This window comes from Prodigiosinella aquatilis, from assembly GCA_030388725.1.
Lineage (GTDB): Bacteria > Pseudomonadota > Gammaproteobacteria > Enterobacterales > Enterobacteriaceae > Prodigiosinella > Prodigiosinella aquatilis.
In genome coordinates this window covers 1,900,421-2,361,793 of the sequence record CP128857.1, presented here as the reverse complement: position 1 = coordinate 2,361,793, position 461,373 = coordinate 1,900,421, and the positions used below count along the sequence as shown (strand labels likewise).

General features: G+C 49.1%; 416 protein-coding genes, 2 tRNA genes, 2 other RNA genes, 18 pseudogenes, 2 riboswitches and 3 other annotated features (1 of these 443 running past the window's edge). Of the genes and pseudogenes, 226 read left to right on the top strand and 212 right to left on the bottom strand.

All coding sequences use genetic code 11. The features are described from left to right. Positions 1 to 442: 442 nt before the first annotated feature. The 8 genes from PCO85_11060 to PCO85_11025 all read left to right on the top strand — a co-directional run bounded on the left by PCO85_11060 (position 443) and on the right by PCO85_11025 (position 9,537). Positions 443 to 715: a DUF3811 domain-containing protein gene (locus PCO85_11060; GenBank protein WJV55875.1), complete on the top strand. Its 273-nt coding sequence runs from the start codon at positions 443 to 445 to the stop codon at positions 713 to 715. 267 nt (positions 716 to 982) lie between these two features. Then, on the top strand, positions 983 to 1,810 hold the full coding sequence (locus tag PCO85_11055; GenBank protein WJV55874.1) for a mannosyl-3-phosphoglycerate phosphatase-related protein: 828 nt from the start codon (positions 983 to 985) through the stop codon (positions 1,808 to 1,810). Positions 1,811 to 1,826: 16 nt separating this feature from the next. Continuing rightward, positions 1,827 to 3,053, top strand: coding sequence for a glycosyl transferase (locus PCO85_11050; GenBank protein WJV55873.1), 1,227 nt, complete (start codon positions 1,827 to 1,829; stop codon positions 3,051 to 3,053). A 95-nt stretch (positions 3,054 to 3,148) separates the two neighbouring features. After that, a complete protein-coding gene (locus tag PCO85_11045) occupies positions 3,149 to 4,204 on the top strand; it encodes an aldo/keto reductase (protein ID WJV56060.1) in 1,056 nt (351 codons plus the stop codon). Positions 4,205 to 4,227: 23 nt separating this feature from the next. Next, positions 4,228 to 4,977, top strand: a complete 750-nt coding sequence (gene ydfG, locus PCO85_11040; GenBank protein ID WJV55872.1) for a bifunctional NADP-dependent 3-hydroxy acid dehydrogenase/3-hydroxypropionate dehydrogenase YdfG — start codon at positions 4,228 to 4,230, stop codon at positions 4,975 to 4,977. Positions 4,978 to 5,086: 109 nt separating this feature from the next. Then, complete coding sequence (locus PCO85_11035; GenBank protein WJV55871.1) at positions 5,087 to 7,852, top strand: HAD-IC family P-type ATPase; 2,766 nt, start codon at positions 5,087 to 5,089, stop codon at positions 7,850 to 7,852. Continuing rightward, positions 7,849 to 8,928: an AI-2E family transporter gene (locus PCO85_11030; GenBank protein ID WJV55870.1), complete on the top strand. Its 1,080-nt coding sequence runs from the start codon at positions 7,849 to 7,851 to the stop codon at positions 8,926 to 8,928. Before PCO85_11035 ends, PCO85_11030 begins: the two co-directional genes overlap by 4 nt. Positions 8,929 to 9,168: 240 nt before the next feature. Then, on the top strand, positions 9,169 to 9,537 hold the full coding sequence (locus PCO85_11025) for a DUF1283 domain-containing protein (GenBank protein ID WJV55869.1): 369 nt from the start codon (positions 9,169 to 9,171) through the stop codon (positions 9,535 to 9,537). A 76-nt stretch (positions 9,538 to 9,613) separates the two neighbouring features. Here PCO85_11025 and bioD read toward each other — a convergent pair whose 3' ends face one another. The 3 genes from bioD to PCO85_11010 all read right to left on the bottom strand — a co-directional run bounded on the left by bioD (position 9,614) and on the right by PCO85_11010 (position 12,700). After that, positions 9,614 to 10,279, bottom strand: a complete 666-nt coding sequence (gene bioD, locus PCO85_11020) for a dethiobiotin synthase (GenBank protein ID WJV55868.1) — start codon at positions 10,277 to 10,279, stop codon at positions 9,614 to 9,616. Positions 10,280 to 10,447: 168 nt separating this feature from the next. Then, entirely contained in the window at positions 10,448 to 11,665 is a 1,218-nt protein-coding gene (locus PCO85_11015; protein WJV55867.1) for an ROK family transcriptional regulator, read from the bottom strand. A 141-nt stretch (positions 11,666 to 11,806) separates the two neighbouring features. After that, complete coding sequence (locus tag PCO85_11010; GenBank protein ID WJV55866.1) at positions 11,807 to 12,700, bottom strand: LysR family transcriptional regulator; 894 nt, start codon at positions 12,698 to 12,700, stop codon at positions 11,807 to 11,809. Positions 12,701 to 12,839: 139 nt separating this feature from the next. Between PCO85_11010 and PCO85_11005 the strand changes: the two genes are divergently transcribed. From PCO85_11005 to PCO85_10995, 3 genes and pseudogenes are all read left to right on the top strand, one after another. Further along, positions 12,840 to 14,096, top strand: coding sequence for an MFS transporter (locus PCO85_11005; GenBank protein WJV56059.1), 1,257 nt, complete (start codon positions 12,840 to 12,842; stop codon positions 14,094 to 14,096). A gap of 189 nt (positions 14,097 to 14,285) precedes the next feature. Continuing rightward, positions 14,286 to 15,482, top strand: a pseudogene (locus tag PCO85_11000) (IS256 family transposase). Between the two features lie 468 nt (positions 15,483 to 15,950). Beyond that, entirely contained in the window at positions 15,951 to 17,306 is a 1,356-nt protein-coding gene (locus PCO85_10995) for an FAD/NAD(P)-binding oxidoreductase (GenBank protein ID WJV55865.1), read from the top strand. A 110-nt stretch (positions 17,307 to 17,416) separates the two neighbouring features. Here PCO85_10995 and PCO85_10990 read toward each other — a convergent pair. Beyond that, a pseudogene (locus PCO85_10990) lies at positions 17,417 to 18,342 on the bottom strand (Tn3 family transposase). A gap of 141 nt (positions 18,343 to 18,483) precedes the next feature. On the opposite strand from PCO85_10990, the gene tus reads away from it, so the two are divergent. Continuing rightward, positions 18,484 to 19,422 (top strand): DNA replication terminus site-binding protein, encoded by a 939-nt coding sequence (tus, locus tag PCO85_10985; protein ID WJV55864.1) that lies wholly within the window; start codon positions 18,484 to 18,486, stop codon positions 19,420 to 19,422. A gap of 143 nt (positions 19,423 to 19,565) precedes the next feature. On the opposite strand, the gene fumC is transcribed toward tus, so the two are convergent. Next, positions 19,566 to 20,969: a class II fumarate hydratase gene (gene fumC / locus PCO85_10980; GenBank protein WJV55863.1), complete on the bottom strand. Its 1,404-nt coding sequence runs from the start codon at positions 20,967 to 20,969 to the stop codon at positions 19,566 to 19,568. Positions 20,970 to 21,145: 176 nt separating this feature from the next. On the opposite strand from fumC, the gene manA reads away from it, so the two are divergent. The 3 genes from manA (at position 21,146) to add (ending at position 25,128) form a co-directional block, all read left to right on the top strand. Further along, on the top strand, positions 21,146 to 22,330 hold the full coding sequence (gene manA / locus PCO85_10975) for a mannose-6-phosphate isomerase (GenBank protein WJV55862.1): 1,185 nt from the start codon (positions 21,146 to 21,148) through the stop codon (positions 22,328 to 22,330). An 81-nt stretch (positions 22,331 to 22,411) separates the two neighbouring features. Continuing rightward, complete coding sequence (locus tag PCO85_10970) at positions 22,412 to 23,950, top strand: YdgA family protein (GenBank protein WJV55861.1); 1,539 nt, start codon at positions 22,412 to 22,414, stop codon at positions 23,948 to 23,950. Positions 23,951 to 24,114: 164 nt separating this feature from the next. Then, a complete protein-coding gene (add, locus tag PCO85_10965) occupies positions 24,115 to 25,128 on the top strand; it encodes an adenosine deaminase (GenBank protein WJV55860.1) in 1,014 nt (337 codons plus the stop codon). A gap of 79 nt (positions 25,129 to 25,207) precedes the next feature. Here the strand turns inward: add and PCO85_10960 are convergent, their stop codons facing one another. The 16 genes from PCO85_10960 to PCO85_10885 all read right to left on the bottom strand — a co-directional run bounded on the left by PCO85_10960 (position 25,208) and on the right by PCO85_10885 (position 39,782). Further along, complete coding sequence (locus PCO85_10960; protein ID WJV55859.1) at positions 25,208 to 25,666, bottom strand: SgcJ/EcaC family oxidoreductase; 459 nt, start codon at positions 25,664 to 25,666, stop codon at positions 25,208 to 25,210. A gap of 30 nt (positions 25,667 to 25,696) precedes the next feature. Beyond that, positions 25,697 to 26,575 carry a F0F1 ATP synthase subunit gamma gene (locus tag PCO85_10955; GenBank protein ID WJV55858.1) on the bottom strand — a complete coding sequence of 293 codons (879 nt, stop codon included), beginning with the start codon at positions 26,573 to 26,575 and terminating at the stop codon, positions 25,697 to 25,699. After that, the gene (locus tag PCO85_10950; GenBank protein ID WJV55857.1) at positions 26,572 to 28,119 is read right to left on the bottom strand and encodes an alternate F1F0 ATPase, F1 subunit alpha; all 1,548 of its coding nucleotides are present in this window, start codon (positions 28,117 to 28,119) and stop codon (positions 26,572 to 26,574) included. Before PCO85_10950 ends, PCO85_10955 begins: the two co-directional genes overlap by 4 nt. Beyond that, positions 28,109 to 28,912, bottom strand: a complete 804-nt coding sequence (locus PCO85_10945) for a hypothetical protein (protein WJV55856.1) — start codon at positions 28,910 to 28,912, stop codon at positions 28,109 to 28,111. Before PCO85_10945 ends, PCO85_10950 begins: the two co-directional genes overlap by 11 nt. Positions 28,913 to 28,915: 3 nt before the next feature. After that, positions 28,916 to 29,197 carry a F0F1 ATP synthase subunit C gene (locus PCO85_10940; GenBank protein WJV55855.1) on the bottom strand — a complete coding sequence of 94 codons (282 nt, stop codon included), beginning with the start codon at positions 29,195 to 29,197 and terminating at the stop codon, positions 28,916 to 28,918. Positions 29,198 to 29,215: 18 nt separating this feature from the next. After that, positions 29,216 to 29,917 carry a F0F1 ATP synthase subunit A gene (locus PCO85_10935; protein ID WJV55854.1) on the bottom strand — a complete coding sequence of 234 codons (702 nt, stop codon included), beginning with the start codon at positions 29,915 to 29,917 and terminating at the stop codon, positions 29,216 to 29,218. Then, positions 29,907 to 30,203, bottom strand: a complete 297-nt coding sequence (locus tag PCO85_10930; protein WJV55853.1) for an ATP synthase subunit I — start codon at positions 30,201 to 30,203, stop codon at positions 29,907 to 29,909. The genes PCO85_10935 and PCO85_10930 overlap by 11 nt, the downstream gene beginning before the upstream one ends. Next, the gene (locus PCO85_10925; protein WJV55852.1) at positions 30,196 to 30,531 is read right to left on the bottom strand and encodes an AtpZ/AtpI family protein; all 336 of its coding nucleotides are present in this window, start codon (positions 30,529 to 30,531) and stop codon (positions 30,196 to 30,198) included. The genes PCO85_10930 and PCO85_10925 overlap by 8 nt, the downstream gene beginning before the upstream one ends. Further along, on the bottom strand, positions 30,524 to 30,928 hold the full coding sequence (locus PCO85_10920) for a F0F1 ATP synthase subunit epsilon (GenBank protein ID WJV55851.1): 405 nt from the start codon (positions 30,926 to 30,928) through the stop codon (positions 30,524 to 30,526). Before PCO85_10920 ends, PCO85_10925 begins: the two co-directional genes overlap by 8 nt. Continuing rightward, a complete protein-coding gene (gene atpD, locus PCO85_10915; GenBank protein WJV55850.1) occupies positions 30,903 to 32,333 on the bottom strand; it encodes a F0F1 ATP synthase subunit beta in 1,431 nt (476 codons plus the stop codon). The genes PCO85_10920 and atpD overlap by 26 nt, the downstream gene beginning before the upstream one ends. A 301-nt stretch (positions 32,334 to 32,634) precedes the next feature. Beyond that, entirely contained in the window at positions 32,635 to 33,633 is a 999-nt protein-coding gene (locus tag PCO85_10910) for a bile acid:sodium symporter family protein (GenBank protein WJV55849.1), read from the bottom strand. A gap of 93 nt (positions 33,634 to 33,726) precedes the next feature. Then, the gene (locus PCO85_10905; GenBank protein WJV55848.1) at positions 33,727 to 34,776 is read right to left on the bottom strand and encodes an oxidoreductase; all 1,050 of its coding nucleotides are present in this window, start codon (positions 34,774 to 34,776) and stop codon (positions 33,727 to 33,729) included. 279 nt (positions 34,777 to 35,055) lie between these two features. Further along, positions 35,056 to 35,997, bottom strand: coding sequence for an arabinose operon transcriptional regulator AraC (gene araC / locus PCO85_10900; protein ID WJV55847.1), 942 nt, complete (start codon positions 35,995 to 35,997; stop codon positions 35,056 to 35,058). A gap of 99 nt (positions 35,998 to 36,096) precedes the next feature. After that, positions 36,097 to 37,086 carry an L-arabinose ABC transporter permease AraH gene (gene araH, locus PCO85_10895; protein WJV55846.1) on the bottom strand — a complete coding sequence of 330 codons (990 nt, stop codon included), beginning with the start codon at positions 37,084 to 37,086 and terminating at the stop codon, positions 36,097 to 36,099. A gap of 18 nt (positions 37,087 to 37,104) precedes the next feature. After that, positions 37,105 to 38,628, bottom strand: coding sequence for an L-arabinose ABC transporter ATP-binding protein AraG (gene araG / locus PCO85_10890; GenBank protein ID WJV55845.1), 1,524 nt, complete (start codon positions 38,626 to 38,628; stop codon positions 37,105 to 37,107). A gap of 170 nt (positions 38,629 to 38,798) precedes the next feature. Continuing rightward, positions 38,799 to 39,782 carry an arabinose ABC transporter substrate-binding protein gene (locus PCO85_10885; protein ID WJV55844.1) on the bottom strand — a complete coding sequence of 328 codons (984 nt, stop codon included), beginning with the start codon at positions 39,780 to 39,782 and terminating at the stop codon, positions 38,799 to 38,801. A 375-nt stretch (positions 39,783 to 40,157) separates the two neighbouring features. Between PCO85_10885 and PCO85_10880 the strand changes: the two genes are divergently transcribed. From PCO85_10880 to dtpA, 10 genes are all read left to right on the top strand, one after another. Continuing rightward, complete coding sequence (locus tag PCO85_10880) at positions 40,158 to 41,843, top strand: ribulokinase (protein WJV55843.1); 1,686 nt, start codon at positions 40,158 to 40,160, stop codon at positions 41,841 to 41,843. A 61-nt stretch (positions 41,844 to 41,904) separates the two neighbouring features. Continuing rightward, the gene (gene araA / locus PCO85_10875; protein ID WJV55842.1) at positions 41,905 to 43,410 is read left to right on the top strand and encodes an L-arabinose isomerase; all 1,506 of its coding nucleotides are present in this window, start codon (positions 41,905 to 41,907) and stop codon (positions 43,408 to 43,410) included. 381 nt (positions 43,411 to 43,791) lie between these two features. Next, positions 43,792 to 44,373, top strand: coding sequence for an electron transport complex subunit RsxA (gene rsxA, locus PCO85_10870; protein WJV55841.1), 582 nt, complete (start codon positions 43,792 to 43,794; stop codon positions 44,371 to 44,373). Beyond that, positions 44,373 to 44,951, top strand: a complete 579-nt coding sequence (rsxB, locus tag PCO85_10865) for an electron transport complex subunit RsxB (GenBank protein WJV55840.1) — start codon at positions 44,373 to 44,375, stop codon at positions 44,949 to 44,951. The genes rsxA and rsxB overlap by 1 nt, the downstream gene beginning before the upstream one ends. Continuing rightward, positions 44,944 to 47,076 (top strand): electron transport complex subunit RsxC, encoded by a 2,133-nt coding sequence (gene rsxC, locus PCO85_10860; GenBank protein ID WJV55839.1) that lies wholly within the window; start codon positions 44,944 to 44,946, stop codon positions 47,074 to 47,076. Before rsxB ends, rsxC begins: the two co-directional genes overlap by 8 nt. Further along, positions 47,077 to 48,132 (top strand): electron transport complex subunit RsxD, encoded by a 1,056-nt coding sequence (rsxD, locus tag PCO85_10855; protein ID WJV55838.1) that lies wholly within the window; start codon positions 47,077 to 47,079, stop codon positions 48,130 to 48,132. 9 nt (positions 48,133 to 48,141) lie between these two features. After that, positions 48,142 to 48,771, top strand: coding sequence for an electron transport complex subunit RsxG (gene rsxG, locus PCO85_10850; protein WJV55837.1), 630 nt, complete (start codon positions 48,142 to 48,144; stop codon positions 48,769 to 48,771). Beyond that, complete coding sequence (locus tag PCO85_10845) at positions 48,768 to 49,463, top strand: electron transport complex subunit E (protein ID WJV55836.1); 696 nt, start codon at positions 48,768 to 48,770, stop codon at positions 49,461 to 49,463. The genes rsxG and PCO85_10845 overlap by 4 nt, the downstream gene beginning before the upstream one ends. Next, entirely contained in the window at positions 49,460 to 50,095 is a 636-nt protein-coding gene (nth, locus tag PCO85_10840; protein ID WJV55835.1) for an endonuclease III, read from the top strand. Before PCO85_10845 ends, nth begins: the two co-directional genes overlap by 4 nt. A 588-nt stretch (positions 50,096 to 50,683) precedes the next feature. Further along, positions 50,684 to 52,201: a dipeptide/tripeptide permease DtpA gene (gene dtpA, locus PCO85_10835; GenBank protein ID WJV55834.1), complete on the top strand. Its 1,518-nt coding sequence runs from the start codon at positions 50,684 to 50,686 to the stop codon at positions 52,199 to 52,201. 59 nt (positions 52,202 to 52,260) lie between these two features. Here dtpA and cysB read toward each other — a convergent pair whose 3' ends face one another. Further along, positions 52,261 to 53,235, bottom strand: a complete 975-nt coding sequence (gene cysB, locus PCO85_10830; protein ID WJV55833.1) for an HTH-type transcriptional regulator CysB — start codon at positions 53,233 to 53,235, stop codon at positions 52,261 to 52,263. A gap of 341 nt (positions 53,236 to 53,576) precedes the next feature. Beyond that, a complete protein-coding gene (gene topA / locus PCO85_10825) occupies positions 53,577 to 56,174 on the bottom strand; it encodes a type I DNA topoisomerase (protein ID WJV55832.1) in 2,598 nt (865 codons plus the stop codon). Between the two features lie 432 nt (positions 56,175 to 56,606). On the opposite strand from topA, the gene PCO85_10820 reads away from it, so the two are divergent. Beyond that, a complete protein-coding gene (locus tag PCO85_10820) occupies positions 56,607 to 56,876 on the top strand; it encodes a YciN family protein (protein WJV55831.1) in 270 nt (89 codons plus the stop codon). A 107-nt stretch (positions 56,877 to 56,983) separates the two neighbouring features. Here PCO85_10820 and sohB read toward each other — a convergent pair whose 3' ends face one another. After that, complete coding sequence (sohB, locus tag PCO85_10815) at positions 56,984 to 58,030, bottom strand: protease SohB (GenBank protein ID WJV55830.1); 1,047 nt, start codon at positions 58,028 to 58,030, stop codon at positions 56,984 to 56,986. A gap of 317 nt (positions 58,031 to 58,347) precedes the next feature. On the opposite strand from sohB, the gene PCO85_10810 reads away from it, so the two are divergent. Beyond that, positions 58,348 to 59,109, top strand: a complete 762-nt coding sequence (locus tag PCO85_10810; protein WJV55829.1) for a YciK family oxidoreductase — start codon at positions 58,348 to 58,350, stop codon at positions 59,107 to 59,109. Between the two features lie 44 nt (positions 59,110 to 59,153). Then, positions 59,154 to 59,744 carry a cob(I)yrinic acid a,c-diamide adenosyltransferase gene (gene cobO, locus PCO85_10805; protein ID WJV55828.1) on the top strand — a complete coding sequence of 197 codons (591 nt, stop codon included), beginning with the start codon at positions 59,154 to 59,156 and terminating at the stop codon, positions 59,742 to 59,744. 52 nt (positions 59,745 to 59,796) lie between these two features. Here the strand turns inward: cobO and rluB are convergent, their stop codons facing one another. The 3 genes and pseudogenes from rluB to PCO85_10790 all read right to left on the bottom strand — a co-directional run bounded on the left by rluB (position 59,797) and on the right by PCO85_10790 (position 62,417). Next, positions 59,797 to 60,669 carry a 23S rRNA pseudouridine(2605) synthase RluB gene (gene rluB, locus PCO85_10800; GenBank protein WJV55827.1) on the bottom strand — a complete coding sequence of 291 codons (873 nt, stop codon included), beginning with the start codon at positions 60,667 to 60,669 and terminating at the stop codon, positions 59,797 to 59,799. A gap of 174 nt (positions 60,670 to 60,843) precedes the next feature. Then, positions 60,844 to 61,463: pseudogene (locus tag PCO85_10795) on the bottom strand (L-threonylcarbamoyladenylate synthase). A gap of 78 nt (positions 61,464 to 61,541) precedes the next feature. After that, the gene (locus PCO85_10790; GenBank protein ID WJV55826.1) at positions 61,542 to 62,417 is read right to left on the bottom strand and encodes a PHP domain-containing protein; all 876 of its coding nucleotides are present in this window, start codon (positions 62,415 to 62,417) and stop codon (positions 61,542 to 61,544) included. A gap of 229 nt (positions 62,418 to 62,646) precedes the next feature. Continuing rightward, positions 62,647 to 62,750: a sequence feature (Trp leader region), on the top strand. Positions 62,751 to 62,772: 22 nt separating this feature from the next. Here PCO85_10790 and PCO85_10785 point away from each other — a divergent pair. From PCO85_10785 to trpA, 6 genes and pseudogenes are all read left to right on the top strand, one after another. Further along, positions 62,773 to 64,335 (top strand): anthranilate synthase component 1, encoded by a 1,563-nt coding sequence (locus PCO85_10785; GenBank protein WJV55825.1) that lies wholly within the window; start codon positions 62,773 to 62,775, stop codon positions 64,333 to 64,335. Beyond that, complete coding sequence (locus PCO85_10780) at positions 64,335 to 64,913, top strand: gamma-glutamyl-gamma-aminobutyrate hydrolase family protein (GenBank protein WJV55824.1); 579 nt, start codon at positions 64,335 to 64,337, stop codon at positions 64,911 to 64,913. The genes PCO85_10785 and PCO85_10780 overlap by 1 nt, the downstream gene beginning before the upstream one ends. Positions 64,914 to 64,927: 14 nt before the next feature. Then, entirely contained in the window at positions 64,928 to 65,926 is a 999-nt protein-coding gene (trpD, locus tag PCO85_10775) for an anthranilate phosphoribosyltransferase (protein ID WJV55823.1), read from the top strand. 7 nt (positions 65,927 to 65,933) lie between these two features. Beyond that, complete coding sequence (gene trpCF / locus PCO85_10770) at positions 65,934 to 67,340, top strand: bifunctional indole-3-glycerol-phosphate synthase TrpC/phosphoribosylanthranilate isomerase TrpF (GenBank protein ID WJV56058.1); 1,407 nt, start codon at positions 65,934 to 65,936, stop codon at positions 67,338 to 67,340. Continuing rightward, positions 67,334 to 68,526, top strand: a pseudogene (gene trpB, locus PCO85_10765) (tryptophan synthase subunit beta). The gene trpCF and the pseudogene trpB overlap by 7 nt, the downstream one beginning before the upstream one ends. Next, positions 68,526 to 69,338: a tryptophan synthase subunit alpha gene (gene trpA, locus PCO85_10760; protein WJV56057.1), complete on the top strand. Its 813-nt coding sequence runs from the start codon at positions 68,526 to 68,528 to the stop codon at positions 69,336 to 69,338. Before trpB ends, trpA begins: the two are co-directional and overlap by 1 nt. A 228-nt stretch (positions 69,339 to 69,566) precedes the next feature. Here the strand turns inward: trpA and ompW are convergent, their stop codons facing one another. Further along, positions 69,567 to 70,202 carry an outer membrane protein OmpW gene (gene ompW / locus PCO85_10755; protein ID WJV55822.1) on the bottom strand — a complete coding sequence of 212 codons (636 nt, stop codon included), beginning with the start codon at positions 70,200 to 70,202 and terminating at the stop codon, positions 69,567 to 69,569. 279 nt (positions 70,203 to 70,481) lie between these two features. On the opposite strand from ompW, the gene PCO85_10750 reads away from it, so the two are divergent. From PCO85_10750 to yciA, 4 genes are all read left to right on the top strand, one after another. After that, positions 70,482 to 70,844 carry a YkgJ family cysteine cluster protein gene (locus PCO85_10750; protein ID WJV55821.1) on the top strand — a complete coding sequence of 121 codons (363 nt, stop codon included), beginning with the start codon at positions 70,482 to 70,484 and terminating at the stop codon, positions 70,842 to 70,844. 116 nt (positions 70,845 to 70,960) lie between these two features. Continuing rightward, a complete protein-coding gene (locus tag PCO85_10745) occupies positions 70,961 to 71,713 on the top strand; it encodes a YciC family protein (GenBank protein WJV55820.1) in 753 nt (250 codons plus the stop codon). 128 nt (positions 71,714 to 71,841) lie between these two features. Beyond that, positions 71,842 to 72,405 (top strand): septation protein A, encoded by a 564-nt coding sequence (locus PCO85_10740; protein ID WJV55819.1) that lies wholly within the window; start codon positions 71,842 to 71,844, stop codon positions 72,403 to 72,405. A gap of 53 nt (positions 72,406 to 72,458) precedes the next feature. Next, positions 72,459 to 72,887, top strand: coding sequence for an acyl-CoA thioester hydrolase YciA (gene yciA, locus PCO85_10735; GenBank protein WJV55818.1), 429 nt, complete (start codon positions 72,459 to 72,461; stop codon positions 72,885 to 72,887). Between the two features lie 56 nt (positions 72,888 to 72,943). Here yciA and tonB read toward each other — a convergent pair whose 3' ends face one another. Beyond that, positions 72,944 to 73,672, bottom strand: a complete 729-nt coding sequence (gene tonB, locus PCO85_10730) for a TonB system transport protein TonB (protein ID WJV55817.1) — start codon at positions 73,670 to 73,672, stop codon at positions 72,944 to 72,946. A 231-nt stretch (positions 73,673 to 73,903) separates the two neighbouring features. On the opposite strand from tonB, the gene PCO85_10725 reads away from it, so the two are divergent. Further along, entirely contained in the window at positions 73,904 to 74,200 is a 297-nt protein-coding gene (locus PCO85_10725; GenBank protein ID WJV55816.1) for a YciI family protein, read from the top strand. 130 nt (positions 74,201 to 74,330) lie between these two features. Next, complete coding sequence (locus PCO85_10720) at positions 74,331 to 75,995, top strand: methyl-accepting chemotaxis protein (protein ID WJV55815.1); 1,665 nt, start codon at positions 74,331 to 74,333, stop codon at positions 75,993 to 75,995. Positions 75,996 to 76,089: 94 nt separating this feature from the next. Here PCO85_10720 and PCO85_10715 read toward each other — a convergent pair whose 3' ends face one another. Further along, positions 76,090 to 76,266 (bottom strand): YciY family protein, encoded by a 177-nt coding sequence (locus tag PCO85_10715; GenBank protein WJV55814.1) that lies wholly within the window; start codon positions 76,264 to 76,266, stop codon positions 76,090 to 76,092. 208 nt (positions 76,267 to 76,474) lie between these two features. On the opposite strand from PCO85_10715, the gene cls reads away from it, so the two are divergent. Both cls and PCO85_10705 read left to right on the top strand, forming a co-directional pair. After that, complete coding sequence (gene cls, locus PCO85_10710) at positions 76,475 to 77,935, top strand: cardiolipin synthase (GenBank protein WJV55813.1); 1,461 nt, start codon at positions 76,475 to 76,477, stop codon at positions 77,933 to 77,935. Between the two features lie 54 nt (positions 77,936 to 77,989). Further along, positions 77,990 to 78,313 carry an HI1450 family dsDNA-mimic protein gene (locus PCO85_10705; GenBank protein ID WJV55812.1) on the top strand — a complete coding sequence of 108 codons (324 nt, stop codon included), beginning with the start codon at positions 77,990 to 77,992 and terminating at the stop codon, positions 78,311 to 78,313. Between the two features lie 87 nt (positions 78,314 to 78,400). On the opposite strand, the gene oppF is transcribed toward PCO85_10705, so the two are convergent. The 6 genes from oppF to PCO85_10675 all read right to left on the bottom strand — a co-directional run bounded on the left by oppF (position 78,401) and on the right by PCO85_10675 (position 85,606). Continuing rightward, positions 78,401 to 79,408 carry a murein tripeptide/oligopeptide ABC transporter ATP binding protein OppF gene (gene oppF / locus PCO85_10700; GenBank protein WJV55811.1) on the bottom strand — a complete coding sequence of 336 codons (1,008 nt, stop codon included), beginning with the start codon at positions 79,406 to 79,408 and terminating at the stop codon, positions 78,401 to 78,403. After that, the gene (locus tag PCO85_10695) at positions 79,405 to 80,400 is read right to left on the bottom strand and encodes an ABC transporter ATP-binding protein (GenBank protein ID WJV55810.1); all 996 of its coding nucleotides are present in this window, start codon (positions 80,398 to 80,400) and stop codon (positions 79,405 to 79,407) included. The genes oppF and PCO85_10695 overlap by 4 nt, the downstream gene beginning before the upstream one ends. A gap of 11 nt (positions 80,401 to 80,411) precedes the next feature. Further along, a complete protein-coding gene (gene oppC / locus PCO85_10690; protein ID WJV55809.1) occupies positions 80,412 to 81,320 on the bottom strand; it encodes an oligopeptide ABC transporter permease OppC in 909 nt (302 codons plus the stop codon). A gap of 13 nt (positions 81,321 to 81,333) precedes the next feature. Continuing rightward, positions 81,334 to 82,254 carry an oligopeptide ABC transporter permease OppB gene (gene oppB, locus PCO85_10685; protein WJV55808.1) on the bottom strand — a complete coding sequence of 307 codons (921 nt, stop codon included), beginning with the start codon at positions 82,252 to 82,254 and terminating at the stop codon, positions 81,334 to 81,336. A gap of 88 nt (positions 82,255 to 82,342) precedes the next feature. Next, positions 82,343 to 83,980, bottom strand: a complete 1,638-nt coding sequence (gene oppA / locus PCO85_10680; protein ID WJV55807.1) for an oligopeptide ABC transporter substrate-binding protein OppA — start codon at positions 83,978 to 83,980, stop codon at positions 82,343 to 82,345. Between the two features lie 981 nt (positions 83,981 to 84,961). After that, entirely contained in the window at positions 84,962 to 85,606 is a 645-nt protein-coding gene (locus PCO85_10675; protein ID WJV55806.1) for a YchE family NAAT transporter, read from the bottom strand. Between the two features lie 527 nt (positions 85,607 to 86,133). Between PCO85_10675 and adhE the strand changes: the two genes are divergently transcribed. Further along, positions 86,134 to 88,833, top strand: coding sequence for a bifunctional acetaldehyde-CoA/alcohol dehydrogenase (gene adhE / locus PCO85_10670; GenBank protein ID WJV55805.1), 2,700 nt, complete (start codon positions 86,134 to 86,136; stop codon positions 88,831 to 88,833). A gap of 1,567 nt (positions 88,834 to 90,400) precedes the next feature. After that, entirely contained in the window at positions 90,401 to 90,808 is a 408-nt protein-coding gene (gene hns, locus PCO85_10665) for a DNA-binding transcriptional regulator H-NS (GenBank protein ID WJV55804.1), read from the top strand. 131 nt (positions 90,809 to 90,939) lie between these two features. Here hns and galU read toward each other — a convergent pair whose 3' ends face one another. The 3 genes from galU to rssA form a co-directional block, all read right to left on the bottom strand. Continuing rightward, the gene (gene galU / locus PCO85_10660; protein WJV55803.1) at positions 90,940 to 91,842 is read right to left on the bottom strand and encodes a UTP--glucose-1-phosphate uridylyltransferase GalU; all 903 of its coding nucleotides are present in this window, start codon (positions 91,840 to 91,842) and stop codon (positions 90,940 to 90,942) included. A 198-nt stretch (positions 91,843 to 92,040) separates the two neighbouring features. After that, a complete protein-coding gene (gene rssB / locus PCO85_10655; GenBank protein ID WJV55802.1) occupies positions 92,041 to 93,057 on the bottom strand; it encodes a two-component system response regulator RssB in 1,017 nt (338 codons plus the stop codon). Positions 93,058 to 93,130: 73 nt separating this feature from the next. Further along, positions 93,131 to 94,033, bottom strand: a complete 903-nt coding sequence (rssA, locus tag PCO85_10650) for a patatin-like phospholipase RssA (protein ID WJV55801.1) — start codon at positions 94,031 to 94,033, stop codon at positions 93,131 to 93,133. Positions 94,034 to 94,160: 127 nt separating this feature from the next. On the opposite strand from rssA, the gene PCO85_10645 reads away from it, so the two are divergent. The 5 genes from PCO85_10645 to PCO85_10625 all read left to right on the top strand — a co-directional run bounded on the left by PCO85_10645 (position 94,161) and on the right by PCO85_10625 (position 96,136). Further along, positions 94,161 to 94,628: a YchJ family protein gene (locus PCO85_10645; protein WJV56056.1), complete on the top strand. Its 468-nt coding sequence runs from the start codon at positions 94,161 to 94,163 to the stop codon at positions 94,626 to 94,628. Positions 94,629 to 94,705: 77 nt separating this feature from the next. Then, positions 94,706 to 95,554 carry a formyltetrahydrofolate deformylase gene (purU, locus tag PCO85_10640; protein ID WJV55800.1) on the top strand — a complete coding sequence of 283 codons (849 nt, stop codon included), beginning with the start codon at positions 94,706 to 94,708 and terminating at the stop codon, positions 95,552 to 95,554. Positions 95,555 to 95,705: 151 nt separating this feature from the next. Next, positions 95,706 to 95,790: transfer RNA gene (locus PCO85_10635), tRNA-Tyr, on the top strand. A gap of 44 nt (positions 95,791 to 95,834) precedes the next feature. Beyond that, a non-coding RNA gene (locus PCO85_10630) (RtT sRNA) lies at positions 95,835 to 95,963 on the top strand. A 44-nt stretch (positions 95,964 to 96,007) separates the two neighbouring features. After that, a non-coding RNA gene (locus PCO85_10625) (RtT sRNA) lies at positions 96,008 to 96,136 on the top strand. 65 nt (positions 96,137 to 96,201) lie between these two features. On the opposite strand, the gene PCO85_10620 is transcribed toward PCO85_10625, so the two are convergent. Beyond that, positions 96,202 to 96,822, bottom strand: a complete 621-nt coding sequence (locus PCO85_10620) for a trimeric intracellular cation channel family protein (GenBank protein WJV55799.1) — start codon at positions 96,820 to 96,822, stop codon at positions 96,202 to 96,204. Positions 96,823 to 96,843: 21 nt separating this feature from the next. After that, a riboswitch (glycine riboswitch) is annotated at positions 96,844 to 96,940 on the bottom strand. Between the two features lie 233 nt (positions 96,941 to 97,173). On the opposite strand from PCO85_10620, the gene xthA reads away from it, so the two are divergent. Continuing rightward, positions 97,174 to 97,980: an exodeoxyribonuclease III gene (gene xthA / locus PCO85_10615; GenBank protein WJV55798.1), complete on the top strand. Its 807-nt coding sequence runs from the start codon at positions 97,174 to 97,176 to the stop codon at positions 97,978 to 97,980. 39 nt (positions 97,981 to 98,019) lie between these two features. On the opposite strand, the gene PCO85_10610 is transcribed toward xthA, so the two are convergent. From PCO85_10610 to PCO85_10600, 3 genes are all read right to left on the bottom strand, one after another. Continuing rightward, positions 98,020 to 98,322: a DUF1496 domain-containing protein gene (locus PCO85_10610; protein ID WJV55797.1), complete on the bottom strand. Its 303-nt coding sequence runs from the start codon at positions 98,320 to 98,322 to the stop codon at positions 98,020 to 98,022. Next, positions 98,319 to 100,241, bottom strand: a complete 1,923-nt coding sequence (locus PCO85_10605; protein WJV55796.1) for a DNA topoisomerase III — start codon at positions 100,239 to 100,241, stop codon at positions 98,319 to 98,321. Before PCO85_10605 ends, PCO85_10610 begins: the two co-directional genes overlap by 4 nt. A 73-nt stretch (positions 100,242 to 100,314) precedes the next feature. After that, the gene (locus PCO85_10600; protein WJV55795.1) at positions 100,315 to 100,866 is read right to left on the bottom strand and encodes an NAD(P)H nitroreductase; all 552 of its coding nucleotides are present in this window, start codon (positions 100,864 to 100,866) and stop codon (positions 100,315 to 100,317) included. A gap of 182 nt (positions 100,867 to 101,048) precedes the next feature. Here PCO85_10600 and sppA point away from each other — a divergent pair, with 182 nt between their 5' ends. The 3 genes from sppA to pncA all read left to right on the top strand — a co-directional run bounded on the left by sppA (position 101,049) and on the right by pncA (position 104,656). Further along, on the top strand, positions 101,049 to 102,899 hold the full coding sequence (sppA, locus tag PCO85_10595) for a signal peptide peptidase SppA (protein WJV55794.1): 1,851 nt from the start codon (positions 101,049 to 101,051) through the stop codon (positions 102,897 to 102,899). 87 nt (positions 102,900 to 102,986) lie between these two features. Then, the gene (gene ansA / locus PCO85_10590) at positions 102,987 to 104,006 is read left to right on the top strand and encodes an asparaginase (GenBank protein WJV55793.1); all 1,020 of its coding nucleotides are present in this window, start codon (positions 102,987 to 102,989) and stop codon (positions 104,004 to 104,006) included. Between the two features lie 11 nt (positions 104,007 to 104,017). After that, entirely contained in the window at positions 104,018 to 104,656 is a 639-nt protein-coding gene (pncA, locus tag PCO85_10585) for a bifunctional nicotinamidase/pyrazinamidase (protein WJV55792.1), read from the top strand. 78 nt (positions 104,657 to 104,734) lie between these two features. Here the strand turns inward: pncA and PCO85_10580 are convergent, their stop codons facing one another. After that, positions 104,735 to 105,010 (bottom strand): DUF1315 family protein, encoded by a 276-nt coding sequence (locus PCO85_10580; GenBank protein WJV55791.1) that lies wholly within the window; start codon positions 105,008 to 105,010, stop codon positions 104,735 to 104,737. Positions 105,011 to 105,073: 63 nt separating this feature from the next. Continuing rightward, positions 105,074 to 105,490 carry a peptide-methionine (R)-S-oxide reductase MsrB gene (gene msrB, locus PCO85_10575; protein WJV55790.1) on the bottom strand — a complete coding sequence of 139 codons (417 nt, stop codon included), beginning with the start codon at positions 105,488 to 105,490 and terminating at the stop codon, positions 105,074 to 105,076. A gap of 349 nt (positions 105,491 to 105,839) precedes the next feature. Here msrB and gapA point away from each other — a divergent pair, with 349 nt between their 5' ends. Together gapA and PCO85_10565 are read left to right on the top strand one after the other, a co-directional pair. Beyond that, positions 105,840 to 106,835, top strand: coding sequence for a glyceraldehyde-3-phosphate dehydrogenase (gapA, locus tag PCO85_10570; GenBank protein WJV55789.1), 996 nt, complete (start codon positions 105,840 to 105,842; stop codon positions 106,833 to 106,835). An 85-nt stretch (positions 106,836 to 106,920) separates the two neighbouring features. Continuing rightward, positions 106,921 to 107,790: a D-hexose-6-phosphate mutarotase gene (locus tag PCO85_10565; protein WJV55788.1), complete on the top strand. Its 870-nt coding sequence runs from the start codon at positions 106,921 to 106,923 to the stop codon at positions 107,788 to 107,790. Positions 107,791 to 107,838: 48 nt separating this feature from the next. Here PCO85_10565 and PCO85_10560 read toward each other — a convergent pair whose 3' ends face one another. After that, positions 107,839 to 108,693, bottom strand: coding sequence for an aldo/keto reductase (locus tag PCO85_10560; GenBank protein WJV55787.1), 855 nt, complete (start codon positions 108,691 to 108,693; stop codon positions 107,839 to 107,841). Between the two features lie 117 nt (positions 108,694 to 108,810). After that, positions 108,811 to 109,560: a MipA/OmpV family protein gene (locus PCO85_10555; protein WJV55786.1), complete on the bottom strand. Its 750-nt coding sequence runs from the start codon at positions 109,558 to 109,560 to the stop codon at positions 108,811 to 108,813. Between the two features lie 469 nt (positions 109,561 to 110,029). Here PCO85_10555 and PCO85_10550 point away from each other — a divergent pair, with 469 nt between their 5' ends. Together PCO85_10550 and PCO85_10545 are read left to right on the top strand one after the other, a co-directional pair. Further along, positions 110,030 to 111,964, top strand: coding sequence for a PrkA family serine protein kinase (locus tag PCO85_10550; GenBank protein ID WJV55785.1), 1,935 nt, complete (start codon positions 110,030 to 110,032; stop codon positions 111,962 to 111,964). 37 nt (positions 111,965 to 112,001) lie between these two features. Further along, positions 112,002 to 113,276 (top strand): YeaH/YhbH family protein, encoded by a 1,275-nt coding sequence (locus PCO85_10545; protein ID WJV55784.1) that lies wholly within the window; start codon positions 112,002 to 112,004, stop codon positions 113,274 to 113,276. Positions 113,277 to 113,435: 159 nt separating this feature from the next. On the opposite strand, the gene PCO85_10540 is transcribed toward PCO85_10545, so the two are convergent. Continuing rightward, entirely contained in the window at positions 113,436 to 114,686 is a 1,251-nt protein-coding gene (locus PCO85_10540; GenBank protein WJV55783.1) for a D-amino acid dehydrogenase, read from the bottom strand. A gap of 287 nt (positions 114,687 to 114,973) precedes the next feature. On the opposite strand from PCO85_10540, the gene PCO85_10535 reads away from it, so the two are divergent. Beyond that, positions 114,974 to 116,509 carry a SpoVR family protein gene (locus tag PCO85_10535; GenBank protein WJV55782.1) on the top strand — a complete coding sequence of 512 codons (1,536 nt, stop codon included), beginning with the start codon at positions 114,974 to 114,976 and terminating at the stop codon, positions 116,507 to 116,509. An 85-nt stretch (positions 116,510 to 116,594) separates the two neighbouring features. On the opposite strand, the gene fadR is transcribed toward PCO85_10535, so the two are convergent. Further along, entirely contained in the window at positions 116,595 to 117,314 is a 720-nt protein-coding gene (gene fadR / locus PCO85_10530; GenBank protein WJV55781.1) for a fatty acid metabolism transcriptional regulator FadR, read from the bottom strand. A gap of 230 nt (positions 117,315 to 117,544) precedes the next feature. Between fadR and nhaB the strand changes: the two genes are divergently transcribed. From nhaB to PCO85_10515, 3 genes are all read left to right on the top strand, one after another. Further along, complete coding sequence (gene nhaB / locus PCO85_10525) at positions 117,545 to 119,119, top strand: sodium/proton antiporter NhaB (protein WJV55780.1); 1,575 nt, start codon at positions 117,545 to 117,547, stop codon at positions 119,117 to 119,119. Between the two features lie 320 nt (positions 119,120 to 119,439). Next, on the top strand, positions 119,440 to 119,970 hold the full coding sequence (gene dsbB, locus PCO85_10520) for a disulfide bond formation protein DsbB (protein WJV55779.1): 531 nt from the start codon (positions 119,440 to 119,442) through the stop codon (positions 119,968 to 119,970). Between the two features lie 508 nt (positions 119,971 to 120,478). Further along, positions 120,479 to 121,489 carry a TIGR00341 family protein gene (locus PCO85_10515; GenBank protein WJV55778.1) on the top strand — a complete coding sequence of 337 codons (1,011 nt, stop codon included), beginning with the start codon at positions 120,479 to 120,481 and terminating at the stop codon, positions 121,487 to 121,489. A gap of 68 nt (positions 121,490 to 121,557) precedes the next feature. Here the strand turns inward: PCO85_10515 and PCO85_10510 are convergent, their stop codons facing one another. From PCO85_10510 to PCO85_10500, 3 genes are all read right to left on the bottom strand, one after another. Beyond that, complete coding sequence (locus PCO85_10510; protein ID WJV55777.1) at positions 121,558 to 122,004, bottom strand: YcgN family cysteine cluster protein; 447 nt, start codon at positions 122,002 to 122,004, stop codon at positions 121,558 to 121,560. Between the two features lie 100 nt (positions 122,005 to 122,104). Further along, the gene (locus PCO85_10505; protein ID WJV55776.1) at positions 122,105 to 122,761 is read right to left on the bottom strand and encodes a fumarylacetoacetate hydrolase family protein; all 657 of its coding nucleotides are present in this window, start codon (positions 122,759 to 122,761) and stop codon (positions 122,105 to 122,107) included. A gap of 367 nt (positions 122,762 to 123,128) precedes the next feature. Continuing rightward, positions 123,129 to 123,407, bottom strand: a complete 279-nt coding sequence (locus PCO85_10500; protein ID WJV55775.1) for a YcgL domain-containing protein — start codon at positions 123,405 to 123,407, stop codon at positions 123,129 to 123,131. Between the two features lie 136 nt (positions 123,408 to 123,543). Here PCO85_10500 and minC point away from each other — a divergent pair, with 136 nt between their 5' ends. From minC to minE, 3 genes are read left to right on the top strand one after another with little or no spacing between them, the layout of a single operon-like run. Next, the gene (gene minC / locus PCO85_10495) at positions 123,544 to 124,230 is read left to right on the top strand and encodes a septum site-determining protein MinC (protein ID WJV55774.1); all 687 of its coding nucleotides are present in this window, start codon (positions 123,544 to 123,546) and stop codon (positions 124,228 to 124,230) included. 21 nt (positions 124,231 to 124,251) lie between these two features. Beyond that, the gene (gene minD / locus PCO85_10490) at positions 124,252 to 125,064 is read left to right on the top strand and encodes a septum site-determining protein MinD (GenBank protein ID WJV55773.1); all 813 of its coding nucleotides are present in this window, start codon (positions 124,252 to 124,254) and stop codon (positions 125,062 to 125,064) included. A 3-nt stretch (positions 125,065 to 125,067) separates the two neighbouring features. Next, complete coding sequence (minE, locus tag PCO85_10485; protein WJV55772.1) at positions 125,068 to 125,337, top strand: cell division topological specificity factor MinE; 270 nt, start codon at positions 125,068 to 125,070, stop codon at positions 125,335 to 125,337. A 205-nt stretch (positions 125,338 to 125,542) separates the two neighbouring features. Here the strand turns inward: minE and rnd are convergent, their stop codons facing one another. The 5 genes from rnd to PCO85_10460 all read right to left on the bottom strand — a co-directional run bounded on the left by rnd (position 125,543) and on the right by PCO85_10460 (position 132,136). Next, positions 125,543 to 126,664, bottom strand: coding sequence for a ribonuclease D (gene rnd, locus PCO85_10480; protein WJV55771.1), 1,122 nt, complete (start codon positions 126,662 to 126,664; stop codon positions 125,543 to 125,545). A gap of 231 nt (positions 126,665 to 126,895) precedes the next feature. Continuing rightward, positions 126,896 to 128,566 (bottom strand): long-chain-fatty-acid--CoA ligase FadD, encoded by a 1,671-nt coding sequence (gene fadD / locus PCO85_10475; protein WJV55770.1) that lies wholly within the window; start codon positions 128,564 to 128,566, stop codon positions 126,896 to 126,898. Between the two features lie 207 nt (positions 128,567 to 128,773). Then, the gene (locus PCO85_10470) at positions 128,774 to 129,355 is read right to left on the bottom strand and encodes a Slp family lipoprotein (protein ID WJV55769.1); all 582 of its coding nucleotides are present in this window, start codon (positions 129,353 to 129,355) and stop codon (positions 128,774 to 128,776) included. A gap of 100 nt (positions 129,356 to 129,455) precedes the next feature. After that, entirely contained in the window at positions 129,456 to 130,154 is a 699-nt protein-coding gene (gene tsaB, locus PCO85_10465; protein ID WJV55768.1) for a tRNA (adenosine(37)-N6)-threonylcarbamoyltransferase complex dimerization subunit type 1 TsaB, read from the bottom strand. A 68-nt stretch (positions 130,155 to 130,222) separates the two neighbouring features. Continuing rightward, entirely contained in the window at positions 130,223 to 132,136 is a 1,914-nt protein-coding gene (locus tag PCO85_10460) for an ATP-dependent DNA helicase (protein ID WJV55767.1), read from the bottom strand. A 165-nt stretch (positions 132,137 to 132,301) separates the two neighbouring features. On the opposite strand from PCO85_10460, the gene PCO85_10455 reads away from it, so the two are divergent. Beyond that, entirely contained in the window at positions 132,302 to 132,646 is a 345-nt protein-coding gene (locus tag PCO85_10455; protein ID WJV56055.1) for a RidA family protein, read from the top strand. A gap of 18 nt (positions 132,647 to 132,664) precedes the next feature. Here the strand turns inward: PCO85_10455 and PCO85_10450 are convergent, their stop codons facing one another. Then, complete coding sequence (locus tag PCO85_10450; protein WJV55766.1) at positions 132,665 to 132,862, bottom strand: YoaH family protein; 198 nt, start codon at positions 132,860 to 132,862, stop codon at positions 132,665 to 132,667. Between the two features lie 150 nt (positions 132,863 to 133,012). On the opposite strand from PCO85_10450, the gene pabB reads away from it, so the two are divergent. From pabB to PCO85_10435, 3 genes are all read left to right on the top strand, one after another. Continuing rightward, a complete protein-coding gene (gene pabB, locus PCO85_10445; protein ID WJV55765.1) occupies positions 133,013 to 134,404 on the top strand; it encodes an aminodeoxychorismate synthase component 1 in 1,392 nt (463 codons plus the stop codon). A gap of 11 nt (positions 134,405 to 134,415) precedes the next feature. Then, a complete protein-coding gene (locus PCO85_10440; GenBank protein WJV56054.1) occupies positions 134,416 to 135,012 on the top strand; it encodes a CoA pyrophosphatase in 597 nt (198 codons plus the stop codon). Positions 135,013 to 135,318: 306 nt separating this feature from the next. Next, on the top strand, positions 135,319 to 136,680 hold the full coding sequence (locus PCO85_10435; protein ID WJV55764.1) for an L-serine ammonia-lyase: 1,362 nt from the start codon (positions 135,319 to 135,321) through the stop codon (positions 136,678 to 136,680). Between the two features lie 219 nt (positions 136,681 to 136,899). Here the strand turns inward: PCO85_10435 and PCO85_10430 are convergent, their stop codons facing one another. Next, positions 136,900 to 138,453: a TerC family protein gene (locus PCO85_10430; GenBank protein WJV55763.1), complete on the bottom strand. Its 1,554-nt coding sequence runs from the start codon at positions 138,451 to 138,453 to the stop codon at positions 136,900 to 136,902. An 834-nt stretch (positions 138,454 to 139,287) separates the two neighbouring features. On the opposite strand from PCO85_10430, the gene manX reads away from it, so the two are divergent. The 5 genes from manX to mntP all read left to right on the top strand — a co-directional run bounded on the left by manX (position 139,288) and on the right by mntP (position 143,438). After that, positions 139,288 to 140,250: a PTS mannose transporter subunit IIAB gene (gene manX, locus PCO85_10425; protein ID WJV55762.1), complete on the top strand. Its 963-nt coding sequence runs from the start codon at positions 139,288 to 139,290 to the stop codon at positions 140,248 to 140,250. A gap of 67 nt (positions 140,251 to 140,317) precedes the next feature. Continuing rightward, the gene (locus PCO85_10420; GenBank protein ID WJV55761.1) at positions 140,318 to 141,118 is read left to right on the top strand and encodes a PTS mannose/fructose/sorbose transporter subunit IIC; all 801 of its coding nucleotides are present in this window, start codon (positions 140,318 to 140,320) and stop codon (positions 141,116 to 141,118) included. 14 nt (positions 141,119 to 141,132) lie between these two features. Then, on the top strand, positions 141,133 to 141,975 hold the full coding sequence (locus PCO85_10415; protein ID WJV55760.1) for a PTS mannose transporter subunit IID: 843 nt from the start codon (positions 141,133 to 141,135) through the stop codon (positions 141,973 to 141,975). 47 nt (positions 141,976 to 142,022) lie between these two features. Beyond that, entirely contained in the window at positions 142,023 to 142,481 is a 459-nt protein-coding gene (locus PCO85_10410) for a DUF986 family protein (GenBank protein ID WJV55759.1), read from the top strand. 195 nt (positions 142,482 to 142,676) lie between these two features. Then, positions 142,677 to 142,815: riboswitch (yybP-ykoY riboswitch) on the top strand. A gap of 50 nt (positions 142,816 to 142,865) precedes the next feature. Beyond that, positions 142,866 to 143,438 (top strand): manganese efflux pump MntP, encoded by a 573-nt coding sequence (gene mntP / locus PCO85_10405; GenBank protein WJV55758.1) that lies wholly within the window; start codon positions 142,866 to 142,868, stop codon positions 143,436 to 143,438. A 52-nt stretch (positions 143,439 to 143,490) separates the two neighbouring features. Here the strand turns inward: mntP and rlmA are convergent, their stop codons facing one another. The 3 genes from rlmA to PCO85_10390 form a co-directional block, all read right to left on the bottom strand. Then, the gene (rlmA, locus tag PCO85_10400) at positions 143,491 to 144,318 is read right to left on the bottom strand and encodes a 23S rRNA (guanine(745)-N(1))-methyltransferase (protein ID WJV55757.1); all 828 of its coding nucleotides are present in this window, start codon (positions 144,316 to 144,318) and stop codon (positions 143,491 to 143,493) included. An 88-nt stretch (positions 144,319 to 144,406) separates the two neighbouring features. Beyond that, positions 144,407 to 144,616, bottom strand: a complete 210-nt coding sequence (gene cspE, locus PCO85_10395; GenBank protein ID WJV55756.1) for a transcription antiterminator/RNA stability regulator CspE — start codon at positions 144,614 to 144,616, stop codon at positions 144,407 to 144,409. Positions 144,617 to 144,655: 39 nt separating this feature from the next. Continuing rightward, on the bottom strand, positions 144,656 to 144,772 hold the full coding sequence (locus PCO85_10390) for a DUF2627 domain-containing protein (protein ID WJV55755.1): 117 nt from the start codon (positions 144,770 to 144,772) through the stop codon (positions 144,656 to 144,658). 1,146 nt (positions 144,773 to 145,918) lie between these two features. Here PCO85_10390 and PCO85_10385 point away from each other — a divergent pair. Continuing rightward, positions 145,919 to 146,785, top strand: a complete 867-nt coding sequence (locus tag PCO85_10385) for a fructosamine kinase family protein (protein ID WJV55754.1) — start codon at positions 145,919 to 145,921, stop codon at positions 146,783 to 146,785. Between the two features lie 41 nt (positions 146,786 to 146,826). On the opposite strand, the gene PCO85_10380 is transcribed toward PCO85_10385, so the two are convergent. Beyond that, a complete protein-coding gene (locus PCO85_10380; protein WJV55753.1) occupies positions 146,827 to 147,375 on the bottom strand; it encodes a YniB family protein in 549 nt (182 codons plus the stop codon). A 206-nt stretch (positions 147,376 to 147,581) separates the two neighbouring features. Here PCO85_10380 and hxpB point away from each other — a divergent pair, with 206 nt between their 5' ends. Then, positions 147,582 to 148,247 carry a hexitol phosphatase HxpB gene (gene hxpB / locus PCO85_10375; GenBank protein ID WJV55752.1) on the top strand — a complete coding sequence of 222 codons (666 nt, stop codon included), beginning with the start codon at positions 147,582 to 147,584 and terminating at the stop codon, positions 148,245 to 148,247. 47 nt (positions 148,248 to 148,294) lie between these two features. On the opposite strand, the gene PCO85_10370 is transcribed toward hxpB, so the two are convergent. After that, on the bottom strand, positions 148,295 to 148,627 hold the full coding sequence (locus tag PCO85_10370) for a cupin domain-containing protein (protein WJV55751.1): 333 nt from the start codon (positions 148,625 to 148,627) through the stop codon (positions 148,295 to 148,297). A 338-nt stretch (positions 148,628 to 148,965) separates the two neighbouring features. Here PCO85_10370 and kduI point away from each other — a divergent pair, with 338 nt between their 5' ends. The 10 genes from kduI to PCO85_10320 all read left to right on the top strand — a co-directional run bounded on the left by kduI (position 148,966) and on the right by PCO85_10320 (position 159,766). Continuing rightward, a complete protein-coding gene (kduI, locus tag PCO85_10365) occupies positions 148,966 to 149,802 on the top strand; it encodes a 5-dehydro-4-deoxy-D-glucuronate isomerase (protein ID WJV55750.1) in 837 nt (278 codons plus the stop codon). Between the two features lie 82 nt (positions 149,803 to 149,884). Then, positions 149,885 to 150,646 (top strand): 2-dehydro-3-deoxy-D-gluconate 5-dehydrogenase KduD, encoded by a 762-nt coding sequence (kduD, locus tag PCO85_10360; GenBank protein ID WJV55749.1) that lies wholly within the window; start codon positions 149,885 to 149,887, stop codon positions 150,644 to 150,646. 258 nt (positions 150,647 to 150,904) lie between these two features. Then, complete coding sequence (locus PCO85_10355; protein WJV55748.1) at positions 150,905 to 152,536, top strand: pectate lyase; 1,632 nt, start codon at positions 150,905 to 150,907, stop codon at positions 152,534 to 152,536. Between the two features lie 42 nt (positions 152,537 to 152,578). Next, the gene (locus tag PCO85_10350) at positions 152,579 to 153,469 is read left to right on the top strand and encodes a sugar ABC transporter permease (GenBank protein ID WJV55747.1); all 891 of its coding nucleotides are present in this window, start codon (positions 152,579 to 152,581) and stop codon (positions 153,467 to 153,469) included. Beyond that, positions 153,462 to 154,364: a carbohydrate ABC transporter permease gene (locus tag PCO85_10345; GenBank protein ID WJV55746.1), complete on the top strand. Its 903-nt coding sequence runs from the start codon at positions 153,462 to 153,464 to the stop codon at positions 154,362 to 154,364. The genes PCO85_10350 and PCO85_10345 overlap by 8 nt, the downstream gene beginning before the upstream one ends. Before the next feature lie 13 nt (positions 154,365 to 154,377). Continuing rightward, on the top strand, positions 154,378 to 155,505 hold the full coding sequence (locus tag PCO85_10340; protein WJV55745.1) for an ABC transporter ATP-binding protein: 1,128 nt from the start codon (positions 154,378 to 154,380) through the stop codon (positions 155,503 to 155,505). Between the two features lie 15 nt (positions 155,506 to 155,520). Beyond that, positions 155,521 to 156,810: an ABC transporter substrate-binding protein gene (locus tag PCO85_10335; protein ID WJV55744.1), complete on the top strand. Its 1,290-nt coding sequence runs from the start codon at positions 155,521 to 155,523 to the stop codon at positions 156,808 to 156,810. Between the two features lie 251 nt (positions 156,811 to 157,061). Continuing rightward, positions 157,062 to 157,775, top strand: a complete 714-nt coding sequence (locus PCO85_10330) for an oligogalacturonate-specific porin KdgM family protein (GenBank protein WJV55743.1) — start codon at positions 157,062 to 157,064, stop codon at positions 157,773 to 157,775. A gap of 324 nt (positions 157,776 to 158,099) precedes the next feature. Beyond that, positions 158,100 to 159,065, top strand: a complete 966-nt coding sequence (locus PCO85_10325) for an alpha/beta hydrolase (protein ID WJV55742.1) — start codon at positions 158,100 to 158,102, stop codon at positions 159,063 to 159,065. Positions 159,066 to 159,196: 131 nt separating this feature from the next. Further along, on the top strand, positions 159,197 to 159,766 hold the full coding sequence (locus PCO85_10320; protein WJV55741.1) for a metal-dependent hydrolase: 570 nt from the start codon (positions 159,197 to 159,199) through the stop codon (positions 159,764 to 159,766). Positions 159,767 to 159,897: 131 nt separating this feature from the next. On the opposite strand, the gene osmE is transcribed toward PCO85_10320, so the two are convergent. Beyond that, positions 159,898 to 160,227 carry an osmotically-inducible lipoprotein OsmE gene (gene osmE / locus PCO85_10315; protein ID WJV55740.1) on the bottom strand — a complete coding sequence of 110 codons (330 nt, stop codon included), beginning with the start codon at positions 160,225 to 160,227 and terminating at the stop codon, positions 159,898 to 159,900. A 226-nt stretch (positions 160,228 to 160,453) separates the two neighbouring features. Between osmE and nadE the strand changes: the two genes are divergently transcribed. The 3 genes from nadE (at position 160,454) to PCO85_10300 (ending at position 162,744) form a co-directional block, all read left to right on the top strand. Further along, on the top strand, positions 160,454 to 161,278 hold the full coding sequence (gene nadE, locus PCO85_10310; GenBank protein ID WJV55739.1) for an ammonia-dependent NAD(+) synthetase: 825 nt from the start codon (positions 160,454 to 160,456) through the stop codon (positions 161,276 to 161,278). An 82-nt stretch (positions 161,279 to 161,360) separates the two neighbouring features. After that, positions 161,361 to 162,242 carry an aromatic amino acid DMT transporter YddG gene (gene yddG, locus PCO85_10305; GenBank protein ID WJV56053.1) on the top strand — a complete coding sequence of 294 codons (882 nt, stop codon included), beginning with the start codon at positions 161,361 to 161,363 and terminating at the stop codon, positions 162,240 to 162,242. Positions 162,243 to 162,387: 145 nt separating this feature from the next. After that, entirely contained in the window at positions 162,388 to 162,744 is a 357-nt protein-coding gene (locus PCO85_10300) for a nitrous oxide-stimulated promoter family protein (protein ID WJV56052.1), read from the top strand. A 52-nt stretch (positions 162,745 to 162,796) separates the two neighbouring features. On the opposite strand, the gene ihfA is transcribed toward PCO85_10300, so the two are convergent. The 13 genes from ihfA to icd all read right to left on the bottom strand — a co-directional run bounded on the left by ihfA (position 162,797) and on the right by icd (position 178,919). After that, positions 162,797 to 163,093 carry an integration host factor subunit alpha gene (gene ihfA / locus PCO85_10295; protein WJV55738.1) on the bottom strand — a complete coding sequence of 99 codons (297 nt, stop codon included), beginning with the start codon at positions 163,091 to 163,093 and terminating at the stop codon, positions 162,797 to 162,799. A 4-nt stretch (positions 163,094 to 163,097) separates the two neighbouring features. Continuing rightward, positions 163,098 to 165,485, bottom strand: a complete 2,388-nt coding sequence (pheT, locus tag PCO85_10290; GenBank protein WJV55737.1) for a phenylalanine--tRNA ligase subunit beta — start codon at positions 165,483 to 165,485, stop codon at positions 163,098 to 163,100. A 15-nt stretch (positions 165,486 to 165,500) separates the two neighbouring features. Continuing rightward, positions 165,501 to 166,484, bottom strand: coding sequence for a phenylalanine--tRNA ligase subunit alpha (gene pheS / locus PCO85_10285; protein ID WJV55736.1), 984 nt, complete (start codon positions 166,482 to 166,484; stop codon positions 165,501 to 165,503). Positions 166,485 to 166,594: 110 nt separating this feature from the next. Next, positions 166,595 to 166,719 (bottom strand) — a sequence feature (Phe leader region). Positions 166,720 to 166,859: 140 nt separating this feature from the next. Continuing rightward, entirely contained in the window at positions 166,860 to 167,216 is a 357-nt protein-coding gene (rplT, locus tag PCO85_10280; GenBank protein ID WJV55735.1) for a 50S ribosomal protein L20, read from the bottom strand. 42 nt (positions 167,217 to 167,258) lie between these two features. Then, a complete protein-coding gene (gene rpmI, locus PCO85_10275; GenBank protein WJV55734.1) occupies positions 167,259 to 167,456 on the bottom strand; it encodes a 50S ribosomal protein L35 in 198 nt (65 codons plus the stop codon). A gap of 96 nt (positions 167,457 to 167,552) precedes the next feature. Next, positions 167,553 to 168,095, bottom strand: a complete 543-nt coding sequence (infC, locus tag PCO85_10270; GenBank protein WJV56051.1) for a translation initiation factor IF-3 — start codon at positions 168,093 to 168,095, stop codon at positions 167,553 to 167,555. A 3-nt stretch (positions 168,096 to 168,098) separates the two neighbouring features. Then, the gene (gene thrS / locus PCO85_10265; GenBank protein ID WJV55733.1) at positions 168,099 to 170,027 is read right to left on the bottom strand and encodes a threonine--tRNA ligase; all 1,929 of its coding nucleotides are present in this window, start codon (positions 170,025 to 170,027) and stop codon (positions 168,099 to 168,101) included. A 486-nt stretch (positions 170,028 to 170,513) separates the two neighbouring features. Continuing rightward, on the bottom strand, positions 170,514 to 170,789 hold the full coding sequence (locus PCO85_10260; protein WJV55732.1) for a YebO family protein: 276 nt from the start codon (positions 170,787 to 170,789) through the stop codon (positions 170,514 to 170,516). Positions 170,790 to 170,969: 180 nt separating this feature from the next. Next, complete coding sequence (kdgR, locus tag PCO85_10255; protein ID WJV55731.1) at positions 170,970 to 171,761, bottom strand: DNA-binding transcriptional regulator KdgR; 792 nt, start codon at positions 171,759 to 171,761, stop codon at positions 170,970 to 170,972. Positions 171,762 to 171,971: 210 nt separating this feature from the next. Next, the gene (locus tag PCO85_10250) at positions 171,972 to 173,138 is read right to left on the bottom strand and encodes an oligogalacturonate lyase family protein (GenBank protein WJV55730.1); all 1,167 of its coding nucleotides are present in this window, start codon (positions 173,136 to 173,138) and stop codon (positions 171,972 to 171,974) included. A 285-nt stretch (positions 173,139 to 173,423) separates the two neighbouring features. Then, positions 173,424 to 174,308, bottom strand: coding sequence for a protease HtpX (htpX, locus tag PCO85_10245; GenBank protein ID WJV55729.1), 885 nt, complete (start codon positions 174,306 to 174,308; stop codon positions 173,424 to 173,426). 450 nt (positions 174,309 to 174,758) lie between these two features. Beyond that, the gene (locus PCO85_10240; GenBank protein WJV55728.1) at positions 174,759 to 176,930 is read right to left on the bottom strand and encodes an EAL domain-containing protein; all 2,172 of its coding nucleotides are present in this window, start codon (positions 176,928 to 176,930) and stop codon (positions 174,759 to 174,761) included. A gap of 735 nt (positions 176,931 to 177,665) precedes the next feature. After that, on the bottom strand, positions 177,666 to 178,919 hold the full coding sequence (gene icd / locus PCO85_10235; GenBank protein WJV55727.1) for an NADP-dependent isocitrate dehydrogenase: 1,254 nt from the start codon (positions 178,917 to 178,919) through the stop codon (positions 177,666 to 177,668). Positions 178,920 to 179,020: 101 nt separating this feature from the next. On the opposite strand from icd, the gene rluE reads away from it, so the two are divergent. From rluE to mnmA, 3 genes are all read left to right on the top strand, one after another. Continuing rightward, entirely contained in the window at positions 179,021 to 179,677 is a 657-nt protein-coding gene (gene rluE, locus PCO85_10230; GenBank protein ID WJV55726.1) for a 23S rRNA pseudouridine(2457) synthase RluE, read from the top strand. After that, positions 179,670 to 180,116, top strand: coding sequence for an NUDIX hydrolase (locus tag PCO85_10225; protein ID WJV55725.1), 447 nt, complete (start codon positions 179,670 to 179,672; stop codon positions 180,114 to 180,116). Before rluE ends, PCO85_10225 begins: the two co-directional genes overlap by 8 nt. A gap of 99 nt (positions 180,117 to 180,215) precedes the next feature. Next, on the top strand, positions 180,216 to 181,328 hold the full coding sequence (gene mnmA / locus PCO85_10220; protein WJV55724.1) for a tRNA 2-thiouridine(34) synthase MnmA: 1,113 nt from the start codon (positions 180,216 to 180,218) through the stop codon (positions 181,326 to 181,328). Positions 181,329 to 181,593: 265 nt separating this feature from the next. On the opposite strand, the gene PCO85_10215 is transcribed toward mnmA, so the two are convergent. After that, on the bottom strand, positions 181,594 to 183,261 hold the full coding sequence (locus tag PCO85_10215; GenBank protein WJV55723.1) for a methyl-accepting chemotaxis protein: 1,668 nt from the start codon (positions 183,259 to 183,261) through the stop codon (positions 181,594 to 181,596). 767 nt (positions 183,262 to 184,028) lie between these two features. Between PCO85_10215 and hflD the strand changes: the two genes are divergently transcribed. The 5 genes from hflD (at position 184,029) to PCO85_10190 (ending at position 189,659) form a co-directional block, all read left to right on the top strand. Next, complete coding sequence (gene hflD / locus PCO85_10210; protein WJV55722.1) at positions 184,029 to 184,661, top strand: high frequency lysogenization protein HflD; 633 nt, start codon at positions 184,029 to 184,031, stop codon at positions 184,659 to 184,661. A 133-nt stretch (positions 184,662 to 184,794) separates the two neighbouring features. Continuing rightward, positions 184,795 to 186,165, top strand: coding sequence for an adenylosuccinate lyase (gene purB, locus PCO85_10205; GenBank protein ID WJV55721.1), 1,371 nt, complete (start codon positions 184,795 to 184,797; stop codon positions 186,163 to 186,165). Between the two features lie 175 nt (positions 186,166 to 186,340). After that, positions 186,341 to 187,024 (top strand): two-component system response regulator PhoP, encoded by a 684-nt coding sequence (gene phoP / locus PCO85_10200; GenBank protein WJV55720.1) that lies wholly within the window; start codon positions 186,341 to 186,343, stop codon positions 187,022 to 187,024. Further along, the gene (phoQ, locus tag PCO85_10195; GenBank protein WJV55719.1) at positions 187,017 to 188,477 is read left to right on the top strand and encodes a two-component system sensor histidine kinase PhoQ; all 1,461 of its coding nucleotides are present in this window, start codon (positions 187,017 to 187,019) and stop codon (positions 188,475 to 188,477) included. The genes phoP and phoQ overlap by 8 nt, the downstream gene beginning before the upstream one ends. Before the next feature lie 60 nt (positions 188,478 to 188,537). Further along, the gene (locus tag PCO85_10190; protein WJV55718.1) at positions 188,538 to 189,659 is read left to right on the top strand and encodes a cupin domain-containing protein; all 1,122 of its coding nucleotides are present in this window, start codon (positions 188,538 to 188,540) and stop codon (positions 189,657 to 189,659) included. Between the two features lie 162 nt (positions 189,660 to 189,821). On the opposite strand, the gene pepT is transcribed toward PCO85_10190, so the two are convergent. From pepT to PCO85_10150, 8 genes are all read right to left on the bottom strand, one after another. Next, the gene (pepT, locus tag PCO85_10185; GenBank protein ID WJV55717.1) at positions 189,822 to 191,090 is read right to left on the bottom strand and encodes a peptidase T; all 1,269 of its coding nucleotides are present in this window, start codon (positions 191,088 to 191,090) and stop codon (positions 189,822 to 189,824) included. 274 nt (positions 191,091 to 191,364) lie between these two features. Then, positions 191,365 to 191,595 (bottom strand): FeoC-like transcriptional regulator, encoded by a 231-nt coding sequence (locus PCO85_10180; protein WJV55716.1) that lies wholly within the window; start codon positions 191,593 to 191,595, stop codon positions 191,365 to 191,367. Between the two features lie 55 nt (positions 191,596 to 191,650). Further along, a complete protein-coding gene (gene feoB / locus PCO85_10175) occupies positions 191,651 to 193,975 on the bottom strand; it encodes a Fe(2+) transporter permease subunit FeoB (protein WJV55715.1) in 2,325 nt (774 codons plus the stop codon). Between the two features lie 27 nt (positions 193,976 to 194,002). Next, on the bottom strand, positions 194,003 to 194,230 hold the full coding sequence (locus PCO85_10170) for a FeoA domain-containing protein (protein WJV55714.1): 228 nt from the start codon (positions 194,228 to 194,230) through the stop codon (positions 194,003 to 194,005). Positions 194,231 to 194,241: 11 nt separating this feature from the next. Further along, complete coding sequence (locus PCO85_10165) at positions 194,242 to 194,490, bottom strand: FeoA family protein (GenBank protein ID WJV55713.1); 249 nt, start codon at positions 194,488 to 194,490, stop codon at positions 194,242 to 194,244. 329 nt (positions 194,491 to 194,819) lie between these two features. Beyond that, on the bottom strand, positions 194,820 to 196,835 hold the full coding sequence (gene prc, locus PCO85_10160; protein WJV55712.1) for a carboxy terminal-processing peptidase: 2,016 nt from the start codon (positions 196,833 to 196,835) through the stop codon (positions 194,820 to 194,822). Positions 196,836 to 196,854: 19 nt separating this feature from the next. Beyond that, complete coding sequence (gene proQ, locus PCO85_10155) at positions 196,855 to 197,583, bottom strand: RNA chaperone ProQ (protein ID WJV55711.1); 729 nt, start codon at positions 197,581 to 197,583, stop codon at positions 196,855 to 196,857. Between the two features lie 84 nt (positions 197,584 to 197,667). Further along, entirely contained in the window at positions 197,668 to 198,174 is a 507-nt protein-coding gene (locus PCO85_10150) for a GAF domain-containing protein (GenBank protein ID WJV55710.1), read from the bottom strand. Between the two features lie 962 nt (positions 198,175 to 199,136). Between PCO85_10150 and PCO85_10145 the strand changes: the two genes are divergently transcribed. Beyond that, positions 199,137 to 199,328: a YebW family protein gene (locus PCO85_10145; protein ID WJV55709.1), complete on the top strand. Its 192-nt coding sequence runs from the start codon at positions 199,137 to 199,139 to the stop codon at positions 199,326 to 199,328. 418 nt (positions 199,329 to 199,746) lie between these two features. Here the strand turns inward: PCO85_10145 and PCO85_10140 are convergent, their stop codons facing one another. After that, on the bottom strand, positions 199,747 to 200,559 hold the full coding sequence (locus PCO85_10140) for a helix-turn-helix domain-containing protein (protein WJV55708.1): 813 nt from the start codon (positions 200,557 to 200,559) through the stop codon (positions 199,747 to 199,749). Positions 200,560 to 201,204: 645 nt separating this feature from the next. Between PCO85_10140 and PCO85_10135 the strand changes: the two genes are divergently transcribed. The 20 genes and pseudogenes from PCO85_10135 (at position 201,205) to PCO85_10040 (ending at position 213,121) form a co-directional block, all read left to right on the top strand. Beyond that, a complete protein-coding gene (locus tag PCO85_10135; protein WJV55707.1) occupies positions 201,205 to 201,714 on the top strand; it encodes a replication protein B in 510 nt (169 codons plus the stop codon). A gap of 79 nt (positions 201,715 to 201,793) precedes the next feature. After that, on the top strand, positions 201,794 to 202,021 hold the full coding sequence (locus PCO85_10130) for a DUF2732 family protein (protein ID WJV55706.1): 228 nt from the start codon (positions 201,794 to 201,796) through the stop codon (positions 202,019 to 202,021). After that, positions 202,021 to 202,245, top strand: a complete 225-nt coding sequence (locus PCO85_10125) for a TraR/DksA family transcriptional regulator (GenBank protein ID WJV55705.1) — start codon at positions 202,021 to 202,023, stop codon at positions 202,243 to 202,245. The genes PCO85_10130 and PCO85_10125 overlap by 1 nt, the downstream gene beginning before the upstream one ends. A 96-nt stretch (positions 202,246 to 202,341) precedes the next feature. Beyond that, positions 202,342 to 204,607, top strand: a pseudogene (locus tag PCO85_10120) (replication endonuclease). A gap of 105 nt (positions 204,608 to 204,712) precedes the next feature. Continuing rightward, positions 204,713 to 204,934 carry a hypothetical protein gene (locus PCO85_10115; protein ID WJV55704.1) on the top strand — a complete coding sequence of 74 codons (222 nt, stop codon included), beginning with the start codon at positions 204,713 to 204,715 and terminating at the stop codon, positions 204,932 to 204,934. A 619-nt stretch (positions 204,935 to 205,553) separates the two neighbouring features. Continuing rightward, positions 205,554 to 205,736 (top strand): hypothetical protein, encoded by a 183-nt coding sequence (locus PCO85_10110; protein ID WJV55703.1) that lies wholly within the window; start codon positions 205,554 to 205,556, stop codon positions 205,734 to 205,736. Then, positions 205,737 to 205,940, top strand: coding sequence for a tail protein X (locus PCO85_10105; GenBank protein WJV55702.1), 204 nt, complete (start codon positions 205,737 to 205,739; stop codon positions 205,938 to 205,940). Between the two features lie 2 nt (positions 205,941 to 205,942). Next, the gene (locus PCO85_10100) at positions 205,943 to 206,152 is read left to right on the top strand and encodes a holin (protein ID WJV55701.1); all 210 of its coding nucleotides are present in this window, start codon (positions 205,943 to 205,945) and stop codon (positions 206,150 to 206,152) included. After that, positions 206,136 to 206,645 (top strand): lysozyme, encoded by a 510-nt coding sequence (locus PCO85_10095; protein ID WJV55700.1) that lies wholly within the window; start codon positions 206,136 to 206,138, stop codon positions 206,643 to 206,645. The genes PCO85_10100 and PCO85_10095 overlap by 17 nt, the downstream gene beginning before the upstream one ends. Then, positions 206,642 to 207,073, top strand: a complete 432-nt coding sequence (gene lysB / locus PCO85_10090) for an Rz-like lysis system protein LysB (protein WJV55699.1) — start codon at positions 206,642 to 206,644, stop codon at positions 207,071 to 207,073. Before PCO85_10095 ends, lysB begins: the two co-directional genes overlap by 4 nt. After that, positions 206,961 to 207,197 (top strand): Rz1-like lysis system protein LysC, encoded by a 237-nt coding sequence (gene lysC, locus PCO85_10085; GenBank protein ID WJV55698.1) that lies wholly within the window; start codon positions 206,961 to 206,963, stop codon positions 207,195 to 207,197. The genes lysB and lysC overlap by 113 nt, the downstream gene beginning before the upstream one ends. Continuing rightward, entirely contained in the window at positions 207,163 to 207,630 is a 468-nt protein-coding gene (locus PCO85_10080) for a phage tail protein (GenBank protein ID WJV55697.1), read from the top strand. Before lysC ends, PCO85_10080 begins: the two co-directional genes overlap by 35 nt. Positions 207,631 to 207,904: 274 nt before the next feature. Beyond that, entirely contained in the window at positions 207,905 to 208,546 is a 642-nt protein-coding gene (locus PCO85_10075; GenBank protein WJV55696.1) for a phage baseplate assembly protein V, read from the top strand. After that, complete coding sequence (locus PCO85_10070) at positions 208,543 to 208,890, top strand: GPW/gp25 family protein (GenBank protein ID WJV55695.1); 348 nt, start codon at positions 208,543 to 208,545, stop codon at positions 208,888 to 208,890. The genes PCO85_10075 and PCO85_10070 overlap by 4 nt, the downstream gene beginning before the upstream one ends. Before the next feature lie 4 nt (positions 208,891 to 208,894). After that, a complete protein-coding gene (locus PCO85_10065) occupies positions 208,895 to 209,803 on the top strand; it encodes a baseplate assembly protein (protein WJV55694.1) in 909 nt (302 codons plus the stop codon). Beyond that, positions 209,796 to 210,407 (top strand): phage tail protein I, encoded by a 612-nt coding sequence (locus tag PCO85_10060; GenBank protein WJV55693.1) that lies wholly within the window; start codon positions 209,796 to 209,798, stop codon positions 210,405 to 210,407. The genes PCO85_10065 and PCO85_10060 overlap by 8 nt, the downstream gene beginning before the upstream one ends. Before the next feature lie 227 nt (positions 210,408 to 210,634). Then, positions 210,635 to 211,654 carry a phage tail protein gene (locus PCO85_10055; protein ID WJV55692.1) on the top strand — a complete coding sequence of 340 codons (1,020 nt, stop codon included), beginning with the start codon at positions 210,635 to 210,637 and terminating at the stop codon, positions 211,652 to 211,654. After that, complete coding sequence (locus tag PCO85_10050) at positions 211,654 to 212,268, top strand: tail fiber assembly protein (protein ID WJV55691.1); 615 nt, start codon at positions 211,654 to 211,656, stop codon at positions 212,266 to 212,268. Before PCO85_10055 ends, PCO85_10050 begins: the two co-directional genes overlap by 1 nt. A 254-nt stretch (positions 212,269 to 212,522) precedes the next feature. Continuing rightward, positions 212,523 to 212,633: pseudogene (locus tag PCO85_10045) on the top strand (phage tail protein). Continuing rightward, positions 212,624 to 213,121: pseudogene (locus PCO85_10040) on the top strand (integrase core domain-containing protein). Before PCO85_10045 ends, PCO85_10040 begins: the two co-directional pseudogenes overlap by 10 nt. 183 nt (positions 213,122 to 213,304) lie before the next feature. Here the strand turns inward: PCO85_10040 and PCO85_10035 are convergent. Continuing rightward, positions 213,305 to 214,384, bottom strand: a complete 1,080-nt coding sequence (locus PCO85_10035; GenBank protein ID WJV55690.1) for an acyltransferase — start codon at positions 214,382 to 214,384, stop codon at positions 213,305 to 213,307. A 412-nt stretch (positions 214,385 to 214,796) separates the two neighbouring features. Next, positions 214,797 to 215,037 (bottom strand): annotated as a pseudogene (locus tag PCO85_10030) (transposase). A gap of 29 nt (positions 215,038 to 215,066) precedes the next feature. Here PCO85_10030 and PCO85_10025 point away from each other — a divergent pair. From PCO85_10025 to PCO85_10000, 6 genes are all read left to right on the top strand, one after another. Further along, a complete protein-coding gene (locus tag PCO85_10025; GenBank protein ID WJV55689.1) occupies positions 215,067 to 215,681 on the top strand; it encodes a tail fiber assembly protein in 615 nt (204 codons plus the stop codon). Between the two features lie 258 nt (positions 215,682 to 215,939). Continuing rightward, positions 215,940 to 217,091, top strand: a complete 1,152-nt coding sequence (locus PCO85_10020; GenBank protein ID WJV55688.1) for a phage tail protein — start codon at positions 215,940 to 215,942, stop codon at positions 217,089 to 217,091. Next, a complete protein-coding gene (locus tag PCO85_10015) occupies positions 217,091 to 217,705 on the top strand; it encodes a tail fiber assembly protein (protein ID WJV55687.1) in 615 nt (204 codons plus the stop codon). Before PCO85_10020 ends, PCO85_10015 begins: the two co-directional genes overlap by 1 nt. Positions 217,706 to 218,030: 325 nt before the next feature. Next, positions 218,031 to 219,023, top strand: coding sequence for a phage tail protein (locus tag PCO85_10010; protein ID WJV55686.1), 993 nt, complete (start codon positions 218,031 to 218,033; stop codon positions 219,021 to 219,023). 25 nt (positions 219,024 to 219,048) lie between these two features. Beyond that, a complete protein-coding gene (locus tag PCO85_10005; protein WJV55685.1) occupies positions 219,049 to 219,471 on the top strand; it encodes a tail fiber assembly protein in 423 nt (140 codons plus the stop codon). Positions 219,472 to 219,629: 158 nt separating this feature from the next. Beyond that, the gene (locus PCO85_10000) at positions 219,630 to 220,982 is read left to right on the top strand and encodes an esterase-like activity of phytase family protein (GenBank protein ID WJV55684.1); all 1,353 of its coding nucleotides are present in this window, start codon (positions 219,630 to 219,632) and stop codon (positions 220,980 to 220,982) included. A 168-nt stretch (positions 220,983 to 221,150) separates the two neighbouring features. Here PCO85_10000 and smrA read toward each other — a convergent pair whose 3' ends face one another. Then, a complete protein-coding gene (gene smrA / locus PCO85_09995) occupies positions 221,151 to 221,714 on the bottom strand; it encodes a DNA endonuclease SmrA (protein ID WJV55683.1) in 564 nt (187 codons plus the stop codon). Positions 221,715 to 222,046: 332 nt separating this feature from the next. Here smrA and PCO85_09990 point away from each other — a divergent pair, with 332 nt between their 5' ends. From PCO85_09990 to PCO85_09945, 10 genes are all read left to right on the top strand, one after another. Next, positions 222,047 to 223,216 (top strand): phage tail sheath protein, encoded by a 1,170-nt coding sequence (locus PCO85_09990; protein ID WJV55682.1) that lies wholly within the window; start codon positions 222,047 to 222,049, stop codon positions 223,214 to 223,216. 14 nt (positions 223,217 to 223,230) lie between these two features. After that, positions 223,231 to 223,752, top strand: a complete 522-nt coding sequence (locus tag PCO85_09985; protein WJV55681.1) for a phage major tail tube protein — start codon at positions 223,231 to 223,233, stop codon at positions 223,750 to 223,752. Between the two features lie 64 nt (positions 223,753 to 223,816). Continuing rightward, on the top strand, positions 223,817 to 224,107 hold the full coding sequence (locus PCO85_09980; protein WJV55680.1) for a phage tail assembly protein: 291 nt from the start codon (positions 223,817 to 223,819) through the stop codon (positions 224,105 to 224,107). A gap of 32 nt (positions 224,108 to 224,139) precedes the next feature. Beyond that, positions 224,140 to 224,259 (top strand): GpE family phage tail protein, encoded by a 120-nt coding sequence (locus tag PCO85_09975; GenBank protein WJV55679.1) that lies wholly within the window; start codon positions 224,140 to 224,142, stop codon positions 224,257 to 224,259. Then, positions 224,252 to 226,567 (top strand): phage tail tape measure protein, encoded by a 2,316-nt coding sequence (locus PCO85_09970; GenBank protein ID WJV55678.1) that lies wholly within the window; start codon positions 224,252 to 224,254, stop codon positions 226,565 to 226,567. Before PCO85_09975 ends, PCO85_09970 begins: the two co-directional genes overlap by 8 nt. 13 nt (positions 226,568 to 226,580) lie before the next feature. Continuing rightward, positions 226,581 to 227,075 carry a phage tail protein gene (locus PCO85_09965; protein ID WJV55677.1) on the top strand — a complete coding sequence of 165 codons (495 nt, stop codon included), beginning with the start codon at positions 226,581 to 226,583 and terminating at the stop codon, positions 227,073 to 227,075. Further along, positions 227,072 to 228,265 (top strand): contractile injection system protein, VgrG/Pvc8 family, encoded by a 1,194-nt coding sequence (locus PCO85_09960; GenBank protein WJV55676.1) that lies wholly within the window; start codon positions 227,072 to 227,074, stop codon positions 228,263 to 228,265. The genes PCO85_09965 and PCO85_09960 overlap by 4 nt, the downstream gene beginning before the upstream one ends. A 97-nt stretch (positions 228,266 to 228,362) precedes the next feature. Continuing rightward, entirely contained in the window at positions 228,363 to 228,578 is a 216-nt protein-coding gene (locus PCO85_09955) for an ogr/Delta-like zinc finger family protein (GenBank protein WJV55675.1), read from the top strand. A 382-nt stretch (positions 228,579 to 228,960) separates the two neighbouring features. Then, complete coding sequence (guaD, locus tag PCO85_09950; GenBank protein ID WJV55674.1) at positions 228,961 to 230,268, top strand: guanine deaminase; 1,308 nt, start codon at positions 228,961 to 228,963, stop codon at positions 230,266 to 230,268. A 237-nt stretch (positions 230,269 to 230,505) separates the two neighbouring features. After that, positions 230,506 to 232,275, top strand: a complete 1,770-nt coding sequence (locus PCO85_09945) for a diguanylate cyclase (GenBank protein ID WJV55673.1) — start codon at positions 230,506 to 230,508, stop codon at positions 232,273 to 232,275. Positions 232,276 to 232,316: 41 nt separating this feature from the next. On the opposite strand, the gene PCO85_09940 is transcribed toward PCO85_09945, so the two are convergent. Continuing rightward, positions 232,317 to 232,970 (bottom strand): metallophosphoesterase, encoded by a 654-nt coding sequence (locus PCO85_09940; protein WJV55672.1) that lies wholly within the window; start codon positions 232,968 to 232,970, stop codon positions 232,317 to 232,319. Positions 232,971 to 233,505: 535 nt separating this feature from the next. Between PCO85_09940 and PCO85_09935 the strand changes: the two genes are divergently transcribed. Together PCO85_09935 and PCO85_09930 are read left to right on the top strand one after the other, a co-directional pair. Further along, positions 233,506 to 233,910, top strand: coding sequence for a hypothetical protein (locus tag PCO85_09935; protein ID WJV55671.1), 405 nt, complete (start codon positions 233,506 to 233,508; stop codon positions 233,908 to 233,910). 258 nt (positions 233,911 to 234,168) lie between these two features. After that, complete coding sequence (locus PCO85_09930; protein ID WJV55670.1) at positions 234,169 to 234,402, top strand: hypothetical protein; 234 nt, start codon at positions 234,169 to 234,171, stop codon at positions 234,400 to 234,402. 121 nt (positions 234,403 to 234,523) lie between these two features. Here PCO85_09930 and PCO85_09925 read toward each other — a convergent pair whose 3' ends face one another. The 7 genes and pseudogenes from PCO85_09925 to PCO85_09895 form a co-directional block, all read right to left on the bottom strand. Then, the gene (locus PCO85_09925) at positions 234,524 to 235,225 is read right to left on the bottom strand and encodes a winged helix-turn-helix domain-containing protein (GenBank protein ID WJV55669.1); all 702 of its coding nucleotides are present in this window, start codon (positions 235,223 to 235,225) and stop codon (positions 234,524 to 234,526) included. Between the two features lie 2 nt (positions 235,226 to 235,227). Next, on the bottom strand, positions 235,228 to 235,620 hold the full coding sequence (locus PCO85_09920) for an amino acid-binding protein (protein ID WJV55668.1): 393 nt from the start codon (positions 235,618 to 235,620) through the stop codon (positions 235,228 to 235,230). Positions 235,621 to 235,624: 4 nt separating this feature from the next. Next, positions 235,625 to 235,936 carry an antibiotic biosynthesis monooxygenase gene (locus tag PCO85_09915; GenBank protein WJV56050.1) on the bottom strand — a complete coding sequence of 104 codons (312 nt, stop codon included), beginning with the start codon at positions 235,934 to 235,936 and terminating at the stop codon, positions 235,625 to 235,627. A 309-nt stretch (positions 235,937 to 236,245) separates the two neighbouring features. Further along, on the bottom strand, positions 236,246 to 237,520 hold the full coding sequence (locus tag PCO85_09910; protein WJV55667.1) for an MFS transporter: 1,275 nt from the start codon (positions 237,518 to 237,520) through the stop codon (positions 236,246 to 236,248). Beyond that, positions 237,513 to 237,707 (bottom strand): hypothetical protein, encoded by a 195-nt coding sequence (locus PCO85_09905; GenBank protein WJV55666.1) that lies wholly within the window; start codon positions 237,705 to 237,707, stop codon positions 237,513 to 237,515. The genes PCO85_09910 and PCO85_09905 overlap by 8 nt, the downstream gene beginning before the upstream one ends. Before the next feature lie 29 nt (positions 237,708 to 237,736). After that, positions 237,737 to 238,354 (bottom strand): TetR/AcrR family transcriptional regulator, encoded by a 618-nt coding sequence (locus tag PCO85_09900; protein WJV55665.1) that lies wholly within the window; start codon positions 238,352 to 238,354, stop codon positions 237,737 to 237,739. Between the two features lie 487 nt (positions 238,355 to 238,841). Beyond that, positions 238,842 to 239,153: pseudogene (locus tag PCO85_09895) on the bottom strand (transposase). A gap of 154 nt (positions 239,154 to 239,307) precedes the next feature. Here PCO85_09895 and PCO85_09890 point away from each other — a divergent pair. From PCO85_09890 to PCO85_09880, 3 genes are all read left to right on the top strand, one after another. Next, the gene (locus tag PCO85_09890; protein WJV55664.1) at positions 239,308 to 239,598 is read left to right on the top strand and encodes a hypothetical protein; all 291 of its coding nucleotides are present in this window, start codon (positions 239,308 to 239,310) and stop codon (positions 239,596 to 239,598) included. Positions 239,599 to 239,747: 149 nt separating this feature from the next. Continuing rightward, the gene (locus tag PCO85_09885) at positions 239,748 to 240,149 is read left to right on the top strand and encodes a nuclear transport factor 2 family protein (GenBank protein ID WJV55663.1); all 402 of its coding nucleotides are present in this window, start codon (positions 239,748 to 239,750) and stop codon (positions 240,147 to 240,149) included. A gap of 665 nt (positions 240,150 to 240,814) precedes the next feature. Beyond that, a complete protein-coding gene (locus PCO85_09880) occupies positions 240,815 to 241,162 on the top strand; it encodes a hypothetical protein (GenBank protein WJV55662.1) in 348 nt (115 codons plus the stop codon). A 275-nt stretch (positions 241,163 to 241,437) separates the two neighbouring features. Here PCO85_09880 and PCO85_09875 read toward each other — a convergent pair whose 3' ends face one another. Beyond that, complete coding sequence (locus PCO85_09875; GenBank protein WJV55661.1) at positions 241,438 to 241,641, bottom strand: hypothetical protein; 204 nt, start codon at positions 241,639 to 241,641, stop codon at positions 241,438 to 241,440. A gap of 466 nt (positions 241,642 to 242,107) precedes the next feature. Between PCO85_09875 and istA the strand changes: the two genes are divergently transcribed. From istA to PCO85_09850, 5 genes and pseudogenes are all read left to right on the top strand, one after another. Next, on the top strand, positions 242,108 to 243,643 hold the full coding sequence (gene istA, locus PCO85_09870; protein ID WJV55660.1) for an IS21 family transposase: 1,536 nt from the start codon (positions 242,108 to 242,110) through the stop codon (positions 243,641 to 243,643). 24 nt (positions 243,644 to 243,667) lie between these two features. Further along, entirely contained in the window at positions 243,668 to 244,423 is a 756-nt protein-coding gene (gene istB / locus PCO85_09865) for an IS21-like element helper ATPase IstB (GenBank protein ID WJV55659.1), read from the top strand. Between the two features lie 211 nt (positions 244,424 to 244,634). Further along, a pseudogene (locus PCO85_09860) lies at positions 244,635 to 244,913 on the top strand (type II toxin-antitoxin system RelE/ParE family toxin). Further along, positions 244,913 to 245,197: a HigA family addiction module antitoxin gene (locus PCO85_09855; GenBank protein WJV55658.1), complete on the top strand. Its 285-nt coding sequence runs from the start codon at positions 244,913 to 244,915 to the stop codon at positions 245,195 to 245,197. Before PCO85_09860 ends, PCO85_09855 begins: the two are co-directional and overlap by 1 nt. A 60-nt stretch (positions 245,198 to 245,257) precedes the next feature. After that, positions 245,258 to 245,580, top strand: a pseudogene (locus PCO85_09850) (tyrosine-type recombinase/integrase). A 314-nt stretch (positions 245,581 to 245,894) separates the two neighbouring features. On the opposite strand, the gene PCO85_09845 reads toward PCO85_09850, so the two are convergent. Both PCO85_09845 and ftnA read right to left on the bottom strand, forming a co-directional pair. Further along, positions 245,895 to 246,236, bottom strand: coding sequence for a YebY family protein (locus tag PCO85_09845; GenBank protein ID WJV56049.1), 342 nt, complete (start codon positions 246,234 to 246,236; stop codon positions 245,895 to 245,897). 230 nt (positions 246,237 to 246,466) lie between these two features. Further along, positions 246,467 to 246,976, bottom strand: coding sequence for a non-heme ferritin (gene ftnA, locus PCO85_09840; GenBank protein WJV55657.1), 510 nt, complete (start codon positions 246,974 to 246,976; stop codon positions 246,467 to 246,469). Positions 246,977 to 247,498: 522 nt separating this feature from the next. On the opposite strand from ftnA, the gene PCO85_09835 reads away from it, so the two are divergent. Beyond that, entirely contained in the window at positions 247,499 to 247,729 is a 231-nt protein-coding gene (locus PCO85_09835; GenBank protein WJV55656.1) for a DNA polymerase III subunit theta, read from the top strand. Between the two features lie 47 nt (positions 247,730 to 247,776). Here PCO85_09835 and copD read toward each other — a convergent pair whose 3' ends face one another. Both copD and copC read right to left on the bottom strand, forming a co-directional pair. Then, positions 247,777 to 248,652 carry a copper homeostasis membrane protein CopD gene (copD, locus tag PCO85_09830; GenBank protein WJV55655.1) on the bottom strand — a complete coding sequence of 292 codons (876 nt, stop codon included), beginning with the start codon at positions 248,650 to 248,652 and terminating at the stop codon, positions 247,777 to 247,779. Between the two features lie 3 nt (positions 248,653 to 248,655). Next, positions 248,656 to 249,033: a copper homeostasis periplasmic binding protein CopC gene (gene copC / locus PCO85_09825; protein ID WJV55654.1), complete on the bottom strand. Its 378-nt coding sequence runs from the start codon at positions 249,031 to 249,033 to the stop codon at positions 248,656 to 248,658. A gap of 279 nt (positions 249,034 to 249,312) precedes the next feature. Here copC and PCO85_09820 point away from each other — a divergent pair, with 279 nt between their 5' ends. Next, entirely contained in the window at positions 249,313 to 249,465 is a 153-nt protein-coding gene (locus PCO85_09820) for a hypothetical protein (GenBank protein WJV56189.1), read from the top strand. Positions 249,466 to 249,526: 61 nt separating this feature from the next. Here PCO85_09820 and PCO85_09815 read toward each other — a convergent pair whose 3' ends face one another. Beyond that, the gene (locus PCO85_09815; GenBank protein ID WJV55653.1) at positions 249,527 to 251,563 is read right to left on the bottom strand and encodes a prolyl oligopeptidase family serine peptidase; all 2,037 of its coding nucleotides are present in this window, start codon (positions 251,561 to 251,563) and stop codon (positions 249,527 to 249,529) included. 217 nt (positions 251,564 to 251,780) lie between these two features. Between PCO85_09815 and purT the strand changes: the two genes are divergently transcribed. Further along, a complete protein-coding gene (gene purT / locus PCO85_09810) occupies positions 251,781 to 252,959 on the top strand; it encodes a formate-dependent phosphoribosylglycinamide formyltransferase (GenBank protein ID WJV55652.1) in 1,179 nt (392 codons plus the stop codon). Positions 252,960 to 253,090: 131 nt separating this feature from the next. Here purT and PCO85_09805 read toward each other — a convergent pair whose 3' ends face one another. Both PCO85_09805 and zwf read right to left on the bottom strand, forming a co-directional pair. Next, positions 253,091 to 253,732 (bottom strand): bifunctional 4-hydroxy-2-oxoglutarate aldolase/2-dehydro-3-deoxy-phosphogluconate aldolase, encoded by a 642-nt coding sequence (locus tag PCO85_09805; GenBank protein ID WJV55651.1) that lies wholly within the window; start codon positions 253,730 to 253,732, stop codon positions 253,091 to 253,093. A gap of 158 nt (positions 253,733 to 253,890) precedes the next feature. Further along, positions 253,891 to 255,366, bottom strand: coding sequence for a glucose-6-phosphate dehydrogenase (gene zwf / locus PCO85_09800; GenBank protein ID WJV55650.1), 1,476 nt, complete (start codon positions 255,364 to 255,366; stop codon positions 253,891 to 253,893). Positions 255,367 to 255,731: 365 nt separating this feature from the next. On the opposite strand from zwf, the gene PCO85_09795 reads away from it, so the two are divergent. After that, on the top strand, positions 255,732 to 256,601 hold the full coding sequence (locus PCO85_09795; GenBank protein ID WJV55649.1) for a MurR/RpiR family transcriptional regulator: 870 nt from the start codon (positions 255,732 to 255,734) through the stop codon (positions 256,599 to 256,601). A gap of 186 nt (positions 256,602 to 256,787) precedes the next feature. After that, positions 256,788 to 258,230, top strand: a complete 1,443-nt coding sequence (gene pyk, locus PCO85_09790; GenBank protein WJV55648.1) for a pyruvate kinase — start codon at positions 256,788 to 256,790, stop codon at positions 258,228 to 258,230. Between the two features lie 132 nt (positions 258,231 to 258,362). On the opposite strand, the gene lpxM is transcribed toward pyk, so the two are convergent. The 3 genes from lpxM to znuA all read right to left on the bottom strand — a co-directional run bounded on the left by lpxM (position 258,363) and on the right by znuA (position 261,860). Then, positions 258,363 to 259,337, bottom strand: coding sequence for a lauroyl-Kdo(2)-lipid IV(A) myristoyltransferase (gene lpxM / locus PCO85_09785; protein WJV55647.1), 975 nt, complete (start codon positions 259,335 to 259,337; stop codon positions 258,363 to 258,365). A 153-nt stretch (positions 259,338 to 259,490) separates the two neighbouring features. Beyond that, complete coding sequence (gene mepM, locus PCO85_09780) at positions 259,491 to 260,867, bottom strand: murein DD-endopeptidase MepM (protein ID WJV55646.1); 1,377 nt, start codon at positions 260,865 to 260,867, stop codon at positions 259,491 to 259,493. A gap of 15 nt (positions 260,868 to 260,882) precedes the next feature. Continuing rightward, positions 260,883 to 261,860: a zinc ABC transporter substrate-binding protein ZnuA gene (gene znuA, locus PCO85_09775; protein ID WJV55645.1), complete on the bottom strand. Its 978-nt coding sequence runs from the start codon at positions 261,858 to 261,860 to the stop codon at positions 260,883 to 260,885. A gap of 74 nt (positions 261,861 to 261,934) precedes the next feature. Between znuA and znuC the strand changes: the two genes are divergently transcribed. After that, entirely contained in the window at positions 261,935 to 262,693 is a 759-nt protein-coding gene (znuC, locus tag PCO85_09770; GenBank protein ID WJV55644.1) for a zinc ABC transporter ATP-binding protein ZnuC, read from the top strand. Further along, entirely contained in the window at positions 262,690 to 263,475 is a 786-nt protein-coding gene (gene znuB, locus PCO85_09765) for a zinc ABC transporter permease subunit ZnuB (GenBank protein ID WJV55643.1), read from the top strand. Before znuC ends, znuB begins: the two co-directional genes overlap by 4 nt. 168 nt (positions 263,476 to 263,643) lie before the next feature. Here the strand turns inward: znuB and ruvB are convergent, their stop codons facing one another. The 7 genes from ruvB to aspS all read right to left on the bottom strand — a co-directional run bounded on the left by ruvB (position 263,644) and on the right by aspS (position 270,354). Then, a complete protein-coding gene (gene ruvB, locus PCO85_09760) occupies positions 263,644 to 264,648 on the bottom strand; it encodes a Holliday junction branch migration DNA helicase RuvB (GenBank protein WJV55642.1) in 1,005 nt (334 codons plus the stop codon). 7 nt (positions 264,649 to 264,655) lie between these two features. Then, positions 264,656 to 265,273, bottom strand: coding sequence for a Holliday junction branch migration protein RuvA (gene ruvA / locus PCO85_09755; GenBank protein ID WJV55641.1), 618 nt, complete (start codon positions 265,271 to 265,273; stop codon positions 264,656 to 264,658). Between the two features lie 178 nt (positions 265,274 to 265,451). Next, on the bottom strand, positions 265,452 to 266,501 hold the full coding sequence (locus PCO85_09750) for a HoxN/HupN/NixA family nickel/cobalt transporter (protein ID WJV55640.1): 1,050 nt from the start codon (positions 266,499 to 266,501) through the stop codon (positions 265,452 to 265,454). 269 nt (positions 266,502 to 266,770) lie between these two features. Further along, complete coding sequence (ruvC, locus tag PCO85_09745) at positions 266,771 to 267,292, bottom strand: crossover junction endodeoxyribonuclease RuvC (protein ID WJV55639.1); 522 nt, start codon at positions 267,290 to 267,292, stop codon at positions 266,771 to 266,773. A 43-nt stretch (positions 267,293 to 267,335) separates the two neighbouring features. Beyond that, positions 267,336 to 268,079 (bottom strand): YebC/PmpR family DNA-binding transcriptional regulator, encoded by a 744-nt coding sequence (locus PCO85_09740; GenBank protein ID WJV55638.1) that lies wholly within the window; start codon positions 268,077 to 268,079, stop codon positions 267,336 to 267,338. 23 nt (positions 268,080 to 268,102) lie between these two features. Continuing rightward, positions 268,103 to 268,546, bottom strand: a complete 444-nt coding sequence (gene nudB, locus PCO85_09735; GenBank protein WJV55637.1) for a dihydroneopterin triphosphate diphosphatase — start codon at positions 268,544 to 268,546, stop codon at positions 268,103 to 268,105. Further along, the gene (gene aspS / locus PCO85_09730) at positions 268,543 to 270,354 is read right to left on the bottom strand and encodes an aspartate--tRNA ligase (protein ID WJV55636.1); all 1,812 of its coding nucleotides are present in this window, start codon (positions 270,352 to 270,354) and stop codon (positions 268,543 to 268,545) included. The genes nudB and aspS overlap by 4 nt, the downstream gene beginning before the upstream one ends. A gap of 286 nt (positions 270,355 to 270,640) precedes the next feature. On the opposite strand from aspS, the gene PCO85_09725 reads away from it, so the two are divergent. Next, entirely contained in the window at positions 270,641 to 271,474 is an 834-nt protein-coding gene (locus PCO85_09725) for a DUF72 domain-containing protein (protein WJV55635.1), read from the top strand. 147 nt (positions 271,475 to 271,621) lie between these two features. Here the strand turns inward: PCO85_09725 and PCO85_09720 are convergent, their stop codons facing one another. Together PCO85_09720 and yafN are read right to left on the bottom strand one after the other, a co-directional pair. Further along, positions 271,622 to 272,026 (bottom strand): type II toxin-antitoxin system YafO family toxin, encoded by a 405-nt coding sequence (locus PCO85_09720; GenBank protein WJV55634.1) that lies wholly within the window; start codon positions 272,024 to 272,026, stop codon positions 271,622 to 271,624. Next, a complete protein-coding gene (gene yafN / locus PCO85_09715) occupies positions 272,023 to 272,316 on the bottom strand; it encodes a type I toxin-antitoxin system antitoxin YafN (protein WJV55633.1) in 294 nt (97 codons plus the stop codon). Before yafN ends, PCO85_09720 begins: the two co-directional genes overlap by 4 nt. A gap of 547 nt (positions 272,317 to 272,863) precedes the next feature. Between yafN and PCO85_09710 the strand changes: the two genes are divergently transcribed. The 3 genes from PCO85_09710 (at position 272,864) to cmoB (ending at position 275,080) form a co-directional block, all read left to right on the top strand. Further along, a complete protein-coding gene (locus tag PCO85_09710) occupies positions 272,864 to 273,259 on the top strand; it encodes an MAPEG family protein (GenBank protein WJV55632.1) in 396 nt (131 codons plus the stop codon). A gap of 109 nt (positions 273,260 to 273,368) precedes the next feature. After that, positions 273,369 to 274,112 (top strand): carboxy-S-adenosyl-L-methionine synthase CmoA, encoded by a 744-nt coding sequence (gene cmoA, locus PCO85_09705; protein ID WJV55631.1) that lies wholly within the window; start codon positions 273,369 to 273,371, stop codon positions 274,110 to 274,112. Next, the gene (cmoB, locus tag PCO85_09700) at positions 274,109 to 275,080 is read left to right on the top strand and encodes a tRNA 5-methoxyuridine(34)/uridine 5-oxyacetic acid(34) synthase CmoB (protein WJV55630.1); all 972 of its coding nucleotides are present in this window, start codon (positions 274,109 to 274,111) and stop codon (positions 275,078 to 275,080) included. Before cmoA ends, cmoB begins: the two co-directional genes overlap by 4 nt. A gap of 58 nt (positions 275,081 to 275,138) precedes the next feature. Here cmoB and PCO85_09695 read toward each other — a convergent pair whose 3' ends face one another. The 3 genes from PCO85_09695 to PCO85_09685 all read right to left on the bottom strand — a co-directional run bounded on the left by PCO85_09695 (position 275,139) and on the right by PCO85_09685 (position 277,164). Beyond that, positions 275,139 to 275,399 carry a hypothetical protein gene (locus PCO85_09695; protein ID WJV55629.1) on the bottom strand — a complete coding sequence of 87 codons (261 nt, stop codon included), beginning with the start codon at positions 275,397 to 275,399 and terminating at the stop codon, positions 275,139 to 275,141. A 226-nt stretch (positions 275,400 to 275,625) separates the two neighbouring features. Next, complete coding sequence (cutC, locus tag PCO85_09690) at positions 275,626 to 276,390, bottom strand: copper homeostasis protein CutC (protein ID WJV55628.1); 765 nt, start codon at positions 276,388 to 276,390, stop codon at positions 275,626 to 275,628. A gap of 189 nt (positions 276,391 to 276,579) precedes the next feature. Next, positions 276,580 to 277,164, bottom strand: a complete 585-nt coding sequence (locus tag PCO85_09685; GenBank protein WJV55627.1) for a VOC family protein — start codon at positions 277,162 to 277,164, stop codon at positions 276,580 to 276,582. A 190-nt stretch (positions 277,165 to 277,354) separates the two neighbouring features. Here PCO85_09685 and argS point away from each other — a divergent pair, with 190 nt between their 5' ends. Further along, positions 277,355 to 279,085 (top strand): arginine--tRNA ligase, encoded by a 1,731-nt coding sequence (gene argS, locus PCO85_09680; GenBank protein WJV55626.1) that lies wholly within the window; start codon positions 277,355 to 277,357, stop codon positions 279,083 to 279,085. A gap of 145 nt (positions 279,086 to 279,230) precedes the next feature. Here argS and murJ read toward each other — a convergent pair whose 3' ends face one another. The 4 genes from murJ to rimJ form a co-directional block, all read right to left on the bottom strand. After that, positions 279,231 to 280,766: a murein biosynthesis integral membrane protein MurJ gene (gene murJ, locus PCO85_09675; protein WJV55625.1), complete on the bottom strand. Its 1,536-nt coding sequence runs from the start codon at positions 280,764 to 280,766 to the stop codon at positions 279,231 to 279,233. 221 nt (positions 280,767 to 280,987) lie between these two features. Next, the gene (locus PCO85_09670) at positions 280,988 to 281,881 is read right to left on the bottom strand and encodes a Gfo/Idh/MocA family oxidoreductase (GenBank protein WJV56048.1); all 894 of its coding nucleotides are present in this window, start codon (positions 281,879 to 281,881) and stop codon (positions 280,988 to 280,990) included. 35 nt (positions 281,882 to 281,916) lie between these two features. Next, on the bottom strand, positions 281,917 to 282,582 hold the full coding sequence (locus PCO85_09665; GenBank protein ID WJV55624.1) for a YceH family protein: 666 nt from the start codon (positions 282,580 to 282,582) through the stop codon (positions 281,917 to 281,919). Positions 282,583 to 282,612: 30 nt separating this feature from the next. Further along, positions 282,613 to 283,197 carry a ribosomal protein S5-alanine N-acetyltransferase gene (gene rimJ / locus PCO85_09660; protein ID WJV55623.1) on the bottom strand — a complete coding sequence of 195 codons (585 nt, stop codon included), beginning with the start codon at positions 283,195 to 283,197 and terminating at the stop codon, positions 282,613 to 282,615. 310 nt (positions 283,198 to 283,507) lie between these two features. On the opposite strand from rimJ, the gene mdtH reads away from it, so the two are divergent. Continuing rightward, positions 283,508 to 284,710 carry a multidrug efflux MFS transporter MdtH gene (mdtH, locus tag PCO85_09655; protein WJV55622.1) on the top strand — a complete coding sequence of 401 codons (1,203 nt, stop codon included), beginning with the start codon at positions 283,508 to 283,510 and terminating at the stop codon, positions 284,708 to 284,710. Between the two features lie 130 nt (positions 284,711 to 284,840). Beyond that, positions 284,841 to 285,404, top strand: a complete 564-nt coding sequence (locus PCO85_09650) for a lipoprotein (protein WJV55621.1) — start codon at positions 284,841 to 284,843, stop codon at positions 285,402 to 285,404. 58 nt (positions 285,405 to 285,462) lie between these two features. On the opposite strand, the gene PCO85_09645 is transcribed toward PCO85_09650, so the two are convergent. Together PCO85_09645 and PCO85_09640 are read right to left on the bottom strand one after the other, a co-directional pair. Next, entirely contained in the window at positions 285,463 to 286,041 is a 579-nt protein-coding gene (locus tag PCO85_09645; protein ID WJV55620.1) for a molecular chaperone, read from the bottom strand. Between the two features lie 30 nt (positions 286,042 to 286,071). Continuing rightward, a complete protein-coding gene (locus PCO85_09640) occupies positions 286,072 to 286,809 on the bottom strand; it encodes a phosphatase (GenBank protein WJV55619.1) in 738 nt (245 codons plus the stop codon). 259 nt (positions 286,810 to 287,068) lie between these two features. Between PCO85_09640 and PCO85_09635 the strand changes: the two genes are divergently transcribed. Beyond that, positions 287,069 to 287,158 (top strand) — tRNA-Ser (locus tag PCO85_09635). 765 nt (positions 287,159 to 287,923) lie between these two features. Here the strand turns inward: PCO85_09635 and PCO85_09630 are convergent. From PCO85_09630 to PCO85_09620, 3 genes are all read right to left on the bottom strand, one after another. Continuing rightward, the gene (locus tag PCO85_09630; protein ID WJV55618.1) at positions 287,924 to 288,466 is read right to left on the bottom strand and encodes a flavin reductase family protein; all 543 of its coding nucleotides are present in this window, start codon (positions 288,464 to 288,466) and stop codon (positions 287,924 to 287,926) included. A 52-nt stretch (positions 288,467 to 288,518) separates the two neighbouring features. Continuing rightward, complete coding sequence (locus PCO85_09625; protein WJV55617.1) at positions 288,519 to 288,674, bottom strand: hypothetical protein; 156 nt, start codon at positions 288,672 to 288,674, stop codon at positions 288,519 to 288,521. Between the two features lie 192 nt (positions 288,675 to 288,866). Continuing rightward, positions 288,867 to 289,769, bottom strand: a complete 903-nt coding sequence (locus tag PCO85_09620) for a DMT family transporter (GenBank protein WJV55616.1) — start codon at positions 289,767 to 289,769, stop codon at positions 288,867 to 288,869. Positions 289,770 to 290,671: 902 nt separating this feature from the next. Between PCO85_09620 and PCO85_09615 the strand changes: the two genes are divergently transcribed. The 6 genes from PCO85_09615 to PCO85_09590 are packed head-to-tail and all read left to right on the top strand — an operon-like array spanning position 290,672 to position 296,724. Further along, the gene (locus tag PCO85_09615) at positions 290,672 to 291,349 is read left to right on the top strand and encodes a hypothetical protein (protein ID WJV55615.1); all 678 of its coding nucleotides are present in this window, start codon (positions 290,672 to 290,674) and stop codon (positions 291,347 to 291,349) included. A gap of 22 nt (positions 291,350 to 291,371) precedes the next feature. Beyond that, entirely contained in the window at positions 291,372 to 292,259 is an 888-nt protein-coding gene (locus PCO85_09610) for an FAD-binding oxidoreductase (GenBank protein ID WJV55614.1), read from the top strand. A 14-nt stretch (positions 292,260 to 292,273) separates the two neighbouring features. Continuing rightward, a complete protein-coding gene (locus tag PCO85_09605) occupies positions 292,274 to 293,485 on the top strand; it encodes an ATP-grasp domain-containing protein (GenBank protein WJV55613.1) in 1,212 nt (403 codons plus the stop codon). Beyond that, positions 293,482 to 294,645, top strand: coding sequence for an ATP-grasp domain-containing protein (locus PCO85_09600; protein WJV55612.1), 1,164 nt, complete (start codon positions 293,482 to 293,484; stop codon positions 294,643 to 294,645). Before PCO85_09605 ends, PCO85_09600 begins: the two co-directional genes overlap by 4 nt. A gap of 18 nt (positions 294,646 to 294,663) precedes the next feature. Continuing rightward, the gene (locus PCO85_09595) at positions 294,664 to 295,761 is read left to right on the top strand and encodes an arginine deiminase family protein (GenBank protein WJV55611.1); all 1,098 of its coding nucleotides are present in this window, start codon (positions 294,664 to 294,666) and stop codon (positions 295,759 to 295,761) included. Between the two features lie 15 nt (positions 295,762 to 295,776). Further along, complete coding sequence (locus PCO85_09590) at positions 295,777 to 296,724, top strand: EamA family transporter (protein ID WJV55610.1); 948 nt, start codon at positions 295,777 to 295,779, stop codon at positions 296,722 to 296,724. Positions 296,725 to 296,825: 101 nt separating this feature from the next. Here the strand turns inward: PCO85_09590 and PCO85_09585 are convergent, their stop codons facing one another. Further along, entirely contained in the window at positions 296,826 to 297,560 is a 735-nt protein-coding gene (locus tag PCO85_09585; GenBank protein ID WJV55609.1) for an SDR family oxidoreductase, read from the bottom strand. Positions 297,561 to 297,642: 82 nt separating this feature from the next. Between PCO85_09585 and PCO85_09580 the strand changes: the two genes are divergently transcribed. Together PCO85_09580 and PCO85_09575 are read left to right on the top strand one after the other, a co-directional pair. Further along, positions 297,643 to 298,302 carry a TetR/AcrR family transcriptional regulator gene (locus PCO85_09580; protein WJV55608.1) on the top strand — a complete coding sequence of 220 codons (660 nt, stop codon included), beginning with the start codon at positions 297,643 to 297,645 and terminating at the stop codon, positions 298,300 to 298,302. A gap of 70 nt (positions 298,303 to 298,372) precedes the next feature. After that, positions 298,373 to 298,777, top strand: a complete 405-nt coding sequence (locus PCO85_09575) for a GFA family protein (GenBank protein WJV55607.1) — start codon at positions 298,373 to 298,375, stop codon at positions 298,775 to 298,777. 37 nt (positions 298,778 to 298,814) lie between these two features. Here the strand turns inward: PCO85_09575 and dld are convergent, their stop codons facing one another. Continuing rightward, positions 298,815 to 300,593 (bottom strand): D-lactate dehydrogenase, encoded by a 1,779-nt coding sequence (gene dld / locus PCO85_09570; protein WJV55606.1) that lies wholly within the window; start codon positions 300,591 to 300,593, stop codon positions 298,815 to 298,817. Positions 300,594 to 300,748: 155 nt separating this feature from the next. On the opposite strand from dld, the gene PCO85_09565 reads away from it, so the two are divergent. The 10 genes from PCO85_09565 (at position 300,749) to PCO85_09520 (ending at position 311,240) form a co-directional block, all read left to right on the top strand. Next, positions 300,749 to 301,633 carry a LysR family transcriptional regulator gene (locus PCO85_09565; GenBank protein WJV55605.1) on the top strand — a complete coding sequence of 295 codons (885 nt, stop codon included), beginning with the start codon at positions 300,749 to 300,751 and terminating at the stop codon, positions 301,631 to 301,633. 75 nt (positions 301,634 to 301,708) lie between these two features. Then, positions 301,709 to 302,239 carry a GNAT family N-acetyltransferase gene (locus tag PCO85_09560; protein WJV55604.1) on the top strand — a complete coding sequence of 177 codons (531 nt, stop codon included), beginning with the start codon at positions 301,709 to 301,711 and terminating at the stop codon, positions 302,237 to 302,239. A gap of 428 nt (positions 302,240 to 302,667) precedes the next feature. After that, positions 302,668 to 304,314, top strand: coding sequence for an NAD(P)-binding protein (locus tag PCO85_09555; GenBank protein WJV55603.1), 1,647 nt, complete (start codon positions 302,668 to 302,670; stop codon positions 304,312 to 304,314). Then, positions 304,298 to 305,218 carry a hypothetical protein gene (locus tag PCO85_09550; GenBank protein ID WJV55602.1) on the top strand — a complete coding sequence of 307 codons (921 nt, stop codon included), beginning with the start codon at positions 304,298 to 304,300 and terminating at the stop codon, positions 305,216 to 305,218. Before PCO85_09555 ends, PCO85_09550 begins: the two co-directional genes overlap by 17 nt. After that, positions 305,212 to 307,902 (top strand): pyruvate:ferredoxin (flavodoxin) oxidoreductase, encoded by a 2,691-nt coding sequence (gene nifJ / locus PCO85_09545; protein WJV55601.1) that lies wholly within the window; start codon positions 305,212 to 305,214, stop codon positions 307,900 to 307,902. The genes PCO85_09550 and nifJ overlap by 7 nt, the downstream gene beginning before the upstream one ends. A 123-nt stretch (positions 307,903 to 308,025) precedes the next feature. Then, complete coding sequence (locus PCO85_09540; protein WJV55600.1) at positions 308,026 to 308,541, top strand: AAA family ATPase; 516 nt, start codon at positions 308,026 to 308,028, stop codon at positions 308,539 to 308,541. 146 nt (positions 308,542 to 308,687) lie between these two features. Then, on the top strand, positions 308,688 to 308,996 hold the full coding sequence (locus PCO85_09535) for a DUF2282 domain-containing protein (GenBank protein WJV55599.1): 309 nt from the start codon (positions 308,688 to 308,690) through the stop codon (positions 308,994 to 308,996). Between the two features lie 38 nt (positions 308,997 to 309,034). Beyond that, the gene (locus tag PCO85_09530; protein WJV55598.1) at positions 309,035 to 309,958 is read left to right on the top strand and encodes a DUF692 domain-containing protein; all 924 of its coding nucleotides are present in this window, start codon (positions 309,035 to 309,037) and stop codon (positions 309,956 to 309,958) included. Continuing rightward, the gene (locus PCO85_09525; protein ID WJV55597.1) at positions 309,955 to 310,713 is read left to right on the top strand and encodes a DNA-binding domain-containing protein; all 759 of its coding nucleotides are present in this window, start codon (positions 309,955 to 309,957) and stop codon (positions 310,711 to 310,713) included. Before PCO85_09530 ends, PCO85_09525 begins: the two co-directional genes overlap by 4 nt. An 11-nt stretch (positions 310,714 to 310,724) precedes the next feature. Then, positions 310,725 to 311,240, top strand: coding sequence for a DoxX family protein (locus tag PCO85_09520; protein ID WJV55596.1), 516 nt, complete (start codon positions 310,725 to 310,727; stop codon positions 311,238 to 311,240). Positions 311,241 to 311,285: 45 nt separating this feature from the next. Here PCO85_09520 and PCO85_09515 read toward each other — a convergent pair whose 3' ends face one another. Together PCO85_09515 and PCO85_09510 are read right to left on the bottom strand one after the other, a co-directional pair. Then, positions 311,286 to 311,489 carry a zf-HC2 domain-containing protein gene (locus tag PCO85_09515; GenBank protein WJV55595.1) on the bottom strand — a complete coding sequence of 68 codons (204 nt, stop codon included), beginning with the start codon at positions 311,487 to 311,489 and terminating at the stop codon, positions 311,286 to 311,288. Next, positions 311,483 to 312,112 carry an RNA polymerase factor sigma-70 gene (locus PCO85_09510; GenBank protein WJV55594.1) on the bottom strand — a complete coding sequence of 210 codons (630 nt, stop codon included), beginning with the start codon at positions 312,110 to 312,112 and terminating at the stop codon, positions 311,483 to 311,485. The genes PCO85_09515 and PCO85_09510 overlap by 7 nt, the downstream gene beginning before the upstream one ends. A 168-nt stretch (positions 312,113 to 312,280) precedes the next feature. Here PCO85_09510 and PCO85_09505 point away from each other — a divergent pair, with 168 nt between their 5' ends. After that, positions 312,281 to 312,634: a carboxymuconolactone decarboxylase family protein gene (locus tag PCO85_09505; protein WJV55593.1), complete on the top strand. Its 354-nt coding sequence runs from the start codon at positions 312,281 to 312,283 to the stop codon at positions 312,632 to 312,634. Between the two features lie 121 nt (positions 312,635 to 312,755). On the opposite strand, the gene PCO85_09500 is transcribed toward PCO85_09505, so the two are convergent. Next, on the bottom strand, positions 312,756 to 313,877 hold the full coding sequence (locus PCO85_09500; GenBank protein WJV55592.1) for an NADH:flavin oxidoreductase: 1,122 nt from the start codon (positions 313,875 to 313,877) through the stop codon (positions 312,756 to 312,758). Between the two features lie 100 nt (positions 313,878 to 313,977). Here PCO85_09500 and PCO85_09495 point away from each other — a divergent pair, with 100 nt between their 5' ends. Together PCO85_09495 and PCO85_09490 are read left to right on the top strand one after the other, a co-directional pair. Further along, entirely contained in the window at positions 313,978 to 314,364 is a 387-nt protein-coding gene (locus PCO85_09495; protein ID WJV55591.1) for a helix-turn-helix domain-containing protein, read from the top strand. 75 nt (positions 314,365 to 314,439) lie between these two features. Continuing rightward, entirely contained in the window at positions 314,440 to 315,030 is a 591-nt protein-coding gene (locus tag PCO85_09490) for a class I SAM-dependent methyltransferase (protein WJV55590.1), read from the top strand. A gap of 32 nt (positions 315,031 to 315,062) precedes the next feature. Here the strand turns inward: PCO85_09490 and PCO85_09485 are convergent. From PCO85_09485 to cmoM, 6 genes and pseudogenes are all read right to left on the bottom strand, one after another. Beyond that, positions 315,063 to 316,159, bottom strand: a pseudogene (locus PCO85_09485) (multicopper oxidase domain-containing protein). Positions 316,160 to 316,289: 130 nt separating this feature from the next. After that, entirely contained in the window at positions 316,290 to 317,603 is a 1,314-nt protein-coding gene (locus PCO85_09480) for an FAD-binding oxidoreductase (GenBank protein WJV55589.1), read from the bottom strand. Positions 317,604 to 317,775: 172 nt separating this feature from the next. Then, positions 317,776 to 322,215, bottom strand: a complete 4,440-nt coding sequence (mukB, locus tag PCO85_09475) for a chromosome partition protein MukB (protein WJV55588.1) — start codon at positions 322,213 to 322,215, stop codon at positions 317,776 to 317,778. Beyond that, on the bottom strand, positions 322,212 to 322,946 hold the full coding sequence (gene mukE, locus PCO85_09470; protein ID WJV55587.1) for a chromosome partition protein MukE: 735 nt from the start codon (positions 322,944 to 322,946) through the stop codon (positions 322,212 to 322,214). Before mukE ends, mukB begins: the two co-directional genes overlap by 4 nt. Next, positions 322,927 to 324,249 (bottom strand): chromosome partition protein MukF, encoded by a 1,323-nt coding sequence (gene mukF, locus PCO85_09465; GenBank protein ID WJV55586.1) that lies wholly within the window; start codon positions 324,247 to 324,249, stop codon positions 322,927 to 322,929. The genes mukE and mukF overlap by 20 nt, the downstream gene beginning before the upstream one ends. Next, positions 324,246 to 325,031, bottom strand: coding sequence for a tRNA uridine 5-oxyacetic acid(34) methyltransferase CmoM (cmoM, locus tag PCO85_09460; GenBank protein WJV55585.1), 786 nt, complete (start codon positions 325,029 to 325,031; stop codon positions 324,246 to 324,248). The genes mukF and cmoM overlap by 4 nt, the downstream gene beginning before the upstream one ends. A 155-nt stretch (positions 325,032 to 325,186) precedes the next feature. Between cmoM and elyC the strand changes: the two genes are divergently transcribed. Further along, on the top strand, positions 325,187 to 325,987 hold the full coding sequence (gene elyC, locus PCO85_09455; GenBank protein WJV55584.1) for an envelope biogenesis factor ElyC: 801 nt from the start codon (positions 325,187 to 325,189) through the stop codon (positions 325,985 to 325,987). Positions 325,988 to 325,992: 5 nt separating this feature from the next. Here elyC and PCO85_09450 read toward each other — a convergent pair whose 3' ends face one another. From PCO85_09450 to PCO85_09410, 9 genes and pseudogenes are all read right to left on the bottom strand, one after another. After that, positions 325,993 to 326,886, bottom strand: coding sequence for a YcbJ family phosphotransferase (locus tag PCO85_09450; protein ID WJV55583.1), 894 nt, complete (start codon positions 326,884 to 326,886; stop codon positions 325,993 to 325,995). A gap of 242 nt (positions 326,887 to 327,128) precedes the next feature. Continuing rightward, positions 327,129 to 327,374: pseudogene (locus tag PCO85_09445) on the bottom strand (pectate lyase). 153 nt (positions 327,375 to 327,527) lie between these two features. Beyond that, a complete protein-coding gene (kdsB, locus tag PCO85_09440) occupies positions 327,528 to 328,280 on the bottom strand; it encodes a 3-deoxy-manno-octulosonate cytidylyltransferase (GenBank protein ID WJV55582.1) in 753 nt (250 codons plus the stop codon). Continuing rightward, the gene (locus PCO85_09435) at positions 328,277 to 328,459 is read right to left on the bottom strand and encodes a Trm112 family protein (protein WJV55581.1); all 183 of its coding nucleotides are present in this window, start codon (positions 328,457 to 328,459) and stop codon (positions 328,277 to 328,279) included. Before PCO85_09435 ends, kdsB begins: the two co-directional genes overlap by 4 nt. A 51-nt stretch (positions 328,460 to 328,510) precedes the next feature. After that, complete coding sequence (lpxK, locus tag PCO85_09430) at positions 328,511 to 329,521, bottom strand: tetraacyldisaccharide 4'-kinase (GenBank protein WJV55580.1); 1,011 nt, start codon at positions 329,519 to 329,521, stop codon at positions 328,511 to 328,513. Then, entirely contained in the window at positions 329,518 to 331,266 is a 1,749-nt protein-coding gene (gene msbA, locus PCO85_09425; GenBank protein ID WJV55579.1) for a lipid A ABC transporter ATP-binding protein/permease MsbA, read from the bottom strand. Before msbA ends, lpxK begins: the two co-directional genes overlap by 4 nt. Positions 331,267 to 331,305: 39 nt before the next feature. Continuing rightward, positions 331,306 to 333,558 (bottom strand): ComEC family protein, encoded by a 2,253-nt coding sequence (locus PCO85_09420; GenBank protein WJV56047.1) that lies wholly within the window; start codon positions 333,556 to 333,558, stop codon positions 331,306 to 331,308. A gap of 314 nt (positions 333,559 to 333,872) precedes the next feature. After that, positions 333,873 to 334,112: a hypothetical protein gene (locus PCO85_09415; protein WJV55578.1), complete on the bottom strand. Its 240-nt coding sequence runs from the start codon at positions 334,110 to 334,112 to the stop codon at positions 333,873 to 333,875. Next, positions 334,081 to 334,419, bottom strand: a complete 339-nt coding sequence (locus PCO85_09410; GenBank protein ID WJV55577.1) for a DUF496 family protein — start codon at positions 334,417 to 334,419, stop codon at positions 334,081 to 334,083. The genes PCO85_09415 and PCO85_09410 overlap by 32 nt, the downstream gene beginning before the upstream one ends. A gap of 318 nt (positions 334,420 to 334,737) precedes the next feature. Here PCO85_09410 and sbcB point away from each other — a divergent pair, with 318 nt between their 5' ends. Further along, positions 334,738 to 336,165, top strand: a complete 1,428-nt coding sequence (sbcB, locus tag PCO85_09405) for an exodeoxyribonuclease I (GenBank protein WJV55576.1) — start codon at positions 334,738 to 334,740, stop codon at positions 336,163 to 336,165. A 63-nt stretch (positions 336,166 to 336,228) separates the two neighbouring features. Here the strand turns inward: sbcB and PCO85_09400 are convergent, their stop codons facing one another. The 4 genes from PCO85_09400 to PCO85_09385 form a co-directional block, all read right to left on the bottom strand. Beyond that, on the bottom strand, positions 336,229 to 336,687 hold the full coding sequence (locus tag PCO85_09400) for a helix-turn-helix domain-containing protein (protein ID WJV55575.1): 459 nt from the start codon (positions 336,685 to 336,687) through the stop codon (positions 336,229 to 336,231). After that, positions 336,687 to 336,977 carry a type II toxin-antitoxin system HigB family toxin gene (locus PCO85_09395; protein ID WJV55574.1) on the bottom strand — a complete coding sequence of 97 codons (291 nt, stop codon included), beginning with the start codon at positions 336,975 to 336,977 and terminating at the stop codon, positions 336,687 to 336,689. The genes PCO85_09400 and PCO85_09395 overlap by 1 nt, the downstream gene beginning before the upstream one ends. Positions 336,978 to 337,356: 379 nt before the next feature. Then, a complete protein-coding gene (locus tag PCO85_09390) occupies positions 337,357 to 338,718 on the bottom strand; it encodes an APC family permease (protein ID WJV55573.1) in 1,362 nt (453 codons plus the stop codon). Continuing rightward, positions 338,708 to 338,851 (bottom strand): hypothetical protein, encoded by a 144-nt coding sequence (locus PCO85_09385; GenBank protein WJV55572.1) that lies wholly within the window; start codon positions 338,849 to 338,851, stop codon positions 338,708 to 338,710. Before PCO85_09385 ends, PCO85_09390 begins: the two co-directional genes overlap by 11 nt. Before the next feature lie 424 nt (positions 338,852 to 339,275). Between PCO85_09385 and PCO85_09380 the strand changes: the two genes are divergently transcribed. Continuing rightward, positions 339,276 to 339,548: a hypothetical protein gene (locus PCO85_09380; protein ID WJV55571.1), complete on the top strand. Its 273-nt coding sequence runs from the start codon at positions 339,276 to 339,278 to the stop codon at positions 339,546 to 339,548. A 207-nt stretch (positions 339,549 to 339,755) separates the two neighbouring features. Here PCO85_09380 and PCO85_09375 read toward each other — a convergent pair whose 3' ends face one another. From PCO85_09375 to PCO85_09335, 9 genes are all read right to left on the bottom strand, one after another. Beyond that, positions 339,756 to 340,499, bottom strand: a complete 744-nt coding sequence (locus PCO85_09375; protein WJV55570.1) for a flagellar brake protein — start codon at positions 340,497 to 340,499, stop codon at positions 339,756 to 339,758. A gap of 254 nt (positions 340,500 to 340,753) precedes the next feature. Next, the gene (citG, locus tag PCO85_09370) at positions 340,754 to 341,614 is read right to left on the bottom strand and encodes a triphosphoribosyl-dephospho-CoA synthase CitG (GenBank protein WJV56046.1); all 861 of its coding nucleotides are present in this window, start codon (positions 341,612 to 341,614) and stop codon (positions 340,754 to 340,756) included. A 25-nt stretch (positions 341,615 to 341,639) separates the two neighbouring features. Beyond that, the gene (citX, locus tag PCO85_09365) at positions 341,640 to 342,167 is read right to left on the bottom strand and encodes a citrate lyase holo-[acyl-carrier protein] synthase (GenBank protein ID WJV56045.1); all 528 of its coding nucleotides are present in this window, start codon (positions 342,165 to 342,167) and stop codon (positions 341,640 to 341,642) included. Positions 342,168 to 342,178: 11 nt separating this feature from the next. Beyond that, positions 342,179 to 343,708, bottom strand: coding sequence for a citrate lyase subunit alpha (citF, locus tag PCO85_09360; protein ID WJV55569.1), 1,530 nt, complete (start codon positions 343,706 to 343,708; stop codon positions 342,179 to 342,181). Positions 343,709 to 343,808: 100 nt separating this feature from the next. Continuing rightward, on the bottom strand, positions 343,809 to 344,684 hold the full coding sequence (gene citE / locus PCO85_09355; GenBank protein WJV55568.1) for a citrate (pro-3S)-lyase subunit beta: 876 nt from the start codon (positions 344,682 to 344,684) through the stop codon (positions 343,809 to 343,811). After that, positions 344,681 to 344,974: a citrate lyase acyl carrier protein gene (citD, locus tag PCO85_09350; protein ID WJV55567.1), complete on the bottom strand. Its 294-nt coding sequence runs from the start codon at positions 344,972 to 344,974 to the stop codon at positions 344,681 to 344,683. The genes citE and citD overlap by 4 nt, the downstream gene beginning before the upstream one ends. Before the next feature lie 33 nt (positions 344,975 to 345,007). Continuing rightward, positions 345,008 to 346,054: a [citrate (pro-3S)-lyase] ligase gene (gene citC, locus PCO85_09345; GenBank protein WJV55566.1), complete on the bottom strand. Its 1,047-nt coding sequence runs from the start codon at positions 346,052 to 346,054 to the stop codon at positions 345,008 to 345,010. Between the two features lie 79 nt (positions 346,055 to 346,133). Continuing rightward, positions 346,134 to 347,012 carry a fumarylacetoacetate hydrolase family protein gene (locus tag PCO85_09340; GenBank protein ID WJV55565.1) on the bottom strand — a complete coding sequence of 293 codons (879 nt, stop codon included), beginning with the start codon at positions 347,010 to 347,012 and terminating at the stop codon, positions 346,134 to 346,136. Between the two features lie 64 nt (positions 347,013 to 347,076). Next, positions 347,077 to 348,450: a 2-hydroxycarboxylate transporter family protein gene (locus PCO85_09335; protein ID WJV55564.1), complete on the bottom strand. Its 1,374-nt coding sequence runs from the start codon at positions 348,448 to 348,450 to the stop codon at positions 347,077 to 347,079. A gap of 431 nt (positions 348,451 to 348,881) precedes the next feature. On the opposite strand from PCO85_09335, the gene PCO85_09330 reads away from it, so the two are divergent. Both PCO85_09330 and PCO85_09325 read left to right on the top strand, forming a co-directional pair. Further along, positions 348,882 to 350,525 (top strand): sensor histidine kinase, encoded by a 1,644-nt coding sequence (locus PCO85_09330; protein ID WJV55563.1) that lies wholly within the window; start codon positions 348,882 to 348,884, stop codon positions 350,523 to 350,525. Then, positions 350,515 to 351,210: a response regulator gene (locus PCO85_09325; protein WJV55562.1), complete on the top strand. Its 696-nt coding sequence runs from the start codon at positions 350,515 to 350,517 to the stop codon at positions 351,208 to 351,210. The genes PCO85_09330 and PCO85_09325 overlap by 11 nt, the downstream gene beginning before the upstream one ends. A gap of 112 nt (positions 351,211 to 351,322) precedes the next feature. Here PCO85_09325 and PCO85_09320 read toward each other — a convergent pair whose 3' ends face one another. Next, a complete protein-coding gene (locus tag PCO85_09320; GenBank protein ID WJV55561.1) occupies positions 351,323 to 351,976 on the bottom strand; it encodes a hypothetical protein in 654 nt (217 codons plus the stop codon). Between the two features lie 483 nt (positions 351,977 to 352,459). Continuing rightward, complete coding sequence (locus PCO85_09315) at positions 352,460 to 353,284, bottom strand: SDR family NAD(P)-dependent oxidoreductase (GenBank protein WJV55560.1); 825 nt, start codon at positions 353,282 to 353,284, stop codon at positions 352,460 to 352,462. A 192-nt stretch (positions 353,285 to 353,476) separates the two neighbouring features. Continuing rightward, positions 353,477 to 353,597, top strand: a sequence feature (His leader region). A 65-nt stretch (positions 353,598 to 353,662) separates the two neighbouring features. On the opposite strand from PCO85_09315, the gene hisG reads away from it, so the two are divergent. From hisG to hisIE, 8 genes are read left to right on the top strand one after another with little or no spacing between them, the layout of a single operon-like run. Next, a complete protein-coding gene (gene hisG / locus PCO85_09310; GenBank protein WJV55559.1) occupies positions 353,663 to 354,562 on the top strand; it encodes an ATP phosphoribosyltransferase in 900 nt (299 codons plus the stop codon). A gap of 5 nt (positions 354,563 to 354,567) precedes the next feature. Beyond that, complete coding sequence (gene hisD, locus PCO85_09305; protein WJV55558.1) at positions 354,568 to 355,878, top strand: histidinol dehydrogenase; 1,311 nt, start codon at positions 354,568 to 354,570, stop codon at positions 355,876 to 355,878. Continuing rightward, complete coding sequence (gene hisC / locus PCO85_09300) at positions 355,875 to 356,945, top strand: histidinol-phosphate transaminase (protein ID WJV55557.1); 1,071 nt, start codon at positions 355,875 to 355,877, stop codon at positions 356,943 to 356,945. The genes hisD and hisC overlap by 4 nt, the downstream gene beginning before the upstream one ends. 15 nt (positions 356,946 to 356,960) lie before the next feature. After that, the gene (gene hisB / locus PCO85_09295; protein ID WJV55556.1) at positions 356,961 to 358,028 is read left to right on the top strand and encodes a bifunctional histidinol-phosphatase/imidazoleglycerol-phosphate dehydratase HisB; all 1,068 of its coding nucleotides are present in this window, start codon (positions 356,961 to 356,963) and stop codon (positions 358,026 to 358,028) included. Continuing rightward, the gene (gene hisH, locus PCO85_09290) at positions 358,028 to 358,618 is read left to right on the top strand and encodes an imidazole glycerol phosphate synthase subunit HisH (GenBank protein ID WJV55555.1); all 591 of its coding nucleotides are present in this window, start codon (positions 358,028 to 358,030) and stop codon (positions 358,616 to 358,618) included. Before hisB ends, hisH begins: the two co-directional genes overlap by 1 nt. A gap of 6 nt (positions 358,619 to 358,624) precedes the next feature. Continuing rightward, positions 358,625 to 359,362 (top strand): 1-(5-phosphoribosyl)-5-[(5-phosphoribosylamino)methylideneamino]imidazole-4-carboxamide isomerase, encoded by a 738-nt coding sequence (gene hisA, locus PCO85_09285; GenBank protein WJV55554.1) that lies wholly within the window; start codon positions 358,625 to 358,627, stop codon positions 359,360 to 359,362. After that, the gene (hisF, locus tag PCO85_09280; GenBank protein ID WJV55553.1) at positions 359,344 to 360,120 is read left to right on the top strand and encodes an imidazole glycerol phosphate synthase subunit HisF; all 777 of its coding nucleotides are present in this window, start codon (positions 359,344 to 359,346) and stop codon (positions 360,118 to 360,120) included. Before hisA ends, hisF begins: the two co-directional genes overlap by 19 nt. Next, positions 360,114 to 360,728, top strand: a complete 615-nt coding sequence (hisIE, locus tag PCO85_09275) for a bifunctional phosphoribosyl-AMP cyclohydrolase/phosphoribosyl-ATP diphosphatase HisIE (GenBank protein ID WJV55552.1) — start codon at positions 360,114 to 360,116, stop codon at positions 360,726 to 360,728. The genes hisF and hisIE overlap by 7 nt, the downstream gene beginning before the upstream one ends. Before the next feature lie 360 nt (positions 360,729 to 361,088). Here the strand turns inward: hisIE and PCO85_09270 are convergent, their stop codons facing one another. From PCO85_09270 to PCO85_09260, 3 genes are read right to left on the bottom strand one after another with little or no spacing between them, the layout of a single operon-like run. Then, on the bottom strand, positions 361,089 to 361,424 hold the full coding sequence (locus tag PCO85_09270; GenBank protein WJV55551.1) for a hypothetical protein: 336 nt from the start codon (positions 361,422 to 361,424) through the stop codon (positions 361,089 to 361,091). After that, positions 361,415 to 361,798: a hypothetical protein gene (locus tag PCO85_09265; GenBank protein WJV55550.1), complete on the bottom strand. Its 384-nt coding sequence runs from the start codon at positions 361,796 to 361,798 to the stop codon at positions 361,415 to 361,417. The genes PCO85_09270 and PCO85_09265 overlap by 10 nt, the downstream gene beginning before the upstream one ends. Continuing rightward, positions 361,799 to 362,200: a hemagglutinin gene (locus PCO85_09260; GenBank protein WJV55549.1), complete on the bottom strand. Its 402-nt coding sequence runs from the start codon at positions 362,198 to 362,200 to the stop codon at positions 361,799 to 361,801. A 77-nt stretch (positions 362,201 to 362,277) separates the two neighbouring features. Here PCO85_09260 and PCO85_09255 point away from each other — a divergent pair. From PCO85_09255 to PCO85_09245, 3 genes and pseudogenes are all read left to right on the top strand, one after another. Next, positions 362,278 to 363,446, top strand: a pseudogene (locus tag PCO85_09255) (transposase). Between the two features lie 75 nt (positions 363,447 to 363,521). Next, a protein-coding gene (locus tag PCO85_09250) for an IS3 family transposase (GenBank protein WJV55548.1) occupies positions 363,522 to 364,630 on the top strand; the annotation gives its coding sequence in 2 pieces (ribosomal slippage) (positions 363,522 to 363,774 and positions 363,774 to 364,630; 1,110 coding nt in all). Positions 364,631 to 364,650: 20 nt separating this feature from the next. Next, positions 364,651 to 365,007 (top strand): annotated as a pseudogene (locus tag PCO85_09245) (integrase core domain-containing protein). A gap of 37 nt (positions 365,008 to 365,044) precedes the next feature. On the opposite strand, the pseudogene PCO85_09240 reads toward PCO85_09245, so the two are convergent. The 10 genes and pseudogenes from PCO85_09240 to serC form a co-directional block, all read right to left on the bottom strand. Further along, positions 365,045 to 365,284 (bottom strand): annotated as a pseudogene (locus PCO85_09240) (transposase). 79 nt (positions 365,285 to 365,363) lie between these two features. Further along, the gene (locus PCO85_09235) at positions 365,364 to 365,657 is read right to left on the bottom strand and encodes a barstar family protein (GenBank protein ID WJV55547.1); all 294 of its coding nucleotides are present in this window, start codon (positions 365,655 to 365,657) and stop codon (positions 365,364 to 365,366) included. Between the two features lie 12 nt (positions 365,658 to 365,669). Continuing rightward, positions 365,670 to 375,236 carry a hemagglutinin repeat-containing protein gene (locus PCO85_09230; GenBank protein WJV55546.1) on the bottom strand — a complete coding sequence of 3,189 codons (9,567 nt, stop codon included), beginning with the start codon at positions 375,234 to 375,236 and terminating at the stop codon, positions 365,670 to 365,672. A 12-nt stretch (positions 375,237 to 375,248) separates the two neighbouring features. Further along, positions 375,249 to 375,785 (bottom strand): toxin-activating lysine-acyltransferase, encoded by a 537-nt coding sequence (locus PCO85_09225; GenBank protein WJV55545.1) that lies wholly within the window; start codon positions 375,783 to 375,785, stop codon positions 375,249 to 375,251. A gap of 13 nt (positions 375,786 to 375,798) precedes the next feature. Beyond that, positions 375,799 to 377,490: pseudogene (locus tag PCO85_09220) on the bottom strand (ShlB/FhaC/HecB family hemolysin secretion/activation protein). Positions 377,491 to 377,900: 410 nt separating this feature from the next. Beyond that, positions 377,901 to 378,185, bottom strand: a complete 285-nt coding sequence (ihfB, locus tag PCO85_09215) for an integration host factor subunit beta (protein WJV55544.1) — start codon at positions 378,183 to 378,185, stop codon at positions 377,901 to 377,903. A gap of 87 nt (positions 378,186 to 378,272) precedes the next feature. Next, positions 378,273 to 379,955 (bottom strand): 30S ribosomal protein S1, encoded by a 1,683-nt coding sequence (gene rpsA / locus PCO85_09210; GenBank protein WJV56044.1) that lies wholly within the window; start codon positions 379,953 to 379,955, stop codon positions 378,273 to 378,275. A gap of 119 nt (positions 379,956 to 380,074) precedes the next feature. Then, positions 380,075 to 380,752: a (d)CMP kinase gene (gene cmk, locus PCO85_09205; protein ID WJV55543.1), complete on the bottom strand. Its 678-nt coding sequence runs from the start codon at positions 380,750 to 380,752 to the stop codon at positions 380,075 to 380,077. Between the two features lie 182 nt (positions 380,753 to 380,934). Then, positions 380,935 to 382,224: a 3-phosphoshikimate 1-carboxyvinyltransferase gene (gene aroA, locus PCO85_09200; GenBank protein ID WJV55542.1), complete on the bottom strand. Its 1,290-nt coding sequence runs from the start codon at positions 382,222 to 382,224 to the stop codon at positions 380,935 to 380,937. A 240-nt stretch (positions 382,225 to 382,464) separates the two neighbouring features. Next, positions 382,465 to 383,550, bottom strand: coding sequence for a 3-phosphoserine/phosphohydroxythreonine transaminase (gene serC, locus PCO85_09195; GenBank protein ID WJV55541.1), 1,086 nt, complete (start codon positions 383,548 to 383,550; stop codon positions 382,465 to 382,467). 253 nt (positions 383,551 to 383,803) lie between these two features. Here serC and ycaO point away from each other — a divergent pair, with 253 nt between their 5' ends. The 4 genes from ycaO to pflA all read left to right on the top strand — a co-directional run bounded on the left by ycaO (position 383,804) and on the right by pflA (position 390,442). Next, positions 383,804 to 385,567, top strand: coding sequence for a 30S ribosomal protein S12 methylthiotransferase accessory factor YcaO (gene ycaO / locus PCO85_09190; protein ID WJV55540.1), 1,764 nt, complete (start codon positions 383,804 to 383,806; stop codon positions 385,565 to 385,567). A gap of 551 nt (positions 385,568 to 386,118) precedes the next feature. After that, the gene (gene focA / locus PCO85_09185) at positions 386,119 to 386,976 is read left to right on the top strand and encodes a formate transporter FocA (protein ID WJV55539.1); all 858 of its coding nucleotides are present in this window, start codon (positions 386,119 to 386,121) and stop codon (positions 386,974 to 386,976) included. 58 nt (positions 386,977 to 387,034) lie between these two features. Continuing rightward, positions 387,035 to 389,317 carry a formate C-acetyltransferase gene (pflB, locus tag PCO85_09180; GenBank protein WJV55538.1) on the top strand — a complete coding sequence of 761 codons (2,283 nt, stop codon included), beginning with the start codon at positions 387,035 to 387,037 and terminating at the stop codon, positions 389,315 to 389,317. A gap of 390 nt (positions 389,318 to 389,707) precedes the next feature. After that, entirely contained in the window at positions 389,708 to 390,442 is a 735-nt protein-coding gene (pflA, locus tag PCO85_09175; GenBank protein WJV56043.1) for a pyruvate formate lyase 1-activating protein, read from the top strand. On the opposite strand, the gene PCO85_09170 is transcribed toward pflA, so the two are convergent. Then, positions 390,436 to 391,740, bottom strand: coding sequence for a cytosine permease (locus PCO85_09170; GenBank protein ID WJV55537.1), 1,305 nt, complete (start codon positions 391,738 to 391,740; stop codon positions 390,436 to 390,438). The two genes, pflA and PCO85_09170, sit on opposite strands and share 7 nt — an antisense overlap. A gap of 268 nt (positions 391,741 to 392,008) precedes the next feature. Here PCO85_09170 and PCO85_09165 point away from each other — a divergent pair, with 268 nt between their 5' ends. After that, positions 392,009 to 392,932: a LysR family transcriptional regulator gene (locus PCO85_09165; GenBank protein ID WJV55536.1), complete on the top strand. Its 924-nt coding sequence runs from the start codon at positions 392,009 to 392,011 to the stop codon at positions 392,930 to 392,932. Between the two features lie 2 nt (positions 392,933 to 392,934). On the opposite strand, the gene PCO85_09160 is transcribed toward PCO85_09165, so the two are convergent. Further along, positions 392,935 to 394,086 carry an MFS transporter gene (locus tag PCO85_09160; GenBank protein ID WJV55535.1) on the bottom strand — a complete coding sequence of 384 codons (1,152 nt, stop codon included), beginning with the start codon at positions 394,084 to 394,086 and terminating at the stop codon, positions 392,935 to 392,937. Positions 394,087 to 394,504: 418 nt separating this feature from the next. Here PCO85_09160 and PCO85_09155 point away from each other — a divergent pair, with 418 nt between their 5' ends. After that, positions 394,505 to 395,155, top strand: a complete 651-nt coding sequence (locus PCO85_09155; GenBank protein ID WJV55534.1) for a DsbA family protein — start codon at positions 394,505 to 394,507, stop codon at positions 395,153 to 395,155. A gap of 58 nt (positions 395,156 to 395,213) precedes the next feature. Here PCO85_09155 and dmsD read toward each other — a convergent pair whose 3' ends face one another. From dmsD to lrp, 10 genes are all read right to left on the bottom strand, one after another. Beyond that, positions 395,214 to 395,828, bottom strand: a complete 615-nt coding sequence (gene dmsD / locus PCO85_09150) for a Tat proofreading chaperone DmsD (GenBank protein ID WJV55533.1) — start codon at positions 395,826 to 395,828, stop codon at positions 395,214 to 395,216. A 151-nt stretch (positions 395,829 to 395,979) separates the two neighbouring features. Next, the gene (locus tag PCO85_09145) at positions 395,980 to 396,840 is read right to left on the bottom strand and encodes a dimethyl sulfoxide reductase anchor subunit (GenBank protein WJV55532.1); all 861 of its coding nucleotides are present in this window, start codon (positions 396,838 to 396,840) and stop codon (positions 395,980 to 395,982) included. 1 nt (position 396,841) lies between these two features. Next, a complete protein-coding gene (gene dmsB / locus PCO85_09140; GenBank protein ID WJV55531.1) occupies positions 396,842 to 397,459 on the bottom strand; it encodes a dimethylsulfoxide reductase subunit B in 618 nt (205 codons plus the stop codon). Between the two features lie 10 nt (positions 397,460 to 397,469). Then, complete coding sequence (locus tag PCO85_09135; protein WJV55530.1) at positions 397,470 to 399,911, bottom strand: molybdopterin-dependent oxidoreductase; 2,442 nt, start codon at positions 399,909 to 399,911, stop codon at positions 397,470 to 397,472. A 251-nt stretch (positions 399,912 to 400,162) separates the two neighbouring features. After that, a complete protein-coding gene (locus PCO85_09130) occupies positions 400,163 to 402,598 on the bottom strand; it encodes a DmsA/YnfE/YnfF family dimethyl sulfoxide reductase (protein ID WJV56042.1) in 2,436 nt (811 codons plus the stop codon). A gap of 348 nt (positions 402,599 to 402,946) precedes the next feature. Beyond that, positions 402,947 to 404,242 (bottom strand): serine--tRNA ligase, encoded by a 1,296-nt coding sequence (gene serS / locus PCO85_09125; protein ID WJV55529.1) that lies wholly within the window; start codon positions 404,240 to 404,242, stop codon positions 402,947 to 402,949. A gap of 107 nt (positions 404,243 to 404,349) precedes the next feature. Next, on the bottom strand, positions 404,350 to 405,693 hold the full coding sequence (locus PCO85_09120; protein WJV55528.1) for a replication-associated recombination protein A: 1,344 nt from the start codon (positions 405,691 to 405,693) through the stop codon (positions 404,350 to 404,352). Between the two features lie 7 nt (positions 405,694 to 405,700). Continuing rightward, positions 405,701 to 406,312, bottom strand: coding sequence for an outer membrane lipoprotein chaperone LolA (gene lolA / locus PCO85_09115; protein WJV56041.1), 612 nt, complete (start codon positions 406,310 to 406,312; stop codon positions 405,701 to 405,703). A gap of 196 nt (positions 406,313 to 406,508) precedes the next feature. Next, positions 406,509 to 409,760 (bottom strand): DNA translocase FtsK 4TM domain-containing protein, encoded by a 3,252-nt coding sequence (locus PCO85_09110; protein ID WJV55527.1) that lies wholly within the window; start codon positions 409,758 to 409,760, stop codon positions 406,509 to 406,511. A 117-nt stretch (positions 409,761 to 409,877) separates the two neighbouring features. Next, the gene (gene lrp / locus PCO85_09105; protein ID WJV55526.1) at positions 409,878 to 410,372 is read right to left on the bottom strand and encodes a leucine-responsive transcriptional regulator Lrp; all 495 of its coding nucleotides are present in this window, start codon (positions 410,370 to 410,372) and stop codon (positions 409,878 to 409,880) included. A 592-nt stretch (positions 410,373 to 410,964) separates the two neighbouring features. On the opposite strand from lrp, the gene trxB reads away from it, so the two are divergent. The 6 genes from trxB (at position 410,965) to treA (ending at position 419,001) form a co-directional block, all read left to right on the top strand. After that, positions 410,965 to 411,927, top strand: a complete 963-nt coding sequence (trxB, locus tag PCO85_09100) for a thioredoxin-disulfide reductase (GenBank protein WJV55525.1) — start codon at positions 410,965 to 410,967, stop codon at positions 411,925 to 411,927. A gap of 352 nt (positions 411,928 to 412,279) precedes the next feature. Beyond that, entirely contained in the window at positions 412,280 to 414,046 is a 1,767-nt protein-coding gene (gene cydD, locus PCO85_09095) for a cysteine/glutathione ABC transporter permease/ATP-binding protein CydD (protein ID WJV55524.1), read from the top strand. Positions 414,047 to 414,065: 19 nt separating this feature from the next. After that, positions 414,066 to 415,787, top strand: a complete 1,722-nt coding sequence (gene cydC / locus PCO85_09090; protein WJV56040.1) for a cysteine/glutathione ABC transporter ATP-binding protein/permease CydC — start codon at positions 414,066 to 414,068, stop codon at positions 415,785 to 415,787. Positions 415,788 to 415,976: 189 nt separating this feature from the next. Continuing rightward, positions 415,977 to 416,687, top strand: coding sequence for a leucyl/phenylalanyl-tRNA--protein transferase (aat, locus tag PCO85_09085; protein ID WJV55523.1), 711 nt, complete (start codon positions 415,977 to 415,979; stop codon positions 416,685 to 416,687). A 110-nt stretch (positions 416,688 to 416,797) separates the two neighbouring features. Next, entirely contained in the window at positions 416,798 to 417,016 is a 219-nt protein-coding gene (gene infA / locus PCO85_09080; protein ID WJV55522.1) for a translation initiation factor IF-1, read from the top strand. 329 nt (positions 417,017 to 417,345) lie between these two features. Beyond that, entirely contained in the window at positions 417,346 to 419,001 is a 1,656-nt protein-coding gene (gene treA / locus PCO85_09075) for an alpha,alpha-trehalase TreA (GenBank protein ID WJV55521.1), read from the top strand. A gap of 361 nt (positions 419,002 to 419,362) precedes the next feature. Here the strand turns inward: treA and clpA are convergent, their stop codons facing one another. Then, positions 419,363 to 421,639, bottom strand: coding sequence for an ATP-dependent Clp protease ATP-binding subunit ClpA (gene clpA, locus PCO85_09070; protein WJV55520.1), 2,277 nt, complete (start codon positions 421,637 to 421,639; stop codon positions 419,363 to 419,365). 30 nt (positions 421,640 to 421,669) lie between these two features. Further along, the gene (clpS, locus tag PCO85_09065) at positions 421,670 to 421,990 is read right to left on the bottom strand and encodes an ATP-dependent Clp protease adapter ClpS (protein ID WJV56039.1); all 321 of its coding nucleotides are present in this window, start codon (positions 421,988 to 421,990) and stop codon (positions 421,670 to 421,672) included. A 340-nt stretch (positions 421,991 to 422,330) separates the two neighbouring features. On the opposite strand from clpS, the gene cspD reads away from it, so the two are divergent. Continuing rightward, entirely contained in the window at positions 422,331 to 422,552 is a 222-nt protein-coding gene (gene cspD, locus PCO85_09060; GenBank protein ID WJV55519.1) for a cold shock-like protein CspD, read from the top strand. 99 nt (positions 422,553 to 422,651) lie between these two features. On the opposite strand, the gene PCO85_09055 is transcribed toward cspD, so the two are convergent. Next, the gene (locus PCO85_09055) at positions 422,652 to 424,310 is read right to left on the bottom strand and encodes an ATP-dependent endonuclease (GenBank protein WJV55518.1); all 1,659 of its coding nucleotides are present in this window, start codon (positions 424,308 to 424,310) and stop codon (positions 422,652 to 422,654) included. 195 nt (positions 424,311 to 424,505) lie between these two features. Between PCO85_09055 and PCO85_09050 the strand changes: the two genes are divergently transcribed. The 4 genes from PCO85_09050 (at position 424,506) to PCO85_09035 (ending at position 429,925) form a co-directional block, all read left to right on the top strand. Further along, the gene (locus tag PCO85_09050) at positions 424,506 to 425,408 is read left to right on the top strand and encodes a lysine exporter LysO family protein (GenBank protein ID WJV55517.1); all 903 of its coding nucleotides are present in this window, start codon (positions 424,506 to 424,508) and stop codon (positions 425,406 to 425,408) included. A gap of 178 nt (positions 425,409 to 425,586) precedes the next feature. Then, complete coding sequence (hcp, locus tag PCO85_09045) at positions 425,587 to 427,239, top strand: hydroxylamine reductase (protein WJV55516.1); 1,653 nt, start codon at positions 425,587 to 425,589, stop codon at positions 427,237 to 427,239. A gap of 70 nt (positions 427,240 to 427,309) precedes the next feature. Further along, positions 427,310 to 428,317, top strand: a complete 1,008-nt coding sequence (gene hcr, locus PCO85_09040; protein WJV55515.1) for an NADH oxidoreductase — start codon at positions 427,310 to 427,312, stop codon at positions 428,315 to 428,317. A 141-nt stretch (positions 428,318 to 428,458) separates the two neighbouring features. Further along, positions 428,459 to 429,925 (top strand): DUF2867 domain-containing protein, encoded by a 1,467-nt coding sequence (locus PCO85_09035; protein WJV55514.1) that lies wholly within the window; start codon positions 428,459 to 428,461, stop codon positions 429,923 to 429,925. Here PCO85_09035 and PCO85_09030 read toward each other — a convergent pair. Beyond that, entirely contained in the window at positions 429,922 to 430,761 is an 840-nt protein-coding gene (locus PCO85_09030) for an N-acetylmuramoyl-L-alanine amidase (protein ID WJV55513.1), read from the bottom strand. The two genes, PCO85_09035 and PCO85_09030, sit on opposite strands and share 4 nt — an antisense overlap. A 6-nt stretch (positions 430,762 to 430,767) precedes the next feature. Continuing rightward, positions 430,768 to 431,091: a heavy metal-binding domain-containing protein gene (locus PCO85_09025; protein ID WJV55512.1), complete on the bottom strand. Its 324-nt coding sequence runs from the start codon at positions 431,089 to 431,091 to the stop codon at positions 430,768 to 430,770. A gap of 315 nt (positions 431,092 to 431,406) precedes the next feature. On the opposite strand from PCO85_09025, the gene artP reads away from it, so the two are divergent. The 5 genes from artP to PCO85_09000 all read left to right on the top strand — a co-directional run bounded on the left by artP (position 431,407) and on the right by PCO85_09000 (position 435,372). Beyond that, on the top strand, positions 431,407 to 432,135 hold the full coding sequence (gene artP, locus PCO85_09020; protein ID WJV56038.1) for an arginine ABC transporter ATP-binding protein ArtP: 729 nt from the start codon (positions 431,407 to 431,409) through the stop codon (positions 432,133 to 432,135). 19 nt (positions 432,136 to 432,154) lie between these two features. After that, positions 432,155 to 432,886 (top strand): arginine ABC transporter substrate-binding protein, encoded by a 732-nt coding sequence (gene artJ / locus PCO85_09015; protein ID WJV55511.1) that lies wholly within the window; start codon positions 432,155 to 432,157, stop codon positions 432,884 to 432,886. 11 nt (positions 432,887 to 432,897) lie between these two features. Beyond that, on the top strand, positions 432,898 to 433,614 hold the full coding sequence (gene artQ / locus PCO85_09010) for an arginine ABC transporter permease ArtQ (protein WJV55510.1): 717 nt from the start codon (positions 432,898 to 432,900) through the stop codon (positions 433,612 to 433,614). Next, complete coding sequence (gene artM, locus PCO85_09005) at positions 433,614 to 434,285, top strand: arginine ABC transporter permease ArtM (GenBank protein ID WJV55509.1); 672 nt, start codon at positions 433,614 to 433,616, stop codon at positions 434,283 to 434,285. The genes artQ and artM overlap by 1 nt, the downstream gene beginning before the upstream one ends. A gap of 352 nt (positions 434,286 to 434,637) precedes the next feature. Then, a complete protein-coding gene (locus PCO85_09000) occupies positions 434,638 to 435,372 on the top strand; it encodes an arginine ABC transporter substrate-binding protein (protein ID WJV55508.1) in 735 nt (244 codons plus the stop codon). Positions 435,373 to 435,407: 35 nt separating this feature from the next. Here PCO85_09000 and rlmC read toward each other — a convergent pair whose 3' ends face one another. From rlmC to nfsA, 9 genes are all read right to left on the bottom strand, one after another. Continuing rightward, positions 435,408 to 436,547, bottom strand: a complete 1,140-nt coding sequence (gene rlmC, locus PCO85_08995; protein WJV55507.1) for a 23S rRNA (uracil(747)-C(5))-methyltransferase RlmC — start codon at positions 436,545 to 436,547, stop codon at positions 435,408 to 435,410. Positions 436,548 to 436,612: 65 nt separating this feature from the next. Further along, a complete protein-coding gene (locus PCO85_08990; GenBank protein WJV55506.1) occupies positions 436,613 to 437,050 on the bottom strand; it encodes a DUF2593 family protein in 438 nt (145 codons plus the stop codon). A gap of 123 nt (positions 437,051 to 437,173) precedes the next feature. Further along, a complete protein-coding gene (potI, locus tag PCO85_08985) occupies positions 437,174 to 438,019 on the bottom strand; it encodes a putrescine ABC transporter permease PotI (protein ID WJV55505.1) in 846 nt (281 codons plus the stop codon). After that, complete coding sequence (gene potH, locus PCO85_08980; GenBank protein WJV55504.1) at positions 438,016 to 438,975, bottom strand: putrescine ABC transporter permease PotH; 960 nt, start codon at positions 438,973 to 438,975, stop codon at positions 438,016 to 438,018. Before potH ends, potI begins: the two co-directional genes overlap by 4 nt. Before the next feature lie 16 nt (positions 438,976 to 438,991). Then, a complete protein-coding gene (gene potG / locus PCO85_08975) occupies positions 438,992 to 440,125 on the bottom strand; it encodes a putrescine ABC transporter ATP-binding subunit PotG (GenBank protein WJV55503.1) in 1,134 nt (377 codons plus the stop codon). Positions 440,126 to 440,241: 116 nt separating this feature from the next. Then, positions 440,242 to 441,351, bottom strand: coding sequence for a spermidine/putrescine ABC transporter substrate-binding protein PotF (gene potF, locus PCO85_08970; protein ID WJV55502.1), 1,110 nt, complete (start codon positions 441,349 to 441,351; stop codon positions 440,242 to 440,244). A 390-nt stretch (positions 441,352 to 441,741) separates the two neighbouring features. After that, the gene (locus tag PCO85_08965) at positions 441,742 to 442,221 is read right to left on the bottom strand and encodes a YbjN domain-containing protein (GenBank protein ID WJV55501.1); all 480 of its coding nucleotides are present in this window, start codon (positions 442,219 to 442,221) and stop codon (positions 441,742 to 441,744) included. Between the two features lie 116 nt (positions 442,222 to 442,337). Further along, positions 442,338 to 443,267 carry a 30S ribosomal protein S6--L-glutamate ligase gene (gene rimK / locus PCO85_08960; protein WJV55500.1) on the bottom strand — a complete coding sequence of 310 codons (930 nt, stop codon included), beginning with the start codon at positions 443,265 to 443,267 and terminating at the stop codon, positions 442,338 to 442,340. 12 nt (positions 443,268 to 443,279) lie between these two features. Then, positions 443,280 to 443,999, bottom strand: coding sequence for an oxygen-insensitive NADPH nitroreductase (gene nfsA, locus PCO85_08955; GenBank protein ID WJV55499.1), 720 nt, complete (start codon positions 443,997 to 443,999; stop codon positions 443,280 to 443,282). 343 nt (positions 444,000 to 444,342) lie between these two features. Here nfsA and PCO85_08950 point away from each other — a divergent pair, with 343 nt between their 5' ends. Then, positions 444,343 to 444,606 carry a GrxA family glutaredoxin gene (locus PCO85_08950; GenBank protein ID WJV55498.1) on the top strand — a complete coding sequence of 88 codons (264 nt, stop codon included), beginning with the start codon at positions 444,343 to 444,345 and terminating at the stop codon, positions 444,604 to 444,606. A 133-nt stretch (positions 444,607 to 444,739) separates the two neighbouring features. Here PCO85_08950 and ybjM read toward each other — a convergent pair whose 3' ends face one another. Continuing rightward, entirely contained in the window at positions 444,740 to 445,108 is a 369-nt protein-coding gene (ybjM, locus tag PCO85_08945) for an inner membrane protein YbjM (GenBank protein ID WJV55497.1), read from the bottom strand. 314 nt (positions 445,109 to 445,422) lie between these two features. Here ybjM and PCO85_08940 point away from each other — a divergent pair, with 314 nt between their 5' ends. Further along, the gene (locus PCO85_08940; GenBank protein ID WJV55496.1) at positions 445,423 to 447,117 is read left to right on the top strand and encodes an aspartate:alanine antiporter; all 1,695 of its coding nucleotides are present in this window, start codon (positions 445,423 to 445,425) and stop codon (positions 447,115 to 447,117) included. 328 nt (positions 447,118 to 447,445) lie between these two features. Then, positions 447,446 to 448,216 (top strand): DNA-binding transcriptional repressor DeoR, encoded by a 771-nt coding sequence (gene deoR, locus PCO85_08935; protein WJV55495.1) that lies wholly within the window; start codon positions 447,446 to 447,448, stop codon positions 448,214 to 448,216. On the opposite strand, the gene PCO85_08930 is transcribed toward deoR, so the two are convergent. Next, entirely contained in the window at positions 448,213 to 449,427 is a 1,215-nt protein-coding gene (locus tag PCO85_08930) for a serine hydrolase (protein WJV55494.1), read from the bottom strand. The two genes, deoR and PCO85_08930, sit on opposite strands and share 4 nt — an antisense overlap. A gap of 559 nt (positions 449,428 to 449,986) precedes the next feature. Between PCO85_08930 and PCO85_08925 the strand changes: the two genes are divergently transcribed. Further along, positions 449,987 to 450,805, top strand: a complete 819-nt coding sequence (locus PCO85_08925) for an alpha/beta hydrolase (GenBank protein ID WJV55493.1) — start codon at positions 449,987 to 449,989, stop codon at positions 450,803 to 450,805. Between the two features lie 173 nt (positions 450,806 to 450,978). On the opposite strand, the pseudogene PCO85_08920 reads toward PCO85_08925, so the two are convergent. Beyond that, positions 450,979 to 451,315, bottom strand: a pseudogene (locus PCO85_08920) (hypothetical protein). A gap of 351 nt (positions 451,316 to 451,666) precedes the next feature. Here PCO85_08920 and PCO85_08915 point away from each other — a divergent pair. Together PCO85_08915 and rimO are read left to right on the top strand one after the other, a co-directional pair. Further along, positions 451,667 to 452,284, top strand: coding sequence for a glutathione S-transferase (locus tag PCO85_08915; GenBank protein ID WJV55492.1), 618 nt, complete (start codon positions 451,667 to 451,669; stop codon positions 452,282 to 452,284). Between the two features lie 167 nt (positions 452,285 to 452,451). Then, the gene (rimO, locus tag PCO85_08910) at positions 452,452 to 453,855 is read left to right on the top strand and encodes a 30S ribosomal protein S12 methylthiotransferase RimO (protein WJV55491.1); all 1,404 of its coding nucleotides are present in this window, start codon (positions 452,452 to 452,454) and stop codon (positions 453,853 to 453,855) included. Between the two features lie 29 nt (positions 453,856 to 453,884). Here rimO and PCO85_08905 read toward each other — a convergent pair whose 3' ends face one another. Next, on the bottom strand, positions 453,885 to 454,052 hold the full coding sequence (locus PCO85_08905; protein ID WJV55490.1) for a hypothetical protein: 168 nt from the start codon (positions 454,050 to 454,052) through the stop codon (positions 453,885 to 453,887). On the opposite strand from PCO85_08905, the gene sanA reads away from it, so the two are divergent. After that, entirely contained in the window at positions 454,051 to 454,812 is a 762-nt protein-coding gene (gene sanA / locus PCO85_08900) for an outer membrane permeability protein SanA (protein ID WJV55489.1), read from the top strand. The genes PCO85_08905 and sanA overlap by 2 nt on opposite strands. On the opposite strand, the gene yeiB is transcribed toward sanA, so the two are convergent. From yeiB to PCO85_08885, 3 genes are all read right to left on the bottom strand, one after another. Continuing rightward, complete coding sequence (yeiB, locus tag PCO85_08895) at positions 454,809 to 455,987, bottom strand: DUF418 domain-containing protein YeiB (protein WJV55488.1); 1,179 nt, start codon at positions 455,985 to 455,987, stop codon at positions 454,809 to 454,811. The genes sanA and yeiB overlap by 4 nt on opposite strands. Before the next feature lie 187 nt (positions 455,988 to 456,174). Continuing rightward, a complete protein-coding gene (gene folE, locus PCO85_08890; protein WJV55487.1) occupies positions 456,175 to 456,840 on the bottom strand; it encodes a GTP cyclohydrolase I FolE in 666 nt (221 codons plus the stop codon). A gap of 432 nt (positions 456,841 to 457,272) precedes the next feature. Further along, positions 457,273 to 458,949, bottom strand: coding sequence for a methyl-accepting chemotaxis protein (locus PCO85_08885; protein ID WJV55486.1), 1,677 nt, complete (start codon positions 458,947 to 458,949; stop codon positions 457,273 to 457,275). Between the two features lie 990 nt (positions 458,950 to 459,939). Here PCO85_08885 and PCO85_08880 point away from each other — a divergent pair. Beyond that, positions 459,940 to 460,806, top strand: coding sequence for a LysR substrate-binding domain-containing protein (locus PCO85_08880; protein WJV55485.1), 867 nt, complete (start codon positions 459,940 to 459,942; stop codon positions 460,804 to 460,806). Between the two features lie 92 nt (positions 460,807 to 460,898). Then, positions 460,899 to 461,373, top strand: the start of a protein-coding gene (locus PCO85_08875) for an S-(hydroxymethyl)glutathione dehydrogenase/class III alcohol dehydrogenase (GenBank protein WJV55484.1). 647 nt of this gene lie beyond the right edge of the window; the window shows 475 of its 1,122 coding nt (coding positions 1-475); it begins with the start codon at positions 460,899 to 460,901; the stop codon falls past the right edge of the window.

The following is a 461,373-nucleotide window of genomic DNA, read 5'->3' as shown; positions in this document are numbered from 1 at the left end:
ATTTAGCTCCATGACGAATCTATATGAAGTTATTCATATTCCCAGTTCACGTCTCATTTAACATAATATACATTATGCGTACCAATGTGGGTTAAGACGGAATCTGACTCTGTGGTCAACATGAATAGTTCTCCGACCGTCAACCGCTTAAATCGCTTCTCAGTCAGCCAAAAACAAAACTCGCTCTGTAGAACTGGATGAGATTGGCGTTTCTCTCTTGTTCTAAAGTCGATTGGGATTTGAACGCGCAATTGTATTACTGGAATAAAGCTGTGAAGAATTTCCAAAAGGTAATCTGATTTGTTGAGGTAATCCACGCTCTTATTACAGACTATTTGGCGCAGTGACATGACCGTTTCGGCACACAGTTTCCGATTTTTATGAGTTCAGCGCTGTTTTCCTCTACAATGATAGCACCCTCTCTTTTATCAGGCCGATTCTCATGCCAGAACCCAGACTGACCCAGAAGGACATGACGGAAAGTGAACAGCGTCAACTTAAGACACTGCTCGATCAGGAAAGAAAAAAACACGGACGTCCGCTCACTAATTCTGAAAACAATCATATTAAAGATGACTACATCGATAACCTCATGAAGGAGCGCGAGACTGCCGCGAAGCAACTCACCGCTCGTAGAAAGAAAAACAAATTCAAACCTGATACTTCCGTGACTTACGAATGGTCTGCCAACATTCATCTGCGTGGCCGCCGATAGGTTTGTTATTGTTGACGATGTGAGTTTATGGCGGCTATGCCGTAAATTCACGTCGCTGGTCGCGTTACCTTTATTATCCAATATCTTATTGAAAAAACTGATTTAGTTCCCCTTCTCTATTCTCGCTGTTTCATGCTTGTTGGCGTTAATCATGATAACCGCTATTCTTATATAGAATAAGTAAATGTGATTTTTATTATATTTATCATATTGATACGATACATACCTCTCCAATTGGGAACCGTTTCAGAACCAGAAGGAGATTGAATGCCTGAATTGAGTTCAGCGTTGATAGTTTTTAGCGATTTGGATGGTTCTCTGTTGGACCACGATACTTATAGCTGGGAACCGGCAATTCCCTGGCTGGCCCGGTTACAACAGCATCAGGTACCAGTGATTATTACAAGCAGTAAAACAGCTGCTGAAGTGATTCCACTACAACGAGCAATGGGACTGCATGAGTGTCCTTTTATTGCTGAAAATGGTGCGCTTGTTACTTTACCGCACAGTTGGTCATCACACCCCGATTATCCCCGTAAGATTTTTAATGCTGATTATTCATTTATCTGCCAGGTATTAGGCACACTGCATAAAGAGTATCAATTTGATTTTCAAGGGTTCTCTGACATGGATGATAAGAAGGTCTCTGATATCACCGGTTTGGGGATCGAGGCGTCTGCGTTAGCCCGTCAGCGTGAAGCTTCTGAACCGTTGCAGTGGTTTGATGATGACATCGCTTTAGGTCGATTCCGGAAATTATTGGAGGAATACGGCTTGTCTTTGACACAGGGTGGCCGTTTTTATCATGTAATGGGACGTAGTGTCAGCAAAGGAAATGCCGTCAATTGGCTGACATCACAGTATGTGCAACAACGAAAAACAGACATGCTCACAATTGGGTTGGGCGATGGTCCGAATGATGTCTCAATGCTGGAATCCACTGATTACACTGTAATTATCAAAAACAAATCTCACTTTAACGTGACAGTGTCACAAAAAAATCATAATAGGATATACCTCACTCAGCAATCTGGCCCGTCAGGATGGAGTGAAGGCCTTAACCATTTTCTCGCTGATGGCGAGTCGATTATTTAACGTGAGGGGAACTGGTATGAGTGATTTTTATCAAGATGGCATTATTACGAACTTTCATAATCTTACTCAGCGCAGTGTGGAAGAGCTTGAATATGAACTACAGGTTTTTTCCGGGCAGAACAGTATGGGACTGATCCTCCCTTCCCTGTTTTCTGAACTGGAGGGACCGGCACTTAGTAAAATTATTGATCTATTGGCACAGGTTCCCTATCTCGGTGAAATAGTGATCGGATTAGATCGTGCCGATCGTGATCAGTTTGAACATGCACGCACGTTTTTCTCTCGGTTGCCACAACGGCACCGTATCTTATGGAATGACGGCCCTCGCCTTACGGCGTTAAGTCAGGAATTGGCCGAAAAAGAGTTGGCTCCGATGGAACCAGGCAAAGGACGTAATGTCTGGTTTTGTGTCGGGTATACTTTGGCTTCACGGCGTTCGTCTTGCATCGCTCTGCATGATTGTGACATTGTCACGTATGACCGTAGCATGTTGGCCCGGCTGCTCTACCCGGTCGCCAACCCAAACTTCCATTACGACTTTTGTAAGGGTTACTACGCTCGGGTAGCTGAAGGAAAGTTGAATGGGCGTGTCGGGCGTTTGCTGGTGTTTCCGCTGCTGAAATCGCTACGTAGTGTCTACGGTAATTCAGACTATCTGGAGTATATGCGCAGTTTCCGTTATCCCCTGTCAGGAGAATTCGCCATGCGCAGCCATGTGCTACGTAACTTGCGAATACCCAGTGATTGGGGGCTGGAAATCGGCGTGCTGTCGGAAATTTACCGAGGTACGTCAATCAGCCGCATCTGTCAGGTGGATATCGCTGATAATTATGATCACAAGCATCAGCCGATGTCGGAAACAGATCCAACGTCTGGCTTGCAACGCATGGCGCTGGATATCACTAAAGCGCTGTATCGTAAGCTGGCGATTCAGGGGGTGAATATTACTACGGATTCATTTCGAGTGCTGCGCGCCACCTATTATCGAACAGCGCTGGATATGATCGATGCATTTGAACATGATGCGCGTATGAATGGTTTGCATTTTGATCGCCATACTGAAGAGTCTGCGGTGGAATTGTTTTCGGATGTTATTACCCTATCCGGCCAGATTTATAGCGAAAGTCCCGGCGATAAACCGTTTGTTCCCAGTTGGAGCCGGGTTCAGTCAGCGTTCCCCGATATTCTGGAACGCCTTTATGAGGCTGTTGAGGCAGACAATCTGGAAATCAACGACGGATGAATATTCAGTGATTGCTACGGTATCACTTTACTGGATTTTTTGTATAAAGTGGCACAGAGTCATTACTGTCTTGCAACCAATCAGGGAGTTAAATGATGGAATATCGTCTGTTAGGCCACTCCGGTCTTAAAGTGTCAGTCCTGAGTTTGGGCACCATGACATTTGGCGGTCAGGGAAAGTTTGCGAAAACCGGAAACACGGACCTGCAAGGTGCGCGTCGCCAGATTGATCGTTGTATTGATGCCGGGATAAATCTGTTTGATACCGCTGATGTTTACTCCGGCGGTGAATCGGAAAGGATTCTTGGTCAGGCAATTAAGGAAAAACGCCACCAGGTGTTGATCGCCAGTAAAGCTCGTTTTCCCATGGGCGATGGACCGAATGACCGAGGGTCATCGCGCCATCATATTATTCGTGCTTGTGAAGCCAGTCTGAAGCGACTGGGTACGGATTATATCGACCTTTATCAATTGCATGAATGGGATGGACTGACACCACTGGAAGAGTCGCTTGACGCATTGGACTATCTGGTACGCAGCGGTAAGGTTCGTTATATCGGGATTTCCAATTTTTCCGGTTGGCACCTGATGAAAACGTTACATCTTTCTGAAAAATCAGGTACCGCGCGCCCAATAAGCCAGCAAATTCATTACACGCTACAGTCTCGGGAAGCAGAGTATGAATTGCTGCCTATAGCGCAGGATCAAGGCGTCGGCGTATTGATATGGAGTCCTCTGGCCGGTGGGCTGCTATCCGGGAAGTATCGGCGTGACCAGACACCCGATGGTACGACACGGCATCTGGAACACTGGAATGAGCCACCGGTTCGGGATGAAGGTTTGTTATACAATATCGTCGATGTGCTGGTCGAGATTGCCGGGCAGCATGGTGTTTCGGCGGCGCAGATTGCACTAGCCTGGCTATTATCTCGCCCGTCAGTCAGTTCAGTGATCATCGGTGCTCGTACAGATGATCAATTAGAGGATAATCTTAAAGCGGTGGATATTGTGCTTAACCCGCAAGAGATTGCACGGTTGGATGAAGTCAGTCGCCCGCCATTGATCTATCCCTATTGGCATCAGGCTCAGACCGCTGCGGATCGTCTTTCCCCCGCTGATTTATCGTTGATCGCCCCTTATCTGAAAAAATGAAATAGCCGTTAGAGGAAAACAGCATGATTATTTTTGTTACTGGTGCCACAGCCGGATTTGGTGAAGCCATTACCCGAAGATTTATTAAAGAAGGTCATAAGGTTATCGCCTGTGGACGTCGCCAGGAGCGTTTGGATGTACTGAAAGATGAACTGGGAGCGTCTCTGCATACCCTGCGTTTAGATGTTCGCAATCAAAAATCAATTGATCAGGCTATCACGTCGTTACCTGCTGCATGGCGTAACATCGACGTTCTGGTGAATAATGCCGGGCTGGCGCTGGGTTTAGAACCCGCTCATAAGGCTTATGTGAATGACTGGGAAACGATGATCGATACCAACAATAAAGGGCTGGTCTTTGTGACCCGCGCACTGTTGCCTGATATGGTGAAACGTAATATTGGTCATGTTATTAATATGGGTTCCACTGCGGGTAACTGGCCATATGCCGGCGGCAATGTGTACGGCGCCAGCAAAGCGTTTGTACGTCAGTTCAGTCTGGGGCTGCGTGCCGATCTGTTTGGTACTCGTGTGCGAGTGACCAATATTGAACCAGGACTGGTCGGTGGTACCGAGTTCTCGGCAGTGCGTTTTAAAGGTAATGAGGACAAAGTTCATCAAACTTACGATAAAGCAGACCCTCTGATGCCAGATGATATCGCCGAAGCGGTATTTTGGGTGGCTACTCTGCCTGCACACGTTAACATCAACACACTGGAAATGATGCCGGTCAATCAGACTTTCGCTGGGTTGAAGGTGTATCGAGACGAGTGATGGCGTGGGTTTTACCCTAATACGGCTTACTTCAGCCGATTTTTAGAGAAAACATCACGTTTGGTTTCCAGAGGGACACTGAGCGTGATGGGTACATTAGGGTACTTAAATGGAAAATTCATCCGATCCTCTGCCTACATGGCACGCACTCCCGGTCGAACAGACCTTCAGTATACTGAAAAGCTCCGACGACGGCCTGTCATCGACGGAAGCCTTGGCTCGGTTGAGCAAGCACGGGCCGAATCATATCGAGCGCAGACCACGCCGCGGTGTGCTTAAGATCCTGCTGCGTCAGTTGTCCGACCCGTTAATCTACGTGCTGATCGCCGCCGGGCTGATCGCTGCGTTGATGGGCAAGGTTACCGACGGAGTGGTCGTTCTGACGGTCGTGGTGATCAACACCTTAGTTGGTTTCGCGCAGGAAATGCGTGCGAGCAAAGCTATCGAGGCATTGAGCAACTTAATGCCGCAGCAGGCAACTGTCACGCGCGACGGCGATTCGACCGTTGTACCCGCACATGAACTCGTACCTGGCGACGTGTTGCTACTACAGCCAGGCGATCAGGTGTCGGCCGACGTCCGGCTGTTTGAAACCAACGGGCTACAAGTCGAAGAAGCAATGCTTACCGGTGAGTCGGTGCCAGCAAGTAAGTTCGAAGCACCGGTGAAGGCCGAGGCGGTGCTTGGCGATCGGCGCTCAATGGCGTTCGGCGGCACGCTGGTCGTTGCTGGCACCGCGAAGGGCATTGTCATCGCCACCGGTGCCCGTACCGAACTCGGCCGCATTTCGCAACTGCTGAGCGAAACGGTCGAGCTGGAGACGCCGCTGACACGCCGGCTAGGCCACATGGCGCGGACGATCACGCTGGGGATCGTGATGGTCGCCGTGCTGATCTTCGTCGTCGGACTGCTGCGAGAGTACCCGTTGATCCACAGCGCACTGGCGGCGATCACGCTGACGGTTGCATCAACCCCCGAAGGGCTGCCAGCTGTGATCACGATCGCCTCGGCGATCGGTGTGCGACGGATGGCGCTGCGCAAAGCGATCATCCGCCATTTGCCTGCAGTGGAGACGCTCGGCAGCATTACTGTCATCTGTACCGACAAGACCGGAACGCTAACGCGCAACGAGATGACCGTCAAAGCGCTGTGGACACCGACGGGAACCGTCGCAGTTACTGGAACCGGTTATGCGCCCGAAGGTGAACTGCATAATAACGATGATTTGGCACCTGCCGCGTCCGCAGTGGCGACCGAACTGCTGCGCGCTGCTGTTCTTTGCAACGACGCCACGTTGGAAAACGATGGCGGTCGCTGGAAGATCGTCGGCGACCCTACCGAAGGTGCGCTCGTCGTTGCCGCGCGCAAGGCGAAGCTCAATGAAGACGAGCTGCGCGAGGCTTACGCGCGCTTGGACGAGATTCCCTTCAATTCCGAACAGCAGTTCATGGTGACTTTACATACCAACGCTAAGGGTGGCCAGCTGGTTTGCATCAAGGGTGCACCGGAGGTGGTGGCCAAGCTGTGTCCGGTGATTGATGGTCAGTCGATTGAGTTCGACATTGTCCAAGGGGCAGCGCATTCACTGGCTGAACGCGGCATGCGCGTGCTTGGTGTCGCCACTGCCCAGGTCGACACTATCCCGAGCCTCGAAGACGCCACATGGCGGCGTGAACTGCGCCTGCTCGGTCTGGTGGGAATGGTCGATCCACCCCGAGAAGAAGCTATCGAGGCCGTTCGCGCCTGCCAGCGCGCCGGTATTGTAGTAAAGATGATGACGGGCGATCATCCGGCTACCGCACGTACGATCGGCTCCCTGTTCGGGTTATTCGACGGCGAAGGTGATGGTGCACAAATTGTTACTGGCCACCAGATCGAGACGACCTCCGATGCCAATCTCGTCGCCCTGGTACGTAAGACGCACGTGTTTGCGCGCGTGGAGCCCGAACACAAGCTACGGCTCGTCAAGGCACTGCAGGCCGATGGCCAGGTGGTAGCGATGACGGGCGATGGCGTCAACGACGCGCCGGCACTGAAACGTGCTGAGATCGGCGTGGCCATGGGAATAAGTGGCACGGCGGTGGCTAAGGAAGCCGCCGACATGGTGCTCTCCGACGACAACTTTGCTTCGATCAGCGCGGCGGTGGAAGAAGGCCGCCGCGTCTATGACAACCTCTTGAAGTCGCTCGCCTTCATCCTGCCGACGAGCCTTGGGCAGGCGATGATCATCTTGGTTGCCGTGTTATTCTTCCCGATCGTCGACGGACATTTGCAGATGCCGATCGAACCGGTGCAAATCCTGTGGGTCAACCTTGTCGTGGCGATCGCCCTCGCCTTACCGCTCGCGTTCGAAGCCCGAGAACCGGACCTGATGGACCGCCCACCAAAACCACCGGACGAACCGTTGATCGGACCTTTCCTGGTTTTTCGCACGTTTTTGGTCGGCGCACTGATGACCATGGGTGCAATGAGCCTGTTCTTCTACGAGTACCACTCCGACCTCGCGGCCGGCATTGCGCCCGTGCTCGCGCGTTCGCAGACAGTAGCCGTTACGACGATAATCCTGTTCCAGTGCGCTTACCTGCTGAATTGTCGGTCGCTGACGGAGAGTGCGTTCCGCATTGGGCTGTTCAGCAACCTCTATGTCTATTTCGGGATCGCCGCCACGCTCGTACTACAATTGTGCTTCGTCTATATGCCGCCACTGAACGCACTGTTCCACACCCATCCACTCGACGCGACGGACTGGATCGCACCCACGCTAGTCGCGCTGGCCGGGCTACCGGTGCTGTCGCTCGAAAAGCACTTCTGGCGTCGGCGAGGTAAGTCCGCACACGACGCAATGGCAACGCAACGAGAGGCACGAAGACCATGAACGAGTCCGATCCCGTCAATCGCCAGAAACCATCTGCTGCGGGCTTCTGGTCCGAGCGTGGATTGTCCAACCTCGCATTGCTCGCGCTCACCGTTCTGGCATTGCTGCTATGCTATCTGATCGCGCGACCATTCATTACCTCACTGGCTTGGGCCACGGCGCTTGCGGTGATCGGCTGGCCGCTGCACCGTTGGATTGTCCGTCGCATTCACTGGCCCACTGCCGCGGCCTCGCTGTCCGTCACCATACTCTCGTTGCTACTGATAGTGCCGTCCGGCATGGTCATCCCCAGCATGATCGACGAGGCTCTCAGCGGATACAGACTTCTCCGGACACAGATCGAGTCCAATGTCTGGGACGAAGCGCTCTCTCAGCATGTCTGGATCGCACCGGCATGGGAGTGGCTGCGACAGCGCCTGGATCTCGGCGATTTGTTGCAGCGTGCGGGATTGGTGCTGACTGCGATCGGTTCTTTTACGGTAAAGTCATCGTTCGTGGGAACGATCAAATTCGTTCTGACGTTCTTCTTCCTCTTCTATTTTTTGCGGGATCGTGACGAGTTGCTTGCGAGCGTTCGATCTTTGTTGCCACTGTCGCAGACCGAAACGGAACGGGTCTTCAGCGTGGTCAGCGACACTATCTTTGCGACGATGTATGGCAAGGTGCTCGCCGGTATCGTCCAGGGTGCTCTCGGTGGTCTCATGTTCTGGTGGCTCGATCTGCCGGCGGCTTGGTTTTGGGCGATCGTAATGGGGTTGCTGTCGATTATCCCGCTGCTAGGACCACCGATTATCTGGGCACCAGCAGCACTGCTCCTGCTGCTCAACGGTGAATGGGGACATGCATTGCTGCTGGTGGTCTGGGGCGCGGCCGTGGTCGGGCTCGCGGACAACCTACTCTATCCGATCATCGTCGGCAAATACCTGCGCTTGCATACTGTGCCGCTGCTGATTGCGCTGATCGGCGGGGTCGTCGTGTTCGGCGTGGTGGGATTCTTTGTCGGTCCAGTCGTACTCGCGCTTACCATGGTGGCGTTCGAGATCTGGCGTGCGCGAGCTGGGAGCTCATCAACCTGACCGGCACTTGTGACGTAACAGCGCCAAGTTCAGTTCGCTACATCCATTATCCAAGTTATTAACTTACAATTTTCCCGTTTTCTGAGATGAATATATTAGGATTTTCCCTGCGTTTTTGATATTTTCACCAAGCGGATGATGGTTTCATCAATATCAGGAATGGTATATCTCCTTCGTTGCTAAATAATCGCTTGTATTTAACCAATTGTATTAACAAAGCTGTTCTGTCAGGGTGACAACATGAATCGAAAATTTCCCACATCATTGCTGCGAGCCTTGATTCCTCTGTCGCTGGTTGTGTTTGCTGGTATTAGTACTCCCAGCATTGCTGAAACACACCAGATTATTATTGATAATGGTAATAGCGCCATATCAAAAGAAGCTGTTCGTCAGAGTAAAGAAGATCGGAACGAGACTCGAAATCTACGCAACAAAAAAGTGAAGATCGAAGAAAAATTGGCAGATCGTCAGTTAAGAAATATCGATCGTGAAGATAGGGCGCTTGATTCTGCCGAAAGATGTAAAAACAGCAGCAATTTTAACGCCTACTGGGAAAACTCTTCCGCACGTTGTCTGGACCGTAGAACCGGTCGTCCGATTAATCCGTAAACATGTCACCTGCTTCCTGTTCCTTTTTAGAACAGGAAGCAATGATAGCCCGAACATTTTTTCGATACCGTAACCGCTATTGATTGATGGCGGAAAGATCAATATAAGAAGACAAATCCCGCTGTTCCGCTCGAGGCAAATAAGGTAATTCGCCTAGCTGTGGTGCCGGGATTTTTTTACGCAGTGCAGTAATGATGTCAGCATAATTAGCCAGACCAGGATTGATACGGTTAGCTACCCAACCAACCAGTGGCAGACCATCATTTAATATGGCCTGTGCGGTTAACAGTGCATGGCTGATACAACCCAGCTTGATGCCAACCACCAACACGACGGGTAATTGTTCCTGCACGACCCATTCAGAGTATATACGCATGTCGTTCATGAGCGTACGCCAGCCGCCACTGCCTTCGACAATGACCACATCTGCCAGATTACTAAGTTGTTGCAAACCTTCAGTCATGGCACTGTAATTAATCAGTGTTTCGCTGGCACTGATCTCATCTTCCAGTAGAGCAATTGGATTGATGAGATTATAAGGAAGGTCCAACGTTGATGCTTGTTGCAGAATGAGCGCATCTTTGCTGCGCAGCCCTTCTGCAGTTTCCATGCACTCTTTGGCTATCGGTTTATAACCCACTACCGCCTTTTGGGTTTTCGATAGCGTTTGTAATAACGCTTTGGATACAACCGTTTTACCTACGGCGGTATCAGTACCAGTAACAAACATGCGTTTTAACATGAAAACACCACTCCAGAAGTACCATCTGAAAACATAGACCAAAAGCCTAAACAGACTGCTGAGAACCAAAGTCTAGGCTAAGGGAGATCAGAGCAGTTTGCGTTAGCTCAATGTTTTGTTTTTCAGTGGAAATCAATGGTATTTCTGCGAAAAGTCTGACTAGGAAGATTATCCCTGTAACAGTTTCACCAACAGCGATCCGTTATAGAGCGCATCTTTGACCAGTGCAGCACCCGGCATCGTGCCCTGGTTATAGAAATAAGTGGCTTCTACGTGAAGATTATGACTGTACGCGGGCAACGATTGTTGTTGAATACACGCCATAATTGCCGGATAGAGAATACCGGACGCCTTGTTCAAGGGCGAGCCTACCAAGATTTTCTCAGGGTTAAACAGGTTTACCATAATGGCCACGATGCGACCGACATTGTTCCCTACCCCGATGATAATGTCCTTTGCCAGTTGGTCGCCTTTTAGTGCTGCTTCGCACAATGAATCAACCGTAAGAGGTAATCCATGTAATAGGGAACTCATGGAGGTATTAAGACGTTGTTGGGCTAGTTCCAGCATGTTTTCAGTGCTGGCAACGGTTTCCAGACAGCCATGATTACCGCAGTAACAACGTTTGCCATACGGGTCAACTTGCGTGTGGCCAATTTCCACCAGATTACGACTGCCAACATGCAGAATCCGCCCATCGGTGATAATACCCGCCCCTACGTTATGATCGATAACAATCTGAATGACATCCCGACATCCACGGGAAGCGCCATACAATGCTTCCGCCATTGTCCAGGCGCAAATATCATGCTGTAAGAACACAGGAACGCCGGTTCGTTGTGATAATTCCGGGCCGATGGCCATCTCTTCGACATCATAAAATGGCATCCGGTGGATAATGCCAGTGGTCGAATCGATCATCCCTGGCGCAGTAATAGCAATCGCCGTGAGACGTTCGAGCTTTTTCTGATGCCGAATGAAGAACTGATCGATTTCCAGCAGAATTCGATTCAGTAATGGCTGTGGGTGTTCTGTGGGTAATGATACCGTCTCTTCAACCACCAGTTTACTGCTCAGATCACGCAGCGCCAGGGTAATGATATTGCGGCTGATCCGGATTGAAAGGTAGTGCCAAGCCTCGGTATCCAGTATCAGTCCGATGGCGGGACGCCCCCGACTGCCAACATCCTGATACTCCGTTTCCTGAACCAGGTGGGCTTCCATCAGTTCCCGGACAATTTTGGTAATGCTGGCTGGTGCGAGCTGAGCCTTTTTGGATAATTCTATGCGTGACACGGGTCCATATTGATCAATCAATCTATAAACCGTTCCCGCATTCATCTGCTTGATTTGATCAATATGTCCGGGCTGACCGCTGGCTATCACTCTGACCTGACTCCTGGTTTTTAACGCATTGTTGGTATTTTTTACACTGCAAAATAAAAAAACTGTCGCTATGGTGTAGTTTTTATGAAAAGCCGTCAAATATTTGATTCGTTATGTGATTCGCTGCACACATTTACGACATTATTGACGCAGCATAAGTGAAATAAGTGTCTGGGCGGCTGTATTGATTGGCCGATTTCGATGAGTAACCAACCACACTTCACTGATAGCATCCTGTTCAGACAGCGACAGATATTTCACTCCATCCACGCGGATACGCATAAATGATGCGGGAAGAAGAGAAACGCCCAATCCTGATGACACCAGTCCAACAATGGTCATTGCTTCACCGACTTCCTGCGTAATATACGGTGTGATGCCATAGTTTTTCAGCAAGGTCAGCATCTCATCGTAAAGCGCAGTGCCGACTTCACGGGCAAAAAAAACAAAAGGTTCGTTTGCCAACTGCTGAATGCTAATGGTTTTACCCGATGTCGACGCGAGCGGGTGTTCCTCATGAACCACCGCAACCATCGCTTCATGCAGTAACAATTGATGGCGCAGTGCATCCGGCAAAGGATTGTTACGCATTACCCCCAGATCAAGTTTGCCGCTGAGTAAGGGTTCAATTTGCTGCTTGGTATTGGTTTCCTGCATTTGGATATGCACTTCCGGGTAGGATTGACGGAAGTGCAGCAAACTTTGTGACACGGCCTTGATAAATGGGGCTGACGAAGTAAAACCAATATTCAGTTCACCGATCTCTCCCCGCTGGATACGGGCAGCCCGCTCTGCGGCCTGATTGACCTGATTGATGATCGCCCAGGCTTCTTTTAGAAACTGAGTGCCGGCTGGCGTCAAACGTACAGTTCGATTGTTGCGCTCTAATAGCCTGGCGCCAATCTGCGCTTCCAGTAATTGTATTTGCTGACTCAACGGTGGTTGGGAGATCCGCAGTTTTTCAGCTGCGCGTCCAAAATGTAGTTCCTCAGCGACCGCGATGAAGTAGCGAAGATGTCGTAGTTCAATATTCATATTTTAAACATATCATTTATTATGATTAATATATTATACAAAACAATCTACTAATCCTATGATCCCCATCACTAATTGATTATTGCTGTACCAGCTTGGATAAGGATTTATTTTGAGTACCCCGCTGTCTTCCCAGGGAATGTCGGTTTCCGTCATTGATGACATTCAGGATTATCGTGAGAAACACACGTTCGATCACAAAGCTAAAACCCCTTTTATCAAACGAGGTACTCCCGCTTTTATGCGAGTCACACTGGCATTGTTTTCCGCTGGTCTGGCGACATTCGCGTTGCTGTATTGTGTACAACCCATTCTGCCTGTGCTTTCGGCCGATTTTGGTATATCGCCGGCAACCAGCAGTCTGTCATTATCTATATCTACCATTATGTTGGCGGTCGGTTTACTGTTTACCGGTCCGATATCGGATACGGTAGGACGTAAAAATGTAATGGTGGTTTCTCTACTGCTGGCATCAATCTGTACCCTGATTAGTACCTTTATGACCAGTTGGCATGCCGTATTAATTATGCGTGCCATGCTTGGATTATCGCTGAGCGGCGTTGCCGCCGTTGCCATGAGTTACCTTAGTGAAGAAATACATCCCAGCGTATTGGCTTTTTCCATGGGGCTATATATTAGTGGTAACTCTATTGGGGGAATGAGCGGTCGTCTGATTACCGGTGTATTGACCGATTTTTTCTCATGGCGAGTAGCTGTAGGTGCTATCGGAGTATTGGCATTACTGGCAGCGTTGACCTTTTGGCGCATTCTGCCGGAATCCCGCCATTTTAGAGCCGGATCATTACGACCCAAATTCTTACTGGTTAATTTAAAACTGCACTGGCGGGATGACGGTCTACCGCTGCTGTTTGTTGAAGGGTTCCTACTGATGGGCACCTTTGTCACGCTTTTCAATTATATCGGTTATCGCTTGCTTTCCGCCCCGTACAACCTGAGCCAGGCTGTCGTTGGTTTACTGTCAGTGGTCTATCTCACCGGCACCTACAGTTCACCTCGTGCGGGAGCCATGAGCGTCCGATTTGGCCGTGGACCCGTATTAATCGCGGCAGTATTACTGATGATGTCTGGTTTAATTTTGACGATTTTTTCATCATTAGCGATCATTTTGATCGGTATGATGCTGTTCAGCGCTGGTTTTTTCTCGGCTCACTCAGTCGCCAGCAGTTGGATTGGTATACGTGCTCGACGGGGTAAAGGACAGGCATCATCAATGTACCTGTTTTTTTACTATCTTGGTTCTAGTCTGGCGGGTACCACCGGCGGTATTTTCTGGTATGCCTATGGCTGGACGGGGGTTACGTTATTCCTGATAGTCTTGCTTTTCATTGCATTGTTTATCAGCTATCGCCTCAAATTACTGCCGCGCCTGTCATAATAGGGGTCAGTTTGGATATCGAAAATTATTGTACGTTAAGCTCGTTTTTTGAGCGACTGTACATGGTGTAGAGTGTGTGTGTCGCTGGGGAAAGTTACAGAGAGTGGGGAAGAGGCCGAGCCTGTACATAAATTTGTGTAATTGCCTGATTTTGATATGTTCAATCCAGCATCAAATGAAGGTTAATTTATGGACGAAAAACAATTGCAGGCTCTGGCCAATGAACTGGTCAAAAATCTCAAAACCCCTGACGATCTCAGCCAGTTCGATCGCCTGCTGAAGAAAATCAGCGTTGAGGCGGCTCTTAACGCCGAAATGTCCCACCATCTGGGCTACGATAAAAACCAGCCTAAACCAGCTGCCAACTCCCGCAACGGCTATTCCACAAAGACCGTTACCACCGGCGATGGTCCTCTGGAACTATGCACTCCGCGCGATCGTGATGGCTCTTTCGAACCGCAACTGGTGAAGAAAAACCAGACCCGGATCACCGGGATGGATAACCAGATTTTATCGTTGTACGCCAAAGGGATGACCACCCGCGAGATAGCAGCTGCGTTCAAAGAGCTGTATGACGCGGATGTCTCCCCTGCACTGGTATCGAAGGTCACCGACGCGGTGATGGAGCAGGTTACCGAATGGAAAAATCGTCCACTGGATGCTGTCTATCCCATTGTTTATCTTGACTGTATCGTTCTGAAAGTCCGGCAGGACAGCCGCGTCATCAACAAATCCGTGTTCCTGGCGCTGGGTAGGCCAGAAAGAACTGCTGGGTATGTGGCTGGCTGAGAATGAGGGTGCGAAGTTCTGGCTGAACGTGCTGACAGAACTGAAAAACCGCGGCCTGAACGATATCCTCATCGCCTGTGTCGACGGCCTGAAAGGCTTCCCGGACGCCATCAACACGGTGTATCCGGAAGCCCGCATCCAGCTGTGCATCGTGCATATGGTGCGCAACAGCCTGCGGTTCGTCTCCTGGAAGGACTACAAAGCCGTCACCCGCGATCTGAAAGCCATCTATCAGGCCCCCACGGAAGAAGCAGGTCAGCAGGCGCTTGAAGCGTTCGCCAGCGCATGGGACAGCCGCTATCCGCAGATAAGCCGGAGCTGGCAGGCAAACTGGACCAACCTGGCGACGTTCTTCGCTTACCCGGCAGATATCCGCAAGGTGATCTACACGACGAATGCCATCGAGTCGCAGAACAGCGTGATCCGGCATGCCATCAAGAAGCGCAAGGTGTTCCCGATGGACGATGCAGTGAAAAGGTGGTTTGGCTGGCAATCCAGGCGGCATCACAGAAATGGACGATGCCGCTGAGGGACTGGCGTATGGCGATGAACCGCTTTATTATCGAGTTCGGTGACCGCCTGAACGGTCACTTCTGAGAAAAGGCATTTACACAGAATCGTGTACAGGGTCACAAACTACTGCTATATTAAATATTAACTTCAGTTAACTTATTTATATAAATCAATACTTTAACAATACTCTAACCAACTGTTATTCAGGGATTATTATGTCACTACTTACCCCCGGAATGTTGCTATGAGATAGACCGGTATTTCAAACATCAAGGTAACGAATACCGCAAATTGCTTTCAGATAATCAACGGGTTCAGTTTTAAATCCCCCGTTGCTTGCGGCGGTGTTATTCATTTAAACCTGTGAAGACTAGACTAGACTAGACTAGGCTTGGATTGGCATTATTCCTCTAATTACAGGCATCTATGGTTGGTGTCCTATTTATAGTTTTTTGGGGATTTCAACTAAAATAAAAATGAATAAGATGGTGTATATCAAAAGCAAGTAATTATCAGGTGCGCCATATATCTTTTCCTTCGGGGGCAAAGATTATGGCGTCGGTTCAGAAAGCCTGCAAGAGAAAGACAAAAATGTCCATTTCCAGAAGAACATTATTAAAATCCGGTCTGGGTCTTGGTGCGCTGGGCGCTGCCGGCCTCGCCTATAATGAGATTCGAAAAATCAAGACCAATGCAAAGATTGTCATTACAGGCGGAGGCGCCGGTGGTATTAGTATTTCGAACATGCTGTTGCGCTACCTTGATGGGGCAAGCATAACCATTATAGAACCCAGGGGCTTTCACTGGTATCAGCCCGGGCAGACACTTTTTCTTGCCGGATCATACACAGTGCCTGGTGATGTGGTCAAATCAATTGAAAAATACATTGACCGCAGAGTGACCCGTAAACAAGATTCAGTGGTGGAATTTCTTCCGGATAAAAATACTGTGGTTACTGCCGGAGGTGAATCAATACATTATGATTATCTGATTGTTTCCACGGGACTGGAGCTCCGGTACGATATGATAGAAGGCCTGGATGACCGCTTGATTGGAAAAAATGGGATTGCCAGTATTTATCACAGTCCGGAAGCAGGTATTGCCAGCTATCAACAAGCTTACAGGTTTATCAGTGCTCCCGGGCAGAACCAGGCAATATTCACCCGACCTCAGGGGGCGATAAAGTGTGCAGGGGCACCGATGAAAGCGACTAATCTGGTCGAGAGCTTTGCTCAGCAGTCACCAAAACGTGACCGCATAAACTTTCAGTATTTTACTTCGGAATCGTTCCTATTTTCCGTCAAATCTTTTGATGATAAGTTGAAAGAGATTTGGAATCAACGTCAGATAACACCCCATTATGAACATGTGTTAAGTGCACTTGAACCTGAGAAAAAAACGGTAACGTTCTTACTGGCTGATGGGTCAAAAAAGACGCTCGACTGGGACTTTATTCATATTGTTCCGCCAATGCTGCCCCCTGAAGCGGTTATTCAGTCAGATCTGTCGGATCAGGAACAGTACCACGGCTATCTGGAAGTAGATCAATATACTCTGCAACATAAACGCTATCCTAATGTCTTTGGTCTGGGTGACTGTGTTGGGACACCAATTGGTAAAACCGCAGCTTCGGTCAAGTCTCAGTTACCTATTGTGACCAGTAATCTCTGTGCATTACTCAGTGGTGAACCACTTCATGCTGTATGGGATGGCTATACATCCTGCCCCATGATTCTGGATGTCGGACATGCCATGTTGTGGGAATTTAATTATTTACTGGAACCGGTGACGGCGTTGCCCTTTCAGGTTATTGACCCATTAGAAGAAAGCACTTTGGCATGGCGGATGGAGGAAACCCTTCTCTGGCCGGTATATGACATTATGCTAAAGGGTTATACCCCGATTTAAGGAACCTGATGAACCACCCCGAGTTTCCGGGAAGAGAGGGGCAGAGATTCTGTGTTATCCCGGTAATCTGGACTTCAGCAGCCATGAACCATACGCTTCACCAGCCAAAATTATTGTACGTTAAGGCTATTTTTTGACCTCTCTACTTTAGCTGGCCTCAACCGACGAAACTTACCGGAAGCCGGTATCCGGTTGCTTTTCCATATATAATCGCCTGTCAGATTGATGTGTTCCCAGCCTAGCGGGGACAAATGGTAGCTGGCAAGCTTTTTCAGCATCAGGGATGCCGTCACTGTTCCCTGCTTTATCGAGGTCGCCAGACGCAGCACTTCACGCCAGTGAATTTCGATCTCTTTCAGATTCAGGCTGGTCGTTGATATCAGTGACTGAAGCGCCGGGTATTGGTCCGCTTTGCCTTTGATAAACAGCTTCTTGTCGTGGAGATCCCTGATTCGCGGACAGAACGCAAATCCCAGCAGATACATCAGAGCAAAGACATGATCGGTGTATCGGTGTAATGCTCCCTGATTTCCAGGTCGCTTTCGTGGTACAGCAAGCCATCGAGCACATGGGTTGAATCCCTGACTCGACTGATTATGCAGGTGTAAAACGGGCTGTATTGATCCGAAATATGGGTATAAAACTGACGTCCTGGCTCCTGCTCATATTTCGGGTTAACCTGCCCTGCGTAGCGGCCTGAGCGGCCTGTTCTGAAATTCTGTCCATCTGATGATGATGCTGTCCCGTCTCCCCAGAATGCTGCCAGCGGCCTTTTCCCCTGCGCGTTTACCAGCTCTGCAAGGGCGGTTGAATAGGTTTCGTCGCGGATGTACCATGCCTGAATATCTTCGAGTGATGATTTGGTGCTCCCGGGGGGCAGGCTTCTGCCATTTTTGTCAGGCCAAAATTGATGCCATCCGCAAGAATGGTGGTGAGAAGCAGGCGAGTATCGGGACGGGTAATGTCATTTTTTTATATGCGAAAAATGTCGGGTAAACGTCGTCCAGTTGTTTACCTCATCGAGAATTTTCGATATCCAAACTGACCCCTAATAAAATCCATGTAATGATGGCCTGAATATCTTTTCCTCCCCTGCTTAACGATAATGAACTCGTTGTTTAAGTGGGGGATTTAAAGTATATATTAATGTATGTTGTAACTAAATGGATCGGCAATAATGTCACGCTACGATCTGATAGCTCGAATGAATACCTGTTTTACCACTTTGGAATATCATTTGACGGAAATGGTTTCTCTATTTTCTGGTTTCCAGTTACTGGCCGGGAGCGTTTTTGTTTTACCAGACATCCCAAAAGGTAAAGAACATGACCCAATAACCCAGATAACCGTAGCCCCGTTGATTGGTTCTACGGCTTGCCAACTAGGATTGGCGCATTTCCAACGCTTGTTTATCCACCATCATGCAGAATCAATTAGCAGTAAAGCTGCCATTCGCTTGCCAGGCGCGTTGTGTTTTTCTGTCGATCATCAACAATATCAGCAAGCCTATCAGCTGATTGACACCATCAATGCGCTTAAAAAAGAGCTGGAACAGATGATTACCGTTGAATCCGGGCTGGAGCCGGAACAACGCTTTGATTTCGTGCATACCCACTTACGAGGGTTAATCACATTAAGCGTTTATCGAACCATTACGCTGATTACCAACCCCACCTCTGTACGTTTTGGCTGGGCCAACAAAAATATTATCAAGAACATCAGCCGAGATGAACTACTGGAAAAATTAGAAAAAAGCCTAAAAGCTGGCCGTAGTATGGCCCCTTATAGCAAAGCAGACTGGTCAGCGTTACTGGAACAGGAAATAGCGGATGTTAAACGCCTGCCAGAACAAGCGACACTGAAAATAAGACGACCAGTAAAGGTTCAGCCTATCGCCAGAGTCTGGTATCAGGAGCAACAAAAGCAGGTACAACATCCCTGTCCATCGCCATTGATTGTGCTTTGTCAACAAGAGTACGGCGACTCAAGACCAACGATCGGAGAATTAAACAATTACGATGTAGATAACATTCAGTACAAACACAAACCCAAGGCAAAAGCGCTGCGTCTACTTATCCCCCGCCTGCACCTGTATACAGATGAAGATGTATCATAACGGTAATGCATTCGCTATAGACCACAGTTAAAGTGACACTGTCACGACTGTGCTGTTATCCATCCATACGTAAACGTGCAGGTTTACAAATAGAAATGCTGAAGCTGACATCACTCACCGGCGGGGCAGCTTCAGCATGACCTCTATGATTTCAATTTCAGGCTACCGACCATATCTTCGGGACGAACCCATTGTTCAAACTGTTCATCGGTCAGATACCCTAGCTGTAGTGCAGAAGCCTTTAATGTCAGCCCCTCTTTATGGGCTTTTTTCGCAATTTCTGCGGCTTTATCGTAGCCAATATGCGTATTTAACGCCGTAACCAGCATCAGTGAATCATTCAGTAACTGCGTAATTCTGTCGCTATTCGGCTCGATACCCACCGCACAATGCACATTAAAGCTGTTCATCCCATCGGCCAGCAAACGCACTGATTGCAGAAAATTATGAATAATCATTGGCCGGAAGACATTGAGTTCAAAATTACCGGCTGCGCCCCCCATATTAACGGCAACATCGTTCCCCATGACCTGACAACAAAGCATCGTCATGGCTTCGCACTGCGTGGGGTTGACTTTGCCAGGCATAATCGAGCTTCCAGGTTCATTTTCCGGAATGCGTAATTCACCAATACCGCAACGGGGGCCAGAAGATAGCCAGCGTACATCATTGGCAATTTTCATCAGCGAGGCAGCCAATCCTTTCAGTGCGCCATGTCCATGAACCAATGCATCGCAACTTGACAGAGCTTCGAATTTATTCGGTGCAGTCACAAAAGGATGCCCTGTCAGTTCGGCCAATTCGGCTGCCACTCGAGTGGCATATTCCGGATGGGTATTCAGTCCGGTTCCCACAGCCGTTCCTCCCAGAGCCAACTCACACAAATGGGGAATACTATTCTCAATATGCCGGTGACTATGTTGCAGCATGGCGACCCAGCCAGAAATCTCCTGCCCCAGGGTTAACGGAGTGGCATCCTGTAAATGCGTACGACCAATTTTCACAATGTTGCTAAACTGGCCGACTTTGGTGGCCAGCGTCTGTTGTAATGTTCGTAATGCCGGGAGCAAATGTTCAGTTAGCGCAATAACCGCCGCCACATGCATCGCCGTAGGGAAGACATCATTGGAACTCTGGCTCTTGTTGACGTCATCATTTGGATGCACCAACCGTCTATTGCCTCGTTCGCCACCCAGTAATTCGCTAGCCCGGTTAGCCAGGACTTCATTCATATTCATGTTGGTCTGGGTCCCTGAACCGGTCTGCCAGACGGCCAAAGGAAATTCACCAGCATGGTCTCCTGCCAGCACTTCATCAGTGGCCTGAATGATGGCCTTCCCACGCGCCTCCGGTAGTAGTCCCAGGTCGACATTGACTTTCGCCGCCGATCGCTTGGTTTGAGCCAGTGCATACAGCAATGCTTGTGGCATTTTTTCTTCGGAAATACGGAAATGTTCTAAAGATCGCTGTGTCTGCGCACCCCATAGTCGTTCAGAAGGCACTTTTATTGATCCCATAGAATCGTTCTCAATACGTGTAGCTGCCATTATTTTCCCCTTGGATAACGCGTTGATCGAATAGCAGAATCACCGTTACATCGTCTGGTATCGCGGCACATAAAGCATTACCATGATTGCAAACTGAGGTAGTTAATTAATACTCTCTTATTATTAACCGTTTTCATCATAAAAATTAACAATCCTTTTAATAGCAGGAATCCGTTATGCAAAGAATGCTTAATCGCATCCAACACTATGCATGGGGCAGTAAATGTGCATTAACAGAGAAATATGGAATTGATAACCCTGATAATTTGCCCATGGCAGAGTTATGGATGGGTGCCCACCCCAAGAGCAGTTCCTGCCTGGCTGATGAACAAGGACAACAACACAACCTGCGAGATGTGATAGCCCAAGATTTAACCGGCCATTTAGGGGCGGCGGTAGCACAACGATTCGGGGAACTCCCTTTTCTCTTTAAAGTGCTGTGTGCAGCCCAACCACTTTCCATTCAAGTTCACCCCAGTAAAACAGCGTCCGAATTAGGGTTTTCTCGTGAGAACGCGGCGGGTATTCCTTTAGATGCGGCAGAAAGAAATTATAAAGATGCCAACCATAAACCAGAGTTGGTATTTGCGCTGACGCCGTTTCTGGCTATCAACGGCTTTAGAGATTTGTCTGAAATTGCCACCCTGCTACAGCCAGTCGCCAGTGCACACCCCGCCATCACGACCTTTTTGGACCAGCCGGACAACAAGAACTTGTCCATGTTGTTCGCCAGCCTGCTGAGTATGGACGGAGAGCAAAAAGAGAACGCGATTGACGTACTGAAGCGTGTATTAAAAAACCGTAACGATGGCCCTTGGGCGGCCATTCATTACATTATTCAGTTCTATCCAGATGATAGTGGTTTATTTTCACCACTATTGCTGAATGTGGTTACGTTGCAACCGGGTGAAGCAATGTTCTTATTCGCAGAAACACCTCATGCCTATTTGCAAGGCGTAGCATTAGAGGTGATGGCCAACTCCGATAATGTATTACGTGCCGGACTGACGCCCAAATATATTGATATTCCCGAATTACTGGCTAATGTGAAATTTGAACCCAAGCCCGCTGACAAATTACTTACGGTACCAATCAAACACGGTAATGAACTTGATTTCCCTGTTCCGGTCGATGATTTTGCCTTTTCTCTGCATTATCTTGCCGATGAGGCACACGCGTTGATTCAGGATAGCGCAGCGATTGTCTTCTGTATGGATGGAGAAGCGGTATTGGAAAAAGACCGCCAGCAGGTCGTACTTCAACCGGGTGAATCGTGTTTTATCCCGGCTTATGAATCTCCAGTTCAGGTTCGGGGACAAGGATGCATTGCACGCGTCTATAATAAATCATTAACTGCCTGATGTTACTCATCTCCAATTGCATGCATACCCTGGGTATGACAGGTATATTGCACAAAAATCGACTAAAAGGATGTATATAAAGTGACAAAAAAATCATTAGTGGCCGCTGGGATTATTGTTGCGCTTGGTGCCGTCTGGACAGGAGCGTCCTGGTTCACAGGAAAGCAAATAGAAAAAAATGTCGCTAAATTTACCGTCGACCTCAATGCCCGGTTGAAAGAAGCTTACCCGAATGCCGGGTTAGCTATTGTTTATCAAAATTACCAGCGTGGCATATTCAGCAGCCACCTGACGTATGTGCTGCAATCTGACGGATCCGCTAATGGCCATCAACTCTTATCCGCCAGTGATAAAGTGATATTTAATGAAACTATTTCTCATGGTCCATTTCCACTGGCACAGATTAAAAAATTCAACCTGCTGCCAGCCATGGCATCAGTACACAGTGAACTGGCGAGCAGTGATCCCCTGAAACCGTTATTTAAATTAACCAAGAATAAGCCATTCGTCACCGCAGAAACCCGGGTTGCCTATAATGGAGATACCCGCTCCGAAATTGTGTTGATACCTGTCGATTACCAAAGTGAAGAACAGAAGTTTTCTTTCAGCGGCGCAACAGTAGAGGCCGATATCAGCCACGATTTACGAGCAGCTCACGCGGTAGGAACAGTCAGTGGACTGACGATTGAGAAGAAAAACCCGTGGGGACAGACAGAAACACTGAGTATTCAGGGATTGGCGCTAAACAGCGATACACACAAAGGCAAGTTTGATATCAATCTGGGTGATGGGAAAATTACGCTGAAGAGTATCGAGCTGCAAGTTCAAGGTGGCGATCCGGTCACTATCAACAATTTTGTAGTATCCAGCCATATAACAGAAGATCAAACCAATATAGCGGGTCAACTGGCATTGGGTATCGATTCCCTCGTTCTGCGTGATCAAAATCTGGGGTCAGCCAAGATGAACATCAGCTACGACAGATTTGACGGATTGGGTGTGAAACAATTCGCTGAAGATTACCAGAAAAAAGCCGAAGAGCTGATGCAGGTCGACCTGGATCCTGAAACATATCAGCAGCAGATTGCCATGTTGGTACTTCAGCACCTCCCTCAGTTGCTTAAGGGCAATCCCAGCATAAAAATTTCACCTGTCAGTTGGAAAAACGCCAAAGGGGAAAGTACATTTACCCTATCTCTGGATCTGACCGATCCTTTGAAAACAGACACTGCCCCCCAAGCTCAACTATCTGATGAAGAAGCCATTTTCCGTAAATCAGTTAAAAATCTGGATGCGAAATTAAATGTGCCCATAGATATGCTGACAGAATTAATGGTTCAGGTTGCGCCAAAAACGTCAAGTGATGAAGAAAAGAAACAGCTCGAAGCCATGGCCCGCCAGCAAGCGCAACTCATGGCCAGTCTGGGTCAGATGAGCCAGGTAACCGTAACCCAAAACAACGCCATTACCAGCTCACTGCAATACAGTGATGGTATGGTAACCTTTAATAATCAAAAGATCCCGCTGGCTAAATTTATTGCCCCATTCATCACGCAGCCGGAGGGAAATAACATAGAAGAACAGACGCCCAACGCTCAGAAAAAACCCGTAACACAATAACCACCTGATTTCCCCCGTGAACTGACTTTCACGGGGGTTGCTTTAAGTAATATCTACGTAGTGATACCCACTTTTTTCCCAACAAATGGTAATTCGGTGGTGTTTGTTCTTATACTGCACAGTAATTCACTACCAATTGATTTTATTGATAACAAGAGTAAAAAATGATTGATCCGCATATCCCTTTGACGGATATCCACCGCCATCTTGATGGCAACATCCGCCCACAAACTATTCTTGAACTGGGACGGCAATTCAATATTGACTTGCCGGGAAATACCCTGGAATCACTGCTCCCACATGTTCAGGTTACTGACACTGAACCCAATTTACTGAGTTTTCTGCAAAAGCTGGACTGTGGCGTATCCGTGCTGGGTTCGTTGGATGCCTGCCGACGAGTCGCTTACGAGAACGTTGAAGATGCGTTACGCGCCGGTCTGGATTACGCCGAATTACGCTTTTCCCCATATTACATGGCGATGAACCACCAATTACCAATTGAAGGTGTAGTTGAAGCGATCATTGATGGCATCGCTGCCGGCTGCCGCGATAATAATCATGACATCATGATCCGTTTAATTGGCATCATGAGCCGCACTTTTGGTACTCAGGCCTGTCAACAAGAGCTGAGTGCCCTGTTAGCACATAAGGACCATATTATTGCCCTCGATCTGGCGGGTGATGAACTGGGTTTCCCTGGCGAGTTGTTCACCCCCCATTTTAATCAGGCGCGAGATGCCGGTTGGCATATCACGGTACATGCTGGTGAAGCCGCTGGCCCAGAGAGCATCTGGCAAGCGATTAATCAGTTGGGCGCGGAACGTATTGGTCATGGCGTGGCGGCTATCATTGATACCTCACTGATGAAGTATATGGCTGAATATCAGATAGGCATTGAATCCTGTCTGACATCAAACCTGCAAACCAGTACCGTGAACTCGTTGGCAGAACATCCACTGGCGCATTTTCTGCATCACGGCATCCCGGCTACCATCAATACCGATGACCCCGCAGTTCAGGGGATTGATATTGCCCATGAATACCAGATTGCGGCACCACTGGCAGGCCTTTCACCAGAAGATATCCGCCAGGCGCAAGAAAATGGTCTCAACGTGGCGTTTATTACCGATCAGGAAAAACTGCAGATCCGTCATCGGGTTCAGCAGCGGCAGGCATAAACCATATTGAGTATAAAAAAGGCAGGGACGTCAGTTACCTGCCTTTTTATTTCGAATCAAATGTCAATGTGATAAAGCATCAATCTTTCGGAACAAGAGATGAATGGTGGCTGGTGATCAGCCATTCCTTACCATTCCAACCATAAGTGAAAGTGTAACGCGCCTTAGCCTGTGATTTATCACCAAACGTGAAGGTATAGTTCCCCGTATCCAGTGCCTCATTACACCCTACTCTGATCGTTCGGCTGTCAATATGCCCTACCGGCTTGTCATGTAAGAAGTGTTCAAAATAATCAATTCGTTCCGCTGAATTCTTCCGTGCTCTAGATGACAGCGTCGGTAACAGAACCGCATCAGCGGCATAATTGGCATTGACCTTTTTTGCATTACCCGTTTTTAAAGACTGATTCCAGCGATCGAATAATCCGGCAATGGTGTTCTGATCAGTTTGCACACATTGTACAGACTCAGCGGCATAAGCAGATGAGCCAGCGATAACACCTGATATTGCCAATACCAAAAATGTATTCTTGAACATAGTCCCCCCCATTATTTTCAGGTGAATAGATCACCGGTCATAAGCCCCAAAACCAGAAACAACATCGAACAACTCTTCGTCGATAGCACTCTGACGCAATCGGTAAAAATCACTGCTCAGCGTTTCTAAAATCTCACTAATATTTTTTTCTGCACGTTGCATTGCAGTCAAACGACAGATATTTTCACTGGCCAGTGATTCGGCACACGCACGGAATAAAGAAACAAAAAAATACTCTCGCACGAATGCAAACATGGTCCGTGCAATATCCGGCATCACCTCTGGCAGGTTGTTGGAGGGCCAATGTCGACTGGCCATCTCACGGTACCATTCGTCATCCAGTGGCAATAAACGCTGACATATCGGTTCACTGATAGCCCCTGAAATAGAGCGATTGTGAAACAGGTAAACAGGGCCAATTTCTCCCCGTGTTCGCCAACTTTCCATTTCAAGCAAAATATGTCCGACCAGTGAGGTGATCGCACCGATCGAATTAGGTAACTGAAAGTTGGCTCCAACGCTGATCTCGCTGTTGGTCAGACGAGCCTTGATTCGTTCCCCAACGGCCCAGACTATTTTCCGTCCAGGCAATTTCCCCAGCGTCTCGGTAGCAAACGCAACAAGAAGATCATTGAACTGACCAACCAGCCCCTGATCTGAACCGAAAATCACCGCGCCGATGGCACCTTCACTTTCGCGTTTTAACTGACCGGTAACAGCAGGATGCTGCTGCTGACAACAAGCAAGAAGGCCGAGTTGTATTGTTCGATTATAGTCATCCAACGAGCGTACGGCATTCTCATACTGGCTGATACTCGACGCCGCCATGGCTTTCATTGTGCGTACCACAGATTCAAGATCAGTTGCAGTACCAATCTTGTGATGCAGGCTGACGGTGGTATTACTCAAGATCCCCCCTTGATAGCCAGTTCTGGCAAGAAGGCGCTCAGCGCCTGCTCCGCAAGTTGCGTTATCAATGCCTTGTCCGTCTCACTCAGTGTATCGGCCGTCTCTAATTGTGCCGCTAATTCGTCCGACATATCGGCAGCTGCGGCATAAACGGCCAGCTCGGCGTCAACCATTCTAGCTAGCGGCACCCGGTCAAACAACCCGGCAGTCAATGCCAATAAAACAGTAATTTGTACGGGTACCGGCAATGGCGACAATTCCTGCTGCTTAAGACAGGCTCGTATACGCAACCCATGCTCTAGCTGTCGGCGAGTTGATTCATCAAGGCGGGCACCAAAACGGGAAAAACTTTCAAGTTCCTCGAACTGGGCATAAGACAATTTCAAATCACCCGCGACCATCCGATAAGCAACGCGTTGCGCCTTACCACCGACACGTGATACTGATTTACCAACATCAACCGCCGGCAACACACCGAGTTCGAAAAGTACGGGTGACAAGTAAATTTGCCCATCAGTAATTGAGATCAGATTGGTCGGAATGTAAGCCGATATATCCTGAGCCTCTGTTTCAATGATCGGCAAGGCAGTCAGCGACCCTCCCCCTAAATCTGGACTCAAATGGGTAGCACGCTCCAGCAACCGCGAGTGAATATAAAAAATGTCGCCGGGAAAGGCTTCACGACCTGGTGGTCGACGTAGTAACAAGGATAGTTCACGATAAGCGCGAGCATGGTGAGTCAAGTCATCATAAACCACCAGCACATCCCGCCCCTTATCCATGAAGTATTCAGCTATGCTGGTCGCCGCATAGGGCGCGATATAGGCTAACCCCGGTGGGTCATTGCCTTCCGTGACCACCACGACGGTATAGGCCAATGCGCCCTTTTCACGTAGCGTAGCGATGACTTTTGACACGCCGGAAGCACGCTGACCGATGGCACAGTAAACACAGAGGACGTTCTTATCATGTTGATTAAGGATGCTATCAAGCGCAATGGCTGTCTTGCCGGTCTGCCGATCTCCGAGGATCAGCTCACGTTGACCACGACCAACCGGGATCAGCGCATCGATAACCTTGATACCCGTCTGCAACGGTACAGTTACCGGGGCTCGATCCATGATCGGCGTCGCCGGTCGTTCAACCGGCAAGCGAGCACCGCCCAACAGCGGCTCTAACCCATCGAGCGGTCTTCCCGTTGGATCAATGACCCGACCAAGCAACCGCTCACCGACAGGAACATCAACCACATGACCGCCACGTTCGACGAGATCGCCGGCCTGCAATAACCAGTAATTGCCAAGCAGGACAACGCCAATTTCGTCTTCGTCGACATTGAAGGCAATACCCTCAATACCACCAGGAAAATTAAGAACTTCCTCAAAACCCACACCTGGCAGGCCGGATACCTTGGCAATACCGGCCGCAATGCTAGAAATTCGCCCAAATTCATGGGGTTTCAGCTGTGGAGCAAACGCTTCACACGCCGTGTCTATACTGGAGAATGTCTGATCCAGGATATCCCTTAGTGGCTTAGCGCTCATTGACAGCACCCTCTTCCTGAATGGCATTCTGAGCCGTCTTCACGTTGAGTAGTTCAACAACACCGTTTTCCATCTCGGCCAGGTATTCGGCAATACTCCATGCCACCTTTCGCCCATTGGCGCTCAACTCAATACCGCTGACCATTTCTGGGGCCGTTTCAAAACATAACGTCGTTTTAGCGCCAAACAGTTCTTTGACTTGAGTTTCGATAGTCGTCCGGTCTGTGGCTGGCAGCTCAAAAACCGTGCGCACAACAATCGGCTGGGCCGCTACGGGCAAAGCATCTATCAGCTTTTGCTTTTCATCCGTGCTCAAGTTTTGCAACCGAGCCACAAAAACCAAAACCATCCGTGTTTCCAGCGTCACATCAGCCAGATCAACCAATGTTTTGCGAGCAATAGAAAATATCTGTTGTCGCGTGCGGCGGCTGATCTCCTGCTGTAATTCCTGCGCTTCACTTTGCAAACGCTCCTGACACTTAACACTCAGGGCTATCGCCTCCTCACGGGCAGCATCAAGCAGGCGCTGGCGTTCATCATTCGCCGTCTTCTTTGCCTGACTCAGTAATACGGATCTCTCTTTATCAAAGGCCGTATTCTTATGTTGAAACTCGTCGCGGGCCTGCTCCGCTTCCGCTTTCCTGGCATCAGCATCGGCCAGTTCTCTTTCTATCCGTTGCTCTCGTGCATCGATGGCATTAAGTATGGGAAGATAGAGAAAATGCTTCAGCAACCAGACCAGAATCAGAAAATTGAGAACCTGCGCGCCAACGGTGAACCAGTCGATAAGCATGGTCTACTTTCCGGTTATCTGAGTGATGGCATAGTTCCAGAATGGATTGGCGAAGAGCAGAATCATCGACACCACAAAACAGTAGATGGCTACCGACTCGATCATCGCAAGCCCGACGAATAGAGTACGTGTAATGGTTGCCGATGCATCGGGTTGTTGTGCCAAAGAACTGAGTGCTATGGCGACAGCCCGACCTTCACCTAGCGCGGGGCCAATGCTGCCGATGGCGATGGTTAAACCGGCTGTAATGATCGAGACTACCGCAATAACTGTCATGCTATCCATGGTAATTCCTTTCGTTGTTTATGTTTTTACTTCAGAGTCATCTTCTTGATTGGGTGTACGAGCGCGTGTCGCTGCCGCGATGTAAACCGCCGCCAGGATACTGAAAATGTATGCCTGCACCATGCCAGTCAGCAGCCCCAGGGCACTCATGACGATCGGAAAAATAAACGGGGTAATGGTCAGCAGGATGGCAAGGATCATCGTGCCACTCATCATATTGCCAAAGAGTCGGGCGGCCAGAGCCAGAGTACGTGAGAGTTCGCTGATGATATTGAAAGGCAACATGATGACTGTCGGCTTCAGATAGGTGTTCAGGTATTCCCTTGGGCCACAATTGGCGATACCGAACATAGGGACGGCGATGAAAACACAGATAGCCAGTGCCGTCGTAGTAGATAACGAACCAGTGGGTGGCTCGTAACCAGGCACAATGGTGCATAGATTGGCCAAGCCGATGAACAAAAACAAGGTGCCAAGAAAGGCCAGGTACCGGCGTGGATTTGTCAGGCCCACCTCGCCAATCTGCGTGACAATACCCGTCACGATAATCTCCAACAAGTTCTGCCAGCGACTACGCGTGAGCCCGTGCGACAAACGCCGCGTAACGAGATAGGAACCCAGCGTCAACACCAGCATCAGCACCCAGGTATAAACAATGGTGGCATTGATATTGAACCAGCCCCACTGCCAGAAAATAATGCTGTCGGGACTAAGATGCATGATTGTTTTCCTTAATCACGATACTCGGGCGAGTAACCCGTGAGATGACCCATCGAGCCATGCTGAATCCGAGCAGGGCCGCTAGCCAGTTCTGCCAGTCTTTGCCGCAAACCCAATAGAAGCCGGGTAACACAATCATCAAACGTACCAACAGGCTGACGAAAAACCACTGCGCCACACGCGGCGACGACACCGCCCGCTGAACCGTCCACCACAGGCCACCAAAAAATACGACACCAAATACAACACCCGCCAACAACGGCACTAAAACTCCTGAGTCAATCATCGTCGTCAGACTCCTGTTTACGTATTTCCTGACCTTCTTTGACCACCCAACGCCACGCGCTAAAGCACCCCACCATCAAACCAGCAACCAGCAGTGCCAGTGTCCATGATCGTCCACCTGGATATCGGGCATCCAGCCATAGGCCCAGCGCCGCGCCAAGCAGTGTCGGTAACGCCACAGACCAACCGATCATTCCCATCATGCCCAGCCCAGTCCAGACAGTTCGCGTCACATGGCGCTGCGCGTTACGCTTGCGTGCGGCTTTGAGGCCAACCCGCTGGCTAAAATCACTCTTGCCTGAGGAAGGCTTGTCATTTTTATTACTCATGATGCCAGACAGTAAAATGGCGAATAAAACTGCTCTCGAGTTTCGCTAGTACCGAACGCACATTTTTTTCCTGTTCATTCAGCTTCAGAAACTCCTGTTCGATTGCCTCATGGAGCTCCTCCAGCGCCATGCCACCGATGGCATTACGCACGGAAACCAATACTTCCTTACCGGTTTTAACCAGTACGCCTTCGTCAACCGCAAGACAGACCTCGCCCTCGTCCGCAGTTTCATAAACCAGGATGCCGGGCACCAGCGACGAGACGCAGTCGAGTCGGTTTGGCAGCAAACCGAAGGATCCGCCAGGTGATTCAGCGACGATCCGCAACACATCATGTTTCTCAGCGAATACTTTAAAAGGCAGCAAAATCTTAAGCTGCATGTTCGTTATCGACATGTCTATCCTCCGCCGTTTCCTTGATAATCGCTTCGTCAATGGCTCCGATCATATACAAGGCGCTTTCCGGTACATCCTTGAACTCATCGCGCAGGATACGTTCACAACCGTCCAGAGAATCCTCAAGACTCACCTGCCTACCTTTCAGACCAGAGAATTGTTCAGTGGTAAAAAACGGCTGAGTGAGAAAACGCTCCAGTCGACGCGCCCGCCCGACTATCTGGCGGTCTTCGGTTGATAATTGTTCCAGGCCGAGCATAGCGATGATGTCCTTGAGGTCGGCATATTGTGCCAGCGTCCGGCGGATCTCCTGCGCCAACGCGTAATGCCGTTCACCTATATTACCCGGCGTCGCCATTTTTGAGTTTGACTGTAGAGGATCAATGGCTGGATATAGCCCCTCGCTGGACATTTTTCGAGACAGAACAATAGAAGCTGAAAGATGCGAGAAGGTATGTACCGCCGCCGGATCAGTAAAATCATCCGCAGGGACATAGACCGCCTGAATAGACGTGATGGCACCAGTATCAGTATTAGCAATACGCTCTTCCAGTTGAGCTAATTCGGTACCCATAGTCGGCTGGTAGCCGAGCCGAGATGGCATCTGTCCCATCAGTCCAGACACTTCCATGCCAGCCTGAATAAACCGGAAGATGTTATCGACCAACAAAAGAACATCTCGATGTTCATCGTCACGAAAATATTCAGCCATCGTCAACGCGGCATGGCCGACCCGAAAACGGGCACCCGGTGGCTCATTCATCTGGCCAAAAACCATCACCATATTGTTAAGCACACCCGCGACCTTCATATCTCGATAAAGCTCTTCCCCTTCACGGCAACGCTCACCAATCCCACAGAAGATGCTGACGCCCTCATGCTGCCCCACCATGTTGTGGATCATCTCCGTCAACAACACTGTCTTACCCACACCCGCGCCGCCGAACAGACCGGCCTTGCCACCGCGTTCCAGTGGAACCAGAACATCAATAACCTTGATACCCGTTTCAAAAACCGTCGATTGGGTCGAACGATGCTCCAGTGAAGGTGGCGTGTTATGCACACTGCGCCATTGAATGGCTGCCGGGGTGGGAAGCTGGTCGATAGCATTACCAAAGACATCGAACATCCGCGATAAAATTCCCTTGCCAACCGGTGCCAACAAAGGGCCTCCACTATCCACAACTTCCATGCCGCGGGCCAGTCCCTGCGTTGGCGTCAGAGCGATACCTCGCACACGCTGTGCATCAAGTTGCGACTGGATTTCAATAAAAATCTCGCCATCCTTCCCTGCATGCAACAGAGAATGAATTGGCGGTAGTATGGACTGAAAGAAAATATCGACTACACTGCCACGGATTGAAACGATGACGCCTTTATTTAATGAATTATCAATACTTGTCATACACTTCTCCTCGGCCCAGTATTAGTCTAGTGCAGAATCGAGGGATTTGTGACATGACGGGAAATCAGAGCGCGCTAATCGATGGAAAAACATCATGATTAACGCGCTCTGAATGCTTCAGCTTATTTCAGGCAGGCATCAGCAACCTAATGCCAGGCCAGGAGTGACGATCAGAAAGGTAGAGGGTAGATAACCACCTCGATGACCACGACAAATAGCTTTGTCTAAAAAGGCAGACGGAATCAACTGTCGCGGCGTCGAGAATACCAGTGGTAGCATTCCGTGGTAGAACGTTTATTAATCAAGCTTTATCGGTCACTGCAATATCTTCATTTTCAGCACGCCTGGCATAGCGCTGTGCCAATGCAGCACAAACCATTAGTTGAATTTGATGAAATATCATCAACGGCAACACCATTGCCCCAACCGCAGCAGCAGGAAATAAAACATTCGCCATTGGGATCCCATTGGCCAGGCTCTTTTTCGAGCCACAGAACACAATTGTGATTTCATCTGCCGTGCTGAATCCCATTTTACGGGCCACCACCGTGTTGATCACCAGAACAATCGATAACAACACTATGGAGCAAACGACGACAGATAACAGAGCCCAGCCATCAATCTGCTTCCAGATGCCTTGCACGACCGCTTCACTGAATGCGACATAAACCACCAGCAATATAGATGACCGGTCAGTAATATTTATCCATTTCCGGTGGCGCTCCACCCAATGGGCAATCAGCGGACGGGATAAATGCCCCACCACGAAAGGCACCATCAACTGCATGATGATCGAGCCAATCGCATGCAGCGTATCGGTTTTCCCGCCCTGAGAGTGCATCAGTAATCCCACCAGAACCGGCGACAAAAACACGCCCAGGATGCTGGAAGCTGACGCACTGCAAACCGCGGCGGCGATATTACCTCTGGCCATTGAGGTATACGCGATGGCGGATTGCACCGTTGCAGGCAAGGCGCATAAATAGAGGAAGCCAAGATACAGTGTTGGTGTCAGTACGCCAGGAACCAAAAAAGACATACCGATGCCCAACAATGGGAAAAGAATAAACGTGCTACTGAAGACGACCAGATGCAAACGCCAGTGGCCAAGGCCTGAAGTAATTGCCTCGCGAGACAGTTTGGCGCCATGCATAAAAAACAGTAATGCAATGGCCGCCGTAGTCAGTCGCTCGAAAAACACCTTCGCAATCCCTTCACAAGGGAAAAATGATGCAGTAACCACCACCAGAATTAAAACCAGTAAAAACTTATCAATTCTCAAGCGTTGTAACCATGCCATAGCCAGCTTATATCCTATGCGATAAAAAGACAGACAACCCTAGGATCATCTGCCTAAACAAAACGTTAATATCGACAATAAAAAGCAGAATCGCTAGCTATTTTTAAGCGTAACCGTTTTTTTCTGTTCATAGGAAATCAATCCCAGCTCAATTAACTCCATCACTTTGATAGCTTGATATATTGGTACCGGATTTTCCCCTTTTCCAAGTAGCGCATCGCTCACCGCTGCATAATAAGCTGGATAGTTACCCGGTATGGTAGGTACATTCTGTTCAGTAACAGCACCATCACGGTATAACGTTAGCACGCCATCGCGTTTGTCCTGCCCCCAATCTGCGTGTGCCTCTGGGCGCTCACCCGCTTTCAGACGGGCTTCCTGCGGATCCAGCCCGTACTTCACATAACTACCGTGGGAACCATGAATGATGTAACGAGCCGATTCTGCCGCCGCCAGCATACTGGCATGCAATACGACACGACGTTGCGGATAAATCAGCGTGGCATGAAAATAGTCGATGGACTTACCACCTGGACGTAACTGGGCCATATCCGCCTGAATCGCTACCGGCATACCAAACAGTTGCAGTGCCTGATCCAACACATGAGGACCTAAATCGTACCAGATGCCGCTGCCCTCACTACCATCTTCACGCCAGCGTTGCCGTATTTCCGGGCGATAGCGGTCAAAATGGGATTCCATGTAGATGACATCCCCCAGAATTCGGGTGTGCAGCAAACTCTTCAGCGTCAAAAAATCGCTGTCCCAGCGGCGATTATGAAACACCGAGAGTAACTTGCCGACATGTTCTGCCAACAGATTCAGTTCATAGGCTTGTGACAACGTCACAGTAAAGGGTTTGTCTACCACGACATGTTTACCCGCTTCCAGTGCCTGCTTGGCCAATGGAAAGTGCGTATCGTTAGGGGTTGGAATGACGATTAAATCAATGCCAGGATCGTTGAGCAGTATTTGCGGATCAGGTACAACCCGCATCGCTGGCCAATCAGTATGGACTTTGCTGGCATCACTGCTGGAAATCGCCGCCAGTTCCATGCCGGGTGTTGCGGCAATTAACGGCGCATGAAACGTTTTACTCGCATAACCATAGCCCAGTAACCCCACACGAATAGTATCAGCCATAAAAATTCCCCTTAGCCTGAGAACCTGCCCGACAGGTTCTTATTTACGGTCATGAAAACTCAGTATATACCTGTCATCTTTCAAGTTGCAGGTATTGGCGTTACTCCCCGGCTAAGGCATGTTTTTTGGAATTCACTGTAAGCAACATTCAAATCTGCTCCAGGCGGATCAAATCACGTCGGCAAAAACATCAGGACTTATTCGATTGTGGATTTCCACATTTTGATATCGATGGGAATACTTATGTTTCTATAAAAATTTATTTATTAGATAGCGCTATCATGTTGTTACCACCCGTACCCCTTTACTCTCCTCCACTTCCCAGTTAGCGGCGACGGTGATTTTCTCTGACAGATGATTAATTTCACTGTTGCGGCGGCGAAAATCACTGGGGCTGACACCCACACGTTTACGGAAAACACGGGAAAAATAGAGCTGATCGTCATACCCCACCACCCGACCGATGTTGGCAATGGACTCCTGCGTCGTCTGCAACAGAAGCTTGGCACGGATGACTCGCTGATCTTCACGCCAACGCAATATATTGATTCCCACCTGTTCGCGGAACAAATGCGCCAACCGTGACGGCGATAGACAAACATGCCGGGCAACTTCATCAATTCTCAATTCATCCGACAGATTACTGGTAATAAACTGACAAGCTTCGATCACTCGAGGATCCATGATTCTTTGCGGACTGAGCGGGTCTTCCTCCATCGCACGTAGCAATAACCGCTCGAGCAGATTCATCGCCAGTTCTTCCGAAAAACGACGTCCAGACTGATGGGTTTGCTCAATACTGGCAAATAGCTGGTCAAACTCTTTTAACAGGTGCGCCGGCAGGCTCAATCGTCCAACATCGCAACTCTTGCTGTGCCATTCCAGCCAATCCGTCCAGTAAGCCCGGGGACGAAAATAAACCCAACGATGATACCAGCAGTCATTATCAGGTGAGCGTCCATAATAATGACGCGATTTGGGTGGGAACAAGAGCAGGTCGCCAGAATTGCAATAGAACGTATTATCGCCATCCAGCACTTTTCCCTGTCCTTTAATGGTCAGGTTAATGATGTATCCTTTCATGCCGTCTGGACGATCGATAAAAAAATCCAACGGCCCACCTGCCAATATCGGTGTTAACCCTGCCACCAGATACGCGTTAAACGAGTAGCCGGGTAGCAACGGATTGGACTGAGATTCATGCGCCAAGCGGTGATACATTAAGCCTCCCGATCATACCGGGTAAGAGTGTACTGATCACGCCGATAGCGCTCAAGGTGCTATCGGCGTCTATGTTGTTAAGCATCCTTCTGCCAATAACTATACTGTCTTCTTCGAGAGTTGTTTGTAACGGTCAAAGATTACCGCCGCCAACAGAATCAAACCACGTACCACATACTGAGAAAACGGCGAAATGTTCAACAGGTTCATGGCATTTTCTACTGTTCCCAGAATCAGGACCCCGGCGACCACATAGGAAATCTTGCCAATCCCCCCTTTTAATGACACCCCACCCAATACACAAGCGGAAATAACAATCAGCTCATAACCGATGGAAGTCATTGGCTGACCACTGGTCATACGAGATGCCAGAATGATGCCAGCCGCCGCAGAAACCAGTCCTGACAACCCAAAAATAATGATTTTGGTACGCACGACGGGGACACCGGCCAGACGTGACGCTTCTTCATTACCGCCAATGGCCAATGTATTACGACCAAATGTGGTTTTATTAAGCAGCAATCCAAATATGATCATACAGCCGATAGTAATCCAAATAGGCGCTGGCAGCCCTAACCAGTTGGCATAACCAAGCGCGAAGAAACGTTCGTCTTCAATCCCAACCGCTTTACCATCAGAAATAATGTATGCAAGACCACGCACGATCTGCATCGTCGCCAGAGTAGTGATCAGTGCATTAATTTTCAGTCGGGCGATAACAAAACCGTTCAGCAGACCAAATGCCACCCCCAGTAACAAACCCGCCGCAATACCCACCAATAAACTGCCACTGAAGTTAATTACCACGGCAGTGGTTACCCCAGCGCAAGCAATTATCGAAGCAACCGACAGGTCAAAATCACCGGAAGCCAGGCAAAACAGCATACCGCACGCTACCATGCCAGACATGGAAACCGCCAGCCCCAGCCCTTTCATGTTAATAAACGACCCAAAATTGGGAACAAACACAACACATGCAATAAATAACACTGCAAAAACCACCAGCATGCCGTAATTATCCCAGATACGGGATATCCCGATGCCACTTTTGATGTTCTTCTCAGGTGTGGTAGACGTAACCGTTGACATTATTATGCTCCTTTGCGGTTAAGCAACCGCAGAATCAATAGCAGGGGTTTGTAACATCGCCAGACTCAATGCTTTCTGTTCGCTGGCCTCATCGTGCAGGAGTTCACCGGAAACGGTACCTTCACGCATCACAACAATGCGATCCGCTAATCCAAGCACTTCAGGTAAGTCACTGGAAGCAAACAGGACCGCGATCCCTTGCTTGGCCAGCGTATAAATGACGTGATAAATTTCATGCTTCGCTCCCACATCGATACCGCGGGTCGGTTCATCAAGCATGATGACGCGCATCTCTTCCGACAGCCAGCGGCCCAAAATAGCCTTTTGCTGGTTACCGCCGGAAAGATTCATGATCAACTGTTCTGGTGAAGGTGTTTTAATATTCAGCGCTTTGATTTGCTGATCTGCATTTTCGGCTTCCCAGCGATTATTAATAAGAAAACCACTCTTCACGCTTTTACGGCGCGCACTGATATTGATGTTATCGCGCACCGAATGTACCGGGATGATACCGTCTGCCTTACGATCTTCCGGGCAAAGCATCAGCCCCTGGGTAATTGCATCAATCGGCGAGGTAATTCGGACCGGTTGCCCATCCAGCAACACTTCTCCCCCGGTAATCTTCGTGGCGCCAAACAGTCCTTTCATTAATTCACTGCGGCCCGCACCAACCAGTCCGAACAATCCGACAATTTCGCCACTGCGTACACTGAACGATATGGGAGATTTCACGCCTTCGGCTTTTACCTCATGCAGGGTCAGACGTTCTTCACCATGTGCACGAGCTTCATATCCATAGATATCACCAAGATTACGGCCCACCATGGCTTTAACCAGCGACTCATGACTGGCCTGTCGTGTATCCTCGAACGTTTTCACATAACGGCCATCCTTGAATACGGTAATGGCATCGCTGAGCGTAAAGATCTCTTCCATACGATGTGAAACATACAAGATGACCCGGCCCTCACTACGCAACTCACGGATCACCCGGAATAATTGTTCAATTTCGCGGGCAGATAACGAACTGGTCGGTTCGTCAAAGGCAATGATTTTGGCGTTTCTGGCCAACGCTTTGGCGATTTCCACCATCTGCCATTGGCCGATGGAGAGATATTTCAGCGGGGTATCAGGATCAATGTCCAACCCCAGATGTTGCAGTTGCAACCCGGCTTCATAACGCAGAAGGGATTTATTCACCATCCCGCCTTTATGAGGTAATTGCCCCAGATAAATATTTTCTGCGACTGTCATCTCCGGTATCAGATGCAATTCCTGATAAATAATCGCCACACCGGCGTTTAGCGCCTCCATGGTGTTATTAAAATGGACAGGCTCGCCCTTAATACGAACTTCTCCCTGTGATGGGGTATAGTTACCGCTCAGAATTTTCAACAGCGTTGACTTTCCGGCGCCGTTTTCACCCATCAACGCATGGATTTGTCCTGCATGGCAGGAAAAACTGATATCGTCCAGCGCCTTAACACCGGGAAAGTTTTTACTAATCCCGTGAAACGATAAATAGGGTGACTGTGCTGTCATTTCGGCTTCCTCATGGTTAACGCCTGTGATTACCCTTGTCGGGCAAACACGGCAGCCCTTCGGTTACGGATCGTGTTTTTTAGTATTGTTATAATCCGCTGATCAACGATCTTGACACCAACACTGGCGTTTAGCTTGCCAGCGTTGGCGCCATACCATCCTGTCTCTGATTACATCAGGCCTTTTTTCTTCAGCTCGACTTTAAAGTTGTCGCGCGTAATTAACACCACGTCCGTCACTTCAGTGAATTTCGGCGGCGCTATACCTTTGGTCACCCAGTTAAACAGCATCTGGATGCTCTTATAGCCGTGGATGTCCGGGCTCGGCAGCAGAGAACCATAGAAGCCGGTGGCTTTATCTTTGGAAAGTTCGCTGATCGCATCCACACCATTAATCCCGATACCAATGACATTCTCGGGCTTGAAGCCTTGTCCTTCTGTCGCGCGTACGCCACCCAGGACCGTATTGTCATTCATCCCGACTATCAGCCAGTTTTTCACTTCAGGGTGCTGTACCAACATAGAGTTAGCGGCATCAAATGCCCCAGGGATATCGTTGGATTTAGTCGGAACCTGATAAATCTGTTTTGCCGGGAAACCGGCGGCTTTCAGCGCATCCATCGAACCAGTGGTACGGCGGCGGGCCGTATCAAGTTCATCGGCTGTGATAGCCATAACCGCCGTGTCTGCCACTTTCCAGCCACGTTTATTCATCTCTTTCCACAGTTCCTGGCCCTGGCGCTCACCAATTTTGGTAGCCGCCATCATGACCAGGGGAACATTGGTCATCGGTTTGCCATTCGCACCAACAAACTGATCATCAACAGCGATCACTTTCAGTCCATAGCTACGGGCTTTCGCCACAATTGCAGGCCCCAATTTCGGATCAGGAGTACAGATAACAAAACCTTTCGCGCCATTGGCTGCCAGGCTATCAATAGCATTCAATGTTTTTTCACCATCCGGTACAGCAATCTTGATGACTTCAAAACCAAGATCTTTGCCAGCCTTATCAGCAAACTTCCATTCGGTCTGAAACCAGGGCTCTTCGGGTTGCTTGACCAGAAAACCCAATTTCAGAGTTTCCGCTATAGCTGATTGTGACATAATTGCTGTCAGTCCAATCACCGCTAGCGCTTTAGTGAATTTATGCATGGTCTTCTCCGCTGTTTTTTTCTCTATAACACTTCAATGATTTAAAGTGTGTAAGCGTTATTAGTAAGGTAACGTCGGTCTGAACAACGTAAAAATGCACTGATTTATTGAGGTTGAGATATTCAGCATCGCTCAGACGCTGTTTGTTTTATCTGTTATCTTCACCAAGAATGGAGAGCGTTATCACAGAAGAGAACTACAGCTGGTTTATGCATACATTTAGCGAATTTAACCTAGCGTTAACTTTTGACAGACGTCACAAAATGATTAGTGGTGACAGAAAAATGCATACATCTAGCTAACGGCTCCTCACGTCATGCCGACGTCCTGTCTATCGTAACTAACAGTTAAAATAGAATTAACAGGAGCAGAAAGATGAGTGCGGGTGCGATTACCATTGGTCTCGACTTTGGCAGCGACTCAGTACGTGCCTTAGCCGTCGACTGTCAAAGCGGGCACGAGCTCGAAACAGAAGTTATCTATTATCCGCGCTGGCGCCTGGGACAGTATTGCCAGCCTGCCAATAACCAATTTCGCCATCATCCTTTGGATTACATAGAATCACTGGAACAGGCCATTCGTGTGGTGGTATCACGGCTTTCCGTGGCTCAGCGTCAACAGATTGTGGGTATCGGCGTGGACTCGACCGGCTCAACCCCTGCGCCGATCGATGAACAGGGCGAGATTCTGGCCCTGCATCCAGAGTTTGCCGAAAATCCCAATGCCATGTTTGTGTTGTGGAAAGATCACACAGCAATAGAAGAAGCGGAAGAAATCAACCGTTTGTGCCGTAGCGGACAGTTCCCGGACTATAGCCGTTACATCGGTGGTGTTTACTCATCGGAATGGTTTTGGGCCAAGATTCTACATGTTTCTCGGCAAGACCCTAACGTACGGCAGGCTGCGGTTTCCTGGATTGAACTGTGCGATTGGGTACCCGCGTTACTATCAGGAACCACGGCACCACAACACATCCGCCGTGGACGTTGCAGTGCCGGACACAAATCACTCTGGCATCCTGATTGGGGTGGCGTTCCGCCAAAAGCCTTTCTGGAAGCGTTGGATCCCTGCCTGACAGAACGACTGCAATACCCGTTGTTTACCGATACCTGGACAGCCGACCTCCCCGTGGGGAGAATCACGCCAGAATGGGCGCAACGCCTGGGCGTCCCGGAAACAGTGATGCTTTCTGGCGGAGCATTTGACTGCCATGTCGGCACGGTAGGTGCTGGTGCTCAACCTTACACACTGGTTAAAGTCATTGGCACGTCTACTTGCGATATTTTAATCGCGGATGAAGCTACAGTGGGTGAAAAGACCATCGCTGGCATCTGCGGCCAGGTCGATGGTAGCGTGGTGCCAGGCTATATCGGGCTGGAAGCCGGCCAATCCGCTTTCGGTGACATGTATGCCTGGTTCGGTCGGTTACTGGGTTGGTCACTGCAACAGGCGGCTAAAGATCATCCTGAATTAACGGCCCAGATGGAAGCGACTCAATCCAAATTGCTGGAGCGCCTTACCCAAGACTGGGCAGCCAATCCGACACTGGATCATCTACCGATTGTGCTCGACTGGTTTAACGGTCGTCGTACTCCTTTTGCCAATCAGCGACTGAAAGGTGTAATTACCGATCTGAATCTGGGTACTGACGCCCCTACACTGTTTGGCGGTTTTATCGCCGCGACTGCCTTCGGTGCACGCGCCATTATGGAATGCTTTGAATCACAGGGCATTCCCGTAGAGAACATTTTGGCGTTAGGCGGCATTGCCCGTAAATCACCCACCATCATGCAGGTCTGTACCGATGTTATGAACCGGCCATTGCAGATTGTCTCTTCCGATCAATGCTGTGCTCTGGGTGCCGCTATTTTTGCCGCCGTAGCCGCTGGCATTCATGCCGATATTCCAACGGCTCAACGTCATATGGCCAGCAGCATAGAGCAGACATTGACACCAGACAAACACCGTGTAGCCCGTTACCAGCAATTGTATGAACGTTATCAACAGTGGTGCCAAATGGCTGAACCCGCTTACCGCGCCACATCAAAACCCGGGGCCTAGTCAGCCAACAACCGTATATAGACGATTACATTTCCCTCTGGGATAAGAAACAGGAGTTATCATGGATCACTTTAAGCAGCTTGAGGTCTGGTTTGTTATTGGCAGCCAGCATCTTTATGGCCCGGAAACTTTACGTCAGGTAAAAGAAAACGCCGAAAAAGTGGTAAACGGCCTGAACAGAGACGCCGCACTACCGGTTAAACTGGTGCTCAAACCGTTAGTCAAAACCCCGGATGAAATCACTGCGTTATGTCGTGATGCCAATTATCAGGACAACTGTATCGGTTTGTTAACCTGGCTGCACACCTTCTCTCCCGCCAAGATGTGGATTGGTGGTCTAAGCATTCTGAACAAACCCTTGTTGCAGTTCCATACCCAGTTCAACGCCGAAATTCCGTGGGATACCATGGATATGGACTTTATGAACCTGAATCAGACCGCGCACGGAGGTCGGGAATTCGGTTTCATTGGTGCCCGTATGCGCCAGGCGCATCAGGTCATCGTCGGTTACTGGAAAGATAAAGCCGCCCACGAACGTATTGCCCAATGGATGCGTGTCGCGTCCGCTATTCAGGAAAGCAAACAACTGAAACTGGCCCGTTTTGGCGACAACATGCGTGAAGTTGCGGTGACAGAAGGGGATAAAGTTGGTGCGCAGATTCAGTTTGGTTATTCCGTCAGCGCCTGGGGATTGGGTGATCTGGTTGGAGTGATAGACGATGTCGGCCAAGGGGATATTGATGCTCTGATTGAAGAGTATGAAGCAACCTATACCCTGACGAGCGCCGTGCAACTGCATGGTCCGAAACGCCAGAATCTGCTAAATGCCGCACGCATCGAACTGGGGATGAAACGTTTTCTGGATCAAGGCGGATTTAAAGCGTTTACCACTAACTTTGAAAACCTGCATGGTCTGAAACAGTTACCGGGTCTGGCCGTTCAGCGCTTAATGCAACAAGGTTACGGTTTCGGTGCCGAAGGTGACTGGAAAACAGCAGCACTGCTGCGCATCATGAAAGTGATGTCCCAAGGTTTAAGCGGCGGCACCTCGTTCATGGAGGATTACACTTACAACTTCCAGCCGGGAAACAATCTGGTTGTCGGGTCACACATGTTGGAAGTGTGCCCCAGCATAGCGAAAGAACCCAAACCCATTTTGGATGCCCAGCATCTGGGAATTGGTGGCAAGGAGGACCCCGCTCGCTTGATCTTCTCTGCTCCGGCAGGGGCGGCTCTGAATGCCAGTCTCATTGACCTGGGTGATCGCTTCCGCTTGCTGGTGAATGCCGTGGATGCGGTTGAACAGCCACACCCACTGCCAAAACTACCCGTCGCCCGAGCTATCTGGCAGGCACAACCCTCACTGGAAGTGGCGGCCGAAGCCTGGATTATCGCCGGTGGTGCGCATCATACGGTGTTCACTCAGGCCTTGAGCCTCGATTACCTGCGGATGTACGCGGAAATCAATAATATTGAACTGGTAGTGATCGACAATCAGACCAGCCTGTCTGCACTTAAAGATGCGCTACGCTGGAACGAAGTCTATTACAAACTGTGCAGCCGATAAGACAACCGGCCATTAATAGTCAATAAACCCGCGGTATATTCAGGGGTTATCATCATGAGGCATCGGTTATCGGTGCCTCACCTTGCTGATTCATGTCGGCCACATACCAAAATCAATCGGCTGTTTTGCGGCTTAACCGTGTCTTACTACCAACGGCTACCCCATTATTTTCCATTACTTCTGACAATCTCTCGATCTAGCGGTTTTCTTTTTAGTTGCCATTGACGGCAGCCGTGATACTTTTTCACCTTTATTTCAACAACAAACAATGTATCCTCTCTCTCAAAAGAATCTCTCAGCCGAATATCCCTACATTAGGTAATGTTGTCGAATGACGGACAATGCCTGATAATATGCCGGTTTTGTTTCTTAGGCACTGCAATGACCGATTACGCACTTTTATTTGTTGGCACCATCCTGGTCAATAACTTCGTTCTGGTGAAGTTTCTGGGACTCTGCCCATTCATGGGAGTTTCCAAAAAGCTGGAAACTGCTATCGGGATGGGACTGGCTACCACCTTTGTCATGACGCTGGCGTCCATTTTTTCCTGGCTGGTAAATGCCTTTATCCTGCTGCCACTGGATTTGGTCTATTTGCGGACACTGGCGTTCATTCTGGTATTCGCCGTCGTCGTTCAGTTCACCGAAATGGCCGTGCGTAAAACCAATCCGGCGCTTTATCGCCTACTCGGTATTTTCTTGCCGTTGATTACCACCAACTGCGCAATCCTCGGCGTCGCTCTGCTCAACGTAAACCAGTCACACAACTTCTTTCAGTCCGCCGTATATGGTTTCGGTGGCGCAGTCGGCTTCTCGCTGGTACTGGTGCTATTTGCCGCCATTCGTGAACGTATTGCCGTTGCAGACGTTCCTGCGCCGTTCCGCGGCGCGTCCATTGCTTTGGTTACCGCTGGGTTGATGTCTCTTGCCTTTATGGGCTTTACCGGTCTGGTGAAATTCTGATGAGCACTATCTTCATAGCCATGATGGCATTAAGTGCTCTGGCGTTAGTGTCCGGGTTAATTCTCGGCTTTGCTTCCCGCCATTTTAAGGTAGAGGAAGATCCGATTGTCGAACAGGTGGAAAACATGCTGCCGCAAAGTCAGTGCGGTCAGTGTGGCTATCCTGGTTGTCGCCCTTATGCACAAGCCATTGCCTTGAATGGTGAGCAAATCAATAAATGCGTACCTGGCGGCGAACCGCTGATGTTGAAACTGGCGGAGCGGCTGAATGTTAAACCACAACCGCTAGCCGATGCGGTGTCCTCACAGAAACCCGAACGTAAAATTGCCTGGATCGACGAAAACAATTGTATTGGTTGCACCAAGTGTATTCAGGCTTGCCCGGTCGATGCCATTGTAGGCAGTACCCGCGCCATGCATACGGTAGTCAGTGATTTGTGCACGGGGTGCGATCTTTGTGTTGCTCCCTGCCCGACCAATTGTATTGAATTACGACCTGTCGCTCCGACACCAACAAGCTGGAAATGGGATCTCAATACCATTCCGGTGCGCCTTATCCAAGTAGAAAACCATGTTTAAGCTGTTCTCAGCCTTCAGAAAAGACAGAATTTGGGACTTCGAAGGTGGAATACATCCTCCGGAAATGAAAACGCAGTCCAGCCGAATTCCTTTACGCCAGGTTCCGTTACCGGCATATTTCATCATTCCGCTCAAACAGCATCTCGGACCAGAAGGTGAACTGTGCGTTAGCGTCGGCGATAGCGTACTGCGTGGTCAGCCGCTGACTCGTGGCGTGGGAAGAACGTTACCGGTACATGCACCAACATCAGGCACAGTTAATGCCATCCGCCACCATATGACGGCACATCCGTCAGGGCTATCGGAACTCAGTATTATTATTATCCCGGATGGAGAAGACCGCTGGGGAGAACGCCAGACTATGACAGATTATCGTCACTCCTCCGCGGACACCCTGTTGGCACATTTGCATCAGGCCGGTATCGCCGGACTGGGCGGCGCCGGTTTTCCTACTGCCGCCAAATTACAAGGTGGGCTGCCTGGTATTGAAACCTTGATTATCAACGCCGCCGAATGTGAGCCCTACATCACTGCGGATGACCGTCTGATGCAGGAGTGTGCGGATGAAATTGCGCTGGGTGTAGATATCCTCGATCATTTACTACAGCCGCAACGCATTCTGCTGGGCATTGAGGACAACAAACCGGAAGCGATCACGGCACTAAAACAGGCATTTCAAAACTACCCCAACATTCAGATACGGGTTATTCCCACTAAATATCCTTCCGGCGGTGCCAAGCAACTGACAAAAATTCTGACCGGGAAAGAGGTGCCTTTCGGCAAACACTCCTCCTCTATCGGTGTACTGATGCAAAATATTGGAACGGTATATGCGATTAAACGCGCCGTAATAGAGGGAGAACCATTGACTGAACGGGTCGTCACGCTGACAGGGGAAGCCCTGCGCCAACCCGGCAATGTCTGGGCGCGTCTTGGGACACCGGTACGACATTTGCTGCGCCACGCCGGGTACCATGTTAATAACGCACGCCCGATGGTAATCATGGGAGGCCCGTTGATGGGCTTTACCCTGCCTGCACTGGATGTTCCCGTTGTAAAAATCAGCAACTGCATTCTCGCCCCCTCCAGTGATGAGTTTCAACCGCCGGAAGATGAACTCGCCTGCATTCGTTGCAGCAAATGCGCAGATGCCTGTCCGGCGGGATTATTGCCGCAACAGCTCTTCTGGTTCAGCCAAGGTCAGGAGCACGAAAAAGCCCGTAACCATCATCTGTTCGACTGTATTGAATGTGGTGCCTGTGCTTATGTCTGCCCCAGCAATATTCCACTGGTACAATATTATCGTCAGGAAAAAGCGGAGATCAGAGCGCTGGATCAGGACACCCAGCGTGCGGCACAAGCCAAAGCCCGTTATGAAGCCCGTCAGAGCCGCTTGGCACGGGAGAAACTAGCGCGTGAACAGCGTCATAAACAGGCAGCATCCACCACGCCAACGACAGATAAACAGGCAGTGATAGCCGCGCTGGAAAGAGTTCGTAACAAACAGACTGCGCCGACACTACAAATGGCTATCCCCATTCAGCCAGGCCAAACACCGGATAACCGAACCATTATTGCGGCCCGGGAAGCACGTAAAGCACTTGCACGGGAAAAGCAGGCAGAAAAATCGGCAGATACAATAACCGACTCCGTAACGACGCAGCCTAAAGCTGCTGTGGCTGCGGCGATTGCGCGTGCCAAAGCACGCCAGGCTGAACAACACATTCAGCCATCGACCACAACGGCCGCTATGTCACACGAATCTCCCCCATCGACGACCGATCCTCGTAAAATAGCGGTTGCCGCCGCAATCGCCCGGGTGAAAGCCCGTAAAGCCGCGCAGGCTCAGAACGGCGTTGATGAACCGAAGAACTGCGCAGAAGACGCTCTATCACGGGTAAATCAGGCGGAGAACCGTTCGTCGTCAACGGAAAACATACGCGATAAAGCACGAACAGTTGCTCAACAGCGCGAAGTCATTACTCGTAAAGAAGCAGAACTCGTCACGATCCCTCATGACGACGGTATTCTTGCTGATCCGCGTAAAGCGGCGATCGCCGCCGCGATCGCACGAGTAAAAGCCCGAAAAGCCATACAGGCATCGCAAAAGTCTCAAGAGGAATAAATGGCTTTTAAAATAGCGAGTTCCCCGTTTACCCACAATCAGCAGACAACCCGTAATATCATGCTGTGGGTCATCATGGCCAGTATTCCCGGTATAGCGACCCAGGTTCATTTTTTCGGCTACGGAAACCTGATTCAAATCGGGATTGCCATCGTCACGGCATTTATAGCAGAAAGCCTGGTATTGTCGCTCAGGAAATATCCAGTTGCCGGCACGCTCACCGATAATTCCGCATTATTAACAGCCATATTGCTCGGTATCAGTTTGCCACCATTGGCACCTTGGTGGATGATCGTGCTGGGTAGTGCATTTGCCATTATCATCGCAAAGCAACTTTATGGTGGTCTGGGCCAAAACCCATTCAATCCAGCGATGATTGGCTATGTGGTATTGCTGATTTCTTTTCCAGTACAAATGACCAGTTGGCTTCCTCCGGCAGGATTCCAATCCGTGCCCATCGGTTTTCACGATACCTTGCTGGCCATTTTTACCGGCCACGATGCGTCAGGCATGGCGGTTCAACAGCTTATTCAAGGTGTTGATGGGATCACCCAGGCGACACCGCTGGACGCGATTAAAACCGGGTTACGTTCTGGCCATTCCGCTTTGGTTATCCTGCAACAACCGTTACTCAGCGGTATAATTGCTGGGCTGGGCTGGCAGTGGATTAACCTGGCGTTCCTGCTGGGTGGCCTGTTCCTGCTGCTGACCAGAATCATCCATTGGCACATTCCATTCAGTATGTTACTGGCACTTTCCCTTTGTGCGCTGATCGGTTGGTTAATCAAGCCGGAAACCTGTGCGCCACCCATGATGCATTTGTTCTCCGGCGCCACCATGTTAGGGGCGTTTTTTATCGCTACCGATCCGGTTACTGCCTCCACCACTAATCGAGGCCGCCTTATTTTCGGTGCATTGATAGGCGTGCTGGTATGGGTCATCCGCACTTACGGCGGATATCCAGACGGTGTGGCTTTTGCCGTTTTGCTGGCCAACATCACGGTGCCATTGATTGATTACTTCACCAAACCGCGGGCATATGGCCATCTTCGCTAAGGAATCATTATGTTGACGACCATGCGTCGCCATGCTGTGACGCTGGCGATATTTGCCGCGCTGACCACGGGTCTAACGGCTGTGGTTTATCACCTGACCCAAAACGCCATTTCCCGGCAAGTACAGGAACAGCAAAAAATGTTGCTGGATCAGGTGATTCCTGCGACGCTTTATGACAACGATCCTTTGCATGAGTGTTACGTTGTCACTAATAATGCCCTGGGCAACACCGACCCCCATCGGGTATTCATCGCCCGTAAGGGTGGTCAACTCATTGCTGCCGCACTGGAAAGCACCGCACCTGATGGCTACTCTGGTTCCATTCAGTTACTTATTGGCGCTGATTTTCATGGTACGGTATTAGGCACCCGGGTGATTGAGCAGCATGAAACGCCTGGATTAGGCGATAAAATTGATATTCACGTCTCGAACTGGATCCTGAGTTTTACTGGCAAAACAGTACAGGGACAAAATGACCCTCGCTGGGCAGTGAAAAAGGATGGCGGAGAGTTTGATCAATTTACCGGAGCGACCATCACGCCTCGCGCTGTGGTTAATGCAGTTAAACGCAGCACGTTATTCTTGAAAACATTGCCGCCACGCCTTGCTACCCTTACCCGCTGTGGAAAAATCCGATGAGTGAGCCTAGAGAACTTTTTATACAGGGATTATGGAAAAACAACTCTGCACTGGTGCAATTGCTGGGATTATGTCCGCTGTTAGCCGTTTCCTCCACCGTCACCAATGCACTGGGGCTGGGGTTAGCGACAACATTGGTTCTGCTGTGTACCAACGTTGCGGTATCGGCACTGCGCCGTTGGGTTCCGGCAGAAGTCAGGATCCCGATTTATGTGATGATTATTGCTTCGGTGGTCAGTGTGGTACAGATGCTGATCAACGCCTATGCCTATGGGCTGTATCAATCACTGGGGATTTTTATTCCCTTGATCGTCACCAACTGCATTGTCATTGGTCGTGCTGAAACATTTGCCTCTCGGAACCCCATAATACCGTCGGCGCTGGACGGGCTGGCGATGGGACTAGGCGCCACCGGAGCCCTCCTCGTGCTGGGCGCCATGCGTGAGATTTTAGGCAATGGTACGGTGTTTGATGGGGCCGATCGCCTGTTAGGGAGCTGGGCCAGCGTATTGCGTGTCGAGGTGATCCACCTTGACTCTCCATTCCTACTGATGATCCTTCCACCCGGTGCGTTTATTGGTTTGGGGCTGATGCTGGCGGGTAAATACGTAATTGACGAGAAACTCAAACAGCGCCATCAGGCGGTACAACACTCTGCGACATCTTCAAAGGCTGAGGCAAAATTATCATGAACAAGGAAAAGCGGATTACCATTTTAGCTCGGCTGCGGGAAAACGATCCTCACCCCACAACAGAGCTTCATTACGCCTCTCCGTTTGAATTGCTGATCTCTGTGTTACTCTCCGCACAGGCGACCGATGTCAGTGTGAACAAAGCCACGGAAAAACTTTATAAAATTGCCAATACACCACAAGCAATGCTGGATTTAGGCGTGGATGGAGTCAAAACCCACATCAAAACCATCGGATTATTTAACAGCAAGGCGGAAAATGTGATAAAGACCTGCCGTATGCTGATAGAGCATCATCAGGGGCAGGTTCCGGAAGACCGCGCCGCACTTGAAGCTCTGCCCGGCGTAGGTAGAAAGACAGCCAATGTTGTACTGAATACCGCTTTCGGTTGGCCAACCATTGCCGTCGATACGCACATTTTTCGTGTATGCAACCGAACGGGGTTTGCACCGGGCAAAAATGTCGAACAGGTAGAAGAAAAACTGTTAAAAGTGGTACCCGCCGAGTTCAGGGTTGACTGTCATCACTGGCTGATTCTACATGGTCGCTATACCTGTATTGCCCGCAAACCACGCTGCGGTTCTTGTCTGATTGAAGATCTGTGTGAATTTAAAGAGAAAACATACGCGTAACGTCGGTTACGCTCCATTCCTCACGCATGGCTCATCAAAACATCGAATTTTATGACCGTCACGTCGTTTTATTTCCTTTTTGTAACTATTACCTAATCAACCAATAATTCTGGTCGATTTATTTTTTTCTATCGTAAATTTAGTCATGAAATGTTGGTCTAAAACCTCTGTTCATTTTATCCAAAACCGATCACTTCCATTTATTTTAGTTAATTCCATATAAAATAAATAAAACAACACATATATCTTGATGAACACCCATAATTGTCAAATAAATTCCGGCATATAGCCAATAGTCAAGATTATTATTCTTAATTAAATTTTATGCTGATTGTTTCAATACAAAGATTCAAGTTAAAACGAAGATACAAAATTAAAATCTACATAACAATTCATTTTTAGTCGTATCACACCTAAAAAACCATATGTAACCAAACATGTCAAATGACTTGCCTGTGTTGAAAATAGGGTCAATATAAGTGCCCTTTGTCCTTCTCATAACAACAAAATCAGATACAGAACAGCTGTATCACGCTTGTTATTTTCTCGCTTAAAAAAACGAGATACCAACAATCAGAGGTTTTTTTAGTGTCTTTAGCAAACAAAAACAACACTCCTTCTGAAAGCATCAGTATGAATGCTTTCAAACAACCAAAGGCGTTCTATCTCATTTTTTCTATCGAACTATGGGAGCGTTTTGGTTACTACGGTTTACAAGGCATTATGGCCGTCTATCTGGTCAAAATGTTGGGAATGTCGGAAACAGATTCCATTACGCTGTTTTCTTCGTTCAGCGCCCTGGTTTATGGTTTTATTGCCATTGGTGGCTGGCTGGGAGACAAGGTATTAGGAACCAAACGCGTCATTGTACTTGGTACAATGACGCTGGCGATAGGTTATGCCATGATCGCCTACTCCGGCCATAATCTATTTTGGGTTTATGCCGGTATGGCAACCATTGCGGTGGGTAACGGGCTGTTCAAAGCCAATCCCGCCGCCTTGCTCTCTACCTGTTATGCCAAGGATGATCCACGCCTTGATGGCGCGTTCACCATGTACTACATGTCGGTAAACATCGGCTCATTCTTTTCCATGCTGGCGACACCTTGGCTGGCGGTACATTATGGCTGGAATGTGGCATTTTCCCTCAGCGTCATCGGCATGATATTAACCCTGGTCAACTTCATGTTCTGCCGTAAGTGGGTGAAGAAATACGGTTCACAGCCCGATTTTGTGCCGATTAATATTCGAAAACTGCTGATGACGCTGGTCGGGATTGTTGCCCTGATCTGTATTTCAGTCTGGCTACTGCATAACCAACTCGTTGCCCGTTGGATGCTGGCTATTATCTCTCTGGGCATTATCCTGATTTTCGCGAGAGAAACATTCCGCTTGCACGGTACGGCACGTCGCAAAATGATCGTCGCCTTTATATTAATGATTGAAGCCGTTGTATTCTTTGTGCTTTATAGCCAGATGCCGACCTCACTTAACTTTTTTGCCATCCGCAATGTTGGGCACTCCATTTTTGGTATTGCCTTTGAACCGGAACAGTATCAAGCGCTAAATCCGTTCTGGATCATGGTTGCCAGCCCTTTTCTGGCGGCAATATACAATAAAATGGGCGATCATCTGCCTATGCCACACAAGTTCGCCATTGGTATGGTGCTCTGTTCCGGGGCATTCCTGGTACTCCCCTGGGGAGCCAGCATGGCCAATGAACAAGGTATTGTTTCGGTTAACTGGCTGATAGCAAGTTATGCGTTACAAAGCGTGGGTGAGCTGATGATTTCCGGTCTGGGTCTGGCGATGGTGGCGCAGTTAGTGCCGCAACGCCTGATGGGGTTCATTATGGGAGCCTGGTTTCTGACTACGGCGGCGGCGGCGCTGATCGCAGGTAACGTTGCCAACCTGATGGCGGTACCAAAAAATGTGGTAGACGCTCATGAGTCACTGGCTATCTACAGTCATGTCTTTCTACAGATCGGTATCGTAACCGGCATTATCGCCATACTCATGCTATTGACCGCGCCGAAGCTGACTCGTATGACGCAAGATGATCACACCACAGAAATAGCGACTGGTATTATCAACATCACCCAGTAAAACTTTCTCATATAAAAAGCCTGAGGTGTATATATCTCAGGCTTTCCATTTTTACTACCTTACTTTACTGGCAAACTAATATCTTTAAACATCAATTCTATTTCTTCATTGGAACGTAATGCAATGGCTGTGTCGACGACATCCCGAGTAAGATGAGGAGCAAAACGTTGAATAAAATCATACATATAACTACGTAAAAATGTACTGCGACGGAAACCGATCTTCGTCGTACTATAGCCAAAAATGCTATCCGCATCGAGGGTCACCAAATCGGGATCAGTCAGTGGATCGACGGCCATATTCGCAATCACCCCCACCCCTAACCCTAACCGTACATAGGTTTTAATCACGTCTGCATCTGTGGCAGTAAACACAATTTTCGGGGTGAGACCTGCACGGTTAAACGCGGTATCCAGCTCTGAACGGCCGGTAAAACCGAAGGTATAGGTCACGATAGGATAGGAAGCCAGTTCTTCAATAGTGATAGTGGTTTTGGACGCCAGTGGATGATCAGGGTTCACCACTACCGCACGGTTCCAATGGTAACACGGCAGCATAATCAAATCGTCATAGAGGTGTAGTGCTTCCGTTGCAATGGCAAAATCTGCCGTGCCTTTTGCTACCGCCTCCGCTATCTGAGTCGGTGATCCCTGATGCATATGCAGAGATACCTGAGGATAACGTTCAATAAAGCCTCTGATCACACTTGGCAGCGCGTAACGAGCCTGAGTATGTGTCGTTGCGACATAAAGCGACCCTTTATCTGGATAAGTATGTTCCCCGGCGACGGCCTTGATGGCATCTACCTTGGATAACACTTCCCGGGCAATACGGATGATTTCCTGACCCGCAGGCGTTACCTGTGTTAAGTGTTTTCCGCTGCGGGCAAAAATTTGAATCCCCAGCTCATCTTCTAACATTCTGACTTGTTTACTGATCCCTGGTTGAGAAGTGTAAAGGCCTTCTGCAGTAGAGGAAACATTCAGGTTGTGATTAACAACTTCAACAATATAACGAAGCTGTTGCAGTTTCATAATATATTCCATCCCAGATTGAATAATGCGCACACCATCTTTAATTTTTTGATCATCACTGCAAAAGAACTCACTTCACCCCTAATAAACGGCATATTTTTTCACCATTTAAATGACATTTAATCATAAAAATATATTTTATATAACCACTTTCTTTTTCGCCCACAGAGAAACTATCAGTATGAAGAAAGCGTTATATTTCTCTCATGACTTTGGTAGCGTATTATCACCCTTGACAGATTACACTCACCTTATGCAGATCAAAAAAGCCAGCCTAAACAGGCTGGCTATAAAGCATTTGGTTTTATTAACCGGGATACCTGAGTCTATCGGCAAAAAAGCTATTTCTTTGTCTCAACCCATTTTCCGTCTACATAAAATGCTGACCATCCAGTAGCCTTACCCTCTTTCTCTGAGGAAACATACTGTTGTTTGGTCTTACGGCTAAAGCGGACCAATGTTTTATTCCCATCGTTATCCGTTATCGGAGCATCAGCCAGATAACGCAGTTTCTCCGGCAACCGATCTTTGAAACGCAACAGCTCTTCGACCAATGGTGCCCGCGTCTCACGAGATTTCGGGAACGTATTGGCGGCCAGAAAAACACCCGCAGCACCATCACGTAGTACAAAATAAGCATCAGATTTTTCACAAGCCAATTCAGGTAGCGGTACAGGATCTTCCTTCGGAGGAGCAACCTCACCACTGCGCAAAATCTTGCGGGTATTACCGCAGCTCTCATTAGTACACGCCATATACTTACCAAAACGCCCCATCTTCAGGTGCATTTCCGAACCACACTTCTCACACTCCACCACTGGGCCGTCATAGCCTTTGAGACGAAACTCGCCGTTTTCTATTTCATAGCCATCACAGGATGGATTATTACCGCAGACATGCAGCTTACGCTGATTGTCGATCAGATAACTATCCATAGCAGTGCCACATTTCGGACAACGACGGCGAGCACGCAGTGCATTGGTTTCGGCTTCATCACCTTCCAGTATGTTCAGCACTTCGGCTTCTGGAATCAGGTTGATGGTGGTTTTGCAGCGTTCTTTCGGCGGTAGAGCGTAACCTGAGCACCCCAGAAAAACGCCCGTACTGGCGGTACGAATCCCCATCTTGCGACCACAAGTCGGGCAATCGATGCTGGTCAGCACCATCAGATTAGGCCGCATTCCCCCCGCTTCCGGTTCCTGCTCAGCGGTTTCCAGTTGCTGGCTGAACTCGGCGAAAAACTCGTCCAACACGGCTTTCCATGCCGCCTGATTGTTCGCGACCTGGTCTAAGCTACTCTCCATGCGAGCAGTAAAATCATAGCTCATCAGCTCGCGAAAATTATCTTCCAAGCGGTCAGTAACAATTTCCCCCATTTTTTCGGCATAGAAACGACGGTTTTCAACCCGTACATAACCACGATCCTGAATGGTGGAGATTATTGATGCATAAGTGGAAGGACGGCCAATGCCACGTTTTTCCAATTCCTTCACCAAAGACGCTTCACTGTAACGCGCAGATGGCTTAGTAAAGTGCTGGCTTGGTAACAGTTTTTCTAATGTCAGTGTTTCGCCCACCTCAACGGATGGCAATGTACGATCTTCATCACCTTTGCGTAACGCCGGAATCACTTTGGTCCAGCCATCAAAACGCAAAGTACGGCCTTTGGCACGGAGCTGGTAATCATCGGCTTTCACCACCAGCGTGGTGGAGTCGTACTGTGCAGGCGTCATCTGACAGGCCAAAAACTGACGCCAGATCAGCTGATACAATTTCTGGGCATCCGCTTCCATATCTTTCAGTTGTTCAGACAAAACCTTGACATCTGAAGGACGGATTGCTTCATGAGCTTCCTGCGAATTCTCTTTACTGCTGTAAAAATTAGGCGACTCAGGCAAATAACGCTGACCGAATTCGTCGCTGATATATCCGCGCACCATATTCAACGCATCCTGACTCAGGTTAGTCGAGTCAGTACGCATGTAGGTGATATAACCCGCTTCATATAAGCGCTGGGCCATCATCATGGTTTTCTTGACGCCGAAGCCCAAACGGGTACTGGCTGCCTGCTGAAGCGTCGATGTAATAAAAGGAGCGCCAGGCTTACTACTGGTCGGTTTATCTTCACGCTCAGCCACGACATAACGGGCTTTTTCCAACAAACTGACGGCTGACTGCGTCTGGACCTGATTGACTGGCTTAAACGGTTTTCCGTTATGGTGCGTTACCTGCATTTGCAGCATGACGTCATGGGCCGTTTGCATCTCGGCGTGAAGTTCCCAGTATTCTTCTGGGACAAACGCCTTTATTTCTCGCTCACGATCCACCACCAAACGCACAGCCACGGACTGCACACGCCCCGCCGATAACCCTCGGGCAATTTTCTTCCATAGCAAAGGCGATACCATGTAGCCTACGACCCGATCCATAAAGCGACGGGCCTGTTGGGCATTAACACGATCGATGTTCAACTCACCAGGGTTTTTAAATGCCTGCTGGATCGCATTTTTGGTGATTTCGTTGAACACCACACGACTGAACCGTTTCTCATCCCCACCGATTATTTCCCGCAGGTGCCACGCAATGGCTTCCCCTTCGCGGTCAAGGTCGGTAGCGAGATAAACATGGTCTGCTTGTTCTGCCAATGTCTTCAGCTCAGAGACGACCTTTTCCTTGCCCGGCAGGATTTCATAATTCGCATCCCAACCGTGATAAGGATCGACCCCCATTCGGTTGACCAGCGCCGATTTTTCATCTTTTTTGACGGCTTTTTTAGTTTTGCCGTTGGTTGAGTCCGAACTCTTCTTACTACCAGAGCCACTGGTTGGCAAATCGCGCACATGACCGACGCTGGATTTCACCACGTAGTCATTGCCTAGATATTTATTGATCGTTTTGGCTTTTGCCGGGGACTCAACTATGACGAGAGCTTTACCCATATTTATGGTTACCTACTGAATTCTTTAAAAAAGTAAAAATCTTCGCAGGCATCTATCGCTACTTTCAGCATCAGATGCTCAATTAGCCGCCTGTTACGGGAAAATCGTTCTGTTATCGTGGTATCAGGCCGGATATCGCCGTCTACCTTACCGCAACACTATGATCTATCTGTGGTATTCATTTACTACATTGTAGTCACAAACAAACGCAGGCAGCTATGGTGTAAAGAAATTATTCCGCTGACTATACAAAATCCCACACTCTACCTGATAAATAACGTCACGCAACCTAATTAGCATATCTCGCTCTTTTCACTGATGAAGAGAGTAAGCAGTATCAGCAGATTGTATGAAAAAATGTAGTCCAATTGCGGGAAAGTCACGTCAGGCAGTACAATGCCCTGAAGATTGTTGATGCAGGAGTATGAGCACATGTCCGATTTTATACACTCAAATGAAGAAAAAATATCGATCGATCGCCAGGCACTACTGACGGAAGCCAACATGCTGATAAAAAATCATGACGATTATCTGCATGGTATGGAGGCCAACGACGTGGAGCAGAAAAATGGCATACTGATTTTTCGCGGTGAGTATTTTCTCGACCAGGATGGACTACCGACACTGAAAACTACGGCCGTATTTAATATGTTTAAACATCTGGCTCATGTGCTGTCGGAGAAATATCACCTTGTAGACTAAAACAAAAAAATCCCGCCTGATATTGATAGCCCTTTGCAGAGTTGTCAGTTATCCAACTCTTGTGGGTCTTGCAAAACGGCGGGCCTTTTCAGTAACAATCGTTTCAGTTACAACCGCGGCTGGTTCCCTCGTTGCCACCAGCGCAACATCATTCTCTCTACCGTATCCCCGGTGCTGCCTGTCAATCGATCAATCAGGCGTTTACGACGGGTATAGCGCACGGCCAACACCTCATGTGTGGCAATTTCCGCAATCAGTAAATCGTCGCTGGTACCAATGGCATCAACCAATCCCAGATCTCTCGCCTGTGATCCAAACCAATGCTCCCCTGTCGCCACCGCATCAATATCCAGTGAAGGGCGCATTTGTTGAACAAACTGTTTGAACAACTGATGAGTTGCATTCAGCTCCTCGCGAAATTTCTCACGTCCTGCTTCCGTATTTTCGCCAAATAGCGTCAATGTCCGTTTATATTCTCCAGCCGTATGTAACTCGACATCAATGTCTTTGTTTTTCAACAGCCGGTTGAAATTAGGGATCTGTGCTACAACACCAATGGAACCCACAATAGCAAACGGAGCCGCAACAATGCGATCCGCCACGCAAGCCATCATATAGCCACCGCTGGCAGCCATTTTATCCACTGCCACGGTAAGACGGATCCCGCCCTGGCGTAAACGCTGTAACTGAGATGCAGCCAACCCATAACCGTGAACCACACCGCCAGGACTTTCAAGACGCAACAAGACCTCATCTTCCGTTCTGGCTACTGCCAGAATGGCGGAAACCTCTTCTCGCAGTGAACTGACTTCACCAGCATCCATACTGCCATTAAAATCAAGGACGTAAAGACAGGGTTTGAGCGCTTTCGTATCCCCCTTTTTAACGCGCTGTTTTTCCTGTTTAGCGGTTTCCTTTTTCTCTTTTTTATTTCTCTTCAACAACACCTTGCGTTCAGCATCGCTTATCGCAGCCGCTTGCATATCCCGCTGCATCTCGCGATATTGCTCACCCAGATTAACGACCTGTAGCTCACCTTTACGCTGGCGTTTACGTTGGGTCATACTGAATATCAACACCACCAGTACGCCAATTGCGACGACGATGGTCAGGATTTCTGCCAGGAATAAACCATACTGAGAAAGTAACTCCACAAATACCGCCTTCATTGACCAAATTATGAATATAATCTTGATTATTAACTAACTACAACATTGAGTACGTTGTACGCTGTCTCTATAACGTAACGTATGGCGCGACCAATGGCGATGATCTTCATTCTTAATCCATACATTCCGCTACTTTTTGTGACGCAGTTTGAGGTAAATCGCCGCAGTCTCATTGAAACCCCTTACTGTTTCAGGCATAAAAAAACATTATTGCCTTTCCTATTATCAGGTTGTTCACCTGAGTAAAGACAATAGACAACCTGAAAATCGGCATGCCACAGCCAAGGCAAGAGGATATTGCTGTGTATTACACACCCAAAAAAGACCTTTTAAAACGAAGAATTATATTAGTTACCGGTGCTGGAGACGGTATTGGACGAGAGGCTGCACTCACCTATGCTCGTTTTGGTGCTCACATGGTTTTGTTGGGCAGGACAGAAAGTAAGCTACATGATGTAAAACGACAGATTGAGCAAGAGTGTGGTACGTCGTCGTTGGTAATCCCCTGCGATATGCTGACAACCACTTCAGAACAATTTTTCTTGATAGCAGAACAGATGTCTCAGTCCATTCCTCAACTTGATGGTGTGCTGCATAATGCTGGTCTGCTAGGTGATATTGCTTTAATGGCGGATCAATCAGTGGAGCATTGGCACCAGGTAATGCACGTCAACGTCAACGCGACATTCATGCTTACCCAGGCGCTGTTACCGTTATTACTGAAGTCCCCGAGCGCCTCACTGGTATTCACCAGTTCAAGCGTAGGCCGTCAGGGACGTTCCGGCTGGGGAGCCTATGCAGTTTCGAAATTCGCTACTGAGGGAATGATGCAGGTACTGGCAGAAGAGTATCGCCACAAAAACCTGCGAGTGAACTGTATTAATCCCGGCGGCACTCGTACCGCTATGCGCGCAGCTGCTTTTCCGAATGAAGACCCGGACAAGCTCAAAACACCAGCGGATATTATGCCACTTTATCTTTATTTGATGGGTGATGACAGCCGACGTAAAACAGGAATGAGTTTTGACGCCCAACCCGGTAAAAAACCGGGGACCGTAGACTAATCGCGACATCCCACACCCTAAATAAGCACTGGGGAAACCCCGACATGAATGACGAACGACATCAGCAACGTCAGCAACGTTTGAAAGAAAAAGTCGATGCCCGCATTGCCACCGCGACCCAGTTACGCGGCATTATCATGGTATTTACTGGCAATGGGAAAGGAAAAACCACCGCAGCCTTTGGCACGGTAACTCGAGCTGTCGGACATGGACTGCAAGCAGGCGTGATTCAGTTTATCAAAGGAGAATGGCCCAATGGTGAAAAAAACCTGCTGCAACAGCATGGTGTCGAATTTCAGGTCATGTCTACTGGCTTTACCTGGGACACCCAGAACCGGCAAACCGACACCGAGGCGGCACATCTCGTGTGGCAACACGGAAAACGCATGCTGGCTGACCCGCAATTGGATTTAGTGGTACTGGATGAGCTGACATACATGATCAGCTACGATTATTTACCGCTGGATGAAGTGATTGAAGTACTGAATGCGCGACCTTCGCACCAGAGTGTGATTATCACCGGACGAGGCTGCCATCGTGATTTACTGAACCAGGCCGATACTGTGACCGAAATGCGCCCGGTGAAACATGCTTTTGATGCAGGAATCCAAGCTCAGCAAGGTATTGACTGGTAATCACACAAATAGCATCAGGATACTGTGCATTGCGCACGTATCCTGAAGCGTACTAACCGTTACGTTTAGGCGCGTTACGGCGTGTGGTACTCACTTGGCTATGTCGTTTCACGGCACGACGGATTTGATTGGCTTTGACACGCCGACGTTCACGTTCCACGGGCAGTTTGCTAACGGTTTCTGGTGTAAGTTTAACTAATTCACGCAAATAATTGACATCCGTGAGGTTCATTTCTGCCCAGCCACCACGGGGTAACCCTTTGGGTAGTTGGATATCACCGTAACGAACACGGATCAACCGGCTGACTTGTACGCCGACGGCTTCCCACAAACGACGTACTTCACGGTTACGTCCTTCGGTCAATGTCACGTTATACCATTGGTTTAATCCTTCACCACCCTGGTAGCGAATCTTGCGGAATGATGCCGGGCCATCATCCAACTGTACGCCCTTGCTGAGTTGTTTGATTTTTTCATCATTGACCTCACCAAACACACGTACAGCGTACTCCCTTTCTACTTCCTGGCTGGGATGCATTAATCGGTTTGCCAGTTCACCATCCGTAGTAAACAACAGTAATCCAGACGTATTAACATCAAGACGACCTACTGCTACCCAACGAGAACCTTGGATTTTTGGTAAACGGTCAAACACGGTAGGACGACCATCTGGATCGCTGCGGGTGCAAAGTTCGCCTTCCGGTTTGTAATACATCAGCACGCGGCATACTGTTTGCTCGGTATCCCGAACAACAACCACATGACCATCAATACGGATTTTTGTCGCGTTAGTGACCTCAACACGATCGCCCAGCGTGGCAATTTTACCATCAACGCTAATTCGTCCCTGCTGGATCATACTTTCAATTTCACGGCGCGAACCATGACCTGCGCGCGCCATCACTTTCTGTAGCTTTTCGCTCATCGAGCAACCTCTAAGTGTCGCCTTCCCAGGCGTCGGGGGGATGGATCTGTTACCAGCTGTAGCGGTAACTCATGGAAAAATAATGAGTTATAAAAAATAATGGCGCGATTATACAGAGATTCGCGCCATTTGTATGCCAAATGTTAGACCCAGTGAAGGGAAATCCACCATCATCTATAAAAAAGGTGTGACATCTCCGGTACCTTCCCGAACGACCTGCGGCGACGTGTCGGTCAAATCAATCACGGTGGTCGGTTGTTGCCCCAAAGAACCACCATGAATAACCAGATCCACTCGTTTTCCCAAACGTTCCTGTATCTCCTCCGGATCTGACTCCGCAAAATCATTGCCCGGCAAGATTAATGTCGTGGACATCAGCGGTTCGTTCAGCGCTTCCAACAGTGCCAATGCTATTGGGTTAGAAGGAACTCGCAGGCCGATGGTTTTACGTTTTTCATTCATCAGACGGCGCGGAACTTCTTTTGTTGCTTTCAGGATAAAGGTGTAATTCCCAGGGGTATTGTTTTTTATCAGACGAAATGCCGTATTATCGACATAAGCATAGGTGGATAATTCGGACAGATCGCGACACACCAGTGTGAAATTATGATTATTGTCCACGTTGCGTATACGACAAATCTGTTCCATCGCGGATTTATCTTCCAGCATACATCCCAGTGCATAGCCAGAATCCGTAGGGTAGACAATAACCCCCCCTTATGCAGCACTTCCACCGTCTGATTAATTAGTCGTAATTGAGGGTTCTGTGGGTGAATATAGAAAAACTGACTCATACTACCTTATGCCTCCCAAAACACAGCGCACCAGTCTTTTACTCATCAGCAACCCGCTGATCTGATCGCGCCAGATACTCACCGTTGCGTCAGCGCCGCATGCTGCCACACTGGCTCAACATCGCCAGGTAACCATAACTTACGGCCTAACTCAATCCAGGCACAGGGTTGATGAAAATCTGAACCCTGAGATCCCAGCAAACGATATTCCCGCGCATAACGCGCCAACTGCAAACGCTCATCAGGTGCCTGCTGGCACTGCGCCACTTCCATTGCATCACCACCACAATCAGTGAAATGGCGCAGTAGCCGTTTCAACCACTTAGCCGTTAAATCATAGCGTCCAGGGTGAGCCAGCACTGCAACACCTCCTGATTGGTGTATTGCGTCTATAGCCTGTTGTATTGTACACCACTGTGATGGAACATAACCGGTTTTCCCTTTTGCCAGATACTTCTTAAAGACCTGACTGATATTCTCCGCACGCCCTTGTTCTACCAGATAGCGGGCAAAGTGCCCACGGGTTATCGTGCCGCCAGCGGCCAGTCGGGCGGCACCAGCGAACGCGTCAGGAATTTGTGCCTTTTCCAGCCGCAAGCCGATATGCTCCGCCCGTTGCAAGCGGTAGTCGGACTGTTGCTGCAACAGGTTTACCAGTGCCGGATGACTGCAATCCTGCCCCAGCCCAACAATATGAATTTCATGGTTTTCCCACAATGTTGAAATTTCAACACCGGCAATCAATCGCAGCGGCAAAGAACACTGGCGAATAGCGGTCTGTGCCTCATCCAGTGCAGCCGTCGTATCATGGTCGGTAATAGCCAGCACTCCGACCCGCATCTCAACGGCGCGCTGAACTAATTCTGTTGGCGTTAGTAGTCCGTCGGATGCTGTCGTATGGCTATGCAAATCATAAAGTGGAAAAGAGGAAAGTATTGAAGACGCTTCTGGCACAGTGCTTATTTATCCAGTCAGGAGTGAAGACTTGACGGCATCATGCCATTAACAAGGGGAAAAGGATAAGAAAGAATCGGATTTTCTGACTATAGGTACTCTGTGTGAAACACCTTAAAAATAACCTGAATTTTTTATTGACTTATTTACTCCGTTCCAGTTAACTAGTACACAAGTTCAGCAAAACGCAAGGGATAGGATAATGGCAATGCTGTTTAAAAAGAAAAATGCAGGTTGGTGGCGCTCTTCCCTTTCGCGGGCGGAGTAATCACGCATAGCTGTTATCAGAACATGCAGATATCCCAAAGCCCGCTCATCAGCGGGTTTTTTTATGGGCAAAACAAGAGTAAAGATAATGCAGACAACACAATCCGAACTTGAACTCCTGAGTACTGAGGCAACTTACCACAACAATCCCAGTGCGATGTTTCATCAACTCTGTGGTGCCAGGCCTGCCACACTATTGCTGGAATCAGCTGAAATTGATAGTAAGCAAAACCTGAAGAGTCTGTTGATCGTTGACAGTGCATTGCGCATTACCGCACTGGGTCCCCAGGTTTTCATACAAGCGCTAACCGCTAACGGCGCTTCATTGCTACCATTACTGGATCATGCCTTTCCGCCCAGTGTGATCATTGAAGCGCGTCCCAATGGTCGAGAACTGACTTTTCCTGCTACAGACATGATACAGGATGAGGATGCACGTCTGTGTTCCCTTTCCGTATTTGATGCCCTTCGTCAGTTACTGACACTAGTAAAATGTCCCCCCAACGAGCGTGAAGCCATGTTTCTAGGTGGACTGTTTGCCTACGATCTGGTAGCCGGATTTGAGGCATTACCACCGCTGGGACAACAACAGCGTTGCCCGGACTACTGTTTTTATCTGGCTGAAACCTTGGTGATTGTTGATCACCAACAACAAGTCACTCACATTCAGGCCAGCCTGTTTACGTCAGACGGTGCCGAACGTCAGCGTTTGCAGCAACGACTGAAACAGTTACAGCATCAGTTGCTTCAACCCGCCCCGCCTCTGCCTTGTCAGTTCGTTGAGAGTATGACTCTGAGCTGTAATCAAAGTGATGAAGACTATGGTGAAGTAGTCAGTCAGATGCAACAGGCTATCCGCATCGGGGAAATTTTTCAGGTCGTTCCCTCCCGACGTTTTTCTCTGCCCTGTCCTTCCCCGCTGTCTGCTTATCAAACGCTGAAGGATAACAATCCCAGTCCGTATATGTTCTACATGCAGGACCAGGATTTCACCCTGTTTGGCGCTTCACCGGAAAGCTCCCTGAAATACTCAGCTGATAACCGTCAGATTGAAATTTATCCAATTGCCGGCACCCGCCCCCGAGGACGCCATGCGGATGGTTCCCTGGACCGCGATCTGGACAGCCGTATCGAGCTGGAAATGCGTACCGATCATAAAGAGCTGGCAGAGCATTTGATGCTAGTGGATCTGGCACGCAACGATCTGGCGCGCATCTGCGAGCCGGGTAGCCGTTACGTGGCCGATTTGACCAAAGTTGACCGGTATTCATTCGTGATGCATCTCGTTTCCCGCGTAGTCGGCACGTTACGAGCCGATCTGGATGTACTACATGCCTATCGCGCCTGCATGAATATGGGTACGTTGAGCGGGGCCCCCAAAGTACGCGCCATGCAGCTGATTGCCAATAGCGAAAAGAACCGGCGAGGCAGCTATGGCGGCGCCGTCGGGTATTTTACCGCACACGGCGATCTGGATACCTGCATCGTCATTCGTTCCGCCTATGTGGAAGATGGCATAGCCACGGTTCAGGCTGGCGCCGGTATCGTGCTGGATTCCGATCCCCAGTCTGAAGCCGATGAAACCCGTAACAAGGCCCGTGCTGTTTTACGCGCCATTGCCAGCGCCCACCACGCCAAGGAGGTGTTCTAATGGCGGATATCCTATTGCTCGATAACATCGACTCGTTCACGTACAACCTGGTCGATCAACTGCGGGCCAGCAAACATCATGTTGTGGTTTATCGTAATCAACTCCCCACCAGCGTGATAATCGAGCGTCTGCAACAAATGGAAAACGCGGTTCTGATTCTGTCTCCCGGTCCCGGCACGCCCGCTCAGGCCGGCTGTATGCCCGAGCTGTTGCAGCAATTACGTGGACGATTGCCAATCGTTGGTATTTGTCTTGGGCATCAAGCCATTGTCGAAGCCTACGGCGGTCATGTTGGTCAGGCCGGGGAAATCCTGCATGGCAAAGCCTCTTCTATCGAACATGACGGACAGGACATGTTTAACGGCCTGCCAAACCCCTTACCAGTAGCGCGCTATCACTCATTGGTGGGCAGTAACATTCCCGACGAACTTACTGTCAATGCCCGCTTTAACGATATGGTGATGGCGGTTCGTCACGATGAACATCGGGTCTGTGGTTTTCAATTCCATCCTGAATCCATACTGACCACCCACGGTGCACGGTTGTTGAATCAAACCCTGGAATGGGCACTGGCATAGCCAAGGAAAAAATCATGAAAAGTATTCTCGAAAAACTCTATTGTGCAGAAACGCTCAGCCGCCAGGAAAGTCACCAGTTATTCAGTGCCATTGTCCGGGGTGAACTGGAGCCGACCCAATTGGCCGCCGCGCTGATTAGCATGAAAGTACGTGGTGAACATCCAGACGAAATCGCCGGGGCTGCCGCCGCACTACTGGAAGATGCTCAACCGTTTCCACGCCCCGACTATCTGTTTGCCGATATCGTTGGTACCGGTGGCGACGGCACCAGCAGCATTAATATTTCCACAGCCAGCGCATTTGTCGCGGCCAGTTGCGGAGTGAAAGTGGCTAAGCATGGTAATCGCAGCGTATCCAGCCGTTCCGGCTCTTCCGACCTGCTGTCAGCATTTGGTATTCGTTTGGATATGTCGGCACAGACATCCCGTCAGGCACTAGATGAACTTGGGGTATGTTTCCTGTTTGCTCCGCAATATCACACCGGGTTTCGTCATGCAATGCCGGTTCGGCAGCAGTTGAAAACTCGCACGGTATTCAACGTACTGGGGCCGTTAATCAACCCGGCACATCCACCACTGGCGTTGATCGGCGTTTACAGCCCGGAATTGGTTCGTCCTATTGCTGAAACACTGAAAGTATTGGGTTATCAGCGCGCCGCAGTAGTGCATGGCGGTGGTATGGATGAAGTGGCCATTCATGCTCCTACTCAGGTAGCCGAGCTACGTGACGGTAATATAGAAGTGTATGAGTTGACTCACCACGATTTTGGACTGGACAGTTTTCCGCTGGCGGCGTTGCAGGGCGGCACCCCCGAAGAAAACCGTGATATTCTGGCACGGCTGCTACAAGGTCACGGTGAGCGTGCCCATGAAGCTGCGGTCGCCGCCAACGTCGCGTTGCTGTTGAAACTGTTTGGACAGGAAGATCTGCGACAAAACGCGCAACAGGCACTGGAAATGATACATAGCGGGCAGGCATATCAACGCGTTGTTGCCTTAGCCGCCAGAGGATAATGATGTGATGCAAGATACCGTATTAACTAAAATTGTACGCGACAAGGCGTTGTGGATCGAGGAACGCCGACAACAGCAGCCATTGGCAGATTTTCAGCACCTGGTGAAACCCAGCCAGTGCAGCTTTTATCAGTCATTGAAACACGCTCACCCGGCGTTCATCCTTGAATGCAAAAAAGCGTCCCCGTCAAAAGGGTTGATTCGTACCGATTTTGATCCGGTGGCGATAGCCCAGGTTTATCAGGATTACGCGTCGGCAATTTCCGTATTAACAGATGAAAAATACTTTCAGGGCAATTTCGAATTTTTAGCCCAAGTCAGCGCAACAGTCCCACAACCGGTACTGTGCAAAGACTTTATTATCGACCCTTATCAAATCTATCTGGCCCGGCACTATCAGGCGGACGCTATCCTGCTGATGCTCTCTGTTCTGGATGATGCACAGTATCGGCAATTGGCCGCGGTGGCGCATAGCCTGAACATGGGCGTATTAACGGAAGCCAGTAATGAGAACGAATTACAACGCGCTATTCATCTTGACGCGCAAGTTGTCGGGATTAATAACCGGGACTTACGTGATCTCTCCATCGATCTGAACCGGACCCGCACGCTGGCACCACGTTTACCCGCCAGCGTTACTGTGATTAGCGAATCAGGCATCAGCCGCTTTGCAGACATTCAGGCGCTCAGCCCATTTGCTGACGGTTTTCTGATTGGCAGTTCCCTGATGTCTGAGCCGGATCTTGCCTTGGCCGTACGCCGAGTCATTCTGGGAGAAAATAAAGTCTGCGGGCTGACTCGGCCCGAAGATGCCGCCGCCGCTTATCAGGCGGGTGCTGTTTATGGTGGGCTGATTTTTGTCGAGTCATCTTCCCGATATATCTCCGTCGCTCAGGCTGAAACCATCATCACGGGTGCGGCGCTGCGTTATGTCGGTGTATTTCGTGATGCAGCGATTGCCGATATCGTCACAACAGCAGAGAAACTTAATCTGGCTGCGGTTCAATTGCATGGACATGAAAATCAACACACCATTGACGCATTACGCCAACAACTTCCGACACAATGCAAAATCTGGAAGGCACTGAGTGTGGAGACCACACTACCGGATCTTGAACTGGAAAACATCGATCGCATCGTGCTGGATAATACTCAGGGTGGCAGTGGTAAGACGTTTGACTGGTCCTTGCTGCAAGGACACACACTAAATCATGTGTTACTGGCTGGTGGATTGAGCACAGAAAATACAGCCCAGGCCGCTACGTTCGGTTGTGCCGGTCTGGATTTTAATTCCGGCGTGGAAAGCCAACCGGGTATCAAGGATCCACAGAAAATCGCGGCGGTGTTTAACATCCTGCGCACTGCGCAGCAACATCGCGCCCCATTGAATCAAATAAAGACAGGCTTATTATGACGTTACTTAATCCTTATTTTGGTGAGTTTGGCGGACAATACGTACCACAAATACTAATGCCAGCGTTGCGCCAGCTTGAAGATGCATTCGTCAATGCACAGCGTGATCCTGAATTTCAGGCCGAGTTTACCGACCTGTTGAAAAACTACGCCGGGCGCCCCACGGCGCTGACCTTATGTAAAAATCTGACGGCGGGAACCCGCACCAAACTTTACCTGAAACGGGAAGACCTCCTGCACGGTGGCGCGCACAAAACCAACCAGGTTCTGGGACAGGCATTACTTGCCCTGCGTATGGGGAAAACAGAGATTATCGCTGAAACCGGTGCGGGTCAGCACGGAGTGGCAACGGCGTTAGCCTGTGCGCTTCTTGGGCTAAAATGCCGTATTTATATGGGAGCGAAAGATGTAGAGCGCCAGTCGCCAAACGTATTCCGTATGCGACTGATGGGCGCGGAAGTCATCCCGGTACACAGTGGTTCCGCTACACTGAAAGACGCCTGCAATGAGGCACTGCGAGATTGGTCTGGCAGTTATGAACAAGCACATTATCTATTGGGAACAGCTGCCGGTCCGCATCCCTATCCCACGATTGTTCGAGAATTTCAGCGGATGATCGGCGAAGAAACCAAGGCGCAAATGCTCGAAAGAGAAGGTCGCCTGCCAGACGCCGTACTCGCGTGTGTCGGGGGGGCTCCAACGCCATTGGCATGTTTGCCGACTTTATTGACGAACCAACGGTTCGCCTGATTGGTGTTGAACCTGCAGGGTTGGGCATTGAAACCGGACAACATGGCGCCCCGCTGAAACATGGTCGGGTCGGTATCTACTTTGGTATGAAATCACCGATGATGCAAACGGCTGATGGGCAGATTGAAGAGTCCTATTCACTTTCTGCCGGACTAGATTTCCCATCAGTGGGACCACAGCATGCCTATCTCAATAGCATTGGTCGGGCGGATTACGTTTCAATAACCGATGATGAAGCATTGGATGCCTTTAAGGAATTGTCCCGCCATGAAGGGATAATTCCAGCGTTGGAGTCTTCTCACGCATTGGCCTACGCGCTAAAAATGATTAAAGCAGAGCCGGAGAAAGAACAAATCCTGGTCGTTAACCTTTCCGGTCGTGGGGACAAAGACATTTTTACAGTTCACGATATTCTGAAAGCTCGGGGAGAAATATGATGGAACGTTACCATGCCTTGTTTAGTCGATTGGCAGAAAAGAAGGAAGGTGCTTTTGTACCTTTTGTGACACTCGGTGATCCTTCCCCTGAACTATCACTGCAAATTATTGATACGCTGGTTGCTTCGGGGGCCGACGCGCTGGAATTAGGCATTCCGTTTTCCGATCCGCTGGCGGATGGCCCAACGATACAGAATGCGACCTTGCGAGCCTTCGCAGCCGGAGTAACGCCTGAACATTGTTTTGAAATGCTCACCGTTATCCGGCAGAAATACCCTGAATTGCCAATTGGATTACTGATGTATGCCAATCTGGTGTTCAGCAATGGTATCGACGCATTTTACCAGCGCTGCGCCCAGGTTGGCGTCGATTCTGTACTGGTCGCGGATGTTCCTCTGGAAGAGTCAGCACCATTCCGTACTGCGGCGCAGCGTCACAGCATTGCGCCTATCTTCATCTGCCCACCCAATGCAGATGATGAACTGCTACGTGAAATTGCATCTCACGGGCGTGGCTATACTTATTTGCTGTCCCGTGCCGGGGTGACTGGGACGGAAACCCGGGCTCAATTACCGCTGCACCACCTGTTGGCCAAGCTGCATGAATACCACGCCGCACCGCCGCTACAAGGATTTGGAATTTCCGATCCCACTCAGGTCGAGCTGGTTTTAAAAGCGGGTGCCGCTGGCGCCATTTCGGGTTCTGCCATTGTGAAAATTATTGAACAATACCAGAAGCAGCCAAAAGAAATGTTGAAACAACTAAGTGAATTTGTCCGTAACATGAAAGCGGCAACCCGCCCTTCACGCTAAAAGCGTCTCATTGTGTAATGAGTAATAATCAACTCATTCATCTGACATCATGCAGGAAATAAATACCTGACAGGATGAGATAAAAAAGCGGCGGGATAACTATTCCGCCGCTTTTATTTCACATAAAGTACCCTTTCGTCGTTAGTTTATTGTGAAATAAATTCAGTTAACAAGCCATACAATAACTAAGCGAAGGCTACCGCTTTTTCATCATATATTGATATCAACTCAGAACTTGTAACCTACGGCAAACATAAATAACCAGGGATCAAGACGAGTGCTGACAGTTTGATCTTGACCGCTCGCCTTGAATTTCACATCAGTGCTAATATCCATCCACCAGAGAGACATATTCAGTAACCAGTTTTTATTCAGGTTATAATCCAACCCGGCTTGGGCGGCTATCCCCCAGGAGTCAGTGAAACTTAAATCACTTAAACCTGCGTTTGTACCCGTATCATTGAATTTTTCATCAAAGAAGGTTGTATAGTTCACACCAACCCCTAAATAAGGGCGCAGCTTGTCTTCTTTTTGTCCAAAATAATACTGAGCCATTAATGTAGGGGGCAGATGTTTCACTTCCGCAATTGTACCAAGACCATTTAAGCCTACTTTATGCTGGAACGGCGTAGCTGCCAGTAACTCCACGCCAATATTATCAGTTGCCATATAAGTGAACGTTAATCCCAATTGAGTATTGTTATCAACGTTAAAAGACCCTAGTGACCCCAGCACATTATCTGAACCTTCATTAGGACGTAAGATAGCCGTACCTGCACGAACAATGATATCACCCGCTTGATTAGCCTGTGCAAAAGCTGGCATTAACGCTGCTGCCATTAATAATAAAGACGCCTTTTTCATTACCCACCCCTTTTGTATGGTTTAAAGTCGAGCGCAATATACCCCCGGGTAAGTATTCTTGTTTTAATCCAGATCACATCTCGACATGTTTCTTGGTAAATTTTTACACACATCAATTTTCTCTAAGTCATTAAAAATACAAGACTTGATCTAAATCAAAAATCGACCTTAAGGCATAAAAACGGCATTGAAATAAAAACTGTCACAGGATTCATTTAGGCGTAAATTTCTTCTACTGCGCATGATTCAATACTGACGAAAGTCGGCGGGATAATCAGAATGAGTGAATACATCAGCCCCTGTATGCAATGCGGTGCTTGCTGTAGTTATTTTCGCGTTTCTTTCTATTGGGCCGAAGCTGATGACGGTGTGGGCGCCGTTCCTGTCTCGCTAACGGAACCTATATCTCCTTTTCTGCGTTGCATGCAGGGAACAAACCGTAAATCGCCTCGTTGTTGTGCATTAGACGGTGAAATTGGTATTGCGGTCCGGTGCCGAATTTACGCCAATCGACCTTCCACTTGTCACGAATTTTCTCCATCAGGAGAAAATAGCCAGATAAATGAAGCTTGCGATCGTGCCCGCGCCTATTACGGGCTTCCTGCACTTATCGCAACCAGAGTGATTAAACCTAAGGATTGAAGTCCGGAACAAAAAGAAACAGATAATCGTGATTACTGTCGGGGTGCCACTGTCTAGCGTAACGAGTTACAATCAGCCACCAAGTTAGATTGATAACCTTTTGCCAAGGAGTTTTCATGCCTATCACGGCCAGTACGTTGTACCGTGACACGATGTATTTTGCGCGTAACCAGTTTGCCAGCATCCTGATGCTGGCACTGTCGGCAGCGTTGATTACTGTCGTTATCAACCATGTTTTTACACCAGATAGCGACCAACTACAGCTACTGAACAGCGACAGCCTTAACCTCTCTTCTGTCAACCAGCCGGGATTGAGCGAGCTCATTCAGCAAATGACGCCAGAACAACAACTCGTCTTGTTAAAAGCATCAGCGGCAGGGACATTCGCATCACTTGTCGGTAATGCACTGCTTACGGGTGGAGTACTGATGTTGATCCAGATGGTATCCGCAGGTGCCCGCACCAGCGCCTTGCGAGCAATCGGCGCGGCGGCACCATTATTGCCAAAATTGTTACTACTGCTCCTGATATGCACCTTGCTTATCCAGATCGGTGTATTGCTGGTAATCGTACCGGGCATATTATTGGCAATTGCATTAAGTTTATCGCCCATTATAGCCATTAGTGAAAAGCGTGGGATTCTCTTCTCCATGCGCGCCAGTAGCAAACTGGCCTTTGCCAATTTACGGATTACCGCACCGGCAGTTATGTTATGGCTTATCGTCAAAGTTATTCTTTTACTATTGGTTGCTAAAATGCCGATGGTTTCACCTACTGCATTGGCAGTGATAATAAATGGTGCCAGCAACTTTATTTCCGCGCTGTTACTGATTTATCTGTTCCGTCTGTATATGCTCTTACGCGCCTGATATCCGAGGTGCTACTATTCAAGTGGCACCAGCCTCTGGCTTTACCGGTGGTGATGTGACAGTATGACTTCCGATAGAGCCATAAAATGGTCTATCGCCAATACAAGGTTAAGCGACGGATTACCACAATGAAGCAACTTCTTGATTTTATTCCCCTTATCGTTTTCTTTACTTTTTATAAGCTTTACGACATCTATGTTGCCTCCGGTGCATTGATCGCCGCTACGGCCGCATCACTGCTCATCAGCTGGTTTATCTATCGCAAAATTGAAAAAATGATGCTGATTACCTTCGTTATGGTTGTCATATTTGGTTCCCTGACGCTGATATTTCATAACGACCAGTTCATAAAATGGAAAGTCACTTTTATTTATACCCTGTTTGCAGCTGTGTTATTAGTAAGCCAGTTTGTCATGAAGAGACCTATTATCCAGCAGATGCTAGGTAAGGACATCACTCTGCCACAGCAGATATGGGCAAAACTTAACGTCTCATGGGCGCTCTTTTTCATTATCTGCGGCCTGGCAAATATTTATATTGCCTTCTGGATGCCGCAAAGTGTTTGGGTTAATTTCAAGGTGTTTGGATTAACCGGTCTTACGCTGGTATTTACCTTACTGTGTGGGCTCTACATTTATCGCCATCTATCGATTGAACCGGGAAAACCGGAACATGATGAACGCGATACCTAATTTGACGCTTAAACACGCATTCATATTACTCACACTTTTTAGTTGATACTACGATGAACAAACAAGACGTAATACTACCCCATGGTGAATTGGTACTCCGAACACTGGCGATGCCTGCGGATACCAATGCTAACGGTGATATTTTTGGTGGCTGGTTAATGTCCCAGATGGATATTGGCGGTGCGATTCTGGCTAAGGAAATCGCAGAAGGCCGGGTAGTTACCGTCCGTGTAGACGGTATGACCTTTCTCAAATCAGTAGCTGTCGGCGACGTAGTTTGCTGTTATGCCCTTTGTACCCGAACTGGTCGCAGTTCAATCACCATTAATGTAGAAGTGTGGGTGAAGAAAGTCTCTTCCGCACCCATTGGACAACGTTATCGAGCCACCGAGGCACTGTTTACCTATGTAGCGGTTGACGATGACGGAAGGCCACGGGAATTACCCTCTGGAAAGGGCCATTTTGCGCTGGATCAGGGATGATACCCCAGAATGGCGCTATCTTGATGATAGCGCCTAATCTCCCGATATTGAGACAATCACTCCATCGCCGCCCCACCATTAATTTTGAACATAATGGTCACCACCAAATCCTTGGCTGGCTTATTCTCTTCATAACGCCATTTACGCATCGCTTGTTTGATATCACGCTCAAACATATTTTTAGGCTCAGCCGATAACACGCGCACATTATCCACTCTGCCGGATGCGTTAACGTCAAACTGCAACTTAACCCGCCCTTCAATGCGCAAAGCAAAAGCACGCGCCGGATATTCCGGTTGAGCACGGCTGAGAGGCCGAGGACCGGACGATGGCACGTTAACGGTCGGAGACTGTCTAACTGGCGCCTTGTTTGCCGACAGTAATGGTTCATCACTGGTGAGGTGTGACGGTGGCTGTTTTTCTACAGCGCGCTGGCGAATAGGCGGCTTGGATGGTTTGATTTTCTTCACCGGTCTTGGTTTTGGTTTTGGCTTGGGCTCAGGCAATGGAACCGGAACCGGCTCAGGTACGGGTTTTGGCTGTAGTTCAGGTTCATGCATTGGCTCTGAAGGTGAAGTTTCTTTGGGCCGTGACGCCGGAGTAGCCTCCAGGACAGCGGGATTAACCATCACCACATTGATGGGTTGCGATTCCGTCGGTAAGGTTATTGTGGGACTATTCAGGGATGCGTACAGCAGTCCGGCAATCAATAGACAATGAAAGCCAACTGAAAGAATGAAAGGCCATGAGAATCGGCTAGCAAGGAAAAACTTTTTTTGCGGCATAGTATTACATTGTCCTCTTAGGACTCCGATTTTAAATGCAAATAGCAATCATATTCAATAGCATTGAGGCACATTGTTAAAAACCGGTGATTAAGATGGATATTCAGCTACAGCGTCAATCAGTTTCCCTTTTACAGACATTCCCTATGCTAGAATCTCCGTTCTGAAATGTTATCTCAAAACATCTCCCGCTATCACTCGGCATAGCGATGACTACTGAGGGTTACTTTAATGCTTTATCTTATTTACGCTACTGACACACCCGACTCCTTAGCGCAACGTCTGGCTGCCCGACCAGATCATCTGGCCCGACTGCAAACACTGCGAGATCAGGGACGTCTTTTAACCGCTGGGCCGCTCCCCGCCGTTGACAGTGAGGAGCCCGGCACAGCAGGTTTTACCGGTTCAGTTATCATCGCTGAATTTGACTCCCTGCATGAGGCCGAATTCTGGGCAGAGGCCGATCCTTACGCCGCAGCTGGCGTCTATAGCAGCGTCACGGTGAAACCGTTCAAGAAAGTTTTTTAATTCTAAAATGATGGAGATCAATAGCAGTATCAATAAGTCAGATCTCCATTCCTTCGACTATTATCTGAAATATTTTAGTCATTTAACGATGATATTTTGACGACTCTTAATCTGTAGAGAGTCAAAATATATGTTAATGTCCACGACATCACAAACCAGGAAATGGCGCAGGCTCCATCGATATCGGCTGAGTTTCCTTTCCGGTTTGTTGTTGATTATCGGGTTATTCTCTTTACTGCAAATTTTTTCAGTCGGGATCATCACAAAAACCATGACTCAGGTGCGACTAGATAGCGCAGCCAATGAAACATTACGACAGCAACAAGCATTAATGGATCAATCCCGCATGGAGATCATGAATGCCAGTGACAAACTGAATCGCGCAGGCATCTATTTGATGGTTGATAAAGAAACAGGCTCTGTCGGCAGTTGGCACAGCCTGATGAATGAGGCAGAAACGTCTTTACAACAAGCCGAGAAACATTATCAACAACTCAATACCCGCACCGCCGCACAGAAAAATCCAGCCTTTGCCGCATTGAAAGTCAGTTACCAACAACTCTATGCCGGTCTACGAGAAGTGGCGGAAAGCATTAAAAAAAGCAATCAGATTGATATTTTCTTCTCCGTCCCTATTCAGGCTTACCAAAACGACTTCACAAAAAAGTACTCTCGTTATCTACAGGACAATGACACTCAACAGAAGCAACACAGTCAGAAATTACTTAACAATCTGGATGAAGCGCATACCATTTTCATCATCGTGCTGGGGTTATTAATGATAGTATCCGCCATGGTATGGGCAGGCGTGAATAAAACCATTATTCGCCCCTTGAAGCGTATTACCGATCATTTGCAATTAATTGCCGCAGGTGATCTCTCTCATACTATAAAAACTGAAAAACGCGCCACCCGTGAAATATCCCAATTAAATGACAGTGTGATCCAAATGCAAAGCGGATTGGTTGACCTGATAAATCAGGTTCGCCAAGGCATCGAAAATATGGCGGTACAGCTTGATCATGTCACCAATGATAACCAGACGCTATCGACTCAAGCTAACCGTCAGTCACTGGAGCTGAAAGCCACCACTGAGCATATTATCCAACTCAGTCAGCATTTGGAGCAAAATTCACATCATACTCAGCAGGCCAGTCACCATGCAGAAGAAGCGAGCCACATCGCTGAGCGTGGCGAAGACATGATGAATGATGTCAAAAGCGCCATGTTGAATATTTCCGGGCGCACCAAGGAGATGACGGAAGTTATCAGTATGATTGAAAATGTTGCGTTTCAGACGCACATTTTGTCGTTGAACGCCGCCATTGAAGCTGCCCGCGCCGGTGATATGGGGCGGGGATTCTCCGTTGTTGCGCGAGAAGTGGGAACACTAGCGGCACAGAGTAGCAACTCTGCACAAAATATTAATGTCCTGATTCGTGAATCCGATGACAGTGTAACCACCGGTGCACAATTGGTAACCCGTTTGAATGACAGTTTGCAGGAGATCATTCGGGCAGCGAAAGAGACATGCACATTCCTGAACGACATCGCCACTATTTCACTGCAACAAAACCAGAGTATCCACGAAGTCACCAACCGAATCAGTACGCTTAATGATACGGTCCGGCAAAATGCCGGACAGGTAGCGGCGTCGGCTCAAACTTGCACATCATTACTGGAACAAGCGGAACAACTAACCGCCTCGGTCTCTCTGTTTTCATTACCCCGACCGGCTGATCCCGCGTCGCGGGATGCCGTCGCAGCAGTATCAATGATACCGGTGTTATCCTAGCGTCAGGACACCACCAACATTTCTATTCGGGACGATAGCTCTGCGCCAAGGATGGTGCAACATCAAACAGAGCGCATCAGACGGTATCGGTTTTCTACCATTCATACGCTACCGCATACAGTAAAGCTCGGCGCTGGTGTTTCTGCTGTAGGTAACGAGCATAGCGAATATGACAATAGCTGCGAGACTGGGCTTCAAGCCAACGGCTGCGGCGGCGTTGTATCTGACGCTGCATTCTCCAGCGACTGACTTCATTCCGACTGCGTTTCATAGCATGACTCTTTTTATCAAGTGATGATTTTTTTCGGGGAACGTGCGGCGCACATTATAGTCTCTTCAATTAATGCGCCAAGCCCTGTTTGAAATTTAGTGTGGTGTAATGCGCTATTTTATTCAGACTAAAGGAATTTCCCCTTTACGCAAACTATGCGTACACTCTGAAGACATACACTTGCCAAAAGGAATGATGTCTCTTAATCATGACAACATTTTATACCATGCTTAGTGGAGTAATTGTTTTCGGTTACTGGCTACTGATTGCAGGTGTCACGCTGCGGATTCTGATGAAACGGCGTGCAGTTCCCTCAGCCATGGCCTGGCTGCTGGTGATTTATATTCTTCCACTGGTAGGTATTGTGGCCTATCTATCTTTTGGTGAACTCCATTTAGGAAAGCGTCGGGCCGAACGAGCGAGCAAAATGTGGCCGTCAACCGCAAAATGGCTGCGTGAGCTCAAAGAATATCACCATATATTTGCGACTGAAAACAGTGTGGTTGCCAGCGCACTGTTTCAACTTTGCGAACACCGTCAGGGTATCGGCAGCGTAAAAGGGAATCAACTTCAGTTGCTAACCTCGTTCGACGACACAATCAAGTCACTGGTTCGCGATATTGAACTGGCTCGTAGCAATATTGAGATCGTATTTTACATCTGGCAACAGGGCGGATTGGTAGAACAAGTGACACAGTCACTTATAGCGGCGGCACAACGTGGTGTTCACTGTCGAATTTTGTTGGATTCAGCGGGTAGTGTGCAGTTTTTTCACAGTACCTATCCTGATGAGATGCGAGCTGCCGGTATCGAGGTGGTACAGGCGCTAAAAGTCAACATTCTGCGTGCTTTCCTGCGCCGCATGGATTTACGCCAGCACCGCAAAGTCATTTTGATTGATAATCGCATTGCTTATACCGGTAGTATGAATATGGTCGATCCACGCTACTTCAAGCAAGATTCAGGGGTTGGTCAGTGGGTTGATTTAATGGCGCGCGCAGAAGGTCCGGTTACTACCACCATGGGGGTCATTTACAGTTGTGACTGGGAGATGGAAACCGGAAAACGCCTGCTGCCACCGCCACCGGACACCAACATTATGCCGTTTGAACAAGAAAGTGGTCACACTACCCAGATCATTGCCTCTGGTCCTGGCTACCCGGAAGAGCTGATTCACCAGGCATTGCTGACATCGGTGTACGCAGCCCGCAAACAATTAATCATGACCACCCCCTACTTCGTGCCAAGCGACGATTTATTGCATGCCATCTGCACAGCAGCTCAGCGTGGTGTAGATGTCAACATCATTGTACCGGACAAAAATGACTCGGTGATGGTTGGTTGGGCCAGTAAAGCTTTCTTTAGCGAACTACTGACCTCCGGAGTAAAAATCCATCAATTTAAAGGCGGTTTGCTACATACCAAGAGTGTGCTTGTTGATGGGCAGCTAAGCCTGGTTGGTACTGCGAATCTGGATATGCGCAGTTTGTGGTTGAATTTTGAAATTACACTGGTCATTGATGATGAAGGGTTTGGGAGTGATCTTGCCTGTGTGCAGGAGGATTATATCGCCCGGTCTCAACGATTAAATATCGATGTGTGGCAAAAACGTCCTTATTGGCAGCGGATTGTTGAGCGTTTATTCTATTTTTTCAGTCCACTGCTATAAATGGACTCTGCCCCCGTGTTCTAATGTCTCATTATATTTTCACAGGAATGTTGTATGGATTTAAATAATCGTCTGACCGAAGATGAAACCCTGGAACAGGCTTACGATATTTTTCTGGAACTGGCACCAGAAAACCTGGATCCGGCAGATATTTTACTGTTCAACCTTCAGTTTGAAGAGCGCGGCGGTGCCGAATTATTTGATCCAGCAGAAGATTGGCTGGAGCATGTAGATTTCGATCTGAATCCTGATTTTTTTGCCGAAGTCATTATTGGCCTGGCAGAACATGACGGTGAAGATATTAATGATATTTTTGCCCGTGTTCTGATTTGCCGAGAAAAAGACCATAAGCTTTGCCATATTCTATGGAAAGAGTAATCCAGGCAAATAATCATTCATATAAGCGTTGAAAACGATTGCACTGTTCTTGAAAGTCGAGCCGGGATTATCCCGACCCGGCTTATTTCATTGTGGCAGAGGATCGACTTTCAAACATGAAACGGCATGGCGAAAACTACCCTCCAGCACGGGGCGTGTTTTAACACACTCCGGTCCGGCAATCGGGCAGCGAGTACAGAACACACATCCAGTCGGTGGGTTAATGGGTGAAGGAAGGTCACCTTCCAGCAACTGAATCTGCTTATTCCGCTCTTTATCCGGATCTGGAATCGGTACCGCCGACATTAACGCCCGAGTGTAAGGGTGCAGTGGATTATGGTACAGCTCATCATAAGTGCCCAGTTCTACCGCATGGCCCAGATACATGACCAACACCCGGTCAGAGATATGTTTAACCACAGATAAATCATGCGCAATAAAGATCAATGATAATCCCATTTCACGCTGCAACTGCTGCAACAGATTCACTACCTGTGCCTGAATTGATACGTCCAGCGCCGACACGGGTTCGTCGCAAATGATCAATTTTGGCTCCAGAATCAGCGCTCGGGCGATCCCGATTCGCTGACACTGCCCACCGGAAAACTCATGCGGATAACGGTTGATCAGGTTTGGCAACAGCCCCACTTTCATCATTATCGTCTTAACCCGATCCTTGACGTTCTGGCGGGATAACTTCGGATGATAGGTGCGCAGTGGCTCAGCAATAATGTCCCCGATGGTCATCCGTGGGTTCAGCGAAGCCAGCGGATCCTGAAATATCATCTGGATATCGTTGCGCACTTCCCGCCACTGCGTATTTCCCATTCCCAATAAATCGTTACCCATCCAGGTAATACTGCCACCGGTGGCTTTCACCAGGCCGATAATGGCCCGGGCCAGTGTGGATTTACCACAACCGGACTCTCCAACGATCCCCAGCGTTTCACCTTGATACAATCGCAGAGTGACGCCATCGACTGCTTTCAAGCGCATTGGCGACTGCCAGAACCACTGCTTTTCATCCCGGACATCAAAATGAACTTTCAGCTCGTCCACTTCAAGCAGGATTTTTTTATCGTCCATCAGGCTCATAGCAACTCCTCCACGCGTCTAAAACAAGCGCGCAGTCTACCTTCTTCAAATGGTGTCAATGCAGGTGGCTGATTGCAACGTTCCTGCGCATACGGGCAACGTGGTTGGAACGGACACCCTTTCGGTAAACGCAGCAGATTAGGAGGATTACCTGGAATAGTGGCCAACACTTCGTTTTCAGCATCCAGACGAGGAACCGCATTAAGTAAACCGATGGAGTAAGGATGAGTCGGATTATAGAACACCTCGCGCGCTGTACCGTATTCCATAGTACGTCCCGCGTACATCACCAATACCTTGTCACAGATACCGGCGACTACGCCCAGGTCATGAGTAATCATAATGATAGCTGTATTAAACTCACGCTTGAGCTCATTAAGCAACGTCATGATCTGCGCCTGCACCGTCACATCCAATGCCGTAGTGGGTTCGTCAGCAATCAGCAGTTTTGGGCGACATAACAACGCCATGGCAACCATCACCCGTTGGCGCATCCCACCAGAAAATTCATGTGGATACATACGCATACGTTTTCTGGCTTCTGGCATTTTTACCGCATCCAACATCTGGATTGATTCTTCAAACGCTTCACTCTTGCTGAGCTTCTTGTGCAGCATCAGCACTTCCATCAACTGTTCCCCTACTCTCATATAAGGGTTAAGCGACGTCATCGGATCCTGAAAAATCATGGCGATTTCTTCAGCACGTAGCCGGTTCAACTCACGCTCAGGCAGATTCAGAATTTCCCTTCCATTGAAACGCGCCGAACCAGTAATATGTCCATTGGTGGCCAGCAATCCCATCAGAGCAAACGCGGTCTGGGATTTACCCGAACCAGACTCGCCAACAATCCCCAATGTTTCACCTGAATTCAGAGTGAAATTAAGATCATTCACTGCGGTCACATCACCATCCGGTGTATCAAAGGTTACGCGCAAATCTTTTACGTCCAACAACACGTCCTGGGGCTCTGACGTATTCATCATGGTCATGAAGCGTCTCCTTAGCGATCTTTCGGATCGAGGGCATCGCGCAAGCCATCGCCGATAAAGTTAAAACAAAACAAGGTGATTACCAGAAACCCTGCCGGATAAAACAGTAACCAGGGTGCAACCTCCATCGAGTTGGCACCATCGTTCAGCAGTGCGCCCCAACTACTTAGCGGTTCCTGCGTACCTAAGCCAAGGAAACTCAGAAAGGATTCAAATAAAATCATGCTGGGAACCAGCAATGATGCATATACCACCACCACACCCAACACATTGGGAACGATATGGCGTAATACAATCCCGCGCGTGGATACGCCACAGACCAGTGCGGCCTCGATGAACTCTTTACGCTTAAGGCCCAGGGTTTGCCCACGCACAATTCGCGCCATATCCAGCCATGACACCATGCCAATAGCCACAAAAATCAACAGGATATTCTGGCCAAAAAATGTCACCAACAGAATAACGAAAAACATAAATGGGAAAGAATTCAGAATCTCCAGCAAACGCATCATTACCGAGTCGACTTTACCGCCAAGGTAACCGGACACCGCACCGTACAACGTTCCCACCACTACTGCAATTAGCGCTGCTGCCACACCCACCATCAGGGAAATCCGGCCGCCGATGGCAACCCGTACCAGTAGGTCGCGACCCGATGAATCCGTACCAAAATAGTGTCCGGAAGCCAGATCCGGCGCACTAGACATCATGTTCCAGTCAGTATCGGCATAATTAAATGGCGAGAGCATCGGCGCGAAAATAACGAACAGGGTGATGAGTATCAGAACGATCAAACTGGTCAATGCCGCCCGGTTATGTATAAAACGACGCCGGGCATCCTGCCATAGACTGCGCCCTTCAATTTCAAGTCGTTCACTAAAGCTATCTACTGCCTCAAGGTTACGTTTATTCCAGAACATCAGCTCCCCCGGTTCAGTAACGGATCTTCGGATCGATAACGGCATACAGCACGTCAATGATCGCATTAAACAGAATGGTCAACCCACCCACCAGGATGGTAAGACTAAGCACCAGCGAGTAGTCGCGGTTCAATGCCCCGTTGACAAACAACTGGCCGATACCCGGTAACCCGAAAATGGTTTCTACCACCATCGAACCGGTAATAATCCCGACAAATGCCGGCCCCATATAGGACAGCACCGGCAACAATGCCGGTTTTAGTGCATGGCGGAAAATAATATGTCGCATTGGCAAGCCTTTGGCCCGGGCGGTACGAATAAAGTTGGAATGCAACACTTCAATCATTGAGCCACGAGTAATACGAGCGATACTGGCGATATAGGCCAAAGACAGTGCCACCATCGGTAAAATGACATACTTTGGTGCACCACCATTCCAGCCACCACCGGGTAGCCAATGCAGTGTGATGGAAAAAACCAATACCAGTAACGGCGCCACCACAAAGCTGGGAATCACCACCCCGGTCATGGCAAACCCCATCACGGTATAATCCCATTTGCTGTTTTGATGCAGTGCTGCGACCACGCCAGCGCTCACGCCCAGAACCACCGCCAACAGAAAAGCTGCCAGCCCAAGCTTGGCGGATACCGGAAAGGCACTTCCCACCAGATCATTCACCGAATAATCTTTATATTTGAACGACGGTCCGAAATCCCCATGCGCTAACTGCCATAAATAATCGCCATATTGTTTAATCATGGGATCGTTAAGATGATATTTGGCTTCAATATTAGCCATGACTTCAGGAGGAAGCGTTCGCTCTCCGGTAAACGGGCTGCCGGGTGCCAATCGCATCATAAAAAACGAAAGGGTAATCAAGATGAACAATGTTGGAATTGCTTCAAGACATCGACGAAAAATAAATTTTAACATTGACCTTACCTATAAATCCGGCCTGAAAGTTTAACGTTAATTACCAAAACCAAACGGGACTGTGTAGTAACACAGTCCCGTAGGAAGATTAATGTTTGATAATGTAAAGGTTCTTAACGTAGACATGATCCAGCGGATCTTTACCGGTTAAGCCACCCACATAGGGTTTCACCAAGCGGATGTTGGCGTAGTAGTAAACCGGAACAATCGCGGCATCTTTTTCTAACCGTGTTTCAGCTTGTCGATAAAAATCAGCCCGTTCATCTTCGGTTTTGGCCGCCATTGCTTTTACCATCAACGCATCAAACGCTGGGCTCTTATAATGGGCGGTGTTGCTGCTGCTGTCGGAGATCATAATATTCAGGAACGTGGAAGGCTCGTTATAATCCGCACACCACCCCCCGCGGGCCAGATCATAATTCCCTTGATGACGGTTATCCAGGAAGGTTTTCCATTCCTGATTGTCCAGTTTTACCTCAACGCCAATGTTGTGCTTCCAGATAGACGATGCCGCGATCGCCATTTTTTTATGCAAATCGGAAGTATTGTACAGCAGATTAAACGTCAATGGTTTTGCGGCAGTATAACCGGCTTCAGCCAGCAATTTTTTCGCTTCAGTATCGCGTTTTTCCTGTGTCCAGCTAAACCACGCCGGCGCGGTTAATTTTAGGCCGTCAATATAAGGCGGGGTAAAACCATAAGCCGGAATATCACCCTGATTTTTCACTTTGTTAGTGAGGATATTTTGGCTCAGGCCTAAAACCAGCGCCTTACGTACTCTGGGATCGTTGAACGGTGCCTTCTGATTATTAATTTCGTAGTAGTAAGTGCAAAGATAAGGATTGACTTTAACTTCGTTCGGGATCTCTTTTTTCAACTTCTGGAACAGTTCTATTGGCAGATAGTTATAGGTCATGTCGATTTCACCGCTGCGATAGCGGTTAACATCAGTCACTTCAGATGAAATCGGCAAATAGGTAACTTTGTTAATCACAGTGTGGGCGTTATCCCAATAATATGGATTACGTACCAGCACCATTTTTTCGTTAACCACCCACTCTTTCAGCTTATAAGCACCATTACCGACCCAGTTTTCTGGCCGCGTCCATTTTTCACCAAACTTTTCGACAACGGCTTTATTTACCGGGAAAGTCGATGGATGAACCAGTAATTTATAAAAATACGGGACCGGCTCGCTCAGCGTGACTTCCAGCGTATGGTCATCCAGCGCTTTTACACCCAGCGTATCCGGGGATTTTTTACCAGCCACCACATCGTCAATATTAACGATATGACCAAATTGCAGATAGCTGGCATAAGGCGAGGCGGTTTTCGGGTCGGAAACACGCCGCCAACTGTAAACGAAATCTTGCGCGGTAACCGGATCGCCATTAGACCAACGGGCATTTTTACGCAAGTGGAACGTCCAGACTTTAAAATCCTTATTATCCCAGCTCTCCGCCACCCCTGGAGCCGGGTGACCATCAGGGTCAGTCACCAGCAATCCTTCCAGCAGATCACGCGATACATTGGATTCAGGAACCCCTTCAATCTTGTGCGGATCAAGCGAAGCGACTTCAGCACCATTATTACGCACCAGTTCTTGCTTGGCTGCCAATTGCACACCGGCTGGCACATTAGCAGCCCAGGCAGAGGCACCGGCAGACGCCCCCAGAACTGAGAGAATCCCGACGACAAGTCGTTTTTTTGTTGTTTTAGTTAACATTTTATTATTTTGCTCCTGTATTTACTATTATCGCGCCAATAAGCGCCACATAACCCTGCTTAAAGCACCAAACGTTTGACATCAGAGGAACATATCTGGTGATTTCAACATTTAGTGATTGAGAGATCGTTTATTTATATAGCATCTGAACCGATTACCGACTGTACATCACTTAAAATAAGGCAGTGATTGTCTGAGGCAGGCGGGGTCAGAAATGTCATTACGCATCTCATCTGCTGCCAGAAATCAACAGCGTATATATGTCCTTCCCTACCTATAGAAAAGTGATTAAATACTCAAAATACATCTTTATAATATCTCAGTGACACATGCCATCTTTTCAAGAAAACACAAAGCGTTTTGGAAGCCATGGGCTGCCGATATCCGTTTCTGGGAAGCCACAAAATCAGAGATACTGTTATCTATCATTTGCCCTGTTATCTAATCTAGTATAGGTATGTTTTTCATAAAATTAACTTATGCATAACCACAGTATGAAAAGTAACGGTTCCGAACGTATCAAAAGAATTCACCTGCGCCAATAGATTTTATATGTTGTTACTTAATTTTCTTTTCTATCCTCATAACGATACACCTACCTTAGATTACTAACAGCAACGCTGTTCTGATGAATTCCACAAATAAATAAATTGCTTATTTTTTAGATTATAACTTTAACATATAACACTTTAACAACATAAAATTTACATAAATGAAATAAAACAATATATTATTCTTTGTCATAAAATTGTGATCATAACAGCACAAAAACGTAGATTTGTGAAAAAATTAACAACATGCTCGTATGGGCGACAAGGATAGATTGTTCAGCATTCCTCAGTTCACGTAAGTATCAATGTCTTAACGGCATGAGAAATAGATAAGATTTTTTTATCTTAATATCCATAGTAAAAAGAATGGGAAAGGCAGGATATAATCCTGCCTGATCATCAGAGGACATAATTAAAAGAGAGAAGAAAATTAAAGCAGACCAGGGAAAATGGCTTTTATGCCTGTCACAATAAACTCAATGCCCAGAGACATCAGTAGTAACCCCATAATACGGGTGACAACGTTGATTCCCGTCTGTCCCAATACTTTGACCAAAATAGGTGCCACACGGAATAACAGCCAACAGCAAAAAGCAAAAATGGCAATCGCCAGAGAAAGTCCAAATAAATTCAACCAGCCATGGTACCTGGAACTCCACACAATGGTTGAACTGATAGCGCCTGGCCCGGCCATCAGGGGTAAGGCCAGTGGCACAACACCAATGCTTTCACGATTGGCAGTTTCCGTTTTTTCTTGCTTATTCTGTTTATCTTCCCCTAATTTACCGCTGATCATTGACATCGCAATGGTGACCACCAATATTCCTCCGGCAATACGGAATGAATCAATAGAAATTCCAAACAGCCGCAGAATACCGTCGCCAAAGAAAAGAGAACCCCACAGAATACCGACGACTGAAAGATTGGCGGTCAAATTGGTCTTGTTACGCCCAATCGTCCCTTGATAATTAGTCATGCTAATGAAAACTGGCAAGATACCAATAGGGTTGACCAACGCAAACAATCCGATAAAAAACTTGATATAGCCGGAAAAATCTAACATGGGCTGCATCACAAATTACCTCAAATAGATTAATGTGAACGCTAGGAACCTTCGCGGCGCTACTGTAATGTAAGTAATGGCGCTAATCCATTACTTGATAGACATCTCACCTGTCATTTTTCTCTATTTTCGATATAAACAGTGAAGGATTGCATTTGATGATGCTGGTTGTTTTATCTACAGACGTCCAATGTTGATAATAGTTCTCATAAACGCATTGCTGAATGGAGTCAGCATGGGTAATTTTAGATGGAGATCACAAAATCACTCTTTGTAAATCGGTATGCTTCTTCTATAGCAAAGGACGGAAACCAGGAAGATACTCATAGACAGGAATTGAAACTATTTGGAAAATTGAAAGAGAAAAAGGGAAACAGCCAAGCTGATACCAAGTTCTTTGAGTCAATGGAATAAGGACTAATGACACAAGTAATCCATAAGACTTTTATCATCACCGTATAATGAGTGCGATTATCTATACTTCTTACTTGTTCGACAGACCATTGACTGAAAGAATTTAACATTATCAGGAGAGCACTATGGCCGTAACAAATGTTGCTGAACTTAACGCACTGGTTGCACGCGTAAAAAAAGCGCAGCATGAATTTGCTAACTATTCTCAAGAGCAAGTTGATAAAATTTTCCGCGCTGCCGCACTGGCTGCCTCGGATGCTCGCATACCGCTGGCAAAAATGGCTGTCACCGAATCCGGTATGGGGATTATTGAAGACAAGGTCATCAAAAACCATTTTGCCTCTGAATATATCTACAATGCTTATAAAGATGAGCAAACCTGTGGTGTCTTATCTGAAGATAAGACCTTCGGAACAATCACCATCGCGGAACCTATCGGTATTATCTGTGGTATCGTTCCTACGACCAATCCGACGTCAACCGCAATTTTCAAAGCATTAATCAGCCTGAAAACCCGTAACGGCATCATTTTTTCCCCTCACCCGCGCGCTAAAAACGCGACTAATAAGGCCGCTGATATCGTGTTGCAGGCCGCTATCGCTGCAGGCGCACCGAAAGATATCATCGGTTGGATTGATGAACCTTCCGTTGAGCTTTCCAATCAGTTAATGCACCACCCTGATATTAACCTGATCCTGGCTACCGGTGGTCCTGGCATGGTGAAAGCCGCATACAGCTCAGGCAAACCGGCTATCGGCGTCGGTGCGGGTAATACCCCGGTCGTCGTTGACGAAACCGCTGATATCAAACGTGCAGTCGCCTCCATCTTGATGTCAAAAACCTTTGATAACGGTGTTATCTGCGCGTCTGAACAATCCGTTATTGTGGTAGACAAAGCTTATGATGCCATGCGTGAGCGTTTTATGACTCATGGCGGTTACATGTTGAAAGGCAAAGAATTGGAAGCCGTTCAGGGTGTTTTACTGAAAAATGGCGCACTGAATGCAACTATTGTCGGCCAGCCCGCTCCTCGTATTGCGGAAATGGCAGGTATCACTGTTCCAGCTGAAACCAAAGTGTTGATCGGCGAAGTCACCGATGTTGATGAGTCCGAACCTTTTGCTCACGAAAAACTCTCCCCTACGCTGGCTATGTATCGGGCCGATGATTTCGAAGATGCCGTCGTCAAAGCTGAAAAACTGGTGGCTATGGGGGGGATCGGTCACACATCCTGTCTGTACACCGATCAGGATAACCAGACTGCGCGGGTTAATTACTTCGGCGACAAGATGAAAACCGCCCGTATTCTGATCAACACCCCAGCATCCCAAGGTGGGATTGGGGATCTTTACAACTTCAAACTCGCACCGTCATTGACATTAGGTTGTGGTTCTTGGGGCGGTAACTCCATCTCCGAGAACGTCGGGCCGAAACATCTGATCAACCGCAAAACAGTCGCTAAGCGAGCAGAAAATATGTTATGGCACAAGCTTCCCAAATCAATCTACTTCCGTCGTGGCTCTTTGCCAATCGCACTGGAAGAAGTAGCAACAGATGGTGCTAAACGCGCCTTTATCGTTACCGATCGCTTCTTGTTTAATAACGGCTACGCTGATCAGATCGTTGATGTACTGAAAAATTGCGGATTGGAAACCGATGTCTTCTTTGAAGTGGAAGCTGATCCGACGCTGAGCATCGTTCGCAAAGGCGCCGAGCAGATGAATTCGTTCAAACCCGATGTCATTATCGCGCTTGGCGGTGGTTCACCGATGGATGCTGCCAAGATCATGTGGGTCATGTATGAACATCCTGATACCCACTTTGAAGATCTGGCATTGCGCTTTATGGATATCCGTAAGCGTATCTACACCTTCCCGAAAATGGGTGTAAAAGCGAAATTAATCGCGGTCACGACAACATCCGGTACGGGTTCTGAAGTGACGCCATTTGCGGTAGTTACCGATGATGCCACTGGTCAGAAATATCCGTTAGCAGACTATGCACTGACACCCGATATGGCGATCGTTGATGCCAATCTGGTTATGAACATGCCAAAATCCTTGTGTGCTTTTGGTGGCCTGGATGCCGTTACCCATGCACTTGAGGCTTATGTTTCTGTCCTGGCGAATGAATATTCCGATGGTCAGGCTTTACAGGCACTGAAACTGCTGAAAGAAAACCTACCTACTAGCTACCACGAAGGTGCAAAAAATCCGGTCGCCCGTGAACGTGTACATAATGCGGCCACTATCGCCGGTATCGCTTTTGCCAACGCCTTCCTTGGGGTATGTCACTCCATGGCGCATAAACTGGGATCTGAATTCCATATCCCACATGGTTTGGCTAACGCCCTGCTAATCTCAAACGTGATTCGCTACAACGCCAATGATAACCCCACCAAACAGACAGCATTTAGCCAGTATGACCGTCCACAGGCTCGTCGTCGCTATGCTGAAGTAGCGGACCATCTGAAACTCGGCGCTGCGGGTGATCGTACGGCACAGAAAATTGAAAAACTGCTGATCTGGCTGGACGAAATAAAAACAGATCTGGGCATTCCGACATCTATTCGGGAAGCTGGCGTGCAAGAAGCCGATTTTCTGGCCAAAGTTGACAAGCTTTCCGAGGATGCGTTCGATGACCAATGTACCGGTGCTAACCCACGTTATCCGTTGATTTCTGAATTGAAACAGATCCTGATGGATACTTACTATGGTCGCCCATTCACTGAGCAATCTGGCGCAGGCAACAAGCCAGCTGTTACTCCTGTCGCGACTACGCCGGTAAAACAACAGGAAAAGAAAGCGAAAAAGTCCGTTAGTTAATCATGGACAATAATGTACTGATTTAACTTACTAAAAAAGCCCTGTTTTCTATGAAATCAGGGCTTTTTGTTACTGTATGGTGATTCCTTGTATCTATAGAATCCTTCTTCCGACACATCATAATTCCCGATGAGCACCAACGTCCTGCCATAGGCAATAAAACGCCGTAAAACGCAACATAACGCGCTTATTGCTTTCTACATATAGACCCCCAGCTTAGACTGTATAAAGCGTTTCTAATGCCTATTCTGAAAGGTATATCAACAATCTCCCCATATCACCGACACGGCTAATCCGTTACAGACCAACTACCGACCAAATGATAAGAGTGGTTAATACATGACCAGATTATCCGTTATCAACAAACCACGTCCGCAATAAAATAGCGGCTGATATTTATCCATAACGCTGAAAGTCTGAGTCAGGTTGGTCCAAAAAAATTTTCCTGTTATCAGAAACACACTTCCATACCGTCCGTGCTCCCAAACGTAACGAATGTTAATTTATGCAACGCGTAATCCATAAACAAATAGACATGCTGAGCCTTAAAACAAGGTCAATTATTAATATGGAAAGTTAACGTTTCCAGATGAATAACCACCTATTAATCGCCTTGCTCCGACCAGTCGTAATATACGTTCATAATGCTCATAGTAAACAAGTTTGTCGCTTTCATTCCCCCTGATACGGGACTGTCCACCATCAATATCACCCCCACACCGAAGCATCCAGAGTAATACATTTACCCGCAACCACCCCCCGACAATACGCCGTTTTAAGTTCAACTATTCGACAATACCAGCTAATAAATAATGAATATCACTAAATGGTTAGCAACAAAAGCCACTGCTTGTACCATACAGAAAATGGAAATACTCAATGTGCTACAGCATCGGACTACCCGTAAAAATTACCAACCTTCGCCATATCAATTAACACGGTGAATAGTTTGCTGGCAATACGCTTTCCTCAACAGGCCAAATAACATCAACCAACACTTCAAGCGATATTCCTGATGCTTAAGATGCCAGGTCACTGGTCTACTTACCCATATCGACCTGATAATCTAATTCGTTTCACTGCTGCTAAACAGCCATATCCCTCGCCAGTCAGTTATAGGGAAATAACAATAGCATCATGAGTTTTCTGTGTTTCTTTGTTTGAATAGAAATAAAACAAGAACACATTGTACCGTACTCAAAAGCCCCCAGATGCCACGATAAGATCGTTAAAAATTGTTGAAACATCGTCACATCAAACCAGTATCATGTCAGTATTATCCTATGGATTCGTCTGATAAACGTTCATCCACGCAGAAGATAAACAATTCCAATAACGTTTCCCTCTGTAAACTATATGCCCCGCGTTAACTGATTTGATACAGGCGACATCTGTAACGGAATGTATTACGAACTTCCACAACTTTTATATTGAGTAGTCATAACGTGATTATCGTTTTAAATCTGCCAAATTTTATCATTATTACAAATCTACCTATTGCAGAAAATAAAATAGCGCTCTATTATCTTATCACTGCCACCAATAATATTATTTTGAGATTAAAACAATGAGCGAAGCACTTAAGATTCTAAACAACATCCGTACTCTGCGTGCCCAGGCAAGGGAATGTAGTCTGGAGACTTTGGAAGAAATGCTGGAGAAACTGGAAGTCGTAGTTAATGAACGCCGCGATGAAGATAACCAGGCTCAGGCAGAAATTGAAGAACGTACACGCAAATTACAGCAATATCGAGATATGTTGATTGCTGATGGTATTGACCCGAACGAATTGCTACAGTCGCTGGGGTCTGCCAAAGTTGCAGGTAAAAGCAAACGTGCTGCACGTCCAGCCAAATATCAATATACTGATGAAAATGGCGAACTAAAAACTTGGACCGGTCAGGGTCGTACACCTGCGGTTATCAAGAAAGCCATTGAAGAACTGGGCAAATCTCTGGATGATTTCCTACTCTAATCGATATTGGAATAAATTCTGTTTTTTAAAATACCTCCTGTCAAACAGGGGGTATTTTTATATCATACGACTAGTCGTTTTTATCCCTCGGCAAGGTACTATGCCAAGGGATAAAAAGGATATTATTTGACTTATTTGTTAATCGTTTCTTTCAACCATTGCGTAAATTCATTGCCTAGCGTGCCATGCCGCATACCATATTCAACAAAGGCAGACATATAACCAAGCTTATTACCGCAATCGTGACTGATACCTTTTAGGTGATAAGCATCAACCGTTTCTTTTTCCATAAGCATGGCAATGGCATCAGTAAGCTGAATTTCGTTTCCTGCACCAGGAGGTGTCTTTTCCAACAGATCCCATATCTGGGCGGAAAGGACATAACGGCCAACAACAGCTAAATTGGAAGGTGCTTCAGATGCTTTTGGTTTTTCAACAATACCGACCATCGGCGCGCTATCACCAGGTTTCAACTCTCTCCCCTGACAATCTACCACCCCATAGCTGCTGACATTATCTACAGGTTCGACCATAATTTGGCTGTTTCCCGTATGATAAAAACGCTGCAACATTTCACTCAGGTTGTCGTTATTCAGATCAGATTCATATTCATCAATAATCACATCTGGCAGAATAACGGCGACAGGCTCATCACCAACTAATGGATGTGCGCAAAGTACTGCATGCCCTAACCCTTTTGCCAATCCCTGACGGACTTGCATAATAGTCACATGCTCTGGACAAATAGACTGAACTTCATCTAATAGCTGGCGCTGAACTCGCTTTTCCAGCATAGCTTCCAGTTCAAAGCTAGTATCAAAATGGTTTTCAATAGAATTCTTGGATGAATGAGTAACCAGAATAATTTCGTTGATACCTGCTGCAATACATTCGTTAACAACATACTGAATTAAAGGTTTATCTATCAGAGGTAGCATTTCCTTAGGGATAGCCTTGGTTGCAGGTAACATTCGTGTTCCAAGTCCAGCCACGGGAATAACCGCTTTTTTTACTTTTTTATTAACAATTGACATAAACAACCTCGTATATCTTGTTCAAATAATAAGCTTTATTTATCCGGGACGTAAAATAGCGAAAGTATATCAGCTCAATGGACAATACTCATCCAACCGATCGTATTGACAAAATAGAACATCAATAAGTGACATAATAGGAAATAATAACGGCAAAGCCACATAAATTGCAGCAAACAGACCACAGTGACTATCAGATTATTCTGTAGAAAGCATCAAGCGTAGTCGCCCACCGCTCCCCCATATTTGACATTGCCATGACTCACAATGATAACTGAGCTGATTCAGATAAGCGCCGTTCATCGTCCCCAATGGAACACCACTGTTTAGTGCCAGCTGATTCTCGTTTACGTTTAACGTGGCATGCAAGCCAGCAGAAATCAGAATCAATCTATTTAGTTCTCGATGATAATAACCCACCAATAGTGGAAACTGGCCTTTTAGACTGGCTTTACGTAGCAGCTGATTTACCTGCTTTAGCAGAATAGGTAACTCTGGTAGCCGTCGCCGCTGGTGAGCCAAATGCTCCTGTAGCAATTCATTAAATAGAGTCCGCAATAATAATGCAGCCAGGACCCCATTATTATTGACTCCCTGGGTAACATCCAGGCAGTAGAAAGCCAATTCGTTTTCAGATAATGCAGCAATATCCAATACCAGCCCAGAATGGTCTGCTACAGTGAGTTGGCGATAATTGATCCGACATCCGGCAATAGTTTGCTGTACCGGCGGTTGTAATTGTTTAAGCAGTTTAATCGCGGCCGTTGGTGACTGATTCAGGGAATCCATGTCCCGCATTAATTGTTCCACTTCATTAGCCTGGGACATAAACATATCAGGGTATAGACAGGACATCACAGATTCACGCAAGCGTGAATAGTCACGAATCGGTTTTAACAGCACATCCTGCACACCTAGACGTAATATTTTTGCGACATCAGCCATTTGACTTGTCGCTGAAACGACGAGAATGGGTGTAGTCGCATCATGTAATCTCAGACGCTCAACAAATTCAAATCCCCCCATTGTGGGCATATTGAGGTCACAGATAATCAAATCGGGTGGATGACGCGCTGCCAGACTTAGTGCTTTCAAGCCGTTTCCAGCTTCATGAATATTGGCTCCCAGTGATGTCAAATAACCCGCCAGCACAGAACGGAAAACAGCTTCATCTTCGACGATTAAAATATGTTTACCCGTTAGTGGTTGTGCCATTGGCGACCTCTTTCTCCCAACATATTTATTGTTACTCTTATTTTTTTATCTCAGGTTCACAGCCAAGCGAACTTTACACGGATCCATCTATAAGTAGTAACAACTCATCCCTTTTTTTTTCAACTGCCAGCCGTCCCGCATCAATAGCCTCTTGCGCACGGTGAAAATCAAGCGTAGAGATTTGAGGGCAATGAGGTTGAATCAGTATATCGGGAGGGTCGCCCGCCATACGATTCATCTTGAGGCGGTTTTCCAAGATATGGATAGACGTACTCATGATCTCCATAGCATTAGGTATATTTCCTGGTGTCCGTCGCAAACTGCGGGTTAACCGATCACGAATTCGTCGGGGCCAGCCTCGCAAGCGTCCATCAGTCTCATTTTCTATTAGCTTCTCTGACATGAGGTCATGGTGCCTCAAATTGGCATCATGTTGTAAATCAACGGCAATAACCACATCCGCCCCCATGGCCCTAGTCAACGAAACCGGAACCGGATTGACAACAGCCCCATCAACTAACCAGTAGTCATTAAACAACACTGGAGATAGCAACCCTGGCATGCTGCATGAGGCTCGGATAGACAGATGTAGATCTCCTTGCGTCAGCCACAGCTCTCTGCCAGTGCTCAGATTGGTCGCTACGGCTCCGTATTTGATGGCACAGTCTTCAATATACCGTGTATCAAGCAAGTCTCTTATATAATTGAACACCCGATCACCTCTCAATAACCCTCCTTTGCTCCAGGAAAAATCCATCATCCGAATAACATCCCAATAGCGGAAACGACTGACCCAACGTTCCATGTCGTCCAGATGATGCGTAGCATATGCCGCACCAACCAATGCTCCAACCGAGCAACCAGCCACGACTTCGATCTCCACTCCCATATCCTTCAATGCGTTAATCACACCGATATGAGCCCACCCCTTTGCTGCTCCCGAGCCTAGTGCCAGACCGACTTTTACCTTCCGCATGGTTTTGCCTCCATCTGTTTTCATTCTAGCTTACATTGCTACTTTCAGGACGTTGAGTAACATACGAGATGCCTTATTGAAGCTTTCTCATTATTTCAACGTTATACCAAGTCTTGTAGGAGATATTGTGTCGGAATGTTGCCCATGTGGTAGTGGTCAGTCGTATGAAAAATGTTGCCAACCCTATATAAACCAGAGGATTGCTGCTCCCAATCCAGTCTTATTGATGCGTTCACGCTACACAGCCTATGTTAAGCAAGATGTAAATTACCTGATCTCGACCTGGCACCCCGACTGCCAAGCAGAAAACTGGCGCAGTAGCATTACCGAAAGTTGTACAGACACTCACTGGCTTGGTTTGACGATCATTGCCCAAACACCTGGTAAAAATAAGGATGAAGGCTACGTTGAATTTGCAGCACGTTACACCCCAACACAAACACCCCGGCATTTGATGATCATGCGAGAACGCTCGCGCTTCCTTCGTTATGATGATCGCTGGTACTATGTCGATGGTGTTCATCTACAGACTGGTAGAAATGACCATTGTCCATGTGGTTCCGGCAAAAAATACAAAAAATGCTGTGGACAGTAACATCTATAGGCAGAGACTCCGGCGCGATATAGCGATACAATCCGCCGATTTACGTTTTAGACAGGATTCACATTTCTATGCAATCCCATAATATACAAAGAAAAGTATTACGTACTATTTGCCCTGATGCGAAAGGGCTGATCGCTAAAATCACCAACATTTGCTACAAGCATGAACTTAATATCGTGCAAAACTCAGAATACGTAGACCACCGAACAGGTCGTTTCTTCATGCGTACAGAGCTGGAAGGTATTTTTAATGATACAACCCTGCTGGCCGATCTTGATGGCGCATTACCGAAAGGTTCTATCCGAGAACTGAGTAGTGCCGGTCGTCGCCGAATTGTTATTCTGGTAACAAAAGAAGCACATTGTCTGGGTGATCTATTGATGAAATGTGCTTATGGTGGCCTGGACGTAGAAATAGCCGCAGTTATTGGCAACCATGATACCTTGCGGTCCCTGGTCGAACGTTTCGACATTCCGTTCCATCTGGTCAGCCATGAAGGGTTAACCAGAGAAGAACACGACCTCAACATGATCGCTCAGATCGATCAGTTCAAGCCCGATTATGTCGTGTTGGCAAAGTATATGCGCATACTGACGCCGGCTTTCGTACAGCATTACCCGAATCAGGTCATTAATATTCACCACTCTTTTCTACCTGCCTTTATCGGTGCACGCCCGTACCATCAGGCTTACGAAAGAGGAGTAAAAATCATTGGTGCCACAGCGCACTATGTCAATGACAGCCTTGATGAAGGTCCGATCATCATGCAGGACGTTATCCATGTTAATCATACTTATACGGCAGATGATATGATGCGTGCCGGTCGTGACGTGGAAAAAAATGTATTAAGCCGGGCACTCTATCAGGTGCTGGCACAACGAGTATTCGTTTACGGCAATCGCACGATTATTCTGTAATTCTTACAGCCACGCTACTTTTCGCTCACAAGACCGACAGATGGCATAAAAAATCGGCAAACAGCTCTGTTTCTGCCGTTTCCGTCTTTACAGGGGCGCGACATTTGATATGATGCGCCCGCTTAACGCGAAAGACGATTTTTAGGCCAGTGGTGGGGTTCCCGAGCGGCCAAAGGGAGCAGACTGTAAATCTGCCGTCACAGACTTCGAAGGTTCGAATCCTTCCCCCACCACCATCTCAGATATACTCCGGTATTCCCTCTGTAGTGACAATTCAAAATGTTCCCGTGTGAGGGGAAGGTGAAGAACCTTCGCCAAGGTTCGACAAAACCGTAGGTTTTGAACAATGCATAGGCATTGGCCCGCAGGGCAAGGAGCGCAGCGACGCGTAATCCTTCCCCCACCACCATTTCAGATATACTCCGGCATTCCCTCTGTAGTGACAATTCAGGATGTTCCCGTGTGAGGGGAAGGTGAAGAACCTTCGCCAAGGTTCGACAAAACCGTAGGTTTTGAACAATGCATAGGCATTGGCCCGCAGGGCAAGGAGCGCAGCGACGCGTAATCCTTCCCCCACCACCATCTCAGATATACTCCGGTATTCCCTCTGTAGCGACAATTCTGAATGTTCCCAACGCTTGCCAGCGCTACTCTCTCCAGCGTCCCGGCATATAGGAGAATACCGGTAATTTCCAGGACCAGCCGATAGCGGCCAATCGCACAACCAAACCGATAACAAATGAGATTAATTGGTTGAAGTCATGATTGAAAGACAGTTTCCCCAATCCCAAATAAATCAAGGCAACCAGTAGCGATACACTGGCATACAGTTCTTCGCGCAATACCAGCGGCGTTCGGTTACAGAAGATATCCCGCAGAATGCCACCGAATATACCAGTGGTAATCCCGGCCATCACCACGACAGTCACCGAGTACCCTAACCCCAGAGCAACATTACAACCGATGATGGTAAAAGCGATCAACCCCATGGCATCCAGTACCAAAAACAGTTGGTGTAGATGATGCATAACCCTGGCAATAATAATAGTGAACAAACCAGCCCCGATGGTGAGGTAAATATAAGCCGGATGTTGTGTCCAACCGATGGGGTAGTTTCCCAGCAGGATATCCCGCACGGTGCCACCGCCTAACGCAGTGATGAAGGCGATAAGAGAAACGCCGAAGATATCCATGTTACGACGTCCGGCGGCCAGCGCCCCCGACATACCTTCCGCAGTGATGGCAATCAGATAGATGTAGGTCAACACACAAGAACCCCTGTGAAATACGCCCCTCCCTCTGTCCTGTTTACCTGAGAGTTTAGCAGCCAGTGCTGCTTGCCCCTTCGGTGGATTACCTGAGCAATCTCTCTCCAGTTGGCATCGATGGAATTCGCAGTATGGCAGCCTGAGCGATTATGGGAGTTTGCGCCTTCGGCGGGGTACTAAATTTAGTGCCCTCTCTCCTGCGAGTCGCGGAGTATACGGGCTCCGATAAAGGTGTTCAACCAACCATCAGTGATTCTTATTACAAAAAATACGCCTTCACACCCTGTGTCGTGACTCTGTGTACTGGTTTCTGCTAACATCAGTGCACATTCTTTAACAATGGCAGCGAACATGAAGTTTGTTTCTTTTAATATCAATGGGCTGCGTGCCAGACCACATCAGCTGGCTGCACTCATCGAACAGCATCAACCTGACGTCATTGGCTTACAGGAAACCAAAGTTCATGACGACATGTTTCCACTGGAAGACGTTAGCCAGTATGGCTACCATGTTTTTTATCATGGTCAGAAAGGGCATTATGGCGTAGCGCTGTTGACCAAAAATAAGCCACTGGACGTAAGACGCGGCTTTCCCACTGATGAGGATGACGCGCAGCGGCGTATCATCATGGCTGATATTGCAACATCCCGCGGCAAACTCACCGTTATAAATGGTTATTTTCCTCAAGGTGAAAGCCGTGTTCATCCAGTAAAGTTCCCGGCCAAAACCCGCTTTTATCAAGATTTACAAGAATATGTTGAACAGCATCATAAAGCCGATCAGCCGCTGATTATCATGGGGGACATGAATATCAGTCCAAGCGATCTGGATATCGGCATTGGTGAAGAAAATCGCAAACGCTGGCTGCGGACAGGCAAATGTTCATTTCTGCCAGAAGAGCGTGAATGGATGGCTCGTTTACAGAATTGGGGGCTAGTTGATACATTTCGGGCCGCTAACCCAGAGTCAAATAATCAATTTTCATGGTTTGATTATCGTTCCAGCGGCTTCGACACTAACCGCGGACTGCGTATTGACTTGATATTGGCAAGTCAACCGTTGGCGGACTGCTGCACCGGAACCGGTATTGACTATGTCATCCGGGCGATGGATAAACCATCCGATCACGCACCAATATGGGCGGAATTTTCACTTTAAACCAATAATGGCCTGCACATTTTGTGTTAAGGCCATTGCTTATTTGACTATCTGCCATATCAGGTTATTGGTACCCAATGACTGTTTGTCCCTCACGCATTGCAGCAAAACGCCTTCCGCTTTCAATACCGCCCCTTCCGAATAGCTTTTATTCTGATAAATGCAGCAACTCATGCAGTTGGTGGGCATTTCACGTGATGTATTATTCCCGTTTCCCCAGACCACTTGTGGGGGCACAGGTACCACAATGTCAGTATTCGTTTGGCTCGTCTGACTGGCCTGAACCAATGAAGGCAGCATCGCAGCTACACCGACAACGAACAGAAAAATAAACCGTCTCATGGATGTTGTTCCTTTGCTTTAGACTGTGGTTTCCGCTGTTTTTTCCCGCTCACCTGTGCGGGTGGCAATCCTTTAAACGCAGTAATATTACCGCTCTGTTTTGCCTGCTGAATCAATTCATATAGCGACTGTGTCAATGGTTGCATAAAATCCTGATAGCGGCAGTGCTTTTCACTGATTTGTGTCAGCGTCGCCTCCCAATGCGCTGTCATGTCCGGATGTGCCGCACTGGGGGGTAATGAATGAATCAGAGCCCTGCCAGTTTCACTGGCGTGAATATAACGCCCTTTTTTGATTAGGAAGGCTCGTTTAAACAGTAACTCAATAATCCCCGCTCGCGTGGCTTCCGTCCCTAACCCATCGGTAGCACGCAAGATCTTTTTCAGCATTTTATCTTGTACAAACCGGGCGATCCCGGTCATGGCCGAAAGCAACGTCGCATCAGTAAAATGACGTGGTGGTTGCGTCTCCCGCGCCACGACTTCTCCTCGCTCGCAAAGTAATTCATCGTCTTTGGCGACAACAGGCAACGGCATTCCTTCATTCTCTTCATCCCGTTCTTTGCCACCCAACAAAGTTCGCCAGCCCGCTTCCGCCAAAAAACGCGCTTTAGCCACAAACCTTCCCCCGGCAATATCCAGCTCGATAACACACTTGCGGAATACAGCATCCGCGCAAAACTGCATCAGATATTGTCGGGCGATAAGACCATAGACTTTGCTTTCATTATCAGTCAGCACCGAGCGGGTACTGCGTGCTGTTGGGATGATGGCATGATGCGCATCGACTTTACTATCGTTCCAACAGCGATTGCGTCGTTCACTATCTACTGCTGGCTGAGGCAACAGATCTGGCTGATGCGTGCCAATCGCCTTGAGTACCGCATGACGTCCGGCAAAATGCTCTTCCGGTAAATAACGGCTATCCGATCGAGGGTAAGTGATCAACTTATGGGTTTCGTATAGACGCTGGCAAATATCCAGCACTTGCTGGGCACTAAGCCCAAAACGTTTGGCCGCTTCAATCTGCAACACAGACAGGGAGTATGGCAACGGCGCCGTTTCTGATTCCCGTTTATCACTATAGCTCGTAACAGTGGCTGGCTGCCCTTCGATACGTTTGACCACATGTTCGGCCAACGATCGATATAACAAACGGCCCTCTTCATCCTGATAAGGCTCACAAGATTCACTGGGTTGCCACAGTGCGATAAAGCGTTCGCCAGCAGGTGTCAGAATATAGGCTTTTACTTCAAAATAATCTTTGGGTACGAAATGCTCAATCTCCTCATCGCGCCGGACCACCAGTCCAAGAACCGGCGTCTGGACGCGGCCGACAGACAACACACCGCTATAACCGGCGTTTCTTCCCAGCAGTGTATATGCCCGGGTCATATTGATGCCATATAACCAGTCAGCACGCGAACGAGCCAGTGCGGACACACATAATGGAATGAACTCCCGGTTTTCACGCATCCGGGAAACTGCACGCTCCACGGCTTGTGGGTTAAGATCGTTAATCAGACAACGATGGACATGCTGTCGCTTTTCATCCGAAAGTGAAAGATATTCCAACACTTCATCCACCAGCAACTGCCCTTCACGATCCGGGTCACCAGCATGAATAATTTCATCCGCCTGCGCCAACAGCCGCTTAATGGCGTTTAACTGCTTGCTGACCGAAGGACGCGGCTGTAACAGCCATTTTTGCGGAATAATCGGTAGGTCAGCCAATGTCCAGCGCGTATAGCGGCTGTCATAGGCATCTGGCTGTGCCTGTTCCAGCAAATGCCCGACACACCAGGTAACAACATCGTGATCACCACAGGCGATATAGCCATCACCGCGCCGATGTGGCTTGGGTAGAACATCAGCAATCGCACGAGCAAGGCTGGGCTTTTCGGCAATAAACAGTCGCATTTTTCACCGCAATACAGACAGTCATTTCTTGTAAGCCATCTTCATAAATAAATGAAGATGGCATTGATAATCATCAGAAATAATTAACAAACTTTTCCGTGTCGAGTGGCGTAACTGTTAGGGAGGCTTTGAGTTGAGGTGTACCGAGGTAAAGGAAACCGACAATCTCATCCTGCGGTCGACAACCAAATGCCTCACGTACCAAATTGTGATGAGTCCATGCACCACTGCGCCAGATGCCATTAAACCCCTGGGCCTGCGCGGCCATTTGCATGGCATGAACGGCGCAACCAGCCGAAACCACTTGCTCCCACTGAGGAACTTTGGGGTTTTCTTCACAGTGCGCAATCACGGCAATGATCATCGGTGCCCGAAACGGAGACTGACGGGCTTTTTCTATAACCGCTTCATCCAATCTATCCTGCTGTGCAGCCTGCGTCAGTACAGCACTAAAACGGGACAGCCCCTCATCCTGAATAATGAAGAAGCGCCAGGGTTGCAGCGCACCATGGTCGGGAGCCCGCATCCCGGCATGAATGATATTATCAAGCGCATCGCCGGATGGTGCAGGGGCAATCAATCGAGATGCCGAACGACGATTTAGTAATAATTCAAGAGCATCCATCACACTTCTCCTGTATTACATCGAGTGTCAGTGATAAGACAAATATGCGCGCCACGTTATCACAAGTAGAAGTTTTGTTACAAGTTAGCCACCTGGCCGTATATTTCGGACATGATAAAAGCTGACTTTTTTCTATCGGCTCATTAGGATACTAAACTGTTTCTTCCGTTTTCGGAGTTATCATGCGCACGATGTGGCGAATTTTTAGTGGGTTAGTTAAGTGGATCTGGGGTCTACTCAATCTTATCCGTGAATTTATACTCAACATCTTCCTTATCCTATTGATTTTATTTGGAATTGGTATTTATAACCAAATCAGGGCCCCTCAGGAAGAACCTTCCCGTGGCGCACTGTTGCTTGATTTAACCGGTGTCGTGGTAGACAAACCCTCAGTCAACAACAAACTACGTCAGTTTGGCCGCGAGTTTTTGGGGGTTTCCGCCAGCCGACACCAGGAGAATTCCCTGTTTGATATTGTTGACAGCATTCGTCAGGCTAAAAACGATAGTAATATCACCGGGATAGTAATGGACCTGACGGATTTAACCGGTGCTGACCAACCTTCCCTGCAATATATTGGCAAAGCGCTGCGCGAATTCCGCGATAGTGGGAAACCCATCTACGCAGTCGGTGATAATTACAACCAGATACAGTATTACCTGGCCAGCTACGCGAACAAGATTTACCTGACTCCGCAGGGCAATGTCGATCTGCATGGTCTTGCGACCAACAATCTCTATTACAAAACGCTGTTGGATAAATTGAAGGTAACAACCCATGTCTTCCGGGTCGGCACCTATAAATCAGCGGTTGAGCCATTCATCCGTGACAATATGTCTTCAGCGGCTCGAGAAGCCGACAGTCGTTGGATCAACATCCTGTGGCAGCATTATCTGGATACTGTTGCAGCCAACCGTCAAATTACACCGCAACAACTTTTCCCTGGAGCTGAAGGGATTCTGGCGGGATTACGCGCAGTTGACGGCGATACGGCGCGCTACGCGCTGGAAAATAAGCTGGTCGATGAAGTGGCCTCACACACAGTAATCGAACAGTCATTTATAAAAGCGTTCGGCTGGGATGCGAAAGACAAAAATTTCAATTTCACCAGTATCTACGACTATACACCGACTAAACCGACACCGGACGCCAACAAAATTGCGGTGATCTTTGCCGATGGAATGATCGTCGATGGGTCGGAAACCCCAGGTTATGTTGGTGGTGATACCACTGCCGAGCAAATTCGTGAGGCCCGGCTCAACCCTAAAGTTAAAGCGGTTATTTTACGGGTTAACAGTCCAGGTGGTAGCGTTAATGCCTCCGAACGAATCCGTTCCGAACTAGAGGCAGTTCGTCTGGCTGGAAAACCGGTTGTCGTTTCTATGGGCGGAATGGCGGCTTCCGGTGGCTACTGGATATCAACTCCCGCCAATTACATTATTGCCAGCCCCAGTATACTAACTGGCTCTATCGGTATTTTTGGTGTGATCAATACCTTTGAGAACTCACTGGATAGCATTGGTGTTCATACTGACGGTGTAGCCACATCACCATTAGCCGATTTGGCTGTAACCAAGCCATTACCCCCAGTATTTAGTCAGCTTATGCAATTAAACATTGAGCGCGGTTATAAAAACTTCGTGTCACTGGTTGCTAAATCACGGAAGAAATCGACTGCGCAAATTGATGAAATCGCTCAAGGACACGTTTGGGTGGGTAGCGATGCCAAAACTAACGGCCTGGTGGATCAATTAGGCGATTTTGACGACGCAGTGAAGAAAGCCGCCGAGCTGGCAAAACTCAATCACTACCAACTAAGCTGGTTTACGGAACAGCCAAGCCTGTTCGACGTCATGTTCAATCAGGTTAGAGGTTCCGTTTATGCCATGCTGCCTTCAGCGTTACAGGCCATGCTACCCGCGCCAGTAGCGCAATTGGCGGAAACCATTCGTTCACAACCGTCTATCCTGAATAAGATGAACGATCCACAAAATCGGTATGCGCTCTGTCTCACCTGTGGAGATATCCGCTAAACATACTGACAGCCCGGTAAGACAGCCGGGCTGTTTTCCTGCTGGTTACATTTATCATCCAGCGTTTTATCTCTTGTAATGATATCCATGCAAAAAAAATCCATTTATGTTGCCTATACCGGCGGTACCATCGGTATGCAACGCTCAGAAAACGGCTATATTCCCGTCTCCGGTCATCTGCAGCAGCAGGTAGCCAACATGCCGGAATTTCATCGACTGGAAATGCCGTCTTTCACCATTCATGAATACACGCCGTTAATCGACTCTTCGGATATGACACCAGCGGACTGGCAATCTATCGCCAATGATATTCAGCAACACTATGACAATTATGATGGTTTCGTCATTTTGCATGGCACAGACACCATGGCATTTACAGCATCCGCACTCTCCTTCATGTTGGAGAATCTCGCCAAGCCGGTAATAGTGACAGGGTCACAAATTCCATTGGCCGAATTGCGCTCGGATGGTCAGACTAATCTGCTGAATGCGTTGTATGTAGCCGCCAATCATCCAGTGAATGAAGTCAGTCTGTTTTTTAACAACAAACTGCTACGTGGAAACCGAACCACTAAAGCGCATGCTGACGGTTTTGATGCGTTTGCCTCCCCCAACTACCCTCCATTGCTGGAAGCCGGTATCCATATCCGTCGATTGGCGCCACTACCACAAACACCAGCCTCCGGTGCGCTGATCGTCCATGACATTACGCCGCAACCCATTGGCGTTATCACTATTTATCCCGGTATTTCCGCCGATGTCGTCAGCAACTTTTTGCGCCAACCAGTCAAAGCACTGATATTACGATCTTATGGTGTCGGTAATGCCCCACAAAGTTCTGGACTGCTTAATGAACTTCGCCAGGCGTCAGAGCGAGGCATTGTGGTCGTTAATCTGACACAGTGCATTTCAGGACGAGTCAATATGGAAGGATACGCTACCGGTAACGCACTAGCACAAGCCGGTGTCATCAGTGGTTTCGATATGACGGTTGAAGCCGCACTGACAAAACTACATTATTTACTCAGTCGCGATGATCTCTCGCCAATCGATGTCCGCCGTCTGATGCAGCAAAATCTACGCGGTGAGCTGAGCGACAAAGATTAAGAGGAACAGTTATGAACAGAGCGTTATTACTGATCGATTTGCAGAATGATTTCTGTCCGGGCGGCGCGTTGCCGATAACTGACGGTGACCAGGTTATTTCAGTAGCCAATCAAGCCATTGAAGCGTGCAAGGCAGCCACTGTTGCAGTCATCGCCAGTCAAGATTGGCATCCAGCAAATCATCGTAGCTTTGCCATCAATTCTGGCTCAGTGGTGGGGGAAATAGGTGAACTGGACGGTTTGCCACAAGTTTGGTGGCCAGTTCACTGCGTACAAGAACAGACTGGTGCCGATTTTCATGCCGATCTCAATCGCCAAGCCATAAACTGGGTTGTACGTAAAGGTACGCAAAGCAATATCGACAGTTATAGCGCCTTTTTTGATAACGGGCATCGTGCTAAAACCTGCCTGGACGATTGGCTGAAGGCACACAGTATTAACCGACTCACCGTTATGGGACTCGCGACAGATTACTGCGTTAACTATACCGTGCTGGACGCTCTGTCCTTGGGATATCAAACAGAAGTATTAGTCGAAGGATGTCGGGGCGTCAATCTACAGCCGCAAGACAGCCACCTGGCGCTTCAAAACATGGCGCATCATGGTGCCACATTGATAGACTTGCCGACGTTTATCGACTCTCTTTCATAAAGTGTGTGAGTCGATCGGAATAACCCGTAGTAACATCAATTACGACGGGTTACTTAAAATCAGGATGCTTTCAGTTGCCTAATCCTGTGGTTTCAGTGTAATTATCGGCGCTTCCTGAAATTGCTGTTTCAGTGTTTGCTTACTTTTTATTTCAATTTCACCTTGTGTATTAATACTCATGTGTTCCGCATCAATATTATGCCGGGACTGCCACAGCATCACTATTTGCAACGAATTTTCTTTCTGTTCCGCAGTCAGTGACACACCATCCGGCCATTTACCCAATTCGACAGCCGTTACCAGTCGCTGATAAATTTCCGGGGTCATAGTATTGATCAAGTCATCAAGTTGCATCTGTTTTCCTGCCATCCAACACGTTTTGCTGAAACGTTTCAAGTCATTAGATTACGAAACGAATTATCCGTCTATTTTTTCTCCATCGTCCGTATCAGTGAAACTGAGTGACGTGGAGTTCACACAGTAACGCTCACCGGTCGTCTCCGGGGGACCATCAGGGAACACATGACCTAAATGAGCATCACAATGGCCACATCGGATTTCAATCCGTTGCATATTGTGTGAATAATCATCCAGATAACGAATCGCGTCGATGGATACCGGTTGATCGAAACTCGGCCAACCACAACCAGAATCATATTTCCGGTCAGAGTAGAACAACGGCTGCTGGCAGCACAAGCAGTGATAAACGCCTGTTTGCTTGTTATGAAGAAACTTGCCTGAGTATGCCGGTTCAGTGCCCCGCTGTTGTGTGACATAACGCTGCATTTCAGTCAGACGCTCCAGCGCAGGTTGAGAAGATGTATCTTTTGTCATAGCTTTCTCACAGAGACTTAAAGCATTATCTACCGATGTGGTTTTTAATTCTAACAAAAAATTAACACCTGAGCAGGCCATTTTGGCCTACACTATGGCTCAATAGCAGGGCATAATTTTAATTGTGATCTCCGTCTCAATTATGTCTGTGATAGGTGTTCTATTGATGAGGTATTCCTCATATCATTGAGGCATATGATCTAGTTACACTGATCGCTGTTTTATCGTGCAAAGATTGTTCAGAGTTTTGACTTATAGCAACTATTGACACGATTCCGCTTGACGCTCAGTAAGGTTTTTGTAATTTTACAACCAACCTTTATTCACTAACCCATAGCTGGTGGAATATATGACTATTAAAGTAGGTATCAACGGATTTGGCCGCATCGGCCGTATTGTTTTCCGCGCTGCACAAGAACGTTCTGACATCGAAATCGTTGCTATCAACGATCTGTTAGATGCAGACTATATGGCTTACATGCTGAAGTATGACTCAACTCACGGTCGCTTTAACGGCACCGTTGAAGTGAAAGACGGCCATTTGGTAGTTAACGGCAAAACTATCCGTGTTACCGCTGAAAGAGATCCGGCTAACCTGAAATGGGGCGAAGTTGGCGTTGATGTCGTTGCTGAAGCAACAGGTATCTTCCTGACCGACGAAACTGCTCGTAAACACATTCAGGCTGGAGCCAAGAAAGTCGTTCTGACCGGTCCATCCAAAGATGCTACCCCGATGTTTGTAATGGGTGTAAACCACAAATCTTATGCTGGACAGGACATCGTTTCCAACGCATCTTGTACTACTAACTGCTTGGCTCCGTTGGCAAAAGTTATTAATGACAATTTTGGTATCGTTGAAGCATTGATGACCACTGTTCATTCAACTACCGCTACTCAGAAAACAGTTGATGGTCCTTCTCACAAAGACTGGCGTGGTGGCCGTGGCGCGTCTCAGAACATCATTCCATCGTCTACCGGTGCAGCCAAAGCTGTAGGTAAGGTCATTCCTGAACTGAATGGCAAACTGACAGGTATGGCGTTCCGTGTACCGACCCCGAACGTATCTGTGGTTGACCTTACTGCCCGTCTGGCAAAACCGGCTTCTTACAAAGAAATCTGTGCGGCCATCAAGGCGGCTTCTGAAGGCGAACTGAAAGGCGTTATGGGCTACACGGAAGATGACGTGGTTTCTACCGACTTTAACGGTGAAAAACTGACATCTGTGTTCGATGCCAAAGCCGGTATTGCTTTGAGTGACACTTTTGTGAAGCTGATTTCCTGGTACGATAATGAAACTGGCTACTCCAATAAAGTTCTGGATCTGATCTCCCATATTTCTAAATAACCGGGTGATCGATAGATGAAGAAGGGCGACACTGTGTCGCCCTTTTTATTTGCTGGTTAGTAACAAACAACAGACGGGCAATATCATGAACGATAAAGTTTTCTCTCTCCCCATTCTGCAACAAATCACACCGACAATCAGTCAACGTCAGTTAAATCAACTACCGGTGATCGTGGTGGAACATCCGCAAGTTCGTGCGGCCATTACACTACAGGGTGCACACCTGATAAGCTGGAAACCGCAAGGAGAACATCCGGTATTGTGGCTGAGCGACAATACATCGTTTACAGAGAATGTTGCCATCCGCGGCGGCATACCAATCTGTTTCCCCTGGTTTGGTCCAGTATCAGAACCGAATCATGGCTTTGCTCGTCTACTGCCGTGGGAGTTCACGTCTCACAGTGAAGATGAGAAAGGTGTTCACCTGGCATTCACTCTGCGTGATAATGCCAAAACACGCGAACAATGGCCGCATGAATTCACGCTAATTGCACGTTTTAATTTAGGGAAAGAGTGCCGCATTGAATTGGAATCACATGGTGATTACAGCATTACCAGCGCGTTACATGCTTACTTCCAGATTGGTGACATCAAGCAGATCAGTATTAGCGGTCTGGGCGAGACTTTCATCGATAAGGTTAATCAAGGGAAGATAGCAACTCAACAGGGCGATTTGCGCTTCACCGATCGCACCGATCGCATTTATACCCAGCCACAAGCAATCAGTAAAATTCACGATCCTGAACTGCATCGCACTATTGAGATACACCACACTCATCACAGTGATGTTGTGTCATGGAACCCAGGTGCAGAATTGTCCCACACTATCGCGGATATGACGGATGACGGTTATAAAACATTTGTCTGTGTGGAAACTGCACGCATCAACCAGCCGTTTACCGCGACGACACATACGCCAGCCAGGTTATCAACGACCATTAAGATCAAAAAATAGCCTACGCATTACGTCTATGGCTGGCAAATACCAGCCATATTTCTCGGGTTACACCACGTCCAGCATTTGCTTGTGTGATAGTGCCGGGAAAGCCTTGTCCAGCAAGGTAATATCTTCCGTGCTCAATGTTACCGACAGTACCTTTGCGTTTTCTTTTACATGTACTTCTGAGCTGGCTTTGGGAATGGCGATTACTCCATGCTGGCGAATCACCCAAGCCAATAGTACTTGTGCTGCCGAGAGCCCATGCCGCCGCGCAACAGCCTTCACTGTTGGCGCTTTCAATAAATCACATTTCAACTTACCAGCCTGTGCCAACGGGCAATACGCCATGACCGGAACATGCCGTTGTTGACACCACGGTAATAAATCATACTCAATACCACGCGAAGCCAGATGATAAAGAACTTGGTCGGTAATGCACTGTTCACCGCCATTCAACGACCACAATTCCTGCATATCATCCACATCCAAATTGGATACACCACAATGGCCAATTTTCCCGGCCTGCTGCAATTGCTCCATGGCAGCAATCGTATCCACCAGAGGAATACCGCCTCGCCAATGCAGCAGATAGAGATCAATATGTTCCGTCTGTAAGCGCTTCAGACTACGTTCACAAGCCGTTATGGCTTTCTCACCTCCCGCATTATGCGGATAAACCTTGGAAACCAGATACACCTGGTCGCGACGCCCTCGAATAGCTTCACCTACGACGTCTTCGGCCCCGCCCTCTGCATACATTTCAGCAGTATCAATCAGTCGTAATCCCTGTTCTATTCCAACTCGCAGCGCCCTGACCTCTTCGGCTTTTTGCTGCGGGTTTTCTCCCATATACCAGGTTCCCTGACCGATAGCCGGCACACTCGAACCATCAGGAAATGTTACCGTTTTTACTGCCATAATTGTCGGGCCTCTTTCTACGTGAGTAGCACTAAACTTCACGCACTGAAAGTATGCAAATAAAGTAACAGCGCCCCATTATTGTGCAGCAAGCGCACAATAGGTAAGCAGCACAACTCAGAAAGTATAACTAACCCCTGCACCGAACAGCAGACTGTAGTTTTTATCTACTATCGGACTATTTTTTACCTCATCAGCCAAATGAGTGTAACGGCTGGCTACCCACGCGTTCCATTTTTGACTGATTTTGTAGTTTGCTAGCAGTTCCACATAAGGAGACCAACTGTCATTCGGGTTATAGCTACTCAAGCCCGAACGTGCGGATTCACTATCAGAAACACCATAATAATAGCGGTTCTGATTTTTGCTATTCCAAGTTACCCCGACACTAGGTGTCATGCTCCAGTCGTCCATGTTAAAGCGATACAAATAGGCGATGTCCCCGATAAGGCCATTACTGTTATCCAACGTATCCCCTACCAATGACGTGCGTACTGTCCCCCAATCTTCATCATGCCTATATGCAATACCGGCCATCAACGTACTACGGCGTCTATCTAACTTCTGCACTTGGGCATCACTACTATCGCTGGGTTTGAAACCAAAGGGAAAATAACTGGCAGTTAGCGAAAGCTTGTTCTGCTCATCATTCCATAGGTAATATCCTCCTCCCAAGCCATGAAAATAAAAATTTTCACTTTCATAAGAAAAGAATGGAAAGGGATATACATGAGTGTCATCTCCCTTATATACCGAGTTTTCCCCGATAATCCCGCCCCCTAATGCGAATTCGCCCGCATAAGCAGAGGAGGAGACTAACGTTCCGGTAACCAGCACCATTAAAAGTGATAGTTGACATTTTTTCACAGTTATCTATTTCCTGTTCAGATTTGCATCGTATTAAGATTGAGTCGTTATCATTTCTGGCAGTTATCCGATCAACCACTTCTAGCAGCTACTTGTCCAACCAGATTGGAGACTGATACATAGTAACCACTTTATCTGTCAAAAACGATAACAATTCGAATGCACATAATAGCTATGACAAATGATATTATATGTAATGCTACTGAAGTGAGTCATTGAAATATCTTAAAAAATGTTAGGAGAATAGAGGAAATTTCACGGATGCAAACTACGCTTTAAACAGAAGGAGAAATTTTCCTTGAGTTCATGCTGTAAATTTATTATCACAGCACTCTGCACCACAAGTTGGCATAAGGGTTGCTGTACTCAGAGAGAGTTTCTTCTTTTGGGAGAGCCAACCATTATATAGGCCACATACATTCTATTCGCTCTCTTACTCTGTGTTAATCGACGAAGGACGGGCATCGCTATGAACATATTTGATCACTACCGTCAGCGCTACGACGCTGCCAAAGATGAAGAGTTCACTCTGCAGGAATTTCTTGCCATCTGTCAGCAGGATCGCAGTGCGTATGCAAATGCTGCCGAACGGTTATTAATGGCCATTGGCGATCCAGTAATGGTGGACACCGCACAGGAATCGCGTCTGTCCCGTTTATTTTCTAACCGGGTGATTGCCCGGTATCCTGCGTTTGAAGAATTCTATGGCATGGAGGAAGCGATTGAACAGATCGTGTCTTATCTCAGACATGCTTCACAGGGTTTGGAAGAGAAAAAACAGATTCTCTATTTGCTGGGCCCGGTTGGTGGGGGTAAATCATCCTTGGCGGAACGCCTAAAAGTACTGATGCAGCGAGTGCCAATTTATGTGCTCAGCGCCAATGGCGAACGGAGTCCGGTTAACGATCATCCGCTAAGTCTGTTTAATCCACAGGAAGACGCCTCTATTCTGGAAAAAGAGTACAACATTCCCCGTCGCTATCTCGGCACAATCATGTCTCCATGGGCAGCTAAACGCCTGCAGGAGTTTGGCGGAGACGTTACCAAATTCCGTGTCGTTAAGGTGTGGCCGTCAATTTTGGGCCAACTGGCTATTGCCAAAACCGAACCTGGCGATGAAAACAATCAAGATATTTCAGCATTGGTCGGCAAAGTAGACATCCGCAAACTGGAACATTATGCTCAAAACGATCCCGATGCCTACGGGTATTCCGGTGCATTGTGCCGTGCCAACCAAGGCATAATGGAGTTCGTGGAAATGTTCAAAGCACCGATTAAAGTGCTGCATCCATTGTTGACTGCCACTCAGGAAGGCAACTATAACGGTACGGAAGGCATCGCGGCCCTGCCATTCAACGGTATTATTCTGGCCCACTCCAACGAATCCGAATGGGTACAATTCCGTAATAATAAAAACAATGAGGCCTTTCTTGACCGTGTTTATATCGTAAAAGTACCTTATTGCCTGAGAGTGTCTGAAGAGGTTAAAATTTACGATAAATTACTGAAAAACAGTGAATTATCAAATTCTCCTTGTGCACCTGGCACGCTGGAAATGCTGGCTCGTTTCTCCATATTGTCGCGACTTAAAGACCCGGAAAACTCCAGCCTCTATTCAAAAATGCGGGTCTATGATGGTGAAAGTCTGAAAGATACTGACCCAAAATCAAAATCGTATCAGGAATACCGTGACTATGCCGGTGTGGACGAGGGAATGACTGGCCTTTCCACCCGCTTCGCCTTCAAAATTCTTTCTCGAGTATTTAACTTCGATCACGGTGAAGTGGCGGCAAATCCAGTACATCTGTTTTATGTGTTAGAGCAACAGATTGAGCGCGAACAATTCCCACAAGATATAGCGGAAAAATATCTGGAGTATCTGAAAGGCTATCTGATTCCAAAATATGCGGAATTTATTGGCAAAGAAATTCAGACTGCCTATCTCGAATCCTACTCGGAATATGGACAAAATATTTTCGATCGCTATGTCACCTACGCCGACTTCTGGATTCAGGACCAAGAATACCGCGATCCAGATACCGGACAATTGTTTGATCGTGAATCGCTTAACGCCGAGCTGGAAAAAATCGAAAAACCGGCTGGTATCAGCAATCCAAAAGATTTTCGTAACGAAATTGTCAATTTTGTGCTGCGTGCCCGAGCCAACAACAATGGGCATAATCCAAACTGGACCAGTTATGAGAAATTGCGTACCGTCATTGAGAAAAAAATGTTCTCCAACACGGAAGAGTTGTTGCCGGTCATTTCGTTTAATACCAAAACCTCGACAGATGAACAGAAAAAACATGATGACTTCGTTGACCGCATGATGGAAAAAGGCTACACCCGGAAACAGGTTCGCTTGTTGTGCGAATGGTATCTGCGTGTGAGGAAGTCGTCTTGATGCAGCATATCGCCAGGCAACATCGTTTGGGGGAATCATGGCCTATTTCATTGATCGACGGCTAAACGGAAAAAACAAAAGCGCGGTTAACCGCCAGCGCTTTTTACGCCGTTACAAGTCGCAAATAAAACAGTCGATTTCCGAGGCCATCAACAAGCGTTCGGTAACCGATATAGATAACGGGGAATCCATCTCGATTCCTAATGCAGATATCAGCGAGCCGACGTTCCATCAAGGCCAGGGAGGTGTACGCCATCGTGTCCATCCAGGCAATGACCACTTTGTCGAGAATGACAAGGTCGAGCGGCCACCGAGCGGAGGTGGCAGCGGTTCTGGTCAAGGGGACGCCAGCCAGGACGGTGAAGGGCAAGATGAATTTGTCTTTCAGATTTCAAAAGATGAATATCTTGACCTGTTGTTTGAGGATCTGGCACTACCAAACTTGAAAAAAAACCAGCACCAACAGTTGACTGAATATAAAACACATCGGGCAGGCTACACCGCCAATGGTGTTCCTGCCAATATCAGCGTAGTACGTTCACTGCAAAACTCCCTCGCCCGTCGAATGGCAATGACTGCTGGGAAACGCCGTGAACTGCATCAACGGGAAGAAGACCTCGCGTTACTGGAAAATACCGAGCCAGTGCAATTACTGGAAGAAGAACGTCTGCGTAAGGAAATTGCCGAGCTACGTCAACGTATTGACAGAGTGCCATTTATTGACAGCTTTGATCTACGTTACAAAAACTATGAGCGGCGACCCGAACCTTCGAGCCAGGCCGTCATGTTCTGTCTGATGGATGTGTCAGGGTCAATGGACCAGGCAACAAAAGATATTGCCAAGCGCTTTTATATTCTGCTGTACCTGTTCCTCAGTAGAACCTATAAAAATGTTGAGGTGATATATATTCGCCACCATACGCAGGCCAAAGAGGTCGACGAGCAGGAATTTTTCTACTCACAGGAAACCGGAGGCACAATTGTCTCCAGCGCACTGAGATTGATGGAGGAAGTAGTAAAAGAGCGTTACGACCCTGCACAGTGGAACATTTATGCAGCACAAGCTTCAGATGGCGACAATTGGGCTGATGACTCACCGCTATGCCATGATCTGTTGGCTACCCATCTGCTGCCAATAGTACGGTATTATAGCTACATAGAGATTACTCGCCGTTCTCATCAAACCTTGTGGCGAGAATATGAACTGCTGCGGGATAAATTTGATAACTTTGCCATGCAACATATCCGTGATCAGGCTGATATCTACCCAGTGTTTCGGGAATTGTTCCATAAACAAACAGTTGAAAAATAATCAGTTATCAGCCAGCATTGGATCGTGCTGGCTGACCATCTCTCAATTATTCATCTCAGTTTAATCATTCTTCAACCAAGCGACTTCTGTTTTATATTTCAATATGTAACCTATTTGCAGATAGCGCATAAAATCGCCGGTCAACGCAACACGGGAAGATTAAGCATAACGGAAAAATGATAGGTCATCTGATTCAATATCCGGTGTTTTTTCAGAGATAATATCCGCCAAGAGTTGCCCCGAGCCACAGGCCATGGTCCATCCCAATGTACCATGGCCCGTATTTAGATACAGATTTTGCAGCGGCGAACGCCCAACCAGCGGAGTACCATCTGGAGTCATCGGTCGCAGACCGGTCCAAAACGTTGCCTGCTCTATCGATCCGCAATGAGGGTATAGATCGCGGACCACCATCTCCAGCGTTTCACGCCGCTTAGGATTCAGCGAAAGATCAAACCCAGAAATCTCTGCCATACCCCCGACACGAATACGTTGATCAAAACGGGTAATAGCAACTTTATAGGTTTCATCCAGTACAGTAGAAACCGGTGCACTCGCTTCATCCGTTAACGGAATAGTCAAAGAGTAACCTTTCAAAGGATAGACCGGGATTTTGAACCACTGCTGCAGTAAATTGGCGGAATAAGAACCACATGCCACGACATAAGCATCAGCAGTGATTTTTTCGCCATCGCATTGCACGCCGGCAACCCGCTGCCCCGCGACTTCCAGGTACTGGACAGTACGACCGAAACGAAACGTTACGCCTGCCGCCGCCGCCATCTGCGCCAGTTGTTTGGTAAACAGCTGGCAGTCACCAGTTTCGTCATGAGGCAAGCGCAATCCCCCAGTCAGACGGTGACTGACACCGGCCAAAGCAGGCTCTACTGTTATCAGTTCGGATGCCTCCAGCAATTGATAGGGAACGCCTGCATCCTGCAACACCGCGATATCACGGTAAGCGTTCTCATATTGCTGCTGGGTACGAAACAACTGCAATGTCCCGCCCTGCCGGCCTTCATAATGAATAGCTGTTTTTTCACGTAATACCTGCAAGCAATCACGACTGTATTCCGCCAGTCGGACCATCCGAGCCTTATTAATCTTGTAATGCGAAGTGTCACAGTTGAGCAACATTTGCCACATCCAACGCAATTGTTCTGTCGAAAAATCGGGACGAATAGCCAATGGTGCATGGCGTTGAAACAACCATTTGATCGCTTTAATCGGTATACCCGGCGCAGCCCAGGGGGCAGAGTAACCGGGAGAAATCTGTCCGGCGTTACCGGCACTGGTTTCCTGTGCTGGTTCTGGCTGCCGGTCAATAACAGTAACATCGTGCCCTGCCTGTGTTAGATACCAGGCCGAACTGACACCAACAACACCACTCCCTAGAATAACCACCTTCATCGTTACTTATCTCCCTACCCTTTGCTTTTTTGCCGCGAAATCTGCTGAGTAAAGGCTCTAATACTGGAATAAAAGACTACTTTAGCATTTAGATAATAATTGTCATCAATTGCAGATATAGTTTTTATCTATTATGAGCGACAGTAGACTGGACGTATGATTAAGCACCGATCCTAACTTGCTTTTTCTGCCAAACTACCGATTTACCATCATTTTTCCCAGATTGAACTACGATTTAGTCATGTCGGCACGATAATGTGATGACAGCAATTGTGAGGGGCGCACTGATGGCTATAACGATTGATGATCGGATACAAAACCCACAACGTCTGAATGATGGACCTGACTGGACGTTCGATTTATTGCAAATCTATTTGGATGAGATAGATCGGGTAGCCAAACTGTACCGGTTGGATACCTATCCCCACCAAATCGAAGTAATCACCTCCGAACAAATGATGGATGCCTATTCCAGTATTGGAATGCCCATCAATTATGCGCACTGGTCATTTGGTAAGAAATTTATTGAAACAGAACAGCGCTACAAGCATGGTCAGCAAGGGCTAGCGTATGAAATCGTTATCAACTCTGATCCTTGCATCGCCTACCTGATGGAAGAAAATACCATGACAATGCAAGCGTTGGTAATAGCCCATGCCTGTTATGGACACAATTCTTTCTTCAAAGGAAATTATCTGTTTCGTAGTTGGACCGATGCCAGTTCAATCATTGATTACTTAATATTTGCCCGTCAGTATATTGCACAGTGTGAAGAGCGTTATGGTGTTAATGAAGTCGAACGGCTATTAGATTCTTGTCATGCATTGATGAGCTACGGTGTTGACCGCTACAAACGCCCACAAAAGATCTCACTGGAAGAAGAAAAGTCACGTCAAAAAAGCCGTGAAGCTTACCTGCAAAGTCAGGTCAATGATTTGTGGAAGACGCTTCCACGCAAAGAGCAGGAAATCTCACCAGAAAAATCACGTCGTTTCCCATCAGAACCTCAGGAAAATCTGCTTTACTTTATGGAGAAAAATGCGCCGTTACTTGAACCATGGCAGCGTGAAATACTTCGTATCGTGCGGAAAATAAGCCAGTACTATTATCCGCAAAAACAAACACAGGTTATGAACGAAGGTTGGGCCACATTCTGGCACTACACCATCCTTAATCACCTCTATGATGAGGGGCGGGTATCTGATCGTTTTATGATGGAATTTCTGCACAGCCATACTAATGTCATTTACCAGCCGCCTTACAATAGCCCTTACTACAATGGTATTAATCCGTATGCATTGGGCTTTGCCATGTTCCAGGATATCAAACGCATCTGCCAGAATCCAACGGATGAAGATCGCTATTGGTTTCCGGATACTGCTGGCAAGGACTGGTTAGATACCCTGCACTTCGCCATGCAGAATTTTAAGGATGAAAGTTTCATCAGTCAGTTCCTGTCACCCAAGATAATGCGTGATTTCCGTCTGTTTACCGTATTGGATGACGACAACAACAATTACCTCGAAATTGCGGCAATCCATGATGAAAAAGGCTATCACAAAATTCGGCAGGAACTCTCTGCCCAATACAATCTGAGTAATATAGAACCTAATATTCAGATTTGGAATGTGGATTTACGAGGCAACCGTTCATTGACACTGCGCTACGTTCCACAGAACCGGGCGCCACTGGATAAAAGCGCGCATGAAGTGATGAAACACATATACCGACTGTGGGGGTTTGACGTTTATATGGAGCAAATGAACGAAGATGGCAATATCGAACTGTTAGAACGCTGTCCGCCTCGGAATAATCCGCTATAGCTAGTTTGGCGTTATATTAACGTACACAACGATAAACGGGGGAGTCTGCAGTGCAGATTCCCCCGTTATTATTGCCTTCTGACGACTATCGATGACCTTCCGCCAGATCGTGTGGGATCGCACTCTGCATACTGTGCCAAATCACACTGCTTTCCTTGCCATAATGACGAACTGTCTCTAATACTTGCTCATAAAGCCCATCATGGCACATGGCATCCAACCGACGATAGAATGCCAACGCCAGCTTACGCGCATCCGGGTTAGAGAAATAGTAACGCCCAACGCGTAAATACATCCCTTTTAATCCATTCAGAATTAGCCCATATATCGGATTGCCGGAAGCAAATGCCAGCCCACGGAAAATATCGTAATCCAGTTCAGCGACAGCATCAGCGCTATCATTTACTGATTCAACTGGCTTAAGAACTTCCTGGGCTTGTGCTGGATTAATCCTCAATGCCGTGCGAATAAAAATTCCGGCGATATTGGTACGAACAGCTAACAGATTGTCGATCAATTGTGGAACGCTGTCGTGATCCAGTCGAGCCAGTGTCTCAAGAATATTGAGACCTGACGTTTCCCAAAAGTTATTGATTTTTGTTGGCTTACCGTGCCGGATTGTTAACCAGCCATCACGCGACAACCGCTGCAATACTTCACGCAGCGTAGTACGTGTCACGCCTATCAGTTCGGAAAGCTCCCTTTCTGCCGGCAGAATGGACCCAGGAGGAAATCGATTATTCCATATACTTTCAATAATATACTCTTCCGCGAATCCCGCCGGACTTTGCGCCTTTATAACCATAAGTTTATATTCCGTAGCGATGTTTACCAATGAAAGTCAACATCATCATACCAAACGAACTCTTCAGCACATAGCATACAGGACTTTAAAAGACAAATTCGACATAAAAACTGTGATTAAAGACAATTCCATTCAAACAAACAGGGATATACTTTCCATTCTGATATAAATTTCTTCAAATACAATTTATATTGTTAAACAATTTTAACGGTAAGGGAAAAAACACGACAATGTTGGACATACCTGTTCACAGTATTCTCCTCAAGAATTTTTTAGGTAAATCACCAGACTGGTACAAACTCACCATACTGCTGTTTCTAGTTATAAACCCATTGCTGTTCTTTTTTGTCAGTACTTTCGCTGCCGGGTGGTTGCTCGTCATCGAATTTATTTTCACTCTGGCCATGGCATTAAAATGTTACCCCTTGCAGCCAGGCGGATTACTGGCACTGGAAGCGATATTCATTGGCATGACCAACCCAGACCAAGTGTGGCATGAAGTCACTGGCAACATTGAAGTTTTATTATTGTTAGTATTTATGGTTGCCGGCATCTACTTTATGAAACAGCTGTTGCTGTTTGTGTTTACCCGCTTGCTACTAAATATCCATTCAAAAATTGGGTTATCTCTTGCCTTCTGTATTGCGGCAGCGTTTCTTTCCGCATTTCTGGATGCATTGACCGTGATTGCGGTTATTATTAGCGTAGCAGTTGGTTTTTATGATATTTATCATCGATTTGCCTCAAGTCAGGGTGAGTACACGGATATCAATGATGATAGCGGCCTGACAGAAGATGCGCATAAACAATCACTAGAACAGTTTCGCAGCTTCCTACGCAGCCTGTTGATGCATGCCGGTGTTGGCACAGCATTGGGAGGTGTGATGACCATGGTGGGCGAACCGCAAAACCTGATTATTGCCAAAAGCGCGGGTTGGGATTTCGTCAGTTTCTTTCTGCGGATGACCCCTGTTACCATGCCAGTATTCTTATCCGGCATTCTGATTTGTATTCTGGTTGAACGCTTTAAGCTGTTTGGGTACGGCAGTACATTGCCCGCCATTGTGCGCAATGTGCTGCAAGACTATGACCGGGAAGCAACAGCCAAACGTACGTCACAGGATCGTGCTCGTCTGGTAATACAGGCTCTCATTGGCATCTGGTTGATTATCGCGCTGGCGTTTCATTTTGCTGAAGTAGGATTAATTGGCCTATCGGTGATTATCCTGGCCACTTCGCTCGGCGGCATCACGGAAGAACATGCTATCGGGAAAGCCTTCCAGGATGCGCTACCTTTTACCGCCCTGCTGACAGTCTTTTTTACTATTGTGGCAGTGATCATTGATCAGCATTTGTTTAGCCCTATCATTAATTTTGTCTTGCGATCATCTTCCAGTTCACAGATGACGTTGTTTTATCTGTTCAATGGTCTACTGTCATCTATTTCAGATAACGTGTTTGTGGGTTCGGTTTATATCAATGAAGCGCGGCACGCCTACGAGCAAGGAAGCATTTCTCTGCAACAGTTTGAATTGTTGGCCGTGGCCATTAATACCGGGACCAATCTACCATCAGTGGCAACACCAAATGGTCAGGCGGCATTTCTGTTTCTGTTGACATCTACATTGGCCCCCTTGATCCGTCTCTCTTATGGCCGAATGGTTTGGATGGCGCTACCTTACGCCATAACGATGACACTGGTCGGTTTGCTGTGCGTCGAGTATACACTGGTCCCACTTACCGATATCTTTTTGAAATTGCAATGGATTACCTATCCGACAATTCCTTTATCAGTCGGTCATTAATCCAGATAAATTGTATATATAGTGTGGGGCAGGACTGGTAATATTAGTACCGGTCCTGCCTCAGGCAGTATTGAAAACCAACGTGATTTTACGCAGCAAAAGCCTATCCTGTCAGGCGTTGTTGACACAGCCACTTGATAATGATCACAACACCCAGGCGCACCAGAAAAATATCTTTCTGACATTAGAAAACAGTCGTTGTTGCATGAGTATGATCTGATTCAATATGGTAAACGATTGCGTCCTAATGGGATAAGTTTTACATGATGGCAGTGAGTTTCCACTACCAATTCGATTGTTTCTAGTATGGAATTTTTGTTATGTTGCGATTTTTGAACCGTTGCTCCCGTAAGCGCGGCACTTGGCTACTAATGGCATTAACGGCCTTTGTCCTTGAATTGGTCGCGCTTTACTTCCAGCATGTGATGCTACTGAAACCCTGTGTACTGTGCATTTATCAACGTAGTGCGTTGTTTGGCATTATGGGTGCCGGTCTGGTGGGAGCTATTGCTCCATCAACTCTTCTGCGCTATCCCGCTATTGCATTATGGATATACAGTGCGGCAGAAGGCTTGGGGCTGGCCATAAAGCATACTGATGTTCAATTGCATCCTTCACCATTTAACACCTGTGACTTCTTTGTCAGTTTTCCATCCTGGCTACCGCTGGATAAATGGCTACCTGCTATTTTCAGCGCTACCGGAGACTGTGCTGAACGTCAATGGCATTTTATGAATCTGGAAATGCCACAATGGATGATAGTGATCTTTGGTGCCTATCTGCTGGTCGCTGTACTGGTCTTGGTTGCACAACCTTTCCGGCCTAAACGGCGTGACCTTTTCGGGCGTTAATCCACTCCCCGCCATGATTGGGCACTATTTATGCCCAATCATGTTTATTGAACATAGATAGCATTAAAAAACGTTGATCAGATCCCCTTTGGCTAGAGCTTGATAGCAGTTTCCTGTCACTACTATTTGTCATTTCATCGTTAAAGATATTCAACCCGTGTTCAATTGGGCCAAGGTGATCCTGAGTTATCACATCTGAGACTTCTATTTGAACATTTAGCATATTGTTCTCTTATGATTGACTACTATTTTGCCTTGAACCGTTCCCTGCCACCTTATTTCCGGGATTCAGATCAGAGTGCAACGTCTTGGCGAGGCGGTAAGCTCTTAGCCGAGCTATTATTTATAATTGAAGCGCTAGAGAACGACTGGCATTGAGATTAACGCTGATAAGAGTGGAATTTCCATCGGGAAGAAGTAACACAGCGTTACCCGTGTGGGAATTGCTAAAACAGATAACAATACGGTGACAGCCTGACTCGGTCGTGCATCAAAAGGGAGAGACTCAATGGCGCTACGCTTGCTCGAATTGGTGTTGCAGGAGAGGGATAGCGGCGACGTCCGCGAGCTTCTTAAGGATTGCAAGGTACTTGAACACCGACATATCCGGTTGACCGATGACGAAGTGCTGGTGCGCATTCTGTTGGATGCAGTGCAAAGTGAAACGGTATTGGATTTACTGGAGAAACAATACACCGGCAGAGAGGGCTACCGGGTAATGGTCCTGCCGGTCGAAGCGACATTGCCACGCGCCCAGGTGGAACCAGAGGAAACTGCCGCGCCCGAACCATCTGCGCCAGAAGAAAAAACGCCCGAGCGGATCGGCCGTGAGGAGTTATATGAAGACATTAAGAACGGCGCGCAATTGTCACGAGTCTATATGGCACTGGTGGCGCTGTCCACGGTGGTGGCGGCGATCGGCCTGTACCACAACAGCGTGGCGGTTATTATCGGAGCCATGGTCATCGCGCCACTGCTCGGTCCAAATATTGCGCTGTCGCTCGGCATTACATTAGGCGATGTGTCACTGCTTCGGAAAGGGCTCCTGACGGCGTTGGCAGGGAATGTGGCGGCATTGGCACTGTCCGTACTCATCGGTTTGCTTTTGGACGTGGACCCAACATTGTCCGAATTAGTGTTGCGCACTCAGGTAGGTCTGGGCGACATCGTGCTGGCACTGGCGTCCGGCTGCGCAGGCGCATTGGCATTCACAACGGGAGTATCGACTGCATTGATTGGCGTCATGGTGGCGGTAGCAATGTTGCCGCCACTAGTGACCTCAGGTCTGCTGTTTGGTGGTGGGCATCCTACCTTGGCCATGGGAGCCCTTTCGCTGTTTCTGGTGAACTTGATTTGTGTGAATCTGGCGGGAGTAACGACGTTTTTGATACAGGGTATCAAACCGACGAACTGGTGGGATAAGGTTCAGGCCAAGAAAGCCACGCGTATTGCGATTGCGCTATCGATTGTCCTGTTGGCGGTGCTGGTCGGCATAATCCTGCTAGTACACAAGGGTTGAATAGGATGGGGAAAAAACATGCCCCACGCATATTCTATGTAATCAAAAACACTATATAAATCAGATAGTCAACGTGCCCAATCAGGCTTGTTGAGGATATGGTCTTGCCAGTCCACCACGTCGTTTTCCCGTACGGCAATATAGCGTACCGATATTTGTGCCTGGTGCATCGCCGCCTTTGAGCCAACAATCAGTGGATGCCAATGTGGCAGGCTTTTCCCTTCATGGACCAGACGATAAGCGCACGTTTCCGGTAGCCAATTGAACGTGACTAAATTCTCTCGCGTCAGTTTGATGCAATCCGGTTCATATTCAAAACGACGTGAATAATTGCGACACTGGCAACTTTTGATATTCAATTGATTACATGCCACATTGGTGAAATAAACCTCTTCGGTATCCTCATCAATAAGCTTATGCAAGCAACAACGCCCACAGCCGTCACAAAGAGCTTCCCACTCCTCATCAGACATTTCAGCCAGCGTTTTTTGTTCCCAAAAAGGTAATTGCATCATTGAGGTATCCATGGTGACAAACGGGAAGCACTATATAACGGTTTTATTGATGCTAAACAAGGGAAACCCCCACCCGTTGTCACAGCAGGCAACATCCTGCTCATATAACGCGGGTATTCAGGGTATTCTCGTTTAAGGTAATGGTCAGTATATCCCCGGATTGAAGTGGTCCCACGCCCTGATGTGTCCCTGTCAGTATGATATCTCCGGCACGTAGTGTGAAAAAACGGCTCATGTAAGCGATCAAAGGCAGGATCGGCGTGATCATGTCACGTGTATTCCCTTGCTGACGCATCTCACCGTTAATACTAAGCCCTAATTCAGTCTGCTGTGGGTCACCAAATTCCGACACGGGAATAAAGCCAGAAATAGGACAAGAACCATCAAAACCTTTGGCCTTTTCCCACGGTTGCCCCGCCTTTTTGAAATTTGCCTGCAAATCACGCAAGGTCAAATCCAATGCCACTCCATAGCCAGCAATCGAGCGCGCCACAAGCTCTTCATCCGCCTGTTTTAGTGGTGTACCGATCAACACCGCCAGCTCCACTTCATGATGTACAGAACCCAAATGCTTGGGAATAGCCACAGGTTGACACATATCGCACAAAGCCGTTTCCGGCTTAATGAACAGTACTGGCTCAACGGGGGTTGCACTCCCCATCTCCCGGATATGATCCGAATAGTTGCTGCCCACGCACACTACCTTGTTGACCGGGACATCCAACAACGCGCCCTGCCAGTCTCTATGCTGATACATGCTTCTTCTCCTGACCTGTCTATTTTAGTGAACCATTGCGTCATTGACACCATCACTTTGATACCAATAGCAATATTAAAGGCAATAACTCAAACCATGATAGTACAAAAACTGTCATATGCTGAAAAGGGTTTGCACTACATTCTGCGGGAGGAACCGGCCAGATATTTGAGCACAAAGCACGCCATATGATACAGAAAATGTAAAATAGCATCCTGCATCTTCAGCCTGACACACCTGTATATAAATCAGTATGAAACAGATAAAAGAACGATATTACTCTTTCCCCTGACTTATTCTGACTACAAACTTAATGAAATTAAGTCACTAATTATGTCTACATTCTCAGGTATTATCCTAAAATAATTCAGGTATCACCTTTTACATTTACCTGATGAGCATTTAATAAATTCTCTGCCACTGGCGGTAACTGCAGATAAAATCCCTGCTCATTCAAACACTGCTTTACTTTCTCTATATCGGCTGAAGCCAGTTTTTTACTGCCATTCAGCGGTAATAACATTACCAAATGAGGTTCACCGAAACTTTTCATTAACGTTTCCGGCACACGGGAAAAATCGTCTTTTTTTTCGACATACAGATATGTTTGGTCGCGTTTAGCGCTTCGATAGATCACACAAAACATTTTTTTTACTCTAATTAATGGAAGCGGTGTCTTGCCTGTATATTCATGTAACTATAACATGCTTGCAGCGCTCTGGAATATCATGCCTCGAATGTTAGTTCGGGGATTTAAAGATGCTGAAACTGAGTCAGGATAGATGTCACAAACGCCAATTGAGCTAAAAGGCAGTAGCTTTACCTTATCGGTTGTTCATTTGTATGATCAACAACCCGAGGTGGTTTATCAAGCACTGCAAGAAAAGATCGAGCAGGCTCCCGCATTTTTTAAAAATGCGCCGGTCGTAATTAATATTTCGATGCTGACTGCAGACGCAGACTGGACAAAACTGCAGCAAGCCATTTCGTCCACCGGGTTACGTGTTGTCGGAGTCAGCGGGTGTAAAGATATACAGTTGAAAACGGCGATCGAACAAGCCGGTTTGCCGCTGTTAAGCGAAGGGAAAGGCAAACATCGGGTGACGGAGCCTGTTGCACCAGTGACGGCGACAATCAAAACCAAGGTGGTGAACACCCCGGTGCGTTCCGGTCAACAGATTTATGCTCGCAACTGCGATCTTATCATCACCAGCAGCGTTAGCGCCGGCGCCGAAGTGATCGCCGACGGCAACATACATATTTATGGCATGATGCGGGGCCGTGCCCTGGCAGGCGTATCTGGCGATGTTCAAAGCCAGATTTTTTGCACGCATCTGTCTGCTGAACTGGTATCCATCGCCGGTCGATACTGGCTCAGTGACCAGATACCGGAATCCTATTTAGGACAGGCTGCACGGTTAAATCTCAACCTGCTGGATAACGTTCTAAACATCAAACCTCTAGATTAAGCCCTTGACAAGGAATCATTTATGGCACGCATCATTGTTGTTACATCGGGTAAAGGGGGCGTTGGCAAGACCACTTCAAGTGCGGCCATTGCTACCGGTTTAGCCCAAAAAGGGAAGAAGACGGTTGTCATTGATTTTGACATCGGTCTTCGTAACCTTGACCTGATTATGGGATGTGAACGCCGGGTGGTTTACGATTTTGTGAATGTCATTCAAGGTGATGCCACTCTAAACCAGGCATTGATCAAGGATAAACGCACCGAGAATCTGTACATTCTGCCCGCTTCCCAGACCAGAGATAAAGAGGCGTTAACCCGCGATGGCGTGGAAAACGTACTTAACACCCTGGCCGAAATGGAGTTCGAGTTTATCATCTGCGACTCGCCAGCCGGTATTGAGACTGGAGCGCTGATGGCGCTTTATTTCGCTGATGAAGCCGTTATCACCACCAATCCGGAGGTTTCTTCAGTACGCGACTCCGATCGCATTCTGGGTATCCTCTCTTCCAAATCACGTCGTTCTGAACGCTCCGAAGAACCGATTAAAGAACATCTGCTGCTGACCCGTTATAATCCAGGCCGCGTTAATCGTGGTGATATGCTCAGTATGGAAGACGTACTGGAAATTCTGCGCATTCCCGTGCTTGGTGTTATTCCGGAAGACCAGTCAGTGCTCCGGGCGTCAAACCAGGGTGAACCCATCATTCTGGATGGGGACTCCGATGCCGGGAAAGCGTATGCTGATACGGTGGATCGTTTGTTAGGAGAAGAACGGCCTTATCGCTTCATTGAGGAAGAGAAGAAAGGTTTCCTTAAACGACTTTTTGGGGGATAAATAATGGCCCTACTTGATTTTTTTCTGTCCCGAAAAAAAACGACAGCAAATATTGCCAAGGAACGGCTGCAAATTATTGTCGCGGAACGACGTCGGGGGGACAGTGAGCCCCATTATTTGCCGCAATTAAAGCGGGATATTTTAGAGGTCATCTGTAAATATGTACAGATAGATCCCGAAATGGTGACAGTTCAGCTAGAACAGAAAGGCGATGATATATCGGTGCTTGAACTGAATGTGACATTGCCAGAACCTGAAGAAACACCTAAATGATCCCTCCGTTCTAATTATCCCCTGCAGAAATTGCAGGGGATTCTATATTTATCTAGCGTTACTGCTTGTTTTTATTTTACCCTTTCTGTGAACAATTTCATTACTATTAATAAGCCAGACTAATTATTCTCTCTGAATTACCATAACTGGACAGCAGCAGAGAATATTCGTGATGGGATAAAATATCACCCACGCTGGCAAAAAATTAATAGTTCGCCAAAATTTCTCGCAATGCGTCACCCAATAATTCATTACGCCAACCAGCAAGCAGCTCGGGTTTGCTTTCCTGATGTGTTAATTTCCAGTGCCAATTCAACAGACGATTAATTTGCCGGCGAGAGGCCAGCAATTCAGCAGATAAACCACTATGCTCACTACAGCTTTGAATTAGCGACTTGATCTCTTTAAAGACTTTTTTATAACCAGGATATTCGATCAGATTGATTACTGGTGGTGGATAATCCGCCTCGGCCAAATTACGGCTCTCCTCCACCAGCATTAGCAAGGTTTTACCATGATAGCGGATTTCCGGACCGCTTAATCCCAGTGAATCCATCTCACCCAATGAATTTGGCAGGAAACGAGCAACCTGCCAGAGGTGTTCTTCTCTGACAATAAAATTAACCGCACTATCACGCTCTCTGGCTTTACGTAACCGCCAATCGGCCAATCGCTGCAAACAAGCCAGATGGCACCCTCGCAACTGCCAGGCATTATTGATATCTCGATACGCCAGAGCTGGATCGACAACCTCTTGACGACGCTGACAAAGCAGCTTGCATTCATCCAGTGCCGCCTCTAACCAGCCCGCTGCTTTAGCTTCCTCCACCAGTCTCAAGGCCATCGGTAACAGATAAAACACATCGGCGGCGGCATAGTCACACTGTTTCTCACTTAGTGGGCGAGCGATCCAATCCGTGCGTGACTCGCTTTTATCCAATGTAACCTGCATATACTCCTCTACCAGCGTTGCAAAACCACAAGAAAGCGGACGGCCAAGGAAAGCCGCCAGAATCTGGGTATCAATAAAAGGTGTGGGAGTCATACCGAACGCATTGAGGAACACTTCAAGATCTTCACTGCCCGCATGCAGGAATTTCACTACCTGCACATCCTGTAACAGCGCCTTAAACGGCGTCCAATCACTGATAACCAGCGGATCAATAAGCGAAAGCGCATCACCGTCATACAATTGAATCAATCCCAATTGCGGATAATAAGTGCGGGTGCGGACAAATTCGGTGTCCAGCGCCACATGAGTGACACGGCGCGCCTGCATACAAACCTGCTGTAACCCGGCATCGGTAGTGATTAACTGATAATTCAAAACATCGTTCTCTTGGTTGTGTCCAACAAATGGTTGTGACAATAAAAATAAAGCCGGTCAAACCGGCGTTCAGAATAGTGAGCCAGACTGCCCAATAATGGGCACAATACGAAGGAATGGGTATCACCCTTGCTTAGAAACACTGGCTGTGACTGATAACGCTATCATAACGTGTTCTGCTGATTCAGTCAGGCCTGTTCAATATACCTTTTTCGCAATAACAGGAATCATTCAGGTGACTGATTGATCACTACGTAATTCCCGGCGCAGGATCTTACCGACCATAGACTTCGGTAATTCATCCCGAAACTCAAAAAGTCTGGGGACTTTGTAACCCGTAAGGTTTCGACGACAGTGCGTAATCAGTTCATCTTCCGTCAGAGAGAGATCCCGGCGGACCACAAAAACTTTTACCGCCTCACCGGAAAACTCACTGGGCACGCCAATAGCGGCAACTTCAGACACTTTTGGATGTTGGCTGACCACTTCCTCAATTTCATTCGGATAAACATTAAAACCAGACACCAGAATCATGTCTTTTTTGCGATCGACAATTCGCAAAAAACCCTGTTCATCTGCGGTCACAATATCACCGGTGAGCAGCCAACCCTCTTTCAATATATCCTCAGTTGCTGCAGGCTGTTGCCAATAACCCCGCATCACTTGTGGCCCACGTACCCATAACTCACCAGGTTCACCCGGTTCAACATCGTTGCCATCTTCATCTACAATGCGAACATCGGTAGAGGACACCGGTAAACCGATACTGCCATTGTAATGTTTCAGATCATAAGGATTACCCGTTACCAGTGGTGAGCTTTCTGTCAGTCCATAGCCTTCCAGTATGTGATGTCCGGTCAGCTTTTCCCAACGCTCAGCCACCGTTTTCTGTACTGATGCCCCACCGCCCACCGACAGACGCAGTGTGGATAAATCCAGTTGTTGAAATTCACGATTATTCAACAGCGCGTTGAATAGCGTATTGACACCCGTCATCGCGGTAATAGAGTATCGGCTGAACTCTTTCACCGTTTCCGGGATGTCTCGAGGATTGGTAATCAGCAGATTCTGGCCCCCCATTTCAACAAACAGCAGGCAGTTCACTGTCAGGGCATAAATGTGATACATCGGCAATGCGGTGACAACCAGTTCATGTCCCTCTTGCAATAGCGGACTGTAGGCCGCCTTCGCCTGCATCAGATTAGCCTGCATATTGCGGTGCGTCAGCATCGCTCCTTTGGGTATACCGGTCGTACCACCGGTGTACTGCAAAAAAGCCAGATCATCGTTAGTAATATCCGGCTTTACATACTGTAGCCGGCGCCCCTGCTGTAAAGCGAGACGGAATGAGATGGCACCCGGTAGGTGATATTTCGGTACCAGTCGCTTGATATATTTCACCACAAAGTTAACCAGTGTCCCCTTGACCGTAGAAAGCTGATCTCCCATACGAGTCAAAATAACGTGCTTAACTTGCGTGTTATAAACCACTTTTTCCAGTGTATGCGCAAAATTGGAAACAATCACAATAGCGCTGGCGCCGCTGTCTTTAAGCTGATACTCCAACTCGCGAGGGGTATAGAGCGGGTTGATATTTACCACAACCATACCAGCACGCAAAACACCGAATAACGCCACCGGATATTGCAATAAATTAGGCATCATCAGTGCAATGCGATCACCTTTCTGCAGTTTCAGCTGGTTTTGCAAATAGGCGGCAAACGCTCGACTGCGCTCTTCTAACTTGCGGAAGGTCATCACCTCCCCCATATTAATAAACGCAGGTTGATCGGAATAGCGTGTCACCGCATTTTCAAACAACTCAATCAGGGATGAATAACGATCCGGATCAATTTCAGCCGGCACATCGACCGGGTAACGGGCTAACCAAATTTTTTCCAAGACGGCACTCCCGAGATTTTTTCTTAGTGGCATGCTCAGTCCCAGTCTTGAGTGGCTTTTAACATTATTTTAACGCGACTTGCTCATTGGAAAATAAACAATGTCCAGGTTGAGAGGCCGATCACTTATTTCAACATCTTACAATCAATGCAAAAAAATAAGGCGACCGAAGTCGCCTCTACTACAACAAATAACATTACGCCATTGTTATTCTGTCACTACTGACTCAATCTGGGCAGGTCCGTATTCCATACTATCGCCCCAACCCGGTCCCCAACCATATGGATATCGCTGTCCCCACCACCGATCATAAGCACGCGGTGGTAGAACCACCTGTTGAACCACACGCCAACGCTTATAACCCTGGACATCAATTACGACATAACGATAAGGCCTATGACCAATTGTGCCTTGTTCTGTCCCGGTAATAGGTCCGACAACTGTCACCAGTTGGTTTTTAAAATCCACCGGTTCGAGGAAACCTTTTACATAAGCAATAAAACGCCCATCGGAGAGTGCGCCCAGGCGCGGACGAGCACCATCATCTAGCGGCATACTGCTGATTTCCAAGCGAGTTCTATCCGCCTCATTACGAATACCAACCACTCGTCCACCGAAACGTGACTCTTGGCCGACGTACAACGAGGGAGCATTCATTACTCGAACCAAATCAGTCTGCGGTGTCGGAGAGGTTCCCCTAATCGCTTCCGGCACCGTCACACAGCCAGTTAACAATCCGCTGGTCACCAGCAGTACACCATACATTTTGAAACGTAGTGATGAATACATGATCTGAACACCACACAATTAGAGTGATTGATTGCCATAGCACGCACTTTTTTCATAACCTGATAGTTAGACTATAAGTCATTCCTTAAGTTGCGGTTTACTACCGGCCCGGTAACTTCTTCCATGTGACTTCATTGCGTAAATAGCATGGCTGAGCCATTTCGACACTCACTGACAGCCCCGCCTGCCACTGCTGGATAGCCAGTGGCAACATATCTTCAGCATGTGGCAACAGCACGCCACTATCCTGTAATGAAATAACCGGATGACGCACTAAATCCGGATAAGTTTGCCAACCAGTACCTGCTGTGGCCCAGTTGCCTTCAAGTGTTGCCGTCTGCATCTGTACCTGTTGCGGTGTCAACACCGCTTCCGTATCACCACCTAACCATGCACCGTTAGCATCGTGGCGATACTCTGCCCAATACACTTCGCTCATTCTGGCATCAATAGCGGCCAGAACCTGGGTAGCACCGGTAAGCCGGAATGCACCCTGCGCCATTGTCGCCAGCGTAGAAATGCCAATCATCGGCAAATTTGCGCCCAAGGCCAGCCCTTGCGCAATACCAATACCAATGCGAACACCAGTAAAACTTCCCGGCCCTTGTCCGAAAGCCAGCACGTCCAGGTCGCAGAGCGACAGACTGGATTCGGTCAGGATTTGTTGCACCATCGGCAATATACGCTGGGTATGTTCGCGGGGACAAACTTCAAATAACGAATGGATTTCACCATCATTCCATAGTGCAACAGAACAGGCTTCTGTTGCGGTATCAAGCGCTAAAATTCGCGTAGACATGCCGACCTCAGGCAGGGAGAAAAAATCTTAACGGCGCGCATGATAGCACAGCGCCAAGTGGATTACCGTCACGGTTTCATCGTCAGGAAATCAATTGCCTGAGCGATATCCCGCGTGCGAGGTGCCGGTGGCAGGCTATTGAGAAAAACCTCGCCATAAGGACGCATCACCAAACGGCTATCGCAGATGACCAACACGCCTCGGTCATCAACATCGCGGATCAGGCGTCCCACACCTTGCTTCAGTGTGATCACTGCATCTGGCAGTTGTATTTCACCAAAAGGATCACCGCCATGCACACGACAATCTTCCATTCGTGCTTTCAGCAATGGGTCATCTGGTGAGGTAAAAGGAAGCTTATCGATAATCACACAGGATAGCGCATCCCCACGCACATCCACGCCTTCCCAGAAACTGCTGGTTGCCACCAGTAACGCATTGCCAGCGGAGATAAACTGAGACAACAACTGTGGTTTACTGGTTTCTCCCTGTAATAACACGGGTAGCGTCAATGATGCACGAAACTCAGCCGCCAGATCGCGCATCATCTGATGCGAAGTACACAACATAAAACAGCGCCCCTGATTCGCCTCAATTAACGGACACAATATGCGGGCGAGCTGTTTTGCCGCACCAGGGCGGTTAGTTTCCGGCAGGTAACGCGGGACACACAGTAATGTCTGCCGCGTGTAGTCAAAAGGGCTAGGTAATAACAAGGTAGTGGCATTATCCAGACCAAGACGTGACGTAAAATGCGCAAGCTGATCATTCACTGACAGGGTGGCAGAGGTAAATATCCAACTGACGGGTTTTTCCTTCATCACATCACGGAAGCGATCCGCCACCGACAAGGGTGTCAGTGCCAATACAAAATGGCGGGAATTGCATTCATACCAGTAACTATAGCCTGGTTGATGAACATCCAACAGCCGTTTCAGACGACTACGAAACAGTGTTGCGCGATCGAAAGCGGCATCAAGCAACGCCGAACGTCCCAGGGATAGTTTTGCCACGTCATAGCAAAGCTCAAGCGCATCATCAAGCAGTGTCAGCGAGCGTTGAAGAGATGTGTCTGTGACAATGTCACGTAAGTTACCCCGAAAACCGGGATCACCCAGCGCCAGACGAAAATCCTGTGTACTTTGCGTTAACCGATCAGCACTTTTCTGCAACTGTGCGGCATCACGGACTTCGGTGCGGTAGGCAATAATCATGTCTTTCGCCAGGTCCATCAGTTGGCGACTGGAAAGCTGCTGACCAAAATATTGGCTGGCGATATCCGGAATCTGATGTGCTTCATCAAAAATAACCACATCGCTATCTGGAATCAGTTCGGCGAAGCCACTCTCTTTTACCACCATATCAGCCAGATATAGATGATGATTTACCACGACAACATCCGCGTCCATCGCACGCCGACGTGCCTTGACGACAAAACAGTCTTTATAGTGAGGACAATCGCTTCCCAGGCAATTATCGTTGGTACTGGTGACCAACGGCCAGACCTGACTGTCTTCGGCCACTTCACCACAGTTACCGATGTCGCCATCCAACGTTTCTGATGACCACCGCCGTAGCCATACCAGCTCTCTCAGGGTTTCCACCGGCAGATCCCCCCCCGCCAGCGATTGCTGTTCAAGCCGCTCGGTACACAGATAATTAGCGCGGCCCTTCAGCAAAGCCAACGATCCCTGATAATTCAGAGCCTGTGCCACGGTAGGCAAATCGCGACTATAAAGCTGATCTTGCAATGCTTTTGAACCGGTGGAGATAATGACTTTCTTGCCGGCACGCAATGCCGGGGCCAGATAAGCATACGTCTTACCGGTGCCGGTTCCCGCTTCCACCACCAATGGTTGTTGTTGTGCGATGGCCTTTTCTACCGCTGCTGCCATTTGCCGCTGTGGCTCACGCGGTTTAAATCCGCTGATGGCCAGTGCCAACACACCATCGGTTGCAAAATCATCGCTTACTGATGCCACTCTGCCTCTCTTGATTTCTGATGTTCCAGAACGGATATTGGAGGCTGATTATGTCAAGCCTGTCCTCAGGGCACCACTTTAATCAACCGCTAAAGAATGCAGTGGTGAAAGAATATGGTAGTCTCATGCACTTTATTGTCATGGCTGAATACGAGGTCACCAATGATGTCAATCACCCACATCAATCCAGAACAACGCTGGTCGGATGCTGTCATTTACAATCACACGTTGTACTATACCAGCGTGCCGGAAAATCTGGATGAAGATGCACAGGCGCAGACTGAAAACGCGCTGGCTGCACTGGATAGTGTTTTACAACAGGCAGGAACGGATAAAAGCCGTCTGTTGGATGTCACCATTTTTCTGGCTGATGCAGGGGACTTTGCGGCCATGAATGTCGCCTGGGATGCCTGGGTTGTTTCCGGCAGTGCCCCGGTTCGCTGCACCGTACAGGCAAAACTGATGAACCCGCGATTTAAGATCGAAATCAAAGCTATTGCGGCGATCTGACTGACAGAGAATGCGGTGTTATTCCTGGTCCGCATTCTCATCATCTTCGTCATCAAACATGGCGGAAACGTTATCCCCCTGATGGTTCTGACGTAGCGCCGCAGCAACCAGGGCGATTGCTTCACCACTACTTAAACCTTCAGCCATAAGCGCGTGAATTTCCTCCACTGCCTGCTGTTGCTGTTCATGCGTCAACGCCGGGGTACCTGCGTACATTGTTATTCTCCTGAAACGGTTTTCATCATGATACGTTGTACGGCTGCGCCGTATGCCTACAATTTATGGTACGCTTACATGCCTGAAATTGGCCATTAATCTACATTAACCACATACTCCGGCCATCAGCATGATAAGAACCGAGAACCTATGCGAACCCCGATAGTCTACCATGCACTTCCATACCAGCCTGATGCTTTATTAACGCTTTTCGCTGCATTATCACACCGTCCCTGGTCGATGCTGTTGCATTCCGGCTTCGCTGAACACGTGCATAACCGGTTCGACATACTTGTCGCCGATCCATTAGTCACCTTGCAGACCCGTGGAAACGGCACCGAAATTGATGCAGATGGTCACTGTCATATTTCTGAACAAGACCCATTCAGTCTGCTAAAACAGCAGATGGACACACTCGGCCTTCACGCGGACTCCCATCCTGATTTCCCCTTTCAGGGCGGTGCACTGGGATTGTTTGGTTATGACTTAGGACGCCGGGTAGAGCGAATCCCCAGTATTGCCCTTCAGGATATCGATGTACCGGATATGGCTGTAGGGCTCTATGACTGGGCATTGATTGCCGACCACCATAAGCAAACCTTGACACTGGTGGTACATGGCAATCCCGATGCCCGACTAACCTGGCTTAATGCGCTGCCTGCCGCGGTTCACTCCCGTGATTTCAGGCTCAGTAGTCCCTGGCAAGCCAATATGTCCCGGCAGCAGTACGGTGAAAAATTCCGCCGTATTCAGGATTATCTGCACGCTGGTGATTGTTATCAGGTCAATCTGACACAACGTTTCCACGCACATTACGACGGCGATGAGTGGCAGGCATTTCTGCGTCTTTCAGCCAGTAATCGCGCACCGTTTTCCGCCTTTCTCCGGCTACCGGAAAACACGATCATCAGCACCTCGCCCGAACGTTTTTTGTGGTTGCATGATAACCAGATCCAAACGCGCCCAATCAAAGGGACATTGCCGCGATTAGCTGATGCGAAAGAGGATGCCAAACAAGCTGAGCGGCTGGCATCATCAGACAAAGACCGAGCAGAGAATCTTATGATTGTCGATCTGCTGCGCAACGACATTGGCCGGGTGGCTGTTCCTGGTACTGTCAGCGTCCCTGAATTGTTCATCATTGAGCCATTCCCGGCAGTACATCATCTCGTCAGCACCATTGAAGCCACACTACCGGACCACCAACACGCCACGGATCTGCTTCGAGCCTGTTTTCCCGGTGGTTCTATTACCGGCGCACCAAAAGTCCGAGCGATGGAGATTATAGAAGAACTGGAGCCACAGCGACGTACTGCATATTGTGGCAGTATTGGTTATTTGAGCGTCTGTGGCACAATGGATACCAATATTACTATCCGTACCCTGGTCACCGCTCAACACACGATTTACTGCTGGGCAGGTGGCGGCATTGTCGCCGACAGTCAGGAGCAATCGGAATATCAGGAAACGTTTGACAAAGTTGGACGGATTTTGCCGTTACTAGAACAAACTATTCCGGACAAAACAGGCATTGATTCGTGACACATTCAATAATGGAACACAACTTGTTACACCCTTACCCATTGCAACAGCCGTTTAGTCTGGAACGGTTCATCACCCGTTTTCAATTGCAAAGCGCACCTTTGCTGACCCCTGCCCGTAATCATCGCCATGCAGCGGTACTGGTGCCAATTATTCGTCGTGCCGAACCCACATTACTGCTTACCCGCCGTGCACCCTGGTTGCGGAAACATGCCGGACAGGTCGCCTTTCCCGGCGGTGCTGCCGATCCGGGAGATAGCTCTCTGATCGAAACCGCATTACGCGAGGCTCAGGAAGAAGTTGCAATATCACCCAACGCGGTTCAGATACTAGGCACGTTGCCCGCACTGGACAGCAGCAGTGGCTATCAGGTCACGCCCGTCATTGGCTTATTACCAGCAGATACACCGTTTCATCCCAGCGAAGATGAGGTTGCCGAGCTATTTGAAATACCGCTCTACGAAGCATTTTCTCTGGCCCGTTACCATTCATTGGACATTGAACGAAATCAACAGCGTCATCGGATTTATCTATCATGGTATCAGCAACAGTTTGTTTGGGGACTGACTGCCACGATCATCTGTCAGCTTGCATTACAGGTATCCTAATCAGCCAGTAGAGATCTTGCGCTTTATTGCGCGGATAATTGACGATTGCGCTCTTATGTTCATAGCATTTCAATAACAGCTTAATCTATTAGTGGTATTTATTTTGCCCTGCATGCTAATTGCAACCTAACCCACCTTTTTCCCCTAAACAAAACAGATGTACTATAAGTTCTATTGCAAGATGGCATAAGTTTATTTCATGCGAAAAAAAGAACATGTCAGTATACTCCTCTCTACAATAGCGGCGATCCATCGAGCTTTATTCTAGCCATCGGCAGCATCCTGCGCTTTTAAAGGAGTTTCAGTGTGATAAGCGTATTCGACATGTTCAAAATCGGTATTGGCCCCTCTAGCTCTCATACGGTTGGACCGATGAAAGCCGGTAAGCAATTTGTCGATGAATTAAAACAGGCATCGCTATTGGTCGCCACCACTCGCGTATCAATTGACGTCTATGGTTCCCTTTCATTAACTGGCAAAGGGCACCACACCGATATTGCAATTATCCTTGGTCTGGCGGGGAATATGCCAGATACAGTGGATATTGATGCGATTCCCGCTTTCATCCGCGATGTAGAGCAGCGCGAACGACTGCTGTTATCCGCCGAGCATGAGGTCGATTTTCCCCGTGAAGGTGGGATGGTTTTCCGCAGTGAAAATTTACCCTTGCACGAAAATGGAATGACTATCACTGCTTTTGCCGGTAACAAAACCCTCTTCAGCAAAACCTACTATTCCATTGGTGGCGGTTTTATTGTGGATGAAGCCAACTTCGGTAAAACCATTGAGAGCACCATTAGCGTACCACACCCTTATCGCTATGCACTGGAGATACTGGCCCACTGCAAACAAGGCGGTTTATCCATCTCCGGCATGATGATGCGTAATGAACTGGCACTGCATAGCCGTCAGGAAATTGACGACTATTTTGCTGCCATCTGGCAAACCATGCGTGCCTGTATTGATCGTGGCATAAATACTGAAGGCGTACTACCTGGTCCGTTACGGGTTCCCCGTCGAGCCGCGGCATTACGCCGTATGTTAGTCTCTTCTGACAAACTGTCTAACGACCCGATGAATGTAGTGGATTGGGTTAATATGTTTGCGCTGGCAGTCAATGAAGAAAACGCTGCAGGCGGACGTGTCGTCACCGCCCCCACCAACGGTGCTTGCGGTATCGTCCCCGCCGTACTGGCTTATTATGATCATTTTATTGAACCAGTAGGTCCGGGAATCTATCTGCGTTATTTCCTGGCAGCCGGTGCCATCGGTACACTCTACAAAATGAACGCCTCGATTTCCGGCGCAGAAGTGGGTTGTCAGGGAGAAGTCGGGGTAGCCTGCTCAATGGCAGCGGCCGGACTGGCAGAATTGCTGGGTGCCAGTCCAGAACAAGTGTGCGTCGCTGCGGAAATCGGGATGGAACACAATCTGGGGTTAACCTGCGATCCGGTTGCCGGTCAGGTACAGGTTCCCTGCATTGAACGCAATGCAATCGCTTCAGTAAAAGCCATTAATGCCACTCGTATGGCAATGCGTCGTACCACCGAACCACGCGTTTCGCTGGATAAAGTGATAGAAACCATGTACGAAACAGGTAAAGACATGAACGCCAAATATCGAGAAACCTCGCGAGGTGGTCTGGCAATCAAGGTACAGTGCGACTAACTACCATTTTCGACACCCGTCGTTAGCACATCATTTCATCGTTCAATTGATCAAATCTGACACGGGTAGTCGCCATACTCGCCCATTAAGGCTAAAACCAGGTATGGCATACGGAGCAGCATCCATCAGGTAACGGCATCCGTATGCTCCCTTAATATCACGTCCAAATGATCAGCATTACAGTGCTGGTAACACGTTCTTCTATCCACTATCTGGCAATTAACGCGCGTCTTCCCGAACCGGGTCTGAAATACGTTCAACCCGGACCAGCTCAACTCGATAGTCTGTCGCCGCTATAACCTGGAAACGCAGTCGATGCAGCTCAACAATATCCCCCACTTTCGGAAATTCATCACTGTGCGCCAGCAGCAACCCTGCCAACGAGGTGTAATCTTCTTTCGGGTCCACCAGCTCGCTGCTGTTGAGTACCTGCTGCAATGCGTGTAGCGCCGTTCCCCCTTTCACCAGCCAGCCATTGCCATCTGCCACAATATCCAGTGTTTCGTCTTCATCAGGAAATTCACCGGCAATCGCTTCAAGCACGTCCAATGGTGTCACCAGCCCTTGTATAACGCCAAATTCGTTGCTTACCATGACTAAACTGCCCTTTGCCCGGCGCAATACCGGCAACAAATTAATGACGTCAAGCGTCTCCGGTACAACAATTGGTGGGTTGGCGGCAGCAAAATTTTCGACATCCGCATGTTCTTCCAAAGCAACCAGCAAATCTTTGGCGCGCACTACCCCAACCAGTTCATCCAACTCACCCCGGCACACCGGAAACAAACTGTGCGGCGTATCTAGCAATTGTATGCGGATTGCCTCAACCGAACGCTCGCAGTTTACCCAGGAAATATCCGTGCGTGGTGTCATGACACTACGTAATGTTCGGGAAGCCAGTGTCAACACACCACTAATCATGTAACGCTCTTCCTCAGCGAATGTCTCTTCGGACTTCAGCAGTGGCTGAGCCTCATCATGCTCAATCATGGCTTTGCGAGCGCCCATCAAGCGCAAAATGGCTTCAGCTGTACGCTCACGCATCGGACGATGTGATTGATGCTTGATAAAGTTATGACGGGCTATCTGATTAAACATCTCAATAAGAATGGAGAAACCGATCGCCGCATACAGATAGCCTTTAGGAATATGGAAACCAAAACCTTCAGCCACCAGACTCAAACCAATCATCAGCAGGAAACTCAGGCACAGAACCACCACCGTCTGATGAGCATTTACAAAACGAGTCAATGGTTTGGAAGCCAATAGCATCATGCCCATGGCAATCACCACCGCCGTCATCATGATACCAAGGTGATTAACCATACCTACTGCGGTAATCACAGCATCCAATGAAAAAACCGCATCCAGAATCACTATCTGCGCCACAACCACCCAAAAGCTGGCATGGGTTCGTCCATCATTTACATCGGGTGGTCGATTTTCTAACCGCTCGTGCAGCTCCATCGTGGCTTTAAACAATAAAAATACCCCCCCGACGAGCAGAATCAAATCGCGGCCGGAGAAACTGAAATTACCTACATGAAATAATATCCGGGTTAGCGTCACCATCCATGAAATCAACGAGAGCAATCCAAGTCGCATCAGCAACGCCAGTAATAAACCGATAATGCGCGCTTTATCACGTTGTTTTGGCGGAAGTTTATCTGCCAGTATGGCGACGAAAACCAGATTATCGATACCCAAGACAATTTCGAGTACCACCAACGTCAGTAAGCCTGCCCAGATTGAAGGATCCAGCAAAAATTCCATGTCAGACTCCAGGAAATGAACGAGCAAATGACAACGATGTCACTGCAATAGGGAAAATTAATAAGAAAACGGAATCAGCAAAATGCCAAGGATGACCAAAACAGCTGATTGAAGGAAAAGGAAAAACGCCAGCAAAGGCTGACATAAAGAGAAAAAATCGTCGGTGACAGTCCATGGGATGGGCGTCCGCCCGAAACTCCTCTGAAATATTAGGGATATCAACTTTATCAGGTTGTTTATCCTTTTCACAAAGATTTTCTCAATCACTGTTTTTGGGCGTAAATTTGTAACATCTCAGTGAGTTATTCCATATTTGCATAACAGATCACTCATCGTTCCTCTAATTATGGAGCGATATCACATAATTTATTTTTTCACTCCGTAAAATAAATCCCGCTAATGCATGCTCGCGTCTGTTTCGGTAGGCATATAATATGCTTCATAAATTTCAGGATGCAGGAAGACAGCAATCGAGCTACTGGAGGCAGACGACAAGCGGCAACTTGAAAGATGATGGGTATATATACAAACAGGTTGATTGCACTAACATTCAACCGTTACAACACATCATATACGCATGGAGATAGCGAGCTCAGTCCGATTCCCGGATCAATCGACTCACTGTTTGAGGTAAACCATTGAACAAGGAACAACCTGAATCGATTCATGAATAGTGCGATGCCATACATATATTTTTGTATCAAAAAAATAAGCAAGAAAGTTTCTTACGACCATACTGATATCACTGCGGATAAAAATTCATCCCGATGATTTATCCGCATTATCTGACACATTACACACTCTACGAGATAGTGACTAATGAGGAGGTAGCAAGTGAGTATTGCGATTATGTTGTGCACTCACGGAGCCACTGCCGGTCCGCTGTTAAAAACAGCTGAAATGATTCTCGGCGAACAGAACAACGTTGCCTGGATGGATTTCGTGCCCGGAGAAAATGCTGAAATATTAATTGAGAAATACCAGGTCAAATTATCTGAACTGGATACATCTCAAGGCGTACTTTTTTTGGTTGATACCTGGGGAGGGAGCCCGTTTAACGCAGCCAGCCGTATCGTTACTGATAAAGAAAATCATGAAGTTATTGCCGGGGTAAATATTCCTATGCTGGTGGAAACTTTCATGGCCCGTGATGATAACCCTGGATTCGCTGAACTGGTTGCCATTGCAGTGGAAGCAGGCCGTGCTGGGGTAAAAGCACTGAAAACCGCCGATACGGAAGAACCGTCGGCACCCAAAGCAATATCACCAACAACAAAGGCTGTTCCCGTGGCAGGTGCTGGTGGACATATGAAAATCGGTCTGGCCCGTATTGATGACCGTCTGATTCATGGGCAGGTTGCCACCCGCTGGACAAAGGAAACCAACGTTAAACGCATTATCGTTATCAGTGATGAAGTGGCAGCGGATACCGTTCGTAGAACGCTGCTGACACAAGTCGCCCCACCGGGGGTCACGGCTCACGTGGTTGATGTTGATAAAGCGATTCGTGTCTATAACAATCCCAAATATGCCGCAGACCGCGTCATGCTACTTTTCACCAACCCAACTGACGTACTTAAACTGGTGGAAAACGGTGTCGAGATCACTTCGGTCAACATTGGTGGTATGGCTTATCATCAGGGGAAAATCCAGGTGAATAATGCCGTTTCTATTGATGAGAAAGACATTGAGGCCTTCAAGAAACTTAATGAACGTGGTATCGAGCTGGAAGTCCGAAAAGTCTCAACCGATAGCAGACTCAAGATGATGGATTTAATTAACAAGATGGCGAGTTAACGCAGCAACAAAATAGGGTTTATAACGGTTTAATTACTCAGAAATCTATTCTCACAGGAGAAGTACAATGGAGATCACCACACTTCAAATTGTGCTGATATTTATCGTAGCTTGTGTCTCGGGCATGGGATCTATTCTTGACGAATTCCAGTTCCACCGCCCGTTGGTCGCCTGTACGTTAATCGGCTTTGTATTAGGTGATGTAAAAACAGGGGTTATTATCGGCGGTACGTTGGAAATGATCGCGTTGGGTTGGATGAACATCGGTGCAGCTGTTGCGCCTGATGCCGCACTAGCTTCTATCATTTCCACCATTTTGGTTATTGCTGGTGGTCAAAGCATTGGGGCCGGGATTGCCTTAGCTATTCCTCTGGCCGCCGCAGGCCAGGTGCTCACCATTATTGTTCGTACTATTACCGTTGCTTTCCAACATGCCGCAGATAGCGCGGCGGAACGCGGTAATCTCTCCGCTATCAGTTGGATTCACGTTTCTGCTCTGCTGCTACAAGCCATGCGTATTGCCATCCCGGCAGTGATTGTCGCCGTTTCAGTGGGTACGGAAGTGGTTCACTCCGCACTCTCGTCTATCCCAGAGGTGATTACCAATGGGTTGACTATCGCCGGGGGGATGATCGTTGTCGTCGGTTACGCCATGGTCATCAATATGATGCGTGCAGGCTATCTGATGCCATTCTATTATCTGGGCTTTGTTACTGCGGCTTTCACCAACTTCAACCTGGTCGCGCTGGGTGTCATTGGCGTGGTAATGGCGGTGTTATATATCCAGCTCAACCCGAAATACAACAAGATGCAAGTCTCCTCTGCTGATGCATATAGCAAAAACGACCTTGATAACGAACTGGACTAACAGGAGTGAGAGAAATGGTTGATTCAACACATGATAAAAAACTCACGGCCAGCGATATCCGCGCGGTATTTATTCGCTCCAACCTGTTTCAGGGGTCGTGGAACTTTGAACGTATGCAGGCGTTGGGTTTCTGCTTTTCCATGGTGCCGGTGATCCGTCGCCTCTACCCGGAAAACTCTGAGGAACGGAAACAGGCTATCAGACGCCATCTGGAGTTCTTCAATACTCAACCGTTTGTCGCCGCCCCGATTCTTGGGGTAACGATGGCGATGGAAGAAGAACGTGCTAACGGTGCACCAATTGATGATGCTGCCATCAACGGTCTGAAAGTCGGGTTGATGGGGCCTCTGGCTGGTGTCGGCGATCCGATATTCTGGGGAACCGCTCGTCCGGTTTTTGCTGCCCTCGGGGCCGGTATTGCAATGAGCGGTAGTCTGCTTGGCCCGATTCTGTTCTTCGTATTATTTAACCTGGTGCGTTTGCTGGTCCGTTACTATGGCGTAGCATATGGCTACCAGAAAGGCGTCGCCATTGTTGGTGATATGGGTGGTGGATTGCTGCAAAAACTGACAGAAGGCTCATCGATTCTCGGTCTTTTCGTCATGGGGGCGCTGGTTAATAAGTGGACACACGTGAATATACCACTGGTGGTTTCACGAATAACCAACGCAAATGGACAAACAACCGTTACTACAATACAGTCCGTTCTGGACCAGTTAATGCCCGGTCTGGTGCCATTATTACTGACCTTTGGATGCATGTGGCTGCTACGGCGTAAGATTAATGCGTTGTGGCTGATTATTGGCTTCTTTGCCATTGGTATTTTTGGTTATTGGATCGGCCTGTTGGGGCTGTAATTTATACGTCCGGGGGGAAACCCCCGGCACGCTTCACGGAGCCATACATGTCAGTTACCGATATTGCCTTGATAATTTCTATTATCATTGCCCTGCTTTACGCTATCTATGATGAATTCATCATGGCTCGTCTTCAAGGTACTACCCAACTCTGTGTCTATCTTCGTCGCAGCAATCGTTTAGATACATTTATTTTTATCGGTCTTATCGCTATTCTTATTTATAAAAACATCACCACGCAGGGAACACCACTGACAACCTTTTTACTTTCTTTTCTGGCGTTAGTGGCAATATATATCGCTTATATTCGACATCCAAAATTATTGTTCAAATCACAAGGTTTTTTCTATGCCAATATCTTTATTGCGTATCGCCGTATTAAAAATATAAATTTATCTGAAGATGGCATTCTGGTAATAGAGCTTGAACAACGGCGCCTACTAATTAATGTTCAACAGTTGGACGACTTAGAAAAAATTTATAATTTTATGATTGAAAATCAATAAGTTATTAAATATTCTATTTGTTCGCATCAATCAATAAATATTCCACAAAGAATATGATGTTATTTTAACCACATTATTTTGTTGCTATTTTAACCAACCATTCCATTTACACCAGAAATGAAAATTATTATCACTTTTCGTTATTAAACCCTACCATATTTGCTGTTGTTTCCTGCCTGAATAATATGTTAGTGTTGCGCAGTCATTGGGGAGTAGCCGATTCCTGAAGAACCTATCAGGAATGTTCGTGTCAACATACTCGTTTTCTGAAAACGTGGTGCGAACGGCCAAGCTGGCAGGCGAGACCATAGACACGGAATTCACCGTTATGGTTGGGGGTGAATGACGTGGATATGGATAACCGTCCAGCCGAGGCTATGAACTATGAATTTATCTGCAACGCTTATTCTTGCTTTTGGCATGTCTATGGATGCTTTCGCTGCTTCCATCGGTAAAGGTGCCACACTGCACAAACCTCGCTTTAGTGAAGCTATCCGCACCGGTTTAATTTTTGGCATCATAGAAGCCATAACGCCGCTTATCGGTTGGGCACTGGGGTTTTATGCCAGCCGTTTTATCGCCGAATGGGATCATTGGATAGCGTTTAGTCTGCTGTTAATACTTGGCGGGCGTATGATTATGGGAGGCATAAAAAACAAGAACACCTGTCAGTGCGAAAAGATCAGTAAACACAGCCTGTTGGTTTTAATTTGCACTGCGATAGCAACCAGCCTGGATGCACTGGCAATAGGCGTGGGACTTGCTTTCCTACAGGTTAATATTTTTCATACCGCAATGGCGATTGGGTGTGCGACCATGATTATGGTAACGTTCGGCATGTTAATTGGTCGTCACGTCGGGCCTATTCTTGGCAAGAAAGCAGAGATTATTGGTGGTCTGGTGCTGATAGGCATTGGCTGTAATATTCTTTATGAACATTTGATCAATTTAGCCTGATATTTTATCCGCAGCAGTTTTTGTCTGCGGGTAAAACAACATTCGCTGTTTTTCATTCAATCTGACGCTGATGAGTACGAATAATAAAATCGGTTTCACACGCGAAACTTTCTCGTTCTTTTAATTGCTGTCCCACATCTGGCACCGCCCGCCATGCGAATGGTGTCATCTGTAATAATGCGGCACTTTCTTGCCCGGTGAGCACCATTTGGTATTGCACGCTATGCTCATCAATTTGATTGAAACCAGACAATATTTCTTTTCTGATCGGATGCAGCATCACATCCTGATATACCTGGGCCTTCAATTGATAAAGATGTCTAGGGCCTGGCGATACCGTGATAACAATACCGCCAGGTTTTACCACCCTCTTTAGCTCTTCGTCATTGCAAGGTGCATAAATCTTCAGCACGGCATCCATTGATTCAGGATTAAATGGTAAACGCTGGCTGGATGCTACGCAAAAACACACCTGCCGGTAACGTTTAGCGGCTCGCTGAATAGCCACTTTAGAGACATCCAGCCCATATACCTGTATAGCATTATGTTGCGACAGACAATCGGCTAGCGCCGCTGTGTAGTACCCTTCCCCACAACCGATATCCAGAACAGTTGTCGCAGACGGAGACAAGTGAGAATCAAGATGACCCGTTAGATAATCTCGCAATGGCTGATAATGCCCCGCATCAAGAAATACGCGTCGGGCCCGCATCATTTCAGCACTATCACCTGGCTGTTTTGAGCGTTTGAACTGTACCGGTAATAAATTCACATACCCTTCTTTGGCACAATCAAAGTGATGATGTCCACATGACCAGCGTTGTGATTCCAGGTTCAAAGGCTGATGGCACAATGGACATTGGTATGGTGCTAAAAACATTCCCATCCTTTTTCTTTTTCATTAACTGTTGGAAACCAGAAAAGCAAAAAACCCGCACCAAGGCGGGTTTTGCTACGCAGGCTGAAAATTACAGCGCAGTAACGTTAACGGCAGACGGACCTTTCTGACCATCCTGAATTTCAAACTCTACATTCTGGCCTTCTGCCAGTGTTTTGAAGCCGTTACCTTGAATTGCAGAGAAGTGAACGAACACATCTTTGCTGCCATCAGCCGGAGTGATAAAACCAAAGCCTTTAGACTCGTTGAACCACTTAACCTGACCTTTAATCTTTGCCATTTCAAAATTTCCTTTAATAGTTTAAACCGCACAGAGGCGTCATACATACAAATCAGAGTCGTTACTGCTTGAGGCACTAAAATAAGGATCGGCAGAGAAGTGGTATTCAACGCTAACGTTTGTACTCATAACTTCTTTACTGAAAATGCCATTCATATACAGAACTGTACCTCGTTTTACCCAGATGCGTTATTACACACTCTGTAATCATTGGCAAGCCATTTTTTGCCAGTGATGGACATGCCGCACAAATTAGGTCTTTTAATGTTTTACTAATATATCAATTCGCATCAAGTTGCTATATTGAACACAGAAATACATCATCAGACGGCACGCCCAATGATTTGATTATGTGCATAATATCGTGATTACGCAAGTCGATACGCTTAATTAATTGAGCTGACACGTTGAACATAACAAAACATTATTACCATACTGTGTAGAGTGTACAAATTCAGTACAGGGAATTGTGTTCACGCCCACTAACGACTGTGTAAGTGGTGTTACTTATTCGTTGAAAATGATAAGAAAATCTTTCCCATGCGATCACGTGCCAGAGTGGTTTGTTACAGTTACCTCATGTGATTGCTTGTCAAGGCAATAATAATGAAACAAAGGTGATATAAAGCCTCTTTTTTTATTGTCATCACTACTTGCATGATAAAATTGTTTGCTAAAATAAATAGTTCAACCTTGCATCAACACTTTCCCTAAACCGTTCGAATAGCTATTCAGTAATCTCGATAGTGAACTTTTTTAATGGTGATAACACTATTATTTCTAATCAGTCAGGTTTATATGCTTGGCAGCAAACAGAAGGAATTAACACACAATATGCCCGGTTAACTTAGCGTCACATTGACACCTTAAAGTGAATACAGTTTGATCAGCCGCGGCTGTAAGCCACAACATCAGGATTATCAATAAAATAAAAATTCGGTGCTGGCTATATTTTCTGTTTCATTGCTTATACTTTCATGCTCCCTGTTGGTTTCCTCATTCGAGCAATGTCGTTTCCATCTATTAGAAGAGCAGCTAAGGGATGCCTATGAACCGTCGGTCATCACGTCAAAATGCACTGTCATACTCCGCAGTTGCTAACCGATCTCTGATGATTATTATTGTGGTTCACAGTGACAACAGCGGATTATCGACGATAGTGTATTCACAGCATCACGACTTTTCGCTCAGCTATCCCGTTAATAAACACGTAAAGTCTCGGGTGTGCGTCAGATTCAGTTTTTGTACTGCATAAATCGCTAACGTAATGATATATCGGAAACATCGACAGGAGATGACCCCATGTGGCAGATAATTAGCCAATTACTGGAAGAACGGCTGGGACCTGGCGAAATGCTGGAACGTCGGGAGCTACCCGGAGGTGAGACTCACCCTGCGTGGTACCTGCGCTATGGTGAGTATACGATTTTTGTAAAATGTGATGTGCGGGAAATGCTGCCAAAATTCATGGCGGAGGCCGAACAGCTTGAGCTACTGGCTCGCAGCAAAACCGTAAATGTACCCAAAGTTTATGGCGTAGGTCACTTTCGCGATGACAGCTTTTTGTTGCTGGAATATCTGACCATCAAACCATTAGATGCCCACAGCGCCTGGTGTCTGGGGGAACAACTGGCGCACTTGCACCAGTGGAGCGATCAACCCCAGTTTGGTCTCGATTTTGACAATGATCTATCAACAACAACTCAGCCCAATAGTTGGCAACGACGCTGGTCAACATTTTTTTCAGAACAACGCATTGGCTGGCAATTGCAACTAGCCGAGGAAAAAGGTATGCATTTCGGTGAGATAAATACACTGATTGCTCAGGTCGAGGAACGTCTCGCTGGCCACCAGCCGCAACCTTCATTGCTACACGGTGATTTATGGCCCGCAAACTGTGCCGCCAGCCCTCAAGGAGCCTATCTGTTTGATCCAGCCTGTTACTGGGGAGACAGAGAATGCGATCTGGCCATGTTGCCACTTTATCCCGCCTTACCGCCACAAATATACGATGGTTATCAAAGCATCTGGCCACTGGATAAGGGGTTTGTGGAACGACAACCTCTTTATCAGATTTATTATCTGCTTAATCGTGCCAATTTATTTGGTGGCAGACATATTGTTGCCGCTCAACAGGCTATCGAACAGCAACTCTACTCGGCGGACTGACTGATTACGGAGCTGACATTTATCCGCTCCGTAATAAACGCTCAGACCGCCAGCCCTAGCAGTTTCAATACCATATAGCCAATGACGGCCACGATGACCGGCAATACATACAGGGGGAAATACTGAACCAAAATCGTATGTCGGGGCAGCATTATCAGCGATTCCAACTGCGTTTTTGTTTTACCGTCGACTCCTTTTACTTTCTCCAGGATAAGTTGATCTTCCAATCCTTCACGTATATGAATCACCTGCCGGGACAACCGAGCACCAGATACTTGCATCGCCAAACCAACAAACATGAGCATATAGATTAACCAGAACATTATGGTAGAAATAGCCTGTAAGTGGTTGAAATCAGGAACCGGTGAGTTATACCAAAAAATATCCAGAAAAGGTGTATTAAAATGTAGAACTTCCACGACCAAATGCAAAAAGTCCTGCATCACCCCATTAATTCCTTGTTTCCTCTCTGTAAAGGCATGAATAAGATTTGCCAGTGAAATCAGTGTCGAAAGCATAGCCGGAATAAAAACAATCCATCCCGCGATACGTTTAACCACGGCAACACGGCCAGCCTGTTGATACGTCATGAGTTCCCCTTGTGAGTGACGCAGTATAAAAATGTCGCCAATCCGATAACAAACAGTGTAGACACATAAAAACCCGTTAGCAGGGTACTTCACGTTTACATACAGTCAATATTTCTTTCTGCATCTCCTTTATTAGCAATATGTTAACGTATAATGATGTCATATTATGTTGGCTTTTAGCGTTTCTTTCCCCAAGGAGCTTGGTGATGACCTTTGTTTACCCGATTAACGCTGTGATTTTTGATATGGACGGATTACTGATTGACTCGGAACCACTATGGGAAATGGCTGAACTGGAAGTGATTGCATCACTGGGCATCGATACTACGTTAAAGGAAACCATGAGCGACACACTGGGGCTACGTATTGATATGGTAGTTGATCTCTGGTATCAACTAGCTCCCTGGTCCGGTCCGGAGCGCGAAGAAGTTGTCTCCCGTATCATCGATCGTGCACTAGCGTTAGTGGCCGAACGTCGCCCGCTCCTTCCTGGTGTTGAACATGCCTTACAACTGTGTCGCCGGCAAAACCTGAAAATCGGACTTGCGTCGGCATCTCCCGATCGAATGTTGCTGCAAGTACTACATATGTTTAACCTGGAACATTATTTTGACGTACTTGTATCAGCAGAACACTTGCCTTACAGCAAACCGCATCCAGAAATTTATCTACAGACGGCACGGGATCTCGGAGTTCATCCTTTGCAGTGTGCCACGCTGGAAGATTCCATCAACGGGATGCTTGCCACCAAAGCAGCACGGATGCGCTCAATCGTGGTTCCCGCCAAAGAATTACAACATGATCCACGCTGGGTACTGGCAGATAAGAAACTCACATCCCTGCAACAGTTACAGGTGAATGATGTGATGTGATGACAAAAAGAAGCATCGGTCACATTCTGACCGATGCAGGCACGCTGTCAGAGGAAATCTGCGCGTTTGGGAGAAAATGTGTCGATCAACACACTGCCCTCTTCCAACGAGATAACGCCGTGCATTTCATTTTTCACGGCCATATAAGCATCACCGGTTTTCAGAATTCGCTTTTCACCTTCAATCATCACTTCAAAACTACCCGCTGCCACATAAGCAATCTGATCGTGGATATCATGTTTGTGAGGCGTGCCTATTGCACCTTTAGCAAAATGTACGCAAACCATCATCAGATCATCGCTCCAGCTGATGATTTTGCGTTTGATGCCATCACCCAACTCTTCCCAAGGTGTTTCATCGTCAATAAAGTACCGTCTCATGCTTTCTACCTCCTTATTCATCGTATCTCTTGTCCACCTGTTACTGATTTACAGGAATGGAATAATTGTAAATACCGACATTCTAGTAACATCGGTACAAGATGAAATATAAAATAAGCAAAACCATGACGATCCTCAAGAAATAAATAAAACATTATTTCATTTTTATTGAATTAACATCCCAACCACACTATCATCGCACTATAAACAAGAAAGTACCGGGCAACACAGGCACAGGTGCCGTTGTCACTGCCACGCAATGACACTTGTGCCGCTTGGCGCTTTCACTCAGGGCTTAATACCCATTCTTTATCCTGTCTGAAAAACGAGGCTCATTAATGCAAGTTCGTCAAAGCATTCACTGCGACCATGCCAGACAACTCGATACAGCTAGCCTGCGCCGTGAATTTCTGATTGAGAGAATCTTTGAAGCTGATGCCTACACCATGACATACAGCCATATTGACCGCATTATCGTCGGCGGTGTTATGCCGGTACATGCTGTCATCACCATCGGTGATGAAGTTGGCAAGCAATTGGGTGTCAATTATTTTCTGGAACGCCGTGAATTAGGCATCATGAATATTGGCGGTGCTGGCGCTATCGTGGTTGATGGCGAACGCTATGACATCGGCAACGAAGAAGCGCTATATATCGGCAAAGGGGCCAGTGATATTCGGTTCCAGAGTATATCGACCAAGCATCCTGCCAAGTTTTATTATAACAGTGCGCCGGCACATACTATCTATCCGACACGCAAAATCACACAGTCAGAGGCATCGCCGCAAACACTCGGTGAAGACGCCAGCAGCAATCGCCTCACTATCAACAAGTATATCGTTCCTGACGTTTTACCGACGTGTCAGCTCACCATGGGCCTGACCAAACTGGCAGAGGGCAATCTCTGGAATACCATGCCGTGCCATACACATGAGCGTCGCATGGAAGTCTACTTCTATTTTGATATGGATGAGGAAACAGCCGTATTCCATATGATGGGGCAACCGCAGGAAACCCGTCACATTCTGGTTCATAACGAGCAGGCGGTGATTTCACCGAGCTGGTCAATTCATTCCGGTGTTGGCACCAAACGCTACACCTTCATTTGGGGCATGGTTGGCGAGAATCAAGTTTTTGGAGATATGGATCACGTCAAAGTTAGCGAATTACGCTAATCGCTATTAACCGGAATTACTGATATTCCCCTACAGTAACAGCGCACGACGAAGTATTGTCGTTTACAGAGAGATTAAGGCTATGATTTTAGATTCCTTCAATTTGCAAGGTAAAGTTGCACTTATCACAGGCTGTGATACAGGACTGGGACAAGGTATGGCTATCGGCCTGGCACAGGCTGGTTGTGATATCGTCGGCGTCAACATTGTTGACCCCAAAGATACCATTGAAAAAGTCACTTCCCTGGGGCGCCGTTTCCTGAGTCTGACTGCGGATATGAGCAACATTGCCGGCCATGCAGCACTGGTTGAAAAAGCGGTTGCTGAATTCGGCCAGGTAGATATCCTGGTCAACAATGCTGGTATCATTCGTCGTGAAGATGCGATTGATTTCAGTGAGAAAAACTGGGATGACGTGATGAATCTGAACATCAAGAGCGTATTCTTTATGTCTCAGACCGTTGCCCGACAGTTCATCAAGCAGGGTCACGGCGGTAAGATCATTAATATTGCGTCTATGCTGTCCTTTCAGGGTGGGATTCGTGTACCGTCTTACACTGCATCCAAAAGTGCCGTTATGGGGATCACCCGCCTGATGGCCAACGAATGGGCAAAACACAATATTAACGTCAATGCTATCGCCCCTGGTTATATGGCAACCAATAACACCCAACAATTGCGTGCCGATGAAGAACGTAGCAAAGAAATTCTGGATCGTATCCCGGCTGGTCGTTGGGGTCTACCGCAGGATTTGATGGGGCCATCAGTATTCCTGGCTTCCAGCGCCTCTGACTACATTAATGGCTATACCATTGCTGTTGATGGTGGCTGGTTGTCGCGTTAAGTTTCTTTGGATCTTTAATGTGATGCAAGGCACAATCCTGAATTGTGCCTTTTATTTATCTATCAATATCTTACTTATAAATTTCGATTTCTCTCACGCTTCCCAAACCTTTAAAAAAATTTTCAAAACAACGTTCCGACTTTGATCACACTTTCGATATTGTGTGCATGACGGATGGGCGGGTAGCGCAATATAATCAATCGAAACAGCGTTTCTATTTATAAGGAACCGTCTAACAGTTCCATGAGAAGGTGCTCCATGAGTATTTTTAGTCACTTAGACACCAGCAAAGAAATACAGCTCGATTTATGGCTCGCTGCGCTGAACAGCCATATTGAAAAAATACAGCAATATGGTCACAGCCACATTAATCCGACACCGTTATTGGCTGATGGCTTCGATGTACAAACGAGAGCGCCAGTTGTCTGGAAATTTCCTGATGGGCACGATGCTCCCATTTCTAATTTTGCCAGTCAGCAAAATTGGCTTCGTTTGTTAGATTCCATGAGTATCGTCACAGAAATAGAGAAATATCAGAAAACGGCTATTTCCCAATGTGAATTCTTCTTTTCTCACTTTGTTGACGAAAATAGTGGTCTTTTCTATTGGGGTGGACATCGCTTTATTAATCTGGACTCGTTGAAAAGCGAGGGACCAGAATCAAAATCTCTGGTGCATGAATTAAAACACCATTTACCCTATTACCCGTTCTTGCACCGTATTAATGCCGAAAAAACACTTCATTTTCTACAGGGCTTCTGGAACGCACACGTCGAGGATTGGAACTCACTGGATTTAGGTCGTCATGGTGATTATGCCAAGCCACGCGATCCACACGTTTTTATGCACACGCACCACGATGTGGTAGACCCTGCAAAATGGCCTGAATTACCGCTGACGAAAGGGCTTACTTTTGTCAATGCCGGTACTGACCTGATTTATGCTGCCTTTGCCTATGCACAATTTAGCGGGGATAAACAAGCGGCCTTATGGGGAAAACATCTCTATCGTCAATATGTATTGGCGCGCAATCCGGAAACCGGAATGCCGGTGTACCAATTCAGCTCGCCCTTGCAACGCCAGCCGATTCCTGACGACGATAATCAGACACAGTCCTGGTTCGGCGATCGCGCCCAACGCCAGTTTGGCCCGGAATTCGGCACCATTGCCCGTGAAGCGAATGTGTTATTCCGAGATATGCGTCCATTGTTGATCGACAGCCCACTGGCGATGCTGGATATCCTGCATCAGCACCCTGACAGTGACATGCTGGAATGGGTGATTTCCGGGCTGAAAAACTATTACCAATATGCTTACGACGCTGCCAGCAATACGTTGCGCCCCATGTGGAATGACGGTCAGGACATGACCGGTTATCGTTTCAAACGCGATGGTTACTACGGAAAAGCAGGGACAGAACTTAAGCCCTTTCCACTAGAAGGTGATTACTTATTGCCACTGGTGCGTGCTTACCGACTGAGTGGTGATGTGGAATTGTACACACTGATCACCACCATGCTGGAGCGTCTGGGAAAAGACGGATTAAGTACAGTTGCAACCCCATTTCTACTGCTTGCCATGATAGAACTGGCTGAATATCAGCAATCAAAAAAATGGGCTGATCATGCCTGGGCACTGGCAGAAATATTATTTGCACGTCATTTTCATCATGGTCTGTTAACCCGTTCAGAAAAGCATCGTTATGTTCGTCTGGATGACCCCTTCCCTTTAATTTTGCTGGCGCTGGTTGCCGCCTGTAAAAACAAGCTGAACAAATGCCCGCCCATATTGACACAGGGGGGATATGTACACGGAGACTTTCGCATTAATGGGGAAAATAGGGTCATCTATGACATAGAGTTTATTTATCCTGAATTATTAACACATTAATTTTATTTTTACTGGTTCACAATTACTAAGTAGGTAAGCATTATGAATGAAAACAGAATGCTGGGGTTAGCCTATATCTCTCCTTATATAATAGGGTTGATAGTTTTTACCGCTTTCCCCTTTATTTCTTCTTTCATACTCAGTTTTTCCGAGTATGACCTGATGAGTCCACCAACATTCACCGGTCTGGAAAATTACCACCGGATGTTTTTGGAAGACGATCTCTTCTGGAAATCCATGGGTGTTACATTTGCCTATGTATTTTTGACCATTCCTTTGAAACTGATATTCGCGTTGTTAATCGCGTTTGTTCTTAACTTTAAATTACGAGGTATTGGTTTCTTCCGTACTGCTTACTATGTTCCCTCCATTCTGGGCAGCAGCGTAGCCATTGCCGTATTGTGGCGAGCACTGTTTGCTATTGATGGACTGTTAAACAGTTTCCTTGGCGTACTGGGTTTCCATGCCATCAACTGGCTTGGCGAACCTTCTCTGGCACTGTTTTCTGTGACCCTATTACGTGTCTGGCAATTTGGTTCCGCCATGGTGATCTTCCTTGCCGCACTACAAAATGTTCCTCAGTCACAATATGAAGCCGCGATGATCGATGGGGCTTCCAAGTGGCAGATGTTCATGAAAGTCACCGTACCATTGATTACACCGGTTATTTTTTTCAACTTCATCATGCAAACCACACAAGCATTTCAGGAATTTACCGCGCCTTATGTCATTACCGGCGGTGGGCCTACCCACTATACCTATCTGTTCTCACTTTATATTTACGATACGGCATTCAAATATTTCGATATGGGGTACGGCGCAGCACTTGCCTGGGTTTTGTTCCTGGTTGTAGCCGTGTTTGCGGCAATTTCCTTCAAATCATCTAAATACTGGGTGTTCTACTCCGCCGATAAGGGAGGGAAAAATGGCTGATATGCATTCACAAATGTCTGCACAGGATATTGCAGCAGAAGAAGTGCGCCGCACACTGCGTAAAGAGAAACTCAATGCAGGCATTCGTTATGTGATTCTGTTGTTTGTTGGCCTGTTGATGCTCTACCCATTGGTCTGGATGTTTTCAGCGTCTTTTAAGCCAAACCGTGAAATTTTCACCACGCTCAGCTTATGGCCAACGCACATCACGTGGGATGGTTTTATTAACGGTTGGAAAACGGGGACGGAATACAACTTCGGTCACTACATGATCAACACGTTCGAGTATGTGATTCCGAAAGTCATCCTGACCATTATTTCCTCCACCATCGTGGCGTATGGTTTTGCCCGCTTCGAGATCCCGTGGAAAAACTTCTGGTTTGCCACACTGATTACCACCATGTTGCTGCCCAGTACCGTGTTGTTGATCCCTCAGTACATCATGTTCCGTGAAATGGGCATGCTGAACAGCTACCTGCCATTGTATCTACCGCTGGCATTCGCAACACAAGGATTCTTTGTGTTCATGCTGATTCAGTTCCTGCGTGGTGTTCCACGTGACATGGAAGAAGCCGCTCAGATTGACGGTTGCAACTCCTTCCAGGTGTTGTGGTATGTGGTAGTGCCAATTCTGAAGCCGGCCATTATCTCGGTAGCACTATTCCAGTTCATGTGGTCCATGAACGACTTTATCGGCCCACTGATTTACGTTTACAGCGTTGATAAATACCCGATTGCGTTGGCTCTTAAGATGTCTATTGACGTTACAGAAGGCGCACCGTGGAACGAAATTCTGGCAATGGCAAGTATTTCAATCCTGCCATCCATCATCATTTTCTTCATGGCTCAGCGCTACTTCGTTCAGGGCGTTACCAGCAGTGGAATTAAAGGTTAATTGAGGATCTATCATGGCTGAAGTTGTTTTCAACAAACTGGAAAAAGTCTATTCCAACGGTTTCAAAGCAGTACACGGTATCGACCTAACGATCAAAGACGGGGAATTCATGGTTATCGTTGGTCCGTCTGGCTGTGCTAAATCCACAACCCTGCGCATGTTGGCTGGCCTGGAAACCATCAGTGGCGGTGAAGTTCGTATCGGTGAACGCATCGTCAATAATCTGGTACCCAAAGCACGTGGCATCGCAATGGTGTTCCAGAACTATGCCCTCTACCCACACATGACGGTACGCGAGAACCTGGCGTTTGGTCTGAAGTTGAGCAAAATGCCCAAAAGCCAGATTGAAGATCATGTTAACGAAGCGGCTAAAATTCTGGAGTTGGAAGACTTGATGGACCGGCTACCGCGTCAGCTCTCCGGTGGTCAAGCGCAGCGTGTCGCTGTCGGTCGCGCTATTGTAAAAAAACCGGATGTATTTCTGTTTGATGAGCCCTTATCAAATTTGGATGCCAAACTGCGTGCCTCGATGCGTATCCGTATCTCGGATTTGCATAAAGAGTTGAAGAAAAGCGGTAAACCAGCCACCACCGTCTATGTAACTCATGACCAGACCGAAGCCATGACAATGGGTGATCGTATCTGCGTCATGAAGCTGGGCCACATCATGCAAGTGGATACGCCAGATAACTTGTATCACTACCCGAAAAATATGTTTGTGGCCGGGTTTATTGGTGCGCCGGAAATGAACATCAAACCCGGACAGCTACTTGAGCACGATGGTCAGATCGGGTTGAAAGTCGGTCACTACCCCCTGCTACTCAACCAGTCACAACAGAGCAAAGTTCAAGATTATGTAGGCAAAGAGATCTGTTTCGGCATACGTCCCGAATATGTCACTGTTTCAGAAACCCCGTTCGAAACCAGCCACTCTCAGGGTGAATTGGTCCGCGTAGAAAATATGGGCCATGAATTCTTTATGTACATAAAAGTTGATGGCTTTGAATTAACCAGCCGGATGCCTTCCGACGAAGCCAGGCTGATTATCAAGAATGGCCTGCATCGCCAGGTATTCTTCCAGTTTGATATGGATAAATGCCATATCTTTGATGCAAAAACAGAACAAAATATCTCTCTATAACAGGAGTAGTAATCGATGAAAAAAGTGATCCTACGCACATTAATCGCCTCATCTCTGGCACTGTTGGCACATCAATCTTTTGCAGCAGATCAGGTTAATCTGCGTGTGTCATGGTGGGGCGGTAACGGACGTCACCAAGCTACACTAAAAGCCATTGATGCATTCCATAAACAGTACCCAAACATTGACGTTAAGGCAGAATATACTGGTTGGGATGGACATCTCTCACGTCTTACCACACAGATTGCCGGTAATACTGAACCCGATGTCATGCAGACCAACTGGAACTGGTTGCCTATTTTTTCCAAAAATGGTGATGGTTTCTATGATTTGAACAAAGTGAATGGCCCGCTGGATCTATCACAGTTCAGCCCCAAAGAGCTGCAAGCGACGACTATTGACGGAAAATTGAACGGCATTCCCATCTCCGTCACGGCCCGGATGTTCTACTATAACGACGAAACCTGGAAAAAAGCCGGGCTATCCTATCCGAAAACCTGGGATGAATTGCTGAACGCCGGTAAAGTATTCAAGGAGAAACTGGGAGATCAATACTATCCCGTCGTTCTGGAACATCAGGACTCGTTGGCGTTGCTACGTTCTTACATGGTACAGAAATACAACATCCCTGCCGTGGACGAAAAGGCGAAGAAATTCGCTTATACCGATGCACAATGGGTTGAGTTCTTCCAGATGTATAAAAAAATGGTCGATTCCCATGTTATGCCATCATCGAAATACTATGCCTCGTTCGGCAAGAGCAATATGTATGAAATGAAACCGTGGATTGCAGGTGAATGGGCAGGCACTTATATGTGGAACTCTACCATTACCAAGTACTCTGATAACTTGAAAGCGCCTGCCAAGCTGGTACTGGGAGACTATCCCATGTTACCAGGTGCCAAAGACGCAGGTCTGTTCTTTAAACCCGCACAGATGTTTTCTATCGGTAAATCTACCAAGCATCCGAAAGAAGCCGCGATGTTAATCAACTTTTTACTGAACAGTAAAGAAGGTGTACAGGCCATGGGCCTGGAGCGTGGTGTCCCATTGAGCAAATCAGCCGTCGCGCAATTACGTGCTGATGGCGTAATTAAAGATAGCGATCCATCTGTAGCTGGCCTGACTATGGCACTGTCTTTACCACATGCAATGAAGACATCACCTTATTTTGATGATCCGCAAATCGTAGTACTATTCGGTGATGCCATTCAGTATATTGACTATGGTCAGAAGTCGGTGGAAGAAACAGCAAAATATTTCCAGCGTCAAGGTGACCGTATTCTGAAACGTGCCATGAGATAATAATAGAAGTTATTTTTATATTAATAACCCTGCCATACCCATGGCAGGGTTATTTTATTAAAACTGAAACAGATTATATATTCCAATTGATCACCATCACAAAATGAAACCAAGTTTCAATTTTTAATAACCAAACCGATCTTGATCACAAAATAGATTTAATATGTCCTTAAAATAGAACCTGCTTTAAAACGAAATATTGCGTCTTTCAATTTTTTGCTTCACTCCTTAATTAATAGGGAAAATTAAAAATGAAATTAAAACTACTCGCTCTGGCTGTAACTTCATTAATTAGTATAAATGCACTAGCTGTATCAATTGATTACCGACATGAATGGCGAGATACTGCGAAAGGTGACCAACGGGATCGCTTATTAATATCAAACCGCTTCGCCAATGGTTTTGGATTATCTTCAGAAGTATCATGGAAACAATCCAGTGCAGACAGCACTCCGAATAAGCCATTTAATGAGCAAGTTAGCAATGAAACTGAAGTGATTGCAAGCTATCTCTATAAATTCAATCAAACTTTTTCTCTGGAAAGTGGCTTTAGCTTAGTCTCCGGGTCCACATACCGTACTTATCGTCCTTATCTTCGCGGTGGAGTAAAATTTGCCGATGACTGGACTGCCACACTGCGTTATCGCCCTTATTACAAACGTATTAGTGGTAATATTGGTAGTTCAAGTAATACGGCTGAGAATGGTTATAATATTACCGCCAATGTCGGCTATACGTTCCTTAAAGACTATAATATTTCTTATGAATATGACTTCAAGAAAATTAACCATGCCGGAGCAAAGAGCTATGACAACCATAGCTACAATGCCGATCATCAGGTTAAATTGTCTTACAAATGGGATAAAAACTGGAAGCCTTATATTTCTTTATCTAACCTCGCAGATAATGGCACCAGCGATCATCGTCAAACCCGTTATCGTGTAGGTGTAGTCTACACATTCTAATATGTAACGGCAGACTGCCTTGCTTGTTATAGAAGGCGGTTTATATTCTCGGATAAATTAAATTCATAACGGGATTGGTTTTAAACTATATATTTATAACCATTTCTTGTGAATTTATTTTAACAACGCTATCATTAATTAAGTTTTATATTCCTGTGTCTAACTACCCTCTTTACGAATGAACGTTATTTGTTTAGTCATCATTTTATAGCGGACATTTTCTCCGATAAATGTCCGTTTTTTTTTACTGTTTTTGCTGAAAAAACAGTATACCTAAACTGACTCTTTTCACTATTGCAACTATTACAAACCAAAAGGTATATCATGATTCTCCGTTTATTCATTGCCGGAACCATTATGATGTCAGTTAATGGATTCAGTTACTCTCAGTCGACTTTCCCCGTCTGGCCACAAGGGGAAGCTCCTGGGGCAACGGCCTCACACGCACAGCCACAGGTCGTGGAAAGAAGCAAAAACCCGGCGTTACCCGATCGAGCCGCCATAGGCGTTCGTAGCCCGGAAATTACTGTCTATCCAGCGAGTAAACCTAATGGAATCGCGCTACTCATCACACCAGGCGGCGCCTACCAACGAGTTGTTCTGGATAAAGAAGGCAGCGTATTAGCCCCTTTCTTTAATCAACAAGGCTATACACTGTTTGTGATGACCTACCGAATGCCTGGTGAAGGTCACAAAGAAGGTGCAGATGCTCCGTTAGCTGATGCACAGCGAGCTATTCGTACCTTACGCGCCAACGCTGTCAAATGGCATATCAATCCACAACACATTGGCATTATGGGTTTTTCTGCTGGTGGCCATGTTGCTGCCAGTCTTGGTACACGATTCGATCAGGCTGTTTATCCCGCCCAGGATGCTATTGACAAACTAAGTGCCCGACCTGATTTTATGGTGTTGATGTACCCTGTCATTTCCATGCAAACAGCTATTGCCCACAATGGCTCCAGAATTGCACTGATAGGTCATCATCCTACCAATGCACAGATTAATCGCTATTCTGCCGAAACACAGGTTACCGATCAAACACCCCCAACATTTTTGGTCCATGCGGTAGATGATCCTTCAGTTGCCGTTGATAATAGTCTGGTTATGTTTTCGGCATTACGGGCGCATCATATCCCGGTTGAAATGCATCTGTTTACGCAGGGTAAACATGGTTTTGGTATCCGTGGGACCCAAGGATTACCCGTCGCAACCTGGCCGCAATTGCTGGATAACTGGATTAAATCATTGCCAGACATAAAAAAAGAAAATGATCATGCGGGGAAATAATCTTTATTGATGAATATTTACCAATGATAGGATTAATGTCACCAATAAAAATAAATAGTTACGCTGTCACTGCTTTCGTCACTCATCACGATCTCCTATACTGTATAAAATAACAGTTTTCGAGACGTTTCATGACTGCGGAAGGACACCTTCTCTTCTCTATTGCCAGCGCTATCTTGGCTAAAAAAATAGAACTATCGCCCGCGCTGGCCGCAGGAGACTGGTGGCATATTATTCCTGGTGCGTTACTGACGGCCTTGTTGCCAGATATCGATCATCCTAAATCAGTGTTGGGGCAACGGTTAAAGTGGATTTCAGTTCCTATCGCCCGGGCATTTGGTCACCGCGGTTTTACCCACAGTCTGCTGGCAATCATGCTCGGGCTCTATTTTATCCATACCCAGTTACCCACTGACTGGCTAATACCCACTGACGCCTATCACGCTATGATCGTTGGTTATCTTAGCCATATCGCTGGCGATATGCTAACTACCGCAGGAGTTCCGCTGCTATGGCCATGTCGCTGGCGCTTTCGTTTGCCTATCCTGAACAGTCAAAAAGGTAATCAACTGGAGCGTATCCTCTGCATTGGATTGATTGCTTTTTCAATCTATCACCCCCAACAACCGCTCGATGACTGGAACGACACGCTGCCAATTAAGCTTTTCCAGCACCGTGTTCATCAATTACTCATTCCATAATGCAGGCATGTATAAAAACAGGTTCAATTTCCATAACATACAAGACTGACGCAATATTAATATCTGACCATTTTCACAAAAAAAAACCGGAGGCAGTTACTCTCCTCCGGTATAATTATACTCAACCTGAATTAATGCTGTGGATTCGTATCGTACTCCTGGCAGCTTTGGAAACCCTTGTTCATAACGTGGCCCGTTTCATCAAAGCTAACGAAATAATGCTGAACCTTGCCATCGTGCGTTCCCAGGATATAGGTATCACACGTTCCCCTGGCATTGACCATTGTAACGGTCGTCGAGGGAGAACCGGCAATTTGGTTCACTTGCTGTCTGGTCATACCTTTATTCACATCCCTTACCACGGGTTTTGTTAAATAGTTTTCAACCCGGTTATACGCTGTACATCCGGAAAGCATCACCGCACCTGCGGCAATACACATGATGAGTCGACTATTTTTCATTGTGGTACCCTATTTTTATATCCATTGGACTTAAGACTAGATGACAATGTGTGACTTCTCAAACTGAAACGTTGCTTTTGATAAGATAAAAGTTGGCACCAATAGCACTAATCTCGTGTAAAACTCTCCGCACATGACTTGTTCTTTTACTCTGTGCCAGTTAACGTTAATCTTTAGCAATGAGAATAATTATTCTGGCGTATCAATAAGTTCAGGAGGGGGTTGTATGTCATTACAGCAGGAAATCATCCAGGCGCTAAGTGTGAAAAGTACCATCGATCCAGCGCAGGAAATCCGTGTGAGTGTTGATTTTTTAAAAGATTATCTTAAAGCACACCCATTTATCAAAAGTTTGGTATTAGGAATTAGTGGCGGCCAGGATTCGACCCTCACTGGCAAACTATGCCAAACCGCCATTAGCGAATTGCGCAATGAAACCGGAAAAGACGATTACCAGTTCATCGCGGTTCGTTTGCCATTCGGTGTACAGGCCGATGAACATGACTGCCAGGACGCCCTTGCATTTATCCAACCAGACCGAGTGTTGAAAGTAAACATAAAGCCAGCCATAGAGGCCAGTGAAGCGACCTTGCGTGAGTTAGGTATTGAACTGTCCGATTTCGTGAAAGGTAATGAAAAAGCACGTGAACGGATGAAAGCCCAGTACAGTATTGCTGGCATGAACGCAGGTCTGGTGGTGGGAACGGATCATGCAGCTGAAGCCGTAACGGGTTTCTTCACCAAATACGGTGATGGAGGTACGGATATCAATCCAATCTTCCGTTTGAATAAACGCCAGGGAAAAGCGTTGTTAAAACTGCTTGGCTGCCCGTCCCATCTCTATACCAAGACCCCCACAGCAGATTTGGAAGATAACCGGCCGGCCCTGCCTGACGAAGTGGCGCTTGGCGTCACTTATGACAAAATTGATGATTATCTGGAGGGCAAACAGATTGATCCAAAAGATGCAGCAATCATCGAAAACTGGTACAGCAAGACCGAACACAAACGTCGTCCACCAATTACCGTTTTTGACAACTTCTGGCGTTAATTGACATAACTCAATACGTTATGCGGATGCCATTATGACATCCGCTTTTCATTGGACCCCATCTTAAGCCCTCATCATGGAAATAACGTCACAACGCGCTACGCTGGTTGGATTAAGTGCCATACTGCTTTGGAGTACGTCTGTTGGACTAATTCGAAGGTTGACAGAATCGCTGGGCCCTCTTGGCGGAGCCGCAATGATTTACTCCTCCAGCGCACTATGCCTTATTCTGTTCAATGGTTTTCCTCCCATTAGAAGTCAATCCAAAATCTATTTACTGCTAGGTGGAGCTCTGTTTGTCTGCTATGAGATCTTTTTTTCTCTGGCTATCGGCTTTGCAACTAATCGTATGCAGGCTATGGAATTGGGAATGGTTAATTATCTCTGGCCTTGTCTGACTATTCTGTTCGCCATCGTTATTAACCAACAGAAAAGTCGCTTTTTCCTGTGGCCAGGTATTGCGCTGTCATTAGCCGGTATCGTATGGATCATGAAAGGCGATGGTGTCTGGTCACTATCACTCATGTGGCGCAACATTATTGCCAACCCCGTAGCTTACGGATTGGCCTTTGCCGCCGCCATTGTCTGGGCACTGTATTGCAATGTTTCTCGCCGTTTTGGTGGTGGTAAAAGCGGTATTTCACTGTTCTTTGTTGCGGTATCAGCGGTGTTGTGGCGTCAATATCTGTTCAGCGAAGAACCCGTGCTTTCCTTTTCTCTGACCACGGTGTTGGAATTGTTGTTTATCGCAGGCTCTACAGCATTATCGTATATGGCGTGGGACATCGGCATACAGCGGGGTAATCTCACATTGCTGGCCACCGCATCTTACTTTACGCCAATGCTATCTGCATTACTGAGTGCATTATGGCTGAATATTATCCCCACCTTTTCGTTCTGGCAGGGAGTTTTCATGATCACGGTAGGATCACTGCTGTCCTGGCTGGCAACACGTTCCTCATAAACGTGTTTTTTCGCCCCTTGGTTGTCAATGTGCATTCCATCTTTATTCTTGTGGTGTGAACCACTATTTCATCATTTATAAATTGCATATAAAATATATCTATAAACTCAAGCGCTGTGCAGCAGGACATGGGAGAAATAATATTATGCCGGGGAAACGAATCCAACGAGAAATCCATACTGTCAGCTTGATGATTGATCTGTATGAAAAAATGCATCCAGCACCAGAAAACGATGCCGACCGTTATGTTCATCTATTCCAATATGCGGTGAATCGTCTGGAAAGATGTTACTTTAAGGAAGAGAAACCGGCCTGCAAACAATGCCCCATCCATTGCTATCAACCAGCAAAACGCGAAGAAATCAAAACAATAATGCGCGGGTCAGGGCCACGAATGCTGTTGTATCACCCTATTCTGACTATCCGTCATTTAATGGATGACTATCGCCCAGTGCCCCCTCACCTTGTATCCAAAACAAAGAAAACCTCTAACGATACCTAAAGTTCAGCGCTCACTAAAAAAAGGCCGCTTACGCGGCCTTTGGTTTAACTCTTCATTCTTTGGGTGAAGCGTTTTCTACCCGACTTTTCAATTTCTGCCCCGGACGGAACGTGACCACACGACGCGCCGTAATCGGAATATCTTCGCCAGTTTTTGGGTTACGTCCCGGTCGTTGGTTCTTGTCTCGCAAATCAAAATTACCAAAACCAGACAACTTGACTTGCTCGCCATTTTCCAAAGCGCGACGAACTTCTTCAAAAAACAGCTCGACTAGCTCTTTGGCATCCCGTTTGCTCAGCCCAAGCTTTTCAAACAGGTATTCTGACATTTCAGCTTTTGTAAGCGCCATAGGTTCAATCCCTCAAGGATGCTTGGAATCGCTGTTTTAATGCCGCCACACATTGCGCAACCGTAGCGGCAATTTCCTCTTCTGCCAGTGTACGAGAGGTATCCTGCAATATCAGGCTAATAGCCAGGCTCTTATACCCTTCCGCTACGCCCTTTCCTCGGTACACGTCAAATAAGTTTACGCCAACTAACTGATTTGCGCCAACTTTCTTGCATTCGGTTAAAACATCGCCTGCGAGCACGTTTTCAGAGACGACCACAGCGATGTCGCGACGATTAGACGGGAAGCGGGAAATGTCCTTCGCATCAGGCACCACGCGGTCTGCAAGCCGATCCCAGCGGACTTCAAACACTACAGTAAGTCCATTCAGATCCAGTTTACGTTCCAGCTCAGGATGAATGACACCAATAAAACCAATATGTTCTTCACCTAAATAAATTGCAGCACTTTGCCCTGGATGTAATGCCGGGTTCGCCTCGGAGCGAAATTCAATGGCTGACTGCTTACCTGTCAATGCCAGAATAGCTTCCAGATCACCTTTCAAATCATAGAAGTCAACAGCCTGACGGGCCAGATCCCAGTGCTCATCATACCGCGTTCCAGTAATCACACCTGCCAACATCATATCCTGACGAATGCCCAGGTCTGCACTTTGATCCGGAACAAAACGTAAACCGCTTTCAAACAGACGTAGACGGCTTTGCTGACGGTTCTGATTATAGACTATCGCTTCCAGTAAACCGCTCCACAGTGAGAGCCTCATCGCGGACATTTCAACCGAAATCGGACTAGGCAGAATCAAAGCCTCTTCACCTGGATGAACCAGAGACTGAATTTTGGGATCAACAAAACTGTAAGTAATTGCTTCTTGGAATCCACGGTCAACCAGCATGGTTTTCACTCGTTTGAGCGACAAATCCGCTTCACGATGCTGAGTCATTGTCAGTGGTGCCAGCGTCGCCACATTGGGAATATTATCATAGCCATATATGCGCGCGACTTCTTCCACCAGATCCTCTTCGATTTCCATATCGAAACGCCAACTTGGTGCTACCGCCTGCCATCCGGCATTGGTTTTCGTTACCTGACAGCCCAGATGGCTCAGGATAGTGCTGACTTTTTCATCGGCAATATGATGACCAATCAACCGATCCAGCTTTTCTCGGCGCAGTTCAATGGTGGCTCGAACAGGTAAGTCTTTTTCGCTAGTAACATCAATGACCGGCCCGGCATTGCCGCCACAGATATCCAAAAGTAAACGGGTAGCACGTTCGATAGCTTTATGCTGCAAGGCCGGGTCAACACCGCGCTCATAGCGATGGGACGCATCCGTGTGCAGACCATAACGACGAGCACGACCAGTAATAGACAGTGGATTGAAGTAAGCACACTCCAGCAACACATCCTGTGTGTCTTCATTTACACCCGAGTGTTCCCCACCGAAAATTCCACCTATGGCCAGAGCCTTTTGGTGGTCCGCAATCACCAGTGTGTCACTGTTCAATGTGGCATCACTACCATCCAGCAGGCGCAGAACTTCACCGTCTTTGGCCATACGCACGACAATACCATCTTCCAAACGGCTCAGATCGAAGGCATGCATGGGTTGTCCCAGTTCCAACAAAACATAGTTGGTAACATCCACCACCGGATCGATAGAACGAATACCGCAGCGCCGCAGTTTTTCACTCATCCACAGCGGTGTTATCGCCTTAATATTAATGCCCTTCACTACCCGGCCCAGATAACGCGGACAAGCTTGAGTCGCTTCAACGCTAATCGGAAACGTATCCTGAATAACGACATCAACCGGTACAATTTCCGGTTCAGTCAATACCAACGCATTCAATACGGCCACATCACGTGCGACCCCCAGGATACCCAGGCAATCCGCACGGTTCGGTGTCACACTGATTTCGATAGTGTGGTCATTGAGCGCTAAATAGTCACGGATATCGCTACCTACTGGGGCATCCAGTGGTAACTCAATGATACCAGTGTGATCATCGGTAATAGCCAACTCCGAAAATGAACACAACATCCCTTCCGAAGGTTCACCACGCAATTTTGCCGCTTTGATTTTAAAATCGCCAGGAAGAACAGCACCCACGGTTGCAACTGCAACTTTCAGGCCCTGACGACAATTCGGTGCGCCACAAACGATATCCAGCAGGCGCTCGCCTCCGATATTAACCTTTGTTACACGCAACTTATCCGCATTAGGATGCTGTGCGCACTCCATCACTTCCCCTACAACAACACCATGGAAGGCGCCAGCAACAGCTTCAACGCCATCGACTTCAAGACCCGCCATAGTAATTTGTTCAGATAAGGCATCGCTGCTGATTGCTGGATTAACCCATTCGCGTAACCAGAGTTCACTGAATTTCATGATGATGTATCCGCCTTATTTAAACTGTTTGAGGAAGCGTAAATCGTTTTCAAAGAATGCACGTAAGTCGGTGACGCCATAACGCAACATAGTCAGGCGTTCCATACCCATGCCGAATGCAAAACCGGAGTAAACTTCTGGATCGACCCCCACATTACGTAGCACATTCGGATGCACCATGCCGCATCCTAAAACTTCAAGCCATTTACCATTTTTACCCATTACATCCACTTCAGCTGAAGGCTCTGTAAAGGGGAAATAGGAAGGACGAAAACGGACCTGTAAATCTTCCTCAAAGAAGTTGCGCAGAAAATCATGCAGCGTCCCTTTCAGATTGGTAAAGTTGATATTTTCGTCAATAATCAACCCTTCCATCTGATGGAACATCGGCGTGTGCGTTTGATCATAGTCGTTACGATAAACGCGGCCTGGCGCAATAATGCGAATCGGCGGCTGCTGTTTTTCCATTGTACGAATTTGCACACCTGAAGTTTGTGTACGCAACAAGCGCCCGGCATCAAACCAGAATGTGTCATGATCGGCGCGTGCAGGATGATGACCAGGAATATTCAACGCATCAAAGTTATGATAGTCATCTTCAATTTCCGGACCTGATGCCACTGAAAATCCCAGTTCGCCGAAAAAAGTTTCAATCCGGTCAATGGTTCGGGTTATCGGATGTAGCCCCCCGTTTTCCATGGTTCTCCCTGGCAGAGAAACATCTATTGTTTCTGCGGCCAGGCGAGCATTCATTTCTGCTGATTCCAGTGCTTGTTTGCGGGTATTCAGCGCTTCCTGAACATCCTGCTTTGCCTGATTGATTACCGCACCTGCGGCGGGACGTTCTTCAGCAGGCAGCTCGCGCAGCGAGGTCATCTGAAGGGTTAAGTGACCTTTTTTACCCAGATATTCAACACGCACATTTTCCAGTGTAGTGATATCTTGAGTCTCTTCTATGGCTGTTCTGGCTTTGGCAACCAGCTCTGCGAGATGTGGCATTGCATTCCTCTTCTTCTGCCTGTATGTCCAATGATCATAATTGGAAAAGTATGGTTATCAGTGCGCATGTAACAACGATGATCCTGCCATTAAATACATTTCCGGGATCAAATAAAAAAGCCTCCACAGAGGAGGCTTAAGCGCTACTTTTTGTTTCTTTTCTTACGCGCAAAGCCCCTGGGATTCAGGCGCTAAAGAAAAAAAAGAAACGGAAAATAGCAGTTTGCATACTTGCGTTACCTTGTTATCGTCTAACTCGTTGAGAATATAAACACATTTTCTTCGTTTTCGAAAGACGGAAAATATAAATCCATTCATCAACACGATTTATCACAAAACGGAAAAGAGGGAGACAAGCTCCCTCTTTTAGCTGGTTTACACCAGTGCTAATTTCGCTTTTTCGACTAATGCACTAAAGGCAATTTTGTCAAATACGGCGATATCAGCCAAAATCTTACGATCAATTTCAACAGAGGCTTTTTTCAAGCCATTGATAAACTTACTGTAAGACAAACCATTCTGACGGGCTGCTGCATTGATACGTGCAATCCACAGCTGACGGAACTGACGTTTACGCTGACGACGGTCACGGTAAGCATACTGACCAGCTTTGATTACTGCCTGGAAGGCAACACGATAAACACGCGAACGGGCACCATAGTAACCTTTCGCTTGTTTCAATACTTTCTTGTGACGTGCACGGGCAACTACACCACGTTTTACGCGAGCCATATGCTCTCTCCTAATGTCTTATTCTGAATTAAAAAAAGTTACTTATGCGTAAGGTAGGCACGCAACGACCAAGCCCAAATCTCCTTTGGAGACCAGACCTTTCGGACGCAGATGACGTTTACGTTTAGTCGCCTTTTTGGTCAGAATATGACGCAGGTTAGCATGCTTACGCTTAAAACCACCGTTAGCGGTTTTTTTGAAGCGTTTAGCGGCGCCACGTACTGTTTTAATCTTTGGCATTATTATTTCCACTTCGCATTGTTAATTAACAACGAACCAGATAAGGCGAACAAAGCGCGCCACATAAAAGTAGCGCGGATATGTTACTTGAATGCCTTACTGTTTCTTCTTCGGTGCAAGCACCATAATCATCTGGCGGCCCTCGATCTTCGTCGGGAAGGACTCAACAACTGCCAGTTCACTCAGATCGTCACGAACGCGATTAAGCATTTCGATACCAATCTGTTGGTGTGCCATTTCACGTCCACGAAAACGTAGTGTTATTTTGGCTTTATCACCATCTTCCAGAAAGCGAATCAGGTTGCGTAGTTTGACCTGATAGTCGCCATCATCGGTACCAGGTCGGAATTTGATTTCCTTGACCTGAATAACTTTTTGCTTCTTCTTCTGCTCTTTAGTGGCCTTACTCTTCTCATAGAGGAACTTGCCGTAATCCATGATTCGGCAAACCGGCGGCTCGGCGTTCGGACTGATTTCTACTAAATCGACACCTGCTTCCTCGGCTTTTTCTAACGCTTCATTCAGGCTGACAATACCAAGCTGTTCGCCATCAATACCCGTTAGACGTACCTCGTGTGCGCGAATTTCTCTGTTGATGCGATTAGGACGCGCCGGTTGAACTCGTTTTCCGCCTTTAATACTTTATTCCTCCAATTGATGAAGACTACGGCTGCGAATCTCTTCCTGCAGCTTACTGATCACTTCACGGACATCCAGGCTCCCCAAATCCTTACCACGACGAGTACGGACTGCAACTTTACCTGCTTCAACTTCTTTGTCGCCGCAGACAAGCATATAAGGAACACGCCGCAAAGTGTGCTCGCGGATTTTAAAGCCTATCTTCTCATTTCTCAAGTCTGCTTTGACGCGAATTCCTGCTTCCTGCAGTTTTCTGGTTAATTCGCTGACATAATCAGACTGATTGTCGGTGATATTCATAATCACCACCTGTACCGGAGCTAACCATGTTGGGAAAAAGCCTGCGTATTCCTCTGTAAGAATACCGATAAATCGCTCCATAGATCCCAGTATAGCCCGGTGAATCATTACTGGTACCTGACGTTCATTACTTTCTCCGACATAAGAAGCATTCAAACGGCCAGGTAATGAAAAGTCGAGCTGCACCGTACCACACTGCCAGGCACGATCCAAACAATCATGCAGAGTGAATTCGATCTTTGGACCGTAAAACGCCCCCTCTCCCGGCTGGAACTCAAACGGAATACTATTTTCCGCCAACGCTGCGGCTAAGTCATCCTCAGCACGGGTCCACATCTCATCGGTACCAATACGTTTCTCAGGACGAGTAGAAAGTTTCACTACAATCTTATCGAAACCAAAAGTGCTGTACATGTCATAAACCATTTTTATACAGCTATTTACTTCACTACGAACCTGATCCTCAGTACAAAAAATATGTGCATCATCCTGCGTGAAACCGCGAACCCGCATTAACCCATGCAGCGAACCTGATGGTTCATTACGGTGACAACTACCAAATTCGGCCATACGCAATGGCAAATCACGATAAGATTTGAGACCCTGATTAAAAATTTGCACATGCCCCGGGCAGTTCATCGGTTTAATGCAATATTCACGGTTCTCAGAAGACGTCGTAAACATGTGTTCTGCATAATTTTCCCAATGCCCTGTTTTTTCCCACAGAACACGATCCATCATAAATGGGCCTTTTACTTCCTGATACTGGTACTCTTTGAGCTTCATACGAACAAAGACTTCAAGCTCACGGAAAATTGTCCAGCCATCGTTATGCCAGAATACCATACCTGGCGCTTCTTCCTGCATATGGTACAAATCAAGCTGTTTACCGATTTTACGGTGATCACGCTTGGCGGCTTCTTCCATACGTTGCAAATAAGCACTTAACTGCTTTTTATCCGCCCATGCTGTGCCATAAATGCGTTGCAACATTTTATTTTTGCTGTCACCCCGCCAGTAAGCACCTGACGTTTTCTGTAATTTGAAATGGTGACAAAACCGCATATTCGGTACATGCGGACCACGGCACATATCGATATATTCTTCATGATGATACAGACCAGGATGGTCGTCATGGCTGATATTTTCATCAAGGATAGCGACCTTATAGACTTCTCCGCGGGTCATAAATGTATCGCGCGCTTCCTGCCAGCTCACTTTTTTCTTGATGACATCGTAATCTTTGCTGGCCAGCTCGTGCATACGCTTTTCAAGCAGGTCAATATCTTCCTGAGTCAGCATGTGATCCAAATCGATATCATAGTAAAAACCATGATCAATCACCGGACCGATCGCCATTTTGGTGTCTGGCCATAATTGTTTAATAGCATGGCCTAACAAATGTGCACAGGAGTGACGGATAATCTCTAGACCGGCGTCATCTTTAGCGGTGATGATCGCCAGTTCGACATCCGATTCCATCGGATCGGTTGCATCGATCAATTCGCCATTTACTCGGCCGGCAATACAAGCTTTAGCCAGACCTGGACCAATATCCATGGCAACATCAAGAGGAGAAACTGCGCGGTCGTAATGGCGTTGACTACCATCAGGAAGTGTAATAACAGGCATGATAATTCCCTTATTTGCAGTGGTGACCCACACGCAAGATCACATACAAAAGATAATTGTGTTTTATTTCAGTGAGTGAGAACTTTATTTAACCCACAATTGTTAAATATGTCCCAAACGGTTAATCCAGGAGATTACTATGGCTCGTCTAATTGGTTTGAAACAACCAGTAAACTCACCCCGTAACTCGACGGCGTAGAGTAGCATTATGCAGAGACGCATTCCACCCACTATGGGCAAATATACTGCCATAACAGGCAATTATTCATGCTTATCTCTAACAGACTCCATTTCATTCATCATCAAATACAAGAGCAACCCATACGATACATCCTCTAATCAATCAGGTCAGAATGCCAGTTCTCGGGATTCTACTTAAGCAAGCGCTTGTATGTTCTAACTGACATGTCATCGTTCTACTTTTCGCTGGGTTTGTATGAAAATTAGGGATAGTAATGCTCTATAGCCCACCCCCAGCGTCCCATATCAACGTTCCGGGATCACATCTTTGAAATAAATATCTTCATCAGCATGATACTCTGAATCCGACGGAGTATTGCCTTGATCTCTGCCTACAGCCTTCACCAATGTCTGCAACAGATCAGATTGCAGCTTCTGTTGTTCCACGATTTCCTGTAGCAATCTAATTTGTTCATTAGCTCGAACACTGATCCGATTAATAAAAAACCAGATGAACATAATCAACAACATGACCAAAACAACAAAAATACCTCCTAACGAGCTTGAAGCTACTTCACTCATGTCGAACCCTATTAACATCGGCTGATTAAAGCGAGTACTGTAGCACCGAGTCTCGGGTAAATTCGACCCCGAATTATGCTGTCCATACAATTACAGATAGATATGCTGCGATATATGATCGTTTTTAATGGCAGTAAAAAGCCTGTCACCAAGACAGGCTAATCTAAGTCAAACCCAGATTCAGAATGGGTAATCGTGATACCCCATCTGTTCAGAAATATTGCGAGCGGCGGTATGCAGCATCGCTACATACTCTTGCTTATTGTCTTCAGAAAAGCGGATAGTGGGGAACGATACGCTCAAACCCGCGATAACCACGCCAAAACGGTCAAAGACAGGAACAGCAATACAACGCAACCCTTCTTCCTGTTCTTCATTATCCTCGCCATACCCTTGGCTGTGGACCAGGTCAAGCTGAGGTAACAGCTCCTCAGCACTGCAAAGTGTACGCGGTGTACTGCGTTTGAACTCTACCAGTTTCAGGATTTCTTTTACTTCCTCACGGTCACGCCAAGCCAGTAAAACCTTACCAATTGCAGTACTGTGTAATGGATTACGGCGGCCAATACGCGAATACATCCGCAAGTTATACATAGAGTCGATTTTATGGATATAGACGATACTGTCTTCATCCAACGCTCCCAAATGAATAGTTTCCCGCGTGAGTGCGGAAAGTTCCCTCATCTGAATATCAGCACTGCGGATCAAATCGACATTTTGTAGTGCCTTCGCTCCTAGTTCAAACAATTTTAACGTAAGTGAGTATTTTTCCGACTCACCTTCCTGAGCAACATAGCCTAAAGACTTCATCGTTTGTAGGAAACGATAAACTGTACTTTTAGACATCATGACACGCTGTGAAAGCTCAGTGATACCAATTTCACGCTCTTCGCCTAACGCCTGCAAGATACCAAAAACCTTCAAGACAGACGACACGGAATCGGGTTGTTTATCTAAATCTGCAATAGCCATTTTGGTGGTTACCCTACTCAGTTTTTTTTGTTTTTAAAAAAATAGAACAATGGTTTTAGTATAAAGGGAACACTTTGAGTATGGCAATGGAACAATCATCTATAATCGACACTATCAATAAGTTGTTGGTTATAAGCGTTGCCTCCCTGATATTTACCCAACATCAAAAAGTTAGAAACCACGCCTGATTGCACGTGGTTTCTTGAAGCATTATTGCCAGACAGAGTCTGGCACTTTCGCCAGATATAACGCTGGCATACCATCCATATCAGATGTAAACAAAATTTGTTTATTATCCGGTGTAAAAGATGGATGCGGATGTGTTACCTGGCGGTCTCCCTCCAGAACGTCCCAGGAGGTGTTATGTTGAGCGACCCGATGTTGTTTACCCGTTTTCATATTAAATACATACAAAAAAGGATCATTTTCAATCTTATAACCACCATCATCCTTCACATCTACTGGCGCATTGGAGCCATCACCCACCATTAACGTACCGTCATAGTTACTCATCAAATGTGAGCAGGCTGGCATTTCCATCAATTGCCGGTTTTCTAATGTTACAGGGTCAATACTACAAATAAAACGATTCGTACTGCCTTTCATATAAGAGACATAAACAAGGGCGGAACCATCTGGAACCCAGAATTCATGAGTACAACTTTCACCCGGCGCATGCTCTTTTACCTTCCGCATGTTGCTACCGTCTTCATTAATGAACCACATACGGGAATCGACCAGATCATGCGGTCCCTCATGGCAGAAGGCAACGGTATTATCATCGCCAGGACGATAGATTGGATGTCCAAGCCATTGGTTTTCTTTAAGAATGGTTTTGGCCTCACCCGTCTGTAAGTCTACACAAATCAAGCGGCAACATGGATTAGTGAAATAAAACTCCTGAAACTTTTTCCAATCAGTAAGTGGTTTCCAGTCCTCTTTTTTAATTTCAATCCCCACCATCTTACTACAATCAGAATTAGCCACCCAAGTACCGTATCCAACCCAATCATCCGGAACCTGATAAATGGTTGTTTCTTCTAGTGTTTCCAAATCCACGCGCATCAAGTTACGTGTTTTTTTTACGTAATAGAGTGCATCATCTTTCGGCGATAGAAATCCTCCGAACGTATTATCACCCGTCCCTTCTGTTAGCTGTGTTGCCTGTTGTTTTTTAAGATCCAGTAAATAATAGTTCCACGAACCGTCAAAAGCGCCACCAAACAACAAGTTACTTCCATCATTACTGAAACATTTCTGATAAAAATAATTGCGGTGACAGATGACATCGGGAGGAGTGAGACGTACAACGTCAGTACCAGTTGCTGGATCCTGGTAGGTATGAAACGTGAAAGGAAGCTTATTACCTTTAGCCATCTGTAAATCCTTAGGGCTTATCATGAAGAATCTGATGTCGTCTGAGAACTGTGTTGCAACGTAGCTCAAACAGTTCATCTGTAATATTGATATTGTAGAAACGACGTTTCATTTTTCTGTGATCATGGTTTTATTTTATGAAATATTTCAGATGTTTTCACTCACTGTTTGAGTTGAGGCAAGATTATTTTATCCAGGACTAGAAAATAGATAGTGTTGTCATGGCCCTTGTTCTTCAAAAAAAGGCCCCTTTCGGAGCCTTTATCGACAAACCAGAGACGCTAGTTATTTCAGGTATGAGCCATTACGAAGTGCTTCGATGCGCTTATCCAGTGGCGGATGAGACATAAACAGTTCACTAAATGATTTAGACTTACCATTAATACAAAACGCCATCATACTGCTCTCTTCCTGTGGCTCGTAACTGGTTTTCAGACGCTGTAAAGCAGCAATCATTTTTTCCCGACCTACTAACGTGGCTGAACCTGCATCGGCGTGAAACTCACGATAACGAGAAAACCACATCGTGATAATACTGGCCAAAATGCCAAACAGCAGTTCCAAGACCGTCGCGACCGCAAAATAAACCAGTGGATTTCCACCACTGCCCTCCTCACCATCATCTCTGTTACCTGAAAGGAAACCAGAAACCACTTGGGCAAGAAGCCGTGAGATAAAGATAACAAAGGTGTTAACTACTCCCTGAATCAACGTCATGGTAACCATATCCCCATTGGCAACATGACTGATTTCATGGGCGATAACAGCTTGAGCCTCATCACGGCTCATATTCTGCAACAGGCCACTGCTGACAGCGACCAAAGAAGCATCACGACGAGCACCCGTTGCAAAAGCATTGATATCAGGAGAATGGTAAACAGCAACCTGCGGCATAGTAATGCCTACTTGCTGTGATAGTTCTCTAACGGTGGTAAGCAGCCAGCGTTCTGTTTCATTACGTGGTTGTTCAATCACTTCACCGCCGACCGAACGCAATGCCATCCATTTCGACATCAACAGTGAAACAAAAGCACCGCCAAAACCAAACAGTCCGGACATGATCACTAATCCTTGTACACTGCTGGACTGAATTCCTGTCAGGCTGAGCACTAACCCGAATACCAACATCACCGCCAGGTTGGTGATAAGGAAAAGCGCAATACGCATCATATGGTTCTGATTCCCTCACTCAATAAAAACAACACCAGAATGGTGTCTGAAACATTGATATCGTATGGTCTGCCGTAATGTTTTCAAGCATTCTTAACGTTTCAGTTACTAAATACACATAACTTTACATTCTCCTCTACCACATCAGGTAAAAAGGAGGAATTTTTTAGGCACAAATACATTTATCTTTCCCATGCAATACACGTACTGCCACTTTGTACAAAACCATATGGAAGCCAAAAAAGAATCAATAAATGCCGGGATAGTAGTAAGGAGCGATATGATTTTTAATGCGGATATAAACATTATTTGCAAGTATGTTCTGGTTATTTTTTAATTGGGTTGCTCAAAAAGCGCCCCTTCATTAAGCAAAAAGGCAACTGATTAAAAATCATCACTCTACCAAAAATGGTTGATTTTAAGACAGTGCCTTTTCGCTGTGGTCCTCAATTACACTATGTCAGATTCCTTACCTAATCCAAGTAATTCCTCAAACTCAACAGCAGGTATAGGACGCCCAAACAGATATCCCTGAGCCTGTTCACACCCTTTATTTCTTAATCGCTCATACTGTTCCTGCGTTTCAACGCCTTCAGCAATAACATTCAGACCAAAACTTTTGCCAAGGTAAAGAATAGCGCGAACGATTGCCGCATCAGGGGGAGAATCACACATGGCAAGAACAAAAGTCTGGTCAATTTTGAGCCGAGTTACCGGATAATTCTTCAACATACTTAACGAGGCATATCCGGTACCGTAATCATCAAATGCGATACCAACGCCTTTGTCACGAAGCTCGTTTAAAAGCCGCAACATATTCTCATCATGCCGAAGAATGATATTTTCAGTGATTTCAAGCTCCAGAGCGTCCGGGGGTAGTCCAGTGAGGGACAATACCGACTTTATCTTTTGTGCCAGCATTCCAGAACGGAATTGAGCGGCAAACAGATTAACACTGATGCGAAAATCTTTGGCACCGGCATTGCGCCAATCTGCAGCCTGCCAGCAAGCTGTTTGTAAAACCCAGTCACCAATACGCTCGGCCCATGGACCTCGTTCCAATGCTGCAATGAAAGCAGCAGGACTCAGTAATCCTTTATAAGGATGTCGCCAGCGTAGCAGTGCCTCAGCGCCAACAATCCGATTATCAATCAGGCTGACCTGCGGTTGATAAAATACCTCAAATTCACTCTGTTCATATGCACGAATAAATTCCAGTTGGAAAGCATGCTTGGCTTGAAAAACTTCCCTTAACTCACGAGTGAAGAAACGGTAACAGTTACGCCCCTCTGCCTTAGCCTGGTATAACGCCAAATCAGCACTGGTTAACAGATCCTGCACCGATACTCCGTTGGACGGGTGCATTACCAAGCCAATGCTGGCACTGGTATTGATCTGCTTATCCTCGATAATAATAGCCTGAGAAATATCATAGATAATCCGTTCAGCAATATTTGCTGCCAGTCGGGGATCATCAAGTCGAGGCAGCAGCAAAGCAAATTCATCTCCGCCCATGCGCGCTACAAGATCATCGCTACGGACACTGGCCTGCAACTTTTTTGCTACACTGATAAGAATTTCATCCCCACTGGGGTGGCCTAAACTATCGTTAATATATTTAAAACCATCCAGATCGATTATCATCACGCACACGGAGGAACCGACCTTTACTACTTGCTCTAAAGTCGATGTCAGTAACGTCCGGTTGGCAAGCCCTGTGAGCGGATCACGATGAGCTTGAAGAAATAACCGTTCTTCATAACGCCGGCGCTCCATCACATCTCGCAAAATGGCGCAGTAACTGACAGTATTATTCTCTTTCCACCTAGACACGGAAATTTCGATCGAAAGTAGCGCACCGCTCATGGTCCGGGCTTCACGTTTAATGCCACTGCCTTTGAGCTGCGCCGTGCTGTCCATAGAAAGATGATGAAGCTGAACCACAAACATATCAGGTACCACTGTGCTGATGTGCTGGCCAACTATCTGTTCTCTGGTATATTCCAGCATTTTTTCAGCCGATTCATTCCAGAAGGTGATAATCCCTTTCTCATCAACACACAAAACGGTGTCTGGTGATGTTTTTGCAATATGTTCAAAACGTATCTGATTATCCTTCCTGGCCAATCGAAGCCGCCGCGTTTCCAACTTATCCATAACTAATGCAGCCAAATCCTGCAAGTTATGAGCATCTCTTGCGCTGAACGATGTTCGCGGTTTCTGGTCGATAATGCTAAGCGCACCAATAGCATAACCAGTGGGCGTTCGCAGCGGAATCCCAGCATAGAACCTGATGTGGGGTTTTCCGATCACTAAAGGACTATTTTTAAAACGGGAATCTTTGCGAGCATCAGAAATAACCATAATCCTTTTTCTGAGGATCGTATGGGTACAAAATGAAATTTCACGTGGCGTCTCACAAGTTGAAACCCCTGTGCCGACCGCAATGAGTTGACGCCCTCCTTCCAGAAGAGAAACTAATACGATAGGAACATTAAAAACATTTGCCGCCAGGTTAGTCAGATTATTAAAACCAGAATCAGACAAAGGACAATTGATACCATACTCACTCAACGCCGCAAGTCGGTTTTGTTCATCTTTATTTACTGGGGCTCGACTCATGGGGTTCCCCTTACATTATCCATTGTTTCAGCTGTCAAAATTTGTAGCTAGTTGCCATAGAACTTAGTGCCGTTTCTTTTTGATCGCACAAAAACAGATTATCGATGGAGAAAACCACCGATCTGTTGATTAGTGATAATACGATAATTGTCTACTATCTTTTTTTGCCTGTTTACCCTGTTGAAATGGTTACATCACTCAATACGATTGCCAAACAGTGTTTAACACAATAGCAAAATGCAGGCATTGAGAAAGCATTATGATAAAAAATTTTGCGCTGTTCTTACACCCTTGAGATCAGTAATCAATGAATAAATACATTAAGTTACCTAAGTAAATTACTTTATGTTACAACGGGAAATGCCAAGATTTGTAGAAAATAAAGGATTAAAAATTATCATTTCTGTACATAGATAATAGTACATCTAATACTCATCAGCGAAATAGCAGACTCACCACGACAGCTAAATTAAGAACATTGTGGTGAAAAAACAGCTCGTTGTCATTAATCTTCACGCTACTGGTGAACGTGGACACTATTCAATATTAATTGGGGAAAAACACGGCGTTACATACTCAGAGAGAACACTTCCTAACATGAGAAACATGGACTCGATCAGCACAAATAAGAGGGAAAAATCTCATTAGATGGACGTAAATGCTGATTCAAAACCTATAAGTTGTAATAAAGAACCTCACGAAACTCAAGTGTCGTGAGGTTCAAAATATAATTTCTTACATATTGTCAATAATATCTTGCGCAAACTCACTGCATTTACGCAATGTCGCACCATCCATCAGACGTTCAAAATCGTAAGTTACAGTTTTATTTTTAATCGCCCCTTCCATACCTTGAACAATCAGGTCAGCAGCTTCAAACCATTCCATATGGCGTAACATCATCTCTGCAGACAAGATAATAGAACCAGGGTTGACTTTATCCTGACCTGCATATTTTGGTGCAGTGCCATGAGTAGCTTCAAATAGTGCACACTCATCACCAATGTTGGCGCCCGGGGCAATACCGATACCACCAACCTGCGCGGCCAAGGCATCTGAAATGTAGTCACCATTCAGGTTCATACAAGCGATTACATCATATTCAGCCGGACGCAGTAAAATTTGTTGCAGGAACGCATCGGCAATAACATCTTTAACAACAATATCTTTACCCGTTTTCGGATTCTTGATTTTTACCCATGGCCCACCATCAATCAGTTCACCGCCAAACTCTTCGCGAGCAAGCTGATATCCCCAATCTTTAAAGGCCCCTTCAGTAAACTTCATGATATTGCCTTTATGCACCAGCGTGAGGGAATCGCGGTCATTCGTGATGGCATATTCAATCGCTGCGCGTACCAGGCGTTTGGTCCCTTCTTCAGAGCACGGCTTCACACCAATGCCACACTGCTGTGGGAAGCGGATTTTAGTAACGCCCATCTCTTCACGCAGGAATGTAATCACTTTATCTGCTTCAGCAGTACCTGCTTTCCACTCAATGCCTGCATAGATATCTTCTGCGTTTTCACGAAAGATCACCATGTCAGTCAGTTCCGGATGTTTTACCGGGCTTGGTGTCCCCTCGTAATAACGAACCGGGCGCAGACAAATATAAAGATCCAGTTGCTGGCGTAGCGCTACGTTTAAAGAGCGAATACCGCCACCGACTGGTGTCGTCAGAGGGCCTTTAATCGCTACACGATATTCACGAATCAAATCCAGCGTCTCTTCTGGTAACCAGACATCTTTACCGTAAACTTGTGTTGATTTTTCACCGGTATAGATTTCCATCCAGGAAATAGCGCGTTTTCCCTGATAAGCTTTTTTTACTGCAGCATTAACAACATGAATCATGGCAGGCGTAACATCGACACCAATACCGTCCCCTTCGATGAACGGAATAACCGGGTTATCAGGAACCACCAATTTACCCTGACTATCAACTGTGATTTTCTGACCTTCTGCCGGTACAACTACTTTGCTTTCCATTAACCTCTCCTTCGAGCGCAATTTTGTTAATGAGTTGTAAGATGTATGCCGATACTACTTGAATATTCAGCTCACGCCAATCGCAAACCATTTCGAGTATAATGTTTTTGTCATTCGCAACCAGTAAGAAGATGAATAAATTCTCTGTTAGAAATCACAAGCTTAAACGTTTCAGCTCACGGTCATTCAAAAAAGACACACCTGCATCCCAGCTGCGTCGTATTGTGCTGTTTAATAAACCTTTCGATGTACTATCACAGTTCACAGATGAGGCCGGACGAACAACACTGAAGGACTATATACCATTCAGTGACATCTATGCGGCAGGGCGTTTGGACCGCGATAGCGAAGGGCTGATGATCCTGACCAACGATGGTGTTCTTCAGGCCCGCCTGACACAGCCCGGAAAACGAACACCTAAAATCTATTATGCACAGGTTGAAGGTATCCCTGATAACACTGCACTCGCGCAGTTTAAAGCTGGTCTGGCATTAAAAGACGGACGTACGCTGCCAGCAGACGTCGAGATAGTTCCTGAACCAGAATGGTTATGGCCCAGAATGCCCCCTATTCGCGATCGGAAATCTATCCCGGTGTGTTGGCTAAAAGTTACTTTGTACGAAGGCCGTAATAGACAAGTACGCCGGATGACGGCCCACATAGGTTTTCCTACACTGCGGCTGATACGTTACAGTATGTCGAATCATACCCTGGAGGGACTACTCCCTGGGGCATGGAAAGAGGTAGATAATGTTTAAACCCCACGTTACTGTCGCCTGCGTTGTCCAGGCGGAAAGTCATTTTTTGATAGTGGAAGAAATTATTAACCATAAACGGCTCTGGAATCAGCCAGCCGGGCACCTTGAAGCCGATGAGACATTGATTCAGGCGGCCAGCCGTGAGTTGTGTGAAGAAACTGGCATACGAGCCATGCCACAGGCTTTTCTGCAACTGCACCAATGGATCGCCCCAGACCATACGCCTTTTTTGCGGTTCTGCTTTACTATCGATCTGCCTGAACGTGTTGCGACCATGCCACAAGACAGTGATATTGACTGTTGCCACTGGCTGACCGCAGAAGAAATCATCCATTCAGATCAGTTACGCTCCCCGCTAGTCGCCGAAAGCATCCGTTGTTATCAACGTGGTCTGCGTTACCCACTCGCATTGCTGGAAGCCTTTAACTGGCCATACTAAAGTGGCAGAAGGCGGTGCAGCCCAATAGTCAACATGCTAAAATGCATCACCCGTTTTTTGCCTTAACGCATTATATATTTTTCAGTTTGTGAGACTCTCATGTCAGATAACAGCCAGAAAAAAGTAATTGTCGGTATGTCCGGCGGTGTCGATTCTTCCGTTTCCGCTCACCTGCTTCAACAACAGGGATATCAGGTCGAGGGCCTGTTCATGAAGAACTGGGAGGAAGATGACGACACTGAATACTGTTCTGCCGCTACTGATCTGGCCGATGCACAAGCCGTTTGCGACAAGCTGGGTATCGAATTGCACACAGTAAATTTCGCCGCAGAATACTGGGATAACGTTTTTGAACACTTCTTGGCGGAATATAAAGCGGGACGCACGCCGAACCCCGATATTCTGTGCAACAAGGAGATCAAGTTTAAAGCCTTCCTTGAATTTGCCGCCGAAGATCTGGGCGCCGATTTTATTGCCACTGGGCACTATGTCCGGCGTCAGGATATTAATGGTAAAAGCCGCCTGTTGCGTGGTCTGGATGGCAATAAAGACCAAAGTTATTTTCTTTATACACTCAGTCATCAACAATTGGCGCAAAGCCTGTTTCCGGTCGGTGAACTGGAAAAACCGCAGGTCAGAAAAATTGCCGAACAATTGGATTTAGCGACGGCTAAAAAGAAAGATTCCACTGGCATCTGTTTTATTGGCGAGCGTAAATTCCGCGAATTTCTGGCTCGCTATCTACCAGCTCAACCAGGTGCCATTATCTCGGTTGATGATGGGAAAACGATGGGTGAACATCAAGGGTTGATGTATCACACATTGGGACAGCGCAAAGGCCTGGGTATCGGTGGCGTGAAAGAAGGCGGTGACGATCCGTGGTATGTCGTAGATAAAGACGTCGTGAATAATATTCTGTACGTCGCTCAGGGCCATGAACATCCAAGATTGATGTCTGATGGTCTTATCGCCCAACAATTGCATTGGGTTGACCGCAATCCACTCACCCATGAACTGCACTGTGTGGTCAAAACCCGTTATCGACAGGCTGATATTCCATGCACGGTTATCCCCATCGACGGTGACCGGATTCAGGTTCGCTTTGGCAAGCCAGTCGCTGCCGTCACACCAGGACAATCTGCCGTTTTCTATCAGGATGAAATCTGTCTTGGTGGAGGCATTATCGAAGAGCGTCAGCCCGCTTACAATTAACCGTGTTACTCTTTTCTCATGGTAAAGGATGCCAGATGGTGTCCTTGAGCTTGATAACAAAGCGCACATCGCGGCGATGATAGGAAGATCGTAAAAAAGACACTGCAAGTACCTATTTGCAAGCTCAAGCCGCGCCATCCTTGACGCGGATGCTTTACTCTTCTCTCCCATTATCACCGTTCTGACACCGCACATAAGTTTGACAATGATCTGAAGGTGCCGGATGGCGCCTCTTTACTTATTGCATTAACGTATTCGACAACAATCAGAACTTTTCCCAGTTGTTATCATTAGATACCATTTTTTTCGCTGACGCTGCGCCAGGGAGCGCTATCGGTTGTGATCTGCTGCTTCCTCTCTCTGGTGAACGTTCATCTGACTCCGACATCTGAAAAATAGAAACGATTTCCGTCAAACGTCGTGCCTGTTCTTCAAGTGATGCTGAAGCAGCCGTTGACTGTTCAACCAATGAGGCGTTCTGCTGAGTAACACTATCCATCTCTACAATCGCCTGGCCTACCTGGGAAATACCCTTACTTTGCTCATTGGAGGCGGATGCAATCTCACCCATAATATCGGTCACGCTGGTTACGGCTTTAACGATGTTATCCATTGCATCACCCGCACGAGTGACTTGCGTTGACCCCATGTTCACATTATTGACAGATTCCCCGATAAGTCCTTCTATCTCTTTGGCCGCCTGCGCACTACGCTGTGCCAGACTCCGCACCTCACTGGCAACTACAGCAAATCCCCGCCCCTGTTCTCCAGCTCGCGCAGCCTCCACTGCTGCATTCAACGCCAGAATATTGGTCTGGAAAGCGATACTGTTGATAACGTTAATGATATCGGCAATTTTCTGAGAACTGCTACTAATTGCCCCCATAGTTTTAATCACTTCGCCAACGATATCACCGCCTTCGTGTGCCGTTTTCGACGCATTCTGTGCCAGCACGCTTGCCTGACTGGCATTGTCAGCGTTTTGTTTCACCGCAGCACTGAGTTGCTCCATGCTGCTCGCAGTTTCTTCAAGCGCAGAGGCCTGTTCCTCGGTACGTGAAGACAAGTCGGTATTACCGGAAGAAATTTCACTGGTTCCACGATAAATAGCTTCAGAGCTACCACGGATTTCCGAAACAGTTTTTACCCAGTTATCCTGCATTTGCTGCACATAAGGAACGAGCTGACCGACACAGTTTCTCCCGGTATTTACCATTCTGGTATACAAATTACCGACAGCCAGAACTTGCAGATGCTTTTTAATTAGCTCAAGTGGTTTGATAACATAGGTTGCCAGATAGCGGTCGGTGAGCAGTACAATGATAAAACCGACGATCAGCGCAGCAATCAACATTTGCTGGCATCGGCTCACCCATACAGAAATGCGTTCCTGAGCTTCAGCTTTTAGCTGGAATATAGCCTTGTTGTATTGCTCGATGGCTACTGTAAAATTATTACGCAGTGAAGGAAAAATTTGAGTCAGTTTTTTGGCATCATCAATCCGATTCGCTTTGATGGCATCCGCTAACGGCGTGACACCTTCGGTAAAAAGTTTATAGGAGCTGTTGTAGATTAAACCAATGATCTTAGGATCAATGTTGACATGATCAATAGATTTAAATTGATCAAGCCCTTCTTTTAATTTATCCATCTCTTTTCCAGCCATCATGAGCTGGATATCCGCTAGTGAAGAATTGTCCTTGATTCTTGCGTCTAACGCACTGTAAAGCTGGTTTTGAACACGATAATAATGAGCATTAGCATCATTTATAATATCGCCATTTCCTTGCTGAACATTCGTCAACTGTAACTCTTCAGTCAATTGATCCAGTGAGTAAAGCGCAAATGCTGACACACCTCCCCATAAAATACAAAATAGGATAAGAATCAAAACCATCATAGTTCTTATTTTTATATCTCGAATAAATCTCATAATTCGACCCCTGATAAAACGCGTTACGTATTAACCTCAATGAAATTGAGGTAATCATTGGCTTTTCCGCTGGAACTCGCCCTATGGAGAGTTTTGCATCCGGCTAAGAAATAAAGTTCTATTTTATTATCGGCACGCTGGGGAAAATCTTTGATCATTAATTTGAATCTGCTCAAACTTTTGATATTGATTTCACATGCATCATAACGTCTATTTAAATAACTATTCATATGAAAAAAAATGAATGACGACAGTTAAAAATAAAAAATATGAATAGAAAAAACAAAATACAGTTTTATTTATAATAATTACTGATAGATACCAACAATAATTATTTATTCCATATAACACTTCATGCAGAAAATGAGTCTTCATTAAATGACAACCCATATTACTTTCTGCATAAAAAGAGATAATAACGTAGGAAACCAATTCCATTCAGACTATATATAGACGGTTAATCGATTACATAGTAGTCAAACGAAACAAAGATATGCACATTATCTTCTTGTATTGCCATACATAACCAACGATTGGAGAAACTGCATCTGTATATTTCTCTCTATCTGGCCCTACCAGAGGCTGTGTTCAACTAGTGTTTTATGGCATGATCTACTGAATTCAGCATTGCACACCAGTACAAATGTGGAAGTCCAGCATCAATTCAACTATCACTACTGATGAAAAGATTGCTCAACACTTTCTCCGGGTGCCATCCAGCAAGGCACCCATGCAGGCTATTATAAAGAACAATGACAGGAGCAATTGTGGCTAAAAATTATCACGACATTACGCTGGCATTAGGCGGTATCTGCCAATCTGCCTGTCTGGTTCAACAACTGGCACATCAGGGCAACTGTAGTAGCGACACACTGAGAACCTCGCTTAACAGCATATTGATCGTGAACCCTGCCACTACACTGGACGTTTTCGGCAATGAAGAAAGTAACCTGACAACAGGGTTGAAAACCTTGTTAAGTATACTGAATAGCACCCGTGGAGATCTTAATACTGAGCTGTCCCGCTATACATTCAGCCTCATAGCACTTGAACGACGCCTCGATAAAAATCGTTCAGCATTCAAAGAACTGAGTAGTCGTATCAATCAGTTGGGCCGACAGACAGAACACTATGATTTGCTTTCCGATACTATCATCAATGTTCTGGCTGGTATTTATGTGGACGTTATCAGCAAATTAGGTCCGCGTATTCAGGTTACAGGTTCAGTTGATATATTAAAAAACAATCAGATTCAAGCTAAAGTCAGAGCCATCTTGCTGGCTGGTATCCGCTCAGCAGTCCTGTGGCAGCAGGTCGGTGGTGGGCGTCTACAATTAATGTTTGCTCGCAACGCACTGGTAAAACACGCCCAACAGATACTGTCACACTCTTATGCCTGATGATCTCCTCGGAATGATGGAGATTACACCATAAGAGTGGTGGTCGCTTATTCCGGTTCGGCCACCAGCATGCGATACTATTACAACAATACATTTTATTTTTTGTTAAACCCAATCTCAGGAGTTGCTTGCAATGGAATTATCCTCACTGACCGCCGTTTCCCCTATTGACGGACGCTACGGCGATAAAGTCAGCATGTTGCGCACTATTTTCAGTGAATATGGTTTACTGAAGTTTCGTGTGCAGGTTGAAGTACGTTGGCTGCAAAAACTGGCGGCCTGTGCAGAAATCCAGGAAGTTCCTGCATTTGACGCTGACGCAAACGCTTTCCTTGATAGAATTATCAGCGAATTCAGTGAAGAAGATGCTGCTCGTATCAAAACCATTGAGCGTACCACCAATCACGATGTCAAAGCTGTAGAGTATTTTCTAAAAGAAAAAGTGGCTACCGTACCTGCCCTGCATGCGGTCAGCGAATTTGTTCATTTCGCTTGCACCTCTGAAGACATCAACAATCTTTCCCACGCACTGATGCTGGGTACCGCACGCCGCGAGATCATCCTGCCTTTCTGGCGCAATATCACTGATGCCATCAAACAGTTAGCCCATCAGTATCGTGATATTCCGCTGTTGTCCCGTACCCATGGACAGCCTGCAACACCGTCTACCATTGGGAAGGAATTTGCCAACACAGCCTATCGAATGGAACGCCAGTTGCAGCAATTACAACAGGTTGAAATAATGGGGAAAATTAATGGTGCCGTCGGCAATTATAATGCACATATGGTCGCCTATCCTGATATTGACTGGCATCAATTCAGCGAAAGTTTTGTGACGTCACTGGGTATCACCTGGAACCCGTATACCACACAAATCGAACCGCATGATTACATTGCCGAACTGTTCGATTGCATGGCACGCTTCAATACCATTCTGCTTGATTTTGACCGTGATGTTTGGGGTTACATTGCCCTTAATCACTTCAAGCAGAAAACCATTGCGGGTGAAATTGGCTCCTCCACAATGCCACATAAAGTGAATCCTATCGACTTTGAAAATTCCGAAGGCAATCTGGGACTATCTAACGCCGTATTAGGACATCTGTCCAGCAAACTACCGGTTTCACGCTGGCAGCGTGACCTAACAGATTCAACTGTACTTCGTAATCTCGGCGTCGGTGTGGGCTATGCCGTAATCGCTTATCAGGCTACGCTTAAAGGCATCAGTAAACTGGAAGTAAACTGTGCTCATCTGGCCGAGGAATTGGATCATAACTGGGAAGTGCTGGCTGAGCCGATTCAAACGGTAATGCGTCGTTATGGTATCGAGAAACCCTACGAAAAGCTGAAAGAGCTTACGCGCGGTAAACGTGTCGACGCTGAGGGCATAAAGGCCTTTATTGATGGACTGGAGCTACCTGAAACAGAAAAAGCCCGCCTGAAAACATTAACACCCGCTAATTATATTGGTCGCGCGTTGAAAATGGTTGATGAACTGAAATAAGTTATTCCCTACTTGGCAGGCGAAACTCTGCCTGCCACTATTTCTACTTCCGTTTGTTTACCTGCCGTTTATGGCAGTTATGCATAATCTTATCCGTCATTATTGCCAACTGTGTGATATTGGCTCGCTGCTATAATCGAAACATCTTCCTTCAGGTTCACTCAGAGAAAAAACTATGCGTATTCTTATTGTTGAAGATAATGCCCTGTTACGCCATCACCTGAGTGTCCAGATGAATGAGATGGGACATCAGGTGGATGCGGCCGCTGATGCCAAAGAAGCCGATTATTTTCTCCATGAGCACGCACCAGACATTGCCGTTATCGATCTAGGGTTACCAGTTGAAGATGGCACCAGTTTGATCCGACGTTGGCGGGCACAGCAGATCAAACTGCCAATTCTGGTGTTAACCGCCCGTGAAAGCTGGCAGGAGAAAGTCGCCGTTCTGGAAGCCGGGGCCGACGACTATGTCACCAAGCCATTTCACATGGAAGAAGTAGTTGCTCGCATGCAGGCGTTAATGCGTCGTAACTGTGGCCTGGCATCACAAATTATCAGCATTCCCCCGTTTGAGATCGATCTGTCTCGCCGGGAATTACTGGTTCGTGGCATCAACGTAAAATTAACAGCTTTTGAATACACCATTATCGAAACGTTAATTCGTAACTGTGGAAAAGTCGTCAGCAAAGAATCGCTAATGTTACAACTCTATCCCGATGCCGAACTGCGTGAAAGCCACACCATCGATGTACTCATGGGTCGACTGCGCAAAAAATTACAGGCCGTAAATTCCCATGACGTCATCACGACGGTCAGGAGTCAGGGCTATCGCTTCGATATCAGTATGCACCATGGCTGATATGAGCAAAAAAAAACCACTCTCACTACGCTTTCGCTTCTTGATCGCCACTGCAGCGGTCGTACTGGCACTCACCCTTTCTTACGGCGGTGTCGCTATCATGGGGTACAGCATCAGCTTTGATCAAACATCTTTTCGCCTATTGCGTGGCGAAAGCAACCTGTTTTATAGCCTGGCGCAATGGCGGGATCACCAACTTACTATCACTATCCCCACGGAGCTGGATATTCACTATCCAACATTGGTATTTATCTACGATAAACAAGGGAAATTATTGTGGCGAGAGCATGCTGTGCCAGAGCTGGAGGCGCTGATCAAACCCGAGTGGTTACAGCGGACCGGCTATCATGAGTTAGATGCAGACCCTCGTACCAGCAGCGTCGTATTATCCGGCAACGCACAGATCATGAACAAGTTACGGGCGTACAATTCCGAGGATGATGCGCTACTAACACACACTGTCGCCGTTAACATTTATCCGGCATCTGAACGCCTACCGTCACTCACCATTGTCGTTGTTGACAAAATTCCACAAGAGTTGCAGCAGACTGATGTCGTATGGGAATGGTTCAGCTACGTTCTTATCGCCCATCTCTTGCTGGTGCTACCGTTGTTATGGCTAGCCGCACACTGGAGTCTGCGCCCCATCAAACATCTGGTTCACCAAATTGGCGAGTTAGAAAACGGCACCCGCGATCAGTTAGATGAGAGCCCACCTCGAGAGTTGCATAGTCTGGTACGTAACCTCAATACATTGCTAAATAATGAACGTCGGCGCTATCACAAATACCGCACCACGTTAACCGATTTGACTCATAGTCTGAAAACCCCGCTGGCGGTATTACAGACCACATTAAGAACATTACGCACCGGCAAGGATATTACTATTGAGCAGGCAGAACCGATTATGCTGGCGCAAATCAGCCGCATCTCACAACAGATTGGCTACTATCTGCACCGCGCCAGTATGCGTACTGAGCATCTGGTGATAGGCCGGGAAGTTCATTCCGTCCCCGCCCTACTGGATAGCTTGTGCTCCGCGCTCAATAAAGTTTATCAACGTAAAGGTGTTGTACTCACGCTAGATATTTCCCCGGAACTGACGTTTATCGGAGAAAAAAATGATTTCATGGAAATAATGGGCAATATTCTGGATAACGCCTGTAAATACTGCCTGGAATTTGTGGAGATCAGCGCACAATATTCCGAACAGAAATTACATCTGATTGTTGAAGATGATGGCCCCGGTGTTCTTCATAGCAAACGGGAATTGATTTTCCAACGCGGACAACGAGCCGATACACTTCGTCCTGGTCAAGGTATCGGTTTGGCGGTGGCAATAGAGATTATTGAGCAATATCAGGGTGATATTCTCATCAGCGACAGCACGTTGGGTGGAGCACGCATAGAAGCCATTTTTGGCTATCAGCACCTTAATCAGAATGAGGGATAAAAGACAGTACATCCGGCTTCCGCTATAATTGTTGCCAGCTCCCATTACTGGAAATATGTCATGGACTATCAACTTAATCTCGACTGGCAAGATTTTTTAGCACGCTACTGGCAAAAATGCCCGGTCATTATCAAAGGTGGATTCTCTCCGTTCCTGGATCCGATTACCCCTGACGAACTGGCTGGTTTGGCACTCGAAAATGAAATAGACAGTCGCCTGGTCAGTCATCAAGACGGCCGTTGGGATGTGAGCCACGGCCCGTTTGAAAGCTACGACCATCTGGGGGAAACCAATTGGTCTTTGCTGGTTCAGGCCGTCGATCACTGGCATGAACCGTCCTCTGCGTTAATGTCCCCATTCCGTAAACTGCCTGACTGGCGTATTGACGATTTAATGATATCTTTTGCCGTGCCCGGCGGCGGTGTTGGTCCGCATATCGATCAATATGATGTGTTTATCATTCAAGGCACTGGTCGTCGCCGCTGGCGGGTCGGAGACAAAATGCCAATGAAACAGCATTGTCCTCATCCTGATCTGCTTCAGGTTGGACCGTTTGACGCCATTATTGATGAAGAAACCTTGCCAGGCGATATTCTGTACATTCCGCCCGGCTTCCCACATGAAGGCTATTCACTGGAAAACTCGCTAAACTATTCAGTGGGTTTTCGCGCACCCAATGCTCGCGAGCTGATGAGCGGTTTTGCCGATTACGTATTGGCTCATGAATTAGGCAACTATCGTTATAGCGACCCTGACATCCAAACACGTGAACACCCTGCAACTATCCTTCCACAGGAATTGGATGTTCTGCAGCAGATGATGCTGGATCTGGTGCAACAAAAAGACTCGTTTCAGCAATGGTTTGGTGAATTTATTTCCCAATCCCGTCATGAACTGGATCTGGCACCACCTGAGCCGCCTTATCAGGCCGGAGAAATTTATGATCTCATGCAGCAAGGAGATTCACTGCGTCGTCTGGGAGGGTTACGGGTCTTGTGGCTGGGAGAAAGCTGCTTTGTGAACGGAGAAGAGTTTCGAAGTCCACATCAGGATGCGCTTTCAGCCCTTGCCCAGTATTCTGTCATCGACATGGTTATGCTCAACGATGCATTAGACGATCCGTCATTTCTCGCTCAGCTTACCGTACTGATAAACAATGGTTATTGGTACTTTGCTGATTAACACGAAAAATGGGCAGAGAAATACTACTGCCCTCTTGTTGACACAGAGTACTGTCAGTTCGTTCGATATCTACAGCCGAAGAGATCCCTGCGCTTTCCAGGGATAACAGGATTAACGCCGCACACTTATCAACCGGGGATGGTGTTTCGACAGCATTCCCTTTTATACTTTTGCAGAAACTGGATTACCGGCAGTGTGTAAGGTACGGGCCTGCAACGCGGTTAATTCTGCGATACGCATGATGACAGATACTGCACTTTCCATCCCTTCTAATGTGATGAATTCATGCTTACCGTGATAGTTATAGCCGCCAGTAAATAGATTCGGACAAGGCACCCCTTGAAATGACAACTGAGCCCCATCGGTACCACCACGGATTGGATTCAATATCGGTTCAATATTACAATCCCGCATAGCTTGTTGTGCCAGCGCAACGACATGTGGATGTTGTTCAATTTGCTCACGCATGTTGTAGTAACTATCAGTAATAGTCACTTCAATATAACACTCTGGATGTAGACCTTTTCCGACCTTTTCTGCAATCTCGATCATTGTCTTTTTGCGTTTTTCAAAACCGTCACGCTCAAAATCACGAATGATGTAATGCAGTTCTGCACGCTCAACCGTTCCCTTAGCACTATGAAGATGATAGAACCCCTGATAACCGTCAGTATGCTCTGGAACTTCCATTGCAGGGACTTCCTGATGATAGCGTGTCGCCAACGTTAGCGCGTTAACCATGACACCTTTGGCACTACCAGGATGAACATTGTTACCAACAATTTTTACCATCACGGATGCGCCATTGAAGTTTTCGCACTCTAGCTCACCGACACCACCACCATCTACGGTATAGGCCCACTGGGCATTGAACGCATCGACATCAAAAAAATGCGGGCCTTTCCCTACTTCCTCATCTGGCGTGAATGCAATACGAATCTCACCATGAGGTACCTGCCGCTTCTGAAGCCGAACCATTGATGTCACAATTTCTGCAATCCCGGCTTTATCATCTGCACCCAACAGGGTTTTACCATCGGTGGTGATCAGCGTATATCCAAGCAAATGGTGTAGAACCGGGAACATCACCGGTGATAACACCTCATCACCGATACCCAGTGCGATATCCCCCCCACGATAGCTTTCGACAATCTGCGGATTGACGTTTTTCCCGCTGTAATCCGGCGATGTATCCATGTGGGCAATAAAGCCGATGTTCGGCACATCCCAGGCCACATTTGTAGGCAGTGTCGCCATAACACAACCATGCTTACTTAATGAGACCTGTTCAAATCCCAGTTCAAGCAGTTCCTGCCGTAGTGCGTGAGCAAGCTTAAGCTGGCCTTCAGTACTCGGAACCTGCCGGACACCGGCTTTGGATTGCGTATCGAAAGAAACGTAATTTAGAAAACGATCGAGTAATTTATCCATCTTTGCCCCCCGGAGCTTGAATTTCATTATGAAGAGAGCAATTGGAGCAGATATTGCGTCAGGTCAGTTTTTGTTTTGTTTCACGACTTAACTATCACTAACCGAGTCGCGCCAGTATGCTGGCATGCCATGACGAAGACATAAAGCACATAAAAAACTTTGCTCGGAAACGCAACGCTTCGGTAACAAACTGGAAAAATATGAAAGGTGTGTATTCAGATAAAAAAAGGCAGGCGTTGCCTGCCCATAATAATATTCAAAGGTGAGAATGGATCTATACAGATCCCAGCCATTCATAATATTGGCTAATACCTTTATCACAAGAACAGCAACTACCACATTTACTGTTATCCACTGTGCGATGACAACGTATTTTGCCCTTCTGAACCCATACATCCAGCATCCCTTCGACAACACCCGGCTCGGCGTGAAATGTCATGCTGATGTCACGTAGAGAAACCTTTTGTTTTTCACGCACAAAGTCACGCAATTCAATTAAGGTCATTCTTTTCTCCTTAACGTTCCCGGCGGGAACAATATTTCCCGCAGTCACAAAACTTTTATTTCAATTCATCTACCATTACACGCTGTCTCGGAACACCTTTACGACGTAACAGCATAATTGTGGTAGTAAATACCACCAGCACTCCCGCTATGGCCAACATGGAATATTGTGGATGCAGGGCAAATCGGCCAGTTTGGTAAACAATGACAGCCGTGCCATACCCCAGTTCAATCGTCCAGGCTATGCAAAATAACGTCCATGCGGTACCGACCTCACGCCAGACGGCAGAAACTGCGGCGACACAAGGCACATACAACAACACCATCAATAGGTAACTGAATGCGCCCAATTTGCCATCAAACAGTTGCGAAATTACGGTTAGTGAAGTAACCGAAAATTCATTCTTCGCCGCAACTGTCGCGGTATCACTTAAATCCCCGATCTCAATACCCAAAGGATTAAGCAGCGCATTGCCAAGCTTGCTGAAGTTCTCGGGAATAGTCGCCAGCGCTTCTGATACACCATCCACTAAACTGAATGGTTTTTTTTCTTCTTGCGTTCTGCCTTCCTGATGAGCCGCCATAGCACCATAAAGCGAGTCCAGCGTCCCTACCACCGCCTCTTTAGCAAAGATGCCCGTAAATACGCCGACAGCAGCCGGCCAGTTATCATCTTTGATACCCATGGGTTTAAACACCGGTACAATCTTCTGCCCAATAGCCGAGAGCACAGATTTTTGTGTATTCTGATTGCCAAATGATCCATCAACACCCATAGAATTGAAGAAGCTCAGGATCATGACAACCATTACAATCAGCTTCCCGGCTCGCAATACAAACCCTTTAAGCCGCTCCCAGGTCCGAATCAACACACTGTGCAATCCCGGTAAATGATAAGGAGGAATCTCCATCACAAATGCGGCTGCATCCCCTTTTAACGCCGTATTTTTTAGTATGAACCCCGTTGCTATAGCGGCGACAATACCAATCAGGTACAAGCCAAACACCAAATTTTGACCACCACGGGTAAATAAGGCCGTCGCAAATAACACATAAACCGGCAATCTCGCACCACAGGACATAAAAGGCGACATCATTACCGTAACCAAACGGTCACTGTGTCTCTCCATCGTTCTGGTTGCCATTATCGCCGGTACATTGCACCCGAACCCCACAATCAACGGGACAAATGCCTTGCCTGGCAACCCCATGCTGCGCATGAAGCGATCCATCACAAACGCTGCGCGCGCCATGTAACCAGAATCTTCCAGATAAGAAAGGAACAGATACAGACAACCAATAACCGGGATAAAAGTGGAAACCGTTTGAATACCACCACCAATGCCATCAGCCAACAACGTTTTCAGCCACTCAGGCACATGCATATTCAGCAACAGCTCACCAAATCCATCGACAAAAATCGTACCAAACAGCTTATCGAAGAAATCAATGAATGCGCTGCCGACATTGATGGTAAAGACAAACATCAGATACATTACAGCCAGAAAGATCGGAATCCCGAAAAAACGGTGGAGAACAATGCGATCAATTTTATCCGTCATCGTTGCTGAAACTTCACCACTCCGGGTAATAACAGCATTCGCTATAGTAGAGACAAACCGATAACGTGCGTCGGCCAAGAAAATGTCCAGTTCATCCTCATAATCCGCAACCAATGCGGCAATAATCTCATCAGCCTTAGTCAACAACGGCTCAGGTACGCGATTGCGTACTGTCACGTCTCCCTCCATCAACTGGATAGCCAACCAATAGGCATTGGAGATATCAGCAACACCATGCAGTGTTAGTGCAATTTCCTGCGCAGCTAGTCGTAATGGTTCATCGTACGGGATGGTTATCTGCGGTGTGGTGGGGTTTTCCAATGCAGTTTGACACATCAGTCGCAGGTCATTAATTCCCTTCTTCTGACTGGCCGTCACAGGAATGACCGGACATCCTAATTGCCGTTGCAATTCTGCGATATCAATGTCCAACTTGCGGGAAGCGGCGATATCCATCATGTTCACCGCCACCACCATAGGAACATTCATGTCCAATAATTGAGCGGTCAGATAAAGATTACGTTCCAGATTAGACGCATCAATGATATTAAGTACCAGATTCGCTTCACCGGAGAGGATATAGTCACGTGCCACACGCTCGTCTTCTGAACTTTCGGATGACGGATTCAGAGAGTAAACGCCAGGAAGATCCACCAGATTCGTCAGTTTATTTTGATAACGGTAATAACCGACTTTCTTTTCTACCGTAACACCCGGCCAGTTACCTACTGTCTGCTTACCGCCGGTAAGGACATTAAATAAAGTTGTCTTGCCGCAGTTGGGGTTGCCTACTACGCAAATAACAGGTTGTACATCCATAAGAAACTCCTTACCTACCGCGCACTTTTAACATTTTTCCAGAATCAGAATCTGGACTTCGTCTTTACGGACACTGATTGCTGCACCACGCAGGCGTAATTCAATAGGGTCACCCAACGGCGCTACCCGAGAAACCGTAAATTCCACCCCCGGCGTAACCCCCAACGCCAACAGACGTTTACGATAATCAGCGGATCCCTTTTGAAACCCGACCACCCGCCATTTAGTCGCGACGGACAATACTTCCTGTGCCATGGTTTTCCCCTTTATAAGCCTGAACCCTGAGGAGAAACCCAAACCTGTTTCCCCATATCCCAATTGATTGCCACACGGCCATCACCGGCAGCCAACATCAATGGTTGATTAGCTTCACGTTGAATCACGCGAACATTGCCACCGACACGTATGCCCAGCTCAGTCAGGCGTTGCTGACTTTCTCCCGTCAAGCGGATTCGGGCAATAATAGCATTGGCATTAAGGGGAATATCGAGCAGTGTTTGAAGACTTAAGGCCATACATCAATTCCTTCACTAAAACATCAATAAGTTAGCAGTTACTGAAATGGATTTTATCTTTCAGCCACTTTATGAAAATGATAAGTGATAACTATTATCAATAATATTCCTATCAATAGCTATTCTTTTGACGCACATCAAACTAAGAATAAATAATCCGGCCCACAACTTTTCATTCGCAGCGATATGTAGCCGATAGGGCTTTCACAAGTGTAAGTTGAAAGGAAATTACTAATCATCTCGGTAAGACAGGAAGAGTGGGTATTCAGTGAAAAGTAAAAAAACCCCGTCCAGATTACTGGTCGGGGCTTGATAGCCATCAGAAAAAACTATTTCTTCTGCTGTTGAGCCAAATCCTCGGCAATCTGTACAGTTTCATCCAGATACGGATCAGGACCTTGATAATCCTTCGGTAGCGCATCCAGCGATTTCAACAATGGTTTGCCTTGGCGTTTAAAACGCTCATTAATGCGCTGTAAACGCAACGCTTCATCTTCATTATTCTCTTTTTCGCGTTGTGCCAAATTGAGAGAAACATGATTAAGCTTATCTTTCATTTCATTATAACGGGCGACATCCTGCTCGATAAACTGGAATTCGGGATCCTTCGCAATCCGTTCCTGATGCCGTTTAATCAGCTCCGGCAGTATTGATGAGAAATCACCGACTTTGCTGTAATTAGCCGCTTTAATGCTATCCCATGGCAAAGCGTTATCCTCAAACTTCTCTCCGGTGTCCACAGTCTCCGCACCGGTTGGCATCATGATATCTGGCGTGACACCCTTTCGCTGAGTACTGCCACCATTAATACGGTAGAACTTCTGAATCGTGTATTGCACCGACCCCAACGCTGGCCACTCCGGGCGTAACATCTGGTCATAGATCCGGTTCAGAGAGCGATACTGCTGTACAGTCCCTTTCCCGAATGTCGGTTCACCGACGATTAATGCACGTCCGTAATCCTGCATCGCCGCAGCAAAAATTTCCGACGCCGATGCACTGAAACGGTCGACCAAAACAACTAGCGGTCCCTTATAATAAACGATGCCGTCCGTATCGCTATCCTCACGGATCTTACCGTTATTATCGCGTACCTGAACCACTGGCCCACTTGGAATAAACAGACCGGAAAGGCTTACAGCCTCAGTCAACGCGCCACCACCATTGGCACGCAGGTCGATGACGATACTGCTGACATGATCTTTTTCCAGCTTCTGTAACTGAACCTTCACATCATCCGTCAAACCAACGTAAAAACCGGGAATATCCAGTACACCGACCTTATCTTTCCCTACCTTTTTCAACGTCATTTTGACAGCACGGTCCTCCAGACGGATACGCTCACGCGTCAGTGTCACCACCCGGGTCTTAGCACCTTTACCTGCTGGCAGAATTTCCAGACGAACCTTACTGCCTTTTGGACCTTTAATCAGCGCAACGACATCATCCAGACGCCAACCGATAACATCCACCGTCGCTTTGCCAGCCTGTCCAACCCCTACGATGCGGTCGCCGACATTAATATGTTTACTTTTTGCTGCCGGGCCACCAGGTACCATGGAATTGATGACCGTGTAATCATCATCCATCTGTAATACGGCACCGATGCCCTCCAGAGACAGACTCATTTCCGTATTAAACTGTTCAGTATTGCGGGGGGACAAATAGCTGGTATGCGGATCTATTTCCCGAGCAAAAGCATTCATGATCAGTTGAAAAACATCTTCACTATTACTCTGCACCAAACGTCGAATTGCGTACTGATAACGTTTGGTCAATGTGTTTTTAATTTCCTGATCACTTTTGCCAGTCAGTTTCAGATTCAGCCAATCATATTTAACCTTAGCATCCCATAAGTGGTTCAGCTCATCGACACTCTTAGGCCACGGTGCTTTGCTACGATCAAGATCGATTGTGTCATTACCATTGAGGTTTATCGGCTTGTTCAATAACGACAACGCATATTGATAACGTTCGAAACGTCGCTTCTGCGTCAAGTTATACAATGCGTAGGGCAAATCCAGTTTACCCGCTTCCAGATCCTCACCCAGTTCACCTTTTTTACTGGAGAATTGAGCTATGTCAGACGCCAGTAATACGTTATGACTGTAATCCAGCATATTGAGATAGCGGGCAAAAATTTTGCCGGAGAATTGTGCATCCAGCGTGAATCGTCGGTAATGAGAACGCAGGAAACGCAAAGTAACACGATTACTCACTGTTGCATGCTGGGGTTCCGGATGCAGTTGAGGAATCTGATCGACACGTGTAATGGTTTCACTGGCGAAACTGCCGCCTGCCAGCAGAAAGCAGGCTAATACGGTTGCTTTTACTAATTTGTTCATGCCCAGGTTGGCCTCCGTGTCAGAACTGCAAATGTTCTGCGCGTACGATCATTGCCAAACCTGAAGTGAGTAGAACCCTGACTTCACCTTTAGCAATCTCAAGCACAGTGGCATCCATGGCATTCTTGCCAGCTCTGACTTTAATTTCCTGACCGATTTGCAGTTTAGATATATCCGTAACCACATCTCGCTGAGTCTGTTTTTCCTCACGGACAGGTTTGGACTGGCGTGATTGAGATTTGTCTGTCGACGAAGACGGAGGGGGAATCTGCATTGGGCGAGAAACAGTCTGACGCGGTCGGCGAGCAGCAGCACCGGTGTCATCCCGATCACGACGAGGAGCAGAACGCTTGCGGGCGGGTTCAGTCACTTCTCCCGCTTCACGTTTCTTCGCTTGTTGTTCCGCTCGCTGGGCCTGAACACGGGCTTTTGCCTCTTCCAGTTGTTTACGTGCATGTTCCACATGTTGCTGTTCAAGCTCTCCGCAAGGATTGCCATCTAAATCAACACGCTGAGCACCTAGTTTAATGCCATACAAATAACGCCAACTGGAAGTGTAAAGCCTCAGAGCAGACCGCAATTGTGTTTTGCTGACATGATCTGATTCGGGTACATGTGCGACCAGATCCTGAAAGATTCCGATCTTCAACGGACGAGCTTCACCTTCACTGGTGAAACAAAGCGGGAACCGCTCCGCCAAATAAGCAATAACTTCTTTACTACTGTTCAACTTAGGTTGATTTTCCATGAAATTTCCTGATTACAACGGGTTTGCCAACCAGCGCGGGCATGAACAGGCGCCATTATAATGACGCCATCGGCAATTGCTACGTTATCCGTGTCCCAACATGAGAGAATTAATAAAATTCGATATATCACTCTGTTCAAGCTGAGTGCAAAGTACCGCAACCAACGCCTTAAGCCCTTCTTCATCAGCGGCGTCAAACCGTTGATAAATAATGCTATCAATATCCAGTACACCAACAAGCTGCCCACCAACCTGCAACGGCAGCACAATTTCAGCATTGCTTGCCGCATCACAAGCAATATGGCCGGGAAATGCATGAACGTCCCCTACACGCTGTACCCGATTTTCCGATACCGCGTAGCCACAAACGCCTTTACCCGCAGGAATACGAACACAGGCGACATGGCCCTGGAACGGCCCAAGAAACAGGGTATCTCCTTCTAACAAATAAAACCCTGCCCAGTTCACACCTTCAAGTCGCTCGAACAGCAAAGCGCTGCTGTTTGATAATATAGTGATAAACCGATTTTCACCTGCAATTAATGAGGATAAGTCACGCACTAACTCATCATAGAATTGTTGTTTTTTCATAAAAATACGTTTTTCTTTGTAGATCATTCAGCTACTGGTATCAAATTTATATTAAATAAGTATTCAGGTCAGGATGCTACAAGATTTATCTGTCTGCACAAAATATCTCTGTTGAATATCGACATAATACAGGAATGCCATTGTGCGCTCAGGTACTGATTATTGCGCGACAATAATCACATGATATAAATCATTCAAGTTACAATCATTAATACTAATAATACCCATTATGAACAATAAGATAACGTTAAAGTATCAACCCTTCTCATTATGTGGTTTCTATCCTGAGGAACACACAAGTGAGTAGTTTAACCACATTTTTCGCCAGCCATCATTCAGTTAAACTATGATAACCGCGGACTTGTTAACCCGTTTGCAAGAAATGTAAAAAATTCGCAGGACAATACATTCCGTTCTGTTAAGTTATTTTTACAGATCCGTCATGGCAGTGCCTCAGTAAGAACACGTTACACATTACAGCTATCGTAGTAATCCACAGATGAAGACCCACGCCCTCTTATCCTGGTGACCGGCCTCGCTACTATAGGCCATTTATCTGCAATAGCAGCGATAATTCACGCTCCGGCATTCAGCGCCCATCGCAATTCTGACTTATGATAAAATCCGTGGTTTCCTTAAAGGCTACCGTGGCAACATGAGGCCATCGTGGCGTAGCCGATCCATTTGCCGAACCGGCATTCTCTCCCAATAGTGAACAAATGTGTGACGGGTTCAAAGGTAAAGATGCCTCTCCAGATGATTCACCGGCTCCCACTCGAATCAGTCCGCGATGGTGCCTGCATGGGTGCCAAACATCGTTGATGGATTATTCAACGCTGATGACTGTTATCTCGTTCAGCACCGATGTCACCACATTATGTATTTTCATCTACAATCTTCTTATGAGCCAAGAAATAAAAAACAGTTATACCTATACCGGTCGATAAAATATTGAGGAAAACATGTTCGTACTGGTGATTTTTGTTTGTTATCTAGGTAACGGTTGTGACGAACTAGTGATCGATGCTTATTTCACCGAATCGCAATGTCTCAGAGCCATGAGCGAACAGCGTATTCGTAATGGAGGTTGTTTGCCTATTGAAGACATCATTGATGGTTTCTGGATCCCCGCACAAACGTACGGCGATTTATGAACCTGATTGCCAAAGTTCTCAGTTCTCAGTGTTGTAGCTTTGAAATACGCACATCTCAGTAAAAATACACAAAAAGTGGCAGCGACGCAGATATACCTTCACGACGCTGCCAAACGGGATGGTTACTACTCTATTTTTATTATAATTTTTTATATTCATTAGAATTCATACTATTGCCGCCTTTCTGTATTTCAAAATCTATCGGGATTAGACAACCATCACGTTGGTAATGATATTCACTTTATTTTCATATCGATACTGAACACAATAATCGAAAGTAGAATATTAAATATCATTAACTATAGCTAGAGCGCACTCTCATTAAAGTAATGATAGGAAACGGGCTCACCACTCTATTTATATACAGTATTGCACAATTTTAATATTGGGCAACAAAGTGTCAGTTTGCAATAAACGATCAGATATTCATGGTAAGCGTCATTATTACAAAACCCAGTGGAGTCACCTCATCCGCACCACATTGGAAGTGAGAAGAACTCCCCACCACATTAATCTTGCGACCCGGTAACAGCGCAACGTCATAAATATCGCTTTTACCATCAATATCCAGCAACCAACGCCCATTACTGACGCTCGTCACCCCAGTATCCACCAACCATGATGCGGAACTACTTTCGATCCGCAATGGATTGAGCAATCCTTTGGGTAAAAACTGTGGGTCAGCCTTCCAGTGTGCAGCATCGTACAATTTGCCGACCTTGAGCATTTTGCAAGGGATCGGAATAATATCCGTTTCCTTATTCTCATCGCTATGACTTTCCGCCTGAACAGCCCGTCCCTTACCAATGGCTAACCATTCCAGCGAAACCCCAGTATCAAGTGCGCAAGCTATCACAACATCACCAGGAAAAAAGTCTCGACGAATCCAGGTGCTGATGGTACCAGGCGCGATTCCCAGTAAGTCACCTAACTCTTTTTGCGTACTAAAACCGTAGGCATCCAACATTCGACGGAGCACCGCTTTACCACCGGAAGATAAAATCTGTTCATAAAGCACCTTACCTTTCAACGGCGTTCTACCAAGCACATTGTTTGAATTTGCGAAACTCCCCGTAACTAACCATCCAGCATCTGCGCCAGTATCAAGTGCGCACTTAAGGATGATATTACCAGGAACATTTTCACGCTGAATCCAGTTACTGATTGTGTTTGTAGGAATTTCAGTAACTTCGCTCAATTCCTTTTGAGTTTTTACCCCATAGCTTGACATGATACGTTCAAGTACAGAGGCTGCTACTGCGGTACTACTATTTATATTCAAAAACACCTCGAGAGTATTTACATATACACGTAATGTGTTCTATAGTGTCTCCACGCCACATGTATCACCATACAACACCATAACCTGCAGGAGATATTGCTTTATGTCTGATGACATTGCAATCCAATCACACCTTTCTAAAGAGAAATCTTACTGTCGAATACCCAACGCCAGTGATGCGAACACGACTACCCAAGCCATCCCATCACCACGATGGCATAATCAAGTACACCATCACTCATCACGTTTCATTTACTAAATGAGGTAAATAGCGTGGCCCGGTGAACGGTTCTGATGTCTTTACATCCCAAAAATGGGGTATCAACAGGACGAGATTACTGCTCAACTTCCTAACCAAAACTTTTATATTCATTCGCAAATGCAAAAATATGGAAAAGAAACACATCTTAGTGACAAGAAATCACAACAGATACTTGATAAATAGAAACTATTTGTGTCGAGAGGTCATCATAGAACAACCAGCTATCACTATGCCAAACCATAATTCGATAAATCGAATTCCATAATAATAGCATCAATCGTTTCATCAAAATTGTTTCGTTCATCATGCAATTTATGACGGAGGCATCTGTTATGACATCACATTATGCTGTTACAGCCACACATCTACAGGAAATGCCGGCAAAATTGCGATCACTGATCGGAAAATATTTTGCGGAACCACGCTGGCGGCACACTTGCAATTTTTACAACCGGATGTCAGAGCGCTATCGGCGAACAATCTGCTTCCATGCTGGATTGGGCAATAGCGATACGGTGTATCAACTGGAAGAGATGGATGAAACCACCCGCGAACGGGTAATTAGCGCACTCGATGAACTACGCCAGGCCTTCAATCATTCACCGCGGCTGTCAACATCAGTTCTTGGTTTTATTCATCGACTCTCTATCAGTGAACGCCGAACACTGTTTTTCCATGCCGGATTATCAGCCACTGAATTCAACCAACCAATCCAAAGAATAGAGGACCAAAGTTGTACCTGGAGTACGTCATTGCTGGTGGCACTGGATGAGCTGAAAACACTGTTTGATGACACCCCAGCCATTCTCACCAGTGTAAAACCTGAAAATTATACCCAGTAACTCAAGCTAAATCAGATTAAAGCATGAAACGCGGTCGCAATAGCGACAGGCTTTCTACTGTCTGAAAAGGATAAATATTTTGAAAAATCAATCATTATCACACCATTACCAGCCGCAGTCTGCTTTCGACCAAGCGCTAATAACACGACGCGAAGAGCTGCTGTCAGAAGCGGCCCGTTTTTACGCAGGTTATCTAAAACAACTGGCCGCTCACGCCCAACATGAACACCTTTCCGCACCTGACATTGTCGAACTACTTTGTCTGGAAGCAGAAAAAATTCAGCATCAGGTAGGGGAACGGTACTAATGGCAGACAGTATGGATATATCCCAAGAACAACAAGCGTTAATACTATCAGCCCAGATTGCCAGTGCCCGCAAATTGCCGACACAGATATCAGCACATACCTGTGAAGACTGTGATGCAATAATCCCGGAAGCACGCCGGCTGGCCATTCCTGGTGTCACTTGCTGTGTGTCATGTCAGGAAATTCGGGAACATAAAAAACGCCGCGTTCAGGGGTCATCATGACAATTTCCCGACCCGTTGCTGTCCTGATTGACTGGTCGTCCGTCAGGACAATCTTTTTCTTTTGTATCAATTAATTGTCTTTCAGAGTGACCGCACATGACACTATCAGTCCGGGGGCGGTTCCCCCCGACACTGCCACCTCCGTTCCCCGGTAGACACGACACTACGTTCGTTGGGCCTTATCCATGGAATGCACCGCGCCCGGCAATTGGTCAAGAAATATCGTTGCTGTCTTGTGAAGAGATGCATCAAGGACAGGCTGTACTATTACGCCTGAATACATTGCCGCGTTTTCTTGCCACTCATTTCCAACGGCGTTTTGAATTTCTTAAACAAAATCAAGGATTACAGACTGCATTTCGTTATCTACGGATGGTTGATGAACGGCTTTGGTCACGTATTGAAGCTATTAACATGCGACATCAGATGAATATCAGCATATCGCCCCGTTTCCTCAACAACGAGGATAATTATCAATGCTTACCGGATATGTCTGATAAAACCTTGCGCACATTTGCCAGTCATATCGCCAGACAAATGCATGACGCTTATAACGATCTCAGTGATGAATATCTTGCTATGCACCAGGGTGACAGACAGCAACTATTTACTGATGTGGCACAACAATGGCTATACGGCAAAGTTGCCGGAATGGCTCGGGCCTTTAACATTGCGCCCCTGCATTGGCATAAATATCAAAAAAAACGTCTCACGCAACGCAACGCCTTCGCAGCACTCATCCGTCTGGTTACAGAACGTTGGTGGGAGCGCCAGTTAAAAAACCAACGTGCGCGTTGGCGTGAAGCGTTATTAATAGCTATTGGCCAGGTTACCAGAGCGACCTCACCCTATGCCAGCCATCAGGCGATACAAGACATCCATGCACGCCGGATATCTAACTTCGATTTTTTGAAAAGTTGTGAATTGGAAAATATCCACACTGGAGAACGCATTGAGCTCATTGACAAAGTTATGTCCAGTATTGCCAATCCAGAAATCCGACGAATGGAACTGATGAGCACCATTGCAGGTATTGAGCGCTATGCCTGCGAGCGGGGTGACATCGGTATGTTCATTACGCTGACAACCCCATCCAAATATCACGCTACCCGTGTCGTGGGCCATGAAAAACGAGTCCTGCTTAATCGGCATTGGAATCATTCATGCTATACCCCCAAAGACGCTCAGCATTACCTGGTCAGAATGTGGGGTAACATTCGCACTGCACTGAAGGATCGCAAATTGCCGGTTTATGGACTGAGAGTCGTAGAGCCTCATCATGATGGCACCCCACACTGGCACATGATGCTGTATTGCACCCGAGAACAACGGCAAGCCATCGTTGATATCCTACGCCACTACGCGCTGAAAGAAGATGGAAACGAAGCGGGTGCCCAACAAAACCGTGTCGATTGCAAACATTTGAATAAAGGCGGAGCAGCGGGATACCTTGCCAAGTACATCGCCAAAAATATTGATGGCTATGCTCTGGATAACGAGCTGGACAACGAAACCAACAGACCATTAAAAGAAACCGCAGCGGCAGTCACTGCCTGGGCCTCAACCTGGCGCATTCCACAATTCCATTTTATCGGATTACCCACTATCGGCGCCTACCGAGAGTGCCGGCGTATCCGCACTATGTCACTGGAAAAACACTTTGATAAACAAATCGAAGCCGTAAGGCAAGCAGCCGATGTCGGCGACTTCGCCGCTTACATCCAGGCTCAGGGCGGAGCCAACACCCCCCGGATCCGGCAATCTGTGCGCGTCGCCCGAACACTGAGCGATTATCTTAATGTTTATGATGAAAAAATCGCAAAAGTCACCGGCATTTTTTTCTCCCCGCTATGGTACGGAACACATCTTCACAACTCGGCCAAATGAGTGGCGTATCGTTAGCAAATCTACTGAATCAGAGGCATCCCATTTAACCCGCGATGTTGCAACGCCTTGGAGTTCTGTCAATAACTGTGGGTCGAATGCGAGACGTCCTCTTCTGCGGCAAGCGAATGTACAGTATCAACCCTATAATGGTGGGAACTCATCCACACAATCAGCTTGTGTTGACTGGCAGGATGAGAACGTAATGCGGACGCTGGCCATTTCAGTTCTCCGACAAACCCCTCAGCGTCGTTTCCTGCAACAACCAGTGGATCCCACAGAAGATCTCCCACGAACGCCATCATCTCGTTTGACTCAAACGCAACGCCAACAGTTGGTTTATCTAAAAACGGCACTCCCGCAACAAGGTATCGCAACATCACGTTGGGAACGGGAAGCACTGGCCCGTGGCGCTACCATAATTGTAGAGGGCCAGAGAATTCATAATCTTCAGAACGGGAATTCGATTAAAAAATGATTAAAGACACATTATGTAGCCACATCTTATGAACTTATGTGTTGACGAACATTTCAATATATAAAATACTGTATATAAATACAGTCAGCCAATGGAAAAGGTATCGTGGAACAAACTGAGAACACAGGGTTATCCCTATCACGGATTAGATTAATTGCTGATATGTCACTGATATCACAATGTAATCCTGAAGAAATGAAAATCGCCATGTCATTGATTGCGGATTTGTCTCACAACGCCATATCCACCGATGATTATCAAAAAATTCTTAAGAGTTATGGTAATTTTCAACTATTGGATACATGGTTAGCGCAGCATGGACAGTAAAAAATTATGATCGGTAATATTCAGCAGGAGTTCCACTGGCTAGAATTAAAAACGTCATATCTCCTTTTCCCTGCCAGTATTTTATGTCCGCCAGATACAAAGTCTTCTCCTCATTTCAGCTTTTTTGATGAAGCCATGCCCATGGGGCTACCTTAAATTGTTAGGCCGGTTTGACTATCTGCGCCATCATCCATAACTTTCAGGTGTTATTTGGTAAACCGCCGATCACACGTTTCTGCCTTTACTGATGACACCTATAGGTGTGAATATCTCTCTGTAACAGTGAGTATATCCAACACAAAGATTGTATTGATCTTTCACGCCTCTGAACTATCAACTCGTCGTTGAAAATAGTGTCGTTACACACCGAACCCCGCTGATGTCAAAAGTATGTCGTACTCCCTGTAAGTATTGGCATCGGCTATTCCCCCGTTACTCGCTCAGAAGCCCATCGCATGGCGCTTTCCATTTACACCGTATTCATCGGTTAACCACTGAGCATCACGACACATGAGTGGTTGTATGTAATAAGGAACAACCCCCCTTCGTTGCGATATGTTCCCTGGCCCAGGAGGATAGCAGGCCTGACATTCACTGTTTTTATTCATTCTGAGGTTTCATGTCCACACGATTACCTAACGCTCAATCAGAGCGTGAACCGTTGATAAAAAGCCTATTTTTCTGGCTTGGCGTTCAGCCAGAAATCATGTTCGTCAACCAAAGCATTAAAACGCCATGTCGTCATGCCGCAAACATCGAACAACTGTGCAATACCCGTTCTTCTCTGAGTGGAGATTGTTAAATGAAAATTTATGCCCACCAAGACGATACCCTTGATGCCCTATGCTATCGCTACTACGGCCGCACACAAGGTGTTGTGGAAACCGTACTGCAATCGAATCCTGGCCTTGCCGATTTGGGCCCAATCCTTCCCCACGGTACGGCAGTTGAGCTTCCTATTATCCAGTCCTCATCGACACGTGAAACTATCAATATCTGGGAATAACCATGGAAAAAGCCACCTCTACTATATCTTATGCTGTTGCCGTTTTTCTGGCCTGGTTTGGTGGATTGTCATCACAAGATATCGCTTTTTTCATCGGTGCCGCTGTCGGCGTAGGAACCTTTCTGGTGAATTGGTATTACCGGAGAAAAAGTTATCAATTACTGCGGCGCACGAACTTGCGTCCCGAGGTATTCGATGAACTCAACCGCTAAGCGCTGTATTGCCGCTACGGTATTGATGCTAGCGGCCCTGCTACCCGACTATTCCCGGCTACATACCTCCAGAAATGGATTAGCACTCATTGCCAATCTGGAAGGTTGCCAACTGTCACCTTATAAATGCAGTGCACATGTATGGACTAACGGTATTGGCCACACAGCCGGTGTATCCCCCCATCACACCATTACGGAACAGGAAGCGGCAGCCAATCTCGTTTCAGATGTGATTAACGTAGAACATGCGTTGTCCCACTGCATGCCGGTAAAGATGCCGCAGCCGATCTATGACGCAGTTGTAAGCTTTACCTTTAATGTCGGCTCCCGCGCTGCATGTCAATCCACGTTAGCCTTTTTCATTAACAAACAACGCTGGCTCGACGCCTGTAATCAATTATCACGCTGGATTTACATCAACGGAGTGATTTCTCCTGGCCTGGAACAACGTCGCAAACGGGAACGGACGCTCTGTCTAACGGGGGTGATGTGAAAACATTACTGATATTACTGGTGTTATCTGCTGGTCTCATCGCCGGATTGATATGGCAAACCCACCATCTGAGTCAAGAACTGGCTTCTGCTAACCAGACGCTGGGACAGCAAAAAAACACGCTGATAGCCCAGGAGGTCACTATCAATACGCTACAGGAAACATCGCAACACAATACTCAGGCACAGGCAGAACTTCAGGCTAAAACAGAGCAGGCCGGGCAGTTAGCCACTACCCGGAACCGCGAAATGACGAGGTTGCTCAATGAAAACACAAATCTGCGGCGTTGGTATCAGTCTGCTTTACCTGACGATATTGCCCGGCTGCACACACGCCCGGCCTTCAACCAGCCCAACGATTATTTACGCTGGCTGTCCGACCGTACACAGCTGCCCGATTCCGGGAAGCCAACCCAAAAGCAACGGTGACTTAAGTGCCGATATCCGTCAGTTGGAAAGTGCGCTGATCAATTGCGCACTACAGGTGGAAACCATTAAACAATGTCAGGAAAACTATCATGCAAAAGCCACAAAGTCTGCGCCTCGCGCTTAATGCCATGCTCCCCAGTTTGCAGGCGAACCCTGAGCTACTGCAATCTACAATAGAAAAAGGCGCTATTGCCTCAACATTGGCTACATCACTATCATTTGAATATCAGTACAAACTGGTATTATCACTGAATAACTTCAGCGACAATCTGGATACATTATTTGTGACGATTCTTTCCTGGTTGCGTACCCACCAGCCGGATTTGATGACACAGGAAGCCGTGCGTAATCGCGGATTCAGGTTCAATATCAGCCAGAATACGGATGGCACAACAGCAGTGCGCATTACGTTAAAGCTCACTGAACGTAACTGGGTTCGGGAAGAAAACGAATCTCTCTACCTCACCTATGAACCTGAGCCCACACCACCAGAACCCGTCACGCGTCCAATGTCGTTGTACATTAATGGTAATTTGATAAGCCAGTGGAATAAGTAAGTTATCTGTTATAGCGGGTCACTATTAAGGTGGCCCGTTAATTACCCCAACGCCTTACCATTTCATCTCAATTACGCTTGTCGTTTCCATCCACTATATTCCCACCCTCCTCCTTAATGCCTGTTAGAAGCCAATCCCGGTGCGGAGTGTATGTCTATCAACAATGCCAGTACCGGTATCATGACCGACCGCGTTTATCAGTAGTAATTGTGTCAGGCACCGGCGGACCACCTCGCATTGCGCCAAAACATTGGAAACTTCATGCTTTCCTCCCATGAATACATATGAATATCTCTCCGAAATCCAGCGCGCATTACGCAACCTGATCCGTGTCGGCGTTGTTACTGAAGTCGATACTCAACAGGCCCTCTGTCGCGTGCAAACCGGTGACATGGTTACCGGATGGCTCCACTGGTTGTCTCGCCGCGCCGGACGTTCCCGCGCATGGTGGGCCCCCTCAGTGGGTGAACAGGTTGTACTGCTCTCAATGGGAGGCGAGCTCAATACCGCATTCGTTCTACCTGGCATATTCAGTGATAACCACCCGGCACCGTCGGTATCCGCTGATGCTTGCCACATCCGCTTTCCTGATGGGGCCGTCATGGAATATGAACCAGCAAACGGTGCACTCTCCGTTACTGGAATAAAAACCGCCAACATCGTAGCGACAGAATCTGTGGTCGTTACCACTAAAAACGTCACCATTAACGCCAGCGAAAAAATCACGCTGGATACACCCGATGTAGTTTGTACCCACAAGTTGACCACCCAGACAATCGACATTCAGCAAGGCGGCACCATAACCGGTGATGTAACCCACTCGGGTGGTAGCCTGACGTCAAACGGCGTGGTGGTACACACCCATCAACATAGCGGTGTACAAAGCGGTGGCGCCACCACGGGAGGACCATTATGACCACCAGTTATACCGGTATGAATCGCAACAACGGAGAGAGTCTGAGTGATATCAGCCATCTGCGTCAGAGCGTGCGTGACATTCTGATCACTCCTCAGGGCAGCCGGGTGATGCGTCGCCAATACGGTTCACTGTTGTCAACATTGATTGACCAACCACAAAGCCCGGCGGTCAAACTCCAGGTGCAGGCTGCTTGCTATATGGCATTATTGCAGTGGGAGCCTCGCTTAAAACTCACTGCCATTACGCTAGAAAGCTATTACGACGGCCAGTTAGTTGTCGATATTACTGGCGCCTACACCGATACCGGCGACACCCTTTCGTTAACCGTTCCTGTGAGTTGATACCATGCCCATCATTGATCTGAGCCAGTTACCTGCCCCCAGCGTGGTCGAAACGCTGGATTTTGAAACACTATATGAAGAACGCAAAGCGACACTACTCTCGCTTTACCCGTCGGACCAGCTCGATGCCCTCTCTCGCACACTGGCGTTGGAATCAGAGCCGCTGGTGAAGTTGTTGCAGGAAAATACCTATCGGGAAATACTGCTGCGCCAACGCATCAACGAAGCCGCACTGGCAGGCATGCTGGCCTTTGCCCAAGGAAATGATCTCGACCAGTTGGGTGCCAATGTCAACGTCTCCCGCCTGGTGGTCACCCCGGCGGATGATACAACCATTCCTCCAACACCCGCTGTCATGGAATCAGACTCCGATTTCCGGGTTCGTATTCAGCAGGCCTATGAGGGGCTGAGTGTCGCTGGCTCTGTCGGTGCCTATCAGTTCCATGGACGCAGTGCCGATGGTCGTATCGCTGATGTTTCTGTTATTAGCCCCAGCCCGGCGAGCGTTACCGTTTCAGTGCTATCCCAGGAAAATAATGGCAGCGCCAGCGACGAACTGGTGGCTATTGTTAACACCGCACTGAATGCCGAAGACGTTCGACCGGTGGCCGACCGAGTAACGGTACAATCGGCGGTGATCGTTCCTTATCAAATTGAAGCGACACTCTATCTCTATCCCGGCCCCGAAGCAGAACCGGTTCGTGCAGCGGCCGAACAAAAACTGACAAGCTACATCAGTGCCCAACATCGGTTGGGTCGTGACATCCGTCGCTCAGCCATCTATGCCGCGTTACACGCAGAAGGGGTTCAGCGAGTCGAGTTGGCGCAGCCCGCCGCCGACATTGTTCTCGACGAGACTCAGGCCTCATTTTGTTCTCATTACCAGTTAACCCTGGGAGGTACTGATGAGTAACAACCGCTTGTTACCACCCGGTTCTTCCACCCTGGAACAAGCTGCCGCTCAAACGGGTGCCGAGTTGGAAAAAACGCCGATCCCGCTGCGTCAACTCTGGAACCCTGATACCTGCCCGGTCAGCTTACTTCCCTACTTGGCCTGGAGTTTATCTGTCGACCGTTGGGATGAAAACTGGCCAGAAACCACCAAACGTAAAGTCATTAAAGACTCGTTTTTTATTCATAGGCACAAGGGAACCATTGGCGCATTAAAGCGAGTGGTTGAGCCACAAGGTTATCTGATTCGCATCAAGGAATGGTGGCAGACCGGTGGTGAACCAGGCACATTCCAACTGGATATCGGCGTGCAGGATAGTGGCATTACTGAAGAGACATTTCAGGAACTGGAGCGATTGATTGCCGATGCCAAACCAGTCAGCCGCCACCTGCTGGGATTAAACATCAATCTGGACAGTCGGGGCACGACCTATCTGGGGGCCAGCCTCTACAGTGGTGATGAGCTCACCATCTATCCGTATTTCCCGGAAACCATTTCCGTGTCGGGCAATGACGTGAACGGCGCAGCCGTTCATCTCATCGACAGCATCAGTATCAACGTTTGATTTACCATTCCTGATTTCCAACCTTCTCCCACAGCCAGCTTCTGCTGGCTTTTTTTTGCTATGGGTTGTTGTGCCATCGGCATGACTACGCTCACGGCGTGTCCTGACAGCCGCCAACAGGCATTATTGATTTGTTCGATTAGCCAAACATAAACAACTTATTCAGCTGTTTTTCATCGATGTCGCACCACACATCATGTTCAATTACGACGATATGAGAGGACTACATGAGTACGAAATATTTTACCCTGCTGACCAATATCGGTGCAGCGAAACTGGCAAACGCTACCGCGCTGGGTCAGCGTCTTGCTCTCACCCAGATGGCGGTGGGTGACGGTGGCGGGACATTACCCACCCCTGACCCGGCGCAAACCGAACTGGTGAATGAAATGCGCCGGGCTCCGCTCAATTCGCTGACCGTTGATGCCAATAACAGCAACAATATTATTGCCGAACAGGTGATACCGGAAAATGAAGGCGGCTTCTGGATCCGGGAAATCGGGCTGTATGACGCTGACGATAATCTGATTGCCATCGCCAACTGCCCGGAAACCTACAAACCGCAGTTACAGGAAGGTTCCGGACGTATCCAGACCGTGCGCATGATTTTGATTGTCAGCAACACCGAGGCGGTGACGCTGAAAATTGACCCGGCGGTGGTGTTGGCAACACGTTCATACGTGAATGACAAATTTTCCGATGCAACGCTAACTGGTACACCGACCGCGCCCACCGCCGTCAGCGGCAACAGTTCAGACCAGATTGCGACCACTGCGTTTGTCACGGCGGCGACCGACGAGGTGGATGCTGTTCTGGCGAAAAAGCTAGATATTGCCGAACTGGTGGGCATCCCGTTACCGTGGCCGCAGTCCACCGCACCAACCGGCTGGCTAAAATGCAACGGCCAGGCATTCAATACCGCGTTATATCCGAAGTTAGCCACGATGTATCCGTCCGGCACCTTGCCCGACCTGCGCGGCGAGTTTATTCGTGGCTGGGACGATGGGCGGGGGGTTGATGCAACGCGCGAGTTACTATCAACACAATCGGGCACATGGATACAACCGAATATCGAAAGCAACACTGTTGCTACAGCTATCCTTATGGAGAACGCCGAAAATACGTTCAACACATCTGAACTGGGAGCTGTAAGTAGCGTTCAGATGAATGGCCAGAACGGCGCCCGCGCTCGGTCATATATCCGCCCACGCAACGTGGCATTTAACTACATCGTGAGGGCCGCATAATGAGTGATTCAATTCAGGCACAAACACACCTCAATAATACCGGGCTAGCCGTAAACGCGGGCTGGATAACTGTTTACCATGTTGCCCCACAGACCCGCGAATACCGGGGGGCCAGTGATGAATTCCTGATGCAGGGCGTCGGTATTCCCGCTGACAGTTACGCTGATAAACCCACGCCACCCGAAGCTGGTCAGGCATTACGCCGCACGGCAGACGGTAGCGCGTGGGAACAGGTGCCCGATTATCGCGGCCAGACGGTATACCGTACCCAGACCGGCCAGGCGCAAACCGTCACCGACCTCGGTGATTTACCGGATGATGTGACACTGATGGCACCAGCAACGTCGTATGATAAATGGAATGGCAGCGCGTGGGTAACCGACACTGACGCCCAACACACCGCCGCTGTCACCGTTGCACAGCAGCAACTGGCAACACGCCGTCGCACCGCCAATGACCGTATCAATGAATTAACCTATGCAGTGGATCTGGCGCTGGCAACCGACGAGGAAAAAGCGGCCTTGACCGACTGGAAAACCTACGTCGTACTGCTGAGCCGAATCAATACCGCTACCGCGCCGGATATCGATTGGCCGCCAGTGCCAACGTTGTGATACTGAATACTGCAACCACTTTCCTCCGCAGCTAAGCGTTCTTATTACAGAGGGACAACACCAGTCGGTGTTGTCCCCTTCCTCATCCAACGTCTGTAACGTGCTTCGGTAAAAAACGCTCCCCATAATACCGTCACCCAATCACAGCGAAACATATCTGCCAAATAACATCCTTTTTCTTCTGCGATGTGCTTCGAAACTTCGCTGATGTCGCACTGCGGCATCATTCCATTCCAACCGTATGAGTAATCTGCATGAGTACAAAATACTTTGCTCTATTGACAACTATCGGTGCGGCAAAACTGGCGAATGCCACTGCGCAGGGTAATCGCCTTGCCATCACTCAGATGGCGGTGGGGAGTGGGCAGCGGCATTGTTGGAGCATACGGTGCTGGGTGAGCACGGTTACCGGCAACCACTGGTGTTGCATGCGGACAATGGCGCGGCGATGAAGTCCCAGACGCTGAAAGCCAAGTTGGAAGAGTTGAAAATCACGCCATCGCACAGCCGACCGCAGGTCAGTAATGATAATGCTTATGTGGAGTCGCTGTTCCGGACGGTGAAATACGTGGCCCACTGGCCCTCGGCCGGGTTCAAAACGTTAGAGGATGCGCGTGAATGGGTTGGCGTTCTTAAGCGTTGGTATAACGAGGAGCACTATCACAGTGGTATACGCTATGTCACGCCGGCGCAACGCCACAGAGGCGATGATGGGGAGATACTGAGGAAACAGGATGAGGTATACCGTGCGGCTCAATCAGCGCATCCAGAACGTTGGAGCGGTGGCACGAGAAACTGGCAGCCAATAAGTACCGTGACACTCAATCCTGAGCGGGAAAAACAAGCAGCCTAAATCAGTAGGGGTGACAACTACCTTGACACTGACCGCACGAAGCCGGATATATGTGTGTGACTACGTTGTCAGAAAAATCAGCCTATGCTTGCACTGGGTCGGTGTCCATATAGCTATTTAGGCACAGTATGCCTCTTTATAGATGTGACCGTAAAATATGGGTAGAACCCCGCGCCCAAGTTATTACTTAGGGGTAATTTCAGTAGCGCACTCTACCCCCTTTGGAAACATCGCGCTACGTGATTTTAAAAAATAACGCTCAACATAAACCCATGAAAACGACGCCAGCATAGTTGTAATTAACATGGATGCTACCAAACTCCACCAAAAATTAAAATTAAGCTCATTTACAACTATCTGTTGTATCGGGTATGCGTATATATAAATCCCATAAGATATATCAAATCTACCTTTAATGATGCAATCGCTGAATGAAAGACATATTGGTAATATTATCACAGGGACAGACAAGTAAAAAATCACATCATTTTCATTTTTTTTGCTTAGAATTATTATGGCAAGCGCACCAAGGAACACCATCAACGCCTTGTATTTTCTTGTGTCCCAATACTTTTGTGTACAGGCAAGAAACGCCCCAACGGCAAACGGAGTCAGGAAAAGGCTACCCCTAACCAAGGATTGATGAAAAGATATGTGGTTTACGACAAACTCTTTTATGATTCCTGGCATTGGATTGTCTTGAGTAAAGTAAGCTAAAGAGAAACAAAAAAACAATGCCATTGAGGATTTTATAATCAAATGCCTTTTCGTAAAAATAACAATCATTACCAAAATATAAGCGGTAAACTCATACCCAAGAGACCAAAGACTTCCATTTAATCTATTTTCATGGATATACCCTGATGCAAATCCATTAATATCAATAGGCACCCAGTTCAGAGTAATATAACCAACAAATGTCGCAAAGGCGGGTTTTGATGTCATATACTCTACTGCATCCCCATTTCCAAATAATGGACAAATTATATATGTCATTATTGCCGAGCAAATTATTAATGCCGGAAATATTCTCTTGCAACGATTTTCAATATATACAATGGGGCTTTTTGTTTTTATGTAACTTTTTGTTATTAGAAATCCTGATATTGAGAAAAATACAATAACAGAAAATGTTCCTAGTTTTGTAATTTCAAAAACTTTAGGCTCAGCAAGTCCATTAAACGCATAATGATGGCTGAACATTACAGCAAAGGCAGCAATCAGCCGCACGATATCAAAGAGGTTGGAACGGGTTGTTTGCAACTTGAAAGGCCTGTTTGTAAAATTATCAATAATTATATCATTATCTTATAACCAGGAACCATTCGATCGCAACCCATTGAAGTAAATTCATAAAATTATATGGATAATGGTGTCTCGTTTGTTTATCGACACAAAAATGTCCATGCGTTCTTCCAACTTTATTTCCAGCCAGATCAGTCCGTTGGCCCTCCCTCCTCAAGACTTCCTTGATCTGCGACAATGTCAAATAATGCTGTATATATAAGGGTCTTCCCCTGTTGTGATGGCTAAGGGCATTGTAATGGCAGTTTTGATTTTCTGAGGAGCCTGTCATGGACGAAAAGTCCCTCTATGCCCATATCCTTAACCTGTCAGCCCCGTGGCAGGAGAAATCCCTTTCTCTTGATGAAAAATCTGGTTTAGGCTGTGACCCTTAACTTAACAACCGCTTCAAAAATAACCTGATCGCGCCCAGTTTTAGCATACTCAGGTAGTTTCTGGCTGTTTTTTCCGAGCGTGTAGCGATACGACGATTTTCTTTGAATATCACAAAGCCGCGCTCCACGACATTACGTTTTTTGTACGGGCGCGTGTCGAGGGGGCCGACGTCCGTCCTGACTGGCCTTCTCGTTCGATTTAAAAGGAATAACCGCTTTTATTCCTTTTATTCTCAAATGAATGCAAAGGTTGTGAGGGCCGCATAATGAGCGATTCAATTCAGACACAAACACACCTCAATAATACCGGGCTGGCCGTAAACGCGGGCTGGATAACGGTCTATCATGTCGACCCTCAAACCCGTGAATACCGCGGGGCCAGTGATGAATACCTGATGCAGGGCGTCGGTATTCCCGCCGACAGTTACACCGATGAACCCACACCACCCGAAGCTGGTAAGGCGCTACGCCGCACGGCAGACGGTAGCGCGTGGGAACAGGTGCCCGATTATCGCGGCCAGACGGTATACCATACCCAGACCGGCCAGGCGCAAACCGTCACCGACCTCGGTGATTTACCGGATGATGTGACACTGATGGCACCAGCAACGTCGTATGATAAATGGAATGGCAGCGCGTGGGTAACCGATACCAACGCTCAACACGCCGCCGCCATCACTGCCGCACAACAGGAACTGGCCGCGCGTCGCGCAATCGCTAACGCCCGTATCGAGGAACTCACCTACGCGGTGGAACTCTCCATGGCAACCGACGAGGAAAAGAACGCATTACTGGCGTGGAAAAAATATGTGGTATTCCTAAGTCGCGTCGATACCGCTACCGCGCCGGATATCGACTGGCCGACGGTGCCGACGTTGTAATGCTGAATACCGCAACAACTTTCCTCCGCAGCTAGACCAACGTTCTTATTACAGCGGGACAACACCGCTCGGTGTTGTCCCTCTTCTCATCCAACGCCGGTAACGTGCTTCGGCAAAAAACGCTCCCCATAATACCGTCACCTGATCACAGCGAAACATATCTGCCAAATAATATCCTTTTCCTTCTGCGATGTGCTTCGAAACTTCGCTGATGTCGCACTGCGGCATCATTCCATTCTAACCGTATGAGTAACCTGCATGAGTACAAAATACTTTGCTCTATTGACCAATATCGGTGCGGCAAAACTGGCGAATGCCACTGCGCAGGGTAATCGCCTTGCCATCACTCAGATGGCGGTGGGTGACGGTGGTGGCACGCTGCACGCTCCGGACTCCAACCAGACCAAACTGATTAATGAACAACGCCGGGCCGCGCTCAACACGTTGAGTATTGACCCGGAGAATACTAACCAGATCATTGCGGAACAAATTATCCCAGAAAACCAAGGCGGCTGGTGGATCCGTGAAATTGGTTTGTATGACGCAGATGGCGACTTGGTTGCTGTTGCCAACTGCCCGGAAACCTATAAGTCACAGTTACAGGAAGGCAGTGGCCGCATTCAAACCGTGCGCATGATTTTGATTGTCAGCAATACCGAGGCAGTGACGCTGACAATCGATCCGACAGTAGCGCTAGCAACACGCAAATATGTTGATAACGCGGTTATTGAAGTCAAGGCTTATGCGGATAATGTGTTGTCAGAACATATTGCCGCCGTTAATCCGCATCCTCAATACGCCCCGATTAACAGCCCGGCATTGACCGGAACGCCAACCGCGCCGACCCCGGCACAAGCGACAAACAACACACAAATTGCCACCACAGCCTTTGTCACTTCTGCAACAACCGGTCTATTGGTCAACGTCACATCGGAACTGGCGTTAAAACTGGATATCAGCGAACTGGTAGGCATCCCGCAGCCCTGGCCACAGGCCAATGCGCCAACCGGCTGGCTAAAATGCAACGGTCAGGCATTCAACACAGCGTTATATCCAAAGTTGGCCACGACGTATCCGTCCGGCACCTTGCCCGACCTGCGCGGTGAGTTTATTCGCGGCTGGGATGATGGGCGTCAGGTGGATGCGGGTCGTACGTTATTGTCGTTACAGGCGGGCAGCTATCTACTGAAAGATCCATCAACCAGCGCCAGCGCGTTTTCGAATATCAATGGATCAGCGTCAAATGAAAATCTTGGCTGGGATAACGACGCATGGAATGACCCTAGGGTGTTCGACATTAAAACAGCGGCGGCGACAGCGACAGTAACGGTGAAGAACGTAGATACGAATTACATCGGGGTGGCCCGTCCCCACAATATCGCCTTTAACTACATTGTGAGGGCCGCATAATGAGCGATTCAATTCAGACACAAACACACCTCAATAATACCGGGCTGGCCGTAAACGCGGGCTGGATAACGGTCTATCATGTCGACCCTCAAACCCGTGAATACCGCGGGGCCAGTGATGAATACCTGATGCAGGGCGTCGGTATTCCCGCCGACAGTTACGCCGATGAACCCACATCACCTGAAGCCGGTCAGGCGCTACGCCGCACGGCAGACGGTAGCGCGTGGGAACAGGTGCCCGATTATCGCGGCCAGACGGTATACCATACCCAGACCGGCCAGGCGCAAACCGTCACCGCCCTCGGTGATTTACCGGATGATGTGACACTGATGGCACCAGCAACACCGTATGATAAATGGGATGGCAGCGCGTGGGTAACCGATACCAACGCTCAACACGCCGCCGCCATCACTGCCGCACAACAGGAACTGGCCGCGCGTCGCGCAATCGCTAACGCCCGTATCGAGGAACTCACCTACGCGGTGGAACTCTCCATGGCAACCGACGAGGAAAAGAACGCATTACTGGCGTGGAAAAAATATGTGGTATTCCTAAGTCGCGTCGATACCGCTACCGCGCCGGATATCGACTGGCCGACGGTGCCGGAGAACTAACTTCGCCACAATCTTTTCCACTCACTCCAACTTTACGTGGTGTGATATATCGTTCAGACATGCGTTTATCACACCCGTATAAGCTGGCCTTTTGTTTCAAAAGCACCGACAACATTTCGTGTTTTTTATCGTCATCATCCACATAACAGTTTATCTGCCGAATATTCTTGTCGTGCCATACAGCTATAAACGCGCATTACGTGTCCTCACTCCAACCAACAGGCATCATTATTTTGTTCGCTTAGTAGCAACTCCCGATCCTGATTTCCTTCACTGGTGTTGTACACCAACATCATTTTCAACCACAGTTGTATAAGTAGGTTATATGAGTACAAAATACCTTGCTTTATTGACGAACGTCGGCACGGCGAAACTGGCAAACGCCACCGTGCTGGGTAAGCGTCTTGCCATCTCGCAGATGGCGGTGGGTGACGGTGGTGGCACACTACCCACTCCCGATCCGGCACAAACCAAACTGATTAATGAACAACGAAGGGCTGCTCTCAACACGTTAAGTGTTGACCCTCAAAACGCCAACCAAATCATCGCTGAACAAGTTATTCCTGAAAACGAAGGCGGTTGGTGGATCCGTGAAATTGGCCTGTACGATACTGACGGCGATCTGGTCGCTGTGGCTAATTGCGCCGAAACGTACAAACCCCAATTGCAGGAGGGTTCCGGGCGTATTCAGACTGTACGCGTAATTTTGGCTGTCAGCAGTACCGAAGCAGTGACGCTGAAGATTGATCCCGCCGTAGTGTTGGCGACACGTCAATATGTTGATAACGCAGTTATTGAAGTCAAGGCTTATACAGATAACGCATTTATTGAAGCCAAAGCTTATGCGAATAATGTGTTGTCCGAGCATGTTGCCGCCGCCAATCCCCATAAACAATATGCCCCGATTAACAGCCCGGCTTTGACTGGCACACCGACGGCACCGACACCGGTTACTGGTACCAATAACACGGAACTGGCAACCACGGAGTTTGTTCGGTCTGCCATCGGCGATTTTTCTGCCAAATCATTCAAAAATCGACTGGACGTAAATGGGTATCAAATGCTGCCGAGCGGCCTGATCCTGCAATGGGGGACACTAACGATAGCCTCAGTATCTACCAATATATACGCCACGTTACCGTTTTTGTTTCCGATAGCGTTTCCCAATGTGTTGTGCTCAATATCAGGATTGCTCCGAACAGGAATCCCCAGTGGGTCATATACCAGCACATCGATTGAAAACGCAACAAAAACTGGGGCCGAATGGTATTACGTAACTGGCTACACAACAGCGGGGGAGACATATCCCCGACCATAAACTGGATGGCGGTGGGGTACTGATAATGCCATATTATTCAAAATCTACGGGTGGCTTTTATGCCATCGCCATTCACGGTAATGCGATGCCATCTGATGTGGTTGAAATTAACGCTGATTACTATCAACAATTATTGAACGAACAATCTAATGGAAACGTCATCCAATTCAATGACACGGCTGAACAGCCCATCGCTGTACAACCCCCGGAACTGTCAGCTGCAGAACTTGCCGCAGTAGCGGTGAAAACAGCAAAGAACGAATTACTTAACAGACGCACCATAGCAGCAGACAGAATTGCGGAATTAACGTACGCAATTGAACTCAACATGGCAACCGACGAAGAAAAAACCGCATTACTGGCGTGGAAAAAATATGTGGTATTACTGAGTCGTATCGATGCCACTACCGCGCCGAATATCGACTGGCCAGTGATACCGACGTTGTAATTAATTTCGCCCACACATCAATTGCGGTGGGATATCTCACCGCATCTTATCCCGCGTTATTATCATTCATGGCGCTACCGCTTTATCCCTCGTCATAAAACTGTCGCATTCCAGATTTAGTGTATTTCAGCCAATTCGATAATTATCGGGATACTACTATGCGCGTTTGCCTTTCTGCACTGGCTGTTGCCTTATTATTCCAAACCGCCCAGGCGGCGGATATTCATACTGAACATTATCAAATCACATTCCCTGCCAACGATCATGTTGCCTACAACGGTGCATGGAAGGCTAATTTCCCCGCTGGTTTCCCCATGGGGGTCGGTTCCGGGCTGGTATTTACCGGACGTAATGGCGATAAATTGACGTTTACAACCGTCACTGATCGTGGGCCGAACGCCGATGCACCGAAATATCAGGGCCATGACGCTAAAATTTTCGCCACACCGGATTTCACCCCGTCATTAATGACGATTACCGTTGATGGCAAAACAGCGCAGGCGACGGCACTACGTAAAATTCACGATGATCAGGGCCCCATCAGTGGCTTGCCGTTACCCAGTTCTCTAGTGGGAACCACCAATGAAATCGCCCTGAATGATGTTTTAAAACAACAAGCTGACGATAGCCGTGGGCTGGATACGGAAGGGATTACGCCTGATGGCAAAGGTGGCTTCTGGCTGGCGGATGAATATGGCCCATTTCTGATTCATATTGATGCCCAGGGAAAAATTCTGCAAAAGTTCGGCCCGACGCCGGAGAAAAATGAACAAGGTATTGCGAGTGGATTACCCAATATCATCAAATGGCGCCAACCAAACCGCGGTTTTGAAGGGATAACCCGGATGCCAGATGGCCGCATTCTGGCCGCTGTGCAAAGTACACTGAATATTGACGGGAAAACCAAAAATCGGGCGATATTTACCCGTCTGGTCAGTTTCGATCCGGCAACCGGTAAAACGGCGATGTATGGTTATCCGCTTGATGTTAATCACTGGAAAAAAATGGCAGATGCCAAGATCGGTGATATGGTCGCGCTGGATAACCATCAGGTGCTGGTTATTGAACAAGGTGCGGATAAAGAGAAGGTAATGCACAATATTATCTATCGTGTTGACCTCGACAAAGCAACGGATCTGACACCCTTTGACCAGCAACCACCCGAGTGGGACGATGCAGCAACTCTCGCCAAACGCGGTATCAGCCTGGCGAAAAAACAGGAAGTTGTCGATCTGCGCAAACTCGGCTGGCAGCCGGAGAAAGCCGAAGGACTGGCGCTTATTGATGCCAAAACGCTGGCCGTCACCAATGATAATGATTTTGGTGTGCAGGCCGTGCTGATTAATCCAGTGGATGGGGTGAAAAAAATCGGTAACTACCAGGCCGATGAAAGCGGAAAATTGTCGTTAGATGGCAAACCCACAGCAACGAGCATCGAATTAAAACCCTTACCTGCCAATGAATCATCTAGCCAGATTTGGATCATCCATCTGCCAACAGCGCTGAAATAATTACCGTATTAACCGCATTTTCCTGTCCATCCCGGAGACTATTCCAGGATGGATAGTCTCCCGATTTTTCTCGCTGAGTCGCATTGCGTTGCCGAATAAGCGATTAACGGGTTGCAACGGCTACGACCGATCTTTTCAGATACAGAACGTTATCATGGGGAATACCACTCACCGGCTGCGCTTGGCATGGCGTTCACGATTATCCAGACGGGACTGCTCAGATTTTCTCAGTGCCACATAACAGGCACCGGTCCCACCATGAAAAGGCTGTGCAACGCAAAAAGCCTGTACCACATCGAACTGTGGCAACCAGCGCGACAGGTAGTTACGGATTACATTTGCATGTGATTTATCATGTCTGCTTTTACCATGAATAATTAATAAATTACGCAGGTGATGTTTTTGCGACTGTTGCATGAAAGCAAATAAGTTCTGCCGGCAGGTTTCTACTGGTTGACGTAGTAAATTCAGACTGGCATCCAGTTGATATTTTCCTTGATGCAATTTGTCCAGAACACCTTGCTGAATTCCATCACGTTTGAACTCAATCGGTTCCGAACACGGGAAAAGATCAATAAACCCGGTAATCAGAAAATTATCCGGCTCAAACACTTCACTCGGCCTGACAGTCGTGTTGAGAGGCGGAGGCTTCAGATAAACGATAGATGAAGGTGCCAGCGGTTTGACATCATCCATAGCATGTTGAAACAGCATTTTCTCGTCGGCGTTCATATTGATGCCCCCCACGCTCGCATAGACAACCCCCCTACTATAACGGGAGTGATAGAAAATATCACACCCGTACTGCGCTGGGTTTTATACACCGATTTATTTACTGATGTCATGAGCAGTGATGATCAACCATGGTCTTCCGCTTTTGATTCTCCTTCCTTAACAATCGAATAATTTCAAATGGTTAAATAAATTCAGGAACAAATGATCTCACTATTTCGCACCAGATTAGCTCGACATTGTTGTGTCATCCCGTGCTAAACCTGGTTTTGATGCTCCTGCTTCACAAACGCGGCACCATTAGCTGCACCCCACAACAGGAGACATTCTGGATGAGTGATTTTCATCACGGCACGCAGGTCGTCGAAATCAACGACGGAACCCGCGTAATTTCCACCGTATCAACCGCGATTGTCGGCATGGTCTGTACCGGACCAGATGCTGATGTCACAACCTTTCCACTCGACACTCCGGTATTAATTACCGATGTCATCACTGCCGCAGGTAAAGCAGGTAAAACCGGGACACTGGCCGCTGCACTACAAGCGATTGGTGACCAGACCAAACCAGTTACCATCGTTGTCCGTGTTGCTGAAGGCGCCGATGAAGCCGGAACGGTATCCAACATCATTGGCGGTTCCACTGCCGATGGAAAATATACCGGGATGAAAGCCTTGCTGGATGCGCAGGCTGTCACTGGCGTGAAACCGCGCATTCTTGGCGTTCCTGGATTGGATTCTCTGCCGGTCGCCACAGCACTGGCATCGATATGCCAGTCACTGCGTGCTTTCGGTTACATCAGCGCGTATGGCTGTAAAACGCTGTCAGAAGCGATCAAGTATCGTGACAACTTTAGTCAGCGTGAACTGATGTTGATTTGGCCGGATTTTATCGCCTGGGATACCACGGCGAATGCCAGCGCCAATGCCTATGCCACCGCTCGTGCTCTGGGTCTGCGCGCCAAAATTGACCAGGATACCGGCTGGCACAAAACACTGTCTAACGTTGGCGTTAACGGCGTCACTGGCATTTCCGCCAGTGTGTACTGGGATCTGCAAACCATTGGTACCGATGCCGATCTGCTCAACGAAGCTGGCGTTACTACGTTGGTGCGTAAAGACGGGTTCCGCTTCTGGGGTAACCGTACCTGTGCAGATGATCCATTGTTCTTGTTTGAAAACTACACCCGCACGGCGCAGGTTCTGGCTGACACCATGGGTGATGCGCATATGTGGGCTGTTGACAAACCGGTAACCGCTACGCTTATCCGCGACATTATTGAAGGTATCAAAGCCAAGTTCCGCGAACTGAAATCCAACGGTTACATCATTGACGCCGACTGCTGGTTTGATGACAGCGCCAATGACGAAGCCACCCTGAAGGCGGGAAAACTGTACATCGACTATGAGTACACCCCGGTTCCGCCATTGGAAAATCTCACACTGCGCCAACGCATCACCGATAAATATCTGGTGAATCTGGCCGCATCCGTTAACAGCTAAGGAGCCACAGACACATGGCACTGCCACGTAAACTGAAATACCTCAACCTGTTTAATGACGGTTTGAGCTACATGGGACAGGTCAATTCCATCACCCTGCCGAAGCTGACTCGCAAACTGGAAAACTACCGTGGAGGCGGTATGCACGGCGCGGCATCAGTGGATTTTGGTCTGGATGATGACGCACTGGTACTGGAATGGTCTATGGGTGGTCTGCCCGACGAAACCTTCTGGAGCCAATATGCTCTGCCGGGCGCCGATGCGGTGCCGCTACGTTTCGCTGGCTCTTATCAGCGCGACGACACTGGCGACGTCACTGCTGTTGAAATCGTTATGCGCGGTCGTCATAAAGAGATCGATAGCGGCGCAAGTAAGCAAGGTGAAGAAACCGAGGTAAAAATCTCCACCCAGTGCACGTATTACAAACTGACCATCGGCGGCAAAGAGATGATCGAAATCGACACCATCAACATGATTGAACGTGTCAATAGTGAGGATCGTCTGGAGCAACACCGTCGCGGTATCGGCCTGGCCTGATACATCACCCTAATCTGACCAGCTTCGGCTGGTCATCCTTTTGACCTTTTTTGAGATACTTATCATGACGGCTGAAACAACAGTACAAGACAATGTAGTTATCCTGAACACGCCTATCAAACGCGGCGAGATACTGATTGAATCCATCACACTGATTAAGCCTACCGCTGGCACGCTGCGCGGTATCGGCCTGGCGGCGCTAGCCAATGCCGATGTGGAAGCGTTAATTAAAGTGCTACCCCGTATGACCTACCCTTCTTTGACGGAAGCTGACGTGATCGCACTGGAACTGCCAGATCTGATCGTACTGGCGGGCAAGGTGATCGGTTTTTTGTCACCGAGCTTGGCACACTAACACTGCCTTCCAGCCTGACGGTTGACGATTTGATGGCCGACATTGCAGTCGTTTTTCATTGGCCGCCATCAGAGCTTTACCCCATGAGCCTGGCTGAGCTTGTTCACTGGCGTGCCAAGGCGTTACAACGAAATGGACAACCCAATGAATAGTTCCCCTCAGCTGCGAGCATTTGTACTTGCCACTACTCAGGCGTCATACCGCCTTTATGACGCCGAGCAAGGTATTAAGTCGGTCAATGATAGTCTGGACACTATCCAGGCGAATTTTAAAAAACTGACCGAACTGGCCGATTTAGTCTCTCAGGGCAGCACGCATGTTATTGATCTCATCAATGATGGTAAAAAACTCGCCAAAACGGCAAGCAGCCTGAAAGATCGGGTAAAGGCGCTTAAAGCGCCTTTTATTCCCACGGTTGCACAACGTAAAACACAAAACACCGCCACTGACAGCACTGAGCCATTAAAAAATGTAGATAATTCAGATCCATACAACAAAAACAGAAGCATTGAACAGAAAAACCGCCCCCAAAAAGTCAATGCAAAATCAAAACCGCGTCGCAATAAAAAACAGAAGCTGAAAACGGGAAATCGCCCGCAAGGTAGCATCGCCCGTCATCCTCAGACACAACCCGAAAATACGACTGGCAGCACTCCCCACACGGAAAAAAACAGCGTGGGAAAAGGACAGAAACTGATTGACAGGGTCAGGAAAAGGGCGGGAACCGCCAAGGTATTTGCGCAGAAAAGCGCCGCTCTGGCACAAGCATTCGGTGAAAAAAGTGCGGAATTTCTTAAACCAGGCTATGACTTCTCCCAGAAAAACGCTGAATTACAGGCTAGCCTGGGCCTGAATTCAAACTCGACCGATGCCAGCAGACTTAAAGATCAAGCACGCCACATTGCTGACACCACCCCGCTTTCGCCTGCTGAGGCAACAGATGCACAGCTGACCATCAAAAAACTGGGCGGCAATAAAGATACCATCCTGGCAGCAGCACCAACGACAGTTGCCATGTCTCAGACTAATGGCGGAAGTATTGAAGATAATACGGCGATGTTGCTTAAAACACGTGATGCATTTGGACTCGCCAGCAGTGCATTACCTCACTTGGGCGATGTCATTACCACCACACTTCAACAAAGCGAAACGACTTTCGACGGATTCAAAACCGCAATAGACACAGTCGCGCCGGTCGCCAAATCAGCCGGTATGAGTGTAGAAGAAACCAGTGTAATGCTCGGTGCTCTGGCACATGCAGGCATTACAGGAAGCGAGGCGGGAAATGGCAGTCTGGCAGTACTGGAGAGTTTAAAAAATCCGACAGAGGTGGCTCAACAAGCACTGGGACAATTAGGTGTAACTACCGTTGATGCTAGCGGGCAGGCCAAATCTTTATTTGCCGTACTGGATGAATTGCATTCCAGTTTTAAACGCCAAAACATCGATGCTTCACAGCGTGACCAATACATGAATACCCTATTTGGTCCGCAGGGAGCCACTTCCGCCAACGCCTTAATGACCCAGTCGCAAAACGGCACGGTTTCACAACTGACCGATAATATCAGCAACGCAGACGGCAGTGTTAACACGGCGTTATCCGTACGACAGAACAGCCTGTCCGGCGATATCAGTGCGCTTCAGTCAAGCTGGGAAGGACTCAGAACCGACATTTTCACCCAGCAAGACGGGGCAATTCGTGATTTGACTCAATCAGCCACTCATTATCTGTCGCTACTCGACCAGTGGATCCAAAAGAACCCCGCCGTTGCCAGCACAATCGGCAATATTCTGGCTGCCGCAGAAACATTCGCTTCTGTCGTCGCAACCATTGGTTCGGTAGCGCAGACAGTGATTAGTGCCATCGATGGCATTATGTCAGCAGGCAAATTAATCGGGCCGCTGTTTATCACAGTTTTTCGTCTGGTTGGATCACTACTGAGCCTATTGATGACACCAGTAGGACTTATCGCCCTCGGTGTCGCTGCTGTTGTTGGTGGAGGATATGCCTTATGGAAATTCTTTAGTGGCAACGATGATGCGAAGAAGAAGCTAAATGAAGCCCAAGATCGCATGAGTAGCAACAGTGAAAATCCGCTTTTAGCGGAGTCCGCAAATAAATATCTCAGTGAACACAACAACGCCAAAGAAACGCTGAATCTGCCACAAAGCAACCCCATTACCGATGCGCAATCCGCTGTATCGCCCGGGAATGTGAGTGCCGACGCCGGGAATACGCTGGGCAACGCAACAGAAAACCGCAATTACACTGCGCTGGCACCCGTGAATAACAGAAGCTATACCGACAGCAGTGTCATCAATAACAACGTACAGGTAACCGTGCCGGAAGGTTCCTATCGCGAGCAGATAAAACAGTACATCGACGAAGCGCTGAATAAACAAGCTCAGGAACATCAGAATCGCCAGTTGAATTATATGACCGCCGACGCCCTTAATTAAGGAATTATTGCTCATGATGTTAACCCTAGGACTATTTGTTTTTCACCTCCGGACCCTGCCCTATTCGACCTTGAAGCGAGATGTGAGTTATCGCTGGAAAGGAAACGAACGAATTGGATTGCGTAATGCTTATCAGTATCTTGGAAAAGGGGATGAATCGATAACCCTTGCCGGCACGTTAATGCCAGAGGTTTCTGGCATTACCAGCAGATTATCGATGGCAGCCTTGGAATATATGGCGGCGTCAGGTCGGTCCTGGCCGCTGATTGAAGGTAGCGGCACCATTTACGGCATGTTTGTCGTCGAAAGCTTTAATTATACCGGCTCTCAACTATTTTCAGACGGCAGTGCCCGCAGCATCGCATTCACCCTGACGCTCAAGCGTATTGATGAATCACTCATTTCAACATTTGGCGATCTTTACGACCAGGCAACGCAGTTATACAACGACAAGGTCGCCCCCGCATTGTCTGAGGCGACAAGTGCTATTGGAGGATTACTGTCGTGATTACCAATAATCGCATTGATATTGGCGCCCAAATGGCGCCAGATTTTCTGATCACGTTAATAAAAAATGAGACTACCGCTTCATCGAGTACAACCAAGTTGCAACAGAACAGTGTCAACATCAGCCAGCGTCTAATCTCAATGAGTCTTGAAGATAATATTGGTTTTACATCAGATAGCCTGACAATAACCCTGGATGATAGCGACGGGCAGTTACAGATGCCGCAGCGTGGAGAAAAGATAGCCGTCAGTATTGGCTGGAAAGGTCAATGGCTAACGCGGAAAGGGAGTTATATCGTCGATCAAATCACTTATACCGGTGCCACAGATAAGATCACGGTGATGGCCCGCAGCGTGGATTTTCGTGGCACGTTTAATAGCCCGCGTAGTGATTCCTATCACGCGACGACACTTGGCGATATTGCCAAAACTATTGCTGAACGCAATGAACTCAGTGTTGCGATCGACACGTCATTGTCCCTGAAAGCCATCGAACATGTTGACCAATCAAACGAATCGGATGTGAAATTCATCAGCCGGATAGCCCGTCAATATGGCGCCACGGTGACCCTTAAAAACGATGTGCTGATTCTGTTCATCGCTGGTTACGGGAAATCGATTAGCGGTAAGTCACTGGCCACCGGATTGATTGAACGCCGTGATGGCGATTCGCATAAACTCTCTATTGTGGACCGGAAATCGAAACCGGTGGTGATAGCAAAATGGCACGATTATAGAGACGCAAAAACACATTTTGTGAAGATTTCAACCAGGGAAGTTCAAACGACTGACCCCACCATTACACATCCCAAGGCACAATCAACGACCACCGCGCAACAAACGTCGGGGAACTCGCTATCCGGCGATCAACAAAACACCACCACACTGTCAAAAAGTTATGCAAATAAAGACGACGCCACGCAGTCAGCTGTTAGCAAGTGGGCACAGCTTCAGCGAGAAGGCGTTCAATTCACGCTGAAGCTTGCCAAAGGGATGGAAAAACTGATCCCAGGCATGTTAGTGAATATCAAGGGTTTCAAGCAGATTATTGATGATAGGCTCTGGAATATCAAAAAGTTGACGCACACCATTTCCAGCACGGGTTTTGTCACCGAAATGGAACTGGATGTGATGATGCTCGATCTGGAATACGATACTGAATACGGCATTGAGAATGAAAAAAAATTGTAGGGCGAATTTGCAAACTTTAAGTTTGCAAATTCGAATTTAGTGCTACAATGAACCTGTAACGTACTTGATTAACCCGAACATATAAGGTGATTTCAAAATGATGCATTGTCCATTGTGCCGCCACGCCGCCCATGCCCGCTCCAGTCGCTATCTTTCAGAAAATACGAAAGAACGTTATCACCAGTGTACTAATGTGAATTGCGGCCATACATTCGTGACAATGGAAGCGGTTACGCGTTCCATTATGGTTCCGGGAAAAACCGAACCCGTTGAAGAACAGCGCAGCGATAAATCCAATACTCTCAGTGTCTGAGTTTCTTTAGTCTCCTCTCCTTCTCTGTCCGTCTTCCCCACCGCCCGGTGGGGTTTTTTGATCATATCAACGCGAGCGTAATCATTGCCTGCCCCTCGTGATACCACCAGTTACATTAGAAAAATTTATTATTGACGCTCAATCACCTGTGCTTTTAATATCGATTTGCTTTTACTGATTTTCAGTCACTTGCCGTGTCAACACGTTCGGATAAACCGTTGAGCGCGGTAAGCAGATGAACCTTCATGACGATGGTGTTACTTCCCGCCTGCACTATCAAAAATCAGACTTTATTTCCATTTCATAAACTCTGATGTCAGGATTGATTTTTATGGACAAATTTCTTCGTTACACACTTGTAATTCTATTTATGGGGATATGCATGACTGCTGAGGCCGACACCCAGGCATACCGTGCCAGCGTGTTATATTTTGTCGCCGACCCGCAGCACGATGCACAGGCGACTCATTTCCTTGAAGATGGTTTACTGGTTATCCGCGACGGTAAAGTCGTTGAAGCCATTGATTACACCAGCGTACCGACGGCTCGCCTGAAGAGACTTCCCATCACCGATTATCGCGGCAAACTACTCTTGCCCGGATTCATTGATACGCATATCCATTTTCCACAAACAGAAATGATTGCGTCTTATGGTGAACAATTGCTGGCGTGGCTCAATACCTATACTTTCCCTACCGAACGCAAGTTTGCTAACGCAGACTATGCCCGGCAGCGTGCTGATTTTTTTATTCAGGAGCTCCTGCGTAACGGCACCACCACCGCGATGGTGTTCGCCACGGTATATCCACAATCGGTTGATGCCCTGTTCAACGCGGCGGCCCAAAAAAATATGCGGCTGATTACAGGTAAAGTGATGATGGACCGCAACGCGCCCGATTATTTGCGCGATACGGCACAGCAAAGCTATGAGGACAGTAAGGCGCTGATCAAAAAATGGCATCACCATGGGCGGCTGCTGTATGCGGTGACCCCACGCTTCGCGCCCACATCAACGCCGGAGCAGTTGGCGCTGGCGGGTCAGCTGCTTAAAGAATTCCCGGATGTCTATTTGCAAACGCATCTTAGCGAAAACAAAAATGAAATTGCCTGGGTAGAATCGCTGTTTCCGGAAAGAAAAAATTATCTGGATGTCTATGCACACTATGGTCTGACCGGGTCTCATTCCGTATTTGCACATGCCGTTCATCTGGATAGCGATGAAATCCATACGCTATCTGCCAGTCACTCTGCCGTAGCATTTTGCCCAACCTCAAATCTGTTTCTGGGCAGTGGTCTGTTCCGGCTGCGTCCGCTGAAAAACGCCGGTATCCGCGTCGGTATGGGAACCGATGTCGGCGCAGGAACCAGTTTTTCACTGTTGCAGACACTGAATGAAGGCTACAAAGTGCAGCAGTTGCAAGGCGAAAAACTGTCCGCGCGCGAAGGGTTATATCAGGCGACATTGGGTGGCGCCACGGCATTATCACTGGATGATAAAATAGGGAATTTCCTGCCCGGTAAAGAAGCGGATTTTGTGGTATTGGACTGGGCCGCCACACCGTTACAACAGTTGCGGCAGAGTCAGGCCCACTCGCTGGATGAAAAGCTATTTGCCTTGATGATGCAAGGTGATGATCGCAACATTCTGGCGACCTATGTCAACGGCACTCGCGTTTACTCGCGCTTATAGTGCGAAAAACCGGGTGCGGCGGGTACCCGGTTTTTCTACGATCCCCGGCAAGCTGTCACTACCGCCATTTAGCAGCGTAAATTCCTGGCAATCCGCCCGGCCACCGCTTTCCTGCATCTAAAGATATAGTAGTTATAATTATGTCATCACTATCGCATGGCCGGCTATCCCATGCTTTTCAACTCCACAGGAAGGAGAATTAACAATCCACAACAACTCAATATATAAGGCATAAACATGACGCCTCTTGGACCTGACAGTACTGAGGAACATCGGATCACGCTTCTGCGAATGATGAATATTCTCGACGCGCAATCGGTCGAAGAAATGGAGCGCATCACGCGCATTGCCCAGTCCTTTTTTCAGGTCAGTAATATAGTAATTTCGTTGCTGGATACCAAACGGCAGTGGTTTTTACCGCGCCAGAATCCGCCCAGGTCGGAGGCACCGCTGATTGCCAACGATTCACATGAAGACGCGCATTTTTACAACGATCCGACAGTGACCGATGAAAAACACATCCAGTTTCATGCCTGCTATCCATTGTGCTCTGTTCACGGTATCTCGTTAGGCACACTCTGTTTGTATCACAATAAACCGAGAGCATTTACCACTACACAACTTGAGCAGTTAGGTGCCCTGGCATATATGATACAAACCTGCCTGCAGAAAATGGAGATAGAAGCCGAGTCAGCAATCACACATGATATGCTGCGCAAAACCAACTATATCAACACGCAGATTTTCTCACGATCCGCCATCGGACTGGTGCTGATGTCACTGGACAAGCGGCCTTTAAAAGTCAATCCGGCCATATGCACCATGCTGGGTTATAGCGAAAAGCAGTTATTAAACACAGCGATGAAAGATATTACTTTCCAGGATGATTTATCGATATCAAATGCGTTGTATGACCAAATACTGCGGGATGATGAGCATCATGGGGTGATCCAGAAACGGTATATCACCGCTGATGGCTCTCTGTTATGGGCAATGGTATCAATTTCCATGTTGTACAACCCGGATGGTAGCCAATATGGACTACTGCTGGCGATCAGTGATATCAGCGAGCAGAAAGACGCTGAGTCCGCACTCATCACCTTAAGTCATGACCTGGAACAACACGTTGAACAACGCACCCAAGAACTGCAACGCAGTCACAACTTTATTCAGGATATTACCGACCATATTCCGGCGATGATCTCCTGCATTAGCCCAGACAATACCTTTACCTTTGCTAACCGCCATCTGCGTTCACTATTGGGATACAGTGACAATAGTTTTTATCATCTGGATATCCGCGGTATTATACATCCGGATATCGTAAATCTCTTTATCAGGAAACTGGAAGAGTCACGTCAGCAACACAAACCGATATTTTTTGACCACTCCATTGATACTCCTCCGAAAAATAAAATCACGCTCCATACTGAAATGGTCCCGGCCAAATCGCCGGAAGATGGTACCTACGTGCTTTCCACGGATATTACTAAGCTGACATCACTGCGCGATCAGCTTGAGTTTGAAGCCAATCACGACCATCTGACCGGGCTACCCAATCGACGAGCGATAATCGCCTATCTGACCCATCTCGCCGGGAAACAACGCCACAGAGGTTTGGCTCTGCTGTTTTTCGATATTGATAACCTCAAATATTATAATGACCACTACGATCATGATTTTGGTGATCGGGTTATCAAGGCTTTTGCCCGTATTCTACGCAAACACACTCGCTCCGATGATCTGATTGGTCGATTATCCGGTGACGAATTTGTAATGATCGTCCATGAGAAAAAGAATCTGATTAAAGAGGTGAATGCCATTAGCAGGAAACTAAAGTTCTATATTGAAAAACCCATACTGATCAAAGGGGAAACCCTATATTTGTCAGCCAGTATGGGAAATACCCTGTTGAGCAAAGATGTCAAATTAGATGTGAGTGAATTTATTCGTCAGGCGGATGCCGCTATGTATCAGGTTAAACGGAATAGAAGCAGGAAGGTCTGAACAAAACGGTGTCATTCTCACAAAAAAGTTTACTGCTGGCTTCATTGAAGCTGAATCAGAGTTAATTTTTTGGAAAAAAATGCCCCGGTGTCGATGTAATACTGATTCCAGAAGGTTTCAGGTTTATTGGTCGGCGTATGTCCGAAAATGAATAAATCAGCCCCGGTTATCGGACCGCCAATCTTGTTCATCGCGTTACTGATACGCTTCCTGTTCCAGAGAACCTGCTTCAGATCGATAGATTGTTCAAACGCATAGACGTCCGACGGATAATCGGCGTGAGCGATCACCGTCACGCTTCCACCCGCATTAACCTCAATGACATAGGGTAATTTAGCCGCGTTCACCAGCAACGCGTTGACCAATAGCGCCTGATTATGCTCGAGACGGAAATACCAGCCACCCCCGTTATACACCCAGTTGGTGACGTTTCCGTCGTCGTGCAGACTGTCGATCGCCATTTGCTCATGATTGCCTCGCACAGCCCTGAACCATTTCTGATTAATCAGTTCAAGGCATTCCACACTCTGAGGGCCGCGGTCTATCAGGTCACCAACCGAAATCAGCAAGTCCTGTCCGGTGTCGAAGCCAACGTCATCAAGTTTGCTCAGCAGCAACTGGTAGCAACCATGCAAATCACCTACAACATAGATGTGCGACCACGCTGAACCATCAATTCGTTGATAGATATCCATTGCCGTTGCCCCGCAAAAACAGAGTGATAGTCGCTTGGGTTACCATGATTATAATCACGTCAGCGGCGAACGCGCCCAGTTTCCCGATAAAAAAGTGAATAGCAGTGAAGTGTCATACTGGTTGGCAAAGCGGACGTTGTCCCCCTCGGTCAGTATTGGGTATATTGGGTGTACAAAAATAGCATAGCCAATAAATAATTAGCCAGATTCTATTTTCAGGGCATTCTTTTTTACTTAATGTAGCGTTATAAATTAAAAAGATAGAGAACATGCATTACATCATTATAATAAGATTAATTATTTAGTTTGTATCTATCCGTTTTATATCATGTTTATATTCTATCGTTTTACACCGCTTCACGAACAAACAGTAATTTTGACCCATTCAATATTGTTATCTACAGTTAAAATGCTAGCTATATATACGCTTACCCAGGCAAGTGATTTAGATAAATAATGGCACTGACATATTTGCAATTTAAAAAATATCGGGTGTCTCACTTAATGTAATATTCACGATACAGGAACGAATATAATGCAGAGAAAAATCACTCCGCGGTCTTGCGGTGTCGCTACCGCTTCAGCATTACTCGTGTTACTTGTCACCTCCGCTAGTGCGTTAGCCGCTAATATCAGCGGTACACTCACCAATTACAAGGGCAGTGGCACAAACTTTAGCTATGTCGAACAGAAGTACGGCGGTTCTGGTGCGGGTCCTCGTGGTATCCGCATTATGTCGGGCACCCGTGACCAGTCATATAAATTCAGCCCTAATCCGCATGATGATCGCTGGTATAACAAGAATCAGACGGCATTCTACAAGCAAGCTGCCGAAGCACTGGCCGATGCCTACCTGGCCAAAACGACCAACCCCATGTTCCCAAGATATGGTTTTAAATCCACCATCGGTGGCATTGAGTATACTTATAATCAGCCATAATGTGGCTGGTAGCACAACGACGGACTCGCCGATTTATCATGATAATCGTCCGTCCATTCAGAGAATGGATTCTAATAATATTGTCGATGGCCTGTAAATATTGAGCATTTATTTCAGGCCAGATAAAAGCACCATACATTCACGCCGCGCTATTAAATATCACCCGTATTGAAAGTGCATTTCGTTTTAATAGACGCTATTCAGATACTGCAACCGGTATCATGTTATACTGTACATCCTTCTGTTGAGTACCCATTCATGAAATCAGATGACACGCTAGACTGGTATCCGGCCCAGCTCCCTCCCGTTAAAATCATATTAGGCAATGCGGTGCTCGAGGTTTCAAAACTCGGTCGCCCCATTAATACCAGAACGTTGCTTGAGTTTCTTCAGGTAACTCAGGAAAAACAAAAACGGCGTGATGACAAAATCGCCATGCAAACGGCCATTGATGTACTTAGAGATAATCAGAGAATACATGGACGAATTTAATGATTAAAAAACCGTCGCCACCGCCTGACCGGGACAACGGCTGGCTACAACAGTGTTACACACCATGCCGTTTTTTTTTCACATGATGTTTGCCGGGGGCGTTTGTTACTGCCGGAAACGGTCAAATGTCGACGTTAAATAGCTTTCTGAAAGCCCGCTTGCCATCAGGGGTTATCGTTACTTCCCTGAAACCTGGTGTTTTGGTTAACCATCCCTTCTGCTCACAGGTAATGAAGAATGCCGCCCCCGCCGCCCCGCCGAGATGAAATCGTCTTTCACTCCAGTCAAGACAAGCGCAACACGCCTTACGCCGCGTTTTCGGATCAAGCACTACGCCCAATTTCTGAAACTGCATACTGCCAGCGGGTGTCATTGCGGCGCCATCAGGGGTAACCCAACCGTTATTCGCCATATAGTCGTAAATTCTTACAGCGATTTCTCCAGCCAGGTGATCATAGCAAGTGCGGGCATGACGTATTTTTAGTGGCGCACGGGTTTTCGGTGGCAGAGTTCTTTTCCATGAAACGCCCATGATTGTTTCAACCAGTTCAGCAATATCACATCCGGCAAGGCGATAATAACGATACCGCCCCTGGGATAAGCAAACTATCAATTTACGCTCCACGAGTCTGGCCAGGTGAGTGCTGGCGGTTGAAGAAGCGATATCAGCAACGACACTCAGCTCGGTTGCCGTCCATGCGCGACCGTCCATCAGTGCGCACAGCATTTTTACGCGTGAAGGATCAGACAAGGCAGCGGCGATGGCTGCCACAGAAAGCTCCAGTGAATCGTCATTTTCAATAGATTCGCTATTTTTATGCATGCTCACTGCGGTAAAACAGCCCATTTTTTGGTTATTTTGTCAGCAACAGTATTATTGTCCGTGACAAGAATTAGTTGATTTTCATGATCGCTGTATTGAGTAAGGATGTTGATTCCGTTTTCAGCCAGCACCGTCGCTATTTCACCCAGTTCTCCGGGCCGCGCCTGCCTGAGCTTTCTGATCAGCGGCTTTTGTACATTTTGTACCTGGAACCCTTCAGCCTCAAGCACTGAGCAAGCCTTTTTGCCATCGTTGACCAGGAAGTGAGCATGACTTTCATTACCGATGGCGAACACGCCACCGCCCTCAAGACCGACGCCGTGGCGGCCCAGAACAGTCCCCAGGGAGGCTAACGTGCCAGGTACGTTTTTCAATACAACATGAACATCATACATCTGATTATCCTTTTGTATTTGATGAGTAATCTCTGATTACGTTGACAATACGAATCCTGTAGAAAGAAAAAATGGACTCACGTCCTTCAGCCTGGGCTGCTTTGTGAAAAACATTCTCCTTCCATATAGTTACCGCGTTTTCATCCCGCCACCAGGATAACGAAAGTATTTTCCCCGGTGTTGACACACTTTGGAATCGCTCAATGGAAATGAATCCATCTATATCGGCAAGCCGCGGTTTTAGTTCTGCTGCGAGCTGTAGGTAACGCGCTTGTCTGGCTGGAACCGTATCCGCTTCAAAAAGTACCGCTATCATGATTTTTACCTCTGATATTCGAGTGAGCGTCACTTTACTGGTTTCATGGCTGAATACTTCGATGGTGAGCGAAATAAGAATGGATAATGGTGCTTTTTCCTGCCGCGTTGACATCGGCACCGTTCCCACAGTATTTCGCTGCAAAAAAATGAGTGGGTATAAATTTAACCGAATATCAAAACCAGCATTATTGCAGGCATTGCCGGCATACTATTTTTGCGGTCCGTTATTATGGGGCTTGCTTTAACATTCTGTCCGGCCAGCTAAATGGTGTTGAATGACGGTACTTCACACCAGAGAGTTGTGCTGTCATGCCGTTTCCCTAGATGTTGTGGCTTCCACTTTCGGAAAGAAAATCAGTGCAATAACAGCACACAATGCCGATGCCAGCCAGACGCTACTCCAGCTCATTGAGGTTTGTAGCCAGGGAATGGCAATTGGCGTGATAAACATCACCACAAAAACACTGGTATTTCCCATTGCCAGTGCAGTTCCTGCTCTCTTTGCCCCGGCCATTGAAGCAAGTTCTGTATATGCCACACCATGCCATGCGGAAACCACCATGCCAGACAGAATAAACAGGCTGATCAACAGTAAAACTATTTCCCGCGTGTGCGATAACGTTGGCCATAACCACACCAGTACACTCAACAGAATAAAGGAGAGAATGCTTAACAGCGTACAGCCACGAAGATAACCTTTGCGGTTTTTCTTCTTGTCGGTCCAGCGCCCGCTCCAGATACGCAGGACCATGGCACCAATCTGAATCACGGCAAGGCAGACGGAAACCACGACCACATCAATATGTGCAAAGTCATGCAGAAATACGGAACCGAACGTCAGTAGCGCAAACTGTGGGCCGCATAAAATGCCAATTGCCAGCACGATCTTCCAGATGGCCGGATCCTGCAATGGCCCTTTGCCTATTACAGGGGCGGCAGCGGCTGTCACATGTCTTTTTTCTCTTGCCAGATCGGGTTCGTGCAACCAGAGCCAGGCATAGTATCCGGCGACAACACACAGCAACGCGGAAACGATAAATAGAACGACAAACCCATAACGTGCTGCCAGCCAGGGCAGCAAAAGTGCTCCCAACCCATACCCCATAGGAACCGCCGTCTGGCGGATGCTCATCGCCAGACCCCGTTCCCCTTCCTGAAACCAGGCCATGATCGCCCTACCACTGGAGCCATTGACACTACTTCCCAGCAACCCGATACCCAGAACGCCGGCAATCAACAACCAATAGGCTGGCACAAAACCGTTGTGCGGAGCCGCAAATGCCGCCATCAACAACAACATGACACCGGTGCTTAACAGTCCGGTAATCAAAACCGGCCGATCACCCCACCGGTCTGTCATTAACCCCCAGGGCAGCTCACTGATAGCGATCCCAAGCCCCAGCATCCCGAGGACAAACCCCAACTCAGCATTAGTAATATGGTAATCAGCCCGCATAAAAACAGCCGTCGCAGGCAATCCGCCGACGACCATAGAGAAGCATGCATTGGCGGCCACACCAATACTTAGTACTTTCCAGCGATGGCGTACACCACGCAGTGTTGTTGTCACAGTATCAGTCATTGGATTGCCTCCGGTGATTTTTTATTTTGGTAGGCACCAGTGCAATGCGCTGTCCGGAATCATTATGGAAGATGTCAAAAATACGTGCGTTCTGGCGACCAAGCGCACTATGTTCGTCCCATTGAATAGCATTAATGTCTTTAATCACCGAAAATAAATTCATGGTAACGGGTAAACCGTTATTCATTTCTTTTCTCCATAAGACCAGCATGACCTTTAGTTGAGCATTTCAATCACTCCAGCGATGGCCTGTTTGTAATAAGCTTCGGACTGTGTCGCCCGGGCAATAACAAACGCGCCCTGCATAACTGAAATAAGTGTTAATGCTGTATTTTTAACATTCAGATTGGCGGAGAACTCTCCGGATGCTTTACCGGATTCGAGTACTTTCTCTATCTCGCCAATCAACCATTCGAAATTATTTGCAATCGGTTCACGGAGTAAGTCATTACCGATAATTTCACTGTCCTGCGCCAATCCTCCCATTCGACAGCCAGAAAGAATGTCGCGCTCACGCTGCAAGTAGTTCCCAATGCGTTCACGGGCACCTTTCTGTGTATGTAAAATTCCGGAAATCTCATGTTGCAATTCCTCGGCATTACGCAGAATTGTCTGACGAGCCAGATCTGCTTTACCTTTGAAGTGGTGGTACATGCTTCCCTGCCCTACACCAGATGCCTGCTGTATCTCTTTCGGGCTAGTGTTGGAGTACCCCTTCGTCCACAAAAGTTCTTGCATCGTTTTTATCAGTGCGTCTTTAGCTTTCATTTTGTACCTATTAGTATGTAAAATGGCAATCACAAAAAAATAAAAAGTTGTTAATTCTAAAATCATAAAGTTTGCTTATTGTTAATTTTATGTTTGCTTTTGTTTCCAGCATAAAAAACCATTCCTTTATCCTTATGTGCAGGCGATCACAGTTAAATGTCTTAACATCAATGCGTTTACTAACACAGCATTGGTGACAGTAAAAATCCTGGTAGTGTGTCTGATTGAGGTTGCTTTTCATTCCACCCTGCTCCTTAGCATGTAACAAAAATGGAAACTTTCGGAAGTGTAACATGCTCAGAGAATAGGCTAAGCAGTCAGATGGCGAGCAAAACGAGAATGGAGTAATGGTGTTTGAACAGCGCTCAATCCGGTTTTGTCATAGTCTTTGTTAAATATATCATCGAAGCTCCTCACGAAGCGCCACGCTGTAGATCTCAGGCACATGTTGAGAGCGTTAATAATTCTGTATCACGTTAAAAAATCACTACAACGCAATCACTTTACTGAGGCGACCCTCAAAATAAATCACTAACCGGGACAATGTCAAATTTCAGCCCTGAATCGGCATTGTCCATTTTTCCTGCACACGCATCCACCCCAGACAAAGTAACTTAAACAGGTTGTTTTCATTAGAGAAAATACCTTCTGTTTTTATCAGCCTTCTAAATTGACGGTACACCGATTCAATCGCATGTGTCGTGTAAATCACGTCACGGATCGTCGCCGGATGCCGAAAACAACACGACAGGTTGACCCATTTCCTGCGCCACGATTGAAGCACCATCGAATACCGGCTGCCCCATTTATCCTTCAGCTCGTCCAACGCGTTTTCTGCCGCCTTTTCGATGCCGCAACGGTAAACCGGTCTGAAGCGCCTTCAGCGCTTTATCAAAGTGGAATGTTGTCGGCATTTTACTCGAGCGACACAGAATCGCTAACACTCCCCCACATAATCTATGGCCTGAGGCCAAAAATCCCGTACACTTTGGCTTCAGATAGATACAAAAGGAGTTGTCATGAAATACGTAATGTCAGCATTAGTGGCTGTATTAGTTACCTTCAATGCCTATGCCGTCGATGTCTCGCATATCTATGGACGAATTCAGATTGTTGATGCATTCCCAGATTATCGCGTTCAGGTAGTGAGTGCATTTGCAGATCTTGATGTCAAAGTTGTTAATGCCTTTCCAGATGCTCCCGGCAAGTGGCAGATGGTAAATAATTTTCCTGATTATAAAATACAGATTGTTAATAACGCTGCTGACTTCAAAATCAAATACGTCGATGCATTTCCAGGCGTTCGTTAGAAGGCATCGTAACGACAGTTCGCCAGTGAGTAGTACACCTTCGGTTAAAATCATTACGTCGGGGTTATCAAATGGCACCCGCTGTTTTTATTGCTCCTCCGGCCGGAATATAGCACTCTGGGTTATCAACTTTATTAGTCAGGTGTTTTATGGATCATCCGGTTAAAAAATTAATAAAAAATGCAGATATCGCTATAACAGCGGAAGACTTCGATACCTTAATGAACTTCTACTCCGATGATGCCGTACTGATTATCAAACCAAAGTTGCAAGCCGTGGGTAAACAGCAGATTAAAAAAGCTTTTATTGCTATTGCTGAATACTTCAACCACAGCATTGAAGTCAGCCAGGGTGACATGATGGTTATAGAATCTGGCGATACGGCATTGGTTATTATGGAAACAATGCTGAAGACTCAAGATATACATGGTATCCCGAATGACATAACCCGCAAGGCAACCTATGTCTTTCGTAAGTACGATGACGAGAAATGGCTATGTGTTATTGATAACTCCTACGGTACTGACCTGCTAACCAATACTCATGAATAAAGTGACAATAAAAAACCGCTCCGGTGAAATACCCAAGATATAAGGTTCACTTCACCGAGGCGACTGAGGATAACTCTTCCAGCGTTTTTTGTGTGCCGATGGTCGCTTCACTGGTTCCAGCGTTGTTGGATACTCCAGCGCATTACCTGGCACTTTAGCTCCAGTCCCCGACAACGATACCAGATCACATTCTTGCGAACGCACACAGAATGACGTTGAGTTTTCCCTATTTTTCTGTTTTTTTGTCATCGGTGTTGAAATTCATGACATTCTCCTTTATTTTTAGGCCGTTAGTTCGTTCAACTCTATCTGACGACTTCTCAAAAGCGACAGTGTGCGGTTAAATGCTATCTATAACATGCGAACAATATGCACCATTCGTCAATGCCTGAGCTAATTATAAACAGCCTCTACCTCGAGTAAGTAAACGTTTATAGCCTGCAATTTAATTTCCCTCTGGGGGATAGCCAGATTATGGGAATGGCCAGGTGAACATTGAAATTTCACCAAAAATTTATTTGGGATGATGCAAAAAAGACACGTGCAAACGAATTCTTCTCGAGAGAAATATAGGCGCACGGCGGCTTCCACTGAGAAAACCCTGGGTTGATTTAGATGTGAGCCAGACAATCTACTTTCAGAAAAAAAAGAGGATGTTAACTATAATGGCAACGAGAATTAAAATGGAAAACCTCAAAACGGGCGAGTGTGTGGATGGTTTTTATGGCTATTCATGGACGAGTCTTTTCTTTGGTTTTCTTCCCGCGTTGTTCCGAAAAGACTTCATTACTTTTATTGGTTATTTCGTTATATGGGCGATATTAGCCACATTTACCTTAGGTGTGGGTAGTTTGCTAGTGACCATAGCGTGGTCTTTCATCTATAACAAATACTATACGACGAATTTGCTGAAGAAAGGTTTTGCCTTTGCCGGCAATCATACTGAAAACGAGATAGCCGCAGGTCGTATCGGGGTAAAACTGAATTCTCAGAATTGTTTGACCGTCTCCTGAGACTAGCCAGCCTCTATCAGATAACAGCCTCATCTCTATGGGGTTGTTTATCTAATCCCGTAGATCCCGTGACACAAATCCCACCTGATGATGGGGTTTTATATGAGACAGACGTTATTCTTGCGTTAAATAGAGAGAATCACTAAACACATCTTTCTGTTCATTCAAATAATTGTCAACCGCAATCATTGTGACACTATAACTGCTTGTTCCTACAGGGATATAAACGGCATTAGTCCCAATATTCAGTATAAAATTGGCTTGTACTCACTGGACTATTTTACTGCTGTTGTTATCTTTAATTTAGCCGGGACGTTGAGGCTAATGCTTTCCGGTAGCGCTTTTTTAGCATCATCTTTTTTAGCTCTATTCATTGCATCAGCAAATTCCTGGATCTTATGCTTAATAGCACTCTTATAATCATCGGCATTACCTTCTGGCATCAAGAAATCATTTGCGCTTTTGTCTTCAAAAATCATTTCTACCGATATGTGGACAAACTAAGAGCAAAAATTCACTGATATATTGAGAGTCCACCTGTAAGCATCCTGGTAAACCGAACCATTCGGATAATCAACCAGTAACTGAGTACGGCGGTGCTCCTCTCCCAGATGTTCCCGTTTTTTTTCCGTTTTGCGTAATACGTTTTCACGGTAAAAAATGCCGAGATAACAGCACCAATGGCAAAAATATGATCTTGAAGGCTTAGGGTAGTGCAAAATGGCATCTGAATCGATCACTGTTTGGCATTCGAATCGATCATGATTTGGCATGCATCTCCGATCGCGGTTTGGCATCACAATCGATCACGATTTGGCACGCATCCGATCACTGATTGGCATCCTGTCGCTCACTCCGGGAATTAACTCTTTCCATCACAGTCTCCATTGCTGTTTTAAGCCAATGGAGATATCGATGTCCAAAAAGAGAAAAGCCAGGAGTTCCATGGAAACCTGTTTTAAGATCCTTCAGCTTAAGTTCGACCAGAAGCTGACCAACCGTTGCATCGCACTGACACTGAAAATCAGTGCATCAACAGTTTTTGAGGTGCTCTCCCGCTTTAAAGCCACGTCTCTCCCATGGCCCCTCCCTGAAGCAATATCCCATGATGCCCTTGAAAAGCGCATCTTCCCGGCCAAAAGTGCCTCTGCATCAGAACTGGTGATGCCTGACCTGCTTCACTTCGATACTGAGATGAGAAAGCCTGGCGTAACGCGACAGCTGCTGTGGATGGAGTACAAGGCTCAGGCCGGTGAGCTGGCGATGGGGTACTCCCACTTCTGCCGTTGCTACCGGGAGTGGAAAAAAACGCGCCGCCTCTCTATGCGCCAGGAGCACCGCGCCGGCGAAAAACTCTTTATCGACTTCTGTGGCCCGACGCTCCCCGTCATCAACCCGGATACCGGAGAAATACGCCGGGTGGCCATCTTCGTGGCCGTGATGGGGGCATCCAACTACACCTACGTTGAGGCGTGTGAAGGCCAGGACATGATGTCCTGGCTGAACGCCAACAGCCGCTGCCTGACCTTCCTGGGCGGCGTGCCGAAGCTGCTTATCCCCGATAACCTCAAAAGCGCGGTGAAAAAGGCCGATCGCTATGAGCCTGTCATCAATGACAGCTATCAGGCGCTGGCAGAGCACTACGGCACCGTTATTATCCCGACCCGCCCCTATAAGCCGAAAGACAAACCGAAAGCAGAAAACGGCGTCCTCATCGTCGAAAGATGGCTGCTTGCCCGCATCCGCAATGAAACCTTCTACACGCTCAGGGCGCTGAATACCCGCCTGCGGGAGTTGCTGACGGACATGAATAACCGGCCAATGAAAGGGTACGGCAACCAGACCCGCGCAGAGCGCTTCCGCATACTGGATGCGCCGGCACTCTCACCGCTGCCTCTGGCGACGTATGAATACACGGAGTACAAAGCGGTGAAGGTCGGCCCTGACTACCACGTTGAATATGCCCGCCACTGGTACTCGGTTCCGCACGAACTGGTCGGTCAGCGCCTGTCGCTGAAAGCAGGTCAGACGGTGGTTCAGCTCTGGCACAAGGGGCAGTGCGTGGCGCAGCATCCGCGCAGTTCGCATGAGTATAAGCACACTACCAATCCGCTGCATATGCCGGCTCAACACCGGGGGCACGGAACCTGGACACCGGAACGACTGCTCGAGATGGGATGCAGCATCGGCCCGTTCACCGGCAGGGTGGTTGACGCCATGCTGAAAGCAAAGGCTCATCCGGAGCTGGCCTACCGCGCGGTACTCGGTCTGATCGCGCTGCAGAAAAAATACGGAAAAGAGCGGCTGGAAAAAGCCAGTTGCGTCGCCTGGCACTATAACGCACCGGACAGACGCTTTATCGACAACCTGCTGCGTCACCATCGTGAGCACCAGGAGCTGCCGTTATCCCGTCAGAGCGAGCAGCACACCGTGACCTCACCTGAGCATGAAAACCTGCGCGGCCCGGGCTACTACCACTAACTGACAACCAGAGGAACCGACTGTATGAGCGATAACCTGTTAAACAAACTGACCCAACTGAAGCTCCCGGCGATGGCCGGTGGGCTGATACGCCAGCGAGAAACGCCCCAGACTTACGAGGAGCTGTCGTTCGAGGAGCGGCTGACCCTGCTGGCCGATGATGAGTTGCTGAACAGAGAAAACGGTCGTGTTGCGCGGCTGAGAAAAAGCGCCAACCTGAAGTACCAGGCAGCCCCGGAGGGGCTGCATTACCCGGTCTCACGGGGTCTGCGGGCCGAGCAGATGCGGGAACTGCTGAACGGTCACTACATCACCCACAAGAAAAGCCTGTTGATCACCGGTCCGACGGGGTGTGGAAAAAGTTGGATAGCCAATGCGCTGGGTGAGCAGGCATGCCGACAGAAACACAGCGTGCAGTACTGGCGTACGGGACGGCTACTGGAGATGCTGGCGCAGGGTCGCGTTGACGGCAGCTGGCTGAAGCACCTGAAACAGCTGCAAAAAACGCAGGTGCTCATCCTGGACGATCTGGGTCTGGAGCCACTGAGCAACGCGCAATGTAACGACCTGTTGGAGATAATCGAAGACCGCTACGGACAAAGCAGTACCATCGTGGTGAGCCAGTTCCCAGTAGACAAGTGGCACGGTCTGATGGAGAACCCGACAACGGCAGATGCGATCCTGGACAGGCTGGTGCATAACGCGCACAGACTGGCACTCCAGGGTGAGTCAATGAGGAAAAATAAACCGGGAGTGGAAAGCGACGAAAAAACAGGTTAAAAAGCAGTAGGAAAAGTTAAGTTCCCGGCTGATCGAATGGATGAGAATCGCTGATCGAACTTCGATGCCAATCCGTGATCGAATAGAGCGGAATACGCAGGGTAGAAAAAAATGCCAATGAACCAGAGGTGGTTAATATAAAAATAAATGTTGCGCGATACACAACACCCGATATAGTGTTTCTCATGACGCAACAGCGGGAAAGCTATTAATGATTAAAAGCTTCAAGCATAAAGGGTTGCGTCAGTTCTTCGAAAAAGGCTCCACCGCAGGGATAGACGCAAAGCAAGCTGGGAAAATCAGGCTTCGTCTCGCGGTTATTGATGCAACGGAAGAGATAAAGGATATTGACCGCCCTGGTTACAGTCTCCACCCGTAAACCGGAGACAAAAAAGGGCAAGGGTCCATAACCGTCACAGGGAACGGGTGCATTACATTTGAATTTATCGATGGGAATGCCTACATCGTTAATTATGAGGATTACCACTGATGACTATGCATAATCCCCCGCATCCGGGGGAAATCATTGCCGAAACCCTAGAAGAATTGGGTGTAGGCATCAGAGAACTAGCCAGGGCACTCGGTGTAGCGCCTTCCACAGTACAACGTCTTGTTGCAGGGAATGCTGCTATCAGTCCTGAAATGGCAGTAAAACTATCTGCCGTTCTGGGTAGTTCGGCGAAATTCTGGCTAAACCTTCAGAGCAATTACAGTCTATGGGTAGCTCAGCAGACCGTTGACACGTCAACCTTGCACAAACTTGTTGCTGCATGATAAGAGGCCACTACGGTGGCCTTCATGTAATGACAGGATGCTCTAAAATTGAAGGCTCTCGGACTAACCATTGCTGGCGTGATAGAAACATGTCGGAACGCCAGTAAACTGATTGCCTGATAAGCGCCGGTGTCAGAAAAAACAGCCCGGACGGACTGATGAACGCAGACAGTCTGACAAAAGGATTTGTAACAGCGAGGAACGCGACGGGGAACACTTTTGATGAAAATCCACCGACATTTCATGAGATAAGAAGCCTGGCTGGCAGATTATATGAGAAAGAATATGGAAAGGAATTTGCTCAGAAGCTACTGGGTCACAAGTCAGCAAAAATGACCGATAAGTATCTGGATACAATGGGAAAAGAATACACTTATCTGTAAAAGGCCGGATATCGAATTTCGGACAAATTTCGGACATTTTCGGACAAATGAAAATAAATCGTTTAAAATCAATAGATTAAAAAAAGACCGGATACGATTCCTATATCCGGTCTAGGGAAATGGCTCTAGGGAAAGAGCCGTGCGCTAAAAGTTGGCATTGTTCAATCTGTACTAGCTTACTGTTCAAGCATAGACAACCCTCACTGGTTTGCCAGTTTGTTGCGCGGGAAGGTTCTTAAAAATGGAGTTTTATGTACACTTTGTGACAATTTGCGCAAACCAAAAATTTAACCGACAGCAGTCACCGAAATATGTTAAGGACACAGTAATGACGCCCGGTCAATAAAGGGTTGCAGGCTTTTTTTCTGCCCCGGGTGTTCAGGATCGTCCCGCCGGATAATATCAATGGATTGCGCCGTAACCTTTCCGGTTTGCATCTGTGCCTGAGCCGTCTCATTGAGTGGATATTGCATTAGCGTGCTGGGATTAAGTACGTACAATGCGTGATCCGCACGACACATTAATTGAACTTCCTCTCGAGTAAACGCCCAACGTTCACCGTATTCCAGCTTACTGATAGTGACCAGTTGAGCCGCCGCCAGTGTGTTGCCGGACAACGTGGTTAAAACAAGTGATAATAGTAGTTTCTTCATCATGATATTCCGCAGCAGTGTTGCTTTCAGCACAGTACATAACTGAGCGCTATTAGCCTGAAATTCCGTCGGTTGTTGGCGGATCATAGCCGTTGCATTCAATGAAGTCGAGCCAGCGGAGTACCCCCGGTCAAAGAGCAGGACAATCAGGCCAGGCATGGGGAGGCGATTCCTTTCGAAACCACCTCACGCCTTGATAATAGAGGGGAATATTATGCGGTGCTTAAACAAAATCAGGCCGAAGCGGACGTGCCGATCGACATTTTTTTGAGATCCTGGTCGATAAAGAACAGACCACCTTCGGTGTTGTTGACCATAGCCAGCTTGTCCAAAATAGATTTGAACAGTTTTTCTTCTTCATGCTGCTCGGAAACATACCACTGTAGGAAGTTAAACGTGGAATAGTCATGCTGCGACATTGCAGCGTGGGCCAGTTCGTTGATTTTACCCGTAATGAGTTGCTCATGTTCATATGTCAACTTGAACACATCTGTCAACGATGAAAAATCGACTGGTGGTGCCGCAATGGTGCCCAGCACAGGCATACTGCCGGTATCATTCAGATAGTTAAACAGTCGATGCATGTGCTGCATTTCTTCCTGCGATTGCGATTTCAAAAATAGGGATGCGCCTTCATATCCTTTGTCGCCACACCAGGCGCTCATCTGCAAATACAAATTTGCAGAGTAAAACTCCAGGTTGAGCTGATCGTTCAACTGATTAACCATCGCTTTTTTTAACATGACAACCCCTTATTTTACTGGCCAAGTGACTGGTAATGCTTTCAGTATGCACTGAAATAATAAAATTAAAAACAGATCGTCAACCCGATGTCGCCACCCTCGCTTATCTCCTGCAAGGCAACAGGCATAGCAGGTATTGTCTGACAGCACTGCATATAGGCATATGTTAACCAATAGAAGTATATACCCGTCATACTTCAAGTTGCAGGTGTGTTGGCGGCGTTCGTTCACCCGAATCACTTACCTGAGTAAGCTCTCGGGATTCACTCTCTTTCCGCCTTCCTGCAACTCGAATTATTTAGGGTATAAAAAATAGTGCAAACAATTAGTTGCCAGACTTATTTTCTACTGGGGTCATTAATTATTACCTGCATAGTTCGTTATAATTAATGTCATTGTTTTAGATTAATTCCCCCATATAGAGTAAGTGCTCTTACTCTACCTACTCCTTGCCATTTACCGGGGACTGATTTATTTTCTGTGCGCAGCATGTGTAACTATAATAAATAGAGGAATATCAGTATGAGTCACAATCTGGCGGAACTTCCATTCGATGAGATGGAAAAGGTAAATGTGGATCTGGCTGCTTCCGGTGTGGCATTCAAAGAGCGTTATAATATGCCGGTCATTCCTCAGGAGATTGAGCAACAACAGCCAGAGCATCTACGCAGCTATTTTCGTGAACGGGTGAGTTATTATCGCCAACTGTCACTCCAATTTTCCACCCTGCCTTATGAGCCGAAAGCCAAGTAATGCCATGTGCATGTGCATAATCAGGCCATGCTGGCCATTGGCGGGTATCAAGCCGGTGCCTGAGTGGCAAAAATGCTGACCAGCATGAGTACCACTGCCGCGAGAGCAAGTTCCAGTTGTGTCAGGCGTATCAGTTTGTGCTGTGCCGTGGCGCTTTTTTGCCGCAAGCGAGGAACCAGCCAGTAACGATTAGCCAAGGCTATTATTACCATTAGCGCGACGAGAAAAATCTTCACCGACAACAGCTGACTGTAAAGGGCGAAGCTAACCAGTGGAAAACCAAGGATCATTACGCTATTGATGATCCCGGTCACGATGACAAGCGCTACAGCCAGATGACCATAACGAGAGAATCGCATCATGATGCATATAGCATCGGTGCGGTTTTGCATCTGTCTATCCCGCATCAGAATCAATAGTGGCAATAGCCCGCCTACCCAAAATGAAGCGGCGATCAGATGCACAACCTGATTGAGACGCTGTAGTGCGCCAGGCCAACCATCCAGCATCACTGCATGCCCGACAAACGCTAACCCACATAGCTGAGCGAGACCGGATATCAACAATACTCGTTGTCGCACCTCGCCACGCAAGGTAAATGCCATACCGCCGATGAGCGGCAGGATTATCTGCCAGCGCCATGCCATACCGAACTCGGTGCCCAGCACCGCTTGCCATGTTCCCCAGTCAGTGATGTTATGCCAGTCACCGCTCATTAGGCCGGTTTGCACTGCCAGTAGTGCGCTGGCGCTCAACAGCGCCAGCCAGACCATGCTCATCAGAATCGAATGCAAACGTGCAGCCAATTGCGGCCTGAAATGCTTAGGTGAAAGTAATGCGCTGTAAAACGCACTGCCCGTCAGTAACATCACCGAGGTAAAGTGCAGCCAGCGCAACAGGATGTACAGAGTTTCTAGCGTCATGATTTACTTCACGCGGAAGGTATAGGCTCCTTTGGTTTTATGACCGTCCACTGACAACGCATGCCACTTCACCTGATAACTCCCGCTCGACAGCGGTTTTGCCAATACGACGCTCAACTGATTATGCATCCCTGGCGTGAGCTCGGTTTTAGCCGTTGAAATCCGTTGATGATTGCTTCCGGTGAGTTCAATACCCGTGAAAGCCGGCTCAATATCTTCAGAGAAGTTCAGCTTCAATACTTTTGGTGAAACATTAACTTGTGTATTGGCTGCCGGCTCCTGACTTTTCAAATGGGCATGCGCCAACACCGGTGAGGAAAAAACGACAGTAATCGCTAACGCAGCAGTGCTCAAAATGGCAGGTGATTTTAAGTTAAACACAGTTTTCTCCAGTTATATTGCGATGAGATTGGCACCGGGAGGCGTCCCGGAGAATCCGCAGCATACCTGCCAGGCAAAATTGTGTCGAGACGTCCACCGATTGGGTACAACCCGACATGTCTTGTCAAACCACGCGCCAGCCATCAGTACCATTCCGGCACGGCGCTGCAAGCAGCGGTATGACAGGATTGTGGCAGTGTCCAGCGAGGTGTGCAGATGACATTTTTAGACATGAAAAACTGTTTTTTTCGCTTGCATCTGTACGCAAACAGGAGGTTAATGAACAGGCAAACCACACTTTTACCAAGAGAGGTAGATATGAGTAAAGGAATGGACAGCAAAAAGAACAGTAAAAAGAAACCTTTGAAAACAGTCGCTGAAAAACGGGCTGAAAGGCGTGCCAAAAAAGGCCAACAAACAGACATTGTTTAACCCCAACCTTGCCACGACAAGTAAACCCGCGCCAGCGGGTTTACTCTGAATAACCCTCTGACTAGACCTTCTCCCGAATCATCAGGATAAACGCATACTCCAGCGCAATATCTTCATAATGTGTAAAACGACCAGACTTGCCGCCGTGACCGGATTCCATGTCGGTATAGAGCAGTAACAGGTTGTCATCGGTTTTAAATTCCCGCAATTTAGCTACCCACTTTGCCGGTTCCCAGTATTGCACCTGAGAATCATGCAAGCCGGTGGTCACCATCATATGCGGATAATGCTGGGCCTTCACACCGTCATAAGGGCTGTATCGCTCAATGTAACGATAATAGTCGGGATCATTTGGATTCCCCCACTCGTCATATTCACCGGTCGTCAACGGAATCGACTCATCCAGCATGGTAGTTAATACATCCACAAACGGCACCTGCGCGACCACGCCTTTAAATAACGCCGGGGCCATGTTCACCACCGCGCCCATCAATAATCCCCCCGCACTGCCGCCCATCGCAAACGTCTGTTGCGGGTCACCATACCCTTGTGCCAGCAACGCCTGGGATACATCGATAAAATCAGTGAAAGAGTTCATCTTGTTTAGCAAACGACCGTCGTCATGCCATGCTTGCCCCAACTCACCACCGCCACGAATATGGGCCAGCGCAAAGACAAACCCCCGGTCGAGCAGGCTGAGACGGCTGACACTGAACTCAGGGTCCATACTGCTGCCATAAGCGCCGTAGCCATACACCAACAGCGGATTTTTCCCCAGTTGGCACGTCTGGCGATGGTATACCAGTGATACCGGTATCTCTTCACCGTCGCGCGCGATAATCCATAGTCGCTCGCTACAGTAATCCTCAGTGTTGAAATTTTTCACTTCGGCCTGTTTCAATCGTTGCTGCTGGCCGGTAGCCATATCCAACTCATACAGTGTGCCGGGCGTCGTCATTGACGAGTAGCCATAACGCAGTCGTGAGGTTTCCGGCGTCGGGTTGTACGCCAGCCAGGTCACATAGCTGGGGTCGCTAAAGTTGATGCACTGCGCCGTACCACTCTGCCAATCGATATAACGAATGTGGGTCAACCCTCGCGACCGTTCTTCCACCACATACCAATCGCGGAACAACGAGAATCCTTCCAGAATACATTCCGTTCTTGGGGCGATCAGTGTCTCCCACTGCGCCTCCTGCCCGTCAGTGGCACGATACAGGCCGAATGTTTTGCCCTCTTTGTTGGAGCGGAGATAAAAATAGTCACCATAATGGTCGAGATCATATTCATGATCCTTACGGCGCGGCACAAACATCTGCGGCGTGGCTTGTGGATCACACGCATCGAGCAACAGGACTTCGCTGTTGGTGGTGCTGCTGAGATGAATCAAGATGTAACGTTCAGAGGTGGTTTTTTCCAGGCTGACGTAATAGGTATCGTCCTGCTCTTCGTAAATCAGTACATCTTGCCGAGGGTCGCTGCCGATGCGATGGCGGTAAACCTGATATGGCAGCAGCGTCTGCGAATGTTTGCGCACATAATAGATGGCCGTGGAATCGGCGGACCATTCGGTGACAGCCGAAACATGTTCGATCAGGTCCGGCAACCATTCGCCAGTGGTGAGATCACGCAGGCGCACATCATATTGGCGGCGGGAGAGGAAATCTTCCGAAACCGTCATCAGACGATTGTCCGGGCTGACATCCAGTGATCCCACGTCGTAAAAGTCGCCATTTTCCGCTCGTTGGTTGCCATCCAGCAAGGTTTCCCACTGTTCCGTCGCTGACGCTGGCTGGCGCAGATAAACCGCATAATCTTTACCCGGCTCATAACGGTTCTGATAGCGGTAGCCATTCTTTACATAAGGTACCGAGGTATCTTCACGGGGAATACGCTGCACCATTTCATCATATAGCGCCTGTTTCTGCTCTTGGCAGGGGGCCATAGCCTGTTCGCTATAGCGGTTTTCCTGCTCCAGCCAGGTCAATACATCCGGATTGTTACGCTGGTCATCGCGCAGCCAGTAATAGTTATCAATGCGGGTTTCCCCATGCCGGGTTAATGGATGGGGACGCTTTTCAGCGCGCGGGGCTTTCATGACACGTAATTCCTTCTGGTGAAAAAATAAAATTCGCTATGCAGGAGCATCAGACAATGGGGGAAAAGAGTGGCACGAATTTTCATCCGAATCCAGGCGTGATCACGCATCCCGATAACAGTTGCTGCACATTTAGCTATAATCCGGTACGGATGCGTACGCAAACGTTTTCGTTTATACTGCGGCGATTTTTACAACCTGATCAGGTACTAAAGTTATGTTAACAATGGGAACGGCTCTGCGTCCCGGCGCGACCCGCGTTATGTTGCTGGGCTCTGGCGAACTGGGAAAAGAAGTGGCGATTGAATGTCAGCGTTTGGGGATCGAGGTCATTGCCGTCGACCGCTATGCTGATGCACCGGCAATGCAGGTTGCCCACCGCAGCCATGTCATTAACATGCTGGATGGCGAGGCGTTAAAGCAGTTGGTGGAAAGCGAACGTCCGGATTATATCGTGCCGGAAATTGAAGCCATCGCCACCGATATGCTGGTCGTGCTGGAGCAACAGGGGCATTATGTCGTGCCCTGCGCGCAAGCCACCCGGCTGACCATGAACCGTGAAGGCATTCGTCGTCTGGCGGCTGAAACCCTGGGACTGCCCACCTCCCGTTATCATTTCGCCGACAGTGAAGCCAGCTTCCATCAGGCGGTTAACGCCATCGGTTATCCATGTATTGTAAAACCGGTAATGAGCTCTTCTGGTAAAGGTCAGAGCCTGATTCGTGAACCACAACAACTGGAACGTGCCTGGCGTTATGCGCAGGAAGGCGGTCGGGCCGGCGGTGGCAAAGTGATTGTGGAAGGGCTAGTGCAATTTGATTTTGAAATCACATTGCTGACTATCCATGCCGCTGACGGTATCCATTTCTGCGACCCGATCGGTCATCGTCAGGAAGATGGCGACTATCGCGAGTCCTGGCAACCGCAACAGATGAGCAGTGAAGCACTGGCGCGGGCCAGACACATTGCCAGCGAAGTGGTGGAAGCATTGGGTGGTTTCGGTCTGTTCGGCGTTGAACTGTTTGTCTGTGGTGATGAGGTTATTTTCAGCGAAGTGTCTCCCCGGCCACACGATACCGGGATGGTCACGCTGATCTCTCAGGACTTGTCTGAATTTGCGCTGCATGTGCGGGCGTTTCTGGGCTTGCCGATTGGTGACATCCGTCAGTATGGCCCATCCGCCTCAGCGGTAATCCTGCCGGAGCTGACCAGTAATGATGTTCGCTTCCACGGATTGGAACAGGCGTTGCAACCGCATACCCAGATCCGACTGTTCGGCAAACCGGAAATTAGCGGTAAGCGCCGTATGGGCGTGGCGCTGTCCACTGCGGAAAATACGGATGCGGCGGTCCAACTGGCAAAAGCGACGGCCAACGCGGTGAAAGTCAGCGGCTGAACGCCCCTGCTTGAAGATGCCGTGCATGAGTGGGTCAGGCCAGGTGTTGTCTTCAGGAAATGATGTCCGACACCAACACGAATTGAATGGGTAACCGATAGATTCCCGCCCGTTGGGCGGGAATGATGGTCTTATGCCTTGGCGCCAGCCACCGCTTCGCGAGCCAGTTCGGTGATACGAGCATAATCACCGCTTTCCAATGCATCCACCGGTACCAACCAGGAACCCCCTACGCACAGCACGCTTTTCAGTGCCAGATAATCACGATAGTTTTTCGGCGTGATCCCACCGGTCGGGCAGAAACGGATTTTCCCGAATGGCCCGGCAATGGCCTGTAGCGCTTTCACACCACCATTGGCTTCCGCCGGGAAGAATTTGAATTCACGCAATCCATAATCCATCCCCAGCATCAATTCAGACACCGTGCTAATACCCGGAATCAATGGAATGGTGCCGTCAATAGCCGCTTTCAGCAGCGGTTCGGTCAGACCCGGACTAATGGCAAACTGCGCACCGGCTTCAGTCACTTGCGCCAATTGCTGTGGATTGGTCACCGTACCGGCACCGACAATAGCGTCTGGGACTTCGTTGGCAATCAGGCGAATCGCGTCCACCGCACAGTCAGTACGTAGTGTCAGTTCCAGCACACGGACACCACCAGCGACCAAGGCTTTTGCCATAGGTACGGCATGTTCCAACTTGTTAATCACAATCACAGGAACAACCGGACCAGCTGTCAAAATCTGTTCCGCACTGGTCTTCCAGTTTTTCATCTAGGGTAATCTCCAGTCATGCCCGCACGGGGCATCATTAATTATCTGGCGCGCCCCTGCCACAGGGATCCACAGTTACCCACGGATGTCCGACCGCACCGTTAGCTACACAAAAAAACCGACAAACGACCACCCCAAAAACCAGGGTGGTGGTGCCATTACTCCACTTCACTCCAGGAGCGTCCATCGCGGGTAATCATCGCAACCGAGGCAACCGGGCCCCAGTTCCCCGCTGGATAAGGCTTAGGTAAATCATTGTCCATGCCCCAGGCTTCCATAATGGAATCAACCCATTTCCAGGCCTCTTCCACTTCATCACGACGAACAAACAGCGCCTGAATGCCGCGCATGGTTTCCAGCAGCAAACGCTCATAGGCGTCAGCCAGATGCTGTTGATTAAAGGTTTCGGAGAAACTCAGATCCAGCTTGGTGGTTTGCAACCGGTGTTTATGCTCCAGCCCAGGGATCTTGTTCAGGATCTGGATTTCAATACCTTCATCCGGCTGTAAACGAATAATCAGCTTGTTCTGTGGTAACTGCTGATAAGAATCATGAAACAGATTCAACACCGGATTTTTGAAATACACCACCACTTCAGAACATTTGCTCGGCAGTCGCTTACCGGTACGCAGGTAAAATGGCACACCGGACCAGCGCCAATCGTCAATATCCACACGAATTGCCACGAACGTTTCGGTGCTGCTGGACTTATTGGCGCCCTCTTCTTCCAGATAGCCGGGCACTTTCTTACCTTGTACAAAACCCGAGGTATACTGCCCACGTACCGTGGTTTCATGCACGTTGGTACGGTCGATACGGCGCAGCGAGCGCAGCACCTTCACTTTTTCATCACGGATGCGGTCAGTGCTGAGATCAGATGGAGGCGACATGGCAATGATGGTCAGGATTTGCAACAGATGGTTTTGGATCATGTCACGCATTTGACCGGCCTGGTCAAAATAGCCCCAACGTCCTTCAATCCCCACCTCTTCCGCCACGGTAATCTGCACATGGTCGATAGTGCGATTATCCCAGTTGTTCGCGAACAACGAATTGGCAAAGCGCAGCGCCAGTAGGTTCAATACGGTTTCTTTACCCAGATAGTGGTCGATGCGATAGACCTGGCACTCGTTAAAGTACTCCGCCACCTGATCGTTAATTACCCGTGACGACGCCAGATCAGTACCCAGCGGTTTTTCCATCACCACACGAGCCGGTTCTTTGTTCAGCCCGGCTTTACCCAGGCCACGACAGATCGCACCAAAGGTGCTGGGCGGCATGGCAAAATAGTTAATGGTGGCGCGATTTTCTTGATCGAGCATCTCTCCCAGGCGCTCAAACCCGGCAGTATCCTCAACATCCAGTTGGCAGAAATCCAGACGTTCGCTCAGTGTTTTCCATAATGTTGCATCCAGCGGTTCTTTGAGAAAGGTATCAAACGCTTCCTTCACCACCTCGATATAAGCGGTTTTATCCCACTCAGCCCGGCCCACGCCGATAATACGGGTATCCGGGTGAATATGGCCTGCTTTTTCCAATTGATACAGTGAAGGCAGCAATTTACGGCGCGCCAGATCGCCCTTCGCACCGAAAATCACCAGGTCACACGCCTGGGCTGTAGAAGTTACCGCCATTTTCAATCTCCTCATAGCAGGATGCTGTAATTTTATTACAGTAATAATGTACTCTTTTTGACTATAACCAGTAAACCCGTAATAAAATAACAAGAAATATTGCATCTAATGTGACAATACTTCATATCGCAGGTGTAAATGCGGGCAAATAGGCTGCAAAATCATCAAAAAAAGAAATTTTCTGTCTTTTATGACAGTTGATTACTGTTCTGAAAGTTAGACACAAGTCATGTTCTGGAAAAAAAGCACATAACTTCGCATGTTGTTCTCTAACAACCTTTACAAGGCCGTAGTATATTTCCACAAACCTCGTATTGATTTCACCTTTGGCTGAAATCGAAAATACCATAGATGGTCTTTGTCTTATGAATATGCTGGAAAAAATCCAGAGCTATCTGGAGCTGCTGAGCAAATCTGAACGAAAAGTGGCTGAAGTCATCCTCGCATCACCCCAGACAGCCATTCATTCCAGTATCGCCACACTGGCCGGTGTGGCTGAAGTCAGTGAACCCACTGTCAATCGATTCTGTCGCCGCCTTGAGACCAAAGGTTTTCCTGATTTTAAACTACATCTGGCCCAAAGTCTGGCTAATGGCACACCTTATGTGAACCGCAATGTAGAAGAAGATGATACGGTGGAGGCTTACACCAGTAAGATCTTTGAATCCACCATGGCGGGATTGGAACACGTGAAATCCTGTCTGGATATTGCCGCCATCAATCGCGCCGTGGATCTGCTTACGCAGGCCAAGAAGATCTCTTTCTTCGGGTTTGGTGCGTCGGCGGCCGTCGCTCATGATGCCATGAATAAATTTTTCCGTTTTAATATTCCGGTGGTTTACTTTGATGATCTGGTGATGCAGCGTATGGGCTGCATGAACTCGGGTGAAGGCGATGTGGTGGTGTTGATTTCGCACACCGGCCGCACGAAAAGCCTGGTGGAAATGGCACATCTGGCGCGTGAAAACGATGCCACCGTTATCGCCATTACCTCAGACGATACGCCGCTGTCCAGGGAAGCCTCACTCACTCTGCGAGTGGAAGTACCGGAAGATACCGATGTCTATATGCCAATGGTATCGCGAATTGCCCAGCTTACATTGATTGATGTGCTGGCCACCGGGTTTACCTTGCGTCGCGGCGCAAAATTCCGGGATAACTTGAAGCGTGTCAAGGAAGCATTACGAGAATCGCGTTTTGATAAGGAAGAACGATTCAGCAAACCTTTTGGTTAATTTGGTATGATGCAGGGTGAGGGTGTACTTCTTTTCGCGGTACGGGCAGCTCACCCATATAATAATCAATAACCTCACGGCATCCGGATAACAATGGTGAAATAGTTTTATTGTAAAAGCAGTATTTCATTCGCGTTATCCGACGTTACCGCACTACAACAGCTTCACTAGTCAACGGAGTTATACATGTCCAGACGGCTCAGAAGAACCAAAATTGTTACCACACTGGGGCCGGCTACTGACCGCGACAATAATCTGGAAAAGATTATTGCCGCAGGCGCGAATGTAGTCCGCCTGAATTTTTCTCATGGCATCCCTGAAGATCATATAATCCGTGCCAATAAAGTTCGTGAAATTGCGGCCAGACTCGGCCGCCATGTTGCTATTCTTGGCGATCTCCAGGGTCCCAAAATCCGCGTTTCCACCTTCAAGGAAGGTAAAGTTTTTCTCAATATCGGTGATAAATTCCTGCTTGATGCCAACATGACCAAGGGCGAAGGCGATAAGGAAAAAGTCGGTATTGACTATAAAGGCCTGCCAGGTGACGTCGTGCCGGGTGATATTCTGCTGTTGGATGATGGCCGGGTACAGTTGAAAGTATTGAAAGTGGAAAACATGAAGGTGTTTACCGAAGTAACGGTAGGTGGCCCACTTTCCAACAACAAAGGCATCAATAAGCTGGGTGGTGGTCTCTCTGCCGAAGCGCTGACTGAAAAAGACAAAGAAGACATCCTCACCGCCGCCAAAATCAATGTGGATTACCTGGCAATTTCCTTCCCGCGTACCGGCGAAGACCTGAACTATGCTCGTCGTCTGGCCCGTGATGCGGGTTGTAACGCTAAAATTGTTGCCAAAGTGGAACGTGCGGAAGCCGTCGCCAGCGACGAAGCGATGGATGACATCATTCTGGCCTCTGACGTAGTCATGGTGGCACGTGGCGACCTGGGTGTGGAAATTGGCGACGCGGAACTGGTTGGTATCCAGAAAAAACTGATTCGTCGTGCCCGTAAACTGAATCGTGCGGTGATCACCGCTACGCAGATGATGGAATCGATGATTACCAATCCAATGCCAACCCGTGCGGAAGTGATGGACGTCGCCAACGCCGTGTTGGATGGTACCGACGCCGTCATGCTTTCGGCAGAAACCGCGGCGGGTCAGTATCCGGCGGAAACCGTGGCCGCCATGGCAAAAGTATGTCTGGGCGCGGAAAAGATCCCCAGCATCAACATATCAAAACACCGTCTTGACGTAGAGTTTGACAACATCGAAGAGTCTATTGCGATGTCTGCCATGTACGCGGCCAATCATCTGAAAGGGGTGACCGCGATTATTGCCATGACCGAATCTGGCCGTACCGCGCTGATGATGTCCCGTATCAGTTCTGGTCTGCCAATTTTCGCCATGTCTCGTCATGAACACACACTCAACCTGACCGCATTGTATCGTGGTGTCACGCCCGTGCAGTTTACCGGCTACACTGACGGCATCGTAGCCGCCAATGACGCCGTGCTCATATTGCGCGACAAAGGTTTTCTGGTGTCCGGCGATCTGGTGATCGTCACTCAGGGTGATGTGATGGGAACCGTAGGCACAACGAATACAGTCCGTATTCTGCGGGTGGAATAACCGGTGGATTCCCGCTCAGCAGGCGGGAATCTCCCTGTCTAATCAATAAAAAGTATCCAATGTGATCCCCGTTTTTCACGGGGATCACTACACTTGCACTAAACACTTGCCCTAAATCCTGATGCGCCACGGTTACTTACGCGGATAAAGATCCTTGCGTAAATATGGCTCTGTCTCGCCTGATTTACGTGTTTTCAGTATTTTCAGAATCCAGGTGTATTGTTCCGGGTAAGGTCGCACCAGCGTTTCGACCTCTTCATTCATCCGCCGGGCAATATAAGTATCATCGGCACCGTCCAGATCGCTCATCGGCGGGCGAATATAGACTTCCAATCGGGATTCTTTCGCGTTATATACCGGGAATAACGGCACAATCTCGGCCCGGCACACTTTCATCAAACGCCCTACCGCAGGCAATGTGGCTTTATAGGTCGCGAAGAAATCCACAAATTCACTGTGTTCCGGCCCATGATCCTGGTCAGGAAGATAATATCCCCAATACCCTTTTCTTACCGAGTTGATAAACGGTTTGATACCGTCATTACGTGCATGCACACGCCCACCGAAGCGGATACGCAATGCATTCCACAGATAATCCACCAGGGGATTTTTCTGATTATGCATCATGGCCGCGATCCGGTGACCACGCCAACTGATCAGCATCGCCGGGACATCCACAGCCCAGCCATGTGGCACCAGAAAAATAATATTACGCTGCTGGGCTTCCAGTTGTTCAATGATCTCATAACCATGCCAGCGCACTCGTTCATTCACCCGCCGGGGAGAAATGACCGCCAGCTCCATCATCAAAATCATGGACTGTGTGGCGGTGGCAAACATGTCATCAATGATTTTTTCCCGCTGTAACTCGGGTACATCCGGCATGCAATACAGCAGATTGATGCGAGCACGTCGCCGTGCGCCACGTGACACACGCCCAACCAGACGGCCAAGCGCACCCAGTACCGGGTCACGCAGACGCCCAGGAATGCAGGCAACCACGATCATCATCCCAACACTCAGCCACACCCCCCAATAACGAGGATGAAAAAACTCGCGACGGAACCGGGGAATATATTCAATGTTAGCTTTTTGCTCTCTTTCCATGCATCAACTCTTCATAACAATTACGCGGCAATAATAATTGCTAACTATTGTTTCGCAATTAACCTCACCGATATAGCAGAAAATCGTGACATAACCGCGAATAAAAACAGCCGGCAGCAAACTGACTACCGGCTGGATAAATGAACTCAGGTATTAATCAAACTGCAACTGTGGCGCCATTTTACGTACCTGAGCCAGATAATCGCGGCGCTCTTTACCGCTCAACCCTTCAGAACGCGGCAATTTCGCCGTTAGCGGATTTACCGCCTGCTGATTGATCCACACTTCATAATGCAGATGTGGTCCGGTTGAACGGCCCGTATTACCAGATAAGGCAATACGTTCACCGCGTTTCACCTTCTCACCGGGTTTCACCAGCAGCCGATGCAAGTGCATATAACGCGTAGTGTACTGGCGTCCATGACGAATAGCGATATAACTCCCTGCCAGGGGATCACGTTTAGCCACCACGACTTCACCGTCACCGGTCGCCAACACTGGCGTACCAACCGGCATGGCAAAATCGACACCTCTATGTGGTGCCACACGCCCCGTTACCGGGTTAAGGCGTCGCGGATTAAAGTTGGAAGAAACCCGAAACTGTTTCATGGTGGGGAAACGCAAGAAACCGCGTGAGAGTCCTGAACCTTCCCGATCGTAGAATTTGCCGTCGTCAGCACGGAACGCATAATAATCTTTGCCGCCGCTTCTCAGACGTACACCCAGCAGTTCGCTCTGCTCATTGTGGCCAGCCAGCACTTCGCGGGACATCAATACCGCAAAACTGTCATCTTTATGCAATTTGCGGAAATCCAACTGCCACTGCAATGCTTTGATAACTTCCCTAATCTCGTTGGTGGTTAATCCGACACTGCGGGCGCTGTTAACAAAACTGCTAGTCAACCGTCCGGCGATTACACTGTTATGCCACTCACCTTCAACATTCTCGATGGACTCTTTGAAATTATCGCCAATACGTTGATAGGTACGGGATTCACGACGGGAAACCTGCCAGTGCAGGCTTTGTAACAGACCGGTATCACCCAGTTGCCAGGTGATCTGCTGACCGATTTTCAGATTACGCAATGCGGGATTCTGCTCAGCTAGTGCAGTGATATCGGCGATATCAATACCATACTGAGTCAGAATACTGCTGAGGGTATCACCAGCCGACACCACATACTCGTGAGATCCGCTATCATCAGATACTTTATCGTCCAGCTCATCCGACGGGATATCCTGCCCCGGTGCTGGCTGATCAAGTGGTTCGCTGTTCATTTCCGTAGATTCTGCAGACGCTGTCGGAGGCGCGGCAGGAGTGGCATCCAACGGTTCACTTGCAGACGGAGTGAGTGATTGTGAAGATAGGGTTTCAGTTTTACTGCCAGGCGTATTAGTAACCGGAGGATAAACAAATGGCCGCCAAACAGCGACGGCCAGGGTGACTACAGTTAGCGACCCCAGCATCACGCGGTGGGGTCTGGGTAGACTGTTATACGCCAGAGCGATAGTTCGGACTATCTGCTGCACTTATTCGCATCCTCATTATTTTTTCTCCAGGCAGCTCAGATATTCGTTAGACAATTTCAGCAGAAAATGCGTGTAGCTGTCTTTATCCAGAACGACGTTGCTTCCCAATGGATCGAGTACGCCGATATGCACACCCGTTCCCTTAACGACAGCATCAATAACTGCTGGCCTGAATTGTGGCTCAGCAAAAACGCAAACGGCCTTATGCTCAACCAACTGTGTTCGTATTTGATGTAAACGCTGCGCACCAGGCTGGATGGCCGGGTTGATCGTAAAATGACCAAGTGGCTTTAATCTATAGTGTTTCTCAAAATAGCCGTAGGCATCATGAAACACGAAATAGCCTTTCCCTTGCACAGGCGACAGCATATTACCAATATTTTTATCCGTTTGTGCAAGTTTCTCAGTGAAATAACGCAGATTGCCGTCTAATTTGTCTCTATTCTGTGGCATAAGTTCCAATAATTTATCATGTATAGCGACAGCGGCGGCCTTTGCTATCACTGGCGACATCCAGATATGCATGTTGATATCCCCGTGATGGTGCCTGTCGCCATCATCATCTTCCGCCTCCGCGGTGGCATCATGTGCAGAATTCGTTGTCATTTCATGCTCGTGATGCGGTGGCGATTTCAACAATTCAGCCTTGATGGCTGGCACATCCGCCAGTGAAATCTGCCTGGCTGCGGCGACCTGCTGTAGTGGTTTAGCCAGAAATGCCTCCATGTCAGGACCGATCCAAATCACCAAATCCGCAGACCGTAAATGCTGGACATCAGACGGGCGCAGAGCATAATTGTGAGGCGACGCGCCATCGGGCAACAAAATATCTACCGGCGTGACGCCATCCGCAATCGCGGCGGCGATAAATCCCAGTGGGCGAATTGATGTCAATACGGCGGCTGAGGCCACGGGTATTGACGCAACTGACGTCAAAAGTGCGCTGGCAGTCAGTACAGATTTCAGCCAATTATTTACGTGATGCGTAGGCATAGCGAGTCTTCCATCGATTTCAACATGAATTTTGTTATATTATAACATCATTAATTACTTTCAAACTGAGTTATATGTCTACTCTGGTCACACTTGATAATATTTCTGTGCAATTTGGCAATCGGCGCGTGTTGACCGATATTTCCCTCACCCTTCAGGCAGGGCGGATTTTAACCCTGATCGGTCCGAACGGTGCCGGAAAATCGACACTGGTGCGGGTGGTTCTGGGTTTACTCTCTCCCGATAATGGCAATATTCAGCGTGTCCCGAATCTGCGTATCGGTTACGTGCCGCAAAAATTGCATCTGGACGCCACACTACCGTTGACCGTCAGCCGTTTTATGCAGCTGCGCCCCGGCATAAAAAAGCAAGAGATTATGCCGGCGCTTAAACGCGTCCAGGCCGGACATCTGCTGAACCAACCAATGCAAAAACTCTCTGGCGGGGAAAACCAGCGTGTCCTGCTGGCCCGCGCCATTCTCGCCAATCCACAGTTATTGGTGCTGGACGAACCCACCCAGGGTGTCGACGTCAATGGTCAATTGGCACTGTATGAACTGATCAACCAGTTGCGACAAGAGCTTAACTGCGGCGTACTGATGGTTTCTCACGATTTACATCTGGTTATGGCCAAGACCGATGAAGTGCTGTGCCTTAATCAACATATCTGTTGTTCTGGAACGCCTGAAGTGGTTTCCCTGCATCCGGAATTTCTGGCGATGTTCGGTCATCGCGGCGCGGAACAACTGGCTATCTACCGTCACCACCATAACCACCGGCATGACTTGAATGGACGCGTTATTTTGAAAAAACAGGATGGGAACGACAAATGATTGAGCTGTTGTTTCCTGGTTGGCTGGCGGGGGTTTTTCTGTCCATAGCGGCAGGCCCGCTGGGGTCGTTCGTTGTCTGGCGTCGAATGTCCTATTTTGGCGATACGCTGGCACACGCGTCATTATTGGGCGTCGCACTGGGTCTGCTGCTGGATGTGAGTCCATTTTATGCGGTGCTCGCTGTCACACTGGTATTGTCGCTGGGGTTGGTCTGGTTGGAACAACGTCCTAATCTGGCGATTGATACCTTGTTGGGCATTATGGCCCACAGTGCGCTGTCGCTGGGGTTGGTGGTGGTCAGCCTGATGAATAATGTTCGCGTGGATCTGATGGCCTATCTGTTTGGTGACCTGCTTTCCGTTACCACTAGCGATTTACTGCTGATTGGCCCCGGTATTGTGCTGGTGGTCATAGTTCTGTGCTGGCAATGGCGAGCGCTGTTATCCATGACCATCAGCCCGGAACTGGCCCATGTCGATGGTATCCATCTGCAACGTACCAAACTGTTATTGATGTTGATAACCGCATTAACCATTGGGTTGGCGATGAAATTTGTTGGGGCGCTGATTATTACTTCGCTGTTGATCATTCCTGCCGCCACTGCCCGTCGCTTTGCCCGCACGCCGGAACAAATGGCCGGAGTAGCGGTAATTATCGGGATTCTGGCGGTAACGGGTGGACTGGCGGTTTCTGCCGATCTTAATACACCGGCCGGCCCGTCGGTTGTGTTGTGCGCATCGCTGCTGTTTATGCTGAGTCTGCTAAAGAAGCAGGCCGCGTAACGCAACCTGTCTGCATCAACAATGAATAGATCCTCGTTTCGACGAGGATAACTACGGTGACGGAATGCGGCGCTAGTCCGAATAACATATTCAAACAACATGCACGAATAACAGCATGCACAAATAACAGATAGTACGGATAGCCAATCAAGACCGGTGGCGAGGCAATTACTCCTCGCGAGTCAGGCCAAAATGACGATAAGCGTGCTGAGTGGCGATACGCCCACGCGGTGTCCGTTGCAAAAATCCTTGCTGAATCAGGTAAGGCTCCAGCACATCTTCAATGGTTTCACGCTCTTCACCGATGGCCGCTGCCAGGTTATCCAACCCTACCGGTCCACCCATAAATTTATCGATCACGGCCAACAGCAGCTTGCGGTCCATAAAATCAAATCCTTCAATATCTACCGCCAGCATATCCATCGCCTGAACGGCCACGTCCAGCGTAATCGTGCCATCCGATTTCACTTCAGAAAAGTCACGTACCCGGCGCAACAGCCGGTTGGCGATGCGTGGCGTACCGCGGGAACGACGGGCTAATTCCAGTGCGCCATCTTCCGTCATCTCCAGCCCCAGACACAGTGCGCTACGGCTGACAATATGCTGCAAGTCCGCGACCTGATAAAACTCCAGACGCTGCACGATCCCGAAACGGTCACGCAACGGAGAGGTCAGCGACCCGGCACGAGTGGTCGCACCAATTAGCGTAAACGGAGGTAAATCCAGTTTAATGGAGCGCGCCGCCGGTCCTTCGCCAATCATGATATCCAACTGATAATCTTCCATAGCCGGATAAAGCACTTCTTCTACTACTGGCGATAGACGGTGAATTTCATCAATAAACAGCACGTCGTGGGGTTCAAGATTGGTCAGTAATGCCGCCAGATCACCCGCTTTCTCCAGCACCGGGCCGGATGTGGTACGCAAATTGACACCCATTTCGTTCGCGACAATATTGGCCAGTGTGGTTTTACCCAGCCCCGGCGGACCGAAAATCAGCAGATGATCCAACGCGTCACCACGCTTGCGCGCCGCCTGAATAAATATATCCATCTGCTCACGGACTTTCGGCTGTCCGACGTACTCCGACAACAGTTTAGGCCGGATAGCCCGGTCGAAGATCTCTTCCTCTTCAACAACAATCGGCGCAATCAAACGATCAGCTTCAATCATGAATACCTCACAGTACCGCGCGTAATGCGTCCCTGATCAGGGTTTCGCAGGTAGAATCCGGGCGGGATACCTTGCTTATCATACGGCTGGCTTCCTGCGGTTTATAGCCCAGTGATACCAGCGCGGCTTCCGCTTCTGCCAGTGGATCCACCACCGGTTCGCCCACGGGCGTTGACGGTGGCAAGGCCATGTTACCCGGTGAATTAAACAGATCACCATTCAGCCCCTTGAAGCGGTCTTTCATTTCCACCACCAGCCGCTCTGCGGTTTTCTTGCCTACGCCCGGCAGTTTGATCAGGACGCCAATTTCCTGACGCTCCACCGCGCTGACAAACTGCTGCGCCGACATGCCGGACAAAATCGCCAGTGCCAGTTTCGGCCCCACACCGTTAACTTTGATCAGCTCGCGGAACAGTGAACGCTCCTGCTTGTTATTGAACCCAAACAGCAGTTGCGCATCTTCCCGCACCACAAAATGGGTGAAGATCACCGCTTCCTGGCCAAGATCTGGCAGTTCGTAAAAACAGGTCATCGGCATATGGACTTCATAGCCCACACCGTTGGCTTCAATCAATACCTGCGGTGGTTGTTTCTCCAGAACGATGCCTCTGATACGACCTATCACGTGTTGTTTTCCTTATGGGACTAACCTGGAACAAGGCGTATAGCTTATAACACAAAAAAATATCTGATACAAAAAAGCTGGATGCATATCCAGATATTATTGAGAATAAAAGGAAAGTCTCCGGCATCGGTATGACCACCATAAAATACCGGAGATATCAGTGAAGAATCGCGGTTCATCACCCCTGACGGCTGGGTTCTGCTGTCGGGTTATGCAGGGCGTCGTAATTTTTCCAGCGGTAGTTGCACAGCGAGATCACCCAGCAGGCGACAAACAGCGCCACGACATAGAATCCGGCGTTGCCGAGTTGCGCATTGAAGGCCTCAACCACGCCCCACAGCCCGGCATGCAGGTCAAGTTTGTCCGCCAGTAGTCCCAGCGCTTCCATACCGCCGATAAAAACCGCCACCACTACCGACGTCGCCGTAATGGTCATATTGTAGTAGAGTTTGCGCTGCGGTTTACTGAACGCCCAGCCATAAGCGCCGACCATCACCACATTATCCAGTGTATCCACCAGTGCCATGCCGCAGGTAAACAACGCCGGAAAAATCATGATCGACCAGATTGACATGCCCTGTGAAGCGCCGGCCGCCGAGATACCTAATACGCCAATTTCGGTAGCCGTATCAAATCCCAGTCCGAACAGCAGACCAACCAGATACATGTGCCAGCTTTTGCGCACCAGACGGAATGTTGAACGGAAAATCCAGCCCATCACCCCTGACGCGGGAATATCGTCCATCTGATCAGGCGCCTCGCCCATCCCTTGTTTGAATTGTTGAAAACGTTTCCAGACATCGCGCAGAATCACCAGATTCACCAATGCCATCAACAACAGGAACCCGGCTGAAACCAGCGTGCCGATGACGCCCCCCACTTCATGAAACCAGGCCATATCATCCCGCAGCGCCGTCGCGGTGGCGGCCAGCGCCAGTGACGCCAGAATAACGATGGTGGAATGTCCCAGCGAAAACCAGGTCCCGACACTCAGTGGCCGTTTCCCCTCTTGCATCATTTTCCGGGTGACATTATCGATGGCGGCGATATGGTCCGCATCCACCGCATGGCGCAGTCCGAAGCACCAGGCCAGCAAACTGGTCGCCATCAAGGCACCATGTTCATGAAACAGACGCCATGCCAGCAGCCATACCAACGCGTTAACCATCACCAGACCGCCCAACATCACCATCGAGCGTGGATTGTCCCTGAAAAGCGAAGACAGCATGTGAAAACCTTTTGTCAGTCCGGCGGGCGATCACCGTCGGGTTCATTGCGAGTATGAGATTTTATAAATTGTTCATACATCACTGTGTTATCACAGATCAAAGGAAGGCTAATTATGACGGATGTGTTTGCCCAAAGGCGAAGATGGCGTTGCTCAACGGCGAGAGTTGAACCGGATAACGGAAAGCGGCATCAGAACAAGGGGTGGGCTGCCTTTCCTGGTAAAAACAGCGCTTCGGTCAGGAAAGGCAGTAAAATATCACACGCCAATCAACGAAGACGTCCGCGGGCCATCGTAAGCTTATCGACACTGATACGAGTAAGGTTCTGGCTGAAATGACAGTGCGTGATGGCAATGGCCAGCGCGTCGGCCGCGTCCGATTGCGGGCTGGCGGGTAACTTCAACAACACGCGTACCATGTGCTGCACCTGCTTTTTGTCGGCGGCACCGGTACCGACTACGGTCTGTTTTACCTGACGCGCCGCATACTCGAACACCGGCAGATCCTGATTTACGCCCGCCACAATAGCCGCGCCGCGCGCCTGTCCCAGTTTAAGCGCCGAGTCCGCATTCTTGGCCATAAACACCTGCTCTATCGCCAGACAGTCGGGATGAAACTGGGTAATGATCTCACTGACGCCGGCAAAGATCAGCTTCAGACGGCTGGGGAGATCGTCCACCACAGTGCGGATGCAACCGCTACCGATATAACTGAGCTGCCTGCCCCGTTGCTGGACGATACCGTAACCGGTGACACGGGAACCGGGGTCGATGCCCAGAATAATTGTCATCAGTTACTCCCCGGCCACTGATTGATGCCATGTGGCAATGCCATCACAGCAATGCCGCCACCTCGTCGGAGATCTCACCGTTGTGGTAAACCTCCTGCACGTCGTCGCAGTCTTCCAGCATATCGATCAAGCGCATCAGTTTCGGTGCGGTTTCTGCATCCATATCCGCGCTGGTGGACGCGACCATTGATACCTCGGCGGATTCTGCCACCAGACCAGCCGCATCCAGCGCATCTTTCACCTGACCGAATGTTTCCCACGGTGTGAAGACGTCAATAGCGCCATCATCATACGTCACGATATCGTCAGCACCCGCTTCCAGCGCCGCATCCATCACCGTATCTTCATCCAGACCCGGCGCATAGGAAATGACGCCCTTCTTGGTGAACAGATAGGCAACCGAGCCATCCGTTCCCAGGTTGCCGCCGCTTTTGCTAAAGGCGTGGCGAACTTCGGAAACCGTACGATTACGGTTGTCGCTCAAACACTCCACCATCACGGCAGTGCCGCCGGGGCCGTAACCTTCATAAATGATAGTTTCCATATTGGCATCATCATCGCCCCCTACACCACGGGCAATAGCGCGGTTCAGGGTATCGCGTGTCATATTATTGGACAGCGCTTTGTCGACAGCGGCACGCAGACGCGGGTTGGCACCGGGATCACCCCCGCCCAGTCTGGCGGCGGTGACCAGTTCACGGATAATTTTGGTGAAAATCTTACCGCGTTTGGAATCCTGTGCTGCTTTACGATGCTTGGTGTTGGCCCACTTACTATGACCTGCCATAAAAATCTCCGAAAAAAGCCTGTTCAGGCCGGATAAATAACAAATTCTTCAATCGCCTGCCGGTTGCTCCACGACTTGGTGAGCTGCGCGGCACTGGGGGCATCAAGCCACTGGTAAGCCAGATGTTCGGTTAGCTCCACCTCACGCTCTTTGGGCAACGCCAGACAGAACCAGGATTCTGTATTGTGCGTCACCCCCGGGGCATAGCGATGTCTCAGATAAGCAAATATCTCAAATTCCACACAGCGTTGGCAATCGATCAACGATAGCGACTCTGCGGCGATATCAATGTTAACCTCTTCCTTAACTTCACGTTGTGCGGCAAACCACGCACTTTCACCTTCTTCCAGGCTGCCGGTCACCGACTGCCAGAAATCAGGATCGTCGCGTCGTTGAAGCATCAGCACCCGTCCGGTATCAGCAGCGTAAATCACTACCAGCACTGAAACGGGTCGCTTGTATGTCATAGCTGCTCTCTGTTTTTCTCTGCGTCCTTCGCATCCTGTGCGGATTTCCCTTTACCCACCACCGCAATGGAAAGCTCTTCCAGTGCCGTCGAATTGGCAAAGCTCGGCGCTTCCGTCATCAGACAAGCCGCCGCCGTGGTTTTCGGGAAGGCAATCACATCACGGATATTATCGGTGCCGGTCAGCAGCATCACCAGACGATCCAGGCCAAAAGCCAGACCGGCGTGCGGCGGCGTACCGAATTTCAGTGCATCCAGCAGAAAACCGAACTTCTCACGCTGTTCTTGCTCGTTGATACCCAAAATGCGGAACACCGTCTGTTGCATAGCACCATTATGAATACGCACGGAACCACCACCCACTTCGTAACCGTTCAACACCATGTCATAGGCGTTGGCAATGGCGGACACCGGGTTGGCTTCCAGCGCTGCCGGCGTCATGTCACGCGGCGCGGTGAACGGATGGTGCATAGCCGTCAGACCACCCTCACCGTCATCCTCAAACATCGGGAAGTCAATCACCCACAGCGGTTGCCAGCTGTTTTCATCGGTCAGTTTCAGGTCGCGACCCAGTTTCAGACGTAGTGCGCCCAGCGCGTCGGTGACAATGCTGGCGCTGTCGGCACCAAAGAACAGGATGTCACCATCCGTCGCCGCCGTGCGATCCAACAGCGCGCTCAGGATGTCATTGGTCAGGAACTTGGCCACCGGGCTTTGTATACCCTCCAGCCCCTTGGCCCGCTCATTGACTTTGATGTAGGCCAGCCCTCGGGCGCCATAGATTTCAATAAATTTGGCATACTCATCAATCTGCTTACGGCTGAGTCCCGCCCCGCCCGGTACGCGAATAGCGGCCACACGGCCTTTCGGATCGTTAGCCGGGCCGGAGAAGACTTTGAATTCAACGTCTTTCAGCAGATCAGCCACATCCACCAGTTCCAGCGGGTTACGCAGGTCCGGTTTGTCGGAACCGAAACGGCGCATGGCTTCAGCAAACGTCATCACCGGGAAGTCACCCAGTTCCACGCCTTTGATTTCCAGCCACAATTCACGCGCCAGTTTTTCCATCACTTCACGCACCTGCGGTGCGGTCATAAATGAGGTTTCCACATCGATCTGGGTGAATTCCGGCTGACGGTCGGCACGCAGGTCTTCGTCGCGGAAACATTTGACTATCTGATAGTAGCGGTCAAAACCGGACATCATCAGTAACTGCTTGAACAGTTGCGGAGACTGCGGCAGCGCATAAAACTTGCCTTTGTGGACACGGCTCGGCACCAGATAGTCACGCGCGCCTTCCGGTGTGGCTTTGGTCAGCATCGGCGTTTCGATATCCAGGAAACCGTGGCCGTCCATGAAGCGACGCACGAAACTGGTAATACGGGCGCGGGTTTTCAGACGCTGCGCCATTTCCGGGCGACGCAAGTCCAGATAGCGATATTTCAGTCGCGCTTCTTCGGTATTGACCTGATTGGAATCCAGCGGCAGCGGCTCGGCACGGTTGATAATGGTCAGCGTCGTCGCCAGCACTTCCACTTCCCCGGTAGCCATGTCTTTATTAATCTGGCTGTCCGGACGGGCACGTACCAAACCAGTAAGTTGAATACAGAATTCATTGCGCAGTTCAGAAGCCAACTTAAAGGCGTCCTGACGATCCGGGTCGAAAAATACCTGAACCAGACCTTCACGGTCGCGCATATCAATAAAAATCAAACCACCCAGATCACGGCGACGGTTGACCCAACCACACAATGTCACTTCCTGGCCCATATGGGCCGAGTTCAACTGCCCACAATATTCAGTACGCATTACGATGTCCTTTTACTCAGCCGCTGCTACCACGCCTTCCCCACTCAGATAGCTGATGGGGAAAAGCGGTCTGTTTTGCCGGACGGCATAGTTTTTCTGGATTACTGTCCGATGAAAAAAGGGGGACATTATAAAGGAAATTCCCCCCAACGATAAGTACGATGGTAGCGGTCTACGTGTTGTCCCGCCTACTCTTTTTTACTGTTGGCGTTATCGGTTAACAAAATGAAGGTTATTATGAAAGGAATTTGTTACCGGGCTGACGTTATTTTATCAGGGTTAACCTATGTATATCGGATTACCACAATGGCAACATCCAGCCTGGGGACGGTTGGGATTACGAGATTTGGCAGACTACGCGCGCTATTTTAACTGCGTGGAAGGCAACACCACATTTTATGCCCTGCCATCATCGGATGTTGTACTGCGCTGGCGTGACATGACCCACGATAACTTCCGTTTCTGTTTTAAATTTCCCGCGACCATCAGTCATCAGGCCAGCCTGCGCCATTGTCAGCAAGAGGTATTGCAATTCTTCCACTGTCTTGAACCGTTAGCGGCCCGCATCGGCCAGCTCTGGTTACAGCTACCGGCAACGTTTGGCCCGGATCGACTGGACGATCTATGGCAATTCATGGCCGCGCTGCCGCAGAGTTTCAGCGCTGACGCCTCCGGTTTCAGCTATGGCGTCGAAGTCCGCCATCCTCTGTTTTTTGCCAAAGGAGACGACGAACGCCGTCTTAATCAGGGCTTGCATCAGCGCGGTATCAATCGGGTTATCCTGGATAGCCGCCCGGTACACCATGCGGTGGCGGATAGTGCGGCTCTGCGCGAGGCACAGCGGAAAAAACCGAAAGTTCCGCTGCATGTGGTACTGACGGCCAACCAGCCATTAGTGCGTTTTATCGGCAATGAAGATCTGACGGACAATTTGCGCTGGTTTGCCCCGTGGATTGACAAGCTGGCCCAATGGCAGCGGCATACACCGTACTTGTTTATCCACACACCGGATGTGGGCGATTCCCCGGCATTGGCGCAACAGTTGTGGCCACGGCTAAGTGCCGTCATCCCTGGATTACCCCCTGGTCCTGACTGGCCACAGCAGTCATCGCTGTTCTGAAGCTTTAGTATCGAAAACGGTTTTTTTCGATAGCAGGAACAATACATGACTACTATCATATTGATAGTATTAATTAATATTCCGCTTCAGCTATCAACATGCCCATAGATTTTTCCGCCCTGGTCGGCAGAGTGTTTTCTGACCAACTCAATATTTCATTCTGAACGTTTCGGCCATCACCCCGATGTTGTGCATAAGATTATTGTTGCGTGCCATTTTATGCGCTTCGGGTTTCAGAATAATAATCAGCAGGTAGGCATCGGGATCCATCACTCCTTGGCAGTAAACCAAATGTGCCTGATCGCTGGTTCGTTTGAACTGACGTAAAAACGTAGGAAAAGGTGCATCCGCACCGGCAAGGTGGAGATGAGCCACTCGCTCTTCTTTTACCAGGGGATAGGTGTGGTCATCATCATAGAGTGCGTCACGACCAAAGGTCTCTGGCAACACGCCGTCCTTTTTATAGGATAGAAAATCCGCCGCCAAATCATCAAGCTCTTGCTGGCTTAATTGTTGACGGATCAGCGTTGACTTGAAAAGTCTGATACTCATTCCGTGAACTCAGTCAGATCCTTGTCAGAGGCGTTTTGCAGCAGTTGCTGCCCGTTATCCGCAATATCACTTAAACGTTCAGCCGTTGGCCTGAAACGCGCAGCAGTATGAACCCAGCCCGGTTTCTTTTCTAACAAGTCGATCAACTCTTCAAACACCTTGGCACTAACCATGTAGCCAGCGGGACGGTTATTGGACAGAACGGCAACAGGTTCATCAATAAAATATTTCGCCGGATTTTTTCTTAACTCTGTGATATTAATTGATTTTTCTGCAAGAATACGTTCCATAGACCACCTTAAAGTATGTTTTATTAAGCACATAATAGTGTACATAAGAACATACATCAATTTTTTTGTTTATAAAATACACAAAGACAATCAACGTCGACTAAACATAGAACAACGCCAATGATTTCAATTGATAAATTATATAAAAATATAAATCAGCGGAAAAAATTGAAACTGAATCTAAGTGTATTATCTCAGGCCTGAACTAATACAGATTCCGTCGGTTTTGACCAATGAAGGCGTGAAACCACGTCTTATCGGGGTTTAAAAGGTGTCTGGATAGATGTCGTCGAATTGACAACCTGTTGGTGAGAATGCTTACCGTCATGAAGCCTCTCGCGCCCGGTACGATGTTGCCTGCTCAGTCGCCACAGCAATCATCGCTGTTCTGATTTTGCGTTGTTGCCAGACTGTTAGTACATTTTCTTATAACGGGAATTTTTGAGAGACGAATTTCACACAAAGAATCAAGTCTTTTCAGGCGACAGTCAGGTGGCAGAAACGTTATTATTCTGCCAGCCGTTTTGGTCAGGCAAGGGAGTAGAAAATGGTAAGCGCGCTTTATGTAGTGCTTGGCGCATTGTTGTTGATTAAGTTATCGATTGATGTAGTCAAATTGCGGATGCAATATCGTGTGGCTTATGGCGATGGGGGTTTTTATGAGTTGCAAACAGCGATCAGAGTTCATGGCAACGCGGTAGAATACATTCCTATCGCCTCCATTCTGCTGGTACTGATGGAGATGAATGGCGCGATTACCGCCATGATCCATCTGTGTGGCATTCTGCTTATCCTTGGTCGGTTGTGTCACTATTACGGCTTGCGTAACCGCGAGATCAATTGGCGTCGTTACGGCATGCTCGCTACGTATCTATCACTGATACTGATGGTGATGGCCAATCTTTACTATCTGCCCTGGGAACTGGTGCTAACCCTTCGTTAATCCCGCCCGACGGTAAGGTCGCACCTTGCCGTCTTTCGCAATACCGCTTTACTGCCCCTTTCTGCTAGAATACGCGACTATTATTGTTTATTTGTGCGTTTTTCCCGCTATGTCAAACCGCGATATACTTTTTTCTGCTCCCGTCGCCAATCTGGGCGACTGGACTTTTGATGAACGCGTTGCCGAAGTCTTCCCGGATATGGTTCAGCGTTCCGTGCCGGGCTATTCCAATATCATCTCCATGATCGGTATGTTGGCGGAGCGTTTTGTCCAGCCAGACAGTCAGATCTACGATCTGGGTTGTTCGCTTGGCGCGGCGACACTCTCCATGCGGCGTAATATTCATGTTCCCGGCTGTACCATCATCGCCGTCGATAACTCACCGGCGATGGTGGAACGTTGCCGCCGTCATCTCGACGCATTCCGGTCAGAAACACCGGTAGAGATCCGCCAGGCCGATATTCTCGACACCGTGATTGAAAATGCGTCCCTGGTGGTACTCAATTTCACATTGCAGTTTGTTTCTCCTGAATCGCGCCTGCCGTTGCTAACGCGTATCTATCAGGGGCTGAGACCCGGCGGCGCGCTAGTGCTATCGGAAAAATTCAGCTTTGAGGATGAAAAGACAGGCGAACTGCTGTTCAACATGCATCACGACTTCAAACGTGCCAATGGCTATAGCGAATTAGAAATCAGCCAGAAACGCAACATGCTGGAAAACGTCATGCTGACGGACTCGGTAGAGACGCACAAATCACGTTTGCGTCAAGCCGGTTTTGAGCACAGTGAAGTCTGGTTTCAGTGTTTTAACTTCGGCTCACTGCTGGCGATAAAGGCGGAGAACGGTCGATGATTGATTTCGGCAATTTTTACCAATTGATCGCCAAAAGCCCACTGAGTCACTGGCTCAACACGCTGCCCGCGCAAATCAGCAGTTGGCAGCAGGAATCGCTGCACGGCAAGTTCAAACTGTGGTTTAACACCATCGATCACCTGCCGATGTTGACACCCGACACACTGGATTTGATCCACAGTGTTACCGCCACCACGCAACCCGAACTAAGCGATGGCCAGCGTGAAGGCATCGAAAAACTGCTACGTAACCTGATGCCGTGGCGCAAAGGTCCATTTTCCCTGTATGGCGTAAATATCGATACCGAATGGCGCTCTGACTGGAAGTGGGATCGCGTTCTGCCGCACATCAGTCCATTGCAGGATCGGCTGATTCTGGATGTTGGCTGTGGTAGTGGTTATCACCTGTGGCGCATGGTCGGCGCTGGCGCAAAACTGGCCGTCGGTATCGATCCGATGCAATTATTTTTGTGTCAGTTTGAAGCGGTTCGCAAGCTACTGGGGGATGATCAACGTGCCCACGTCCTGCCGCTCGGCATAGAACAGCTCCCGTCGCTGGCGGCGTTTGACACCGTATTTTCCATGGGGGTGCTGTATCACCGCCGCTCACCACTCGATCACCTCTGGCAGTTGAAAAATCAACTGGTTTCCGGTGGCGAACTGGTGCTGGAGACGCTGGTGGTGGAAGGTGATGAACACTGTGTCCTGATGCCGGGCGAACGCTACGCTCAGATGCGCAACGTCTACTTTTTGCCGTCGCCGACCGCGTTGATGGCCTGGCTGGAAAAATGCGGTTTTGAAGATGTGCGACTGGTGGATAAATGCGTCACAACCCCCCAGGAGCAACGCCGTACCGACTGGATGATCACCGAGTCGCTGGCGGATTTCCTTGATCCAACCGATCAGACTCGCACAGTGGAAGGCTACCCGGCCCCGCTGCGGGCAGTATTTGTTGCCCGTAAACCCTGACAATTTCCGGCTGTCATTGCGACCGCCGGAAGCCTCTGAGAACGGGCGCGAAATACCGCTAACGATTGACCGTTTTGACAATCAGTTCTATAGCGTCTTTCTCGGTCACGATGCCATCCTGAATTTCAACCGATAACGTCTGGCCGTTGGTTTCATTCAGTAATACTGTATTGCCGGTAACATTCAGATCACCGGAAATAGCATCTCCCCGTTCAGCCACATAGTTGCCATTCAAACGGGCGACGATGACCCCGCCCTCAAGCTCACGGATAACGATGAAACCAATGCGATGCTCATGATGCACAACGATTCCACGCATAACAGGATTCCTTATTGATAAGTTGATTCTGCAACATAACACTCACCATAAAATATAAAATGCAGACGTATAACAGTTCAGGAAATTAGCGTCACGCCGACAATTGGCGAAAAAAAGCCCCGGCAACATGCCGGGGCTTGGTACTCGCAAGCAGACGCTAAACGTCATGCTGCGCGGGAAACACTACACCGGTAGACGAATACTCGTACAGGTGCTTGATTTATCATCATAAAACCGGTAAGGACGCTTTATCCGGATTCAAGGCGCTTTTCATGGCAGCCACCATATCGCCATCAACACAGTAGTGTTGGAGTTCATCCATACCGGCATCACCGTCAGAACACAACGTTACGCCAACCTTACGGTAGCGCATCGGAGACGCTACCCACTGTCCCGCCGAGCTGTGCAGTTCCTGAATACCGCATAGACGAAACTTGTTCAGGTTGGTTAATCGAATACCAGAACCAGCCATAATGATTGGACCCCGACTGGCCTGATTAAGTTCCCTTAATAAGATTAACCCGTTTTCTGCACTTTGCTGCTGACCGGAAGTAAGAATGCGCGCGACCCCCATGTCGGTCAGTTGATCCAGTGCCAGACGTGGGTTCAGGCTCATATCGAACGCCCGATGAAATGTCACGGCCATGCCATCGCAGCGCGACATTATTTTTTTCATCCGCGGCAGATCAATATGTCCTTCTTCATCCAGCACACCGACGACCACGCCGGGAAACCCCATTTCACGGATTTGATCAATATCGTATTGTATGGACGCAAATTCCGCCGCACTGTAGCAAAAATCGCCACCACGCGGACGCACCATTGGATGCACGGGAATAGAAATCCGCTCTCGGGCCTGACGTAACACACCATAACTCGGCGTCAAGCCACCGTCGCGTAGCCCTGAACACAACTCAATCCGATCAGCCCCCGACTGTTCCGCCGTTAGCGCACAGTCAATGCTGTAGCAGCATACTTCTAGTTTTGCCATCACCACCACCCCATTCAATCTACTGAAAAAACAGCAAATGATGCTGTGAAATAATCGTTTTACTTAGAGAAACAACTAACTATGACACTCAACGAAGAACTCGGGAGAGACAAAGGTCACAATGAAGGGGCTAATTCGCTACAGAATATGACCGGCCACACAATTTCAGATAATACCGGTGTAAATCAGCTAGGCTGACGGCCCGCTGGCGCCGCTCTGCTCACTAGTGACAACGTCACGGATATCAAATGGATGAAATTTAAGGGTGACGATGCCATCGGAAACCGCCAGCGTCGGATTGGGTAACCGTTCACGCTCGCCTTGTGGCGCGCTGAACTTCAGTTTTATCCCTGGCGTGGTAAGTGCCGCATCCGGTAAACAGGCCAGCGCCCGCTGATGCAGCGTCGCCGGATCGCCCGTCAACACCAGTTCCACATGCTCCCAGCCCTCATGCGGATAACGTTTGTTGCCCGGCCACGGCAGTTCCACACAATCAATTCGCCACGGCCCGACGACCAGCGGCTGCGCCAGAATAAACAGGCAAATAGGTCGGTGATTGATGATGTTCTCTGACAGCAACGTGCCGCAGGCCAGCAACTGCTCACGCCAGCGTTCGGCGGTCGCAGTCTGATGGCAGCGCAAGGCAATATGATCGGCCTGAAAGTGCGATAGATCCAGTTGTAACCGCTGCGCCAATGCCAGCAATGCCTGCTCAAAACGCACTAAATCGTCCAGCAATTCAGGCGGTAACAACGAATGGGATGGTGCGCGCATTATGACCTCATGTTTGTTGGCACTATTTTCCCGTCGTAATGTACATATCAGGCTCATCAACATCCATCATTTTCTCCACTCCACGCGGGTATCCACGCCTTGTTTTGCGGGGGTCTACAGCGTCGTGCTGCTGACGAACAAACCCGAATATGGTATAAGAACAACTTGATTTGTCATTTAAGGTAACCCGGTGAATATTCAGGCTCTTCTTTCGGAAAAAGTCCGTCAGGCATTGATCGCTGCGGGCGCGCCCGCTGATAGCGAAGCACAGGTTCGCCCATCAGCCAAGGCGCAATTTGGTGATTATCAGGCGAATGGTGTCATGGCCGTCGCTAAAAAATTAGGCATGCCACCACGCCAGTTGGCGGAAAAAGTGGTGCAGTTATTACCACTGGATGGTATTGCCACCCAAACGGAAATTGCCGGTCCCGGTTTTATCAATATTTTTCTCGATCGCCAATGGTTAGCAAGCCAGTTGGAAACCGCGTTAACCGCTCCGAAACTGGGTGTCACGCCGGTTGAACCACAGACCATCGTCATTGATTATTCAGCACCGAATGTGGCGAAAGAGATGCACGTCGGCCACTTGCGATCCACCATCATTGGCGATGCCGCAGTACGCACTCAGGAGTTTCTCGGCCACCACGTGATTCGTGCCAACCATGTCGGCGACTGGGGTACTCAATTTGGTATGCTGATCGCTTATCTGGAAAAAGTGCAGAATGAAAATGCGGGCGAAATGGAACTATCCGATCTGGAAGTGTTCTATCGCGAAGCGAAAAAGCATTATGACGGAGATGCCGCCTTCGCCGAGCGGGCCCGTAACTACGTGGTGAAATTACAAGGCGGTGACGAATATTGCCGCACCATGTGGCGTCGGCTGGTGGATATCACCATGAGCCAGAACCAGCGCAATTATGACCGACTGAATGTCACGTTGACCCAAAACGACGTGATGGGCGAAAGCCTGTATAACGATATGCTGCCGGATATCGTGGCCGATTTGAAAGCCAAAGGGTTAGCGGTGGAAAGTGAAGGCGCCACCGTCGTGTTCCTTGATGAGTATAAAAACAAGGATGGCGATCCGATGGGCGTCATCATCCAGAAAAAGGATGGCGGCTATCTCTACACCACCACCGACATCGCTTGCGCCAAATACCGCTATGAAACGCTGGGTGCCGACCGGGTGCTGTATTACATCGATTCCCGCCAACATCAACATCTGATGCAGGCCTGGACTATTGTGCGTAAAGCCGGTTATGTGCCGGAATCGGTCAGCCTGGAACATCATATGTTTGGCATGATGCTGGGCAAAGACGGCAAACCGTTCAAAACTCGTGCTGGCGGCACCATCAAGCTGTCGGATCTGCTGGATGAAGCCTATGAGCGTGCGCTAAAACTGATTGCCGATAAAAATCCGGATATGGACAGTAACGAACTGGCGACACTGGCGCAGGTGGTTTCTGTTGGCGCAGTCAAATATGCCGATCTGTCCAAGAGTCGCACCACTGATTATGTGTTCGACTGGGACAATATGTTGGCGTTTGAAGGGAATACCGCGCCGTATATGCAATATGCCTACACTCGCGTGGCGTCAATTTTCAAACGTGCCGGGGTGGAAGCTGCCGACCTGACGCAACCGGTGGTGCTGAACGATGATCGTGAACAAGCGCTGGCAACCCGGTTGTTGCAGTTTGAAGAAACCATTACCACCGTGGCTCGCGACGGTACGCCGCATGTGATGTGTAGCTACCTGTACGATCTGGCCTGCCTGTTCTCCAGTTTCTATGAACACTGTCCGATACTGAATGCACAGAGCGACGCCGAGCGTCAGAGCCGTCTGAAGCTGGCACTGTTAACCGCCAAAACGCTGAAGCAAGGGCTGGACACACTGGGTATCCAGACTGTCGAGAAGATGTAACCGCTATCTGAATAGAACGCCGGAGATGACGGTTTACTGTCATCTCCGGCGGCGGAACCTGCTTTGAGAATCAATAGGTTATTATGATAGCTCTCCGCCTCACGGAAGACGGTGCAGCATCAATGGCAACAGTGACAGGAACAGCTCACATGCCATGCCGAGCAAAATCCCGCAGACGGAAGCCCAGCAACGCCAGCGTCGCAAAATAACTCCCCGCCCCGACCACGACCACCAGCAGCAGCCGTAGAATACGTGACATCATGCCACCCATATCCCAGGCAGGCATCCATGCGCAAATCCCCAACAGTACCAGCGACATCACGACAACGGCCACCACAAGCTTAATGAGAAACGGCCGCCAACCGGCTTGTGGCTGAAAGATCTGCTGTTTACGCAATTGCCAGAACAGCAACCCGGCATTAAGACAGGACGCCAGACCGATGGACAACGCCAGACCCGCATGTTGCAGCGGCCCGATAAACACCAGGTTCATCAATTGGGTACAAATCAATGTCACAATGGCGATTTTTACCGGCGTCTTGATATCCTGCCGGGCGTAAAATCCTGGCACCAATACCTTCACCAAAATCAGTCCCATCAGACCAACGGAATAAGCCACCAACGCACGCTGCGTCATCGCCGCGTCAAACGCGTTGAACCGACCATACTGGAATAATGAAACAATCAACGGCTTGGACAGAATGCCCAGCGCCACGGCGCTCGGTAACGCCAGCAGGAAACAGAGCCGCAGCCCCCAGTCCATCAGCCGCGAATAGTCCTCCAGATTGCCGCTGGCAACGCTTTTCGACAACGATGGCAGCAGAATCGTCCCCAGCGCCACGCCCAGCACTCCAGAGGGAAACTCCATCATGCGGTCGGCGTAATACATCCAGGAAATCGCGCCCTGATTGAGGAAAGAAGCAAAAATCGTGTTGATGATCAACGAAATCTGGCTAACAGACACCCCGATAATCGCCGGTCCCATCAGCCGCATAACCCGCCAGACACTCGGATCGCACCACTTGAGGCGCGGCAGCACCAACATGCCGATTTTTTTCAAGTGCGGCAGTTGATAGCCCAGTTGCAAGAACCCGCCCACCAGCACCGCCCACGCCAACGCCAATACCGGTGGGTGGAAATACGGCGTAGCAAACAGAGCAAAGCCAATCATGCTGACATTAAGCAGTGTCGGCGCAAACGCCGGTACCGAAAAACGGTTCCAGGTATTCAGTACCGACCCGGCCATTGACGTGAGGGAAATCAGCAAAATATAGGGGAAAGTAATACGCAGCAGCGTCGAGGTCAGAGCGAAACGCTCTGGTGTGGCGGCAAATCCGGGCGCGGTGGCCATAATCACCCAGGGGGCAGCCAGCATCCCCACGGCCGTCACCACGGCCAGCACCAGCGTCAACATCCCGGCGATATAGGCGAGGAAGGTGCGAGTCGCCTCTTCGCCCTCCTGACTCTTGTACTCGGCCAGAATCGGGACAAACGCCTGGGAAAACGCCCCCTCAGCAAAAATGCGCCGCAACAGATTCGGCAGTTTAAACGCCACAAAAAAGGCGTCGGTTGCCATACCGGCACCAAACACTCGTGCCACGATCGCGTCCCGCACAAAACCCAACAGGCGCGAGAGCATCGTCATAGAACTGACCGCAGCCAGTGATTTAAGTAGATTCATTTGAATTTTTCTGAATACCGGGAAAATCGGGTGTCCGTCATCCCCGCACCGGCAGGGAGCCATTGCCAATCAATACGTTACTGTTCAGTAATCTCTCCCGCGTTCCTCGGGTTGACAAAGAGAAACCGATCATGGTTCTCACACTCATCACTGAATGCGCCGCCTAGTCTACGCATTGTGTGGCCAATAGCTACACTCGTATGTCATGACCGCCTGTTTTTTCAGCTTTTTCCCAGCAGTGATTCAATAATGCGCTGCGCACGCAACGCCTGCTCTCCCGATGTTTGTGCCGGTTGTTGTTCAGTGACCGCATCAATGAAATGATTGACGGCACCAACAAAACCGCGCTGTTCCAGCGTAGTTTGCCATGCAGGAGCCGGAGATTGCAGCACGCATCCGTCACGTTCCTGTCGCCATTCGCACAAATTTGCTACCTGATACAGCGCCCCGGTCGTCACCGCCTGAATGGCTTCACGTTGACTGCCCGCCTGTCGATGCATGCTGGTGGTTATCTGACACGTCCCAACCTGAAAATGGTGCTCGGCATACACCAGTTGCCCTTGTGGGTTACAGCGAATAATACCGTTGCACAGCGTAGCGTCACCTTCTGCCAGCCACAGTGCTGTATCCACCACATGCAGATAATCATCCAGCAGCGTGAAAGCGGCATCCTGTGGACCAATGTCATCAAGACGGTGTTTCTCCATACGGATAGCATCCGGCTGCACCAGATGCTGCTTGAGTTGCAAATACAACGGTGCAAAGCGACGATTGAATCCAACCATCAGCGTCCGTTGCTGCTGCTGCGCCAGCATCACCAACGCCTGCGCTTGTCCCAGTGTTTCTGCCAGCGGTTTATCCACATAAACGTGCAGCCCGGCCAGCAACAGTGTTTCCACTATCGCATAATGGCTGGCGGTGCTGCTGTGAACAAAGACGGCATCACACTGATCCATCAAGTCGTCCAGACTGGCAAAACAGGGAATGCGATACGATTGACAGATCGGCTGCGCCCGGCGTTGATTAGGCGAATAGGCTCCCGCCAGTACCCAGCGCTCCGCCTGACTGAGAATAGGAAGATAGGCTTTGCGGGCAATCGCCCCCAATCCCACCATGCCGATGCGCAATGGCGTGATATCCACGGAGCGGCTCAATTTGTTTTTTCCGATAAATATGTTTTTTCCGATAATAGCGCCGCCAGTTGCTGGCGTAGTTCAGCGACGTCATTTTCCAGAGCCGCCACTCGTACCGACAGACTGCTGTCCGTGGTGTCATCCTCAGTTGACGACAGCACGTCATCCGTAACATCACCGTTAAAAAGATGCATAAACCGACTTTCACGCTTTCCCGGCTCCCGCGCCAGCCGCACCACAAACGGGCCATCATCACGCTGTTGCAGTTGCTGGAGTACACTTTCCGCTTCGCTGACATCGGCAAATTCATACAAACGAGCCGCACGTGTGCGCAGTTCGCCGGGCGTTTGCGCCCCACGCAGCAACAGGGTGCACACCAGCGCCACTTCCGCAGCAGAAAATTTCAGATCGCCAAATTCGGAATTGCAAAAACGATGTTCATATTTGATGACCCGGTTGCCAAATCCGCTGACGGTACGCAGGAAATGTTTTTTCACCAGCATATCCAGCGTCTGCTGAACCTCACTTTCACTCAGGTTCATGACCGGCTCGCGATTGGTTTTCTGATTGCAGGCGGCGGTCAACCCGTTTAATGACATCGGATACTGTTCTGGCGTGACGACCTGCTTTTCCAGCAGGCAGCCAATCACTCTGGCTTCGTGGGCGTTTAGCTGATATTTCATGACAATTCCTTAGCGCTTGTCGGCATTATCTCACCGCATCGGCGTCCATTCATGGTTAGTCAGGGCGGTGAGCACGTGATCCTGCCACTTACCATCAATTAACAAATAATGTTTGGCGTACCCTTCTTTTTCAAAGCCCAGTCGGGTCAACAGGTCTCCGCTACGGTGATTGTGCGGCATGTAGTTCGCCATAATACGGTGCATATGTTGCTGATGTTGCATATAGCGCAGCGCCGCCCGCAGCGCTTCATACATCAACCCTTGTCCCTGCCACTTTTGCCCCAGCGAATACCCCAGATAACAGGCATGAAACGAGCCGTGCAGTACATTGCTGAAATTGGCGACGCCACACACCTCTTTTTCATCTTGATCAAGCAGCAAAAAATAGTAGGCAGTGCCCTGCTTGTGCATATCACCAATGACACTTAACCGCGCTTGCCAACCGGAAGGGTAGCAGTGACTGGCATCACGCACCGGTTCCCAGGGTTTCAAAAAATCACGATTTTCCGTGTAATAATCTGCCAGGCGCCAGGCATCACGCTCATAGGCCAGGCGCACTACCAGACGATCTGTCGTCAAACGTACTTTGTCCGGCATGGGACGATAACCAAACATTCCTCTCTCCCAAGGTTACTGATCGTCGATAAGTAAAATTCATTGAATAGACGGGGCCTACCTCTGTCGAAGGGAAATAGGGTAAGTAACCGTTAATTCTTACTATAACCACATAAATTCTCTGACGTAAAATCCCTATCGCCGAGTTATTATGCAATCAGAATGATAAAAATTCCTTTTCTTCAAAAATTGCTACTTAGATAACGTTAAGTCGATAAAAAAATATTATCCCCAATGATCTATCGTAAATGTTGAAGAGACGCCAGAATAGTCATGTCGGTTATTTTCTCTCTGCCTCTCGTGGTGAAACATGTCGTTGATGGCGCAGGCTCGCAGCCTGGGTAAATATTTTCTTCTACTGGATAACATGCTGGTAGTATTAGGTTTCTTCGTCGTATTTCCTTTGATTTCCATTCATTTTGTCGATCAGTTGGGTTGGGCCGCACTTACCGTTGGGGTCGCGCTGGGCCTTCGCCAGCTTACCCAGCAAGGTTTGGGGATTTTTGGCGGCGCTATTGCCGACCGGTTTGGTGCCAAACCGATGATTATTACCGGTATGCTGATGCGCTCCGCCGGGTTTGTGTTTATGGCGCTGGCGACTACCCCTATCATGCTGATCCTGTCGTGCATTCTCTCCGCACTGGGCGGCACACTGTTTGATCCGCCGCGTACCGCAATGGTGATCAAACTCACGCGCCCCCATGAACGTGGTCGTTTTTTTTCGCTGCTGATGATGCAGGACAACGCAGGTGCAGTGATCGGCGCTCTGATCGGCAGTTGGCTGATGCAATACAACTTTACGGTGGTGTGCTGGGTGGGTGCATTCGTATTCGTAGTGGCGGCTGGCATGAATGCCTGGCTGTTGCCGGCTTACCGTATCTCCACTATTCGAACGCCGGTGCGTGAAGGGTTGTTGCGTGTTATGCGCGATCGCCGCTTTGTCGTCTACGTCCTCAGTCTCACCGGTTATTTTATGTTGGCGGTTCAGGTACTGCTGATGATGCCGATTATGGTCAACGAACTGGCGGGCACACCAAGCGCGGTGAAATGGATGTATGCGATTGAAGCGTCACTATCGCTGACACTGCTCTACCCGATTGCCCGCTGGAGTGAAAAACGTTTCCGGCTGGAACAACGCCTGATGGCCGGATTGTTTGTCATGACCCTCAGTCTGTTTCCGATGGGCATGGTTACCAGCCTGCAACTGTTGTTGATGTTAATCGGCCTGTTTTACATCGGCTCAATCATCGCCGAACCGGCGCGAGAAACGCTCGGCGCCTCACTGGCGGATGCCCGTGCCCGCGGCAGTTACATGGGGTTCAGTCGTATGGGACTGGCACTGGGTGGCATGCTGGGTTATAGCGGCGGTGGCTGGTTGTTTGACGTTGGGAAGTCGCTGGGACAACCTGAACTCCCGTGGTGTATGCTCGGCATTATTGGTCTGATAACGCTGGCGGCGCTGTACTGGCAATTTCATCTGCGCCGCATTGAACCGGCGATGCTGGGCAGTTAATGACATCATAAGCACCACCCATTGGCGTTTTTTTTCGGTACTATCCGATTGGCGCATCGCCATGAATATCGCACGCTGCCCAGGCTCCGTACTGACGGAAGCACTGAGAGAGATTAATGAGGTTATAACAATGAAAAAATCAGGATTGGCAACGCTGGCGTTGCTAGGCGCATTTTTGCTAAGTGGCTGTAATCAACTTACGCAGTACAGCCTGAGTGAACAGGACGTCAATCAGTACCTGCAAAAACACAACGATTACCAAAAACAGGTAGGTGTTCCCGGCGTGTTGGATGCCCATATCGTTTTAACCGATTTATCAAGCCAGATTGGTCGTGCCGAGCCGGGTAAAATTACGCTGACGGGCAACGCCAAAATCGATATCAGTTCACTGCTCGGCTCTCAGTCCGCCGATATGAAACTGACACTGAAAGCACAGCCGGTATTTGATAAATCCCAGGGTGCCATTTACCTGAAAGATCTGGAGTTGACCGATTACACCGTTCAGCCGGAGAAGATGCAGTCGGTAATGAAAACGCTGACGCCTTATCTTAATGAGTCGCTGAAAAGCTACTTCGACCAGAAACCGGCCTATGTGCTGAACGGTGATCACAGCACCAAAGAGGCGATAGCGAAAAAACTGGCGAAAGGCATTGTAGTCAAACCCGGACAGTTGGTGATTATGCTGACCGATTAAAAACAATAAACCGGTGGTCATGACGGCCACCGGTTTGTCTATCTGCGTCTACTGCGTTTTATTCTGCTTCGTCAACGTCCGTATCATCTGGCACCGCTTCTTCCAGCTCATCGCGCATTGCTCCCAGCGCTTCGCGGCACACTATCGCCAGCGTGCGGTAAAACGCCGTCGTCGCGTGACTCTCCACCTGGCCCAGAAAACGGTTGCTCCACGGCAGCAAATAATTATCGAACAGCGCCGTCTGTGCAGCGGTTTCATCTTCCTGCGCTTGATCTTCCAGCCAGGAAGCCGCCAGCAGTAAGCCGCCGAAGTGATCTACCGGACCATCGCTCAACGGCATCCCGCGCTGTTGCAGAAAGGCGCGGATTTCCGTTTCAGGCGAAGCAGGTTCATAGGCGGACCGCCACGGCGACACCGATGCGGCTTCGCCAACGAACAACGCCTGATAATCCTCATTCAGCGCCGGCAGGTCGACACTTTTTTGCAGCCGTTCCAGCAACGCATCCTGTTCCAGAGGCCACTCCTGACGTAGTTTGCCTTCGCGAATCAAGGTAAACAATGGTGCCAACAACGGATCCTGTGGCTGACGATAAAACAGCGTACCCAGGATACGGCACACAATGGAAAACTCATTCATTTCACAACCTTGTAATTATTGGTGACAACGTCACAAATCCGCAAATTCAGGGATCACGGGCCTGCCGCGCTGTTCCAGAAAATCAAGAACCCGGCGAGGGCTGACATTCAACACGCGTTGCTGTGGGAAATCAATATCCCGCAAAATCTGCTCACACAGGGAAAATTCTCCCAGAGAAAAAGCGATGTGCGAATCTGAACCTAACGCCAGATAGCCACCGGCATCCCGTACCGCTTCCGCAATCGCCCGACAATTCGGCTCACTGCCTTTACGAGAGTGAGTAAACGACGAGTTATTCAATTCCAGCGCCACATGATATTTTGCCGCCGCCTGCGCGACAGCGCGAATATCAATCGGAAATTTAGGGTTACCCGGATGGCTAATAATATGCACATCGCCTTGTGCCATCGCGGCAATCATCGCCTCGGTATGCGTGGCTTCATCCCGTGGCGGAAACACCGGTTCATGAAAACCAGCAATCACCACATCCATGCACTCCAGCATGGGACCGGTGCAATCGATATCACCGGCCAGGTTTTTGATATTGGATTCAATTCCGCGCAGGATCCCTACTCCATCCACCATCCGTGGCCAGACCCGCATATTGATAAAATGCCAATGATGTGGCGCATCCGCCATATCCGGACCGTGGTCAGTAATGGCAAACAGACGGATCTGCTTTTGTTTGGCAATAGCGATGTAATCATGCAGGGTACTGTAAGCGTGCGTACTGGCAACAGTGTGCATGTGTAAATCGACGGGATACATGATTTCTCCTGGTTCGGCATTTGATAGCCAGCATATCATTTATCCGCTGACGATACAGCGGACACGACCAGGACGTAACTATAAATTAACATAATGGCAACCCGTTCCAGCATGACCCATATCGCATTTCCCTGTCGAACTGGCGAGTAAAGCAGCAAATTGCGTTAAGTTTGGCTAAACACACGGTTTCATGACACAAGGAGGTTGACGCTGTGGCTGAATTTCCCTAGAGTAGCGCCGGTCGCCGATAGGCGCATCCGGTGAGGTGTCCGAGAGGCTTAAGGAGCACGCCTGGAAAGTGTGTATACGTGAAAACGTATCGAGGGTTCGAATCCCTCCCTCACCGCCATTTCAATCCCATAGCGTGTTGGCGCACGGTGCGCCGACATGATGGTCCACCAGACGGACAATGCGCTCGTCATCTCGGCCGCCCGGAAGTTCTGTTCAACACTGAGATAAACTTTCAGACTGTCTCATCCAATCCAGCACCCGCCGCGAGCAGCAACTCGTCGTCGGGCGGAAACTGTGTCACCTCGCCAGGGGTTAGCAGCGGCCTCCCCCTCATCAGCAACGCGTCTCGCGGACTGTCAGCGAGACGCCACGATGAACAATCGTGGGAAAGGCAGCAGCACAGTACCATCAGACAATGTTGGATATGCATCAGAAACGGCTGCACGATATTGAGAAAGATATCTCTCTTGTTCAACATCGTTGAGTGGTAAGAGAAAGGGACGAAGGCCGCTGCCTTTGAACCACTCCACCACAGCGTTCGCGCCTCCTGCGAGTGGGTGGTGATAAGTGGTCCGCCATATGTCCACTCTGCTGCAGAGCGGCCGCAAGAGGCTATAATACCAATCTGCACTTTCCACTATCGTACGCTCACCCGCAGACTTGGCGAGTTTGTCGGCCCATGGCTGTTCGACGGCTATTTCACGCATAAGCCGGTGCGCGGGTTCGTTGAGGTTGTCCGGCATCTGTATGGCCAAACTTCCGCGACTGCTAAGAAATTTGATCAATCGCGGTAATAAAGATGCGTGGTTGGGCACCCAATGGAGAGCCGCATTTGCGAGAAAAGAAGCGCACCGCGCAGAAAGATGTTCGGAGACGATGCGGCTCACACCCCCGGAGGGAGTTTGGAGCGCATCATTTCCTTGCGGTCGAGCCTGCGACCGTCCACGACGAAGGTGCCGTCCCCAACGGCGTGCAACATGCGCTTCTCCTTGCGCATTGCGTCCAGATAGGCCGCAACACCCTCCAGGACGACGATGCTATGCCGCTCGACGATGTCCGTGACGCGGCATTCGATATTCGCCAGACATTCCCCGATGAGCGGGGCGCGCACATGTTTCGCGGGCAGAGCCGTAAGGCCGAATTTCTCGAACTTGTCGGTATCTGCGCCGGAGCAGGTTCCTATTCCGACGACGGTGTCGATCATGTCCACCGTCGGGATCGAAATCACGCATTCCCGTGAGGATTCCAAAGCAGCGTAGGAATAGTTCCAGGCTCCCGTGGTGATCGCGAACGCCGCAGAAAACCCCATGACCATTGTCCAGGTAATGGTCATGATATTGTTCTTCACACCGTCATTCGTCGTCACGAGGATGACGGGTCCGGGTTCGACCAGGGTGAATGCTTTTTCAAGGGAAAGCGTGTGCATGTCGCGCTCCTTCGTCGTGGATAGTCACATTATATACGCTTCTGCCGGATGCTCATGTCGGGTCTTGTCCGCTGTCGGGCTGCGGCAGACGGACCGGACGCTCGATGCGCTTCGTCGCCTCTTCAAACGCGGGCTGGACGAAGGCCCGCACCAGCATTATCATAGTGCTCATCTTCGTCGGGCGCTGCCCGCCATATTCGACGTACATTAACCCCCAGACGACAGTCCGGGGGTTTTTCGTTTATAGCAAGGCGAAAAAGTCAATGTCACAATAAAGCCTGAAGACGGACAGCCGTGGTCGAGCGACTGGACGTTGGCGATGAACAGGCATTGATGCGCAATTGCATATTCGGTTAGTCACCAGGAACGGGAGGACTGAACCCAGACCCTTTAGCGCCTATTACGCTGTTTTCAGTCTTCGTGGCAGGATATTAAATTCATGCAGGAAGATTGCAAAAAATACTAATCCACCGCCAATATATTGGGATATTGTTGATACCTGCCCCAAAAATACCATACTAAAAATTATTGCAAAAATAGGCTCGGACAATTCAATCAACTGAACTGACTGGCTTGATGTCAACGTCAGCGCTTTAGTGGTACACCAAAAGCCCCCTATCGTTGGAAGGATAGCGAGAAGAATAAGAATTAAAGTAACCTGTGGTGATATATTGCTTATTTTTAACTCTTGATGGACAGGGATGTAGAGATAAATTGAGCCGAATAATAGCAAGATGCACATTTGCGGTATGCCAGAACCCAACTTTAGCTTTTTTGACAAAAACAAGAAAAGCCCATACCCAAGCCCGGCCAAAGCAGCATTAATAAGCCCCTTATCAAGAGAGAGATTAATACCACCATCATTAGAGAAAATAAGGTACAACCCGACAATGGATAATACTATGGCCTGTATTTCTTTGACGTTAAAAAAACGTCTCTCAGAAATAGCTGACAGGAGAAATGAAAATACAGTAGCACTGCCGAATAGAATAAAAACGACTGTCGAGACATTCGTTGTAACGTAGGCATTTGTTTCAAAGTGATATAGCACAAAGAAACCAAAGAATGCGCACACCGCGACGACTATCCATTTAGATTGGAAAAAAGTCACTAACGCCTTGCCTTTTCTAAAAGAAAATACAATTAGTGAAATGATGATCAGTCCAAGAGAGCATTTATAGAACGCAACTTGATTGGGAGATAAACCAGACTGGAATAATTTCACGCTGAATACACCCACGGTGCCATTGAATATAGCGGCCAGTAAGGCATATATTATTCCTGATAATCTCGTTGCTTTCATTGCCTAACTCCTTGCCAACGTGTTTAGTCCTGCGTGGTTATTAAAAGATGACAGTGGAGCCAGCTTCTCCATAATTTCATTGTTGAATTCAAATTTCATTATTAACCCTCAAAGCGATTTACGACAGATTTTGAATTCAATGAATATTGACATAGAAGTCTACCTTCAGAAGGATAGCGATCCATTAAATCAAGGAATTTTCGTTCTGATGTACTGGCACTACCAAGGTTATCTTGCACCACCCCGACGAAACACTCACCACATTTTTCTTGTAAGCCCCAGGGGTTTAAAGCGTCAGTTGATGAAATAACAATTGACAATGCAGGCCCTATCAAGACGTTAAACGCCGTTCCATTTACAGTAAGCTCGGTCATTTTTGTTAAAAATATTTAATGTTACTTGTCAGAGTTGCAAAGTTACAACACTGTGAATTTTTAGTCAATAAATCTGATTTAAAATTCACTATTGTGGTTATTTTATATTTATAATCAAATAGTTAAATTATTAGCATGCTATTTTTTTTCAAAAAAGGCATCTCAATCGCGAATTTTCTGCATGGCAAGCGTAAGCCTGTTTTTAACCAACGCAGTTGTCGCCTAAGTGGCGCGTTTGCGCATTCTATCTCCTGTTGAGCTGGTAACGCCAGATTGGGTAATCACCGCAGTCAACAGGTGCATATACGCCTGTTGAAACAGAAAAAGCGCACGACACCACATCTTTGATAGTCGAGATGCTGATAGTCAAAAAAACACGGATCAAAGAAGTATCAATATATTTTTTAATTTTTCAATTGATAAATATTCATTATGATTTTGTTGCATGGTTGTTTCCCGATGGTCTAGCATTTCCTTACAAAATAGTAGAGATGTTAATTAATAACTGATAATCGAGAGAGAAACTTAATGGTTACCACTGATGCAATGTTAAAAAAGCTTGAGTCCGCCGTTGATACCTGCATGGAAGCGGAGTTTGCCAAAGACGAAATCATGGCGGAGTTTCACAAGGCAGACTGGTTCAATGAAGGGTATTACAAGCGGCATATCCTGGAATGTGTCATTCGCATTCATATGAATAATGAACTGGATGCACGAGCGGTACAGGCCGCAGCCATCAATAACATCTCCGCTGCCAAGCAGCTTTCCTATTATTTGTATGACGAGTTCGGCCATGACGAAATGTTCGGTCAGGATCTCAATATTTATGGCTATGCAAAGTCTGACATTCAGGCGGAAAACGCCTTCCCGGAAACGTGGAAACTGATGGGCTACCTCAACCTATGCGTCAGTAAATTCGGTCCACTCGCGGCAATCACCTGGGACTGGTTCCTGGAGTATTATGGCGATAAATACAACCCATTTATCACGCAGAAAGCGAGCGCGAACATGGGCCAGCCGGCAGTAAACGGCGCCGCGTCACACGTCGCCTTTGATGAAGCAGAAGACCACAGCGGCATGATGAATAACATGCTGTCTTCCGTCATCAAGGATGAAAAAGACCTGGAAAAAGCGGTCGTTCATATCAAGGCCTTTGTGCCGATGGTAGGCGAGTATTTCCAGGCACTGCGCGCCGCAACGCTTTAACTCAGAAACGCAGACCGGTGTAATGGCAAAATATCGCGTTCGCATTGGAGACCTGACGTATACCGCCGACAGCAGTCAACCTCTAATCGACGCGATCCCCAGCGGAAAAGTCGTAAAAGGCTGCCTCAAAGGTGTATGCAGAGTTTGCAGATGCAAGTTGGTTTCAGGGAAAGTGATGGAAAACGGAAAAGTAATCACCGCCAAAAGCGAATTCCTGCCCTGCATTAGCCAAGTGGCAGCTGATGTGGAAATCATCCCTGTCATCAGTAGCTTTCAGCCAGCCAGAGTCAAAAGCAAAACGTGGCTGTCCGAACAAATCCTGGAAATCGTTTTAGAGGTTAACCGGGTTTTCTACAATGCCAAGTCGATCGTGACGTTAAAACACCCCGAAACTGCGGCAGTGCGCAGCTACTCTGTGGTGTCATTGGGCAAAAGAGCTTACGACAGCCTCACCTTCCACGTGAAATTACGCGCCGGAGGACTCTTCTCCACACTGTTTGCAAACCTGTCCGTTGGCGATCGGCTGGATTACACCATGGTAAACCCTTTGCTGCCCCACTATGACACACCGGTGAGCCGCGTAAACGTCGTGAGTGGCGGCAGCGGTATGGGGGCTGCGCTAAGTCGCGCCCTGGAGCTGGCCACTAAATACAACCCCCGGGAGATTGGGGTTTACGCCGTCAATCGTGCCGAGATCTGCGACTATCATCTTGGCTGCATAGCGATGTTCTGCCGCTCTGTTGAATGTGAGGTCAACGTTACCAACATTCCCTTCCATGACTGGACCAGTGTCAATTTCGATATCGAAGCACACCTAGCCCAAGACGCACTGACCGTTGGTGTGGGATCGGATTTGGTGATTAGCAGGTTACAAAACCTGCCCTTTTGTGAACTCGAAAGTTTTGGATAATTGGAGATTGAGCAATGTCCGTAGTCATTATTGATCCTGTGTCGTCTGGTATCACCTATCTCACCGCGGCACAGCAACTGGGTGTCGATCTGTATGTGTTTTCCGCTGACGAGGGTGAACGCCAACTCAGCCCAGAGCTACGCGCCAAGGTACGCCAGGTCATCAAGATTGACACCAGTGATTTTGACCTCCAGAAGGCGATGCTGGATGAACTGGGAAATATCAATGCCATTCTGCCCGGCGTAGAGTATGCGGTGCCGATGGCCGCACGCTTAGGGGCGGCACAAGGAAAAAGACATCTCAGTGATTACGCCGTGCAGCGGGTACGCAATAAATTTAACTTTCGCAGCCAACTTACTGAAGCCGGGCTAAGCAATATCGGTTTTTTCCTGCTTTGTCCCGGACAGCCGGTGCAGATACCTTCTGGCTTCAACTTTCCGGCGGTAGTTAAACCGGTTGATATGGCCGGCAGCATCAGCGTGCGCAAGGTTCACAATCTCGGGGAACTGACCACCGTAGTGGACGCCTTCAGCCAAGCATTACCAAACGACGTAGGTTTCACCGCCAGCGGATGTGTCATTGTCGAGGAGTATATCCCCGGCAAGGAGTACAGCATTGAAGGCGTGGTGCGTAAAGACGGCAGCATTACCATCGCCTCTGTTACTGAAAAACTACTCGGTGCGGAGCCATACTTTGTTGAAATCGGACATATAGTAGGCCAGCGTTACACCGAAGCGTTTTACACGACCATGAGCAACTATGCGCTGGCGGTGTTGGACGCCATACAGCTGAACATCGGCCCATTCCACCTTGAACTACGCGTCACACCGGAAGGTCGTCCCGTGGCAATTGAGCTGGCGGCCCGCCTGCCAGGCGACAATATCGTTGAGCTGATCAGATACTCCAGCGGGATCGATCTTGCCACTGAAACGCTGTGCCAATACCTGGGCACCGATAGCCCTGCCGTACACGGCACGCCCGGTATCAGTGCCATCGCGTTTATTCCCCGCGGTGAAAAAAACGAATTTACTACGTTGTCCGGTCTGGAAGAATTCATCGACCATTCACACTATCTCGCACACCAGGTGTATTACCAGCCAGGGGATGCACTGGGCTGCGCCCAAGACTGGACCTCGCGAGTCGGCTACGTGATGTTCGGTGGTGATGATGAAGCAGAAGTAAGAAGCCTGGTCAAACGGGTACACACCGAGGTAAAAATTGCATGAAACACGTTCTGGTCATTAACCGCTACGACGACGAACTATCTGACTACCGCAAATATATCGATCACACACAGGTTGGCGTCTCCTATATCTCTTTGGTGGGGCACTCCAGCCTGATCGACCCCGCTATCAGTGTCGCCATTGTGGAAGTCAATACCCTGGATGCAGACACGGTTCTGCGCGAGGCATGTCGTATCCATCATCAACGCCCCATTGATTTTGTGCTCGCTTTTTCAGAATACGATCTGGATGCGGCCGCACTGGTGCGCACCGAGCTCAACATCAGTGGGGCAAAAATAGCCGATAACCTGCTGTGTCGCAACAAGGCCAGCATGAAGGCGGCATTAACCGGCTCGACCGTGCGTTACCCGCACTATCGGCAGGTATTATCGCGCGAAGAGATTGACGCGTTCTGTTGCGAGCAGGGTTACCCGGTTATATTAAAACCGCAGGTCGGCGCCGCCTCGGACGGTGTCGTGAAGCTCGAACGTCGGGAAGATATACCCGAGCTAGTGGACTTCACCGGCTATGAAGTCGAAGAGTATATAGAAGGCGATATTTATCACGTCGACGCCATTCTCGCCAACGGCAGCATACCTTATTTTAAAGTGTCGAAATATCTCAACACCTGCCTGGACTTCCGCAATGGTCAACCGCTCGGCTCGGTAACCGTTGACAACCCCGAGTTTATCGCCACAGCGCAAATCTTCACTCAGGAAGTCTGTACCCGGTTGAACCTGGAAAACCAGGCTATTCATTTAGAACTTATCGAATGCCACGGGGAACTGGTCTTCCTGGAGATTGGCGGTCGGGTTGGTGGCGGAGAGATTCCATTCATCACCTTGCGCAGCGAAGGGATCGATCTTTATGCGCTGTGGACTCAGGCCGCGCTCGGTATCGCCATTTCCCCAGTGAAAACGCGAATTACCGGTTTTGTCATGATGCCGAACCCGTTTCCCGGAGGTTATGCCTTCGATCCGAATATGGATCTGTCTCACCCCCTGCTGACATATCACTGTATCCAGCCTGGAGGCGAAAATAGCGAATTCAGTTACGAAGATATCCCCGCCAAGCTGCACTTTACAGGAGACAATCAGGCCGACGTGGAAAATGCCATTACGCAGTGTATGAACATTCTACAGAAATCGATCCGTGCGGTTTGAGTTAGCAGGAAACAATTAGTGAAAGTCCTTCTACAGCTACCCTCCGTTGCGCAACCCGTTACTATGTCGGTGTTTATGGAGACGCAACAGCCCTACTTGCTCCGGCAAGCTGATGCTGATGTGCTGGCACTGGCCAGGTCGTTTAATGCTGCAGGTATCCTTACCGCTTTCTTATCTGATGCCCTGTTTAACGATGATGGGCCGCATGTTCCGATAGAAGAGATGCAGCGACTTGCTGGACGTGCGCTACGATTTGCCGATGACGTTCCGGAGACCCGCCAGCGCCTTGCCCACGAGCAACTTACTTGCATCAGTCGCCAGGCGCTGGCAGAGATTGTCATCCATCAGCCGAAACTGCGGTTGCACTACAATGATGAACTCGGTCGCATCAGTCCTGACGCTACATACGAAAGCTATGAAATTAACCCACTGTATGGGTTGTTGTTTCCGCGTGACCACTTTATTAACGTGGGTGGTCAACCGGTTTTCGGTCGTCTGAAACGCCAGGATCGGGCTCGGGAAGTCGAGGTCGTAAAGAAGGTCGTTACCGCTCACGGACATAGCCTCGTAGAGCTCGAACAATTACTTGAGGGAGGTGACTATCAGGAGAATGAATTCGTCTCTGTTATCAACGTCGGTTTCCGCACTGAAGAACAGACCCTGCATTTTTTGCTTGCTTCCGGCCTGCTCAAAACCAATGTTGTGTTGGCGGTACAGGACACATGGCGCAATCCCGAGCAGTTCCATCTCGATCACTATGTCTGCCTGCTGCGAGATACGCTGTTGATTGACACAAGAAGAGCGGACGCTATTGACCGTTCAACGGTCAGCATTTATCGCAGGACACCATCGGGCTGGCGTGTGACGAAGGAAAACCTGACACTACGTCAGGCAGCGCAGTCCGCCGATCTGAAGCCGATCCTGCTTGATGAAAAGATGATGGCGGCCTGGTGCGCTAACGCGTTCTCGTCGGGAAACCATATCTGGATTAATAACGCCGCGCCATCGCGCCTTCTTGACCAACTGTCAGCCCGTGGCTATGACATACATCCGATCTCTTTTTCCGAGCACCAGAAGCAGTCTGGCGGCATACACTGCTCAACCCAACTTATATAATTGTAAGGACGCGTCATGAAGGTAAGTAATAATGCTTTACTTCCCGTTTTAGCATTAATAGTAAGCACCATCGGCGTTGCATCTGCGATTGCGTTCGTCAAGCTCAGTGAGGTTGATGCGACATCGACGCTGATGTTACGCATGTTCCTGGCTGGCGGTTTAGCCTCTGCAGCGTTTGCCTGGCCTTCAGGCAAGAGTCAGGGTATGGGGACCAAAGGTTTCAGGCGTAGCAATCGGGCAATGCTCGGATTGCTGGTGCTATCCGGAGCAGTATCGTCGGTAGATTTACTGTCAAACCACTGGGCGGTAAAGTTGACCAGTCTGGCGAACACAACGATTTTGATGAACTTGTCTCCCGTCTTTGTGGCACTGTTATCCTTTCTTTTTCTGAATGAGAAGATCGGCACATATAAGCTGCTGGCGCTAACATTGAGTATCCTTGGTGCCTGTTTGCTGGTATTTGATGGCAGCGCTGGCGTAGCGTTTTCTAAACTGTCGGTGATCGGCGACCTGCTCGCGCTTAACTCTGCGTTTTTCTATGCCATCTATTTGCTATTGATCAAATCGCTGCGTGATTATTTCACCTCTCACCAGATTATTATCTGGAACAGCTTCACCTGTGCGCTACTGCTATTACCCGTGGCGCTCGCCAGTAGCGCGCAAATTCTGCCGGATACGCAGAGGGGCTGGTTAGTGATCGCCTTACTGGCACTGATCAGCCAACTTCTGGGCCATGGACTGATGGCGTATGCGCTCAAACACGTAGATGTGGTGCTGGCTTCGGTCTCGACGCTCGCCCGCCCGGTAGTGTCGATTCTGCTTGGCTTTTTCCTTTTTGATGAAAAACTGGCATTATTGCAATGGGTTGGCGTCGCCGCCGTACTGTTGGGGATCTGGTGGTATAAAAGTCCGGCTCCGGCAACCCGTTCGGCGGTACAGGAAAAGACGTCCAGTGAAGTTTAACTGCGTGAAGCATCAGGCGGGAATCATTTACCGATGCTGTCACAGCTGCGTTGATTACCAGAATCGACATTAAAAAACCGTGTGCCGGCACATCCCCGGTGTCACCAGGGTTCACGACCTTCAGCGCTGAAAAACGCGCCCGTTGGACCGTCGTCGTCGAGAAGCGCCAGGCGAATGGCTTCCGCCGCGCCTTGTGGAATGGTTTGGTGTCCCCGATAGCCATTGAGATCCGTTGCCGTAAAGCCGGGATCGGCGGCGTTAACCTTGATACCGGTATCGCGAAGTTCAGCCGCGAGTTGTACTGTCAGCATGTTCACAGCGGCTTTGGCGGCACCGTAGCCGATGAGCCGATAAGGGGCGTATTCCCAGCTCGGATCACTGTGGAGCGAGAGAGAACCGAGGCCACTGGAGATGTTGACGATCCGCGCCGGGGTAGACTTTTTCAGCAGCGGCAGCATGGCCTGCGTGACGGCCAACGTACCGAAAAAGTTCGTGTCGAAGATACGCCGAACAGCGTCCAGATTGGCCGAGCCCGGTGATCCATCTCGAAGGTCCGTGATACCAGCGTTGTTGACCAGGATATTCAGCTGCCCTTCCCGGTTGTGGATATCCGCAGCGGCGTCTTCTGCGGATACGGGATCAGTCAGATCGATGCACAAGAAACGGGCTACAATAGCCTCATCTTGAAGAACTTGAGTCGCTTTCATTCCTCGCTCCCTATCACGAGCCGCCACGATAATGTGCAGCCCCGCATTCCCGAGCTGACGGGCGATCTCCAGCCCAATGCCCTTGTTGGCTCCCGTGACGAGGGCGGTCTTACCGATAAACAGTGTCATCACTCATCCTCTTCCGAATTTGTTGAAGTGCATATGAATTGACTGTATTTTATGAAGCATTATTCAGCTTTGGAATTCGCATATGCCGAGGATGTCTCCCGAACACCTAAAAGCCCGGAAACAGCCGCATCAGGCCCGTGCGAAAGTCACTGTCGATGCCATATTCGAGGCGACCATTCAGGTTTTGCTGTCGGATGGTTTATCGCGCCTGACCACTACGCGGGTTGCGGAGCGTGCCGGTGTCTCAGTCGGCACGATGTACCAATACTTCCCGCAAAAGCAGGCGCTACTTTTTGCTCTGCTACAGAGGCACCTCGAGGCCGTATCCGATGCGGTTCTGACCACTTGCGCACGTTGCCGTGGCATGTCACTGAAGAACATATCCAACACACTGGTCGATGCCTTTCTTGATGCGAAAACGCGGGATACCGATACGGCTCGCGCACTTTACGCCGTTGCAGCGGAACTCGACACGGACGACCTCATCAGTAACGTCGCCCGACGCAACCACGCGGCGATGAGTGAGCTGTTGAAAAGCGCCAAAGACGCAACTTTCGACGACCCGGATGCGGTTGCCTTCACTTTGCGTGCTACATTGGCAGGCGCTACCCGCGCCGTGCTGGAGCGCAACGCGACACGGCAAGAACTCGCGACACTGCGTCGAGAACTGCCGATGCTGTGCCAGGCCTATCTCTTTGCAAGAGCGGTCGTTTTTGAAGATAACGGTTCTGTCATTACCTGATGTCCCCCGAAATTTAATCGTACTGCGGAACCCTCACTGACAGTGATACTAAATCTGGAGGAATTACAGCATGATCAAGAAAGTCGGAAAGACTGAAATTCAGCTAAAACACAAGGCTACGTGCCACTGCGGTGCGGTTGAATTAGAGCTAACGTTGCCAAATGGCATCGAGAATCCAAGACGTTGCGATTGCTCAATCTGCCGGAGAAAAGGGGCAATTGTTGCATCGGTTAAACTCGATGGAATTCGTATCGTGAAAGGTCAAGACATGTTGAAGCTCTACCAGTTCAACACCCATACCGCAAAGCACTATTTCTGCTCAAATTGCGGTATTTATACCCATCACCAACGACGCTCAAACCCGTCTGAATATGGCTTTAATGTAGGTTGTCTGGAGGGGGTAAATCCGTTTGATTTAGGTGAAGTTATCACTAACGATGGCGTAAATCACCCTGCCGATCGAACTGCTTCATAACCAACAGTTCGATCGGGTTATCAATGTGCGGCATTTATCAATCGGCACGGTGGTCATGGCCACAATCACAATGCTCTGGTTGCCTGTAGTGTGACAGTTTTGAGGTGTGGCCGATCCCCGGATTAAAACAATTCAGCGGGTCCAGGTTTTCATAATGGGCCTTCAGCGCGGGTTTGGCATGATAGAGGTGACCAACATTGTGCTCGGCCGGATATTCAGCGCCGCGCTGGTCCAGTAATTTCCACATCTGATGCTCAATAGCCATGCAGTCGTTGCCTTTTTTTACGATGTAATCCTGATGGAAGACATAACACAGGAAGTGGCCGTAATAGAGTTTCAGCGCCAGTTTTTCTTCCATGTCTTTCGGCAGGGTTTCCCGCCACTGATGGGTATTTCTTGGCAAGGCAATATCAAGGGCCATAATATCTTCCACCTCTTGGGTGTGTACGGCCCGATAGCGGTTTGCCGCACCCGCAGCGGCAAAACGGTGCAGAAAGGCTTTGGCCCCCTCTTCATCCGTACATTCAAAGAAACTACCGCCCGCCCGATCAAAGTAATCCTGCAAATAAGCGCGGGCTTCATCCACACCGGCGGCGGAGACTTTCAGCAGTAAATGGTGTTCATACTGATCCCGGAATTCGAGCATCCGTTTCGGTAAATGACTCGGGAACAGATGGCTCAGCCCCTGCATCACCCGATCGGTGAGATTTGCCGGCAAAAAAGGAATTTTCCCGAAGATCGCATCACATTTTGCTTTCAGAGCAAATAAACCGGGCAACCGGTTCGTGCCGAGCCACTCAATCATCAGGAAGGTATCTTTGCCGTAGATTTCCGCAATATTAAACGCGTCGCGGTGTAGATATTCGCCAGAGATCGGCAGATATTTAAATTTGCCCAGAATATCACGGCGAATATCCGTCAGCTCATCAGCACTGTTGGTGCCGATATAGAAAACTTTCGCCCCTTTCTCGATAGGGAACGTGTCCAGACGTACCGCAAACACCATGACTTTACCCGCCGAGCCGGATGATTCATAAAGACGGGCCGGATCAGCATTAAAACGAGCTGGCGTCTCTTCATCAATCTGGCGGACATGTTCAGCATAGTGGTGATCCGACGCCTCACCGGCATTGCGCTGAATATCTTCTGGTTTGAATGTGCCGTTATCCAGCGCCGCCAGAATCTGTTCCGGCTCATCGCCGAGTTGAATACCGAGGTGGTTGATGAGTTCCAGTTTGCCGGCTTCATTCACGCGGGCGAAGACCGACATCTGGGTGTAGGCCGGGCCACGGTGCACCAGTGCGCCGCCGGAGTTATTACAGACCCCGCCGAAAACCGAGGCACCGATGCAGCTTGATCCGATGACCGAATGCGGTTCGCGGCCATGCGGACGTAACGCTTCTTCAAGCTGGTTGAGCGTTGAGCCCGGTAAGCAAACCACCTGTGTTGCCTCTTCAACCAAGTAGATTTTCTTCATGCGGGTCATACTGACAATCACGATTTCACGGTCATAATCATCACCATCCGGGGTTGAACCGCCGGTCAGACCCGTATTGGCGGCTTGTGACAAAACGATAACATTCGCTTTAATGCAGGCGGTTAGCACATTCCATTGTTCCACTAATGAGCCGGGGCGAACCACGGCCAGTGCTTTGCCGTTGCCAAAACGAATGCCTTTCCGGTATTGCTGGGTAGCGCTTTCATCGGTCAGGACATATTGATGACCAACAATATGCTGAAGTGTTTCAATCAGTTGTTTATCTGTTGTTTTTTCGCAAGCCAGTTCAATTTCAGAGGTATGAATAAGCGTCGGCATAACGGAAGCTCCTGATGGTCTCATGACCATAGCCATTTAAAACCTTTGTAAAGTATATGTTAAATATATCCATATGAATCTGTGACGTCTAAGACTTTGTTATTGTCTTTTTAATATGAAAAAGATATTAATTAACCCATAACAGAGGTGCTCAAATGGAATTCAGACAATTACGGTATTTTCTGGCCGTGGCAGAAACCCTGCATTTCACAGCGGCCGCCGAGAAGATAGGCATTGCTCAGCCGCCGCTGAGCCAGCAGATTCAGAAACTAGAGCATGAGATTGGCACACCACTGTTCATCCGCAATAAGCGTCATGTTGAACTGACCGAAGCAGGCATCTTCTTTCGTGAAAAAGCACAGAAGATTATCGCGGAAGCCGAAAGTGCGCTGGCTCAAATAAAAATGGTCGCCAGGGGAGAAAGCGGCCATTTATCGATCGGTTTTGCCGGTTCGATCGTCTTTCACGGTTTCGTCGCATCAGCGATGCGGGAATTCAGGAAAATATATCCAGAGGTGGTTATCCATTCGAAAGAGAGCAACAGTATCGATTTAATGGATAAGGTTCGTGATGCGGCAATTGACTGCGCACTGGTTCGGCTGCCGCTAAAAATTGAACACCTCAATTGCGTGCAATTGGTCGATGAACCGATGATTGCGGTATTGCCGCTTGGGCACCAACTTGCACAGAACCCGGAAATCTCGCTGAGTGATTTGGCTGATGATAGCTTTATCACCTTTCCCCGTGAAATCGGCCCGGTGCTGTATGATTCGATTATCCGGGCTTGTCAGGACGCGGGGTTCTCCCCGCGTCTTAAAATGGAATCTCCGCAGATTTCGTCCAGTATTAATCTGGTCGCAGCGGGATTTGGGGTTGCGGTAATTCCCGAATCGCTAAAAAGTATTCATTCCGATGGCGTGACCTATCATGGTCTCAGTCAACCGTTGACGACGGCGCTGGGGTTGATTTACCGCGAACAGGAGAAATCGGCTGTGATCCGGAATTTTGTCAGAATGATGAGTCAGGCGGGCGGATCGTAACCAGGAAAAGGCCGGGGCTTTAACAGGCTTAGAAAATAAGCAATTTTTATCATTCCATGAACTTCGGAGCGTCATATGGAAAGTGGAAGAATCAAATTGGTACCGCCGTCAACGGATGTTTCGCCGAAAATGTTTGAAGCCATCGTGGAAAGCCAGATGGCACTTTCCGAGTTTCTGCCCTGGGTTCCTTATGCCTTAACGTTGGAAACTGCAGTGAGCAATACCCAAGAGGCGATAAAAAACTTTGAAGATTTCAATAATGAGCTACGGTTCAGCATTGTTTGCCAGGAAACCAACGCTCTACTCGGTGTTATTGGCTTGATGATTATCGATAAATCAGTGCCCTATTTTGAAATAGGTTATTGGTTGAGAACCAGTCAGGTTGGTAAAGGTTATGCATCAGAGGCCGTACGTCTTCTACAGCAATATGCTTTTAGAGAGCTTGGGGCACAAAGGGTTGAAATCAAAATGGCTGAATCCAATCGTAAAAGTCGGGCGGTAGCCGAACGTTGTGGTTATGTCTACGAAGGCAAATTGCATAACGCTCGCCGTTTACCATCAGGAAAGCTGGACAACACCCTTATTTATGCAAAAACGGGCCTATAACTAACGGTTCATACAGATGAGGCCCTATGAAAATCGTCTCTTTTAGCGACGCTCGAAAGAGCTTAAAGGCGGTGTCAGAACAGTGATAATGAGGAAGAAGAGTAAAGGACGCGGCTTGAGCTTACAGGGAGGGACTTGCAGCGTCTTTACGCTATTCTCATTATCGCCGCTATATAGACGTTGTCATCAAACTCACTCCCGGTTTTCATCCGGGGGTTTTCATTTTAAACCCGACGAAAAGCCTGTTTCACGATAACACATCACGATCTGTATAAATTTCCCGCCTAATCCCGGATGTATGCCAGCACGCATTTGGGAGAAAATCTTCATCTGCGCAGGTAGATCCCGCCGCCATGAACTACAGTTTCTTAATAAGAACTCCATCAGTATTCTCCATGTCGAACATGGGTTTTCACAAAGGGTGTCATATGAAGAAATCGACTAATGATATGACCCAGCCGCCTGATTTACGGGCTAAAACAGGCACGGGGCCGATCCGACGTACTCATCCCGTTTATCAAAATTCACTGCCACCTTGTAATCAAGCCTGTCCGGCTGGCGAGAATATTCAGGAATGGCTGGCGCTGGCGCAGGAAGAGCGCTACGAAGAGGCCTGGCAGCATTTGGTGGCCAATAATCCGATGCCCGCCGTGCATGGCCGGGTTTGCTACCATCCTTGTGAAAATGCCTGTAATCGAGCCCAGGTCGACCAATCCGTCAGTATTCATGCCGTCGAGCGTTTTCTGGGCGATCAGGCGCTACTGCATGGTTGGAAAACCACATTCACCGCCGTGCCGAGCGGTAAAAAGGTCTTGGTGATCGGTGCCGGTCCCTCGGGATTGTCCTGTGCCTGGCAACTCCGTCGCCTCGGCCATGAGGTGGAAATTCACGAGGCCGGTCCGATGGCTGGCGGGATGATGCGTTTCGGCATTCCTGCTTACCGAATGCCCCGTGATGTGCTGGATCAGGAGATCCAACACATCCTCGATACCGGCATTACGCTGAAGCTTAATCAGAAAGTGAATGATGTCCTCAAGGTAAAAACCGAGTATGGCTTTGATGCCGTTTTTCTGGCTATCGGTGCGCATTTAGCCAAGAGAATCGACATTCCAGGGCGTGATGCCGGGCGCATTCTGGATGCGGTCAGTTATCTTTCGGCGGTTGAACAAGGCGACGTGCCCAAATTGGGTCGTCGTGTCGCTATCTATGGGGGCGGCAACACGGCGATGGATGCGGCGCGTACCGCGCATCGTCTGGGGGCGGAAGAAGCGGTTATCATCTATCGACGAGATCGTGAACATATGCCGGCGCATCAGTTTGAAGCCGATGAAGCGTTAGAAGAGGGCGTCATCATTAACTGGCTGCGCACCATTCGGGATATTGATGGTACGACGTTAACCATTGAAGAGATGGAGATTGACGGCAACGGGCGACCACAGCCGACCGGCCGATATGAAACGCTGGAAGCCGATAGCGTGATCCTGGCGTTAGGACAAGATGTGGATCTCTCGGTTATCGCCCGCATTCCCGGCATTGAATTACATGAAGATGGCGTGGTGGTGGTTGACGAACACATGATGACCAGCGTGCCAGGTATTTTTGCCGGTGGCGATATGGTGCCATCGGAACGCACCGTCACGGTCGCCACCGGGCATGGCAAGAAAGCGGCGCAACATATTGATGGCTGGCTACGTCATCAACCCTACCGAAAAGCAGACACTAACGCCGGCATTCCCTATTCAGCATTGAATCTGTGGTACGACACGGATGCCGAGTCAACCAGCCAGCCGGTTGTCACCCCGGAACAACGCGATGGATTTGACGAAATCATCGGCGGACTCACCGCCACACAAGCGCGCTATGAAGCGGCCCGCTGCTACTCCTGTGGCAATTGTTTCGAGTGTGATGGTTGTTACGGATCATGCCCGGAGGACGCCATTCTCAAGTTGGGTAAAGGACGGGGATATCGTATTGATTACGATAAATGTACCGGCTGCGGCGCATGCTATGACCAATGCCCCTGTCATGCCATTAGCATGGTGAGTGAGGTGGTTGATAATGAATACACATACTGAGACGTCCATCTCCGACATGGTGATGACGGATGGCAATGAAGCCGCCGCGTGGATAGCTTATAAGCTCAGTGAAATCTGCGCGATTTACCCCATCACGCCCTCTTCCACCATGGCGGAGCTGGCTGATGAATGGGCGACGCAGCACATTCCCAACCTATGGGGAAACATTCCAACCGTCGTTGAGATGCAACATGAAGGCGGTGCAGCGGGAGCGGTTCATGGCGCATTACAGGCTGGCGCACTGAGCACCACATTTACCGCGTCCCAAGGGCTGATGCTGATGATCCCGAATATGTACAAGATTGCCGGTGAACTCACAGCGACGGTTTTTCATGTGGCCGCCCGTTCGCTCTCGGCGCAGGGGTTGTCCATTTTTGGTGATCATCAGGATGTGATGGCCACCAGAACAACCGGCTTTGCCTTGCTTTCATCTGCGTCAGTGCAACAGGCTCAGGACATGGCGATGATTGCCCACGCCGCGACATTGCGCACCCGCATTCCGTTCCTGCACTTTTTCGATGGTTTTCGCACCTCCCATGAAGTCAATAAAATTTCCCGTCTGTCCGATGAACAGATAAGGCAGATGATCGACGATCAGCAAGTTCGTGACCATCGGGCCCGGGCGCTGAATCCGGATCAGCCATTCATCAGAGGAACGGCTCAAAATCCGGATACCTATTTTCAAAGTCGGGAAACGGTTAATTCATATTACGATCACGTGCCGGATGTTGTTGAACAGACCATGACCCGGTTCGCTGAATTAACCGGGCGGCAATATCATCTGGTTGACTATCATGGCGCAGACGATGCGCAACACGTCGTCGTCATTATGGGATCGGGCGCATCGACCGTGAAACAGACTGTTGAGGTGCTCAATGCCCAGGGGGGAAATACGGTGTGGTGACCGTTCACCTGTATCGTCCCTTCCCCAACGACATATTCATTAAGGCGTTCCCACCCACCACCCGATTTGTCACCGTCCTGGATCGCACCAAAGAGCCCGGTTCACAGGGTGAACCACTGTATAAAGACACTGTCAGCGCCTTCGTTTCCGCCACGCAGCATGGACAATTACCACACTTGCCGAGAATCACCGGCGGGCGATATGGTCTGTCATCCAAAGAGTTCACCCCCGCGATGGTCAAAGCCGTTTTTGAGGAGCAACAGAAAACCAGCGCGAAAGAGGGCTTCACCATCGGCATTATTGACGATGTCACACAGTTAAGTTTGCCGTGGGATGAAGCGTGGCAAATTGAACCGCCCAATCAGGTACGCGCCTTGTTCTTCGGTCTGGGAGCCGATGGCACGGTCGGCGCCAATAAAAACAGCATAAAAATCATTGGCGAATTACCTGATTATTTTGCCCAAGGCTACTTTGTCTATGACTCGAAAAAGTCGGGTTCAAAGACCGTTTCACATTTGCGTTTCGGCCCTGAGCCCATCGACGCCCCTTATCTCATTACCTCGGCAAATTTTATCGGTTGCCATCAATTCAATTTCGTCGAATCCCTCGATTTATTATGTTACGCAGAAACCGGCGCCACCTTTCTGCTCAACAGTCCCTACCCGGCAGAGGAAACCTGGTCACATCTGCCACGCCGGGTACAGCAACAAATCCAGCAGAAACAATTGGCATTCCATGTGATCAATGCCGCGGAAGTCGCACGACTGACCGGTATGGGAACGCGCATTAATACCATCATGCAGACCTGTTTTTTCGCGTTATCCGCCATCATGCCCAAAGAGCAGGCCATCACGCTGATCAAAGAGAGCATTGAGAAGACCTACCAAAAGAAAGGTCGCGACATCATTGAAAAGAATTTTGACGCCGTGGATGTCACATTAGCGCACCTGCATCCGGTGGAGATTTCACAACACGGCACCGGTGCTTCAGATGCCGGCTGGAAACTGCCCGCCACCGCCCCACTATTTGTGCGCAACGTCACCGCTGAGATGTTGCAGGAACGGGGCAATCAGATCCCGGTGTCACAATTACCGCCCGACGGAACCTATCCATCAGCGACCAGTCAGTGGGAAAAGCGCGATATTGCACTGGAGATCCCTGACTGGCGCGAAGACCTGTGCATCCAATGTGGTAATTGTTCCTTTGTCTGTCCACATGCCGCCATCAGAGCCAAGTTTTATCATCAGGATTTGGTCGAAAACGCCCCTCCGGGCGCCAAATGGATGCCGATAAGCGCCAGGGGATTTCCAGATACGCTCTACACATTGCAGATCTACCCGGAAGATTGTACCGGTTGTGGTCTGTGTGTAGAGGCTTGCCCGGTTCGAGCCGACGATAGCGGCCAGCGCGCCATTAATATGGTCGATAAGTTACCGATCCTTGAACGGGAAAAAAGAGCGCTGACGTGGTTCAACACCTTGCCCTGGCCGAAGCGCTCTGCGGTTGATTTTTCAACGGTACGTGGCGTGCAATTTTTGGAGCCGCTGTTTGAATTTTCAGGTGCTTGCGCCGGTTGCGGTGAAACGCCCTATCTGAAAACGCTCACTCAGCTCTTTGGTGATAGGATGATGGTGGCCAACGCCACCGGCTGCTCATCAATTTATGGCGGTAATCTGCCCACGACGCCGTGGGCAAAAAATAGCGACGGCAAAGGCCCAGCCTGGTCAAATTCATTGTTCGAGGATAATGCTGAATTCGGCCTGGGTTTTCGCCTGACCGCCGATCATCATCGGATTCAGGCGGCGAATGCCTTGAGAGCCACCGCGCAGCAACTGGGTCCCGAGCTGATAGAGCAGATAATCAATGCGCCCCAGCAAGTCGAATCACAGATCCAACAGCAACGCGAACGCTTACTCAACGTCCGGGCGCTATTACAGTATGACGATTCGGAAGCCGGGCTTAATCTACTCAGTTTGTTAGACCATCTGATCAGGCGTTCGGTCTGGATCATCGGTGGCGATGGCTGGGCCTATGATATTGGCTCTTCCGGATTAGACCATGTGATCGCCTCTGGTCGTGATGTCAACATACTGGTAATGGACACCGAGGTTTATTCCAATACCGGCGGCCAGATGTCGAAATCCACCCCCCTGGGCGCGGTGGCCAAATTTGCCGCCGGCGGCAAAACCATGGCGAAGAAAGATATGGTGTTACAGGCTATCGCTTACGGCAATGTGTATGTCGCCCAGATCGCTTTCGGCGCCAATCCCCAGCAGTCACTTCAGGCCATGCGGGAAGCCGAAGCCTATCCGGGCCCGTCACTGATCATCGCTTACAGTCATTGCATCGCACATGGCATTGATATGAAGACCGGGTTAGCCCAACAAAAACGTGCCGTCGCGTCAGGCCACTGGCCGTTAATTCGCTTCAACCCAATATTGCGGGAACAGGGGCGTAACCCCTTTACCCTTGACAGCCTGCGGCCCACACTGCCACTCAGCGACTATCGACAACATGAAAGCCGCTATCAGTCGCTGGTACAGCTTCATCCGGAAGAGGCGCAACGGCTCATCGATATTGCACAAAAAGTCGCTGAACAAAAATGGGCAACCTATGAAGGGATGGCGCGCTCTTCCGCCGAAGCGTTCCACCCCGACGCCCGAAAGAACCGGCAATACCATTGACCCGACACGCGGTGATGTCGTGGATTGACCTGTTGCGCATTCACGGAATGATACAACGCACCGTCAGGAAGATAAGGTGAAAATCACCAGAGATCTGCTCTAAACCTATGGGGAATAGCGGTTATGTTCATCATATTCGGAGGATTGCCCGCAACCGGCAAAAGCACGATTGCCCGACAACTGGCCTATGACCTCAACGCCGTCTATCTGCGCATCGACTCCATCGAACAGGCGATCCGCTCGTCCGGTATCCTCGCCCCCGACGCTGACATGGGACCAGCGGGATATCTGGCGGCTTATCGCGTCGCGGCGGATAACCTCCGTATCGGCCGTACCGTCATCGCCGATTCGGTCAACCCGCTTTGCATCACGCGGGATGACTATCGAGCCATCGCCCAAAAAGCCGATGTCGCCTTCCTCGAAATAGAAGTCGTGTGTTCCGACAAAACCGAGCATCGACACCGGGTGGAAACCCGGCGCTCCACCATCGACGGCCTGACGCTTCCGACCTGGGAGCAGGTTGAATCTCGCCATTATGAAGCCTGGAATCGCGACCATCTGGTGCTGGATACTGCCACATTGTCTCCCGCCCGATGTGTAGCCATCATTATGGAACGCCGCCGCAATTTACCCCGCTAAAAAATTTTTTCAATTGCAGTGTAAGAAACCAGTGCCTTACTCCGACTATGTATGTGAAAGAGAGAATTGACGGTCCATCGCCAATTTCCCTTTGCCACATACACCTGCCCTTTGGGCGTTAAAAATAAATAGCCAGGAGAATCACCATGACTACAAAAACGACCGCCGCTGCACTTGCCCTTGCTTTGGGTACCGTGTTGACCATGAGCGCCTCTGTTGCACACGCTGCCGACAAAACGGGTATGAAGGGGATGGAGAAGTGTTTTGGCGTCGCCCTTAAAGGTAAAAACGATTGTAAAGCCGGTGCCGGCACGACCTGCGCGGGAACCGCCAAGAAAGATTATCAAGGCAACTCCTGGAAGTTGGTCCCGGCCGGAACCTGTGTGACCACCGCGTCCCCGACGTCACCAACCGGTATGGGTCAGTTGAAAGCGTTCACAGAAAAACAGGCTTAATCTTTTACCCACATTGCCAACACCGGGGAGCACCCAGGATGAAATCGACTGTTTCTTTTGCACCATCAGCCTGCGGTGCCTCTCTTATCACCACGGGTAGCGCGTTACCCCTTCGGGCGGGAATCGGGCTTAAACCCGAGCATTTTCTGGCGATTATTGAGGAGCAGCCCGACCTGGGCTTTTTCGAAATTCACGCCGAAAACTATATGGTGGCGGGCGGACCGTTCCACCACTATCTGACCCGGATCCGGGAGCAGTATCCTTTATCCATTCACGGCGTTGGCTTGTCAATTGGCAGCGAGCGCCCTTTGGATGAACCGCATCTCGACCGACTGGCTGCTTTGATAGACCGCTATCAGCCCCAGTCGTTTTCAGAACATTTGGCCTGGTCCAGTCATGGCGGCACTTTCCTTAATGACTTGTTACCACTGCCCTACAACCATCAGACGCTACGTCAGGTCTGCGAACATATCGATCAGGTGCAAAACCGGTTACGTCGCCCGATGTTGCTGGAAAACCCCGCCACCTATGTTGAATTTACCACCTCCGATCGCAGTGAGACCGACTTTATCCGCGAGGTACTTCAGCGTACTGGTTGCGGCTTATTGCTGGACGTCAACAACGTCTATGTCACGTGTACCAATCATGGACGCGATCCTTACGCTTATCTTCAGGCGCTGTCCGGGTTATGGATTGGTGAAATACATCTGGCCGGGTTTGCCCGTGAAGAGGATGCGCTCGGCGACCCATTGTTGATTGACAGTCATGGCGCGCCGATCGCCGACGCGGTCTGGCAACTCTATGAGTTTACCCTGTCTGAACTGGGGCCGGTTCCTACCCTGATCGAGCGCGACAATGATATTCCCTCGCTGGCGGTGCTGTGCCATGAAGCTCGTCTGGCGGAACAGCGATTGAACGCCCATGCCGCCCGACATCATGGTTCTCTGGAGGGCACGGTATGAGCGGACAACACACGTTTTACGATGCGCTGCGTGACCCCGATGCCCCGATGCCGCCAGATCTGTTCACCTGGAACGGGTCAAGCCCCCGGGCACGTTTTGACGTCTATCGCAATAATGTCATGGTTTCGCTTATTGATGCGCTGGCCGACACCTTTCCAGTCACTCAGCAACTGGTCGGTGAGCCCTTCTTCCGCGCCATGTCAACGCTGTATGTCACACATCATCCACCACGTTCACCGATTCTGGTGGAGTATGGCGACACACTGCCCCGCTTCATTGCTGATTTTCCCCCGGCGGCATCGGTGCCTTATCTGGCGGATATCGCGACGCTGGAAGTGCTTCTCGTCAGGGCTTATCACGCGGCTGACGGCGTGTTGTCGTCACACGACCATCTGGTCGCCGCGCTGTCCGATACGACATTGCTGTCGGATCTGCGCGTCGGTCTGCATCCCTCGCTGGGATTACTGACTTCACCCTACGCCATTGTCTCTATCTGGGCGGCACATCAGGAGACTGGCTCACTGGCCGACATCAACCCTTATCAGGCCGAGCATGCATTGATCATCCGACCCGCGCTGGAGGTCAATGTGCTGTCTATCGATAACGGAACGGCGCTGTTTCTCACGCAACTACAACAAGGTGCCAGCCTCGGGCAGGCACTGACGCAGGTTCAGCAGCAGATATCCGACTTCGATCTGATTACCACGCTGAGTCTGTTAATTCGCAGCCATACACTGGTGTCGTTGCATCCATAAGGAGCATTCCCATGGCCATCACCGCTCTGCGTTCCAAACCCGCCAACGTTTCACGGTTCGGGTTATGTTCACGGGTTATCGCCGGTTTTAGTCTGATTCCGGATAGCCTGATTACCTTACTGGCCCGGTTTTCCATTGCCGCCATTTTTTGGCGCTCGGGACAGACCAAGATTTCCGGTCTGGCAATTGATCTTGTTGCGGGGAATATTCACATCGGCTGGCCTCATCTGAATGACGCCGCCTTGTATCTATTTAAAGAAGAGTATCGTCTGCCGTTGATTCCCCCGGAGTTAGCCGCCCTGATTGCGGCCAGTGCCGAGCATGTGCTGTCGGTATTGTTGTTAATCGGTCTTGCCACTCGGTTTTCAGCATTCGGGTTATTGATTATGACCCTGACAATAGAAATCTTTGTCTATCCTGACGCCTATCCAACCCACGGCGTCTGGGCCGTGGCATTACTGTTTTTGATGGCTAAAGGCCCGGGACGGCTCTCCATCGACCACTGGCTTATTCGACGCTATGGCTGAACAAACCGCCCGCGTTCTCATCAAGAGAAGGCGGGCGGTCATTCATCATTGCCCGTTATCGTCGGAATCGTCCCCTTTCCTTTTGGCATAAGCCTGCGATATCTGCCGGATAGTGAAGATTTGCCGATTAAAGTTACGGCAGCCGGTACAGAGCATCAAGTGTAATCTGAGCGCTGCTTTCTCTTTTAAAGCCAGCGGACGATCCTGCGCCTCGGATAACAGGCGAGTAGCCTGGCGACAAGTCAACATGACGATTTCTCCATGAACCAGTTTGCATCCAGACACAGACGTAAACGCATGCGAGCGCGGTATAGCATAATATTTAAATTGCTGACGGAGATGTTGACCGCCGTACAAATTTCATGGCTATCCAGTTCAATAAATTCACGCATCATAAACACCCGCGCCTGTTTACCAGGTAAATTCTCCAGACAGGCTTCGAAAACGCGCCAGAATGCGGCTTCCCGCACTGACTCTTCCGGGGTTTCCCATTTTCCGGGGCGTTCATCGGCGGGCCAATGTTCTCGCTCGTCAAAGAGCGCGGCGAAATCCTGACTTTCATCCTCTTCATGTAACAAACTACTGGCTTCCGTCGTGCGCTGCTTCTGCCGCAAAATATCTGCAATCTTGTTTTTCAAAATGGCAAACACCCAGGTTTTCAACGCGGCACGGCCACCAAAAGAAGCGGCGTTCTTTAATGCGCCAACCAGCGCTTCCTGCACGGCATCCTCAGCCTGATGGTGTTCAGAAAGCTGTAATGTGGCAAATCTCAGCATTTGAAGCCGCAGGTTTTCTAAAAATTCGCGATCCATAAAGTGTGACGCGGCATCATCATTTGAGCCACGTTGCGGATTCGCCGGAACGTCTGTCATAGCTACTCTCTTCCCCGTATTTTATATCGCTCATCTGGCAGCGGGTTCGGCACCATGATGACGTATTTCCGATGCGCAATACAGCACTAAAGGATGCACTAAAGTAGGCTATGCTAATACCAGAGAGTACATATCATCGTCCAACAGGATCGTCTATGCGGGGACATTATGAAAATCTCAACTGCGTTTCAAAACTTTCTGACTGAAGCTCCCGGCTATGCCAAAATCTGGATGAAAACTGTCCACGAACTCGGCGACACCAGTGCGCTCGACAGCAAAACACAAACGCTTGCCTATCTTTCGGTACTGGCCGCAACCCGGATGACATCCGGCATTCCGTTTCATGTTGATTGCGCCAAAGCGGCGGGAGCCACACGTGAGGAGATTATCGGCGCTATACTGATTGGCCTGCCCGCAGTAGGTAATACGGTTATTGAATCGCTTCCTATTGCTCTGGATGCCTTTGAGCAGGCTGATAGCGCAAAATCCTGTTATCCGCGTGCGGGAGGCGATCCCTCCTGAGGCCGACACAATAACGCCAGCATTATTCCCGCGACAGTGCAGAAATAATGCTGGCGTTGATGAATAGTCCGTGATGTCGATACCGACATCACGGCGTGAAACAATGTGGTTAATTAAAACCTCAGACCAACTCGCCCAGTGAAGCAGGCTCAAACCCTTGCAGATGCTCAGTGTCATGCTGACGCACTTTTACCACCCAATTCGGATCGGTTATCAATGCACGGCCAATCGCGATTAAATCAAACTCGTCACGCGCCATCCGTGTCAGCAGATTGTCCAATTGCGCCGGCGTTGAGCTTTTTCCGCTAAACGCCGTCATGAACTCATCCGACAGCCCCACCGAACCCACACTGATCGTGGCAGCGCCGGTCACTTTTTTCGCCCAACCAGCAAAGTTCAAGCCATTTTCGCCATCCACTTCAGGGAATTCTGCTTCCCAGAAGCGACGCTGCGAACAGTGCAGAATATCCACACCGGCATCCACCAGCGGAGTGAGCCAGTCGGCCAGCTCCAGCGGTGTATTGGCCAGACGTACACTGTAATCCTGCTGTTTCCACTGACTGACGCGCAACAGGATCGGGAAGTCCGGTCCAACCGCCTGACGCATGCCCTTTATCACTTCGGCGGCAAAGCGGGAGCGCTGCTTCAGCGTAGCGCCACCGTATTCATCCGTACGCAGGTTGGTTTTCCCCCAAAAAAACTGATCGATCAGGTAACCATGTGCCGCATGTATTTCCAGGGTATCAAAACCAAGCCGGACGGTATCTGCCGCCGCCTGGGCATAAGCCGCGATGGTATCGGCGATGTCTTCTTCACTCATGGCCTGACCGCGCGACACATCCGGTGCCACCAGACCAGAAGGACTTTCAATCCCGGATTGTGGTTCCCACTCCGTTCCCGGCGCTTTAACCGATCCCACATGCCAAATCTGCGGCCCCATTTTGCCACCAGCTGCATGGACTTCATCAATCACTTTCTGCCAACCCTTCAGTGCCGCCTCACCATGAAAAAAAGGAATGTTGGGATGGTTACGTGCGCCGGGACGGTCAATAACCGTGCCTTCAGACAGAATCAGACCGACCTCACCCTCTGCACGTCGGCGATAATAGGCGGCCACATTGTCTCCCGGTACACCATTCGGTGAAAATGTACGGGTCATCGGTGCCATGACAATACGGTTTTTTAATTCCAGCGATTTCAGTTTAAACGGACGAAACAGGACATCGATATTAGGTATAGTCATCTGATTTAGCTCCTTTAATTTGTCACCACGATGGTATACATTGTAAACCTAGTGTCAATCAGGCACTCTAAAGTTACCAGGTAGCCTAGAGGAAACTTAAATGCCGTCCCCCACTAACTCACAACAGCATAACGCCTGCCACAACCGCTTTCTACTTGATCAGATCGCCGATAAATGGTCAGTGCTGGTACTGAATGTATTGTGTGAAAATCCACTGCGCTTTAATGAAATCAAACGCCGCCTGGAGGGCATTACTCAGAAAGCATTGACACAATGCCTGCGGCGTCTGGAACGCAACGGTATCGTGGAACGCCGCGTGATAACCGCTTCGCCGGTCGCGGTGGAGTATCGAATAACACCACTCGGCCATACGCTTAAAGAACCTTTTCAGGCACTTTGTCTCTGGACAGTGAAATATCTGCCACAAGTCGAGCTTGCCAGACAGGCGTTTGATCAGAAACAATTTGAACAAGAGACAACATCATGATGGGCCATTCCGCGTCTCATACACGCTGGCATCATCATCACAACACCGTGGGTTTTACTGTTATGGAGCGCTTCAATGTGGAATGAAAAATATGCCAACGAGCAATTTGTTTATGGCACTGAACCCAATGATTTTTTGAAAGAAAGTAGTCATCACTTTACTCCAGGTAGCCGCATTCTCTGTATTGCTGAAGGCGAAGGACGCAATGCGGTCTGGCTGGCAAGCCAGGGATTTGATGTCACGGCGGTGGACGCTTCCGACGTCGGTCTGGCCAAAGGCAAAAAACGGGCTGAAGCCAATGGTCTAAAGATCCAGTGGATACATGCCGATCTCGCGACTTATGATATCGGCAGGCAGCAATGGGGGGGCATTGTCGCGATTTTTGCCCATCTTCCGCCGACATTGCGCCATCAGGTACATGGAAACTGCGCCAGCGGATTGCAGAGCAGTGGCGTGTTCCTGCTTGAAGCCTATACGCCGGAGCAACTGAAGTTTAAAACCGGCGGTCCTTCCGATATTACCTGGCTGATGACCCCGGAAATCCTGCGTCAGGAATTACCGGGATTACGGTTTGCGCATTTACAGAAACTGGAGCGTGAAATCCATGAAGGGATCGCGCATACCGGGCATGCCAGCGTGGTACAGCTGATCGCCCGGCGGGATTAGACTGCTTCCAGACACCGGTACGATGCGCGACGTCACGCTACCGTGAACGACGTCATCATGCCGGTGTCTTCATGTTCCAACAGATGACAGTGCGCCATGAACGCCCGTTCTTTGGGGGCGGGGTGATCGAACTTCACCAGCACCTGGCTGACGCCCCCTCCACCCGTACCGTGTCCTTCCAGCCACGGCGATGCTCTGCTGGTGTCTGGCCGTTTTCGGACAGAATACGGAACTGGGTGCCATGAATATGGAAAGGATGCAGCATCATGTCACCTACTGCGGAAACGGACCAGACTTCATAATCGGCAGTGACGTCACTTTCACTGGCTCCGCCAGCAGACCGCCATCACTGCCGATCACATACAGTGGCCGACCGTCGCTGGTTGCCAGCATCAATGAGCGGGCGTTACAACCATTGAGCAGACGCAACCGCAACCATCCGCGTGGTGCCGCATGCTGTGGGTAACGCATGCCGTTGGTCAGCATCAGATCGCCAAACCAACCCACCGCTGCGGACATTTCGTCCAGATGGTAGTCGATCTGCCCCTTTTCATTCAACTTTTTGTCTTGCAGAATCAAAGGGATGTCATCCACTCCCCACTGAGAAGGCAGAGCAAGCCCGCGGCTTTCGCGATCCTGAATCAAGATCAAACCGCCCAATCCCATCGCCACCTGACGCCCGGTGACACCATGCGTGTGGGGATGAAACCATGCCGTCGCGGCTGGCTGATCAACCGTAAAGCGCGCAGTCCAGATCTTGCCCGGCGCGATCAATGCCTGAGGCCCACCATCGGCATCGCCCGGAATCTCCATGCCATGCCAGTGCATAGTGGTCACGTCTGATAGCGTATTATTTACATTGATGGTGACGGTCTGTCCTCGTTCCAGTTGCAACGCCGGGCCGAGAAAACCACCGTTGACGCCCCAGGTCGCGGTTTCCATTCCCGGTAGCCAGCGCATATTGCCGGTCTGAACGTTGAGAGCCAAGTTGCCGCCCGCGTCCGGCGTCAATAATGGCGGCACCGGCAACACCGGACGATCAGCGGCAAATACGCTGCTGCTCCACCCAGGCTGCGCGCTGGCGGCCCCCAGCAGAGCTAGTAATTTTGATAAAATCGCGGCGATACATATCAATTTCCTCTGTACAGTAATAAAGCAGGAAGAAAAACGATAACCGCTGTCAGCCTGCACCTTCCCGTAACTGGAAGGTCAAGGCCTTTTATATCTTCTTATATCCGCTGACGCGGCAGGAACGGCGCCTAATACTCCTTGCGCCCCAGCCAACGCTCTTTAAGTATGCTGCCTTGCACGCCGAGATCAAGAAATGGACGTGGAGGAATATAATTGGGTTTTCCCAACGCCAACATATCGGCAATCAACGGATTATCCACGCCAGTCGCCAAATCCGCCAATGTGCTGCCAGCCACCGTCTGTTTTGAAATTCCCGCCCCGTTACATCCCACGGCGGCATAGACATTGTCGCCGTATTTTCCCCAGCCCGGCGCACCATTGCGCGTCACGCTGATCATCCCAGACCAGGTGTAGGCAATCTGCACATCCGCCAATTGCGGGAAGCGCGACAGAAAAATCTGGCGATGCTGCACCGCCAGTGGCGCGGTTCTCAGCTCCGTTACCGTGTAATCCGGCACATATTTCACATGCTGCCGAATCAAAAAACGGTGATCGCAGGTATAGCGCAACGTCGCGCCGGCAATCGCATTGGCCGGTGTCATGCCCCATGCAGCGATATTGCCGATGCGCTGTTGTTGTTCCGCAGTCAAGGGTTCGGTGAGGGTGGCGAAAGTGGAAAGCCCCACCAATTGGTTGGAAAATGGCGACAACTGGCGGGCACACCCATTGGTTGCCACCATCAACTGTCCGGCCCGCACGTCACCATAAGGTGTTCGCACATGAATATCGCGGCCCGTGTTGATCTCCAGCGCCGGAGATTTTTCATACAAGGTAACGTTATCCGGCAGACTGTCCACCAGCCCATGCACCAAGGCAGCCGGATTAAGCAAGACACAGCTCGGTGTATAGATGGCGGCATGGTAATAATCGGTGCCCAGATTTTGCGCCAGTGACTTACCCTCCAGCAGTTGATAGGGTTCATCCAGCGCCTGTAGTTCATCAGCGTACTGCGCCAGCAACCCATCCAGTTCAGGGCGCACGATGCAGTGATATTTCCCGCTACGGTGCCAATCACAGTCAATCTGATGTCGGTGTATCAATGCGTCCAACTGCGCAATCCCCGCCTGTAATAAGCGGCGGTAGTTGGCGGCTTTTTCCAACTCGGCGGTGGAGCTGCCGATATTATGCGGCAAATCAATGGCAAAACCGGAATTACGCCCAGAGGCACTCTCTCCCGTCATGGCGGCATCGATGATCACCACCTGCTTATCAGGATGATTTTCCGCCACCCGACGGGCAAAGGCGAGCCCGGCATAGCCGGCGCCGATCACCAGCCAGTCGGCCCGAACATGTCCACGCAAAATCTTTTTCACCTGCCGGGCAGGAATGATCGCCGACCAGCCATTGATGTTGTCATCCAACGGTAATGCCTTGATTTTCAATTTTTCTCCCCTGAAGCTAAATCAGATTTCCGTTAACGCCGTCATTCATCCGCCATCCGAACGATCCACATAAATGCCCGTCTACGCAAATTGCGCAGTATAAAGGGTGTCCGTGGCGGGTATCGTGACCAAATAGTAGATGATGCCCGCTGGCGCGGGCATCGGTGAAAAACTATGACGCTTGCTGCGTTTGCTCGGGTTCAGTGGCGAAACCGCGCAGACCGACGACATGAACATGTTCGTGGTTCTGGAACATTTTACGCACCAGCTTATAGGTGGTGCCTTTTTCCGGGCTGATGTTTTCCGGCGCAGCGATGATCAACTGCATTTCCAGCCGGTCACACAGCTCAAACAACGTGGCGATGGATTTGGCATCCAGACGTGCGGCTTCATCGAGGAACAGCAAACGACAGGGTGAAATATCCTTGCCGCGCAACCGTTTCGACTCTTCCTCCCAGCTCTGTACCACCATCACCAGTATTGACATCCCGGTGCCGATGGCTTCCCCGGTGGAAAGCGCCCCGCTCTCGGCACGCAGCCAACCGTCGGCACCCCGGTTTACCTCAACCTCCATTTCCAGATAGTTGCGATAATCCAGCAGTTCCTCACCGATGGTCTGTGACGTGCGCTGCCCCATGTCAATTTCCGGATTCAGGCGCTGATACAGTTTCGCCAGCGCTTCCGAGAACGTCAGGCGGTTGCTGTTGAACAGATCCTGATGCAGTTCCTGTTGTTCAGACAATACGTTAAGCAACGTGGTGTGCGTTTCCCGCACATTGACGTTAAGCCGCACGCTTTTCACCTGACCGAATGACACCGATTGCAGCCCCTGATTCAGCATGCGGATGCGGTTTTGTTCACGTTGAATAGTCTTGCGGATGATATTCGATACACTGCGCGAGCTGATGGCCAGCGTTTGTTCACGCGCCGTCAGCTCTTCCGTCAGACGGTTCAGTTCAATCTCCATCTGTTCGATGGCTTCCACCGGATCGTCGGTGCGGATGATATCCTGACGGATACGTTCACGCAGGTGTTGATATACCGCGATATAAAACTGGATTTTACGTTCTGGCCGTTTTGGATCTTCCGACAGGCGCAGTACATCGCGCAAATGTTCGTTATCAGCGACCGCCAGACGCAGCGCGCCCAGCGCCTTATCCGACATGGAGCGCAATTCGTCACCCTCCAGATAGGCCAGCTCACGCCGGTGCAGACGCCGCTCTATACCGTTGTCTTTCACCAACCGCATCACCGTGCACCAGCCCGATTTGGCCGTCACCACCTGTTCGCGGTTAGCGTGATAATCACGCTCCAGCTTACGCAGTTTCTTCTGTAGGCTGTCCATTTCCGCTTCACAGAAAGTAAGTTGTTTTTCCAGCTGATTACGACGCGCTCGATTATTGCTCAGTGAGGCATGCAATTCATCCCGACGCTGGCGAGCACGAGACTCCGCTTCTGCATCCGCACGCACGCCGATATCCGCCAATTCCTGCGTTAACTCTTTGAGCATGTCGCTCTTGGCATCAAAAGCGCTCTTCAACGACGCTTGCACCTGACTGTACTGTGTCAGCTGGCTCTGATGCTGCCGTAACTGCTCACGGGCCTGAGTGCGTTCCGCTTCCGCCTGCTCCAGCCGTTGGCGTAGCTTGTCGTTCAAATCGGCATTGGCATGCAGCATCCCCGCCGAATCGGTGTAACCAAAGTGCGCGCGACGCTGCACCACTTCCGTCAGGGAAAACGCCTGCTGTTTTGCCAATCGCTGCGCGCTTTGCGCCTGCGTATAATCTTCCTGTAGTTGCTCATGCTGCTGCGGGTCATTCTGCAACACGCTAACCAGTGGTTCCAGCTTCGCCAGTGTGGCGCCATGTTGTTGTAGAAAACGGGCCGACGCTTCTGCCTCATCCAGTTCGGCGCGAATCTCTTCAGCACGATCCGTCAGGCTATCGTCACATAACAGGCTGATACGCGGGATCAGTCGGTTCAGCAGCGACACGCCCTCTTTCGCCTGTTCATACTGCTGGCGCTGTTGCTGATTTTCGTTGTCAAAATTACTGATAGCGCGTTCCAGCTCACCCCGACGGCTGCTCAGTTGACGAATATCCACTTCCGGGTCGTCATCAAACACCACCGCCAGATGGGTACCGATAAAACGGCTGAAAGCCTGATGCAAGCGTTGGGTTTTCTGCACGTCAAACGACAGCGTGGCATACTGCTCCGCCAGTTCTTCACGTTCATCGCGCAGGGTTTCCAGCCGTTGTTCTCGTGCGGCCCGGCCAAACAGCGGCACGTCGGGGAAGCGAGAATAGCGCCACTGGCGATCGGAAACTTTCACCACCACCGCTTTTTCCAGCTCTTCCATCGCGAACACGCTGTCATCAAATGACTGTGGGTCGCCTTCAATCAGGTACAAATCTTCCGGACAATCTTCCAGATTCTCCAGGTGCTCGCGCACCAACGACAGATCCGTTACCACAATCCCATGACGGGATGGCCCGTATAACGCAGAGAAATACGGCGCGTCGTCCAGTGTGACATCGTCATAAATTTCCGACAGCAACACACCGCCAAAGCGCTCCGCCAGCGCGTTCAAACGCGGGTCTTCCGAGCCGCCCGGTTGGCTGAGGCGCTCAATCTGCGTTTCTATCGCCCGTTTGCGGGACGCTACGTCATCACGCTCGACGGTAGTTTCCCGTTCACGTTCTAGCAGTTGCTGCATGTATTCCGTCACCTGACGACTATCAGCAAATGTTTCGCCGCTCTGCTCGCTGAGTTGAGTCAGGGTTTCCTGTGCCGCCAGCCACACCGGCGCCCGAACAGTTAACTGCTGAATACGCTGTTGGGTCTGCTCTAGCTCCTGGCGCAACGTCATGCGACGCTCACCTGCTTCCTCCACCAACACCGACAGGCTTTCAATCCGCGCTTCCAGCTCCTGCTGCAAGCTTTCCAACTCTTCCGGCTGATAGCGCGTCTGTCCGTTACGGTTATTGAAATCCTGCAACAACCGTTCGGCGTCCTGCTGCTCACGCTGGCGCTGTTCCAGTTCGGAAAGTCGCATGCGCAGTGGATGAACACGCTCGGCCTGATACTGCTGTTGTGAACTGTCACGCAGTAATTCGCGCGCCACTTGCCAGGCGTCACGACGACTGACTGCCCCGGCGATACTGCTAACCAGTTGATACGCCTGCTCGAACTGGCTGTGGGCGGCATCCGCCACGCTCAGCTTCTGTTCCAGCATCAGTAATAGTTCGGTGGCTTCCTGCTCTTTGGCGTGAATACTGTCGAGCCATTCATCGGCGTTATCAGCGCTCAATTCCGGTAACTGGCACAACGTGCGAGCACGCTCCAGCGCCTGCTGCGCCTGCTGATACTGTATGGCACGGGTTTGCTGTACATCCAAAGCCTGTTGATAGTCGGCCAACTGGCTTTTCAGCTCATCCACCTCCTGCTCGGCGGCATCGGCGCGGGCTTCGTTTTCCTGCTGTTGGTCACGCGCCTCTTCCACCACCTCATTCTGTTCTTCCAGCCGGTAACTCAGCTCTTCCAGATCGGCATTATAACGCTCGATCTTTTCCTGCTGGCGCATCGCCGTCTGTACCAGATTCAGGTGATCGCTGGCGGCCTGATAGTCGGTTTCCAGATCGCTTTCGGCTCCGCTCTGCTCCGCCAGCTCGCGCGCCATCTCCACATGGCGGATCTGCTCATTGCCCAGTTGTTTACGGCTACTGAACAGATCCCGGCGCAGTTCCAGAGTGCTATCCAGATGGATGCGTCGCTCGTTGGCGTGGCGCATATAATCAGCGGCCACATAAGAGGTGGCTTCAGAGATCAGATGTTTGAACAGATCCCGGTCCGACTGGGTGACACGGATCGCTTCCAGCGTCATGCGGTTTTCCCGCAGAGCGGCTTCCATATCCTGAAATGCCTTGCGCACCCCGCTGTTTTCCGGCAGCAGATAGTCACGCAGTGAACGGGTAATAGCGCTGGAAATCCCGCCGTACAGCGAGGCTTCAATCAAACGATAAAACTTGCTGCGATCAGCCGAGGAGCGCAGACGTCGCGGCACAATGCCCAAATCAAACATCAATGAATGATAGTCGGTGATGGACGTGAACTGTTTGAACTGCACGCCTTCCATCTCATCAAGGCGCTCTTTCACTTCCTGTAACGACAAGACTCGTGCCTGATGATCGCCCACCAGTTGAGTCAGAATTTGCGTGGGCGAAACCGATGTCGGCAACCCCTGAATGATGAAGGGCTTGATATCGACCTTTCGATCACGGCCTGCCACCTGTTGTAATCGCACGCCGACCAGCACTCGCTGATGGCGGGAATTGACGACATCCAACGCGGAGTAGCACACGCCAGCACGCAACTTGCCATGCAGACCTTTATCACGGGAGCCGGAGGTTGCCCCGGCCTCGGTGGTGTTACGAAAGTGCAGTAACGTCAGGTCTGGGATGAGCGCAGTGATAAACGCCGCCATGGTGGTGGATTTACCGGCACCGTTACCACCGGAGAGGGTGGTTACCAACTCATCCAGATCAAAAGTCCGGGCAAAAAAACCGTTCCAGTTAACCAACGTCAGTGAGCGAAATTTACCGCGTTCAATCATTCCTGTTCATCCTCAACACATTGGTCCTCACCGGAAAGGTTATCACCAGCCGACTCGCTCTCATCGCTATCGTCCAGCGACAGGCTGCTATCCATCGGCATGGCTTCACCATCACGGATCATTCGCAACTGGGCTTCGCGCGGATCGTCACCGCTGCGCACATCAGCGCCGAAACGAAATGCCGCTTCGGTAATACGAAATTTGCTGTTGTCATTACCCATAAAATAAATCATGCCCAGACGACGCAAGCGGTTCAGGGAGGTACGCACCTTTTCCTGCAACTTTTGTCGGTCCAGGTCAGAACCGGTGGAACGCTGGTTTACCAGCTTCAACAGTTTGTTTTCATCCGCCAGACTCAGCAGTTCCTCATACAGTTCCTGTTGGCTGAAAATGCCTTCGTGCGCCAGACGTTCCGGGCTGAGGTAGAGATAGCAGAGAATTTTCCCCACCATCATATCCAGCGCAGACAGCACCGAACGTGGAATCAAAGTGGTGGAACGCGGACGCAGATAGAAAAACCCTTCCGGCGCACGGATCAGCTCCACGTTATAGCGGCTGTAAAAATGTTCCAGCTCGTCTTGAAAATCCATCAGAAAGGCGTGATTTTCCAGTTCTTCTACGCCGATATGTCGACCAGCGCGCAATTGACTGTCCAGTGCGGGAAACAGTGTGTTGGACAGCGCTGTCACCAGTTTGGCTGATACGATTGGTTCAATATTTGTCGATGACATGGGCCTGTACCTTGGCTCCGTATTCATTGATTGCCTGCCACAATGCTGGCAATCCGGTGAAATCTGCTTCGGCCACGCCCAGGCGTACGGCCTGGTCGACCACGATTCGGGCAACATCAAATTGTTGTGAACGAGGATACTGCACCAAATAGTTGCGCATCACGTCGCTCAGATTCAACGGGACCTGTTGCTGTTTGTAGTGCAGTAAGGCCTGCTCCACCAGTGCCGTGATCTGCTCACGCACTTCACTGAACTCTTCATATTCCAGATCGGGCGGCAGTTCACCGGTCACTTCTTCGCTGCGCAGCGCCAGCTCTTCATCACGCATATCCAGCAAACGGTCAGCGTTAGCGTAGGTCAAGGCCCAGGGGTTGTCGAAATAGTTCTGCACCGACTGACGCAACCGTTGGGAGAAGACCCGGTTTTTATCCATATCAATCGCGGTACGGATAAATTTGTGTACGTGACGATCGTAACCGATCCACAGATCGATAGTTTGCTGGCCCCAACTGATAATGCGGTCCAGTTTGCCCTGTAAATCGAACACCAGATTATCCACAAAACTCAGTTCGGCGTTACCGAGGGTCGCATCCTGAATACGCAGCAGGCTGGTTTGCAATTTGTCGCCTGCCGCTTCCAACGTATCCTGCAACTCCCGCAGGGTGTCGGAGGTCTCGGTCAGCAATTGTTCACAGTTGAAAATGGCTGTGCGCCAGTCCTGACTGAGCAAGGCGGCGATATTGTCTTTCACCCCTTGCTGCTGTTCATCCATCACCCGCTGAGACAGATCGATACTGTCAAAAATTTCCGCCACCGAGTATTTCAGCGGCGCGTAGACATTACGGTGCCAGTGGAACTCGTCACCGCCCTCTTCTGCGGCATCCGACGCCCGGCCCAATTCCTGAGCCACGAGCGAAAGCTGCATGGAAAGCCGCAAGGCGGAGAACTCCCGCTGACGGATGTAATAGTCGCTGATGCCGATCCCCAATGGGGTCAGTCGATAAATAGCATTACCATCCGCCAGTTCGCTGGTAAAACGACTAAGCAGCCGCTGGCGCACCAGATCGTTAATCGCATTATTGGCACGCACCGTAATGGTTTCGTGGGTCTGCTCAAATCCTCGGCTAACGTGGCGAAAGGCATCCACCAACTCGCCTTCGCTCATTTCGCCATCCATACGTTCGCTGTTCAGCGTGGCAATCGCCAGCAGGAAGGTCAGACGCTCCGTCGGGAGTGAAAGTGCAAAGTCATTTTTTCTAGCCCAGGCGACCAGTTCGGGTACGGTCTGGGAAAAGTCACTCATAATACATCCTTCAAAAGGGGCTTATTCGCCATGACATGGATGTAGCGCCCCAGGCTGACAAAAGGTTCCTGCCGGCAATAACGCTGTTCCAACGCCAGCAAAATGTCAAAATCGTCAATCTGTTGTTGCTTGTTCTGCAAATAGTCATGAAACACCCGCACGCCGGTTTTACCACTGATGGTTAATCCCAACGAATCAAGCCACTGGTAAACCTGTTGTGGGTCCAGCGGATGATCGGGGGATAGCGAACGCCGTTTACGTTTCGGCATTCCCGACGCCACATAACCAAAGTTACCTAACACCATGTTTCGCATCAGCAAGCCATGATGATTATAAAACATCAGCGACAGCGCGCCGCCGGGTGCCAGACAATTCGTCAGCGCCTGTAGTGCCTGCTGAGGCTCGGCTACCCATTCCAATACCGCGTGAAACAATACCAGATCAACCGGTTTTTCTATATATGAAGCGATATCCTGTGCGGCGCACTGCACAAAACGCATATTATGAGAAACGTTTTGCGCCAACGCCGCTGTTTTGGCGCGTTGAATCATCTCATCGGATAAGTCACACAACAAGACCTGATGTCCTAAAGCCGCCAGCTTGCAGGCCATGTAGCCAGCTCCGCCCCCGGCATCCAGAATCTGCAATGGCCGTGACGGCAACGTAGACAGCAAGATCTCCAGATCTTGCCACAATACAGCCTGACGCAGTTTCCCTTTGGTGGTGCCGTAGATATTCTGGGCAAACTTTTCGGCGATGTCGTTAAAGTTACGATCCTGCATTCCACGGTTCCAGGTTATTGGTTCAGCACCGTAGATGTTAACGGGCTGTTTTTCTCTCAACCTGACATTTTGTCACAGGCTAGCGTAGAATAAATCGTCTTATGCCACTATCTTATTCCGGATGGCGTTTTTTCACTCAAAACGGACACTATTTTATGCTTTTTGCCGCCAAAAAATATATCGGCAGCTTGCTGCAACCGTTGCCTTTGCTGCTGCTACTGATGGGAATGGCTCTACTGCTAATCTGGTTTTCCCGTTGGCAAAAATCCGGGAAAACGCTGCTATCGCTAAGCTGGCTGACACTGTTGCTGATTAGCCTGCAACCCGTGGCCGACTACCTGCTGCTACCGCTGGAATCGCAGTATCACACCTGGCAGTCCGGCCCGCAGGCACCGCATGTCAACTATATTGTGGTACTGGGCGGTGGTTACACCTTCAATCCAGACTGGGCGCCCAGTTCCAATCTGATCAACAATAGTCTGGCCCGTGTGGCCGAAGGCGTTCGACTCTACCGCGCCAATCCGGGTTCGAAACTGATATTTACCGGCGCTGCGGCACAGGGTAATCCGGTCAGTAGCGCCAAGGTCGCATCCCAGGTAGCGGAAAGCCTCGGCGTGCCGACACAGGATATGCAGTTACTGGATACCCCCCGGGATACCGAGGAGGAAGCCATGGCCACCTTCGCGCTGATCGGTCAGCAACCTTTTATATTAGTCACCTCGGCCAGCCATATGCCACGGGCGATGCGCTTCTTTCAGGCTCAGGGATTAAACCCGATTCCGGCTCCCGCTAACCAATTGGCAATCACTACGCCACTGAATCCGTGGGAAAAAATCTTCCCGTCCGCACTGTATCTTTCACACAGTGAACGCGCCTGGTATGAAACGCTGGGCAACTTATGGCAGTACATTAGCGGCACAACAGAACCGCAGAAGCAGAAGCAGAAGCAGGAATAATCACGCTATTCCAGCCAGGGCAGCAGTTCGCGGGAAGCAATATCGAAGACGCTCCGGTCCAGTTGCCCGGTGTGGATATAGCGGGAAATCGCTTCCCAAATGGCATACAACCAGCGGCGATAGATGAAATCTTCAGCCACCGGTGCCTTGCTGAGGTAGTGATACAGCAATTGTTCCGGCATACCGGACTCACACAGCCGGAACAGTTCATATTCCCGTGGCGCCCACAGCACAATGCCGGGATTGATCATCGCCAGCAATTGATCGCTGCGAGCATCTTTCAACATACTGCGCAATGACAGATTGCCGTGCACCAATACACATCCATCATCGAAATCGTCAAACAATTCGGGTAAACACTCACGGGAACGATAAAGTAAGGTGCGATCTTCCTGCGTTAACAGCGGGGCATTGACGTTCACCACGGTGGCCCATAGCACCTCTAACCGCTGCTGATACCAGTTGACCCAGCTATTTTCCTGAATACTGTCAACCGTACCAACACAACTGTGGCTATCAATCCGATGCCAGGCCAACACACTTTCCACGATCTGATCCATCAGTGACACCCAGCGAGCGGGGGTTCTGGGTGGTGCCTCCACCGAAACGCCGCGTAACCGTTCGATCAACAACAGTTCTTTATAAGGCGGCTGATGGGTGGTGACCAGCCCATATACGGTTGGCAAACGGACATCTCCCTCACGAGCCAGCATGGTCAGCTTGTAAGCTTCCTGTTGTGCGATACCCTGGCAGACATACCCTTTGGCAAGCAACGGAATGGCATTGCCTTCTTTATCGTACAAGGCATACAGGTTGGCATAGGGTTGTTCACTGATACATTCGAGACGACTGAGCGACTCCCCCAGTACCGTACTTAATTCCGCTTTTAACAATTCCATAAACGGCCAGACCTCTGTTGAGCAGGAGTGCTCACGCATTTATCATGCGGTCAGAAAATGACAATTTCTTCAATACAGATCAAATAAAGTGTAAAGCAGGCATCGATTAATAATAATCTGATCAGGCGCGGATGCCCGCTTACGCGGAAATAACATGAAATGCCACGATTTTTCCGCGACAAGAACATCCGCGCCGCGCTCAACGATGATGCCCACGGGCACACAGGCATTCGTCTTAAGACTTACTCACGTTCAAACGCGCCAAGGTCCGGTGCGGATCCCTTGTATGGCAATTTGACATTACCCCCCTTGTCGATCATCCAACTGCCGGATGCCAGGTGCAGACTTTTCAACTCAGGCAGACTGCCGTCGGATTCGCGGGCTGCATCCCAACCGCTGGTGGATACGCTGCGGAATTCAGCATCGGACAACACATTGCTGAAATTCCAGGCGTTATAACGCATGTTGGCACCGCTGCTATTGGACAGCGCAGTACCGCTGTGGTAGGGGTGATGGCATGTCAGGATGTGGGCATGCGGGATGGGAACCTTCTGCTATTCCCGCGAAACGGGACGCTCTTATTCAAGTCGGTGCGGTATGCCTGTTTTCACAGGCATAAAACCGACTTCACACTGAAGAATTCAACCCGCCGCCATCGCAATCCGCACGCGAGCCAAATCTTCCGGAGTATCGACACCCACGGAGGGGATTTCTTTTGCCACTGCGACATGAATTTTCTCGCCATACCACAGCACTCGCAGTTGCTCCAGCAACTCAATCTGTTCCAGTTGGCTGGGTTCCCAGCTTACATAGCGGCGGATAAAGCCAGCGCGATAGGCATAAATACCGATATGACGCAGAAAATGATCACCAATGGTTGCTTTCGATTGAGCAAACCGTTCGCGATCCCAGGGGATCGTAGCGCGAGAAAAATAGAGTGCATAGCCTTCAGCATCAGTCACCACTTTTACCGCATTGGGATTAAACGCTTCTTCGCTAGTGGTGATCGGAACCGCCAACGTTGCCATCCCGGCGACACTGGCCGCCAGGTTTTCGGCTACCTGCCGAATGATAACCGGCGGGATCATCGGCTCGTCACCTTGCACATTCACAATGATATCGTCATCTGCAAAGCCATACCGTTCAATGACTTCGGCCAGACGCTCAGTACCGGAATGGTGGTGTGGGCTGGTCAGGCACACTTCGCCCCCCGCCTGTTGGATCACCTGCTCGACATCCGGATGGTCGGTTGCCACAATCACGCGCTGAGCACCAGACTCTTGTGCCCGCTCCATCACATGCACCACCATCGGTTTACCATTGATATCCGCCAACGGCTTACCGGGTAAACGACTCGACGCAAAACGGGCCGGAATAATAGCGATAAAATTCATCGTGAAATCTCATCCTGCGACAGTTTGCGCGCCTCATGTTCCAGCAACACCGGAATACCGTCACGAACCGGATATGCCAGCCTTTCTGTTTTGCAAATTAGTTCCTGCTTCTCTTTATCAAAGACCAAGCGCCCGTTACATACCGGACAGGCAATAATTTCAAGCAAACGGTGATCCATGCTTCCTCCATAAAGAAGCTATTTATAAGTGAAGGGAAACCCAGACCCGCATCAATCTGCACGATGCTTCCCCTGCTGATAATTCGCTAGCAGTTGTTCCAGCCGGGACAATAACGCAGCGGCAGGCACCTCGGATAATACCGCGTCTACTGGCAGATACCACCAGTTCGTCTGGGCGAAATGACGACATTTGACAGCATCCTTTTCTGTCATGATCAACGGCTGTGATTGATTGTCCGTCAGAGCACTGAGGTGCTCCGGTTGATAGCTTTGGTGATCGGCAAATGCCACTTCACGGCATAGCGTGGCCCCTTTCTCACGCAAGGTGGTAAAAAAACGCGGCGGATGTCCAATCCCCGCCATCGCCACCCATGCAGGAAAATCTGTCACGCTACGTCGCTCACCACTGACCAGATTCACCGCTTCGCTCGCAGTCAGATGCATGGCAATTTCACCCGCGCTGGCTTCACCGCCATTCACAATCACGGCATCAACGGTTTTCAGCCGCCAGGCTCGTTCACGCATCGGGCCGGCGGGCAACCACCAGCCGTTACCAAACCGCCGCACACCATCTACCACTACCAGTTCCATATCCCGCGCCAGCGCGTAATGTTGCAATCCATCATCGGTGATAATCACATCCAGCGAATGCTGTGCCAGCAATGCGGCAACCGCCTCACAACGCTTGGGCGCCACCGCCACTGGCGCACCGGTACGCTGATATATCAATATTGGCTCATCCCCGGCCTGTGCCGTGGTGACAGTATCACTGACCACCAACGGATAGTGATCCACTTTGCCACCGTAGCCACGCGATACCACGCCGACCCGGTAACCCCGCCGCTGGAGTTGTTCCACCAGCCAGATAACAACGGGGGTCTTGCCATTACCACCGGCAGTCAGATTGCCCACCACCACCACCGGTAAGGGCGCGCGCCAGGCGCGACGCCATCCCAGGCGATAACTTAAGCGGATGAAACCGCTGATCAGCCCGAACAACACCGACAGCGGTATCAACAGCCAATACAGCCGCGATTGTCCCGACCAGATGCGCTCAATCATGCGCCAAACTGCATTCTATACAGCTGGGCATATGCCCCGTTACGTGACAGTAATTCAGCATGTTCGCCACGCTCAACAATCCGCCCTTCTTCCACCACCAGAATTTCATCCGCATTTTCAATGGTGGAAAGACGATGGGCAATAACCAATGCCGTACGATCTTTCTGCAATTCATCCAGTGCGGCCTGAATCGCACGCTCCGACTCGGTATCCAACGCGGAGGTCGCTTCATCCAGAACCAGAATCGGGCAATCACGCAGTAACGCACGGGCGATGGCGATACGCTGACGCTGACCACCAGACAACAGCACGCCATTCTCGCCAATGATCGTATCCAGCCCCTGCTCCATCTTGCTGATAAAATCCATCGCGTGCGCCATTTCAGCCGCACGCTCAATATCTTCACGGCTGTAGCGGTCATTACAGGCATAAGCAATATTGTTGGCGATAGTGTCGTTGAACAGATGCACATTTTGAGAAACCACCGCCACCTGGCTGCGCAGCGTAGCCAAGGTATATTCACGCAGATCATGCCCGTCCAGCATAATTTCACCGGACTGAATATCATAAAAACGGGTAATCAGGTTGGCGATAGTGGATTTACCCGAACCAGAGCGCCCGACCAGTGCCACGGTTTTTCCCGGCGGAATCTGCAAACTGATATTTTTCAACGCCAACGTTTCCTTACCCGGATAGGCAAAATCCACGTTACGGAATTCAATAGTGCCTTGAACATGTTCCAGCGTCCGCTGGCCAGTGTCTTTTTCCTGATCCAAATCCAGAATTGAGAACAGAGTCTGGCAAGCCGCCATACCACGCTGAAACTGGGAATTGACGTTAGTCAGCGATTTCAGCGGGCGCATCAGCGCAATCATGGAAGAGAACACCACGGTGATGGTACCTGCGGTGAGCGTCGCCATTACCGAAGGAAAACTGGCGGCATAGAGCACAAATGCCAACGCCAGTGACGCGATCAACTGCACGATGGGATCAGAAATGGACGCGGCGGACACCAGTTTCATGCCTTGTTGACGCATACGGTTGCTGACAATGTCAAAGCGCGCGGCCTCCACTTCTTGTCCGCCAAAAATCAATACTTCTTTATGTCCTTTAAGCATCTGTTCCGCACTGGTGGTCACCTGCCCCATGGTGTTCTGCATGTTTTTACTGATAGCGCGAAAGCGTTTGGATACCACCCGAATACAATAAGATACAACTGGGGCAATCACGATCAGAATCAGTGACAACTGCCAGCTATACCAGAACATCAGCACAAACAAGCCGATGATTGACGCGCCTTCTCTCACGACCGTAATCAGCGCGTTGGACGATGAGGAAGCTACCTGCTCAGAATCATAGGTGATACGAGATAACAGCGTACCGGTCGATTGCTGATCAAAGAAAGAAACTGGCATCCCCATGATATGGCTGAACAAGCGGCGACGCATGTTCATGACTACTTTTCCGGAAACCCAGGCGACACAGTAGCTGGAAACAAAGCCCGACACACCGCGCATGACCATCAGCCCGATAACCACCAGCGGCATCCATACCAGAATGCTACGGTCAGCTTTACCAAACCCCTCATCCAGCAGCGGTTTGAGCAGCGACAGCATCAGTGTATCGCCAGCGGCGTTGATCACCAGCGCAACGGCCGCCACAATCAACCCTGTTTTAAAAGGAGAGATCATCGGCCAGAGGCGACGAAACGTCTGCCACGTGGAGAGATCTTTATCATTCATCATGCAATAAACCTGAGCCTATTAAAGAAATAGCCGCCTATATTACTCATTATCCCGGCTACCGCCAAACCACCTGTGGAACCAACGAGGGGATATGTCCCTCCTGTAGCGTAATATTTGCCATGAATCGTTGAAAAAACGCACACTCAGTTGACCGAATGTCGCCGTGTCCGCCCACTGATATCCATAATCACGATAACGCCGCACAATCTTTGCAGCCGGCAGCCGCCACGGGCTGTAGCGTGCTGCTGAAGCCAAAATGGTCGTGGCGCCAACGGCCCGTATGAACGGTGGCGATGACGATGTGCTACTGCCATGATGCGGTACCTGCAATACTTCCGCCGCCAGCAAAGTGCGTTGGTTTTTTAATAACTCGGCTTCGGCTTCCGCCTCCAGATCACCGGTCAGCAATACCCGGTGCCTGCCATCGTCAATGCGAACGACACAGGAATCATTGTTTCCGGCAGATTGTACCCGTGTTGGCGGCCACAGTACGCTGAATGTCAATGTCTGCCAGCGCCATTGTTGCCCACGGACACAGGGTAGATGGTTATGCTGTCGCAGCGGACTATAAACCGGTATGGTGGGAAAAATACGCTGTAATGTCTGTAATCCACCGATATGATCCAGATGACTATGGCTGATAATGATTTTCTCCAGTTGTAACCCTCGCCATTTAAGATATGGCAGGATTTCCCGGCTGACCATATCCCCGCCTTCCCAGCGATTACCGGTATCATACAATATCGCCTTTCCCTGGCGCTCTATCACTACCGCCAGACCATGCCCGACATCCAGCATGTCTACCCGCCAATCAGGTGATGGCGTCTTCGGCCTGACGAGCACAAATAACAGCAGAGCGCCGATACTGACGGGATACTGTCGCCACCAGGCAAAACGCCAGATAATCACCGCCCCCCATCCAAAAGCACTGAACGCCAGAAAATCAGCCCCGCGATCCCACCAGCCATCCTGCACCATTGTCAATGGGGCAAACACCAGCGCCAGAGAACGATCTGCCAGCCACCACACACCGGCCCCGATATCCAGCACACCCGTCAACGGTAAAGCCAGCAGAATCAATGGAGTGGAAATAAACGAGACCAATGGCACCGCCCACAAATTGGCCGGCAGCGATGTCAGGCTCATGCCATGAAACAATACAATCTGTAGCGGCAACAGCAACAGCGTGATTCCCCATTGCAAATGCAGCCAACGCAGTAGAAACCAACGTTTATCGCGCTGAAAACGAATGGGTAGCGGCGCCCACTGATACCAGAAAATTAATGATGCTACCGCCAGGCAGGATAACCAGAAACTATCCGACAGAATGCTGAGCGGATCACTGAACAGAATTAAGGCGACACACCACAACCACACTTGCCAGGGAGAACAGCTGATGCCCCGCAACCGCAACAGTGTCCAGAAACTGAGCGCCAGTGCTGCTCTGACCGCTGGCGGATTACCGCCAGCCAGCGCGACATAACCCCAGGCCACCAACCAGCCAAACGTCAGCGGAAAGCGATAACCAATCCAGCGTGGGGGAAAACTGTACTGAATTGCACGGGCGATACCCCAGCCGAACAGCGCCGCCAACGCAACATGCAGCCCGGATATCACCATCAAGTGCATCGTCCCGGTATGCTGCAACAGAATACGGGTTTCATCCGCCAGCGTGGCCATCTCCCCTACCGCCAATGCCAGCAAAATAGACCGCCACGGCAGCGACGCCGTGTGTTGCTCAATCCGGGCGATCAACCGTTGGCGCAGGCTACAGTCAGCGGACATCACCTCTGCACTCAGCACCCGTCCGGTAAAGAGTTGTCGATGCGCCAGTGCCCAACGCTGACGGTCAAATCCACCTTCATTCAAGCGGCTGTGCGCTGGTCGCAAGCGCAGTCTCATCTGCCATTGTTGCCCTCCACACCAGTCGGCCATTGGCGGCATGGCATTCAACCTGACGTACAGCGGTGGAAATATCCAACGCTGATTAACCTGCCACACACGCACTTCCGGCGTCTCACTACCCGCCTTAGCGAATCGCATACTGCTGATGCTGACCTGTGCGGTCACCGGTTTGACACTGTACGCATCTATCTGCCCGAGCGTCATGCGGGCACTGTAACTACTCCAGAACACGCCAACTGCTACCAGTCCAACCACATAAAACCGTGTTCGCACCAATAGCAACAACGGTAGCAACAGCATTAGCGTTCCGGTATCGGGAATCCTGGGCAACACCAGCAGAGGCAACGTGCCGACAACCAATGTGACCGCCAGTTGATTCAATGAAATTCTGATGGTATGTCCCTTTCCCTTTGATGACCGTCCGGTGCGTCACTTCCGGTCACATTGCCATCACGCTGGCGACAATTCATTACGGTATGCAGTCTGCCAGACCGGTCATCGCCATGACAGCATCAGAAAAGAAAGCCGGAATCACTGCCGCAAATAGTCTTCTCTGTTGCATTCTGTTTCAGTACATCAGGGGGGAGTGCTGATGAGAGTATTGAGCGGCTCGCTGTCTGTGCACATCACCAGTCAGCCAAACCCGAACACTATCTAAGGTCAAATTCAAGAGGATTTATCAGGCGGCGAAGGATTATGCTTTAGCCATTATCAAAAAATCGAAGGGAATGATGCGTGGGCAAGGTCGCTTTCAGCCGTGAGTAGCGTTCTGTATGAGACAGAAACAGGCTTTGATACCCGAAATCACCACCGGATCGTCGATCACGATCGAATACACCGCCAGGGACTTCAGGCCACTTGGCGGCGGATTTGATCAGGGCTGCCGGGCAGCCCTGGTGCAGAGCGGGATTATTTTTCTTCAGCGCTCGGTTTAATTTCACCCATTTCTTTGATTTTATGTGATAACTCACGACGCTCTTTCGAAAGATCCGCGTTTTTGATGATGTACTCATCCACACGGTCTTCATAGTCACCACGCATGTTGGCGATAATGGCCTGAATATCTTCAATTGACATCCCAGGCTTGATGTACTCACTCAAGTTATCCAGCAGCAGTACACGTTTTTTGTTATCACGAATTTTCTTTTCGTTATCAACGATTTCACGCTGTAATTTGTTTTTACGACGGAACATACGCACGAACTCCAACACGTCCTGGAAACATGGTTTGTTGTTGCCCTTATCCATTTCTCTACCCTTACTTGACTCGTATTAAGATTTGTTGACCTGTACTAAACATACAGGGTAGCAGCTATCGGCGACAAGACGGTTTTTTACTGTCATCCCGGTTTATTGATCTTAAACGTCAGGTTGACACGGTTTTATGACTTTTCCTATCGCCGGTGATTACAAAATCCTCTTTATGTGGCTCTCCTTAATAGGATACGCTCTGGTACAGATTTTATCGGCGCATAACGTAAAACCGGCAGGAAAGCGCAACAGGATGAGGAATCAATGATATCCTTACTTTTTTGCATCGCACCCAACGTTGATTGAAACGCAGATATGGCTGATAAAACCCAATCCACCTTTTTCATCCACGATTATGAAACCTTCGGCATACATCCGGCAAAAGATCGTCCGGCACAGTTTGCGGGCATCCGTACCGATGAAGACTTCAATATTATTGGTGACCCTCTGGTGATTTACTGCCAGCCCGCCGACGATTACCTGCCTGAGCCGGAAGCCGTGATGATCACCGGTATTACGCCACAGACCGCACTGAGCCAGGGCGTCTGTGAAGCCGAGTTTACCCGTCAGATTCATGACGCCTTCAGCGTTCCTGGTACCTGCATTATGGGGTACAACAATATTCGTTTTGATGATGAAGTCAGCCGTAACCTTTTTTATCGTAATTTCTACGATCCCTACGCGTACAGTTGGCAAAACGGCAACTCGCGCTGGGATCTGCTGGACGTGCTGCGTGCCTGCTTCGCCCTACGTCCCGAGGGTATTATCTGGCCGGAAAATGACGATGGATTTACCAGCTTCCGGTTGGAACATCTGACTCGCGCCAACGGTATTGAACACGAACACGCGCACGATGCCATGTCCGACGTTTACGCCACCATCGCCATGGCCCGATTGCTGAAACAGGCACAGCCGAAGCTGTTTGATTACCTGTATACGCTTCGCAATAAAAATAAGGTCAGTGCGCTGATAGACGTCCCGCAAATGAAACCTTTACTGCATGTTTCCGGGATGTTCGGCTCGGCTCGGGGCAATACCAGTTGGGTAGTACCGCTGGCATGGCATCCGGATAACCGTAATGCGGTGATCATGTGCGATCTGGCCGGAGACATCACACCGCTGCTGGAACTGGAACCCGAAGAACTGCGGGCTCGACTTTATACCCGCCGTGACAAACTTGCCGAAGACCAATCCCCGGTTCCTATTAAACTGGTGCATATCAATAAATGTCCGGTACTGGCACCAGCCAACACACTCCGCCCGGAAGACGCGGCTCGGTTGGGCATTGATCGCCAGCATTGTCTGAATAACCTGCATCAATTACGTCAACACCCGCAGGTGCGGGAAAAGGTGGTCGCGTTGTATGCGGACGCCCCGGCGTTTGAAGTGGTGAACGACGTCGATATGCAACTTTATAACGGTTTTTTCGGCGATGCCGACCGTGCCGCAATGACAATTATCCGGGAAACCGCACCACAGAATCTTCCCGCACTGGATATGCAGTTTGTGGATAACCGCATGATTCCGCTATTGTTCCGCTATCGTGCTCGTAATTACCCCACAACCCTGGATGATCTGGAGCAACAACGCTGGTTGCAACATCGCCGCGAAATACTCACGCCAGAGCGATTACAGTCATACATCACTCAATTGGATGCGCTGTACCAGCTTTATGCTGGGGATGAAAAAAAGATAACGTTACTCAAGGCATTATTTACTTACGCCCAACAACTGGCAGAGTAAACACCCTGTTTTATGCGTTGTTTGTCAGGCCGACGTCCATCCAGCTGATAGTGCTCGCATTGTTTAGCGAGAATGCACCCGCAGACGTCCCCAGGCGGGTGCCGTGCAACGGGGAGAAACTGTTTCAGTTGACGACGCCTCCTCCGATGCATTCATATCCTGAATCAGGACTTCTGCCGGGATTCCCAGCCCTTCATGCAGTTTTCTTATCATCGTCAGGCTTAACGGACGTTTACGGTTAATCACTTCGGAAACCTTGGACGGTGAACCGATGTATCGCGTTAAGTCAGCCTGAGACAACCCTTGTTGATCCATGATGAGCTTGATGACCTCAATTGGATCGGGTTTTGCCAGCGGGTAATGTGCATCTTCATAGTGACCGACCAACAGACTCACTAGCTCAAATTCGTCCAGCGCTTCACTACCCGGTAATAAATCACCGTCCGCCAACATGGCGAGACGCGCCATTCCCTTTTCATAATCCTCATGCGTTCGGAATATTTTCCAGGATGCCATCATCATTATAATCTCCATTTATCGTAATCTGCGTGGGCGCCAATCCGCTCAACAATGACCGTCCCCGCGACATAAACCACCTGAACCACCAGCCGGAAAGCATTACCTTTAAGATTAAATATCACCCGGTTATGCGCCAGAAAATCTGCACGCCGATAACGCCATTTAATATCCTGAGGCGTTACCCACTCTGCACGGCTGACATCATCGTACCAAGCCTCAACCACGCCTCTGGCCTGGTTATGTTTCATGCAAAGGACATGAAGTTTGTCTCGTCCTCTTACTTTCATTGTCATCAAATTCCCTTTTTGGGAAGTATACACCTATCATTCCCAAAAAGGGAAGCATACTTACCGATAAAATTTCCTGTTATGACCCGCGATCAGTGCGACTGAATCCCGGTATGGACAACCACAAAAGGTTCGCCGATAACTTATCGAAGGGCAGTAAATATTGCCAAGAGAATGGATGACATCAGGAATACGGGTCGCAAAGATGCCTGAACATTATTGTCGTGGCACCAATATTGAATCCGTTCAAACGGATACGTTGATTAGAAAGCGAATGCCTGCCTGTGCAGGCATTCGTTACAGAACACAACGAAGCGTTTGTCACTCATGTCTCACGCAGCCAAGACACAGCGTGAGACATGGCGTTTAGTGGGTTTACGGGACGTTAAACCAACTCTTCATTACACTGTGGAACCGGCTGACGAAAGCGGCGTGTCACAACCACCAGATACAGCAGACCCACAGTGGCCCACACCAGACCCAGGGTCATGGACGTTTGTTCCAGATTGAGCCACAGTGCGCCGACAGCCAACGCCCCCAGTATTGGCAAAATCAGGTAATTGAAGGTGTCTTTCAGTGTGGCATTACGGCGTTCTCGAATATAGAACTGTGATATTACCGACAGGTTCACGAAAGTAAACGCCACCAGCGCGCCAAAATTGATTAGTGCCGTGGCCGTAACCAAATCAAAAGATACCGCCGACAGCGCAATCACCCCGACCAACAATATGTTCAATGCCGGCGTACGCCATGTCGGATGAATATAGCCAAAGAAACGCGTCGGAAAGACGCCATCACGCCCCATTACATACATCAGGCGAGACACCCCGGCGTGAGCCGCCATACCGGAAGCCAGCACCGTTACGCAGGAAAATACCAGAATGATCGACTGGAACAGTTTACCCGCCACATACAACATAATTTCCGGCTGTGAGGCATCCGGGTTTTTGAAGCGGGAAATATCCGGGAAATAGAGTTGCAGGAAGTAGGACACCACCACAAAAATGATGCCGCCAATCAGCGCCGTCAGGAAAATCGCTTTCGGGATAACCCGCCCGGCATCCGGCGTCTCCTCTGACAGAGAGCTGATACCATCAAACCCGAGGAACGAGAAACACAGAATGGTCGCACCGGTCACCATCGGCACCACATGGGCATTCTCCGACCAGAACGGTTTACGGCTGAGCAGCGTTCCTGTGCCTTCTCCATGAGACACACCGTGGATCACCAACGCAAGAAACACCAGCATAACCGCCACCTGCACCACCACAATGATGGAATTCAGGTTGGCGACAATATTGATGCCGCGCAGGTTAAACAGCGTCATCAGCCCTACCAGCGCTGCCACGAAGATCCATGACGGCACACCGGGGAAAATCGCTTCCAGATAAATTTTTGCCAGCAGAATGTTGATCATCGGCATAAACAGGTAGTCCAGCAGCGAAGACCAGCCAACCATAAAACCAATATGCGGACTGATGGCCTTTTGGGCATAAGTGTATGCTGAACCAGCGGAAGGAAAGCGGCGCACCAGTTTGCCATAGCTCAGTGCAGTAAACAGAATGCCGATCAATGCGAAAATATACGCAGTAGCAACATGTCCATCCGTTAACCCCGACACAATACCGAAAGTGTCGAAAATCGTCATGGGTTGTAAATAGGCAAGCCCCATCATGACCACTTGCCACAACGTGAGGGTTTTTCTTAATTGGATACGTTGACTGGAAACCGTTGTCTCAAGCGACATACTGCGTCCCTCCATTGCCAGCACCGGCGAGTGACGCATCATCTGATACAACCGCTGTCATCATGACAACGTCATCACGGATCTTACGGGATAAACCGGCGGGCACCGGTACAAAAACAACGACTTGCCCCATTTCTTTTTCCTCTGCGTTGCGCTATGGCATACATTTTACTGATATCTATCCGGAATGTGTTCCGGCCTCTTGCAGGAAACATGACTACAAAAAAATAACCGACGCTATCAACGTCGGTTATTTGTAGGGCGCGTATTTTGCCCCAGAGAAGTTGTGGTGACAAGACCAGGCCCGTCACGAAAGCAATTTTTAAAAATTTATGATCCTTACACCTTTTTCACATCTCAGCCGCCTGCCCTTAAGATCTGAGTTTCGATGCAACGTGCGTTCTTTATATAATGAGCCACCTGCTGACTGTTTTAATCAGAGCGTGCCATGACGTGGTAAGACTACGTCAGAGGGCGGCAAGTAACGCGTCCGATGATAGTGACAGTGGTGATGTAACGTGGCTCATGCCCTTAATCTTGTAATAAAAGGAATTATCATGACAACATTGCAAAAATCACTCGTCCTCACCTCCTTCGCTACGGTATTTTTCATACCGACTCAGGCCATAGGTCAAACGCATCAAGTTGTTCAATATCAATTATCCGCCTGTGAGCGTCAGAACGGCCAGAATGGACAGCGTAATGGGCAGAATGGGAAAAACGGTATCCCGGGAACGGATTGTTTGAACGGCGGCAATGGGGGTTCGTCAGACAATGCTCCTGGCGGTCACGGTGGCGATGGTGGAAACGATGATCAAGCGAAGGCGTAGTCAGTACCCGGTTCCCCTCATCAAACGGTCAAAACTCTCCGCGCCTGCCGCATGTCGTTTTTGCCGTGCCAGCTGCCTATTACACCCGCTGTGAGCTGGCATCGAAATAACGCGAACACACCGAAAATAATATTACTAATCAATGCATTAAATTTTAATATCTGTATTTAAGCGAGAAGACACTGTGCGCCAGCGTCGCTATTATCATTACTGGAATTTTTTACGTTTCTTGCTCTGTTCTAACTCCAGTTCAACAATCACCTGCTGAAGCTCGCGCTCCTCCAGCGACGTCAACTGCGGGAATCGGAAACTCAGACGTTGCATTTTTTTTATCTCACCTTTGTTATTCACCAGCTTGGTGGTAGCCTGTCCCACCAACTCCAGGTCCAGCGTAAACTGACCATAGTCATTCAAGTCTATTTCCGCATTTTTAATCACATCACCGGAATTGATTAGCGTGTCAATATCTTCACGCTCCGTATACAGGCAGATTCCGCCCAGCGAAAGATCTTTAACCATAAACTGGAACTGGCTTTTATCCGGCAATGTACCCCGGCAAACCATCGGCGGCCACGCTGGAGAAGTGATACGGAAGAAATTACGGCGCTGTATATAGTAGAGTTGAGACGGGATATCAGCACAAAACGCTGGCAGACCTTCATACTCCATTGTGCGTGTGATATGTGATTTGAACTCGATTTTTGCACCGGCAGGTTCAGCCAGGAAATCCAACTCGCCAGCAAACAATGCCCGGCTGTTTTCCTGTTCCAGACCACCCAAATCAAACAGAAAAATATCGTTATCAGGCTGGACATCCAGAACTTTACTGATGAACTGTCCGCGCGAATGGTACACCATTACAGTGGTATCGTTTTTCTTTAACTCCCGCAATGTCGCACAAATTGCCAGCTTGTTGCGCTTAACAAACTGCTCTTTCAAATTCTCATCCACTACATCCAGCTCCACGAATTAGTTGAATGGTAACTACCTGATAATTACTCTACATCATTCGCGTTACAGGCAGGCGGCAAACGAAGAGATCCCGATGAACTTACTCAAGTAAGTGATTCGGATGTCATTGAGCGCCGCCAACGCACATGCAACTTGAAGTATGTCGAGTATAGATTGAATGAATCACAACAGATCAATTCGTTCAATCGGTATCGGCATTTACCACATCAACTTTAGCTATCGCTGACAGAACGTCAGATAGCCGGATAGTGGGACAGTAACCAAGTCAGCGCCAACAAGTCAGCACTGCCTCCTGGGCTGAGATTGCGAACGACAAATGCCTGATTCATATCCTGTAGCGCCGCAATGCTGACTCCCTGCGCCAGCAGACGGCGAGCGGAAGACTGTACAAACGTCAGGCCTTCCATCCCACCCCGCGACACCACATTGGTATCCGGATTATGGGCCATCAACACCACCAGCGTGTGTAGCAACGCTTTTTCTTCATCCACACCCTGCTGTAACGCTTGCTGATATGCCGGTAGCGCATACTGCCGCACGGTGCCAAAACCACTGGCCGCTTCGCCTCGCGCCCCAGTCAACCCGTGACGCTGAAACAGCAGCTCCCCGGCGGTGACCGCACTACCGCCCTTCTCCAGCTCATTGTGTACCAGATCACCACACATATCCGCCACGGCCTGACATAGCCGCGCCTGAGTCTGTGGCTGACCACGGCCCGCCAGCCATCCTGCGGCGGTACACAGTAATCCGAATGCAAAAATCCCGCCTTTATGGGTGTTGACCCCGGATGTCGCCTTCAGCATCGATTGTTCGCAGGCAATTCCCACCGGGCGAGCGTAGCTGAGTAACTGCCTGAGCGGCAGGGAAGCATGATGGAAACCTGTTTCGGTAAACCGCCGGAACCAGGGTGCTACCGCCGTAATGCTTGACTGAAACAGCGGCACGTCCATATCCCGGTGTGAACCATTATTCTCGTTGTCTACCAGACCTGGTTTTGGTGTCAGCATGACTTCAACGGTTAACGCCCGGGCGACCAGACGGTCGATATCGGGTAGCCCCGCAGCGACGGGATTGCGCACAAAGGCGTTTCCCATCGGATGGCAGGAGATCGTACCGGTATCAGTGCGGGTCGAAATAGGCATGGAGCATTCCTTCAATCTGTTGGATAAGCTCGGGCAGTGGATGACGCCGCGAGCGAGCACAGGCATGTGCCGGTTCACCACACAACATACACGAACGCCCGGCATGCGCCAGCAGGGAACGACCAATAGAACCTTCCTGTGGGCAAAACACATCGAAATCCCACAACCGACCCAATGCGTGATGCTCTTCCAATGCTATCGCCGCTGCTTTTACCGACAGAGCGTCTTTCTTCACTACCCAGAACCCTTCGGCCCCGGTTTCCAACCAATGTAATTGATGTTCCAGCACACTCCAGCCCCGCGCGCGACACAGCGCATCGAAGGCACTTACCGCTTCGTGCATAGCCTGGCGGTACAGTGTCGAATCCTTCACCGGACCCGGCGTCACCAGTGTCAACGACACCAGCGTGGCGCTATAACGCACCAGCAGCTCGCGCTGCCGGGCGGCGCGGCGATCCTTCGCCGCCAACAGGTTTTCCAGTGAAACGGCGACCGATTCGGTCAACGTATCATCACTCACTCGTTATCCTCTTTTACCTGACGGACTACATCGATCACACTGCCATCACGGTAGCGAATCACCCCGACAATACGGTCGTGGAACTCAATCGCTCTCGGCTCGCCCACTAACGCGGTGGCACGCTGATACAGCGCTTCCATCGACATGACTTTAAGACCGGCCTGTTGCAGACGCTCTGCCACTTCCGGACGTGCCGGGTTAACTGCGATACCGTGATCGGTCACCAGGACATCAACACTCTCTCCCGGCGTAACACACGTCGTCACCTGACGCACCACCGTCGGAATACGGCTACGGATCAGCGGAGCGACCACGATAGTCAGGTTCGCAGCGGTAGCCACATCGCAGTGACCGCCGGATGCGCCACGCATCACACCATCCGAACCGGTAATAACGTTGACATTGAAATCGAGGTCGATTTCCAACGCACTCAGAATCACCACATCCAGTTGGTCACAGCAGGCTGCTTTACCCGTCGGGTTGGCGTAGACATTAGTGGAAATTTCCACATGCTGCGGGTTTTTCGCCAGCGACGCAGTGGCTCCAGCATCAAAACACTGCGTATCCAACAGGGTCTCAATCAGCCCTTTCTCATGCAGATCGACAATACTGCCGGTGATGCCGCCCAAGGCGAAACGCGCCACAATATTCTGCTTCTGCATGCGATCTTCCAGAAAACGGGTGCACGCGGTAGCGGCTGCGCCAGAACCAGTCTGGATAGAGAAACCTGATTTGAAGTAGCCGGAGTGTTCAATCACATCAGCGGCACTACGGGCAATTAACAGTTCACGCGGGTTACTGGTAACACGGGCCGCGCCGACGCTGATTTTGGCCGGGTCACCGACTTCATCCACCGGAACGATGTAATCTACCTGATCCTGCACAATGCTGGCAGGCATGTTCGGGAATGGCACCAGACTTTCCGTCAACAGCACCACTTTGTGGGCAAATTCGGCATCCACCATGGCATATCCCAGCGAACCACAGCGAGATTTACCGACCGTGCCGTTGGCGTTACCGAATTCATCACTGCACGGTACTCCCAGGAACGCCAGATCGATCTTCAGTTCACCGCTCTGTAGCAGATGCACACGACCACCGTGGGAATGAATCTGTACCGGTTCTTTCATCAGGCCGTGAGAAATGGCATCGGCCAGTTTGCCACGCATCCCGGACGTGAAAATACGGGTTACCACACCATTGCGGATGTGCTCAATCAGCGGGGCATTGCAGCTCATCAGGGAGCTAGAGGCCAGCGTCAGGTTTTTGAACCCCATCTGTGCCAACGTATCCATCACCCGGTTGATGACTTTGTCACCTTCACGGAAATGGTGGTGGAACGACACTGTCATGCCATCTTTCAGCCCGCTTTCACGAATAGCGTCCTCCAGAGAGGCGCATAGCTTACGCTCATGTTTCTGCGTGATATCGTTCAGCCAGGGCGTGTGGTGATTGGCGCTGACGAACGGTTCTAAATGGGTTTTTTCCGGGTACTGCTTCTGCAGCGCTTCAATAAAGTTACTCATGATCTTATCCTGTCATTGCTGATGACCCGCCGGTTAGGTACTCAGTCCATACCGGGCCGGTCAGTGCATAAAACGGTCTGTACAGAAAAATGGGCGACGCTTATTTACGAACGCCAGAAGCCTTAACACGTTCAACTACCGTTCTGGCGTGGTTGATAATCGGGCCATCGATCATTTTTCCGTTGAGTGAAATCACGCCTAACCCGGCACGTTCGCCCTCTTCTGCCGCCTTAATCACCAGGTGCGCGTAATCCACCTCGTCCTGCGTCGGGGCATACGCATTGTGCAGCAATTCGATCTGGCGGGGGTTAATCAGGGATTTACCGTTAAAGCCCAGCCGGCGGATCAAGTCCACCTCACGCAGGAAACCTTCATCATCGTTGACGTTGGAATACACCACGTCAAAAGCGTCAATACCGGCGACACGGGCAGCATGCAGCACCGCGCAGCGGGCATAGAACAATTCGGTGCCGTCGCCGCGTTCGGTCTGCATATCCATCACATAGTCAAAAGCCGCCAGCGCGATACCAATCATGCGCTCGGATGAACGGGCAATGGACACGGCATTGACGACGCCGATTGCCGACTCAATCGCCGCCATAATGCGGGTAGAACCGACTTCACGACCGCACGCCTTTTCAATGCGTACCAGATGCTGTTCCAGCTCGTCCACGTCATCAGTGGAATCGGTTTTCGGCAGGCGAATGACATCAGCGCCACCACGTACTGCGGCTTCCAGGTCTTTCAGACCAAACGGCGTGCAGAGCTGGTTAATGCGCACTACCGTTTCAATTTCACGGTACATCGGGTGTTGTAGCGCATGAAATACCAGCAGACGCGCGGTATCTTTTTCCCGCAGGGACACGGCGTCTTCCAGGTCAAACATGATGGAATCGGGCTTGTAGATAAACGCGTTGGACAACATGGCGGCATTGGCGCCTGGGAGGAATAACATACTGCGGCGAAGTTTTTTCATGATAATTTCTCCCAGTCAATCTGCTCTTCATCAGCGCCGCGTAATACTGCACTCTGCACACGGGCGCGGATAACACAATCCAGCGCGCCCTTGTCATCGACAATAATGGTGCCTTCCTGTACGCCCAGCGCTTGCAGGGTCTCGTTGATGACCGCTTTAATCTGGTGACCAAACTGTTTGATGACTTCACTGTTGACGACGACCGTCAACTGCCCTTCAGCTGGTGCGACCTTCACCAGCAAATCGCTGGATTCAAAGGTGCCCGCCAGGGCTTCCTTAATAATTTTCATCTCTTTTTCCTGCTCAATACTATTAAATGTGCATCACGCGCAGGCGGGTTCGCCATAACGCTGTAGCTGTAAATACTGAAAAGTGGTCGCGGGGACAATATCCTGAATAGAATCAAACTGACGCAGTTTTAACAGCTTGCGCACCTCGGACGCGGAAATCGCCCGTCCGGCTTCACACTTGCGTTCAATTTCAATCACTTTCAGAGCCGGGGCATTGACTAACTGCGACTGTTCCAGCCAATAATGCATGTCCTGGTTATACTGATGGGTGACCGGACAGAATGGCTCAGTCCCGACAAAGCGTTGGTTAATACCGAGAGCCGGCGCGATATATTGCCGGAAAATGATCAGATCCAGCGCGGAGTGCGCCTGGGTGATCAATTTTTCTTCTTTCAGGAAATAACCGGGGAAAGTGGCCTTGGAGATCATATATTCTGACCCGATATGCACCGTCAGATTTCGGATGTGGGCCACGCCCTGTCTCACCATATCCAGGCGTTCGGTAAACGGGAAAAAGGAGACATCTTCCCGCACCACAAAGATGTGTAGCCAATCGCAGGCCGCGGCCGCCTGCTCCGCCAAATAGCAGTGCCCCAGGGTAAACGGATTGGCATTCATCACGATGGCGCCAATGTTATCACCCGGTTGTCTCTGTTTGGTCAGTGTCTGGCAATACTGTTTGATGCCGATGGGCGTGTTTTCCATCAATACAGCGGCATTATCATACTGAGCCAGCGGGTAGAATCCGCAGCCACGGAAAATATTGATATTATCGGGTTTGGTATACAAAAACAGGTGAAACCGGCCACGCAACGCGGCCTGTTGCACCACTTCATTCACCACCTGAACACCCAGGTTGAGGTCACGAAAAGCGGGATCGACCGCAACACATTTAATGGTGTTAGCCGCCAGTCCGGCACAGGCGACCAGTTGGCCATCATGCCTGCCCACCACAAAGGTCTCAATGTCATTATCCATCCCCAGTTGGCAATGGGCCAGAAACTGACGCACAACCACGACATCCTGCGTATGGACGCCCACCTCAAGGGTGGTAAAAACAAGAGCCTCATCGGCATACATAACAGTAATCCTGCATATAGCTAAAGTAATTCAACATAAACGCTGACAGACGTCTTCGGGTCATCCCGAAGACTGATCCTCAGTGAGCCAGCGCAGCGGCGGGCATCGCTTTTGCCGGCCGGCTGGCTTCGGCGATGGTGTTACGTAAATGACCGACATTTTCAATCTCAACTTCGATGCAATCACCCGGTTTCATAAACAGCGGTGGCGTGCGTTTTTTACCTACGCCGCCAGGTGAACCGGTAATGATCACATCACCCGCGCTCAGGGCAGTGAAAGTGCTGATGTATTCAATCAGTTCGGCAATGGTATGGATCATGCTGCGGGTGTTGTCGTCCTGTACCATACGCCCATTCAGATAGGTGCGAATGGCCAACGCGTGCGGATCAGGGATTTCGTCACGGGTAGTCAGATACGGCCCGAATGCGCCGGTTTTCTGCCAATTCTTGCCAGCGGTAAACCAGCTGTGCTGCCAGTCACGAGCGGAGCCATCCATATAGCAGCTATAACCGGCGACGTGAGACAACGCCTCTGCACGGGAAATGTTCTGGCCATCTTTGCCAATCACAACGGCCAGTTCACCTTCATAATCAAATTCATTGGAGAAGGTTGGTTTGAGTACGTCGGTACCGTGGCCGGTCTGTGAATCGGCAAAGCGGACAAACAGGGTCGGTGCCGGGTTCAGTTCATTGAACTCTTTACGTTTTTCGGCATAGTTCATCCCGACGCACAAGATTTTGGACGGTGTCACAATCACGGGTAAGAAGGTAACGTCCGACACTGACACATCCGGTGTGGCATGGATAAATTCAGCCGCCTCGTGCAGGGCGTCACCCGCCAGCAGCGCTTTCAAATCTGCATAGCGCTGACCGAGTTTGCTGCCCAGGTCGATTAAGCCAGCCGGGGTGTAAATCCCGTAACTGTTTTTGCCGTTATAGCGATAGCTTGCAAGTTTCATAATAATTCCCGGTTAAAATGAAACTGCGGTGATTTGCAGTTTCATCTTTTTACTTAACAAAACATCAGACCAAAAAGTTGCCCAGAATCAGTAGTGCCAGAGAGACATTGATAGCCCCGCCGATACGAGTGGCAATCTGTGCGAAAGGCATCAGCACCATACGATTACCGGAAGTCAGGATAGCAACGTCGCCGGTACCACCCTGTCCACTCTGACAACAGGAGACAATGGCAACATCAATCGGGTGCATACCAATTTTTTTACCAACAAAGAAGCCGGTAGCGACCAGAGCGCCCACAGTGGAAACGATAACCAGTAGATTGGAAATGGTGAACGCATTCACCAACTCCTGCCATGGCGTAATCGCCACACCCACCGCGAACAGAATCGGGTATGTCACTGACGTCTGGAAAAATTTATAAACGACCTGTGAGCCTTCCTGAATACGCGGAGAGGCACCGTGAGCCAATTTGATCAATACCGCGATAAACAACATGCCCACTGGCGCCGGCAGACCGATCAGTTTGTTACCCAGCATACCTACCATGTACAGCAGTACCGCCAGCAGAGCGCCGGTAGCTATGGTAGTCACATCGGTTTTACCACTGGTTAACGCCGTCAAAGACGTGGGAATACTGCCTGTTGCATTACCTTTGTTCGGCATCAGTTCGCCTTCACCGGTCAGGTGCGGATAACGTTTACCCAACTGATTCAAACACCCGGCGATGATGATAGCGGTCAGACTACCCAACATCACGATAGGCAGAATACGGCCCAAGGCGACACCTTGTTCCATATGCAGCAAGGTGGCATACCCCATCGACAGCGGAATGGCGCCTTCACCCACCCCACCAGCCATGATCGGCAACACCAGGAAGAAAAAGATATGGAACGGATTCATACCCAACGCCATACCGACGCCCATGCCCACCAGCATACCGACCACTTCGCCACACACCATGGGGAAGAAAATACGCAGGAAACCCTGAATCAAGGTCTGCCGGTTCATGCTCATGATGCTGCCGACGATAATGCAGCAGATGTAGAGATACAGAATGTGGGTGGATTTATAGAACTGGGTAGTAGACTGAACAATGGTGTCCGGTAACAGGCCGTAATGCACCATTGCAGAAGGAATAAAGGTAGCGCAGATCGCTGCTGCCCCCATTTTACCCACGATAGGTAACCGTTTACCGAACTCGCCGCAGGCAAAACCAAAAAACGCCAGTGTTGCAACCATCACGACGATGTCGCTAGGCAGTTTCCCATTCAGACAATCAATTCCGATTAACGCACCAGCTAATAAAAATAGCGGTACCGGAATAATACCTACTTTATAGGTATCCAGAATGTGCCACCATTTTTCTTTTAATGATAATGAAACCTTTGCCGAGGCCTCATCTTTCACAACAATATACGAATCATCAGTGGTACTCATAACCTTCTCCCCTTGTTATTTTCCTGGGCATAGTAGGAGGTCAATAGCTATTATTATGTGATAATCATCAAATTAAAAAACGAGTTTTAATGGCACTTATGGTTTTTATGGTTTTTATTAAAAAGTCATTTAAAAACAATGTATTAATAAAACAAAATTCATACAGAAACTTTAAAAACTTTATGGTTTTTATGGTGTTAATTAAGCGTTTTATAATAATTTATTTTTATGTTGTGAAAAGGTAATTAACTTGTTTATCAAGACGGTTAATTTGGTCTAAATGTTACTAATAATAAATAACAAAAAAACACATGATTTAAAACTTTATCGCGTAGCGGCTCACAAGATTATATTCACCTCCCCTTCTTCTACTCCATTCATGATAAATTATCCACTCCAGCACAGATTGATTTGACGGCTTTTTAACGACGATGAAATACAGACTCACTTTCCATATCAAGTTGTTCATTTACTTGATTATTTTCTTCTCGGTACTGTTATTGATGGTAGGTGGCTACTACTATTACTCGGTGGACAAACAACTTTATACCGAGTTAGGTAATCGTGCCCAGGTGCAGGCACGGGAGATCGCCATCATTCCGTCGCTAATTGACGCCGTAAAAAAACGGGATATTGCCGCCATCCACACGCTGGGTAATAAGCTAAAACAGCGCAGTGACGCCAGCTTTATCGTTATCGGCGATCAGCACGCCATACACCTGTACCATTCCGAAGATCCCGCGGCGCTGGGTAAAAAAATGGTCGGCGGAGACAATAAGGATGTGCTGGCGGGGAAAAGCATTATTTCATTGCGACGTGGTGGTATCGGCATTTCTTTGCGCAGCAAGGCGCCGATCATGGATGGAAACACCGTGATTGGTATTGTTTCCGTGGGTTACCTGAAAAGCCACATTGATAACCTGACACTCGGTAAAGTCGGCCACGTTCTGTTAGTCATTCTGTCCTTGCTGCTAGCGCTGTTCTGTTTTTCCTGGTGGTTCTCACGCAATCTGAAAAAACAGATGTTCGGGCTGGAGCCTCTGGAGATCCGCCTGCTGGTCCGGCAGCAAAAAGCGCTGTTGGAGTCCATTTACGAGGGCGTGATCGCCATTGATAAACAACATCGTATTGCCGTGATTAACCACGCAGCCAAAGAGTTGCTGGGGCTGGACGGGCCATCTTACAAATTGCGTGGCAAACCGATTGAAGAAGTGATTAAATCCGTTCCCTTTTTTGCCAATGAGGACATGTGGGTGACGGATACGCACGACGAAATCTGTCGTTTCAACCATATTACGGTGATTGCCAGCCGGGTACGTATCATGCTGAAAGATGAGCTACAGGGTTGGGTCATCAGTTTCCGTGACAAAAACGACATCCACAGTCTCAGTCTGCAATTGAGCCAGGTAAAGCGCTACGCCAACAGTCTGCGTATTTTGCGCCATGAACAACTCAACTGGACGGCCACGCTAGCCGGATTATTACATCTGAAACGCTATGATGAAGCGGTGCAATATATTGAAGCGCAATCAGAAAGCGCCCAGGTGGTACTGGATTTCGTTTCGCGTTGTTTCTGTTCCCCCGCGCTCTGTGGTCTGCTACTGGGGAAATATGCCAGCGCGCATGAAAAAGGCATCGAACTACTGTTTGACCCACGCTGTCAGTTGAATGGAATTCCCGCCGCACTCAATGAAACCGAACTCATGTCGATTATCGGCAATTTGATCGATAATGCAGTGGAGGCCACACTAACCTGCCAGGAAGCCCATTATCCTGTTGAAGTTTACATTCATGACGGTGAGCAGGAACTGGTGATTGAAATTGCTGATCAGGGAGCAGGTATTGACCCAAATATCGCCGAACGGATATTTGAAATGGGTGTCACCAGTAAGTTGGAAGGCGATCATGGATTGGGCCTGCATCTGGTAGCCAGTTATGTTAATCAGGCTCACGGGGTGATTGAGGTTTCCGCCAACCAACCGCACGGAGCAATTTTTTCCATTTTTATTCCCAAAAATTCTTCCTTTAATCAACCTACAGAGACTCACAGGGATTCAGAGCACCATGCCTATTGATAATTTCAACGTCTTGATCGTTGAAGATGAAAACAAGCTGGCGACTATCCAGGCTGAATTTATCGAAAAAAACTTTAACATGCGGGTGGTCGGCATTGCCGCCACCTTATCCGAAGCAAAACGGTTGTTACAACTGTACAAGCCACGATTGATTTTGCTGGATAATTATCTGCCGGATGGTGAAGGTGTATCACTCATTGAAAGCGAATTGCTGAAAGGCATGAACTGCTCGGTTATTTTTATCACCGCCGCCAGTGATATGAACACCTGCGCGCAGGCTATCCGCTGCGGAGCGTTTGATTACATCATCAAACCTGTCTCTTACCCGCGTCTGCGTTCGTCGTTAGAGCGTTTTATCCAGTTTGTGAAAACCCAGCACACTTACAAAATCGTCGACCAGCAAAATGTGGATGTGCTTTATCAGCTTCAGGCGTCGACCGTACCAAATGGCCCCGGCAGCAAAGGCATTGAGGAAAATACCCTGAATCTGATTCAGCAGATCTTCCTCAATGAGTCGGAAACGCTATTCTCCGTTGATGATGTGGTCGATAAAACCGGACTGAGTAAAACCACTGCCCGCCGTTATCTCGAATTTTGCGTGGAAAACCAGTTTCTGGAAATCGAAATGCGCTATGGGAAAATCGGTCATCCACGGCGACTGTACCGCAAGAAAAACACGGATTGAACGGTTTTTTCTCGCCGTGCGATACCTGCAAACGTATCGGAACCCTGCGTGGTAAAACCTGAACCCACGCAGGAAATAACATCATCAAGCGTCATTTAACGCTGACTTTTCCTTATGCTTTCTTAGGCAGTAATACATACGCGATAATGGGTTCTATCTTTTGCGGTGTCTGTAACCAGCCATTGAATACGTTACCAATCCCTTTCGTTTTATAGGTCGCATCGCAACTTGCCGAGGTCCCCGTTATCCCCAAACCGTATGTACCGCCACCTTCCGCTTTAATTTGACAGTGGTGTTTAGTCGTGAAGTCATCGTATAACCAACCAGGCTCAATGGTACTGAACAGAATCATTACACCAGGATCTTTAATCGTCAGATAGCTCGCGGAATAATCATATTTCGGCGCAATACCGCAGAAACTTGCCTGGGAAACACAGGGTATTATTTTATATCTATTGGTATCAAATTGCTTATATTCGGCGATTCCCATGCCTCGATACCAATACATTGAATGTGCGGCATCGATATTACTTTTCGCCGCTTTAGGATTAGTCAGAATAATTTTATTTGCTGTATCGGTTGTAAGCTGTAATGTCCCATTTTTATACATGGTCATGACACGGGTATTGTCCAGACCATTACTTGCAATCACTCCCACTATCGCAGGATCGGGTGCCGCCTGCGCACTACACGCCAAAGATACGTAGAGTGTCATCGCGCTGAAAAGGCTTATTATGCCTCCCAGTATTTTTTCTCGTCTCAACATAAATTATTCCTTATCAGAAAGTAAATATGCTTAATATCAATAAAACCTGATAAAGCATAGCTCATTTATTCTACTGATTCCGATAATAAAAATAGACCACGACACTTTACAGCGCAAAAAATAAATACGCTGAGTGGTTCATATTGCTGAAGAGAGATTCAATTAAATATTATTCAATCTGGATTATTATGGTTGATATTATTTATACCCGTCATACTTCAAGTTGCAGGTGTGTTGGCTGCGTTCGCTCACCTGAATCACTTACCTGAGTAAGCTCATCGGGATTCGCTCACTTGCCGCCTTCCTGCAACTCGAATTATCTTGGGTATATATAAAATAGATTTCATGCTGAAGCAAAGCAGCGAGAAAATGAACCCGGAAGTGAAAATGATTCAACTAAAAAAGCCCCGAAAAGCCAAAACGCCTATCCGGGCCTGAAATTAAAGGGGAAACGTCATCCCACCAGATCTTTCATGGAATACCTTACCCCATCGGCATGGTCATCGGATCCGGGTGTTGATATTCAAACCCCAGCTCGCTACAGATTTTATGCCCATCCACCAGCCGCGCCAGTGCCGGATCACCCGGCAGAAATTGCGGCGGGTCCAGGTGCATGTTACGCGCCTGCGCCGGATAAAAATCCTGCCTGGCTGGATGTTCTGGTGCGCAAAGGTTGTAAAGATGTCCACCCTGTGGCAGTTGTAATAACAGCAGGATCGCCGCTATCACATCTTCTTGATGGACCAGATTGACGCCGTGCGACCCATCCGGCAGATTACGCCGCCCAGCCAGAAAACGCCCTGGATGGCGATCCGCTCCCACCAATCCCGCCAGACGCAGAATATCTACCGACGTATTGGGCAACGCGTGCAGCCACTGCTCCAGTTCTACCAGCACTTTCCCGGTCATGGTATCTGGTTGTAGTGGACTGTTTTCTTTTACCCGGCCATAGGTTCGACCATAAACCGATATCGAACTGGTAAACAGAATCCGCGGCACACCATAGGCCAGAGCACTATCGACCAATTGCTGCACCGCCTGCATGTAACTCTCTCCATTCTGTGCGGTACGGCTAGGCGGCAAGGTGATAATCAATGCGTCAGTCTGTAACAACACCGGTAAATCTCCAGCGCCACACTCCAGTTCCGGCGTCAGTTGCAAACGATAGCAGTCAATACCGCTCAGCTGTGCCGCGGCCACACCATCATCCGTCGTTTTACTCCCGACAACGTGATACCCGCGACCAAGCAGCGCTAATGCCAGCGGCATTCCCAACCAGCCAAGCCCAATAATCGATACTTTTTTCATCGTTTCTCTCCCGACCTACACCGACGCTTCACACCCACTATCCACGCCCCTTCAGTTATAGCAATATCAATTGACTACATCAGGTAAAAAAGTGTTGCATCACCACCGCAACATGGTTTAGGTTAGCTGACAAGCGACACAAACACTATTGCCAGAAAAGAGAAAATTCATGTTACGTATTCTGATTAACCACCATCATCACCATCATCCTGACTAGTCTTTCAGGCGATTGGTGCTGGAAGACACGCAGATCTTCCAGTGGTGCAGAACGTAAAGAGAGCCCTCGGAAGATCACTTCCGAGGGTTTTTTTATGGCCCGAACTTTTTAGAAGTCTATTTGAAAATAGACATTATCAGACAGGTTAAATTGAGGTTCACATGCTGGATAAAACACGTTTACGCATTGCTATGCAGAAATCAGGTCGCCTGAGCGACGATTCCCGAGAACTGCTGGCCCGTTGCGGGATTAAAATCAATCTGCAACAACAACGACTTATCGCTTTTGCGGAAAATATGCCGATTGATATTCTGCGCGTGCGCGATGACGATATCCCCGGTCTGGTGATGGATGGCGTTGTGGATTTAGGCATCATCGGGGAAAACGTGCTGGAAGAAGAGTTGCTTAACCGACGCGCCCAGGGTGAAGATCCGCGCTATTTTACCCTGCGACGTCTCGATTTCGGCGGCTGCCGTCTGTCACTGGCCATGCCGCTGGATGAAACCTATTCCGGCCCGCAATGCTTGCAAAACAAACGTATCGCTACCTCCTACCCACACCTGCTTAAAAAATACCTTGATGAACAAGGTATTGATTTCAAATCCTGCCTGCTGAATGGCTCAGTGGAAGTAGCACCACGCGCCGGATTGGCCGATGCCATCTGCGATCTGGTTTCCACCGGTGCCACACTGGAGGCCAACGGCCTGCGTGAAGTAGAAGTGATCTACCGCTCGAAAGCGGCGCTCATTCAGCGTGATGGCGAGATGCCCGCCGACAAGCAGCAACTCATCGATAGACTGCTGACGCGCATGCAGGGCGTGATTCAGGCGCGTGAATCCAAATACATCATGCTGCACGCGCCCAGCGATCGGCTGGAAGACATCGTGGCCCTGTTGCCAGGAGCCGAACGGCCGACCATCCTGCCACTGGCGGGCGACAAGAACCGTGTCGCCATGCATATGGTGAGCAGCGAAACCCTGTTCTGGGAAACCATGGAAAACCTGAAAATGCTCGGTGCCAGCTCCATTCTGGTGCTGCCAATTGAGAAGATGATGGAGTAACCGCGATGGCGAACAGCTTCAACACTATTATTGACTGGCAGTCCTGTTCGAAGGACGAACAACAGCAGTTGCTGACGCGTCCGGCAATCTCCGCCTCCGAACGCATTACGTCCATCGTCAGTGAGATTCTGGGTCGGGTCAACGCTGAAGGTGACACCGCCCTACGTGACTACAGCGCACGCTTTGACAATGTACAAGTGGGCGAACTGCGCGTCAGTCAAGCCGATATCGATGCCGCAGCGGATCGTCTGGATGATGATATCAAACAGGCGATGGCAACAGCGGTGCGCAACATTGAAACCTTCCACAACGCGCAGCAACTGCCACCGGTTGATGTGGAAACCCAGCCTGGCGTCCGCTGCCAGCAAATCACCCGGCCAATTGCCAGTGTCGGGTTATATATTCCGGGTGGCTCGGCACCGTTACTTTCCACCGTATTGATGCTGGCGACACCCGCACGTATCGCTGGTTGCCAACGGGTGATCCTGTGCTCTCCGCCGCCCATCGCCGATGAAATTCTCTACGCCGCAAAATTGTGTGGTGTGCAGGAAGTATTTCAGGTCGGTGGCGCGCAGGCGGTGGCGGCAATGGCATTCGGTACTGACAGTATCCCGAAAGTGAACAAGATTTTTGGCCCTGGCAATGCCTACGTCACCGAGGCCAAGCGTCAGATCAGCCAACGGCTGGATGGCGCAGCGATTGATATGCCCGCCGGCCCGTCAGAAGTGTTGGTGATTGCCGACAGCGGTGCCACACCGGATTTTGTCGCTTCCGACCTACTGTCACAGGCGGAGCACGGCCCGGACTCCCAGGTTATTCTACTGACGCCGGATGCGGCCATGGCCCAGGCGGTAGCCGACGCGGTAGAACGTCAGCTAGTCTCGCTTTCCCGTGCCACTATCGCCCGCCAGGCACTGACCAGCAGCCGGGTGATTATCGCCCGCGATCTACAACAGTGTGTGGATATCAGCAACCAGTACGGCCCGGAACATTTGATTATCCAGACCCGCAATGCCGCTGATCTGGTGGATAGCATTACCAGTGCCGGTTCAGTATTTTTGGGTGACTGGTCGCCGGAATCCGCCGGTGACTATGCTTCTGGCACCAACCATGTTTTGCCGACTTACGGTTACACCGCCACCTACTCCAGCCTGGGACTGGCGGATTTTCAGAAACGGATGACCGTCCAGCAATTAAGCCCGCAAGGTTTATTGCGACTGGCGCCCACCATTGAAATTCTGGCACAGGCGGAGCAGCTTACCGCCCACAAAAATGCGGTTACGCTGCGGGTTAATGCCCTCAAGGAGCAAGCATGAGCATTCAAAATCTGGCACGTGACAATGTGCGTCAGCTGATGCCCTATCAATCAGCCCGTCGTCTGGGCGGCAACGGTGATGTGTGGCTGAACGCCAACGAATTTCCTCAGGCACCGGAATATCAGCTTACGCTGCAAACGCTGAACCGCTACCCGGAGTGCCAGCCGAAACAGGTGATTGAACGCTATGCCAATTATGCTGGCGTCACACCGGAACAGGTGCTGGTCAGCCGTGGCGCGGATGAAGGTATCGAACTGCTGATCCGGGCGTTTTGCGAACCGGGTAAAGACGCCATTCTGTTCTGCCCGCCCACCTATGGCATGTACGCCGTGAGTGCCGAAACCTTCGGCGTGGAACGCCGCACTGCCCAGAGCACTGCTGACTGGCAACTGGATATGGCCTCCATCGAACGGCAATTGGACGGCGTGAAACTGGTTTACGTGTGCAGCCCCAATAACCCGACCGGCAATCTGGTGAAACAGGAAGATCTGCGTCACCTGCTGAACCTGACACGCGACAAGGCGCTGGTGGTGATTGACGAAGCCTACATTGAATTCTGTCCGTCAGCGTCCACCGTCGGCTGGCTGGCGGATTATCCGCATCTGGTGATCCTGCGAACACTGTCCAAAGCTTACGCGCTGGCCGGTCTACGCTGTGGCTTTACACTGGCCAATCCAGACGTCATTCAACTGCTACTGAAGGTGATTGCACCTTATCCGCTCTCTTTGCCCGTGGCCGACATCGCCGCGCAAGCGCTGAGTGAAGGCGGTATAGCGCGCATGAAACAGAACGTGGCGCACGTTGTGGAAAACCGCCGTTGGCTGGCCGACGCATTAGCGCCGCTACCCTACGTAGACACCGTGTTCCCCAGTGAAAGTAACTACCTGCTGGTACGCTTCATAACGTCCAGCACGGTGTTTAAAACCTTATGGGATCAGGGCATTATTCTGCGTGACCAGAATAAACAGCCCGGACTGGCGGGTTGCCTGCGGATCACTATCGGCAACCGTTATGAATGTGAGCGTGTCATCAGCGCGCTGCAAGCGTTATCCGCTACCACCGCTTAATCTTGAGGAACCATTGTGGGAGTAAACTATCTTTTTATCGACCGTGACGGCACCCTAATCGCTGAGCCTCCCGAGGATTTTCAGGTCGATCGGCTGGATAAGCTGGCCCTGGAACCAGATGTGATTCCGTCGCTGCTGTCACTACAGAAAGCCGGCTTTAAATTGGTGATGATCACCAATCAGGATGGACTGGGCAGCGACAGTTTTCCGCAGGACGCCTTTGATGCGCCGCATAACCTGATGATGCAGATTTTCACCTCGCAGGGTATCCGCTTTGAGCGGGTATTGATCTGCCCGCATCTGCCAGCGGATAACTGTGACTGCCGCAAACCAAAAACTGCGCTGGTGGATGCCTTCCTGAAAGACAATGTGATGGATAGCGCCAACAGCTACGTGATTGGCGACCGGGAAACCGACATGCAGCTGGCACAGAATATGGGCATTTCCGGTCTGCGCTATCAGCCCGACGGGCTGAACTGGCAGGCGATCACTACCCAGCTTACCCGCCGTGACCGCCACGCCCATGTTAGCCGGGTAACACGCGAAACCGCCATTGACGTTAACGTTTGGCTGGATCGAGAAGGCGGCAGCAAAATCAATACCGGTATCGGCTTCTTCGACCACATGCTGGACCAGATCGCCACTCACGGCGGTTTCCGTATGCAGATTGAAGTAAAAGGCGATCTTTACATCGACGATCACCATACCGTGGAAGATACGGCACTGGCGCTGGGCGAAGCGTTAAATAAAGCGCTGGGTAACAAGCGCGGTATTGGCCGATTCGGTTTCGTGCTACCGATGGATGAGTGTCTGGCCCGTTGCGCGTTGGATATCTCCGGCCGTCCACATCTGGAATACAAAGCGGAATTCAACTACCAGCGTGTCGGCGACTTGAGTACGGAAATGGTGGAACACTTCTTCCGTTCACTGTCTTACGCCATGGCCTGCACCCTGCACCTTAGAACCAAAGGCCGCAATGACCATCACCGTGTCGAAAGCCTGTTTAAAGTGTTTGGTCGCGCATTGCGTCAGGCGATCCGCGTTGAGGGCGATACACTGCCCAGTTCCAAAGGGGTATTGTGATGAGCGTAGTGATTCTTGATACCGGTTGCGCCAACCTCTCATCCGTTATGTACGCCGTGAAACGGCTGGGCTATGAGCCACAGATCAGCCGCGAACCGGATGTGGTACTGCATGCGGACAAGCTGTTCCTGCCGGGCGTCGGCACGGCACAGGCGGCGATGGATCAACTGGCGGAACGTCATCTGATCGACCTGATCAAAGCCTGTACCCAACCAGTGTTGGGGATTTGCCTCGGTATGCAGCTATTGGGTTCACGCAGCGATGAAAGCGGCGGCATACCGATGCTGGGTATTGTTGATACCCCGGTGAAACAGATGGAAGATCGGGGACTGCCATTACCGCATATGGGTTGGAACCAAGTGGCAGCCCAGCGGGGACATCGCCTATTCCGTGACATCCCCGATAACGCTTATTTCTATTTTGTGCACAGTTATGCCATGCCAGTGTGCGCCAACACAATTGCGCAGGCACAGTACGGCGACGCTTTTACCGCTGCCGTGCAGCGCGATAACTTCTACGGCGTGCAGTTCCATCCGGAGCGATCCGGTGCCGCCGGGGCGCAGCTACTGAAAAACTTTCTGGAGATGTAAACGGTCATGATTATTCCCGCGTTGGATCTGATTGATGGACAAGTGGTCCGTTTACATCAGGGTGATTATGGACAACAGCGTCAATATGGCAGCGACCCTCTGCCTCGGTTGCAGGATTATCAGCAACACGGTGCGCAGGTACTGCATCTGGTGGATTTAACCGGTGCCAAAGATCCGGCTGCCCGTCAGATTTCTTTACTAAAAACATTGCTGGCCGGTGTCACTGTGCCGGTACAAGTCGGTGGCGGTATTCGCACTGAGCAGGACGTGGAAGCGTTACTGGCCGCCGGCGCCCGTCGGGTGGTGATTGGCTCTACTGCCGTGAAACAACCGGCACTGGTCCAGCAGTGGTTTACCCGCTACGGTGCCGAAGCGCTGGTACTGGCGCTGGATGTGCGCATTGATGTCAACGGCGTTAAAAACGTCGCCATCAGCGGCTGGCAGGAAAACTCGGGCGTGACACTGGAACACACCGTGGAACGTTATCTGCCATTCGGCCTGAAACACGTGCTTTGTACTGATATCTCTCGCGATGGCACCCTACAAGGTTCCAATGTCGACCTCTATCGTGAAGTCAGCCAACGCTATCCACAGGTGGCGTTTCAGGCCTCTGGCGGTATCGGTTCACTGGACGATATCGCCCACCTGCGTGGCAGCGGCGTGCAAGGCATTATTGTCGGACGCGCGCTTTTGGAAGATAAATTTACTGTAGCGGAGGCGATTTCATGCTGGCAAAACGGATAATTCCCTGTCTTGATGTCCGTGACGGACAGGTGGTCAAAGGCGTACAGTTTCGCAATCACGAAATCATTGGTGACATCGTGCCATTGGCGCAGCGTTATGCGCAGGAAGGTGCAGATGAATTGGTGTTTTATGATATCACCGCTTCGTCTGACGGCCGGGTGGTGGACAAAAGCTGGATATCCCGCGTATCCGAGGTGATTGACATCCCCTTTTGTGTCGCTGGCGGCATCAAAAGCGTGGAAGATGCAGGCCGGATGCTATCATTCGGCGCAGATAAAATTTCTATCAACTCCCCGGCACTCGCAGACCCGAAACTGATTACCCGGCTGGCAGACCGCTACGGCGTGCAGTGTATCGTGGTAGGGATTGATACCTGGTATGACGCCAAAACCGGCCGTTATCATGTTAACCAGTATACGGGTGACGAAACCCGAACCCGTGTGACCCAATGGGAAACGCTGGACTGGGTAGACGAAGTACAAAAACGCGGTGCTGGTGAAATTGTCCTCAACATGATGAATCAGGATGGTGTGCGTAACGGCTACGATCTGGAACAACTGAAATTGGTACGCAATATCTGTAAAGTACCGCTGATCGCCTCCGGTGGTGCCGGTACCATGGAACATTTCCTGGAAGCCTTTCAGATCGCACAGGTCGATGGCGCACTGGCCGCTTCTGTGTTCCACAAGCAAATCATCAATATTGGTGAACTTAAACAATTCCTTAAGCAACAAGGCGTGGAGATTCGGGTGTGTTAAGCGAACAACAACGAAGCCAGCTAGACTGGCAAAAAACTGACGGCATGTTGCCCGCCATTGTACAGCATGCCATTTCTGGTGAAGTGCTGATGCTGGGTTACATGAATCAAGAAGCCCTGCACGTTACCGAAGAAAGCGGCAAAGTGACCTTTTTCTCTCGCACTAAACAACGGTTGTGGACCAAAGGTGAATCCTCCGGGCACTTTCTGCACGTGGTATCCATCACGCCAGACTGTGACAATGACACGCTGTTAGTGCTGGCTAACCCGATCGGTCCCACTTGTCACCTGGGCAACACCAGCTGTTTCTCCCCGGCGTCCAGCGACTGGCTGTTTCTGTATCAGCTGGAACAGTTGCTCGCTGAACGGAAAAATGCCGATCCGGCCAGTTCCTACACCGCGCGACTGTACGCCAGCGGTACCAAGCGTATCGCGCAGAAAGTGGGGGAAGAAGGACTGGAAACCGCACTGGCGGCCACCGTTCATGACCGTGAGGAGCTGACTAACGAAGCGGCTGACCTGATGTACCATCTATTGGTTCTATTACAGGATCAGGATCTGAATCTGGCCACTATCATCAACCGCCTGAAAGAACGACACACTCAGTAAAACCGCGTATTCCATCAATGCAGGTCCGCAATATCAGTGAACCCGTCAGCTACAGCGATTGTCTGTAGCTGACAATTACCTCAGGTTTATTTCATCGATGTTGATGAGTTGATGACTGATAGACCAGCCGACCACCTTTCCAGGTTTCCATCACTGGATATTGCGCATCTTTTACACCGCATTGTTTCCCATTTGGTTCTGGTATCTCAACGGAGATTCAGCCAGTAACGCACACTTTCCCACAACCAAAGACCCGACCCATTGATCAGCATAGCACTGCCGGGCAGCATCATACGTCACCGTTTTCAAGGCATCAAACCGCGAAATACACGCCTGTTCGTTACCCCGATGGCCTGCGGTTCACCGAGTGACCACCCTCACCCGCGGCCATACCGGGGGTTTTATTTTAGCGCGGGGTGTCGGGGCATGGCCCTGACCGGATGGTTTTGGGGGCACGGCCAACTGGCGGTGGCCACAAAACATTTCCTGTCCGGGTAATGAAGCTCTTTCAGGCAACCGCTGTCGCAACTCACGCTGAAGGGCCGCTGGCTGGAAGCGGCGGGGTTTGGCACGGATACGCCAGTGATTGTCACCGTCGAGCGCGGACGGCTGGTGATTGAGGCGGAGCTGAGAATCTGACTGGTAAAAATGACGATCCCGGCGCAGGGGCCGGGATTTTTTATTGGTTACCACCATTTAGGATAATCATTAAACGCCTCGTATAATGCCTTTCCCGATCCTTCAGTGAGTTTTTCTCGTCCCTTTACTGATGTGATATAGCCATCCAAATCTTCTTTTTCACATGACCACTCAAGCCAACCGTAAGCAGGATTTAACAACAATTCAAAAAGACCATTCATATCCTTAAGAACAGCTACATCACCAACCCTCATGCTATCGATAAACACATCAAAACACTGGCATTCTATCCATATCTGAGAGTTCACGTCTGCGCTATAGCCAAACTTTCTTACATGGATCGTGACGTCAAATTTCATTGATGGAATATGTTCATCAAGTTCTATAACGTCCAGAGTAATATTTACAGGATCATGAATTTCTATATCCATTTAATGTGTCCCTATATAACGAGCATGAATGATCGTAGGTAATTCACCTTCTGCACGAGGAGGTTTAATTTCTAATTGCCAGCCATCAACAGTAATTCTTTCACCATACGGCATACTACTTTTCGTTGCTGTATTTACAGCAGATTGGAAACTTCTCAGTTCCTCCTGACTAGCAAGCTTTACAGCCTCATGTGTATGCGTGACTGCTTTTGATGCCGCATATTCTGCCATATGCTCTGTGGCATTACCGTGTACCCATACCTTTTGACCATTCGGCAATGTCATTTCAAAAGAGTTAGGAATCACTGAACCAGGATATACGGACTGAGTTTCCTTAATTGAATCAAAGACAGTACCTGTTGGTAACTGGCTATTTTTAGCAATATCAACCCCCGCTTTCACAGCCGCCGATTCACCCCCTCTGGCAGGATAGTTGACACCCCAAACTGAAAATCTCTATGGAGGCAACGGAGCCTGTTATGAAACGTTATTCACCAGAGCGCAAGGCCGCTGTATTAGCTAAATTACTTCCTCCTTACAACATGACCGTCACCGCACTTGCACTACAGGAAGGGATATCGGAAGCTACCCTTTATCATTGGCGGGTCCAAGCCAAACTGTAGGGAAAACCAGTGCCCGGTGCCAACAAAACCACAGACCTTTGGTCGACAGAAGCCCGTTTTGCCGTCATCGTTGAAACCGCCACACTCAGTGAAGCCGAACTGAGCGAATACTGCCGTCGCAAAGGGCTTTATCCTGAACAAATAGCGCAGTGGAAACAGGATTTTCTCCAGACGCCACAAGTCGATACCCGGCAGTCGCAAAAACAGGCCCAAAAGAAAATCAAAGGGCTGGAGCGTGAATTGGCGCGCAAAGAAAAAGCCCTGGCGGAGGCGGCAGCCCTGCTGGTCCTGAGAAAAAGCTGAATCAGTATTACGGCGAGGCGGACGAGGGCGACTGACCCCCGCCCACGAACGCGTGCAACTGATCCGATGGATACGTGAAGCCATGAACGCCGGCGCACGTCTGATCCCCGCTTGTCGGGAAGCAGGGTTAAGCCTGAGCACCTGGCGGCGCTGGAATCACCAGGCTGAAGACCGTCGTCCCACGGCAGAGCGTCCGGTACCAGCCAATAAACTGACCGCCGAAGAAGAGCATCAGATAGTCACGGTATGTAATGAGCCGGAATATGCCAGCCTGCCGCCGGCGCAGATCGTGTCACGGCTGGCGGACAAGGGCCTCTATCTGGCCAGTGAATCGACGTTTTACCGGGTACTGCGGCGGCAGGGTCAAGTGCATTACCGTGGCCGTAGCCGCGCACCGCTGAAGGTGAATAAACCGACCAGCTATCAGGCTGTTGGGCCATGCCAAGTGTGGACGTGGGACGTCACCTGGCTGGTCTCCAGGGTTCGCGGCCGCTATTTTTATCTGTATCTGATAGAAGATATTTTTAGCCGTAAAATCGTCGGTTACGAGGTTCACGAAGAGGAAAGCGGCGAGCGAGCGGCCGCGCTGCTGCACCGCACCGTGTTACGTGAACGGTGTTACCGCCATCCGTTAGTGTTACATGCCGACAATGGTGCGCCGATGAAATCCCAGACGCTGAAAGCCGAAACTGGAAGAACTGAGCATCACGGGTTCGCACAGCCTGTAGTCCCTCCTGAATTTAGTCTTACCGCACAATGGAGTTCTCTGGTTAAAATACAACCAACGGAGGCTCATCATGAAGAAAGCGCGTTTCACTGAAACTCAGATCCTACGTGTTCTGAAAGAGGTTGAAGGTGGTCGGCATGTGAAGGATGTGTGCCGAGAAAACGGTGTGTCGGAAGCCAGCTATTACAATTGGAAAGCCAAATATGGTGGCATGGAATCCTCTGATATCAAACGAATGAAAGAGCTGGAAGAGGAAAATCGCCGATTAAAGCAAATGTACGCATCCCTTAGTTTAGATCATGAAATTCTTAAGGATGTTGTATCAAAAAAACTTTAACGGTGCCTGAGAAGCGTGAGCTGGTGCGTTACGTCATGACGGAACATCAGGCCAGCGAACGACGCGGGTGCCGGATTATCGGTATTAGTCGAAGCCTGTTGCATTATTGCCCGAACACGGCACGAGATCTGCCCGTGGTCGAGGCATTACAAAAACTTGCACATCAGCATCCGGCCTATGGTTTTGGCCTTATGTTCAATAAGTTACGTCAAGCAGGATTATCGTGGAATGCAAAACGGGTTTACCGGATCTACCGATTATTAAAACTGAACCTTCGGTGTAAAGGAAAAAAACGCTTACCTAACAGGCATCCACAGCCGTTGGTTATTCCGCATAAAATGAACCACTGTTGGTCAGTTGATTTTATGAGTGATGCCTTGATCGACGGGCGGCGATTCAGGTTATTTAACGTCGTCGATGATTTTAATCGGGAAGCGCTGGCAATCGAGGTTGATTTGAATATACCAGCTCATCGCGTTGTACGCATCCTGGAGCGGTTAAGTGCTGAAAGAGGCTATCCGGCATTTATACGCAGCGATAACGGGCCAGAACTTACAGCCGCTGCTTTAGCTGAATGGGCAGAGTTGCACGGCGTGATACTCGATTTTATTCAGCCAGGCAGGCCAATGCAGAACGGATTTATTGAGCGATTTAACAAAACGCTACGAACAGAAATACTCGATATGTATCTGTTCAGAACACTGTCAGAAGTCCGTGTGCTAACAGAAGACTGGCGCGCAGAATATAACGAAGAACGTCCGCATAGCTCACTGGGTGATATGCCACCCGTTATCTATGCGAGGCAAAAACTGGCCGGAGATCCTCATTGGCGGTGGTACTAAAAACCGGAGGGACTACAAGCCGACCACGAGTCAGCAACGATAATCCGTATGTGGAGTCGCTGTTCAGAACGCTAAAATATGTTCCGTCGTGGCCGTCATCAGGCTTCCTGGATCTGGCTGAAGCCCGGCGTTGGGTGGAGGGCTTTAGCCGGTGGTATAACAAGGAGCATCGGCATGGCGCGATCAGTTATGTCACACTAGAACAACGGCATCAGGGAGAAGATATAAGCCTGCTGGCAAAACGAAAAGCCTTGTATGACATGGCTAAAAAAGCCCGACCGGAACGGTGGTCAGCCTCATGCCGTCAGTGGCAGCGGGTAGATGTAGTAATGTTGAATCCAGACAAGCCAGAAACCGGGCTAAAATCTGCAGCGTAAAAAACGAATAAGGGTGTCAACTTCGTTGACAGCTACCGATAGCATGATTTTCCAAACTGACTTCAGCAAACAGCTTTTTTAACCGGGCATTTTCATCTTCAAGTTCTTTTAATCTTTTAACATCATTAGCTTCCATGCCACCGTACTTAGATTTCCAATTGTAGAAAGTCGCATTACTTATGCCATTCTGACGGCAGATTTCTTCAATCTTAAGACCGGAATCAGCCAGCTTTAAGATGTTAACGATCTGGGTTTCAGTAAAACGTGCTTTTTTCATGTGGACCTCTGCAAATGTTAAAGCAGAAAATCTAATTGTAGCTGTCTCATTTTAGGGGAAGTGGACAACACCTTCCCATTCATTCAAGAATAAATTTAAATTCTTTTTCCTGCCCTTTACCCTGATATCTATCTTTAGTTTTCTCAAATAGATCAATAATAATATCAAAAGTAGCTCCCAATTTTTTTCGGGAAACGGCTGATTTTTTCCAATGTAAACACACACCGCAAGCCATCCCTGAACTTAACATGTCCCAAAGGGCATCAGTATTATTACCGTAATATGCCCCAAACTCTAAAGCATTCGCTATTACACGATGAAAATCGCACTCTGAATCTACTTCATCACCATCTATTATGACATTGTGGTACATACATACCCCTTATTATTTCCATTTTCCTATTGATGCCGCCGTTTCATAATGGTCTGTAGTGATATACAGTAATCCATCATTAGAATACAACAAGCGTGTACCTGCCTGCTTTGCTCTTGACATCGTATTATTTAATCCAACATCAGCTTCATACCAAGACCTGCCTAGAGCTGAAGGTAATAAATTGGTTGTATTATGGAATACATCACCGCCTATCTGCCCACCAGAAACATAATTATTTAAGGCTTTACCACCGGCCCATCCACTATCTTCTGCAACTTGTTTGGTTACATAATTTGATGGTAATTTTCCGGTAGTCCGCAAGCTATTCACAACATTATTTGCTGCTTGAGTAGTCTGTAAGTCCAATTTTAATCCAGCGTAGCTTGCTGCGTTATGGGCTTCATTACCTATAAACCCAGCCGCCGCCGATTCAGCTTTACCCACTGCTTTACCCGCGACTTTGGCAACGATCTTCTCCGTTACACCTGCGGTCACTTTTACTACACCCGTACCACCGGCAAGCAGACCCGCAATATCCGTCACCAGCTTACCGCCTTCAACACCGGCGTTAAACGAGCCGCTGGCTCCGGCTTTCTGATACTCCGCTTCCATCCGGTCAATACGGTCAATATAAGACTGCTTCACCGCATCGGATACATTACCCAGCACATCGCCGCTGTTAAACAGCGTTTTAAGTGCCTCATAGGTTTCAACCGGACTGCTGGCCGTTTTGACAATTCCGTCCACAGCGTCATACAGACCTGCCGGAACCCCGGCCACCATACCTGCTGCAAAACTTCCATCCTGTCCTAGGTCTATCGCCGTCCATTTTGCCTGCATTTGCACTTTACAGGCCATGCTCTGACATTCAGCAATTTCTTTATCCTTCTGAGCCTGCTGTTTCGTACTCAGATAGTTATTCTCAACCGCATTCTGTCCGGCCTGGGCACCGGCTACTGCGTTCGTCCCCGTGTTGCCCACCAGTCCTGCCGCCAGTCCACCCGCTACCGTCGCCAGCGTGCTTAACTCCTGTTTCTCCGCTTCCGTCAGCTCCGATGCGCTTTTCCCTCCATACAGCGCTTTCGATAACGCCCGCGCCGCCAGCTCTCCACTCACTGCTCCTGCCGCCCCCGCCGCCGCCGAGTTACCGCTCGCTTCCGCCAGCGCCGCTCCCAGCAACGCATGCGCTATCGCGTTTGCCGCCAGATTCGTCTTCCCGTTCTCATCCGTCGTTTCACGGTGGATTTCCTCCGCAATATACGGCGCCGCTCCCCCTGTCAACGCCTGCGCCAGATTGCCTCCCGCCAGTCCCTGCACTACCGCCACCGCCGCCTGGATACCCTGCCGCACCCGTCCACCGGTCCCGTAATCCGACTGGCTCATCGCGTCGTTGTAATACTGCTGGTACAGCCCCGCTGTCACCGCTTCTTCCGTGACCGGCTGACCGCCATTGCCTTTCGCCAGCGACTCCGCCATCGCCGACCGGGCCGCCGACCTCTGCTCCGGCGTCAGTGACGCCATCTTCGCGTTTGCCGCCTTCGTCGACGCTATCGCCCCTTCCGTGCTCGCGATGTCCAGCGCCTGCATCCCGATATCCGCTATCAGTTGCGCCGCCTCCATCCGGTTCTGTGCCTTCTCCTTGTCGAATATCGGACTCAGCGCATTCTCCGCATGTGCCGTATCCCGACTCAGCTGACCCACATCCTGTGTTTGTTGGCCCTTGTCTCGGATGACCAGCGTCCCCGACGACACCGCCGCCTGCGTTGTGCTCTCCGCGTTTCCGTTATCGTTCGCCCCGGACAGCACCGTCGCCGCCACATTGCTCAGCATCTGCATGCCCACCGGACCGCCAGTGCTCATCCCTCCACCCACATGCGAGGTCTCAAACTCCGCCTGGTTGTGAATATCGTTGAACCCCAGCGTCCCGGTATCTAGCCGGTTTTTATCCGCACTGGCCGTCGAGCCGATAACCGCCCCATCCAGTTGCGTGTGGTTGCCCACATAGACGTCAAACCCGCCTGAACCGGCAGATATCCCTGTCTGCTCCTGCACACTATTGAGGTTGCTGTGCATTTTGTCCTTGCTGAAACTCAGGCTCGCTCCACCGCCGCCGCCATAAATCGGGATGGTCACGCCGGCACTCATACTCTGCTGCTTGCTGTCGTAACGGTCACTGTCTTGTTCGCTGCGCATCAGCAGGTCACGTCCTACTTTCGCGGTAACCTGTTCGCCTTTGACCTGTGTCCCTTCTAGCGTGGTGTCTCGCCCGCTCTTCAGCGTCACCTGTCGCCCTGCGTTCAGCAGCGCTTCCGTATGTGTCAGCCCGTCGCCGTGTTCGTTTCCTTTCGCTGCATTCACGCTCGCGCTGATACTCAGTCCGAAACTTCCCGACGAACTCACACCCAGACTTATCCCGATGCTGCCGCCCTGGCTCTGGTTGCTTCCTTCCGTGTGCTGACTGTTCACCGCCGACAACAACTGGATATCCCGCGACGCATCCAGCAGCAGGTCATGCCCGGCATTCAGCTCGCTGCCCTGCACCGTGATATCCCCGTCCGTCGCCGTTACCGACAGGTTCTGGCCCGCCGTCAGCCCGCTGCCTTGCGCCGTATGCTGCGTCTGTGTCTGCTGCGATTTCGATGACTGACTGCCATATGAAATGCTGATACCCACCGTCTGTGCAGTCTGCGGGCCGTCGCCAGCACCCTGTGCCTGGGCCAGCCGACCCGCCTGCCCTGCCTGCGCCACACTCAACGCCGCTTTCACGCCCTGCAACGCTTTCAGTCGGCCATTCTGCGTCTTCTTCGCCTCCTGCGCCGTTTCCACCGCGGTGTTCAGTGCTCCACCCACGCTACCGCTCAGTGCGAGAGTGAACCCGCTCTGTTTCTGTTCTGTCGTCTGCCGCGTTACCTGTTGATTGTCTGCTGCCGTTATGGCGACCGCTTTGCCTTTCAGCGAAATGTCCTGCCCGGCGATCACGTCACTACTGTTCACCGCCAGCGTACTGCCCGCAGTCATCGTCAGCGACCCTTTTTCACTCCCTATCGTACTGCCACGGTGTTGCAGACCGTCGCTCTCCGTGGTGTTCTTCTGGCTGGTGCTACCTACTGTAAACCCTATTCCACCGCTGCCCATCAACCCGGATTTCGTTTCTTTCCGCAGATGGGTTTCTCGCTGCTGCTCGTCCGCCGCCGTTATCGTTAGATCATTACCCGCCGCCAGACTCACTGCCTGCGTTGCCGCCACATCACTGCCGATGACATTCAGGTCATGACCCGCCTGCAATGCTATCTGATCCGCACTCAACACGCTGCCTTGTGCCGTCCGATTATCCACCGTATCCTGCCGGATAGTCGTCGTTTTTGAGGCAAAACCATTGCTGCCCGTCGATTTGTGGCGTTCATCCAGCGTATCCGTGTTCACCCCGTTACGCAGACTCAGGTCGTTACCGGCAGATATTGTCAGTGTCTGACCGCTATTCACGTTCGCCGCCACGGCTGTCACATCGTGTCCGGCACTCAGATGCACGTCTCCGTTGCCGGTGATTTCACTGCCCACATCCCGTGTCGCCGTCTGGGTCACTCGGTTATCACTGTCCCAACCGATGGCGTCCCGACTCGCCGTTGTTGCCGCGTTCAGGTTGATATCCCGTCCAGCGGTAATGGCCGTGGTACTGTTTTCACCGCTGTTGATCACCCGTGCCGCAGTAAGATTGACATCACGCTGTGCCTGCAACAGCAGTTTGCCATCATCCTGCTGGACATAAAACCCGGCTGCGCGATCAAGCATTGTACGACTGAAATTTCCATCGGCACTCTGTGCGCTACGGCTGGCTGTGGTGGCGTTAATATCGCGTCCGGCCACTGCCGTCAGGCTGTTATTGCTTTGTATCAATCCGCCCAGATTGCTGATATCGGTTCGCGCCTGCAACGCCACGTCATTAGCATGAATCACGCCGCCCAGATTATTCAGGTTATCCGCCAGCACTTGCGCCTGTTCTGTTGCCTGAATACGGCCGCTGTTATTCAAATCACCAGTCAGATTCATTCCCACCGTGCGCCCGGCCAGTAATGCTCCACTGCCATCCAGATCGCCCTCTTTCAGGCGGGCATAGACCTGCGGCACCAGTACGCTCTGCACGGTGCCATCCGGCAGCGTTACGTTCTGTGCCACCAGCCATACCATATCGCTGGTCAGCAACTTCATCTGTTCGGCGGTCAACGCTACACCGGGGGTCAGCCCATACTGCTTGCCAAAGATGATACCGGCATCCATCAGTGCCTTGAATTGCGACTCATCATTGCTGTATCCGGCCAGATACCGCTGTCCGGTCAGCGAAATAATCTGCTCACGCACCAGCCGCTGCTCGTAAAAACCATCCCCCAGACGTTTGTGCACACTGTTCGGATCGTTGGTGAAGGCGCTCATCATATAGTCCGACCCCAGCCAACTTTTCTGGTTAGTGAAACGTGCATCGGTTTCCACCAGATAGCTGGCGTTACGGTCTGGGTTGGTTTTGAATAGACTGTTATCCGGTAGCCGGGTATTCGGCCCCACCGCACGGATCACCGTCGCCGCTTTAGCGTCGGCCGAGGTGATATCCACCTTAACCTCAACAGTTTTGCCCGACGGCAACACCAGCGGCGTCGTTGACAATACTTGTAAATCTGCGCCGGTAACGCCCAATCCCGTGGCACTCACACCAGCCACACCATCCACACTACCCTTCACACTACTGTCACGTCGTGTGGACACATTCAGATTACTGGCACCGGCACTGAACGATTGCAACGCGCTGGGCCGCAGCGTAATGGCCTGAATCGCCGTGGGTGGAGTGTAAGCCGCAGTATCGCGCCCCTGTCCATCTGACCCTTTGTGACGAATGCGATAGAAACTGGTTGCTGTCCCACTTTCCGTGACGTGGCGTTCCCCCGCAATCTCAACGTTATCAACCTGACGAGCGTTGATACCCAGCCCGCCGCCAGCAACAATCCGGCTCTTGTCATTCAACACATGATCAGCATTGATCTGGATACCGCTCCCGGCCAAAATCTGCCCCGGATCGCTGGAGGTGATACGGGACTCGTCTGTATGCCGCGTATAGTCATAGCGAGTGAATTCATCGCTGGTGCCGCCAGGCGTGCGTAGGTGATCCACTTCATCGTTGTAGACGCTGACCTGATCAGGGGTATAGCGAGTAGTGGAACCCGCCATTCGGTATTCCCGGATAGTTTCATCCGAAACCGATACCATCGCCGTGGCAAAGTGATTATTGCGGTTGTTGAGTGTGTTGACATTGAGCAACATCCCGCCTGCCGATTCGATCGTGGCGCTGGCATTATTGATGGTCCCCGCCTGGCCGGCTGCCTGGAACTGGCTATCCAGCGCACCACCGACGAAGAGTGGACCATCGCTGTAGATCAGTGCATGTTCGCTGTTATTTATTGTCCCGGCACCGATGTCCAGACGCTGCCGGGCGGCGATGATCGGTGCAACGCCATTCTGATTCAGGTTATTCAGCGTACCTGCCTGCACAGCTAAACTATCGCCGTAAATCCGTCCCGTGGAGAAGTTATTGACCGTCCCGCTGAAGAGACGGGTGGTGACACCATCAATCAGACCATAGTTGGTTAACTGCTGTGACCCATTGATTTGTGTGGTGACACCGCTCAGTTCTCCGCCAGCATCGTTTTGCACATTATTGGCGCTGACTTGCAGCGCAGAACCGGCATGCATCAGCTTTTGATTAACCAATGTGCCATCAGTATGAAAATTCAGATCACCACTGGCCTGTAAGTCACTGCTGTTAACGAAATCCTGATTCAGACTGATCGTCATGTCGCCCAGCGACAGAAGACGGCCACTGCCACTTAATCCGCTGGCAGTGAGATTCAGACGCTGCTGAGACTGTAGATCACCATTACCATTGTTGACGACACTGGCCTGAATATCCGCAGTGCTGCGACTGGATAATAGCCCGCTGCTGTTATCCAGTGCGGTATTCAATGTAACGGTCAGAGCGTTGTCAGCCATAATCTCACCACCGTTATTCGCCAGTTGATCGGCGCTGAGACTGACATTTTTGCCAAGAATACCGTTCTGATTACGGGTATTCTGGTTCACTACACGCAAAGCCGAGAGCGTGACTTGCTCCCCGCTATGGATCAATCCCAGGGTGTTATCGATGGTGGATTGCAGGGCATCCAGTATCAGATTGCCGACACCCTGAAGTTTGCCTTGCTGATTGTTGATACCTGCTGCCGTCACGCTCAGGTTGGCGTTACTGATCAGCGAACCACCCTGCGAATTATTCAGGCTGGCACCCGTCAGGGTTAAATCCTCACCTGAGAGTATTTGTCCCGACTGATTGTTAATATCACTGCCACTGGCTGTTGCCTGGGATGCCGCCAGCGACATCATCAAGCGCTGACTCGCCACACGCAGCGGCTGAGTATCCCAGGTCAATGACTTGCCCGCGCTGATGCTGCCGCCCTGATTAATCAGGGTACCGGAATGCGCCTGAATAGCGCCCAGCGACGCCAACTGGCCATGTTGATTACTGATGCTACGGCTGTTCAATGTCAGGTTGCCGTTCGCCATCATCACACCAGCCTGATTATCAATATCTCCACTGCTGAGCTGAAGGTCGGACTGACTGGTGATACCACCGTGACTGCCGCTCTGGCTATTGCTAAGGCTTTGTCCGTTGGTATTCAACGATAATGGGCCACCGCTTTGTATCAGACCCGCATTATCATTTTGCAAACGCAGCGTATTGAGCGTCAGCGTGCCAGTGGCCCCAATTTGCCCGCCGCGGTTATCCGCATCATCAGTGTTCAGCACCGCACTACCACCACTGACGATCAGTCCAGTGCGGTTATCCGCCGCGCCACTGTGCAACGTCAGGTTGTTTCCTGCTCGCAACGCGCCACTGGTCGCATTAGTGAACATAGCACCCTGGGTATCAAGGTTGAGATCCTCGCCCGCCTGAATATTCCCTGTTTGGTTATCCACCGCTCCAGTCGTCAACGATAGTGCACCCTGGGATGCCATCTGCCCGTGTTGATTGGAAATCGTCCCGGTGATGCCACTCAGTTGCCGGGCCTGGATCACGCCACGACGGTTATTGATATCACCAGATGACAGGCTCAGCGTACCCAGACTCAGTAGCTCGCCGCCATCCAGATTACTCAGTAACTCGCCTTGTGTTTCCAGCGTGAGGCGGTTACCCGCCTGTATCAGCCCCGCCTGATTATTCAATGCGCCAGATAAACTGTTCAGCACATCCGATGCGGCTAGCGTGCCCTGCTGATTCAGCAGTGCACCCTGCTGAAGCTGGAAATCCAGCGTCGAACCGCTGATCAATCCATTGATGTTACTCAGACCGTTACTTTGCGTCCGCACGCCAGCGCTAGCGCCGATCTTACCGCCATCATTTCTGAACTGCCGCGTACTGGCCAGTTGCACATCGCCACCCAGCGCACTCAACGTACCCTGCCGGTTATCGATCTGATTCGCCGTTGCCGTCAGATAATGATTCGATGCCATCAGACCAGACTGGTTATCCAGCGTGCCATCTACATTCAGTGTCAACGATCCCTGATCAGCGGCCAGTAGACTGCCCTGCTGATTATTCAACTTACCGGCAGCGATTTGCAGATCGCCATTACCGGTAATTTTTCCACTCTGATTATTGAGTTCGCCAGCAGAGAGGTTCAGACCGCCATTACCGGTAATTTTTCCGCTCTGATTATTGAGTTCGCCAGCAGAGAGGTGCAGACCGCCATTACCGGTAATTTTTCCGCTCTGATTATTGAGTTCGCCAGCAGAGAGGTTCAGACCGCCATTACCCAGAATATTGCCATCCTGATTATTCAGTTGGCTGGCATCAATACGTAGTTGCCCCGTTGCCGCGTGCTCTATTCTGCCTTGCTGGTTACTCAACTGCTGCGTTTGCAGCGTTAAATCCTGACCGTTACTGGCAATTTGTCCGCCACTGTTATCAATGCCACTACGATGAGAGAGCGTTAAGCTTTTGCTTCCGGTTTGCGTAATACTGCCTGTACGATTGGAAAGGCGATCGGCATGAAGAGTTAACGACTCCGCCTGTAGCCGCCCTCCGTTGTTGCTAATAGCATCGGGCGCAGTGATCTCCAGCGCGGTGCGGCTTTCCACATTCGCGTTATTCAGCGCAACATGGCCTGTACGAGCGCGCACCGCCATATTGTCGGCGTAACTCTGGCTCCGGCTCAAATCCACATCACCACCCGCCAGATTCATTTGTCCGGCGGCAAGGTTTTTCCCATTCGCTGTCAACATCCCATCGGTATTGACCGTTAACGTGCCGACACCGGCCAGCTGGCCATCTGCACCCAGGCCACCCGCCAACACACTGCTATCAGTACTGTCCAGGGAAGCGGCGGTCACACGAGTGTGATTTGCCGCCGCCACCGTACCGCTGTTAGTGATGCGCTGAGTGGACGACAGCGTCGTATTGCCACTGGCATAAACAGTTCCCTGATTGCTTATCCCGTTCTGCGACGCTAATTGGATATCCTGACTACTGTTAATATTGCCGCTATTCTCGATACGCCCGTCTGCCGTTATCGTTACATTACCAGCAGAGGCGCCAATGTTGCCTGCGTTACGAACCCCCACGCCGTTTTCTGTACCCATCAAACGAATTTTACCGGCGTACATGCCACCCAACTGCGCGACATCCACAGCAATTTGTGGCTTCACGCTATCGTCATTACGGGCCTTTACCGTTTCATTCGCCACATCAACCTGATTATTGCCCGTGGTCACCTTCAGATCTCTGGCCCAGATACCAGCATTAACTTTGACAGAGCGAGCGATAACATCGGTATAGTCCTGCGTACGGCTATCCAGCCCCGCCCCCTGAATAACGATTTCCCCCTGGCTGACGTCATATCCGGTCAGGTTGCCATTCTCCATCTGTGCCCGGCCAGTAGTGAGCGTCGCACGGTTGGCATTGATGAAACCACAACCATCACAGGTGATCCCCGCGGGGTTGGCAATCACGACTTGGGCGCGGCTGCCCGCCACTTCCACATAGCCACCCAATTTACTGGGATTGCTGGAGTTAACTTCATTGAGGATGATTTTAGCTTCACCCTTGGCCAGATTTGGGTTGCTATTCACCCAACCACCGAGCTGAGTCTGAGTCTGGACACGAGCGTTATTCAGGATTGCGCCCTTGCTATTTACATCAAATTGCGTGTAGGTATTACGGGAGACGCCGCCCGCACTGGGCGTCTGAATATTGACCTGTGGTGTGCCGTTGGCACTACTGAGTATTGTTGGCTGCTGGCTGGCTGGCGCCCCCGGATCGGCGACAATCGCCGCCTGCGCTGGCATCACGATCGTGACACATCCCAGGGCCAACAGTAGCGCGAAACGCAACGATGACAGTGAACTCAGACATTGCGGTGGATGGCTTCCCGGTCTGGATACTCGGTGGCTCACAGTTCGCCCTGAACGTGCTATGTCAGCCACCACCATCAACATGCCACGGGCTTTATTAAAAACAATGCGGTAGAGCAACTTGTTCACAAGAAGATATCCTTATCGAAAACGAATCTCAGGAAGTGATACGGTCAAGGGATGTTCCGCTACCCAAGTGTCACAAACCTCACGCGTTATCTGATGTCCATGATGGATAAACACACGTTTGCCTCGGCGGCTGCCTTGGTGATCCAGAGATCGAAAACAGTACTCCGGCAGCAATGTACGAGAAACCAGGCGTCGTATGGACAACGAATGGCCGAAGGGTGCAATCCAGTCGACAATCCACATGCGATTGCCGCTGGTCCAGTCTGACTCGGGCATTAAAATGGAAGGCTGCGTCAAATAGCGGTGTTCCGCCGCCTCGTCCAGCCAGGCCCAACTCAAAAAGAAAATCGGCTGATTGTCTTCACAAACGATCGCATACTGCTGACGTTTGATAATCGGCAACAGCAATGTCGAAAGCGTATGCAGTGGCGCGTCGCGGTGGAGCGGTGAATGCATCCATAGCCACACCGCCGAACCTAGAATTTCAGCCTCGCTGCTTTCCCCGCCAATCAATAATGGGGCATGAACATCAAACGTGCCGATTTGCATCCTTGCCATTCTCCTAATATTGCCAGTTGAGCGTAAATCCGAGTGTTACTGGGCTGGTTTTGAAACCGTCCGGCTTGGAAAGCGGAATGCCCGCAAAAAAATCATAACCGACGCTGAACAGGCTGCCGCGCCAACCCAGCACACCACCCGCCAGATGCTTTCCCAACAGCGACGCACTGCCACCGCCACTGACCGCGCCATAATCCAGGCCAAGATACAACGCCTGTTTGGGAACCGGCAGGTTCCACGCCAGCTCATTGCGTACCATCCAGCCTTTATCTGCATTCAACGTGCGTTCGCCGTCAAAACCGCGGACTGTCCAGCGATTGCCAAGGGCAAACTGTTCCTGTGGTGTAAGGCGGGTGGTGGCGATCTGGCGCTGGTACTGAACGTTATAATTGAGTGGTTGTTTAAACAGCCTGAACGGTACGTCCAACTGAGCAGACAACTGAATAATTTTTGACAGTGCAGTACCCTCGCCAAATTCTTCTTCCGGTGCTGACTGGGCGCCAAACCAGCGCGTACCGCGCTGATAGCTAACCGCCGCATCCAGCGTCGCCTGAGAAATATAATGACGATGCTGAAGACCGATACGCCACGCAGCTGTGCTACGACGCTGGACTTCAATTTCGGTATCATTGAGGTAATTGCGGGACTGACGCGTTAATATTTCATAGCTGAATGAGGTTTTCTGGGCGCTACTACGGTACAACACCCGGCTCAGTCGTGCTGCCAAATTATTGCTGCGCCCGCTGTACTTGTAATCCTGGCTGATGCCCGCTACCGTTTGGTGATAGTCGTAACCGCTGGTAGTGATCCCCGCTAGCCAGTAACCAAACGGCACGGAGTAGCTCATGGTGTAATTCTGGCTACCTTGTGAATTACGCCATTGCAGATCTTGGTTACCTGAAATGTAAAACATATCGCTGAGGGACAGTGGGTTATCCACATATAGCGTCATGCCACTCTGATAGCGGCCGGTATTTCGAGTGCCGGAATCATCCAATGACACACCGAGTCGCCAGTGACGTTCCTGTTTCCAGTTAATCAGGATATCGCTCTCGCCAGGCTGCTCACCCGGCACAATTTGCATCTCGGCTTTGACCGTCGGCAGACGCTGAAAATTTTCCAGCCCCTGTTCTATGTCACGCAAATCCAGCAATTTTCCCTCATGTGCCGGAAAGGCGCTATATAACCGAACATAATGACCGCTGTCCGGCGACAACATGACATGTCGGATTTTCCCTGCGACGATGATCAGTTGCAGCGTACCACTTTTCAGATCCTGTGACGGGGCCAACACTCGTGATGTGACATAACCATGATCAACCAGTTGGTTTTGCAGGTTCGTCATCAGCAGGTTGATACCGTTAACCCCCAGACATTGCCCCACCCCCTGATCGGCCAGACGTTTCAACGGCAACCAGCCAGGAAAATCTTCCTGGCCGCGCAGTTCAACCTAATCGATGGGAAAACACGGAGACTCCAGCGGAAAAGTCAGTCTGCCACTGTAACTTACCGATGGTTGTAAACGCACATCCGGCATAGTCGGGGACAGTTGTTTTTCCTGCGCCCGCAACCGTTCTTGCTGATTAATAGATTGTTGTTCTAATGGTTTTTCTGTTTCCGCTGACCGAGCCGATAAAGGTAAGCAAAACGTCAAAAAAACGAAAGATAAAGAAACCCGACGAAAAGAGGAAATCATAATCAATCCATTGATAATACTTAGTATTCTACTATGACTACTATCCAAGCCATCTTAATAACGTAAAGATATATACATTAATTTACATTACTAGTTTACATTAACTGCTCAAAAACAAGAACTGAATTATTATTCGTGAAATTTATAAAAAATAATTAATAAGTGTTTTAAGGAAAATAATTCACAATTCTCCACACCATGTGAATTTTCCTGACGGTGCGAGTCATCCTAACGCGACAGGCTATTGCAGAAGGGAATCATCAGCAAAACAGGCCGTCGAAACGAGATAATCTGGTAGATTGGGATTGGGATTGGGATTGGGATTGGGATTGCGATTGGGATTGGGACAAAAAAATAGCACTCCTAAGAGTGCCATTTTAGCGAAATTGCAGGCAATTTACCGTTATTGATTAACCGTAGATATTGGCGCGATCACGTAATTCTTTGCCCGGTTTAAAGTGCGGAACATATTTACCTTCCAGTTCCACCTTATCTCCAGTTTTCGGATTACGACCAACACGCGGTGCACGGTAGTGAAGCGAAAAACTGCCGAACCCGCGGATCTCAATACGATCACCTTCAGCCAGCGTTGTGGCCATTTGTTCGAGTATCTCTTTCACTGCATCCTCAACCACCTTGGCCGGGATATGAGATTGCTGTCCAGCAAGTCTTTCAATAAGTTCAGACTTGGTCATGATTCCTCCAAGCATGTGGTTAATCACCACCACAATAACTTACTACCGTTTCAGGTTAAGCGGCAAGAGCCACTTAACCCACCGTGATTACTCGCCTTTTGCTGCTTTGAACGCTTCAGCCATCGCGCTGGAGAAGTTGTTTTCTTCCTGCTTGCTGCTGCTGCTATTCACAGAAGCGATAGCGTCTTTCTCGTCAGCTTCGTCTTTAGCACGAACAGACAGGCTAACAACGCGGTTTTTACGATCAACACCAGTATATTTCGCTTCAACGCTGTCACCAACGTTCAGAACCAGAGTTGCATCTTCAACGCGATCACGAGAAGCTTCAGAAGCACGCAGATAACCTTCAACGCCGTCAGCTAATTCAACTGTAGCACCTTTGGCGTCAACTGCAGTAACTTTCCCCGTAACAATTGCACCTTTCTTGTTTACAGACAGGTAGTTATTGAACGGATCTTCCGCCAGTTGTTTCACACCCAGGGAGATACGCTCACGTTCTGCGTCAACCTGTAGTACAACAGCTGCGATTTCGTCGCCTTTCTTGTATTCACGAACCGCTTCTTCACCTGCAACGTTCCAGGAGATATCAGACAGGTGAACCAGACCATCAATGCCGCCATCCAGACCGATGAAGATACCGAAGTCGGTAATAGACTTGATCTTGCCTTCTACACGGTCATTCTTGTTGTGAGTTTCAGCGAACAGCTGCCACGGGTTGGATTTACACTGTTTCAGGCCCAGGGAAATACGACGACGTTCTTCATCGATATCCAGAACCATAACTTCCACAACATCGCCCACGTTAACCACTTTGGACGGATGGATGTTTTTGTTAGTCCAATCCATTTCAGAAACGTGTACCAGACCTTCAACGCCTTCTTCGATTTCCACGAAGCAGCCGTAATCAGTCAAATTGGTCACGCGACCAGTCAGGCGAGTGCTTTCCGGATAACGTTTGGCAATAGCTACCCACGGATCTTCGCCCAGTTGTTTCAGGCCCAGAGATACACGAGTACGTTCGCGGTCGAACTTCAGCACCTTAACGGTGATTTCGTCGCCCACATTGACGATTTCGCTCGGATGTTTAACACGTTTCCAAGCCATATCAGTAATATGCAGCAAGCCATCAACGCCGCCCAAGTCAACGAATGCACCGTAGTCAGTAAGGTTCTTGACGATACCTTTGACTTCCATGCCTTCTTGCAGGTTTTCCAGCAGTTGATCGCGTTCAGCGCTGTTTTCAGATTCGATAACGGCACGACGGGAAACAACAACGTTGTTGCGTTTTTGATCCAGCTTGATTACTTTGAACTCAAGCTCTTTGCCTTCCAGATGAAGCGTATCACGTACCGGACGTACATCTACCAGAGAACCCGGCAGGAACGCGCGAATACCGTTCAGCTCGACAGTGAAACCACCTTTCACTTTACCGTTGATAATACCGGTAACCGTAGCTGCTTCTTCGTAAGCTTTTTCCAGCACTACCCATGATTCGTGACGTTTCGCTTTTTCACGAGACAGCAGGGTTTCACCGAAACCGTCTTCTACTGCGTCCAGAGCTACATCTACTTCATCGCCAACCTGGATTTCCAACTCGCCTTGGGCGTTTTTGAATTGCTCTATCGGAATAGCAGATTCAGATTTCAGACCGGCATCAACCAGTACGATATCTTTATCAATAGCAACAACAACACCGCGCACGATGGAACCAGGACGGGTTTCAATTTCTTTCAGGGATTCTTCAAAGAGTTGAGCAAAAGATTCTGTCATGTTGATAATCTTAGGGTTTTTAAATTTAACGTCCATCTGGCATCCTGCTCAATGGGGTTGTTTAACATACCTCGCTGCAAGTCCTTACTGTGAGGTTGATATTCATTGTTTTTCGTCGCTCAGACTAAAACCTGACGCACGTACGCCAGTGCCCGTTCAACGACTTCATCCAGTGCCATATCTGTTGAATCCAGCACCAAAGCATCTGGGGCTGGCACCAGCGGCGCAACAGAGCGAGTCCGGTCACGGTTATCCCGTTCCTTTATCTCGGACAAAAGACGTTCAAAGTTAACACTAAAGCCACTTTCCTGCAACTGTAGCATGCGGCGTTGCGCACGTTCTTCCGCGCTGGCATCTAAAAATATTTTTACTGCCGCATCGGGAAACACCACTGTTCCCATATCCCGGCCATCAGCAACTAATCCTGGCGCTTCACGAAACGCCCGCTGGCGGCGCAACAACGCCTCTCGCACCCGAGGAAAGGCGGCCGTCTGAGATGCCGTGTTGCCCACCGCTTCAGTTCTGATTTCATTACTGACATCTTCACCTTCAAGAATGATCTTCAACTGCCCATTCTCTGGGATAAACCGTACATCCAGATGAGTTGCCAAGGGAACCAGGGCGTCTTCCGCAGTGATATCCACCTGATGATGCAGTGCTGCCAGCGCCAGTACCCGATAAATCGCACCGGAATCCAGCAGGTTCCACTGCAAAGCCTCTGCCAGCCCTTTGCATAAAGTACCTTTGCCCGCGCCACTCGGTCCGTCGACCGTAATCACTGGTGCAGTCGCCACCATTTCATTCTCCTTCAGGGAAAAACAATCCCGTCATTGTGTAGACAATATGGTAGAGCATTATACGCATCTCTGGCGATAATCGTTAAATTAAAGACTTATCCTCGCAATAAATAGGGCAAAATCCGAAGAGGACGGAGGAAAAAACTATGCCCAGGGTATTCACCCACCCTGGACATTTTGGGTTACACGTGTTGACTCAGCCGTTCCAACTGGTCGAAATAGTCCGGGAAAGTCTTCGCTGTGCATTTCGGGTCCATAATTGTGACAGGCGTGTCAGATAACGCTACCAACGAAAAACACATTGCCATGCGATGATCATTGTAAGTAGCAATGCTTGCCGCCTGTAGCTGTTGTGGCGGCGTAATACGGATGTAATCCTCACCTTCTTCAACCTCGGCACCGACTTTGCGTAATTCTGTCGCCATCGCAGCTAATCGATCGGTCTCTTTTACGCGCCAGTTATAGATGTTCCGCAGGGTGGTTGTTCCCCCCTGAGCAAATAGTGCAGTAGTCGCAATCGTCATAGCCGCATCGGGAATATGATTCATATCCATGTCAATAGCATGAAGTTCACCACGTTGGCATTCGATATAATCGTTACCCCAGCGGATTTTCGCGCCCATTTTTTCCAGTACATCAGCAAAACGGATATCACCTTGCACACTGTTACGACCCACGCCGGTTACGCGGACTGTCCCGCCCTTGATCGCGGCCGCAGCCAGAAAATAGGATGCTGAGGACGCATCACCTTCCACCAGATAATCACCTGGGGAACGATAATGTTGATTCCCGGTCACCATAAAGTGCTGGTAATTATCGTTATCCACCTCAATTCCGAAGGCTTTCATCATATGTAGCGTGATGTCGATATAAGGTTTGGATACCAGCTCACCTTTGATACTGATCCGGGTGTCGTTTTCCGCCAGCGGTGCCATCATCAGAAGTGCTGTCAGAAATTGGCTGGAAACGCTGCCATCGACACTGATTTCTCCGCCCTGAAAACCGCCGTAAAGACGCAGAGGCGGATAGTTTTCCTGCTCCAGATAATCAATCCTTGCACCACCTTGACGTAACGCGTCCACCAAATGGCCGATGGGGCGCTCTTTCATTCGCGGTTCACCCGTCAGCACAATGTCACCGGCAGTCAGGCATAGCGCGGCGGCCAGCGGACGCATTGCCGTACCGGCATTTCCCAGAAACAACTCTAGCGGAGTCTCAACCGTGAACGCGGTTCCCAGCCCAATGATGTCACACCGGGTACGATCGTCTGAGAGTTGATAACTGACACCCATTGCTTGCAGGGCATTGAGCATGTGACGCACATCGTCACTATCCAGCAGATTGGTCAGGTGGGTAGTGCCTTCAGCTAGCGCAGCCAGTAACAATGCACGATTGGATACGCTTTTCGAACCGGGCAAATTGAGGATACCATTAACTAATTTAATAGGATGTAGAGTCAGGGATTCCTGCATGTGAAACACATTCTCCAAAAGCATTGATATAAAAACCCCGGCAACACAACCGGGGATTTTTAAATAACAGCGACGCTGTCGGTTCAGAATGAAGATAACCGTTCTGATGCTACACGGTGTCATTTCCGCATAAGCGAGGATTTATCAACAATATACCCACATCAGATTGAAACCCTGCCTCAGCAGGGAGACGAAACCTTTATCAGCAATCCCGGAACATCATCGCCTTGATGCGGGTTATCAGCCATGACGGCGTTCAAAATCGGCCATAAACTCAGTCAGTGCTTGCACACCAGCCAACGGCATCGCGTTGTAAATAGATGCGCGCATCCCTCCCACTACTCGGTGACCTTTCAGCGCATGCAGATCTGCGGCCTGAGCCTCCTGCAAGAACAGGCTGTCCAACGCCGAATCTGCCAGCAGGAACGGAATGTTCATGCGTGAACGGTTAGCGGGTGACACATCATTGCGATAGAAGCCACTGCCATCAATCGTAGAATAGAGCAAATCAGCTTTTGCCTGATTGCGTTTCTCCATATCAATCAAGCCGCCTTGTTCTTTCAACCACTTGAATACCATACCGGAAAGATACCAGGCAAACGTTGGCGGAGTATTGAACATGGAGTCGTTATCCGCCAGCACTTTATAATCCAGAATAGAAGGCAGCTCACGACGTGCCTTGCCCAACAGATCGTCCCGCACGATGACCACCGTCAGCCCTGCCGGACCGATATTTTTCTGTGCGCCGGCATAAATGACACCGTAACGACTGACATCAATCGGACGGGACAGAATGCTGGAGGAATAGTCGGCTACCACAACTTTGTCGCCAAAATCAGGCTCTTCTTCGATAGCCAACCCATCAATAGTCTCATTCGGACAATAATGGACGAAGGCGGCATCATCAGACAGAGACCACTCACGCATCGGTTTTACTGCGCGCAGACCATCAATCCGGGTTTTAACATCAATAGTGTTCGGCGTGCAGTATTTTTCCGCTTCATTAATAGCGCTGTGTGCCCAATAGCCGCCGTCAATATAATCAGCGTTATCTCGGCTACCGAGAATATTGAGCGGCACAGCGGCAAATTGCGCACGCGCACCACCGTGGCAGAATAACACCTTATAGTTGGGAGGGACTTTCATCAAATCACGTAAATCTTGTTCGGATTCTTTGGCAACCTGAATAAATTCTTTGCTACGGTGGCTGATTTCCATCACCGAAGTACCCAGGCCATGCCAATTGCATAATTCCTGTTCTGCCCGACGTAACACTTCTACCGGCAACATTGCTGGACCGGCACTAAAATTGAAAACTTGAGTCATGTCCCCTCACCACATATCTATAACCGCGACCATATTTAGCACATTCGTGCCGCCGCATTTGTTTTTGCCCTGCTACCGGTTTTATCACTCGGCTTACGCTCCTGCAACGCTTATTACGCACTGTAGACGAAAACTTTAGCACCGTATTCAGCGATCTTCCTCACTGTTACCTATCTGTTACAGAATAAATAGAGTCAGCACGCAAAAGCCCGTATTATGCGGTTTCTATTTAAAATATCACCGAGTGAGAGCCATGACTCAAACGTTTATCCCAGGCAAAGACGCCGCCCTGGAAGATTCCATCGCCCGTTTTCAACAACAGCTCCTCAATCTGGGGTTTAACATCGAAGAAGCCTCATGGCTGAATCCGGTTCCTAATGTTTGGTCAGTACACATCCGTGATCGCGACTGCGCGTTGTGCTTCACCAATGGTAAAGGCGCGACGAAAAAGGCAGCATTGGCCTCCGCGCTGGGTGAGTATTTTGAGCGACTGTCTACCAACTATTTTTTTGCTGATTTCTATCTGGGCAAGGAGATTGCCGAAGGCGATTTCGTGCACTATCCAGATGAAAAATGGTTTGTGCTACCGGAAGATGACACCCTGCCGGACGGTATTCTGGATGCGCGCCTGCGCGCCTTTTACGATCCCGAGCAAGAACTGGTAGCCAGCGACCTGATCGATCTGCAATCCGGTAACGCCGCCCGCGGCATCTGCGCGCTGCCCTTTACCCGTCAGTCCGATCAGCAAACGATTTATATTCCGATGAATATCATCGGTAATCTGTATGTTTCCAACGGCATGTCCGCCGGTAATACCGCCAATGAGGCCCGGGTTCAGGCGCTTTCCGAAGTTTTTGAGCGTTATGTGAAAAACCGGATTATTGCGGAATCTATCAGTCTGCCGGAAATTCCATCTGCGGTTCTGGCTCGCTATCCCACCGTGATTGAAGCGATTGCCGCACTGGAAAAAGAAGGCTTCCCGATTTTTGCCTATGACGCTTCTCTCGGTGGTCAGTATCCGGTCATTTGTGTCGTACTGTTTAACCCCGATAACGGTACCTGTTTCGCCTCTTTCGGCGCACACCCGGATTTTGGCGTGGCACTGGAACGTACCGTAACCGAACTGTTGCAAGGGCGGAGTCTGAAGGATTTAGACGTATTTACGCCCCCTACTTTTGATAGCGACGAAGTCGCAGAACACACCAATCTGGAAACCCATTTTATCGATTCCAGCGGTCTGATTTCCTGGGACATGTTCCGACAAAAAGCCGACTATGATTTTGCTGACTGGGATTTCAGTGGCACGACCGAGCAGGAATTTGTCACGCTGATGTCCATTTTCCGCAAGGAAAATAAAGACGTGTATATCGCCGACTACGAGCATCTTGCTGTGTATGCCTGCCGAATCCTGGTGCCGGGTATGTCTGACATTTACCCGGCCGAAGATCTATGGCTGGCCAACAGCAGCATGGGCGCACATCTGCGGGATACATTGCTGACATTGCCTGACAGCCAGTGGGAACCACAGAATTATCTGGAATTACTACAACAACTGGATGATGAAGGGCTGGACGATTTCACTCGGGTACGTGAGCTGCTGGGTATTGCCTCCGGCAAAGATAACGGCTGGTTCACATTGCGCATTGGTGAACTGAAAGCCATGCTCGCGCTCGCGGGTGGCGATCGGGATCTGGCGCTGAGTTGGGTCGAATGGTCGCAGGACTTCAATCAGTCTGTTTTCAGTGCCGAACGCAGCAACTATTACCGTTGTTTGCGCACACTACTGCAACTGGCACTCGAACCAGAACGCGATCCGGCACAGTATTATGATGCTTTCGTAAAAATGTACGGACAGGATGCGGTAGATGTCGCCAGCGCAGCCATCGCCGGGGAACAGTGTTTCCATGGGTTGTTTGCGATAGATGCCGAGTTGAAGGCATTGCCTGCGCATCAGTCACTGCTGGCCGCCTACGAGAAGCTACAAAAGGTTAAACGTAAGCATTGGCAAAAGCAGTAGTCGCTCTGCATATCGATAGTGCTAACCGCGGCAAGCGCCTGTACCCCAGGCGCTTGCCATTTTTTTCGTAAAATAGAATAACCATGCGCCGTAAAGAATACATTCCCATTAGCGATGTTTTTATTTTACACTTCTGCATATTCTTTTTTTTATCGTCAATTAACCTTGTTTTTATTATGGTTAATTTTACTTTTCTGACGACATGTCATTATTTATTTACCGCCATTTCGTTTGATGAAAATATGCTGACAGCAATATTGTTAGCAAATGGTGAACAAATAATTAAATATCGTCGAAGTAGCAAACTGAATTACTACAAAAACTTATTTTTTTTAACGCTTGTTCGGCATTGAAGATCGGGTTAATTCAACTCTTTTTGTAAAAATTAAAAAAAAATTTTATTTTTATTTTTCATATAATTAGGCATGAAAATAAGGATTAAACCTCGCTTGATAGCCCCAATAGTTTCTGCCAATATGATCCATATCAATTTTCGGATTATACTGCTTTGTTAATATCTCGACGCTGATAAATTTTAAGAGAGAGTTAGTGTGAAAGCTGACAACCCCTTCACATTGTTATTACCTGCCGCCATGGCGAAAGCTGCTGAAGATGCCGGCGTTTATAAAGCGACAAAACAGCCGCTTACTACTTTTTATCTGGCAATTACTGCTGGTGTTTTTATCTCTATTGCATTTGTTTTTTATATTACCGCCACCACTGGATCAAGCGCTATGCCATTTGGTGTGGCAAAATTGATTGGCGGCATCTGCTTTTCTCTCGGGCTGATGTTGGTGGTAGTCTGTGGTGCAGACTTGTTCACTTCGACGGTGCTGATCGTCATTGCCAAGGCCAGTGGCCGAATCACCTGGAAACAACTCGCCCTCAACTGGATAAACGTGTACGTCGGCAACTTGATCGGTGCCCTATTCTTTGTTGCATTAATCTGGTTTTCTGGTGAACACATGGTGGCGAACGGATCCTGGGGGCTGAATGTTATGCAAACAGCCAACCATAAACTGGAACATACCTTTGTCCAGGCGCTCTGCCTCGGTATTTTGGCTAATCTGATGGTCTGCCTGGCCGTATGGATGAGTTATTCCGGCCGCAGCCTGACCGACAAGATGTTCGCCATGATCCTGCCGGTTGCCATGTTTGTGGCCAGCGGCTTTGAACACAGCATCGCTAATATGTTTATGATTCCGATGGGGATCGTGGTGAAGAACTTCGCCTCTGCCGAATTCTGGCATGCCATCGGTATGGTACCCACACAATTTGAGCATTTAACCGTTAGTAACTTTATTACTAATAACCTGATTCCAGTCACGATCGGCAACATTATTGGTGGGGGGTTGATGGTAGGCTTGACCTATTGGGTTATTTATTTGCGCGGTGGAGAAAAGCACTAAGGTGCTATCGGCCGCAACATCGGGTTCTAAGAAATCCATATCTAAAGGTAGGTGTAAAATGACCGAGCTGAATGAAAAATTGGCCAGTGCATGGCAAGGCTTTAGCAAAGGTGAATGGCAGGATGGAGTTAACGTTCGTGACTTCATTCAGAAAAACTACACGCCGTATGAAGGTAATGAATCGTTCCTGGCTGGTGCCACCAAAGCGACGACTGCGCTGTGGGATCAGGTAATGGAAGGTGTTAAACAGGAAAACCGCACTCACGCGCCTGTTGATTTCGATACCGATATAGCCGCCACCATCACGTCTCATGATGCGGGCTACATCAACAAGAATCTGGAAAAAATCGTTGGTTTGCAGACTGATGCTCCACTGAAACGTGCACTTATTCCGTTTGGTGGCATCAAAATGATTGAAGGTTCCTGTAAGGTCTATGGCCGCGAATTGGATCCGCAACTGAAGAAAATCTTCACCGAATACCGTAAAACGCACAACCAGGGCGTATTTGATGTTTATACCCCAGATATCCTGCGTTGCCGTAAATCCGGTATTCTGACCGGCTTGCCAGACGCCTATGGCCGTGGCCGTATCATCGGTGACTACCGCCGCATCGCGCTGTACGGTATTGATTACCTGATGAAAGACAAGTTTGCCCAGTTCACTTCTTTGCAGTCCAGACTGGAAAACGGTGAAGATCTGGAAGCAACCATCCGTCTGCGTGAAGAAATTGCTGACCAGCATCGTGCCCTGGGCCAGATTAAAGAAATGGCGGCCAAATATGGTTGCGACATTTCAGGTCCGGCTACCAATGCATGTGAAGCTGTTCAGTGGACTTACTTCGGCTACCTGGCTGCGGTTAAGTCTCAGAACGGTGCAGCGATGTCCTTCGGCCGCGTGTCCAGCTTCCTGGATATCTTTATTGAACGCGATCTGAAAGCAGGCAAAATCACTGAAGAACAGGCTCAGGAACTGGTCGACCATTTAGTGATGAAACTGCGTATGGTACGTTTCCTGCGTACGCCAGAATATGATGAACTGTTCTCAGGCGACCCAATCTGGGCAACCGAGTCTTTGGGTGGTATGGGCCTGGATGGTCGTACTCTGGTTACCAAAAACAGCTTCCGTTTCCTGAATACCCTATACACCATGGGGCCATCACCGGAACCAAACATCACAATTCTGTGGTCTGAAAAACTCCCGCTGAACTTCAAGAAATTTGCCGCCAAAGTGTCCATCGATACCTCTTCTCTGCAATATGAGAATGATGATCTGATGCGTCCTGACTTCAACAGCGATGACTACGCTATTGCCTGTTGTGTCAGCCCGATGGTGGTTGGTAAACAAATGCAGTTCTTCGGTGCCCGTGCAAACCTGGCAAAAACCATGCTGTACGCTATTAACGGCGGTGTGGACGAAAAAATGAAAATGCAGGTTGGTCCTAAATCTGCGCCTATCATGAGTGATGTGCTGGACTTTGATGAAGTGTTGGAACGTATGGATCACTTCATGGACTGGCTGGCTAAACAGTATGTCACTGCGTTGAACATCATTCATTACATGCATGACAAGTACAGCTACGAAGCCGCTTTGATGGCACTGCATGACCGTGACGTCTATCGCACCATGGCTTGTGGTATCGCTGGTCTGTCTGTAGCAGCTGACTCCTTGTCTGCCATCAAGTATGCCAAAGTCAAACCGATCCGTGACGAAGACGGCCTGGCTATCGACTTTGACATCGAAGGTGAATACCCGCAGTTCGGTAACAACGACTCACGCGTTGATGACCTGGCCTGTGACCTGGTTGAACGTTTCATGAAGAAAATTCAGAAACTGACTACCTACCGTGGCGCGGTACCGACCCAGTCCATACTGACCATTACGTCTAACGTAGTTTACGGTAAGAAAACCGGTAACACTCCAGATGGTCGTCGCGCTGGCGCTCCGTTCGGACCCGGTGCCAACCCGATGCACGGCCGTGACCAGAAAGGTGCTGTTGCTTCGCTGACCTCTGTTGCCAAACTGCCGTTCGCCTATGCTAAAGATGGTATTTCTTACACCTTCTCTATCGTTCCGAATGCGTTGGGTAAAGATGATGATGTGCGTAAATCCAACCTGGCAGGTTTGATGGATGGTTACTTCCATCATGAAACCAGCATTGAAGGCGGTCAGCACCTGAACGTGAACGTGATGAACCGTGAAATGCTGCTTGATGCGATGGAAAACCCGGAAAAATATCCGCAGTTGACTATTCGCGTATCAGGTTATGCCGTGCGGTTTAACTCACTGACCAAAGAACAACAGCAAGACGTTATTACCCGTACCTTCACTAAGTCTATGTAATTGGCTGACTGATACGGTGTAAATACTCAGGCTCCACTTTGGTGGAGCCTTTTTTTTCATGCACGGTCAGAGAAACACGGTCAGAGGCAAAGATACCCTGAAAATACCTGTTTTCACCATTTCAATGCAGATTTGCCACGCATTTTATGCCGAATAGAGGTAAAATTCAGACGTTGTGAATCTCCGGTGCATTCCGTAATTCAATCGTTCCTGCTCTAGTATGTCTTTTGCTTCGGAACGCTGGCTGATGCCACGCTCCTTAGCTCAATGAGAGGAATGCCACTATACTGTCCACAATGCTGAACCTGTTGGTGTCACTGATTATCTATGAATGAGTTAACCCAGAGCGTTACCCTTGAGTCTCCTGAAGCAACCAATGCCACCCCCGTGGTGAAAGGTCGCATCCACTCTTATGAATCCTGCGGCACCGTTGATGGCCCGGGAATTCGTTTCATTGTCTTTTTCCAGGGTTGTCTGATGCGTTGCCTGTATTGCCATAACCGCGATACCTGGGATACTCACGGTGGCAAGGAAATTACCGTTGACGAGTTGATGAAAGAAGTCGTGACCTACCGGCATTTCATGAATGCATCCGGTGGCGGCGTTACCGCTTCTGGCGGTGAAGCCATTTTACAGGCCGAATTTGTGCGTGACTGGTTCCGCGCCTGTAGAGAACAAGGTATTACTACCTGTCTGGATACCAATGGTTATGTCCGCCGTTACGACCCGGTGATTGACGAATTGCTGGATGTTACCGATTTGGTCATGCTGGATCTGAAACAGATGGATGACAGTGTTCATCAGAATCTGGTTGGCGTGTCCAATCACCGTACACTGGACTTCGCCCGCTATCTGGCCAAGCGCAACCAGCGGACCTGGATCCGTTCCGTCGTCGTTCCCGGTTGGACTGATGATGACAGGTCAGTCCATATGCTGGGGGAATTTACCAAAGATATGTCCAACATTGAAAAAATTGAGCTGCTGCCCTACCACGAATTGGGAAAACACAAATGGGTGGCAATGGGCGAAGAATACAAACTTGACGGGGTAAATCCACCCAAAACCGATACTATGGATCGGGTAAAGGCCATCCTCGCCAGTTACGGCCATAAAGTCATCTACTGATGTACGGCGGGGCGGGGCCGGCCCCATAACCCATAAATCACCATGCCAACCAGTATCCCATCCAGCGAACTCACGGTAGTCATTGTCAGCAGATTAAAAAAATCCGGCGATGTGAGCAGACTAACCCCGCTACCGCCACACCAGGCGGCCATTGCGGTAGGGTTCAGCGATGAAACCTGTGGGGCATTTTGCATCAAACGCGACGCTCCCCAGACATAATATTCCACCAGATACACACCGGCGACGGGCGAGATCAGCACCCCCAGCAACGATAGAAACGGGGTAAAGTTGTGAACCATGCCATTACGTGCCAATAACAGGCCGGCGACAGCCAATAACACCACCAGTACCGGACGCGGTAATCTCCTGACCACCACAGACAATCCCAGTGCGGCCGAAACCAGATTGCCACTGTTAGTCGTCCATTGAGCCAGTATCAGCACCACAATCGCGGAGATTCCCAGCCCGATGCTGAAAAATATTTCAATCAAATCATTGCTTCCCACCAAACGGGCTAATATCAAAGCAACCAGAATGGTGGCACTGTTACCGAAAAAGAACCCCAATCCGGCGCCCAACAGCGCATCATGTCGCGTTTTGGCATAACGAGCGATATCCGGTGCCATCACCGCCGCTACAATCCAGATTGAGACAACATAGGAAATGGCGGCCCCCATACTGATCGGCGCTTTCACTGCCATCAAGGGTGGCGAGCCCTGAACGCCTGCCGCCGCAACGATCCCGGAAACAATCAGTATCATCATCAGCGGTACGCTGAACATACTGAGTTTTCCCAATGCGCTGACACCCCAGATAGCCGTTAGCGCCATCAACGTCATACCAAAAATCAGAATTGGTAGTCGGCCGGAATCAAACTGATAATGTAACAACGCTTTTTGTAGCATCATGCCGAAGAAATCGAGCTGAAAAGCAAACCAGCCGAGGAGTGAAAGCGCGGCTATCAGCCCAATCAATTTGCCACCCAAACGGCCAAACACCGAGATACATAGTAGTGTGGTAGACACTCCGCAGCCATAACCGACATTGGCACACAAGGCCGCGATGACACCCAGTAATGCCGATCCGATCAGGGTTGCGCCGACAGCCTGAGGAAACAACAGTCCGCTGCTTAGAAACGTACCCAAAAAAAGACCCGAAATATCGAGTCCCATCGCCACCCAGATAAGTGTGATCACATACCAGCGTTTACGCGCGGTCTGTGGTACAATTTCGTATTCAAAATCATAGGGTTGTCGTTTTGACGGCAACGTTTCAGGTGCGGTATTTCCTTGAGACATAATTCCCCAATAACAATACAGGGTAAATAATTAGCGTAGAATAAGTATTTTATAGTTCAGACAGCAGATGACATAGAACAATTCTGCCGCCATTCGACGGCAGAATTGTTAATGAAAAACCCTGGGATGGCGCATAAACCACATTTTTTTGTGGTAACTGCCTCAAACAGAGACAGTCTGAGCGTAACATAATGGGTAATTACATCGATTAAAATGAATTTATTTCAATGTTAACATCTAAATTATTTATGTTTATCAGAGACACTATATGCGCTTAGACAAACTTGAAATCCGCTGGCTGAAGCTTTTTTGTAAAATCGTGGAAAAACAGGGCATCACCAATGCTCAGGATACCACCGGGCTCAGCCAGCCGGTGTTAAGCCACTATCTTTCCCGATTGGAAGACACACTGGGGCTGATACTGTGTGAACGTGGTCGTGGTGGCTTTTCTCTGACCACCGAGGGTGAGATGGTTTATCAGGAAGCCAAATCGGTAATTGCCACACTGGATGATTTTGCTAATCGGTTGGCCAGGATTAAACACGAACTGATTGGTGAAGTCCGCATCGGATGCCTGGATAATATTGTCTCTCATCCGGCTCAAGCTGTCTCCAAGGCTATCCGCACGCTTTACGATCTCAGTCCAGAAGCATCAGCGCACCTCAAAATCAGCGACTATCACTCCTTGATAGAACAACTGAAAAACGGCGATCTCGATGTGATGTTGACGGTACTGCCGGATGATGTTCCACCAGATATTTTTTTCCAGCCGGCGTTTACCGAGCACAGCTCTTTTTATGTGGCCAGCGAGCACGCCGTGCGCGTTGAACGGGAATGGCAGGAAGGCACCCTAAATCCCCGACGACTGTTAATAGGCGGTTACGCACTGAACGAAATTTGTAAAAAACTAGGTCCCGTTGCCAAACAAGGTTTGCAAAATACTACCTGGAACGAAGAAGGCAACTTACTGCTGCTACTGGCGGGGACACATATGGGATTCTTGCCGGATCACTATGCTACGAGTTGGGTTAAGGCTGGCCGACTCACAGCCATTGCCCCTGACCGGCTGAACCTGACCAGTATTTTTTACCTGGTGCGCAATGTCAAGTACCGCCTAAGCCCGGTAGCGGAAGTGCTGTGGAATAGCATTATTGAAGCCGGTCGGCCTTCGTTAACCGAAAAATCAAACTAGCCTTAGGCAGTGGCAAACGGTTTGGGATGGTGATCGCCCTTCTTCAACAGCATGACCAGATAGCAGGAAGAAACGGCGGCAATCAGCACAAACAACAACTTATCGGAGTAGTTTTGCATCAACATTGCCGCCATCCCCGGACCACATAAACTACCGATGGTATAACTGAGCAACAGCGCCTGGTTCATCGCCACCAGTTCATCTGGCAAAACTTTTTCACATGCCCAGGACATAGCCACCGGATACAGGGTAAAACCAGCGCATCCCAGAATAAACAGCGCCGGCACCATCACATAGTGACTGACACCCAGCATCACCAGACAACCGACAATCACGGCAAAGACCAATACCCGCAGCACCAGTAAGCGGCCATACCGATCGGCCATCTTGCCTATCGGCCACTGCCCGACAATCCCGGCACTGATCAGCAACGCCATCCAATAACCTACCTGGGAATCACTCATGCCCTGATGAGATAAATACAACGGCATCAACCCATATAGCGATCCGAGAATAACACCGGAAATGACGCATCCATGGATACCCAACCTGGCGTGACGGTATTTCATCATCCGCCATAAGTTAACATGATGTGTGACGGGTTGCGGCGGTGGGATCATGGTAAACAGTAACGGAAGCGATGCCAGCACAACCAGCGATACCACCCACGGCAATACGCTGAATATATTGGTAGGCAGAATGCTCAGCAATAATTGCCCGACCACACTCCCCAGATAATAGGCAATCATATAAGCAGCCAACAGCTGTCCGCGGTTGACTGACGTTCCACTGCACAGCAGCGCACTTTCCACTATCACCCAAATCAGCGCACAACCCACACCAGCGATAAAACGCCACAGCAACCAGTTCCAGATATCTGGTGACAGCACCAGCGCCGCCGAGGCAATGCCAAACAACAGAGAGGCAAAATAATAACTGCGGTTAAATCCGCAATAGCGAATTAATTTCCCGGCAATCAGCGTTCCCAGTAAATTTCCGCTGAAATAGAAAGACCCAACCATCCCCACTTGCCAGACTGAAACTCGTTGATAGTTAAGCCATAATGGTACCAGCGTATTCAACACAGCAATACATACCGTCAACAGCAAAAGACTGCTGAGCAGCAACAAAACTGGACGCGTGTAGGTGGACATGGGAACAGGTGACCGAGAAGAGATGATGATTTGCGCGCATCATGCCACTGGCAAAAATAAAGTCAATCGACACCCAACAGTGTGCCGCACAATTTGTTCATCACCAGGGAAAATCGGAGATGGAGGGTAGCCCATTATCCCGACGAGTATTGATGATACTTCATCCCTACAGTTTCATCGGTATTATCCACCATGGCTTACTCTCTCTTGCCTATGGGGCAATTTTATTTCCAACTTTGCGATCAACAATCAGAGAAAATTTTGCCTTGGTCCCCTAACTCTCAGGAAATAGGTAATAATATGAAAATAGCGCTACGTAATTCAGCGAGTTATCGTCGCTTTCCTCGGCAAGCAGGGATTTCAGACGCAACGACATCCGGCACCTCATTTTAACCAGTTCGGCATACGGAGCAGATACATGAACACGCTACACTATATTTTTGACCCGCTATGCGGCTGGTGCTATGCCGCAGCGCCGTTGATACGCACTGCACGTAAAATAGAGGGCCTGCCTATCATATTACATGCGGGCGGCATGATGACCGGGCCGGGCCGCCGCCGAATCACCGCCGAATGGCGCGACTATATTCAGCCTCACGATCGCCGCATCGCCCAGATAAGCGGTCAGCCTTTTGGCGATGGCTATTTCAATGGATTGTTGTGGGATATCACTGCCATCCTGGATTCAGAACCACCCATCACGGCGATTTTGGCAGCGGAAACGCTTGGCAAACGAGGGATCGATTTACTGGAACGATTGCAGAATGCACATTATGTAGAAGGATTGCGTATCTCCGACCTTCCAGTACTGATAAAAATGGTGGCGGAAATCGGTCTTGATGTAACGTCATTTGAAGCGGCCTACGCCCGCTGGTGCGGACTACCTACCCGAAAACATATTGAAGAAAGCCGTCTCTGGCTAACGCAATCGGGTGGTGCCGGTTTCCCAACGCTGGTGTTTGCCGTAGACGATATCTATACCACCATCAACATTGCCTCCTGGCTGGGACGCCCCGAGCAGTGGCATGATTATCTGACCAAACTGGTCGCCGATAACAAAGTGGAATGAATCCCGTCAAAAAGAATAACCGGTCTGAGGCGCACCCTGTCAGACCGGATTCCGGCTATTAATAAAACAGTGTTCTTTCGGTCAGGGTAATCTGGTAGCGTCCCTGCCAGTCCAGCAATGTCGTGCGGGTGAGCACAGCCAGTCCCTGGTAAAAAGGATGCTCAGCCCCTTGCTCCAGCAATTCGAGATAGCGCATAGCCCAAGGCAGCAAATGTTCAGACAGCAGCACCGGCACACCATCTGGCTGGTTTTCCGCACACCAGGCCGCCAACATCAACATCAGCCCGATATGATCTTCCGGGTCACGCTGCTCGCTCTGTGGTTCAATACCTTGCTGGCGTAACCATTCACGCAATGCCAATGTGGAATCACCAAACAGTACATTTTCCCGATCAAGATAAACCGACCCCCACGGCGGGGCCGGCAGCGCATAAGGGCCGATGAACAGTTTCTGCCAGGCATCGGACAGTTTTTCATCGTAACCCGTCTGTAAACCGTCATTAATCTGCTGTGCCGCTATGGCAATCTGCTCTGCATCACCACAAGGCCACATCTGATACCAATCATGCTGCCGTAGTTGGGAAAGCAGTTCAGCGTTACGCTCGTCATCCGGAGCGTAATACAACAATGCACCTAACATGCGACCAGTCAGACTAACGATCTGTTTTGTCATGGGAAACCTCACTTACAAAGAGGCGGAAATATCTTCCGCCACGCGGTTATCCAGCATCCAAACCATAGTATTTCCCTCTGGAGGACACCATAAGGCGGTATCTGAATTCTCATGCATCAGAATATTCACCGCTGTCATGCGTGCAAACCGCTTACCCTGCCACCGCCATTCCCACCGTCATATGCAAACCATAAAAGATGACCCGGCCCAATAACTCACCGCCGACCACCAACACCATGGCGCCTATCAGCCCACTCAATGCCGGTGTCTTACCGCGGGATAACGGATAAATCCAGCATCCCAGCCCGGCGACCAGCAGTATCAGCCGACCCAACTGAATATCACCATACAGTGGTATCAGCTGCGATGCCTGCTGGACCGAGCTGTGGATTTCCGCCAGTCCAGCCGTCTGCATCAGGTTAGCGGCAATACTGACTACCAGCCCCAACAAGCTGACCAGCGGCAACCAACGCATCAGGTTGTTCGTCTCTCCTGCCGCACGTAGCAGCAAATACCCCAGCAACGGCCCGCCAATCACGGCGGTCATGATAAAATGCACCGGCGTAAAGCTGTTGTACCAGGTCGGCACGGTGTCGATGTCATAGACATGAATCATCGCGTACATGTACACCAGCGCCGCTATCAGCGTGACCCATAGCCAGATCCGGCCAGCTACAGCCGGCAGTTTGCCTACAACAGACAACAACCAGTATAGTCCGCCAAGCGCCAAGAACAGGGAACCCGCAGCAATTTCATTGCTGAGTGACGACGATCCCAGTCGGTTCAGCGCGTTCATCGCCCGTAACGGCGACCCCAGGTGCAGGAACGACGCCACAAATCCCACCCCCATCAGCACCCACAGGAAAAACATCATCCGGTTAATACGTCGGGCCCGTTGCACATCCATGTCACTACTCAATAAGACCAGCGCCATCACGATAAACCCACCCGCCACACACTGTCCCAGTACGGTGAAGATCACCAGTGGCCATTCATACCATCCGCTTCCCATGTTACACCTCCCTCGGATTTGCCAGATAACCGGAAGTATCCCCTACCGGGCGGCTGTTAGGATTAGGTTTCAGTACAATATTGGGCTGCGTAAAATGAGCTTGTGGCAATGGGGCTATCTCCGCCAAGTCACCATATTTCGCCCGCAGCTCTTCGATTGGAGCCATATCCAGTGCCCGTAGCGGACAGGATTCCACGCAGATAGGCTTCTTGCCTTCCGCCACCCGCTGATAACACCCGTCACATTTGGTCATGTGTCCTTTTTGCGCATCAAACTGCGGCGCGCCATACGGGCAAGCCATTTCGCAATAGCGACAGCCGATGCACACCTCTTCATTGACCACTACAAAATTGTCCTCCTGCTTGTGCATGGCACCACTTGGGCACACCTTGACACAGGCAGGATCACTGCAATGGTTACAGGCAATGGAGAGATAATAGGCGAACACGTTCTGATGCCAGGTCTCACCATCCTGTTGCCAGTTTCCCCCGGCATATTCATAAATACGACGAAAATTCACATCCGGTGACAGGTTTTTAAAGTCTTTGCATGCCAGCTCGCAGGTTTTACAACCGGTACACCGATTTGAATCAATATAAAAACCATATTGCGTACTCATCGGCTATCTCCTAAATTTTTTGCACTTCAACCAGATTGGTATGAGAAGGATTCCCTTTTGCCAGTGGAGAAGGCCGTTGTGTCGTCAACACATTAATACACCCGCCCTTATCGATACGCTGTGCGTCAGGGGAATACCATGCGCCTTCACTCAATGCGACGACACCGGGGATAATCCGTGGTGTCACTTTGGCTTCAATATCGACCTGTCCTCGATCATTCCAGATACGAACCTTGTCGCCACTTGCGATGCCACGCGGAGTAGCATCGACGGGGTTAATCCACATCTCCTGCGGACAGGCGGCTTTCAGTAACTCAACATTTCCATAAGTGGAATGCGTGCGGGCTTTATAATGAAAACCACTCAGTTGAAGAGGATATTTGTCGGCCAGCGGATCGCCATAACTTTCGAAACCCACATTGTAAACGGGCAACGGATCAATCACGTCCCCCGGTGATAACGTCCAGGTAGCCGCTATCTTCGCCAGTGCCGATGAGTAAATCTCGATTTTTCCTGATGGCGTCGTCAGTGGATGCGCCTGTGGATCTTCGCGGAACGCTTTATAAGCGACAAAGTGTCCTTCGGGATCACGCTCCTTGTAGAGACCTTGCTGGCGGAAAGTGTCAAAATCAGGCAATTTAGGCATAAGCGCCTGAGACTGTTGATGCAAATAGCGCATCCACTGTTCCTGTGTGCGTCCTTCCGTGAATGGCTGCTCCACACCCAACCGTTTTGACAGTCCGGTCATCATGTCATACACCGTACGGCATTCAAATCTTGGCTTGATGACCTGATCAGCAAAGATCACATAAGCCATGTTGCCGCAGGAGGCATCCAGACAAAAATCCATCTGTTCGGAAGCCGTGCAATCCGGTAGCAAGATATCCGCATATTTCGCTGACGCCGTCATGTGATTATCAATCACTACAACCATCTCGCATTTGCTGTCATCTTGCAGAATATTATGTGTCTGGTTAATCTGAGAGTGCTGGTTTATCAGACAGTTACTAGCATAGTTCCAGATGAATTTGATCGGCACATCCAGCTTGTCTTTACCACGCACACCATCTTTTAGCGCCGTCATTTCTGGCCCGCGCTCAATGGCATCAGTCCACATGAACATGGAAATACTGGTTTTTACCGGATTGGTTAATGTCGGCATACGGACAAATGCCGTTTCATAGGAACTTTCTCGCGCACCACTATTACCGCCGTGGATACCCACATTGCCGGTAAGAATAGGGAGCATGGCGATCGCCCGTGAAGTCAACTCGCCATTCGAGCGTCGTTGCGGCCCCCACCCCTGCGAGATAAACGCCGGTTTGGTACTACCGATCTCCCGGGCCAATTTAATGATATTTCCAGCGGGAATACCGGTGATAGCCGAAGCCCATTGTGGTGTTTTAGCGATACCATCCGGCCCCTGCCCTAGAATATAGGCCTTGTAGTGGCCGTTAGCCGGTGCTCCGGCTGGCAGCGTTTTTTCGTCATAGCCAACACAGTATTTATCCAGAAAAGCCTGATCCACCAGATTTTCGTTAATCAGTACATGTGCCATACCCGCCACCAGCGCGGCATCAGTACCCGGACGAATGGGGATCCATTCATCTTCCCGACCAGCGCCAGTATCCGTGTAACGGGGATCAATAATAATCATTTTGGCGTTGGATTTCTGGCGTGCTTGTTCCAGATAGTAGGTTACTCCACCACCACTCATTCGGGTTTCAGACGGATTATTGCCGAACAGCACCACCAGTTTACTGTTTTCAATATCGGATGGACTGTTACCGGGAGCCCAACCGCCATAGGTATAGTTCAAGCCAGCCGTAATCTGCGCTGTACTGTAATCACCGTATTGATTGAGGTAACCGCCATAACAGTTCATCAAGCGGGCAATCAGCGTTTTTCCTGGTGGCCATGAACGCGTCATGGTGCCGCCCAGCGTGCCGGTACCATAATTCAGGTATACCGCTTCATTACCGTACTTTCCGACAATACTCTTCAGACTGGCGGCGATGATATCCAGAGCTTCATCCCAGCTAATTCGTTCAAACTTACCCTCTCCGCGCTTGCCTACACGCTTCATCGGGTATTTCAGTCGATCGGGATTATAGACACGACGGCGCATCGAACGCCCTCGCAAGCAGGCTCGTACCTGATGGAAACCGTCATAGATATCCTTACCAGTGTTATCCGTTTCGACGTAACGAATCTCGCCATCAACCACATGCATACGCAGCGGGCAACGGCTACCACAGTTTACGGTACAGGCGCTCCAGATGACTTTTTCCGCTGGTGCTACAGGAATTGTCTGCCCGGCGATGGCCTTGCTGACGAAAGGTAACGACAAACTACTGGCCGCCGCAGCGACGCCGCAAAGCGCACCGCTTTTTACCAGTGCACGTCGACTGACAGGCTGCATGAGCAAACGGGAATTTTTGGCATTGTTCATAGGCTAAACCCACTTTTCGTTAAAGGGGAGCAGGGCGTCAGAACGAAAAACGCTCCGGCTGGCAACATTTATGAAATTACTTCTTAATCAAAATGTTGTCACTAAAGCCAGTTTAGGCTTACAGATGATATGGGTATTGATAACTATCAACAAAAAAATAGTTAGCATGACAAGTAAATGGAAATGGGATCTGCAACGCAAAAAATCGCCACCGAGCGTAAACATGACCGGAATTCACGCTCGGCGACACCCTATATTTTTTCTATTTGAACAAGATTGGTATGTTGAGGATTCCCTTTCGCCAACGGAGAAGGCCGGAGTGTCGTCAGTGTGTTGATGCAACCGCCATGATCAATACGATCACCGCTCATCTCCGCCTGATGCCAGGAGCCTTGTGGCATGGCAGTCACCCCGGGGATAATCCGTGGTGTTACTTTCGCCGGCAGACGCACCTCGCCCCGACCATTAAACACTCGCACTTCATCACCGTTGGTGATACCACGAGATGACGCATCAACAGGGTTAATCCAAATTTCCTGTGGGCAGGCTGATTGCAATACCGCAATGTTGGCGTAACTGGAGTGTGTTCTGGCTTTGTAGTGAAAGCCCGTCATTTGTAACGGGTACTGTTTACGTAATGGATCATTCCAGCCTTCAAACGTAGAGGCATAGATCGGCAACGGACTAATCACTTCATCGGGTTTCAGTTCCCAATTCGCGGCCACACTTGCCAGTGCTGACGAATAAATTTCAATCTTTCCCGATGGGGTTTTCAACGGATGTGCTATCGGGTCGTCACGGAAATCCTGATAGGCGACATAGTGCCCGGCAGGGTCTTTTCGCTTGTATATTCCCTGCTCACGCAGTTCCTCAAAGGTGGGCAACATGGGATCTTTTACCTGGGTTTTCTCATACAGATATTCCAGCCATTGTCGTTGTGTTCGCCCTTCGGTAAATTTCTGATAGACATCCGGCCCCAGCCGTCGCGCGACTTCACTCATGATTTCATAAATGGGCTTACGCTCATATTTGGGTGTCGTGGCTGGCTGGATGAAGATCAGATAACCCATGTTCCCGGCATAATCATTAGGAATAATGTCTTCCTGCTCAATGGTCATCAGATCCGGCAGCAGAATATCGGCATATTTGGCCGATGAGGTCATGAAATTTTCAATCACCACAATCTTTTCGCACAGATTTTCATCTTGCAGAATCTGGTGAGTGCGATTGATTTGTGAATGCTGATTCACCAGACAGTTACCGGCATAGTTCCAGATAAATTTGATCGGCACATCCAGCCTGGACTTACCGCGCACGCCATCTCTCAGCGCCGTCATTTCCGCTCCGCGGGCAATCGCATCCGTCCAGGTAAAACAGGATATTTTGGTTTTGACCGGGTTAGTCAGCACCGGCATTTTTTCAATATTAACCACATAAGTCGATTCCCGCGCACCACTGTTGCCGCCATGAATCCCTACATTTCCGGTAAGAATCGGTAACATGGCTATCGCCCGCGACGTTAGTTCGCCATTGGCCTGACGCTGTGGTCCCCAACCCTGACAAATATAGGCGGGTTTGGTACTGCCAATCTCACGCGCCAGATGAATAATACGGCTTTGTGGAATGCCGGTGATAGCCGCAGCCCAGGCTGGCGTTTTAGCCGTACCATCTTCTCCCTGCCCCAGGATATAGGCTTTGTAGTGACCATTGACGGGCGCATCAGCCGGCAGTGTTTTTTCGTCATAACCAACACAGTATTTATCCAAAAAGGCCTGATCCACCAGATTCTCGGTAATCAACACATATGCCATACCGGCCACCAGTGCGGCATCGGTTCCTGGTCGGATGGGGATCCATTCGTCCTCTCGTCCGGCGGCGGTATCGGTATAACGGGGATCAATCACAATCATGCGGGCATTGGAACGTGCACGCGCCTGCTCCAGATAATAGGTAATACCGCCACCGCTCATACGGGTTTCAGCAGGATTATTGCCAAACATCACCACCAGTTTGCTGTTTTCGATATCGGATGTGCTATTACCCATATTACTGCCGTAGGTATACGGCATGGCACAAGCAATCTGCGCGGTACTGTATGTGCCATATTGTCCCAATGAACCGCCATAGCAGTTCATCAACCGAGTCACCAGTGATGCAGAAGGTGATGAGCGCGTGATATTCCCGCCGACGATCCCCGAACTGTAATTAATATAGACGGCTTCGTTGCCGTATTTTTTGACCACCTGTTTCAGGCTGTCCGCAATCTCATCTAACGCTTCCTGCCAACTGATACGCTGGAACTTGCCTTCTCCACGCTTACCGATCCGCTTCATCGGGTACTTCAACCGATCCGGATGGTTAATACGCTGACGGATAGAACGTCCGCGCAGACAGGCGCGTATCTGATGGTTACCGTAGTGATCGTCGCCGGTATTGTCAGTCTCTACCCAGAGAATCTCATTATCCCGTACATGAAAACGTAATGCACAGCGGCTACCGCAGTTGACAGAACACGCTCCCCACACCAGTTTCTCTGGTGCGTTTTCACCCATTACGGTAGGGGCATTATTGGCAAACACCTGACGATAAGGCAGCATAATCTGTCCAATCGCGGCGGATAACCCAGTCAACGCCGCGGTTTTGACAAACGTTCGTCTTTTGATTTTTTGCTGCAACAGACCATTCATATTTTCCATTGGCACAACAGGCTCCTCTAACCAGACAGAAACAGTTCAGCGCGCTTGATGACTTATCAGGCTTGCAGGAATAACGTGGGTACCCTTCTGTTTGCCCGCACCTGAATATTTTCAGGCCGTTTGTATAAAATTCTTTTCTATTTGTAAGAATTATCCCGTTACTGATCCGTTTTATTGTCTAACATCAACAAAATAATAATGAGCAGACTTTGTTTTTGATAAGCCGGACAGAGAGCATGCCAGGCGAGCAGAAATGGCGGTGCGAGTAAAACAACCCGTGGCATCCATAAAAAAAGCGCCCCGATGGGCGCTTTTCTAGCTGACTGAGTGCAATCGGGATTAGCCGATAAACGCCAGACCGTTCATATACGGACGCAAAACTTCTGGTACGGCAATACGACCATCGGCTTGCTGGTAATTTTCCAGCACGGCCACCAACGCGCGACCAACCGCCAGACCAGAACCATTCAGCGTATGGACCAGCCGTGTTTTCTTATCGCTTTTGCTACGGCAACGCGTCTGCATCCGCCGCGCCTGAAAATCCCCACAATTAGAACAGGAAGAGATTTCACGATACGTGTTCTGCGCGGGCAACCACACTTCCAGATCGTAGGTTTTGCAAGAACCGAATCCCATGTCGCCAGTGCAAAGCAGAACTTTGCGGTACGGCAGATTCAGCAGTTGTAATACCTTTTCTGCATGACCGGTCAGTTCTTCCAACGCCTGCATGGAATCTTCCGGACGAACAATCTGCACCATTTCCACTTTGTCGAACTGATGCACACGGATCAAGCCACGGGTATCTCGGCCATATGAACCGGCTTCAGAACGGAAACACGGTGTATGGGCGGTCATTTTGATCGGCAATGAGGCTTCTTCCAGAATCTCGTCACGAACCAAGTTGGTCAATGGCACTTCCGCTGTCGGGATCAGTGCATAATTACTGGTTTCCGCTTCTTCATCCAGCGGCTTGGTATGGAACAAATCTTCACTGAATTTAGGTAATTGCCCGGTACCATACAGCGTGGCCTGGTTGACCAGATACGGGACATAAGTTTCCTGATAGCCATGCTGGCTGGTATGCAGATCCAGCATGAACTGAGCCAGCGCACGGTGCAGATGCGCAATTTGCCCTTTCATTACCGAGAAACGCGCGCCGGTCAGTTTTACCCCGTCGGCCATGCTCAAGCCGCCACACAGTTCGCCCAGATCAACATGGTCGCGTACCGGAAAATCAAATTTACGGGGTTCACCCCAGCGACGGATTTCCTGATTTTCTGATTCATCTTTGCCCAGCGGGACACAATCGTCGGGTAGATTGGGGATCGTCAACGCCAGATCACGGATAGCATTTTGCAGTTGTTCCAGCTCGACCTTGGCGGCATCCAGTTTTTCACCCAACTCGTTAACGTCGCGGCGTAGTGGTTCAATATCTTCACCGCGGGCCTTGGCCGCACCAATCTCTTTCGATCGGGAGTTACGTTCTGCCTGCAAACTTTCTGTTTCGACTTGTAGAGTCTTGCGACGTTCTTCCTGTTTGCGCAGTGTATCTACATCCAGTTTAAAGCTTCTGCGAGCCAGTAGTTTTTCGGCAACTGCGTCTAGCTCATTACGCAGTAAATTGGGATCGAGCATGCTAGTCCTGTGCTTGTGATTATTAATGAATTATTGATGTTACACGCTACCTTACGAAGCATCGTGCAGCAGAAAGTATCGGGAATAACCTTACCGCAACGTCTACACTAGCGGTAGCGTTTTGTCGGGCTATTTTGATCCTGAGCAGCAAGCCAGGCTAGCTTTTCACCAATCTTGGCTTCCAACCCCCGGGAAGTGGGCTGATAGTAGTGTGTTTCCGCCATTTCAGGCGGGAAATAGCGTTCACCCGCAGCATAAGCGTTAGGTTCATCATGGGCATAGCGGTACTCCGCTCCCAGTCCCATTTCCTTCATCAGTTTGGTCGGTGCATTGCGCAAATGTTCCGGCACATCATAATCCGGTTTTTCCCGTGCATCATGCAGCGCAGCCTTAAAAGCAGTGTAAACCGCGTTACTCTTCGGCGCACACGCCAGATAAACAATTGCCTGCGCAATGGCGCGTTCGCCTTCTGCGGGGCCGACGCGGGTAAAACAATCCCAGGCGGAGATAGCGACCTGCATCGCACGCGGATCCGCATTTCCCACATCTTCAGACGCAATCGCCAGCAGACGACGCGCGACATAGAGCGGGTCACCACCGGCGGTAATAATGCGGGCATACCAATACAGCGCCGCATCTGGCGCAGAACCACGGACAGATTTATGCAGCGCCGAGATCAAATCGTAATAGCGGTCGCCCTTGTTATCAAACCGGGCACTGCGTTCACCAGAAATCGACTGCAACAATTCGGCCGTGAGCACACGTTGTCCCGTGGCATTCACTTCAGCCATATCCGCCATCATTTCCAGGCTGTTCAATGCCCGGCGCGCGTCACCATTCACCAGTTCAGCCAGCATCCGGCGAGTATCGTCCGGCAAGACGATATCCTGCCCACCCAATCCCCGATCACGATCCTGCATGGCCTGATCGATAACCTGACCAATATCTTCTGCCGTTAAGGCTTTCAGCAAATAAACGCGGGCACGGGACAACAAAGCGGAATTCAGTTCAAAGGAGGGATTTTCAGTGGTGGCGCCAATAAAAGTGATGGTGCCATCTTCAATATGCGGCAGAAACGCATCCTGCTGACTTTTGTTGAAACGATGGACTTCATCCACAAACAGGATGGTCCGTCGCCCTGCATCGCGGTTCTGGCGGGCGCGTTCAATAGCTTCCCGAATCTCCTTAATGCCCGACGTCACCGCCGAGATACGTTCCACATCCGCATTGCCATAACGACCAATCAACTCAGCCAGTGTGGTTTTCCCGGTTCCGGGCGGCCCCCACAAGATCATGGAGTGCAGTTGCCCCGCTTCAATTGCCCGTGGCAACGGCTTACCCGGCCCCAGTAAATGCTGTTGCCCGATATACTGCGCCAATGTCACTGGCCGCATACGCGCCGCCAGTGGCTGGAACGCCTGATCGGAAAAATCGAGTGACAGAGTACTCACTGGCACCTCACTGACGTTGATCGTCCACCGCAACACCTTTAGGCGGTGTGAAAGTAAACTTCGCCGCGTTTATCGCCCCATTTTGCTGGTTCTTCAACGTAAAGGTACTGCGCTGACCATCACGCTCGGTAGCAATAAACTGCTTGATCGTACCCGTGTCTGTCACATTGATAGCAAACTGCTTCAGATTGCCACCAGCTGACTTGGGTGTTAACTCAAAATCATCGCCTTTCCGGGTGACATTATATTTACCCCAGTCGCCAGCATTATTGCGGGTAATCAGCATAAACGGCGTATTGCCAGTGGCATCTTTCAGCCAGGTAGCCGTAACTTGTTCGACAAATGGATTATAAAACCATAGGGTTTTCCCATCAGACACGAGTACACTTTTATCAGGAGAAGTGGTTTCCCAGTTAAACAAATTGGGACGCTTCACCCACAGCTCACCTTCTCCCTCTTGTACTGCCGCGCCATCACCGGTAGTCACTCTCTGGGTAAAACTGGCGTGAAAACTGTTCACCTTGCTCAAACGATGTTGCAAATCACTGGCGGCATCGGCATACACAGCCGTGGACAGCATGCCTGACAATAAACACCCCGCCATTAACCAATTTCTTATCATACTCAATCCTTTAACTATTCTGACCGGTTCAGCGGCCTCATCTAACCGGACGCTGTTTCTCTGTGCGCTACTGTAGCGCAGCTGTGCAGGACACAATAGGTGAATTCTCCGCTATTTACCGTGTTTACGCTTCTTTGCACAATATCTGTCTCGAACTATACCCATGAGCACAGAAATGGACCACACATGCTGATTATTCCATCGGCGGTGGCGCCAACACTTCACGGTTTCCGTTATGTCCAGGGCTGCTGACTATTCCCTGCGCTTCCATCTGTTCGACAATACGGGCTGCACGGTTATAACCGATACGGAACTGACGCTGTACACCAGAGATAGAGGCGCGGCGTTTTTCCACCACAAACGCAACAGCCTGATCGAACAACTGATCCAACTCTTCATCACTGTCAAATCCCAGACTGCCACCTTCGCCATCGTCTCCGCCTTTGACAACACTGTCGATGTATTCTGGTCGTCCCCGTGCTTTCCAATCCTGCACTACCGCGTGAACTTCCTGATCACGGACAAAAGCGCCGTGAACACGCACCGGAATCGAGGAATTGGGGGCCATATACAGCATGTCGCCCATTCCCAGCAGCGACTCGGCACCGCTCTGATCCAGAATGGTCCGAGAGTCGATTTTGCTCGATACGGTAAAGGCGATACGTGTTGGGATATTGGCCTTAATCAGACCGGTAATAACATCCACAGAAGGGCGCTGGGTGGCCAGTACCAAATGAATACCCGCCGCACGAGCCTTCTGCGCCAGCCGGGCAATAAGCTCTTCAACTTTTTTCCCAACCGCCATCATCAGATCAGCGAACTCATCCACCATCACCACGATATACGGTAGTTTCTCCAGTATCGGCGGTTGCATATCCATACTGTCTCCCGGCTTCCAGAATGGATCAGGAATCGGGCGTCCCATCGAATCAGCCTGCATTACCCGCTCGTTATAACCACTGAGGTTACGTACCCCAAGGGCAGACATCAGCTTATAACGACGCTCCATTTCGCCAACGCACCAACGCAACGCATTGGCCGCATCTTTCATGTCTGTAACGACTTCGGTGAGCAGATGCGGGATCCCCTCATACACTGAAAGCTCCAGCATTTTCGGGTCGATCATGATAAAGCGGACATCCTCAGGCTTCGCTTTATATAGCATGCTGATGATCATCGCGTTTACCCCGACCGATTTACCCGAGCCCGTGGTACCAGCCACCAGCAGATGCGGCATTTTGGCCAGATCAGCCACCACCGGTTGGCCGGCAATATCTTTCCCCAGCACCACCGCCAACGGTGACGTATTGTCACGAAAACGGTCACAATCCAGCACTTCGCGCAGAAATACGGTCTGCCGGTGTTTATTCGGTAATTCCAACCCCACATAGGGTTTGCCGGGGATAACTTCCACAATACGCACCGCGACTACGGACAGAGAGCGTGCCAAATCCTTTGACAGATTCGAGATGCGCGCCGCTTTCACCCCTGGGGCCAAATCCAGCTCGAAACGGGTAATAACCGGCCCTGGATGGTACCCGACCACCGTCGCTTTAACCCGGTAATCAGCCAATCGGGCTTCTATCAACCGAGCAGTTTGCTCCAGTGCGAATTCATCGACCGGATCGTCATTAACCGAAGGCGGCGTCAATAGATCAAGAGACGGTAACGGTGTCGTGGGTTTTTGTAACGGCTGATCGTTACGTATCAGGAACGGGTGAATCAAGCTATCCATCACCGACGTCGCCGAGGTCTCTGTTTCGTCATCGTCTATCGGCGGATATTCAACCGGCGACGTCCCGGCCGGATCAAACGTCGGTGGTGGCGTGACAAACGACGGTTCACGATGGGCAGGGGAAGATAACGCATCGTCCTGCGACGGCAGGGTAAACAGAGGTCCGTTCGGTCCGTCATCCATCAGATCGGCCAGTGGAGAAATGGCGAACAGGCTTTTCGGCACTGGCGGTTCATGCGCGGCCGGGAGAATAGACGAATCATCATGACACTCCGGAGTCAGATCCGGTCCATAACGCATCTGCTGTCGGGTTGCAAAATCTCGCGCTAACTGGGCCTGTAACAGTGCTTCTTCATCGCCTTCATGCCCAGGATAAGCGTCGTCGCCATAACGTTGACGCTGCTGTTCCACATAAGCCTCGCGTAACGCAGCGTCCTGCAATACCTCATCATGCTCACCCGGTTCAGATTCTGATGTTTTTACCGTATATGTCATCGGTGATGTAGTCAGTACACCATCGACTTCCTGCGATTGAGCCGCTTCACGGGCCTGTTGCTCCGCCAGCCGCTGGGAAGGTAGTTTTATTCCGTAGGAAGCCAGCTCACGCCGGGTAGGGATTCGTACCGGATTAGGACGTGGCAATTCTGGTCCCATGCCACGTTTCACCTGCGAATGTATAGCGTCATCGGCACCAAAAATCGGCATAAAGGTAGTATCCCTACCGTAATCCGGTGTACGGCTGGCTTGCGCGCCAATCGTCGGCTGTGCCGGTTCAACAGAGTGTGGATGCGCCGCCGCAGGCTCTGGCATCTCGAAGGAATACAGCGGTGGCAATGGTGGCTGGATTTCCTCCGCTTCTTGAGATGCCTGCACATCCGCTAACGTGGAGGAAGGAGACGATATTACGTCAGTTTCCGCCGCCACGTCTGGTACGTCAGAGGCTTCCGCTTGCACTGAAGTTCCCTGCGACAGAATCGCCGGCGCCAGGAGCAGCACATCATTATCATCTTCCGATGTCACTGATTCCATCTTGTCAGTATCGGAAACAGGATCAATAACCTTCAGCTCATCATCGTACAGATCATCATCGACACGGTGACGACGGGAGAAAAACGACAAACTGGCCATTACCGCCGCACCGATTTTCTCTGCAATAGTCAACCATGACCATCCGGTAAATAGTGTGAGTCCGGCAGCCCACACACACAACAGGATCACGGTAGACCCAATACTGTTAAAGTGCGGGATCATGGAACTACTGAGCAGACTGCCCAGCACACCACCGGAAGCGAAGTAGTAAAGGTCATCTGTATTTAACGCCGCCAATCCACAAGAAGTCAGGATCAGCGCCAGAGTCCCGATCAAACGTAGTGAAAAGGTAAAATAATCGATGGTGTAACGTTGATCTCGCTGACGGTAAATCACCCAACACAGGGACACCATCACCGGTGGAATGGCATAAGCCAGTACCCCGAAAACGAAAAACAGCGTATCGGCTAACCAGGCACCAACGCCCCCCCCAAGATTGTGGATCGGTTCATGCCATGCAGTTTGTGACCAACTGGGGTCGGAAGGGCTGAAACTCAGCAGCGCTATCGCCAGATAAATGGCAAACAGCACCACAACGATAAGTATCGCTTCCAGTACACGTCGTCCAGCACTGAGTTTTTTCAGTGTGACGTCTTTATCTTCTGTATATTCCTGGCTCAAGCGTCTCTCCAGGGTCCTGTAAATGTTTTATGACAAAGCGCCGAGGATTTCCCGGCGCCATGACTGTATAAATTAACAGGAGTGTAGCTGAGTTTATCGGGTTTTGCACCCATACCGTTAACGGGTCTTGATAACCAGTCGGTTACTTTGCTTCACTTCTTCCATTACCACATAAGTACGGGTGTCATTAACGCCCGGCAGACGCAACAACGTTTCCCCCAGCAGCCGACGGTAAGCCGACATATCCGGTACACGGGTTTTAAGCAGATAGTCAAAATCCCCGGAAACCAGATGACACTCCTGAATTTCTTCCAGCTTCTGAACAGCCGTATTGAATTGCTCAAAGACATCCGGTGCACCACGGTTAAGCGTAATTTCCACAAAAACCAACAGTGACGCATCCAGATAATGCGGGTTCAGCAACGCAGTATACCCGTTAATAAACCCCTGTCTCTCCAGACGACGAACACGTTCCAGACAAGGTGTCGGCGACAACCCCACTCGCTTGGAAAGCTCTACATTGGAGATACGCCCATCTTTTTGTAATTCGTTCAGGATATTACGATCGATACGGTCAAGATCTTTTCCCGGACGTTTTTTCGTGTCTACCATTATTATTGTCTCTCTTCATTCATCCCTGCACTTGCTGTCTCCGACTCACGTCAATATGTCAGAGTTGCCCCTAAAGAAGACCGCTGACCATTTTGTATATAAAAAGTTTACTTTCCTCCAGCTTGCCACCGGTCGCCACCAGTCCCTGCCAGAAAAGCGCACCGAAGATCAGATTTGGTGACACTCAACTCATCACAATAAGTGCCAACAAGCGCTATTGAGATAATGATCTATGTCATCCTGATCGGCCACATAAAAAATGAACGCGAAGCCGAGCTTTCAACCATTCACATACAAAAAATTTCCTCTTCCATGGAAGTTTTCGCAAAAGTACAGCCGATTGTCAAAGTAAAACAATTAAAATCAGAAGAAAGTGCCAGATTGGAGTAAAAACTGGTTATTGACACTCTGTTTCTTGGCGCTGAAACGATTTGTATAGCATCAATCGGTTGTGGCGTTAATCATGAAACCGCCATACGTGATAGTCGATAACAATCAGATAAATCATTAACAACATTCCCCCATACTTTTTTTATGTTGGTAATTTCCCTACAATCGACTAAATCGTCCGTTCAAATGAATTGAGGAACTCATGAGCACCGCAAAACACCGTAAATTATTGATTCTGGGCTCAGGGCCGGCTGGATATACCGCTGCCGTTTATGCTGCACGGGCAAACCTGAATCCGCTGCTGATCACCGGAATGGAGAAAGGCGGTCAGTTGACCACCACCACCGAAGTAGAAAACTGGCCGGGCGATCCCGATGACCTGACTGGCCCACTACTAATGGAACGCATGCATGCCCATGCCACCAAGTTCAATACAGAAATTGTGCTTGACCACATTACCCATGTCGATTTGCAAACCCGTCCGTTTCGTCTGTCTGGCGACAGCGATGTGTACACCTGCGATGCATTAATTATCGCTACCGGAGCATCCGCACGATATCTCGGCCTGCCTTCTGAAGAGGCGTTCAAGGGCAAAGGTGTCTCTGCCTGTGCCACCTGTGACGGGTTTTTCTACCGCAATCAGAAAGTGGCCGTGGTCGGTGGTGGTAATACCGCCGTAGAGGAAGCGCTGTACCTGTCCAATATTGCAGCGGAAGTGCATCTGATTCATCGTCGTGACAGTTTTCGTTCAGAAAAAATTCTGATTGATCGGCTGATGGAAAAAGCCACGAAGGGCAACATCGTACTGCATACTGACCGCACGCTGGATGAAGTGCTGGGGGATGAAATGGGGGTAACTGGTGTACGTCTGCGTGATGCACACAGTGAAGCCACCGAAATGCTGGAAGTCGCCGGGGTATTTATTGCTATCGGCCACAGTCCGAATACTGCGGTATTTAGTGACCAACTGGAACTGGAGAATGGCTACATAAAAGTGCAGTCCGGTATTCACGGCAATGCAACTCAGACCAGCATCCCCGGCGTGTTCGCTGCCGGTGACGTGATGGATCACATTTATCGTCAAGCTATTACATCGGCCGGTACTGGCTGTATGGCCGCACTGGATGCCGAACGTTATCTGGATAGTCTGAACGATATAAAATAAATACGTTCTGTCATCCGCAGTAAGAATGTCACGCCATCATCCCGGTCAACACCGGGATTCATTGGCGCAATGCCGTCGTTAAAAACAGACTTCTGCGGTATTGAAATAATGGTTAATGATGGCGGATTTATCAGCAAACGCGTCCGGAAGAGTCAACTTTTCGGACGCGTTTTTTCGTTCTGTTACGCAAAAATTGATCGAAACACACTTATGAGATGGTCTTTTCATTTGCAGACCGGCATTGTCAGGGTAACATGGCGCTATTCTGACCGCTGGCAAACAATTGTGTTAACCAACGGTTATATAAGCGTTATTTTTATTAACGCCTCACTGAAAAGACAATCTGCTCCTGATGAAAAACACCCGACAACAAGAACTGACTCGCTGGCTGAAACAACAAAGCAAGCTGGCACAACGTTGGCTACGTTTATCGCTACTGCTGGGATTCGCCAATGGTCTGCTGATCGTGGCGCAAGCCTGGCTGTTAGCCTCACTACTGCAAGCGCTGATCATTGACCGAATTCCTCGCGATACATTACTCAACACATTTTTGCTATTGGCGATGACTTTTACGCTGCGGGCAGTGGTCACCTGGATACGAGAGCGGGTCGGTTTTCATTGTGGTCAGGTTGTGCGCCAGCAGATTCGTAAAATGGTATTGGATCGCTTACAACAATTGGGACCAGCCTGGGTACAGGGAAAACCGGCCGGTAGTTGGGCGACAATGATCCTGGAGCAGGTGGATGACATGCAGGATTACTATGCTCGTTATCTGCCGCAAATGTATCTGGCCACCTTGATCCCGGTACTGATTTTAATTGCCGTCTTTCCGATCAACTGGGCCGCCGGGTTGATTCTGTTTCTGACCGCTCCCCTCATTCCGCTGTTCATGGCACTGGTCGGTATGGGTGCCGCCGATGCCAACCGTCGCAATTTTCAAGCACTGGCGAGACTGAGTGGGAATTTTCTTGACCGCCTTCGTGGTCTGGAAACATTACGGCTGTTTTATCGTGCACAAGCAGAAACCGAACATATCAGCCAAGCGGCTGAAGATTTTCGCAGCCGGACAATGGAAGTCTTGCGCATGGCGTTTCTTTCCTCCGGCGTACTGGAATTTTTCGCTTCTATCTCTATTGCTGTGGTCGCCGTCTATTTCGGGTTTTCCTACCTGGGAGAGCTCAATTTTGGTCATTACAGTACGAGCATCACACTGTTTGCCGGTTTTCTGGTATTGATTCTGGCACCTGAATTTTTTCAGCCGCTGCGCGATCTGGGTACCTTTTATCACGCCAAGGCACAAGCCATCGGTGCAGCAGAAACGCTATTCAGTTTTTTGTCTGCTGACAGTGAACAGGTCGGCGATGGGCAGCAGGCCTTCACCAGCACGTCACCAGTGGGCATAGAAGCTTGTGACCTGGTAATCCTGTCACCCACCGGCACACCGCTTACCAGCCCCCTCTCATTCGTGATTCACCCCGGTCAACGTATCGCACTGGTCGGCACCAGCGGCGCGGGGAAAAGTTCTTTGCTGAATGCTCTGCTGGGCTTCCTGCCCTACCACGGCACATTGCAGGTAAACGGCTGCGAATTGAGCTCACTTTTGCCATCATCATGGCGACAACACATAAGCTGGGTGGGGCAGAACCCACATCTGCCGGAGCAGACACTGCGACAGAATATTTTATTGGGTAACCCAGAGGCGGATGAAACACAGTTACAACACGTGATTGAACGCGCCTATGTGCACGAATTTACCGACCAATTGCCGTTGGGTCTGGAAACACTGGTCGGTGAAGGTGCCGCCCGGCTTTCTGTTGGTCAGGCCCAGCGTGTCGCTGTGGCTCGAGCATTGCTGCATCCTTGCCACCTGTTGCTGCTGGATGAGCCCGGCGCCAGTCTGGATGCCCACAGCGAACAGCGTGTCATGCACGCCCTGAACGATGCCGCCAGGCAGCAAACGACGTTGCTGGTAACTCATCAACTCAATGACCTGTCGGACTATGATGATATCTGGGTAATGGCGAATGGTCGCCTCGTGCAACAAGGACGCTATGACACCCTGAGCACAACACCGGGCGCGTTTGCCGAACTGCTGAACCAGCGTAAGGGAGATCTGTAAGATGGAGAAGATTCAAATCATGCAGGCATTAAAACCCTTTCTCGCCCTCTATCGTCGTCATATCTGGCGATTAAGTCTGGGCGTTATCCTGGCCATTGTTACCCTGCTGTCCAGCATCAGTCTGTTAACCCTGTCCGGCTGGTTTCTCGCCGGGTCGGCACTGGCGGGAGTCGGTGGATTATATACGTTCAACTATATGCTGCCTGCCGCTGGTGTGCGTGGCGCGGCCATTCTTCGTACCGTCAGTCGCTATGCGGAGCGGCTGGTCAGTCATGACGCCACATTCCGGGTTCTCCAACATCTGCGCGTATTCACTTTCAACCGTATTTTGCCACTCTCCCCCGGTGGAATCGCTCGCTTTCGTCAGGCAGAATTGCTCAACCGGCTGGTGGCCGATGTCGATACACTGGATCATCTGTATCTGCGCGTCATTTCCCCGCTGGTAAGCGCCTTGCTGGTGATACTCGCCGTGGCTTATGGTTTAAGCTGGTTAGATACCACTCTGGCTATCGTGCTGGCGGCAATTATGCTGGCATTGCTGGTGATATTACCGCTGGTGTTCTATCGTGCCGGTCAGCCAGTTGGTTTCGCGCTGACAGACTTGCGAGCACAATATCGAGTACAACTCACGACCTGGTTGCACGGGCAAGCCGAACTGACCGTGTTCGGCGCTCTGCTGACGTTTCGCCAACAACTGGAACACCTTGAAAACCGGTGGCTCTCTCATCAACGTCACCAGGCGGCATTAAACGCGCTGGCACAAGCTATCATGATATTCAGCAGTGGCCTGACCATCACCCTGATACTGTGGATGGCGGCGGATGGCATCGGTGGTGACAGCCAGCCAGGCGCGCTGATCGCCCTGTTCGTATTTTCCTCTCTGGCAGCCTTTGAAGCGCTGGCTCCGGTTGCCGGTGCTTTCCAGCATATGGGTCAAGTCACCGCATCAGCAGCACGAGTCAGCCAACTGATGGAACTTACCCCCGCGGTCGTCTTCCCGGAACATGGCCCCACACGCCCACCACAAGTGACCTTGACACTGGATAACATCAGTTTCACTTACCCAGACCAACCATTACCGGTATTAAACCAGATATCGTTATCCATTAAGTCCGGTGAGCATATTGCGTTGCTGGGACGCACTGGGTGCGGAAAATCAACCTTGTTACAACTGATTACCCGTGCCTGGGATTGTTCTCAGGGTGAGATTCGCATTAATGATGTCCCCGTGACGCAATGGCGTGAAGAGACCCTGCGTAGCATGATGCGCGTGGTACCACAGCGCACCCATATTTTCAGTACCACGCTGCGGGACAATTTACGCCTTGCCGCGCCAGACGCCGATGATGAACAGTTGAAAACGGTGCTGAGCCAGGTCGGTTTAGAAAAATTGCTGGAGAATGAAGGGCTTAATGCCTGGCTGGGCGAAGGTGGACGCCAGTTGTCTGGGGGCGAACACCGACGCATCGGGCTGGCCCGAGCACTACTTTATTCAGCACCATTGATACTGCTGGATGAGCCAACAGAAGGATTGGATGCCGAAACCGAACAACACATACTGCAACTCCTGCGCCAGCAATGTATTGGGAAAACACTGATCGTGATTACCCATCGGCTGCGCGGTCTGGAGGAGATGGATCGTATCTGTGTGATGGATGGCGGGCGTATCGTCGAACAAGGTCATCATCAGGCATTAATGGACCAGCAGGGACGATACTGGCAATTCCGGCAACATATATAACGCCAGCCGTTTATAGTGTAATACGTCACTTAAGCTGGCATCGACAAGCTATGTGGGCCGTGCCAAGTCTGCATGGTTGATTCAAAATACAGAGGAAAACACAGAGATAAGGTTCCTGGATAGGGGGCTTCACTCTGTGATCGCCCCTGGTATTCCGGTCTGTTAACTGACTGGTTTTGGAGGGTTATAGTGCCATTATTTGAACTCTCTCCGTACTCACTGCAGTTCCCCGATCCGGAAAATGCATTATGTGAACCTAACGGACTGTTGGCATTGGGTGGGGATTTGTCTCCTCAACGGTTACTCGCCGCTTATCAACAGGGTATTTTTCCGTGGTATTCCCCAGGAGAAGCGATCCTATGGTGGTCGCCCGATCCGCGCGCAGTGCTGTTGCCAGAACAATTCCATATTAGTCGCAGCATGAAGAAATTCATGCGCAAAACAGACTATCAAGTCACGCTGAATTACGCTTTCGAACACGTTATCGCCGCTTGCGCCAGTGAGCGGGCGGAAGGCACCTGGATTAGCCAGGAAATTATGGCGGCTTATTGTCAGTTACATCAGTTAGGAAGGGCACATTCAGTAGAAGTGTGGCATAATCGCCAACTTGTCGGGGGAGTGTATGGTATCTCGCAAGGCGCGTTGTTTTGCGGAGAATCCATGTTTAGTCGGGCTGACAATGCCTCCAAGTATGGATTGCTGTCGTTCCAACAACACTTCATACGCTGCGGCGGTCGTCTGATTGATTGTCAGGTACTTAATGCACATACCGCCTCATTAGGGGCCTGCGAAATACCCCGCCACCAGTTTTTGCAGCGACTTTCCCAGCTTCAGAACACAGCTATTTCAGAGACCTGCTGGCACCCGCAAACGGTAGTGCGCCCTACCCTGGTGCCGTAAATAGTTGTTGATAAATCATATTCAGATTATCAACGCTTCTTTACATAACGCGGGTTTTTCGGCATTATCTTGCCGGTAAAAAACTAAGGTAGTTAAACCTAGAGGATTCGATGGCCAAAGAAGACAATATTGAAATGCAAGGCACCGTGCTTGATACGCTGCCCAACACCATGTTCCGCGTTGAATTGGAAAACGGCCACGTGGTCACCGCTCATATCTCCGGTAAAATGCGTAAAAACTATATCCGCATCCTGACGGGTGACAAAGTCACAGTGGAATTGACCCCGTACGACCTGAGCAAAGGCCGCATTGTCTTCCGTAGCCGTTAACCGGTTCGCCCATCGCTAACCATAGCGATCCCGAGGATATTTAATTTCTCTGCTTAGCCCTTTCCGTCCGCGGTAAAGGGCCTTTGCTCTATTCTCGCCACGCTTGCTTACAATTTTCTATTGCAATATATTGTAAAAGTATACGTTCTTCGCCATGAGTGCGAAAGCCAGCAATCACGCGCGATGCACACCATCCTCGCTGGTCATTATCATAAAATCCGATGATTCAATATCATGGTTTTTTTATTCTATCAGTCCCGAGTTGGACAATATCCCCTTAGCGTCTACTTTTCATTAACAGCCACATTTGCAAACATGGAGACTTGCCAATGATTTCATTCCGCGTAGTAAGGAGGTACCTTCTGCTAATTATTCTGCAATGTATTATCGGCAATAATGTTATACCTATTGCCTGGGCTGAACCCATAACAGCTTCAGAAGTAAATTCACCGCCAGATGTCCTGTTTGGCCCACTGTTCAAAGCCGTACAACGCGCAAAGCTGTTCCCCGACCAAAAAACGTTTGCGGATGCCGTTCCCAAATATGCACCATCAGCAATCATGGCGGATTACTACGCACAAAAGAATCAGCACCATTTCGATCTGAACTATTTTGTGCAAAACAACTTTACTCTACCTTCGGATGGGAAAGGCTTTATTCCCCCCGGCGGTCAGACATTGCGTGAACATATCAACGCTCTCTGGCCACATTTGACCCAGAGTACACCGGATATTGCCCGCTGGGACTCTTTGTTGCCACTACCTAACGCATATGTCGTGCCCGGTGGACGTTTTCGGGAGGTTTACTACTGGGACAGTTACTTCACCATGCTGGGGCTGGCCGAAAGCGGCCAGTGGGATACCATTCGAAACATGGTGAACAACTTTGCCTGGCAAATCGATCAGTACGGCCATATTCCCAACGGGAACCGAACCTATTATCTCAGCCGCTCTCAACCCCCGTTTTTCAGCAAGATGGTGGAATTACTTGCCACACACGATGGCCAAAACACATTAGTAACTTATCTGCCGCAGATAAAAAAAGAATATGACTACTGGATGGCGGGTGCAGAGGATCTGAAACCCGGACAGGCCAGTGAGCGCGTGGTACGTTTGCCGGATGGTACCGTACTGAACCGTTACTGGGATGAACGCGATGTACCCCGTACCGAATCCTGGCTGGACGATGTAACCACCGCCAGCGCGGTCAAAGGGAACCAACGAGCCCGTCTCTACCGCAACCTGCGTGCGGGTGCTGCCTCAGGCTGGGATTTCAGCTCCCGTTGGCTGAAAGATCCCATGAAACTCTCTACCATCAACATCATAGAGATCTTGCCTGTTGACCTGAATTCGCTGATTTATCATATCGAAAGGGTTCTGGCAAAAGCCAGTCAGTTAGACAATCATACTGACGCTGCCAGGCGCTATACCGAACTCGCTGCAAAACGCAGGCAAGCCATCAATCACTATTTCTGGAATACCGCCAAAGGCTACTACGCTGATTACGACTGGAAACAGAAAGAAGTACACAATCAACTCACCGCCGCGACCCTGTTCCCGTTATATGTACAGGCGGCAACCGATGAATATGCCGACAAAACAGCAGAAGTCGTCCGCGCCGAGTTGTTGAAAAAAGGAGGATTGGCTACGACCACCATTCATACCGGTCAGCAATGGGATGCGCCTAACGGCTGGGCACCGTTACAGTGGGTCGCAGTTCAAGGCTTACGTTACTATCACCATGATGCGCTGGCACGGGATATCGGCACCCGCTTCCTGAATAGCGTGGTTCAAACCTATCATCTTGAAAACAAACTGGTAGAGAAGTATGACATCGAAGGTGACACTGGCGGCGGCGGTGGCGGTGAATACCCGTTACAGGACGGTTTTGGCTGGACCAATGGCGTTACCATGAAACTGTTGGCGCTGTATCCGCTGCCAGAGGATCAACCAGGCACCGTGTCAAACGATAAACTCGCGCAGTGACCTAGTGGCATTATCCTGGCATCTCAGCGCCATGAGATGCCGCTCATTCGTCTAAAATCATGCCACCGCGTAGTCTGCCACGACTATTCTGGCAGATACCCATTGTCAGCTGCCGTATGGATTGAATAGCGTTGCGGAACGACGCCATGCTATTCCTGAAAACCGCCCCAAAGAAAGGGCATCCGAAGATGCCCATATATGCTCGCCATACTTCAAGTTGCTCTGCGTTGGCCGCACTTAATGACTCGGCCCATCCCTGGGTTCGCTCCGTTGGGATCACTGCAAGCCGCGTTCAAACTGTTCCCGGCAGACTCGTCACTCAAGCCACTTGAGTACTGGATGATGATGTCGGCAAAGAAACTCAGTGCACCGCACCTTCGGCCTTCTTCTTCTGCGCGCTAAGGAAACGGTAAGTCAACTGCTGTGTTTCCTTATCCAGTTCCACCGTGACAGAACCACCATCCACCAACGCCCCAAAAAGCAGCTCATTGGCCAACGGTTTTTTCAGGCTTTCCTGCATAACGCGAGCCATAGGCCGGGCCCCCATCGATTTGTCATAGCCTTTTTCTGCCAACCAGTTACGGGCCTCCTCACTGACTTCCAGCGATACACCTTTCGCATCCAACTGTGCCTGTAGTTCAACCACAAATTTATCCACCACTTGCTGAATAACCTCAGGTGAGAGATGGTTGAACCAGATAATGCCGTCCAAACGGTTACGAAACTCCGGCGTAAACACTTTTTTGATCTCTTCCATTGCGTCGCTGCTGTTATCCTGATGGATAAGCCCGATAGACTTACGCTGCGTTTCACGCACGCCGGCATTGGTGGTCATGACCACGATCACATTGCGGAAATCTGCCTTGCGACCATTGTTATCCGTCAGTGTGCCATTATCCATTACCTGTAGCAGCAGGTTGAAAACATCCGGATGCGCCTTCTCGATTTCATCCAGCAGCAATACAGAATGCGGATGCTTGATCACTGCATCAGTCAGCAGACCGCCCTGATCAAACCCTACATAGCCCGGAGGTGCGCCAATCAGGCGGCTAACCGTATGACGCTCCATATATTCGGACATATCAAAGCGTAATAACTCGATATCCAGCGCCTTGGCCAATTGCAGCGTCACCTCAGTTTTTCCGACCCCGGTCGGACCGGCAAACAGGAAGGATCCTACCGGTTTACGATCATGCCCTAACCCGGCACGACTCATCTTGATGGCTTCCGTCAAGGCTTCAATCGCCTTGTCCTGACCAAACACCAGCATTTTCAAACGATCGCCAAGATTTCTCAGTACATCGCGATCACTGGCCGACACCGTTTTTTCCGGAATACGGGCAATACGCGCCACCACAGATTCAATATCTGCCACATTAACCGTCTTCTTACGCTTGCTTATTGGCAGCAAACGGCTGCGCGCGCCAGCTTCATCAATAACGTCAATGGCTTTATCCGGCAAATGGCGATCATTGATGTATTTCACCGCCAGATCTACCGCGGCACGGACTGCCTTTGCGGTGTAACGAACATCATGGTGTGCTTCGTATTTCGGTTTCAGGCCATTGATGATCTGTACTGTCTCTTCCACACTCGGCTCAGTGATATCAATCTTCTGGAAACGACGGGCCAGTGCCCGGTCTTTTTCAAAGATATTGCTGAATTCCTGATAGGTCGTGGAACCAATTACTCGAATCTTGCCGCTGGAAAGCATCGGTTTAATCAGATTGGCAGCATCCACCTGACCACCCGACGCCGCGCCGGCACCAATAATAGTATGAATTTCATCGATAAACAGAATACTACGCTGATCTTGTTCCAGCTGTTTCAGTAGCGCTTTGAAGCGTTTTTCAAAATCACCACGGTATTTGGTACCTGCCAATAGCGAACCGATATCCAACGAATAAAGGGTACAGTCAGCCATCACTTCCGGAACATCGCCCTGCTCAATACGCCAGGCCAACCCTTCCGCGATAGCGGTTTTCCCTACTCCTGATTCACCTACCAGCAGCGGATTATTCTTACGACGGCGACACAGTACCTGAATGGTCCGCTCCAGTTCTTTTTCACGCCCAATCAGCGGATCAATACCACCGACACGGGCAAGCTGGTTCAGATTGGTGGTGAAGTTTTCCATACGATCTTCCCCTCCGGCCGGCTCTTCATTTACCGGATTTTCCAGGTTTGGTGACTGTCCGGATTCCTCTTTGCGCGTTCCATGTGAAATAAAATTCACAATATCCAGACGGCTGACATCATGCTTGCGCAGCAGATACGCAGCCTGAGATTCCTGTTCGCTGAAAATGGCAACCAGAACGTTGGCACCAGATACTTCACTGCGTCCCGATGATTGTACGTGGAACACTGCACGTTGTAATACCCGCTGAAAACTCAGCGTTGGTTGAGTATCCCGCTCTTCATCACTTGATGGCAACGTCGGCGTGGTCTGTTCAATGAACGTCTCCAACTCCTGACGCAAAACGGCCAAATCTACCGTACAGGCCTCCAGTGCTTCACGCGCAGCAGGATTACTGAGCAGTGCCAGTAACAGGTGCTCCACGGTCATAAACTCATGCCGGTGCTCACGCGCCCTGGCAAAAGCCATGTTGAGACTGAGTTCCAGTTCTTGATTGAGCATAGGCACCTCCCAAAATAAAATTGCCCTAATTCAGGCTTTTTCCAGCGTACAGAGCAACGGATGCTCATTCTCCGTAGCGTAACGATTCACTTGCGCGACTTTCGTTTCCGCCACTTCGGCGCTGTAAACACCACAGATTGCTTTCCCTTCGTAATGAACGGTAAGCATCAGTTGCGTTGCACGTTCAATATCATAAGAAAAGAACTTTTGCAGCACGTCAATAACAAATTCCATCGGTGTGTAATCATCGTTGTTTAATATCACTTTATACATCGATGGTGGCTGCACTGCTTCAGTATGTTTTTCTTTGATCGAGCCCTCGGTATGTGGCCCTGTACTGTTATTTCCCATCATCTATCCATTGTGATCTGACTGTCATCAACCAGCGACTTACTCTACTGCATTAATACTAGCCTACGTGATTTTCATTTTACATCGTCAGGCCAAACACGTCCCTATCAACCACTGCATTATGTAAATAGTCCTGATCATTAACGTCGAATAAACATCTCAATAGCGTTACCTATATCAAACTTTGACAAACTCCCCTACGGGTGAAAAGCCGGATCGCTTGACGCCGAGATCGATTTCACTAGAGTGTAGAAGTGAATTGATGGCGTTTTAATCAATTCAGATTCACCTTAACCAATAACCTCGCCTCAAAGAATATTTTTGAGAAGGATGTAGATGCATGGAGATAGGTACTGTTAAATGGTTCAATAACGCCAAAGGCTTTGGCTTTATTTGTCCTGAAAGGGGTGGTGAAGATATTTTCGCTCATTATTCAACCATTCAGATGGACGGTTACAGAACACTCAAAGCTGGGCAGATCGTGCAGTTCGATATGCACCAGGGACCAAAAGGCAATCACGCCAGTCTGATCGTGCCAGTAGCCAGTGAAGCCATCGCCTGAGCATCCACAGCGCTATTCCCGGTTCACATTCCCTAATCCTGGTCTCAGGTTTATATACATATGCTGGTCACTTTCGCGACCAGCATCTTTTCGCCTGTTTCAGCCAGCCCGACCCCGTGCCAACCATAATACGTGGGAAAACATGGTACGGATCAGCGGTGGAATCGCACCATTTCCCAATGCCATTGACTCCATCGCCACTTCAATGGCCAGATCCGGTTTGGAACTGCGATGAATCGCTTTCGTGATAACTTTGGAGGCAGAGAGCGGCACCGAGTCTGGTAACTGCGCCACTCGATGGTAAACCTGTCTGAAACCATTTTTATACATGAAATGTTCCATATCCGGTGATGGCAGCATCGTCAAATGGTCACGTTCCTGCTCTGCCTGGGCTGTCAGCAGACTGCGTGCCGTCGCTGCATATTTTTTACCGGCGTCGTCTCCATCCACCAGCACATACCATTCAATCCCCATCCGATGGGCAAACTTCAACAACGGCTTCAGTCCCGACTGGGCGAATTCAATCACCTTAATCCCTTCCGATTCAAAATGATGGCCGCACTGTCGAGCTAATTCACTGAGCATCCAGACTTCGGTTTCACCTTCCACCAGCAACCAACAACGCGCAAACAACGATGCTGGTCGGTTCAACCGGATATGAAAAGCGATACGGCGACTATCTTCCGGGCTCATCCCTGACCGTCCGATACGATAAGTGGAAACTTGTGACGACTCTCGCACCAGACGGCACAATTGTTCCACTGGCACCAGTGATAACAGCTCTCCTGAATTAGTGGTGGTCACTTTCTGCAATGGCAACTGATTCAGTAATCCCCACGCCACTGAAAGCATAATTGGATGCAGACGGGTTTCAGGGTCTTCTATCAGCAACAATGGCCGGGAGTGTGGATCCAACGATACCGAACCTTTCGCCTGCAACAGGGTAGAGAACAGTTCCAGCAGAATAATTCGTCGACTACGGCTGTTCGGCCCCGCAATCATTCGATTGATATTGTCCAGTGAACGCCAATATTTGCCGTTGCCGGAATGCGTATGACGATGATGACTATCACCCGTATCGCCACTCTGTGCGGAAAAATAGTGATCCACTAACTGACGTATCGCCGACATTCCCTGACGGAGATCCTGATTGGTCAACTTGTTAGGATTTTGGTCCAGTTCCCGCATGAGGATTTCAAACTGACGGGACAGTTTTTTATCGGCATCCAATGTTGGCATCAGCGCACCGGAGCGGGTATGACGGATAAAGCGGGAATCTCGCATCCTTAATACTGGATGCAGGCGGATTACTTCACTCGCCAACCAGTCAATGTTATCCAACGCAAGCGCGTGTCCATTGGCATCCAGAAAGCTGCGCCAGGTACATACCGACTTAGTTTCATCCACTTCGGCTTCCAGTCGGTAGAAGATACGGTATAGCCGTCCTTCTCCTTTTATCCACACAGGTTCGAGCGAACGGTAACGCGCGGCCAGATGATGGCCAGGCGACGTTTCACAAAAAGTGAAGACAATCTGCAAATGATGCTCCCGACTGGTTTCATCGCCGGGTGTAAAATGAAAGTCATGGAGTTCAAAATGATAGAGTGGTAACGCCGGAGCCAGTAAAAGCGACAGAGCATCCAGCAGGCTGGATTTTCCCCAAGCATTCTCACCAATCAGTACAGTGGTTTCATCCAGGGTCAATGACAGACGGTTAATCCCACGGAATCCGAGAATCTCTACTCTTTCCAGATGCATTCTCACCTCCTGTTCGGTTTTCCTTACATGAGCATGACGATAAAACGGTTGCAGGGTCAAGTTCTGTCGTCTGGATATGCTTTACTCCGCAAAATAATTTGTTTAATTTGAGCAAATTATCTCTGTGTGGTCGCGATTCTCCCGCCAGTTTTTATCAAAGCCTATCTCGATAGGCGTTAAGGATACCGTTTCATCATGTATTCAGGATTATTGATCATCTTACTGCCGTTAATTCTCGGCTATCTGATTCCCCTGCGCGCAAAAAAGGTGTTACAGATTATCAACCGCCTACTGAGCAGCATGGTGTATATCATTCTGTTCCTGATGGGGATCAGTCTGGCGTTTCTGGATAATCTGGGCAGTAATTTGCTGGCTATCTTCCGCTATGCATCCGTCTGTTTTATCTGCATCACCGCAGCGAATCTACTGGCACTGTGGTTGCTGGAAAAGCGAACCCGCTGGAGCGGCAGCAACACGGGTCAGGAGGCGTTACCTTCCCGCCTACGCATGGCGCTGGAGTCGCTCAGGTTATGTGGTGTGGTATTCGGCGGTTTTTTGTTGGGGCTCAGCCAATTATCCATTCTGACCTTTGCGGCCAAAGGCAGCGAATACGCCTTACTATTTCTGCTGTTTCTGGTGGGCGTTCAGTTACGCAACAGCGGTATGACGCTGCGTCAGATTGTACTGAACCGACGGGGAATGATTGTGGCGCTGGTGGTCGGCATCAGTGCGTTGGCGGGTGGCGCGCTGGCATCGGTATTGCTGCAACTGCCGCTGAATATGGCGCTGGCGATGGCATCCGGCTATGGCTGGTATTCGCTCTCCGGTATTCTGTTGACTGACGCTTTTGGGCCGGTGATTGGTAGTGCCGCTTTCTTTAACGATCTGGCGCGGGAACTGACAGCGATAATATTGATCCCCACACTGATTCGTCATCATCGCGCCAGTGCGCTGGGTTTGTGCGGCGCCACTTCCATGGACTTCACCTTGCCCGTACTGCAACGCAGTGGCGGCATGGATATGGTGCCACCCGCTATCGTGCATGGTTTTCTGCTGAGCCTGGCCGCCCCAGTATTAATGGCACTATTTTCATCATGATTTACGCCTCGCCGTGATCAGCACCGAGGCTGATTGAGAGTTATTTTCATCCTCTGCTGCGAAAATTGCGCTACATCAAGTTTACGTAAAGTTGCATTAAAAAAGCTTTTTTACCGGAGGCATCCGGTTCTATGCTTTTAAACAGGCATTATAAATACAACTTTAAAAGGACGCGATTATGTATTGTGTGCAATGTGAACAAACCATGCAAACACCAGCTGGTAATGGTTGTGCTTACGCTCAGGGCATGTGCGGCAAAACGGCCGAAACCTCCGATTTGCAAGACCTGCTAGTGGCCGTCCTGCAAGGGTTGTCCGCCTGGGCATTGCAAGCCCGTGCACTGGGCATTGTTGACCATGACGTTGATAGCTTCTCGCCACGCGCTTTCTTTTCCACGTTAACTAACGTTAACTTCGATTCCCAACGCATTATTGGTTACGCTAAAGACGCCATTGCCTATCGCCAGGCATTGGCTACGCGCTGTCGTCTACTGGATGCCAGTGTCAAGGTCAGTCATCCAATGGCCGAATTGCAACTGGCCGGTGATGATATCCCTACGCTACAAGAACAAGCACTCAGCTTTGCATTGAATAGCGATAAAACCAGCGTCGGTGATGATATTCACGGACTACGTATGTTGTGCCTGTATGGTCTGAAAGGTGCCGCCGCTTACATGGAGCACGCCCATGTCCTCGGTCAATATGATGATGAGATTTATGCACACTATCATGCGCTGATGGCCTGGCTCGGTATTCGGCCCACGGATATGGACACACTACTGAATAACGCCATGGACATCGGCAAGATGAATTTTAGCATCATGGCGATTCTGGATCGGGGTGAAACCGAAGCCTATGGCAACCCACAGCCGACAGCAGTTAATGTGCGCCCGGTGGCGGGCAAAGCCATTCTGATCTCCGGTCATGATCTGAAAGACCTGCAAACACTACTGGAACAGACTGAAGGCACTGGCGTCAACGTCTATACCCACGGTGAAATGCTGCCGGCCCACGGCTACCCTGAATTGAAGAAATTCTCGCATCTGGTGGGGAACTACGGCAGTGGCTGGCAGAACCAGCAGACTGAATTCGCCAGGTTTCCCGGCCCGATCCTGATGACATCCAACTGTATTATCGATCCTGACGTGGGCAATTACAGTGATCGCATCTGGACGCGCAGCATTGTAGGTTGGCCAGGCGTGAACCATCTGGCGGGTGATGACTTCAGCGCGGTGATCGCTCAGGCGCAACATCTGAGCGGCTTCCCATACAGTGAAATCGAACACCTGATTACCGTAGGGTTTGGCCGCCAGACCCTGTTGAACGCCGCTGATACCGTTATCGACCTGGTGGCACAGAAAAAGCTGCGCCATGTGTTTCTGGTAGGCGGATGTGACGGCAGCCGTGATGAGCGCAGTTATTACACCGATTTCACACTCAACATTCCACAGGATTGCCTGATTATGACGCTGGCCTGTGGGAAATACCGTTTCAACAAGCTGGATTTCGGCACACTGGAAGGGTTGCCACGGCTGTTAGATGTCGGTCAGTGTAACGACGCTTACTCCGCCATTATGCTCGCCGTAAATCTGGCGGAAAAACTGGGCTGCGGCGTGAACGATTTACCGTTGAGTCTGATGCTGTCCTGGTTTGAACAAAAAGCCATTGTGATTCTGCTGACGCTGTTGTCGCTGGGTGTAAAGAACATCTACACCGGGCCGACGGCACCGGGTTTCCTGACGGAGAATCTGCTGGCCATCCTGAACGAAAAATTCGGTATGCGTTCCATCACCACGGTTGAACGGGATCTGAACGAGATTCTGAACGCCTGATCGCGACGATTTACGTTTCTGTCCCGTTGCACCGATGGCGACGGGAAGACCGGATAGACGGAGAATTGCCATGACTATGCCAACGCCTGTATGCCCTTACCGTATGCAGGTACATTCAATTCATCAGGAAACGCCGGACGTATGGAGCATTTCCCTGATCAATCACGATTTTTATCCGTACCAGCCCGGCCAGCATGCACTAGTCTGCATTGCCAACCGTGCGGATACTCTGCGCGCCTATACACTGTCGTCATCTCCGGGTCTGAGTCGCTTCATCACACTGACGGTGCGTCGGCTGGATAATGGCATCGGTTCACGCTGGTTGACCGGGCAGCTCAAACCTGGCGACTATCTGTGGCTGTCTGATGCCGAGGGCGAATTCACCTGCACCCACGCGGTGAGTGATCAGTACCTGATGCTGGCCGCTGGGTGCGGTGTTACGCCGATCATGTCTATGTGTCGCTGGCTGTTGGCTCACCGCCCGCAAACTGACATTCGCGTAATTGTCAATGTGCGCGATCCGCAGCAAGTGATCTTTGCCAAAGAATGGCAGACACTGCGCCAACGATACCCACAACAATTACAGCTGACGCTGATGGCGGAAAACAACGCCAGTGAAGGTTTTCTGCATGGCCGTATCACGCAGGACATCTTATCAAGACAGGTGCCGGATATTGCCCACCGCACTGTGATGACCTGTGGCCCCATCCCGTACATGAAACAGGTGGAAGAGCTGTGTACGCAAGCAGGTGTCGCGGCCAACCACGTCTATAGAGAACACTTTGGTGCGCCGGAAACGTCGGTTGATATTAACGGTGAGCAACTCACCATGACCATCAGCCATCCATTGCGACAGGTAAACGTTCCGGTAGGCATCAGCCTGCTGGCCGCACTGGAAAGCCATAAAGTGCCGGTTAACGCCGCCTGCCGGGCCGGAGTTTGTGGTAGCTGTAAAACCAGGATACTCAGTGGACAGTACGTTACCACCAGCACCGCGACACTAACCCAGGATGAGATCTCACAAGGTTATGTACTGGCCTGTAGTTGTCAGCTACAAGGGGATGTCGTTCTGGCCTGAAATATTACGGCGGACTTGTTTCCGCCACTGTTAACATCTCACCTCGTGGTTCACATTTCCGTTACACCGCTTTTTCCCCATACCGATTTCCCGCTATAGTAAAGGCTTCATCCGCACATTTGCGGTAGGGAGCTGACTGCTGTGATAACGAAACACGCACCAATTTTAATTCTGGGTGCCAGTGGCTATATTGGCCGTCATTTAACGTCCCGCCTGAGCCAGCAAGGTCATCAGATTATTGCGGCTTCCCGTCACGTTGAGTCGTTGGCATCACGCCAGTGGCCTGGTGTACAGTGCGAATATGTGGATTTGATGCGGCTCCACACCATACCGGAAGGATTGTGGCAAGCGGAAACCCTCTATTATCTGGTACACAGCATGGAAGATGGTCGTGACTTTATCGAGCGGGAGCGGCTGTCGGCACAGAACCTGCGGAAAATTCTGCGGACCAGCAAAATAAAGCACATCATTTATCTGGGATCAGCCCAGTCGAAAACAGACAGTTCCGAACATATGTATGCCCGCAGAATCACCGGAGATACGCTACGTAGCAGTGGTATTCCGGTAACTGAACTGCGTGCCGGTATCATCATTGGTTCAGGTTCTGCCGCCTTCGAAATCATGCGTGATATGGTGTACAACTTGCCGTTGTTGACGCCACCGCGCTGGGTAAGATCCCGAACATCACCGATTGCGCTGGAAAACTTGCTGGTTTATCTCACTGAAATACTGAAACATCCCACCACACAGCACCGTATCCTGGAAGCTGCCGGGCCGGAATACATCAGTTATCAGACCATGTTTGAGCGTTTTATTCGTATCAGCGGCAAACGACGTTTACTGATTCCGCTGCCAGTACCAACCGGACTGATCTCCGCCTGGTTTCTGAATCTGATTACGTCCGTCCCCACCAATATCGCCAAGGCGTTGATCCAAGGATTGAAGCATGATCTGCCGATGGACGACTCCGCATTGCAACAATTGATTCCCCAACCGTTGATCAATTTTGATGATGCCGTGCGCATTACCCTAAAAAATGAAACGGACATCGTGCATAACCCGGAGTGGGGCTACGATCCGGAAGCCAAAGAACGTTGGCAACCCGGTTACTGTTTTTATCCTAAACAGGCTGGATATAACTATAAAACCGGTGCCAGTAGTCAGGCACTGTGGCAGGTGGTGCAGCAAATCGGCGGAAAAAACGGGTATTTCTATGCCGACATTTTGTGGCAGATCCGAGCGCGCATTGACGATTTTTGCGGTAACGGTGTGATTTATGAACGCCCGGAACACCGGGCACTGATGATAGGTGATCGCATCAACGGCTGGAAGGTTATTGCCATCAGACCCCAGCAACAGTTGGTACTGCTGTTTGGCATGAAGGCACCGGGACTCGGTCGGTTAACATTTACCATTGATGATAAAGGCACCTATCGCACACTGGATGTCCGGGCATGGTGGCATCCAGCCGGTTTTAGCGGCCTGGGCTACTGGTTTTTAATGATGCCGGCCCATTTGTTTATCTTCCGGGGCATGACGCAACGTATCTCCGCACTGGCCATTGATACCGAGCAGTTGCATGAGGACAATGCCCGATACCACGACTAACGTAATCCGACGCCATACTTTTCCAACAGCGCATCAACGATGGCTTCCGTCTCCGCATCTGGATTGCCATCATAGCGCTGTGGGCGAAAGTGCATCTGGAAAGCGCTGATCACTCGCCGCTGCTCACGCTCAGTCATTCCAGCACCTACCTGATAACCATAGCGTGCCAACTTTGTCAGCAAATCGGCTTGCGCCACCGGTGCCGTCGTGTCGCGGCCCTGTAGATAAAACATCACCCGTGCCGGATCCGGCCAGGCACCGATACCGGCAGCGGCCAGACGCTGCCAGGGAAACAGCGCCCCGGGATCTATCTTGCGCTGCGGCGCGATGTCACTGTGTGCCACCACATTTTGCGGTGCAATCTGATAACGCCGAATAATGTCGCTGGCAAGATCGATCAGTACCGCCAGTTGCGGCGCAGGGAAAGGTGCCCATGAGTAACCCAGTGGCGTACGGTGATAACCCGGATTTTCCAGCTCAATGCCGACTGAGACCGCATTCAGTCGCGTAAATCCACGCCAGTAACTGTTACCGGCATGCCACGCGGCCTGTGATTCCGGCACCAGTTGCCAGGCCACCCGCTTGCCATGCCGTAGTGGCGGCACCGCCGGAATCAGGTAATGCACACTGACATCCGTATTCGTCAACGTGTGTAACGAATCAGGAAAGTCTTCCGCCGTATAATGGATCACCAGAAATTTGATCCGCGCTTCTTGCGATTGTGCCACCACCGCCGTTTCTAACTGATAACGGCCATGATCCACCAACGTCGTCGGGGATGGCGTCTGACATCCGGTGAGTGCCAACAGCAGCAACACGATGATATATTTTTGCATCAAGATTCAACGACTGATTTTAACTGCCGTACCGCTGACGGAAACCATCAGCATACTGTTGTCCTTACCCACTGTTTGATAATCAATATCAATACCCACAACGGCATTCGCGCCTAGCGCTTCCGCCTGCTCCTGTAGTTCGCGAAACGCAATCTGTCTGGCACGGCCCAACTCTTTTTCGTAAGCCCCGGAACGCCCACCAACGATATCGCGAATACCGGCAAAAAAATCACGGAAAACATTGACACCCAGAATAGCCTCTCCGGTGACCACACCACAATATTCGGTAATGACATACCCTTCCAACGTCGGGGTTGTGGATAATTGCATGACGCGCTCCTTAATCAAATTTTTCACACCTGAACAGCCCTTTGTGTCAAAAAATCGTGTAATGGCAACATAAAATCCACAATTAATTGTTTTGTGCAACGTTTGCATCAAGCGTAGCCACTACAAACAAACTGAAGATTGTCTGTCGAATTCGTTGCCAACCCGACAAATCGGAGAACCGCTGTAGTAACACACTATTTTATGCTGTTATTTGAGTAAAAAATCACATGTTTGCAAATTTTAACCCATGGTGATTGCATAACTATTCTGTCGACGTTAACATTTGCGGCATCAATGTCTATTCAATTATTGCGCATGAGTATTCAACTAAGCAGCATTAACTGTTTTTATGGCGTACACCAGGCGCTATTTAATATTACCCTCGATTGTCCCGCCGGCGAAACGCTGGTGCTTCTTGGCCCCAGCGGTGCGGGGAAAAGCTCGCTACTGCGAGTACTGAACTTATTGGAAATGCCACGCTCGGGTACCTTGTCGATCGCCGGCACCCACTTTGACTTCAGCCATACTCCGGCGGATAACGCCATCCGCGAACTGCGCCAGAACGTAGGGATGGTGTTTCAACAATACAACCTATGGCCACATCTCACCGTGCAGCAAAACCTGGTGGAAGCGCCCTGCCGAGTGCTGAGTCTGAGTAAACCGGAAGCCCACGCACGGGCGGAGAAACTGCTGACACGCCTGCGGTTAAATGATTTTTCCGACCGCTATCCGCTGCATTTATCCGGTGGACAGCAACAGCGGGTGGCCATTGCCCGCGCATTGATGATGGAACCTCAGGTGCTGTTGTTTGATGAACCCACCGCAGCACTCGACCCGGAGATCACCGCCCAGGTCGTCGGGATTATCCAGGAACTGAGCGAAACCGGCATTACTCAGGTTATCGTGACGCATGAAGTCAGTTTCGCCAGGAAAACCGCCAGCCGCGTAGTGTACATGGAAAACGGTCATATCGTGGAACAAGGCGATGCTGGTCATTTTATCCAGCCACAGACACCTGAGTTTGCCAGTTACTTATCACATTGATTATTATCAGGAACATACAATGAAAAAATTACTTGTTGCTGCACTGTTCGCTGGAATGAGTGTTTCTGCCAGCGCGGCTGAAACTATCCGTTTTGCTACCGAAGCCTCTTATCCTCCGTTTGAATTCGTGGATGCCAGCAATCAGATTCAGGGTTTCGATATCGACCTGGCCAACGCCCTGTGTAAAGAGATTAAGGCTACCTGCACCTTCAGCAATCAGGCTTTTGACAGTCTGATCCCCGGACTGAAATTCCGCCGTTATGAAGCCGTTATCGCCGGAATGGACATCACGCCGGAGCGTCAGAAGCAAGTTTGGTTCACTCAGCCATATTATGATAACTCAGCCTTGTTCATCGCCCGAAAAGGCACCATTGCCGACATCGCGGCACTGAAAGGTAAACGTGTTGGCGTACAGAATGGGAGTACCCATCAAAAATATCTTATGGATAAACATAAAGATATCATTACCGTACCTTACGACAGCTATCAGAACGCCGTGCTCGACCTGAAAAATGGCCGTCTGGACGCAGTCTTCGGTGACACCGCAGCAGTGGCCGAATGGCTGAAACAGAACCAGAACTTGACTTCAGTCGGTGACAACGTGACCGACAAAGACTACTTCGGTGAAGGTCTGGGGATTGCGGTACGCCAGAATAATGATCTCCTGCTGAAGCAATTCAACGATGCGCTGAGCAAAATCAAGCAGAATGGTACTTACCAGACTATCTATCAAAAATGGTTCCATCAGTAATCTGACACCTAATGATTGAATTTCAACCTTTAGCGAGCGCCGCCGGGATGACCGTCGGCCTCGCCGTTTGTGCATTGGTGCTTGGTCTGATCCTCGCCATGCTGTTTGCCCTGTGGGAAACCGCACGCTGGCAGGTGGTTAGTTGGCTCGGTACCGCACTGGTGACGTTAATCCGTGGACTGCCGGAAATTCTGGTGGTGCTGTTTATCTATTTTGGCTCATCGCAACTGCTGTTAACCTTATCAGATGGCTTCACGATTAATCTGTATCTGTTCCAGATCCCGGTGAAACTGAATATCGCAAGCTTTGAGGTTAGTCCATTCCTGTGTGGTGTGATTGCACTGGCGCTGCTTTATGCCGCTTACGCGTCACAAACACTGCGTGGCGCATTAAAAGCGGTACCCCGCGGTCAATGGGAATCCGGCCAGGCGTTGGGAATGAGTAAAGCGGTGATCTTCCGCCGCCTGATTATGCCGCAGATGTGGCGCCACGCGCTGCCGGGATTAGGCAACCAATGGCTGGTGCTGCTAAAGGATACGGCGCTGGTGTCGCTGATCAGCGTTAATGATCTGATGTTGCAAACCAAAAGCATTGCCTCCCGTACTCAAGAACCATTTACCTGGTATATGATTGCCGCCGGCATCTATCTGGTGATCACGTTACTGAGTCAGGCGGTGCTGCAACGGATAGAAACCCGCACCACCCGGTTTGAACGGAGGCCATCCTGATGCTCGCCTATATTCCTGATCTCCTGAAAGGGCTGCACACCAGCCTGACCTTAACCGTCGTGGCGTTAATTGTGGCACTGTTATTATCACTGCTGCTCACCGTTATCCTGACGCTGAAAACACCGCTGCTGGCGCCGTTGGCAAAAGGCTACATCACGTTATTCACCGGTACACCGCTGCTGGTACAGATATTCCTGATTTACTACGGCCCCGGTCAGTTTGACTCGATAAAACAGATTCCCTGGCTGTGGAGCCTGCTCTCTCAACCGTGGCTATGCGCCATGATCGCGCTGGCGTTAAACAGTGCCGCCTATACCACCCAACTGTTTTATGGTGCGGTAAGGGCTATTCCCGCCGGACAGTGGCAATCCTGCGCCGCGCTGGGGATGAATCAACGTCAGACGATGCGCATTCTGCTACCGTTCGCCTTCAAACGTGCCCTTTCATCCTATTCCAACGAGGTGGTGCTGGTCTTCAAGAGTACCTCGCTGGCGTTTACTATTACGCTGATGGAAGTGATGGGCTACAGCCAGTTGATGTACGGTCGCACCTATGACGTGATGGTCTTCGGTGCCGCCGGGATCATTTATCTGTGTGTCAACGGACTGCTCACGCTGATGATGCGTTTGATTGAGCGCCAGGCACTGATATTTGAACGCCGGAATTCATGATTGATCTATTGACCCGATAACCCTAACGCTCAGTCGCAAGACCTCTACGCTGAGCGTTTTTATGCATAATACGCCCTACTTCATTCGTAATAAAAAATCGTCACCGCCAAGAATAAACAGCCGGAAATTATTTATTTTATAGTTTATTTATAATCAGTTAGTTATATTATCCAGCCCATTCAAAATCTGACGACGGTTCTTTTTTCTTGCCTGCGGCCAATATAATTAAGAATTTATACTCATTTTATTTGCATATAAATTCATTAAGAGGCAAAGTAACTCTCAATGAGCCGGATATATCCGCACCTGAAAACAGCAACCCAAAAACAATAAAATGATCTGGAGTAACCACATGAAAAAATTACTGGCAGCTACATTACTGGCAGGGATGGCATTCAGCGCCAGCGCGGCAGACACCATTCGGTTCGCCACATCAGCCACCTATCCGCCGTTTGAATCTCTGGTGGCCAATAACGAAATTGTTGGCTTTGACATGGATTTAGCTAAAGCACTGTGCCACCAGATGCAAGCCAGCTGTACTTTTACTAATCAGGCGTTTGACAGTCTGATCCCGGCGCTGAAATTCCGTCGTTATGATGCGGTCATTTCCGGAATGGACATCACGCCGGAACGCGCCAGGCAGGTGGCGTTCACACAGCCTTACTATGCCAATTCGGCTATCGTTATCACCCAGAAAGGCAAATACCACTCTCTCGCGGATATGAAGGGTAAACGTATTGGCATGGAAAATGGCACCACCCATCAGAAGTATATGCATGACCAACACCCTGAAGTACAGACCGTCGCATATGACAGCTACCAGAATGCGGTACTGGACCTGAAAAATGGTCGGCTGGATGGGGTCTTTGGCGATACGGCCGTGGTGAATGAGTGGATCAAAAATAACCCGGAACTGGCGACCGTGGGGAAAAAGGTGACCGATCCTGATTATTTCGGTATCGGCCTGGGTATTGCGGTGCGCCCGGAAAACCAGGCGTTACTGAAAAAGCTTAACCAGGCGCTGGAGGCCATTAAAGCCAATGGTACCTACAAAACCATCAACGACAAGTGGTTCCCACAACAGTAACCTCTCTTGAGGCGATACCCTGTCACACCATCCTCTTACACTGCTGGCGCATTTCGTTGCAGCAGTGTAAGGACTTCATAATGTGCCGTATGTGGGAACATATCGAACAGTTGTATCCGTATTGCCTGATAATCCGCCAGCATCGCCATATCCTTCGCCATGGTTTGCGCATTGCAACTTGAGTACAGAATGGCATCCGGCGCCATACGGCTCAGATACTGACACAACTCGACGCCAATACCCCGTCGCGGCGGATTAACAATCACCAGATCCGGCACATCCTCTTTGCCAATAGCGAACCCGGTTGAGTCCAGAGCTTGAAACTCAACGGTTTCCAATCCCAGACGCTCTGCCGAATGGCGAGCGCAGGCAATCGCCCCGGCATTGATTTCAATGCCAGTCAGGCGGGTATGTTGTGTCGCGCAATGCAGGCCGAATCCTCCCACACCACAAAATAGATCCCACAGGCTACGCACATTCAACTCCGCCACCCAATGCCGGGCAGTGTCATAAAGCGCGGCGGCAACCTGGGGATTGGTCTGGAAAAAGCTCTGGGGACGGATATAGAGCGGCACCTGATTGAATTGCTCTTCCAGCGTTTGCTGCTCACTCAATGGGATCTCCCGCGCCCCTTCCATAATGGCCTGATGAACCGGCTGGATATTGGCGGAAATCACTAACAGTTGCGGCAATTGCTGTTGTAACCAGGGTAATGCATTCTGCAACTGCGTCAGTTTGGTTTCCGAACGTAATACAATGCGCAGCATAAACGCGCCACTGAAGGTACTTTGCGTCAGCAACAGGTATTTAAGTTCACCACGACGCCGGGCCACGTTATAGGGTGTCAGACCCGCGCGGGCGATAAATGTTTTCAGAACAGCAAACACCGTGGCGAAGCCAGGCGGATAGAGCGGACAATCACACAGATCCACGGCCGATCCATCACGGTGCAGCATTCCCAATAATGGTCGTTCCACACTGCCGCTGACCACCATTTTGGCCTTATTGCGAAAGGCGGACGGTTTCGACGCATAGGCCGGCAACCACTCACGAACCGGATGTGAAGCCAGTAACTCCGCCAAATGTTGCTGTTTATCCGCCAGTTGCTGTGGGTAGGGTTTTTCCAGCCATTGGCAGGAACGGCAGGTTCCTTCGTTGTAGCGTGCGCACTGCATAGCGTTGAGTCTGAAACCTATAAAGGAAAATGGGGGGCCGATTGTACCACCCGGACAGAGAAAAGTTATTTCTGCCGCAGAAAAAACCGTTGGCTGCGACGGGGAATAAACAACAGCAGAATCACCAGAAAATCAGGCACTTTCTGCAATAATAACTGATTCAGCATCGCCGCATGTCCATCACCATGAAAATGAAATATTGGCGGTAAAACATCGGCCAGTAACGCGATAGCCATCGACAACGTGACCAGACACTGACACGCCAGATAGCACCAGCGTCCCCAGTTAATTCCGGCCAGAACGGCGAATCCACAACGAATCTCAACACAGATCACCAGCACCGCCGCTAGCAACATCAGGGTAGAATCCCAGGTTTCAGCACTGTGTTTTAACCAGCCGAGCAGTCCACTCAGTCCCAGTTCACCTACGATCAGGAAAACACTCACGCAGCGAGTGGCAATAATTGCCGTCCCCGCGACCATAACCGCAACCGGCGCACGCATACCACGCCCCATGCCCTTTTTACTGTACAGAATAGTCGCAATCTCCCTGATACAACGACGCCACCAGACATTATGGCGGCGTTGTTAACATTGGCAAAATCCAGACAGAAAAACGATTGGCGTTCAGCCTCGCCTCGCTTTTTGTAAATCCCGCTGACGCTGCTTTTCTGCCCGAGCCATAAACCACCACGCAATAAAGCCAATAATACCGACGACTAATAATATCAAGGAAGCCAACGCATTAATTTGTGGATTAACACCCATTCTCACACTGGAAAAGACCAACATCGGCAACGTTGTCGCGCCGGGGCCCGACACAAAACTGGCGATCACCAGGTCATCCAGTGACAAAGTGAAGGCCAGCAACCAGCCGGAAATCAGCGCTGGCGCAATCATCGGTACAGTGATGATAAAGAACACTTTCAGTGGCGTTGCGCCCAAATCCATGGCGGCCTCTTCAATCGAGTGATCCAACTCACGTAACCGGGCGCTGATAACCACGGTCACATAAGCTGAACAGAACGTGACATGTGCCAACCAGATAGTCAACATGCCACGCTCAGCCGGCCAGCCAATAGCGTGTCCCAACGCGACGAACAGCAGTAACAGCGATAAACCCGTGATCACATCCGGCATGACCAACGGTGCGGTCAACATAAAGGCAAAACCGGTTGAACCACGAAAATGGCCAAAACGGACCATCACCACCGCAGCCAGCGTCCCAATCACTACCGCCATTGATGCTGCCGCCGCGCCGATGGTCAAACTCAATATCACCGCGTTGATCATTGCCGTGTCTTCGAATAACGCGCTGTACCATTGTGTTGACACTCCGGCCCATACCGTCACCAGCTTTGAGCTGTTAAACGAATAGATAACCAACATCAGCATTGGCGCATACAGAAAGGTAAACCCGAGCACCAGAATCAGAATCCGCCACGGCGAACGCACCACCGGTAAGTTGTTCATCCCTGATCCTCCGTTTCCTTGTTCTGATACTTGTGGAACCACATGATTGGCATAATCAGCAATACCAACATGACGATCGCCACGGCCGAGGCAACCGGCCAGTCACGGTTATTAAAGAACTCCTGCCACAGGATACGGCCAATCATGATACTGTCCGGGCCACCCAGCAGTTCCGGGATCACATATTCGCCCACGGCCGGAATAAACACCAACATAGAACCAGCGATAATGCCCCCTTTGGTCAGCGGCACAATGACACTGAAAAAGGTTTTCACCGGTCTGGCCCCCAGATCGAGCGACGCTTCCACCAGAGAGTAATCCAGCCGTGTCAGCGCGGTATAAATGGGCAGCACCATAAACGGCAAATAGGAATAGACTACGCCGATATAAACCGCCAGATTGGTATGCAGAATCACCAGAGGATGATCTATCACCCCCAGCCACAGCAGGAAATTATTCAGAATTCCGTTATTTTTAAGAATCCCCATCCAGGCATAAACGCGGATCAGAAAAGAGGTCCATGAGGGTAGGATCACCAACAGCAACAGAATATTGCGTGTTGCCGGTTTACTGTGTGCTACCGCCCAGGCCAGCGGATATCCCACCAGCAGACAGCAAAGTGTGGAAACTGCCGCCACCCTGAGTGATTGCAGATACGAGTCGATGTATAGCGGGTCCGACAATAATTGCAGGTAGTTGCCAATATTGAGCGAAAGATCCAGCTTATCGTCCACCCAGGAGAGTAAATCAGTATACGGTGGCACCGCACGGGCCATTTCTGCCAGACTGATTTTAAAAACAATCAGGAACGGCAGCATAAACAGCAACAGTAACCACAGATACGGCAGCGCGATCACCAGCTTGCGGCCATGCGCCATGCGCCAGTGCGTCAATGCGGTACGAACCGCCCCTACTCTGTGGTCCGGTGGTTCCTGTTGCTCAGATAACATCGCCATCACACTACTCCTCCCACTATACCGTCAGCACCACACAACTATCCGCATCCCAACAGAGATGCACTTCATCTCCCCAGGTCGGCGCACCTTTGCGATAACGATAAGTATTTTGCAGTTGAGCACTGATAATCTGGCCACTACTGAGCCGAACGTGATAAATGGAAAGATCACCCAAATAGGCAATGTGTACCACCTCGCCCACCGCGAAATTACAGCCGTCGGCCGGGGCGTCGTCACACAGCATGATTTTTTCCGGGCGCAAGGCAATAAAAACCGGCACACCATCTACAACGGACACATCGGAATCGACCTTGAGGGGATGAATCAATCCGGGACTTTGGACGATCAGTGCATCATCCCGGCGTTCTTGCAACAACCCTTCAAACATGTTCACCGAACCGATAAATTCCGCGCTGAAACAGGTATTCGGGTGCTCGTATATTTCTTCCGGCTCACCGATCTGCACAAACTTGCCGCGATTCATGATGGCAATTCGACCCGCCATGGTCATCGCTTCTTCCTGGTCATGTGTCACCATGACACAGGTCACGCCCACCCGCTCCAGTATATCCACCACTTCCAGTTGCATACGATCACGAAGTTTTTTATCCAACGCGCCCATCGGTTCATCCAGCAACAGCAGTTTTGGCCGTTTCGCCAGACTGCGCGCCAACGCCACGCGCTGACGCTGACCACCGGAAAGCTGATGCGGTTTACGCCCGGCATATTCCTGCATATGCACCAGCGTCAGCATCTCTTCCACGCGATCTTTAATCTCCGAACGCGATAACTTGTCCTGTTTCAGGCCAAAGGCGATATTCTTTTCTACCGTCATATGTGGAAACAGAGCGTAGGACTGAAACATCATATTGATAGGCCGTTGATATGGCGGCACCAGAGAAAGATCCTGCCCATCCAGAACGATTTTCCCTTGGGTTGGATGCTCAAAACCAGCCAGCATACGCAGCAGTGTAGATTTACCACATCCTGACGCGCCTAATAGTGCAAAAATTTCACCCTTGTAAATCGTCAGACTGACATCATCAACTGCCGCCTGACCGTCATAGAACTTGGTTAGATTGCGAACTTCCAGCAACGGTATTGCCGCTTTCTGGAGTTTAGGCTGAGGGCGGGGAATTACATCGTTCACTTAATATTGCTCTCCGGTAAAAGCAGAACAACGTCACAGCCACAATGCTGCGACGCAAATAGCACAAACAGGCGGGTCTTGGCCGCCTGTTGAGTCATGACAATCACAATAAAAAATCACATACCGCTTTTTACTCTAGTCCAGGCACGGGTTCGTACTCGATCAATTTTCGGTGACTGAACTTTCAGCGTAAACAGTTTGGCACGTACATCAGCCGGTGGATAAATACCCGGGTTATTACGCACCGCATCGTTTACAAACGGCAGCGATTCCTTGTTCACATTGGCATAGAACACGTGATTACTGATATTGGCAATCACCTTGGGTTCCAGCAGATAGTTGAGGAACTTATAGGCTGAATCCACATTTTTGGCATCAGCTGGCATAGCAAAAACATCGAAAAACGCCAACGCCCCTTCTTTAGGGATGCTGTAACCGATATTGACGCCGTTTTTGGCTTCTTTTGCCCGGTTGGCCGCTTGCATCACATCACCGGCCCAACCGATGGCCACACAGATATCCCCATTCGCCAGGTCATTAATATACTGGGAAGAGTGGAAATAACGGATGCTGGGGCGCAGTTTTAACAGTAAATCAGTGGCGGATTGCGTGTAGTCGCTGGCAATCGTGCTGTTAGGATCTTTGCCCTGATAATTCAACACCGTAGCAAAAATTTCTTCGGGGGCATCCAGGAAAGAAACGCCACAACTTTTCAGTTTTGCCAGATTTTCCGGCTTGAGGACCAGATCCCAACTGTTAACCGGGGCATCTTTGCCTAATACGGCTTTCACTTTATCGATGTTATATCCGATACCGGTCGTTGCCCACAGATATGGCACCGCATATTTGTGACCAGGATCATGCGGTTCTATCAGTTTCATCAACTCAGGATCGAGATTTTTGTAGTTCGGCAGCTTGCTCTTATCCAGTGGCTGAAAGACGCCGGCACTGAGCTGGCGCTCCATGAAACTGGCTGATGGTACAACCAGGTCAAATCCCGTGCTCCCCGCCATCAATTTGCCTTCCAACACTTCGTTGGAGTCAAACACGTCATAAACGACTTTTATGCCGGTCTCTTTCTGAAAATTCTCCAACGTGTCTGGCGCAATATAATCAGACCAATTGTAGATATGTAGCGTTTTCTCTTCCGCAGACGCAGCGACGGACGCGGCCATCAGCACACTGACAACAACACCCGATAACCATTTTTTACGTTGGGTGAACATCCGTTCCTTCCTCCATAGCAGGGAGTAAATCAAGGGATTGATTTGTATCACCTGGATACAATAATACATACATACGCTGCCTAAATGAGCAGCATAACAGCGATGACCGATGAATGGTTATGCACTGACATCCATCCTGCCAAGTATAGGCGTGGACACGATGCGGTTACATTCCCATACAAAAATAAGCATAACTGTAGTAATACAGCCATACCATAGCTGAATGAAAAAAATGGGTTTTAGCGATTATTTATGCAGGTTCTGCCTATGAGCTACGTCTGTAACGCTTAAATGCCAATGAATATCTGGCAATTAAACGTTATCAGCGAAATAAAATAGGGTCTGATAAAAATAAGAAAAAGTGATTACAGTCATTGATAGATAACGGAATCAATGCAGATTTGTGGTATTTATCTGGACAGTAGGGGTATCTTCATCATCACTCAAAAACAGCAGATTATTAGCACCGGCTTCCAGGATAACCATTGAGGTCTGCTGTTCCGCCTGCTGCATAAAGTGGCGGAACTGCTCCAGCGTGATACCTGCTCCGGCGCTGAACGTCTGGCAGACAATCAGTCTGGGCATATTGTCGTCCTGAATATCAAGAAATACTTTGGCAGTCAATGAGCTGGCGTTAATCTGACTGAGCTCCCCGACCAGTGGAATCAGTGCCGTCGGTTTCACTTCTGCCAGCGCAGAAAACAGGATGACACTGTCGGCGATATCAACTTTCGCGTCAAAGATACCATCAAAATTCTGCATATGAGGCAGATGCAACGCCTGGCAGGAATCACATTCGAAATAGATAATACCCAGTTGATCCAGCCACCGTCGCAGCAAATTCAAATCAGGGACGATGACCGAATCCATATTAACCTGCCTCATACACTAACCAATCGATGAAAAACAAAAAAAAGTGCGTCTAGCTTACGGAATATCACGTCTCGATGCCATGTCAACAAGCGTAAACATCGAAAAGCGCCGCGCTAATACGGTTTTGGGCTATTATTGACCACACGATTACCGGCTGAACGGGACACGACATGGCGATGTTGCTCAATGAATTCAATCATCATTCCAGCGATATCCAGCCCGGTGGTGGTTTCTATTCCTTCCAGCCCTGGTGACGCGTTCACTTCCATGACCAATGGCCCGCGCTTGGCCCTTAGTATATCAACACCAGCGACATTCAGTCCCAATGTTTTTGCAGCCTTCACCGCAATTGCCCGCTCCTGTGAACTAATTTGAACCCGATTGGCTGACCCGCCACGGTGCAAATTGGACCGAAAATCACCCGGTTTAGCCTGCCGTTCAATGGCGGCCACCACGCGATCACCGATCACCAGACAACGGATATCCTTACCTTCCGCCTCGCGGATATATTCCTGCACCAGGATATGGGCATTCAATCCGCGAAAAGCATCAATCACACTCTCCGCCGCTTGTTGCGTCTCCGCCAACACCACGCCAATACCCTGAGTGCCTTCCACCAACTTGACCACCAGCGGCGCGCCGCCGACCATTTTAATCAAATCGCCAGTATCATCCGGCGAATGCGCAAATCCGGTGATCGGTAAATCAATGCCCTGACGCGCCAGCAATTGCAGAGAATGTAATTTATCCCGGGCACGGATCACCGCAACCGCGTTATTCAGCACAAAACTGCCCAACATTTCAAATTGCCGCAACACGGCCGTGCCGTAAAACGTAATAGCCGTTCCGATGCGCGGAATAACGGCATCATATCTGTCAAGTTGTCGTCCGCGATAATGCACCGAAGGTGCCGCCGAATTGATATTCATATAGCAGGATAGTGGATCGATAATTTCAATACTATGCCTGCGCTCTGTTGCTGCCTCACGTAATCGTTCGCAAGAATAAAGGGAACCGTCCCGTGACAGAATGGCAATCTTCATAAGACTCCTGTGCTACCGGGTAGCCCATCCTTGTTGGTGTAAGTAGTCCAGCATAAACAGACGACGTTCTTTGCTCAGCGTCTGCCGAATCTGGTCACTCCAACTTTCATTACGCGAGCGGTCACGGTGCAGATAGTAGTCGACAATATGTTGATCGTATTGTGCCAGCAAAGTGCTATCAATTGGCTGATAGGTGTTTTCATGTACCACCAGTGCAGCGGGCAACCGTGGCTTAAGCGCCGGTTGCGCATTCGGATATCCCAGACACAGACCAAACAACGGCAATACCCGCTTGGGCAGTGCCAGCAACTGGGTAACATCGGCGATATTATTACGGATTCCACCGATGAACACACCACCCAATCCCAGCGATTCCGCCGCGATCAGTGCGTTTTGTCCCATTAACGCCGTATCCACACACCCCAATAGCAATTGCTCCGCCAGCCCGACTTCTGCCTGCGGAAAGATTTGCAGATGACGATTGAAATCTGCGCAGAACACCCAAAATTCAGCGGCCTGTCCTACATAAGCTTGTTCACCGGTCAGATGCACCAAAGTTTGACGCACAGAATGATCGGTAATACGAATAATGGAACTGCATTGCAGAAAGCTGGAACTGGAAGCACTTTGCGCAGCAGCAATGATGGCATCCCGCTGCTCATCCGTCAGTGGCTGTGCCGTAAACGCCCGGATGGAGCGATGTTGCCGTAATAAATCGATAGTTGGCGTCACAATAGATATCCTTCGAAACAAGATTTTTATTTCCCGCAGAACTCACCACGCGTGCTATTCCGTCTGATCCGACTCCGCGATAGATGATATGGAAAAGACATACGCCGCTATTTTGTCATATTATGACGGCGACAATAGTATTGTTGGTCAATCTAAAACACCAACAACTTGTAACCGGTATTCACTGTGTATCTGATAGATAACGCAAATCAGTACAACAGGCTGTGACTGCTTTTTTTCGTTGCCTGTTGCGCGCATAGTGCGTGCGGTTAGCGTTGCTTTGAGCATTATATTCAACGTTTCCGCGGGAAACTGCGACTGATTAATTAAGTAAGGAGTTTACATGTTTGCTGTTATTTTCGGACGCCCTGGTTGTCCTTATTGTGTTCGTGCCAATGAGTTGGCTGAAAAACTCTCAACTGAGCGTGATGATTTCCGTTTCCGCTACGTTGATATTCGCGAAGAAGGCATTTCAAAAGAAGATTTATCCAAAACTGTGGGCAAACCGGTCGAAACCGTGCCGCAGATTTTTCTGGACGAAAAACATATTGGTGGTTGCACTGAGTTTGAAGCCTACGCTAAAGAACATTTGAACCTATTCAGGTAAACCATAAGTCGATCAATCTCCACGGCAACAAAATTCATTAATAATAAAAAACGCCCTGAGACGTTGAACCGCCTTGGGGTAATCATTCTCTCTCCCGACAGTGTTGCATACTCCCGTTTTACACCGATACACATTAACGAAAATAGCGCCGACTCGCTGCGTGCAAAAACAGCAGTATTAATCCCCCCATGAGGCTCCAGAACAAAGCACCGGCAACATAGGCCAGCTCTTGCCAGAATGAAATCACCGAGCCAATCCACAAATGCAGGATAAGCAGGCATATTGGCGAGGCAATCAGTGAGCCGATGAAGGTATAGCGTAACCGTCTACCTCCAGCAAGGCAGCTGGATACTACACCCGGCAATAGAAATAACAGCATTCCGGGATCACCATGTAATGCTTCTCCCTCGACCTTGGAGACGATCATTTTCTGACTCAGGAAAATAAGGGTAAACAATATGAAACAGCTGACGACGCCCACCCAACCTCTATTACCTGCCATACTTCGCCTCCCGACATGTACATACGTCATATCAACCTGACGGTAAATAGTTCTCCGACATTCAACACCAGCATAGATGTATATCCCTGATATGGTACGAAGCGAGGCTTATTACTATTTATCTGCACTGGCGACTGGTTGTCAGACTAATAAACCTCTAAAATGGCGACCGACCCAACAATTGCTCTAAATAAGATCGGTTTTTACATTTTATAATGTGTTACCGGCATAGCCAACATCATGTGATTAGGGGAAATTTAGCCCTAATCACTTTTTATATCAAGAACTTACTAGTAAACAACAAGTTACATCCAATGAATATAAACGTCGCTGATTTGTTAAACGGGAATTACATTCTGCTCTTATTTGTGGTTCTGTCATTAGGACTTTGTCTGGGGAAATTAAGGCTGGGTTCTGTACAACTCGGTAATTCTATTGGGGTTTTAGTTGTATCGTTATTACTGGGACAGCAACATTTCGCTATTAATACCGAGGCGCTTAATCTAGGTTTTATGTTATTTATTTTTTGTGTCGGTGTTGAAGCTGGCCCTAACTTTTTTTCCATATTCTTCCGCGACGGAAAAAATTATCTCATTCTGGCTCTGGTGATGGTCGTCAGTGCATTAATCATTGCGTTGCTGCTGGGTAAGGTTTTCGGTTGGGGTATCGGGTTAACCGCCGGGATGCTGGCGGGCTCGATGACATCCACACCAGTACTGGTCGGTGCGGGAGACACGTTACGCAACGCCACTAATCTTGGCCAACAACTGGGTATCGAACAGGAACACCTGAGTCTCGGTTATGCGCTTACCTACTTAATCGGTTTGGTCAGTTTGATTTTTGGTGCCCGTTACCTACCAAAACTACAGCATCAAGACCTGCCCACCAGCGCCCAGCAAATCGCTCGGGAGCGAGGCCTGGATCCAGATAGTCAACGTAAAATTTATCTGCCAATTATCCGTGCTTATCGTGTTGGTCCGGAACTGGTCGCCTGGGCTGATGGCAAAAATCTGCGGGAGCTGGGCATCTACCGCCAGACAGGGTGCTATATTGAGCGGATTCGTCGCAATGGGATTCTGGCCAGCCCGGATGGTGATGCCGTATTACAACTGGGTGATGAAATTGCCCTGGTGGGCTATCCGGATTCTCATGCCCGACTCAACTCCAACTTCCGCGATGGCAAAGAAGTTTTTGACCGTGATTTGCTGGATATGCGCATCGTTACTGAAGAAATTGTGGTGAAAAACCACAATGCCGTAGGTAAACGACTCAGCCAGCTTAAACTGACCGATCACGGCTGTTTTCTTAACCGCATCGTGCGCAGCCAGATTGAGATGCCGATTGATGATGGCGTTGTGCTAAATAAAGGTGATGTTTTGCAAGTCAGCGGCGATACCCGTCGCGTAAAAAGCATCGCTGACCGTATCGGTTTTATTTCTATCCACAGCCAGGTCACGGATCTACTGGCATTCTGCGCCTTTTTCATCATCGGTATCATGATAGGGCTGGTCACATTCAAGTTCAGCAACTTCTCATTCGGTATTGGAAACGCCGCCGGTCTGCTGTTCGCCGGTATTTTGCTAGGCTTTCTGCGGGCTAACCACCCCACATTCGGTTATATTCCACAAGGGGCGCTGAATATGGTGAAAGAGTTCGGACTGATGGTATTTATGGCCGGCGTCGGCCTGAGCGCCAGCGGCACCATTAATACCAGTTTTGGCGAAGTAGGTGTACAAATGCTGTTTTCAGGATTGATGGTCAGCTTGCTGCCGGTAGTGATTTGTTTCCTGTTTGGTGCCTATGTTCTGCGGATGAACCGTGCGTTGCTGTTTGGTGCCATCATGGGTGCCCGGACCTGTGCCCCGGCGATGGAGATCATCAGCGATGCAGCTCGCAGCAATATTCCGGCACTGGGATATGCTGGCACCTATGCGATTGCCAACGTGCTACTAACATTGGCGGGTTCATTGATTGTGATTATCTGGCCGGAATTGCCAAGCTGGGGCTAAATGTAAAAATATGTCAATTTTTTTCAGTTCTATCTGAACTTTTCCAGATAGCTGGCGTCTGATTAAGTGCCACTGCTTTTCTTTGAAATCTCAATATTGAGGAGCCCATCGTTCACGCCTTTCAGGTTCAAGAACGATGGGCCTTTTCTTTTTCTGCTCAATTAGAATCCCTTATTAACTTCAAAGTGTTATAACTTTTTCACTCCCCGTTTGCGCCAACCCGTCCCTAGAGGTTATAAAAGAAATATTGTGAAACTTCCATGTAAAACAAGGAGAATACTTATCCTGCGTTTAACAACACATGGCTTATTTTTTATCGGGGAAAGAAATGGAAACGCGGCGTGAAAAACGAATCAATAAACTGGCCCAGGCCCTGAAAAAAGCAGACAAATTACATCTTAAAGATGCGGCCCAGTTACTCGGCGTTTCTGAAATGACGGTACGCCGCGACCTTAATACCCGGCCAGATTCCGTGCTACTGCTGGGCGGATATGTGGTCAATGGTCTGAAAAACAACAGTCCCTCCCGCTATTTCGTTTCTGAACAACAGACTAAACACGCAGCAGAAAAAAGAATCGTCGGAGAAATAGCTGCGTCACTGATAGAGGCTAACGATACGGTCTTCTTCGACTGTGGCACCACCACCAGTTACATTATTGAAGCCATTCCGCATGAATTGCCCTTTACCAGTATTTGTTATTCGCTGAACACCTTTTTGGCCCTGCAAGAAAAACCCAATAACAAAGTCATCCTCTGCGGCGGTGAATTCCATCCCGATAGCGCAATCTTCACACCGCTCAGCCAATACAACGGCATGGACCACATCTGCCCTAACAAGGCCTTTATTTCCGCGGCCGGCATTGATCTGGATGTCGGTGCAACCTGCTTTAACTTTGCTGAATTGTCGATGAAACACCGGGCGCTGGCGATGTCACAACGTGCCATCCTGGTCGTTGACAGCCGTAAATTTGACCAGCGAAAACCCGCCCACATCGGCCCTTTTTCGCTGTTTGATACGCTGATCACCGACCGTCAACCCACGGAAAATTATACCCATTACTGTAGCAATAATGGCATTGTGCTATTAACCCAACATTAGCTGAACAGCTCGCCAAACCACTGCGTAAATTTCAGCATTACCTCATCCCATATCCGGCTGAGCAAGCCGGATTCCGGAATATCATCCATCACCACCAGCGGCCGTTGGGCGACAGATTTTCCGTCCAGTTGAAAATCAATACTGCCAACCACCTGGCCTTTCTTCAATGGCGCAGATAAGTAGGGTTGACTCAGCGTGAAACTGGCTTTCAAATTTTTCATCTGTCCTTTTGGAATGGTCAGTGCCGCATTCTGAGCCGTGCTTAAACGCGCTTCTTTAGTTGTACCAAACCATACTCGTTGGGTTGTGAAAGGTGTATCGGCACGAAGGGGCGTAACGGTTTCAAAAAAATGGAATCCCCAGGTCAATAGTTCCTCACTATCCCGAAAACGAATACTGTCCGTTGGTGCTCCCAGCACCACCGAGATCAACCGCATATTCCCCTCCGTCGCCGACGCCACCAGATTGTTCCCGGCACCACTGGTGTGTCCGGTTTTCACACCATCTACATTCAGGTTGGTGCTCCATAACAGACGGTTACGATTAAACTGATGGATCTTATTAAACGTAAACGACTTCTCCTTATTCAATGCGTATTCATCCGGAACATCACGGATTAGTGCTTGACTCAACAGCGCCATGTCACGCGCAGTGCTGTACTGCCCTTCAGCATCGAGCCCATGTACGGTAAGAAAATGCGTATTGACCATACCCAGCGACTTGGCATACTGATTCATTAGGTCAACGAACGCTCCCTGGCTACCGGCCACATAATCTGCCAACGCAATACTGGCGTCATTCCCTGATTGAATCACAATCCCTTTATTCAGTTCGGATACCGGGACACGATCTCCTGGCTTGAGAAACATTAATGAAGAGCCACGCAACACTGGGTTGCCGGTTGCCCAGGCATCATTACCCACAGTGACGATATCAGTGGGATGGATCTTTCCAGCCTTTATCGCCTGTCCGATTACATAGCTGGACATGATTTTGGTCAGACTCGCTGGGTCAAGGCGGTCATCAGCATGATATTCTGCCAAAACCTTACCACTTTGATAATCCATCAAAATAAAGGCTTTGGCATCAAGTTGGGGAACTTCGGGAACCACCGGAATCGACTCGGCATGAGCCACGGCGGGAAATATGGCAACCAGCAGTGCCCACACTGTGGCAGCAGTTACTCTGGAGAGAAAAGTCATCATCTTCATGTGTTGGCTGCTCTTATTTAAAGGTCATCAAAAACGTTATGGATCAACCAGTTTTGAATTCACTGACCATACAAAAATAGTCGGTCATCGCCGGTAATTAAACGCCCAACACTGTAAAGATAGTAAAAGACATAAAATAGTTAGAAAAATCAAAAGGAAATGTAAAGCTCATGCCATATGATAAATGTGGCATGGCCCAGCCGTCATACTCGTTCCCACGACGGTCATCGTTAACACATCGTACCACTAATTTTACGCCATATAATTTCACTGCTACATTATTTATGGCGATGCTTTTTATGCTCTATTTGGCTTTGGGAAGAGAAATAATCCGAATAAATTTCGTGACGTTTATCTCACTAAAGCATTGTGATAAATTCGCCGTTAAGTTAGTCAAGGGCAGGGTCTTTCGTTTCGATCGGAAATTAAGATAACACATACCGATTAAATCCAGACAGAACTACGTCAAGCAAGCATTCAATTTTATGTAATGCACTAGATCCAACTAGCGCAAGGCCTCCTTGTGCTGCAAGGAAGATTTAAATAAAGGGAATCGATCATGGCTATAGAGAAAAGTATTGTCAATTACAAGTCCTGGAATGTATATGTTGAAAAGCATATATCCAATCCTGATAATGAAACTGTGATAATGGTTAATGGTGCATTATCAACCACTGCGGCTTTTAAAAATACCGTCAAAAACCTTTCAGGAAAATTTAACATTATTCTTTTCGATTTGCCTTTTCTTGGTGAGTCGCTGGAACATAATGATTTAAGTCATGTCATTACCAAAGATGATGAAGTCAATATCCTGCTTAATTTAATCGAAGTGCTTGAGCCACAGTACATTATCTCCATTTCATGGGGTGGTTTGTCATCATTGCTGGCATTGTCAAAAAAACCAGGGCAAATCAAGAAAGCGGTCATTGCCTCATTTTCGGCCAATCTCAACGACAAAATGCGCAATTATGTTGAACAGGCCAGAGCATGCATTCACTCCAAGCGATTTGAAGATGCGGCGGTATTGTTGAATGAGGAAGTCGGTAAATTTTTACCGCCATTATTAAAGCATATCAATCTCAAACATCTTTCTGCACTGGATGAATTTGCGTTCCAGCAAGTCAGTTTTCATATTGATCAGGTTCTCAGTCTGAAAGAAGAAAATTATATTGATATCTTTAAAAAGATTAACGCAGAGGTGCTATTCCTCAATGGCGAAGATGATGAATACACAACAGCTGAAGATATTCAGAAAATGGGATGCTACATCAGTAATTGCCAATTCAACACCGTACCAGAAGCAGGCCACTTCCTGGATCTGGAAAATAGAAAAGCCGCAAAAAGGGTCGCACAGGCCATTATTTCATTCCTGGCTTGATGATTTTCCCCTTTAGTTATCCCTCTTCCATGGCGCTAACCACCTCTTATTAAGGTGGTTAATTATTTTCAAATCCAAATAATTACCAGGCTAATTTTATGCACTCAATAATTCGAGTTGCAGGAGGGTCAATGCATCTGCAACATGAAGTATGGCGGTACTAAACTCAGCATTTAGCAACGTTCGCGCTTATCGGCACATTTGGCAAACCAGCCCCCCAAAACCTGCACTACTACACCAGGATGATCAACGCGATAACCGTTACAACCATCACTAGCGTTTCATAATGATAGTAAGCAAAACGTATTACCAGATCGCCACCGCAATCGATCCGATAGTGTTGTCGGACAGGATTCAGGGCCAGGACAACAGCAAGACCAACCATATTATAACGGGTTTTGAACGGATGATATTTACCAGCACCGTACTGAACAGCTGTCTACTGTTCGCGCTCCTGCTCTTTGCCAGCATCAGATTGGGCTGAACATCATCACTGAATTCACATACCATTATCTTATCGCCTTTTTCGGCAGCTCAGGCTTTACCGCCTCCTGCCACCGCCCTAAATATAATGGTATGTGAATCGTTTTGTGCGACGACGAGCGGTATACTGGGAACCAACCGTCTACACAGTGCCACACGGATCCGCTGGGTAAATGGTCATAAAATACTTTCCGGTCGGATAAATAACTGGCTGTCATTGTTGGGAAAGTTAAAGTAATTCATAAATAGTAAACATTATTTCCTATGCTCTGGGGTGTGACTACGCGACATAGCACTTTATGCCCGTGAAGATTTGACTTATCGCAACAACCTTACCGATATCAGGTTTGAGCTAATGAGAGACAAAGGAGATATTCAATGTTGAAAATATGGGGACGTGACAACTCCACAAATGTGAAAAAAGTACGCTGGTGTGCCACTGAATTGGGACTGCCATACGAGCATATTCTGGCGGGTGGTAAGTTTGGCCGCAATCATGATGCAGACTATCTGGCCATGAACCCTAATGGATTGGTTCCTTGCTTACAGGATGACGAGTTGGTGCTATGGGAATCCAACACCATTGTGCGTTATCTGGCAGCGCAATATGGACAAGGTTCATTGTACCTTGCTGATGCCAAAGCGCGTGCCAGTGCGGAAAAATGGATGGACTGGACAACGGCCTTCAGCATACCGTTTCAAAATGTGTTTCTGGGCATGGTACGCACCGCGCCGGAAAAACGAGATATGTCAGTCATCGAAGCAGGGATTGAACGCTGTGAAAAATTGTTTACGATCATCGATATGACGCTGGCAAAACAGCCCTGGCTTTCTGGTGAAACATTCGGTGTCGGTGATATCCCATTAGGTTGTTATGCTTATGGCTGGTTTTCGATGGACATTCCGCGCCAGACGCATCCGCATCTGGAACGATGGTACCAGCAGCTCACCCAGCGTAATGCTTTCAAACAAACGGTAATGTTACCCTTGAGCTAAAAACATCACACCCACCCGTTCAAGGTGGGTGTGACTTTGAATAAACCCGAATCCCGACCGGGCTGGCTGTTTTTTGAACATGCGGGACTGTTTCTTCACGCCTATTCAGGTATAATCCGCCGACTTTTTCCGGCACCACTCCGGCACAACACGATGTATGAGATGCTATGACTGTTAACACCTTTGATCCTTCACAGACCACAACACTTGCTGCCCCTCAGAAAACACTGACGACGATGGACAAAGGCGGCAACCCCTCCCAATCCCGAAAAATCGGAGTGATCAGTCTGGGGTGTCCGAAAAATCTGGTGGATTCCGAGCGCATCCTGACCGAGTTGCGGACCGAAGGTTATCAGGTCGTGCCTAGCTATGACGACGCCGATCTGGTCATCGTCAATACGTGCGGTTTTATTGATAGTGCCGTGCAAGAATCACTGGAAGCCATTGGTGAAGCCCTTAATGAAAACGGAAAAGTGATTGTCACCGGGTGTTTGGGCGCCAAAGAAAATCGCATCCGTGAAGTTCACCCCAAAGTGCTGGAAATTACCGGGCCACACAGCTATGAACAGGTACTCTCCCATGTACATCACTATGTGCCCAAACCGGAGCACAACCCCTTTACCAGTCTGGTGCCCGCTGCCGGTGTAAAGCTGACACCACGCCATTATGCCTACCTGAAAATTTCTGAAGGTTGCGACCATCGTTGCACCTTCTGCATCATCCCCTCCATGCGTGGCGATCTGGATAGTCGGGCCGTTGGCGAGGTACTGGATGAAGCAAAACGTCTGGCTGAATCCGGCGTTAAAGAACTCTTGATCATCTCGCAGGATACATCCGCCTACGGCGTCGACATCAAGCACCGCACCGGTTTCTGGAACGGGCAGCCAGTAAAAACCAGCATGGTTAGTCTATGTGAACAGTTGGCAACGCTGAATATCTGGATACGTCTGCATTATGTCTATCCTTATCCACACGTTGACGAAGTCATCCCGCTGATGGCTGCCGGCAAAATCCTGCCTTATCTGGATATTCCACTTCAACACGCCAGCCCGAAAATTCTGAAGCTGATGAAACGTCCCGGCGCGGTGGAACGGACACTGGAACGCATCAAACGTTGGCGTGAAATCTGCCCGGATTTAACGTTACGCTCAACCTTTATCGTCGGCTTCCCCGGTGAAACCGAAGAGGATTTCCAGATGCTGCTGGATTTTCTGCAGGAAGCACAACTGGACCGCGTGGGCTGTTTCAGATTCAGCCCGGTAGAGGGTGCCAGTGCCAACTTGCTGCCTGATCCGGTACCGGAAGACATCAAAGAAGCACGCTACCATCAATTCATGCAACTACAGCAACAGATTTCCGCTCAGCGTTTGCAGGCTAAGATTGGCCGAGAATTGCGGGTTCTGATCGATGAAGTGGATGAAGAAGGCGCGATCGGTCGCAGTATGGCGGATGCACCGGAAATCGACGGCGCGGTTTATCTGAATGGAGAAACACGAGTCAACGTCGGCGATATGGTGACAGTGAAAATCGAACACGCGGACGAGTATGATCTGTGGGGCAGTCTGATCTGAATCTTGGCACGCAAACCCTGAACCGATGTTCAGGGTTTGCTTTTGGCCAGAATTGGCAATAAATTCCCCCTCCCCCAAACACGACTGCCGTAAAAAGCGCCAACAACCCCGGCATCCAGACGCTTCACCTTGCGTCCATCGGATAGGTAAAGTAGCCTTGCCTGATGATTGTTTGTGCGGAGTAAGGCAGAAAGCATGTGGGTACGCCTGATATACGGTTTTTTCATCAGCTTTATCGTGCTGGTGTGCGCCGCATTTCTGCTTGACCGTTGTATAAGTTGGCGCACAGCGCCTTATATTTATGACCGGTTGCAGGACCTACCATCACGCAAAGTCGGCGTAGTTCTTGGCACCGCCAAGTATTACCGTGCCGGAGTCATCAACCAGTATTACCTTTTCCGAATTCAGGGCGCGTTGAACGCTTATAACAGTGGGAAAGTCAAATACCTGCTTCTCAGTGGTGACAATGCACAGCAAAATTATAACGAACCGATGACCATGCGACGGGATCTGATATCCGCCGGCGTCCCTCCGGCAGATATCGTGCTGGATTACGCAGGGTTTCGTACCCTGGATTCCATTATCCGAACCCGCAAAGTTTTTGATACCAACGATTTCACCATCATCACTCAACGTTTCCATTGCGAGCGTGCATTATTTATTGCCCTGCATCTGGACATTCAGGCTCAGTGTTATGCGGTTCCTTCGCCGAAGGATATCTGGCTGGTACGACTCAGGGAATTCGGTGCCCGTATCGGCACGCTGTTTGACCTTTACATACTAAAACGGGAACCCCGATTTCTGGGGCCGGTAATCCCTATTCCGGCAAAATATAAAATAGACACGGGTGAACCGGGCTACCCGGTGGTACTACCAGAGCAGATTATTCCCTCGGTCACCAAAACAGAACAACCACTCAATACCCCCGAGACAACGATTGGCGACCCTCGACCTTAAACCGGCTTTTCCGCCACCCATCGGGTGAGATAACGCCACATCCACTCCATCGGTCCCTGCTGGAAAAACCGTAACCAAGCACGGGCAAACAGAAAATTGAGTAACCATACACCCGGAACCAGCGCCAGCAATTGTAAACGGTCCAACTGCATAAATAGCCCCATACGGTTAAACAGTGTCGTGCAAATCAAGGTCTGCAACAGATAACTACTCAAGGCCATCCGTCCAATATCGGCAACCCAGTAAGTGATTCGCCAACGACTTAATATGGGCCAAAAGCCGTAGCATAACGCCAGATAGCCAATCGCCTGCAATGGCGCGCCAAGTTCGCGGGGAATTTGCAGTAACAATCCACACCAGCGATATTCCCAGTGCAACTGCCATTGTAGCGTGATCCCTACCCCATTAATCACCACTGCCGGGATGATCGACCATACTGCGACCCGCCGATAATGGTTCTGGCTGAACTGGCCTTTCAGCCAGCCACAGCGCATCAACGCCGCGCCAAGCAACATCGCTCCCATCAACAACCAGCCAGACTGTACCCCCAAAGACAGCAGACTATCACTCAACAACGATAACCGATTGCTCCAGGCCGTCGGCCCGCCGTGTGCCTGCCAGTATGCTTCATAAGCCATGTCGGCCACGCTTGGCTGCCAGAAACGCCCGCCGTCCGTGCTGAGTATCTGACTGAGTATCGCCAGAATGCCTATGCCAGCCAGGTAGATCGCCACACCGCTTTTTAGCAACACTTGGGTATTTTCTGCATAGCGCACCATGCCGTAACACACCAGCCCAATCAGCCCGTAATCCAGCAGAATATCGCCATCCCAGAAAAACAGACTGTGGATCAGACCGATCAACATCAACCAGAATAGCCGGGCATGGATCCAGCGCCGACCACGCGGCAACAGCAACTGCAATCCACCACCAAACAGTAGTGCAAACATGGTCAGGAATTTCGCCTGGGCCACACCATCCACAATGGCCCAAGTCCAGGCATCCCGTAATGGCGGTAGTCCTCGATATGCAGGATTAAGGTAGGCCGCTTCAGGCAAACCAAACGCGGTGATGTTAAGTAGCAGAATACCCAGAATGGCAATCCCGCGCGCGAAATCCAGAGTAACAATTCTCGGTGGTGTCGTTGATTGTGGTGTCGTTAATTGTGGTGACATGGCCGTCGGCAAGCGATAAGTTTATCGGTGAATTGTAGTGACAGATAAGGCAAAAACCTACGCTTTTACTCACTATAAAATGAAGTTGGGTACTTCAGACAGGTGTAACGGCAGGCGTTATGACGCAAGGAAACGCACTAAAACCGTGCCCACCACAGCAGGCACAGCGTAAACGGCGATTTGTCGGTTAATTATGATGACGCACCGCGCGTAAAAATTCCTGACGAGTATTCTGGCTGGACTTGAATAATCCCCCCAGCGATGTCGTCGTGGTCGCACTGGTCGCATCACGAATGCCACGGGCTTTCACACAGTAATGTACTGCATCAATGGATACCGCCACATTATTGGTGCCCAACAAAGCCTGTAGCGCAATCAGAATCTGTTGCGTCAGCCGTTCCTGCACCTGTGGGCGCTGCGAGAAGAATTGTACGATACGGTTAATTTTCGACAATCCAATCACGCCATCTTTGGGGATATAGGCGACTGTCGCTTTACCATCGATAGTAACGAAATGGTGCTCACAGGTACTGGTCAGCGTGATATCACGCACCGTGACCATCTCATCCACCTTCATCTTGTTTTCGATAATGGTAATTTTCGGGAAGTTGCTGTAATCCAGACCAGCGAATATTTCATCCACATACATTTTGGCGATGCGATCTGGCGTCTCGGCAAGGCTATCGTCCTCCAGATCAAGACTGAGCAGGTTCATGATTTCCGTCATATGTTCCGCAATGCGACGTTTACGGATATCCCGATCCAACATTTCGCCACGCAATGGGGTTTCCAACCCACGCGCCATCAATGCTTCATGCACCAAGACAGCTTCTTTTGTTAACGGTGATGCCATTATTATTTATTCTCCAGCAGGTGTAACTTATTTTGGCGCAGAGCAGGATAAAACGCCGACTTCACTCTAGTTGAGTGCATAACGATTATCCAGTGATTGTTCCTCATGATTGATGAAATAGCTGCAATCACCCGCTGATCAATAACGAAAATGGAACAAACGCTTTTCAGCGTCCGTCCCATTTTAGGCTGTCGACGTTAAGTGCGCCAATTGTGAGAAAACCGTCAGGATCTCTCACAGTGATCATAACGACTGGATTTGTGGACAGGCAATAACGCCAGACGTTCCGATGCCGGAAGCGCTCTTTTGCTACCCTGATTCTTCGCTATCGTCGGCACATTATCAATACGCCGCCATACAGTATATGGTATGGCGGTTACCTGACATTATTGATAATTAACGCTACGGCAGAATGGGTTTCTGGCTAGCGGATCAGAATGTTTCCCAGTTATTGTCACCCGCTTTACGACCTGCGATAGCCAATGCAGATGTCGATGCAAGTGTCGGGCGTTTTAGCGCAACGGCGGGGGTAATCTTCCCGCCAGGGCGTCGTTCATCGCTGCCCAGTTGGAACACAGCTACTGCTTCAGACAATTGGCGGGCTTGTTCTTCCAAAGACTCCGCAGCTGACGACGCTTCCTGCACCAGCGCCGCATTTTGCTGGGTAACACCATCCATCTCATTGACTGCCTGACCAATCTGGTTGATACCGCGGCTCTGCTCATCAGAGGCGGAGGCAATTTCTCCAATCAGATCATTAACATGGCTGATGGATGTAATGATGGTTTCCATCGCGTCACCCGCCTGTTTCACCTGGTTGGAACCGATATCCACGCGAGAGACTGACTCCGCGATCAAAATTTCAATTTCTTTTGCTGCCTGGGCGCTACGCTGGGCCAGATTACGCACCTCGCCGGCGACAACAGCAAAACCACGGCCCTGCTCCCCGGCACGCGCCGCTTCTACTGCCGCATTCAGTGCCAGAATATTGGTCTGAAATGCAATACCGTTGATAACACTGGTGATATCGGCAATCTTGCGTGAACTGGCCGTAATGCTGTCCATGGTTCCCACCACTTCACCAGTGATTTCTCCCCCTTTTTTTGCAACGACCGAAGCTTCGTGCGCCAGCTTGCTGGCCTGGTGAACGTTTTCCGAATTCAGTTTCACTGTGGAACTGAGTTGCTCCATGCTGGCTGCGGTTTCCTGTAACGCGGCTGCCTGTTGTTCAGTGCGAGCAGAAAGATCGTTATTCCCCAGCCGAATTTCACTAGACCCTTGAAAAATAGAGGAAGAGCTGTCTCGAATAACCGAAACGGTATTACTCAGGCTATTCTGCATTTGCTTGATATAAGGGATCAGTTGACCGACACAGTTGCGACCGAACGCTTCCAGCTCGAATCCTAGTTTACCCTCCGTCAGTAACTCAAGATGCTTTTTCATCATGCCAATCGGCTTAACCAGATAATTCACCAGATAACGGTCACTCAGTATCAGAATAATGATACCCAGCGCCAACGCAGCCATTAATATGATCTTACTGAACACCGTTAGCCTATTCACTTGTTCGATGGCAGTGTCTGACTGAATGATTTTGGTGTATTTTTCCGCCTCGACGCCAAAACTTACACTCAACGAAGGGTAGGATTGGCGAAAAAGCTGATGAAAATCATCTATCCGATGAGATTTTAGTGCGTTGTACATAGGCTCAATGCCGGAATTGAGTAACGCTGACCAAACTGAGATCATCGTGTCAATGGTTTGCTGTTCAATCCCCTCATGCGGAGCTACTTTGAATTGCTCAAGTGCATCTTTGGTATTTTTAATCGCAATACCCGCCGCATCCAGCGTTTTTTGGGCGTTATCCGTATCACCAATCTGTAAAAAATCAACGCTTCTTAGCATGCGTGTCACAGATCGGAAATACTGATCGTTTCCTTTCACCAGCACCGAGTAGTTTTTTCCCTGCGTTTGGCTGAAATCCAGCAACGAGCTCATGTCACTTAGTGTAGAAAAGGTAAACAGTGACACGCCCCCCCAAAGTAATAGAAATAAACCGAGGATAACTAACATCATTGCCCTGATGGTAATGTTTTTTAAAAAATTCATAAGTAACTCCGGATAATTAATCAGCGTTTTCTATTTGTGCTTTTAATAACCAACACGCTAGAATATTTGATATTTTGCTACTCACCCTTTGATGAAAAAAGGCAGACTACTTGTTAAAATATTCACAAAAATTAATAACAATGAGATAAAGCCAATACAAAAACATGATGTATTATTCTCTACATCCGGCATTATTCAGTTGCCGACATGTTGGCGTAGTCCATTCACCAAAATCACTTACTTATGTTAGTTTGCCGGGATTCGTTTCCTTTTTATCTTCCTGTATCTTGAAAACTGTTAAATATACATCGGCATTAAAATTAAATTCTTAATCGTTTTTTCACTAAATATTAAAAAACCCACTATACAATGGTAATTCTCTGTTATTGGTAAGCGTTTTTTATTACCAAATTAATATTAACTTATTGTTTTAAAACAATTTTTAATTTTTTATTTAAATAAACACATTAACTCATTTAATCTAAAACAGAATAAACCGTTAAACAGTAAGAACGATTTATTTTCAAATCAACTATCGTTAAATCAGATATGCGGAATGAAATTTGACCATGATAAACAAACAAGAAATAGTACCCGCGGTTACTAAAATCAGTTTCACCGATATACTCCTGATAATTCCCTCACATTAATTGTAACTATTATCACAAGTAACCATACCCACAGTCTTTACGTTGTAAACACGGGTGACTATGTTTATCCGCTTAAATTATTTATCCAGACAATAATATAATAATTGTAACTTCAAAAATTAATTCTGGCAGGCAATAAACCTTATCAGCAATACCGACAAATTCCCTGCGGTGGTGTCTCCAGATAATGGAACTTCCGTCCATGTAGTATTTAACTGATGGATAACTGGCCTCACCAGCATTCCGTTTTTATTAAAGATGTATTGCCAAGGCGTAACCCACCCACTACACTCATGGAAAGTGAATAACTAAGCAAAAGTTAATGACGTAAAAAGAAGACATGGACCTTATTCAACTGCGTATGTTTTGCCTGGTAGCAGAAACCAGCTCAGTTGTCCGTGCGGCGGAACAACTTCATCGAGTGCCATCAAACCTGACCACTCGATTACGCCAGCTTGAGCAAGAGCTGGGAGAGGATCTGTTTATCCGGGAAAAACAGCGACTGCGTCTTTCACCACTGGGGCATAATTTCCTCTGCTATGCCCAGCGCATTCTGGCACTGAGTGACGAGGCAATCGCGATGACTCACACAGGAAAACCGGCGGGTAATTTCGCGCTTGGTGCCCTGGAAAGTCTGATTGTTACACCATTGCCAACCTTATTGGCGAGCTTTCACCTACAGTATCCACAAGTCAACCTGTCACTGGAATCCGGTACTGGAGATGAATTGCTTGATAGCGTGCGTACCGGATTACTGGCCACCGCGCTGGTTAACGGTCCGGTAAATGATGACGCGCTGAATGGCTGTGCTGTTTTTGTCGAACAATTGGTACTGGTTACTTCCCTGGGGAATCCCACCATCACGCACGCCAGCCAGGTACGGAACCGTACTTTGTTTTCCTTTAGCCGCGGATGTGGATACCGACGTCGACTGGAAGCCTGGTTCCGCAGCCAGGGCATTGCGCATGGTAATGTTGTAGAAGTTTCATCCTATTCATCCATGCTGGCCTGCGTGGCTGGCGGTGCAGGTCTGGCCATCGTGCCGCGTTCCGTACTGGGCACATTACCGGTGGGGAATCAGGTATTACCGCATGAGCTACCAGTCGAAATGGCTGAAGCCACCACTTGGCTGGTATGGCGTCGGGAAGCTTTCGGCCCTAATGTAGAAGCATTGAAGAAACTGATCATTGAACAGTTCCCCCACTGAGGGGTAAAGGTTTCCCGATCAGACATTGCATCAAAATCAGCCGTTGATACGTTTTAAACCTTATGTTCCATAAAAAAATAAAGGAGCTCACCATGCAAATGATAAAAACCCGGGCCGCTATCGCCTGGGGTCCCAACCAACCGCTTTCTGTTGAAGAAGTGGATTTGATGCCGCCACAAAAAGGCGAAGTGCTGGTACGCATCGTTGCCAGCGGTGTCTGTCACACGGATGCCTACACACTTTCCGGCAAAGATCCAGAGGGCGTGTTCCCAGTAATCCTCGGACATGAAGGCGGTGGTGTTGTTGAGGCTATCGGTGAAGGCGTAATCAGTGTAGCCGTTGGCGACCACGTTATTCCGCTGTATACACCGGAATGTGGTGAATGCGAATTTTGTCGTTCCGGCAAAACCAATCTGTGTCAGGCTATTCGTGCCACGCAAGGCAAAGGTTTGATGCCGGACGGGACGACGCGTTTCTTCAAAGACGGCAACCCTATTTTCCACTATATGGGGACCTCTACCTTCGCAGAACATACGGTGGTGGCTGAAATTTCACTGGCCAAAATCA

Bases quoted from the DNA above. Each gene is read 5' to 3' on its own strand.
- PCO85_08915 (WJV55492.1), top strand. From the start codon at position 451,667: ATGTTGAAAATATGGGGACGTGACAACTCCACAAATGTGAAAAAAGTA.
- mntP (WJV55758.1), top strand. From the start codon at position 142,866: ATGAATTTATCTGCAACGCTTATTCTTGCTTTTGGCATGTCTATGGAT.
- phoQ (WJV55719.1), top strand. From the start codon at position 187,017: ATGGCTGATATGAGCAAAAAAAAACCACTCTCACTACGCTTTCGCTTC.
- PCO85_10500 (WJV55775.1), bottom strand. From the start codon at position 123,407: ATGTTTTGTGTGATCTATCGAAGCGCTAAACGCGACCAAACATATCTG.
- PCO85_09815 (WJV55653.1), bottom strand. From the start codon at position 251,563: ATGAAAGCCCCGCGCGCTGAAAAGCGTCCCCATCCATTAACCCGGCAT.
- rsxG (WJV55837.1), top strand. From the start codon at position 48,142: ATGTTGACGACCATGCGTCGCCATGCTGTGACGCTGGCGATATTTGCC.
- oppF (WJV55811.1), bottom strand. From the start codon at position 79,408: ATGAGCCTGATGGACGATAAAAAAATCCTGCTTGAAGTGGACGAGCTG.
- PCO85_10105 (WJV55702.1), top strand. From the start codon at position 205,737: ATGAAAATTTATGCCCACCAAGACGATACCCTTGATGCCCTATGCTAT.
- pncA (WJV55792.1), top strand. From the start codon at position 104,018: ATGAACAGAGCGTTATTACTGATCGATTTGCAGAATGATTTCTGTCCG.
- gapA (WJV55789.1), top strand. From the start codon at position 105,840: ATGACTATTAAAGTAGGTATCAACGGATTTGGCCGCATCGGCCGTATT.
- PCO85_08965 (WJV55501.1), bottom strand. From the start codon at position 442,221: ATGGATTCGGTCATCGTCCCTGATTTGAATTTGCTGCGACGGTGGCTG.
- deoR (WJV55495.1), top strand. From the start codon at position 447,446: ATGGAAACGCGGCGTGAAAAACGAATCAATAAACTGGCCCAGGCCCTG.
- hcp (WJV55516.1), top strand. From the start codon at position 425,587: ATGTATTGTGTGCAATGTGAACAAACCATGCAAACACCAGCTGGTAAT.
- PCO85_09605 (WJV55613.1), top strand. From the start codon at position 292,274: ATGTCCGTAGTCATTATTGATCCTGTGTCGTCTGGTATCACCTATCTC.
- hns (WJV55804.1), top strand. From the start codon at position 90,401: ATGAGCGAAGCACTTAAGATTCTAAACAACATCCGTACTCTGCGTGCC.
- topA (WJV55832.1), bottom strand. From the start codon at position 56,174: ATGGGTAAAGCTCTCGTCATAGTTGAGTCCCCGGCAAAAGCCAAAACG.
- PCO85_10060 (WJV55693.1), top strand. From the start codon at position 209,796: ATGAGTAACAACCGCTTGTTACCACCCGGTTCTTCCACCCTGGAACAA.
- PCO85_09580 (WJV55608.1), top strand. From the start codon at position 297,643: ATGCCGAGGATGTCTCCCGAACACCTAAAAGCCCGGAAACAGCCGCAT.
- kduD (WJV55749.1), top strand. From the start codon at position 149,885: ATGATTTTAGATTCCTTCAATTTGCAAGGTAAAGTTGCACTTATCACA.
- artJ (WJV55511.1), top strand. From the start codon at position 432,155: ATGAAAAAATTACTTGTTGCTGCACTGTTCGCTGGAATGAGTGTTTCT.
- hisD (WJV55558.1), top strand. From the start codon at position 354,568: ATGGCGAACAGCTTCAACACTATTATTGACTGGCAGTCCTGTTCGAAG.
- trxB (WJV55525.1), top strand. From the start codon at position 410,965: ATGAGCACCGCAAAACACCGTAAATTATTGATTCTGGGCTCAGGGCCG.
- PCO85_09235 (WJV55547.1), bottom strand. From the start codon at position 365,657: ATGTACCACAATGTCATAATAGATGGTGATGAAGTAGATTCAGAGTGC.
- PCO85_11060 (WJV55875.1), top strand. From the start codon at position 443: ATGCCAGAACCCAGACTGACCCAGAAGGACATGACGGAAAGTGAACAG.
- serS (WJV55529.1), bottom strand. From the start codon at position 404,242: ATGCTCGATCCCAATTTACTGCGTAATGAGCTAGACGCAGTTGCCGAA.
- msbA (WJV55579.1), bottom strand. From the start codon at position 331,266: ATGATGAATGATAAAGATCTCTCCACGTGGCAGACGTTTCGTCGCCTC.
- galU (WJV55803.1), bottom strand. From the start codon at position 91,842: ATGTCAATTGTTAATAAAAAAGTAAAAAAAGCGGTTATTCCCGTGGCT.
- PCO85_09695 (WJV55629.1), bottom strand. From the start codon at position 275,399: ATGCGTGGAATCGTTGTGCATCATGAGCATCGCATTGGTTTCATCGTT.
- PCO85_09740 (WJV55638.1), bottom strand. From the start codon at position 268,079: ATGGCAGGTCATAGTAAGTGGGCCAACACCAAGCATCGTAAAGCAGCA.
- artM (WJV55509.1), top strand. From the start codon at position 433,614: ATGCTCGCCTATATTCCTGATCTCCTGAAAGGGCTGCACACCAGCCTG.
- PCO85_09900 (WJV55665.1), bottom strand. From the start codon at position 238,354: ATGATTTTAGAATTAACAACTTTTTATTTTTTTGTGATTGCCATTTTA.
- clpS (WJV56039.1), bottom strand. From the start codon at position 421,990: ATGGGAAATAACAGTACAGGGCCACATACCGAGGGCTCGATCAAAGAA.
- PCO85_10550 (WJV55785.1), top strand. From the start codon at position 110,030: ATGAACATATTTGATCACTACCGTCAGCGCTACGACGCTGCCAAAGAT.
- PCO85_09725 (WJV55635.1), top strand. From the start codon at position 270,641: ATGTATATCGGATTACCACAATGGCAACATCCAGCCTGGGGACGGTTG.
- mukB (WJV55588.1), bottom strand. From the start codon at position 322,215: ATGATTGAACGCGGTAAATTTCGCTCACTGACGTTGGTTAACTGGAAC.
- icd (WJV55727.1), bottom strand. From the start codon at position 178,919: ATGGAAAGCAAAGTAGTTGTACCGGCAGAAGGTCAGAAAATCACAGTT.
- PCO85_10580 (WJV55791.1), bottom strand. From the start codon at position 105,010: ATGCAACTTGATGACTTGATCAATACTATGACCCCGGAAATTTATCAG.
- cydC (WJV56040.1), top strand. From the start codon at position 414,066: ATGCAGGCATTAAAACCCTTTCTCGCCCTCTATCGTCGTCATATCTGG.
- infA (WJV55522.1), top strand. From the start codon at position 416,798: ATGGCCAAAGAAGACAATATTGAAATGCAAGGCACCGTGCTTGATACG.
- PCO85_09905 (WJV55666.1), bottom strand. From the start codon at position 237,707: ATGAATAACGGTTTACCCGTTACCATGAATTTATTTTCGGTGATTAAA.
- PCO85_09600 (WJV55612.1), top strand. From the start codon at position 293,482: ATGAAACACGTTCTGGTCATTAACCGCTACGACGACGAACTATCTGAC.
- PCO85_09560 (WJV55604.1), top strand. From the start codon at position 301,709: ATGGAAAGTGGAAGAATCAAATTGGTACCGCCGTCAACGGATGTTTCG.
- purB (WJV55721.1), top strand. From the start codon at position 184,795: ATGGAATTATCCTCACTGACCGCCGTTTCCCCTATTGACGGACGCTAC.
- PCO85_10440 (WJV56054.1), top strand. From the start codon at position 134,416: ATGGAACACAACTTGTTACACCCTTACCCATTGCAACAGCCGTTTAGT.
- thrS (WJV55733.1), bottom strand. From the start codon at position 170,027: ATGCCTGTTATTACACTTCCTGATGGTAGTCAACGCCATTACGACCGC.
- PCO85_09620 (WJV55616.1), bottom strand. From the start codon at position 289,769: ATGAAAGCAACGAGATTATCAGGAATAATATATGCCTTACTGGCCGCT.
- PCO85_09055 (WJV55518.1), bottom strand. From the start codon at position 424,310: ATGCATCTGGAAAGAGTAGAGATTCTCGGATTCCGTGGGATTAACCGT.
- PCO85_10540 (WJV55783.1), bottom strand. From the start codon at position 114,686: ATGAAGGTGGTTATTCTAGGGAGTGGTGTTGTTGGTGTCAGTTCGGCC.
- PCO85_10150 (WJV55710.1), bottom strand. From the start codon at position 198,174: ATGAAAAAACAACAATTCTATGATGAGTTAGTGCGTGACTTATCCTCA.
- PCO85_09025 (WJV55512.1), bottom strand. From the start codon at position 431,091: ATGCAATTATCCACAACCCCGACGTTGGAAGGGTATGTCATTACCGAA.
- dmsD (WJV55533.1), bottom strand. From the start codon at position 395,828: ATGACAAAACAGATCGTTAGTCTGACTGGTCGCATGTTAGGTGCATTG.
- PCO85_09535 (WJV55599.1), top strand. From the start codon at position 308,688: ATGACTACAAAAACGACCGCCGCTGCACTTGCCCTTGCTTTGGGTACC.
- rsxC (WJV55839.1), top strand. From the start codon at position 44,944: ATGTTTAAGCTGTTCTCAGCCTTCAGAAAAGACAGAATTTGGGACTTC.
- PCO85_09450 (WJV55583.1), bottom strand. From the start codon at position 326,886: ATGGAATTGTTAAAAGCGGAATTAAGTACGGTACTGGGGGAGTCGCTC.
- dld (WJV55606.1), bottom strand. From the start codon at position 300,593: ATGCCGACGCTTATTCATACCTCTGAAATTGAACTGGCTTGCGAAAAA.
- cysB (WJV55833.1), bottom strand. From the start codon at position 53,235: ATGAAACTGCAACAGCTTCGTTATATTGTTGAAGTTGTTAATCACAAC.
- citE (WJV55568.1), bottom strand. From the start codon at position 344,684: ATGAAAAAACTTCGCCGCAGTATGTTATTCCTCCCAGGCGCCAATGCC.
- PCO85_09165 (WJV55536.1), top strand. From the start codon at position 392,009: ATGCGCTTAGACAAACTTGAAATCCGCTGGCTGAAGCTTTTTTGTAAA.
- PCO85_10415 (WJV55760.1), top strand. From the start codon at position 141,133: ATGGTTGATTCAACACATGATAAAAAACTCACGGCCAGCGATATCCGC.
- PCO85_09050 (WJV55517.1), top strand. From the start codon at position 424,506: ATGTATTCAGGATTATTGATCATCTTACTGCCGTTAATTCTCGGCTAT.
- PCO85_09490 (WJV55590.1), top strand. From the start codon at position 314,440: ATGTGGAATGAAAAATATGCCAACGAGCAATTTGTTTATGGCACTGAA.
- PCO85_10390 (WJV55755.1), bottom strand. From the start codon at position 144,772: ATGAATGGCATTTTCAGTAAAGAAGTTATGAGTACAAACGTTAGCGTT.
- trpA (WJV56057.1), top strand. From the start codon at position 68,526: ATGGAACGTTACCATGCCTTGTTTAGTCGATTGGCAGAAAAGAAGGAA.
- PCO85_09795 (WJV55649.1), top strand. From the start codon at position 255,732: ATGAATATGCTGGAAAAAATCCAGAGCTATCTGGAGCTGCTGAGCAAA.
- PCO85_10065 (WJV55694.1), top strand. From the start codon at position 208,895: ATGCCCATCATTGATCTGAGCCAGTTACCTGCCCCCAGCGTGGTCGAA.
- PCO85_10715 (WJV55814.1), bottom strand. From the start codon at position 76,266: ATGAAACGCAGTCGGAATGAAGTCAGTCGCTGGAGAATGCAGCGTCAG.
- PCO85_10370 (WJV55751.1), bottom strand. From the start codon at position 148,627: ATGAGACGGTACTTTATTGACGATGAAACACCTTGGGAAGAGTTGGGT.
- pheS (WJV55736.1), bottom strand. From the start codon at position 166,484: ATGCCACATCTCGCAGAGCTGGTTGCCAAAGCCAGAACAGCCATAGAA.
- PCO85_09640 (WJV55619.1), bottom strand. From the start codon at position 286,809: ATGTATCCCGTCGATTTACACATGCACACTGTTGCCAGTACGCACGCT.
- PCO85_09630 (WJV55618.1), bottom strand. From the start codon at position 288,466: ATGCACACGCTTTCCCTTGAAAAAGCATTCACCCTGGTCGAACCCGGA.
- minC (WJV55774.1), top strand. From the start codon at position 123,544: ATGTCACAAACGCCAATTGAGCTAAAAGGCAGTAGCTTTACCTTATCG.
- PCO85_10780 (WJV55824.1), top strand. From the start codon at position 64,335: ATGGCGGATATCCTATTGCTCGATAACATCGACTCGTTCACGTACAAC.
- citG (WJV56046.1), bottom strand. From the start codon at position 341,614: ATGGGAAACGCCTTTGTGCGCAATCCCGTCGCTGCGGGGCTACCCGAT.
- PCO85_10135 (WJV55707.1), top strand. From the start codon at position 201,205: ATGACATCACATTATGCTGTTACAGCCACACATCTACAGGAAATGCCG.
- PCO85_10015 (WJV55687.1), top strand. From the start codon at position 217,091: ATGAGCGATTCAATTCAGACACAAACACACCTCAATAATACCGGGCTG.
- kdsB (WJV55582.1), bottom strand. From the start codon at position 328,280: ATGAATTTTATCGCTATTATTCCGGCCCGTTTTGCGTCGAGTCGTTTA.
- rimK (WJV55500.1), bottom strand. From the start codon at position 443,267: ATGAAGATTGCCATTCTGTCACGGGACGGTTCCCTTTATTCTTGCGAA.
- oppB (WJV55808.1), bottom strand. From the start codon at position 82,254: ATGTTAAAATTTATTTTTCGTCGATGTCTTGAAGCAATTCCAACATTG.
- PCO85_09315 (WJV55560.1), bottom strand. From the start codon at position 353,284: ATGAAAAAAGTATCGATTATTGGGCTTGGCTGGTTGGGAATGCCGCTG.
- PCO85_09265 (WJV55550.1), bottom strand. From the start codon at position 361,798: ATGGATATAGAAATTCATGATCCTGTAAATATTACTCTGGACGTTATA.
- PCO85_10720 (WJV55815.1), top strand. From the start codon at position 74,331: ATGTTAATGTCCACGACATCACAAACCAGGAAATGGCGCAGGCTCCAT.
- PCO85_09665 (WJV55624.1), bottom strand. From the start codon at position 282,582: ATGAAATATCAGCTAAACGCCCACGAAGCCAGAGTGATTGGCTGCCTG.
- PCO85_10885 (WJV55844.1), bottom strand. From the start codon at position 39,782: ATGCATAAATTCACTAAAGCGCTAGCGGTGATTGGACTGACAGCAATT.
- nth (WJV55835.1), top strand. From the start codon at position 49,460: ATGAACAAGGAAAAGCGGATTACCATTTTAGCTCGGCTGCGGGAAAAC.
- PCO85_10740 (WJV55819.1), top strand. From the start codon at position 71,842: ATGAAGCAACTTCTTGATTTTATTCCCCTTATCGTTTTCTTTACTTTT.
- elyC (WJV55584.1), top strand. From the start codon at position 325,187: ATGCTTTTTGCCGCCAAAAAATATATCGGCAGCTTGCTGCAACCGTTG.
- PCO85_11045 (WJV56060.1), top strand. From the start codon at position 3,149: ATGGAATATCGTCTGTTAGGCCACTCCGGTCTTAAAGTGTCAGTCCTG.
- hisA (WJV55554.1), top strand. From the start codon at position 358,625: ATGATTATTCCCGCGTTGGATCTGATTGATGGACAAGTGGTCCGTTTA.
- pheT (WJV55737.1), bottom strand. From the start codon at position 165,485: ATGAAATTCAGTGAACTCTGGTTACGCGAATGGGTTAATCCAGCAATC.
- mukE (WJV55587.1), bottom strand. From the start codon at position 322,946: ATGTCATCGACAAATATTGAACCAATCGTATCAGCCAAACTGGTGACA.
- xthA (WJV55798.1), top strand. From the start codon at position 97,174: ATGAAGTTTGTTTCTTTTAATATCAATGGGCTGCGTGCCAGACCACAT.
- PCO85_09320 (WJV55561.1), bottom strand. From the start codon at position 351,976: ATGTTGAGACGAGAAAAAATACTGGGAGGCATAATAAGCCTTTTCAGC.
- ycaO (WJV55540.1), top strand. From the start codon at position 383,804: ATGACTCAAACGTTTATCCCAGGCAAAGACGCCGCCCTGGAAGATTCC.
- PCO85_09930 (WJV55670.1), top strand. From the start codon at position 234,169: ATGAAATCAGATGACACGCTAGACTGGTATCCGGCCCAGCTCCCTCCC.
- ybjM (WJV55497.1), bottom strand. From the start codon at position 445,108: ATGGCAGGTAATAGAGGTTGGGTGGGCGTCGTCAGCTGTTTCATATTG.
- PCO85_09000 (WJV55508.1), top strand. From the start codon at position 434,638: ATGAAAAAATTACTGGCAGCTACATTACTGGCAGGGATGGCATTCAGC.
- PCO85_09920 (WJV55668.1), bottom strand. From the start codon at position 235,620: ATGTATGATGTTCATGTTGTATTGAAAAACGTACCTGGCACGTTAGCC.
- cspE (WJV55756.1), bottom strand. From the start codon at position 144,616: ATGGCAAAGATTAAAGGTCAGGTTAAGTGGTTCAACGAGTCTAAAGGC.
- PCO85_10050 (WJV55691.1), top strand. From the start codon at position 211,654: ATGAGTGATTCAATTCAGGCACAAACACACCTCAATAATACCGGGCTA.
- cobO (WJV55828.1), top strand. From the start codon at position 59,154: ATGAATGACGAACGACATCAGCAACGTCAGCAACGTTTGAAAGAAAAA.
- PCO85_10450 (WJV55766.1), bottom strand. From the start codon at position 132,862: ATGTACGCAGGTACCCCGGCGTTGACGCATGAACAGCAACAGCAGGCA.
- PCO85_10385 (WJV55754.1), top strand. From the start codon at position 145,919: ATGTGGCAGATAATTAGCCAATTACTGGAAGAACGGCTGGGACCTGGC.
- PCO85_09890 (WJV55664.1), top strand. From the start codon at position 239,308: ATGAAATACGTAATGTCAGCATTAGTGGCTGTATTAGTTACCTTCAAT.
- rssA (WJV55801.1), bottom strand. From the start codon at position 94,033: ATGCGGAAGGTAAAAGTCGGTCTGGCACTAGGCTCGGGAGCAGCAAAG.
- PCO85_09505 (WJV55593.1), top strand. From the start codon at position 312,281: ATGAAAATCTCAACTGCGTTTCAAAACTTTCTGACTGAAGCTCCCGGC.
- minD (WJV55773.1), top strand. From the start codon at position 124,252: ATGGCACGCATCATTGTTGTTACATCGGGTAAAGGGGGCGTTGGCAAG.
- citD (WJV55567.1), bottom strand. From the start codon at position 344,974: ATGAAAATTATTAAGGAAGCCCTGGCGGGCACCTTTGAATCCAGCGAT.
- pflB (WJV55538.1), top strand. From the start codon at position 387,035: ATGACCGAGCTGAATGAAAAATTGGCCAGTGCATGGCAAGGCTTTAGC.
- minE (WJV55772.1), top strand. From the start codon at position 125,068: ATGGCCCTACTTGATTTTTTTCTGTCCCGAAAAAAAACGACAGCAAAT.
- PCO85_10325 (WJV55742.1), top strand. From the start codon at position 158,100: ATGATTCTCCGTTTATTCATTGCCGGAACCATTATGATGTCAGTTAAT.
- znuB (WJV55643.1), top strand. From the start codon at position 262,690: ATGATTGAGCTGTTGTTTCCTGGTTGGCTGGCGGGGGTTTTTCTGTCC.
- PCO85_09390 (WJV55573.1), bottom strand. From the start codon at position 338,718: ATGTCGCTTGAGACAACGGTTTCCAGTCAACGTATCCAATTAAGAAAA.
- trpD (WJV55823.1), top strand. From the start codon at position 64,928: ATGAAAAGTATTCTCGAAAAACTCTATTGTGCAGAAACGCTCAGCCGC.
- rplT (WJV55735.1), bottom strand. From the start codon at position 167,216: ATGGCTCGCGTAAAACGTGGTGTAGTTGCCCGTGCACGTCACAAGAAA.
- PCO85_09710 (WJV55632.1), top strand. From the start codon at position 272,864: ATGGTAAGCGCGCTTTATGTAGTGCTTGGCGCATTGTTGTTGATTAAG.
- PCO85_09385 (WJV55572.1), bottom strand. From the start codon at position 338,851: ATGGGGCAAGTCGTTGTTTTTGTACCGGTGCCCGCCGGTTTATCCCGT.
- PCO85_10055 (WJV55692.1), top strand. From the start codon at position 210,635: ATGAGTACGAAATATTTTACCCTGCTGACCAATATCGGTGCAGCGAAA.
- PCO85_10925 (WJV55852.1), bottom strand. From the start codon at position 30,531: ATGAGTAATAAAAATGACAAGCCTTCCTCAGGCAAGAGTGATTTTAGC.
- PCO85_10940 (WJV55855.1), bottom strand. From the start codon at position 29,197: ATGGATAGCATGACAGTTATTGCGGTAGTCTCGATCATTACAGCCGGT.
- clpA (WJV55520.1), bottom strand. From the start codon at position 421,639: ATGCTCAATCAAGAACTGGAACTCAGTCTCAACATGGCTTTTGCCAGG.
- dmsB (WJV55531.1), bottom strand. From the start codon at position 397,459: ATGAGTACGCAATATGGTTTTTATATTGATTCAAATCGGTGTACCGGT.
- citF (WJV55569.1), bottom strand. From the start codon at position 343,708: ATGAGTAACTTTATTGAAGCGCTGCAGAAGCAGTACCCGGAAAAAACC.
- PCO85_10750 (WJV55821.1), top strand. From the start codon at position 70,482: ATGAGTGAATACATCAGCCCCTGTATGCAATGCGGTGCTTGCTGTAGT.
- yafN (WJV55633.1), bottom strand. From the start codon at position 272,316: ATGGAACGTATTCTTGCAGAAAAATCAATTAATATCACAGAGTTAAGA.
- proQ (WJV55711.1), bottom strand. From the start codon at position 197,583: ATGGAAAATCAACCTAAGTTGAACAGTAGTAAAGAAGTTATTGCTTAT.
- PCO85_08930 (WJV55494.1), bottom strand. From the start codon at position 449,427: ATGAAGATGATGACTTTTCTCTCCAGAGTAACTGCTGCCACAGTGTGG.
- PCO85_09520 (WJV55596.1), top strand. From the start codon at position 310,725: ATGGCCATCACCGCTCTGCGTTCCAAACCCGCCAACGTTTCACGGTTC.
- PCO85_09650 (WJV55621.1), top strand. From the start codon at position 284,841: ATGAAAAAATCAGGATTGGCAACGCTGGCGTTGCTAGGCGCATTTTTG.
- PCO85_11025 (WJV55869.1), top strand. From the start codon at position 9,169: ATGAATCGAAAATTTCCCACATCATTGCTGCGAGCCTTGATTCCTCTG.
- yeiB (WJV55488.1), bottom strand. From the start codon at position 455,987: ATGTCACCACAATTAACGACACCACAATCAACGACACCACCGAGAATT.
- manA (WJV55862.1), top strand. From the start codon at position 21,146: ATGCAAAGAATGCTTAATCGCATCCAACACTATGCATGGGGCAGTAAA.
- PCO85_08950 (WJV55498.1), top strand. From the start codon at position 444,343: ATGTTTGCTGTTATTTTCGGACGCCCTGGTTGTCCTTATTGTGTTCGT.
- PCO85_10820 (WJV55831.1), top strand. From the start codon at position 56,607: ATGTCCGATTTTATACACTCAAATGAAGAAAAAATATCGATCGATCGC.
- PCO85_11005 (WJV56059.1), top strand. From the start codon at position 12,840: ATGTCGGTTTCCGTCATTGATGACATTCAGGATTATCGTGAGAAACAC.
- oppA (WJV55807.1), bottom strand. From the start codon at position 83,980: ATGTTAACTAAAACAACAAAAAAACGACTTGTCGTCGGGATTCTCTCA.
- hisH (WJV55555.1), top strand. From the start codon at position 358,028: ATGAGCGTAGTGATTCTTGATACCGGTTGCGCCAACCTCTCATCCGTT.
- PCO85_10705 (WJV55812.1), top strand. From the start codon at position 77,990: ATGGATTTAAATAATCGTCTGACCGAAGATGAAACCCTGGAACAGGCT.
- PCO85_10330 (WJV55743.1), top strand. From the start codon at position 157,062: ATGAAATTAAAACTACTCGCTCTGGCTGTAACTTCATTAATTAGTATA.
- PCO85_10945 (WJV55856.1), bottom strand. From the start codon at position 28,912: ATGCTTATCGACTGGTTCACCGTTGGCGCGCAGGTTCTCAATTTTCTG.
- PCO85_10910 (WJV55849.1), bottom strand. From the start codon at position 33,633: ATGGCATGGTTACAACGCTTGAGAATTGATAAGTTTTTACTGGTTTTA.
- rluE (WJV55726.1), top strand. From the start codon at position 179,021: ATGTTTTTGTCATTCGCAACCAGTAAGAAGATGAATAAATTCTCTGTT.
- mdtH (WJV55622.1), top strand. From the start codon at position 283,508: ATGTCGTTGATGGCGCAGGCTCGCAGCCTGGGTAAATATTTTCTTCTA.
- PCO85_10935 (WJV55854.1), bottom strand. From the start codon at position 29,917: ATGCATCTTAGTCCCGACAGCATTATTTTCTGGCAGTGGGGCTGGTTC.
- ihfB (WJV55544.1), bottom strand. From the start codon at position 378,185: ATGACCAAGTCTGAACTTATTGAAAGACTTGCTGGACAGCAATCTCAT.
- PCO85_09155 (WJV55534.1), top strand. From the start codon at position 394,505: ATGAACACGCTACACTATATTTTTGACCCGCTATGCGGCTGGTGCTAT.
- PCO85_09525 (WJV55597.1), top strand. From the start codon at position 309,955: ATGAGCGGACAACACACGTTTTACGATGCGCTGCGTGACCCCGATGCC.
- rssB (WJV55802.1), bottom strand. From the start codon at position 93,057: ATGGCACAACCACTAACGGGTAAACATATTTTAATCGTCGAAGATGAA.
- nadE (WJV55739.1), top strand. From the start codon at position 160,454: ATGTCATTACAGCAGGAAATCATCCAGGCGCTAAGTGTGAAAAGTACC.
- add (WJV55860.1), top strand. From the start codon at position 24,115: ATGATTGATCCGCATATCCCTTTGACGGATATCCACCGCCATCTTGAT.
- PCO85_09160 (WJV55535.1), bottom strand. From the start codon at position 394,086: ATGTCCACCTACACGCGTCCAGTTTTGTTGCTGCTCAGCAGTCTTTTG.
- PCO85_10380 (WJV55753.1), bottom strand. From the start codon at position 147,375: ATGACGTATCAACAGGCTGGCCGTGTTGCCGTGGTTAAACGTATCGCG.
- PCO85_09575 (WJV55607.1), top strand. From the start codon at position 298,373: ATGATCAAGAAAGTCGGAAAGACTGAAATTCAGCTAAAACACAAGGCT.
- PCO85_09945 (WJV55673.1), top strand. From the start codon at position 230,506: ATGACGCCTCTTGGACCTGACAGTACTGAGGAACATCGGATCACGCTT.
- PCO85_11055 (WJV55874.1), top strand. From the start codon at position 983: ATGCCTGAATTGAGTTCAGCGTTGATAGTTTTTAGCGATTTGGATGGT.
- potF (WJV55502.1), bottom strand. From the start codon at position 441,351: ATGTTCACCCAACGTAAAAAATGGTTATCGGGTGTTGTTGTCAGTGTG.
- PCO85_09805 (WJV55651.1), bottom strand. From the start codon at position 253,732: ATGAAAAACTGGAAGACCAGTGCGGAACAGATTTTGACAGCTGGTCCG.
- PCO85_09330 (WJV55563.1), top strand. From the start codon at position 348,882: ATGAAATACAGACTCACTTTCCATATCAAGTTGTTCATTTACTTGATT.
- PCO85_10080 (WJV55697.1), top strand. From the start codon at position 207,163: ATGCAAAAGCCACAAAGTCTGCGCCTCGCGCTTAATGCCATGCTCCCC.
- PCO85_10010 (WJV55686.1), top strand. From the start codon at position 218,031: ATGAGTACAAAATACCTTGCTTTATTGACGAACGTCGGCACGGCGAAA.
- PCO85_09965 (WJV55677.1), top strand. From the start codon at position 226,581: ATGATGTTAACCCTAGGACTATTTGTTTTTCACCTCCGGACCCTGCCC.
- PCO85_10240 (WJV55728.1), bottom strand. From the start codon at position 176,930: ATGAGTCGAGCCCCAGTAAATAAAGATGAACAAAACCGACTTGCGGCG.
- kduI (WJV55750.1), top strand. From the start codon at position 148,966: ATGCAAGTTCGTCAAAGCATTCACTGCGACCATGCCAGACAACTCGAT.
- PCO85_10000 (WJV55684.1), top strand. From the start codon at position 219,630: ATGCGCGTTTGCCTTTCTGCACTGGCTGTTGCCTTATTATTCCAAACC.
- PCO85_10510 (WJV55777.1), bottom strand. From the start codon at position 122,004: ATGATGCAATTACCTTTTTGGGAACAAAAAACGCTGGCTGAAATGTCT.
- PCO85_10610 (WJV55797.1), bottom strand. From the start codon at position 98,322: ATGAGACGGTTTATTTTTCTGTTCGTTGTCGGTGTAGCTGCGATGCTG.
- sanA (WJV55489.1), top strand. From the start codon at position 454,051: ATGTGGGTACGCCTGATATACGGTTTTTTCATCAGCTTTATCGTGCTG.
- PCO85_10470 (WJV55769.1), bottom strand. From the start codon at position 129,355: ATGTATTCATCACTACGTTTCAAAATGTATGGTGTACTGCTGGTGACC.
- PCO85_10420 (WJV55761.1), top strand. From the start codon at position 140,318: ATGGAGATCACCACACTTCAAATTGTGCTGATATTTATCGTAGCTTGT.
- PCO85_08925 (WJV55493.1), top strand. From the start codon at position 449,987: ATGGCTATAGAGAAAAGTATTGTCAATTACAAGTCCTGGAATGTATAT.
- PCO85_09685 (WJV55627.1), bottom strand. From the start codon at position 277,164: ATGCGCGCACCATCCCATTCGTTGTTACCGCCTGAATTGCTGGACGAT.
- PCO85_10430 (WJV55763.1), bottom strand. From the start codon at position 138,453: ATGGAATTTTTGCTGGATCCTTCAATCTGGGCAGGCTTACTGACGTTG.
- PCO85_10725 (WJV55816.1), top strand. From the start codon at position 73,904: ATGCTTTATCTTATTTACGCTACTGACACACCCGACTCCTTAGCGCAA.
- phoP (WJV55720.1), top strand. From the start codon at position 186,341: ATGCGTATTCTTATTGTTGAAGATAATGCCCTGTTACGCCATCACCTG.
- sppA (WJV55794.1), top strand. From the start codon at position 101,049: ATGCGCACGATGTGGCGAATTTTTAGTGGGTTAGTTAAGTGGATCTGG.
- PCO85_10225 (WJV55725.1), top strand. From the start codon at position 179,670: ATGTTTAAACCCCACGTTACTGTCGCCTGCGTTGTCCAGGCGGAAAGT.
- PCO85_10565 (WJV55788.1), top strand. From the start codon at position 106,921: ATGAACGATAAAGTTTTCTCTCTCCCCATTCTGCAACAAATCACACCG.
- rimJ (WJV55623.1), bottom strand. From the start codon at position 283,197: ATGTTTGGTTATCGTCCCATGCCGGACAAAGTACGTTTGACGACAGAT.
- PCO85_10170 (WJV55714.1), bottom strand. From the start codon at position 194,230: ATGGCACAGGAAGTATTGTCCGTCGCGACTAAATGGCGGGTGGTCGGG.
- araH (WJV55846.1), bottom strand. From the start codon at position 37,086: ATGTCAACGGTTACGTCTACCACACCTGAGAAGAACATCAAAAGTGGC.
- PCO85_10345 (WJV55746.1), top strand. From the start codon at position 153,462: ATGGCTGATATGCATTCACAAATGTCTGCACAGGATATTGCAGCAGAA.
- fadR (WJV55781.1), bottom strand. From the start codon at position 117,314: ATGGTTATAAAGGCGCAAAGTCCGGCGGGATTCGCGGAAGAGTATATT.
- PCO85_10920 (WJV55851.1), bottom strand. From the start codon at position 30,928: ATGTCGATAACGAACATGCAGCTTAAGATTTTGCTGCCTTTTAAAGTA.
- cmoM (WJV55585.1), bottom strand. From the start codon at position 325,031: ATGCAGGATCGTAACTTTAACGACATCGCCGAAAAGTTTGCCCAGAAT.
- PCO85_10880 (WJV55843.1), top strand. From the start codon at position 40,158: ATGAGTGCGGGTGCGATTACCATTGGTCTCGACTTTGGCAGCGACTCA.
- PCO85_09590 (WJV55610.1), top strand. From the start codon at position 295,777: ATGAAGGTAAGTAATAATGCTTTACTTCCCGTTTTAGCATTAATAGTA.
- sbcB (WJV55576.1), top strand. From the start codon at position 334,738: ATGGCTGATAAAACCCAATCCACCTTTTTCATCCACGATTATGAAACC.
- mnmA (WJV55724.1), top strand. From the start codon at position 180,216: ATGTCAGATAACAGCCAGAAAAAAGTAATTGTCGGTATGTCCGGCGGT.
- tonB (WJV55817.1), bottom strand. From the start codon at position 73,672: ATGCCGCAAAAAAAGTTTTTCCTTGCTAGCCGATTCTCATGGCCTTTC.
- potI (WJV55505.1), bottom strand. From the start codon at position 438,019: ATGAACAACTTACCGGTGGTGCGTTCGCCGTGGCGGATTCTGATTCTG.
- PCO85_10140 (WJV55708.1), bottom strand. From the start codon at position 200,559: ATGTCAAGCTATGGGGTAAAAACTCAAAAGGAATTGAGCGAAGTTACT.
- PCO85_10845 (WJV55836.1), top strand. From the start codon at position 48,768: ATGAGTGAGCCTAGAGAACTTTTTATACAGGGATTATGGAAAAACAAC.
- PCO85_10605 (WJV55796.1), bottom strand. From the start codon at position 100,241: ATGCGACTGTTTATTGCCGAAAAGCCCAGCCTTGCTCGTGCGATTGCT.
- pyk (WJV55648.1), top strand. From the start codon at position 256,788: ATGTCCAGACGGCTCAGAAGAACCAAAATTGTTACCACACTGGGGCCG.
- pabB (WJV55765.1), top strand. From the start codon at position 133,013: ATGCGAACCCCGATAGTCTACCATGCACTTCCATACCAGCCTGATGCT.
- PCO85_10535 (WJV55782.1), top strand. From the start codon at position 114,974: ATGGCTATAACGATTGATGATCGGATACAAAACCCACAACGTCTGAAT.
- PCO85_09885 (WJV55663.1), top strand. From the start codon at position 239,748: ATGGATCATCCGGTTAAAAAATTAATAAAAAATGCAGATATCGCTATA.
- PCO85_10180 (WJV55716.1), bottom strand. From the start codon at position 191,595: ATGACCTTAATTGAATTGCGTGACTTTGTGCGTGAAAAACAAAAGGTT.
- PCO85_10545 (WJV55784.1), top strand. From the start codon at position 112,002: ATGGCCTATTTCATTGATCGACGGCTAAACGGAAAAAACAAAAGCGCG.
- PCO85_09670 (WJV56048.1), bottom strand. From the start codon at position 281,881: ATGGTGGGATTGGGGGCGATTGCCCGCAAAGCCTATCTTCCTATTCTC.
- PCO85_09410 (WJV55577.1), bottom strand. From the start codon at position 334,419: ATGGATAAGGGCAACAACAAACCATGTTTCCAGGACGTGTTGGAGTTC.
- PCO85_09915 (WJV56050.1), bottom strand. From the start codon at position 235,936: ATGATAGCGGTACTTTTTGAAGCGGATACGGTTCCAGCCAGACAAGCG.
- aroA (WJV55542.1), bottom strand. From the start codon at position 382,224: ATGCAGGAATCCCTGACTCTACATCCTATTAAATTAGTTAATGGTATC.
- PCO85_09130 (WJV56042.1), bottom strand. From the start codon at position 402,598: ATGAATGGTCTGTTGCAGCAAAAAATCAAAAGACGAACGTTTGTCAAA.
- PCO85_10095 (WJV55700.1), top strand. From the start codon at position 206,136: ATGAACTCAACCGCTAAGCGCTGTATTGCCGCTACGGTATTGATGCTA.
- PCO85_09625 (WJV55617.1), bottom strand. From the start codon at position 288,674: ATGTACGTCGAATATGGCGGGCAGCGCCCGACGAAGATGAGCACTATG.
- PCO85_10005 (WJV55685.1), top strand. From the start codon at position 219,049: ATGCCATATTATTCAAAATCTACGGGTGGCTTTTATGCCATCGCCATT.
- nudB (WJV55637.1), bottom strand. From the start codon at position 268,546: ATGACATACAAGCGACCCGTTTCAGTGCTGGTAGTGATTTACGCTGCT.
- guaD (WJV55674.1), top strand. From the start codon at position 228,961: ATGACTGCTGAGGCCGACACCCAGGCATACCGTGCCAGCGTGTTATAT.
- PCO85_09975 (WJV55679.1), top strand. From the start codon at position 224,140: ATGGCCGACATTGCAGTCGTTTTTCATTGGCCGCCATCAGAGCTTTAC.
- PCO85_10070 (WJV55695.1), top strand. From the start codon at position 208,543: ATGACCACCAGTTATACCGGTATGAATCGCAACAACGGAGAGAGTCTG.
- yciA (WJV55818.1), top strand. From the start codon at position 72,459: ATGAACAAACAAGACGTAATACTACCCCATGGTGAATTGGTACTCCGA.
- PCO85_10695 (WJV55810.1), bottom strand. From the start codon at position 80,400: ATGACCATGATGAATACGTCAGAGCCCCAGGACGTGTTGTTGGACGTA.
- PCO85_09985 (WJV55681.1), top strand. From the start codon at position 223,231: ATGGCACTGCCACGTAAACTGAAATACCTCAACCTGTTTAATGACGGT.
- ruvB (WJV55642.1), bottom strand. From the start codon at position 264,648: ATGATTGAAGCTGATCGTTTGATTGCGCCGATTGTTGTTGAAGAGGAA.
- rluB (WJV55827.1), bottom strand. From the start codon at position 60,669: ATGAGCGAAAAGCTACAGAAAGTGATGGCGCGCGCAGGTCATGGTTCG.
- PCO85_09925 (WJV55669.1), bottom strand. From the start codon at position 235,225: ATGCATAAAAATAGCGAATCTATTGAAAATGACGATTCACTGGAGCTT.
- smrA (WJV55683.1), bottom strand. From the start codon at position 221,714: ATGAACGCCGACGAGAAAATGCTGTTTCAACATGCTATGGATGATGTC.
- lrp (WJV55526.1), bottom strand. From the start codon at position 410,372: ATGGTAGACACGAAAAAACGTCCGGGAAAAGATCTTGACCGTATCGAT.
- ihfA (WJV55738.1), bottom strand. From the start codon at position 163,093: ATGGCGCTTACAAAAGCTGAAATGTCAGAATACCTGTTTGAAAAGCTT.
- lpxM (WJV55647.1), bottom strand. From the start codon at position 259,337: ATGGAAAGAGAGCAAAAAGCTAACATTGAATATATTCCCCGGTTCCGT.
- PCO85_10215 (WJV55723.1), bottom strand. From the start codon at position 183,261: ATGAGATTTATTCGAGATATAAAAATAAGAACTATGATGGTTTTGATT.
- PCO85_10145 (WJV55709.1), top strand. From the start codon at position 199,137: ATGTTCGTACTGGTGATTTTTGTTTGTTATCTAGGTAACGGTTGTGAC.
- folE (WJV55487.1), bottom strand. From the start codon at position 456,840: ATGGCATCACCGTTAACAAAAGAAGCTGTCTTGGTGCATGAAGCATTG.
- PCO85_08885 (WJV55486.1), bottom strand. From the start codon at position 458,949: ATGAATTTTTTAAAAAACATTACCATCAGGGCAATGATGTTAGTTATC.
- PCO85_09835 (WJV55656.1), top strand. From the start codon at position 247,499: ATGAGTCACAATCTGGCGGAACTTCCATTCGATGAGATGGAAAAGGTA.
- rpmI (WJV55734.1), bottom strand. From the start codon at position 167,456: ATGCCAAAGATTAAAACAGTACGTGGCGCCGCTAAACGCTTCAAAAAA.
- PCO85_09875 (WJV55661.1), bottom strand. From the start codon at position 241,641: ATGATTTTTGAAGACAAAAGCGCAAATGATTTCTTGATGCCAGAAGGT.
- cls (WJV55813.1), top strand. From the start codon at position 76,475: ATGACAACATTTTATACCATGCTTAGTGGAGTAATTGTTTTCGGTTAC.
- PCO85_09880 (WJV55662.1), top strand. From the start codon at position 240,815: ATGGCAACGAGAATTAAAATGGAAAACCTCAAAACGGGCGAGTGTGTG.
- trpCF (WJV56058.1), top strand. From the start codon at position 65,934: ATGCAAGATACCGTATTAACTAAAATTGTACGCGACAAGGCGTTGTGG.
- PCO85_09340 (WJV55565.1), bottom strand. From the start codon at position 347,012: ATGAAACTTGCAAGCTATCGCTATAACGGCAAAAACAGTTACGGGATT.
- PCO85_10190 (WJV55718.1), top strand. From the start codon at position 188,538: ATGGACTATCAACTTAATCTCGACTGGCAAGATTTTTTAGCACGCTAC.
- hcr (WJV55515.1), top strand. From the start codon at position 427,310: ATGACTATGCCAACGCCTGTATGCCCTTACCGTATGCAGGTACATTCA.
- PCO85_09855 (WJV55658.1), top strand. From the start codon at position 244,913: ATGACTATGCATAATCCCCCGCATCCGGGGGAAATCATTGCCGAAACC.
- PCO85_08990 (WJV55506.1), bottom strand. From the start codon at position 437,050: ATGCGTGCGCCGGTTGCGGTTATGGTCGCGGGGACGGCAATTATTGCC.
- htpX (WJV55729.1), bottom strand. From the start codon at position 174,308: ATGATGCGTATTGCGCTTTTCCTTATCACCAACCTGGCGGTGATGTTG.
- osmE (WJV55740.1), bottom strand. From the start codon at position 160,227: ATGAAAAATAGTCGACTCATCATGTGTATTGCCGCAGGTGCGGTGATG.
- nhaB (WJV55780.1), top strand. From the start codon at position 117,545: ATGTTGGACATACCTGTTCACAGTATTCTCCTCAAGAATTTTTTAGGT.
- PCO85_10410 (WJV55759.1), top strand. From the start codon at position 142,023: ATGTCAGTTACCGATATTGCCTTGATAATTTCTATTATCATTGCCCTG.
- PCO85_09495 (WJV55591.1), top strand. From the start codon at position 313,978: ATGCCGTCCCCCACTAACTCACAACAGCATAACGCCTGCCACAACCGC.
- PCO85_09135 (WJV55530.1), bottom strand. From the start codon at position 399,911: ATGAACAATGCCAAAAATTCCCGTTTGCTCATGCAGCCTGTCAGTCGA.
- PCO85_10930 (WJV55853.1), bottom strand. From the start codon at position 30,203: ATGATTGACTCAGGAGTTTTAGTGCCGTTGTTGGCGGGTGTTGTATTT.
- znuC (WJV55644.1), top strand. From the start codon at position 261,935: ATGTCTACTCTGGTCACACTTGATAATATTTCTGTGCAATTTGGCAAT.
- hisF (WJV55553.1), top strand. From the start codon at position 359,344: ATGCTGGCAAAACGGATAATTCCCTGTCTTGATGTCCGTGACGGACAG.
- PCO85_09585 (WJV55609.1), bottom strand. From the start codon at position 297,560: ATGACACTGTTTATCGGTAAGACCGCCCTCGTCACGGGAGCCAACAAG.
- feoB (WJV55715.1), bottom strand. From the start codon at position 193,975: ATGGATGTACAACCTGTTATTTGCGTAGTAGGCAACCCCAACTGCGGC.
- adhE (WJV55805.1), top strand. From the start codon at position 86,134: ATGGCCGTAACAAATGTTGCTGAACTTAACGCACTGGTTGCACGCGTA.
- PCO85_09170 (WJV55537.1), bottom strand. From the start codon at position 391,740: ATGTCTCAAGGAAATACCGCACCTGAAACGTTGCCGTCAAAACGACAA.
- artP (WJV56038.1), top strand. From the start codon at position 431,407: ATGAGTATTCAACTAAGCAGCATTAACTGTTTTTATGGCGTACACCAG.
- PCO85_10250 (WJV55730.1), bottom strand. From the start codon at position 173,138: ATGGCTAAAGGTAATAAGCTTCCTTTCACGTTTCATACCTACCAGGAT.
- PCO85_10960 (WJV55859.1), bottom strand. From the start codon at position 25,666: ATGTTCAAGAATACATTTTTGGTATTGGCAATATCAGGTGTTATCGCT.
- treA (WJV55521.1), top strand. From the start codon at position 417,346: ATGATTTCATTCCGCGTAGTAAGGAGGTACCTTCTGCTAATTATTCTG.
- ydfG (WJV55872.1), top strand. From the start codon at position 4,228: ATGATTATTTTTGTTACTGGTGCCACAGCCGGATTTGGTGAAGCCATT.
- PCO85_10260 (WJV55732.1), bottom strand. From the start codon at position 170,789: ATGAGTGAAGTAGCTTCAAGCTCGTTAGGAGGTATTTTTGTTGTTTTG.
- PCO85_08940 (WJV55496.1), top strand. From the start codon at position 445,423: ATGAATATAAACGTCGCTGATTTGTTAAACGGGAATTACATTCTGCTC.
- purT (WJV55652.1), top strand. From the start codon at position 251,781: ATGTTAACAATGGGAACGGCTCTGCGTCCCGGCGCGACCCGCGTTATG.
- PCO85_10025 (WJV55689.1), top strand. From the start codon at position 215,067: ATGAGCGATTCAATTCAGACACAAACACACCTCAATAATACCGGGCTG.
- purU (WJV55800.1), top strand. From the start codon at position 94,706: ATGCAATCCCATAATATACAAAGAAAAGTATTACGTACTATTTGCCCT.
- PCO85_10905 (WJV55848.1), bottom strand. From the start codon at position 34,776: ATGGCTGATACTATTCGTGTGGGGTTACTGGGCTATGGTTATGCGAGT.
- PCO85_10335 (WJV55744.1), top strand. From the start codon at position 155,521: ATGAAAAAAGTGATCCTACGCACATTAATCGCCTCATCTCTGGCACTG.
- zwf (WJV55650.1), bottom strand. From the start codon at position 255,366: ATGGCGGTAACTTCTACAGCCCAGGCGTGTGACCTGGTGATTTTCGGT.
- PCO85_09540 (WJV55600.1), top strand. From the start codon at position 308,026: ATGTTCATCATATTCGGAGGATTGCCCGCAACCGGCAAAAGCACGATT.
- mukF (WJV55586.1), bottom strand. From the start codon at position 324,249: ATGAGTGACTTTTCCCAGACCGTACCCGAACTGGTCGCCTGGGCTAGA.
- PCO85_09970 (WJV55678.1), top strand. From the start codon at position 224,252: ATGAATAGTTCCCCTCAGCTGCGAGCATTTGTACTTGCCACTACTCAG.
- PCO85_09515 (WJV55595.1), bottom strand. From the start codon at position 311,489: ATGTTGACTTGTCGCCAGGCTACTCGCCTGTTATCCGAGGCGCAGGAT.
- PCO85_09555 (WJV55603.1), top strand. From the start codon at position 302,668: ATGAAGAAATCGACTAATGATATGACCCAGCCGCCTGATTTACGGGCT.
- hisC (WJV55557.1), top strand. From the start codon at position 355,875: ATGAGCATTCAAAATCTGGCACGTGACAATGTGCGTCAGCTGATGCCC.
- PCO85_10745 (WJV55820.1), top strand. From the start codon at position 70,961: ATGCCTATCACGGCCAGTACGTTGTACCGTGACACGATGTATTTTGCG.
- PCO85_10455 (WJV56055.1), top strand. From the start codon at position 132,302: ATGTCAATCACCCACATCAATCCAGAACAACGCTGGTCGGATGCTGTC.
- PCO85_10995 (WJV55865.1), top strand. From the start codon at position 15,951: ATGGCGTCGGTTCAGAAAGCCTGCAAGAGAAAGACAAAAATGTCCATT.
- PCO85_10505 (WJV55776.1), bottom strand. From the start codon at position 122,761: ATGTATCAGCATAGAGACTGGCAGGGCGCGTTGTTGGATGTCCCGGTC.
- PCO85_09645 (WJV55620.1), bottom strand. From the start codon at position 286,041: ATGAATGAGTTTTCCATTGTGTGCCGTATCCTGGGTACGCTGTTTTAT.
- pepT (WJV55717.1), bottom strand. From the start codon at position 191,090: ATGGATAAATTACTCGATCGTTTTCTAAATTACGTTTCTTTCGATACG.
- oppC (WJV55809.1), bottom strand. From the start codon at position 81,320: ATGTTCTGGAATAAACGTAACCTTGAGGCAGTAGATAGCTTTAGTGAA.
- lpxK (WJV55580.1), bottom strand. From the start codon at position 329,521: ATGATTGAGCGCATCTGGTCGGGACAATCGCGGCTGTATTGGCTGTTG.
- PCO85_09720 (WJV55634.1), bottom strand. From the start codon at position 272,026: ATGAGTATCAGACTTTTCAAGTCAACGCTGATCCGTCAACAATTAAGC.
- atpD (WJV55850.1), bottom strand. From the start codon at position 32,333: ATGACAAGTATTGATAATTCATTAAATAAAGGCGTCATCGTTTCAATC.
- cmoB (WJV55630.1), top strand. From the start codon at position 274,109: ATGATTGATTTCGGCAATTTTTACCAATTGATCGCCAAAAGCCCACTG.
- PCO85_09335 (WJV55564.1), bottom strand. From the start codon at position 348,450: ATGAGTACCACTGATGATTCGTATATTGTTGTGAAAGATGAGGCCTCG.
- PCO85_09610 (WJV55614.1), top strand. From the start codon at position 291,372: ATGGCAAAATATCGCGTTCGCATTGGAGACCTGACGTATACCGCCGAC.
- araA (WJV55842.1), top strand. From the start codon at position 41,905: ATGGATCACTTTAAGCAGCTTGAGGTCTGGTTTGTTATTGGCAGCCAG.
- bioD (WJV55868.1), bottom strand. From the start codon at position 10,279: ATGTTAAAACGCATGTTTGTTACTGGTACTGATACCGCCGTAGGTAAA.
- PCO85_09435 (WJV55581.1), bottom strand. From the start codon at position 328,459: ATGGATCACCGTTTGCTTGAAATTATTGCCTGTCCGGTATGTAACGGG.
- PCO85_10515 (WJV55778.1), top strand. From the start codon at position 120,479: ATGGCGCTACGCTTGCTCGAATTGGTGTTGCAGGAGAGGGATAGCGGC.
- PCO85_10165 (WJV55713.1), bottom strand. From the start codon at position 194,490: ATGGCCTTAAGTCTTCAAACACTGCTCGATATTCCCCTTAATGCCAAT.
- cspD (WJV55519.1), top strand. From the start codon at position 422,331: ATGGAGATAGGTACTGTTAAATGGTTCAATAACGCCAAAGGCTTTGGC.
- PCO85_10075 (WJV55696.1), top strand. From the start codon at position 207,905: ATGAATACATATGAATATCTCTCCGAAATCCAGCGCGCATTACGCAAC.
- PCO85_09845 (WJV56049.1), bottom strand. From the start codon at position 246,236: ATGATGAAGAAACTACTATTATCACTTGTTTTAACCACGTTGTCCGGC.
- PCO85_10560 (WJV55787.1), bottom strand. From the start codon at position 108,693: ATGGCAGTAAAAACGGTAACATTTCCTGATGGTTCGAGTGTGCCGGCT.
- PCO85_09935 (WJV55671.1), top strand. From the start codon at position 233,506: ATGCAGAGAAAAATCACTCCGCGGTCTTGCGGTGTCGCTACCGCTTCA.
- ansA (WJV55793.1), top strand. From the start codon at position 102,987: ATGCAAAAAAAATCCATTTATGTTGCCTATACCGGCGGTACCATCGGT.
- PCO85_10320 (WJV55741.1), top strand. From the start codon at position 159,197: ATGACTGCGGAAGGACACCTTCTCTTCTCTATTGCCAGCGCTATCTTG.
- cydD (WJV55524.1), top strand. From the start codon at position 412,280: ATGAAAAACACCCGACAACAAGAACTGACTCGCTGGCTGAAACAACAA.
- potH (WJV55504.1), bottom strand. From the start codon at position 438,975: ATGGCGATGTTATCTGAGCAACAGGAACCACCGGACCACAGAGTAGGG.
- ruvC (WJV55639.1), bottom strand. From the start codon at position 267,292: ATGACAATTATTCTGGGCATCGACCCCGGTTCCCGTGTCACCGGTTAC.
- fumC (WJV55863.1), bottom strand. From the start codon at position 20,969: ATGGCAGCTACACGTATTGAGAACGATTCTATGGGATCAATAAAAGTG.
- rsxD (WJV55838.1), top strand. From the start codon at position 47,077: ATGGCTTTTAAAATAGCGAGTTCCCCGTTTACCCACAATCAGCAGACA.
- PCO85_09990 (WJV55682.1), top strand. From the start codon at position 222,047: ATGAGTGATTTTCATCACGGCACGCAGGTCGTCGAAATCAACGACGGA.
- PCO85_09980 (WJV55680.1), top strand. From the start codon at position 223,817: ATGACGGCTGAAACAACAGTACAAGACAATGTAGTTATCCTGAACACG.
- cutC (WJV55628.1), bottom strand. From the start codon at position 276,390: ATGGCAAAACTAGAAGTATGCTGCTACAGCATTGACTGTGCGCTAACG.
- PCO85_10110 (WJV55703.1), top strand. From the start codon at position 205,554: ATGTCCACACGATTACCTAACGCTCAATCAGAGCGTGAACCGTTGATA.
- PCO85_08905 (WJV55490.1), bottom strand. From the start codon at position 454,052: ATGCTTTCTGCCTTACTCCGCACAAACAATCATCAGGCAAGGCTACTT.
- PCO85_11010 (WJV55866.1), bottom strand. From the start codon at position 12,700: ATGAATATTGAACTACGACATCTTCGCTACTTCATCGCGGTCGCTGAG.
- PCO85_09955 (WJV55675.1), top strand. From the start codon at position 228,363: ATGATGCATTGTCCATTGTGCCGCCACGCCGCCCATGCCCGCTCCAGT.
- istA (WJV55660.1), top strand. From the start codon at position 242,108: ATGGAAACCTGTTTTAAGATCCTTCAGCTTAAGTTCGACCAGAAGCTG.
- PCO85_09500 (WJV55592.1), bottom strand. From the start codon at position 313,877: ATGACTATACCTAATATCGATGTCCTGTTTCGTCCGTTTAAACTGAAA.
- tus (WJV55864.1), top strand. From the start codon at position 18,484: ATGTCACGCTACGATCTGATAGCTCGAATGAATACCTGTTTTACCACT.
- rsxA (WJV55841.1), top strand. From the start codon at position 43,792: ATGACCGATTACGCACTTTTATTTGTTGGCACCATCCTGGTCAATAAC.
- rimO (WJV55491.1), top strand. From the start codon at position 452,452: ATGACTGTTAACACCTTTGATCCTTCACAGACCACAACACTTGCTGCC.
- znuA (WJV55645.1), bottom strand. From the start codon at position 261,860: ATGCCTACGCATCACGTAAATAATTGGCTGAAATCTGTACTGACTGCC.
- PCO85_09910 (WJV55667.1), bottom strand. From the start codon at position 237,520: ATGACTGATACTGTGACAACAACACTGCGTGGTGTACGCCATCGCTGG.
- PCO85_09270 (WJV55551.1), bottom strand. From the start codon at position 361,424: ATGGTGGTAACCAATAAAAAATCCCGGCCCCTGCGCCGGGATCGTCAT.
- PCO85_09940 (WJV55672.1), bottom strand. From the start codon at position 232,970: ATGGATATCTATCAACGAATTGATGGTTCAGCGTGGTCGCACATCTAT.
- PCO85_09380 (WJV55571.1), top strand. From the start codon at position 339,276: ATGACAACATTGCAAAAATCACTCGTCCTCACCTCCTTCGCTACGGTA.
- ompW (WJV55822.1), bottom strand. From the start codon at position 70,202: ATGAAAAAGGCGTCTTTATTATTAATGGCAGCAGCGTTAATGCCAGCT.
- PCO85_11035 (WJV55871.1), top strand. From the start codon at position 5,087: ATGGAAAATTCATCCGATCCTCTGCCTACATGGCACGCACTCCCGGTC.
- PCO85_09030 (WJV55513.1), bottom strand. From the start codon at position 430,761: ATGCAAAAATATATCATCGTGTTGCTGCTGTTGGCACTCACCGGATGT.
- PCO85_09820 (WJV56189.1), top strand. From the start codon at position 249,313: ATGAACAGGCAAACCACACTTTTACCAAGAGAGGTAGATATGAGTAAA.
- PCO85_09145 (WJV55532.1), bottom strand. From the start codon at position 396,840: ATGGGAAGCGGATGGTATGAATGGCCACTGGTGATCTTCACCGTACTG.
- PCO85_10350 (WJV55747.1), top strand. From the start codon at position 152,579: ATGAATGAAAACAGAATGCTGGGGTTAGCCTATATCTCTCCTTATATA.
- PCO85_09750 (WJV55640.1), bottom strand. From the start codon at position 266,501: ATGCTGTCTTCGCTTTTCAGGGACAATCCACGCTCGATGGTGATGTTG.
- artQ (WJV55510.1), top strand. From the start codon at position 432,898: ATGATTGAATTTCAACCTTTAGCGAGCGCCGCCGGGATGACCGTCGGC.
- copD (WJV55655.1), bottom strand. From the start codon at position 248,652: ATGACGCTAGAAACTCTGTACATCCTGTTGCGCTGGCTGCACTTTACC.
- PCO85_10950 (WJV55857.1), bottom strand. From the start codon at position 28,119: ATGAGCGCTAAGCCACTAAGGGATATCCTGGATCAGACATTCTCCAGT.
- rsxB (WJV55840.1), top strand. From the start codon at position 44,373: ATGAGCACTATCTTCATAGCCATGATGGCATTAAGTGCTCTGGCGTTA.
- PCO85_10100 (WJV55701.1), top strand. From the start codon at position 205,943: ATGGAAAAAGCCACCTCTACTATATCTTATGCTGTTGCCGTTTTTCTG.
- PCO85_11050 (WJV55873.1), top strand. From the start codon at position 1,827: ATGAGTGATTTTTATCAAGATGGCATTATTACGAACTTTCATAATCTT.
- prc (WJV55712.1), bottom strand. From the start codon at position 196,835: ATGAACAAATTAGTAAAAGCAACCGTATTAGCCTGCTTTCTGCTGGCA.
- PCO85_10020 (WJV55688.1), top strand. From the start codon at position 215,940: ATGAGTACAAAATACTTTGCTCTATTGACCAATATCGGTGCGGCAAAA.
- hxpB (WJV55752.1), top strand. From the start codon at position 147,582: ATGACCTTTGTTTACCCGATTAACGCTGTGATTTTTGATATGGACGGA.
- citC (WJV55566.1), bottom strand. From the start codon at position 346,054: ATGTATGCCGATGAGGCTCTTGTTTTTACCACCCTTGAGGTGGGCGTC.
- ftnA (WJV55657.1), bottom strand. From the start codon at position 246,976: ATGTTAAAAAAAGCGATGGTTAATCAGTTGAACGATCAGCTCAACCTG.
- tsaB (WJV55768.1), bottom strand. From the start codon at position 130,154: ATGTCTACGCGAATTTTAGCGCTTGATACCGCAACAGAAGCCTGTTCT.
- cmoA (WJV55631.1), top strand. From the start codon at position 273,369: ATGTCAAACCGCGATATACTTTTTTCTGCTCCCGTCGCCAATCTGGGC.
- PCO85_11030 (WJV55870.1), top strand. From the start codon at position 7,849: ATGAACGAGTCCGATCCCGTCAATCGCCAGAAACCATCTGCTGCGGGC.
- rlmC (WJV55507.1), bottom strand. From the start codon at position 436,547: ATGCAGTGCGCACGCTACAACGAAGGAACCTGCCGTTCCTGCCAATGG.
- PCO85_09565 (WJV55605.1), top strand. From the start codon at position 300,749: ATGGAATTCAGACAATTACGGTATTTTCTGGCCGTGGCAGAAACCCTG.
- dsbB (WJV55779.1), top strand. From the start codon at position 119,440: ATGTTGCGATTTTTGAACCGTTGCTCCCGTAAGCGCGGCACTTGGCTA.
- PCO85_09530 (WJV55598.1), top strand. From the start codon at position 309,035: ATGAAATCGACTGTTTCTTTTGCACCATCAGCCTGCGGTGCCTCTCTT.
- PCO85_09510 (WJV55594.1), bottom strand. From the start codon at position 312,112: ATGACAGACGTTCCGGCGAATCCGCAACGTGGCTCAAATGATGATGCC.
- PCO85_09225 (WJV55545.1), bottom strand. From the start codon at position 375,785: ATGCAAATCGGCACGTTTGATGTTCATGCCCCATTATTGATTGGCGGG.
- msrB (WJV55790.1), bottom strand. From the start codon at position 105,490: ATGACAAAAGATACATCTTCTCAACCTGCGCTGGAGCGTCTGACTGAA.
- PCO85_10355 (WJV55748.1), top strand. From the start codon at position 150,905: ATGAGTATTTTTAGTCACTTAGACACCAGCAAAGAAATACAGCTCGAT.
- rpsA (WJV56044.1), bottom strand. From the start codon at position 379,955: ATGACAGAATCTTTTGCTCAACTCTTTGAAGAATCCCTGAAAGAAATT.
- PCO85_09615 (WJV55615.1), top strand. From the start codon at position 290,672: ATGGTTACCACTGATGCAATGTTAAAAAAGCTTGAGTCCGCCGTTGAT.
- kdgR (WJV55731.1), bottom strand. From the start codon at position 171,761: ATGGCTATTGCAGATTTAGATAAACAACCCGATTCCGTGTCGTCTGTC.
- istB (WJV55659.1), top strand. From the start codon at position 243,668: ATGAGCGATAACCTGTTAAACAAACTGACCCAACTGAAGCTCCCGGCG.
- araG (WJV55845.1), bottom strand. From the start codon at position 38,628: ATGACAGCACAGTCACCCTATTTATCGTTTCACGGGATTAGTAAAAAC.
- PCO85_09325 (WJV55562.1), top strand. From the start codon at position 350,515: ATGCCTATTGATAATTTCAACGTCTTGATCGTTGAAGATGAAAACAAG.
- murJ (WJV55625.1), bottom strand. From the start codon at position 280,766: ATGAATCTACTTAAATCACTGGCTGCGGTCAGTTCTATGACGATGCTC.
- cmk (WJV55543.1), bottom strand. From the start codon at position 380,752: ATGGTGGCGACTGCACCAGTGATTACGGTCGACGGACCGAGTGGCGCG.
- PCO85_10125 (WJV55705.1), top strand. From the start codon at position 202,021: ATGGCAGACAGTATGGATATATCCCAAGAACAACAAGCGTTAATACTA.
- rlmA (WJV55757.1), bottom strand. From the start codon at position 144,318: ATGTTTTTAGCACCATACCAATGTCCATTGTGCCATCAGCCTTTGAAC.
- PCO85_08880 (WJV55485.1), top strand. From the start codon at position 459,940: ATGGACCTTATTCAACTGCGTATGTTTTGCCTGGTAGCAGAAACCAGC.
- PCO85_10340 (WJV55745.1), top strand. From the start codon at position 154,378: ATGGCTGAAGTTGTTTTCAACAAACTGGAAAAAGTCTATTCCAACGGT.
- hisG (WJV55559.1), top strand. From the start codon at position 353,663: ATGCTGGATAAAACACGTTTACGCATTGCTATGCAGAAATCAGGTCGC.
- PCO85_10785 (WJV55825.1), top strand. From the start codon at position 62,773: ATGCAGACAACACAATCCGAACTTGAACTCCTGAGTACTGAGGCAACT.
- PCO85_09395 (WJV55574.1), bottom strand. From the start codon at position 336,977: ATGACAATGAAAGTAAGAGGACGAGACAAACTTCATGTCCTTTGCATG.
- aspS (WJV55636.1), bottom strand. From the start codon at position 270,354: ATGCGTACTGAATATTGTGGGCAGTTGAACTCGGCCCATATGGGCCAG.
- PCO85_09550 (WJV55602.1), top strand. From the start codon at position 304,298: ATGAATACACATACTGAGACGTCCATCTCCGACATGGTGATGACGGAT.
- serC (WJV55541.1), bottom strand. From the start codon at position 383,550: ATGACTCAAGTTTTCAATTTTAGTGCCGGTCCAGCAATGTTGCCGGTA.
- PCO85_10600 (WJV55795.1), bottom strand. From the start codon at position 100,866: ATGGATGCTCTTGAATTATTACTAAATCGTCGTTCGGCATCTCGATTG.
- PCO85_10300 (WJV56052.1), top strand. From the start codon at position 162,388: ATGCCGGGGAAACGAATCCAACGAGAAATCCATACTGTCAGCTTGATG.
- PCO85_09400 (WJV55575.1), bottom strand. From the start codon at position 336,687: ATGATGATGGCATCCTGGAAAATATTCCGAACGCATGAGGATTATGAA.
- araC (WJV55847.1), bottom strand. From the start codon at position 35,997: ATGTATCACCGCTTGGCGCATGAATCTCAGTCCAATCCGTTGCTACCC.